Source organism: Paenibacillus glycanilyticus (assembly GCF_051200795.1).
In the GTDB taxonomy this organism is placed as follows: Bacteria; Bacillota; Bacilli; order Paenibacillales; family Paenibacillaceae; genus Pristimantibacillus; species Pristimantibacillus glycanilyticus.
Genome location: NZ_CP195155.1, coordinates 265172 through 726544 on the forward strand (window position 1 = coordinate 265172; position 461373 = coordinate 726544).

The 461373-nt window shown below is 51.9% G+C and carries 406 protein-coding genes, 1 tRNA gene, 5 pseudogenes and 2 riboswitches (2 of these 414 only partly in view); of the genes and pseudogenes, 276 read left to right on the forward strand and 136 right to left on the reverse strand.

The window, feature by feature from the left end; translation table 11 throughout:
- Positions 1 to 1195, reverse strand: partial view of a sensor histidine kinase gene (locus tag ACR9FF_RS01370; RefSeq protein ID WP_435168366.1) — the 5' portion only. The gene continues 302 nt to the left of window position 1, outside the view; 1195 of the gene's 1497 nt are visible here — the first part of the coding sequence; its start codon is at positions 1193 to 1195; its stop codon lies off the left edge, out of view.
- Between the two features lie 182 nt (positions 1196 to 1377).
- Here ACR9FF_RS01370 and ACR9FF_RS01375 point away from each other — a divergent pair, with 182 nt between their 5' ends.
- Positions 1378 to 3915 carry a beta-mannosidase gene (locus tag ACR9FF_RS01375; protein ID WP_435168368.1) on the forward strand — a complete coding sequence of 846 codons (2538 nt, stop codon included), beginning with the start codon at positions 1378 to 1380 and terminating at the stop codon, positions 3913 to 3915.
- Positions 3916 to 4421: 506 nt separating this feature from the next.
- On the opposite strand, the gene ACR9FF_RS01380 is transcribed toward ACR9FF_RS01375, so the two are convergent.
- Positions 4422 to 5675, reverse strand: a complete 1254-nt coding sequence (locus ACR9FF_RS01380) for an amidohydrolase family protein (protein WP_435168370.1) — start codon at positions 5673 to 5675, stop codon at positions 4422 to 4424.
- A 275-nt stretch (positions 5676 to 5950) separates the two neighbouring features.
- Here ACR9FF_RS01380 and ACR9FF_RS01385 point away from each other — a divergent pair, with 275 nt between their 5' ends.
- The 14 genes from ACR9FF_RS01385 (at position 5951) to ACR9FF_RS01450 (ending at position 23039) form a co-directional block, all read left to right on the forward strand.
- A complete protein-coding gene (locus ACR9FF_RS01385) occupies positions 5951 to 7198 on the forward strand; it encodes an amidohydrolase family protein (protein ID WP_435168372.1) in 1248 nt (415 codons plus the stop codon).
- Entirely contained in the window at positions 7164 to 7937 is a 774-nt protein-coding gene (locus ACR9FF_RS01390; RefSeq protein ID WP_435168374.1) for an ABC transporter ATP-binding protein, read from the forward strand. Before ACR9FF_RS01385 ends, ACR9FF_RS01390 begins: the two co-directional genes overlap by 35 nt.
- 24 nt (positions 7938 to 7961) lie before the next feature.
- Entirely contained in the window at positions 7962 to 8840 is an 879-nt protein-coding gene (locus ACR9FF_RS01395) for an ABC transporter permease (protein ID WP_435168376.1), read from the forward strand.
- 53 nt (positions 8841 to 8893) lie between these two features.
- Positions 8894 to 9889, forward strand: coding sequence for an ABC transporter substrate-binding protein (locus ACR9FF_RS01400; protein WP_435168378.1), 996 nt, complete (start codon positions 8894 to 8896; stop codon positions 9887 to 9889).
- 84 nt (positions 9890 to 9973) lie between these two features.
- On the forward strand, positions 9974 to 11536 hold the full coding sequence (locus ACR9FF_RS01405; protein ID WP_164775583.1) for a PucR family transcriptional regulator: 1563 nt from the start codon (positions 9974 to 9976) through the stop codon (positions 11534 to 11536).
- A gap of 84 nt (positions 11537 to 11620) precedes the next feature.
- Entirely contained in the window at positions 11621 to 12301 is a 681-nt protein-coding gene (locus tag ACR9FF_RS01410) for a response regulator transcription factor (protein ID WP_435168381.1), read from the forward strand.
- Positions 12298 to 13605, forward strand: a complete 1308-nt coding sequence (locus tag ACR9FF_RS01415; RefSeq protein WP_435168383.1) for a sensor histidine kinase — start codon at positions 12298 to 12300, stop codon at positions 13603 to 13605. Before ACR9FF_RS01410 ends, ACR9FF_RS01415 begins: the two co-directional genes overlap by 4 nt.
- A gap of 626 nt (positions 13606 to 14231) precedes the next feature.
- Positions 14232 to 15737, forward strand: a complete 1506-nt coding sequence (locus ACR9FF_RS01420) for an extracellular solute-binding protein (RefSeq protein ID WP_435168385.1) — start codon at positions 14232 to 14234, stop codon at positions 15735 to 15737.
- Complete coding sequence (locus tag ACR9FF_RS01425) at positions 15737 to 16441, forward strand: ABC transporter ATP-binding protein (protein WP_201007249.1); 705 nt, start codon at positions 15737 to 15739, stop codon at positions 16439 to 16441. Before ACR9FF_RS01420 ends, ACR9FF_RS01425 begins: the two co-directional genes overlap by 1 nt.
- Positions 16395 to 17468: an efflux RND transporter periplasmic adaptor subunit gene (locus ACR9FF_RS01430; RefSeq protein ID WP_127497265.1), complete on the forward strand. Its 1074-nt coding sequence runs from the start codon at positions 16395 to 16397 to the stop codon at positions 17466 to 17468. Before ACR9FF_RS01425 ends, ACR9FF_RS01430 begins: the two co-directional genes overlap by 47 nt.
- Positions 17468 to 20248 (forward strand): FtsX-like permease family protein, encoded by a 2781-nt coding sequence (locus ACR9FF_RS01435; RefSeq protein WP_435168389.1) that lies wholly within the window; start codon positions 17468 to 17470, stop codon positions 20246 to 20248. The genes ACR9FF_RS01430 and ACR9FF_RS01435 overlap by 1 nt, the downstream gene beginning before the upstream one ends.
- Before the next feature lie 26 nt (positions 20249 to 20274).
- A complete protein-coding gene (locus ACR9FF_RS01440; RefSeq protein ID WP_435172016.1) occupies positions 20275 to 21189 on the forward strand; it encodes an ABC transporter ATP-binding protein in 915 nt (304 codons plus the stop codon).
- A 153-nt stretch (positions 21190 to 21342) separates the two neighbouring features.
- On the forward strand, positions 21343 to 22443 hold the full coding sequence (locus ACR9FF_RS01445) for a glycosyltransferase (protein WP_435168391.1): 1101 nt from the start codon (positions 21343 to 21345) through the stop codon (positions 22441 to 22443).
- The gene (locus ACR9FF_RS01450) at positions 22440 to 23039 is read left to right on the forward strand and encodes a glycerol-3-phosphate acyltransferase (RefSeq protein ID WP_435168393.1); all 600 of its coding nucleotides are present in this window, start codon (positions 22440 to 22442) and stop codon (positions 23037 to 23039) included. The genes ACR9FF_RS01445 and ACR9FF_RS01450 overlap by 4 nt, the downstream gene beginning before the upstream one ends.
- 65 nt (positions 23040 to 23104) lie before the next feature.
- On the opposite strand, the gene ACR9FF_RS01455 is transcribed toward ACR9FF_RS01450, so the two are convergent.
- The 3 genes from ACR9FF_RS01455 to ACR9FF_RS01465 all read right to left on the reverse strand — a co-directional run bounded on the left by ACR9FF_RS01455 (position 23105) and on the right by ACR9FF_RS01465 (position 26530).
- Positions 23105 to 24391, reverse strand: a complete 1287-nt coding sequence (locus tag ACR9FF_RS01455; protein ID WP_435168395.1) for a hypothetical protein — start codon at positions 24389 to 24391, stop codon at positions 23105 to 23107.
- Positions 24392 to 24565: 174 nt separating this feature from the next.
- Positions 24566 to 25471, reverse strand: coding sequence for an effector binding domain-containing protein (locus ACR9FF_RS01460; protein WP_435168397.1), 906 nt, complete (start codon positions 25469 to 25471; stop codon positions 24566 to 24568).
- A gap of 138 nt (positions 25472 to 25609) precedes the next feature.
- Complete coding sequence (locus tag ACR9FF_RS01465; RefSeq protein ID WP_201007266.1) at positions 25610 to 26530, reverse strand: aldo/keto reductase; 921 nt, start codon at positions 26528 to 26530, stop codon at positions 25610 to 25612.
- 278 nt (positions 26531 to 26808) lie between these two features.
- Between ACR9FF_RS01465 and ACR9FF_RS01470 the strand changes: the two genes are divergently transcribed.
- Positions 26809 to 27669 carry a patatin-like phospholipase family protein gene (locus ACR9FF_RS01470; RefSeq protein ID WP_435168399.1) on the forward strand — a complete coding sequence of 287 codons (861 nt, stop codon included), beginning with the start codon at positions 26809 to 26811 and terminating at the stop codon, positions 27667 to 27669.
- Between the two features lie 239 nt (positions 27670 to 27908).
- Positions 27909 to 28562 carry a FusB/FusC family EF-G-binding protein gene (locus tag ACR9FF_RS01475; protein ID WP_435168401.1) on the forward strand — a complete coding sequence of 218 codons (654 nt, stop codon included), beginning with the start codon at positions 27909 to 27911 and terminating at the stop codon, positions 28560 to 28562.
- Between the two features lie 40 nt (positions 28563 to 28602).
- Here the strand turns inward: ACR9FF_RS01475 and ACR9FF_RS01480 are convergent, their stop codons facing one another.
- Positions 28603 to 29055 carry a DUF4395 domain-containing protein gene (locus tag ACR9FF_RS01480; RefSeq protein WP_435168403.1) on the reverse strand — a complete coding sequence of 151 codons (453 nt, stop codon included), beginning with the start codon at positions 29053 to 29055 and terminating at the stop codon, positions 28603 to 28605.
- Between the two features lie 198 nt (positions 29056 to 29253).
- On the opposite strand from ACR9FF_RS01480, the gene ACR9FF_RS01485 reads away from it, so the two are divergent.
- Both ACR9FF_RS01485 and ACR9FF_RS01490 read left to right on the forward strand, forming a co-directional pair.
- Entirely contained in the window at positions 29254 to 29709 is a 456-nt protein-coding gene (locus ACR9FF_RS01485; RefSeq protein WP_248762901.1) for an HPP family protein, read from the forward strand.
- Between the two features lie 119 nt (positions 29710 to 29828).
- Positions 29829 to 31226, forward strand: a complete 1398-nt coding sequence (locus ACR9FF_RS01490; RefSeq protein WP_435168406.1) for an MATE family efflux transporter — start codon at positions 29829 to 29831, stop codon at positions 31224 to 31226.
- An 85-nt stretch (positions 31227 to 31311) separates the two neighbouring features.
- Here ACR9FF_RS01490 and ACR9FF_RS01495 read toward each other — a convergent pair whose 3' ends face one another.
- A complete protein-coding gene (locus ACR9FF_RS01495) occupies positions 31312 to 31551 on the reverse strand; it encodes a DUF6953 family protein (protein WP_373312763.1) in 240 nt (79 codons plus the stop codon).
- A 130-nt stretch (positions 31552 to 31681) separates the two neighbouring features.
- On the opposite strand from ACR9FF_RS01495, the gene ACR9FF_RS01500 reads away from it, so the two are divergent.
- Entirely contained in the window at positions 31682 to 32266 is a 585-nt protein-coding gene (locus ACR9FF_RS01500) for a hypothetical protein (RefSeq protein WP_435168408.1), read from the forward strand.
- 270 nt (positions 32267 to 32536) lie between these two features.
- On the opposite strand, the gene ACR9FF_RS01505 is transcribed toward ACR9FF_RS01500, so the two are convergent.
- The 6 genes from ACR9FF_RS01505 to ACR9FF_RS01530 form a co-directional block, all read right to left on the reverse strand.
- Positions 32537 to 32971 carry a hypothetical protein gene (locus ACR9FF_RS01505; RefSeq protein ID WP_127497232.1) on the reverse strand — a complete coding sequence of 145 codons (435 nt, stop codon included), beginning with the start codon at positions 32969 to 32971 and terminating at the stop codon, positions 32537 to 32539.
- A 43-nt stretch (positions 32972 to 33014) separates the two neighbouring features.
- Complete coding sequence (locus ACR9FF_RS01510) at positions 33015 to 33920, reverse strand: ABC transporter ATP-binding protein (protein WP_435168410.1); 906 nt, start codon at positions 33918 to 33920, stop codon at positions 33015 to 33017.
- The gene (locus ACR9FF_RS01515; protein ID WP_201007288.1) at positions 33907 to 34938 is read right to left on the reverse strand and encodes an ABC transporter ATP-binding protein; all 1032 of its coding nucleotides are present in this window, start codon (positions 34936 to 34938) and stop codon (positions 33907 to 33909) included. Before ACR9FF_RS01515 ends, ACR9FF_RS01510 begins: the two co-directional genes overlap by 14 nt.
- A 58-nt stretch (positions 34939 to 34996) precedes the next feature.
- Complete coding sequence (locus tag ACR9FF_RS01520) at positions 34997 to 35842, reverse strand: ABC transporter permease (protein WP_317981808.1); 846 nt, start codon at positions 35840 to 35842, stop codon at positions 34997 to 34999.
- Between the two features lie 4 nt (positions 35843 to 35846).
- The gene (locus tag ACR9FF_RS01525; RefSeq protein WP_127497224.1) at positions 35847 to 36797 is read right to left on the reverse strand and encodes an ABC transporter permease; all 951 of its coding nucleotides are present in this window, start codon (positions 36795 to 36797) and stop codon (positions 35847 to 35849) included.
- Positions 36798 to 36934: 137 nt separating this feature from the next.
- Positions 36935 to 38551 (reverse strand): ABC transporter substrate-binding protein, encoded by a 1617-nt coding sequence (locus ACR9FF_RS01530; RefSeq protein ID WP_435168413.1) that lies wholly within the window; start codon positions 38549 to 38551, stop codon positions 36935 to 36937.
- A gap of 416 nt (positions 38552 to 38967) precedes the next feature.
- On the opposite strand from ACR9FF_RS01530, the gene ACR9FF_RS01535 reads away from it, so the two are divergent.
- The 7 genes from ACR9FF_RS01535 to ACR9FF_RS01565 all read left to right on the forward strand — a co-directional run bounded on the left by ACR9FF_RS01535 (position 38968) and on the right by ACR9FF_RS01565 (position 46749).
- Positions 38968 to 39855 (forward strand): hypothetical protein, encoded by an 888-nt coding sequence (locus tag ACR9FF_RS01535; RefSeq protein ID WP_435168415.1) that lies wholly within the window; start codon positions 38968 to 38970, stop codon positions 39853 to 39855.
- Between the two features lie 141 nt (positions 39856 to 39996).
- Entirely contained in the window at positions 39997 to 40905 is a 909-nt protein-coding gene (locus ACR9FF_RS01540) for an ArsR/SmtB family transcription factor (RefSeq protein WP_435168417.1), read from the forward strand.
- Positions 40906 to 41108: 203 nt separating this feature from the next.
- Positions 41109 to 42830 carry an ABC transporter substrate-binding protein gene (locus ACR9FF_RS01545; protein WP_435168419.1) on the forward strand — a complete coding sequence of 574 codons (1722 nt, stop codon included), beginning with the start codon at positions 41109 to 41111 and terminating at the stop codon, positions 42828 to 42830.
- Between the two features lie 60 nt (positions 42831 to 42890).
- Positions 42891 to 43844 carry an ABC transporter permease gene (locus ACR9FF_RS01550; RefSeq protein ID WP_127497214.1) on the forward strand — a complete coding sequence of 318 codons (954 nt, stop codon included), beginning with the start codon at positions 42891 to 42893 and terminating at the stop codon, positions 43842 to 43844.
- 17 nt (positions 43845 to 43861) lie between these two features.
- Complete coding sequence (opp4C, locus tag ACR9FF_RS01555; protein ID WP_127497212.1) at positions 43862 to 44794, forward strand: oligopeptide ABC transporter permease; 933 nt, start codon at positions 43862 to 43864, stop codon at positions 44792 to 44794.
- Positions 44795 to 44807: 13 nt separating this feature from the next.
- Positions 44808 to 45791, forward strand: a complete 984-nt coding sequence (locus ACR9FF_RS01560; RefSeq protein WP_127497210.1) for an ABC transporter ATP-binding protein — start codon at positions 44808 to 44810, stop codon at positions 45789 to 45791.
- Positions 45784 to 46749: an ABC transporter ATP-binding protein gene (locus tag ACR9FF_RS01565; protein ID WP_127497208.1), complete on the forward strand. Its 966-nt coding sequence runs from the start codon at positions 45784 to 45786 to the stop codon at positions 46747 to 46749. Before ACR9FF_RS01560 ends, ACR9FF_RS01565 begins: the two co-directional genes overlap by 8 nt.
- 99 nt (positions 46750 to 46848) lie before the next feature.
- Here ACR9FF_RS01565 and sdaAA read toward each other — a convergent pair whose 3' ends face one another.
- Genes sdaAA through ACR9FF_RS01585 form a run of 4 tightly spaced genes read right to left on the reverse strand, consistent with a single transcriptional unit; the run spans position 46849 to position 51191 of the window.
- Positions 46849 to 47724 (reverse strand): L-serine ammonia-lyase, iron-sulfur-dependent, subunit alpha, encoded by an 876-nt coding sequence (sdaAA, locus tag ACR9FF_RS01570; RefSeq protein ID WP_435168424.1) that lies wholly within the window; start codon positions 47722 to 47724, stop codon positions 46849 to 46851.
- A 31-nt stretch (positions 47725 to 47755) separates the two neighbouring features.
- Positions 47756 to 48424 carry an L-serine ammonia-lyase, iron-sulfur-dependent subunit beta gene (gene sdaAB, locus ACR9FF_RS01575; protein WP_435168426.1) on the reverse strand — a complete coding sequence of 223 codons (669 nt, stop codon included), beginning with the start codon at positions 48422 to 48424 and terminating at the stop codon, positions 47756 to 47758.
- Positions 48425 to 48466: 42 nt separating this feature from the next.
- On the reverse strand, positions 48467 to 49915 hold the full coding sequence (locus ACR9FF_RS01580) for a M20 family metallopeptidase (protein WP_435172017.1): 1449 nt from the start codon (positions 49913 to 49915) through the stop codon (positions 48467 to 48469).
- 28 nt (positions 49916 to 49943) lie between these two features.
- A complete protein-coding gene (locus ACR9FF_RS01585; RefSeq protein ID WP_435168429.1) occupies positions 49944 to 51191 on the reverse strand; it encodes an MFS transporter in 1248 nt (415 codons plus the stop codon).
- 147 nt (positions 51192 to 51338) lie between these two features.
- On the opposite strand from ACR9FF_RS01585, the gene ACR9FF_RS01590 reads away from it, so the two are divergent.
- Positions 51339 to 53396 (forward strand): helix-turn-helix domain-containing protein, encoded by a 2058-nt coding sequence (locus tag ACR9FF_RS01590; RefSeq protein WP_435168431.1) that lies wholly within the window; start codon positions 51339 to 51341, stop codon positions 53394 to 53396.
- A 305-nt stretch (positions 53397 to 53701) separates the two neighbouring features.
- On the opposite strand, the gene ACR9FF_RS01595 is transcribed toward ACR9FF_RS01590, so the two are convergent.
- Positions 53702 to 55207 (reverse strand): response regulator transcription factor, encoded by a 1506-nt coding sequence (locus ACR9FF_RS01595; RefSeq protein ID WP_435168432.1) that lies wholly within the window; start codon positions 55205 to 55207, stop codon positions 53702 to 53704.
- Entirely contained in the window at positions 55204 to 56976 is a 1773-nt protein-coding gene (locus ACR9FF_RS01600) for a sensor histidine kinase (RefSeq protein ID WP_435168434.1), read from the reverse strand. Before ACR9FF_RS01600 ends, ACR9FF_RS01595 begins: the two co-directional genes overlap by 4 nt.
- A gap of 133 nt (positions 56977 to 57109) precedes the next feature.
- Here ACR9FF_RS01600 and ACR9FF_RS01605 point away from each other — a divergent pair, with 133 nt between their 5' ends.
- The 3 genes from ACR9FF_RS01605 to ACR9FF_RS01615 are packed head-to-tail and all read left to right on the forward strand — an operon-like array spanning position 57110 to position 60627.
- On the forward strand, positions 57110 to 58018 hold the full coding sequence (locus tag ACR9FF_RS01605; protein WP_012772272.1) for an ABC transporter permease: 909 nt from the start codon (positions 57110 to 57112) through the stop codon (positions 58016 to 58018).
- 12 nt (positions 58019 to 58030) lie between these two features.
- Positions 58031 to 58903: a carbohydrate ABC transporter permease gene (locus ACR9FF_RS01610; RefSeq protein ID WP_435168438.1), complete on the forward strand. Its 873-nt coding sequence runs from the start codon at positions 58031 to 58033 to the stop codon at positions 58901 to 58903.
- A 35-nt stretch (positions 58904 to 58938) separates the two neighbouring features.
- A complete protein-coding gene (locus tag ACR9FF_RS01615) occupies positions 58939 to 60627 on the forward strand; it encodes an extracellular solute-binding protein (RefSeq protein ID WP_435168441.1) in 1689 nt (562 codons plus the stop codon).
- 327 nt (positions 60628 to 60954) lie between these two features.
- Here the strand turns inward: ACR9FF_RS01615 and ACR9FF_RS01620 are convergent, their stop codons facing one another.
- From ACR9FF_RS01620 to ACR9FF_RS01650, 7 genes are all read right to left on the reverse strand, one after another.
- A complete protein-coding gene (locus tag ACR9FF_RS01620; protein ID WP_435168444.1) occupies positions 60955 to 61374 on the reverse strand; it encodes an SRPBCC family protein in 420 nt (139 codons plus the stop codon).
- A gap of 5 nt (positions 61375 to 61379) precedes the next feature.
- The gene (locus tag ACR9FF_RS01625) at positions 61380 to 61682 is read right to left on the reverse strand and encodes an ArsR/SmtB family transcription factor (RefSeq protein WP_435168447.1); all 303 of its coding nucleotides are present in this window, start codon (positions 61680 to 61682) and stop codon (positions 61380 to 61382) included.
- A gap of 38 nt (positions 61683 to 61720) precedes the next feature.
- Complete coding sequence (locus tag ACR9FF_RS01630; RefSeq protein WP_435168450.1) at positions 61721 to 62143, reverse strand: DoxX family protein; 423 nt, start codon at positions 62141 to 62143, stop codon at positions 61721 to 61723.
- 272 nt (positions 62144 to 62415) lie between these two features.
- Positions 62416 to 64047 carry an S-layer homology domain-containing protein gene (locus tag ACR9FF_RS01635; protein ID WP_435168454.1) on the reverse strand — a complete coding sequence of 544 codons (1632 nt, stop codon included), beginning with the start codon at positions 64045 to 64047 and terminating at the stop codon, positions 62416 to 62418.
- A gap of 56 nt (positions 64048 to 64103) precedes the next feature.
- Positions 64104 to 66281 carry an amidase family protein gene (locus ACR9FF_RS01640; RefSeq protein WP_435168456.1) on the reverse strand — a complete coding sequence of 726 codons (2178 nt, stop codon included), beginning with the start codon at positions 66279 to 66281 and terminating at the stop codon, positions 64104 to 64106.
- A 400-nt stretch (positions 66282 to 66681) separates the two neighbouring features.
- On the reverse strand, positions 66682 to 67320 hold the full coding sequence (locus tag ACR9FF_RS01645; RefSeq protein ID WP_435168458.1) for an HD domain-containing protein: 639 nt from the start codon (positions 67318 to 67320) through the stop codon (positions 66682 to 66684).
- Between the two features lie 32 nt (positions 67321 to 67352).
- A complete protein-coding gene (locus tag ACR9FF_RS01650; protein WP_435168460.1) occupies positions 67353 to 68000 on the reverse strand; it encodes an FMN-dependent NADH-azoreductase in 648 nt (215 codons plus the stop codon).
- 188 nt (positions 68001 to 68188) lie between these two features.
- Here ACR9FF_RS01650 and ACR9FF_RS01655 point away from each other — a divergent pair, with 188 nt between their 5' ends.
- On the forward strand, positions 68189 to 68689 hold the full coding sequence (locus ACR9FF_RS01655; protein ID WP_435168463.1) for an Rrf2 family transcriptional regulator: 501 nt from the start codon (positions 68189 to 68191) through the stop codon (positions 68687 to 68689).
- Between the two features lie 69 nt (positions 68690 to 68758).
- On the opposite strand, the gene ACR9FF_RS01660 is transcribed toward ACR9FF_RS01655, so the two are convergent.
- The 3 genes from ACR9FF_RS01660 to ACR9FF_RS01670 form a co-directional block, all read right to left on the reverse strand.
- Positions 68759 to 69298: a DinB family protein gene (locus tag ACR9FF_RS01660; protein WP_435168465.1), complete on the reverse strand. Its 540-nt coding sequence runs from the start codon at positions 69296 to 69298 to the stop codon at positions 68759 to 68761.
- 66 nt (positions 69299 to 69364) lie between these two features.
- Positions 69365 to 70312, reverse strand: a complete 948-nt coding sequence (locus ACR9FF_RS01665) for a helix-turn-helix transcriptional regulator (RefSeq protein WP_435168467.1) — start codon at positions 70310 to 70312, stop codon at positions 69365 to 69367.
- Positions 70313 to 70917: 605 nt separating this feature from the next.
- Entirely contained in the window at positions 70918 to 71277 is a 360-nt protein-coding gene (locus ACR9FF_RS01670) for a MarR family transcriptional regulator (protein WP_435168469.1), read from the reverse strand.
- Between the two features lie 530 nt (positions 71278 to 71807).
- Between ACR9FF_RS01670 and ACR9FF_RS01675 the strand changes: the two genes are divergently transcribed.
- The 15 genes and pseudogenes from ACR9FF_RS01675 (at position 71808) to ACR9FF_RS01745 (ending at position 90706) form a co-directional block, all read left to right on the forward strand.
- The gene (locus ACR9FF_RS01675; protein WP_435168471.1) at positions 71808 to 73031 is read left to right on the forward strand and encodes an ABC transporter substrate-binding protein; all 1224 of its coding nucleotides are present in this window, start codon (positions 71808 to 71810) and stop codon (positions 73029 to 73031) included.
- A gap of 23 nt (positions 73032 to 73054) precedes the next feature.
- Entirely contained in the window at positions 73055 to 74881 is a 1827-nt protein-coding gene (locus ACR9FF_RS01680) for an ABC transporter permease (RefSeq protein ID WP_435168473.1), read from the forward strand.
- Positions 74882 to 74884: 3 nt separating this feature from the next.
- Positions 74885 to 76063: an ABC transporter ATP-binding protein gene (locus ACR9FF_RS01685; protein WP_435168477.1), complete on the forward strand. Its 1179-nt coding sequence runs from the start codon at positions 74885 to 74887 to the stop codon at positions 76061 to 76063.
- Positions 76035 to 76796 (forward strand): PHP-associated domain-containing protein, encoded by a 762-nt coding sequence (locus tag ACR9FF_RS01690; protein ID WP_435168479.1) that lies wholly within the window; start codon positions 76035 to 76037, stop codon positions 76794 to 76796. The genes ACR9FF_RS01685 and ACR9FF_RS01690 overlap by 29 nt, the downstream gene beginning before the upstream one ends.
- A gap of 26 nt (positions 76797 to 76822) precedes the next feature.
- Positions 76823 to 77674, forward strand: a complete 852-nt coding sequence (locus ACR9FF_RS01695; RefSeq protein WP_435168482.1) for a MurR/RpiR family transcriptional regulator — start codon at positions 76823 to 76825, stop codon at positions 77672 to 77674.
- Positions 77675 to 78773: 1099 nt separating this feature from the next.
- Positions 78774 to 79955: a DNA cytosine methyltransferase gene (locus tag ACR9FF_RS01700; protein ID WP_435168484.1), complete on the forward strand. Its 1182-nt coding sequence runs from the start codon at positions 78774 to 78776 to the stop codon at positions 79953 to 79955.
- A 109-nt stretch (positions 79956 to 80064) separates the two neighbouring features.
- On the forward strand, positions 80065 to 81837 hold the full coding sequence (locus ACR9FF_RS01705; protein ID WP_435168486.1) for an McrB family protein: 1773 nt from the start codon (positions 80065 to 80067) through the stop codon (positions 81835 to 81837).
- Positions 81838 to 81849: 12 nt separating this feature from the next.
- Entirely contained in the window at positions 81850 to 83148 is a 1299-nt protein-coding gene (locus tag ACR9FF_RS01710) for an McrC family protein (protein WP_435168488.1), read from the forward strand.
- A 209-nt stretch (positions 83149 to 83357) separates the two neighbouring features.
- The gene (gene mutT, locus ACR9FF_RS01715; protein ID WP_435168490.1) at positions 83358 to 83756 is read left to right on the forward strand and encodes an 8-oxo-dGTP diphosphatase MutT; all 399 of its coding nucleotides are present in this window, start codon (positions 83358 to 83360) and stop codon (positions 83754 to 83756) included.
- A pseudogene (locus ACR9FF_RS01720) lies at positions 83746 to 84612 on the forward strand (phosphorothioated DNA-binding restriction endonuclease). The gene mutT and the pseudogene ACR9FF_RS01720 overlap by 11 nt, the downstream one beginning before the upstream one ends.
- A gap of 131 nt (positions 84613 to 84743) precedes the next feature.
- The gene (locus ACR9FF_RS01725) at positions 84744 to 85328 is read left to right on the forward strand and encodes an RNA polymerase sigma factor (RefSeq protein ID WP_435168492.1); all 585 of its coding nucleotides are present in this window, start codon (positions 84744 to 84746) and stop codon (positions 85326 to 85328) included.
- On the forward strand, positions 85288 to 86298 hold the full coding sequence (locus ACR9FF_RS01730) for a hypothetical protein (protein WP_435168494.1): 1011 nt from the start codon (positions 85288 to 85290) through the stop codon (positions 86296 to 86298). Before ACR9FF_RS01725 ends, ACR9FF_RS01730 begins: the two co-directional genes overlap by 41 nt.
- 194 nt (positions 86299 to 86492) lie before the next feature.
- Positions 86493 to 89204: a family 78 glycoside hydrolase catalytic domain gene (locus tag ACR9FF_RS01735; protein ID WP_435168497.1), complete on the forward strand. Its 2712-nt coding sequence runs from the start codon at positions 86493 to 86495 to the stop codon at positions 89202 to 89204.
- A 143-nt stretch (positions 89205 to 89347) separates the two neighbouring features.
- The gene (locus ACR9FF_RS01740) at positions 89348 to 89914 is read left to right on the forward strand and encodes an RNA 2'-phosphotransferase (RefSeq protein ID WP_435172018.1); all 567 of its coding nucleotides are present in this window, start codon (positions 89348 to 89350) and stop codon (positions 89912 to 89914) included.
- 6 nt (positions 89915 to 89920) lie between these two features.
- The gene (locus tag ACR9FF_RS01745) at positions 89921 to 90706 is read left to right on the forward strand and encodes a TatD family hydrolase (RefSeq protein WP_435168499.1); all 786 of its coding nucleotides are present in this window, start codon (positions 89921 to 89923) and stop codon (positions 90704 to 90706) included.
- A 44-nt stretch (positions 90707 to 90750) separates the two neighbouring features.
- On the opposite strand, the gene ACR9FF_RS01750 is transcribed toward ACR9FF_RS01745, so the two are convergent.
- Positions 90751 to 91038, reverse strand: coding sequence for a hypothetical protein (locus ACR9FF_RS01750; RefSeq protein WP_435168501.1), 288 nt, complete (start codon positions 91036 to 91038; stop codon positions 90751 to 90753).
- 139 nt (positions 91039 to 91177) lie between these two features.
- Here ACR9FF_RS01750 and ACR9FF_RS01755 point away from each other — a divergent pair, with 139 nt between their 5' ends.
- The 4 genes from ACR9FF_RS01755 to ACR9FF_RS01770 all read left to right on the forward strand — a co-directional run bounded on the left by ACR9FF_RS01755 (position 91178) and on the right by ACR9FF_RS01770 (position 92781).
- Positions 91178 to 91312: a hypothetical protein gene (locus ACR9FF_RS01755; protein WP_435168504.1), complete on the forward strand. Its 135-nt coding sequence runs from the start codon at positions 91178 to 91180 to the stop codon at positions 91310 to 91312.
- A gap of 392 nt (positions 91313 to 91704) precedes the next feature.
- Positions 91705 to 91905 (forward strand): cold-shock protein, encoded by a 201-nt coding sequence (locus ACR9FF_RS01760; protein WP_127497351.1) that lies wholly within the window; start codon positions 91705 to 91707, stop codon positions 91903 to 91905.
- A gap of 79 nt (positions 91906 to 91984) precedes the next feature.
- On the forward strand, positions 91985 to 92191 hold the full coding sequence (locus ACR9FF_RS01765) for a cold-shock protein (RefSeq protein WP_308443831.1): 207 nt from the start codon (positions 91985 to 91987) through the stop codon (positions 92189 to 92191).
- Positions 92192 to 92265: 74 nt separating this feature from the next.
- Complete coding sequence (locus tag ACR9FF_RS01770; protein ID WP_435168506.1) at positions 92266 to 92781, forward strand: hypothetical protein; 516 nt, start codon at positions 92266 to 92268, stop codon at positions 92779 to 92781.
- A gap of 58 nt (positions 92782 to 92839) precedes the next feature.
- Here ACR9FF_RS01770 and ACR9FF_RS01775 read toward each other — a convergent pair whose 3' ends face one another.
- Positions 92840 to 93136, reverse strand: coding sequence for a hypothetical protein (locus tag ACR9FF_RS01775; protein WP_435168508.1), 297 nt, complete (start codon positions 93134 to 93136; stop codon positions 92840 to 92842).
- Between the two features lie 151 nt (positions 93137 to 93287).
- Between ACR9FF_RS01775 and ACR9FF_RS01780 the strand changes: the two genes are divergently transcribed.
- A complete protein-coding gene (locus ACR9FF_RS01780) occupies positions 93288 to 94109 on the forward strand; it encodes a (2Fe-2S)-binding protein (protein ID WP_435168510.1) in 822 nt (273 codons plus the stop codon).
- Between the two features lie 79 nt (positions 94110 to 94188).
- Here the strand turns inward: ACR9FF_RS01780 and ACR9FF_RS01785 are convergent, their stop codons facing one another.
- Positions 94189 to 95628 (reverse strand): spore germination protein, encoded by a 1440-nt coding sequence (locus ACR9FF_RS01785; protein ID WP_435168512.1) that lies wholly within the window; start codon positions 95626 to 95628, stop codon positions 94189 to 94191.
- A 92-nt stretch (positions 95629 to 95720) separates the two neighbouring features.
- Positions 95721 to 96626 (reverse strand): LysR family transcriptional regulator, encoded by a 906-nt coding sequence (locus ACR9FF_RS01790; protein ID WP_435168514.1) that lies wholly within the window; start codon positions 96624 to 96626, stop codon positions 95721 to 95723.
- Positions 96627 to 96774: 148 nt separating this feature from the next.
- Between ACR9FF_RS01790 and ACR9FF_RS01795 the strand changes: the two genes are divergently transcribed.
- The 3 genes from ACR9FF_RS01795 to ACR9FF_RS01805 all read left to right on the forward strand — a co-directional run bounded on the left by ACR9FF_RS01795 (position 96775) and on the right by ACR9FF_RS01805 (position 98724).
- Positions 96775 to 97530 (forward strand): SDR family NAD(P)-dependent oxidoreductase, encoded by a 756-nt coding sequence (locus ACR9FF_RS01795; protein ID WP_435168516.1) that lies wholly within the window; start codon positions 96775 to 96777, stop codon positions 97528 to 97530.
- Between the two features lie 40 nt (positions 97531 to 97570).
- Positions 97571 to 98314 carry an SDR family NAD(P)-dependent oxidoreductase gene (locus ACR9FF_RS01800; protein ID WP_435168518.1) on the forward strand — a complete coding sequence of 248 codons (744 nt, stop codon included), beginning with the start codon at positions 97571 to 97573 and terminating at the stop codon, positions 98312 to 98314.
- Between the two features lie 131 nt (positions 98315 to 98445).
- Positions 98446 to 98724, forward strand: coding sequence for a hypothetical protein (locus ACR9FF_RS01805; RefSeq protein WP_248758282.1), 279 nt, complete (start codon positions 98446 to 98448; stop codon positions 98722 to 98724).
- 72 nt (positions 98725 to 98796) lie between these two features.
- Here the strand turns inward: ACR9FF_RS01805 and ACR9FF_RS01810 are convergent, their stop codons facing one another.
- On the reverse strand, positions 98797 to 100047 hold the full coding sequence (locus ACR9FF_RS01810) for a YibE/F family protein (RefSeq protein ID WP_317981765.1): 1251 nt from the start codon (positions 100045 to 100047) through the stop codon (positions 98797 to 98799).
- Positions 100048 to 100206: 159 nt separating this feature from the next.
- On the opposite strand from ACR9FF_RS01810, the gene ACR9FF_RS01815 reads away from it, so the two are divergent.
- The 3 genes from ACR9FF_RS01815 to ACR9FF_RS01825 all read left to right on the forward strand — a co-directional run bounded on the left by ACR9FF_RS01815 (position 100207) and on the right by ACR9FF_RS01825 (position 105439).
- Positions 100207 to 101316, forward strand: a complete 1110-nt coding sequence (locus tag ACR9FF_RS01815) for a HupE/UreJ family protein (protein ID WP_435168521.1) — start codon at positions 100207 to 100209, stop codon at positions 101314 to 101316.
- Between the two features lie 171 nt (positions 101317 to 101487).
- Positions 101488 to 103683: a metallophosphoesterase gene (locus ACR9FF_RS01820; protein ID WP_435168523.1), complete on the forward strand. Its 2196-nt coding sequence runs from the start codon at positions 101488 to 101490 to the stop codon at positions 103681 to 103683.
- Between the two features lie 73 nt (positions 103684 to 103756).
- Positions 103757 to 105439 (forward strand): S-layer homology domain-containing protein, encoded by a 1683-nt coding sequence (locus ACR9FF_RS01825; RefSeq protein ID WP_435168525.1) that lies wholly within the window; start codon positions 103757 to 103759, stop codon positions 105437 to 105439.
- A 478-nt stretch (positions 105440 to 105917) separates the two neighbouring features.
- Here ACR9FF_RS01825 and ACR9FF_RS01830 read toward each other — a convergent pair whose 3' ends face one another.
- A complete protein-coding gene (locus tag ACR9FF_RS01830; protein WP_435168528.1) occupies positions 105918 to 107033 on the reverse strand; it encodes a PdaC/SigV domain-containing protein in 1116 nt (371 codons plus the stop codon).
- Positions 107034 to 107124: 91 nt separating this feature from the next.
- Entirely contained in the window at positions 107125 to 107526 is a 402-nt protein-coding gene (locus ACR9FF_RS01835; protein ID WP_435168530.1) for a VOC family protein, read from the reverse strand.
- Between the two features lie 891 nt (positions 107527 to 108417).
- Here ACR9FF_RS01835 and bglX point away from each other — a divergent pair.
- Together bglX and ACR9FF_RS01845 are read left to right on the forward strand one after the other, a co-directional pair.
- Positions 108418 to 110580 carry a beta-glucosidase BglX gene (gene bglX, locus ACR9FF_RS01840; RefSeq protein ID WP_435168532.1) on the forward strand — a complete coding sequence of 721 codons (2163 nt, stop codon included), beginning with the start codon at positions 108418 to 108420 and terminating at the stop codon, positions 110578 to 110580.
- Between the two features lie 293 nt (positions 110581 to 110873).
- Positions 110874 to 111061: riboswitch (cyclic di-AMP (ydaO/yuaA leader) on the forward strand.
- Between the two features lie 155 nt (positions 111062 to 111216).
- A complete protein-coding gene (locus tag ACR9FF_RS01845) occupies positions 111217 to 113043 on the forward strand; it encodes an APC family permease (RefSeq protein WP_201007393.1) in 1827 nt (608 codons plus the stop codon).
- A gap of 44 nt (positions 113044 to 113087) precedes the next feature.
- Here ACR9FF_RS01845 and ACR9FF_RS01850 read toward each other — a convergent pair whose 3' ends face one another.
- Complete coding sequence (locus tag ACR9FF_RS01850) at positions 113088 to 113546, reverse strand: Lrp/AsnC family transcriptional regulator (protein ID WP_127498721.1); 459 nt, start codon at positions 113544 to 113546, stop codon at positions 113088 to 113090.
- Between the two features lie 302 nt (positions 113547 to 113848).
- Here ACR9FF_RS01850 and ACR9FF_RS01855 point away from each other — a divergent pair, with 302 nt between their 5' ends.
- The 6 genes from ACR9FF_RS01855 to ACR9FF_RS01880 are packed head-to-tail and all read left to right on the forward strand — an operon-like array spanning position 113849 to position 120985.
- Positions 113849 to 115234 (forward strand): amidohydrolase family protein, encoded by a 1386-nt coding sequence (locus ACR9FF_RS01855; RefSeq protein ID WP_435168534.1) that lies wholly within the window; start codon positions 113849 to 113851, stop codon positions 115232 to 115234.
- A 22-nt stretch (positions 115235 to 115256) separates the two neighbouring features.
- Positions 115257 to 116429, forward strand: coding sequence for an ABC transporter permease (locus ACR9FF_RS01860; RefSeq protein ID WP_435168537.1), 1173 nt, complete (start codon positions 115257 to 115259; stop codon positions 116427 to 116429).
- Entirely contained in the window at positions 116426 to 117364 is a 939-nt protein-coding gene (locus tag ACR9FF_RS01865) for an ABC transporter permease (RefSeq protein WP_435168539.1), read from the forward strand. The genes ACR9FF_RS01860 and ACR9FF_RS01865 overlap by 4 nt, the downstream gene beginning before the upstream one ends.
- Before the next feature lie 11 nt (positions 117365 to 117375).
- Positions 117376 to 118899 carry an ABC transporter ATP-binding protein gene (locus tag ACR9FF_RS01870; protein WP_435168542.1) on the forward strand — a complete coding sequence of 508 codons (1524 nt, stop codon included), beginning with the start codon at positions 117376 to 117378 and terminating at the stop codon, positions 118897 to 118899.
- Positions 118900 to 118934: 35 nt separating this feature from the next.
- Entirely contained in the window at positions 118935 to 119969 is a 1035-nt protein-coding gene (locus ACR9FF_RS01875) for a BMP family protein (RefSeq protein ID WP_435168544.1), read from the forward strand.
- Between the two features lie 17 nt (positions 119970 to 119986).
- Positions 119987 to 120985: a Rieske 2Fe-2S domain-containing protein gene (locus tag ACR9FF_RS01880; protein ID WP_435168546.1), complete on the forward strand. Its 999-nt coding sequence runs from the start codon at positions 119987 to 119989 to the stop codon at positions 120983 to 120985.
- Between the two features lie 879 nt (positions 120986 to 121864).
- On the opposite strand, the gene ACR9FF_RS01885 is transcribed toward ACR9FF_RS01880, so the two are convergent.
- The 4 genes from ACR9FF_RS01885 to ACR9FF_RS01900 form a co-directional block, all read right to left on the reverse strand.
- Positions 121865 to 124069 carry an MMPL family transporter gene (locus ACR9FF_RS01885; RefSeq protein ID WP_435172019.1) on the reverse strand — a complete coding sequence of 735 codons (2205 nt, stop codon included), beginning with the start codon at positions 124067 to 124069 and terminating at the stop codon, positions 121865 to 121867.
- Positions 124070 to 124102: 33 nt separating this feature from the next.
- Complete coding sequence (locus ACR9FF_RS01890; RefSeq protein ID WP_435168548.1) at positions 124103 to 124729, reverse strand: TetR/AcrR family transcriptional regulator; 627 nt, start codon at positions 124727 to 124729, stop codon at positions 124103 to 124105.
- Between the two features lie 178 nt (positions 124730 to 124907).
- Positions 124908 to 125756 (reverse strand): aldo/keto reductase, encoded by an 849-nt coding sequence (locus ACR9FF_RS01895; RefSeq protein ID WP_127498707.1) that lies wholly within the window; start codon positions 125754 to 125756, stop codon positions 124908 to 124910.
- Between the two features lie 117 nt (positions 125757 to 125873).
- A complete protein-coding gene (locus tag ACR9FF_RS01900; RefSeq protein ID WP_435168550.1) occupies positions 125874 to 127082 on the reverse strand; it encodes an MFS transporter in 1209 nt (402 codons plus the stop codon).
- 174 nt (positions 127083 to 127256) lie between these two features.
- On the opposite strand from ACR9FF_RS01900, the gene ACR9FF_RS01905 reads away from it, so the two are divergent.
- Positions 127257 to 127628 carry a winged helix-turn-helix transcriptional regulator gene (locus ACR9FF_RS01905; protein ID WP_308443834.1) on the forward strand — a complete coding sequence of 124 codons (372 nt, stop codon included), beginning with the start codon at positions 127257 to 127259 and terminating at the stop codon, positions 127626 to 127628.
- Between the two features lie 59 nt (positions 127629 to 127687).
- Here the strand turns inward: ACR9FF_RS01905 and ACR9FF_RS01910 are convergent, their stop codons facing one another.
- A complete protein-coding gene (locus ACR9FF_RS01910) occupies positions 127688 to 131437 on the reverse strand; it encodes a DUF7507 domain-containing protein (protein WP_435168552.1) in 3750 nt (1249 codons plus the stop codon).
- A 222-nt stretch (positions 131438 to 131659) separates the two neighbouring features.
- Between ACR9FF_RS01910 and ACR9FF_RS01915 the strand changes: the two genes are divergently transcribed.
- The 7 genes from ACR9FF_RS01915 to ACR9FF_RS01945 all read left to right on the forward strand — a co-directional run bounded on the left by ACR9FF_RS01915 (position 131660) and on the right by ACR9FF_RS01945 (position 137874).
- Positions 131660 to 132142, forward strand: coding sequence for a DUF6530 family protein (locus ACR9FF_RS01915; RefSeq protein WP_127498700.1), 483 nt, complete (start codon positions 131660 to 131662; stop codon positions 132140 to 132142).
- 112 nt (positions 132143 to 132254) lie between these two features.
- The gene (locus tag ACR9FF_RS01920) at positions 132255 to 134039 is read left to right on the forward strand and encodes an AAA family ATPase (protein WP_435168555.1); all 1785 of its coding nucleotides are present in this window, start codon (positions 132255 to 132257) and stop codon (positions 134037 to 134039) included.
- Between the two features lie 91 nt (positions 134040 to 134130).
- Positions 134131 to 134862 carry an HAD family hydrolase gene (locus tag ACR9FF_RS01925; RefSeq protein ID WP_435168557.1) on the forward strand — a complete coding sequence of 244 codons (732 nt, stop codon included), beginning with the start codon at positions 134131 to 134133 and terminating at the stop codon, positions 134860 to 134862.
- Positions 134863 to 134925: 63 nt separating this feature from the next.
- Positions 134926 to 135873, forward strand: coding sequence for a ribokinase (rbsK, locus tag ACR9FF_RS01930; protein ID WP_248758261.1), 948 nt, complete (start codon positions 134926 to 134928; stop codon positions 135871 to 135873).
- A 66-nt stretch (positions 135874 to 135939) separates the two neighbouring features.
- A complete protein-coding gene (locus ACR9FF_RS01935) occupies positions 135940 to 136668 on the forward strand; it encodes a polysaccharide deacetylase family protein (RefSeq protein WP_127498692.1) in 729 nt (242 codons plus the stop codon).
- Between the two features lie 227 nt (positions 136669 to 136895).
- On the forward strand, positions 136896 to 137387 hold the full coding sequence (locus ACR9FF_RS01940) for a hypothetical protein (RefSeq protein ID WP_127498690.1): 492 nt from the start codon (positions 136896 to 136898) through the stop codon (positions 137385 to 137387).
- Between the two features lie 226 nt (positions 137388 to 137613).
- Positions 137614 to 137874, forward strand: coding sequence for a hypothetical protein (locus ACR9FF_RS01945; protein WP_012772333.1), 261 nt, complete (start codon positions 137614 to 137616; stop codon positions 137872 to 137874).
- Between the two features lie 466 nt (positions 137875 to 138340).
- On the opposite strand, the gene ACR9FF_RS01950 is transcribed toward ACR9FF_RS01945, so the two are convergent.
- A complete protein-coding gene (locus tag ACR9FF_RS01950) occupies positions 138341 to 139531 on the reverse strand; it encodes an IS256 family transposase (protein WP_317982533.1) in 1191 nt (396 codons plus the stop codon).
- Positions 139532 to 139930: 399 nt separating this feature from the next.
- Between ACR9FF_RS01950 and ACR9FF_RS01955 the strand changes: the two genes are divergently transcribed.
- The 5 genes from ACR9FF_RS01955 to ACR9FF_RS01975 all read left to right on the forward strand — a co-directional run bounded on the left by ACR9FF_RS01955 (position 139931) and on the right by ACR9FF_RS01975 (position 144128).
- A complete protein-coding gene (locus ACR9FF_RS01955; protein WP_435168560.1) occupies positions 139931 to 140632 on the forward strand; it encodes a GntR family transcriptional regulator in 702 nt (233 codons plus the stop codon).
- Positions 140633 to 140668: 36 nt separating this feature from the next.
- Positions 140669 to 141742 carry a mannonate dehydratase gene (gene uxuA / locus ACR9FF_RS01960; RefSeq protein WP_127498686.1) on the forward strand — a complete coding sequence of 358 codons (1074 nt, stop codon included), beginning with the start codon at positions 140669 to 140671 and terminating at the stop codon, positions 141740 to 141742.
- A gap of 2 nt (positions 141743 to 141744) precedes the next feature.
- Complete coding sequence (locus tag ACR9FF_RS01965; protein ID WP_127498684.1) at positions 141745 to 142593, forward strand: SDR family oxidoreductase; 849 nt, start codon at positions 141745 to 141747, stop codon at positions 142591 to 142593.
- A gap of 109 nt (positions 142594 to 142702) precedes the next feature.
- Positions 142703 to 143632, forward strand: coding sequence for an aldo/keto reductase (locus ACR9FF_RS01970; RefSeq protein ID WP_435168563.1), 930 nt, complete (start codon positions 142703 to 142705; stop codon positions 143630 to 143632).
- A 73-nt stretch (positions 143633 to 143705) separates the two neighbouring features.
- On the forward strand, positions 143706 to 144128 hold the full coding sequence (locus tag ACR9FF_RS01975; RefSeq protein WP_435168565.1) for a hypothetical protein: 423 nt from the start codon (positions 143706 to 143708) through the stop codon (positions 144126 to 144128).
- Positions 144129 to 144219: 91 nt separating this feature from the next.
- On the opposite strand, the gene ACR9FF_RS01980 is transcribed toward ACR9FF_RS01975, so the two are convergent.
- Positions 144220 to 145194, reverse strand: coding sequence for a MerR family transcriptional regulator (locus tag ACR9FF_RS01980; RefSeq protein WP_435168567.1), 975 nt, complete (start codon positions 145192 to 145194; stop codon positions 144220 to 144222).
- Between the two features lie 294 nt (positions 145195 to 145488).
- Positions 145489 to 145587, forward strand: a riboswitch (purine riboswitch).
- Positions 145588 to 145709: 122 nt separating this feature from the next.
- Here ACR9FF_RS01980 and ACR9FF_RS01985 point away from each other — a divergent pair.
- Both ACR9FF_RS01985 and ACR9FF_RS01990 read left to right on the forward strand, forming a co-directional pair.
- Positions 145710 to 147008 (forward strand): NCS2 family permease, encoded by a 1299-nt coding sequence (locus ACR9FF_RS01985; protein WP_012772340.1) that lies wholly within the window; start codon positions 145710 to 145712, stop codon positions 147006 to 147008.
- Between the two features lie 101 nt (positions 147009 to 147109).
- Positions 147110 to 147874, forward strand: coding sequence for a protein-glutamine gamma-glutamyltransferase (locus ACR9FF_RS01990; protein ID WP_435168569.1), 765 nt, complete (start codon positions 147110 to 147112; stop codon positions 147872 to 147874).
- An 817-nt stretch (positions 147875 to 148691) separates the two neighbouring features.
- Here the strand turns inward: ACR9FF_RS01990 and ACR9FF_RS01995 are convergent.
- Positions 148692 to 149558 carry a helix-turn-helix domain-containing protein gene (locus ACR9FF_RS01995; RefSeq protein WP_435168571.1) on the reverse strand — a complete coding sequence of 289 codons (867 nt, stop codon included), beginning with the start codon at positions 149556 to 149558 and terminating at the stop codon, positions 148692 to 148694.
- Positions 149559 to 149648: 90 nt separating this feature from the next.
- Between ACR9FF_RS01995 and ACR9FF_RS02000 the strand changes: the two genes are divergently transcribed.
- The 3 genes from ACR9FF_RS02000 (at position 149649) to ACR9FF_RS02010 (ending at position 152296) form a co-directional block, all read left to right on the forward strand.
- Entirely contained in the window at positions 149649 to 150755 is a 1107-nt protein-coding gene (locus tag ACR9FF_RS02000; RefSeq protein WP_435168573.1) for a Gfo/Idh/MocA family protein, read from the forward strand.
- 3 nt (positions 150756 to 150758) lie between these two features.
- Positions 150759 to 151655, forward strand: coding sequence for a sugar phosphate isomerase/epimerase family protein (locus ACR9FF_RS02005; RefSeq protein WP_435168575.1), 897 nt, complete (start codon positions 150759 to 150761; stop codon positions 151653 to 151655).
- Positions 151656 to 152137: 482 nt separating this feature from the next.
- The gene (locus tag ACR9FF_RS02010) at positions 152138 to 152296 is read left to right on the forward strand and encodes a hypothetical protein (RefSeq protein ID WP_435168577.1); all 159 of its coding nucleotides are present in this window, start codon (positions 152138 to 152140) and stop codon (positions 152294 to 152296) included.
- Between the two features lie 346 nt (positions 152297 to 152642).
- Here the strand turns inward: ACR9FF_RS02010 and ACR9FF_RS02015 are convergent, their stop codons facing one another.
- Genes ACR9FF_RS02015 through ACR9FF_RS02025 form a run of 3 tightly spaced genes read right to left on the reverse strand, consistent with a single transcriptional unit; the run spans position 152643 to position 154420 of the window.
- Complete coding sequence (locus ACR9FF_RS02015) at positions 152643 to 153485, reverse strand: 1,4-dihydroxy-6-naphthoate synthase (protein WP_127499416.1); 843 nt, start codon at positions 153483 to 153485, stop codon at positions 152643 to 152645.
- Positions 153482 to 154144, reverse strand: coding sequence for a futalosine hydrolase (locus ACR9FF_RS02020; protein ID WP_435168580.1), 663 nt, complete (start codon positions 154142 to 154144; stop codon positions 153482 to 153484). The genes ACR9FF_RS02015 and ACR9FF_RS02020 overlap by 4 nt, the downstream gene beginning before the upstream one ends.
- Before the next feature lie 60 nt (positions 154145 to 154204).
- Entirely contained in the window at positions 154205 to 154420 is a 216-nt protein-coding gene (locus ACR9FF_RS02025; protein WP_435168583.1) for a hypothetical protein, read from the reverse strand.
- 154 nt (positions 154421 to 154574) lie between these two features.
- Here ACR9FF_RS02025 and ACR9FF_RS02030 point away from each other — a divergent pair, with 154 nt between their 5' ends.
- From ACR9FF_RS02030 to ACR9FF_RS02155, 26 genes and pseudogenes are all read left to right on the forward strand, one after another.
- Positions 154575 to 155645 (forward strand): lactonase family protein, encoded by a 1071-nt coding sequence (locus ACR9FF_RS02030; RefSeq protein WP_435168585.1) that lies wholly within the window; start codon positions 154575 to 154577, stop codon positions 155643 to 155645.
- Between the two features lie 103 nt (positions 155646 to 155748).
- Positions 155749 to 156684 carry an aminoglycoside phosphotransferase family protein gene (locus ACR9FF_RS02035; RefSeq protein ID WP_435168587.1) on the forward strand — a complete coding sequence of 312 codons (936 nt, stop codon included), beginning with the start codon at positions 155749 to 155751 and terminating at the stop codon, positions 156682 to 156684.
- 625 nt (positions 156685 to 157309) lie between these two features.
- Positions 157310 to 157855 (forward strand): TetR/AcrR family transcriptional regulator, encoded by a 546-nt coding sequence (locus ACR9FF_RS02040; RefSeq protein WP_435168589.1) that lies wholly within the window; start codon positions 157310 to 157312, stop codon positions 157853 to 157855.
- 214 nt (positions 157856 to 158069) lie between these two features.
- Entirely contained in the window at positions 158070 to 159506 is a 1437-nt protein-coding gene (locus tag ACR9FF_RS02045) for an MFS transporter (RefSeq protein ID WP_435168591.1), read from the forward strand.
- A gap of 894 nt (positions 159507 to 160400) precedes the next feature.
- Positions 160401 to 161165 (forward strand): YveK family protein, encoded by a 765-nt coding sequence (locus ACR9FF_RS02050; protein WP_127499371.1) that lies wholly within the window; start codon positions 160401 to 160403, stop codon positions 161163 to 161165.
- Positions 161152 to 161838 carry a CpsD/CapB family tyrosine-protein kinase gene (locus ACR9FF_RS02055; protein WP_435168594.1) on the forward strand — a complete coding sequence of 229 codons (687 nt, stop codon included), beginning with the start codon at positions 161152 to 161154 and terminating at the stop codon, positions 161836 to 161838. Before ACR9FF_RS02050 ends, ACR9FF_RS02055 begins: the two co-directional genes overlap by 14 nt.
- A gap of 67 nt (positions 161839 to 161905) precedes the next feature.
- Entirely contained in the window at positions 161906 to 163735 is a 1830-nt protein-coding gene (locus tag ACR9FF_RS02060) for a polysaccharide biosynthesis protein (RefSeq protein WP_435168596.1), read from the forward strand.
- Between the two features lie 40 nt (positions 163736 to 163775).
- Entirely contained in the window at positions 163776 to 165182 is a 1407-nt protein-coding gene (locus ACR9FF_RS02065; RefSeq protein WP_435168598.1) for a flippase, read from the forward strand.
- The gene (locus ACR9FF_RS02070) at positions 165179 to 166420 is read left to right on the forward strand and encodes a polysaccharide pyruvyl transferase family protein (protein WP_435168599.1); all 1242 of its coding nucleotides are present in this window, start codon (positions 165179 to 165181) and stop codon (positions 166418 to 166420) included. The genes ACR9FF_RS02065 and ACR9FF_RS02070 overlap by 4 nt, the downstream gene beginning before the upstream one ends.
- Positions 166417 to 167556: a glycosyltransferase family 1 protein gene (locus ACR9FF_RS02075; protein WP_127499381.1), complete on the forward strand. Its 1140-nt coding sequence runs from the start codon at positions 166417 to 166419 to the stop codon at positions 167554 to 167556. The genes ACR9FF_RS02070 and ACR9FF_RS02075 overlap by 4 nt, the downstream gene beginning before the upstream one ends.
- The gene (locus tag ACR9FF_RS02080) at positions 167546 to 168910 is read left to right on the forward strand and encodes a hypothetical protein (RefSeq protein WP_435168602.1); all 1365 of its coding nucleotides are present in this window, start codon (positions 167546 to 167548) and stop codon (positions 168908 to 168910) included. Before ACR9FF_RS02075 ends, ACR9FF_RS02080 begins: the two co-directional genes overlap by 11 nt.
- The gene (locus ACR9FF_RS02085) at positions 168885 to 169565 is read left to right on the forward strand and encodes an acyltransferase (protein WP_435168604.1); all 681 of its coding nucleotides are present in this window, start codon (positions 168885 to 168887) and stop codon (positions 169563 to 169565) included. Before ACR9FF_RS02080 ends, ACR9FF_RS02085 begins: the two co-directional genes overlap by 26 nt.
- A 690-nt stretch (positions 169566 to 170255) precedes the next feature.
- A complete protein-coding gene (locus ACR9FF_RS02090) occupies positions 170256 to 171617 on the forward strand; it encodes a glycosyltransferase family 4 protein (protein WP_435168606.1) in 1362 nt (453 codons plus the stop codon).
- Complete coding sequence (locus ACR9FF_RS02095; RefSeq protein WP_201007455.1) at positions 171614 to 172660, forward strand: NAD-dependent epimerase; 1047 nt, start codon at positions 171614 to 171616, stop codon at positions 172658 to 172660. The genes ACR9FF_RS02090 and ACR9FF_RS02095 overlap by 4 nt, the downstream gene beginning before the upstream one ends.
- A gap of 47 nt (positions 172661 to 172707) precedes the next feature.
- Positions 172708 to 173721, forward strand: a pseudogene (locus tag ACR9FF_RS02100) (glycosyltransferase family 4 protein); the annotation flags it as partial.
- Positions 173722 to 173835: 114 nt separating this feature from the next.
- Complete coding sequence (locus ACR9FF_RS02105) at positions 173836 to 174456, forward strand: sugar transferase (protein WP_283094673.1); 621 nt, start codon at positions 173836 to 173838, stop codon at positions 174454 to 174456.
- Positions 174457 to 174485: 29 nt separating this feature from the next.
- Positions 174486 to 175154, forward strand: a complete 669-nt coding sequence (locus tag ACR9FF_RS02110) for an acetyltransferase (protein ID WP_435172020.1) — start codon at positions 174486 to 174488, stop codon at positions 175152 to 175154.
- A 317-nt stretch (positions 175155 to 175471) separates the two neighbouring features.
- Entirely contained in the window at positions 175472 to 176647 is a 1176-nt protein-coding gene (locus tag ACR9FF_RS02115) for a DegT/DnrJ/EryC1/StrS family aminotransferase (RefSeq protein ID WP_127499300.1), read from the forward strand.
- Complete coding sequence (galU, locus tag ACR9FF_RS02120) at positions 176634 to 177530, forward strand: UTP--glucose-1-phosphate uridylyltransferase GalU (RefSeq protein WP_127499302.1); 897 nt, start codon at positions 176634 to 176636, stop codon at positions 177528 to 177530. Before ACR9FF_RS02115 ends, galU (ACR9FF_RS02120) begins: the two co-directional genes overlap by 14 nt.
- Position 177531: 1 nt before the next feature.
- Positions 177532 to 178875, forward strand: coding sequence for a UDP-glucose 6-dehydrogenase TuaD (gene tuaD / locus ACR9FF_RS02125; RefSeq protein ID WP_435168609.1), 1344 nt, complete (start codon positions 177532 to 177534; stop codon positions 178873 to 178875).
- Between the two features lie 133 nt (positions 178876 to 179008).
- On the forward strand, positions 179009 to 179890 hold the full coding sequence (locus ACR9FF_RS02130) for a hypothetical protein (protein WP_435168611.1): 882 nt from the start codon (positions 179009 to 179011) through the stop codon (positions 179888 to 179890).
- 110 nt (positions 179891 to 180000) lie between these two features.
- Positions 180001 to 180480: a GNAT family N-acetyltransferase gene (locus tag ACR9FF_RS02135; protein ID WP_248760421.1), complete on the forward strand. Its 480-nt coding sequence runs from the start codon at positions 180001 to 180003 to the stop codon at positions 180478 to 180480.
- The gene (locus ACR9FF_RS02140; RefSeq protein ID WP_435168614.1) at positions 180481 to 180951 is read left to right on the forward strand and encodes a GNAT family N-acetyltransferase; all 471 of its coding nucleotides are present in this window, start codon (positions 180481 to 180483) and stop codon (positions 180949 to 180951) included.
- An 87-nt stretch (positions 180952 to 181038) separates the two neighbouring features.
- Positions 181039 to 181494 carry a hypothetical protein gene (locus tag ACR9FF_RS02145; RefSeq protein WP_435168616.1) on the forward strand — a complete coding sequence of 152 codons (456 nt, stop codon included), beginning with the start codon at positions 181039 to 181041 and terminating at the stop codon, positions 181492 to 181494.
- Positions 181495 to 181590: 96 nt separating this feature from the next.
- The gene (locus ACR9FF_RS02150) at positions 181591 to 182130 is read left to right on the forward strand and encodes a sigma-70 family RNA polymerase sigma factor (protein WP_435168618.1); all 540 of its coding nucleotides are present in this window, start codon (positions 181591 to 181593) and stop codon (positions 182128 to 182130) included.
- Positions 182123 to 183466: a DUF4179 domain-containing protein gene (locus tag ACR9FF_RS02155; protein WP_435168620.1), complete on the forward strand. Its 1344-nt coding sequence runs from the start codon at positions 182123 to 182125 to the stop codon at positions 183464 to 183466. Before ACR9FF_RS02150 ends, ACR9FF_RS02155 begins: the two co-directional genes overlap by 8 nt.
- A gap of 350 nt (positions 183467 to 183816) precedes the next feature.
- Here ACR9FF_RS02155 and ACR9FF_RS02160 read toward each other — a convergent pair whose 3' ends face one another.
- Positions 183817 to 184644 (reverse strand): alpha/beta fold hydrolase, encoded by an 828-nt coding sequence (locus ACR9FF_RS02160; protein ID WP_435168622.1) that lies wholly within the window; start codon positions 184642 to 184644, stop codon positions 183817 to 183819.
- Between the two features lie 149 nt (positions 184645 to 184793).
- Here ACR9FF_RS02160 and ACR9FF_RS02165 point away from each other — a divergent pair, with 149 nt between their 5' ends.
- From ACR9FF_RS02165 to ACR9FF_RS02195, 7 genes are all read left to right on the forward strand, one after another.
- On the forward strand, positions 184794 to 185237 hold the full coding sequence (locus ACR9FF_RS02165; protein ID WP_127499148.1) for an Lrp/AsnC family transcriptional regulator: 444 nt from the start codon (positions 184794 to 184796) through the stop codon (positions 185235 to 185237).
- Positions 185238 to 185377: 140 nt separating this feature from the next.
- On the forward strand, positions 185378 to 186286 hold the full coding sequence (locus ACR9FF_RS02170) for an NAD(P)/FAD-dependent oxidoreductase (RefSeq protein ID WP_435168625.1): 909 nt from the start codon (positions 185378 to 185380) through the stop codon (positions 186284 to 186286).
- Positions 186287 to 186440: 154 nt separating this feature from the next.
- Positions 186441 to 187280, forward strand: coding sequence for a basic amino acid ABC transporter substrate-binding protein (locus tag ACR9FF_RS02175; protein ID WP_435168627.1), 840 nt, complete (start codon positions 186441 to 186443; stop codon positions 187278 to 187280).
- Positions 187281 to 187348: 68 nt separating this feature from the next.
- On the forward strand, positions 187349 to 188005 hold the full coding sequence (locus tag ACR9FF_RS02180; RefSeq protein WP_435168629.1) for an amino acid ABC transporter permease: 657 nt from the start codon (positions 187349 to 187351) through the stop codon (positions 188003 to 188005).
- Between the two features lie 11 nt (positions 188006 to 188016).
- On the forward strand, positions 188017 to 188739 hold the full coding sequence (locus ACR9FF_RS02185) for an amino acid ABC transporter ATP-binding protein (RefSeq protein ID WP_201007504.1): 723 nt from the start codon (positions 188017 to 188019) through the stop codon (positions 188737 to 188739).
- A 74-nt stretch (positions 188740 to 188813) separates the two neighbouring features.
- Positions 188814 to 188945 carry a DUF4023 domain-containing protein gene (locus tag ACR9FF_RS02190; protein ID WP_127499156.1) on the forward strand — a complete coding sequence of 44 codons (132 nt, stop codon included), beginning with the start codon at positions 188814 to 188816 and terminating at the stop codon, positions 188943 to 188945.
- Positions 188946 to 189106: 161 nt separating this feature from the next.
- A complete protein-coding gene (locus tag ACR9FF_RS02195) occupies positions 189107 to 190144 on the forward strand; it encodes a cation diffusion facilitator family transporter (RefSeq protein ID WP_435168631.1) in 1038 nt (345 codons plus the stop codon).
- Positions 190145 to 190535: 391 nt separating this feature from the next.
- Here the strand turns inward: ACR9FF_RS02195 and ACR9FF_RS02200 are convergent, their stop codons facing one another.
- The 6 genes from ACR9FF_RS02200 to ACR9FF_RS02225 all read right to left on the reverse strand — a co-directional run bounded on the left by ACR9FF_RS02200 (position 190536) and on the right by ACR9FF_RS02225 (position 197446).
- Positions 190536 to 191150, reverse strand: coding sequence for a PH domain-containing protein (locus tag ACR9FF_RS02200; protein WP_435168633.1), 615 nt, complete (start codon positions 191148 to 191150; stop codon positions 190536 to 190538).
- Positions 191151 to 191239: 89 nt separating this feature from the next.
- Positions 191240 to 192460 carry an MFS transporter gene (locus tag ACR9FF_RS02205; RefSeq protein WP_435168635.1) on the reverse strand — a complete coding sequence of 407 codons (1221 nt, stop codon included), beginning with the start codon at positions 192458 to 192460 and terminating at the stop codon, positions 191240 to 191242.
- Positions 192461 to 192627: 167 nt separating this feature from the next.
- Positions 192628 to 193434, reverse strand: a complete 807-nt coding sequence (locus ACR9FF_RS02210) for an alpha/beta fold hydrolase (protein WP_435168637.1) — start codon at positions 193432 to 193434, stop codon at positions 192628 to 192630.
- A 492-nt stretch (positions 193435 to 193926) separates the two neighbouring features.
- Positions 193927 to 195528: a sensor domain-containing diguanylate cyclase gene (locus tag ACR9FF_RS02215; protein WP_435168639.1), complete on the reverse strand. Its 1602-nt coding sequence runs from the start codon at positions 195526 to 195528 to the stop codon at positions 193927 to 193929.
- Positions 195529 to 195722: 194 nt separating this feature from the next.
- Positions 195723 to 196556 carry a carbohydrate ABC transporter permease gene (locus ACR9FF_RS02220; RefSeq protein ID WP_435168641.1) on the reverse strand — a complete coding sequence of 278 codons (834 nt, stop codon included), beginning with the start codon at positions 196554 to 196556 and terminating at the stop codon, positions 195723 to 195725.
- Positions 196556 to 197446, reverse strand: coding sequence for a carbohydrate ABC transporter permease (locus ACR9FF_RS02225; protein ID WP_127499175.1), 891 nt, complete (start codon positions 197444 to 197446; stop codon positions 196556 to 196558). Before ACR9FF_RS02225 ends, ACR9FF_RS02220 begins: the two co-directional genes overlap by 1 nt.
- A gap of 192 nt (positions 197447 to 197638) precedes the next feature.
- On the opposite strand from ACR9FF_RS02225, the gene ACR9FF_RS02230 reads away from it, so the two are divergent.
- The 4 genes from ACR9FF_RS02230 to ACR9FF_RS02245 all read left to right on the forward strand — a co-directional run bounded on the left by ACR9FF_RS02230 (position 197639) and on the right by ACR9FF_RS02245 (position 205235).
- Positions 197639 to 199489 carry a sensor histidine kinase gene (locus tag ACR9FF_RS02230; protein WP_127499177.1) on the forward strand — a complete coding sequence of 617 codons (1851 nt, stop codon included), beginning with the start codon at positions 197639 to 197641 and terminating at the stop codon, positions 199487 to 199489.
- Positions 199482 to 201116: a response regulator gene (locus ACR9FF_RS02235; RefSeq protein WP_435168646.1), complete on the forward strand. Its 1635-nt coding sequence runs from the start codon at positions 199482 to 199484 to the stop codon at positions 201114 to 201116. The genes ACR9FF_RS02230 and ACR9FF_RS02235 overlap by 8 nt, the downstream gene beginning before the upstream one ends.
- A 174-nt stretch (positions 201117 to 201290) precedes the next feature.
- Positions 201291 to 202607: an ABC transporter substrate-binding protein gene (locus ACR9FF_RS02240; protein ID WP_201007473.1), complete on the forward strand. Its 1317-nt coding sequence runs from the start codon at positions 201291 to 201293 to the stop codon at positions 202605 to 202607.
- Between the two features lie 510 nt (positions 202608 to 203117).
- Complete coding sequence (locus ACR9FF_RS02245) at positions 203118 to 205235, forward strand: glycoside hydrolase family 36 protein (protein WP_435168649.1); 2118 nt, start codon at positions 203118 to 203120, stop codon at positions 205233 to 205235.
- 775 nt (positions 205236 to 206010) lie between these two features.
- Here the strand turns inward: ACR9FF_RS02245 and ytxJ are convergent.
- Positions 206011 to 206352, reverse strand: a complete 342-nt coding sequence (gene ytxJ / locus ACR9FF_RS02250) for a bacillithiol system redox-active protein YtxJ (RefSeq protein WP_012772395.1) — start codon at positions 206350 to 206352, stop codon at positions 206011 to 206013.
- 189 nt (positions 206353 to 206541) lie between these two features.
- Between ytxJ and ACR9FF_RS02255 the strand changes: the two genes are divergently transcribed.
- The 25 genes from ACR9FF_RS02255 to ACR9FF_RS02375 all read left to right on the forward strand — a co-directional run bounded on the left by ACR9FF_RS02255 (position 206542) and on the right by ACR9FF_RS02375 (position 235104).
- A complete protein-coding gene (locus ACR9FF_RS02255; protein WP_317982018.1) occupies positions 206542 to 207648 on the forward strand; it encodes an ABC transporter ATP-binding protein in 1107 nt (368 codons plus the stop codon).
- Positions 207638 to 208462, forward strand: a complete 825-nt coding sequence (locus tag ACR9FF_RS02260; RefSeq protein ID WP_435168653.1) for an ABC transporter permease — start codon at positions 207638 to 207640, stop codon at positions 208460 to 208462. The genes ACR9FF_RS02255 and ACR9FF_RS02260 overlap by 11 nt, the downstream gene beginning before the upstream one ends.
- On the forward strand, positions 208440 to 209243 hold the full coding sequence (locus ACR9FF_RS02265; protein WP_435168655.1) for an ABC transporter permease: 804 nt from the start codon (positions 208440 to 208442) through the stop codon (positions 209241 to 209243). The genes ACR9FF_RS02260 and ACR9FF_RS02265 overlap by 23 nt, the downstream gene beginning before the upstream one ends.
- On the forward strand, positions 209240 to 210310 hold the full coding sequence (locus tag ACR9FF_RS02270) for an ABC transporter substrate-binding protein (RefSeq protein WP_435168657.1): 1071 nt from the start codon (positions 209240 to 209242) through the stop codon (positions 210308 to 210310). Before ACR9FF_RS02265 ends, ACR9FF_RS02270 begins: the two co-directional genes overlap by 4 nt.
- Positions 210311 to 210836: 526 nt before the next feature.
- A complete protein-coding gene (locus tag ACR9FF_RS02275) occupies positions 210837 to 212969 on the forward strand; it encodes an S-layer homology domain-containing protein (RefSeq protein WP_435168659.1) in 2133 nt (710 codons plus the stop codon).
- A 165-nt stretch (positions 212970 to 213134) separates the two neighbouring features.
- Positions 213135 to 213899 (forward strand): YveK family protein, encoded by a 765-nt coding sequence (locus ACR9FF_RS02280; protein WP_435168661.1) that lies wholly within the window; start codon positions 213135 to 213137, stop codon positions 213897 to 213899.
- Positions 213880 to 214572 (forward strand): CpsD/CapB family tyrosine-protein kinase, encoded by a 693-nt coding sequence (locus ACR9FF_RS02285; protein WP_127498113.1) that lies wholly within the window; start codon positions 213880 to 213882, stop codon positions 214570 to 214572. Before ACR9FF_RS02280 ends, ACR9FF_RS02285 begins: the two co-directional genes overlap by 20 nt.
- Before the next feature lie 285 nt (positions 214573 to 214857).
- Positions 214858 to 215745 carry a UTP--glucose-1-phosphate uridylyltransferase GalU gene (gene galU / locus ACR9FF_RS02290; protein ID WP_435168666.1) on the forward strand — a complete coding sequence of 296 codons (888 nt, stop codon included), beginning with the start codon at positions 214858 to 214860 and terminating at the stop codon, positions 215743 to 215745.
- A gap of 18 nt (positions 215746 to 215763) precedes the next feature.
- Positions 215764 to 216465, forward strand: a complete 702-nt coding sequence (locus tag ACR9FF_RS02295; protein ID WP_435168668.1) for a sugar transferase — start codon at positions 215764 to 215766, stop codon at positions 216463 to 216465.
- Positions 216466 to 216484: 19 nt separating this feature from the next.
- Positions 216485 to 217423 carry a GDP-L-fucose synthase gene (gene fcl, locus ACR9FF_RS02300; RefSeq protein WP_435168670.1) on the forward strand — a complete coding sequence of 313 codons (939 nt, stop codon included), beginning with the start codon at positions 216485 to 216487 and terminating at the stop codon, positions 217421 to 217423.
- 33 nt (positions 217424 to 217456) lie between these two features.
- A complete protein-coding gene (gene gmd, locus ACR9FF_RS02305; RefSeq protein WP_435168672.1) occupies positions 217457 to 218551 on the forward strand; it encodes a GDP-mannose 4,6-dehydratase in 1095 nt (364 codons plus the stop codon).
- Positions 218552 to 218554: 3 nt separating this feature from the next.
- Positions 218555 to 219814, forward strand: coding sequence for a glycosyltransferase family 4 protein (locus ACR9FF_RS02310; RefSeq protein WP_435168674.1), 1260 nt, complete (start codon positions 218555 to 218557; stop codon positions 219812 to 219814).
- 19 nt (positions 219815 to 219833) lie between these two features.
- Positions 219834 to 220385 carry an acyltransferase gene (locus ACR9FF_RS02315; RefSeq protein WP_435168676.1) on the forward strand — a complete coding sequence of 184 codons (552 nt, stop codon included), beginning with the start codon at positions 219834 to 219836 and terminating at the stop codon, positions 220383 to 220385.
- Between the two features lie 30 nt (positions 220386 to 220415).
- On the forward strand, positions 220416 to 221321 hold the full coding sequence (locus ACR9FF_RS02320; RefSeq protein WP_435168678.1) for a glycosyltransferase family 2 protein: 906 nt from the start codon (positions 220416 to 220418) through the stop codon (positions 221319 to 221321).
- A 16-nt stretch (positions 221322 to 221337) separates the two neighbouring features.
- Positions 221338 to 222480 carry a glycosyltransferase gene (locus tag ACR9FF_RS02325; protein WP_435168680.1) on the forward strand — a complete coding sequence of 381 codons (1143 nt, stop codon included), beginning with the start codon at positions 221338 to 221340 and terminating at the stop codon, positions 222478 to 222480.
- Between the two features lie 22 nt (positions 222481 to 222502).
- On the forward strand, positions 222503 to 223717 hold the full coding sequence (locus ACR9FF_RS02330; RefSeq protein ID WP_435168682.1) for a glycosyltransferase family 4 protein: 1215 nt from the start codon (positions 222503 to 222505) through the stop codon (positions 223715 to 223717).
- Positions 223718 to 223749: 32 nt separating this feature from the next.
- Positions 223750 to 225192 (forward strand): flippase, encoded by a 1443-nt coding sequence (locus ACR9FF_RS02335; RefSeq protein ID WP_435168684.1) that lies wholly within the window; start codon positions 223750 to 223752, stop codon positions 225190 to 225192.
- Between the two features lie 36 nt (positions 225193 to 225228).
- A complete protein-coding gene (locus ACR9FF_RS02340; protein ID WP_435168686.1) occupies positions 225229 to 226371 on the forward strand; it encodes a glycosyltransferase in 1143 nt (380 codons plus the stop codon).
- A 206-nt stretch (positions 226372 to 226577) separates the two neighbouring features.
- The gene (locus ACR9FF_RS02345) at positions 226578 to 227945 is read left to right on the forward strand and encodes a hypothetical protein (RefSeq protein ID WP_435168688.1); all 1368 of its coding nucleotides are present in this window, start codon (positions 226578 to 226580) and stop codon (positions 227943 to 227945) included.
- 123 nt (positions 227946 to 228068) lie between these two features.
- Positions 228069 to 229445 (forward strand): sugar phosphate nucleotidyltransferase, encoded by a 1377-nt coding sequence (locus tag ACR9FF_RS02350; RefSeq protein WP_435168690.1) that lies wholly within the window; start codon positions 228069 to 228071, stop codon positions 229443 to 229445.
- Complete coding sequence (locus tag ACR9FF_RS02355; protein WP_435168692.1) at positions 229445 to 230545, forward strand: hypothetical protein; 1101 nt, start codon at positions 229445 to 229447, stop codon at positions 230543 to 230545. Before ACR9FF_RS02350 ends, ACR9FF_RS02355 begins: the two co-directional genes overlap by 1 nt.
- On the forward strand, positions 230542 to 231879 hold the full coding sequence (locus ACR9FF_RS02360) for a UDP-glucose dehydrogenase family protein (protein WP_435168694.1): 1338 nt from the start codon (positions 230542 to 230544) through the stop codon (positions 231877 to 231879). Before ACR9FF_RS02355 ends, ACR9FF_RS02360 begins: the two co-directional genes overlap by 4 nt.
- 108 nt (positions 231880 to 231987) lie before the next feature.
- Positions 231988 to 233073, forward strand: coding sequence for an acyltransferase family protein (locus ACR9FF_RS02365; RefSeq protein ID WP_435168696.1), 1086 nt, complete (start codon positions 231988 to 231990; stop codon positions 233071 to 233073).
- Between the two features lie 49 nt (positions 233074 to 233122).
- The gene (locus tag ACR9FF_RS02370; protein WP_435168698.1) at positions 233123 to 234142 is read left to right on the forward strand and encodes a hypothetical protein; all 1020 of its coding nucleotides are present in this window, start codon (positions 233123 to 233125) and stop codon (positions 234140 to 234142) included.
- A gap of 20 nt (positions 234143 to 234162) precedes the next feature.
- Positions 234163 to 235104, forward strand: a complete 942-nt coding sequence (locus ACR9FF_RS02375) for a stalk domain-containing protein (RefSeq protein ID WP_435168700.1) — start codon at positions 234163 to 234165, stop codon at positions 235102 to 235104.
- Positions 235105 to 235199: 95 nt separating this feature from the next.
- On the opposite strand, the gene ACR9FF_RS02380 is transcribed toward ACR9FF_RS02375, so the two are convergent.
- On the reverse strand, positions 235200 to 235331 hold the full coding sequence (locus tag ACR9FF_RS02380; RefSeq protein WP_268960397.1) for a hypothetical protein: 132 nt from the start codon (positions 235329 to 235331) through the stop codon (positions 235200 to 235202).
- Positions 235332 to 235752: 421 nt separating this feature from the next.
- Here ACR9FF_RS02380 and ACR9FF_RS02385 point away from each other — a divergent pair, with 421 nt between their 5' ends.
- Together ACR9FF_RS02385 and ACR9FF_RS02390 are read left to right on the forward strand one after the other, a co-directional pair.
- The gene (locus ACR9FF_RS02385) at positions 235753 to 236292 is read left to right on the forward strand and encodes a VanZ family protein (RefSeq protein ID WP_435168702.1); all 540 of its coding nucleotides are present in this window, start codon (positions 235753 to 235755) and stop codon (positions 236290 to 236292) included.
- 110 nt (positions 236293 to 236402) lie between these two features.
- Positions 236403 to 237848 carry a nicotinate phosphoribosyltransferase gene (locus ACR9FF_RS02390; RefSeq protein ID WP_435168704.1) on the forward strand — a complete coding sequence of 482 codons (1446 nt, stop codon included), beginning with the start codon at positions 236403 to 236405 and terminating at the stop codon, positions 237846 to 237848.
- Between the two features lie 47 nt (positions 237849 to 237895).
- On the opposite strand, the gene ACR9FF_RS02395 is transcribed toward ACR9FF_RS02390, so the two are convergent.
- A complete protein-coding gene (locus tag ACR9FF_RS02395; protein WP_201009124.1) occupies positions 237896 to 238777 on the reverse strand; it encodes an AraC family transcriptional regulator in 882 nt (293 codons plus the stop codon).
- Positions 238778 to 238960: 183 nt separating this feature from the next.
- Between ACR9FF_RS02395 and ACR9FF_RS02400 the strand changes: the two genes are divergently transcribed.
- The 5 genes from ACR9FF_RS02400 (at position 238961) to ACR9FF_RS02420 (ending at position 244664) form a co-directional block, all read left to right on the forward strand.
- A complete protein-coding gene (locus ACR9FF_RS02400) occupies positions 238961 to 240355 on the forward strand; it encodes an MATE family efflux transporter (protein ID WP_127498072.1) in 1395 nt (464 codons plus the stop codon).
- Positions 240356 to 240383: 28 nt separating this feature from the next.
- Positions 240384 to 240872 (forward strand): translation initiation factor IF-3, encoded by a 489-nt coding sequence (gene infC, locus ACR9FF_RS02405; RefSeq protein ID WP_317982039.1) that lies wholly within the window; start codon positions 240384 to 240386, stop codon positions 240870 to 240872.
- A gap of 157 nt (positions 240873 to 241029) precedes the next feature.
- Positions 241030 to 242748: an ABC transporter ATP-binding protein gene (locus ACR9FF_RS02410; RefSeq protein ID WP_435168707.1), complete on the forward strand. Its 1719-nt coding sequence runs from the start codon at positions 241030 to 241032 to the stop codon at positions 242746 to 242748.
- A 234-nt stretch (positions 242749 to 242982) separates the two neighbouring features.
- Complete coding sequence (locus ACR9FF_RS02415; RefSeq protein ID WP_435168709.1) at positions 242983 to 243453, forward strand: cupin domain-containing protein; 471 nt, start codon at positions 242983 to 242985, stop codon at positions 243451 to 243453.
- Complete coding sequence (locus ACR9FF_RS02420; RefSeq protein WP_435168711.1) at positions 243453 to 244664, forward strand: MFS transporter; 1212 nt, start codon at positions 243453 to 243455, stop codon at positions 244662 to 244664. Before ACR9FF_RS02415 ends, ACR9FF_RS02420 begins: the two co-directional genes overlap by 1 nt.
- A 417-nt stretch (positions 244665 to 245081) precedes the next feature.
- Here ACR9FF_RS02420 and ACR9FF_RS02425 read toward each other — a convergent pair whose 3' ends face one another.
- Entirely contained in the window at positions 245082 to 246881 is a 1800-nt protein-coding gene (locus tag ACR9FF_RS02425) for a 5'-nucleotidase C-terminal domain-containing protein (protein ID WP_435168713.1), read from the reverse strand.
- Between the two features lie 338 nt (positions 246882 to 247219).
- On the opposite strand from ACR9FF_RS02425, the gene ACR9FF_RS02430 reads away from it, so the two are divergent.
- From ACR9FF_RS02430 to ACR9FF_RS02440, 3 genes are all read left to right on the forward strand, one after another.
- Complete coding sequence (locus tag ACR9FF_RS02430) at positions 247220 to 248170, forward strand: sugar-binding transcriptional regulator (RefSeq protein WP_127498054.1); 951 nt, start codon at positions 247220 to 247222, stop codon at positions 248168 to 248170.
- 28 nt (positions 248171 to 248198) lie between these two features.
- Positions 248199 to 248888 (forward strand): deoxyribose-phosphate aldolase, encoded by a 690-nt coding sequence (gene deoC, locus ACR9FF_RS02435; RefSeq protein ID WP_127498052.1) that lies wholly within the window; start codon positions 248199 to 248201, stop codon positions 248886 to 248888.
- Positions 248889 to 249092: 204 nt separating this feature from the next.
- Positions 249093 to 250493: a SulP family inorganic anion transporter gene (locus tag ACR9FF_RS02440; protein WP_435168716.1), complete on the forward strand. Its 1401-nt coding sequence runs from the start codon at positions 249093 to 249095 to the stop codon at positions 250491 to 250493.
- Between the two features lie 656 nt (positions 250494 to 251149).
- On the opposite strand, the gene ACR9FF_RS02445 is transcribed toward ACR9FF_RS02440, so the two are convergent.
- The 3 genes from ACR9FF_RS02445 to ACR9FF_RS02455 form a co-directional block, all read right to left on the reverse strand.
- Positions 251150 to 251857 (reverse strand): DUF7002 family protein, encoded by a 708-nt coding sequence (locus ACR9FF_RS02445; RefSeq protein ID WP_435168718.1) that lies wholly within the window; start codon positions 251855 to 251857, stop codon positions 251150 to 251152.
- Positions 251858 to 252565: 708 nt separating this feature from the next.
- Positions 252566 to 253435, reverse strand: a complete 870-nt coding sequence (locus tag ACR9FF_RS02450) for an aldose epimerase (protein ID WP_317982515.1) — start codon at positions 253433 to 253435, stop codon at positions 252566 to 252568.
- Positions 253436 to 253520: 85 nt separating this feature from the next.
- Entirely contained in the window at positions 253521 to 254699 is a 1179-nt protein-coding gene (locus ACR9FF_RS02455; RefSeq protein WP_435168720.1) for a foldase protein PrsA, read from the reverse strand.
- A gap of 204 nt (positions 254700 to 254903) precedes the next feature.
- Here ACR9FF_RS02455 and ACR9FF_RS02460 point away from each other — a divergent pair, with 204 nt between their 5' ends.
- From ACR9FF_RS02460 to ACR9FF_RS02490, 7 genes are all read left to right on the forward strand, one after another.
- Positions 254904 to 256955 (forward strand): bifunctional diguanylate cyclase/phosphodiesterase, encoded by a 2052-nt coding sequence (locus tag ACR9FF_RS02460; RefSeq protein WP_127499125.1) that lies wholly within the window; start codon positions 254904 to 254906, stop codon positions 256953 to 256955.
- Between the two features lie 25 nt (positions 256956 to 256980).
- A complete protein-coding gene (locus ACR9FF_RS02465) occupies positions 256981 to 258390 on the forward strand; it encodes an HD-GYP domain-containing protein (RefSeq protein ID WP_435168723.1) in 1410 nt (469 codons plus the stop codon).
- Between the two features lie 106 nt (positions 258391 to 258496).
- On the forward strand, positions 258497 to 259486 hold the full coding sequence (mgrA, locus tag ACR9FF_RS02470; RefSeq protein ID WP_317982519.1) for an L-glyceraldehyde 3-phosphate reductase: 990 nt from the start codon (positions 258497 to 258499) through the stop codon (positions 259484 to 259486).
- A gap of 297 nt (positions 259487 to 259783) precedes the next feature.
- Positions 259784 to 260299 carry a GrpB family protein gene (locus ACR9FF_RS02475; protein ID WP_435168725.1) on the forward strand — a complete coding sequence of 172 codons (516 nt, stop codon included), beginning with the start codon at positions 259784 to 259786 and terminating at the stop codon, positions 260297 to 260299.
- A 207-nt stretch (positions 260300 to 260506) separates the two neighbouring features.
- Complete coding sequence (locus ACR9FF_RS02480; RefSeq protein WP_435168727.1) at positions 260507 to 264340, forward strand: response regulator; 3834 nt, start codon at positions 260507 to 260509, stop codon at positions 264338 to 264340.
- A 103-nt stretch (positions 264341 to 264443) separates the two neighbouring features.
- On the forward strand, positions 264444 to 265166 hold the full coding sequence (locus ACR9FF_RS02485) for a response regulator transcription factor (protein WP_127499136.1): 723 nt from the start codon (positions 264444 to 264446) through the stop codon (positions 265164 to 265166).
- Positions 265167 to 265334: 168 nt separating this feature from the next.
- The gene (locus ACR9FF_RS02490; protein WP_201008981.1) at positions 265335 to 266621 is read left to right on the forward strand and encodes a putative bifunctional diguanylate cyclase/phosphodiesterase; all 1287 of its coding nucleotides are present in this window, start codon (positions 265335 to 265337) and stop codon (positions 266619 to 266621) included.
- A 103-nt stretch (positions 266622 to 266724) separates the two neighbouring features.
- On the opposite strand, the gene ACR9FF_RS02495 is transcribed toward ACR9FF_RS02490, so the two are convergent.
- Positions 266725 to 266943: a hypothetical protein gene (locus tag ACR9FF_RS02495; RefSeq protein ID WP_012772454.1), complete on the reverse strand. Its 219-nt coding sequence runs from the start codon at positions 266941 to 266943 to the stop codon at positions 266725 to 266727.
- Between the two features lie 113 nt (positions 266944 to 267056).
- On the reverse strand, positions 267057 to 267251 hold the full coding sequence (locus ACR9FF_RS02500) for a hypothetical protein (protein WP_127499140.1): 195 nt from the start codon (positions 267249 to 267251) through the stop codon (positions 267057 to 267059).
- 191 nt (positions 267252 to 267442) lie between these two features.
- On the opposite strand from ACR9FF_RS02500, the gene ACR9FF_RS02505 reads away from it, so the two are divergent.
- Both ACR9FF_RS02505 and ACR9FF_RS02510 read left to right on the forward strand, forming a co-directional pair.
- The gene (locus tag ACR9FF_RS02505) at positions 267443 to 268264 is read left to right on the forward strand and encodes a serine/threonine protein kinase (RefSeq protein WP_435168731.1); all 822 of its coding nucleotides are present in this window, start codon (positions 267443 to 267445) and stop codon (positions 268262 to 268264) included.
- A gap of 70 nt (positions 268265 to 268334) precedes the next feature.
- Positions 268335 to 268406 (forward strand) — tRNA-Thr (locus tag ACR9FF_RS02510).
- Positions 268407 to 268583: 177 nt separating this feature from the next.
- On the opposite strand, the gene ACR9FF_RS02515 is transcribed toward ACR9FF_RS02510, so the two are convergent.
- The 3 genes from ACR9FF_RS02515 to ACR9FF_RS02525 all read right to left on the reverse strand — a co-directional run bounded on the left by ACR9FF_RS02515 (position 268584) and on the right by ACR9FF_RS02525 (position 269737).
- Positions 268584 to 268970, reverse strand: a complete 387-nt coding sequence (locus tag ACR9FF_RS02515) for a hypothetical protein (protein WP_317982459.1) — start codon at positions 268968 to 268970, stop codon at positions 268584 to 268586.
- A gap of 117 nt (positions 268971 to 269087) precedes the next feature.
- A complete protein-coding gene (locus ACR9FF_RS02520) occupies positions 269088 to 269321 on the reverse strand; it encodes a hypothetical protein (protein WP_248757415.1) in 234 nt (77 codons plus the stop codon).
- A 158-nt stretch (positions 269322 to 269479) separates the two neighbouring features.
- On the reverse strand, positions 269480 to 269737 hold the full coding sequence (locus ACR9FF_RS02525; protein WP_435168733.1) for a hypothetical protein: 258 nt from the start codon (positions 269735 to 269737) through the stop codon (positions 269480 to 269482).
- A 588-nt stretch (positions 269738 to 270325) separates the two neighbouring features.
- On the opposite strand from ACR9FF_RS02525, the gene ACR9FF_RS02530 reads away from it, so the two are divergent.
- Positions 270326 to 270886, forward strand: coding sequence for a superoxide dismutase family protein (locus ACR9FF_RS02530; RefSeq protein WP_317982458.1), 561 nt, complete (start codon positions 270326 to 270328; stop codon positions 270884 to 270886).
- 45 nt (positions 270887 to 270931) lie between these two features.
- On the opposite strand, the gene ACR9FF_RS02535 is transcribed toward ACR9FF_RS02530, so the two are convergent.
- From ACR9FF_RS02535 to mscL, 3 genes are all read right to left on the reverse strand, one after another.
- Positions 270932 to 271198 (reverse strand): phage holin family protein, encoded by a 267-nt coding sequence (locus ACR9FF_RS02535; RefSeq protein ID WP_127498888.1) that lies wholly within the window; start codon positions 271196 to 271198, stop codon positions 270932 to 270934.
- Between the two features lie 762 nt (positions 271199 to 271960).
- Positions 271961 to 272593, reverse strand: coding sequence for an NUDIX hydrolase (locus ACR9FF_RS02540; RefSeq protein WP_435168736.1), 633 nt, complete (start codon positions 272591 to 272593; stop codon positions 271961 to 271963).
- A gap of 26 nt (positions 272594 to 272619) precedes the next feature.
- Entirely contained in the window at positions 272620 to 273126 is a 507-nt protein-coding gene (gene mscL, locus ACR9FF_RS02545; protein WP_435168738.1) for a large conductance mechanosensitive channel protein MscL, read from the reverse strand.
- Between the two features lie 239 nt (positions 273127 to 273365).
- Here mscL and ACR9FF_RS02550 point away from each other — a divergent pair, with 239 nt between their 5' ends.
- Positions 273366 to 274133 (forward strand): sporulation protein, encoded by a 768-nt coding sequence (locus ACR9FF_RS02550; protein WP_244935802.1) that lies wholly within the window; start codon positions 273366 to 273368, stop codon positions 274131 to 274133.
- Between the two features lie 264 nt (positions 274134 to 274397).
- The gene (locus tag ACR9FF_RS02555) at positions 274398 to 275471 is read left to right on the forward strand and encodes an FUSC family protein (RefSeq protein WP_435168741.1); all 1074 of its coding nucleotides are present in this window, start codon (positions 274398 to 274400) and stop codon (positions 275469 to 275471) included.
- Positions 275472 to 276368: 897 nt separating this feature from the next.
- On the opposite strand, the gene ACR9FF_RS02560 is transcribed toward ACR9FF_RS02555, so the two are convergent.
- The 5 genes from ACR9FF_RS02560 to ACR9FF_RS02580 form a co-directional block, all read right to left on the reverse strand.
- The gene (locus tag ACR9FF_RS02560) at positions 276369 to 276665 is read right to left on the reverse strand and encodes a transposase (protein ID WP_248757410.1); all 297 of its coding nucleotides are present in this window, start codon (positions 276663 to 276665) and stop codon (positions 276369 to 276371) included.
- A gap of 22 nt (positions 276666 to 276687) precedes the next feature.
- Entirely contained in the window at positions 276688 to 276831 is a 144-nt protein-coding gene (locus tag ACR9FF_RS02565; protein ID WP_164775623.1) for a hypothetical protein, read from the reverse strand.
- Between the two features lie 95 nt (positions 276832 to 276926).
- On the reverse strand, positions 276927 to 277523 hold the full coding sequence (locus ACR9FF_RS02570) for a TVP38/TMEM64 family protein (protein WP_236013613.1): 597 nt from the start codon (positions 277521 to 277523) through the stop codon (positions 276927 to 276929).
- A gap of 69 nt (positions 277524 to 277592) precedes the next feature.
- Complete coding sequence (locus ACR9FF_RS02575; protein WP_435168744.1) at positions 277593 to 278771, reverse strand: MFS transporter; 1179 nt, start codon at positions 278769 to 278771, stop codon at positions 277593 to 277595.
- Positions 278772 to 278801: 30 nt separating this feature from the next.
- A complete protein-coding gene (locus ACR9FF_RS02580; protein WP_435168746.1) occupies positions 278802 to 279998 on the reverse strand; it encodes a diglucosyl diacylglycerol synthase in 1197 nt (398 codons plus the stop codon).
- A gap of 177 nt (positions 279999 to 280175) precedes the next feature.
- Between ACR9FF_RS02580 and ACR9FF_RS02585 the strand changes: the two genes are divergently transcribed.
- Positions 280176 to 281156: an aldo/keto reductase gene (locus ACR9FF_RS02585; protein ID WP_127498870.1), complete on the forward strand. Its 981-nt coding sequence runs from the start codon at positions 280176 to 280178 to the stop codon at positions 281154 to 281156.
- 51 nt (positions 281157 to 281207) lie between these two features.
- Here ACR9FF_RS02585 and ilvA read toward each other — a convergent pair whose 3' ends face one another.
- Positions 281208 to 282476 (reverse strand): threonine ammonia-lyase IlvA, encoded by a 1269-nt coding sequence (gene ilvA, locus ACR9FF_RS02590; protein ID WP_317982392.1) that lies wholly within the window; start codon positions 282474 to 282476, stop codon positions 281208 to 281210.
- A gap of 101 nt (positions 282477 to 282577) precedes the next feature.
- Here ilvA and ACR9FF_RS02595 point away from each other — a divergent pair, with 101 nt between their 5' ends.
- From ACR9FF_RS02595 to ACR9FF_RS02670, 16 genes are all read left to right on the forward strand, one after another.
- On the forward strand, positions 282578 to 283123 hold the full coding sequence (locus ACR9FF_RS02595; protein ID WP_435168749.1) for a hypothetical protein: 546 nt from the start codon (positions 282578 to 282580) through the stop codon (positions 283121 to 283123).
- A gap of 130 nt (positions 283124 to 283253) precedes the next feature.
- Entirely contained in the window at positions 283254 to 284261 is a 1008-nt protein-coding gene (locus ACR9FF_RS02600; RefSeq protein ID WP_201008971.1) for a LacI family DNA-binding transcriptional regulator, read from the forward strand.
- A gap of 798 nt (positions 284262 to 285059) precedes the next feature.
- Positions 285060 to 286100, forward strand: coding sequence for a LacI family DNA-binding transcriptional regulator (locus ACR9FF_RS02605; protein ID WP_435168751.1), 1041 nt, complete (start codon positions 285060 to 285062; stop codon positions 286098 to 286100).
- A gap of 82 nt (positions 286101 to 286182) precedes the next feature.
- A complete protein-coding gene (locus ACR9FF_RS02610; RefSeq protein ID WP_012772474.1) occupies positions 286183 to 287094 on the forward strand; it encodes an ABC transporter permease in 912 nt (303 codons plus the stop codon).
- A 13-nt stretch (positions 287095 to 287107) separates the two neighbouring features.
- On the forward strand, positions 287108 to 287995 hold the full coding sequence (locus tag ACR9FF_RS02615; protein WP_127498859.1) for a carbohydrate ABC transporter permease: 888 nt from the start codon (positions 287108 to 287110) through the stop codon (positions 287993 to 287995).
- A 60-nt stretch (positions 287996 to 288055) separates the two neighbouring features.
- Positions 288056 to 289654, forward strand: a complete 1599-nt coding sequence (locus ACR9FF_RS02620; protein ID WP_201008968.1) for an extracellular solute-binding protein — start codon at positions 288056 to 288058, stop codon at positions 289652 to 289654.
- A 115-nt stretch (positions 289655 to 289769) separates the two neighbouring features.
- On the forward strand, positions 289770 to 291752 hold the full coding sequence (locus ACR9FF_RS02625) for a glycoside hydrolase family 2 TIM barrel-domain containing protein (protein ID WP_435168754.1): 1983 nt from the start codon (positions 289770 to 289772) through the stop codon (positions 291750 to 291752).
- The gene (locus ACR9FF_RS02630; protein ID WP_435168756.1) at positions 291739 to 293199 is read left to right on the forward strand and encodes a glycoside hydrolase family 30 protein; all 1461 of its coding nucleotides are present in this window, start codon (positions 291739 to 291741) and stop codon (positions 293197 to 293199) included. The genes ACR9FF_RS02625 and ACR9FF_RS02630 overlap by 14 nt, the downstream gene beginning before the upstream one ends.
- 32 nt (positions 293200 to 293231) lie before the next feature.
- Positions 293232 to 294623, forward strand: a complete 1392-nt coding sequence (locus ACR9FF_RS02635) for a glycoside hydrolase family 30 protein (RefSeq protein ID WP_435168758.1) — start codon at positions 293232 to 293234, stop codon at positions 294621 to 294623.
- Positions 294624 to 294968: 345 nt separating this feature from the next.
- Positions 294969 to 295208 (forward strand): hypothetical protein, encoded by a 240-nt coding sequence (locus tag ACR9FF_RS02640; RefSeq protein ID WP_435168760.1) that lies wholly within the window; start codon positions 294969 to 294971, stop codon positions 295206 to 295208.
- Positions 295209 to 295280: 72 nt separating this feature from the next.
- A complete protein-coding gene (locus tag ACR9FF_RS02645; RefSeq protein WP_248757397.1) occupies positions 295281 to 295430 on the forward strand; it encodes a hypothetical protein in 150 nt (49 codons plus the stop codon).
- A gap of 42 nt (positions 295431 to 295472) precedes the next feature.
- On the forward strand, positions 295473 to 296324 hold the full coding sequence (locus tag ACR9FF_RS02650; protein ID WP_435168762.1) for a hypothetical protein: 852 nt from the start codon (positions 295473 to 295475) through the stop codon (positions 296322 to 296324).
- 63 nt (positions 296325 to 296387) lie between these two features.
- Positions 296388 to 296837 (forward strand): flavodoxin, encoded by a 450-nt coding sequence (locus ACR9FF_RS02655; RefSeq protein WP_435168764.1) that lies wholly within the window; start codon positions 296388 to 296390, stop codon positions 296835 to 296837.
- Between the two features lie 30 nt (positions 296838 to 296867).
- On the forward strand, positions 296868 to 297650 hold the full coding sequence (locus ACR9FF_RS02660) for a hypothetical protein (RefSeq protein ID WP_435168766.1): 783 nt from the start codon (positions 296868 to 296870) through the stop codon (positions 297648 to 297650).
- A 163-nt stretch (positions 297651 to 297813) separates the two neighbouring features.
- Entirely contained in the window at positions 297814 to 298662 is an 849-nt protein-coding gene (locus tag ACR9FF_RS02665; RefSeq protein ID WP_127498841.1) for a helix-turn-helix transcriptional regulator, read from the forward strand.
- Between the two features lie 178 nt (positions 298663 to 298840).
- Positions 298841 to 299518, forward strand: a complete 678-nt coding sequence (locus ACR9FF_RS02670) for an SOS response-associated peptidase (RefSeq protein WP_132311183.1) — start codon at positions 298841 to 298843, stop codon at positions 299516 to 299518.
- Between the two features lie 596 nt (positions 299519 to 300114).
- On the opposite strand, the gene ACR9FF_RS02675 is transcribed toward ACR9FF_RS02670, so the two are convergent.
- The 3 genes from ACR9FF_RS02675 to ACR9FF_RS02685 all read right to left on the reverse strand — a co-directional run bounded on the left by ACR9FF_RS02675 (position 300115) and on the right by ACR9FF_RS02685 (position 302951).
- Positions 300115 to 301098, reverse strand: coding sequence for an electron transfer flavoprotein subunit alpha/FixB family protein (locus ACR9FF_RS02675; protein WP_435168769.1), 984 nt, complete (start codon positions 301096 to 301098; stop codon positions 300115 to 300117).
- Positions 301099 to 301951: 853 nt separating this feature from the next.
- Positions 301952 to 302770 carry an electron transfer flavoprotein subunit beta/FixA family protein gene (locus ACR9FF_RS02680; RefSeq protein ID WP_127499493.1) on the reverse strand — a complete coding sequence of 273 codons (819 nt, stop codon included), beginning with the start codon at positions 302768 to 302770 and terminating at the stop codon, positions 301952 to 301954.
- Positions 302771 to 302798: 28 nt separating this feature from the next.
- Positions 302799 to 302951 carry a hypothetical protein gene (locus ACR9FF_RS02685; protein WP_248757393.1) on the reverse strand — a complete coding sequence of 51 codons (153 nt, stop codon included), beginning with the start codon at positions 302949 to 302951 and terminating at the stop codon, positions 302799 to 302801.
- 240 nt (positions 302952 to 303191) lie between these two features.
- Here ACR9FF_RS02685 and ACR9FF_RS02690 point away from each other — a divergent pair, with 240 nt between their 5' ends.
- From ACR9FF_RS02690 to ACR9FF_RS02745, 12 genes are all read left to right on the forward strand, one after another.
- Positions 303192 to 305426 carry a (Fe-S)-binding protein gene (locus ACR9FF_RS02690; protein WP_435168772.1) on the forward strand — a complete coding sequence of 745 codons (2235 nt, stop codon included), beginning with the start codon at positions 303192 to 303194 and terminating at the stop codon, positions 305424 to 305426.
- A 102-nt stretch (positions 305427 to 305528) separates the two neighbouring features.
- Positions 305529 to 307946, forward strand: coding sequence for a 3-hydroxyacyl-CoA dehydrogenase/enoyl-CoA hydratase family protein (locus ACR9FF_RS02695; RefSeq protein ID WP_435168774.1), 2418 nt, complete (start codon positions 305529 to 305531; stop codon positions 307944 to 307946).
- Positions 307947 to 309304: 1358 nt separating this feature from the next.
- Positions 309305 to 310516, forward strand: a complete 1212-nt coding sequence (locus ACR9FF_RS02700; RefSeq protein WP_435168776.1) for an acetyl-CoA C-acyltransferase — start codon at positions 309305 to 309307, stop codon at positions 310514 to 310516.
- A 54-nt stretch (positions 310517 to 310570) separates the two neighbouring features.
- On the forward strand, positions 310571 to 312346 hold the full coding sequence (locus ACR9FF_RS02705) for an acyl-CoA dehydrogenase family protein (RefSeq protein WP_317980945.1): 1776 nt from the start codon (positions 310571 to 310573) through the stop codon (positions 312344 to 312346).
- A gap of 453 nt (positions 312347 to 312799) precedes the next feature.
- A complete protein-coding gene (locus tag ACR9FF_RS02710) occupies positions 312800 to 314488 on the forward strand; it encodes a long-chain-fatty-acid--CoA ligase (protein ID WP_435172021.1) in 1689 nt (562 codons plus the stop codon).
- A gap of 22 nt (positions 314489 to 314510) precedes the next feature.
- Positions 314511 to 314942 (forward strand): PaaI family thioesterase, encoded by a 432-nt coding sequence (locus ACR9FF_RS02715; protein ID WP_435168779.1) that lies wholly within the window; start codon positions 314511 to 314513, stop codon positions 314940 to 314942.
- 147 nt (positions 314943 to 315089) lie between these two features.
- On the forward strand, positions 315090 to 315302 hold the full coding sequence (locus ACR9FF_RS02720; RefSeq protein WP_127495929.1) for a hypothetical protein: 213 nt from the start codon (positions 315090 to 315092) through the stop codon (positions 315300 to 315302).
- A gap of 187 nt (positions 315303 to 315489) precedes the next feature.
- Positions 315490 to 315678, forward strand: a complete 189-nt coding sequence (locus ACR9FF_RS02725; RefSeq protein ID WP_012772497.1) for a hypothetical protein — start codon at positions 315490 to 315492, stop codon at positions 315676 to 315678.
- A gap of 207 nt (positions 315679 to 315885) precedes the next feature.
- A complete protein-coding gene (locus ACR9FF_RS02730; protein ID WP_435168783.1) occupies positions 315886 to 316137 on the forward strand; it encodes a hypothetical protein in 252 nt (83 codons plus the stop codon).
- 124 nt (positions 316138 to 316261) lie between these two features.
- Positions 316262 to 317017, forward strand: a complete 756-nt coding sequence (locus ACR9FF_RS02735) for a response regulator transcription factor (RefSeq protein ID WP_435168785.1) — start codon at positions 316262 to 316264, stop codon at positions 317015 to 317017.
- Complete coding sequence (locus tag ACR9FF_RS02740) at positions 317014 to 318063, forward strand: sensor histidine kinase (protein ID WP_435168787.1); 1050 nt, start codon at positions 317014 to 317016, stop codon at positions 318061 to 318063. The genes ACR9FF_RS02735 and ACR9FF_RS02740 overlap by 4 nt, the downstream gene beginning before the upstream one ends.
- Before the next feature lie 17 nt (positions 318064 to 318080).
- Positions 318081 to 319331, forward strand: a complete 1251-nt coding sequence (locus tag ACR9FF_RS02745; protein WP_435168789.1) for a molybdopterin-dependent oxidoreductase — start codon at positions 318081 to 318083, stop codon at positions 319329 to 319331.
- A gap of 50 nt (positions 319332 to 319381) precedes the next feature.
- Here ACR9FF_RS02745 and ACR9FF_RS02750 read toward each other — a convergent pair whose 3' ends face one another.
- Entirely contained in the window at positions 319382 to 320980 is a 1599-nt protein-coding gene (locus tag ACR9FF_RS02750; protein ID WP_435168791.1) for a stalk domain-containing protein, read from the reverse strand.
- A gap of 198 nt (positions 320981 to 321178) precedes the next feature.
- Between ACR9FF_RS02750 and ACR9FF_RS02755 the strand changes: the two genes are divergently transcribed.
- Positions 321179 to 321439, forward strand: coding sequence for a hypothetical protein (locus tag ACR9FF_RS02755; RefSeq protein ID WP_435168794.1), 261 nt, complete (start codon positions 321179 to 321181; stop codon positions 321437 to 321439).
- Positions 321424 to 322191: a hypothetical protein gene (locus tag ACR9FF_RS02760; protein ID WP_435168796.1), complete on the forward strand. Its 768-nt coding sequence runs from the start codon at positions 321424 to 321426 to the stop codon at positions 322189 to 322191. Before ACR9FF_RS02755 ends, ACR9FF_RS02760 begins: the two co-directional genes overlap by 16 nt.
- A 60-nt stretch (positions 322192 to 322251) precedes the next feature.
- Here ACR9FF_RS02760 and ACR9FF_RS02765 read toward each other — a convergent pair whose 3' ends face one another.
- The 4 genes from ACR9FF_RS02765 to ACR9FF_RS02780 form a co-directional block, all read right to left on the reverse strand.
- The gene (locus ACR9FF_RS02765) at positions 322252 to 322932 is read right to left on the reverse strand and encodes a DUF4386 domain-containing protein (protein ID WP_435168797.1); all 681 of its coding nucleotides are present in this window, start codon (positions 322930 to 322932) and stop codon (positions 322252 to 322254) included.
- Positions 322933 to 322951: 19 nt separating this feature from the next.
- Positions 322952 to 323176 (reverse strand): helix-turn-helix transcriptional regulator, encoded by a 225-nt coding sequence (locus tag ACR9FF_RS02770; RefSeq protein ID WP_127495923.1) that lies wholly within the window; start codon positions 323174 to 323176, stop codon positions 322952 to 322954.
- A gap of 1 nt (position 323177) precedes the next feature.
- Entirely contained in the window at positions 323178 to 323624 is a 447-nt protein-coding gene (locus ACR9FF_RS02775; protein ID WP_201008606.1) for a hypothetical protein, read from the reverse strand.
- Positions 323625 to 323806: 182 nt separating this feature from the next.
- The gene (locus ACR9FF_RS02780; protein WP_435168801.1) at positions 323807 to 324670 is read right to left on the reverse strand and encodes a hypothetical protein; all 864 of its coding nucleotides are present in this window, start codon (positions 324668 to 324670) and stop codon (positions 323807 to 323809) included.
- A gap of 185 nt (positions 324671 to 324855) precedes the next feature.
- On the opposite strand from ACR9FF_RS02780, the gene ACR9FF_RS02785 reads away from it, so the two are divergent.
- Complete coding sequence (locus ACR9FF_RS02785; protein ID WP_317980956.1) at positions 324856 to 325692, forward strand: sulfurtransferase; 837 nt, start codon at positions 324856 to 324858, stop codon at positions 325690 to 325692.
- 147 nt (positions 325693 to 325839) lie between these two features.
- On the opposite strand, the gene ACR9FF_RS02790 is transcribed toward ACR9FF_RS02785, so the two are convergent.
- Positions 325840 to 326673, reverse strand: a complete 834-nt coding sequence (locus ACR9FF_RS02790; protein WP_435168805.1) for a phytanoyl-CoA dioxygenase family protein — start codon at positions 326671 to 326673, stop codon at positions 325840 to 325842.
- Between the two features lie 165 nt (positions 326674 to 326838).
- Here ACR9FF_RS02790 and ACR9FF_RS02795 point away from each other — a divergent pair, with 165 nt between their 5' ends.
- The 4 genes and pseudogenes from ACR9FF_RS02795 to ACR9FF_RS02810 all read left to right on the forward strand — a co-directional run bounded on the left by ACR9FF_RS02795 (position 326839) and on the right by ACR9FF_RS02810 (position 329707).
- Entirely contained in the window at positions 326839 to 327471 is a 633-nt protein-coding gene (locus tag ACR9FF_RS02795) for a cupin domain-containing protein (protein WP_435168807.1), read from the forward strand.
- Between the two features lie 15 nt (positions 327472 to 327486).
- A pseudogene (locus ACR9FF_RS02800) lies at positions 327487 to 327732 on the forward strand (helix-turn-helix domain-containing protein); the annotation flags it as partial.
- 146 nt (positions 327733 to 327878) lie between these two features.
- Positions 327879 to 328919 (forward strand): NADH:flavin oxidoreductase, encoded by a 1041-nt coding sequence (locus ACR9FF_RS02805; protein WP_435168809.1) that lies wholly within the window; start codon positions 327879 to 327881, stop codon positions 328917 to 328919.
- A gap of 416 nt (positions 328920 to 329335) precedes the next feature.
- Positions 329336 to 329707: a winged helix-turn-helix transcriptional regulator gene (locus ACR9FF_RS02810; protein WP_435168811.1), complete on the forward strand. Its 372-nt coding sequence runs from the start codon at positions 329336 to 329338 to the stop codon at positions 329705 to 329707.
- Between the two features lie 32 nt (positions 329708 to 329739).
- On the opposite strand, the gene ACR9FF_RS02815 is transcribed toward ACR9FF_RS02810, so the two are convergent.
- Complete coding sequence (locus ACR9FF_RS02815; RefSeq protein ID WP_435168813.1) at positions 329740 to 329889, reverse strand: hypothetical protein; 150 nt, start codon at positions 329887 to 329889, stop codon at positions 329740 to 329742.
- Positions 329890 to 329966: 77 nt separating this feature from the next.
- On the opposite strand from ACR9FF_RS02815, the gene ACR9FF_RS02820 reads away from it, so the two are divergent.
- The gene (locus tag ACR9FF_RS02820) at positions 329967 to 330731 is read left to right on the forward strand and encodes an AAC(3) family N-acetyltransferase (protein ID WP_435168815.1); all 765 of its coding nucleotides are present in this window, start codon (positions 329967 to 329969) and stop codon (positions 330729 to 330731) included.
- A 540-nt stretch (positions 330732 to 331271) separates the two neighbouring features.
- On the opposite strand, the gene ACR9FF_RS02825 is transcribed toward ACR9FF_RS02820, so the two are convergent.
- Positions 331272 to 332030 (reverse strand): ThuA domain-containing protein, encoded by a 759-nt coding sequence (locus tag ACR9FF_RS02825; protein ID WP_248757370.1) that lies wholly within the window; start codon positions 332028 to 332030, stop codon positions 331272 to 331274.
- Between the two features lie 159 nt (positions 332031 to 332189).
- On the opposite strand from ACR9FF_RS02825, the gene ACR9FF_RS02830 reads away from it, so the two are divergent.
- Positions 332190 to 333818: a GMC oxidoreductase gene (locus tag ACR9FF_RS02830; protein WP_435168816.1), complete on the forward strand. Its 1629-nt coding sequence runs from the start codon at positions 332190 to 332192 to the stop codon at positions 333816 to 333818.
- A 76-nt stretch (positions 333819 to 333894) separates the two neighbouring features.
- On the opposite strand, the gene ACR9FF_RS02835 is transcribed toward ACR9FF_RS02830, so the two are convergent.
- The 6 genes from ACR9FF_RS02835 to ACR9FF_RS02860 all read right to left on the reverse strand — a co-directional run bounded on the left by ACR9FF_RS02835 (position 333895) and on the right by ACR9FF_RS02860 (position 340955).
- The gene (locus ACR9FF_RS02835) at positions 333895 to 335442 is read right to left on the reverse strand and encodes a GMC oxidoreductase (RefSeq protein ID WP_435172022.1); all 1548 of its coding nucleotides are present in this window, start codon (positions 335440 to 335442) and stop codon (positions 333895 to 333897) included.
- Positions 335443 to 335538: 96 nt separating this feature from the next.
- Positions 335539 to 336651 carry a GerAB/ArcD/ProY family transporter gene (locus ACR9FF_RS02840; protein ID WP_201008598.1) on the reverse strand — a complete coding sequence of 371 codons (1113 nt, stop codon included), beginning with the start codon at positions 336649 to 336651 and terminating at the stop codon, positions 335539 to 335541.
- Positions 336648 to 336893 carry a hypothetical protein gene (locus ACR9FF_RS02845; protein WP_435168818.1) on the reverse strand — a complete coding sequence of 82 codons (246 nt, stop codon included), beginning with the start codon at positions 336891 to 336893 and terminating at the stop codon, positions 336648 to 336650. The genes ACR9FF_RS02840 and ACR9FF_RS02845 overlap by 4 nt, the downstream gene beginning before the upstream one ends.
- Before the next feature lie 18 nt (positions 336894 to 336911).
- Positions 336912 to 338066, reverse strand: coding sequence for a Ger(x)C family spore germination protein (locus tag ACR9FF_RS02850; RefSeq protein WP_435168820.1), 1155 nt, complete (start codon positions 338064 to 338066; stop codon positions 336912 to 336914).
- Positions 338067 to 338084: 18 nt separating this feature from the next.
- Positions 338085 to 339680: a spore germination protein gene (locus ACR9FF_RS02855; protein WP_435168822.1), complete on the reverse strand. Its 1596-nt coding sequence runs from the start codon at positions 339678 to 339680 to the stop codon at positions 338085 to 338087.
- 204 nt (positions 339681 to 339884) lie between these two features.
- On the reverse strand, positions 339885 to 340955 hold the full coding sequence (locus ACR9FF_RS02860; protein ID WP_435168824.1) for a YheC/YheD family protein: 1071 nt from the start codon (positions 340953 to 340955) through the stop codon (positions 339885 to 339887).
- Positions 340956 to 341108: 153 nt separating this feature from the next.
- On the opposite strand from ACR9FF_RS02860, the gene ACR9FF_RS02865 reads away from it, so the two are divergent.
- From ACR9FF_RS02865 to ACR9FF_RS02900, 8 genes are all read left to right on the forward strand, one after another.
- Positions 341109 to 342446 (forward strand): YheC/YheD family protein, encoded by a 1338-nt coding sequence (locus tag ACR9FF_RS02865; protein WP_435168826.1) that lies wholly within the window; start codon positions 341109 to 341111, stop codon positions 342444 to 342446.
- A 2-nt stretch (positions 342447 to 342448) separates the two neighbouring features.
- Positions 342449 to 343804 carry a YheC/YheD family protein gene (locus ACR9FF_RS02870; RefSeq protein WP_435168828.1) on the forward strand — a complete coding sequence of 452 codons (1356 nt, stop codon included), beginning with the start codon at positions 342449 to 342451 and terminating at the stop codon, positions 343802 to 343804.
- Between the two features lie 148 nt (positions 343805 to 343952).
- Positions 343953 to 346067, forward strand: coding sequence for a GMC family oxidoreductase (locus ACR9FF_RS02875; protein WP_435168830.1), 2115 nt, complete (start codon positions 343953 to 343955; stop codon positions 346065 to 346067).
- Between the two features lie 192 nt (positions 346068 to 346259).
- On the forward strand, positions 346260 to 346682 hold the full coding sequence (locus ACR9FF_RS02880) for a VOC family protein (protein ID WP_435168832.1): 423 nt from the start codon (positions 346260 to 346262) through the stop codon (positions 346680 to 346682).
- Entirely contained in the window at positions 346682 to 347425 is a 744-nt protein-coding gene (locus ACR9FF_RS02885) for an RNA polymerase sigma factor (protein WP_435168834.1), read from the forward strand. Before ACR9FF_RS02880 ends, ACR9FF_RS02885 begins: the two co-directional genes overlap by 1 nt.
- 41 nt (positions 347426 to 347466) lie before the next feature.
- Positions 347467 to 347715, forward strand: a complete 249-nt coding sequence (locus ACR9FF_RS02890; RefSeq protein WP_435168836.1) for a hypothetical protein — start codon at positions 347467 to 347469, stop codon at positions 347713 to 347715.
- 118 nt (positions 347716 to 347833) lie between these two features.
- Positions 347834 to 348178 carry a YciI family protein gene (locus tag ACR9FF_RS02895; protein ID WP_435168838.1) on the forward strand — a complete coding sequence of 115 codons (345 nt, stop codon included), beginning with the start codon at positions 347834 to 347836 and terminating at the stop codon, positions 348176 to 348178.
- Positions 348179 to 348188: 10 nt separating this feature from the next.
- On the forward strand, positions 348189 to 349409 hold the full coding sequence (locus ACR9FF_RS02900) for an RNA polymerase sigma factor (protein ID WP_435168840.1): 1221 nt from the start codon (positions 348189 to 348191) through the stop codon (positions 349407 to 349409).
- Here ACR9FF_RS02900 and ACR9FF_RS02905 read toward each other — a convergent pair.
- Entirely contained in the window at positions 349406 to 350263 is an 858-nt protein-coding gene (locus ACR9FF_RS02905) for a helix-turn-helix domain-containing protein (protein WP_435168842.1), read from the reverse strand. The two genes, ACR9FF_RS02900 and ACR9FF_RS02905, sit on opposite strands and share 4 nt — an antisense overlap.
- A gap of 83 nt (positions 350264 to 350346) precedes the next feature.
- On the opposite strand from ACR9FF_RS02905, the gene ACR9FF_RS02910 reads away from it, so the two are divergent.
- On the forward strand, positions 350347 to 351174 hold the full coding sequence (locus ACR9FF_RS02910) for a phytanoyl-CoA dioxygenase family protein (RefSeq protein ID WP_435168844.1): 828 nt from the start codon (positions 350347 to 350349) through the stop codon (positions 351172 to 351174).
- A gap of 141 nt (positions 351175 to 351315) precedes the next feature.
- Here ACR9FF_RS02910 and ACR9FF_RS02915 read toward each other — a convergent pair whose 3' ends face one another.
- Complete coding sequence (locus ACR9FF_RS02915; protein WP_435168846.1) at positions 351316 to 352047, reverse strand: suppressor of fused domain protein; 732 nt, start codon at positions 352045 to 352047, stop codon at positions 351316 to 351318.
- A 159-nt stretch (positions 352048 to 352206) separates the two neighbouring features.
- On the opposite strand from ACR9FF_RS02915, the gene ACR9FF_RS02920 reads away from it, so the two are divergent.
- Both ACR9FF_RS02920 and ACR9FF_RS02925 read left to right on the forward strand, forming a co-directional pair.
- The gene (locus ACR9FF_RS02920; RefSeq protein WP_435168848.1) at positions 352207 to 353094 is read left to right on the forward strand and encodes a metallophosphoesterase family protein; all 888 of its coding nucleotides are present in this window, start codon (positions 352207 to 352209) and stop codon (positions 353092 to 353094) included.
- A gap of 93 nt (positions 353095 to 353187) precedes the next feature.
- A complete protein-coding gene (locus ACR9FF_RS02925; protein ID WP_435168850.1) occupies positions 353188 to 354102 on the forward strand; it encodes an AraC family transcriptional regulator in 915 nt (304 codons plus the stop codon).
- 43 nt (positions 354103 to 354145) lie between these two features.
- Here ACR9FF_RS02925 and ACR9FF_RS02930 read toward each other — a convergent pair whose 3' ends face one another.
- The 3 genes from ACR9FF_RS02930 to ACR9FF_RS02940 all read right to left on the reverse strand — a co-directional run bounded on the left by ACR9FF_RS02930 (position 354146) and on the right by ACR9FF_RS02940 (position 359059).
- A complete protein-coding gene (locus ACR9FF_RS02930; protein ID WP_435168852.1) occupies positions 354146 to 357262 on the reverse strand; it encodes an amidase family protein in 3117 nt (1038 codons plus the stop codon).
- Between the two features lie 241 nt (positions 357263 to 357503).
- A complete protein-coding gene (locus ACR9FF_RS02935) occupies positions 357504 to 357866 on the reverse strand; it encodes a DUF1304 domain-containing protein (RefSeq protein ID WP_435168854.1) in 363 nt (120 codons plus the stop codon).
- Positions 357867 to 358042: 176 nt separating this feature from the next.
- Entirely contained in the window at positions 358043 to 359059 is a 1017-nt protein-coding gene (locus ACR9FF_RS02940; protein ID WP_435168856.1) for a LacI family DNA-binding transcriptional regulator, read from the reverse strand.
- Positions 359060 to 359291: 232 nt separating this feature from the next.
- On the opposite strand from ACR9FF_RS02940, the gene ACR9FF_RS02945 reads away from it, so the two are divergent.
- From ACR9FF_RS02945 to ACR9FF_RS02980, 8 genes are all read left to right on the forward strand, one after another.
- Positions 359292 to 361385, forward strand: a complete 2094-nt coding sequence (locus tag ACR9FF_RS02945; protein ID WP_435168858.1) for an amylo-alpha-1,6-glucosidase — start codon at positions 359292 to 359294, stop codon at positions 361383 to 361385.
- A gap of 54 nt (positions 361386 to 361439) precedes the next feature.
- Entirely contained in the window at positions 361440 to 362780 is a 1341-nt protein-coding gene (locus ACR9FF_RS02950; RefSeq protein WP_435168860.1) for an ABC transporter substrate-binding protein, read from the forward strand.
- Positions 362781 to 362850: 70 nt separating this feature from the next.
- Complete coding sequence (locus tag ACR9FF_RS02955) at positions 362851 to 363750, forward strand: carbohydrate ABC transporter permease (protein ID WP_435168862.1); 900 nt, start codon at positions 362851 to 362853, stop codon at positions 363748 to 363750.
- A gap of 12 nt (positions 363751 to 363762) precedes the next feature.
- Complete coding sequence (locus tag ACR9FF_RS02960) at positions 363763 to 364593, forward strand: carbohydrate ABC transporter permease (RefSeq protein ID WP_435168864.1); 831 nt, start codon at positions 363763 to 363765, stop codon at positions 364591 to 364593.
- A gap of 147 nt (positions 364594 to 364740) precedes the next feature.
- Positions 364741 to 365709 carry an MraY family glycosyltransferase gene (locus ACR9FF_RS02965; RefSeq protein WP_435172023.1) on the forward strand — a complete coding sequence of 323 codons (969 nt, stop codon included), beginning with the start codon at positions 364741 to 364743 and terminating at the stop codon, positions 365707 to 365709.
- 112 nt (positions 365710 to 365821) lie between these two features.
- Positions 365822 to 366589, forward strand: a complete 768-nt coding sequence (locus tag ACR9FF_RS02970) for a DeoR/GlpR family DNA-binding transcription regulator (RefSeq protein WP_435168866.1) — start codon at positions 365822 to 365824, stop codon at positions 366587 to 366589.
- Positions 366590 to 366820: 231 nt separating this feature from the next.
- A complete protein-coding gene (locus ACR9FF_RS02975) occupies positions 366821 to 367639 on the forward strand; it encodes an EamA family transporter (protein WP_435168868.1) in 819 nt (272 codons plus the stop codon).
- Between the two features lie 13 nt (positions 367640 to 367652).
- Positions 367653 to 368513, forward strand: a complete 861-nt coding sequence (locus ACR9FF_RS02980; protein ID WP_435168870.1) for a metallophosphoesterase family protein — start codon at positions 367653 to 367655, stop codon at positions 368511 to 368513.
- 64 nt (positions 368514 to 368577) lie between these two features.
- Here the strand turns inward: ACR9FF_RS02980 and ACR9FF_RS02985 are convergent.
- Together ACR9FF_RS02985 and ACR9FF_RS02990 are read right to left on the reverse strand one after the other, a co-directional pair.
- Positions 368578 to 368841, reverse strand: a pseudogene (locus ACR9FF_RS02985) (DUF1259 domain-containing protein); the annotation flags it as partial.
- 357 nt (positions 368842 to 369198) lie between these two features.
- The gene (locus ACR9FF_RS02990) at positions 369199 to 370161 is read right to left on the reverse strand and encodes a DMT family transporter (RefSeq protein WP_435168872.1); all 963 of its coding nucleotides are present in this window, start codon (positions 370159 to 370161) and stop codon (positions 369199 to 369201) included.
- Between the two features lie 147 nt (positions 370162 to 370308).
- Here ACR9FF_RS02990 and ACR9FF_RS02995 point away from each other — a divergent pair, with 147 nt between their 5' ends.
- A complete protein-coding gene (locus tag ACR9FF_RS02995; RefSeq protein ID WP_435168874.1) occupies positions 370309 to 371649 on the forward strand; it encodes a PLP-dependent aminotransferase family protein in 1341 nt (446 codons plus the stop codon).
- 17 nt (positions 371650 to 371666) lie between these two features.
- Here ACR9FF_RS02995 and ACR9FF_RS03000 read toward each other — a convergent pair whose 3' ends face one another.
- Positions 371667 to 372470 (reverse strand): helix-turn-helix domain-containing protein, encoded by an 804-nt coding sequence (locus tag ACR9FF_RS03000; RefSeq protein ID WP_435168876.1) that lies wholly within the window; start codon positions 372468 to 372470, stop codon positions 371667 to 371669.
- A gap of 204 nt (positions 372471 to 372674) precedes the next feature.
- Between ACR9FF_RS03000 and ACR9FF_RS03005 the strand changes: the two genes are divergently transcribed.
- Positions 372675 to 374150, forward strand: coding sequence for a sulfatase family protein (locus ACR9FF_RS03005; protein WP_435168878.1), 1476 nt, complete (start codon positions 372675 to 372677; stop codon positions 374148 to 374150).
- Between the two features lie 133 nt (positions 374151 to 374283).
- Here the strand turns inward: ACR9FF_RS03005 and ACR9FF_RS03010 are convergent, their stop codons facing one another.
- The gene (locus ACR9FF_RS03010) at positions 374284 to 375525 is read right to left on the reverse strand and encodes a mechanosensitive ion channel family protein (RefSeq protein ID WP_435168880.1); all 1242 of its coding nucleotides are present in this window, start codon (positions 375523 to 375525) and stop codon (positions 374284 to 374286) included.
- Between the two features lie 309 nt (positions 375526 to 375834).
- On the opposite strand from ACR9FF_RS03010, the gene ACR9FF_RS03015 reads away from it, so the two are divergent.
- The 4 genes from ACR9FF_RS03015 (at position 375835) to ACR9FF_RS03030 (ending at position 378960) form a co-directional block, all read left to right on the forward strand.
- Positions 375835 to 376011 (forward strand): GNAT family N-acetyltransferase, encoded by a 177-nt coding sequence (locus ACR9FF_RS03015; protein ID WP_435168882.1) that lies wholly within the window; start codon positions 375835 to 375837, stop codon positions 376009 to 376011.
- A 96-nt stretch (positions 376012 to 376107) separates the two neighbouring features.
- The gene (locus ACR9FF_RS03020; RefSeq protein ID WP_435168884.1) at positions 376108 to 377259 is read left to right on the forward strand and encodes an enolase C-terminal domain-like protein; all 1152 of its coding nucleotides are present in this window, start codon (positions 376108 to 376110) and stop codon (positions 377257 to 377259) included.
- Between the two features lie 204 nt (positions 377260 to 377463).
- Complete coding sequence (locus ACR9FF_RS03025; protein WP_435168886.1) at positions 377464 to 378372, forward strand: helix-turn-helix transcriptional regulator; 909 nt, start codon at positions 377464 to 377466, stop codon at positions 378370 to 378372.
- A 69-nt stretch (positions 378373 to 378441) separates the two neighbouring features.
- A complete protein-coding gene (locus ACR9FF_RS03030) occupies positions 378442 to 378960 on the forward strand; it encodes a DinB family protein (protein ID WP_435168888.1) in 519 nt (172 codons plus the stop codon).
- 67 nt (positions 378961 to 379027) lie between these two features.
- Here the strand turns inward: ACR9FF_RS03030 and ACR9FF_RS03035 are convergent.
- Positions 379028 to 379995: pseudogene (locus ACR9FF_RS03035) on the reverse strand (NAD(P)-dependent alcohol dehydrogenase).
- A gap of 455 nt (positions 379996 to 380450) precedes the next feature.
- Between ACR9FF_RS03035 and urtA the strand changes: the two are divergent.
- The 5 genes from urtA to urtE all read left to right on the forward strand — a co-directional run bounded on the left by urtA (position 380451) and on the right by urtE (position 385252).
- Complete coding sequence (urtA, locus tag ACR9FF_RS03040) at positions 380451 to 381704, forward strand: urea ABC transporter substrate-binding protein (protein ID WP_435168890.1); 1254 nt, start codon at positions 380451 to 380453, stop codon at positions 381702 to 381704.
- Positions 381705 to 381806: 102 nt separating this feature from the next.
- A complete protein-coding gene (urtB, locus tag ACR9FF_RS03045; protein WP_248757337.1) occupies positions 381807 to 382712 on the forward strand; it encodes an urea ABC transporter permease subunit UrtB in 906 nt (301 codons plus the stop codon).
- An 18-nt stretch (positions 382713 to 382730) separates the two neighbouring features.
- On the forward strand, positions 382731 to 383825 hold the full coding sequence (gene urtC, locus ACR9FF_RS03050) for an urea ABC transporter permease subunit UrtC (RefSeq protein ID WP_435168892.1): 1095 nt from the start codon (positions 382731 to 382733) through the stop codon (positions 383823 to 383825).
- Positions 383797 to 384573 carry an urea ABC transporter ATP-binding protein UrtD gene (gene urtD / locus ACR9FF_RS03055; protein WP_127495880.1) on the forward strand — a complete coding sequence of 259 codons (777 nt, stop codon included), beginning with the start codon at positions 383797 to 383799 and terminating at the stop codon, positions 384571 to 384573. Before urtC ends, urtD begins: the two co-directional genes overlap by 29 nt.
- Positions 384551 to 385252, forward strand: a complete 702-nt coding sequence (gene urtE / locus ACR9FF_RS03060) for an urea ABC transporter ATP-binding subunit UrtE (RefSeq protein ID WP_435168895.1) — start codon at positions 384551 to 384553, stop codon at positions 385250 to 385252. The genes urtD and urtE overlap by 23 nt, the downstream gene beginning before the upstream one ends.
- Before the next feature lie 301 nt (positions 385253 to 385553).
- Here urtE and ACR9FF_RS03065 read toward each other — a convergent pair whose 3' ends face one another.
- The 4 genes from ACR9FF_RS03065 to ACR9FF_RS03080 all read right to left on the reverse strand — a co-directional run bounded on the left by ACR9FF_RS03065 (position 385554) and on the right by ACR9FF_RS03080 (position 389754).
- A complete protein-coding gene (locus ACR9FF_RS03065; protein WP_435168897.1) occupies positions 385554 to 386246 on the reverse strand; it encodes a diphthine--ammonia ligase in 693 nt (230 codons plus the stop codon).
- A 350-nt stretch (positions 386247 to 386596) separates the two neighbouring features.
- Positions 386597 to 387448, reverse strand: a complete 852-nt coding sequence (locus ACR9FF_RS03070; protein WP_174806575.1) for a carbohydrate ABC transporter permease — start codon at positions 387446 to 387448, stop codon at positions 386597 to 386599.
- A gap of 15 nt (positions 387449 to 387463) precedes the next feature.
- On the reverse strand, positions 387464 to 388351 hold the full coding sequence (locus ACR9FF_RS03075) for a carbohydrate ABC transporter permease (protein WP_012772565.1): 888 nt from the start codon (positions 388349 to 388351) through the stop codon (positions 387464 to 387466).
- Between the two features lie 119 nt (positions 388352 to 388470).
- Positions 388471 to 389754 carry a sugar ABC transporter substrate-binding protein gene (locus tag ACR9FF_RS03080; protein WP_435168900.1) on the reverse strand — a complete coding sequence of 428 codons (1284 nt, stop codon included), beginning with the start codon at positions 389752 to 389754 and terminating at the stop codon, positions 388471 to 388473.
- Positions 389755 to 390251: 497 nt separating this feature from the next.
- Between ACR9FF_RS03080 and ACR9FF_RS03085 the strand changes: the two genes are divergently transcribed.
- From ACR9FF_RS03085 to ACR9FF_RS03110, 6 genes are all read left to right on the forward strand, one after another.
- Complete coding sequence (locus ACR9FF_RS03085; protein ID WP_435168902.1) at positions 390252 to 393614, forward strand: GH36-type glycosyl hydrolase domain-containing protein; 3363 nt, start codon at positions 390252 to 390254, stop codon at positions 393612 to 393614.
- Positions 393615 to 393690: 76 nt separating this feature from the next.
- Positions 393691 to 394683 carry a LacI family DNA-binding transcriptional regulator gene (locus ACR9FF_RS03090; protein WP_435168904.1) on the forward strand — a complete coding sequence of 331 codons (993 nt, stop codon included), beginning with the start codon at positions 393691 to 393693 and terminating at the stop codon, positions 394681 to 394683.
- Positions 394684 to 394820: 137 nt separating this feature from the next.
- Complete coding sequence (locus ACR9FF_RS03095) at positions 394821 to 395390, forward strand: YcxB family protein (RefSeq protein ID WP_435168906.1); 570 nt, start codon at positions 394821 to 394823, stop codon at positions 395388 to 395390.
- Positions 395391 to 395530: 140 nt separating this feature from the next.
- On the forward strand, positions 395531 to 396367 hold the full coding sequence (locus ACR9FF_RS03100; RefSeq protein ID WP_435168908.1) for an RMD1 family protein: 837 nt from the start codon (positions 395531 to 395533) through the stop codon (positions 396365 to 396367).
- A 143-nt stretch (positions 396368 to 396510) separates the two neighbouring features.
- Positions 396511 to 396966 carry a hypothetical protein gene (locus ACR9FF_RS03105; protein WP_435168910.1) on the forward strand — a complete coding sequence of 152 codons (456 nt, stop codon included), beginning with the start codon at positions 396511 to 396513 and terminating at the stop codon, positions 396964 to 396966.
- A 224-nt stretch (positions 396967 to 397190) separates the two neighbouring features.
- The gene (locus tag ACR9FF_RS03110; RefSeq protein WP_435168912.1) at positions 397191 to 398747 is read left to right on the forward strand and encodes an ABC-F family ATP-binding cassette domain-containing protein; all 1557 of its coding nucleotides are present in this window, start codon (positions 397191 to 397193) and stop codon (positions 398745 to 398747) included.
- Between the two features lie 28 nt (positions 398748 to 398775).
- Here ACR9FF_RS03110 and ACR9FF_RS03115 read toward each other — a convergent pair whose 3' ends face one another.
- Positions 398776 to 399324 carry a hypothetical protein gene (locus tag ACR9FF_RS03115; protein WP_435168914.1) on the reverse strand — a complete coding sequence of 183 codons (549 nt, stop codon included), beginning with the start codon at positions 399322 to 399324 and terminating at the stop codon, positions 398776 to 398778.
- 93 nt (positions 399325 to 399417) lie between these two features.
- Between ACR9FF_RS03115 and ACR9FF_RS03120 the strand changes: the two genes are divergently transcribed.
- The 8 genes from ACR9FF_RS03120 to pheA all read left to right on the forward strand — a co-directional run bounded on the left by ACR9FF_RS03120 (position 399418) and on the right by pheA (position 409716).
- Entirely contained in the window at positions 399418 to 400035 is a 618-nt protein-coding gene (locus tag ACR9FF_RS03120; protein WP_435168916.1) for a TetR/AcrR family transcriptional regulator, read from the forward strand.
- A gap of 286 nt (positions 400036 to 400321) precedes the next feature.
- Positions 400322 to 401461, forward strand: coding sequence for a hypothetical protein (locus ACR9FF_RS03125; protein ID WP_435168918.1), 1140 nt, complete (start codon positions 400322 to 400324; stop codon positions 401459 to 401461).
- 34 nt (positions 401462 to 401495) lie between these two features.
- Positions 401496 to 403031 (forward strand): hypothetical protein, encoded by a 1536-nt coding sequence (locus tag ACR9FF_RS03130; protein WP_435168920.1) that lies wholly within the window; start codon positions 401496 to 401498, stop codon positions 403029 to 403031.
- Positions 403028 to 404596, forward strand: coding sequence for a hypothetical protein (locus tag ACR9FF_RS03135; protein WP_435168922.1), 1569 nt, complete (start codon positions 403028 to 403030; stop codon positions 404594 to 404596). The genes ACR9FF_RS03130 and ACR9FF_RS03135 overlap by 4 nt, the downstream gene beginning before the upstream one ends.
- Positions 404593 to 405846 carry a glycosyltransferase family 2 protein gene (locus tag ACR9FF_RS03140; RefSeq protein ID WP_435168924.1) on the forward strand — a complete coding sequence of 418 codons (1254 nt, stop codon included), beginning with the start codon at positions 404593 to 404595 and terminating at the stop codon, positions 405844 to 405846. The genes ACR9FF_RS03135 and ACR9FF_RS03140 overlap by 4 nt, the downstream gene beginning before the upstream one ends.
- An 18-nt stretch (positions 405847 to 405864) precedes the next feature.
- On the forward strand, positions 405865 to 407937 hold the full coding sequence (locus ACR9FF_RS03145; protein WP_435168926.1) for a cellulose biosynthesis cyclic di-GMP-binding regulatory protein BcsB: 2073 nt from the start codon (positions 405865 to 405867) through the stop codon (positions 407935 to 407937).
- 5 nt (positions 407938 to 407942) lie between these two features.
- The gene (locus tag ACR9FF_RS03150) at positions 407943 to 408794 is read left to right on the forward strand and encodes a diguanylate cyclase domain-containing protein (RefSeq protein ID WP_201008547.1); all 852 of its coding nucleotides are present in this window, start codon (positions 407943 to 407945) and stop codon (positions 408792 to 408794) included.
- 97 nt (positions 408795 to 408891) lie between these two features.
- On the forward strand, positions 408892 to 409716 hold the full coding sequence (pheA, locus tag ACR9FF_RS03155; protein WP_435168929.1) for a prephenate dehydratase: 825 nt from the start codon (positions 408892 to 408894) through the stop codon (positions 409714 to 409716).
- 2 nt (positions 409717 to 409718) lie between these two features.
- Here the strand turns inward: pheA and ACR9FF_RS03160 are convergent, their stop codons facing one another.
- Positions 409719 to 410306, reverse strand: coding sequence for an NAD(P)H-dependent oxidoreductase (locus ACR9FF_RS03160; protein ID WP_435168931.1), 588 nt, complete (start codon positions 410304 to 410306; stop codon positions 409719 to 409721).
- A 129-nt stretch (positions 410307 to 410435) separates the two neighbouring features.
- On the opposite strand from ACR9FF_RS03160, the gene ACR9FF_RS03165 reads away from it, so the two are divergent.
- Positions 410436 to 410876, forward strand: a complete 441-nt coding sequence (locus ACR9FF_RS03165) for a MarR family winged helix-turn-helix transcriptional regulator (RefSeq protein WP_435168933.1) — start codon at positions 410436 to 410438, stop codon at positions 410874 to 410876.
- A 38-nt stretch (positions 410877 to 410914) separates the two neighbouring features.
- A complete protein-coding gene (locus tag ACR9FF_RS03170; RefSeq protein ID WP_435168935.1) occupies positions 410915 to 412018 on the forward strand; it encodes an MBL fold metallo-hydrolase in 1104 nt (367 codons plus the stop codon).
- Positions 412019 to 412508: 490 nt separating this feature from the next.
- Here the strand turns inward: ACR9FF_RS03170 and ACR9FF_RS03175 are convergent, their stop codons facing one another.
- The 4 genes from ACR9FF_RS03175 to ACR9FF_RS03190 all read right to left on the reverse strand — a co-directional run bounded on the left by ACR9FF_RS03175 (position 412509) and on the right by ACR9FF_RS03190 (position 415300).
- Positions 412509 to 413741: a cation:proton antiporter gene (locus tag ACR9FF_RS03175; RefSeq protein WP_435168937.1), complete on the reverse strand. Its 1233-nt coding sequence runs from the start codon at positions 413739 to 413741 to the stop codon at positions 412509 to 412511.
- A gap of 3 nt (positions 413742 to 413744) precedes the next feature.
- Positions 413745 to 414239, reverse strand: a complete 495-nt coding sequence (locus ACR9FF_RS03180; RefSeq protein WP_127495857.1) for a cation:proton antiporter regulatory subunit — start codon at positions 414237 to 414239, stop codon at positions 413745 to 413747.
- Between the two features lie 108 nt (positions 414240 to 414347).
- Positions 414348 to 414710, reverse strand: coding sequence for a hypothetical protein (locus ACR9FF_RS03185; RefSeq protein WP_435168939.1), 363 nt, complete (start codon positions 414708 to 414710; stop codon positions 414348 to 414350).
- Between the two features lie 107 nt (positions 414711 to 414817).
- Positions 414818 to 415300, reverse strand: a complete 483-nt coding sequence (locus ACR9FF_RS03190; RefSeq protein ID WP_435168941.1) for an HPP family protein — start codon at positions 415298 to 415300, stop codon at positions 414818 to 414820.
- A gap of 120 nt (positions 415301 to 415420) precedes the next feature.
- Here ACR9FF_RS03190 and ACR9FF_RS03195 point away from each other — a divergent pair, with 120 nt between their 5' ends.
- Positions 415421 to 416281 (forward strand): LysR family transcriptional regulator, encoded by an 861-nt coding sequence (locus ACR9FF_RS03195; RefSeq protein ID WP_435168943.1) that lies wholly within the window; start codon positions 415421 to 415423, stop codon positions 416279 to 416281.
- A gap of 63 nt (positions 416282 to 416344) precedes the next feature.
- Here the strand turns inward: ACR9FF_RS03195 and ACR9FF_RS03200 are convergent, their stop codons facing one another.
- Complete coding sequence (locus ACR9FF_RS03200) at positions 416345 to 417118, reverse strand: SDR family NAD(P)-dependent oxidoreductase (RefSeq protein ID WP_435168945.1); 774 nt, start codon at positions 417116 to 417118, stop codon at positions 416345 to 416347.
- 69 nt (positions 417119 to 417187) lie between these two features.
- Positions 417188 to 417763, reverse strand: coding sequence for a TetR/AcrR family transcriptional regulator (locus tag ACR9FF_RS03205; RefSeq protein WP_127495852.1), 576 nt, complete (start codon positions 417761 to 417763; stop codon positions 417188 to 417190).
- A 183-nt stretch (positions 417764 to 417946) separates the two neighbouring features.
- On the opposite strand from ACR9FF_RS03205, the gene ACR9FF_RS03210 reads away from it, so the two are divergent.
- The 3 genes from ACR9FF_RS03210 to ACR9FF_RS03220 all read left to right on the forward strand — a co-directional run bounded on the left by ACR9FF_RS03210 (position 417947) and on the right by ACR9FF_RS03220 (position 419638).
- Entirely contained in the window at positions 417947 to 418708 is a 762-nt protein-coding gene (locus ACR9FF_RS03210) for a tryptophan-rich sensory protein (protein WP_435168948.1), read from the forward strand.
- Between the two features lie 105 nt (positions 418709 to 418813).
- Entirely contained in the window at positions 418814 to 419248 is a 435-nt protein-coding gene (locus ACR9FF_RS03215; RefSeq protein WP_236013546.1) for a MarR family winged helix-turn-helix transcriptional regulator, read from the forward strand.
- A 21-nt stretch (positions 419249 to 419269) separates the two neighbouring features.
- A complete protein-coding gene (locus ACR9FF_RS03220) occupies positions 419270 to 419638 on the forward strand; it encodes a VOC family protein (RefSeq protein ID WP_435168950.1) in 369 nt (122 codons plus the stop codon).
- 36 nt (positions 419639 to 419674) lie between these two features.
- Here the strand turns inward: ACR9FF_RS03220 and ACR9FF_RS03225 are convergent, their stop codons facing one another.
- Positions 419675 to 420751, reverse strand: coding sequence for an S-layer homology domain-containing protein (locus ACR9FF_RS03225; protein ID WP_435168952.1), 1077 nt, complete (start codon positions 420749 to 420751; stop codon positions 419675 to 419677).
- A 131-nt stretch (positions 420752 to 420882) separates the two neighbouring features.
- Here ACR9FF_RS03225 and ACR9FF_RS03230 point away from each other — a divergent pair, with 131 nt between their 5' ends.
- Entirely contained in the window at positions 420883 to 421758 is an 876-nt protein-coding gene (locus ACR9FF_RS03230) for an SMP-30/gluconolactonase/LRE family protein (RefSeq protein WP_435168954.1), read from the forward strand.
- Between the two features lie 67 nt (positions 421759 to 421825).
- Here the strand turns inward: ACR9FF_RS03230 and ACR9FF_RS03235 are convergent, their stop codons facing one another.
- The 4 genes from ACR9FF_RS03235 to ACR9FF_RS03250 all read right to left on the reverse strand — a co-directional run bounded on the left by ACR9FF_RS03235 (position 421826) and on the right by ACR9FF_RS03250 (position 425110).
- Complete coding sequence (locus ACR9FF_RS03235) at positions 421826 to 422506, reverse strand: carbonate dehydratase (protein ID WP_435168956.1); 681 nt, start codon at positions 422504 to 422506, stop codon at positions 421826 to 421828.
- Between the two features lie 81 nt (positions 422507 to 422587).
- Positions 422588 to 422920, reverse strand: coding sequence for a hypothetical protein (locus ACR9FF_RS03240; RefSeq protein WP_435168958.1), 333 nt, complete (start codon positions 422918 to 422920; stop codon positions 422588 to 422590).
- On the reverse strand, positions 422904 to 424346 hold the full coding sequence (locus tag ACR9FF_RS03245) for a radical SAM protein (RefSeq protein ID WP_435168960.1): 1443 nt from the start codon (positions 424344 to 424346) through the stop codon (positions 422904 to 422906). The genes ACR9FF_RS03240 and ACR9FF_RS03245 overlap by 17 nt, the downstream gene beginning before the upstream one ends.
- 2 nt (positions 424347 to 424348) lie before the next feature.
- The gene (locus ACR9FF_RS03250; protein WP_435168962.1) at positions 424349 to 425110 is read right to left on the reverse strand and encodes a prolipoprotein diacylglyceryl transferase; all 762 of its coding nucleotides are present in this window, start codon (positions 425108 to 425110) and stop codon (positions 424349 to 424351) included.
- Positions 425111 to 425283: 173 nt separating this feature from the next.
- Here ACR9FF_RS03250 and ACR9FF_RS03255 point away from each other — a divergent pair, with 173 nt between their 5' ends.
- Positions 425284 to 426048 carry an SDR family oxidoreductase gene (locus ACR9FF_RS03255; RefSeq protein WP_435168964.1) on the forward strand — a complete coding sequence of 255 codons (765 nt, stop codon included), beginning with the start codon at positions 425284 to 425286 and terminating at the stop codon, positions 426046 to 426048.
- Positions 426049 to 426104: 56 nt separating this feature from the next.
- Here ACR9FF_RS03255 and ACR9FF_RS03260 read toward each other — a convergent pair whose 3' ends face one another.
- From ACR9FF_RS03260 to ACR9FF_RS03275, 4 genes are all read right to left on the reverse strand, one after another.
- Positions 426105 to 428204, reverse strand: a complete 2100-nt coding sequence (locus ACR9FF_RS03260; RefSeq protein WP_435168966.1) for a CocE/NonD family hydrolase — start codon at positions 428202 to 428204, stop codon at positions 426105 to 426107.
- 12 nt (positions 428205 to 428216) lie between these two features.
- Entirely contained in the window at positions 428217 to 429377 is a 1161-nt protein-coding gene (locus ACR9FF_RS03265) for a dipeptidase (RefSeq protein WP_435168968.1), read from the reverse strand.
- Positions 429378 to 429389: 12 nt separating this feature from the next.
- Positions 429390 to 430367: an ornithine cyclodeaminase family protein gene (locus tag ACR9FF_RS03270; protein ID WP_435168970.1), complete on the reverse strand. Its 978-nt coding sequence runs from the start codon at positions 430365 to 430367 to the stop codon at positions 429390 to 429392.
- 138 nt (positions 430368 to 430505) lie between these two features.
- On the reverse strand, positions 430506 to 431552 hold the full coding sequence (locus ACR9FF_RS03275; RefSeq protein WP_435168972.1) for a GGDEF domain-containing protein: 1047 nt from the start codon (positions 431550 to 431552) through the stop codon (positions 430506 to 430508).
- A gap of 283 nt (positions 431553 to 431835) precedes the next feature.
- On the opposite strand from ACR9FF_RS03275, the gene ACR9FF_RS03280 reads away from it, so the two are divergent.
- The 4 genes from ACR9FF_RS03280 (at position 431836) to ACR9FF_RS03295 (ending at position 434114) form a co-directional block, all read left to right on the forward strand.
- Positions 431836 to 432126: a hypothetical protein gene (locus tag ACR9FF_RS03280; protein ID WP_435168974.1), complete on the forward strand. Its 291-nt coding sequence runs from the start codon at positions 431836 to 431838 to the stop codon at positions 432124 to 432126.
- A 16-nt stretch (positions 432127 to 432142) separates the two neighbouring features.
- On the forward strand, positions 432143 to 433075 hold the full coding sequence (locus ACR9FF_RS03285; RefSeq protein ID WP_435168976.1) for an FAD:protein FMN transferase: 933 nt from the start codon (positions 432143 to 432145) through the stop codon (positions 433073 to 433075).
- Entirely contained in the window at positions 433072 to 433695 is a 624-nt protein-coding gene (locus ACR9FF_RS03290; protein ID WP_435168978.1) for a ferric reductase-like transmembrane domain-containing protein, read from the forward strand. The genes ACR9FF_RS03285 and ACR9FF_RS03290 overlap by 4 nt, the downstream gene beginning before the upstream one ends.
- A 131-nt stretch (positions 433696 to 433826) precedes the next feature.
- Positions 433827 to 434114, forward strand: a complete 288-nt coding sequence (locus tag ACR9FF_RS03295) for a hypothetical protein (RefSeq protein WP_127498809.1) — start codon at positions 433827 to 433829, stop codon at positions 434112 to 434114.
- Positions 434115 to 434556: 442 nt separating this feature from the next.
- Here the strand turns inward: ACR9FF_RS03295 and ACR9FF_RS03300 are convergent, their stop codons facing one another.
- Positions 434557 to 435438, reverse strand: a complete 882-nt coding sequence (locus ACR9FF_RS03300; protein WP_435168980.1) for a LysR family transcriptional regulator — start codon at positions 435436 to 435438, stop codon at positions 434557 to 434559.
- Positions 435439 to 435546: 108 nt separating this feature from the next.
- Between ACR9FF_RS03300 and ACR9FF_RS03305 the strand changes: the two genes are divergently transcribed.
- From ACR9FF_RS03305 to ACR9FF_RS03320, 4 genes are all read left to right on the forward strand, one after another.
- A complete protein-coding gene (locus ACR9FF_RS03305; RefSeq protein WP_435168982.1) occupies positions 435547 to 436824 on the forward strand; it encodes an adenylosuccinate synthase in 1278 nt (425 codons plus the stop codon).
- A 104-nt stretch (positions 436825 to 436928) separates the two neighbouring features.
- A complete protein-coding gene (locus tag ACR9FF_RS03310) occupies positions 436929 to 437249 on the forward strand; it encodes a luciferase family protein (RefSeq protein WP_248758985.1) in 321 nt (106 codons plus the stop codon).
- A 71-nt stretch (positions 437250 to 437320) separates the two neighbouring features.
- Positions 437321 to 437560, forward strand: coding sequence for an H-type small acid-soluble spore protein (locus ACR9FF_RS03315; RefSeq protein WP_435168985.1), 240 nt, complete (start codon positions 437321 to 437323; stop codon positions 437558 to 437560).
- Between the two features lie 105 nt (positions 437561 to 437665).
- Complete coding sequence (locus tag ACR9FF_RS03320) at positions 437666 to 438586, forward strand: DMT family transporter (RefSeq protein WP_435168987.1); 921 nt, start codon at positions 437666 to 437668, stop codon at positions 438584 to 438586.
- Here ACR9FF_RS03320 and ACR9FF_RS03325 read toward each other — a convergent pair.
- The 6 genes from ACR9FF_RS03325 to ACR9FF_RS03350 all read right to left on the reverse strand — a co-directional run bounded on the left by ACR9FF_RS03325 (position 438555) and on the right by ACR9FF_RS03350 (position 447366).
- Positions 438555 to 439100, reverse strand: coding sequence for an HD domain-containing protein (locus ACR9FF_RS03325; RefSeq protein ID WP_435168989.1), 546 nt, complete (start codon positions 439098 to 439100; stop codon positions 438555 to 438557). The genes ACR9FF_RS03320 and ACR9FF_RS03325 overlap by 32 nt on opposite strands.
- Positions 439101 to 439259: 159 nt before the next feature.
- Positions 439260 to 440138, reverse strand: a complete 879-nt coding sequence (locus ACR9FF_RS03330) for an IS3 family transposase (protein ID WP_435172024.1) — start codon at positions 440136 to 440138, stop codon at positions 439260 to 439262.
- Complete coding sequence (locus tag ACR9FF_RS03335) at positions 440135 to 440431, reverse strand: transposase (protein WP_205411930.1); 297 nt, start codon at positions 440429 to 440431, stop codon at positions 440135 to 440137. The genes ACR9FF_RS03330 and ACR9FF_RS03335 overlap by 4 nt, the downstream gene beginning before the upstream one ends.
- Before the next feature lie 477 nt (positions 440432 to 440908).
- Positions 440909 to 444778 carry a discoidin domain-containing protein gene (locus ACR9FF_RS03340; protein ID WP_435168991.1) on the reverse strand — a complete coding sequence of 1290 codons (3870 nt, stop codon included), beginning with the start codon at positions 444776 to 444778 and terminating at the stop codon, positions 440909 to 440911.
- 354 nt (positions 444779 to 445132) lie between these two features.
- Positions 445133 to 445909 carry a glutamate racemase gene (murI, locus tag ACR9FF_RS03345; protein ID WP_127498793.1) on the reverse strand — a complete coding sequence of 259 codons (777 nt, stop codon included), beginning with the start codon at positions 445907 to 445909 and terminating at the stop codon, positions 445133 to 445135.
- Between the two features lie 92 nt (positions 445910 to 446001).
- Positions 446002 to 447366 carry a TrkH family potassium uptake protein gene (locus ACR9FF_RS03350; protein WP_435168994.1) on the reverse strand — a complete coding sequence of 455 codons (1365 nt, stop codon included), beginning with the start codon at positions 447364 to 447366 and terminating at the stop codon, positions 446002 to 446004.
- A 189-nt stretch (positions 447367 to 447555) separates the two neighbouring features.
- On the opposite strand from ACR9FF_RS03350, the gene ACR9FF_RS03355 reads away from it, so the two are divergent.
- The 4 genes from ACR9FF_RS03355 (at position 447556) to ACR9FF_RS03370 (ending at position 450827) form a co-directional block, all read left to right on the forward strand.
- Positions 447556 to 448686, forward strand: a complete 1131-nt coding sequence (locus tag ACR9FF_RS03355) for a tyrosine-protein phosphatase (protein WP_435168996.1) — start codon at positions 447556 to 447558, stop codon at positions 448684 to 448686.
- A 100-nt stretch (positions 448687 to 448786) separates the two neighbouring features.
- The gene (locus ACR9FF_RS03360; RefSeq protein ID WP_435168998.1) at positions 448787 to 450253 is read left to right on the forward strand and encodes a protein adenylyltransferase SelO; all 1467 of its coding nucleotides are present in this window, start codon (positions 448787 to 448789) and stop codon (positions 450251 to 450253) included.
- A 20-nt stretch (positions 450254 to 450273) separates the two neighbouring features.
- Positions 450274 to 450504, forward strand: coding sequence for a helix-turn-helix domain-containing protein (locus ACR9FF_RS03365; protein WP_435169000.1), 231 nt, complete (start codon positions 450274 to 450276; stop codon positions 450502 to 450504).
- A complete protein-coding gene (locus ACR9FF_RS03370) occupies positions 450501 to 450827 on the forward strand; it encodes a hypothetical protein (RefSeq protein ID WP_435169002.1) in 327 nt (108 codons plus the stop codon). Before ACR9FF_RS03365 ends, ACR9FF_RS03370 begins: the two co-directional genes overlap by 4 nt.
- Before the next feature lie 1551 nt (positions 450828 to 452378).
- Here the strand turns inward: ACR9FF_RS03370 and ACR9FF_RS03375 are convergent.
- Both ACR9FF_RS03375 and ACR9FF_RS03380 read right to left on the reverse strand, forming a co-directional pair.
- The gene (locus ACR9FF_RS03375) at positions 452379 to 452909 is read right to left on the reverse strand and encodes a chromate transporter (RefSeq protein WP_127498139.1); all 531 of its coding nucleotides are present in this window, start codon (positions 452907 to 452909) and stop codon (positions 452379 to 452381) included.
- Between the two features lie 22 nt (positions 452910 to 452931).
- On the reverse strand, positions 452932 to 453564 hold the full coding sequence (locus ACR9FF_RS03380; RefSeq protein ID WP_435169004.1) for a chromate transporter: 633 nt from the start codon (positions 453562 to 453564) through the stop codon (positions 452932 to 452934).
- A 249-nt stretch (positions 453565 to 453813) separates the two neighbouring features.
- On the opposite strand from ACR9FF_RS03380, the gene ACR9FF_RS03385 reads away from it, so the two are divergent.
- Positions 453814 to 455007: an ROK family transcriptional regulator gene (locus tag ACR9FF_RS03385; RefSeq protein WP_435169006.1), complete on the forward strand. Its 1194-nt coding sequence runs from the start codon at positions 453814 to 453816 to the stop codon at positions 455005 to 455007.
- 82 nt (positions 455008 to 455089) lie between these two features.
- Positions 455090 to 456715 (forward strand): hypothetical protein, encoded by a 1626-nt coding sequence (locus ACR9FF_RS03390; protein ID WP_435172025.1) that lies wholly within the window; start codon positions 455090 to 455092, stop codon positions 456713 to 456715.
- Positions 456716 to 456774: 59 nt separating this feature from the next.
- Here the strand turns inward: ACR9FF_RS03390 and ACR9FF_RS03395 are convergent, their stop codons facing one another.
- The 3 genes from ACR9FF_RS03395 to ACR9FF_RS03405 are packed head-to-tail and all read right to left on the reverse strand — an operon-like array spanning position 456775 to position 459413.
- On the reverse strand, positions 456775 to 457764 hold the full coding sequence (locus tag ACR9FF_RS03395) for an ABC transporter ATP-binding protein (RefSeq protein ID WP_317982312.1): 990 nt from the start codon (positions 457762 to 457764) through the stop codon (positions 456775 to 456777).
- A 22-nt stretch (positions 457765 to 457786) separates the two neighbouring features.
- Entirely contained in the window at positions 457787 to 458605 is an 819-nt protein-coding gene (locus ACR9FF_RS03400; protein ID WP_435169008.1) for an ABC transporter permease, read from the reverse strand.
- 10 nt (positions 458606 to 458615) lie between these two features.
- Entirely contained in the window at positions 458616 to 459413 is a 798-nt protein-coding gene (locus ACR9FF_RS03405; protein WP_435169010.1) for an ABC transporter permease, read from the reverse strand.
- Positions 459414 to 459789: 376 nt separating this feature from the next.
- Between ACR9FF_RS03405 and ACR9FF_RS03410 the strand changes: the two genes are divergently transcribed.
- From ACR9FF_RS03410 to ACR9FF_RS03425, 4 genes are all read left to right on the forward strand, one after another.
- On the forward strand, positions 459790 to 460026 hold the full coding sequence (locus ACR9FF_RS03410) for a hypothetical protein (RefSeq protein WP_435169012.1): 237 nt from the start codon (positions 459790 to 459792) through the stop codon (positions 460024 to 460026).
- 6 nt (positions 460027 to 460032) lie between these two features.
- Positions 460033 to 460521 (forward strand): NUDIX hydrolase, encoded by a 489-nt coding sequence (locus ACR9FF_RS03415; protein ID WP_435169014.1) that lies wholly within the window; start codon positions 460033 to 460035, stop codon positions 460519 to 460521.
- A gap of 164 nt (positions 460522 to 460685) precedes the next feature.
- Positions 460686 to 461249 carry a glutathione peroxidase gene (locus tag ACR9FF_RS03420; RefSeq protein WP_435172026.1) on the forward strand — a complete coding sequence of 188 codons (564 nt, stop codon included), beginning with the start codon at positions 460686 to 460688 and terminating at the stop codon, positions 461247 to 461249.
- 90 nt (positions 461250 to 461339) lie between these two features.
- Positions 461340 to 461373, forward strand: the 5' portion of a protein-coding gene (locus ACR9FF_RS03425) for a hypothetical protein (RefSeq protein WP_127498158.1). Its footprint extends 383 nt past the window's final position; only the first 34 of its 417 coding nucleotides appear in the window; it begins with the start codon at positions 461340 to 461342; the stop codon falls past the right edge of the window.

Consider the following 461373-nt stretch of genomic DNA (forward strand, 5'->3'; position numbering starts at 1 on the left):
CGCCGTTCATATATTGGAGGCTGTTGTCGGCCAGATTCATAAGCGCGCGGTGGAGCTTTTGCCGGTCTGCTTGGATAAGGAACTGCCGCGTGCCCGCGCTTGGGGTGAAGGTAACCTCGGTCCCGCTGAAGCGGGGATCCAGCTGCAATTCGTTAACGTACTGAATCATATAGGCCGTTAAATCAACCGTATCCCAATGGAAAGGCAGCTTGCCCGTATCCAGAGTCGAATACAGCTGCAGCTCCTCAATCATCCGGTTCATCTCGGTCGTTTTGCCTGCGATCATTTGCACGTACTTCTGCCGCTTCTCTTCCGTATCGGCAATGCCGTCCCGCAGGCAATCCGTGCAGCCCTGAATCGCGGTTATCGGCGTCTTCAGATCATGGGAGATGTTCGCCAGCAGCTCCTTCCGGCCTTGCTCCAGCTCAAGCTGTGCTCCCAGGGAGGCCTGCAGGCGAACGCGCATTTCTTCGAAAGCCGCCCCAAGCTGCCCGATCTCATCCTGCCTCCGCAGCCGAACGGGATGGTTCAGATCGCCTTCCCGGATCTGGCCGGCTGCTTCCTTCAAGGCATACAGCGGCTTAATGATGCTGCGAGAGACAAGATAGGTAAGCAGGCCATTGGTGACGATAAGCGCTCCGAGCAGGGTAAGCAGTACAAGCGGTACGAGCCGCTTGAAGAAGTCCGCGACCGGCTTCATATCGGAGACGATGACCAGCTTGCCGCTGCTGCCGTCGGGGCTTAAGAAAGGGATCGTTTCCCACTGGTCGCCGCTTGGCGGACCGGGCTGCTCCGCTTTCATGCGCCCGTCGGACAGGTTAGCCAGAATCTTATCCGTGGGCAATCCGGGCGAGGCATACGCTACTTCGTCATTCCGGATGACGATCATCCCGGCTTCTACTTCCTCTAGCTTCGATCCCGTGTCCGTCAGGAATGCCTGATCGGACAGCAGCTTGGGATCATGCTCGGCGATGAACTTTAGGCCGGAGCTCAACTCGTTGCGTCCCGTAAAGAGATCGCGAATGGAGCTGAGCGGGAACGAATGCCCGGCTTTGCCGCCTTCGCCGCCTCCGGTTCCCGGAAGGGCGTCTTTTATGAGTAGATTCCCCAGCAGCGCGATCGTCAGTCCGAACAATAGGATAGGCACGGCGATCATGGCCGCATAGGAGAAAATCAGTTTTTTCCGGATGGACATCACTCATGCACCTCATTTCTCTATCATTGTAGCCTGCCCGTTCAAATTTTCTATAAAATAAACCTGAAAAAAGTATAAATTAGTGTGGTATACATTTGTTTCGAACCTCCGTTATACTACAGTCGAATGTATCCATTTACGCGAAAACCATTGGCAATGGCCTTATATTTAGGAGGATTCTAATGAGCGAGTTGAAGTGGCAGATTTCGAACTGGACGTTTAAGAATAGCGAAGAGCAAGAGTGGAAGCCGGCTTTTGTGCCGGGCTGCGTGCATACGGACCTGCTGAAGAACGGCCTGATTTCCGAGCCGTTTGCCCAGACCAACGAGAAGGACCTGCAGTGGATTGATAAAAAAGGTTGGGAATACGAGTCCGTATTCGACGTTCCGGGCGAACTGCTTGGACATGCTAAGCTCGAGCTGGTGTTCGAGATGCTGGACACGTACGCGGACGTTTATTTGAACGATGCTTTAATTTTGTCGGCGGACAATATGTTCCGCACCTGGACGGTTGACGCGAAGCCTTACGTCCGGGAAAAAGGCAACCGCTTGTACGTTCGCTTCCGCTCCCCGATTGAAGAGGGATTGGCTAAGCTGGAGTCTTACGGTCCCGGATTGCCGGCGCCTAATGACGACTCTGTCACCGGAGGCCTTGAAGACAAAAAAGTAAGCGTATTCTCGCGCAAAGCGCCGTATCATTACGGCTGGGACTGGGGTCCGCGGTTTGTCACAAGCGGGCTTGGCCGGCCGGTTTATTTGCGGGGCTGGAGCGGTGCGCGAATCACGGATCTGTATGTGCAGCAGGATGATGTGACGGCGGCTGAGGCAAAATTAACCGTTCAGCTTGCGGTGGAATCGGAGCACGGCGGCGAGTTTGAGCTTAAGCTGCATGACGATAACGGACAGGAATGGACCCGCAAGGTCGTACTTGAGAGTGGCGCGCAGACGGTTTCTTGGCCGCTTGCAATTGAAGAGCCGAAGCTGTGGTGGTCGCGCGGTCTAGGTGAGCCTCATTTGTATACGTTTACAGCTCTTCTCTTGCAAAAGCGGGAGGAACTGGCTCGAGCTTCCGCAGTGACGGGGCTGCGTTCCGTTAAGCTTATCCGCAAGCCGGACGAGCATGGATCGTCGTTCTACTTCGAGGTTAACGGTATACCCGTCTTTGCGAAAGGCGCTAACCATATTCCAAGCGACAGCTTCTTCGCCGAAGTAACCGATGAACGTTACCGCCACGAGATTGCAAGCGCGGTGGAATCGAACTTCAATATGCTCCGCGTATGGGGCGGGGGCTTCTACGAACAGGATATTTTCTATACCCTATGCGATGAGAACGGGCTTCTGGTCTGGCAGGACTTTATGTTCGCCTGCAGCATGTATCCCGGCGATGAAGCATTCCTGAGCAGCGTGCGCGCGGAAGCGGAGGACAATGTGCGCCGTCTGCGCAACCATCCAAGCATCGCGTTATGGTGCGGCAACAACGAAATTGATGCGGCCTGGTCGCAATTCGAGGAGGATAAAGGCTGGGGCTGGAAGCGGCTGTACACCGCCGAGCAGCGGGAGCAAATCTGGGCCGATTACGAGGCTGTCTTCCATCAGGTGCTGCCGGAGGTTGTGTCGGCGATGGCGCCGAACGTTGAATACTGGCCGTCATCGCCGATGCAGCGCCTGACGGGCAATAGCGAGCAGCATGCGACCAACAACTCCTCGCATGGCGATATCCACTATTGGGCGGTATGGCATGCCCAGGAGCCGTTCGAACAGTATAACCAGAATATCGGGCGCTTCATGAGCGAGTACGGCTTCCAGTCCTTCCCGGAATACAAGACCGTGCGGGCTTATGCGGAAGAGAAGGATATGGCGCTCGATTCGGAGGTGATGCTGCATCATCAGAAGAATGGCCGGGGCAACTTCCTGATCAAAGATTATGCGGACCGGTACATGAAACAGCCGAAGGATTTCCCTTCCTTCCTCTATATCAGTCAAGTGCTGCAGGCCGAAGCGATGAAGCAGGCGATTGAGGCGCACCGCCGGAGCATGGACTATTGCATGGGATCGCTGTATTGGCAGATTAATGACTGCTGGCCGGTGGCTTCTTGGTCGAGCATGGATTATTACGGCAGATGGAAAGCCGCTCAATATCTGATCAAGAATAGCTTTGCCGATGTCTTGTTGTCCTTCGACCAGAAGGAGGACGTAACGAACCTTCATGTCGTATCCGACCTTGGACAGTCCATTGACGCCGTGCTGGAATGGAGTTTGCATGAGCTCGACGGCTGCCTGCTGAAGTCGGGCTCCGAGACGATTGCCATTGGCGCCCGCTCGGCTAAGCCGGTTCTCTCTCTATCGGCCGAACAGCTTGGCGTGTTTGATCCGAAGGGCACGGTACTTGTCGGACGCCTGATTCAAGCTGGTCATGAGCTGGCGAGCTCCAAGCATTATTTTGTCTACACGAAGGAGCTTGCGCTTACGGATCCCGAGATTGCGGTGGAAGTGGCTGCCGGCAGCGAAGGAACGGCCTTCATATTAACGGCCAAGCGGCTGGCCAAGCAGGTCTGGGTGCAAGCGGAGGAGGAAGGGATCTTTACGGATAACTTCTTCGATCTGATCCCGGGTATCCCCGTAACGGTTCAGTTCAAGAAAAAAGCGGCTGATCAAGTGTTGTTCGTCCCTGCATCGCCGGGGCAGGTAACCGTGCAGTCGATGTTTAACTACGCGAAGTAAGGAATATAAGATGCTCCATCGCTGCATTTGCGATGGGGCATCTTTTTTTTGCTGGCCGGCCGGAGGATGCGCATAAGACCCTGGCAGGGTCTTATGCGGCACGGGAACCGATGGAAGGCGATCAATAAGACCCTGGCGGGGTCTTATTGATTCGTAATAGGCACAATTTGGTGCTGAAACGGGCTGCGTGCAGCGAGATAAGACCCTGGGAGGGTCTTAAGCATGGCAAGAACGGAAGAAAGACAAACGATAAGACCCCGGTAGGGCCTTATCGTTGCTATATTGGCAGTCTCGAGTGCCGAAGTGGGCATAGGCATGGGAAGTTAAGGTCCCTAAGGGACCTTAAGCAAGTAAAAAGAGTAGTTAGTTAAACGGTTAAGGCCCTTTAGGAACGTTAAAGCCGCTATAGTGGCGGTCTCAAGCGCCGAAGCGGGCGTAGGCATGGCACCGGAGATCGGACCTCTCGGACAGCTTCGGTCATGGTCAGGAGTCAGCCGGTCTTTGAGTTACCTAACCGTTTCCTCCATGCTCATCCAATTATACTGCTTGACCTCCGTTTGGGAGACGAGCCTTCCATTCTTGTAAACACGCTCGCGTTCCGGGCGTTCATATAACAGGGATCTTGCATCTTTGGCGCTGCAGACGACTAAATCCGCATCGGCTCCAATGCGGATTCCGTAACCGGAAAGGCCTAGAGCTGCAGCAGATCCGTGCGTTGCCATGTTCACAAGCTGCCTGGCGTCTTTCGCACTGCCTAAATGAGAGGTCTGCGCGAGCAGCAATCCGACATCCAGCGGGTCCGTCGTCCCGAACGGCGTAAACGCATTTTGGACATTATTGCTTCCGTAGATCACATTTACGCCATGCTTAAGGAGCAAGGAGATTGGCGTAAGTCCGCGGTAATCCCCTTTATGTTCTCCTCTACCATTTAAGTACAAGTCGGTTAAAGGCAGGCTGATGACATGAATTCCTGCCTCGGCAATGCCAGCGGCAATTCTCTCGGCTTCCGCATGCCCGGCAGCCCCGAGGGAAGTCAGGTGTCCGACGCTCACTTGGCCATTCATTCCGAATTTCCGGGTGGCCTCAATCACTTCTCTAATGGCAAGCTGTTTGGGGTTATCGGAGAAATCGACATGCAGGTCAACCGGAAGTCCGTATTGCTGCGCCAGACGGAATACGAACTCCAGATGGTCCCCTACATCCGCATCCATATAAGTAATTCCGCCAATCGCATCGGCCCCAAGCGCTACGGCCTGCTTCATTAACAAAGGCATTCCCTCGTCATGGAACAAGCCATCCTGCGGGAAGGCGACAACCTGCAGATCGATTATTCCTTTCAGCTGCTTCTTAAGATTCACCATGGCTTCCATAGAAGTTAACCCAATGACCGGGTCCACCTCCGCATGGCAACGCATATGGGTAATTCCTTTGCGTACCGCCTGCTCGATAATGCGCATAGCCCTTTCATAAATATCCTCCGCCGTAAAAGATTGCTTCAGGCAAGAGGTTACCTCGATAGCTTTGCGAAGCTCCGTGATATCCTCGGACATTCGTTCCAGCAGCAAAGCTTTATCCAAATGAATATGCGGCTCTACCAGACCGGGCAACAGAAGCTTTCCATCCAAGCTGCACACCTCCTTGCTCTCGGGGGCAGCATCGGAATGATTAGCGATATACGTAATTTTCCCGTCCTTTACACCAATATCTCGAAGCGAGTCCGAATGCAGGCCAGCCGATTTGACGAATAAAATATCCAGCATAACGATCATCCTTTGTGTGAGTTTATATTACATATAAATATGCTAATTAACATTATGCCGAGGGGGAGAGGAGCTGGAAAGGCTGGGAAAAGCGATTTTTAGCTATGCACAATTGAAAGGGTTTCCTTTATGTCGTGTTATAAAAGTTAACATACATAATTGACGGATTACAGCTATCCCCCGCATAATTCGAGTAAGACAAAGAACGCAAGCCATTTACCTCACACAAACAAATAGTAAATTGAGCGATAACGGTATCAGGGGGAAATCGCATAATGGAGAAACGACTGCTTATTCAGCAAGTAAACATGAACGGACGCATAGGAACGCTGATCATTGAAAAGGGCCGTGTTGCGAAGTTTGATTCCTCCGAGGTTGCTCCGGGGCTGGAGGATTCCGTGTGGAACGCTCGAGGCATGCTGTTGCTGCCGGCTTTCCGGGACGCCCATGTTCATCTCGATAAAGCCTTTCCGCCGGATCGCTGGATTTCCCGGACGCCGGTCTCCTCCATTCTGGACCAGTTCCAGCTGGAAAAGGAGCTGCTGGCAAGCTGCAAGAACCGCCGCAAGGAGCTGGCCGTCAGGACGCTTGAGGCTATGCTTGCGGCGGGTACGGTGGAAGCGAGGGTTCATGTAGACATCGATCCGGATATTGGCCTGTCCCATCTGGAACTGATGCTTCAATTAAAAGAAGATTTCGCTTCAAGAATGGCCATCGAGCTTGTTGCTTTTCCGCAGCAAGGCCTGCTCCGTTCGCAATCCACGCCTTACATCCGGGAAGCCCTGCGAATGGGTGCCGACCTGGTCGGCGGAGTGGATCCGGCTGGCGTCGACCGCCACGTGGAGCTATCCCTGCACACCATGTTCGAGCTTGCTGCGGAATTTGATAAACGGATTGATCTACACTTGCATGATCCGGGTCACCTAGGCGTGTATACCATCGAAAAAATGCTGGAGTATTCCGCAGAGGCCGGCATGAAGGGCAAGGTGACCGTCAGTCACGCCTATGGGCTTGGCGAGGTAGATACCGGGCTTGTTGCGGAACTTGGAAGCCGAATGGCGGGGGAAGAGATGGATCTGGTGACAAGCGTTCCGATCGATACCGCAATGCCGCCGGTTCCGCTGCTTGCGAAGCAGGGTGTAAAGGTATCGCTTGCAACCGATCATACCGGACTGGACGCATGGACGCCGTACGGTCATCCGGATATATTGCGCCGAGGCAGACTGTTGGCGGAGAAGCAGGTATGGAATGATGACCTCCGCATGGCTTCGGTCTTTCAATGGATGTCTAACGGCTCGCTGGAGCTCAAGGCGGGCGATGCGGCGGATTTCGTCCTTGTGCATGCGTTGAACGCGCCGCATGCGCTGGCAGCTTTGCCAAAGCGGCAGTTGGTCTGCAAGGCGGGCCTTCCGGTTGCCGGAGCCCTGTGGCAAGGCAAGAGCAATGATAACGCTTGGAACAACATTCCCGAAAGGAGCGAATCGCCCGATGAATACGACAGCTTATTTGGAGACTACCGCTGAGGCGGAGGCTATCCGGATCCATGACGTTGTTAAGCAATACGAGAATGGCACGCTAGCGCTCAGCGGCATTCATCTCTCCATCAGAGAAGGCGAGTTTGTTTCGCTGGTCGGTCCGTCCGGTTGCGGCAAATCCACTTTGCTTCGCATTATGGCCGGTCTTGATCAAGCGACTTCAGGCCAAGTGCAGCTTCAGGCCGGTTCCGCTGCCAACAAAGAGCAAGCAAGCTTCGTTTTCCAGGAAGCGAATCTGATGCCTTGGCGTACGGTTCTGGCCAATGTTGCCCTGCCTTTAGAAATAAGCGGCGTCCCGTCTGAGGAACGAAAAGCCCGGGCTATGGCCTCCTTGGAAAAGGTTGGCTTGGCGGGGTATGCAAGCAGCTATCCGCGCCAGCTGTCCGGCGGGATGAAGATGAGGGTATCCATTGCCCGGGCGCTTGTGTCCGAACCAAAGCTGCTGTTCATGGATGAACCGTTTGGCGCTTTGGACGAGATGACGAGGCACCGGCTGCACGAGGAGCTCCTCAGCATCTGGAGCCAATCCAAGCTGACGATTGTTTTTGTTACGCATAGCGTATTTGAGGCTGTGTATCTGTCGGGGCGCGTGGTAGCGATGGAGGCGCATCCGGGGAGAATCAAGCAGGTGGTTCCGATTGAAGAGGCGTATCCGCGAACGAATGCCTTTATGACTTCTCCTGTATTTGGAGAAAAGGTTCGATTGATAACCAATACATTATCCTAACGGCCCGGAAAGAGGTGGACAGTAATGATGCAGGCAAACGGACAAGCGACAACGAATTCCGTGACCATGATGGCTAAAGACGGAGTCCCGTCCATAGGCGGGTCTACGAAGAAACACCGGCAGCTCGTCTATAAGACTGCAACACCCGTTGTTTTTATTCTTTTTCTTCTGGCGATATGGCAGCTTGGCGTGCGGCTTTTAAATACGCCCAAATATCTTCTTCCGGCACCCTCCGATATTTGGCGTGCGGCGCTAAAGGGATTCCCGGATCTGCTTCAGGCAGCGGGCAATACGTTTGCGGCGGCGCTGCTCGGCTTCCTGCTTAGCGTATTGCTCGGCACCGCCGTCGCTTTGCTGATGATGGCGTCCAAATGGATCCGATGGGGGATTCAGCCTTACGCGGTTGTGCTGCAGACCATTCCCGTCGTCGCGATCGCTCCGCTGGTCGTGATCTGGCTGGGCCCGGGGATGAACTCCATCATTTTCATTTCGCTTATCGTCGCGATTTTCCCTATTATTTCCAACACGAACCTGGGATTGTCCTCCACGGACCGCAATCTCGTTCAGCTTATGCGGATGTATAAATCGGGTACGTGGACGACCGTCTGGAAGCTCCGTTTTCCGTACGCTTTGCCCTATATGCTCGGGGGGATGAAAATCTCCAGCGGCATGGCGGTCATTGGCGCTATTATTGGTGAATTCGTAGCCGGTATCGGCGGGGGGAAAGGCGGATTAGGCATGGCCATTACCTCGGCTGCCGTGCAGATGCAGACCTCGTTTCTGTTTGCCTGTACGATTGCGGCTTCGCTGCTAGGAATGGCTTTCTATCTGAGCGTTGCAGCGATCTCCCATTTCACCCTGCGCCATTGGCATGAGTCGGCGATTGGATCGGATAAGGATTAACTGCGCGAGGAATAATCGGCATCCATTAAATGAGGATATAGGGGGACATGACAATGAAGAAGTCGTTATTATTCAAAACCGGGTTTATAGCTGCGATAGCAGTGGCATTAACGGCCTGCTCCAGCAATGGAGGCAGCAGCGCGGCTTTCTCGCCGGATAAACCAGCCAAGGTCATTCAACAAATGAGCTGGTTCGCGCAGCCGGAGATGGGCGGTCACTTTGCGGCGTTATCCGGAGACATTTACAAAAATGCCGGGCTGGACGTAACGATCCAGCAAGGCGGCCCTCAAATATCCAACGTGCAGCTTGTGGCTTCCGGCAAAGTCGACTTCGCCATGTCCCAAGCCGACGAGGTCATTCTGGCTAGACAGGAAGGCATCCCGGTAGTGGCGGTCTACGCGGATTTGCAGACCAATCCTCAAAATCTGATTTTCCATAAGGGGTCGGACATTAACAAAATCGAAGATCTGAACGGCCATAACGTCTATGTGGCGACAGGCTTCCCGTACTGGCAGTATCTTGCATACAAATATAAGCTGAACAATGTAAAGATCCAAGCTTACAATGGCTCGCTGGCAGGATTCGTGGCGGATAAAAATGCCGTGCAGCAGGGCTATGCGACGAACGAGCCGTTTGTGCTGAAATCACAGAATGTGGACGTGGATTGGTTCCTCAACGCCGATCTTGGCTATAATCCTTACGGCAACGTAGTCATTACGACGGAGAAAATGATTAAAGAAAAGCCGGAAGTGATTAAAGCGTACTTAAAAGCCACAACAGAAGGCTGGGATTACTATTATAAGCATGGCGATGAAGTGAACAAGGTTATTAACAGCTACAACAAGGATTACGCCCTCGATCATCTTGCCTATGCGCAAGGCGTGGCGAAGAATTTCGTATTCGGCGGGGACGCCGCTTCCCACGGTACGGGTTACATGTCGGAGGAGCGCTGGACAACGCTGCTTGGTCAGATGAAGGAAGCGGGCCTGGTGACAAAGGATTTGAAAATAGATCAATTCTACACGAATGAATTTTTGCCTGAAAAATAGTCAGGGCTTGCATAGTCCGGGTTCCTCCAAATGGGGGAGCCCTTTAGGCTATTTAAGCCGCTACAGCTAGCGGGAGGGGATTCTATGTTATTGACCGTTGAAGAAGCCATGCGCGTCTATCCTTTATCCGAAGGAAAGCTGGTCGCCGGAAGGGCCGGAGGCTCCCGGCCGCTTAAATCGCTTAATATTATTGATGCTCCCGACTTTGTGCAATGGGCAAAAGACGGGGATATGTTTTTTACGACTGCCTACGTATTCAAAGACTCCGTAGAGGATGCCATTGCTACGATAAGAAGCCTGCATCAGCGGCATTCCGCCGGTCTTGGCATTAAGCTGGGCAGGTTCTGGTCGGAGATGCCCGCTGCGCTTATCGAAGAAGCGGATGCGCTTGGATTTCCTTTAATCGAGCTGCCTTACCCGTTCGCTTTCTCCGATCAGATCAACGGGCTGCTGCAGGACGAGATCAACCGCAATACGTCATGGCTTAAGCGGGTCGTCGAGAAGCAAAAGCGATTAATGAAGGTTGCTCTCTACCAAGACATCGCGGATAATCCGTTTCAGCGCATAGCTTCGGTCATGGAATACCCGATGGCGATTGTGGGCGGAAGAGGCCACATTCTATTTAATGACTCCGACTGCTCGGAGGGGGAGCTGATGGGCGAATGGCCCTGGAAGCCGGAGCCGCGCAGAATAACGAAGACTGACCGGCAATTATATCGGCTGCCGTTATTTCATGGGGATGATTGCATTGGATTTGCCATCTTTGTGCTGCCGGTCGATTACTTGCCGAAGTCCGAGGAGGGATTATTCCATCAAGCCTCGGAGATGCTCGCTTATTACTTGTCCAAGATGATGGAGAATGGCTCGGAGACATTCTGGCATCAGGAGCTTGGCGCAATCATCAATCATTATCTGGAGGCAGGCGCCTCTCTGGATACGGTGCTTCATCAGGCGGAAAAGGCCGGCGTGCATGTATTGGACAGCCGATTCGTCTGCGTATTATGTACGGCCGAAGAGGTGGAAGGAAACCGGTTGAAGCCGACCCGGCTTAAGGCTGTGCGGCAGGAGCTGGAATTCAATCCGGCCATTCGCGATAAAAGGGGCTATCATGTTGTAACGGAGGCAGGGCTATTGTCGATCTACCCGGTGACCAGCGCCGGGACGATACAGGCGCTGGCGTCCTCTCTTGAGGCGGTGAGCCCAAAGGATAGGTTGATTCAATTTGCCTTTAGTACGCCAAAGGATACAGCCATGCAGTTTGCCGAAGCGTTTGACGAATGCAAGGAAACGATTAAGCTGAGCCGGAAGCTGCGGTCGCGGGAGCAGATTTTGCATTTCGACACGATACAGATGGCTCATTTATTCCAGTTTGTTCCGGAGGACAGCATGCGTCATTACTGCAGGCATGTTCTGGGGCCGCTGCTCGACAGCGATTCCACCGGGGCGCAGGATATGCTTCAAACGCTGGAAGCGTTTGTGGGGAACGAGGGCTTGCTTGGCGACACGGCCAGGCAGCTATATGTTCACAGGAACACGGTAAGCTATAGGCTGGAGAAAATGAGCGAGCTGCTTGGCCTGGACTTCAAGAAACCGAATGATTTCATGAAGCTTCGCCTAGCTGTACTATTTTTGCGAATGACGGATTAGCGGTAGCGGATTTCTAACCCTTTCTTAAGGTTGGTCCTGTACAATGGGGCGAGCGATTATGATTAGAAGAAAGGGCAGATAGCCTTGCGGATACTAATGGTGGAAGACGAGAGACCGCTTCGCGATGCCATCGCGACGGTTCTGAAGGAAGAAGCTTATCAGGTCGATGAAGCCGATAACGGGCTGGAGGGGCTGTATTTGGCCGATCAGCGCATTCATGACTTGATTATTCTGGATATTATGCTGCCTGGCATGGACGGGGTAACCGTGCTGAAGGAGCTGCGCGAAAAAGGAAATGCGGTGCCTATTCTGCTGCTGACGGCGAGGGACGGCGTAGAGGACCGGGTGCTTGGCCTGGATGCGGGCGCCGATGATTATATGATTAAGCCTTTTGCCATGCGGGAGCTGCTGGCCAGGCTTCGCGTGCTCATGCGGCGACAGCTGCGGGGAGCAAAGGACGGGGAGCTGACCTACGGCAGCCTCTCGGTTAAATGTAACTTCATGGAAGGATACGCGAACGGCGAGGCGCTGAAGCTGACGGCCAAGGAATTCGAGCTGATTGAGTTTCTGCTGCTGAACCGGGAGCAGATTCTGACGAAGGAGCAGCTGCTTGACCGCGTATGGGGGATTGATTCGGATGCGAGTCCGGGGGTAGTGGATGTGTACGTCCATTATTTGCGGAAAAAGCTCACGCCTTCCGGCTGCGACCGTTATATCCATACGATCCGCGGAGTCGGGTATATGCTGAAGGAGAGGGCCCAATGATCAAGCGTACCCGAATGCAGCTGACGATCCGCAACGCGGCGGTTTTATCCATCCTTCTTATTTCGCTGAACGCGTTTGTATATTTTGTGATGAAAGACATGATGTTCTCGCAGATTGACAAATCCCTGACGGGAGTGAGCAATCAGTTAACGGTGGCGGGGATTGCCTCGAAGACGACCTTGCAGGCTCTGCCGTCGCTTCAGACAAAGCCGTCCGTCATTTATCAGGTGGGCCAGATGAATCGTCCGGTGTTCCAGCTGTTCTGGACGGAGGACAATAAGCCAATCCAGATACCCGCGGCGGGCATGTTTGGGGAAAAGGATCTGAATCGCCTGCAGCCCGACAACTTCGGGGATCATCCCGAGACGGTCAAGCTGGGGGATCAGTATTACCGGGTATTTAACGGCAGCAAGGAAACGGCTGCTCCGTTGATATACAGCAGCATTGGCGGAGAGGTGCAGGTTGGCGTGAAGCATCAGCTGCTTACGAACATATCGGCGGAGGTAAGCATGCTGAACCGGCTGCGGATGATTCTGCTCCTCGGCGGTTTTATCGGGCTGCTTGTCGCCGTTGCGGCGGGTTATTATTTGGCCAACCGTTCGCTTATTCCCATCCGCAACTCAATGGAGAAGCAGCAGCAGTTCGTCTCGGACGCCTCGCATGAGCTGCGCACGCCTTTATCGGTAATTCAAGCCCATGCGGAGCTGCTGCTCCGTCATCCGGAGCATACAATCGAGCAGGACAGCAAGCATATTTCCATGGTGCTGCAGGAGACAAGGCGGCTGGGCAAGCTGGTCAGCGGACTGCTCATGCTGGCGCGCTCCGATTCCAATCAGCTGGAGCTGGATAAGAGGCCTATCTATATGGAGCGAATTGTGCAGGACGGGATCGGCAAGATGACGATGCTGGCGGAAGTGAAGGATATTATTTTGCGCGGCGAAGTGGAGTCGCCTGTCCTGCTCCATGCCGATGAGGAACGGCTGCATCAGCTGCTTATGGTGTTAATGGATAATGCCATTAAATATACGCTGGAGGGCGGCGTAATAAGGGTAGCCTGCCGCAAGCTGGCGCATACCGTTTACCTCGAGGTCGAGGATACGGGAATCGGCATCCAGCCGGAGCATCTCCCGCATATTTTCGACCGTTTCTACCGCGGGGACAAGGCACGGACGAGACAAGAAGGCGGAACGGGATTAGGCCTTGCCATTGCCAAATGGATCGTCGAACGCCACGGCGGCAAAATCCGCATCGAGAGCAAGCCCGCCGTCGGCACGCGGGTATTGGTGACTTTGCCTGCTGGATGAATGATAAATAAGAGAACGTCCTTACTGTCCAAGCGGACAGTTGAGGGCGTTTTTTTCGTTCATCGCCGACGAATGCCTCGCGCCCAACCACGAATGGATAAGTCGTGGAGTCGCCATGCGCCTACGTTGCACGAAATGCAGCGTATGAGCCTCGTTTAGCCCGGTAACCCCAAATACGCTGCAAGGAATGCAGGATATCGGAGGAAAACAGCGCAAACAAGCTCCATCAGGCGAGTTATCCTGCATTTCGTGCAGGATAGGATCTCCAATCGGCTATAAGCGGATCGTTATCCTGCAAAATGTGCAATGTGTATGATGAAGGGCGCCTGCAAGCGCGAGCTGCGACGGGATCCATGCAAACGAAGCTTGCGCGGAAAGGGGAGATGCTGCCCTGTGCCCCGAGCACGGAGCACGGAGCAAGGAGCACGGAGCACGGGGCACGGGGCACGGGGCACTCGCCGATGCCTGCGCTGGAGCAGCGCAATGCCGCTTGGCGACGGTCCCCGAACTTTTTTACCTCCCTTTAATCGTCCTTTAAGCCTGCTTTCAGCTTCTCTAACGGTTTTCTAAGAAACGTTAATCATACTTACCGTTGAAGCTACTAAACGAAAGAAGGGTGATCGTTAGTGAGAAGAAAAAGAAGAGGGCTTGCCACAAGCCTGCTGGCCTTGTCCCTGACTTTGACGGCTTGTACATCCGGGGGCGGCAAGGAGGCCGGCTCGGTATTCGGCAGTCTCGACAGAGAGGATAAAGGCACGCTGAAGGTCGGCTATTTCAACGAGGAGGCCTTCTACATGCAGTACGGCAACGCCTTTCAGGCGATGTTCCCGAATGTGGAGCTCGAGGTCGTGTCGACGGAGGAGGCGATGTCGGCGGATGATCCTGTAGCGGCGATGGAGAGCTTTATCGAGGAGCAGCAGCCGGACGCCGTTCTGCTGACGGAGGAGCAATACGCGGAGCTTGCAAAGGACGGCAAGCTGTACGATTTGGATGCCGCGGTCAAACAGGACAAATTCGATCTGGATTCGTTCCTGCCTTCGGTTATCGATCTCTTGAAGGCGCGCGGCGGAGGCAAGCTGTACGGGTTAAGCCCAAGCTTCTCGAGTCAGGCTCTCTACTACAATAAGGACCTGTTCGATAAATACGGCGTCCCGTATCCGACGGATGGAATGAGCTGGGAGGAAGTGCTGCAGCTGGCGGCAAGGTTCCCCGCGAAAAAAGGCAGCGACAACGTATCCTTGGACAAAGTCGGAGCGGATGACGCTTTGTACGGCTTGTCCCTTCCCATGCAGACGCGGGACTCATTCGAGCTGATCCGCGAGATTGGCGAAGCCAAAGGCCTGCTCTATGCGGACGGCGAAGCCAAGACGGTATCCTTCGATACGCCGGAATGGAAGGCTGTCGTCCAGTCGGTCGTGGACGGATATAAGTCGGGCAGCATTTCCACGGTTTCTTCGCAAGGAGGCGGCGGTCAGGGAGGGCTGATGATCCGCGGAATGGGCGGCGGGAAGCCGACCTTCTCGTTTGGGCCGGCAACGATGCGGTTTATGTCCGGACAAGCGGCTATGACGGTGGATGGTCCGATGCTGATGAACATGATGGGAATCGGCGGCGTCAAGATAGCCACAGCCACGGCAACCAAAGCGGCGGGAAGCAGCGGCGGAGCCGTTAAAGCGCCGGGTCAGGACGTGAATTGGGATCTGGTCACGATCCCGACCGATCCTTCCCAGGAAGGGGCTACAGGCAGCATGAGTCTCGATACGATTTTTGCGATTAATGCTTCTTCCGAGAACCTGCCTGCCGCTTGGGAATTCCTGAAGTACGCAAACGGCGAACAGCTTGCGAAAACAAGCTCCAAGTCCTCGCCGGCTCTGTCGGCCAGAACAGCCTACAAGAACGAAGCGGACGGCAAGAATATCGACGCCTTCTATAACGAGAAAATCAATGAGCAGGCATTGCTGCAGGAGGACTCGCTGCCGGCAGGCTTTGCCCAGTCCTTCGGGAACATGGCGGCCGGTCAGATCGATCAGGCGGTAAAGGGCACGCAAACCGTTGACGAGGCGCTTAAGGCGATTCAGTCGCAGGGGCAGGATTTGCTGACGAAGGCTCTGGCTGACGAGGCGGCGGAATAATGGCGGTTCAACTTATGCAGCCTGCGGGTCCGTTGCTTGAGGTGCGCGGCGTTCACAAAAGCTTTATTAGCGGCGGTATTCCCCTTCAGGTGTTGAAGGGGATCGACCTGACGGTCGAATCCGGCAAGCTGACGATGCTTCGGGGGCGATCCGGTTCGGGGAAAACAACGCTTCTTAATCTGCTCGGAGGATTGGATCAGCCCTCCGAGGGGGAGGTCTTCTTCCGAGGACGTTCGTTCCAGAACCAGAGCGACAAGCAGTTGACCATGCTTCGGCGCAGGCAGATCGGCTTTGTTTTTCAATCCTTTGCTTTGCTGCCGCTCTTCTCCGCCTGGGAGAATGTCGAGCTGTCGCTGCGGATGGCCGGGGCGCGCCGCTCGGAATGGAAGCCAAGGACGGCCCGATGCCTGGAGCTGGTGGGACTAACGAAGCGGGCTAATCATCGTCCTTATGAGCTGTCGGGCGGCGAGCAGCAGCGGATTGCGATAGCCAAGGCCATCGCTCATAAACCGGCATTGCTGCTGGCCGATGAACCAACAGCGGAGCTGGATTCGCAGATGGCGGCCAGAATTATCGCTATCTTTCGCGACATTATCGAAGCGGAAGGAATCGCCATCTGCATGACGACACATGATTCTACGTTATGGGAGGCGGCGGATGTTGTCTATCAGATGGCGGACGGCCGGCTGCAGGAGCCGGAGTAAGAAAGGACGGGCGGCAGGCCTGGTGCTTGCGGTAGTTGGGTTCGCCTTGCTCGCGGGCTGCTCGCTGATGCCGCAGGAGGAAGAGAAGGAGGCATTGCCGGAAATCAAAGTGCCGAAAATTTCGCAGAAGCCGGAATATCCGGTCAAGAAGAAGACGCTTGAGCTGAAAGCGACCGGTTCGGGCAAGCTGTTGTCCGCGCAGGAGGAGAACTTATTTTTTGAGACGGATAACCGGCGGATCACGGACGTCTATGTGAAGGCCGGGGACAAGGTAAAGCAAGGCCAGGTGCTGGCAGAGCTTGATCCGGGAGACCTGAACAGTCAGATCCGGCGTAAGGAAATCGATATCGAGAAGTCCGAGCTGGATTTAAAGGAAGCGATGCGGGGCGACTCCGAAACCGCGGATAGCGTACTCCTGCGCAAGCAGCAGCTGGATTACGAGCTGATGAAGGAGGAGCTTGCCGAGCTGAAGGAGGAGTTAAGCAGTCTGAAGCTGGTCGCCCCGTATTCTGGAACAATCGTTAGCTTTACCGCGGAAAAAGGGGATCTGGCGAGGGCTTATGAATCGATTGGCCGCATAGCCGATATGGATTCGCTTGTCGTTGCCGTACAGTTCAACACAAACGATATGGACAGCATTGCCCCTGGCATGGAAACGATCGTGGATATTAACGCCGTGGGCGAATTCAAGGGCAAAGTCAAGAGACTTCCGGTTGAGGATGGGCAGCAGGGCGGTAACGGAGACGAGGAATCGCTTGACGCCTATACCCTCATTGAACTCGATAAGCTGCCTGACGGCCTTGGCCGGGGGACCCCTCTGTCAGCGTCCGTTATCGTGCAGCGGAAGGAAAATGCCCTGACCATTCCCCTATCCTCGCTAAGAACGCAAAACAGCAGGCATTACGTGCTTGTCGCGGGCAAAGACGGCAGCAAAGGCGAGGTGGACGTCGAGACCGGCATCCAGACCTCAACGGATGTTGAGATTATTAAAGGGCTGGAGGAAGGCCAGAAGGTTGTGGGCAAATAATGCGCATTCTCCAGTTTCTATTTCTGAAAATGTGGCAAAACCGCTGGTTTACGCTCAGCACGCTGCTCGGCTTAACCGTCGCGGCTTCCTTTGCCATGAGCATTCCGATGTACGCGGACGGCACGCTGAAGCGGGTCGTCGCGAAGTCGCTGCAGGAGGAGACGGAAGGCCTGCCGGCCGCTTCCTTGTATATGAAATACCAATCGGACGGCAGCGCTGACGCGGATTGGTCCGGTCTTGGCGAATTGGATAATTGGATGAAGAAGGTATTGCCGGATCGTATCGGGTTCCCGGCCCAAGCCTACTCCAGCCGAATTAGTCTTCCGTCCTCCACGATTCGGAGCGGCGGCTCCGCGCAGGCCGGACGTTTGGTTCGAATGGAGCTTGCCACGCAGAGCGGCGTGCCGGATGCGGTGAATCTAACGGATGGCAAGCTGCCAAGAGACGGGATTCAGGACGGCGCCATCGAGGTGCTGGCTCTGCACGACACGATGGAACGGTATGATTGGAGGATTGGCGATACCTTTACTTACGACGCCAAAAACGAGGACGGCAAGACAAAACGGCTGACCCTCCGCATCACCGGCTCCTACACGCTGAAGAATGAGACGGATCTGAACTGGGCGATTGACGGGAAGGACAAGCTGGCGGATACGCTGTGGGTCAGCTCGAAGACGATGTCCGAAACCTTGCTTGGCGTCAATAAGCTGATGCCGGGCGACGGCGGCTGGTACTATGCGTTTGATCTGCAAAATATCCGGATCCGCGACCTGGCTCCTCTTATCGGCGAGCTTGGACGGCTGGACATTACGCTGCATGGCATGCTGGCAGGCACAAAGGTGAATCTCTCCTTCGCCACCATGCTGCATGAGTTCCAGAAGCAAAGCCTGCTGCTGCTCGCCATGCTGTTCGCGCTGGCTGCTCCGGTGCTGGCGATGGTGCTCTATTTCATCACGCTTAATGCGCAGCAGGCGCTGGAGAGGCAGCGCAGCGACATTGCGGTTTTGCACAGCCGCGGGGCGAGTCCCCGTCAGATAACTGCCTTGTATGCGCTGGAGTCAGTTTTGCTGGGGATATCGGCATTGCTGCTCGGCATGGGGCTGGCCTGGTTTATGGCGAAGGTCATCGGATCGTCCAGCGGGTTCCTGTCTTTTGTCGGCCGAAAATCGATACCGGTAGGCTTTACCGGAACGTCTCTGCTCTTCGGGGCTGCCGCAACGCTGCTTGCCGTAGTGGCATCCACGGCTCCCGTTCGCAAATTTGCGGAAGCCTCCGTTGTCCAGCATGCCCAGAAGCGGGCGAGCTCCGCGGATAAACCGTTTTGGCAGCGACTGTACATAGACGCAGCTTTGGCTCTTTTGTCCGCCGCAGGCTGGTATATGCTGCAAAGCGGCAGCCTTGTGTCCGCGGGAAGCGGGGGAGACACAACGCTGCAGACCGTTATATTTGTCCTGCCGGCTTTAATGATCTTTGCGGCCGGTCTGCTCTGCCTCAGGCTGTTTCCGCTTTTGCTGCGGTATTGGAATAGGCTTATGCGGAGCCGCATGCCGGTTACCCTATATGTGACGCTGACGCAGCTGTCCCGTTCCGCGGCAAGCTTTTACCCGCTGATGATTCTGCTTATTCTGACGATCGGGCTAGGCGTGTACAATTCGTCGGCCGCCCGGACGATGGATCTGAATGCGTCGGACCGCACGCAGTATGAATACGGCGCCGACGTGGTGCTCGATACTGCGTGGGAAGGGGTCCAAGACGAGAATGACCAGAACAAAATTTATTACGCGGAGCCCTCATTTGAGGCATTCCGGAACCTGCAGGGCGTAGAAGCCGCCACTAGGGTATGGAAGGCAAACGGCAAGGTTGAGGTAAGCGGCAAGTCGGCGGGAAGCGGGCAGGTCGTCGGCATCGACAATGCGGCATTTGCCGGAACCGGCTGGTTCCGCAACGATCTGTACAAGATGCATCCTTATTATTATTTGAATGCTTTAGGCACGGCCGAGCAGGCGGTGCTTGTATCCGAAGCTTTTGCGAAGAAGCACAGCCTGAAGGAAGGAGATCCGCTTACCATTCAGATCGGTTACGACAATACCCCCGTGGAATTCGTCGTGGTGGGCGTGGTTCCGTATTGGCCCAGCTTGTATGAGGATGAAGCGCCTTTTTTTATCGGGAATCTGGATTATATTTATCAGCAGGTGGAGAAAACGCCTTATGAAGTGTGGCTGAACATGAAGGGAGGCGCGAAGCTGGCGAACGTGCTGGACACGCTTGCCAACCGGGGAATCGAAGTCAGCTCGGTAAGGGATGCGCGGGGCGAGCTGATCGACCGTCGCAATCACCCCGCTCAAGGCGGTTTGTTCGGGATCCTGAGCCTCGGCTTTCTGATCTCGCTGCTTGTATCCTTGCTTGGTTATCTCATTTTCTGGTTCTTCGCGTTGTCGCGCCGGGCGGTTCAGCTTGGCATCCTGCGGGCGATGGGGCTGTCTCGTCTGCAGCTGACGAGCATGCTGCTTCTGGAGCAGCTCTTCACGATGGGACTGTCCGTTGCCGCGGGGATCGGTCTGGGCCAGCTCGCAAGCCGCCTGTTCCTGCCGTTCCTGCAGGACAAAAGCCTGGAGAACGCGAGGCAGGTGCCACCCTTTAGAATTGTATTCGAAGCGGAGGATATGCTTAAGCTTTATGCGGCCGTTGGCTTCATGCTGGCGGCGGGCGCTTGTCTCCTGCTCTGGCAGCTAAGAAGTCTCCGCATTACGCAGGCTGTTAAGCTAGGGGAGGAACGTTAATGGAAGCAACAGACGGTAAGGCGCCAATGATTTATTGCGAGGGTCTGGTCAAAATCTATAAAACGGACGAGGTGGAAGTGGTGGCCCTCCACGGGCTGAACCTCACGGTGGAGCAGGGCGAAATGATGGCGATTATCGGCAACAGCGGAAGCGGGAAATCAACTCTGCTTAACATATTGGGCGGGCTTGACCGTCCTTCGGCGGGCCGGGCGCATGTCGGCAAATGGGACCTGCTGAAGATGACCAAGGAGCAGCTGATCGCCTACAAACGGGAGACTGTCGGGTTCATCTGGCAAAATAACGGGCGCAATCTGGTTCCGTACCTGACCGCATTGCAAAATGTCGAGCTGCCCATGTTGATTCAAGGCAAGCCGGACCGGGCTTATGCAAAGCAGCTGCTTGCGGCTGTCGGGCTGGAGCGCCGGATGGGCAGCAGGCTTACTCAACTGAGCGGCGGCGAGCAGCAGCGCGTCGCTCTTGCCATTTCGCTGGCGAACCGGCCGCAGCTGGTGCTGGCCGACGAACCGACCGGTTCGGTGGATCACGCCACGGGGGAACAGATCCTGCAAATTTTTCGTCGCTTGAACCGGGAGATGGGAGTGACGATTGTCATCGTTACCCATGACCTGTCCGTAGCCGATCAGGTCGACCGCGTCGTGGCGATCCGCGACGGGCTGACCAGCACGGAGTGGATCAAGCGGGAAGGCGATGGGCAATCGGATGAGCCCGGGGGGCAGGAGCAATCGGAGCAGGATGCTCGGTTTGGCTCCCGCCACGAGCAGTTTGTCGTTATCGATCAAATCGGGAGGCTGCAAATCCCGAAGGATTATCTGGAGCAGATGCAGGTAGAAGGCAAGGCCGTGCTGTCGTTCGACGGAAAGCATGTGAGAATCGGGCCGCCTGAGCGGGAAATCCCGCAATTAGGAAAGAAAAAGGCATAGCTACCTGTCCAGACCTGCATACCTATAGGCTTCCTCCCGATACATGAAATAAAAAATGAATGGATCAAGCCTCCCCCCGGGCAGATAAACGTTCTTAGAACGACTGCCAAAGCCATATATTTGCTATATAAGCTTATTGGGGGGTGTGAGACATTGGGGGTATTGATCACAGCCTTACTCGTATGCGCCTCAGCCATGGGGTTTGTGCTTTTCCGAAGAAATACGGTGCCTGTCAGCAGCGAAGGTCCCTTTCAAGAAAGAAAGCTGTCGGTTATTATCCCAGCCCGTAATGAAGAGGGCAATTTGCCTTTTTTGCTGGGCTCCCTTAAGGCTCAGTCCTATAAACCGTTTGAGATTATTGTGGTGGACGATCATTCGGAGGACCGCACGCAGGCCATTGCGGAGAGCTATGGCATAAAAGTTGTCTCGAACCCGGAACTCCCGTCCGGATGGACAGGCAAGAACTGGGCGGTATGGAACGGTTACCTGCAGGCCGGGGGCGACCTGATTCTGTTCCTGGATGCGGATGTCCGCCTGGCGCCCGACGCGGTGCGCTCCCTGCTGGCTGCGAGAGAGAAGGAGGGCGGGGTCCTCTCGGTTGTTCCTTTTCACGTGGCGGAAAAATTTTACGAGCGGCTGGCGCTTATCCCGAACCTGCTTGGCTTGTTCGCTTTTACGTCTCCCATGGAGCGGACAAACCCGGATAAGGGTTTATACGGCTCCTGTATTCTCGCCACAAGGGAGGATTACGAGCAGGCGAAAGGACATGAGAGCGTCAAAGGCGAGGTGCTTGACGATCTGAACCTGGGAGCGCGGTTTATCCAGGCCGGGGTGAAAGTGAAGAACTATATCGGCCGGGGAATGGTGTCCTTCCGCATGTATCCCGGCGGGATCAAAAGCGAAATTCAAGGCTTTAGCAAAGGGGCGGTGCTCAGCACAAGCAAGCTGCATATCGGAACCACGCTGCTCATAGCCGTCTGGCTGATCGGCCTTATCGCGGCGGAAGTGGCTCCTTTTGTCATCGGAACGTCCGCGCTGCTGCCCTTAGCCATCGGTTATGCGATCTACACGCTGCAAATTTATTATTTCGTCGGCTATACGGGGCGCTTCGGCATCTGGCTTCCGGCCGTTCATCTGTTAAGCACGGTCTTCTTCTTGTACGTTATGCTTTATTCTCTGTATCAGGTAGTGTTTCTGCGGAAGGTAGCCTGGAAGGGCAGAAGCATTGAGGTAGGGGGGCGTGGCAATCCATGATCATCGGATGGACGGCATTAGCGTTTCTGGCGGGTTCCTTGATGTTCTCGTATTGGATTGGCAGGCTTATGAAGATTAATCTGAAAACCTACGGAGACGGCAATCCGGGTGCGATAAATTTATGGAAGGCAGCGGGCTACGGATACGGCTTCGCTGGCATTGTGCTGGATTTTGGGAAGGGTTACCTGCCCTTGGCCTTGATGCAGCATGGCGACATGGTTACCGGTTTCGGTATTATTTTTCCCGCGGCGGCGGCTATCCTTGGCCATATGTTCTCTCCGTTTGCCGATTGGAAGGGCGGCAAAGCGATTGCCGTGACCTTCGGCGTCTGGAGCGGGCTTACCGGCTTCGCCGCATCTCTTGCCTATGCGATTATATTGGCGGTGCTGTTATTGGCGTCCAGACGGTTGAGCAAGGGCAGGCCTATCTCCTCGGAGACCGACGCCTTTCATGTTGTGCTGGGGATGCTGCTGTTATCCATCTATCTGGTGCTGGACAATTACTCCTGGCCTTACGTGCTTCTAGGGCTGATTAACTTTATCCTGTTAGCCTATTCGCACCGGAAAGAGCTGATAGGCATGAAGGACACGAACTGAGTTGCGATTTTCAATAAAAAAGCAAAGCCCTTCTGCGAGTTGCAGAAGGGCTTTTTGCGCAAGCTTTATTTTTGAATCTGAGGTTTTTTGAAAGTAAAGGCCTTGTGCCAGGTCTTGCCTCCGTCGGAGGACGTGTTCAGAACGGCTGCATTGGACGCGTCCGTCGTGATAAACCAGATATGGCTGGCATCCGATGCGCCAATGAATTGCGTGCCGTAGCCCGTAAATTCGGACTTGCTGATTGTCCAATGCTTGCCGCCGTCCGTTGTTTTCATAATGGTGTTAGGTTTGTCGCATGCCGAGCATTGCCCGCCCATAATCGCGGTCTGCGGATTTACGACATACAAGGTGCCTGGCGCCGAGCTGGTCATGCCTTTAGGAACCGATGCGTCGTCCATCGTGAAGCCTGGTGCCGGACCGGAGCCTGCTCCGTTCCTCACGATGGCAGGAAGCCAGGTTTTGCCGCCGTTTGCCGTATGGAACAGCGAGTAGGAGGTTTGGGACATGCCGGAGCCTCCAATCAGCTCAATCCAGGCATCGTTAGCTGCCGTGGAACGGATAATTACGTTGTTAGGAGCGTCTTCCGTCTTGCGTGTCATCACGGTATTCCAAGTTTTACCGCCATTCCCTGTATGCATGAAGAGAAGCCGTCCATTCACTACTTGCACCGCCCAGCCGTTGTTCACGTCATGGAAGTATACCTCGCCAATTTCTTTGCCCGGCGTTTGCAGCTCCGTCCAGGTTTTGCCGCCGTCTTTGGTCATCGCATTGCCGCTGAAGGCCGTTTTGTCGTTCGTGAAATGGAGGAATCCATTATTAGGCACGGTACCGGCCTTTGTCCAGGATTTGCCGCCATTCGTCGATTGAATGAGGATTAGGCTTTTGGCATTGCTGTCGCCAATGGTTGCCCACACTTTATTGCTGCTAAGGGCAAAAATCTGATTAATCGGCTTGCTGCCCGAATATTGCAGCCTCCAGTGTGCGCCGCCGTCATCGGTTCTGGCGATTTGGCCATTGCCGGCTACCCAGCCCGCCTTCGAATCGGCAAGACGAAGTGCCGTAACATTACCGATCTGAACGGTTTTCTCATTCGTGCTGATCGGAGTTGGATTCTCGGAAGTGCTGCCGCCGTTATTGCTTGGCTGCTGCGAAGGAGTGTTCTCCGGTTCCGTGCTAGGCGCATTCGTGCTCGTATTCGTCGAGCCTGTATCCGTATTATTAGAGTTTGACGTCTGGTTGGTGGAGTTGTTAGAGGATGGTGTGTTAGCCGAGTTATCAGCCTTCGAACAGCCTGCCATAAGCAGGGTCAAACTGAGCGTTACGAGTAAAACAAGGGTGCTGATTTTTTTCATGATGTTCACCGCCTGGTTTTTTATTATTAGCTTAACCTTCCTCCCCTTAGACGAACCATGTTTCTGCAGAGTTGCAGGGAATTTTAGTAATAAAGTAATTTAGTCATTCGGTAGGGGAAGCAGGCCATAAAAAAAGCTATTCCCCTTGGCGGGGGAATAGCTTTTTTCGCTGCATTACGCCTTTTTCTTGATTGGGATATAGATGTCCATCTGAATCTCCGCCAGCTCATGATTGCTGCGCTCGTCGTAGAGCTCGAACTCCGGCGTGCCGGCATGCTCGTAGCCCGAATGAGGGAACCACTCGCTAAAGACGGTCATCCACGTATTCTGAATGGAGGAGGAGAACTGCTCGCGCGGCACCTTTGGCGTAGTGAACACGGCGTATTCGGCGCCGTCGAACTCACGGCATACGAGGCCTTCGCCTTCCACGCCGTCAAAGTTTTCCGCTTCCATGCCAATCAGGTAAGAGAAGCTGTCCGAGCCCATATCGAAGTTGTAGCAGATGCCAAGCTCGACCGGGGAATCCTTGTGCACGCGGTTCGGGATGTTTTTGTACAGCTCTTTCTGAATATATTCCTGCCAGAAGGCCGGAATCTCTTTATGATTGGCCCCGTTTGCCCGGGTACGGATCTCGTAGCCGATTACCTTGAAGGCAGGCTTGGTTATGAGCTTGTATTCCATTCGTATTCCTCCTAAATAGGGATTGTACTTGCGCTGCAGCATGTTCAGCCTGGAGTAGGCAGGAGGCTTGATCTCCCGCTTGCGGTACTCTCCCGGCGTCATTTCGAACATGCGCTTGAAGGCGCGGGTAAAGGTCTCATGGCTCTGAAACCCGGCATCGAGAGCGATATCAATCAGCTTCGCATCCGAATAAGCCACCTGGTAAGCGGATATCGCCAGACGCCGTTTCCGCACATATTCCATCACGGTCTCTCCTGCCATGGATAGAAAGACCCGGTGGAAATGGAAGTCCGAGAGCCTCGCAACCTGCGCCAGCCGCGATAAAGACAGCTCCTCGCTTATATGGGCTTCAATGTAATCAATCGTCTGCTGAATCTGCACCAGATAGTCCTGCTTCACTCGAATGGTTGCCTCCTTGTTCTCCGGGTGACCTCATTGTATACGAATGGAAACGGATGTTCTTGATGATTCTTGCTATAGGAAAAGAAACAGCCCCCGGCGTTGAACCAGAGGCTGTTTGTAAATCTAGAAAGCTTCTTAAGGCAAAATGTTGCCTGCCGCGCGGTAGATTTCGTACCACTCTTCGCGGGTAAGCGTAATGTCGGCTGCTTTTACGCAGTCCTTCAGACGCTCGATGTTCATCGAGCCGATAACCGGCTGCATGTTGGCAGGATGGCGGAGCAGCCACGCAATGGCGATCGTTGTGTTGCTCACGTCATACTTGCCCGCAATCGCGTCGATCGCTTTGTTCAGTTCAGGGAACTTGTCGTTGCCCAGGAATACGCCTTCGAAGAAGCCGTATTGGAATGGCGACCAAGGCTGAACCGTAATGTCGTGCAGGCGGCAGTAGTCCAGGATGCTGCCGTCTCGGTTAATCGCGGAGCTGTTCTCCATGTTCACGTTAATGCCGTTGGAGATCATATTCGCGTTGGTGATGCTGAGTTGAAGCTGGTTCGCCACGATCGGCTGTTTTACCGACTTTTTGAGCAGCTCGATTTGCATCGGGTTTTGGTTCGATACGCCGAAGTGGCGTACTTTGCCGGAGCTTTCCAGACGGTCGAACGCTTCAGCCACTTCGTCGGGCTCAACCAGCGCATCCGGACGGTGCAGAAGCAGAATGTCGAGGTAGTCGGTTTTGAGGCGCTTCAGGATTGCGTCCGTCGAAGCAAGGATATGCTCCTTCGAGAAGTCGAACATAACGCCCGGCTTAATGCCGCATTTGGATTGCAAAATAATATTTTCACGAACGCTGTCGTTCATATGAATCGCTTCGGCAAAGATTTCCTCGCATGTGCCGGCGCCGTAAATGTCCGCATGGTCGAAGAAGTTCGCCCCTTGCTCCAGTGCCGTTTGGACAAAACGCTCTGCCCCTGCTTTATCCAAGGAATTGATACGCATACAGCCAACCGCAACTACCGGTACCTCAAGCGCAGTGCTTCCGAGTTTAATGGTTCTCATTGATAAGTCCCTCCTAAAATGGATGATTACACAATGCGTGGATCACGCTATTTGTGATGATTCTTGTTGCTGGAATCGGATTGAATTGCCGCCAACTATGTAATCGGTTGCAAACTGACGAGATATAGACAACTGTCCCGCGTATCCTTCTCGATTGTGACATAGTTGATGGCTGGTTTCAAGGCATGGACTTAGGAAAGTTTGTTAAGTTTCTTTAGCGATTACGCTACAATGAAAGTAACGAATAGAGACGAAGCCACTGGCGGGAGGCAGGAATCATGAGTACAGCGAACAATATCGGACTGGTACTGGAAGGCGGCGGCATGCGGGGCGTGTATACGGCGGGCGTGCTGGAGTATTTTTCGGAACATAACGTGTATTTTCCTTATATGATCGGCGTGTCGGCAGGGGCTTGCATGGGGGCGAGCTACCTGTCTAGACAGCTTGGGCGCAACCGGACCGTCAATGTGGAATGGGTAAGCGATCCGCGGTATATCTCTTGGAAAAACCTCTGGAGGAAGGGCCAGCTCTTCGGCATGGACTTTATCTTCGATGAGATTCCGAATCGGCATGTCCCGTTCGATTACGCGGCTTTCGAGCGGAGCCCGGAGGAGTTCGTCATTGGCACAACCGACTGCGAGACGGGAGAGACCGTCTATTACCGGAAAAGCGAACAGGACTTTGACCTGCTGCGGCTGCTCCGGGCATCCAGCTCGCTTCCTTTTATCGCGCCGATTGTGGAATACGGAGGGCGGAAGCTGCTGGACGGCGGGATATCCGATCCGATTCCGCTCGGGAAGGCCGAAAGCGACGGCTATAAGCGTAATCTGCTTATTCTGACGAGGAACGGGGACTACCGGAAATCGGCCGGCAGGTTCAGCTGGATCGTGCAGCGCGCCTACCGCAAGTATCCAAGGCTGGTGGAACGGATGCTCGGTCGGCATGAACGTTATAACGAGACGCTGGATGACATCGCCGAGCAGGAGAAGAACGGCACGGTATTTGTGATCCGTCCGCAAGAAACGCTTGTGGTTGGAAGGATGGAACGGGATCCGGCGAAGCTTGATGCCTTGTACAAGCAGGGCTACGAGGATGCGAAGCGCATGATGCCGCAGCTGCGGAAATGGATGGAAGGCTAAGCGGCGAGGATTGCGGGCGAAGCCGGATCTATTTTATAATCGAGTAGTAAAGGGAGGCGGTAACAATGGCAAATCAATTTGCCGGATTACGAATCAGCTTCATGCAGAGCCTGAATTAGGGGCGATACTTTGCATGGGGCGTACTTGAAGGATGGTCGCCCGGCTATCGTTTCTAATAATGGGCTTTGCACCTTATTTGAGAGTAAGTCGATCAAATAAAATAAGGGGCTGACAAAGCAATGTGTACACCATTTATTAGAAACCATCAACTGAATATGATTAAGAAGCAAGTAGGAGAGCTGCAGAAGGCCTGCAGCACGGTATCCGATCCGAAGGTTATTGCGTCCGTGCGGTCAAACACGCCTTTTAAGGTGATGGCAGCATTCCCGGGGGCAACGGAGGCTGAGCAGAAGCTGCTCGAAAGCTTTGCGTCGTTAAATACCCCGCTGGAGTTTCAGGGTTATTTGAGGTCGCTTGAGGAATACGTGAAGCCGTTCGATAGCGTCGAGGAGAAGCAGCTCAAGAAGCTGTTCCCGAAGGCCAAGAAGCTGAAGGTTCCCGATCTCGCATCGATTGATCTGCGTTACGTGACTTATCTCGGCTGGACGGATATCGCAACGAATAAAATGTATCTCGCGTATCATCTGAACGGCCGGCTTGTAGGCGTGGAAGGCAGATTTACGCCGGTGCTGAAGAAGAGCGTATGCTTCCTGTGCAACCGGCATGAGGAAGTGGCATTGTTCTCGGCCGTTACGAAGTCGAGACCGGCTAATGCTTCGCCGGATTACTACAAGGCTATCGGCAATTATATGTGCGTGAACAGCGAGAGCTGTAACAAAAACATTACCGATGTGACGGTGTTGGAGCGCTTCATTTCCGATATCGTTCTTTAAAAGGAATAGAAAGAAAGCCCGCCGGAGACGGCGGGCTTTCTTATTTTGCTTTTGCAGCCTGGCGGTAACGGAACTGCTTGTATTGGAAGTACATGAAGCAGCCGAGGCAGAAGCCGCTTAAAGCAGCCACAACGGCGGCAGTCAGCATGCCTAAGGCGATGTAAGACAGCACCGTCAGCCCAAGATAATGGGCGGCAAGGGTGACGACAAGGAACAGAATCACGAGCAGGTTGTTAAAGCGCAGCAGCTCGCGGGCTTCGGTCCGCTGGCTCACCGGGAGTAACGGCGAGAACAAGCGGACAAACGGATTATATTTGACTCCGTACGTACGGCTGACGAGCTGGACGGCCAGCGGCAGGAATAGAATCCACCATTGCTGGGTCAAGAGCGCTGCAATGACGCTTAGCAGAATGCCAAGCTGATTGCCTCGGACGCGGTGCAGGGGCACTTCCTCGACGCATTCGTAACTGAGGTTAACTGTTGATTGGGACATAGGAATCCTCCATTCACGCGAAATGGTTTACGTGATGATCACACTAAGTATACAATAATTCTTAGTTTTCTGGTAGGGATTTAGGTATAAACAAATGAGAATATTTTGCGATTGACGCTCTTTCCAAAACTCTTTAGAATGGAACGAGCGCAATTTTGTACGGCAGCTGACTGGAGGTATAACAAGAAGCTTATGAACTTGAAAACCATAGCAATTTGCCTGTATGTGATGCTTATTTATTGGCTTTCCCTGCATTTTTCTTTCCTGGACACCTTATTTTTCCCAACGCTTGGCGCGTTTAGCTTTCTGTTCTTATCCCGTTCCTCGACGATATCGGAAGTGGGCAAAGTCACCTTTGGCGCGGTTGTATCCTCTGTCATCGGGACGGTATTGTACTACATTTATCCAAGTCCGATCTCGCTGTTTGTTAACGTCATTATTACCATCTGGTTAATTAATAAATTCAAATGGAATGCCCCGCCGATTGTGGCTGTGGCGCTGATCCCGTTCTTCTCGCACTCCACCCATCATTGGGCGATTCCGCTCTCCGTAGGCGTGGCGCTGCTTGGTCTTATGCTGGTGCTTTACATCGCCCGGAAGCTTGAGAGCAGAAGAGCGCAGACGTACGAATCCTCCGAATCCACGGCCGCTTAAGGCAGGTGGATTTTTTGTGCCGTTAGCCGGAAATCCGCCATGGACAAATCATGGCGATAGTAGTAGCTTAGTAGGTAGTTTAAGCTTCACCAATTCAACGAGAAGAATGAGATGATGATATGGGTATAGGACGACCCAGACTGAGAGGAAAGCATGAGGCTTTCCTGGAAAAGCACTTCACGGGAGTGTCGATTGATTACCGGCAAATTATTGCCTTGTTTATTCCGATTTTGATTGACCAGGCGTTTATCGTTGGCCTCAACCTGGTGAACACGGCAATGGTCAGCTCGTCCGGCGTGGACGCGGTCAGTGCCGTCAACATGGTCGATTCGCTGAACATCTTCCTGATCAGCGTCTTTATCGCCGTATCGACAGGGGGAACGGTTGTTGTTGCGCAATACAAAGGCAGCGGCAATCATCAGATGGTATCGAAGTCCGCGGCGAGCTCTGTCTCGTCGGTTACGCTTGTTGCTTTTGCAATCAGCCTGATTGTCGTGGTGTTCCATAGCCAGATGCTCAATCTGCTGTTTGGAGCGGCTTCGCCGGAGGTATTCCGGGAGGGTAGGACGTATCTGATCGGCAGCGGCTTGTCTTATGTCGGCATCGCCATGATGGAGGCGGTATGCGGGGCGCTTCGCGGGATCGGAAGAAGCCGGGCATCGCTCATGCTGTCGCTTGTCATGAACCTGACGTACGTGCTGCTCAACATCGTCTTTATTAACCTGATGAATATGGGCGTGCTGGGGCTTGCCATCTCCGTCAATATTTCGCGGTATGCGGCAGCTATTCTGGCCATTGTCTACCTCGTAAAGATTGATACGAACCTGCGGCTTCGCCTTCGGGATATGCTGTCGGTCAATTTTTCGATGCTTCGGAAAATTCTGTTCGTCGGGCTGCCGTTTGCGGCAGAGCAGATGTTCTTCAACGGCGGCAAAATCGTTACCCAAACGTTTGTCGTTGGTCTGGGTACCTTCGCTATCGCAACTAACGCGATTAGCGGCTCGCTTGCCAACGTGCTGCAGATCCCGTCCAATGCGCTGGCGATCACCGCAATCACGGTTATTGGCCAATGCATGGGGCAGCGGAATATCGAGGATGCCCGGAAGTTCACCCGATCCTTCCTGTGGTTGTCCACGGCTTGCCTGTTCGTGATGGCTTGCCTGATGCTGCCGCTATTCTATCCGTTGGTGGGGTTGTTCCATCCGCCGGCTGAGATTGTAGACGATATCTTCATCATTACGATTATTAATGCTCTTATGCAGGTTGTGTTCTGGTCCATCAGCTTTATTATGCCGTCGGCCCTCCGGGCCGCGGGCGACTCGAAGTTTACGTCGGTCGTATCGCTCCTGTCGATGTGGCTGTTCCGGATTGTGCTTGGATATCTGCTCGCGATTGTCTTCGACTTCGGCATCATCGGCGTCTGGCTCGCGATGAATCTGGAGTGGGGCGTAAGGGGGGCTATCTTCCTCTGGCGCTTCCGCGGCAAGAAATGGTACCGGCATCGGTTGATTGACTAGCTTAAATAGATAAAGCCTCCAGCTTAAGCTGGAGGCTTTTTGTTACAGTGCTGACGCTGAAGCTAGGCGGGCGGTGAGGCTCCGCTTAAGTCCACGCCCAGAAGAAGCCGTCCCGGTCCCAAGCGACCCGTCCCTTATGCAGCTTGCGGAATGCCTTTTTCACTTCCTTTTCCAAGGAGACATTCCCGTTCTCGTTCACGAAGATATACTGCTCGCCAAAATGCTGCTTCACATGCTCGATCGCTTCCTCCTGGCGCAGCATCCCTCTGAATTTAATCTCGTTAACCATCCACTCCGCGATTTGCTGCTCGGTTGTTGTTTCCACGTTCTTATGCGACCTCCAATACTTGATTGGCGTTATTATATCATGGCTTTGTTAGAGCTCAAAGAAACGGAAGTTCACTGGCTTTTTCATACGCAAGGATATAAGCTCATAATGGATGGGAGGGATTTACTTGAAAAAATTCATGTTTGCGGTCATTTCCGTATGCGCTATAGTCGGATTTCTTTTTGTAGAAGGACTGCATTTCAAAGTAACGAACGCCATACATGGGGATGTAAAGGTTATTCGGACCGAGGATATGGGGAATAGCGCCAAGGCTGTTTTATTCAAGGACAATTCCAACCATACTTTTGGCGTGGCAAAAATAGAAAAGAAATACGGGTTCCTCTACCGTTATGACGGAGGATCTTATAGTTTTCAGGTTTTGGAGGGTAAACCATTTCAAGCTTCAGGGATTGGCGATCCCGAAAGTTTTCTGGTGGCCGTAAAAACCGCTGATGAATCAAATATCAAATATATCGCGATTGGAAACCACATGGACAATATAGGGCCAACGGAGCCTTATCGGCTATCCCTTGAAGAGGTAAAATCAAATCCAAGCGAGTACCATCTGCAAGAAGTTACCGACAATTACGCCTTATTTGTATTTAATGGGCCATCGGAGGACAATTGGACGATTCGGGGTTTTAGTGAGGATGGTAAATTGATTGCAGATAAATTATTCGGCGGAGAAGAAAGATACGTTGATTGGGAGTAGTCTACGTTGGATTTGGTACAGTATTAGGACGCATATCAAGTGTTTCGAAAGATCTACATTGGATTGTCTCCAGTAGAATCAGCTCAATTGTGATCATTCGGCTCATTTTTGGCTTGTATACTGGAGTGATTCCAACGTAACCTCGGAATGGTTCATAAATTGCTCATTTTACTGGAGAAATTCCAACGTACGGCGATAAAAATAAGGGGCTGTCCCATATGTCATTACAATGACGATGGGACAGCCCCTTAACAATTAATCGCCTTAATCTTAACGCTGAATCGGTTCGATCCGGTAAGAGCCTGCCGCGCCTTCAACCGGCTCGATAGACCAGCCGAAGGACAGCGCCGTTCTCAGGCGCTCCAGCTGTTCCGGCGTGAGCTGTGCGGTTACGGCTTCTTGCCCGGCTTCTAGCTCAAGCTGAGGCTCGTCGCCGAAAGCAACCCAAATCCAGCTGCGGAGGCCGCGCACGGTATTGTACTTGATCTGGTAGCCGTTACGGACTGCCGATTCAAAAGTTTCCGGCTCTTTCTCGGCAAAGGCCGCCAGATCGCTATAGTTGAATTGGAAGATGCTATCATCCGTCGGAAGATCGGCTCCGGCCTTTACTCTGGCAATAATCTCGTCATCCGACCAGCCATGTCCCTTGCGAAGAGACTCCACAAGCAATGCATCCCATTGCGACAGCTTTACGATATTCGTCATTTGGTTTCAGCCTCCCTTAGCTAACTTGGCTCTATTCATGATCTTACGGCAAAGCGACCCAATGCCCCGGGCTTACTTCGCGCAGCACCGCGGCTTCTTCAGCGGCAGCATCCGGCGTATAAATGACCCGTTCAACGACAGCGCGCGGATCCGGTACCGGAATCGCGGACAGCAGCGCCTTCGTATACGGGTGAAGCGGATTGTCGTACAGCTCATCGCTGTCCGCAATCTCTACCAGCCGCCCGTGATACATCACGCCAATCCGGTCGGAAATATGCCTTACCATGGACAGGTCATGGGCAATAAACAAATAAGTCAGGCCGAATTCAGCCTGTAAATCTTCAAGCATGTTAACAACCTGAGCTTGCACGGATACGTCGAGCGCGGAGATCGGCTCGTCGCAGACGACGAAGTCCGGCCGTACCGACAATGCGCGCGCAATGGAGATCCGCTGGCGCTGTCCGCCGCTGAATTCATGCGGATAGCGGTACAGATGCTCGCGCTTTAGACCTACCCTCTCGAGCAGCGATGCAATAACTTCCTTGCGGTCTTCCATGTCCTTGTACAGACCGTGGATATTCATCGGTTCGCCGATCAAATCCAGCACGCTCATGCCGGGATTAAGAGACGAATAGGGATCCTGGAAAATCGATTGAATCCGCCGGCGGAAAGGCTTCAGCTGCTTTTCGTTAAGCTTCGAGATATCCTGGCCGTCGAACTTGACCATTCCGTCCGTATAGTCGTACAACCTTAGAATAGAGCGGCCGACGGTGGACTTACCGCTGCCGGATTCGCCAACAAGGCCAAACGTCTCGCCTTTGTTGATCTGGAAGCTTACGCCGTCAACGGCCTTCAGCACTTCCGAGGTGCGGCCCCAGGCATCGCGGCTTTTCACGAAATGCTTTTTCAGCTGCTGGACATCCACCAGCACTTTTTTATCCTCTGACACGGGCAGCGCTCCCTTCGATTTCCGGATGGCGCGCTAATTCGGCCTGAACCTCGGCATCGTTCAGCCAGCAGAGGGCACGATGGCCTTCGCCGATCTGAAAATGCGGCGGAAGCTCCGCGCATTTCGGCATCGCATGCGGGCAGCGTTCCATAAACGGACAGCCCGGGGGCGGGTCGAGTAGATCCGGCGGGGAGCCTTCAATTGGCACCAGACGCTCGCGCGAGCCCCCTTGCCGCTGCGGTACCGAACGCAGCAGACCCTGCGTGTACGGATGCTTGGAGTTGTAGAAAATATCTTCTACCGTTCCTTCTTCCATGACCATGCCGCCGTACATCACGATAACGCGGCTGCATACCTGGGCGACTACGCCCAGGTCGTGGGTAATTAATGCGATTGAGGCACTGGTCTTCGCTTTCAATTCTTTCAGCAGATCGAGAATTTGAGCCTGAATCGTCACGTCGAGAGCCGTTGTTGGTTCATCGGCGATCAGGAGCTCCGGCTGGCAGGATAATGCCATTGCGATCATAACGCGCTGCCGCATGCCGCCGCTGAATTCATGCGGATACTGCTGGACGCGGCGTTCGGGTTCGTTAATTCCGACCTGGCGGAGCATCTCAATGGCTTCCTTCAGCGCGGCTTCCTTGCTAAGACCGCGGTGCCGGCGGATAACCTCCGTCATCTGATCGCCAATCTTCTTAACCGGATTAAGCGAGGTCATCGGATCCTGGAATACCATCGCGATCCGGTTGCCGCGAATTTGGCGCCATTTACGCTCCGGCAAGTTGTTCAGCTTCTCGCCGGCAAAGGTAATGTCGCCGCTTATAATCTCGCCCGGGGGCGGAATCATCGCCATAATGGCTTTGGCGGTGACGCTCTTGCCGCTGCCGGATTCGCCAACGATGCCGATCGTCTCGCCTTGATCGATGTGAAGGCTGACGCCGCGAACCGCTTTATTTTCTCCGCTGCGGGTGTGGAATGATACTTGTAGGTTATTGACGGTTAGCAGCCTGTCTGCCATCTAACGTTCACTCCTTTCGGAAGGGGCGCGGGCAAGGGGAGGAAGGGTATCCCTTCAACTACCTCTTGCCAAGCTTCGGTTCGAAACCAACGCGCAAGATATCGCCTAGAATATTAAAGCTGAGCACCGTCAGCAGAATGAATAAACCTGGGAACAACGCAAGGTATGGAGCCTGCGCGATATAGCCCTGCGCATTGTTCAGCATGCTTCCCCATGTCGCGTTTGGAGCCTGCACCCCAAATCCGAGGAAGCTGAGGGTGGATTCCATCATAATCGCGGAAGCTACGTTGTTCGTTGCGGCAACGATAATGACCGGAACCAGACTCGGGAAGATATGACGGATAATAATGCCCACATGATTCTGCCCGGAGGCTTTCGCGTACATGACGTACTCGCGCTCCAGAAGCGTCATTGTCTCGGCCCGTATGATACGGGACATGTTCATCCACATCAACAGTCCGATAATAAAGACGATACTGGTTAGATTCGGCTTCAGGAAGACGCTGAGCAGCAGCATCAGCAGGAAGGTTGGAATCGACAAAATAATTTCGAGCAAACGCATCAGCAGGTTATCGATCCAGCCGCCGAAGTAGCCGCTGACAATCCCCACGATCGTGCCGATCGTCGTTGCCAGCACCATGGCGGAGAAGCCGACCATCAGGGAGACGCGTCCGCCGTACAGGGCACGGGCAAAGTAATCGCGGCCGTAGTCGTCGGTACCGAACCAATGCGAGGAGCTAGGCGGCTTCAATCGCTGCAAAGCATCCAGAGCGTTAGGATCTTTAGGGGAGAGAAAAGCAAAGATCGCTCCCAGTATGAAAATAACGAGAATCGCAACTGCGACGATCCCCATTTTGCTGCGTACGAGCTCTAGGCCCGCATTTCGCCATTTGGTCCGATTCATGAGCTCACCTCGTTGATTTGATTCTCGGATCGGCGAATCCGTATAAAATATCCGCAAGCAAGTTGCCAAGGATCAGGAACAAGGCGGAGAACAGCGTAATGCCCATAATGACCGGATAATCCATCCCTTTGACGGCCGTCATGCCAAGCGAGCCGATGCCCGGCCAGGAAAAGACGGTTTCCGTTACGATCGCACCGGTAACCAGATCCGCCATGGACATGCCGAGCAGCGTAATTACCGGCAGCAGAACATGCTTCATGACGTGGCGGAACAGCACTTGCCGGCGAGTTGCGCCAAAGGCGTATTGAATCTGAACATAATCTTCCTTAAGCTGACCGATCGTGCTGGAACGGATGTAACGCACGTAGACGGACAGGAAACCAAAGGCCAGAACGACGCATGGCAGAATACCGTGCTTAACGACGTCCCAAGCGGAATGGACGCCAATCGTCCGCATGCCCATAATTGGAAGCCAGTGCAGTTCAATCGCAAATAAATAGATAAGTAAAATAGCCAGATAGAACAGGGGTACCGATATACCGATATAAGAAATCAGGTTAATGATCTTGTCCTGCCAGCGGTTACGGTTCGCTCCGGCAGTCAGGCCAAGCGGGATAGCAAGCAGCACGGACAGTGCGATGGAGCTGCCCATTAGTCCCGCGGTTGCAGGCAAACGGTCCAGGATCTGATCCATCACCGGCTGGTGATTGACTAGTGAATAGCCCAGATTGCCCTGGAACAGCTCTTTGAGCCACAGTAAATATTGAATGTAAGCAGGCTTGTCCAGCCCGAGATTATGACGGATGCGTTCAATATCCTCGGGATGCATATTCGGCGTCACGAAGGATAGAACAGGGTCTCCAGGAGCCAGCTTGATTAAGGCAAAGCAGGCGATCGAGACGAAGAGCAAGAGCGGAATCGTCTGCAGTAAGCGTCTAGCGATGAGTTGTCTCATGCGATTGTCTCCTATGCTGTTTACGGCAAAAAATAAACTGGGTTACCCCCAATGTCATTAAACTAAACGAACTTAATGACATTGGGGTAGCCCCAGCTATTTTTTGCCTATATCCATATTTAATTCTATTTTTAAGCTTATTTCATGTACAGCTTCGATGGATCTTCGAAGATAACGACCGGCTTCAGAACGGCTTCATTCAGGCCGCCGAAACGTTTGTCGATCGCAACGATTGTTTTCGTGTAGCCGACAGGGTAGATAACCGCGTCATCCGCGATTGTTTTTTGCAGCTGCTGGTAAGCTTCGCCGCGTTTCGTTGCGTCCGCTTCGCCAGCGCCTTGGTCGAACAGCTTGTCTACTTCAGGGTTGGAGTAGCGAGCATAGTTGGAGTTCGAACCGGTTGTGTAAAGGATACGGTAAGCGTCCGGATCGTAGCCCATGATGTAGCCGGCATAGGACAGCTCGTAGTCCTTCGATTTCAGGTCAACAAACTTCTGGCCGTACGCCGAAGCGTCCATGCTTTGCAGCTCAACCGTGATGCCAACGGCTTTCAGCTTTTGCTGAATGTACAGGGAAGCAGCTTCTTGCGCTTTGTTGCCGCTCGATACGATGAAGCGGAGCTTCAGGTTGCTTTCGCCGGCGGAAGCCAGCAGTTCTTTTGCTTTATTTACATCGTTGTCATACGAAGGAACGTCGTTTGTTTGGAACAGGCCATCCGGTGTTACAAAAGATTTAGCAGGGTCTGCGTATTCGCTCGAGCCGTATACCGTTTGGATCAGTTCCTCACGGTTCAGCGCGTAAGAGATCGCTTGACGAACTTCTTTTTTCTTCAGGGCGCCAGTGTCGCTGTCTTCATTGAAGAGCAGGTAAGCCAGACGGCCTTCGGAGTAAGCTTGAATATCGAAGTTGCCTGTGCTTTCGATGGTGGATACGTCTTGCGGATCCAGGTATTTCACGTTGATTTCGCCGTTCTGCAGAGCCAGGTTAGCTGCATTGGCATCCTTCGCGATACGGTAAGTGATCGAATCCAGATGCGGCTTGCCGCCGAAGTAGTTATCGAAACGCTCAAGCGTTACGTACTCGCCTGTCTTGTACTCTTTGAACTTGAATGCGCCGGAACCAACCGGTGCGTTGTTCTTTGTGCTTTTCTCGATATTCGCTTCGCCTTCGAAAATATGCTTAGGAATAGGAGTCAATTGCACGAGAGTGGCTTCAAACGCCGGGTTTACTTGCGGCAGCTGGAATTCAACCGTTGTGTCGTCAACCTTAACCGCTTTGATCGGCTTGCCGCCCAGGATCAGGTTCTCGCGGAAGAAGCTGTTTTGCTTCTCGTCGAGAATCGTATCGAACGTGAAGACAACGTCGTCAGCCGTCAGTGGCTGGCCGTCATGCCAAGTCAGGCCGCTTTTCAGCTTCAGTGTATAAGTCAGGTTGTCAGCCGAAGGCTCAAGGCTGTCAGCCAGGTAGAAGGTTTTCTTGCCATTGTTCACTTGGAACAGCGGAGCGTAGAGAGCTTGGTCGATTGTCAGGCTGACGCGGTCGCCTGCATAGATCGGGTTAAGAACGACAGGGTCGGCTTGTACACCCAGAATCAGGTTGCCGCCGTCCTTCGCTTGATCGGCTGCCGCCGTGTTCGAAGGCGATGCTTCGGAATTATTGCCTGCAGTGTTGGCGCCGTTGTTGTTGCCGCTGCAAGCGCTAATGATTACTGCTAGAATAATGAGGGTAAGTAAAGCGGGAATGCTTTTGCGCATGATTCTATCCTCCAGTTTGTCTGTGGTGTTCTAATGTATTTATAATACATCGGATTACTCGGAATTACAATCTTTAAATTTCCACAACTAAAATTTTCAAAATCAAAAATTTCGTTTGGCAATAAATCCTTCCTTTAAGCGCGGTCGCTCATCGTGAATAAGCTTCGATAAAGGATTTATTATATTTCTCTCATTATGCTCCAAAAAGCTAGAGCTGTCGATGCAAGGAAGCCCCTGTTATGCCTGGATATGACAAGGTTTCCCTGATATTAGGTGATGTTATTCATAAATTTAATGTAACCTTTACAGCGGCGCCAACGTTTGTAATAACGAGCAAAGCTTACGAAGCGCCATTGCGCAAATGGCATGGGCTCGCCAATTCGAGTAAAAAGCAATTCCTTTTTAGGAGGTAAAGTATGAAAAACAAGAGCATCACAACGAAATGGACCATTCTGCTGAGCAGTACAGTTCTGGCGGCCTGCTTATTATCGGCCTGCAACAACAATAATTCGAATGCGAATACGAACTCGTCTCCAAGTCCAACGGTATCGGCATCGCCAACCCCGACGGAATCGGCCTCGCCAGAGGTTGAAACGAAACAAGGAGAAGGTGAATTTGTCGGCCTGGCCGACTCCCATACGGTAGAGATCACGGTGGACGGCGAAGCGGCTGCTTATCAGTTGGGGGAAGGAACGGACAGCGCGGCAGCTGCCCTTAAAGAGGGCGATAAAGTAAGCTTCGAGTACACGGAAGTGGCTATCGAAGGCGATGCAACGGCGAAGCTGCTCACAATCACCAAGATCGCAAAGATCGAGAAGTCGGCTGAAGATACGCCGGCTCAAGAGCTTCCCGCAACGAAGGATTTCAAGCTCCAGCTGGAGGGCAATGAAGAGACCCGTACCGGCACGCTTGCGAAAGGCGACGGTTACGCGCTCTACATCTTCGAGCAGTTCAAATTCGATGCGGCGGCTAATAAGCTGATTATGAATGTAGACAACAATTATTACGTAGAGATCAGCAAGCTGCCGGAAGGATTCAAGCTGGACGACGTGAAGGCGGATGCGGAAAAAGAGCTTAAATCCGTAGGCGATGTGCAGACGATCGATCCGAAGGATTCAAATTCGATGCTCGGCGACTTCGATCTGATGCTCAAAGCGGCAAGCAATAAGCTGACGAAGGAAGTTATCGTGAAGACGGTGGGCGGCACAAGCTTCCTGTTCAAAGTAAATCAGCCGGTAGGAGAGCCAACCGAAGGCTTTGGACCGCTTGCTTTTACTTCGATGGGTTCAATCGTGGCACAATAAGGGTAATAGGATATGAACAGTCTCCGGGGAGCTTAGCGCTCTTCGGGGGCTGTTTTTTTTAATTTGCAATCGTATTCATTTCCGTGTAGAATACGCCAAAGTTAAGGTATAATGACCTAGAAAGGCGAGGGGGGTGTGTGGATGGAATATCAAATAGACATCGAATTTAAGCCGCTGAACGAAGCGATCAGTAGTTTGCATACCTATATTTGCCGAAAATCGCATAAGAAGCTGGATCTTTCGCCAAGCTGGGCACAGGAAACCCGTACCAACCTGACGCCGGAGCTGGCTGGTTGGCTGGACGAGCTTTCCATAGACCAAGAGTGGAAATTTGCGTTCTTGCTTGTTTATTTGAGTCCCGAGGCCGATGTTCACGGCTTTGTGAATTGGCTCTCGAAGCAGAGCACGGGTGATCTGTATGATAGGATGTCGCCTTACAGCAGCAGTTTTCCCGTAGACATGAACGCTTTTAAAGATAAGATCCTAAAGCTGTTCACTCTATGGCAGGAGCAATATTTCAAGGATATCAGCCCGCAAATATTGAGAAGCCTGGAAGAGGTCGCTGCGGAAAGAACAGGGGTCCAATCCACCACTCCGGCCTGGCAGTTCGTGGACGAGACAACGAATGGACTTATATTTGAACCCATAGCGAATCTTAATAAGCTTGTGCTGATTCCTCAGTATCATTTTCAGCCTATCAATATCGTATCGCACTTTAATCAGCTAACGCTTTGCTACTACTCCGCGAGAGTAGACCTCAGCGACGAGGATTTCATGTCCGCCCATGACTATCGGATATTAAGAAGTCTGGGAGAGAAGAGCAGGCTGAAGATCCTGCGTTATTTGCATCAAGGACCGCGGACTTTTATCGAAATTCATCGTTATCTCAAGCTGTCGAAGGGGATCACGCATGATCATATCTCCAAGCTGCGCAGCGCGGGACTGATTCATGCTCATTTCGAAGGCGAGAACCTGACGGTATACAGCTTGCGTTCCGGCGCTCTTGACAGGTTGCAGCATGTGATTATGGATTATATAACCGGTAATTAGCGAAATTTAGGATGCCGCTTTTCCCTCATTGGGGGAAGGCGGCATTTTTGTTATTTTCTTTATTTCTCTATGAGGAGAAATAATTTTTAGTTCTCTCTTTACAGAACTGTCTTAGGTTTCTATAATAGGGACTAACGATTCCAATTCATAGTTTACCAGTCGGAATTACGAAAAGTCATATTGTAACTTATGGGAGGGTTTTTATGAAGAAGTTAACTCTAGCCACAACATCCGTCGTGCTTGCCGGCACCTTGCTCCTTGCTGCTTGCTCCAATAATAGCAACGGGGGCAGTGGCAACCAAGCTCCGGCGAATTCACCGGCAGCCAGCAATACATCCGCTTCGCAAGGTTCACCAGAGGCGATTCAGGCCAGCGACATCAGCAAATTGCCTGATCAAGCGAAGAAGCGGACGGATACGATTATCGTTGGACTTACCGACCCTAGCGGTGCATTTACTCCTTATTTCCAACAAAGCGGCTATGACGGCAACGTTTCTTCGCTTCTTTATACCCCGCTTGTTACCGTGGATGACAAAGGCGCTCCTCAGCCAGGGCTGGCGGAGAAATGGGAAGTATCGCCTGACAGCTTGACCTATACGTTCCACCTGCGCAAAGATCTGAAATTCAGCGATGGCTCTCCGCTGACAAGCGATGACGTAGCGTTCACGTGGACGATCCTGAATGACAAGTCGTATGACGGCGACTCGCAGGTTAACACGCTCGGTATTAAAGGAAGCGCGGCTTACAAGGACGGAAGCGCGACCTCTATCGAAGGAATTAAGGTCGTTGATCCGCAGACCCTCTCCGTTACGTTGGAAAAGCCGAATGCGGCTGCTCTTGTGCTGCTTGGTTCCGATGTTCTGTCCAAAGCTTACTACGGCAAGGACTACAAGCAAGGCGATCTGGGTTATATGAAGCAGCTTAGCTCGAAGCCGCTTGGCACCGGCCCTTACAAGCTGGAGAAATTCCTTCCTGGTCAAGAGGTTCGTTTCACGGCTAATGACAACTATTACGGCGAGAAGCCAAAGACCAAAAACTTCATTTACAAAACATCCGAAGGCGATACGTGGCAATATCTGGAGACAGGCGAGGTTGACTATGCCTCCTTCAGCGCTACTACCGAAAATATAGACAAGCTGAAGTCGCTTGGCTTCGTTAATATCGTTCCGTATACACCAAGCACTTACAGCTACCTGCAGCTTAATTTCGAGCACAAGGCGCTCGACGATAAGAAGGTGCGCCAAGCTTTAACCTACGGTCTTGACCGTCAAAGCATCTACGTGGATGCCAACCAGGGGGCAGGCGTTGTGGCTAACATTCCGTCTTCGCCAATCTCGTGGGCTTACACGGAAGACAATATTAATCCCTACAAATTCGACACGGAAAAAGCGAAATCGCTTCTCGATGAAGCCGGTTGGACCGTTGGTTCGGGCGGCATTCGCGAGAAAGACGGCGAGAAGCTGAAAATCCATTATCTCGGCACGAAGAGTAAGAACACGGATATCTTCATCGCGGTTGCGAAAGAAAACTTTGCGGCGCTGGGCATTGAGTTTGAGCCTGAAGTATTCGCGGATTTCAATGCGCTGGTCTCCAAGGTAGAAGGCGGAGATTATGACATGGTATCCTTCTCGACTCCGCTTCTGACGGATCCGGCTGACGGCTTGCTGCAGTTCGTAGACGGCGAGATTAAAGGCTACGACAATCCGAAGTTCAAAGAGCTGTACGAGAAAGGTCTTGCCACAACCGACATGGAAGAGCGCAAGGCGATTTATAAAGAAACGTTCCAGCTGCTTAACGATGATCTGCCAGTTATCTTTACCAACTACAAGAAGAGCGTCTATGCTTACAACGCAAGAATTGAGAACCTGTCCGTCAGCCCATTCTACGGACTGGCTTCAAGCCTGCCGAATTGGACGCTGAAGTAAAAATAATGTCCCCTGCCCGGACCTATTGCCGGGCAGGGGATGTGAGGTTAAGGAGCCGATATGAGCACTTATTTCGTGAAGAGACTGACCTACATGGCCATTATATTGCTCGCCGCTTCCTTTCTGATCTTTAGCTTGTACGCCATGACGCCGGGTGATTTCATCACCGGCAATATTAAATTAACCCCGGAACGAAAGGCGGAGCTCCGGGAAATTTACGGACTTAACAAGCCATTGATCGAGCGGTATCTCACTTGGATGAAGAACGCCGTGCACGGAGACTTCGGTTATTCCCTTGCCCAGCAGAAGCCGGTGCTCACCTTGTTCAATCAATATATCTGGAACTCATTCCTGCTTGCGATTGTTTCTACGTTCTTAACCTGGTTAATTGCCGTTGTGGTAGGGGTAATCGCGGCCTATAAGCAGTATTCCTGGTTCGATACGCTGGTCATGGTGCTGATCTTCGCCGCGATGTCCATCCCGTCCTTCTTTATCGGGTTATTCCTGATTAAGGTGCTCGCCGTTGACTTGAAGTGGCTGCCGCCGGGAGGAATGATTACGACGGGGAGCAATGCCCAAGGATTTGCCTATGTGAAGGAAGTTATTCACCATATGACGCTTCCGGTCATCGTTATGACGCTGCTGGGCGTTGGCTCGCTGACGCGTTACTTCCGCAGCAATATGATTGATGTCATTAAACAGGACTATATAAGAACCGCCCGGGCAAAAGGGCTGACCGAGCGCAAGGTGTTATTCACTCACGCTCTTCGCAATGCCTTGCTGCCTGCCATAACGCTGGTTGGCTTCGAGCTTCCGGCTTTGTTCGGCGGATCTCTAATTATAGAGAAGATCTTTAATTGGCCGGGCATCGGACAACTGTATATGCAGTCATTCGGGCTGCGCGATTATCCGCTGCTGATGGGCTTTACGATGTTTATCGCCGTACTGACGGTAATCGGAACTTTGCTGTCCGACATTCTATATCATCTCGCGGATCCGCGGGTGAAGCTGTAGGAAGGGGGGACTTATAGATGACGGTTGCTGGCGGAGAAACGGCTCAGGGAATAAGCGTTAATAAAAATCAACCACATGCAAGATCGTCGCTGTGGCGGCAATCCTTCCGGAGGCTTGTACGCAATAAATTGGCGATAACGGGCTTTGCCGTTGTCGTGATTATGTTTTTGGCTTGTTTTATCGGTCCGTTCTTCTCTCCTTATACGGATAACAAAATCAATATGGCCTTAATGAATCATGCGCCTAGTGCCAAGCATTGGCTTGGTACGGATACCCTTGGGCGGGATGTGATGACCCGGGTGCTGCTGGCAGGCAGAATCTCGCTGACGGTTGGGCTTGCTTCCATGGTATTGTCCGTGTTTATCGGCACCCTGCTTGGCATTATAGCCGGTTACTATCGCGGCGTTGTCGACCAGCTCATTATGAGGCTGGCTGATTTGCTGCTTACGGTACCAAGCCTTCCGCTTCTATTCATTATCGGTGCCTTGCTGTCCGAGTGGAAAGTGCCGCCGGACTACCGGATGTATATCGTTATGCTGATGCTCAGCGTCGTCAGCTGGCCGGGCTTGGCCCGAATGATCAGAGGCCAGCTGTTGTCCTTGCGCGAACGGGAGTTCATGCAAGCAACCATCGTGCTGGGGCTTAGCGATAAAAGAAAGCTGTTCCGGCATCTGCTGCCGAATCTTGTGCCGCTTATTATCGTCATTGCGACGCTTAATATCGGCGGTGCGATTCTTAGCGAATCCGTACTAAGCTTCTTCGGTTTAGGCGTTATGCCGCCAACGCCGACCTGGGGCAATATGATTGATGCCGCTAATAATATGATCGATTTCCAGGAACGGCCATGGCTATGGCTGCCGCCGGGCTTCTCGATTTTTGCGACGGTTATTGCCATTAATATTTTTGGGGACGGCCTGCGCGACGTGCTGGATCCGAAACAGAAAAGGTAGGTGAGCTTCTATCATGAAGGAATTGCTAACCATTGATCATCTTCGAACCTTCTTCAAGACGGAAGCGGGTACCGTCCGGGCCGTGGACGATGTCAGCCTGCAAATCAAGCCGGGCGAGACCGTCTGCATCGTGGGGGAGTCAGGCAGCGGCAAGAGCATTACGGCGATGTCGATCATGGGACTCATTGAGAGTGCCGGGGGCAAGGTGGAAGGCGGCAGTATCCAGTTTCAGGACCGCGATCTGCTGAAGCTGTCCCGCAATGAGCTTCGCACGATCCGCGGCCACGAAATCGCAATGATCTTCCAGGAGCCGATGTCCTCGCTTAATCCGGTCCTGAAGATCGGAGAGCAAGTAATCGAGCCGCTGATGGAGCATCAGAAGCTTGGCCGAAAAGCGGCGCGCAAGCGTGCAATCGAGCTGATTAAGCAAGTCGGCATCTCCAGAGCGGAACAGATTATCGATGCGTATCCGCATGAATTAAGCGGCGGCATGCTGCAGCGCGTTATGATTGCGATGGCGATCTCCTGCGGTCCCAAGCTGCTTATTGCCGATGAACCAACCACCGCGCTTGACGTGACCATTCAGGCGCAAATCCTTGATTTGCTTCGCAGCCTGAAGGAAGAGAGCGGGATGTCGATTCTGCTTATCACCCATGATCTTGGCGTAGTGGCAGAGATGGCGGATTACGTAGCGGTTATGTATGCAGGCAAAATCGTCGAGCAAGGCGAAGTGGAGGCGATATTCGCAAATCCGAAGCATCCCTACACGAAGGGATTGCTGCGTTCGAAGCCGATTATGAACCAGCTCCAGGATGAGCTGTATTCCATTCCCGGACAAGTCCCGAATCCGCTTGAGCTGACGGAGTCGTGTTACTTCCATGACCGCTGCGAGCAGTGCATGGCCATTTGCCGTACCAAGCAGCCGGCGCTTGTTCCGGTAGGCGAATCACAGCAAGCGGCGTGCTGGCTGTACGAGGAGGAGAAGCGGTATGCCTGAAGCATTGCTCGAAGTACGCAATCTGAAAAAATATTTCCCTATCCAGTCGGGACTTCTGAATCGGACGGTGGGTCATGTGAAAGCCGTTGATGACCTTAGCTTCACGATCCGCAAAGGCGAGACCTTTGGTCTTGTCGGCGAATCGGGCAGCGGCAAGAGCACGGTAGGGCGTTCCATCGTCCGCTTGACCGAGAAGACGTCGGGCGACGTTCTGTTTAAGGGAACGGATATCTATTCGCTTCCTAAGGATGAGCTTCGGCAAATTCGGCCGGCTCTTCAGCTTATTTTCCAGGATCCGTACAGCTCGCTGAACCCTCGGGTGCGCGTTGGCGACGCCATTGGCGAAGCGCTGCTTGACCATGGGTTGGCCGATAAATCGGAGGTTCGCGACCGGGTGCTGGAGGTGCTCGAGTTATGCGGTCTGTCGGATTATCATATCGACCGTCTTCCGCATGAATTCTCGGGCGGCCAGCGTCAGCGGATCGGAATCGCCCGGGCGCTTGCGCTGAATCCGGAGCTTATCATTGCCGATGAGCCGGTATCGGCGCTGGACGTATCGATCCAGGCCCAAATCATTAATCTATTCCGGAAGCTGCAGCAAACAAACGGATTGTCCTATTTGTTCATCTCCCATGATTTGAGCGTCGTCGAGCATCTATGCACGCGGATCGGCGTCATGTATCTCGGATCCATGGTCGAGACGGGCACAAGGGAGGATCTGTTCCTCCGTCCGCAGCATCCGTATACGAAAGCCTTGCTGTCGGCCGTTCCGATACCGATTCCGAAGCTGAAGCGGGAGCGCATTGTGCTCAGCGGCGATATTCCGAATCCGGCCAATCCGCCATCCGGCTGCAAATTCCACACCCGCTGCCCTTTCGCGACGGAACGCTGCAAGGAAGAGGTACCGGCCCTTCGGACCATTGGCACCGACCATATGGTTGCTTGCCATTTGGTGTAAGGGGACGCATGGAAAAGGACTCTCCCAGCCGTTATCGGAAGATAACCGTTGAGAGAGTCCTTTTTTGTTTGAGCAAGAAGGAATAGATGTTGTTTCGCTTTACTTTTCCAGCAGCTCTTTCATGATTTTTCTTCCCGTCGGGGTCTGGGCGAGCCCGCCTTTGGCTGTCTCCCGCAAGGATTCCGGCATCGCTGTGCCAACCTCCAGCATGACCTGCACGACTTCGTCGGACGGGATGACGCTGCGGACTCCCGCAAGCGCCATGTCCGCCGCCGCAAGCGCGGTTACCGCTCCGAATCCGTTGCGGACGATGCAGGGCACTTCAACTAGACCGCCGACCGGATCGCAGACGAGGCCAAGCGAGTTTTTGAGCGCGAGCCCCACGGCATGAACCGCCTGGGCTGGCGATGCGCCCCTTAAGTCGGCGAGCGCGCCGGCCGCCATGCCGATTGCCGACCCAACCTCGGCCTGGCAGCCGCCTTCCGCGCCGGACACAAACGAATTATTGGCGATGACGTAACCGATGGCGCCGGCTGCGAATAAGCCCTCAACCATTTGCTCGTCGCTCCAGCCGAACCGTTCCTGACAGCTGATTAGAACGCCGGGTATAATGCCACATGAACCTGCCGTAGGCGTTGCGATGATCCGGCCCATGGAGGCGTTTACTTCGGAGACGGCCAGCGCGTACGCCATCGCAAGGCTTGCGTCCTCTCCCAGCAGACTCGCCCGTTTGTCCCTGTAAGCCATAACGCGCTTGGCGTCCTGGCCGGTCAGGCCGCTTGGGGAGGTGGTGTCCTCCGTTAACCCTCTGCGCACGGCTTCTTTCATCACTTCATAATAGGATGCCATCTGCGCAAATTCCTCTTCCGGCGCTTTACCCGATTCCTGGGATTGTTCTTGCACCATATACCGTCCAATGGACAAGCCGCTTTGCTCCGCTTTTTCGGCTAGTTCCTTTAAAGTGCGAAAATTCATTCGTGGTGACTCCTTTCTCCTGTTGACGTCCTCATTTCACTAAGCGGATGGCTTGAATGCCCGGGTAGCCGTTCAATTTCTCCAGCAGCTCCGCGGAAATGGCCTGGTCCGTCTCAATGGCCATCATCGCCTGTCCGCTCCTGTTCTTCCGGTCAACCGACATATAGCCGATATTGATGCCTTCCTCCTGCAGAAGCCGCGTCACCTCGGCAATCATCCCGGGAGAATCGGTATGCCAGATCACAAGCGTCGGGTATTGGCCTGTCAGCTTCACCTTGAATCCGTCAACGCTGACGATTTCGATGTTCCCTCCGCCGATGGAAGTGCCAACGATCGTAAAGGAAGGCTCTTCTTCGTTCTTCCGGTACAATCGCAGCTCCGCGGTATTCGGATGAGGAAATAGTCCTTTCCCCGTCTGAACCTCTACCAGAATACCTGCTTCGGCAGCTATCCTGAGCGAATCCGGCAGGCGGATATCGTCCGTCTCCATGTCCAGCAGCCCGCCAACGATAGCGGAGTAAGTGCCATGGCCGATGTAGGTCGCTGCAAAAGAGCCGTAGAAAATGACGTCCGCGCGAGCCGGCATGGCGCCGAACAATTGTCTGGCTAAGCGTCCGATTCGGGCAGCTCCCGCGGTGTGGGAGCTGGAGGGACCGACCATAGCCGGACCAATGATGGAAAATACGTCTTTGAATCTCATGATTGCCTCCCTCGGGTGAAACGCTGCCGGTTCGGCAGCCGATTAGCTTCGAACAACCGCCTGATGCTCCGACATCCGCGGCGGCGTGATTTCTTTTGGCACAAGACAGTCATAGGCATGCCCGTCCAGCCGCGTCTCAAGCTCGGCTTTGGCTGCCGCCGCAAGCTCTTCGCTTCTCAGTACTTCGACCGCGGCACAAGCCATGACTTTGCCTGCCAGCAGCATTCCTTTATGCGCATAAGAGGATTGTCCCTGCGCAACCGTCTGCCAGGCATGCAGCGGCGTGCCGAATGCCATCGTTGTTGTGACGCATTGCGCGGTCGGCACGTTCCAACTGACGTCCGCCACATCCGTCGAGCCTGCCATCCACATTTCGCGCTCGTCGTTGTAAGGGGCGACGAATCCGGGGAGCGGCCGCTCCGCGAGAAGGGCGGCGAGCTCGCGGTCGAACGTTTGGCCTGCTTCCAGCTTGTCCTCGGGGGACAACGATTCGTAAATGGCCTTGGCGTAGCCGTATTCCGCTTCCGTATATTCAGGCGCGCCGAGCTCGTTTAAATGCTTGTGCATGACGGCCTGCAGCGTGCTGTTCGGTACCAGGTTGGCGCAGGCGCCTTCGATGGTATGCTCCATCGTTGTCCCGGTCATAAGAGCGGCACCGCGGGCAAGATCAACAACCCGGTCATGCAAGGCGCGAACCATGTCCGTCTTGGGAGCCCGGATCAGATAGGTTACTTCCGCTTCCTTCTGTACCACGTTTGGCGACAATCCGCCCGAATTGGTTATCGCATAATGGAGTCTGGCCTTATCGACAATATGCTCTCGCAAATAGTTTGCCCCGATATTCATTAACTCGACCGCGTCCAGCGCGCTTCGTCCCTGATGAGGAGCTGCCGCCGCATGGGCGCTTTTGCCGAAGAACTTGAATGTCGCGTGAAGGACAGCGTTCGAGGAGCCGTGCATGACGGCGTTCAAGGAGGCCGGATGCCAGCTGAAGGCCGCGTCAACGCCGGCGAATTTCCCTTCCCTTGCCAGGAAGGTTTTGCCGTAGCCGCTTTCCTCCGCCGGGCAGCCGTAATATTTGACCGTCCCCGGGAGGCCGTTCGCGACCATGTAATCCTTTACGGCAACCGCTGCGGCAAGCGCGCCGGCTCCGAGCAGATTATGCCCGCAGCCATGCCCATTCGCGTTAGGCGTAACGGGATCGAATTCGGCTATTTCCGCTTTCTGGCTAAGCTCCGTTAACGCATCGTATTCGCCGAGAAGGGCGACAACCGGGCTTCCGGCGCCAAAGGTGGCGATAAATCCCGTCTCCAGCCCGGCGGGACTTTGCTCGATGCTAAAGCCTTCCTTCTCCAGGATGCCGCTTAACAAAGCGGCTGATCGGAATTCCTCAAACCGCGTTTCCGCGAAAGTCCAGATTTGATCGCTGGCGGAGATGAACTGCTCTTTTTTGCGATCGATGAGCTTCGAGATTTCCTGCGTGATTTCTATGGTCATGGTTGAACACCTCGCGTTAGTTTTAGTTGGTAACGGAATCGACGACAGCTTGGGATTGGGCATTTGCTTTCGGACGAGCCAGCATGAGCGCAGCCGCGCAAAGGACGGCAAATACGACGAGCAGGACGAAAGCCGAATTGTAGGATCCGCCCGAGGCATCCACCATAAAGCCCATAAGCATCGGTGTCAGGAAGCCGGCAAGCTGGGCACCCGTATTAATGAAGCCGTTCGCCGTTGCGACTTGCGATTCGTGCATGGTCTTCAAGCAGTTGGACGCGATCAGCGTTGCGATAAAAGCGAATAAAACGCCAATGATGGTCTGATAAGTAATGAAAAGGAAGATGCTGCCGGCGTTGCTCATGAGATAGAGGCAGACCCCGACCAATACGGCCAGCACCGCGCCGGCTTTCTTGTCCTTGCCTTCCGGAATGCGGTCAAGCAGATAGCCGCTGAACAGCATCGCGATAATGCCTGCAAGGGATGGGAAAATGCTGAGTGTCCCGACCTGCGTCATATCCAGTCCGCGAACGTTGATCATATAAGTTGGCATCCATGCGGAGAGCCCCCAGTTGACCGCGTAAATACTGAAGTAGCCAATGAATAGATTCCAGATCATCGGGGTCTTGAGCACGGTTTTGAGCGTGGATTTCGGCTTTGCCGCGGGTTGTCCCGAAGGGCCTTCCTGGATGGCTGCACGCTTCGGCTCCTTCAGGAAGAAGAAAATAAAGAGGCTTACGACAAGGCCGACCGCCCCGATAATATAAAACAACTTCTGCCAGCCTATGGTTCCGCTGGATGCCGCATAGATGAATGGCGTTGCGATCCCCATAATGGCACCGGAGGAAAGCATCAGCGCCATCGCCCGGCTCCGTTCATTAAGCGGGAACCAGCTTGCAATGGCTTTCGAGCCGGAAGGGAAGAAGCTGCCCTCTCCAAGGCCGAACAAGAAACGGATCGCGATCAGAGACACGGCCGACCAGGCTGCGCCGGTCAAGATGGTGAAGATCGACCACATGAAGATTGCAGTCACGATAACCTTGCGGTAACCGAACCGGTCGGCCAGCGCGCCGCCCGGTATTTGCATCAGCGCGTAGCCAAGGAAGAAGCTGCTGAGAATGACGCCTTGAGCGGATGCGCTAAGTCCAAGATCCTTCGTAATATCAACAACGGAGTAGTTGATGACGAACCGGTCCAGATTGCCGAGACACCAGCCGAGAAAAAGCAAGATCAGAACGACGTATTTCTTTTTAGAACCTGTTGCATTCCCCATCTTTGTTACCTTCCTTCTCATGTAATGGTAGATTTCGATTAGGTATATTTATAAATTACAAGATTCAATTCCGAGAAACAATGTGCATTCCTCCAGAAGAATAGCTATAATACTGTACATATAAACATTGCTGGCAGGTGGAGCTCTATGTATCGGAATATGGGGAATTCACGCATCATACAAGGGAAATACGAGATTTGGATCAGTCAAAGCTTTAAATATTGGGCCTTATTGGAGTCCAGGGGAGGGCTGGAGCCGGATGCTTCGGAGTTTGCGAATCCCTTTGAGATAAGCCACGCTTATTGGGAGAAAAAAGCTGAATATATGTTAGTTTATCTCCCATATAGTATTCATACCGTCATTGCGGTTCGTATCCAAACCGAGCTTCTTGAGCTTACCGAGGATGATTTATTCCATTTGTCGACCGGATTATACCCTTATTATTCGGAAGCCAGCTTGAAGCAGCAGGAAGTAAAATTGAACAAAATGATGGAAAGCATCCGGGAAGTAACGCAATCGGTTAATCTGGACGAGCTGCTCAGCAAAATTCTTACGAACGCGCTCTCGGTTATCCCTTATGAAACGATAGGCGTGTTATGGATGTATGATCCGGCGCTTGGCCGTCTTAAGGTGCGGGCGAAGGCTGGCGAAATCGGAAAAGAAATGCTTAAGATGGCCATAAAGCCGGATGAAGGGATGATAGGAAAGACGTTTCGCAGAGGAACGCCTAAGCTGTACCGCGACTTCGACGAGATTCTGATCGATTTCGGAGATATGACAGCGGAGAATGTAGAGCATTTGACGCACGCGTACGATTTTATGCAGAGCAAGTCGATCGTCACAGTGCCGATTCTCGTTCATAACAAGCCTGAATGCGTCCTTATTGTCTACCAGACCGGCAAAAAACCGCTGTTGACCGAGCAGGATATGCAGCTCTTGCAGGGCTTCGCCGATCAGGTATCGATCGCCATTACGAATGCCCGGTTAATTGAGGATTTGCGCAGACAAAACCTGGAGCTTCGCAGGAGGGATGAGATTCATGCCTCTCTCGTCAAGCTGTCTCTTCAGAATAAAGGAGCCGCCTCTATTGCGTCGGAGCTTAGCAAGATGATAGGCCTGCCGCTTATTTATGTGGATCTGCTGGAGAATAAGTGGCATCCCGAGCGGAAGCGGGGGGCTTCGGGGTTAAGCGGGGAGGAGCTGCTTCGGCTTTATGCCCGCGAGCAAGGCCCTTCTTATCGGCAAGCGGAAGAATCGGGGAACAGCCCCGGCAAAAAGCTTTTTTGCTATCCCGTAGTAGCATCCTCCGCCTGCTTGGGGTATTTGCTCGTCGAACTGACGGGTGGGCTGGATTCCCTGCAGCAGATTGCAATCGAGCAGGGGGCTTCCGTCTTGGCGCTGGAGCTGCTCCGGAAGCAGTCGCTTTCCGAATTTTATTACAAGAAGACGCAAGATACGTTCCTTGAGCTTCTTCATGCGAAAAATCCCGACGTATGGAGGGAAAAGGCTGACTTGCTCGGGATCGACACCTCGCTTCCCTTGATGGTTGCGGTATCGGAGTTAAGCTCTCCGGCTCCATCTGCCGAGCTGAACCTGCATGTTTACCGCTTTGTCGTTGATTTGCGCGAAGCACTGGGGCAGCAAATCCTCGTGCCCGTCATCTTCGCCAGCGGTAATAAAGTGACGATCGTGCTTCAATCAAGGAAGAACGAAGCGGTGGTGCTGAAGCGGTTCCGTTCCTTCTTGGGCAGCTGGGAGCAGTATTCGAATCTCAGAATCCGAACGGGAGCCGGTTCGTTCTTTGGGGATCTTCATGCGGCAGGAAGCAGCCATGGCGAAGCCGATAAAGCGTTGTCTTATCTGGCCGCAAGAGGAAGCTACGCCTTTATGCTGTATTCGGATATCGGGCTGAACCGTCTGTTCATCCGCCATCCGAAGGAGGAGCTTGAAGCGTTTGTCCGGGAAATCTTCGAGCCGCTTCAACAGGCGAAGAGTCAGGGCACCGGGCTGGCCGACACGCTCCTCACGTACATGGCCTCCGACCGTTCGGCCAGCCTCGCAGCCGATAAGCTGCATATTCATATCAATACGCTGTACCTTCGTTTGAGGAAAATAGAGGATCTGCTAGGGTTATCGTTCGACGATCCGGAGAACGTACTCCGGATTCAGCTTGCCTGCTACCTGAAGCAGTCGTCTCGAGAGTAGGTGTAGGCGAGGTCGGGTAACGCTACAATGGAATTCATCCAATAAAATGCGACTAAAATAAAGTATTCCTGAACCTACATTGGATTTTATCCAGCATAATTGCCGTTTTGGAACAAAAAACGCCAAAAATGGGTAATTTCACGGTATGGAATCCAACGTATGAGTTGAACCTCAGCCATTTTGCGTAAATACGTTGTACAGAATCCAACGTGTACGAGAGGGGATATAACGAAAGGAAATTCGTAACAGACAGCGACAGCGACCAAGGAACACGTGGTTCCTTGGTCGCTGTCTGTTCTACGCCGTTAATGATTCTGTCGGAATTCGCTCGGCGAGATCTGGAAGTGCTTCTTGAACACGCTCGAGAAATAGGTGGAGTCCTCGAACCCGACGGTCTGGCAGATTTCCGAGATTTTCATGTCCGTGTTGCGCAGCAGCACCTGCGCTTTCTGCAGCTTAAGCTTATTCACGTAGCCGGTGAAGGTCTCGCCGGTTTCTTTTTTGAACAGGGTGCTCAGGTAGCTTGGATTCAAATGAATGTTCTCCGCCACCTGTTTTATCGACAGATCGCTGTCCAAATAATGTTCTTCGATATAATCAATCGCCTGTTGAATGCTGTTCACATACGGATTAGCCTGCTGCTTCCAGCGGTCCAGCCGGGTTTCGAAATCCTGGCAGGCCGCCTTGAACCAGCTCTTCAGCTCCATGGCTCCTGGAATCTGGTCAATCATCTGCAGCAGCGCCTCGGCCGGCTTGCTCTGATGGCTGAACAGCCCCAGCACCTCGGAGATCTGATTCAGCGCAAGGGAGTGGTTGATGACCAGAATCTTGCCGTCCGTCAGCGGAAAGGAACCGGCTTGCCCGCCAACCTTCTCGAAGTAGTCATGCAGAGCTTGAAGATCCCCGGAAATAATGAGCGACATAATCTCGTTTTTCACCGCTTCGACGGCTTGACGCTTGCTTGACCGGTCCGCAATCTGCGGAACCGTTGGCGCATGCACGCGCTGCTCGTTATAGGCGGCGTAAGTCGACATCAGCCCATCAACGTCCGAGGTTGGGCCAAGCGGAACGGTTTCGATAGCAATGCCCAAGTATTCGCGTACGGCAAGCTCCGCATTTTCTCTCCAGCAAGCCGTCTCCAAATCGGACGATACGGACAAGATAAACTGATCTTCCTTCAGAATAAGCAGCTTGGCATTCGCATCCTCGCTAAGCGCCAGCTCCTGGAGGATGTTGTAGATTCCGTATTGCAGCACGTACAGATCGTCGGCCCCGTAATTTTTACCCTCCGGAAAATAATCCGTTATCGTCACCAGCCACAGCCGGCAACCTTCGAACATACGAAGGAAATGCGAGGTCAGCTCCTGGTTCATCTGATACTTGAGCAGAATCGAGCGGAGCAGATGCTCCCGCGTCGTCTGCTGCTCCTTGCGCTTGGCCTGCAGCTTCTTGGAGGCGCTGCCCAGAATTCCTGAAATATCCTCGTCCGAGCAAGGCTTGAGCAGGAAATCCATTGCTCCGTACCGGATGGCCGATTGCGCGTATTGAAAGTCCTGATAGCCGGTAATGATGATGAACAGCGTATCCATCCCATGCGAGTGAATGCGCTCTGCGAGCTCAATCCCGTTCATAACGGGCATGTGAATGTCCATCAGAATGAGGTCAGGCTTCAGCTCCAGCGCCTTCTGCCAGCCTTCCTCGCCGGTCTCGGCTTCTCCGATGACGATCCAATTCCTGCTCTGCGAGATCATAAACTTCAGCCCCTCACGGAAATTAGGCTGGTCCTCTACGATTAAGACGGTTCCCTTCATGCGGAGTCCTCCTTGCTGATCGGTAAAATAAAGCTGACGGTTGTTCCGGCATTTAGCCTGCTCTCGAAGCGCAGCCCGTATGGCGCGCCGTAGACGAGCTGGATTCTGCGCTCCACGTTATGAATGCCCAGATGATTGCCGTGGATATCGCGTTCACCCGCCTCTAACTTAAGCAGCGTCTCGGGCTCGATTCCTTTGCCGTTATCCGTTACGTCCACTCTCAGATGCTCCTGCTCCTGGTAAACGTGAATGCGCAGCAGCTTATTGTCTGCTTTTGTCTTGTCGGCAAAGGCATGGACAAAGACGTTCTCGACCGCCGGCTGCAGAAGCAGTCTTTGCATTTCCATGCAGAGCAGCTGCTCGTCCGTTTGGATGTCCAGCTCGAGGTCGGGGTGGAAGAGAGACATCTGAATATTAATGTAGCTCCGCAGCTGCTCCAGCTCCTCGCGGAGCGTGCTTGGCTGCTCGATCGGCTTCAAGGAATACTGCAGGATTTTCGAGAGCGATTGGATGATGCCGGCCGTATCCTTGGCGTTCTGCAAATACAGCTTCCAATAGATTTCGTTCAATATATTGTACAGGAAATGCGGATTAAGCTGCGCCTGGATCGCCCTCAGCTCCGCTTCCTTCTCCCGCAGCTGCTTCAGCAGCACCTCGTCGATCAGCTTCTGTATGTTATCCGCCATATCGTTAAACGACTCCCCGAGAAAAGCCAGCTCATCCTTCGAGCGGACCTCGACGCGGGCGTTCATCTGGCCTGAGCGAAGCCGCCGCATCCCGGATACGAGATTCCCAAGCGGCCGCAGCAGCCTAGTGCTGGTGAGCGTCAGGAGCAGGCCGGTCAGCAGGATGCTGGACAGGCCGGATATCGCGATGGTTTTCAGGATATCGGCGTTACGCTTGTCTAAAGCGCTTAGTCCGAGACCGCTGATCAGCTTAAAGATGCCGGAATCGGAGATGTTTTTCACGAACAGATAATTGCCTTTAGCGGTAGACTGAACAACGGAAGCCCGTTCTTCCTGGTCATGCTGCAGCGGAATGCTGTCCGGATAATCCGTTTCGGCGGTAGCGTCATCTTGGCTCCGCTGGCTGAACAACAGCCGGTCCTTGCGATCCAGCAAATAGACGATGCCGCCCGTTTGACCGATATCGTCAATAACCTCGGAGAAAAAGCCCTCGTCCAGCACCAGCACCAGCGTGCCGTACGTTTCCTGGTAGGTGCTTTTCATTACGCGGGCGGCAATAATCATATACCGGTAGCCGCTGGGGTCGGCCGAGCTGGCCAGCTTGAGCCGGAACCAGGTTAAGGCGCCGTTTGTGCCTTCCAGCTCCTGATTGATAATGCTGCGAGTCGGCTTGTCCAGCATGGAGACGGCGCCGTAATTCGCATTGTAGTAGCTGTCGCCGTGCAGATTGAAAATGAACATCGCCCGGATATGGGGTGCGTCAAGCTTCGCCTGCGAGACCATGTCGTACATGAGCTGCAGCTGCTCGACTTTATCTTCGTTATTTAAGGAGTTCGTCAAGATCTTCACGACGGTCGGATGAAAGACGATGGACTGCGAGATCCGTTCAACCTCATGGATATTCTGGTTGATCCGCTGAAGCGCCTGTTTGTTGTTTTGCAGGAATTGGCTGCGGATTTCCTCGCGGAACATGTTCTGATTGGACCGGTACACGATGATTCCGGTTATAGAGGAAGTTAGAATGACGATCAGCGACAGGCTGAGAATCAGCTTGACCACAAGACTTCGGGTATGAAACGGCATAACAAAGCCAGCCTCCTTACAAGATCTAATTTTAGCTAAAGTTCCTCCAATTAAAATTAAAGAAGTACCCTTTGCAAACGGATACACTGGTAACAGGTCAAAGGTTAACAGTAACTTGAAAGGAGGGAATAGCTTGAAATCAGCATCTAAGAAAGCCTTGTTCAAGAAAAATGTGCCTCTAATGTTGATGTTTGCTCCGGCACTTGCATATTACTTGATTTTTAGATACTTGCCAATAGGCGGGCTTGTCATCTCCTTCGAGAATTACAACTTCTTCGATGGCGTGTTCCATAGTCCATGGGTAGGCTTCAAAAACTTCGAGATGCTCTTCAGCAACGACAAAACGCTCCGGATTATTTGGAATACGTTATGGCTCAGCGTGCTGAACCTGGTGGTAGGCTTCCCCGTACCGATTATTCTGGCGCTTATGATTAATAGCGTTAGACGTTCATGGTATAAAAGATTCGTCCAGACGGTCGTCTATCTGCCGCACTTCTTCTCCTGGGTTATCGTAGGCGGCATGGTCATCACGCTGTTCTCGATGGAGTCCAGCTTCCTGAACCATTGGATTGAGGACAAGTACGGCGAGCCGTATCCGTTCCTGTACAAAACCTTCTCCTGGGTGACGATCTTCGTCGGATCGGGCGTGTGGAAGGAGATGGGCTTCAGCACGATTATTTATCTGGCTGCGCTCACGTCGATCTCGCCGGCCCTGTACGAAGCGGCGGCACTGGACGGGGCAAGCAAATGGAAACAAACCTGGCATGTTACGCTGCCCGGCATCAGAGGCACGATCATCCTAGTGCTCATTCTCTCCATGGGACGAGTCTTAGAGGTTGGTTTCGATCAAATCTACAACCTGCGGAATGCCATGGTATCGGATATCTCCGAAGTGATTAGCACGTACATCTATACCTTGGGTATCCAAGGCGGACAATTCAGTCTTACGACGGCGCTTGGTTTGTTCGAATCGGTGGTAGCCTTTATTCTTATTCTGGGCGCGAACCTGATCGCCAAGAAATTCAATAGCAACTTGTTCTGAGGTGAAGCGAAGATGAGAGAATCTTATGGAGACAAAATAACAAGAATAGGGATTTCGATTCTCCTGCTGCTCATTTCGATCTCGTGTCTGGCTCCCGTCATTAACATTCTATCCATCTCCTTCAGCGGTAAGCAGGCGGTCGAGTCCGGTCAAGTATTGCTATGGCCCATCGACGTAACCCTGCAAAGCTATTCCGCTTTATTCGAAGGAACGCGGGTGCTGGCTTCACTGTGGAACGGGGTTGTTATGACAGTTGGTGGCGTCCTGATCTCGATGGTGTTTACGATTTGTGCGGCTTATCCGTTATCGAAGGGTTATTTCTACGGCAGAAGAACCTTTACGCTGATGCTGCTCTTCACGATGGTCTTCACCGGCGGCTTAATACCCACTTATCTGGTCGTGAAAAGCTTAGGCATGATCGACTCGTATTGGGCCATATGGATGCCCGGTGCGGTCAGCACGTATAATATGCTCATTATGCGTTCCTATTTCGAAGGCATCGAGCCGGAGATCGAAGAGGCTGCCCGGATTGACGGCTGCAGGGAGATGTCCCTGTTATTCCGGATTGTTCTCCCTCTGTCCATGCCTGTGATTGCAACCTTAATCCTGTTCTATGGCGTAGGCTATTGGAACAACTTCATGAACGTACTGATTTATATCAATTCGACCGAAAAATATACGATCATCGTTCTTATCCAGCAAATGATTGCAAGCCAGTCTCTGCTCACAGAGTCGCTCGCGAACGATACGAGTGCCTTGGAGCTGGTGCCTGAAGGCATCAAATCGGCCGGTATTATCGTCCTTATCCTGCCGATGGTCGTGATCTATCCGTTCTTGCAGAAATATTTCGTAAAAGGCGTCATGCTTGGGTCTGTAAAAGGGTAACTAACTTTACATTATGGCTATGGGGGAATAGATAAATGTTAAAGATGACGAAGAGAAACGTCTTGCTGGCCGGCGCATCGGTAACCCTGCTTGGGGTTCTGGCAGCCTGCGGCAGCAACGACAATGCAGATAACAGCGGCGGCAAATCCGCCGACGGCGGCAGCGGCAAAAAGCCGACGATCAGCGCAACGGTGTACGACCGCGGATTGATCGCGGCTTCCGAGGGCACGATGGAGAAAAACCGCTGGACCCAGTGGATTAACGAGAACAGCCCAACAAGCGTGAAATTCACGGCTATTCCGCGGACAGAGTCCAAGCAGAAGCTGAATACACTGTTCGCATCCGGAAGCGCGCCGGATCTGATCTTCGAGTTCGATCCTAACATCAAGAACCCTCTCTATGACCAGAAGCAGCTGATGCCGCTGGACGATATGATCAACCAATACAGCACGACCTACAAAAAACTGCTGGAGGATAATCCGATTCTGAAGCAGGTATCCGTTAAGTCCGACGGCAAAATCTATGAGTTCGGCAAGCTGAACGAAGCGATTCCGCAGTTCATTATCGCGATACGCCAAGACTGGCTGGACAAGCTGAACTTGACCATGCCGAAAACAACAGAAGAGATGTATCAGGTGGCCAAGGCGTTCACCGAGCAGGATCCGGACGGCAACGGCAAGAAGGATACGTACGGACTTAACGTCGGCCCGGGTCTTGGGGATATTTTCGGCGGAACCAACCTCAGCAACTCCTATAAAGACGAGAATGGAACCCTGGTACGTACATGGGATAACTTCGAGGAATACATCGACTTCACCAAACGTCTCTATGACGAAGGCATTATCGATAAAGACTACATTACCGACAATAACGGTGCGAAGGCCCGCCAGGACTTCTTGAACGGCAAGACAGGCATGTTCCTTGTCCAATCGAACTACAGCTTCTGGAACCGTCTCTGGATTACGGATTATGCAACGCTTCAAGCGAACGCGCCGGGTGCTAAGCTGGAAATTATGCCTTATCCGAAATCTCCGCGCGGCCAGTTCATTAACTGGATTAACAATCCGGTGCAGCTGACGGCCGTGGTGAACCGCAATGCGAAGAATCCTGAGGCTGTCATGAAATATGTGGACTTCCTGTCCGAACCGGACACCGGTAGAACGCTGACGAACGGTATTGAGGGTACGCATTGGCAAGCAGGTCCAACAGGCTGTCCGAACCCGATCGACCAAGAGAAGAACAAGACGGAGCTTGGCTATCTGGGCCAGGACTACAATATGATCTTCTCGGTTGTAAGCGGCGGCAAATGCTCGTTCACGGCAAGCAGCTTTAACCCGGATAAGCCGGATGAGAAGCTTGCGAAGGAGAAATTCAAGGAAAACATGGACATCTTCTACAATATGATCGATCAAGGCGCGCAGTTCCCTGGCCTGACTCACTTGGAGCATCTGCCGACGGTTCCGCAGGACCTGCTGGTAGACTTCCAGAATGCCAACACCGAGATCGGCAACCTGATGACAAAAGCGATTGTAAGCGGCGGAAGCTATACAACGGATAAAGCGTTAACCGAGATGCAAGCGCTGTGGAAGAAGTACAATGGCGATAAGCTGGACGCGTTCTACCAAGAATGGTACACGGCCAACAAAGATACGGCGCTGATGCCGGATGATATCTTCCAGATCGTGAAGGATCAGAAGGCGACGCAGGAAGAAATTTTGAAATAGAAATCTTGAAATAGGAATTTTGAAGTTTTGAAAAAAGAACGGCCCCCGGGGGAGCTTAGGCTCTCCGGGGGCTGTTTGTTTTCTAATCGCTGAGAAAAGACGGCCACGCTGGATTTCCTCCATTAAAATCAACCTATAAGGGAGGCGGTGCGGTGCTATGTTGGATTTATTCCAGTGAAAGTGGCCAGAATGAACCGAATCGGTCACTTTAAGCCAATTCTACTGTATTCAATCCAATGTGGCCTAAGCTGTCGGTCAAAAAAGCTGCATTACGCTGCATGCAATCCAACGTAGCTAAAAGCTGTCGGGCGGCATGCCCGTCGCATCTTAAGCAACGATCTTATCAAGCTCGCCGCACCATTTGCTCCAGCCGTACTTGGCGCCATGCAGCGCTTGTTCATTCGTGATTCCGGCCTGCTCGAGATGAAGGTTAACCTTGCCGTCTCCTGCTTCTTGTAGCGTCCAAGTGACGGTATGCTTCATTCCGCCGCTGTTCCACGTATAGGACAACTTATTGCAAGCGTCCACCGTCAGCACTTCGCCGTCAATGATGCCGTCCCAATATTCCGTTGGCTGAGTCCGAAACTGGAATTGGTGACCGACCTCGGGCTTGAAGTTGTTTTCCATTGCCTCGCCGGTATGGATGTTAGCCACCCACTTGCCAAGCTTGCCGGAATCGGTCAAGGCCGACCATAGCTTCTCGATTGTAGTTACGTACTGAAAATCCATGGATAAAGTTAAACTCATCGTTCTTATTCCTCCTCTAATAGTTGGTTAAGGCGCTTCATATTCGCCACCCAGTGTTGAATTTCGCGGATGGGGGAGGCGTTCAGCCGGTAACGCGTTTCTCTGCCGATTTTCCGGTCAATGACCAGTCCGGCGCTTTTCAGAATGGCCAGATGCTTGGATACGGCTGTACGCCCCATGGGGAACGGTTTCGTTAATTCGTGAAGCGGGACTTCCGCGTTAGCCTCGGCTAGCAGGCGGATTAACTGACGCCTGGTTGGATCGGCAATGGCTTCGAATACGTCCTTCAACTGGTCGTTATCGCCCACAACACTCCCTCCAATGTAGTAAACCTCATTTATTGGCTCTAGAGCTTGCGGCTCTCCGGGCGCAGTGCCCACGATGCGATATTTAGGGCGGCGTAGAACAGCGGAAGGATCACGTTGAACCCGCCGGCGCCGTAATCGTGATCAAGCAGATGGGAGAAGGCGGCGCCCGTCATCAAGAAGAAGATCCCGGCATGCGTCCATTCCTTCAGCCGTGGGAAACGTGGTGCAAGGACGGCAATCACGCCAAGCAGCTTCCAAACCCCTAAAATCTGCATGATATACAGGGGGTACCCCAGATTCGCGACGAGATCAACATTCCCGCCTAATTTCATCAGCTGCCCGAGACCGCTGAGCGTAAGAGCTCCTGCAAGCAGCAGGGTAACGGACCAATAGGCGACCTTTTTTCCATGGACCTTAGTTCCTGCGTTTGCGGATGTTACCGCACCAACTGTTTTACTCATTTTCATTTCCTCCTCGAATGGGTTTGTTTTTATGCGAACTGCGACTTCGCTGTGTGTCGTTTGCGTTAATAGGACACCTTTTAGTGTCGGTTTGTGTTTTCAGTATATGACACCTTTTGGTGTCTAGTCAATGACGTTTTGAATAAAATTTGTAAAAAGTTTTTAGAAGAGGATGGGGGGGCGATGCAAACAAACGAAAAAAACCGGAAGGGGATGAGATCCCTTCCGGTTCTGATGAAGATTCGAATGGCTATGTTCCCGGTGAACCGGGCTTACAGCTTATTTATTACTCCGTACAGCATTTGAGCGGCTTCCGCGCGGGTCGAGGTGCCAAGCGGAACGAATTCGCCCTTCGCCCGTCCTTGGACAATGCCAAGCGCCGCAGCCTTCTTGACGTTATTCAATGCCCAAGCGGAGATGGAGGCTTCATCTTTGAATGGCTCGGCAGCCGTAACCGGCGGCTTGCCTTTCATGAGTTCGTAGCCTCGCATCGCGAGCGTAGCCATTTCCTGACGGGTAATGTTGGCGCCAGGGGAGAACGTTGTGCTGCTTACGCCTTGCACGATGCCCGCTTTGTAAGCCGTGGCAACGTCGGCCGCATACCAGGCGCCTGCGGGAATATCCGTGAAGGCAGGCGTTCCTTCCGCCTTCAACCCAAGCGCTCTGACGAGCAGCGCCGTGAATTCGGCGCGGGTAACGCTTCGGTTCGGCTCGAAGGTGGATGCGGTCGTGCCGGTCACGATCTGTTTTGCGAAGAGCTCCTTAATCACGCCGGATGCCCAGTAGCTGCTTGGGACATCAGAGAAATTCTTGTTGATCTCGAGTACCGCGTAAGAGCTGAAATGCGAGAGCTGTGCAACATAAACGCCATTCTCGTAAGTCCCGCCAACAAACTCGGGGGCTCCGCTATCCGGGAGGTAGAAGATGGACGCCAGCTTCGGATTGATTGAAGCGTCTACCGGCAATCGAAGCGTCACGGGCTCTTTGAATTGATGCAGATCGTACGATGTGCCGTCCGCCGCAATCCATTGCAGCTTCAGCTCGTAGCTGTATCCGCTTAGCTTGGTATCCGCGCCGAGTGCTGGCTTCGCTGCTCCTTCGACCGGCTTGATGGTTAGGGAGATCGAGCCGCCTTGCAGCTGCGCTGAGGTTAAGCTTGTCTTCAGTTCGCTGAACACGCTTGAAGGTATGTCCAGCTCGGCTTTGCCGGAGGTGACGATGCTCAGCGTGCCTTTTCCAAGCAGCTCGTCCGTATTGGACGGCAGCTTGATCACGGCAGCGGATGCCGGTACCTCAATAGGTTTGCCATTCTTTAATTGATCGGCTGTCACCGTTAAGGTTCCTGCCGGCTGGGCGGGCGAGCCGCCCGAGGATCCGCCGGATCCCCCTGATTCGCCTCCCGATGAACCGATTTGAATGGAGGCGGCATAATGACCGTCAATCGTGCTTGAGGCTAACTCCGAATCGACGAGCCGGATCTTTCTGACCTCGACGTCGGCTTTTCCGTTAGCAGCCGCGGTGAAGGTGAAGGAGGCGAGATCCAGATCACCGCTGTCGCCTGGTGAGCTTCCCGACTTCGTATGGGCGAATACGAGATGGGATTCGCCCCCGCCGTCGGCGACCACCGTGGCCGGCGTACTAAAGCCGACCGCGGCTGTCTTTTCGCTGCCTGTTTTAAAGGTCAGCAGATCGGAATCGTAATAGACATGTAATTCATAAGCATATACATCCTGCAGCTTGCTTCCTTTTACCGTGACGGTAATCTCATCGCCGCTGTTCAGGGCGCTTTTGTCGGTTGAGACGGAAAAGGAGGGCGGATCAGCCGCGGCCATCGCATATTGGGGGACGAGCATGGCTATCGCCAAGCAGATTGTAGCAAGCAAGGAAAGTCGTTTACGGGCCATAACAGATTCGTCCTTTCTCGTATAGTAAAACGCCGGCGAAAAGAATGCCTTGTGCTTTATTTGCCGGTCAGAGCAGGAACCGACGTTGGCGCTTCACGGTGATGCGTTGCTTGTTCATAGGCATAGCCAAGCTTGATAAGCTCGCCTTCCTCGTAAGGGCGTCCAAGCAGCTCAATGCCAACCGGCAGACCGCTGGATACGTAACCAGCCGGAACGCTGATTGCCGGGAAGCCGGAAAATGGGCTCAGGCGGTTCGCGTTACCGGAGCCGGAACCGGCAGGTCCCGCGGTCGAAGGATACAGGATCGCGTCAAGATTGTTGTCGGCCATCAAGCCAAGCAGCGACTGCTGCGTCGTGCGCGGCCGGAACAGCACGATATCCTTGTATTCCTGGGTGTCAAGCGACACAACGTTGTTCCGAGTGGTCAACGTGCTCTGCAGCGCCGGCAGGAAGTCGTTGCCCGAGTTGATAATGTCCTGCAGGGAATGATAGCGGACCACGTTAGGGTCGACAAACCTGGCGTTGGACAAGTAGTCGTTCAGGTTGAATTTGAATTCATAACCGCTGAGGCTTGGGTATTTCAAAATATCGGTGATATTCGGGATGTTAACGCCAACTACCGTTGCGCCTTGATCGCGCATATCCTGGGCAGCTTGATTAAGCAGAGCCAGCACTTCCTGATTGTTGCCTATAACGCTGCTGTCCATGACAAGGCCGATACGGGCGCCTTTAAGTCCATTCTTGTCCAAAAATCTCGTGTAGCTGACTGGCTTTCTGCCGACGCTTCCTGCTGTGGCGATATCGTTCGGATCGTAGCCGCTGACCGCGTCAAGCAGAATGGCTGCGTCGGATACGTTTCTCGCCATTGGTCCGCCTACGTCCTGGGACAGCGCGAGCGGAATAATGCCGTCGCGGCTTGTCAGGCCAATCGTTGGACGGATGCCGACAATGCTATTCCATGACGAAGGGATGCGGATCGAACCGCCTGTATCGGTGCCGAGACCGGCTACTCCAAAGTTGGATGCAAGCGATGCGCCTGTACCGCCGCTGGAGCCGCCCGGGTTTAGTTTAATATTGTAAGGATTCCACGTTTGTCCGCCCAACGAGCTGTTCGTGTCCGTGTTAATCGCGAATTCGCTCAGGTTGGCCTTGGCCAGGATGATCGCTCCGGCATCCTTCAGCTTCTTGATCATGAAGGCGTCGCTCACGGTCTGGTTGTCCTTCAGGCAGGTACACCCTGCGCTTGTTGGCATGCCAAGCGTATCGTAGTTATCCTTGACGATGATCGGAATGCCGTGCATAAGACCGCGCGGACCTTGCTCCTTGCGCTCTTCGTCGAGCGCTTTGGCGGTAGCCAGCGCATCCGGATTAACCGTGATAAGTGAATTGATCGTATCGTCGTATTCATTGATCCGGTCCAGATACATCTGAACGAGCTGCTCGGAAGTCAATTTGCCGGCCGCCATGGCATTCTGAATGCTCATGATATCGGCTTCCATCAGTTCGAAGGGCTGACCGTTGTCGTAGAGCACCTTTTTGCCCAAGGCGGCGAGATCCTGGACATCGATGGTATTGTTTTTGTTGAAATCGCCGTTTGCAACCTTCGTCCAGTTCGAATCATCCGAGGCAATACCGAAGTATTTGATCAGGACGGAGAGATCGCCTACGTCGATGACGCTGTTATTATTCAGATCACCCTCGGCTGCGCCCGTAATCTGGACGGCAAGCGATTCCTCCGGCGTTTGAACCGTGCTTCCGTCGTCGATGCCAAGCTCAACCGTGCCGGTGATTCCGCTTAGATCCGAAGCCGTGTTGGCTTTGAAGGTCAAGGTGAGGAGAGTGCCGGCCGTTGTTAGGCTGCCCGTTGTATCCGTCGTTACGATGGTCACCTTGCCGGACTCGGCGTTTATCCCGGCAATGGTTACGGCCGAATTAGCTGATGTCGCGGATAAATACTCAAATTGAGTCGGGTCGTATTCGAAAATAAATTTACCTGCAGTTGCATCGCCGGTAGCGCCCGTCAGCGATACGTTTACGTCGAAGGAGTTGCCGACCGAGGTGAGGGCAGGGCCGGAGAGCTGAACCAACGCCTTCGGCTCCTGTACTTGGGGCTGCTCCAGAGCGGTTGGCGTGCTTGTGCCGCTGGCATAAGCGCCGGTATCCAGGATCGGGGTGAAAAGAAGCGAGGTGCTTAGCATTACAAGGCTGGCTAATTTCGTAATCGGTTTAATCATGGCGTCCTCCTTGGATTGGCATAAGCCAGTCTATTAATGTCAAATATAATTACTTAGTAGACAAAAGCGGCATGAGACAATGATTATATATGACATGTAAGTTACATAGAAGAACCTCCCCTGAATCTCTCTATCCGTCTATCGATTAATATTAGTTTGGTTAACTAGTCAATTCAAACAAGATGAAAGGCGAAGAAAACGCTTAAATACCACGTTTCTTTTGATTTCATCGATTTTTTGATAATGATCTCTTCAGAGTGCAAATTATGTAAGATAAATGTTAATTTTTATCACATTAAATAAAAAAGAGGCAGTCATAGACCGCAAGGTCTCGACTGCCTCTCATTGCTCTGCTATAGATAAATGTTCTTGGCCAAACCGTCTTTAGCCGTCGTGACGACTACTCATGCCATGGGGAATGAAGCACGCTATGGCAGAAATTCGGCCGTTTAAAGCCCGGAAGCAGCATCTCGCACACGTCGGCGTTAATGGTGCCGTATGTCGTTTCCGGTTTGTGCTTAAACCCATCCAGGAAAGCATGGAGAATCCCGTGCTTGAAGTTGTCGCGAGGAAAATGCTTGACGACTTGCTCCCGCGCTTCGGTGGAAATGAGTTCGAAATTTTTCCCCACGACATCGTAACCAACGCCAAAGTTCATAAGCGCAACTTCGGCTTCCTTGTATTCGACGATTCCTATGGTGGAATGAAGAGCCACAGCATCCCAAGCCAGGCGGATGAACTCTTCCGAAACGTCGCGACTTTTAAGGAAATCCCGGACAGCGTTAGCCCCATCGACCTCAAAGCGTTTGTCATCGCTGCGGAAGGCGGGGGTAAGTCCGATATCGTGAAAAAGCGAGCTGATATATAGCAATTCGGGATCGTATTTGATTTGATTCAGGTTCCCCTTCATCGCCGCAAACAAAAATACCCGGTTCGAATGATTCCACAACAGATCGTCGCCGTGCTCGCGCAATAACTCGGCTGCTTCAACGGCCAGCTTGCTGTCGGGAATCTTGATATCCGCAATAAAAGTCGACATCGATTATCCCCCTCTCTCACGAAACCAAAATGTTAGACGGTTACTTTGCTTGCCAGACGCGCTGCCGCTTCTTCGGCTTCTTTTTTCGCTTTATCCAGTACTTCCGTTTTGTCCAGCACGTTAGTGCCTTGCGCCCGGATAATCCGGTAATCCTCGATGCCGAGGAAGTTAAACATCGATTTGAGGTACTTGTGGGAGAATTCGTTGTCCGTGTACCAGTCGTTATTCGTGTAGATGCCGCCGCTGCCTTGGATAACGAGCAGGCTCCGGCCGTCGGTTAATAAGCCTACGCCGCCGTTTTCCGTATATTTAAAAGTCTCGCGAGCGATCATGACGTTATCCATGTAATCCTTCAGGCGGGAAGGGATATTGAAGTTGTGAAGTGGCATGATAATCACATATTTCTTTGCGCTCTTGAATTGCTGCAGGATTTCGTTCATTCTGCCGGTGACGCGTTTCTCTTCGTCCGTCAGCTCTTCGCCGGAGGCTAATTTACCCCAAGCGCCCAGAACGGTACTGTCTAATTCCGGGATTTCTTCACTATAAAGATCGATTTGCTCGATCGGTGCGTTTGGATTCAGCTTACGGTAATTCTCAATGAAATGATGGCCGACTTGCAGGCTGACAGAAGCGGCGGAGTCTACAGTAGCATGCGCATTAATAACAAGAAGCTTTTCCATTTTCTTTCACTCCTGAATTATGTTTTTGCTAATTGGCGACAATCTTAATCGCCGATTAGGTGTGACTCCAATATACGACTTCATTTAGCCAAAGTCAATTCCATTTTTATGCCAAGCTAAAGTTGACAAGGGACGCCGTTATCATTAAATTTATAGTATTTACCCATGCGATAATGGGAGGAGTTATCATGCAGTATAGCGTCGGAGTAGAGTATGCCTTGCATTGTCTGGTTTACTTGATTCCTAATGAATCAACGATTGGCATCAAAGAGCTTGCTTTTTTCCAAGGCATACCGGAGACATATTTGTCCAAAATATTTACAAAGCTGACTAAGGCCGGCATCGTCTCGTCGGTTCCCGGCGTTAAAGGCGGATTTAAGCTTGCGCGCGATCCAGACGACATTTCCTTTTGGGATGTAGTTGAGGCTGTGGAGGGAAGGAAGCCGATTTTCCAGTGCCAGAACATAAAGGATAAGGGCTACCTTTATCGCGACCGCGATTGCTCGGACTGTGCGGCATCCACGGGCTCCTGCTCGATTAATTTAGTCATGCTCGAAGCCGAAGAGACTATGCAGAATTATTTACGGAATAAGAAATTGTCTTGGCTGGAGGAGGAGCTGGATCGTGTGCTGCCTGCGGAGAAACGCAAGCAGACGCGGGAGTTTTTCGCGAAGGGCAGTTCCGTCTGACAAAATATAGCCCCGAAATAAACCGGCGTTGCCCCATTAGAATGGCAACGCCGGTTTGTTTCGGTTTTTTCATAGGATTTCCAAAAAGGCTTTCAGTCGTTCCAACTGCAAGAAATGATGCCTGTAGTGCATCTCGACTAACAAAAACCACTCTGTTGCGTTTAGTGCGCCAAAGTTGGGATGAGGGACTGTATGTTCTGGTGGCGCTTGAATTAAAGTGGGTTCCGTGCTTCTCATTCGTTCCGCAACGTCCTCGAGTCCCGCGATCAGCTGCTCCTTATTGTCCGGCTGCTGAGGCGTATACTGCGGAGAATCCGGAACCCGGATCCGAATGGGCGGGAAGCTCCCAAGCTCAAAGGCAGCTTTGCCATTTTCTGTTTTGACTCCAGTGCCTACCAACACCGCGTCGCTTCCCGCGATGCATTGATCCACGTTGCGCAGATGCATGTATTGAGCGGACCGGATCAAATGGACGTACATTTGCCCAATCGACCAATCTTCCTCGCTTGGCTTAGCAAGTAGTTGCTCTATGCTGATGTGGTTTAGTTCATCGATATACCGTTCAACCGATTTCTCAAATGCCTGCAAGGCTTCCGTTGTGCTTCTCATCTTACCAACACTCCTTCAATGTTTCGGATAATCCCAATATAAAAGAACGCTACTGACAACAGTATGTCAGTAGCGTTTTAACATTTTTTCGGCTTCTGCCCGAACCCGGCAGCGCAAAGACTCCGGTTCCATAACCTCAACCTCTCCGCCCCAGCTAAGGATAAGAGGGAGAATTTCCTCCGGCGCCCGAACGCGGAAATGCACCCAAAGACCATCCTTGCGCTCCTCGGCCGATTCGATATAGAAATTGCCGGACTCCGCGATTTTGTCGGCAATCTCGGGGTTGGCCCGAATCCATATATGCTCATTGCGATCATCCTGCGGACGGTAACGATTTAAGTTGAACCCTTGCGGCATGGCAAACGGCGTGTCGAGCACGGCCAGTTCCGTCATTCGCGACAACCGGAAGTGGCGGATATCCTGGCGCAGCCCGCAATGCCCGACAAGCATCCAATTGCCCTGAGCAAAAGCCAAGCCGTAAGGGGCTACCTCGCGGGTGCTCTCCCGGTTGCCGTCTGCTTCCGGCGTCTTTTTCTTATAGGAGAAGCTGATTTTACGACGCTCCAGGATGGCTCGCCTCACTTGTCCGAGGATGTCCTTTTCCTTCAAGCCGGTTCTAGGTTCTCCGGCATTCAGGAGCCGCATCGTTTCCCGGACGCGAGTCGACTCTTCCCGTACAGTCTCCGGGAGGATAGCTTCAATCTTGCTTCTCGCAGCCTTCGCTACTCTTACGTAATCGCCATCCAGCCGCTGCTCGATAAAGTCAGCGCCCATCAGCAGGGCCACCGCTTCCTCGGCCGAAAATCCGATGGGCGGCAGAAAATAGCCTTCCATTAGGGAGTAGCCATGCCCGGGAGCGCCAAAGATGGGGACGCCCATCTCGCTTAAGGCTTGAATGTCCCGATAGATGGTCCGCACGCTCGTCTCGTATAGGGAGGCCAGATCCTCCGCTCTTATTACTTTGCTCCGCTGCAGCTCAAGCATGATGGCGAGCTGCCGATCGGTTTTGTTCATTTTTTCCTCCGGTACACTCTTTAATTGCAAGTTCGATCGGATCATTCTACCTATAAAGTATATCAATCGACTTATTTGATTACTAGCTGGCGGATGGACGGGCTACGTTGGAGTTTGTCCAGTAAAAAGGGGCGGAAATGCAGAGACTTGGTGGCTACATTGGATTCTATCCAACGAAATAGGCGGTGAGGGGTTAGTTTGGGGCATAAGCGGCTAATTCTGATGGATAAAATCCAACGTAAGGTAAGAGGTTTGCCGAAATGGGGCAATTACGCTGGATGAGATCCAACGTAGGATTTTCTATGATCTAAGCTTCGCTCTTCTCCATATGACCCAAACAGTAAGATAAAGGTGAAATGATCCCAGGCAGACAAGGACTACGTCTAGCCATAAGGAGTCCGTTAATAGATAGTATTGTTGCGGAAAGTATTGTGCCGTCGAAGCCACCGGGTTCGTCGAGAAATCCTGCTCTACCGATAACGTCTTCTTATGGCTATAGTACGACTCAACGCCTAACAGGCAGATCGTGATTATCCCTGACAGTAATATTCCGCGTATGATGATTATCTTTATGATGATCTCTCCTAACGAGTTCCGTATGTCAACTAGCTCGAAGCAAGCAGCTTTTGTTTAAATGCGGCCAAGACTTTTTTTCTTTCCTCGAGGTCTTCCTTATTGGAAACTTCCCAAAGCGCGAGCTCTGCACCTGAATCAATAAGCGTAATCGTTTTAATTTTAATGTTCTCGAGCACATGGTTTTTCTCCAATTGAGCACCGGCAAGGCCCAAGTAAACGAGCGTCATGACTTCCAAATCTTCTTCATCATCAAATTCTTCATGGTAGCTACCGAGAATGCTTTTGCTGGCTTCTTCAGCGGATAGGCCTTCTGCTAATAAATCGAAATAATCGTCGCGCACATCGCATGTCGTATCATCATCAAAAATTCCCGTTCCCCAAGCACCCACAGCTAACACCCTCTCTAGAATTGTTTGTCTTTGTTAGTTTCCTGATCTCTTTTATGTTGTCTATAACGTATAATCGCAACGGGTAAATTCAAGGCTCCCATTAGGAAGCAACTGATTAATGGCACTATCTCAGGAAAAGTAAAGTAATTAGGCTCGCCGTTGCCAACCGGTCCGGTTTTCGGGTGGTGCATATCCCACAACATATGTAGCGAGAAAATCACCGGCAACAATAGGCATACGATACTTGAAAGGATATGGATGATAGATCTGGTCACAAGTGGTTATCTCCTCCTGCTTATCGGATTATTCCACTATAAGTATTCGGTTTCTAATAGGAAGTTCCTTTATTTGTAAGATACTTCTCCCTTCATAAATGAAGAAAAACTTTCATAATGTTAAAAATAATAGTTTTTTACTAAAAATCCATATCCCCGTAACATGCCTCTTACAATCGGGCACTATCATCTAACTCGAGAGACAAACAAAGATGAGGACGTGGAGAGCCCATCTACTAGGAGGAAGTTATCCTTATGTTCATTTCGAAGAAAAAAACAGCTTTAGTCCTGCTTACGGCAGCATCCGCCATGACGATCATGTCGGCCTGCGGCCAAGACAACAAGAGCTCGAATACACTCTCGGATGCGGTGCCATCAGATGCGCCAGCAAGCACAAATGCAAATACCACGGCGCCTTCAGCCGGCCCGTTCGCTGCACCGGCAGCGGAATCGGTTGATGAATTGTACGCCAAAGCGAAGGAAGAAGGCAAGCTGATTGTCTATTCCACCTCCGGACGTGCGAACGACGCGGCGGAGACTTTCATGAAGCAATACCCGGGCATCAAGGTTGAAGTCAGCAAGGTGAAGTCCGACGAGATGATGGACAAGGTGACGAAGGAGCAGGACGCCGGGCAGTTTAACCCGGACGTTATTATTACGAAGGAAGTCAGCGGAGCTGTTGAGGAAGAAATGGTGATGACGGGCCGCTATATCAAATACCTGCCGGAGGATATCGCGCCGATGGTCGACGAGCCTTACCGCACGCAGGCGGAAGCTTATGCGAACTACGTGGAGTTCCGTACTCTTTTCTACAATAAATCTACATACGCGGAAGCGCCCGTAACGAACTGGTGGGACCTGACGACTCCGGAGTTCAAGGGCAAAGTCTACACGGCTGATCCACTCAGCTCCCCAGCTTTTATGGACTTGTTCACGACAATGGTCATCAACAGCGACGACATGGCGGCGGCTTACAAAGAGAAGTTCGGCAAAGACATCGTCCTTAACGGTACGGATAATGCAGGCTACGAGTTCATCAAAGAGCTGTTCGACAACGACCTTATCGTGTTAAAAGGCAGCGACGACGTCCTCGACGCCATTGGCAAAGCCAAAAGCGATGCCCTTGGCCTAGCGGTGTCCGGCGACGTATCGAAGAACGAAGAGAAGGGCTGGACGATCGCTCCGATCTATGACATTAAACCGAAAACATCGGTTCCGGATTCCGGGTACTTTTTCATCGCGAACAAAGCTCCTCACGAAGCAGCCGCGAAGCTGTTCATCCGTTGGATGATGGGCGAGAAGGACGGTACGGGCGAAGGTCTTGCTCCGTTCAACGAGGTGGGCTCGTGGGTACCGCGTTCGGACGTGAAGACGAAGAACGACATTTCCTTCGAGGAGCTGAACCTGTGGCTGTTCGACGGCGATGCCCTGTACAAGACCGCACCGAAAGTGCGCGACTTCTGGATTAAGCAAAAATAACCCCAAGCAAGGTGGAGAGAGAATTGGCGAACAAAACGGCGCTAACCGTGAGAAGCACGCGGTTCTATAACGGGCTGTTGAACGGGTTGAGGAGCCCCATTCATCTGATCGGGCTGGCGGCTTTGCTCTTCCTGGCGTATACGGTTCTCTGGCCCGTCCTGAAAATTCTGTATACGACCTTCTTATGGAGGCAGCAGGACGTCCGTCTGACGGGGGAAGCGAATCCGGGGCATTTCACGCTGTACCATTGGACCCGCGTGCTGGCGAGTGATATGAGCATGAATTTGTTTTATAAGCCGATTCTCAATTCGCTTGGAGTTGGCTTCGCCGTCTCGGCGCTGTCGATGCTGATTGGTTGCGGGCTAGCGTGGCTGGTCGTGCGGACGAACGTTCCATGGAAAAAAACGATCGCCTTCCTGGCCGTCATCCCGTATTTGCTGCCGTCCTGGATTATCTCGCAGGCATGGCTCACCTTCTTCAAAAACAGCAAAATCGGCGGGGCGCCCGGCATTATGGAGGCCCTCTTCCATGTGTCTCCGCCGGACTGGCTGTCCTACGGCTTTGTGCCGATCGTGGTGTCCCTGTCGATTCACGACAGCGTGTTCTTCTTCCTCATCGTGGGAGCGGCGCTTAGCTCGATGAACAGCCAGCTCGAAGAGGCGGCAAGCGTGACGGGAGCGGCTCGGTGGACGATTTTGCGGCGGATTGTGTTTCCACTGGTGATGCCGTCGATTTTGTCCGGTTTTATCCTGATTTTCACGAAAGCAATCAGCTCCTATGGGGTTCCGGCTTTGCTTGGCACGCCAGTTAACTTCTATATGATTTCAACGATGCTGTATTCCAGCATACGCTCGAGGCTGACGACCGAAGCCAATGTGCTTAGTCTAACGCTGATGCTGATCTCGATGCTGACGATCTATCTGAACCAACGGGTAGTGGGGCGGAGAAAAAGCTTCGTTACCGTAACGGGTAAAGACAGCGCTAGAACGCTGACCTCCCTTGGACGCTGGAGATATCCGGCAGCGGGGACGGCGGCGGTTGTGATGATTCTCATCTCCGTCGTGCCGCTGCTTGTGCTGCTGTTCCAGTCTTTTATGCTGAAGGAAGGCGTCTATTCGCTCGGCAACTTCACCACGCATTACTGGTGGGGCGGCTCCGATCCGAACATCAACACAGGTGAGAAGGGCGTCCTGCAAAACGATATTTTTATGCTCGCGCTGAAAAATTCCTTATACATCGCAGGGGTCGCCTCCGTCATAGCGGCGGTCATCGGGCTTGTGCTCGGTTATGTCGTTGCTAGAGGCAGGCAATCGTGGATTGGGCGGATGGTGGATCAGGTCTCTTTTCTGCCGTATCTCATTCCGGGCATCTCGCTTGCCGCGATATATATCTCCATGTTTGCAAAGCCAACCCTAATCATTCCGGCTCTGTACGGGACAATTACGTTATTGATCTTAATTACCGTCGTAAAAGAATTGCCGTTCACCGTCAAAGCGGGCAGCGCCTCGATGATGCAGATCGGCAAGGAACTGGAGGAAGCGGCGCAGATCAGCGGGGCTTCGTGGTTTACGCGGTTCCGAAGGATTCTGCTGCCGCTTAACCGAAAAAGCTTAATGTCGGCGTTTCTCCTCGTGTTTATTGGGGCGATGAAGGAGATGGAGCTCATTATTATGCTGATCACTCCGCGCACGGAGACGCTGACGACCATTACCTTCTATTATGCCGAGAAGGGCTATGAGCAGCTGACGAATGTCATCCTGATGATCATTATCGCGATCGTCATTACGGTATATTTCCTTGCGGTGAAGTTCGGCAAGGCCGATCTGACGCAAGGGATTGGAGGGCAATAACTTATGAACGCAATCGAGCTGCAGGGCATCCATGTCGCTTTGGATGGGAAGCAGGTTCTTCAAGATATTGAGTTAACGATTAAGCAAGGGGACTTCATGACGTTCCTCGGGCCGTCCGGCTGCGGCAAAACCACGCTGCTCCGCACCATCGCTGGCCTGCAAAAGGCCGACGCCGGAACCATCACGATCAGCGGACGCGAAGTCGCAAACGGCGAGACGCAGTTCCATATGGAGCCGTCGAAGCGCAGGCTGAGCCTGGTCTTCCAGAGTTATGCGTTATGGCCGCATATGACCGTGTACGAAAATGTCGCCTTTGGCCTTCAGGTCCGGAAGCTCTCGAAGGCGGTTGTACGCGAAAAGGTAGAGGCGGCGCTAGGCAAAATGCGCATCGCCGAGCTTGCCGGCCGCTACCCAAGCGAGCTGTCCGGCGGCCAGCAGCAGCGCGTCGCCATCGCCCGCGCCATCGTCACCGAGCCGGACATTCTCCTGCTCGACGAGCCGTTGTCGAATCTCGATGCCAAGCTGCGCGTCGAGATGCGCGCCGAGCTGAAGCGGCTCCATCAGGAGCTGAACACAACGGTCATCTACGTCACGCATGACCAGCATGAGGCGATGACGTTGTCGACGCAGGTTGCGGTCTTTTTCGGCGGAGAGATCGTCCAGCTGGATAAACCTCGGGAGCTCTATAGGCGTCCAAAAACGCTTCAAGTCGCCGAGTTTATCGGAAGTGCGGGAATGCAGATGAACCGTCTGGAAGGAGTTGTCCGTACAGATGAGGAAGGATTAAGCTGGCTGGAAACGCCAGTGGTGTTGATTCCTCTTGCTGGGGGTGACAGACTCACTATGGAGGATGGACAGGAAGTGGTGCTTACCGTCAGGCCGGAGGATATCCGGCTGTACGAGGAACGCCGTCCGGGGAGCATCGCCATGTCTGTATCGGCGGTATTCCCGTCCGGCGCGGAGACGCTTGTCCAGCTGGACGCCGCTGGCATGTCCTTGATGGCCCGCGTCATCGGCGAATCCGAATACGAGCCAGGCACCACCTTATACGCTGTGCTCCGCCAGGAACAGATGAATGCTTACGATAAGAAGACAGGTATCCGAATAGAATTACAATATGCCGCACACAACAATGAACCGGGGGAATCCACTTATGAAAATCGACTTTCATATTCACGTTAAGCTTTCGAAGAAAACCAACTTTGAGATTGAGCATTTTAATAGCATGATTAATGAAGCAAAGGCCCACGGCCTCAATGCGATTACGCTGACCGAGCATTTCAACACGCATCGCTTCGAGGACGTATACGGCACGCTCGATAAGATGTATCCTTGCAACAACCACTACTATAATGTCGACGGCTTCAAGCTGTTCACCGGCATGGAGGTTGACGTAGCCGAAGGCGGCCATATCCTCGTCAGTGGACCAAAGGATAAGCTGCTCGAAGTGCGAGCGTTGCTGGAGGATCACCTGACAGCGGATTGTTTTATCGGATTGGAGCGCCTGTTCGAGCTATGCCATCCGCGCGGCCTGATGGTTATCGGCGGACATCCGTTCCGCGAATCCAATCATCTCTACCATATCGACAAAGAGCTGCTGAGGCGCTTCGATGCGTTCGACTTGAACGGCAAAGACCTGCATGAAATCGGCATTCAGGAAAATATCGCAAAGGTCCTGACGCTTGGCGCCGAGCTTGGCGTACCGGTTATCGCCGGAAGCGACGCGCATCAGATGTTCCAGGTGGGCTGCGTATACAACCAGTTCGAGGGAGATTTCGAGACCGTCGCCGAGCTGAAGGAAGCAATCCGTGCCGGGGCGTACAAGCGGGTCATCTCGCCAAGTCTTGATCTGCAAGTGCGTGCGGCGAATTACGTGAAGAAGCTGCTGAAGAAGAAAGTCGAAGTTGTAGTCTAACAGGGTGTAGACGGGGGAGATTGGTCATGGTATTTGGAGTTGAGACGGAGAAGCTGACTCGCGGTCACCAACGGATCGCGGATTATATAAGCAAGAACATGGACAATGTACCGTTCATGATAGAAGAAGATATCGCAGCGGCATGCGGCGTGAGCGTCTCCACCGTCTCTCGCTTCTGGGCCGAGGTCGGCTCGAAGAACCTGAAGGAATTCAAGCAGCGCGTCAAGGACGAGGCGCTGCTTTCTCCTGCCCGGAAGCTGCAGTCTGCATTTGAGAAGGTTGGCGGAGAGAGTGGAGCTGCCGCTAATGTACTGGGTGTAGCGGAGTATATTGAGCAATCTACTGAACGTCTGGATCAGGCGTCGTTTGATGCTGCAGTGGCGATGCTCGCTAACGCGGGCACCGTCCATATTTACGGTCCTGGCTCCGCAGAATGCTTAACCGCGTTAATGGATTTTAGGTTGTCACGCTTCGGAGCGGATGTCCGCCGGCTGGACCGCGGCGGTCATGAGCTGTTCGAGAGCATGGTGCCGATCCGTCCAGAGGATGTCATCGTCATCTTCGGCTTCGTCTCCGAATCCCCGGAGATGGCCGTGTTGTTCGACTTCGCCCATGAACGCGGTTGCCGCACCCTGCTCATAACTGACCTCGCCGTCAGCCCCATGCTCGCCAAAGCCGACATCTCCCTCTTCACCGCCCGCGGGCAGCTCTGGGAGTTCCATTCGATGGTGGCTCCGATCGCTGTCATCGAGGCGCTGATCGTGGCGGTGGGGAAAGAGCGGGAGCAAGCTGCGCTTGCTGGGAGTGAGGAGCTGCACCGGTTGAGAAGGAAGTATTCTAAGTTGTTGCCGAAGCGGTCAGACTCGTCAATACGGTAAAAACCTATAAAGCCGATTTTCCTTATATCCTGAACGTGGAAAGAGAAGCGCAAGAGGTGGAGCAGGTAAGCTCTATGCCTGGTCTATAGTATGAAAGGCTGTGGGACAAAATTGTGTTCAGTACAACGATAAAGGTCAAGTGAATGGTATTATTCTCAATGTAGGTATAAACGCATTGGAAAAGGTTTCTTACCATAAATACGTGAGCCCGCGTTTTCCTGATCTGAGATTTAATCGTTTTAATTAATTCTATCTTTAAGGATTACGATGACTAAACTATTTTAATATGGAAAGAAAATAATCTTCTAGGGTAATTCACAGGTTTATCGATGCGAACAAAGATAAATACGTACGGAGGGATAGAATGAAGTCGATTTATCTTCATTTAAAATTAATTTGGCTGCAAATCGGGATGGCCGAGTGTATGAGTTGAAGTTGGTTTGAAACTCTAATTTAGATTTGAAGGTTTCACACCATATGGGTGGAGCCTTTTTTATTTGGCGGCTGCAGCTCACCAATTAAAATTCGCGTCAAAGGAAGCCTTCATCCGGAAGCCTTGAGTGGAAGAAATGATGGAGAACAAGATTTAGCCGATCAGAATCGTCTAGCGGAATACGCCCGACTAACAGCCGGCACGTTTTGAATTAAGGGTTCATTTAGGGTAGATCATAAAATTCACTACTTGGAATAATGACAATTCGCTCTTTGTGGTAATTGACAAAATAATCCACTTGGAATATTATAGAACATATGTTCTGTTTAGTTGCTAATGCTTAATTAAAACCTATAAACTGCCAATCAATGGTTTAGCCGTTTGTAACTAATGCCTCTCTGTTTAGATTTGATTCAGTAAAATAAATCGACATCAGATAATAGGGGTGAATTTGAATGAAAAAGAACAATGAACTATTAACAATCAATGAGGCAAGCGGTTCTTTAAAAGTAAGTAGATTATGTACGATTAGTAAACAGGGTGTACCACAAGTATTAAAGCCTTGAGCGAGGAATTATTGAAAATTTAGGCTCTGTGAAAAAAAACTATTAATAGTTATAATAAAGTTTACAGCAATGGAAGATTGACTGTTGGGAGGTTATGGTTATGAAACAATTAAAACAAAAGCCTACAGTCCTTAGTATGTTTTGTGGGTGTGGTGGTTTGGATTTAGGCTTTCATCAAAATGGATATGATGTTGTTTGGGCAAATGATATTAACGAAGATGCATGCCTAACATATGAACAAAATCTTGGAACTGTTGTAAGAGGTAACATCGAAGATTTAGAGATGCCCAATATTGAAGATCTGGATGTACTACTATCAGGTTTTCCATGCCAGTCTTTCTCTAATGCAGGAAATAGGAAAGGTATTAATGAGAAAAGAGGCAACCTGTATAAGTTTACTTTAAAATATATAAAAGAACTTCGTCCAAAAGTTGTTGTAATGGAAAATGTTCGAGGTCTGCTTTCTACTAAAACAGAGAGCGGATATTTATTGCCCGAAATTTGTGAAAGTTTATCATCTTTGAATTATGAAGTTCATTTTAATTTGATTAATGCTTCTCATTACGGAGTGCCTCAGAATAGATTAAGGGTACTCGTTGTGGCTATCAATAAGGATGCTCAAATAGGGAATTTTCATTTTCCTGAGCCTATAAGGGATACAGAGTTAACATTAGAGAAAACAATTTTTGATATTCCAGAGGATACACCAAATCAGGATGAAATACTTCGTTTAAATCCACAAGCAATATACCTTGGAAGTTTTGTGCCTGAAGGGGGGTCTTGGAAAGACATTCCTACCGAGGTCTTGCCTGATAGACTTAAAAGAATTCGTGATAATATGGAGAAATATAGATGGCCAAACTTCTATCGTAGGTTTCGTAGAGATGAAGTTGCGGGAACTATTACTGCAGCGTTTAAGCCTGAAAATGCTGGCGTATGGCATCCAGTAGAGAATAGGGTGTTTACAGCAAGGGAGATTGCTAGGATACAGTCTTTCCCAGACGATTTTATCTTTTGTGGTAGGTCTGTGAAAGCTAACTATGAAATGATTGGGAATGCCGTCCCTCCAAAACTTTCTTATGTCTTTGCGAAATCAATTAAGGAAATTTTAAAGGGCGAGAATTTACCTCAAAGAGAGCCTGTTAGGTACTTCTCTCAAATTAAGTATGGTACTACCCCTATTAAAGTTGGTGGACCTGAAATTATTTTTGATAAGAATGTTCAAAATGAAGAACACGTTGAGTATGAACAATTAGATTTATTGTCTGTGATAGGAGAGTAAAAGAGAACCCTAAAGGTTCTCTTTTTTTTTGAATCAATGTTTAGTATACAATTTCAATCTCAATGTAGTATAAAAGTATTACATAGTGTTCTTGAGGAGGATAAAAGTAATGTTTTTTTCTTTTAATACTTTTACAGATAATTTTAGCGAATTGAAATTAGTGGGCAATAGCGGAAAAAGAGGTGGAGAACAAACTACAGGATTAGGAGTTTTCCTTGCTGTTGATATGGTTCAAAAACAAACAGGGGCTAATATCTTAGATCTTAATCCTGACAATGGTGAGCATAGAGCAGTTATAACAGCTAGATATGCTGAAATATTAGGTCTTTTTTCTACAGACGATGAAGAATATCAAGTCAATGATTTAGGGTCTGTAAATATTGAATCGAGGAGAAAGAGGCTGGAAAAGAAATTAAGTTCAAACTTTATGACCACTCGCTTAAAAAAGGCAGCTGATATAAGAGGGACGGCAAATTATCCAAGTAGACCGGCTCCTTTATTAACGTTAGGTCTGCAGGTTGCGCCTAATAATGAGTGGGGTGTAATGAAGTATGATGGATGGAGCGATAATTTTTTGAGATTTTTGGGTGACAGATTGTGTGGAGAGGATACCTTCCCGCTTATTGTATTCTTATTAAGGACTTATAGCTTTACGAATACAACGAATCCCCAAAGTTGTTTATTAAATGCATTACATACAAAGTACTCAGAAGAAGTGTCTAACTTTTTAGTAAGCAAGGCTACTATACCTAATAATTGGGGGTCGGCTTCCTTTTTCAATGATAATCCCATCAATATTACACAGATTCATCAATTGGTAGAAGAAGATGAAGAAGAGGAATTGGCAACCCTTGATATGTTTGATGAAGTTGATGTAGATGGCAGTGTTCCCAAAAATCAAATACTCTATGGCCCCCCAGGGACAGGTAAAACTTATCGTACTGCTGAGCTTGCATTAAAAGTTTGCGGATACTGGAATGAAGAACTGGCCTCTGATAGAAGATTAGCGATGAATGCTTTTCGTCACCTTCAAAACAATGGAAGGGTTGAATTTGTTACATTTCATCAATCCATTTCATATGAAGAGTTTGTTGAAGGAATTAGTACCGAGATTGAGGATGGAAATGTAAAATATTATGTTAAAGACGGTATTTTTAAGGAAGTAGCAAAAAAGGCGTTAGAATCGTTAAATGGAGATGATGTTAAGAATTTTGTGTTAATAATTGATGAGATTAATCGGGCAAACATATCAAAGGTTTTTGGTGAATTAATAACACTAATTGAAGAAGATAAGAGGACTGGAGAAGAGAATGAAGTAAAGGTTCGTCTCCCATACTCACAAGAAGCCTTTTCAGTTCCAAGCAATCTATATATTATTGGAACGATGAACACAGCCGATAGATCCATTGCTTTAATGGACATTGCATTAAGAAGAAGGTTTGACTTCGAAGAAATAGTACCACAGCATAATCTGTTGAGCACATTTGATGAAAATGGACAGCTGATAGAGCTACCAAGACTGCTTGAGGCAATAAATAAAAGAATCACAGTACTACTCGACAGAAATCATACCTTCGGCCAGGCACTGTTTATGTCTGTGGGGAATTTTGACGAACTGGTAACTGTTTTAAGAAATAAGATAATACCTACTGTTCAAGAATATTTTTATGGACAATGGGACAAAGTTGCAATGGTAATGGGTGACACAAAAAAGGAGATTCCTGAACATAGGCTGATAATCGAGGATCATTCGTATGATATCGAAGCATTATTCGGTAAGAATGATTTTAATGAGCAGATAGAAGCAGTGTTTATGGTTAACCCAAATTTTGGTAACAATCGTGAGTTAGATATAAAAATAATTCAGGGCATTTATAGTTAGGGTTCTGTTGATATGAGACTGATAATTAGTGTTAGAGAACATGAGCCAATATATATTGGTGAATCTTTCAGTAGCGAGAAAAAGATTATTACGAGGTCGCAGGCTGCTTTATTAGAAAGGTTAGAAAAGGAACAGGGTAAAGCGATTTTTAATTGGGGGAATAAGAAAATCATTCCTCTGCAATGGGTTGGAGTTGCAAATATAGGTAATCTCCAAATAGAAATCCTCCCAAAACTTTATAATGATGGAAATTCACAAATTAGAAAAAATCTGCTTTATATGATTGCGGTTGCCAAAATAGTACCATTTAGAGTTCAAGAAATAAGCAACTTCGATACTCAGAAACATACATTTTTAGAGTGTTTTATTAGAGTATTTATTGATAGACTCGGTTATGCGTATAAAACGGGTATAATTCATCAATATAATGATACTGAAGAAAATGCATCATTTCTTAGAGGTAAGTTGAAAATGAAGCAACAACTAAGAAAAAACATCTTCAATAAGAGCAGGTTTTTTGTTCAACATGATGAGTACTCAATGCATAATTTGATAAATAGAATAATAAAGGCCACTGTAGAAAAACTCATTACTATCTCAAAATTGCAGACTAATATCAAGGATTTGCAATTTTTTAGGGATCTTCTTAGTGAAGTTGACGCTAAGGGGTTTGTACCAAAAGAGTTTGATAAGCTTTTGATACCACGAACAGTACATCAATCTTATTATGATATTCTTGAAATGTGTAAGGTGATTTGGCGAGAAGAATCCCCTAACCTAAGTAGTGGAAAGTTACAGGGTTTTAGTCTGTTATTTGATATGAACGTAATTTATGAGAGATTTATCCAGGAGTTAATAAGTGATCGTAAGTTTGATATATTACCGCCTGATACGATTACTATCTCTAATAGAAGGGGTAATTCAAAGTTTCTATTTAAGAATGAGTATGGTAATGGTATCTTTAGGTTACTTCCTGACAATGTTATTTATGATGAAAAACGACATGGATGTCTTAAAATTATAGATACAAAATGGAAATTGCTTAAACCATCTGAAAGAAACTTTGGCATAAGCCAGTCAGATATTTATCAGATGTATGCGTATGCAAGAGAGTATAGCTGTAAGAAGGTAATATTATTGTACCCGACTGATAAAGAGGACTTTAATGTACGTGACTTTCCAAAGTTTAATAATGTTACGTTCCCTACACAAGATATAACCATTTATATTTCAACCATAAATCTAAATTGTAAGTTGCCAGAGGAAATACATATCATTAAGCAGCAGCTGAAGGATATATGTGCTCAATAACCTTGAACTACCAGGAGGCTACTTGCGAGGGGGTTAATTATAAATCTTAGCTATTAGCGTTAAAAAGTTATTATTTTCTGATATAAAGCTCTTTTTGTTATCTTCCCAGCAGTAATATAGTCTGTTTGTTTTATAACAACAGTATTTGTTAATCCGATTTTTCCCTCGTGCCAGCGGCGAATAAAGCGATTGTTTAGGACGTGAATGATATGATCGAGGTTGCGGCAGCTATTATTGAGAATGGGCAGGGTCAGATTCTGATAGCGAGAAGGAAGCAGGGGAAGTCTCAAGCAGGAATGTGGGAGTTTCCGGGCGGTAAGATCGAAGCGGGCGAGACGGCTGAGGCTTGTCTGAAAAGAGAGTTGCTCGAGGAGATGCATATCGAGATTAATCCTTATGCTTATTTCGGAGTTAATGATCATCACTATGGGGCAACTCACATTAGGCTGATTGCATATAAAGCGACTTTTGTCAGTGGTGAGATCATGCTGGTTGATCATGATGAGTACCGCTGGATCACTGCTGCCGAACTCGGGGAGTTTACGTTTGCTCCGGCAGATATTCCATTCGTAGAGATGCTGGAAGTAGGGAAGCAGCATGGAGGTTAATGAGCTTAAACAAAGAATCGCGAACCTATCCATCTGGAAAAAGAACGGACAACGCGCTCCGCATAAGCCATTGTTAATCCTGTTAAGTCTAGCTTAATTCCAACAGCAGCATACGGTTTTGCCTTACGAGGTGGTAAGAGATAAGCTGAAGAAGCTGCTTGTTGAGTTTGGTCCGGCGAGGAAGTCCTATCATCCGGAGGAGCCTTTTGTCAGGCTTTCCACCGACGGGATATGGGAACTCAGTCAGTCCGTAGATAAAAGAAACTTTTCAGATAAGCTGCTGCTGACGGAGCATGTATCCGGTGGTTTTAACAACGAGGTGCTTGAGTTGCTTCGCTGCAATCGCTCCCTTATTCAGGAGTTGGCGGAGATCCTGCTTACGGAACATTTTCCGGATAGTATTCATCAGGATATTATGGACGAGATTGGACTCGACTTCTCCATTAAGCGGAAAAGGCCGCGTGATCCAAACTTCAGAGATCGCATTTTGAAGGCTTACGAATACAGCTGTGCTGTGTGCGGTTTTAATGTAAGGTTGGGCAACAATTTAGTCGCCATAGATGCTGCCCATATTCAATGGCACCAAGCTGGCGGGCCTGACAAAGAGGATAATGGAATTGCGTTATGCTCCTTGCATCATAAGCTGTTCGACCGTGGCGTTTTTACGATAACCGAGGAGCGGGAGCTGCTTGTTGCAGAACAAGCCCATGGCACAAATGGCTTTAATGAGTGGCTGATGAGATACCACGGTCACAAGGTTCGCGAACCGATTAATCCGGACTATATGCCGAAGGATAATTTCGTTCATTGGCATTTTCGAGAGGTGTTTAGAGGCCCGGCGAGGTATAAGGTGTGAATATATGAATCCAATGAGAACTCAACCAAGGATATTTTGCGGTTGAGTTTTTTTATTTGAATTGTCACAAAATGCTAATCTCGCGTGTTACAACTTATATGAGGCCTCGGGAAGTTAAGAGTGGAGGGTATATGGATAAGAGCACGCGCAGCAATACCGCCGATATTGAACTATGGATACGACTAGTTAAAGAAGGAAATAAAGATGCTTATCAGCATGTCATTGAATTCTATCAGCTGCCTTTATATCGTTATGTCTATCATTTGCTCCACAATCGGGAGGAAGCGGAGGATGCCGTTCAGGATGTGTTCCTGCAAGTATTTAGGAACATGGATAAGTATTCGCGGCAGATTTCTTTTACTTCATGGCTATACAAAATTGCTTATCATCATTGCTTAAACATAATCCGTAAACGCAAAGGCCTACTGTCGAGGCTGCATCTGTTCCAGCGAGAGGCAGTTACTACCGATTATGACTCTGAAATGAGAGTAGATGAAATGTTACGAGGCTTATCGTTGGAAGAAAAACAGATCATGCTTCTGCGAGTCGTAGAAGAACTAACCTTTGATGAAATATCTCTAATCCTCGATTGCAAGGCAGCGACAGTGCGAAAGCGTTATGAGCGCACGAGAGTTAAAATGCAACGCAATTATGCACAAGAGGAGGGGAAAAGCATTGGAAAAGAATCTTGGACTTCCATTACACCGGAAAGATAATTATAGCAATGAGCTCACTGCTGCTTATCACAACGTCCCATCCCCAGTTCGATCGAGTAGTGACGTGACAGCAGAGGTATTAAGCAGATTGCTAGAAGAGAACGAAAGCATTCGTACTCCAAGAGGTCTGTCTTACAGCGTTATAAAGAGAAGTATGTTTACTCGTGTAGCTGTAATGGTCTGTCTATTTGTGCTGCTTGGAGGAACATGTTACGCAGCTTATTCCGGATATATGTTTTCGCTGCGCGATAAGTCGGGCAACACATCGCTTCAAGTGGCTCCAACCGATATACCTTCCGCCCCCGTAGAAGAAAATAGAATACTGGATCGCGTGCGTGACGGGCTGAAGGATGGGGAGCAAGCGGTTGTGTACGTGGGGGATCAGGCGATAAGTGAGCAAAATGGTAAGTTGCTGCCTCAGAAAGGCTCTCATTATTCCATTGTCGTAAAACCTTTGGAGTTCGATACTCCCGATAGTATGAATGATTATTTGTTAAGGCACGGTACCATAATCAACTTGCCATTGTCTAAATGGAAGGGTTGGAATCTTAACCGGTCCGAGCTGCAAAATGATATTTCGTACAGTAGCTCAAATAAGCGAAAGTGGATAACTGAGGATGACGAAGAATCAGGCCTGAACTATAAATATGCCGTGGAACCAAGTGGAACGAAACCTCAATTTTTAAAATGGTTTTATAACAAGCAGAATGAAGAAATCATGCTCACGGCGTCCTTAGATATTCCAATTCTGCCGATTTTTTATGACAGTCACCCATCCTCTGACTCTATACTCTCGATAAAAGGAGTCGACGCCTATTTTTATCGGGATAACACAGGGAGCGAGAAGTCGATAAATTGGTCGGAGAAAGTAGCTGAGGGCAATTATCGCATCTATTCTGTAATTAGTAATACTGTTGATGAAAATGAGCTGCGTCAGTTCGCAGCGGCAGTTATTGCTCAAAATGATTAATGGAGTTTAAAAAATCACGTCAATCGGTGATCCGATTAACGTGATTTTTTAAGTTTGTATGCGTTTTGTTGTTTATGCGGTTAAGTTAGTATGCTATTATATCAGTGATAATCAATATCTAGGTATACCAACTTTATTTGAATTTGAAAGCGAATACACAGCCATTCATCCATTAATAAAAGGGGACTACTATCATGCAAAAAATCGTTCGATTACGCTGTGAGTACAACCACAACCCCATTGGCATACAGACACCTCAGCCCCGTTTCAGTTGGGAGCTGGAATCCTCCAAACGTAACCGAAAGCAGGCTGTCTATCAAATTATCGTATCTATGAGTCCAGAGCATTCCCTCTTCTCCGGAATCGACGAGCTATGGGATTCGGGCAAAGTAGAATCTGCGGAAACCTTCCACATTGAGTATGCTGGCAGCCCACTCACTAGCGGACAACGCTACTACTGGACGGTGAAATGTTGGGATCAGGATGGAGAGTTATACGAAGCTGAAGGGACTGCTTTTTTTGAGATGGGTATCCTGAGCCCAGATGAATGGACCGCACAGTGGATAGGAACAGATGAGACGATTGTATCACCGTCATTCAGAACCTCCTTCCACATACATAAAGTAGTTAAGCAGGCTTCTATATCAGTGTCAGGACTGGGCTACTTCGAGCTATATATGAACGGCAATCGAGTCGGAGATCATGTCCTGGTTCCAAACTGGACGGATTATGATGACCGCCAGATCGAAGGGCTGCTGTATCCTTTCGATGATCAGACTTCCAAGAGGGTCAACTATCTTCAATATGCTGTGACGGATAATATCCGGCAAGGTGAAAATGCAATCGGAGTCATGCTCGGGAACGGCTTCTATAATCAGACGGAAAGAACGATTGAAGGGAAAATGAAATACGGCGCTCCCCGATTAATTTTGCAGATGACCCTAACCTATGAGGACGGTACGGTGGATTACATCCGCAGCGATGAGAGCTGGAAATGCAGCTCCGGTCCAATTGTGTTCAATAACGTCTTCTACGGAGAGATCTATGATGCAAGGCTGGAGCAGCCAGGTTGGGATGACCGAGGATTCGACGATTCGTCCTGGAGTCATGCCCACCAGGTTCGTTCTCCGAAAGGCCAGCTGACGGCTCAGATGTCTCCCCCGGATAAAAAGATCAGCACGCTCAAACCCATCTCCCGTGCCGAATCCAAACCTCATACCTGCATCTTCGATTTCGGTCAAAACTTCTCCGGCTGGGTGCGCATTCGTATGCAAGGGGATGCCGGGCAGCAGGTTACGCTGAGGTTTGCGGAAAATCTCGGCCCGGATAGCGCGCTAGATATGCTAAGCTGCGGTGGCGATGGCCAGATCCAAGCCGATACCTACATCATGAAAGGCGAAGGCATAGAGCAATACGAACCCCGATTTGTCTGGCATGGTTTTCGTTATGTGGAGGTCACCGGGTATCCCGGTATACCGGACCTCACAGATCTCGAAGGCATCGTTGTTCATGCTTCGGTCGTACCTACCGGCGAGTTCGCTTGCTCTGAACCGTTACTTAACCAAGTGCAGAGCGCGTATCGTTGGTCGCAGCTGACCAATATGCATGGCGGCGTGCCAAGCGATTGTCCGCATCGTGAACGACTCGGATACACGGGTGATGGACACCTGACGGCGGAGGCGGCGAGTTATAACTTTGATATGGCTGCTTTTTACGCAAAATGGATCGGGGACATCAGCGATTCGCAGAACAAGCAGACGGGCTTTGTCCCGCATACGGCTCCGTTCAACGGGGGCGGAGGTGGAGTCGCTTGGGGATCCGCCTATATCATTATGCCGTGGACGATGTATCGCATGTATGGGGATCGTCGTCTGCTCACTGAGCATTATGCAGGGATGCAAAGTTGGATCAGCTATCTAGGTACGCGTAATCGTGGAGGTTATCTGGTCGAGTTCGAAGAACCGGACAGCTGGTTCCTGGGGGATTGGTGTATCCCGGGTGCGAATGAGCTTCCTCCAACCTTAGTGAGCACGTTCTATTATGCCTATACGGTAAGGATGATGTCCGAAATCGCTGATGTGCTTGATCATGAAGAGGACGCCCAACAATACGCGAGGCTTTTTGACTTCATATGCTCAGCGTTTAACGAGGCGTTTTTCGATCCCGAAACCGCCACTTACTCCATATGTCGGCAGGGTTCGGATCTGTTCCCGCTTGTTCTGGGCTGCGTTCCCGAGGAACATGAGGATCAAGTGTGGGAGCGGGTGCTGAAGCATTACCGTGATGATCTAGGCGGGCATTTGGATACCGGTATTTTCGGAACCTTCTTCTTGTTCGATCTTCTGAGCGAGCGGGGTGAGACGGATCTAGCGTTAAAGATGGTCGCAGCAAAAGACTACCCCGGCTACGGCTACATGATCGAAAACGGTGCCACCACCCTATGGGAATCCTGGGACGGACATGACTCCCATAATCATCCGATGTTCGGAAGCGTCAGCTCCTGGTTCTACAAGCATGTGGCCGGGTTGTCCCCGCATCCGGATTCCGTAGCATTCGGGCAGGTTGTCTTTAAACCGTTCCGTGTGAACGAGTTAAACCATGCGTCCGCAGCTGTTCATACCATTCGTGGGAAGTATGCCGTTCGTTGGTCCAGAGAGGATAGCAGCAGCTGGGCCTGCGAGATCCAGATCCCGCCTAACGGCTGGGCAGAGGTTTATTTTCCTATAAAAAGCGGCAATGTCCTTATAACGTCCATTTTCGAAAAAGGATCCAACCAAATCATATGGCCGTCATCTGATATAGTTCAATCACCGGATACGATCCAATGGAGGGCGGAACCGAACGATTTCGTCGTCACCCTAGGTTCAGGTCGATATGAGTTCAATATAACCGTGAATCCCGAGTAAAATAACGCCTGAGCCAATCCTCATTGGTTCAGGCTTTTTTAATGGGAACGTTTAGCTAAATCCGATTAATCCAGCCCACGCACCTAAAGAAGAGGCTATAATGAAATAACTGGAAGTTTAATGGAGAAAGCGAAGTGAAAGCCATGCTGAATCAAGCCATAGAGCAAAGCTTAAGCAAACTAATGACGAAGATTCTTCGGCATACACCGGAGCAGTTCGGGGTTAACCTTGATCCGGAGGATGGTTCCTGCGGGATACATGTTTTGCTCGAGGCGATACAAGCTCAGCCGAAGTGGGCCGGGATCACAATTGAAGATATAGAGCAGGTCGTGCGCAATTCGGAAAAGCAGCGTTTTGCCATCGAGGATGGACGTATTCGGGCAAGATATGGGCATAGTCATGATAGAGTCCAATATACGGCGGGCGAACCACCGGCAGTCCTCTATCACGGCACCAACAGGAAGGCCTTGCCTTCCATCTTGGGGGAGGGGCTTCATCCGATGAATCGTCAATATGTGCATCTATCGGAGGGGACTCATTTTGCAACGCTGGCGGGAAGCCGCAGGGGAGAGCTTGTGATTCTGGAGATAAATACGTCGCGTGCAAAAGAAGCGGGTGTCGTCTTCTTCTTTGCAGGCAACGAGGTGTGGCTGGCGGACCGTGTTCCGGCAGATTGCTGCTCGGTCTATGAGGCAGGAAAAAGGGAGTAGATAACCATGACAAATTCCATTATAGATATCGGCGTGAATCTGATGCACCGTTCTTTCCATGAGGATCGTGACCAAGTGGTTGCCAGAGCGGCGGAGAACCATGTTACGCCTCTTATCATCACCGGCACTAGCTTAAGGAACAGTGTGGACGCGGCACGTTATGCCGGAACATATTCCGGGAAGCTCTATTCCACGGCTGGCGTACATCCGCATGACGCGAAGAATTGCAATGAAGAGACGATTGCGAAGCTGCGCGAGTTATCAGCCATGCCGCAGGTGGTTGCGATCGGGGAGTGCGGGCTGGATTACAATAGGGACTTCTCGCCGAGGGATGTGCAGCGGAAATGGTTCGGAGAGCAGATTCGTCTGGCGCTTGAGCTGGATATGCCGTTGTTCCTTCATGAACGGGAGGCTTCGGCGGATTTTATCGGGATGCTGAAGGAGCATCGCGTTCAAAATGCCGTCGTACATTGCTTTACGGGCACGCGGCAGGAGCTTAAGGCATATCTGGAGATGGGCTACCATATCGGGATTACGGGTTGGATTTGCGATGAGCGGAGAGGCAAGCATCTCCGGGAGCTGGTGCGGATGATTCCGCTGGACCGGCTGATGATCGAGACGGATGCGCCATTCCTAACGCCTAGGGATTTGAAGGAGAAGCCGAAAGACGGGCGGAATGAACCGGCCATTCTGCCGCATATTTTGCAGGCGGTTGCGGAGTGTATCGGGAAACCGGCGGATGAAGTGGCTCAAGCGACTACGCAGACGGCGAAAGCCTTTTTCCGCATCTAAGCAAAGAAAAAAAGCGCCGGGCTTCCCTTGGCCGACGCTTCTCATCATTTTCTTTTGTACATTTTAGCCCACTCGTTGATGATCTCAGCTCGGGTCTTTGTTAGGTCGCTTGGCCATCGGGATGTCTCCCATTCTTGAATGGCTTGTTGTTTCGTTCGGTAGAAACGGTAATCGCAAATATTCCATGGACAGTACAGCTTCCGGTACCATTTTCCGTTTGAAATATCGGCGGTGAAGCGGCGTACGGTTTTTGCGGCTTGTCTTTTAGCCCAGATGGCATTTGGTGTACTCTGTTCCGTCCATGCAGGTGATTTCTTGAAACTTCTGCTCATAACTCTCTAACCTCCTTAGGGGGAAGCTAGAGGCCGTCTAAAGTCTTCATTGGTCACCTCAATTCGAAGTTTGTTGTGGATTGCCTATATTAACGCATCAGATAGGAAAATGTTTCTTGGGTGTAGGAGGTTATTTCAAATGAAATATTTCAAATCCAGCCTTTGGTCAGCCATCAATTCAGGCGATCCGGAAGTGCAAAAGCGAGCGGAAGCAGAGTGGAGGGTAAACGATCAGCAGTTCTGGACAGAGTACTTGAAGCACTTTGATCTATAGCCATATCAGCGGGATCGGAATCACGATGGATCCGCCTGACCTGCTTGATCGCAGAGGCTTTGACGATTGGGGATATGGTGAGCTGCTAATTGTGGATGAAAAGACGCTTTCACACGAGATTCTCTTTGCCTCCGGAGCCGTATTTCTCGTCCATTTTCCCGATAAAAACCTCACCGTTAGGCAGAATCCATGTTTTTTTCCTAATGGGTTCCATTGGTATTAGCTATTTCCATTTGGATGTGCTATAATGAATTTATAAACGTGACCTGAATTCACATAACGTAGAGGGTTATTTTTTACAAAGGGAAATAATCCTGCACGATATGTGAATTTTTTATTTTTTGAACAAAATAAGAATGTCATGTAAATCATATACAAGGTGGTAATTGAACATGGAACAAGGTACAGTAAAATGGTTTAACGCAGAAAAAGGATTTGGCTTCATCGAAGTTGAAGGCGGCAACGACGTATTCGTACACTTCAGCGCGATCCAAGGCGAAGGCTTCAAATCCCTTGACGAAGGTCAACGCGTTGAGTTCAACATCGTACAAGGCAACCGTGGTCCTCAAGCGGAAAACGTTGTAAAACTGTAGGATTGTACGTAAAAATGCCCCGGACTTCAAGGTTTGGGGCTTTTTTCATTATTACAGATCAGAGGAAAGAGGGATATGAATGTATTCTCGGAAAAAGACGGCTGAAGAACTGCCTACTGAATTAACAGTGGTATGGTCATGCTCGAGCGAGCAATGCAAGGGATGGATGAGGGATAACTTCTCATTATCCGAAGCTCCCGTATGCTTCCTATGCCAATCCCCGATGATCAAGGAAGAAAGAATGCTGGCTGTGGTAGCAAATACCAGCTTTAGCCATCAGAAATAGCATAACGAAAGCATCTCCTCATAAGGGAGATGCTTTTTTGCTGCCAACAGCTTTCCAGCCAGGAGGGGCCGTATATGCGAGGATTCGGCATGTCTATGTTATTTGCCGGCATCGTGCTTCTTATTCTTATAGGGGGAGTGCACAAGATTCCGTTGGATGAACAGACGTTAGCGGAGCGGGCATTAACTATGCGGGGTTATAAGCTGACCAATGACGCGGTGACGACTGACCGTTATATATTGGATAAGAGTATGCTGAAGGTTGGTCAAGGTAATTGGCCAATGATTATGATATGGGGTACACAGAAGGTGTCACCGGATGCGTACTTAGGCACAATGATAGAGGAATATCATTTTATCGTTACGAATCATCCTCTGAAGAGATTTTCCAAGACGAATACGGCGGTTACGGTCATGCTGGCAGAAGGCAGGGTGATCGGAGGGTATGCTTTTCCTCTTCCTCTAAGCAATGGTGCGATATTTATGGGCGGTCCAAGCTATTTGGATGGATCGGATATGGAGCATATAACGGGACTTACTTACGCCGAGTGGTTAGATCAGTGGACTTTGAAATATGGAAAAGCGGACTGAACCGACTGATCGCAAAAGGACGGAAGGTAGCTTGAATACCCTCGCGTCCTTTTATTTTTCACCTGGTCGCAGCCCCGCGACCAATCCCCGCAACCATCCGCGCAAGGCCGTACACCATCAAGTAACCCGTGCTGATGATAAAAGTCGGCGACCCCAGCACCGAGTGGATCTCGGTCATGTATATGGTATTGTCCATTATGGTTCGGGTGGCGGAAGTGGCGATGACGGTGGAGGCCAGGAAGATCGCGATGGCGGCGAGGCCGCCCAAGACGGATTTGCCCATCTGGCTCCGGTAGCTGATCCATCCGACAATGGCTGCGGCTATGGCCAGCCCTGCTCCGATGATAAAGATCATAAGGTTCACCTCTATCTACAGCTTTAGGCAAAAGGGTGATTCTTATGCGGTTTCTAAATTGACAGCGTTTTTGAGAATCGTTATCATATAAGAGGATTCTTTACATAGGATGAAAGAGGCAGTCTGGCGGTCCGGAAGGCCTGGGGGAATCATGAAACGGAGGTCGGAGACGTTGTTCGATTTTAGTCTCGTAAAGATGTATTACCATATTTCGCCCGAGGGGGCGGAGCATCCGATTTACGATATACCGGCAACGGGCTTTTTTGATCCGGCTACTCTACAGGAGGCGCTAAAGCGGAGCGGGGAGACGGTGCAGGCAATCTCGAACGCGCTGCCGGCATCGTTCATCGGAACTTCCCTGTGCAAAGTAAGCATCGTGCAGCTGTTGTTCGCTTCGATGTACAATCGGTTACTCGATATGTATCCGGATAATATCAACTACCAAGTGGAAATGAATGACGATCATGCCCATCTGGGCTATAAAATAAAAGAGCTCCGCTCCATTCCGGTGCCAACGGAGCCCGAAGCGCGTAAAGCCTTCCTGCTTCAACACTGGGCGGAGTATTTCACGAATTTCGTTACGCCTGCGATTGAAGCGATAGCCGAAGCCGGCGACCTGAAGCCGGATGCAATCTGGCAGCAGTTCAGCGGTCAGCTCAAGATGACGCAGGATTTCGTTGCGGCTCACATGCAAATGCCGCAGCTCACCGAGCAATTCCTGGCGGATAGCAAGCTGCTTGCGGAATTCCTTGATCCCGCGTTGTTCAATCGCAGACGCAATCCGTATTATCTCGCGAACCCGCGCTACGTGGAGAACCCGTACAATACGGAGGAGAAATGGCTTATTCCTTCCTCCTGCTGCATGTACGACCGCCGCGAGAACGGGACCAAATGCTACACATGCCCGCGTATGACCCATGACGAACGTGAAGCGAGAAAATGCGAAATTCTAGAGGAAGCCGCCGTGCACTAATACTTGCTTTCTACATAAAAGAGTATCTCCAGGCCGGGTTAACCGGAAGGAGATACTCTTTTTGCGTTTATGCGTTCTTTCATCCATTATCTTCGCGTAAATAGGAATGCTCGCTATTGAGCAGCTTCTTCAAATCCCCGCGGATCAGGGTATCCTTAAGCTCCTTTGGCTTGAAAGGAATGAGCGGCGATAAATAAGGAACGCCGGCACTTTTGAGCTGCGCCATGTAGATAATAACCAATGTAGTTCCCACGATAATCCCCGTGAAATCCAGGAAAGCTCCTAAGAACAGAAATAAGAATCTCAGGGTTGAAATGGCGGCGACTAACTTATTCAAGACGAGAAAGGTTAACATGAAGGTGACCGCGACGCTGACCAAGGCGAAAGGGTGGGTCAATTTGACTTTAACCAAGGAATCTCCAATCGTAATGGTACCCACTAATGAAATCAGGATGACTAAGCTTTGCGGAAGGCGGAAGGCAATATCGATCATGGTTCTAAAAATAAAGACGAGCAGGACCATCTCGAAAAACGGGTTCAGCAGTACCCCTTTCGGAATGAGGACCTTTGCGAAAGCCTCCGGAAGCTCGCTTTGATGGAAATTGCATAACGCAACAAAAATGGCAGGTATATAAATCGATAACAAAAAGCCTATAAACCTTGTGATTCTGTTTATTAACCTGCCGTAACGCGTATAGTACTCATCCGGCGTTTGGATGTTGTCCGTAAATAAGGACGGAACTATAATTGCCCGTGGCGTTCCATCCACAATCACCGCAACCCTGCCCTCGTACAAGCTCGAAGCGATGCTATCCGGCCTTTCGGAAGTCTGGCTTAGAGGGAATATGCTCTTGCTGAATTCAAGCGCCTCTTCAACGATTCGGGATTCGGTGACGTACTTTACTTTTATGGCGTGGAGCCGTTTCTGAACGAATTGTAAAACCTGCTGATCGACAACTCCGCTAAGGAACAGAATGGACACGTTGGTCTTGGCCAGAATTCCGACTTGCTGGGTATCTACACAGAAATCAGGGGTCTTTATCATCCCCCGCAGCAAGTTGATGTTCGTGGAGGCTTTTTCCGTCAGACCGATAATGGGTCCGCGCGGAGCTCGCTCCGAAATCGGCTTTTCCAGGCTTCGTTCTTTCCACTCCGCGATGTCGGTCAGAATGGCTTTGGCATAACCTTCAAATAGCAGGACGGCTTTGCCTTCGACAAGTCCGCTTGACAGCTCCTGGAATTCGTAGGCGGTCGATGTATCGGGAGCTTCTATCACTTGAGTGGCGACGTAGTCTATAAGCTCCCGTTCAACGGGTGTCATATGAAGCAGAGGGCGGATAACCGATTCCTGCAGCCGATTGCTATCGATTAACCCATCTATGTAGACAATAGAAGCTTTTAAATGAGCAGCTTGAATGTCCCTGATCTTCAAATCGGTTGTATGGTGGAAGCGTTGTTTGATGATCGCAAGGTTTTGGTCCAATTGCTTCAGCAGCATTTTCGGCTCGGTGTCGGTCATGATGCAGCTCCTTTAAGCGTCAACCTGTATAGGTACAGGTTGGAGCAAACCGAACCTTATTATACGCTTCGAACTGCGAACACCGGATCAAATCAATTCGGCATCGGAAACTGCATTTGCAGCCGGTGAATAAAGGTTTTGATAATCTTGGAATTGGACTTGCTCTTCGATTGCATCCAGCCAAGCGGGACGGGCGGCGCGGTAGGCAAATCAATGTCCAGTATTTTGTAGGTCGGGTAGTTCTGGTAATTGCCGTAGTTGAAGGAATAGTTCAAACCGAGCGTAATGGCGAGCTCATCGTCGAGAGCCTGACGGATGGCCTCCAGATTATTGGTCGTGAACAGCAGATTGGTTGCGCCGTAATGCTCGTTCAGGTGCTTGATGTACCAATCGATATAGTCCTCATTGTAGAGGGCAAGCGGATAACGCAGCAGATCTTCTGCCTTTACCCGTTCGCGCAAGGCGAGCGGGCTATTCTTATTGACGCAGCAGGTCATGCTGACGTCCATTACTTTCGTGAATTTGAGTCCTTCGACGCTAGGCTCGAGATCTTTGTAGAGGACGAGCAGGCCAAGGTCGATTTTATCCTGGTGAATGCTAGTGATCATTTCCTGGGAGTGGGTCTCCGAGATCTCGATCCGGATATTCGGAAAATCCTTCTTAAACGCCGCAATCGTCTTCACTAGCAGTGACATCGGTCCCGGAATGGTGGCAATGCGAAGCTCGCCGCTGATCGTATTGGTGAAGCTTTGCGCCTCTTCGCGTAGCTCCCGCACTTTTTCGATAATCTCGCTAACCTTCTCGATAAGGATGGTGCCTTCTGCCGTAGGGAAGGTCCCGTGTCTGGAGCGGGTGAACAGCTTTACGCCAAGCTCGGTCTCCAGATGCGTGATGGATTGGCTGATCGCGGGCAGCGTGACATGCAGGTTGTTGGAAGCGGCCGAGATCGACTTCACCTTGGCGACTTCCAGGATATATTCCAGCTGGTCAATATTCATGGCGGATGATCGTTCCTTTATTTTTATTTAACATCCCGTAAATTTAACTAAATTTATTATTACACTTAACCGTCCTATACTTGAATTGTAGGTTCATTCTTTATTCGTTTCGGGTTACACAACATAGAGACAAGGATGGTGCTTGGTTATGCGTCTGGAAGGCAAAGTAGCGATTATTACAGGTGCGGGTACCGGGATTGGGAGGTCGACGGCGCTTCGTTTCGCGAAAGAGGGAGCGAAGGTTGTCGTTACGGATATTAATGAAGCAAGCGTGAAGCAGACGGCCGACGAGGTGAAAAAGCTGGGCGGCGAAGCGTTAGCGATTCGCCACGACGTTGGCAGCGAGGACAACTGGATTCAGGTTGTTGACGAGGCGGTTAAAGCGTTCGGAACAATCGACGTGTTGTTCAATAACGCCGGTATTTACGTAATCAAGCCGCTGTTTGACACAACGGTGGAGGACTGGAACCGGCTGATGAATATCAACGTGACCAGCGTCTTCCTCGGCATGAAGCATGTCATTCCGGTGATGCTGAAGCAGCAGCGCGGTTCGGTCATCAATGCATCTTCCATCGCAGGTATTGGCGGTTCGCCGAACCATGTGCTGTATGGCGCCAGCAAAGGCGCGGTGCGGACGATGACGAAGGATGTAGCGATGGAATTTGCCACGCAGGGCATACGGGTCAACTCGATTCATCCGGGGTACATTAATACGGCCATGGTTGATTATGCAGCGGCAACAACGCATCGCGACAAGGAAGCGCTTGGACAGGCTGTTTCGCCGATTGGCCGGGTAGGCAACGTGGATGAGGTATCCAATCTCGTCTTGTTCCTGGCTTCGGACGAATCGTCTTACATGACCGGCACTGAGATGGTAATCGACGGCGGCGCGATGGCTAGATAAGCAATCATTTATTATTCTTCGAATAAGAGGTGGCATAACGATGCGTTTTGAAAACAAAGTAGCAATCGTAACCGGCGGAGCAAGCGGTATTGGGGAAGCGACAGTCCGTGCATTCGCGGCTGAAGGAGCGAAGGTCGTAATCGCGGATTTTTCGGACCACGGGGCAGCGGTAGCCGAAGAGCTGAACAAGCAGGGCTATGATACTCTGTTCGTAAAAACAAACGTAGCCGAAGAAGCAAGCGTCAAGGCGATGGTGGCCGCAACGGTGAAAAAATACGGCAAGCTGGATATTTTGTTCGCGAATGCGGGGATTGGCGCGCAAGGCGTTACTCATGAGCTGTCCATGAAGGACTGGCAGCGCATGATCGACATTAATCTGACAGGCGTATTTCTGTGCGATAAATACGCAATTGACCAGATGCTGAAGCAGGGCACTGGCGGAGCGGTCGTGAACTGCGGCTCGATTCACAGCCACGTGGCCCGCAACACCATTCCGGCATATTCGGCGGCAAAAGGCGGCGTGAAGCTGCTAACGCAAAGCACCGCGATTGCTTATGCGCAGCAGAACATCCGCGTGAACGCGGTTTGCCCGGGCTATATCGATACGCCGCTTATCCAAGGCGGCAGCGAAGAAGCCCGCCAATATCTGATTGATCTGCATCCTATGGGCCGTCTAGGCAAGCCGGAGGAGATTGCCAAGTCCGTTCTCTTCCTTGCCAGCGAGGATGCATCCTTCATTACGGGTACGACACTTACCGTAGACGGCGGTTATACGGCGCAATAATAGGCTGCAAACCGCAGACCGACCCCCTTATCTAGACGGATAGGGGGTTTTTCTAATAGGCGTTTTTTGAATCTGACTCCAGGGATGGTACAATAGTCCAAGAATTTGAAATTCGAGGAGTTGTTTTAACGATGAGCGAACTGAACGAAAAAGAACTGGTGAACTATCTGGCGGAGAAAACCAAAGTTCCGGCTGAAACGATCAGCCTGGTGCTGAAGCATGAGCAGGCTTTTATCGATAAGGCGCAAAGCTCGGCGAAAGGCCAAGTGATTGATATCGACAGCGACGAGCTGGTCGATTACGTGCTGAAGCAGCGCGATGTGAAGCTGGACGAAGTGACGGTCGAGAAGATTCTCGATATGGAGATGGATTATCTCGTCGAGAACGGCTACGCGGAGCATGAAGACTAATCGGATGTACATAATCGTAATGAAGAAGGCCATCTGTCCATTTGGGCAGATGGCCTTTCTATTATTGGCTTATTATTGCGATACCGCGGCTTTCTCGCTGTCTACCGGAACCGGGCGGGATTGCTCGATTTCTACGGTGGAAACGGCCTTGCGAGCCATCATCCGGTCGTAATAAGGCATCAGCCTGGAAGAGACGAAGGCCACGATTGGCGCGGTGAGAATCACGCCGATACTGCCGGTCATGCCTTGCAGCACTTCAATGGTGACAAGGTTCATATTGACGAGCTGGTCATAGGGCACCTTGTACGCATACAGGACAAGCAGGGACATAAGCGATGAGCCGGTAAAGGCGAGAATCAAGGTGGTTGCCATCGTCCCCATCATATCGCGGCCTACGTTCATGCCGGCAAGGAACAAGGCGCGTGGCCCAAGCTCGCGATTCGTTGTGTAAACCTCATGGACGGCCGATGCGATGGAGATGCCTAAATCCATAATGGCTCCAAGCGCGGCTATAATGACCCCGGCGAATAGAAGGCCTTCGACCTTCATGCCGGTATTGTCGGCGATAATGAGGAGCGTCTCGGAATCATTGGTATTAAAGCCGGAAATGTGAAGCAGATGACCCGCCAAGACCGCTACGCCGCCGGCCAGAATAACGCCAATCATCGTGCCGATGATGGCCGACAGCGACTTGGAGCTCCAGCCGTCGAGCAGCAGCAAGGTGGCGATTATCGTCGTCGTAACGACGATAATCGCTGCGAGCATCGGCGAGTAGCCCCGATACAGCATCGGCAGGAAGAGGAAGACGATGCTGCTGAAGGTAAAGAGGAGGGCAACGGCCGATTTCAGCCCTTTTTTGCCCCCGATCGCCCATAGAATAGCCAGGAAAATCGCGATCATGCCATAGAGATACGGCGCGCGGTAATAGTTGTAGATCGTCACGTTGATATGGGAAGCATCAGCCGTTGCAATGTTCACGACAAGCTTCGTACCCACCTTCGCATGGACGTTAAACATCGTGCTGAGGTAGTTGGTAACGGGCATGACTTCGCCTTTATGTTCACCGGACAAGATTTTGAGCTTCAGCTCCTGCGTTCCCCGGTACAGTCCTTCGATATGGGGATCCTTCTCAAGCTGTTCTTTGGTGATCTCCACGACCCTTGCTTTCTCGTAACGTTCATAACCGCTGCCTAGCTGCTCGTTAAACGTGAATTCATTCATCCGGTTGAACTGGTATACCGAGGCTGCGAATATGATCAGCAATGCGATAAATACGCCTGTCCGAAATCTGGGCTGCGCCATTTTGCTCCAAAATACGTTCACTGAATATTCCCTCCGTGTCCTTCGATCTTGTCCCCATCATAATAACGATTTGTTAATTAGGGATTAATTTACAATTTATTTAAGGAATAAACCAATTCCATTAACAATTCACCTATACGATAGGACAAGAGTAGACATGAACGGGAGGTTATTTCGACTATGAACCGTAAGAGGATCCGCCGGCTGCTTGCGGCAAGCATGCTGGGTCTGTTCCTGCTCGTTGCCGGATTAGGCGGGGGGAAGGCCGCATTAGCGCATAGCGGCAACAGCGTCGCGTATTCCGATATTGGGCTGAAGGACGGCTCCATTGCGTATGATCTTCGGATCGATATGTACGATCTTCGCCTTGCCGTCGCTCCGAACGACCCGGATGTAGGCGACTTTTCGCCGGAAGTGCTGCAGAAGTTCGTTACCGAGCATAAGGATGATGTGGAAGCTTACCTTTTGGGCAAAATCCATCTCTATGCGGACAGCCTGCCGCTGGAAGGTTCCTTGCTGACGCTGGAAGCAACGGTAGCTAGGGATCAGCCGTATGCGGAAGCGATCCTTCGCTTCGACCTTTCCGGCAAGCCGGAGCATTTCGTACTCGACTACCAGCCGATCTACGATGACGTGGATCAATGGCACATGAACTACGTGACGCTGGACCTTAAGCAGGACAGCAGCGATAAGCAAAGCTATGTCTTAAACTTCGACAAACGGGAAGTGGAGCTGGGGAAAATCAGTCTGCTCCGCGCGGTGAAGCAGTTCTTCATTCTTGGCATCGAGCATCTGATTACGGGTTATGACCATATTTTGTTCATGCTTAGCCTCTTGATCGGCGCGCGTTCGATGAAGCAGATTCTAGGGGTCGTGACGGCATTTACCGCGGCTCATACGGTAACGCTCCTGCTGGCCGGCTTTGGCGTTATTCATCTGCCGGGCAAGCTGGTCGAGTCGGTGATCGCGCTGAGTATTATCTATGTGGCCTTGAACAGCATTCTGAACAAAAACGCGAGCAAGCATAATCTGTTCCTGGCCTTCGGCTTTGGTCTGATTCATGGGTGCGGCTTTGCGGCTACGCTGTCGGAGATGAGGCTGGACGGGGGGCAAATGGCGGCATCGCTGCTGACGTTTAACGTGGGCATCGAGTTTGGTCAGCTGATGATCGTCTTGCTGCTGTATCCGGTTATTCATTATGCCCGCCGGATTCGTTGGACCATGCCGGCCATGTCGGCGACGATTTCGGTGTTTGGCTTGATCTGGCTGATTCAGCGTGCGTTTTTATAGGACGGAATTGCGATGCTTAGTGTATAGATTTCATGAAGGTACGACAGAATTTTACAAATACTTCACCATTAGGATAACATTGCCAAAACATTTAACTACTAAGGTTTTTATGATGCCTTAGATAGACAAGCCTCACAGGTCAAGGCAATCAAAAAGTGGGAGGGTATTACATTGTTTAACGTTTTGAAGCAACAAAAAGGCGTGCGCAAAGGACTGTACTCCGTACTGGTCGCTTCTGTACTCGCCACGTCACTGACGGCAACGCTCGTTAACGCGGCGGATGAGCCGGGCACAGGTGTCAGCACGCAAGCGGTTGATCCGTACACGGTGAGCAACATTCTGCTTAACCCCGGCGCGGACGAATCGCAGGTCAACCTGACTTGGTATTCGGCAGCAACGCAGCCGGTAGGCACGGTTGTTCAGATCGCGAAAAAAGCGGATGTGGTTGACGGCGTATTTCCTGCTGCAACGGCTGCTTCGTTTAACGGTACATCCTCGGCTGCGGTGACGGGCTTTTTCTCCAACAAAGCTACGATCACGGGACTTCAGGAATCAACCGATTATGTATACCGCGTAGGTGACGGTCTGGACGAGCATTGGAGCACGGCATATGACTTCAGCACGAAAGACTCCCATGATTTCAGCGTCATGTTCGTAGGCGACCCTCAGATCGGCGCTAGCGGCAATGCAACGACGGATGCAGCAGGCTGGGCGAACACGCTGACGAAAGCGACTCAAATGTTCCCGGACATGAGCTATATTATGTCGGCCGGTGACCAAGTCAACACCGCTTCCAGCGAATCCGAGTACAGCGGCTTCCTGAGCCCGGCTCAGCTTCACAATCTGCCGGTTGCAACCGTTGTCGGCAACCATGACGGCGCGGTAAACTACAAGTACCACTACAACCAGCCGAATGAGTCGGCTCAATACGGTACGACCGTTGCCGGCGGAGACTACTACTATACGTACGGCGAGACTTTGTTTATGGTATTAAATACAAACTCCGCTAATAGCGCGGAGCACGAGACATTTATGAAAAACGCGATTGAAGCGAATCCGGATGCAAGATGGAAAATCGTCACGTTCCATCACTCCATCTACAGCCCGGCCAACCATTCTACGGATGCATCGATTCTTAACCTTCGCCAAGTGCTGTTCCCGGTATTTGATAAGCTGGACATCGACCTTGTCTTTATGGGCCATGACCATTCCTACGTGAAGACGTACCAAATGGAAGGCGACCAGGCGATCAAAGGCCAAGCGATGGACAACGGCGTTTTCGTTAACCCGAAAGGGATCATGTACCTGACTGCGAACTCCGCTTCCGGCAGTAAGTACTACGATCTGAAAACAACGCTGAACGACTACTACTCCGATGTGAAGAGCCAGCTGAAGGTTCCAACCTTCTCGATGATCAACATCGACCACAACTCGATTTCCGTAGATACTTACCGCACGGACACCATGGCTAAAGTGGACACTTACACGATGGTTCACACGGACATGTCGGGTCTTGAAATAACAACGCCTCCAACGAAAAAGAGCTACGGGGTTGGCGAGCTTCTGGACACAACGGGCCTGACGGTCAGCAAGATCAACCTTGACGGCTCCAAAACCGCATTGCCGCTTGACCAAGTAACGATCACCGGCTTTGATTCCGCAACAAAAGGCACAAAGCATGTCACGGTTACTTATACGGTTGCCGGCGTTCCTTACACAGGTACGTTTGACGTGGTAGTCGGAACGATGGTGAAGATTCACGCCAAGCAGGATACGATTATCAAGGAGGAAAGTCCGGGGGCAGAGTTCTATCTGGCTCTTGGCAAATCCGACAAGGTCAATGTGCTTGATGTAACGTTCAAGTTTGATGCGTCGAAGTTTACGTTTGATCCGGCGACAGGGGCAGAGCTTCTGGACAAAACAAACGGCTTCCTGCAGGCCAATGAAGTCGAGCCGGGCACGGTACGCGTGATCGCGGGCTTCCAAGAGCATCCGATAACGCTCACTGAGTTCACGGATCTGATCAAGCTGACATTCAAACCGGTTAATCCGGATGTAGACAACGTTCAAGCGGATGTTCAGCTTGATAAAGTTGTCGTGAACACCAGCTCGGAGAATACCGATCTGGGCGCTATTTTCGATAAATTGCCATCCTCCATCCTAATCCGTTCCTACAAAGATATTACGGACCTGTACAAGGACGGTACGCTGACTTCGGCCGACTTGTCGGTCGCAATCGATCATTACCGCGCAAGCTCGACTGACGCTGACTGGGCAACATCGAAGCTGGCGGACGTGAACTTCGACGGCAAGGTCGACTTGACGGACTTCACGATTATTATCCTTCATATTTTCCAAGGCAAGTAAGCACTTATTAGCAGCAGGAGAAGGCGCCTCGCCGCCTTTTCCTGTATTTTAAACCCATGAGGAGTTCATGATGATGAAAAAGAAATTGTTAGCAGGTCTGCTGTTTATCTGCTTCCTGGTTCTCCCGTTTAATGCCTTGGCTTTTGCGGCCGATTCTTCTACGGTTCAATTCTCGAAGCAAGCGATCGAAGTCGACAAGAATGCCTCCTCCTTCTCGGTTGATCTCGTTCTCAATTCGCAGACTCCATTTAGCAGCGCGGAGTTTGGTATCAAGACGGACAGCCATGTACAGTTAAAATCGGTAACTTATTCGCAAGCAATCGGCAGTGCCTCGCAAGTATCCATGAAAGAAAAGAACGGCATCAGCTATTTTGGATTTTTTGATACATCGAACCATTTTTCGGGAAGCTTTACGGCTTGTACGCTTACCTTTACTTACACGGACAGCGCGGCTGCCGTTGTTACCTTGGCAGAGACAACTCTGACGAGATTGACCGGAACGGGCGGGGCCACCAGCGAGAGCCTCACTCCTAATCAAACGTTGCAAATTACGCGTTCAGCTTCGAATACACCGGGCGGGGGGACACCTGATCCGGGCAATGGCGGAAATACGGGTGGATCGGATTCCAACGTTTACACGCACGTGATCGACAATACGAAAGCTCTGGAAGCTCTAGAGCATGCGACTCTGAACAGCCAAAATATTAAAACCGTTTCCTTCGAAGTGAAGAGCACGGATGTAGGCGGCGCGAAGGAAATTGCGTTCCAGCTGCCATACTCTCTGTTCAACGCCGACGAGAAACGCCAGGTTGAGATCAATACGCCGTTTGGTACGGTTACCATTCCGGATCATGTCATCCCGGCCGGCCAGCTTGGCTCTGCTCAAAGCTTGACGCTACGCGTAAAACAGGTCGATCCGGCAACACTGCCGGCTTCCGCCCAACAGCAAGCAGGCAGCCGCCCGGTGCTGGAGCTGCATTTTGAACTGGATGGCAAAGCGATTGAATGGAAGAACGAGCAGGCGCCTGTTCAGGTCGTGCTTCCGTTCACGTTGTCTCCGACGGAGAAAGTAAACGCGGATCTGATTGTTGCTGCTTATATCGACGGCAACGGTAAGCTGCAGATTGTACCGACAGGACGCTTCCATGCGGAAAACGGTGAAATGAGCTTCTCCACCACGCATTTCAGCTTGTATACGATTGTGAACGGCAGCAAAGCCTTCAAGGACACAACGTCATCGTGGGCGCGTCAGGACATCGAGGCGCTGGCGATCCGCGGTATTATTAACGGCACAACCGCCGATACGTTCTCGCCAAACGCTCATATTACGAGAGCGGACTTCACGAAGCTGCTGGTAGGCGTACTCGCCAAGCATGCGGAGTCGACGGGCACGGGCTTCAAGGACGTTACGTCCAAGGCTTATTACTATGAAGCCGTTATGACTGCTCAAGCACTTGGTCTCGCAAGCGGCTCGGGTGACGGCAAGTTTAATCCGGGGGCTTCGATCTCCCGCCAGGATATGATGGTGCTGCTCGACCGTGCCTTTACGGCAGCGGGGCATCCGCTGAAGGAGACGGCAGTGCTATCCGGCTACAAGGATGCCGCCAAGGTAGCGGCTTACGCAAAGCCAAGCGTAGAGAAGCTGATTGCTTCGGGCATCATTAACGGCAGCAACGGTTACCTGACTCCTCAGAACAACTTAACCCGCGCCGAGGCGGCTAAGGTTCTTCATTTGTTGTATAACGAGCTTTATTAAACGCAAACCACCCCTGGTGAATGTCAGGGGTGGTTTGTCGTCAAAACGCAAAGACACCGTGGATGTAGTTCACGGTGTCGTCAAGATGCAAAGACATTGTGGATGTCGTCCACGTTGTCTTTTGTCGTCAAGACGCAAACCTTCCCCTTGATGAAAGTCAGGGGTGGTTTGTTGTTATCCGGCTAATCGCGGCCACGCTACAGTGGATTTCCTCCAGCATAACGGGCAGCTTTTGGCTTGTACGTTGATCTACGCTGGATGGACTCCATTATAATCGCCCATTTTTGGACGATAGTGGCTCATTCCGTGGCTATTTGCTGGAGTGAGTCCAACGTAGCGTAAATTGTGCGCCTTTCAGTCCGATTTCACTGGAGAGAATCCAATGTAAGTACGCTAAGAAGCAAAGCAAAGGGCTGTCTCAATGAGACAGTCCTTTGCTTGTTGGAGCAATGTAGATCAGACCTGCGATCGTCACTGACTACCCTTTGATCGTTACCGAATTATCGGTCGTATTGTTCTTCATCTCGAGGTGAAGAATTTTGCTGAAAAATTCATCAGGCACATAGAGCGAGCCTTTTATGAGTTTGGGCGCGGCAAACAGTTGAACCGGAGCCATTTTGTTAATGGTGTAGCTGTTTTTGCCAACGGTTACGGATGTCCATTGCGCATCGCGGGAAATTTCCGCGCTTTGCGTCTTGTTGCTCCATTTGACCTTGTAGCCCAGCGCTTCCGCGGCTTTACGAAGCGGGATGTAATGCGCGCCGTTCGGGCCGGCCGCCAGATCCTTGGTGGACAAGGTTAAAGTTGGGCCAACCGAGGTAGTGGCATCCACAGGAATGTTGATGATGCCGCCGGCATAAGGGGCAATCTCGTATTGCTGGAACACCAGATTCACGGCACCTTTGCTGTCTACGAAGTAGGTATGATCGGCATCGATTTTGAATGTTGTCATAGCGTCCGGGAAGAAGTTATCCGGATTTTTGCTGATGGCGTAACGCACCGCGCTGCTCGCTGCAGCAAAGCCGCCGTCGCCAAGCGCCTGCTCAAGCGTCAGCTCGGCAGCCTGCTGGCTGTTTACGATATTATAGCCCTCTACGGCAGTGCCGCCGTGAGCGCCGCCGGTGTACTCATAGGTGGACACGGTGAAGGAGACAATCCCCTTTGCGGCCGTGCTGCCGTCGGCTTTCAGCTCGTAGGCTACATTAAGTTCGTAAGCGCGGAACGGATAATCGTTCTCCTGCGCGGACTTTTTGTCATCGGCGGCGAGAGCTTTCAGCTTGTCGATTTCCTTCGTCGCTTTTTCCTCGATGCTGGCATTTAATTTATCTTGATAGGAAGTGTCGAGCATACCGCTGATGACGGGAACGGAGATTTTTACGGTAAGCAGATCGGAGGATTCCTCAATCACTTTCGTTGTTACTTTAACGGCTTGCGTATCGGGAAGTACCGCGCTGATTGGCACTGCTGTAATGGGTTCTGCAGTTACGGCAACGGGTACGGCGGTGGATTCAGCTGCCATTGCCAGCGCGGGAGTAAAGGCAAGCAGGCAGGAGCCGGCAACGGCAATGGTGAGCATTTTAAAAGGTTTTTTCATGATGGGTGGCCTCCTAGTTATCAATTCGGAAATTGAAGTCACCAAGTAGACGGTTAAGGGTATCGAAAAGTTTCATTGCTAAACTAAATTTTTATTCCGGCCGGCCGGAGACTCCTCCTCCGAAAGCGATCCGGTATCCATCGGCGTCTTTAATGGTAAATTCGCTCCAATGCTCCGAGTAGTTAGGGCCGTTAACAAACTCGACAGCTTTAGCCAGGCACTCTTCCGCGAGCAAGTCCACGGCATCCGTGTAAGCAAAAGCATCGAAATATAAGCCGCCTTGCACAGCGGAATTTGGCCGCACGTCATCCTTGTTTACGGCAGGGTGCAGAATAAAGGTTATTTTTTCTCTTGTTACATGGACATGTCCGCCAATCTCTTCATAGGTAAACCCGAGATTGAGGTAGAACGATGAGGCCTCTTGTATATCTTTAACCAGCAAAACGATAGATGAACCCGTTATCTTGGCTTTTGCTGCTGTTAACTCGCTCATTTTACCCTCTCCAAACGTATGGAATATAAACCCATTTATTATTAAAATCATACAATGCGGCCCAAGTTGGAGCAATATAAGAAATGGACTGGCCGGTTAGTCGGACGAATGGATAGGTTAGTGGGAATTCTGTTTCGTCTACGTTGCACGGAATACAGGATAATCAGCCCCGAAGGGCCAGTGCTAGGACGTAAGCTGCACGGAATGCAGGATAATCGGCCAAATTGGTTCAAAAAGCCCCCGAGGAGTCCCAATATACTGCATTCTATACAGCATAACTTGAGCAGGTAGCGCGAAAGCGGCGATTATCCTGCATTAAATGCAATCTGGCTTTGGCAGATTGAACGGCTGAAGAGCGGCAGGGCCGGAGCGGAGCGGAAGGCATGCTCGCTGAGAAGCGCAGCGCTCGCCTTTGTACCCGGATTTCAACCGCTATAGCGGTATATTCGAGGAAATCAGGGTACAACAGCGATCGAAGGAGCATGCCTTTTATGCAGCGATAACGCCTAAAAAACATAGCTTGAGCAGGCAGCGCGAAAGCGGCATTTCTTTCTCTCTTTTTTACTACAATCTGGCCTTGGCAGATTGAACGGCTGAAGAGCGGCAGGGCCGGAGCGGAGCGGAAGGCATGCTCGCTGAGAAGCGCAGCGCTCGCCTTTGTACCCGGATTTCAACCGCTATAGCGGTATATTCGAGGGAATAAGGGTACAACAGCGATCGAAGGAGCATGCCTTTTGTGCAGCGATAATGCCCGCCAAACTCATCTGTTCAACAGCCACACAGCCAGATTGTAGAGTTTTTCGGCTATTCCCGACATATTGCGGCGCGGCGGCAACCGGTATAATGGAAGAGAACAAGAAATCATCCGATTCAAATGGAGGGTTTGTCCACGTGACGAAACAATCAATGACCGCAATACTTGAGCAAATGACGCTGGAAGAAAAGATTTTTCAGCTGATGCAGCTTACCCCTAATTTTCTCAGCGAAGATGACGCTAACCTGACGGGTCCGCTGGCCTGGATGGGCGTTACGGAAAATATGGTGAACAATGCAGGATCCGTGCTGAGTGCCGTTGGCGCGAAGGAAACGATAGCCCTGCAGAAAAAATACATGGAGAACAGCCGCCTCGGCATTCCTCTGCTTCTTATGGCGGATATTATCCACGGCTACCGTACGATTTTCCCGGTGACGCTGGCGATCGGCAGTACCTGGGACCTGGAGCTGGCGGAGAAAAGCGCCGCGATTGCAGCGAAGGAATCGGCCGTTACGGGCATTCACGTGACGTTTGCGCCGATGGTGGACCTCGTCCGCGACCCGCGTTGGGGCCGCGTAATGGAGTCAACCGGTGAAGATCCGTACCTGAACAGCGAATACGCGCGTGCCTTCGTCCGCGGCTTCCAAGGCGATGACCTGGCAGGCGATATGGACCGCGTTGCCGCTTGCGTGAAGCATTTTGCCGCTTACGGCGCAGCGGAGGGCGGACGCGATTACAATACCGTCAACATGTCGGAGAGACAACTTCGCGAGTCCTATCTGCCGGCTTATAAAGCCGCGCTGGACGAGGGCTGCGAGATGGTGATGACGGCCTTCAACACGGTTGACGGCATCCCGGCCACCGGCAACAAGTGGCTGATGCGGAACCTGCTTCGCGACGAGTGGGGCTTTGACGGCATGCTGATTTCCGACTGGGGCGCGGTAGGCGAGATGATTCCGCATGGCGTTGCGGCGGACGGCAAGGAAGCCGCGCTGAAGGCGATTGAAGCCGGCGTCGATATGGAAATGATGACCTCCCACTATGCGAACCATTTGAAGGAGCTTGTGGAAGCAGGCGAAGTGGATGTCAAGCTGATTGACGAGTCTGTGCTCCGTATTCTGAAGCTGAAGGACAAGCTGGGTCTCTTCGAGAACCCGTACCGCGCGGCAAGCGAAGAACGGGAGAAGGAAGTGCTGCTATCGCCCGAGCACCGGGCTGCGGCACGCGAGATCGCGGCTAAGTCCTTCGTGCTGCTGAAGAACGAACAGCAGGCGCTTCCTCTCCGCAGCGGGCAAAAGCTAGCGCTTATCGGACCGTTTGCGGAAAGCGGGGATATTCTGGGCCCTTGGTCGATCTGGGGCAAGCAAGAGGAAACGGTGCAGCTGCATGCGGGTCTATCTGCCCATAAGGCTGCGGATATCGTTGCGGTAGCGAAAGGCACCGACATCGACGCCGTGACCGAGGAGCAGCTTCAGGAAGCGGTCGCAGCGGCATCGCAAGCCGACGTAATCGTGCTGGCGCTGGGCGAAAGCTCCGAGATGAGCGGGGAAGCGGGAAGCCGCGGAGACATCCGTCTGCCAGAGGCGCAGCTGGAGCTTATTCGGAAGCTGAAGCCGCTTGGCAAGCCAATCGTGGTGGTGCTGTTCAACGGCAGACCGCTTGACCTGCATGGTGTTATCGAGGAAGCGGATGCGCTGCTCGAGGTTTGGTTCCCGGGTACGGAAGGCGGCAATGCGATCGCGGATGTGCTGTTCGGCGACGTGAATCCGTCCGGACGTCTGACGATGTCTTTCCCTTATTCCGTTGGCCAAGTCCCGGTGTACTACAACAACTACAATACCGGACGTCCTCTTACGCCTCAGAATGCGAATGAGCGTTACGTCTCGAAATATTTGGACATGCCGAATGCGCCGCTTCTGCCGTTTGGCTACGGTCTGAGCTATACGAGCTTCTCGTACAGCGAGGCCACCCTGTCGACGGACGTTATGAACGCAGGAGATACGCTTCGGGTATCGGTTGACGTGACAAACACGGGAGCTGCTGCCGGCGAAGAGGTTGTCCAGCTGTACGTGCGCGATCTTGCCGGCGAGGTGGTCCGTCCGCTGAAGGAGCTGAAGGGCTTCCGCAAGCTGGCTATCCAGCCGGGCGAGACGCAGACAGTGACATTTGAGATTTCCGAGGAGCAGCTTCGTTATTACCATGCGGATCTGCAGCTGAAGAGCGATGCAGGCGAATTCCATCTCTTTGTAGGCCCTAACAGCCGCGATGCGGAAGCGAAATCGTTCCGCCTTACGAAATAAAACAAAAAAAGCGCGGCCCGGCCACAGGCAGGTTCGCGCTTTTTTTGCTTACAGCGACTTTAATGGAGCATGCCCGTCAGGTAATAGCCAATCTCCACTGCTATATCAGGGATTATCTGCCGATTTCACGGTAAAAGAAAGAATGGCGGTTTATTTCCGACATTCCGAGAGTGAACCTAATATGTATCCGCATTCATGTATGGAAAATGGACTAATCTGCCCCTTTTCGCGTTTATATCGCAGTTTACAGAAATGGGGGAACGGGTCTATGATCAAATCTGCAAAACTTCATATGTTCGTATTCGCTGAGTTTCCGTTAGAAACGGAGAGCAGGGGAACCAATTGCGATAGGCAGGAAAGTGCATGCTTGTCGCCGGGGTGAATCGGCATGCCGGCCGCAATGTTGCGGCAGCAGGCTGTAGGGCGACTCTAGACGCCCGAATCCGTCAGCTAACCTTGTAAGCGTTGATAGAGAGGGTGAACTTCGGTTATTTTTACGGGCCGCGGGAGGATACTCTGCGGTCTTTTTTCTGTGCGTAGAAAAAAGCAAAAGTGGTTACATTAGCACTGATAAGTGTTTGAGTAACCAAGTATCCAGGTATTAGATGTTTAACTTCAACGTTGGCGGTGACCTGTGTGTTTACTCTTATCAAAAGATTACTGATCGGGCGTCCCCTTAAGTCCACGGAATTAGGGGAACAGAAGCTCATTAAAACGAAGGCGCTTGCGATCCTGTCCTCGGATGCCTTATCATCCGTTGCATACGGGCCAGAGCAAATTTTGCTCGTCTTGATGACCGTTAGCGCAGCGGCGTTTTGGTATTCGATTCCGATTGGTGTCGGGGTGCTGGTCTTATTAACGGCACTTATCCTGTCTTACCGGCAAATCATATTTGCCTACCCGCATGGCGGGGGAGCTTATGTCGTATCGAAGGAAAATCTCGGGGTATTCCCGGGCCTCATATCCGGCGGCGCCCTGCTGGTCGATTATATATTGACCGTAGCGGTAAGCGTGTCGGCGGGTACGGACGCGATCACGTCCGCTTTTCCAAGCCTGCACGAGCATTCGGTACTAATCTCTATCGTGTTTGTCCTTTTTATTACGATCTTAAACCTGCGGGGCGTGACGGAATCGGCGTCTATCCTTGCTTATCCCGTTTACTTATTTGTGCTTGCGATTGTTGTCATGGTCATTGTAGGCTTGTACAAAATCGCTACAGGCGACGTATCGCCTACGCTTCACACCTCGTTAGGAACGCCGGTTGCGGGTATCAGCCTGTTCCTGCTGCTTCGTGCGTTTGCATCCGGCAGCTCGGCTTTGACCGGGGTTGAGGCCATCTCGAACGCGATCCCGAACTTCAAGGATCCTGCGCCGAACAATGCGGCCAAGACGTTATTAGCGATGGGCGGCCTGCTCTCGATCTTGTTCTCGGGTATCGTCTTCCTGGCGTATTACTACGGTATAGCGCCGAAAGAAGAAGTAACGGTTGTGTCGCAGATCGCCGAAGGGATATTCGGACGCCATACAATGTATTATTTTATCCAGGGTACTACGGCTCTTATCTTGATCCTGGCAGCCAACACCGGCTATTCGGCTTTCCCGCTGCTGGCCGTTAACCTGGCGAAGGATAAGTTTATCCCAAGAATGTTTACGGCTCGCGGCGACCGTCTCGGTTACTCGAACGGCATCATCAGCTTGGGGATTCTGTCCATCATTCTGATCATTGCGTTTCAGGGCAAGACTGAGCATCTCATTCCGTTGTACGCGGTTGGCGTATTTATACCGTTTACGCTGTCGCAGACGGGGATGCTGGTCAAATGGTTCCGCCAAAGGCCGAAGGGCTGGGTTGGCAAGTTCATCATTAACTCGATTGGGGCCTTGATCAGCTTTATCGTAACGATGATGTTCTTCCTGACGAAGTTCGAGCAGGTATGGTCGATTCTGATTTTCCTGCCGCTTATTATTTTCGTGTTCCACCGGATCAAGAAGCACTATGAAGCGGTTGGCGAGCAGCTTCGCCTGGCGACCTGCGAGCCCGTGATGCCGATTGAGGGCAACGTGATGATTTTGCCGGTATCGGGGATTACGCATGTTGTCGAGCATTCGATTCTATATGCCAAGTCGCTGAAGCCTGAACAGATCATTGCCGTATACGTTCCTTTTGAAAAAGAGGATGAAGCCATCTTCGAAGAGAAGTGGGAGAGATTCCAGCCGGATGTCCGGCTCGTAACTCTGCATTCGCCTTACCGCTCCATCTCGAATCCGCTGTTCAAGTTTATCGATACGGTACAGCGCAAGGCGAGCGAGAACAATTACCAGGTAACCGTCATTATTCCGCAGTTTATTCCGAAGAAGGGCTGGCACAACATTTTGCATAACCAAACGAGCCTAATGCTCCGTGCCCAGCTTCTTTACCGCAAGGATGTCATCATCACCACCGTGCCTTACCATTTGAAAAAATAGCCCAAAGCCTCGGTCCCGTCGGGATCGAGGCTTTTTTTTGCTGCCTACAGCTCAAGCCCCGTACCCTGCTTAAAGCGTTTGATAACCATATGGGTGTTGACGTTTACGATCCCTTCAAGCACATAGATTTTTTTGAACAAAAAGTGCTCCAGCGCCTCCTCGTCCTTCAGCAGCGCATGCATATGCAGCGAGCTTGGTCCCGTCATTTGATAGATGCTGATCACTTCCGGTTCCTCCGATAACAGCGCGCCGGCTTGCTCTACGAATCGAGGCTCAACCTCAACTTCGAAAAAAGCGGAGATGGATTTGCCGAGCTTGGTTGTGTTTAACCGTACGGTGAAGTTCTCGATAATCCCGTTATTCACCATCGCATCCACGCGCTTCTGGATCGCGACTCTGGATAAATTGAGAAGCTCGCCGATCTTGGCGTACGACATCCGTCCGTTATCGTGCAGCAGGCGGATAATTTCCTGATCTGTGTCATCCAAGTGCAGTAAATGCATGAGGCCACTCCTCTTCGATAAAATTTCACGTTAAGCTACTTTGTGCGAGATAAATGTCAGGTATCGGTTTCGAATTTGGTTGTTTTTATGTCAGTTAATATAACATTAGTAACCAAATTGGTCTATAGAAAATGACAAAACAGTCCAGATAAGCCCTTTTTTAGTTACGATGTGGTTGACGCACTGCTAGAGCACTCATATAATCATGTCATAAAACATTACATACGAAACCATAAGCATACGGAATGGTTGCGAAAACTTCAAATTGCGGGTTAATCAACTTACATGAGGGTGTGATCGGTGTGAAAAAGCAGCTGATTCGTAACGGGACCGTCATCACGATGAATGAGGAGATGCGGGTGATCCCTAATGGTTATGTTCTCATGGAGGGGGATCTTATTGCAGAGGTGGGAGAGTGGCCGGCAGACGGCTCGAAGGATGAGCTTCTCCGGCAGGTGGATATGTTGCTGGATGCGCAGGGGAAGGCCGTCATTCCCGGATTGGTGAACGGGCACACCCATTTGTTCCAGACCTTTATTAGGGGCGTTTCCGATGATTTGCCGCTGGCGCAATGGCTTCGGCAAATCATATGGCCGGCATCTCTGGCCATGGAGGAAGAGGATTTCTATCTGGCTGCCATGATCGGCTGCATCGAGAATTTGAAGTCGGGCGCGACCTACATTATGGACCACCACTATGTTCACACCCATGCCGGCAATGATGACGGTGTCCTGAAGGCCATGCAGGAGTCGGGCATTCGCGGTCATATGGCCAGGGGTGGCGTTGACCTCAGCTACGAGCCAAGGCTCAGCGAAACGATTGAGCAAATATTCGGCCGCACGGATGTTCTGCTTGATCGCTGGCAGGGAGCGGCCGAAGGCCGGATCTCCATTGCGCTTGGCCCGCTTAATTTATACGGCTGCTCGGAGAGCTTCCTGAGGCAGGCGGCTGAGTACAGCGAGCGGAACAAGCTGATTACGCACCTTCACGTCGCGGAAACGAAGGACCAGATCGACAATACGATGGAACGTTTCGGGCTTCGGAATTTGGAACTGGTAGAAGCGGTGGGCCTGCTCGGCAAGCATACGCAGGTCGTCCACGGCGTCTGGCTGGATGATAAGGAGCTGGAATTACTGAAGAAGAATGAGGCTACCGTAATTCATTGCCCGGTTTCCAATATGTATCTCGCTTCCGGCGTAGCGCGCGTGCCCGAGATGCTGGAGCGAGGCATCAATGTGGCTTTGGGGACGGACGGTCCCGGCAGCAATAACTGCCAGGATAATCTCGAAGTGCTGAAGTTCACGGCCTGCCTGCATAAGGTGGATCAGCTCGATTCAACGCTGCTGCCGCCTATGCAGGTGCTGAAGATGGGGACAATCAACGGGGCCAAGGCCGTTGGGAGAGAGCGGGAGCTTGGCAGTCTGGAGCCGGGAAAAAAAGCGGATGTCGTGATTATTGATCTGCAGAAGGCGCATATCGCACCCATTCACCGGGTCAGCTCGGCCATTGTGTATAACGCAAACGGCAATGACGTGGATTCGGTTTTTGTAAACGGTCAGCTTGTCGTTCATCGCGGCAAATGCACGTTGGTGGATGAAGAAGAGATTATCCGCAGGGCGCAGGCAAGGGTCGATGTGCTGCGGCAGAGGTTGGGCACGGCTTATCCGGTATTTAGCGTAGTGGAATAAAGAAGGCGGAGGAGCGGTCTTCATGAGTGAAGCAAGGAGCGTTAACGAAAAGGCGGAACGATGGGTGAAAGCCGTGGTCGAGGTTCTGTTTTACGCCGGAGCAGTGCTTGTCGCTCTGCTCGCCGGGGGGTTGGTGATGGCGGCGGCGGGTGTATCGCCGCTGGAGGCGTACCGTCTTATCTGGGACGGCGCAGCCGGCGACGCGAGCAGCGTGAAGGAAACGCTGGTCAAGGCAACTCCGCTCTTGTTCGCCGGTCTATGCTACACGTTCGCTTACCGGAGCGGCTTGTTCAACATCGGTGCCGAAGGCCAGATCTATATCGGAGCGATGACCGGTACGATGGCTGCGCTATATGTCCCGGGTCTTCCTGGCTTTGCGCATCTGCCTCTCTGCATTGCGGCCGGTGCGGCTGGAGGCGCGGTCTGGGCGGGTATTGCCGGAGCGCTCAAAATATTCAAAGGCGCCAGCGAGATTATCAACACCATCATGCTCAATTATATGGGAATCTACTTGGTCAGCTACATGGTGACCGGTCCCATGAAGGATCCGTCCGGTACGCTTCCGCAGTCCGCGAGGCTCCCGGAATCGGCGCTGCTTGCGAGGCTGCTCGACTCCAGGCTGCATTACGGCTTTGTGCTGGCGGTTGCTCTGGCGGTCATTCTGTACGTTGTCTTGAACCGGACGGTCTGGGGCTATGAAATCCGGTCAGTCGGCTTCAACAAGCAGGCGACGAAGGTTATGGGCATTCCGGTCAGCCGCAATATGCTTCTCGTCATGATGGTCAGCGGAGCGATTGCCGGAATCGGGGGTTACGTGGAAATAGCCGGCGTGCAGAACCGTCTCTTCCAGAACTTTTCGCCCGGCTACGGCTATGACGGCATCGCTGTCGCGCTGGTCGGCGGGGCGCATCCGCTTGGCAATATCGGCTCGGCCATTCTGTTTGGCGGATTGCGGAGCGGGGCCAATGCGATGCAGCGGATGACGGGTACCTCGACCTCGCTTGTATACGTTATTCAGGCCACGATCATTGTGCTGGTTGTATGCAACCGGTACTGGTTCGGCGGCTGGAAGCGGCGGCTGATCGCGTCGCTTGCGGCCCGATTCGGCGGCGACAGCCATCCGGAAGAGTTGAAGGCCGTGCAAGCGGCGCCGGAGACGGCACTCAGCCTGAACAAAGGGGAGGGGTCGAGATGAGCGAGGAAGTGATTGTCAGCTATTTGGCTTCCGCCATTCGCCTGTCGGTTCCGCTGCTGCTCGCCGCGCTTGGCATTCTGTTCATGTCGAGGAGCGGGATTCTGAACATCGGAATGGAGGGCATGGTTCTGATTGGCGCATTGTCCGGCGTCATTGGCGCGCATTATTTCGGCAGTGCGGCAGCAGGCGTAGGATTTGCCATTGCCGTGACCGGGCTGGTCGGACTGCTGTTCGGTTTTCTCGTGATTACGACAGGGGCGGATCAAGTTGTGATCGGGACGGCGCTTAATTTATTCGGTTTAGGCATAACAACGGTATTTGGCCGGAGCCTGCTTGGGATGGGGCAGGAGGCGGTGCGGGTGAACGGGATTCCCAGCCTGCGGATTCCGCTGCTGAGCGACATTCCGTATGTCGGGGAAGCGTTGTTTGATCAGAATGTGCTTGCGTATGCTTCTTACCTGCTGGTGCCTGCTGCCGCATTTGTTTTCTACAAGACGAACTGGGGGCTCCGGGTCAGGGCGGTAGGGGAGAATCCGCTGGCCGCCGATACGCTTGGCGTACGCGTTCACCGCATCCGATATATTTGCTGCCTGATTGGCGGGATGCTGGCTGGCGTAGCTGGGTGCTCGTTATCGCTTGGCATTCTGAATCAATTTACGGAGAACATGGTGGCAGGCCGTGGTTTTATCGCCTTGTCGGCGGTTATATTCGGCAAATGGACGCCGCTTGGCACGATGGGGGCTTCACTCTTGTTTGGCGGGGCGGATGCCCTGCAGTTAAGGTTCCAATCGTTCGGAATCAAGATTCCGTACCAGTTCATGCTGATGTTTCCTTATCTGCTGACGATGGTGGCGCTCGCTTGGTTCTCGGGCAAGAGCAAGCAGCCTGCCGCGACGGCCGCTGCTTATAAAAGTCTCGCAGACCGGAACGGTTAGGAGGGAAGCTTATGGAGCCGATTTTGGAAATCCGAGGTTTAGTGAAGCGCTTTGGTTCCTTTGTGGCGAATGACCGGTTGAATCTCGCCATTCGGCAGGGTGAGATTCATGCTCTTCTCGGCGAGAACGGAGCCGGCAAAAGCACGCTTATGAACATGCTCTCGGGCATGCTGGAGCCCGACGAAGGCGAGATTCTGTATAAGGGCAAGCCGGTTCGGTTTGGATCGCCCCGTGAGGCGGGCAGCGCGGGGATTGGGATGGTGCATCAGCATTTTATGCTCATTCCGGCGCTGACGGTCGCGGAAAACGTGCTGCTTGGATTGAAGCAGGATCGCAGCCCGTTCTTTCGCTTTAAGAAGGCTTGCGCGGAGATTCGGGAGCTGTCGGACCGCTTTGGTCTGGATGTTCGGCCGGAAGCGAAGGTTAGCGACCTGTCGGTCGGTCAGCAGCAGCGCGTGGAAATCATCAAGACGCTGTTCCGTGGCGCCGAGTTTATTATTCTGGATGAGCCGACGGCGGTGCTGACACCTTCGGAGGTGAAGGATTTGTTCCGGGTGCTGCGGACGCTTAAGGAGCAGGGGAAGACAATTATTTTCATCAGCCACAAGCTTCAGGAGATTCGGGAGATTTGCGATCGCGTGACCGTGCTCCGGCTTGGCAGGCTGATCGGCACGCATAGTCTTGACGGCATAACGCCGGCCGATCTCGCACGCATGATGGTCGGGCGAGATGTTGCCGCTCCGGTCCGGAAGGCAGGCATCGTGAGTCAGACGAACCGTCTGAAGGTGACGGGGCTCCACGCCAGCGAAAGCGGCGTACCGGTCCTTAAGGATATCTCTTTTCGCATCCGGGAGGGAGAGATTTTTGGCATAGCCGGCGTAGACGGCAACGGGCAGCGCGAGCTGAGCGAGGTGCTGTTCGGACTTCGTTCCAAGGATGCGGGAATCATCGAATTGGCTGGAGAGACGCTGCAGCGCCAGCAGCCTCGAAGCATGAAGGAGAAGGGGGTCGCTTATATCCCCGAGGACCGGCATAAGGAAGGGCTTATGCTTCAGATGAGCGTAGAGGAGAATCTGATCGCGAAGGAATACCGGAAGCGCAGATTCAGCAAGGGTGGCATCATCAGCAGAAGGAGGATGCGGGAATGCGCGGAGGAGCAGATCAAGAGCTTCGCGATTAAGACCTCCGGCGCCTCGGTTCCGGTCGACAGGCTGTCCGGAGGCAATCAGCAGAAGGTGATTCTGGCCCGTGAGCTGATGCTGAATCCGAAGGTTATCGTCGCGATGCAGCCTACGCGCGGAATGGATGTCGGCGCGGCGGAATACGTCCACAAGCGGCTGCTTGAAGCTAGCGAGCAAGGCTGCTCCATTTTGCTTATCTCGACGGAGCTGGAGGAAGTGATGGCGCTGTCGGACCGCATTGCGGTGCTGTACAAGGGTGAGCTGCTAGGCACGATGGATAGAGAAAGCGCGGATAGGGATCGCATCGGCCAGTTGATGGCGGGGATCCGGCCAAATGCTTCTTTTGCCATATAGAGGGGGACATATCATTCCAATTTGGAGGGGTTAGGATGAGAATGGGGAAATGGGCGAAATCGATGGCGGTATTAGGCATGTGTGTACTGATGGTTGTATTGGCGGCCTGCGGAAGCAATAAAGCGGTGAACAGCGGTGAATCGGGGAATGCCGGGACACCAGGCAGCGGCGGCAAAAGCTTGAAGGTGGCCTTGCTCACCCCGGGTCCGGTCAATGACAACGGCTGGAACGCAACGGCATACGCCGGACTGATGAAGATCAAGGAAGAGCTTGGCGCGGAGACGGCTTATTCCGAGAAAGTAAGCAACTCCGATGCGGCTGAATTTATCCGCGGTTATGCCGATGACGGTTACGATGTTATTATCGGTCACGGCTTTGAGTACGGAGACATTATGAAGGATATCGCTCCCGATTATAAGGATACCTGGTTTCTCGTCAACAGCTCGACCGTTTCGCAAGAGCCTAATCTCACTTCCCTCAGCTTGAACAACAGCGAGCAAGGTTACCTGATGGGCTCGATTGCTGCCCTGATGTCGAAGTCGGGCACGGTTGCGGCAATCGGCGGCTCCGATATCCCTCCAATCACAAATTCGGTGAAGGGCTTTGAGCTTGGCGCGAAGGAGACGGTTCCTTCTATTAAAGTGTTGTCTACGATGATGGGCGGCGACAGCGATGTCGCCAAAGCGAAGGAAACCGCGATCTCCTTTATCGAGAAAGGAGCCGATGTCGTCATGACTAATGCGAACCAGGCCGGACTCGGAGGAATCGAGGCAGCGCAGCAAAAAGGCGTATTGGCCATCGGCTCGAACCAGGACCAGAATCCAAACGGTCCGGATACGGTCGTCACCAGCGTCATTCAGGATTATCCGGAAGCGATGAAGGTCGTCGTGGAGCGTATTCAAAAAGGCGAGATGAAGGCCGAATCCCAGCTCCTCGGCGTTAAGGACGGCGCGATATATCTGGCTCCATTCCATAGCTTCGAGGATAAAATCTCGAAGGATATTATGGACAAGATTAATGCCATTGTTGAATCTTTGAAATCCGGCGAGAAAGTCATCGGCAACCAATAACAAGGAGAGTGGCTCATATGCTGACAGCAACCGTAAAAGATACCGTACTGCTTAACGAATGGCATCCCGTATTTATTGCGAAAGACCTTAAGGAAGAGCCTGTCTCCGTTATCGTATTGGGCGAGCGGGTGGCCGTATTCCGTGCGGCAAGCGGCCAGGTCTATGCGCTGCGCGACTTGTGCATCCACCGCGGTGCCATGCTGTCGAAGGGGAGAGTGGAGGGGGAGACGCTGGTCTGCCCTTACCACGGCTGGAAGTATGACGGCAGCGGCGCATGCGTATGTATCCCGGCTCAGGCGAAGACGGACAAAATTCCGCTGCGGGCGAAAGCGACCAAATACCAGGCCGTTGAAAAGTATGGTCTCGTATGGGTTTGCCTAGGAGAGCCGACAAGCGAGCTGCCGTATTTGGAAGAGTTCGAAAATCCCGAATACCGTCCGCTTCCATGCGGGCCTTACGCGGTGCATGCGGCGGGAACCCGCGTTATCGAGAATTTTACGGATTTTGCCCATCTGATGTTTGTGCACGGCGGTCTGCTTGGTCACCCGGACTATGCGGAGCTGCCGGACTTTAAGGTATATAAGGAGCCTGGTCGCGTCTATACCGGGGATGTTCCGATCTTCCAGCCCGTAGCCCATTCCGGCTCCGAGATGGAGGAAGGCACGACGTATGTATACGTGAAGGAAGTATTCCGTCCGCTTGCGGCCCGGCTGTCCAAACGCGATTCGGCTACAGGGCAGACGCTGTGGATCCTGTTGACGGTGCTCCCGGTCGAGGAGAAGGAATGTCTCGTCTACATGTCCGTCTCCCGGAATTACGGCTTCGACGTGCCGGATGAGCAGTTCATCAACTTCCAAGACACCGTATTCGAGCAGGATAAGTGGATTATCGAAACGCAGAAGCCGGAATTGCTGCCGCTCGACCTTCAGCTGGAGTTGAATCATAAGGCGGACTCGCTGTCCGTCGCCTACCGCCGCTGGCTCATCGAGCTTGGCGTTACGTTTGGCACAACGTAGCCGCTATGAGAACAGAGACGACCCCGCCAGCCGGAAGGCATGGCGGGGTCGTCTCTGTTTGTTTTATTAATGGTCTTAACGATGCTGCGCATCGTTAAGGTCTTGAAAATCGGCCAGAAACGCGCGGAAAGGAGCAGATTGGGCGTCCTTAACGATGCCGCGCATCGTTAAGCACATTAAAAGTAACCTCAGCTACTAGCTTAACGATGCCGCACATCGTTAAGGTCTTGAAAATCGGCCGAAATAGCTCGAAATGGTGGTGCCTAGGCTAGCTTAACGATGCGGCACATCGTTAAGCACATTAAAAGTAACCTCATCCACTAGCTTAACGATGCCGCGCATCGTTAAGGACTTGAAAATGGCCGAAATAGCTCGAAATGGTGGTGCCTAGGCTAGCTTAACGATGCGGCACATCGTTAAGCACATTAAAAGTAACCTCAGCTACTAGCTTAACGATGCCGCGCATCGTTAAGGACTTGAAAATCAGCCAGAATCGCGTGGAAAGGAGCTCATTGGGCTAGCTTAACGATGCGGCGCATCGTTAAGCACATTAAAAACTGCCCCAGCTTAGTCCTTAACGATGCCGCGCATCGTTAAGGACTTGAAATCAGCAAGAATCGCACGGAAAGATGCAGATTGGGGCTAGCTTAACGATGCGGCGCATCGTTAAGCACGTTAAAAACTGCCCCAGCTTAGTCCTTAACGATGCCACACATGGTTAAGGACTTGAAAATCAGCCAGAATCGCGTGGAAAGGAGCAGATTAGGCCAGCTTAACGATGCCACGCATCGTTAAGTACGTTAAAAGTAACCTCAGCTGCTAGCTTAACGATGTCGCGCATCGTTAAGCGGAAAGGCGGTCACCGCCCGCACGGGCGGGTTACAGTTCCGCTTCCTTAACGGAAGCGGCTCTTTGCTTCGACGGCCAGAATACCCATTTGCCGATCCATACCGTCAGTGCCGGCACGAGGAAGGAGCGGACGATAAACGTATCGAGCAGAACTCCGATGGCCGTTACGGTGCCGAACTGCACCAACACCTGAATCGGCAGCGTTGCGAGCACGGCGAAGGTACCCGCCAGAATGATGCCCGCGGAAGTAATAACGCCGCCGGTCTGTGCAACGCCTTCTACGATAGCGCGGTTAAGCGGCATCGTTTTGCTCTTTTTCCAAATGCTCGACACCATAAAGATGTTGTAGTCTTCGCCCAAGGCAACCAGGAAGACGAAGGCGTACAGCGGAATCAGACCTTGAATCGCTTCGGCGCCGAACAGGTAATGGACGACAAGCCAGCCTATGCCCAAGGCGCTGAAGTAGGAGAGCAGCACGGTGCCCATCAAGTACAGCATCGCCACGAACGAACGCAGGTAGAGCAGCAGGAGCAAGGCGATCATCCCGATAATAACGGGAATGATTCGATAGGCATCATTCGTTGTTTCATGACGGGTATCGTACTGCTCGGCTGTCGCGCCCGCAATCCATACTTTATCCGCGGCATCCGTAATGCCGGCGTCCGATAGCGATTGTTCCGCGGCAGAGCGGATCACCGGTATCATGTCGAGCGCTTCAATCGAATACGGGTTCATCGCCAGCTCAACGTTATAGGAGACGATGCTCGAATCCTTCGTATTCGCCGCAGGCTCGGAAACGCTGCTGATATTCGCCAGCTCCCCAAGCTTTTGATCAAGCGGAAGGTTCTTGCCATCGGTCTTCACCAGCACCTGTACCTTCGCCAGGCTTCCCTTGGAGAAGTGCTCGCCGATTAAATCGAAGCCTTCGCGGGAAGGCATATCCTTCGGGAAGGAAGACAGCGTGTCGTACGTAAATTTGATTTGAGTCGAAAAAGCTGCCGTTATGCCAAGCACGATTAATGTGGAAATCGCGATGGTCTTCGGACGTTTCACAATAGCTTCGCCCAACCGGATGCCAAAGGCCGGCTTGGTCTTTGGCGCGGGCAGCGGTTTGTTTTTGCGCGCGGCGCGGGCAGCCTGCATTTCCGGCGTACGCGGTACGAACGGATAGAAGGAGGCGCGGCCGAGAATGGCAAGCAATGCCGGTACAAGCGTCAGGCTTGCGATCATCATAATGAGGATGGACAAGCTGAACGGCACCGCGAACCGGTGAATCGCGCCGTATTCCGCCAGCAGTAACGCGAGCAGCGACATCACTACGGTCAAGCCGCTCATCGTAATCGCGCCGCCGGAATCTCCCAGTGCTTTGAGCAGGGCTTGTTTTTTATTGGACTCCTCCGTCAGCACGCTGCGGAAGCGGGCAATGAGGAAGAGACAGTAGTCCGTTCCTGCGCCAAAGAGAAGTACGGTCATGATCGATAAACCCTGCGAATCATACGTGATCCAGCCTTCGTCTGCCATCCAGCCGAGAATCGGACCGGTCAAGCCGTAAGCGAAGCCAACCGCGACCAGCGGGATAAGCGCAAGGATAGGCGAGCGGTAAATGAATAAAAGAATAACGAGCACAAGCAGCGTTGTTGCGATCAAAAGGGACACGTCCGCGTCCTTGAACAGCGAGGTGGCGTCCACGCCGATACCGGCGGGTCCGGTAATCCGGCCGACAAGGCCTTCTTCGCTCAGGGCGGCGTCAAACGGCTTGGATGGAAAAATGCCATTCGCATCGGCCTGCAGCTGCTCCAGGCTGATCTTCAGATCGTCGGAGGAAGCGTTCTTGTCGAATACAACGGTCTGCAGAAAGGTCGTGCCGTCTTCCGACACCATCGCTTTTAACGCCGGCAGCGGCATTTCGTGAAGCGGCGGCAACTCCGTCTGCTGCGGCAGCGGTTCATCCGCCAGCTTTTTGGATAAAGCCTGGATCTGGCCAAGATCCTCGTCGGTGAGACCGGCGTCTCTATGCCAGGCGATAATAGCCGGAATGCCGTTATGCTCGTTTAAGGCATCGGCCTGCACGGACGGGGCGCTGCTCACAAGATTGGCTGCTGCATCGTCTTTATGATCGCTCGACGACGGCAGAAAGGCATTGGCAAGACCTACAATAACAATCCACAGCACCAAAGTGATCCATCGTCCCCGTTTGCCGCTCACGGCATCCGCTATACGTTTCAATCCGTTCATCATTTCTCATCTCCCTATCAATAAACATAAACCTTATATCTTTTCTTCTCTTCCTTGATCGGAGGCAAGCCCGTACAGCAAAATATCGACGGTTCGCGTCGCCCGTGCTTCCGCCGGTATGGGGACGCTGGCGCCTCCGCGCGGCTTGCGTTGAACCATGCTTAACAGCGTAAAAGCTGAAGGGATCGGATCCAGTCCGAGCTGCTCCGCTCCTCTCAAATGGCCTTTCTGCTGTCCTTCCTCGAACAGGGAGGCAATGGGTACCAAATAGCATTCCTGCCACCATTGATTGATGAGCTGCCGGTTTTCCGGACGGAGCTCCTGGCGGATGTCCCGTTCCATCTGGCTCAGATCATCGGGCATGTTGTTCAAAATATAAACGACGAGCTTGATGAGTCGTTCTCTTACCGAGCCTTCGCTTGCGACAAGCTCGTTCATCGCGATTTTTGTCTCTTCCGTAACGGCTCGCAGCACCTCGGTATAGAGAGCTTCTTTATCCGCGAAATAATGGTACATGGCGGGCTGCGTGAGACCGCAGGCTTCCGCGATCTGGCGAGTCGTAACCGACCGGTAGCCATGCTCCATGAACAAGTCATGCGCGGTATGGATAATCATCGAGCGGGTTGCTTCGTCAAGGGGTTGTTTTTTTCGGCGTGCCATCGTTTAAATACTCCTTCTGTTTGAAATACGGTTTCCTCCTTTTATTTTATCATATGATAAATAAACTGATTCGAAAATTATTTTATCGCTTGATAAATTAATTGGCAAGATAAAAAAAGCCAGATGAACCAAAAAAGGTTCGTCTGGCTAGTCTTGTTCAAAACCCGTTCACAAATGATCAGAAATCGAAGTTGTCCGGGTCCGGACCAACGCGGCGGTCTTCGTTCAGAGCGTCGATTGCGGCCATATCGTCGGAGGACAGCTCGAAATCAAATACGTGGGCGTTCTCGATGATGCGGGATTCCTTGATCGATTTCGGAATCGTTACGACACCGTTTTGCAGATCCCAGCGCAGGATGACTTGGGCTACCGACTTGCCGTGCTTGGCTGCGATTCCGCTCAGTACCGGATGATCAAGCAGCTGGCCTTGCATCAGCGGGGACCATGCTTCCAGTTGAATGTTATGCTCGCGGGTGAAGGCGCGGAGTTCATTCTGGGCAAGCATCGGATGGTATTCGACTTGGTCAACCATTGGGATAACTTCGGCGTCCTTCATTAAGTCTTGCAGATGATGCACATGGAAGTTGCTCACGCCAATCGCCTTCACGCGGCCTTGCTTGTAGAGCGTCTCGAGAGCGCGCCATGCGTCTTTGTATTTGCCTTCAACCGGCCAGTGAATCAGGTACAGATCCAGATAGTCCAGGCCAAGCTTGTTCAGGCTTGTCTCGAAAGCCGCAAGCGTCGACTCGTAACCGAGATCGGCGTTCCATACCTTCGAAGTGATAAATAAATCTTCTCTTTCAATGCCATGCTCGGCCATCGATTCGCGGACAGCTTGGCCAACGCCGGTTTCGTTATCGTAGATAGCCGCCGTATCGATGCTGCGGTAGCCGTTTTTGATCGCGTCTTTCACGGATTGAATCACGACGCTGCCATCCTCTACTTTGAATACGCCAAGGCCAAGCCAAGGCATCGCTACGCCGTTTTGCAGAATCACTTTATCGTTTAAATGTTTTGCTGTTGTCATGTTGGGAATCCTCCTAAAATGAATTATCACCCAAATGGCCTTAAATAAAGGCCATTTGTGATGATTCATGCTTCGAAAGCATGGACCTAATGTTTGGTCACACGGATAAGTTCTCGTTTAAGCCGAAGCTTTCAGTTCTTTGCCTTTTGTATCTTTGTTTTCCATGGAGCGGCTCCATGCCGTCAGAGCAACGGCGCCAAGCACCATAATCGCGCCAATCCAAGGGGTGTGAATCAAGCCAAGCTCATCGGTAATAATACCGCCGACGTAAGCGCCAATGGCGATTCCGGCGTTAAAGGCTGAGATGTTCAAGGCAGAGACGACATCAATGGATTTTGGCATATACCGTTCCGCGAGCAGAACGACATACATTTGAAGACCAGGGACGTTCATGAAGGCCAGCAGGCCCATCAAGGTAATCGTCACTAACGCGGCTGCCGCGTAAGGCGCCGTAAACGTCAATACCAGCAGAATAACCGCCTGCAGAATAAACATCACAAGCAGAGCCGACAGAGGCTTTTTGTTAGCCGCTTTGCCGCCGATGATATTGCCTACCGCAATCGCGACGCCGTACAGAACCAGAATGCCCGCAATCGTGCTCTCTTTAAACCCGGTGATATCATGAAGCAGCGGCGACAGGTAGGTGAAGACGACAAACGTACCGCCGTACCCAAGCATCGTAATGGCAAAAGCGAGAAGCAGCCGGCCGTTCTTCAGTACTTTGAAAGGCTCGCTCAGCTTCGTCCGGTTACCCTTGCGCAAGGTATTCGGGATAAGCAGCAGATTGGAAATAAGCGCGATGACGCCAATCACGGCAATAGCGATAAAAGCGGTGCGCCAGCCCATATGCTGCCCAAGCAGCGTGCCAAGCGGCACCCCGGTCACGGTAGCGACCGTAAGGCCCGAGAACATCATCGCAATCGCGCTGGCCCGGCGGTCTTCTGGGACAAGATCCGCGGCGATCGTAGAGCCGATCGACATAAACACGCCATGCGAGAAGGACGAGATCACGCGGGCGATGAGCAGCATCGCAATGCTGCCCGCGCTTGCCGCAAGGCTGTTGCCGAGAATAAAGATGATCATAATGGCGATCAGCAGCGTTTTACGCGGCACCCTGGAGGTCAGGGCGGTAAGCAGCGGCGCCCCAACGGTAACGCCTACCGCATATAAAGTAACGGATAAACCCGCTGTCGTAACGGATATGTCCAGATCTTCCGAGATTAAAGGCAGGAGTCCAACACTGATGAACTCCGTCGTTCCGATGGCAAAAGAGCTGATGGCAAGCGCGAGCAGCGCGAGCGCCGTGCGGCTCTGTTTTGTAACCATTTCGTTTGCACTCTCCGTTTCGTAAGGTTGTATTGTTCGGCCGGTAAGTGCTATTATGGAGGTAATCAGTCGATGTGACTAGTACGCACTATTTTGTAATATAGATACTAAAAAGTAATATAGGCACTAAAAAGTACCTATGGAACGGGAGGATCAGCAATGGAGACAACCATAATACCGCCGAAGAAATACAACATCTCCGTGGAAGCAACGCTTGAAGTCATCGGGGGCAAGTGGAAATGCGTGATTTTATGCCATCTGACGCACGGCAAGAAAAGAACAAGCGACTTTAAGCGGCTTATGCCTTCTATCACGCAAAAGATGCTGACCCAGCAGTTAAGGGAGCTGGAGGAAGACGGCATCGTGAACCGGATTGTCTACAATCAGGTGCCCCCGAAGGTTGAATACGAGCTTACGCCATACGGAGATAGTTTGCGCCCGATCCTTGATTCCTTATGCAATTGGGGAGAGCAGCACATTATCAAGGAATACGGCAGCAAAGCAGCGGTGCTTGAAGATAACATCCTTAATAATTTGCATGATTAATTATCGATTCACACAAAAAAGGACGGGAAGCAGCGAAAGCTGCCCCGTCCTTTTGCGATTTATTCTTCATGCTCCGAGATGAGTACTTCCACGGGATTGGAATCTGCCGTTCCCGGCTTCCGCGTACCGTCAGGTACGACGTACTGAAAGGTTATTGATGCGCTGTTGACGGTAAGGGGATTGACAGGCTCGGATACCGCGATGGCGCCAAAGGACAGGCGTGCGGTTTGTTTGGCGGCGATCTGCCCAAGCGACACACCTAGCTTAGGATTATCCATAGGATGGTTGATTCCGTTAACCATGACGCTGCCGGTAATAAAGGACAGTCCATCCGGGATGACGTCTTTCAGTACGACCTGGTCGATCGGAGATAAGCCTGGATTACTGACGGTAACGGTATACAGGACGGAGTCTCCGACAAATACTTCCCCTGAATTGACGGCTTTGACCACAACAGGCGGCGGCAGGACGGTGACGGTTACCGGATTAGTAAAAATACGTTCACTAATGATCTGGCCGTCAGGCAGTATAAAATCGACAACCAGGTTCCCTTGGTTAAAGATGATGCCGGAAGAAGGATAGGAGATCACCTTCAAGAGGAAAAAGACGACAGCGGTGGAGTGCGCCTCTACCGTCCCGATAACGGTTCCTCTGTAACGTTCGGCGCCGGGGACCGAGAATCCGTTAAGCGTCAAACTGTTTTCGATGAATATCGTCCCTTCAGGCAGCATGTCGAACCATGTGACAACGGCATTATAAGGTCCGTCGTTGCGAACCGTAACCTCATACGTAATGAAATCCCCTACAACGGCATAAGACTGAAAGGCCTTTTTGGCTGCAGTGACGGAAGGTTGAGTAACGGTGACGGTGACGGTATTGGATACGATAGTATGGCTGACGCCGGCGGAGGTGTAAGCAGCGGAAGCAAAATTGTTGATCGCTCCATCCGGTTCCGGTATGGATGTAACAACGGCATCGAATGTGATGGCGACTGTTGCCCCGGCAGGCACTGCGCCGATCGGGATGCCGGAGGTCAAATCGCCAGGGACCGGAATGCCGTTGACGGCGGTGCTTCCAGCCACTACAGCAGCTCCGGAAAGTGCGCTGTCCGTCACGACGGTGTTGGTAATAGAGGCTGGACTTAAATTTGTCACTAATATGGTATAGGTAATTTTCTGGCCGACCAGGGCAAAGGTGGTGGATACCGATTTGTCGATGGCTACCGCGAACAGGGGATCTTCTACCCGAACGATATTGGATACACCGCTGCCGGACTGAACGGGACGGCCAGGAGGGGTATATACGAAGGATGCGTTAGCCTGGTCCTGATAGAACTGTTCAGGCGGCTGGCCTACCAGCAGCACATCGTAAGAAACGATGACCTCGGTGCCTGGAGCGATAGGACCGGTTGAAATGCCGGTGACCGGGTCCGCGGCTGTTAGGTTTCCGTTTACTCTTGCCGTTCCTGGTACAAAAGCGCTGAAAGAATTCAGCGGATCAAACACGTCAGCAATGATGCTTGTGTTTCCGGTATTTGTTACCGTCACGGAATAGTTGATCGTGTCTCCTACCGTAGCCGCAGATACGCCTGCCCGTTTAACAAGGGATATTCCAGGCTCCACGACGGGGATGCTGACTTCATTCGTTATGGACGAAGCGGTAAATCCGCCCGAAGAGAAGGTAACGGTTGCCTGATCGTTGAGGACAGGAGGGTTCGGCAAAGATACGGCAAGGAGCTGGAAGGTTACGAGCACCGTCTCTCCCTCGTTAACCGTGCCGACAGGAATGCCTGCTAACGGGCCGGAACCAGGGCTTGGGTTGCCGTTAACCGTAACGCTGTCAACGACAAACTGGGAGCCCGGCGGCACGTTATCTTTTATAACGACATTGGTTAATGGACTGGCATTATTATTAGTGAAGGTAACTGAATAAGTTACGGTCTCCCCCACCACAATGCTGGGCAGATTGGCTGTTTTGACCGGGTCTATTACCGGGGAAGAGACAGGAATGTCGACTGGATTAGAGACGATGAAGCCGGGAATAACCCGCTGATCGGGTAAAGTGGCTTCATAGGCGGTGTTGAAGGCATTATGCACGATATTGCCCGGCGGAACAGAGACAACCCGGAGCTGATAGCGGATCGTTACAAGCTGTCCGACGGCTATAACCCCCAAGTTAATACCCGAGCTAGGATTAGCACCAGGACGATTAGTATCGTTTACGAACACACTGTCCGTGACAAAGTTGGTTCCTGCGGGAAGTGGATCGGTCACAACGGCGGTCACGTCGATATTACCGGTATTAGTTACTTCAAGCGTATACGTAATGATATCTCCGATGTTGGCGCTAGTCAGATCGGCTGATTTGAATACTTCGACTGCAGGCTGAAATACGGGAATGGTTACGATTCCCGAAGGAACGACTGTCGAGATGGGGGGAGAATCCGGTGTTGGCTGGAAGGTATAGGCCGCCGTGGCCTGATCTTTAAGGAAAGGCGGAATGGGCAAGCCGGTAACAAGAACCTGGAAGCTGACGGGAATTGTCGAGCCCGCTGAAATCGTTCCAATTGGGATGCCTACAACGGGATCATCGGCCACCGGTTGACCGTTGACCTTTACGCTCCCCGGTACAAGCATAGTGTCAGAAATGGAAGTATCGAACAGAACGACGGAGGTTGCATCGACCTGTCCGCTGTTCTTAATGGAGATATTGTAAGTAACAATATCTCCTACAATTGCTGCTGAAGATGTGGAGGTCTTGGTCACATCGAGCAGAGGAGTCTCAATATCAACCTGAATACCGACGGAATCGACCAGATAGCCGTCTCCATTGGTGGTCAGACGGAATACGGCGGAGGTTTGGGCATTGGACAGCGTGGAGGATATGGTGACATTGGTAATATCCCAGCCCTGCCTGCCGCCGATGATGTTTGTTCCCGGATTTCCATTGATCTGATTGCGTGTGCCAAAGGTACCGCTTGTATCAAGCGTTCCGTCATCCTTATTGATCTGGGAAGCGAAGAAGTTGTTAGCCAGGTTATTGGGGCCAGACAAGGCAGTCAGACTGCCTACGCTAGGTCCGAAAAGATACTTGTCGCCTGTTTTATTCGCATCTCCTTCTTGAGCGCCAATCATCGTTCTGCCGTTAAGAGTGCCGGAGAGAGGGGTTGCAAAACCTGTAATCACGGTATCTACAGGGCCAGATGTCGCTTGAATGACCGTGGCGCCGACGCGCAGAGAAAGATTGCGCAAAGGGGAGGCTGGATCGCGATAAAAGACGGCAAGCGTCCAGCCAGCATGGTTGGACGTTGGATCGGGAATGACGATGGTGCCGACTACACCACCTGTTGTGTAAGTGCCCGCTCCTGCGGAGGATACAAGAGAGGTTACCTCGGCTGAGCGAACATAAGCAAGAGTCGTACTGCTTAATGCAACCTGGAAGGACGTGGCGGGATCCGGTGCAACGCTGTTAAGTCCAGATGGGGTTCGTAAACTGACGGGATTGTTTATGAAGGCGGTCAGATTGACGCCGTTGTTAATATACGTGCCTCCCCAGATCAGCTCGGCATACAGAATGGTGGCGCCTGGGGGAAGGACGAGCACGGCGGACGAGCTGTTAAGCTGAAAACTGCTGGTCGTTCCAGGCGGATAAGTGCCGTATTGCACGGAAGTATCCGTTGTAATAAAGGCGCCGATGCTGTCAACTGTTCCTGGCTTGGCAACGGTATCCGAGCGGCTAAGCCCGAGGGTATTGCCTGTAAAGGTTGCGCCACCGGTCTCGTTTAGAAAAAAACGGTTAACAAAGGGCATTTCATTTCACTCCTTAATAAGCAAATGTTACTATTTATGAGTGTATTCCGATTTATAGTATAGGGTTGAGGAGGATGTTCAAAAAAAGGTTGTCTATAATTGACTCATCCTTTATGCATTGCTTATAATTCGTTTTTAGAGGTTACTAAATCAGTAATTTACTGAGTTGATGAGATGGCAATATCATGCTCAACCCAGAGCAAATATGGAGGGAAATGACCATTGAAAATTCCTACAACGTTAAAGCATAAACCGGTGATCGTCTCTGAAAATTACGAGCAGGTGGATGGACGTTACGCCGAGCATACGGATGCCAAAGGGCTGTCGCTTGGACTTGCTCAATGGAACGACAGAGGCAAGGTTGAAATCTCGGCGAAGGTATGGCGTTACACCGGCGAGAAATGGTCGCGCCAATCCGAGGAGCTGCCGCTTCACCGCGTGCTGGATCTGGCGATCCTGATCACCCGTTCGATGCAGCATTTTCGCGAAGAATCTTACCGGTACGCTAACCTGTACGATCCGGAGAAGCCGGTCATTGACCGCATCGGCCTGCAGGGGGATGCAATGACCGTCGAGGTGTGTACGGATAACGAGAAGATCGATCAGGATATCAAGCTGTTCAGCCAGGCGCTGAGCGACGACGATGAGCTGAACGGGGAACGTCTGCGCACGTTGTCCCGCATTTTGAAGGAGCTTGGCTATTAAGGTTTGTGTTCGTCCTTCTGACAGCCGGCGTTAATCTTCCTTCCCGCAATGGTAGTCATGGGGCGGTATGCCATTTCATAGAATAAGGCATACCTTAAAAGGAAGTGAAGCCATGAGGAGTTATCAGTGGATCAAGTGGCGTAGATTCCTCCTCAGGCTAGTAGTCCTCGTCATCATCGTATCGCTTATCTGGTCAGGAGGACCAACGGCTTGGAATGCTGCGCTTGTTGTTTCCAGCTATTTGTTTCAGCTGCTGTTCGCCATCTTGTTCATGATTATTCAGTTTGCCGCCTTGTTCTGGTTTCTGTCCAGGGGGCGCACTTACTGGGTATTGCCCGGGGAGACCGGCGCCACTTGGGATGATTACCGGGGCAACCCGGAGATCGTGGAGAACGCCAAGCGGATCGTCAGCCTGCTGAAAGGCGTGAAGGATTTCAAGAAGATGGGCGGCGAGGCCATACGGGGATTGCTGCTATGCGGACCGCCGGGAACAGGCAAGTCCTATCTGGCCCAAGTCATTGCCAACGAAGCGCAAGTGCCGTTTGCGTACGCCTCCGCTCCAAGCTTTCAGAACATGTTTTTTGGCGTTGGCAACCTGAGGGTGATGCGGATCTACAAAAAAGCCCGGAAGCTGGCGCGCATGTACGGAGCCTGCATTATTTTCATCGACGAGGTAGATGCCATCGGCATGTCGAGACAAAGCGGCGGCGGTGGGGGCGGCATGTTCGGCATGGGCGGCGGCACCGGGCTTCTGAACGAGCTGCTCCTGCAGATGGACCCCCCGAACCTCGACAGCTCGAGGTTTAAGAAGTTCCTGCGCCAGCTTGGCCTGCTGCGGAAGAAAGCGGAACGACCGCCGGTGCTGACCATTGCCGCAACCAACCTGCCGGATGTGCTCGACCAGGCTTTGCTCCGCCCGGGCCGTTTCGACCGCCAGCTATGGGTGGACTCGCCGGATTACGACGGACGCGTTGACGTGTTTGGATACTATCTCATGAAGATAAAAACCGACTCTACGCTTACGCCGGAGAAGGCCGCGATGGATACGATCGGATACAGCCCGGCCCAAATCAAGCATATCGTCAATGAAGCCGTCGTTATTGCCCATCAGCGGGGTGCGCAGGAAGCGGGATACGAGGACTTCCGCGCCGCGATGGAGACGTATGAATGGGGTCTGAAGCAGCCTCTTCGTTCCATGAAGGACGACGAGAAGAGGAACGTGGCGTACCACGAAGCCGGGCATGCGGTGGCGCAATTCCTGCTCAAGCCGCATGAACGGGTATGGAAGGTGACCATTATCCGGCGCGGCGGCTCGCTTGGGCTTGCGGCTACGAAGCCGACGCATGAGCGGTATAACCGGAGCGACAGCGAGATACTGGCTCATATTCAGGTCTGCCTCGCTGCCCGCGCCGTCGAGGAAGAGTTCCTCGGCAAGAAGCTGAACGGCGTAACCTCCGACCTGCGCCAGGCGACGGAAAGCGCGGGCGCTTATCTGGGCATGGTCGGGATGGGCGACGAGCTGTACAGCTTCCTGGCCGCCGGATCCCGAATGGATGCCCTGAAGTCTCTGCGACCTCAGATTAACGAGCTTCTGAAGGATCAGATGCAGCAGGTCAAAAAGCTTGTCCGCGATCATGCCGACTTCGTGCATAAGATTGCGGAGGAGCTGCTCCTGCACGGTGATCTGACCGGCGAGGAAATCGAGCGGATCTATCAGGATCTCTATGGCAGGCCGCGTCCGGAGCCGTCCGAGGTGAAAGTGACCGTTACGCCTGCTTCACCGGCACCGGTTAAGGCGGTGGTGCAGCCTGAGGCAGAACCGATCGAGGAAGCGGCGGAGCGGGAAGATCATAAAGAACCGGAGTCCGATCCCGACAGCGGGGAGCCGGAATCCTGAAGTGAGAAGGCCCGGCCGTTATGGCTGGGTCTTTTATCGTTCCGGTGGTACAATAAAAGGCATAGCAAGAGAGGAGCGGTTATTTTAAAGCATGGTACAAGAGAAAAGCATGGAGAAAAAAGGCGTCTTTTTTGACGTAGACGATACGCTGTACGATCATTTATCCCCTTTCCGTCAGGCGGTTATCGCCATTGTTGGGGACCGGGAAGGCTTTCCTTACGAAGAGGCTTACCACCGGATGCGTTACCATAGCGACATGCTGTCGCTCGAGATGGGCGGGGCAGGCGCGATGGAGAGCGGCTCAAGCACGGAGCTGATGCGCCGGCGGCGGTTCGAGCTGGCCCTTGCGGAGTTTGGAATCACGCTCAGCGAGGAGCAGGCCTCCGCTATGCAGGCTGCCTATATTGGCTGCCAGTTCAACATTACGATGTTCGAAGGGGCCAAGGAGTTGATTGAACGGCTGGTTAAAGCCGGTTATGTCGTTGGTCTGCTGACGAACGGCGCCGAGAATCATCAGCTCCGGAAAATCCGGGCGATGGAGCTTGATCATCTCATTCCGCCGGAGCGGCAGTTCGTCTCCGGCAAGATTGGCTGGGACAAGCCGGATTTACGGGTATTTCATCACGTGAACGAAGCAACCGGGACTAGGCCGGAGAACTGCGTTTATATCGGCGACTCTTGGCGCAATGACGTTATTGGCGCACTCGAAGCGGGCTGGTCGGTGATCTGGTTCAACCACCGGGAGGCAAGCCCGGAATCGGGCGAGCATACGCCGAATCATACGGCAGTAAATTATGAGCAATTGGCCAAGCTGCTGTTATAGCAAAGAAGAGCGGGATTAGAATGCTGTGGTTTATGCCGCAATTACGGATGAAGGAAGGAATCAATGATGAATCAACGTCGACCAAAGCTTGTCGTTATCGGCAGCTTGAATATGGATATCGTGGTGGAGACGAGCGCGTATCCGCAGGTAGGAGAGACGATTACCGGCCAGCGCGTCCGCTTTATTCCGGGCGGCAAAGGGGCTAACCAGGCGGTAGCCGGAGCGCGCCTTGGCGCCGATACGGTGATGATCGGGGCGGTAGGCGACGATGCCTTTGGAGAAGAGCTGCTCGGCAGCCTTCGGAAGGACGGCGTGGATATTGCCGGCGTGAAGCGGGTAGAGGGAACGGCGTCCGGTATTGCCTCCATCTATGTCGCGGAAGGAGACAACAGCATTGTTGTCGTTCCGGGGGCGAACGGACTTGTGGAACCGGCGGATATCGACCGCAGCGAGGACAAGCTGAAGGAAGCGGATCTCGTGCTGCTGCAGCTGGAGATTCCGGTGGAGACCGTGCTGTATGCCGCCCGCAAAGCAAAAGCGCTCGGCAAGCTGGTGGTGCTGAACCCTGCGCCGGCGCAGCAGCTGCCTGAAGAGCTGTTCGGGCTGGTAGACTATTTTACGCCGAATCGGACCGAGCTCAGCGGTTATGCGGATATGAGCGCGGACGGCGATTCGCTGGAGCCGGCTATACGCCGGATGATGGAGCTTGGAGCCGCTCACGTGGTGACGACGCTGGGCGCAAGCGGTTCGGCTTATTTGGATGAAGAGGGCAAGCTTGTTCGGATTAACGGTTATACAATGCCGGTAGTTGATACGACAGGGGCGGGAGATTGTTATAATGCCGCATTGGCCGTGGCGCTGGCATCCGGACGGAACCTGCGTGACGCGGTTGATTATGCCTCGATGGCGTCCGCGCTGGCGGTTACGAAATTCGGAGCGCAGACGGGCATGCCTGCGGAAGAAGAAGTGGCAAGGTTCGCGAAGGAACAAGGGAAGGAATTCGCCGGTTAGGGATATGGCGGAGCAATTGCGGAATAATACCTATGATGCCATCCAGGGAGGAGTAACTTCATAGGTATGAAACGATTCGTATTAGGTGTAACGGTCACAGCGCTTTTATGCGGGTTTTCGGCGCCAGTGGCAACCAAAGACAGAGCCTACTATGAAAAGCGGGGCGAGATCATTTGGGAAGTACCGGGCGAGAACAAGAGAATCGCGTTAACGTTTGATGACGGGCCTTATCCGGACACAACGGAACCGATCCTGGACCTGTTGAAGGAATATCATGCGAAGGCGACTTTTTTCGTTGTGGGCAACCGCGTGGAGAGCTTCCCGGAAACGATTAAACGGGAAATTGCGGAAGGCCATGAGGTAGCGAACCATACGTTCAACCACTACTTCCTGCAGAAAAAAACCTACGAAACGGTGCAGAACGAAATTGTGAAGACAGAGCAGGCTTTAGAGAAGGTGACCGGCAAAAAGCCCTTATTGTTCCGCCCGCCGGGCGGCTTTTATAACGATCAGATGCTTGCAATCGCCAAGAAAAACGGCTATACCACCGTCTTATGGTCCTGGCATCAGGATACGAACGACTGGCGCAGCCCGGGCGTACAAAAGATTGTGAATAAGGTGTTGAACAATGCCCGCAACGGGGACATTATTCTGCTCCACGATTACGTTCCGCGCTCGGTGCAGACGGTGGAAGCGCTGAAGATCATTCTGCCGGAGCTCCAGCGAAGAGGCTACGAGATGGTAACGGTCTCCGATCTGATCAACAACCGCGACAGTGTATTAAATCCATATTGAGGAAGATTGAAGCAGAAGGGAAAGGGAAGGCGGATGTCGAACCTTTCCCTTTACCTATGTACGCGGCCGCTAATTTTTGAGGGGCCCGGATAAAGGTGTGCTCACTCTTCTCTGCTCTGCTTGAACCATTCTGCTAGTAGTGGAATAGTTTGAACGGAGAGCCATACAATATTGTAAGCGCTATCAATGTGTTGGGAGGCCAATTTACACGAGAAGGTGGTATTGCGATGGGAACTCGTCTTTGGTGGGAGCAGGCAGTCAGACAACGTTTTCCGCATATTCGATATGTCACCATTCGCAGCTGTGGACATCATAAGGCGACGATCTATGCATGGGACGACCAGCTTCAGTTGTCCGAAGCGGATGCAGCCAAGCTGCACCGTTATGCGATGGAATGGATGTCACCGGATATTTGCGTGTCGGTGAAGCCGTACAATGAAGCGGCTGCGGATCAGGTATCATGCGCAAAGCCTGACGAGGAGCTTGCGAAGACGGCGCTGCGGGGTAGACTGGACCAGTCGGCCGTGTTTGCGGTGCTGAACAATTTGTTTGCCGGTGTTGTTGTCTCCTTTAACCGGTACGATGTCCGTACCGGAACGGTCCATCTGGCCGCGTACAGCCATTCCCCCTTCACAGAGACGGCCAAGAGCAAAATCCGCTACTACGCCGAGGAACTGATGCCGATTGGTTCGACGGTGAACGTTACTTACTACGGCTAATGCATTACAAATCAGAGGATCAGCGGCACTTCGGCTACGACGGAATGAGCAGGCTGCGAAGAGACCCCAGGGCAGAGGCTTGCCGGGGCAGCAGATGCTTAAAGTAAACGTCTAGCTTGGATCGCCTGCTGGTCCTTTTTTTGTCGCCGAACCCTTCCATATCCTGTATAATTAAGAGTACAAGCTGGCGATGTGGAATCCAGGCAAAAGGGGATCTGAGTGCGGGATGAGACTGAAACGATGGCGAAGTACGAAATACGCGGCCACTGTGGCCTATCTGGTTCTAATTGTTCTAGGCGTGACGGGAATGATCCCGAGCCGGTTATCAACTAGCCTGGTTGTTATTTTGCTGGGCGTTGTCCTGTTTATTCAAAGCTACGAAGACGCGAGGCGGGGAAGAACGGCCAGCATGCTGTTCTCGGCTATCGGCGGCATTATTTGCATATCGGCGCTGACGCTTATCCTGATTCTGACGGAGTTCAGCTAGGCGATAGGGAATGTGGATTTGAAGGACAAGCCTTAACGATGTATGGCATCGTTAAGGCTTTTTATATGCGCGAGAAGGGTGCGGTATCCTGAGATCGAGCGTCAGGGGCGGGTGCGGATGGGCGAGAAGTTGGCGAGACGGAGAGCTTAACGATACGCGGCATCGTTAAGGCAATGAAATAACGGTCAAGCGTGAAGCTTAACGCTGTGCGACATCGTTAAGGTTGGTTGGAATCGCCTACAGTAGGCGGAAAGAGCGAAAAAAGCGGAGCTTAACGATACGCGGCATCGTTAAGGCAATGAAATAAGGGTCAAGCGTGAACCTTAACGCTGTGCGACATCGTTAAGGTTGGTTGGAATGGTAGCGTCAAGAAGTTTGTGTAGTAGGGATTTCCATCGGGACGATGGAAATGAATATTTAGCTGTTGACCTTCTAGAGGGCAAAGCCCAAGCGAAGGCGCGGGAGCTCATTCTTCTTTAAATGAGTTGTTTGCGTAACGCTCACTGTACATGGCTTCAAACGCAGCTCTGGTACCAGGATCACTAAAACCACGAACGGCTCTACCACACCAATTCTCGTTGTAATCAATGGCTTGTAAGTAAATGATCTTCTCTGCAGCTTCAATGTTAGTTAGGCTGTTCATTGGTTTTAGCCGCTTTCGCAGTTCTTTGTTCATGCGCTCGATCGGATTCGTCGTGTAGATCGCATTTCGGACTAATGACGGGTACTTGTAGAATGTAAGCAAAGTTGGAAGCTGCTCTTCCCACGACTTCACTTCCTTTGGATACCGCTTGCTCCATGTACTTTTGAAGCCGTCAAACACAGCCAGGGCAACATCCCTATCCATAGCGGTGTAGACTTGTTTCAGGTCGCTCAGAAACGCCGTCTTATCCGCCATACGGATTTTTGGGAAAGTAGCACGGACTTTGTGGACGACACAATGCTGAACATCAGCCATTGGGTAGATCTCACGAAAAGCGTCTTCCAGACCAGGTAGGCCATCAAATACGCCGAGCAATACATCTGTGGCACCACGCTTCTTAAGGTCTTTAAGTACCTCGCGCCAACCGTTTGAGCTTTCATGACCGCCAACGTAGAAGCCGAGGATTTGACGAATTCCTTTCTCATCAATTCCCATCACTAAGTACACGGCTTCGCTGCTTACCGTGTTACGTTTGAGTTTGACGTAGAGACCATCCAAGTAGAGGACGGAGTAGCGTTTCTCCAGGGGGCGTGTTTGCCACTCTTCAATGTCCTCCATAACCGTTTGTGTAATGTTACTGACCGTTGTTGGAGAGTAATGTGTGCCAAACATACTTTCGATGAACTTAGCCACCTCGCGCGTACTCATACCACCTTTGTACATGTGAATAATGGCCTCCTCTAACCATCCTTCTCTGCGCTGGTATGGCTCGAAAAGTTGCGTCTGGAAGGTCCCTTTACGGTCACGTGGAACCCGAAGTGCGTTAATGGTGCCATAGCGCGTCTGGAACGAACGCTTGTAATGTCCGTTTCGGCTATTGGATGACGTCGGTTTTTCAATGGTCATGTAATTCTTAATTTCTTCTTGAAGGAGCAGTTCAAGCTTTTCTTGGAGCAGCTTAGTAACAGTATTTTCAAGTAGATTATGAAAGGCATTTTCGGGTATATTAGTCATCGAGTAGGGTCCTCCTCTTGGTGATGTCGCAATCCCGAGGATACCCTACTTTTTTGCGTTCTGGAAAGACTCCAGATCTTGGTACACAGACTATTTTACGTCATCGTTGGAATCGCCCACAGTAGGCGGAAAGAGCGAAAAAGGCGGAGCTTAACGATACGCGGCATCGTTAAGGCAATGAAATAACGGTTAAGCGTGAAGCTTAACGCTGTGCGACATCGTTAAGGTTGGTTGGAATCGCCCAAAGTAGGCGGAAAGAGTGCGCAGAAGCTGACGGTGAGGGGAAAAATCCCTCCGCGAGCGACAGCCATCCCCTTGTACTAAAAATTAGGACTTTACTTGTATACAAGAATACAAGTAAAGTAAAGATAAGAGAAAAACGCGGAAGGAGGATTGCAGATGACCTTCATTTCTTCGCTGCAGCCGCAGCAGCGCAAGACGCTGGGCGATCAGATCTACGAGTCGATCCGGGAGAGCATCGTTTCGTTCAAGCTGCCGCCGGGTACGATGATTTACGAAAATGAGTTAGCCGAGACGATGAAAGTGAGCCGGACGCCGATAAGGGAAGCCATCCGGCTGCTTGTCAGCGAACAGCTGCTGGAGGTGCTCCCGCAGCGGGGCACGCGAATCGCCCTCATCTCGGCGCGCAAGGTGAGCGAAGCTCGTTTTATCCGCGAGCAGCTTGAGCTTGGCGCGTTCCGTCTGGCCGCAGCCCAATGGGGCGAGCGTGACCGCTCCGCTGAAAGAACTGCATTCGAAGCGCTATTGGAGCAGCAGCGTGCCGCAGCCGAAGCGAAAGACATCGCGTTGTTCATGCAGCTCGACGAGGCTTTTCACCGCGCGGTTCTGGAGATTGCCGGCAACGAAACGCTGATGCAGATGATCTATTACATGCGCGCGCATCTTAACCGAGCCCGTTACCTGGCCATTGACCAGTTCGGCCATATGGACCGTGTCATTGAGGAACACCGCCAGCTGTTCGAGGCGATACGAAGCGGGGATGAGCAGCTTGCCGCGGCGCGGCTGGAGCAGCATATCCGCAAGCTGGACCAAGAGCTTCCGCAGCTGCGGGAGGCGAATCCGGATTATTTTACCGATTAGATTAAATTCAAATTTCCTTGGGAGAGGACAACTATCATGAGAATGACTTTTCGTTGGTACGGGGAAGGCAATGATTCGGTAAGTCTGAAGCAGATCAAGCAAATTCCGGGGGTAGAAGGCCTCGTATGGGCGCTGCACGACGTGCCGGCAGGCGAAGAATGGCCGATGGACAAAATCATGGATTACAAGCGTCTGGCCGACGAATACGGTTTCCATCTGGAAGTGGTGGAAAGCGTTAACGTGCATGATGACATTAAGCTGGGCCTGCCTTCGCGCGACCGTTACATCGAGAACTACAAGCGGACGATCGAGAAGCTGGCGACGGTAGGCGTAAAGGTCATCTGCTATAACTTCATGCCGATCTTCGATTGGATGCGTACGGATCTGTTCAAGGAGATGGAAGACGGCTCAACCGCGCTGTTTTTCGATAAAGCCAAAATCCAAAGCATGAGCGCGGAAGAGCTGGTTGCCAACATCGCGGGCAATTCCTCGTACTCGATGCCAGGCTGGGAGCCGGAGCGCCTGAAGCGTCTCGCGCCGCTGTTCGAAGCGTATAAGGACGTGACGGAAGAGGACCTCTTCAACAATCTGAAATATTTCCTCGAGCAGATCATCCCGGTTTGCGAAAAGCATGACATCAAAATGGCCATCCATCCGGACGATCCTCCATACTCGGTATTCGGCCTGCCGCGGATCGTGACCAGCCGCGATAACCTGGCAAGACTGCTGAAGCTGGTAGACAGCCCGTATAACGGACTGACGCTTTGCAGCGGCTCGCTTGGCGCAAACCCGGACAACGATATTCCCGCGATGGTGCGGGAGTTCGCGGACCGGATTCCTTTTGCCCATATCCGCAACGTGCGCGTGTACGAGAATGGAGATTTCATTGAGACCTCCCATAAATCGAGCGACGGCACGGTAGATATCGCGGAGGTTGTCCGCGCGTACCACGAGAGCGGGTTTACGGGATATGCGCGTCCCGACCACGGCCGCCATATCTGGGATGAGGAATGCCGTCCGGGCTACGGTCTGTATGACCGTGCGCTTGGCATCATGTATCTGTGGGGCGTCTGGGACGGACTTGAGCGAATTCGAAAGGGGAATGCCTAAAAATGGTACCGAATCATGAGAATTTAGCGGGCAAGGTTGCGGTTATTACGGGAGGAAGCGGCGTGCTGTGCGCCGAAATGGCAAGAGAGCTGGGGCGTCAAGGCGTAAAGGTAGCGATTCTGAACCGCACGGCGGAAAAAGGCGAAGCCGTGGCGCGCGAAATCCGCGAAGCAGGCGGCGTGGCTATTGCGGTTGCGTGCAATGTGGTGGATGCGGAGAGCGTGAAGGAAGCTAGCGCGGTTGTGCTGGAGCAGCTCGGCAGCTGCGATATTCTGATCAACGGCGCCGGCGGCAATCATCCGGACGGCATCACGACGAAAGAGACTTTCCATCCGGACGATCTGGCGAACCCTGACGTGACGAGCTTTTTTGATCTGAAAAAAGAAGGCTTTGGCTTTGTTTTCGATCTGAATCTTCTCGGCACCCTGATTCCGACGCAAGTCTTCGCTCAGCAAATGATCAACAAGCCGGGGGCAACGGTGATTAATATGTCCTCGATGAGCGCTCCGAGTCCGATGACGAAAGTGCCAGCGTACAGCGCGGCCAAGGCTGCGATCAACAACTTTACGCAATGGCTGGCCGTTCACATGGCGGATGTCGGCATTCGCGTAAACGCGATTGCGCCGGGCTTTTTCCTGACGGAGCAGAACCGTAAGCTTCTTACGAACGAAGACGGCTCCCTGACCGAGCGCTCGAACAAAATCATTACCCACACCCCGATGCGCCGCTTCGGCAAACCGGAGGATCTGCTCGGAACGCTCGTATGGCTTGCCGATGACAGCGTGTCCGGCTTCGTAACCGGCATTACCGTTCCGGTCGACGGCGGCTTTATGGCTTACTCCGGCGTATAGGACTAGGCGGGAAGAGAACCGCTGAGCCTTCCGTAACTCGAAACTTGCAAGCGCAATGTGGTAATATAAGGTGCAGTTTAGTTCGTGAAAATCGGAAGGAGTGGCGATTGTGAAATACCGGAGACTCGGAAGCACGGATCTTAACGTATCGGTCATTGGCATCGGAACGTGGCAGTTCGGAGGAGAATGGGGCCGCGAGTATACGCAGGGCGAAGCGGATGCGATACTCGACAAAGGACATGAGCTTGGCATCAATCTGATTGATACCGCGGAATGCTACGGCGATCATCTGTCGGAATCGCTTATTGGCGATTATATCAGCCGCCGCAAGCGCGAGGACTGGATTATCGCAACGAAATTCGGCCATCACTTCCATGAAAGGTTCACGCGTACGGATTCTTTTGACCCGGCGGGTGTGATCGAACAGCTGGATGCATCTTTAAAGGCATTAAAAGTTGACTACATTGATCTTTATCAGTTCCATTCCGGACCTGACCAAGTGTTTGATAACGATGATTTGTGGACGGCGCTGGACAAGCAGGTGCAGGCAGGCAAAATCCGTTTCCTTGGCACTTCGATCGGCAGCAACGCCAACATTCATCAAACGGAAGCATCGACAAAAGTAGGCTCCCGCGCGATCCAAGTCGTGTACAACCGTCTGGACCGCGTGCCGGAGGAGCAGGTCTTCCCGTCCTGCCAGCGGCAGGACCTCGGCGTGCTTGCGCGCGTACCGCTGGCGAGCGGATACCTCAGCGGCAAGTACAAGCCGGGAGCCGTGTTCAGCAGCACGGATGTGCGCCATCGTCACGATGCGGAAAGCACATTGGAAAAGCTGAAGGAAGTTGAGCGCATCCAGCGCGAGGAAGTGCCGCAGGGCGTGGACATGGCGAGCTGGGCGCTCGCATGGTGCCTCAAGCACCCGGCCGTAACGGCAGTAATTCCGGGCTGCAAGGATCCGGAGCAGGTCGCATCGAATGCGCTAGCGGCGCAGCTGGCGAGCGAGCCTCATCCGCAGGACGTGAAATTATCGAAGGAATAGGAATGCGTGAAGGGCCGGCCCATTCAGGGGGCTGGCTCTTTCTATTTATTTTGGTGGACGGAAAGGCGGTTGGATGGTGTTTAGTAGGTGGATAGCAGCAGGGCTTGTTGCGCTGGTGCTGGTTATAGCGGCTGGCTGCAGTCAGAAGAAAGAGCCGGATACAGCCGCCGTGCCGGACTATGCGCCTTATCTCGCGGAACAGGCCGGGGAGCTGCGAGTCGTTGTATTGGTGAAGAATAAGGTGGAGGAAGAAACGAGGACGGTCAACGATATGGTTGCTGCAATGGCGGGCCGCTTCACGCCGGTTATCTACGATGTGAATACGGAAGAAGGAAAGAAAGCAGAGGAGCAGCTCGAAGCCGGCAGCGGAGGGTATCCCGCCTACTATTTGTTCGATGACCGGCAGCTTTTAACGGAAGGCCATGATCTCCCGCAGATTGCACAAGCCGTTATGGACTACAAAGACAGGCTGTCGATTGGCGGGACCGGTGGGTGAAGGGCATCAAACGCTAATAGGACCTAACCCGGCCTCACTCGGATGCGGGGGGCGCGGAGTGGGGGAGCTAGGCCCTGCGGCAGGTTAGCGTTTAGAAGAAAAAGAATGAGCGCAGGCCGCGTTTTTTGCGTTTGCCTTCGTTCTCGGCGGCGGCTTTGGCGCTCTCTCCGAACGCAAGCAGCTCTTGCTGCGGCGTGCGAAGAGCTTCAATGGTGGCGGCAAGCTCGGTCAGCGATCTGCGGAGCTCCTCAAGCTCTTTGCGATGATGGAGCAGCTGGACGGTAACGACTTCATCGGCCTTCTGGGACAGGGCAGCTTCTATGGCATTTAGACGTTCAAGCATCGGATCGAGTTCGTCGGTTACGGAGGATGAAGAATGGACAGGGGCAGAAGGGACGATGACTTGCGTAGCTACAGACGATTGGGAAACAGATCCCGCCGGCGATTGAGCTGCATCAACGGATGCCGCAGCATGCTGAAGACCGGTTGCAATCTCAGCCGTTGCCTCGGCTCCTTGAGCTCCTTCTCCGCTGCCTGCCGCGTATACGTTTCCGGCACTATCCACCACCAGCGCGCCAATGCTGCTTCTGCCGGTAAGATTAGCCCCGGCGCCCATAGGGGAGCTGCCGCCAACCAAATGAAGGTTGCCCGCATTGTCCACTACGCCGCCGGCTCGGCCTACGCCTGCGGCTGCGCCAACCAAGCCATCCGCCGCAACAACATTCCCCTTCGCATCAACCAACAGCTTACCGGAATCATCGGACTTGCTTGACGGGCGTTCCGCCGCAACAGGCGGAGCGGGTTCGGCCGTTCCCATTACTTCAACGGCGACAGCCGCTAATGACTCTTCTTCCGCCAGCGACAGAAGCCGGATGTCGTACAGGGCTGTACCGGAATCCAACTGGCCTTTGATTTTCCGCAGCTTCTCCATCGCCGGGGTATCAAAAATATAATGTCCAAACATGTCCTTCCGGAAGGAAGCCGGAAAGGTCGACACCCAACGCCTGACGGTTGTTTCACTGACGGCCAGCTGATGGGCCGCCTCTTTCGTTTTGAGCAACGTCATTTCATCACCTCATTCATTTGTCACTTACGAGACTTATTCGTCCTCGAAAACGATCTCCCTGCCCGCCTGACAAAGGTAGTGGTATATCGCTAAAAGAAGTGTTCATCCGATTCGATTCGCGAAATCCGGGTCGTTCGACAATATTCAGCAAAGCTTTACGATAGAATGCACTTTCTGTGAAAAGCGAACATTACAAATGGAAATAAATAAATAGTTCGTGAATAGAACGTATTTTCGTGAAAAAAGGATTGACAGTGCCTAGGTTTGTCCAGTAACCTTATGAAGGTTAATTGAACAGCTAACATCACTATCATTCGTATATCCTCATCAATATGGCGTGAGGGTCTCTACAAGGAGCCAAAAATCCTAACTACGAATAAGGGATACGTGTACCATCTTCCCTTATTCGCGGCGCAGGATTTTTTTTGTTTCCAGATTTACTAATCCGGCGCATTCAAGGGGACAATAGGTAACACGCAATCCGGACAATAAGGACAACCTGGAGGGAACAAGCAATGGATCGCCTGTTTAAACTGAAGGAGCGGGGCACTACGTTAACAACGGAGCTGCTCGCGGGAATTACGACTTTTCTTACGATGGTCTATATCGTAATCGTTAACCCCGGCGTGCTAAGCGAAGCGGGAATGGACTTTCACGGCGTCTTTATCGCCACCGTCCTCGCAAGTATCGTGGCAACGCTCATAATGGGACTTTTCTCGAATTACCCGATTGCGCTGGCGCCCGGCATGGGGCTTAACGCTTATTTCGCGTTTTCTGTCGTAGGGGGAGAGGGCGTATCGTGGCAAACGGCGCTTGGCGCGGTTTTTGTCGCCGGGGTTATCTTCATCCTGCTGTCCCTGACTTCCTTCCGCTACATGCTGCTTGATGCCATCCCGTCAAGCCTGAAGCATGCTATTACGGCGGGTATCGGCTTATTCATTACGTTTATCGGTCTGCAAAATGCAAAAATCGTCGTTGCTTCGCCAGCGACCCTCATCACGATGGGGGATCTGTCGCAGCCGATGACGCTGCTTACGATCGTAGGTCTTATTATCTCGCTTATTCTGATGGCTTACCGGGTAAAGGGCTTCCTGTTCATCGGCATGATCATCACGGCTATTATCGCGGTTATCACAGGCCAGATGCATTTGCCGGAAAAGTGGGCTGCGCTGCCTACAGGCCTGAGTGCGACGGCTTTCCAGCTGGATATTGGCGGCGTGTTCCAAAATGGCCTTTATGCCGTTATTTTCACTTTCCTGCTTATTACGCTGTTTGACACAACCGGCACGATGCTTGGCGTTGCGGAGCAAGCCGGCCTGCTGAAGGACAATAAGTTCCCGCGTTCGCGCGGCGCGCTGCTTGCCGATGCCATCGGCACAACTACCGGCGCATTGCTTGGCACAAGCCCAACCTCCGCGTATGTCGAGTCGAGCTCGGGGGTAGCCGTAGGCGGCAGAACCGGTCTGACGGCCATAACGGTAAGCGTGCTGCTGGCGCTGACGCTCTTTTTCTCCCCGACGGTATCGGTTCTCGCGGGTATTCCCGCCATTACGGCTCCGGCGCTTATTATCGTGGGCTTCCTGATGATAAACGTTCTGCGCAAAATCGATTGGAGCGACATTGAAGAAGCATTCCCGGCGTTCCTGATCGTAGTTCTTATGCCGCTTACGTACAGCATCGCAACGGGGATTGGCATCGGCTTTATCGTGTATCCGATTCTGAAGCTGATCCGCGGCAAAGGCAAAGAGGTTCATCCGATTTTCTATGTGTTTGCGGTTCTGTTCTTTATACAGATCGGTTTCTTCAGCCACTAGCCACCGGCCTATAATGCCCGCGGCGCAGCCTAGGGAAGAGCACCAATCCTTACCCTTACACGTACAATAACCCATGGCATGATCATGGGAGGGGGAAGGAAATGCTTCAAATTTCGGGCAATGACGCCGGGGACATTAACCCGTTTGCGTTAACGCCGGTCGAGCGGGACGTGCTGCAAGGCAAGCAGAACAGTCCCGTTGTCTACCAATATGATTCAATGGACTCGCTCCGGTTCGAGCTGCGCCTTCGGGACCGTACGGTGAATGCGGCCAGAATGCTGCAGGACAGCCGGGCGGACTTCGCGGTATTCCGTAACTCCAGATGCAATCCGCGTTATTGGACGAGGACGGAGAACGGGGGCTTCCAGATGAATCCGGATGTTCGGCCTTCGGATGCGATTAACGATATTTTTCAGAATGGCGAGAATTACGGGTTCGAATGCGCAACCGCGATTGTAATCGTGCTGTACAAAGCAGTGCTGGATACAATCGGCGAGCAAGCGTTCAACAAGCTGTTCAATCCGCTGTATTTGCGGGACTGGAACCATGACGGCGACTTGTGGTTCATTACGACACATAACAAGAACGAATCGTACCCGGGCGACGTGATGTACTTCCGCAATCCGGATTTCGACCGGGAGACGCCGGAATGGCAAGGGGAGAATGTCGTGAAGCTGTCGGATAATCTGTTCTTCGGCCACGGCATCGGCATTGAAACGGGCGAACAGATCATCAGCGCATTAAATAGAATGCGCGAGCCGTTCAGCTCCGAATCGGCTTATCTCGACGATCTGGTCGTTCATCCGAACTTCCAGCATTTGAGGCAGATCGCGGCTCGGGGCAGCCGCTTTGCGGTAAAATTGTAAATGGAATCATAACACTAGGCGTCTCGGGCGCTCACAGGTGAAATAAGACCCTCGCGGGGACTTATCGAGCACCAGTAGAGTAATTTGAGTTGCGATAAGACCCTGTCAGGGTCTTATAAACTCGCGGGAGTCCTTGAACGGACCTACCTTGGGCGCGCATAGGCGAAATAAGACCCTCGCGGGGACTTATCGAGCACCAGTAGAGTAACTTGAGTTGCGGTAAGACCCTGTCAGGGTCTTATTAACTCGCGGTGGTCCTTATAAACGGACCTACCTTGGGCGCGCACAGATGAAATAAGACCCTCGCGGGGTCTTATCGAGCATCAGTAGAGTAACTTGAGTTGCGATAAGACCCTGTCAGGGTCTTATTAACTTGCGGAAGTCCTAAAACGGACCTACCTTGGGCGCGCACAGATGAAATAAGACCCTCGCGGGGTCTTATTCGGTATCATTTGAGTAACTTGAGTTGCGATAAGACCCTGTCAGGGTCTTATAAACTTGCGGGAGTCCTTGAGCGGACCTACCTTGGGCGCGCACAGATGAAATAAGACCCTCGCGGGGTCTTATCGAGCACCAGTAGAGTAACTTGAGTTGCGATAAGACCTTGTCAGGGTCTTATAAACTTGCGGTGGTCCTAAAACGGACCTATCTGAGGCGCGACAGGTGAAACAAGACCCTCCCGGGGTCTTATCGGACACCAGTAGAGTAACTTGAGTTGCGATAAGACCCTGTCAGGGTCTTATTAACTTGCGGGAGTCCTTGAACGGACCTACCTTGGGCGCGCACAGGTGAAATAAGACCCTCGCGGGGACTTGTTTTATTTCGAACGCATGTTGCGGCGGAACAGCTGGGGCGCTTCCCCGGTAATCTTCTTGAACAGCCGTGAAAAATAAAACACATCGCCGTAGCCAAGCGCCGCTGCGATTTCCTTGACCGTCTGCTCGGTATTGAGCAGGCGGTTTTTGGCTTCGGCCATTTTTAGCCGATGGACGTATTCGTGCAGGGCGAAGCCGGTATACTCGCTAACCGTACGGCGCAGCGTCGATAATGCCCAATGATGGCGCTCGGCAAAAGCCGCCGCATCGAAAGGTTCATGCAAAGTGCCGGATAAGGCCTGGAGCAGCTGGGCAAGGCGGGCTGTCTTGCCTTGAGCGGTTGGCGAGGATTGACAGCTCTGCACCCAGTCGTAGACGAGAGACTCAAGCGTCAGCGCAGCGCGGTCGGCGTCGGCCGGGGTGCCGCTGTCCATCAGCGCAAAGATGCGGTCAATCCGGTTCTGCGAAGAAGCATCCTCACCCGGATTCATGACTGCGTTCGGGACGATCGGCCAATGCTCGAGCCACTCCCGATGCCTTGATCCCTCAATGGTGAAGTAATACTCGTCCCAATAGCCGCCAGGGTCTGGACCGTAATCATAATGAAAGCCGGGCTGGAATAAGAACAAGCTGCCGGCCGTCACCTGCTGCGCCTCTCCGCGGTCGACGCGGTAGGTTCCCGAACCTCCCGCAATATATACGATCGCCCAATATTGAAAAACCGCCCCCTGCCGGAAATGCGTTCGACCGGGCAAATAGCCGACGTTTCGAATAACGAGGGAACGAACGGACAGCTTGGCGGGATCCACCGTTAAATCGATCATGCGAAGGGGCTGTGAACTGATCATATAATCCATGATTTGAGCCATGCTGTTCATTCCTCTCTTTTTATACTCATGATAAATTGAACATAGAGCAGGTTGCAACTGATTATAGGAAACATGGAGGAGATGCTGGCAATGACGAAATTAAAGGTTGGAGTTATTGGGGCAGGGTCGATATCGGGCTCGCATTTGCATGGTTATTCGGTGCATCCAGAGGTGGAGCTTGCGGCAATCGCGGATTTGAACGGGGAACGAGCGCGGGAGAAGGCTGAAGCTTACGGCATCCCTCATGTTTACGATAACTATAAAGATTTGCTGGCCAATCCGGAGATTGATGCGGTAAGCATCTGTACCTGGAATAACAGCCATGCCGAGATTGCGGTGGCCGCGCTGGATGCCGGCAAGCATGTGCTATGCGAAAAGCCGCTTGCCAAGACGGTTGAACAGGCGCTTGCCGTACAGGAGGCTGTAAGGCGTTCCGGCAAGCAGCTGCTTGTAGGCTTCGTCCGCAGATATGCCGACCAGGCGCAGCTTGTGAAGCAGTATGCGGAGAGCGGGCAGCTTGGAGACATTTACTATGCCAAAGCATCGGCAATCCGGCGGTTAGGCAACCCGGGCGGCTGGTTTGCGGATTCCGAACGCTCGGGCGGAGGCCCTCTGATTGATGTCGGCGTACATATGATTGATTTGTGCTGGTATCTGATGGGCAAGCCCAGGCCGGTTTCGGTCAGCGGCAATACGTACCGGAAGCTGGGCAACCGGTCGCATATTGAAGGCTTAAGCTTCTATAAGGCGGCGGACTACGACGCTTCGCTTAACGATGTTGAGGATATGGCCAATGCGCTCATCCGCTTCGAGAACGGCGCTTCGCTGTACGTCGATATCAGCTACACGCTGCATGCCGCGCAGAACGAAATGAGCAGCAAAATCTACGGCACCAAAGGCGGAGCCGAGATTGATCCGAAGCTCGTGATCGTAACCGAGCAGTTCAACAAAATCGTGAACATCGAGCCGCAGCTGGATCATCTCTCGTTCCAGTTCCAGGAGAGCTTCGACCTGGAAGTCGCTCATTTCGTGGACTGCTGCTTCGGCAAGGCCGAGCCGATCAGCCCGGTAGAGGATGGCGTAGAGCTGATGCGGATGCTTCAGGCGGTTTATGAATCGGCGGCTCTTGGGACGGAAGTAGTCTTGAATACGGAGGCTGCGGCTTCAACTGCCGCTGCAGCGAAGGAAGGGGTCTAATTCATGACGGAACTGGCAAGCATAGAGGTTAACAATCCGATTGGCGTTATTGTCGAGAGCTTTGGGATTGGCTTAAACGAAGGGTTGAAAAAAGCGGTTGAGGTTGGAGCGGAAGGCGTACAGATTTACGCGGTAAGCGGCGAGACCGATCCTGCCAATCTGTCCACGTCGGCTCGTCGCGAGCTGAAAGACCGCATTGCGTCGCTTGGCCTTACGATTTCGGCTTTATGCGGAGATCTTGGGGGACATGGCTTCCAGGATGCCGAGGCTAATCCGGCCAAAATCGATAAGTCCAAGCGGATTCTCGAGCTGGCGCTTGATTTGGGAACCAATATCGTAACGACGCATATCGGGATCGTGCCGGAAGATACGAATTCGCCGATCTACGCTGCGATGCAGTCTTCCTGCGAAGAATTAAGCAGCTACGCAAGCAGCATGGGGGCTTATTTTGCGATAGAGACGGGTCCTGAGCCTGCTGCGCGATTGAAGTCTTTCCTGGATTCGCTTACGACAAACGGCGTATCGGTTAACTTCGACCCGGCCAATATGGTTATGGTGACTGGCGATGATCCGGTTCAGGGCGTCTATCTGCTGAAGGATTATATCGTGCATACGCATGCGAAGGACGGAATTAAGCTGGCGGCCGAGATTGATCCGCGTGTCGTGTACGGATACCTGGGCTTTGCGGGGATGAGTCATGACATGATCGCCGATATGGCGAGCGACGGACCTTTATTCCGCGAGGTTCCGCTTGGGGAAGGCAGCGTTCCGTTTGACCGTTATTTGAAGGCGCTGCAGGATATTGGGTATAACGGCTATTTGACGATTGAACGGGAAGTCGGGAATCGTCCGGAAGAGGATATCCGCAAGGCAGTGGAGTTCCTTCGAGCATTCCGGTAAGGGATTTAGCGCTAGTCTGCCCTTATGCAGGAGGCGAATGCTTCCAAATGACAGATTCCGGTGTAAACCGTTGCAAAATGTTAATATTTAGACTGTATATGCTCCCGTATTGTCCGTTAAGATAGTAGTAATAGGCGAGAAGGGGGTAGTTGCAGATGAATGTTCCGGTTGGAGTTTGGATTTTTGCTGCCATCATCGTTGTGTTGCTCACCTGGATGACCCTTTGGGTCACGAAGAAAGCATATTCGAAAAAATGGGACGATTCCGACGTGTAGTCGGATCGTAAGGAAATAGATAAGAGCTGCCCGACGCGGGCAGCTCTTTTTCGTTCTGCTTCCGCTCGCGCGGAAGCTAGAGAAGAACGAGTGCTTAACGATGCGGGACATCGCTAAGGTGCGCGGAAACGTGTGGAGGCTGGCGAAAAGTAGCTAAATGGTTGAGCTTAACGATGCACGGCATCGTTAAGGAGGCGGAAATTAGAAGTGGGCAAGGGCTTAAAGATGCGGGACATCGCTAAGGTGGGCGGAAACGTGTGGAGGCTGGCGAAAGTAGCTAAATGGATGAGCTTAACGATGCACGGCATCGTTAAGGGGGCGGAAATTAGAAGTGGGCGAGTGCTTAACGATGCGGGACATCGCTAAGGTGGGCGGAAACGTGTGGAGGTAGGCGAAAAGTAGCTGGATGGTTGAGCTTAACGATGCACGGTATCGTTAAGGAGGGCGGGAGTCTGCAACAAACTGCTAAAATGCATGTAAAATTACTTCAGAGTTGGCTGGAAGGTAATATAGATGCAAAAGTACATGTTATTCGAGCAGTTGAGTCTATTTTGAGTTATATTTGGTCCAATGACCTGTAGTTTAGCAACAGGATGCTTGAACTAGACTGCCGGCTGCCGGACGACCTGTATTTTTACATTACAATCAACTAACTAAAGCTATAAAAAGGGAGTCCCCATCACCATAACGGTTGATTGGGACTCCCTCAAGTTTAACCCGGGAATTCGAGAAGAGCCGGGTCGATTGCGGGAACGAGACCTTCGTCGGCTGCGCGGTTAAGCAGGGTTGAGATCGCGGCATAACCGCTGCTGCCCAGATTGCCCGTGAAGTCGTTCACGTACAAGTTGATATGCTGCTGGGCAACGGAAGGATCCATCTCCTGCGCATGCTGCATAACGTAGTCCTTCGATGCTTCAGGATGCTTCCAGGCATACTCGACGGATTGCTCGATCCAGCTGGAAAGAGCGCGCAGGTCGAGCGAGCGGCGGGCGATAATGGCGCCAAGCGGAATCGGCAGGCCGGTATCGGATTCCCACCAGCTGCCGAGGTCAACCAGCATGGAGAGGTCGTAATTCTGGTAAGTGAAGCGGGCTTCGTGAATCACAAGGCCGGCGTCGATCTTGCCATCGCGTACGGCCGGCATGATCTCGTGGAACGGCATCACGATAATTTCGCCTACGCCGCCGGGAACATTTTGCGCTGCCCATAGACGGAACAGCAGATAGGCAGTCGAGCGTTCGCTAGGTACGGCCACTCTTTTGCCGCTGAGGTAAGACGCGTCCTCCAGCTTGTCTTTAGTGAGAACAAGCGGACCGCAGCCTCGGCCAAGAGCGCCGCCGCATGGCAGAAGCGCGTAGTCTTTTAATACCCAAGGCAGAGCAGCATAGGAAATCTTGAGCACATCAAGATCGCTGTCGCCGCTTGCCGCCAAATTGTTCGTAATGTCGATATCGGCGTACATCACATCAAATTCCGGAGCACCCGGAACCAAACCATGCGTCAGGGCATGGAATACAAACGTGTCGTTCGGACACGGGGAAAAAGCGATTTTCATACGATAACCTCCCGTAATACGGAGCTTGCAGCTTCAAGAGACTGCAGAGCGTCCTTAATCCGCCAAGCGCTGCGGTCACGCGGGCCAACCGGATTCGAAATCGCGCGCAGCTCCAGCACGGGCAGACCTGCGCGGCGGGCAGCAGCAGCAACGCCAAAGCCCTCCATCGCTTCCGCGGCAGCGCCGGGAATCCGCTCGGCCAGCTCGGCAGCCGTCTCGGCGGAGCCAGTAACCGTCGATAAGGTAAGGACGGGTCCAAGCGCGGTCTGAAGTCCGGCAGCCTGAAGCGCCGAAGTCAGACGCTCGGCGAGCTCGCCATCCACCTCGATATGAGCGGAACCGAACCCAAGCTTGTCCACGCTATGGAAGCCTTCCGGCGTCTCGGCGCCAAGATCGGCGGCAATGATTGCGCTGGAGACAACCAGCGTGCCCACCTCGGCACGTTCCTTAAATCCTCCCGCGATACCTGCGGAAATAACAAGGCGATAGGCATTGCGACCAGCCAAAGCAAGGTGCGTTGCCGTACTGACGGCGGCTTCCATCGGACCAACGCCGGCTTCCATTACCTCGAAGCGTTCGTCGCCGTTAAGGCCGCGCAGGACAGCATCCCGTTCAACCGCAACGGCGGTCATAACGAGTATTTTTCCATTTTCGCTCATGCTGCAAACTCCTTTAATATTTCAGTACTAAAGTATTATAACGTTAAATAAAGGCGCCTGTCATTTTTTCCGGACTTCGAAAAACTCGCATTCCGCCCTTGTATAGTAGACGAGGTCGCTCACGCTGGACTGAATGACAACTTTACTGTCGTCGAAACGAATGACCGTACCGCCGTTGTTCACGATAAAGTCATCCTTGAATACGCGTACCGGATATTTGCGCTGCACCGCTTCTTCAAAATCCGGATCGGTCATCAATTTACGGTTGATCGCCACTTTTTGCTTTCGCTCCTTTCGTAAATAAGGGATTCGCTAAAAACAGTGTAGGCTTATTTCGGGCTGTTGTCCATGCGGAGCGAAAGGCTTGGTTTATGCCGGATGAGAGGGTACAATATAAGGAACATTCTATAAAAGCAGGAGGATATTATTCATGACCTTACATAATGACAAATTAACGGTATTTATCGGCTCTTACGCGGAAGCGGACAACAGCGGCGTGTACCGTTACGAATTCGATACGGCAGAAGGGACGCTGACCCTTAAAGAGCAGGCATCGGGATTAAAAAACCCAACCTTCCTTAACGTTGATGCGGCGAACAACAGACTGTATGCCATTGCCGAAGGCGCGGATGCGGAAGGGGCGAAGGTTGGCGATGCGGTTGCTTTTTCGATTGAAGACAGCAACCTTGAGCAATTGAACCGCAAGCTTGCCATTACGGCGCCGTCTTGCCATATTCAGCGCGATGCTGATAGCGAATTTGTACTGCTGTGCAGCTACCATGGCGGCCGGATCAGCCTTGTGTCGCTCACGGATAACGGGGAAATCGGAGAGATTCTCGATATTCAGCAGCATGATGGAAGCGGTCCTCATCCGAACCAGAAAACGCCGCATCCGCACAGCACGAACTTCAGCCCGGACGGCAAATATATTTTTGTACCGGATCTTGGGATCGACCGGATCGTTGCTTATACGTTGGATAAAGAAAACCGCAAGCTGGTCCGCCACGGCGAGACCGTGGTGCAGCCTGGCGCGGGTCCGCGCCATATGACATTCCATCCGAATGGTCAGTTTGCTTTTGTGATTAACGAGCTGGATTCGACGATTATTTCCTTCCGTTACGATGCGGAAAAAGGTGCGCTCGAGGCCGTGCAGACGGTGCCGACTCTGCCGGAAGGCTTCGCTGAAGCTAATGGCACCGCGGAAATCGCGATCTCCGAGGACGGACGTTTCCTCTATGGCTCGAACCGCGGTCATGACAGCCTTGCCGTATTTGCGGTGGACGCGGAGAGCGGCCAGCTGACGCTGGTTGGGCATGTGTCGACGGAAGGAAAACATCCGCGGCATTTTGCGTTGGTACCGGGCGGTCAATTCGCGATCACGGCCAACAAGGATACCAATAACGTAGCGGTATTCCGCATTAGCGAGTCGGGTATGCCGGTGTATACGGGCTATTCAATCGAAATCTCCCAGCCGGTATGCGTCATTCCGGTTCAGCTGTAGTCGTAAAAAGCGGCAGGGAGAGTGTACGTGAAGCGGAATTCGAGGAATTGCGACGGTGCACGCAGGGTGAAAAAATGAGCGTAAGAATGCCGGGGGAGAGTGAATGATGCAGATTCCAGAACATTTGTGTCAGACGATCAGATCGGTTCACGGCGAAAAAGGCGAGCAGTGGCTGGCGGGCTTCGATAAGCTATTGCTGGACTGCGAGGAAAAATGGGGGATGACGGTGGAACTGCCGTCTCCTTTTGTTTTGTCGTATAACTTTGTTGCCCCGGCCGTGCTGCAGGACGGAACGCCCGCCGTGCTGAAGCTTGGCGTGCCAAGCCGGGAATTCCGCACGGAGCTGGCGGCGTTGCGGCTTTATGACAGCCGCGGCGCGGTGCGCGTGCTTGCCGCGGACGAGGAGCGGGGCGCGCTATTGATTGAGCGCGTCCAGCCGGGGGTGATGCTGTCGTCGTCGGGGTTGAGCGACGACGATGCCGTGCTGGCAGCCGCCGAGGTGATGCGGCGGCTGGCGGTTCCCGCGCCGGACGGGGGAGAATTCCCGTCCGTAGCGGACTGGGCCGCGGGCCTCGCCCGGCTGCGCCAGCGGCATGGCGGCGGCACGGGGCCGCTGCCGGAGCGCGTGGTTTGCCGCGCGGAGGAGGTTTTTCGCCGCCTGCTCGAAGAGGGCGGCGGCGGGTTGTTCTTGCTCCATGGTGACTTGCACCATGGGAATATTTTGTCTTCGGGTCATGGCGGGCCGGGATGGCTGGCCATTGACCCGAAGGGTGTGGTTGGGGAAGCGGAATACGGAACGATTCCGCTGCTCTTGAACCAGCTGCCGCCGAAGGGGCAGCGGGAAGTGATCCGGCGCCGCGTGGAGCTGTTATGCGGCGCCCTTGGTTTGGACCACGCCAGGTTACTGGCGTGGGGGTTCGCTCATGCGGTGCTGTCCACCGCATGGTGCGACGAAGACGGCGTCGGCGATATCCCCGCCGCGCTGGAGCGAGCAGCTTGGTTCGAGGAGCTGCTCGACGAACTGAATCAAGGACAATAAGAGGAAATAACCGTTCTACGGTGGATCGGACGCTCGATTGTGGGGCAAAAGCAGCTCAATAAGACGGAAAAACCATCTTGCAGCAGGGGGAGCGCGCGAACACGAGAGTGAAGTGGCTGAATAAGAGGAAAAAACCGTGCTACGGTGGATCGGACGCTCGATTGTGGGGCAGAAGCAGCCCAATAAGACGGAAAAACCGTCTTACAGCAGGGAGAGCGCGCAAACACGAGAGTGAAGTGGCTGAATAAGAGGAAAAAACCGTGCTACGGTGGAGCAGACGCTTGATTGTGGGGCAAAAGCCCGAACGCGGGCAACTCTAGCCCCATAGTAGGCAAGAAGCCTGCTGCAGCAGCCCGTACGCCCGCGCGCTGAGCAAACTAGCCCAACAGCAGGCAAAAAGCCTGCTGCAGAAGTCCGTACGCCTGCACGCTGTGGAAACTAGCCAAATAGCAGGCAAATTCCCTGCTATAGCGCCCGACGCCGAGGCCAGCATACTGTTCACTTACCGAAAAAAGCCGACATCCGTCGGCTTTTTCCATGTCAAAGAAATTTTCCTGGATGGAGCCTATTGACATTTCCAATCGTATACAGTAATTTATTGATAAATAAATAAACGAGGTTGCCTATGACGCCAAGAGAAAAAGACTTCAACGCTGTAACGAATCGGAAAGAGCAGATATTAGATGCAGCTGCCTCGCTATTTGCGAATAACGGGTATTACAAAACAACAACCGCTATGGTTGCTGCAGAGGTTGGGGTCACCCAGCCCTACGTGTTTCACTTTTTCAAAACGAAGGAAATCTTATACCTCGCTGTCCTCGAGAGAGCGCAGAAGCGTTTGATCCATGCCTTCTCCCAGGTAGAATCCCCGGCGGAAATGCTCCACCACCATATGGGGGAAGCTTTCAATGAGCTGATGGTCACCCACCGGGATGAGACGCTGCTCTGCATGCAGTCTTATACGACACCGGAGCCGAACGTCCGCGCGATCGTGAAACAGAGATTTGCCGAGGTGCACCAATTGATTAAAGAACGGTTCGAGCGGGCAGGAATTCCGAATCCAAGCCAGCAAGCCTCAACCTTTATCGCCTGCGGGATGGTCATTACAATGTCCGAGGTTCTCGAGCTTCCCATACTTGGCGATTTGGGACAACTGGACCACACCGACTAACCTTCCAACCCCAGCCGCTCCGGCTGCCAGATAAAATCCGTTTGCTTCACAGCGGATTTTTTTAAAGGCTATTCATTTATTGATTAATAAATAAAATAAAATAAAAGGAGGACCAAGCATGCATCTGATCCGCCATCCCATCTAAATCTATATTTTTTTATGCTTGTATTTATTAATCAATAAATAAAAAACCAAAAAAAGGAGAGATTTAAACATGGTTTCTACCGCTTCCCGTGGTCGGCTGCTTGTTGTTACCTGTATCGCCTTGTTTATGGCTATGCTCGACAATCTGGTTATCGGAGTGGCGCTGCCATCCATCCAGGAGGAATTTCACGCCAGCATGTCCGATCTGCAATGGTTCCTCAATGCGTATACGTTAGCTTTTGCGGTGCTGCTTATTCCGTTTAGCGCGATTGGCGACCGTTTCGGCCGCAAAAAAATATTCCTGCTCGGCATCGTGTTATTCACGCTTGGCTCGCTTGCTTCAGCCCTCAGTACCAGCTCCATCGAGCTGTCGCTGTCGAGGGCGCTGCAGGGGATAGGCAGCGCGGCGATCATTCCGCTCAGCTTAACGCTTGTGAATGCGGCCTTCCCTCCTGAAAAACGCGCCGCGGCTATCGGCCTATGGTCCGGCATTTCCGGATTAGGACTATCGATTGGACCGTTGGTCGGCGGAATTATTATTAATGGCGCGCCTTGGGAAATGGTCTTCTGGATTAACGTACCGGTTGGCATTATTGCCGTTATCCTCGGCGCGTTATGGCTGACGGAATCGAAGGGTGAACGCAAGCCTCTGGACCTTCCGGGGATCGTGCTTCTTGGATTATCCTTGTTCGGCATCGTGTTTGGTTTAATGCGCGGCAACTCGGAAGGCTGGGATGCCTTTTGCGTATGGGGGGCTATTGCAGGCGGCGTAGTCCTGCTGCTCGGTTTCTACTTCTGGGAGCGCAGCCGGAAGCAGCCGTTTGTTCAATTCGATTATTTCAAAAGCCGGACTTACAGCGCTTATCTATCTGCGGGCTTTTGGATGAATGCCGGAATCTTTGGCGCGATCTTCCTGCTGACGTTATTCCTGCAGCAAGCTCAAGGCTATTCGGCTCTAGGAGCGGGCGTTAGAGAAATGGTCTGGACCGTCTGCACGATGATCTGCGCACCGCTCGCCGGGCTGCTCGTTGGCAAATACGGCTCGAAAAAGATTCTTCTCTTTGGGCTGTTCCTCCAGACGGCCGCTATGATCTATTTTGCCCTAATGATTATCGGCAAGGGCGCGATCTTCCCGTTCGGCTATATCGTTCCGGCGATGATGGCGGCTGGCGCGGGCATGGGCTTCAGCTTTACGCCGCTGTCCCACGGTATTCTGACGTCCGTTCCCGAGCATGCAGCCGGCGAAGCAAGCGGTTTGAGCAATGCATCCCGCGAGCTGGGGGGCGTGTTTGGCGTAGCGATCAGCGGTCTGATCTTCGAAAGCGGCGGTGCCATCACATCGCCGGAGGCGTTTGGCGATCATCTTGTTCCGGCGTTGTTTGTTCTTGCGGCCATGCTTGCAATCGGCTTCCTGTCGGTTACGTTCCTGGTTCGCCGGGGCAAGCCTGCGACGACTGCCGCAATCGAAACTACAGTTCCAACACCGCGAGTCGAAACAAGCAATTAACAATCCCTTCATCTATTATATAGAAGAAACAAGTCCAGTCCGGTCGTTCGACGATCCGGCTGGGCTTGTTTTTGTATGTCAAAAAAGCCAACGCATGATTTGCTGCCCCTATTGGAAACGGTTACAATTTGTCGCGAAGATGGGTCCTGATGGACTACGGGACCGTGGTTCGGGACTCTTCGGCAGTCGAGTCCATTGTGCATCGTCCTACCGCTGGACTAGCTTATTTTACAATTGGTTTATAGACAAAGGCTTGAATGAGGCGGAAAAGAGGTTATTTTCTATGAAAACGGTCGGAATTAAAGGTCGGTTAGCTGTTTCATACGGGCTAGCCCTTCTTCCGACAACTAAAAAAAAGCACAATCCTGCCATTTCAGGGGCCAATGGACTCTGAATTAACGTCAAACCTAGGCCAACGGGCAGGAAATCGGGAGGGTTAGGGAATATGAGAATCCTCTTATCCTTTTTACCCTACCGGGCAATATCCCGATTATTGGACAGCTGTATGGCGAAAGTCCCTTGCCTATGGTTTTGAATGCGACTTTCTGTAGCAATTACCCTTTCCTTCCATCCCTGCGAAAGCCTGATACTATGCGGCGCAGCGCCATTTTCCCGGACGTCCTGATTCTATGCCTTAGGTTGTGTATGGAATACCTATATAAACATCGTTTTTGCATGTAATAAACATGAAAATTACTGGAAATTTTTATCTCTGAACGATTAATTCTTGATTAGAAATATGAAACGTTAGGAAAATCAGCATGTAATACATAGGCAAAAAATGATAACTGCCTCCTAATTGAAAATATTACCTTCTTCCCTCTATGTTCCCATAACCCTTATGACATAATCAAAGTCGAATGTTGATGGAAAGGGATGGAGGTTATTGTCGTTTTGAGCAGCCAACTGGATTTAAAAGAAATAGTGTGGCTCATTCGGAAAAAGCTTTGGCTGGTCATTCTCGTGACCGTACTTGGTGCGTCTGCGGCGGGAGCCTACAGCGCCTGGGTGATGAAGCCCGTCTATGAAGCCTATACGAAACTGATCGTCAATTCGACAGCGGGTCAGGCGGGATCGTTCAAGCTCGATCTGAATATGATCAACACGAATTTAAGCTTAATCAATACGTACAAGGAAATTATCAAGACCCCGGCCATTATGGACCTGGTGGTAAAGAAGCATCCTGAGCTTGGGCTGACAACGGAGCAGCTGATGCATAATATCCGGTTCAGTTCGGTGAATGGCACGCAAGTGGTCACCATCTCTTATCTGGACACGGATTACAAAAGAGCGGCGCAAGTCGTTAATACCGTCTCTTATGTGTTCCAGCAGCAGATTCCGCTCATTATGAAGGTCGACAACGTGTATATCCTTCATACCGCTGACTCGAACGACCAGCCGGTGAAGGTGAAGCCGGAGACCAAGCTCAACATTGCCATCGGATTTATCGCCGCATTCCTGCTGTCGATCACTCTGGTACTGGCTCTTAATTACTTTGACGATACGTTACGGACGGAAAGCGACGTGGAACGGTATCTTGGCCTTCCTACGCTGGCAGCCATACCGAATATTAAGCAAGGCGATCTGAAGCCGAAGGCATTAGCCATTGGCAAAACCACGATAGGAATGGAGGGGGATAATCGCAATGTCTCGCAGTGATCTTAAGCTACGCCCGATCGTGGCCGAAGCCAACCCAACCTCCCCGATCTCGGAGGCTTACCGTACCTTGCGTACGAACCTGCAATACGCCGAGACGGACCGCCCGCTGCAGCTTCTGATGGTTACCTCGGCGGGTCCTGAAGAGGGCAAGTCGACGACCATTATGAATCTGGCAGTCACTTACGCGCAGATGGAGCGGCGCACCATTCTGGTGGATGCCGATCTCCGGAAGCCAACGTCCCATTACAACTTCGGACTCAGCAACCGCACGGGACTGTCGCATGTGTTATCCGGGCAGGCGGACCTCAAGGAGGTCATCAAGGAAACCCGCATTAAGGGGCTGGATGTCCTGCCTTCCGGGCCGGTACCGCCCAATCCGTCGGAGCTTCTGGGATCTTCCCGAATGGAAGAGCTGCTAGGGAAGCTTCGCGAGCAGTACGATATGGTGCTGATCGACACGCCGCCGGTACTAGCCGTAGCGGATGCGCAGGTTGTCGCCAACAAATGCGACGGCGTCCTGCTGGTCGTCAATGCGCGTACCGGCAAAAAGCAGCATGCCATCAAAGCGAAAAATGCCCTGCAATTCGTACAGGCCAGAATCGTTGGCATCGCGCTTAACCAGACCGCCCATCGCGAAGCGGGACCTTATTACGAATATGTCGATCGGACGTGAGACGAACCAGACTCTAAAGCAGAACCATATATAGATAAACGCAAAGGGAAAGAGGAGGAAAATAATAATGCGGGCTCATTATCGGACAAAAGTTATTGTGGCGGGGGATCTGGCAGCCGTGCTTGCCAGCTTCGCCATCGCGTACGCGCTTGAACCTTCGGCGCCTCAAGGCGGGGCTGCTGCATGGTTGTCTTATGCAGCGTTAGCGGCAGTCGTTGGCTTCTGGCGGCTTCACCGGCTCCGTCTTCACCGCCGGATCTGGCAGTATACCGGCATTTCGGACATGCTTTGCTTGCTGCAGGTTTCCTTGATCTCGGCTGTTGTTCCGTTTGCTGCCTGGTGGGTGATGCAGGGAGAAGCTCATCCGCTGCTTATGCTGCATCACGCGGCAGGCACTTTCCTGCTGCTTACCGCTCCGCGTCTTGCATGGCGTATCTTTTGCGATAAATACAGCGTGAGCAAACCGGCCGGCGGCCGTCGCGCTCTTATTATCGGAGCGGGAAGCTGCGGGACCTTAATCGCGAAAGAAATGATGCAGAACGACGGCGTCAGCGTAACGCCGGTAGGTTTTATCGATGACGACCCGTACAAGCACCAGATGGATATCCTGGGGCTGCGGGTTCTCGGCAACCGCAAGGAGATTGCTTGTGTCGTAGAATCGCATCATATCGACGAAATTATTATCGCGATGCCTTCGGTATCGAAGACTCAAATCTCCGAGCTGGTTAACCTTTGCAAAACAACAAAAGCGAAGCTGAAGATCGTTCCGGATCTTCAGGATATGATTGATAACCGCGGCGCGGCAGGCCGCATGCGCGATGTCAGCGTAGAGGACCTTCTTGGCCGCGACCCGATTCGTACCGATCTCGAGCACATCGCCGGATACGTACAGGATAAAGTGGTTCTCGTAACGGGAGCAGGCGGTTCGATCGGCTCCGAGCTTTGCCGCCAGATCGCGCCATTCAAACCAAGCAAGCTGCTGCTTCTTGGCCACGGCGAGAACAGTATCTACACGATTGAAATGGAAATGCGCAGCTCATTCCCGCAATTGGCTATCGAGACGGTTATCGCCGACGTACAGGACCGCACGCGGATCGACAGCGTGTTCGCCAAATTTAGGCCTCAGGTTGTTTTCCATGCCGCCGCGCATAAGCATGTTCCGCTGATGGAACGCAACCCGGCGGAAGCTATCAAGAACAACGTATTCGGTACGAAAAACGTCGCCGAATGCGCGGACGCGTACGGAGCGGAACGCTTCGTGCTGATCTCGACGGATAAAGCCGTTAACCCGACTAGCGTAATGGGCACAACCAAGCGGATCGCCGAGATGTTTATCCAATCTCTCGACATGCACAGCAATACGAAGTTCGTAGCCGTACGGTTCGGCAACGTGCTTGGCAGCCGCGGCAGCGTTATTCCGCGCTTCAAGGAGCAGATTGTCAAGGGCGGTCCGGTAACGGTTACCCATCCGGAGATGGTGCGTTATTTCATGACGATTCCGGAAGCCGTTCAGCTCGTTATTCAAGCAGGCTCGTTCGCCAAGGGCGGCGAGGTATTTATTCTCGATATGGGCAAGCCGGTCAAAATTTACGATCTGGCCGTCGATCTGATTCGCTTGTCGGGTTACGAGCCGCATGTCGACATCGACATTACGTTCTCCGGCATGCGCGAAGGCGAGAAGCTGTATGAAGAGCTGTTGACGAACGAAGAAGGCCTGTCTTCCACGAAGCATAACCGGATCTTTATCGGCAGACCGGTGCAGCTCAACCGCAAAGAGCTTGATTTCGAGATTCGCAAGATGGAAAAGGTGCTTGGCCAGCATCCGGACGATATCCGCGCGGTTCTGCAGCATCTGGTTCCAACCTACCGCAATGGCGGCGCAACGGCTGCCGGTTAACGCGGTTAACGAATGTTTATCTTTTTGAGGAGTGTGCAGCATGAAACTCGGCGGTAAGGAGGGCAGCGCCTCAAGCGCGGGCGCAGGTGCAGGCTCCATTCGAACGCTTATTACTTCGCGGCTCAGCCGGGGAGGAGGCGCCAGCTTCCTGATCAACTCCGTTGGGATGGGACTGGCGATGCTGCTGCAGATTGCGCTGGCCCGGCTGCTCGGCGTACAGGATTACGGGATATACGCTTTTGTAACTACGGTCGTAACGTTTATGGTTTTCCCGGCGAAGCTTGGCTTTGATACCGCAACGGTTAAGCTCGTCTCCGCCTATCGGGTGAAAGGCAACTGGCCATTGATCAAAGGGCTGCTTCGCCGGAGCAATCAGATCGGCTTTACGCTATCCGTGCTAGCCGCGCTTATCGGCATTGCCGTAGTTGCCTTGATGGACTGGGGCAGGGGCGGACAAGGCGGAAGCGAAGCTCACGCCAAGACGATTGCTTATATCGCCGGCTTTGCCGCGATTCCGCTTCTTACTCTTGCCACCTTGCGCCAAAGCGCGCTGCAGGCGATGAAGGACGCGTTATTCGCACAAATGCCGGAAAAGATTATCCGCCCGGTACTGACGATTGGTTTTGTCGCGGCGCTTGGCGCTGCCGGCGTGAAGCTTGGCGCCGCGATGGCGCTGCTCTGCTTCGCGGTCGCAACGGCTGTCACCTACGTGATTGGCGCGATTGTGCTGAAGAAGCGGATTGGCTCGCAGACGGCTGGGGTAGAGCCTAATTACGAGACGCGAGGCTGGCTGCGATTATCATCGTCGTTAATGATTAATGCCGGCATGTATTTGATTCTCGGACAATTAAACGTGTTAATGATGGGCTTTATGCGGGGAGAGACCGAGTCGGGCCTCTTCTCGGCAGCGGTCCGGCTGGCCGTCCTGGTGTCATTTATGCTGACCGCCGTGAATATGACGGCATCGCCGCTTGTATCCGAAAAGTATGCAAAAGGCGACATTGCCGGACTCCAGCGGGTATGCATCCGGACGGGACGGATCGGATTTGCTTTCGCGGCGGTTGTTTTTGCCTACTTCGTCGTGCTTGGCCATTGGACGCTTGGACTGTTTGGTCCGGAGTTCACGAAGGCTTATCCGTCGCTGCTGATCCTGGCCTTCGGCCAGCTGTTCAGCGCTTATTGCGGGCAGAACGGCACCGTCGCTACGATGACCGGACGCCAGAACGCGCTCACCAAAGTGCTGATCGCAGCCGCGTTCGTGAATGCGGCGCTTAACGCGCTGCTGATCCCAACAATGGGTATGCTTGGCGGAGCTCTTGCCTCTACGCTGTCGATTATCGTCTGGAACTCGGCAGCCGTGCTGCTCGTTAGACGCAAACCGGGCGTGCAGACGCTGGCTTGGGCGCCAAGCTTGTCATTCGCAAGAAAGAGGGGGAATTACTCGTGAAGAAAGTATTGTTGGCGGGGGTTCCGAAATCGCCGAATTTGGGCGATGGCCTCATCGCTTATACGTTAAACCGGATTATCTCCATGCGGGGCAAACATCAGGTTATTCACTTCGACCTGCTTGACGGCCGCTGCGATCAATCGATGCCGATCTACTCGGCGCGGGGCGGTCTGCATTATGCATTAGCGGGCCCGCCGGCATCGGCGGCCGCGCAATATGCTTCGGCACCCGCCGTGAAGCTGAACAGCGCAGGCTCGGGCAAGAAGATGACGCCGGATGCGCTCCGGCGCCTGAAGGCTTATTGGATTCATCGCGGCAAGAACGAGAAGCTGAACCGCGAGCTGCAGCAGGCAGTGGAGGAATCGGAAGCGGTATTTATCGGGGGCGGGCATCTGCTCATCGATACGTACTGGACGTTCCCGCTGGCTGTCCGCCGAGTGGCGGATGAGGCCAAGCGCCAAGGCAAGCCGCTTCATATTTTGCTGGTTGGCGCTCGCGGGCCTTGGAGCACGCAGGCGAGGCGCTGGCTGCTCGGAGCTTGCCGGTATGCCACGTCGATCGCGGTGCGGGACGAAGATTCGCGGCGTTTCCTGCTTGACCTTGATCCGAAGCTTGCGGTCAAGACGGTTACGTTAGCCGACCCGGCGTTGTTCACGCCGGAGGCTTTTGGCCTGACGGAGGCAGCGGCGGGACAGGAGAAGTCGGGGAGACGAAAAATTGGCCTTGGCGTGATGGACCCGCATGAGATGAACCGTCACTGCGAGCTCCGCTGGGAGCGCGAGGCTTGCGCGGATTGGTGGCTGCAGGCGGCGAAGGTCGCGATTGGAGCCGGCCACAACGTAAGCTTCTTCACCAACGGCGCGGCATCGGATAACGCGTTTGTCGAGGAGTTCGTGAAGCCGCGGCTGTCGGGTCTGAAGGGTGTCGAGTTCACTCCTTATCCGACAACGGTCGAACAGCTGGTGGGCACGATTGCCGCCTGCGATACCGTTATTGCGCAGCGGCTTCATGCCTGCATTCCATCGCTTGCGATGGGCAAGCCGACATACGGTCTGATCTGGGACCGGAAGCTTGAGAATATTTTCGCCGATCTCGGCATGAAGAGCCAGCTGATCGACTTCCGCGAGAGCAGGCAGCAGCTTGCCGCTGCGGTAGACGGCCGGATGGCGGACTCGGGACCGGCCATTGACGCCAAGAAGCTGCAGCTCTATGAACATATCGGGAGAATACTGCCATGAGCCATACCAAAATCAAAGTGCTGCATGTCGTTGGACGCATGCATCCCGGCGGCATCGAGACGCTGCTGATGAATGTATATCGGAACATTGACCGGGACAAATACGAATTTCATTTTGCCGTGCAATCGCCGGAGCCGTCTTTCTACGACGACGAAATCCGGGCGCTGGGAGGAACGATCTTCGTTCAGCCGCCGCCGAAGGACGGAATACGCTCCTTCCGCAAGCAGCTGACGGCTAACATGAACAAATACGGTCCTTACGCCGCGGTACACAGTCATGTATTCGGCTTCAGCGGGTACGTGCTTAAGCTGGCGGACAAGCTGGGCGTGCCGGTGCGGATCAGTCACAGTCACAACACGAGCGACAGCAAGTCGACATCGCTGGTTCGCAATCTGTACCGTTCGTATATGCGCAGCTTGATCAGCCGTCACTCGACCAATATGCTGGGCTGCTCGCGGGCGGCATGCGAGTCTCTCTTCGGAGACGGCTGCTGGAAGGACGGACGCGTAGACGTGTTCCCTAACGCTATTACGCTCGCTCCTTACGAGTCGCTTGTACGGGAGAACCGCGAGGAGCTTCGCCGTCGTTTCGGCGCCGCAGAGGATGAGCTGCTTATCGGCCATATCGGCCGGTTCAGCAAGCAGAAGAATCACGCGCTGCTGCTGGACAGCTTCGCAAGCCTGGTCAAGCAGCGTCCGAAGTCCCGTCTTCTGCTCTGCGGCGACGGGCCGCTGCGGCCGGAGATGGAAGAGAAGGCGCGTGAGCTTGGGATTGAAGGCAAGGTCAATTTCCTTGGCCTCCGCAAGGATGTGCCGGAGCTGCTTGGCTCGCTGGACGCCTTTGTCTTGCCGTCGCTCTATGAGGGACTTGGCATCGTGCTCATTGAAGCGCAGGCTGCAGGCGTGCCGTGCCTGATTTCCGAGACGGTACCGCGGGAAGCGGATCTGCGAATCGGCTTAATCGAGCGTCTTGCGCTGAATGACTCTCCGGAGCGCTGGGCGGAAGCGATGGCCAGCATCGGCGAGCGAAGAGCCCGAGGCGGCGGGGAATGGCAGGAAAGAGCGGCAGCGCTGGGCGAGCGCGGCTACGATATCCGCGTAAGCGCGGAAAAGCTGGAGCGTCTGTATGCAGGCTGACCGTTTAGTCGATACGCGGAAAATCATGCTGGTCGGATATTCCGTCCTGCTGATTCTGACGGCAAAGTGGGCTTTTGCCGCGGATGAAAGGCTCTCGCTTATTCTTTACAGCGGACTGCTGCTGCCGTTCTTCGTGCTCATGCGCTGGCCGAATGCGCCGGTGCTGCTGATGGCGAGCTTTACGGTTACGCTGGCGGGTAAAGCCATCTATGCGGCAACCGTCAATCCGCTGGCCGGGCCGGACGAGATCCATTACTACGAGCAGGTGACAACCTTCGAGAAGCTGTCGCAATTTATGCCGTATGCCATGGAGCAGATTCAGACCAGCTGGATGAACATTTCCGCTTACCCGGTATTTGGCCTGCTGTATATGCCGTTCTTCAAATGGCTGGAGCTGGACGATCCGCTGGCGATTATTTTGTTCAACACGGTGTTGCTCATTCTGATCGTCAACAGCACGTACAAGCTGAACGCAGGCCGCTTCGGGTACGAGCTTCCGGATCCGGAGAACTCTAAGCAGTCTTTTGTCATCGTCTCGGTGGTTGGATTAATGCTTAGTCCGTCGCTGATGTACATGTCCTCTTTGTTCGCAAAAGACATTACATGCGTATGGCTGGGACTGCTTGGAGCGCAGCTGCTCGTTCGCAAGAGATGGCTTCTGTTCATCCTTGTCATCGTGTACGCGACGGGGCTGAGGGATTACGCGATTATCTATACGCTCAGCTTTTACTTCCTGTACACCCAGAAGGTCCGCACCTCTCTGTGCGTCATGGCTGGGGCGGCTGGACTTTTGTTCCTGCAGATTGGGCCGCTTGGCATCATCAACGCGACGATGCTGTCGATCTTCCTGTTCCTTAGTCCGAATCCGATCAACTTCAGCAACTGGGAGCCGGAGCTGCTGCTTCGCACGCTGGAAGCGGTGTTTATGGGCATTATCCTGATGATCTCGGTCTATCAGGCGATCGTCTACAAGGAGACGAGAAAGTTTTATCTGATGGCAGCCGCGCTGATCTTCACCTACGCCTGCACGCTGGTGCTGGTCGGTTATGTCACGATTACGGGACGGGAACTGGACTATGGCGTCGGGACGATCGGGGACAACATGGTGCGCAAGAAGCTGCCGGTACTGCCGATTCTTTATACGATTGCAGCCTACGCCATTATGTGGTGCCGCAAAATCTTTATTCTGAAACATCGGAAAATTCAGTCTTTGAAGGCTGAACAAGACCGCGAGTTGAAGCAGCAAGAGGCTGCTCGCGTGCCGGCTGGAGGTGCGGCAGTACCTGCTTGGCATGAAAGACTCGCCGGCGGAAAGGAGGCGCAAGGACATGGCGGAACAAGAACAACGACGTAGGGCAGGTGAATGGACGGGAGATCGATTGGAACGGAGTGCGGCCCATAAGACGAAAAAAAGAGGCCGCGATCAGTTCGGCCGGTTCCGCGGTTTGCTGCGAATAGCGGAAGCTGCGCTGAAGCCGGTGCCAAGGCCGCTGCTGCAGTGGATGTGGGTGCTGAGCGACTGGCTGCCGGATTTGCCGGGCGTCGCCATGCGGTACGTCCTGCTGAGAAGAATGGCGAAGCGCTGCGGCGACAATGTGTTGATCGGCCGATCGGTCGAGCTCCGTTATCCGGAGCGGCTCATTATCGGCTCGAATGTAAGCATCCATAAGCAATGCTATATCGATGCATACGGAGGGCTGATCATAGAGGACGAAGTGTCGATCGCGCACCAGTCTTCGGTTGTCTCGTTCCAGCATACCTGGAACGATCCGTCGCTTCCGATCCGCGACAACCCGGTCATGGGCTCGGCTATTCGGATCGGCCGCGACGTGTGGATCGGCTGCGGCGTGCGTATCCTGGCTGGCGTCGAGATCGGCGCCCGCGCGGTTGTAGCCGCCGGCGCCGTAGTGAACAAGCCGGTTGCGGCCGGCACGCTCGCTGCCGGCGTTCCGGCACGCGCCGTGAAGAGCATCGGCGTGGGAACGCCTTCCGCGCCGGAAGGCGCGTAGCAGCGGCTTAAATGCGGCGGAAAGGCGGCAGCCACGGGGCATTTAAGGTCCTTAAGGGACATTAAGCTGCGAGAGTAGCAGCTGGTTAGGGTCGTTAAGGTCCCTGAGGGACCTTAGGGTGTGGGAGAAGGCGCAAAAGTCGGCGGAAAGCGGCAGTTAGAGGATAGTTAAGGTCCTTAAGGGACCTTAAGCTGCGAAAGTAGCAGCTGGATAGGGTCATTAAGGTCCCTGAGGGACCTTATGGTAATGTTGGACGCGCCTGAGGCGGGAATAACCGCCACCGGGCGAGCAAATAAGGCCCTGCGAGGGCGTTAAACGCCCGCACCAGGGCAAGAGCAGGGCTGATAAGACCCCGACAGGGTCTTATCGTGGCCCGCAAGCCGCCCGGCGGGGCGATTACCGCCACCGGGCGAGCGAATAAGGCCCTGCGAGGGCGTTAAACGCCCGCACCAGGGCAAGAGCAGGGCTGATAAGACCCCGACAGGGTCTTATCTCGGCCCGCAAGCCGCCCGGCGGGGCGATTACCGCCACCGGGCGAGCGAATAAGGCCCTGCGAGGGCGTTAAACGCCCGCACCAGGGCAAGAGCAGGGCTGATAAGACCCCGACAGGGTCTTATCGCGGCCAGCAAGCCGCCCGGCGGGGCGATTACCGCCGCAGCCGGGCAATAGAAATAGAAGGAGGGAAAGAACATGAAGGTGCTGTGGGCACATGACCATACGTTCTATTTTAACGAATCGGGGAAATTTTTCTCTGGCGGCAAGCTGCCTTATGCGGTGTGGGAACGGTATTTAGGCGTATTCGACCAGATTACGGTTGCAGCCCGGGGCAAGAAAGCATCCTCGGATGAAGATATGGCGGGCAAAACGCTGTCGAGCGGACCTAATGTGGATTTCCTTGTGCTTCCGTCACTGAGCAATCCGGTCAATAAAATGACGAAGCGGGGCTACATCGAGCAGCTGCTGCAGGAGGCAATCGGCAAGGCAGATGCCGTTATCGCTCGCGTGCCAAGCGAAATCGGAGCCGAAGCGATCCGGGTTGCGCGCCAAATGGGCAAGCCTTATGCGGTTGAAGTCGTAGCCTGCGCTTGGGATGGACTATGGAATTACGGCAATCTGCAGGGTAAGCTGTACGCGCCGTTCTCGCTGAACCAGACAAGGACAATCGTGAAGGATGCGCCTTATGCGCTGTATGTAACGGAGCGGTTCCTGCAGCAGCGTTATCCGAATGTCGGCGGCAAGACGGAATCGTGCTCCAATGTGGAAATTCCGGAGCCGGGCGACGAAGTGCTGACTCGCCGGTTGGAGCGCCTGCAGGCGATGAGCCTGGATTCGCCGATGACGATTGGGCTGATCGGCTCGCTGAACGGCCGCACGAAAGGGATCGACATCGCCCTTCGCGCCATTGCCAAAGCGAAGCAGCAGCTGCCTTCGGTCAAGTTCCGCGTGCTTGGCGACGGGGACCCGGCACGCTGGCAGGCCATGGCTGAAAAGCTCGGCATCGGAAGCATGGTCTCCTTCGAAGGCGTGCTGCCAAGCGGCGGGGCCGTATTCGAATGGCTGGACGGTATCGATTTGTATCTGCAGCCAAGCTACCAGGAAGGACTGCCGCGGGCCACGATTGAAGCGATGAGCCGGGGATGCCCGGTGCTTGGCTCTACGGCAGGCGGCATTCCGGAGCTGATCCACGAGAGCTGCCTGCATCGTCCGGGCCAAGTCGGCCCGCTGTCCGAGCAGATCAAACGCGCGACGTTTGACCGTCAATGGCTGAAGGAGCAGGCGGAGCGGAATTTCGGCAAATCGAAGCAATTCACGAAGCAGCGGCTTGATGCGAAGCGACAGGCGTTCTGGCAGTCTTTCGGCGATATGGTGCGGCAAGGGGCTTTGAAGGATTCGGTAGCGGAAGCCGCGGCCGCGGCGGAACAAGTTGTTACGGACACAACGGAGCAAACCGAGACCTATACAAGCAGCGAAACAACAAACACAAGCGCAAACACAAACACAAGCACAAACACAAGCACAAGCGAGAGCAGAGAAAGGGTGGGGGCTATATGACGATTTTGGTGACGGGAGCGGCCGGATTTATCGGCTTCCATTTGAGCGCGAGATTGCTGAAGGAAGGCAAACGCGTCGTAGGGCTGGACAATTTCAACGACTATTACGATGTGCAGCTGAAGCGGGACCGCTGGTCGCAGCTGGTCGCTTCGCCGTCCTTCAAGGGAGCCGAGCAGGATTTGGCGGATTACGAAGGTCTGCTGGCGTTAATCCGGGAGGAAGGCGTTACGACGATCGTCCATTTGGCGGCTCAGGCGGGCGTGCGTTACAGCCTCACGAATCCTTTTGCTTATCTGGAGACGAACCTGCAGGGCTTCGGCCATGTGCTGGAGGCTTCGCGCCAGGCGGGCATCAAGCATCTGGTCTATGCTTCCTCCAGCTCCGTGTACGGAGCCAACGTCAGCATGCCGTTCTCGGTCAGCGACAATGTCGACCACCCGGTCAGCTTGTATGCGGCAACGAAGAAATCCAACGAGCTGATGGCGCATGCCTACAGCCATTTATATAACCTGCCAACGACGGGACTCCGGTTCTTCACCGTATACGGTCCATGGGGCCGCCCGGATATGGCGTACTTCAGCTTTACGCAAAAAATTATGGCCGGGCAGCCGATTCAGGTGTTTAACGAAGGCAAAATGCAGCGCGATTTCACGTATATCGACGACATTGTGGAAGGCATTTACCGTCTGCTCGACCGCGCGCCGCAGCCAAACGCGGAGTGGGATCGCGTCGATCCGGATCCGGGCACGAGCTATGCGCCTTACAAGGTGTACAACATCGGCAACAACAAGCCGGTTGAGCTTATGGCGTTCATCAACACGATTGAGGACAAGCTGGGACGCAAAGCGGTTATGGAGTTCAAGCCGATGCAGCCGGGCGACGTAACCGCAACCTACGCGGACATCGACGGATTGATGGCGGATGTGGATTTCCGTCCGGAGACAACGATTGAGGAAGGCATCGGACGTTTTGCCGAGTGGTACAAGTCGTACTACGGCGCCCAAGCAGATCTGCAGACGGCGGTAAAGGCGGCGGGACAATGAATCGAAAAATAGCCCATATCTGCACCTCCGGCATCAGCCACAAAATTATGGGCGACAAGCTTCGGCTGCTTCAGCAGCAGGAAGGCGTAGAGGTAACCTTCATCTCCTCTCCAGAGGGTGTAGATGCGGAGCTGATGAAGGAAAAAGCCTACCCGTTCGAATGGAAGCTGCTGCCGATGGCGCGCTCCATTCAACCGGTTGCCGACCTGCGTTCGATCCTTGCGATGTACAAGCTGTTCCGCCGGGAGCGGTATGACATTGTGCATACCCACACGGCCAAAGCCGGACTCATCGGACGGATTGCGGCGAAGCTGGCAAGGGTTCCGGTGGTTATTCATACGAGCCACGGGTTGCCGTTCTATGAAGGGCAGCCGAAGAAGACGTATTGGTTATACAAAATGCTGGAGAAGTTTGGCGCGTTATGCAGCGATGCGATAGCGTCGCAGAACGAGGAGGATGCCGGCGTGCTTCGCAAGCTGGCGCCTTGGCGGCCGGTGTTTGTGGAAGGCAACGGCGTAGACCTTAAGCATTTGGACGATCTGGCCGGCGCAGTAACGCCGGAGCAGACGGCGGCGCTTCGCAGGAAGCATGGCATCGATCGGGAGGAAAAGGTGCTGTTTATGGCGGCGCGTTTTGAACCGGTGAAGGATCATAGCCTGCTGCTAGACGCTTTATCGGAGCTCAAACGGGTTGGTGCGCTGAATTGGGTAACGGTATTGGCCGGACAAGGTCCGCTGGAGGCGGAGATTAAGCTTCAGGCGGAAATGAGCGGCCTAGAGGATGATGTGCTGTTCGTCGGACAGCAGTCCTCCATTATTCCTTGGCTGGTCATGGCCGATGCCGTAACGCTGACCTCGGAAAAAGAAGGCATCCCGCGCTCCTTGATGGAGGCGATGGCGCTCAGCAAGCCGGTTGTTGCCACGAAAGTGCTGGGCACGCGAGAGCTGGTGGCGCATGCCGAGACCGGATTGCTCGTCCCTTACCGGGATTCGATGCAGCTGGGCGAAGCGCTTGCGGCGATGATGAACACGCCGGAAGCAAGGAAGCGGATGGGCGATGCGGGACGCCGCCGGATTGAGGCAGCGTTTACGGAAGCCCGGGTTGTCGAACGTCTGATGCGGCTGTATCGCAGTACGAAGGCTCAAGTGGATCGGAGACGCGGACTTGGAGCTAGGCTGAATGCTTTTGGCAAGCGGCTGTTCGATCTGGTTGCCAGCGTACCGGCTGCGCTGCTGCTTTCGCCGGTGATGCTGATCGTTGCGCTGCTGGTGAAGCTGAAGCTGGGTTCGCCGGTATTGTTCAAGCAGCAGCGTCCAGGCAGGTACGGCAATCCGTTCTACGTGCTGAAGTTCCGCACGATGCGGGATGCATACGACCGGTTTGGTCAGCCGCTGCCGGATGAAGCGCGGCTAACATCCTTCGGCAAGCTGCTTCGCAAGCTGAGTCTGGACGAGCTTCCGCAATTATTTAACGTAATTCGCGGGGATATGAGTCTGGTGGGGCCACGGCCTCTGTTGATGGAATATCTCCCGCTTTATACCGAAGAGCAGGCGCATCGTCACGATGTCCGTCCGGGCATTACGGGCTGGGCGCAGGTGAACGGACGCAATGCCGTCTCCTGGGAGGACAAGTTCAAGCTTGATCTCGTTTACGTGGAGCGCCGGAGCATCTGGTTTGATTTTCGCATATTGGTACGGACTGTGGGAAAGGTGCTGAAGCGTGACGGAATTTCGAGCGCGGGTCAGGCCACCGTTCAAAAATTTACGGGAAGCAGAGAAATGGGGAATGCATCATGATTAGCGGTCATACGGAGCAATACCGGGTAATGGAGGAGCCTGCAAGACGCCCTCTCATCGTTGTGGGTATGGGTGGACATGGCCGGGTGCTGATGGATATCGCCCGCGTATCGAAGACTTACCGATTGGCGGCAGTCCTTGACGACCGCTTCTCCGGCGTCGAGCTGCGGGGCGGCCTGCCGTATGGTCCAATCGCGACGCTGAAGCATTTTCTCGCGGATGAGCCGGGCATGCACGTGGTAATCGGCATCGGCGACAATCGGACGAGACGAGCCATCGTAGAGATGCTTTCTCTGCCTGAGTCCTCATACGCAGTGCTCGTGCATCCCGCGTCGGTTGTTGCAGAGGATGCGCGAATCGGGCTTGGCGCCGTGGTGATGCCCGGCGCGGTTATTGGCCCGGGCGCCGTTGTTGGCGCGCACGCCATTATTAACTCCGGCGCTGTCGTCGAGCATGACGCGCTGGTCGGCCCGTTTGCGCATGTATCGCCGAACGCAACTATGGCCGGCGCCGCCTCCGCCGAGGAAGGCGCGCATATCGGCAGCGGTGCGGTGCTCATCCCGCGCATCCGCGTCGGCAGCTGGTCCGTGCTTGGCGCGGGCGGCGTCGCGGTCCGGGATATCCCCGGCGGCAAGACCGCCGTGGGCGTCCCGGCACGGGTCGTGCAGCCACGCCTCAGCGTGGAGAAAGCGCTGTAAGGAAGCAACAGTGAGACAGTGTAAGGTGGAAGCCCGCCTTACACGGCCGGCTTCCGCAGTGGTTCCGCTGAAAGGACGAACACAGCCTTTCATGTATCGCTGCGGGGGAATTTGGCCGCCGAAAGGCTGGAATACGCCTTTCACTACTATCAAGCGCTCAGCGCCAGGCCCGGTCAGCCCCTTCTGGAGCTTACCGCCCTCGCCGCTGGCGGCGCAGCAAACCAAAACCAAGCGCGCGGCGTTGCCAACGCGAACCGCGCGCACCATATAGCCCGCCCTGACAGAGGCGGGCAGCACAAAGAGGAGCTGATCGCGACGTGAACAACAGTCGAATCTATTTATCCCCGCCGCATTTGGGAACGCGGGAGCGCGAATACGTAGACCTAGCCTTCCGCACGAACTGGATCGCGCCGCTTGGTCCCAATGTCGACCAGTTCGAGCGCGAGCTGGCCGAGAAGGTGGGAGCGAAGGGGGCAGTTGCGCTGTCCTCCGGCACCGCGGCCATCCATATGGCGCTTAAGCTGCTGGGAGTTGGACGCGGCGACCGCGTTTTCGTCTCCTCGCTTACGTTTATCGCAAGCGTGAATCCGGTATTGTACGAAGGCGGCGTGCCGGTCTTCATCGACTGCGACGCCGAGACCTGGACGATGTCGCCGCAGGCGCTCGAGCGCGCCTTCGAGGAAGCGCATCGCAACAAGCAGCTGCCTAGAGCGGTTATCGTTGTCCACCTGTACGGGCAGAACGCCGACATGGATGCCATTAACGAGATCTGCGCCAAGTACCGCGTGCCGGTCATTGAAGACGCTGCCGAATCCTTGGGCACCATGTACAAAGGCAAATCCAGCGGTACTCATGGCAAATTCGGGATTTACTCCTTTAACGGCAACAAAATCATCACCACCTCCGGCGGCGGCATGCTGGTCTCCGACGATACCGCGGCGCTGTCGAAGGCGCGCTTCTGGGCGACGCAAGCCCGCGAGCCGCAGCCGCATTACGAGCATGCGGAGCTTGGCTACAACTACCGTCTGAGCAACGTGCTCGCGGGTATCGGCCGCGGACAGCTGGAACTGCTCGATGACCGGGTAGCCGCTAGACGAGCGGTGTTCGACCGGTACAAGCGGGCTTTCGCCGACATCGAAGGCATCAACATGATGCCGGAAGCGGAATATGGCTATGCTACCCGCTGGCTCACGACAATGACGATCGATCCCATCACTACGGGCTGCACGCCGGCCGATCTTCTGGAACGGCTTACCGAAGCGAATATCGAAGCGCGCCCGGTATGGAAGCCGATGCACCGCCAGCCGCTTTTGCAATATTACCCGTATTTCCCGCATGAGCCGGGAAGCAGCGTGTCCGACACGCTGTTCGAGCAAGGCATCTGCCTGCCGTCGGGCTCCAGTCTCACGTGGGATGAGCAAGACCGCGTCATTACCTGCATCAAACAAACCATTCAGATGAAATCGAGGAGGATGTCCCATGAAAGTGCGTAAAGCGATAATTCCAGCTGCCGGTCTCGGCACAAGATTCCTGCCTGCAACAAAAGCTCAGCCGAAGGAAATGCTGCCGATCGTGGACAAGCCGACTATCCAATACATCATTGAAGAAGCAATTGCTTCCGGCATCGAAGACATTCTGATCATCAGCGGCCGCGGCAAGCGGGCGATCGAGGATCATTTCGACAAAACGTTCGAGCTGGAGGATATGCTTGCCAAGAAGGGCAAGACGAAGGAGCTTGAGCAAATCCGCGGCATCTCCGAGATGGCGAACATTCACTACATCCGTCAAAAAGAGCCAAAAGGCCTTGGCCACGCGATCTGGTGCGCACGCAGCTTTGTGGGCAACGAGCCGTTTGCCGTTCTGCTTGGCGACGATATCGTACAATCCGAGGATCCTTGCCTCAGCCAGCTGATCCGCGTCCATGACCGTTATCAGTCTTCGGTGGTTGGCGTGCAGCGCGTAGCGGATGAAGATGTATCCAAATACGGCATTATCGCGCCTCGCGGATCGTCGATCGAGCCGTCGGTCTTTTTCCTGGATGGACTAGTGGAGAAGCCTTCGAAGAAAGCCGCTCCTTCCAACTATGCCATTATGGGCCGTTACATCTTGACGCCGGAGATCTTCGATATTCTCGAGCATCAATCCCCGGGCGCGGGCGACGAAATTCAGCTGACCGACGCGATCAAGAAGCTGAATGACCAGCGCAACGTGCTGGCTTACAATTTTGACGGCGTCCGTTACGACGTAGGCGACAAGTTTGGCTTTATTAAGGCACAGCTGGACTTCGCGCTTCAGCGCGATGATCTGCAGAAGGATGTGCTGGGCTACCTGCAGCAAGTATACGAGAAGCATTTTATTACGAAGGCGGCGAACTAACATGCGGAAAATTACGGTAATCGGTACGGGTTATGTCGGTCTTGTTTCGGGTACTTGCTTTGCCGAGGTAGGCAACCGGGTCATCTGCTGCGACGTGGATCAGCGCAAAATCGACCTGCTCAATAGCGGTGTCATTCCGATCTACGAGCCGGGTCTCGAAGAAATGGCGCTTCGCAATAAAAGCGAAGGCCGCCTGCTCTTCACAACCGAAGTAGGCGAAGCGATCGAGGCTTCGGACATCGTCTATATCGCGGTTGGCACACCGATGTCGGAGACGGGCGAAGCGGATATGCGTTACGTCATGTCGGCGGCGAAGAAAATCGGCGAGCATCTGAACGGTCACAAAATCATCGTGAACAAAAGCACCGTGCCCGTTGGCACAGGCGAGCTCGTGCGCGAGGTTGTTCAGGCGAACAAGAAATACCCTTGGACAAGCTTTGACGTCGTGTCCAATCCGGAGTTCCTCCGTGAAGGTACGGCGCTGTCGGATTGCATGAACATGGACCGTGCCATTATCGGCTCGGACAACGCGGAGGCGGCGGAGCAGATCGCGCAGCTGCATGCGCCGTTTAACACGCGGATCTTCAAGACGGATCTGGAAAGCGCGGAGATGATCAAATACGCGGCGAACACGTTCCTCGCAACGAAAATCTCGTTCATCAACGCCATCGCGAACATCTGCGAGAAAGTCGGCGCCGACGTGGAAGACGTAGCCAAAGGCATGGGCATGGACAGCCGGATCGGCGAGAAGTTCCTCCAGGCCGGCATTGGCTACGGCGGCTCCTGCTTCCCGAAAGATACTTACGCGTTAGCGCATATCGCGGACAAGTCGGGGTATGATTTCGAACTGCTGAAGTCGGTGATCAAAACCAACCATCGCCAGCGCTTCGTCGTTATGGACAAGCTTCGCGAGACGCTTGGCGGACTTGCGGGCAAGCAGATTGCGGTGCTGGGCCTGGCCTTCAAGCCTAACACGGACGATATGCGCGAGGCGCCGTCCTTAAGCATTATTCCGGAGCTGCTGAAGCAAGGCGCGGTTGTTCGCGCGTTTGATCCGATTGCAGCCGAAGCGGCTAAGAAACAGCTGCCTGCGGAGGTCGCTTATCTGGAGTCGGCGGAGCTTGCTGCTGCAGGCTGCGACGCCTGCGTGATTTTGACCGAATGGAATGAAGTACTGACGATGGATCTGGCTAAAGTCCGAGACCGGATGAAGCAGCCGATCATGATTGACGGACGCAACAGCTTTGATCCGAAGGTCATGGAGAAGCACGGTTTTGTCTACTACTCGGTAGGACGCCGTCCGGTGAATCGCCTAGAAGCGGAACGCAAATCCGTGAATTTGTAAGAGGGAAGTGACTGCAAATCCTGATCTCGAAAGGGGGTGAGCACTTGAAAGAAGGTCCGCTTCGGCCGGGCGGATGTGAAGTGCGGATTTACCTTATAAAACGAAATTGCAGGAAATGCAGGAGGAGGAAGGTATGAAAAAGAAATTCCGGGCGCTGATAACGCTGGCTGCTACGGCATTGCTTGTGCCGGCGCTTATTGTTAACGCGTCGAGCGCAGCAGCTGCATCCAAAACAACAACAGCTGCCGTTACAACGGGATCGTCATTGTCGAGCTTTTTCTCGCAATCGTCGTTCCAGCCGCTTGCCAATACGTTCATTCAGAAGGTCATTCAGAACTTTGCGCAGGAAGTGCAAAAGGCTGTAGAGAGCATTCAGAACGGCAAAGGCAATAACGGCAAAGGCAACAGTGGCAACAACGGTAACGGTAATGGCAACGGCAACAACGGTAACGGCAATGGCAACAACGGCAATGGTAATGGCAACAACGGCAACAACGGTAACGGCAATGGCAACAACGGCAATGGTAATGGCAACAACGGCAACAACGGTAACGGTAATGGCAACAACGGCAATGGTAATGGCAACGGTAACAACGGCAACAACGGCAATAACGGCAACAACGGTAATGGCAACGGCAACAACGGCAACAACGGTAACAACGGCAATAACGGCAATAACGGCAATAACGGCAATAACGAGAAAAAAATCCAACAGGTGTACAATGATACTTCGGCGAAGCTGTTCCAGCTGCGCAACCAGTGCCAGGCCGGCCTGACGGACATCGCCGTGGAGTTCACGACGTTAACGTCTACGCATGAGAAGACGGTATTGTACAAAACCGGTACAGCCGCATTCAGCGCCTGCACAGCTCAGTACAAAACAGTAATGAACGATGCGAGCGCGCAAATCGTTGCTCTTGGCGGCGAGCCTTCGATCCTTGAACCGATGCAAAAACGGTACGAGGAAGAAATCATCGCAGGCCGTGCACAGCTTAACGCAATCGTAGGCAAATAATTTTTATTCGCCAACCAAGAAGAACCGCGTAATGGAGGGGAGCCTCTATTGCGCGGTTTTTTCTATCCTGTTTTCGGATTATAATAGGTACGGAAACGGAGGTTGTCATCATGATTATCAGAGAGCTAGAGGAGAAAGACAACGCAGCTATTGAACGCGTAATCAGAGAATGCCTGATCGAATTTGGAGGCAATCGGGAAGGGCTGGCCTGGGCTGACGATAGCCTGAGCCATCTGTCCGACTATTATAATCGCGATGGCCGGGCCTATTGGGTTATCGAACAGGATGGCGAGGTTGTTGGCGGCTGCGGGATCGCGCCGTTTGCCGACTCGAAAGAAGTATGCGAGCTGCAGAAAATGTATCTTTTCCCGGCGGTGCGAGGAACGGGCGTGGCGGCAAAGCTGCTCGATACGGCGATAGCTTTCGCCCGGCTTCATTATAAACAGTGCTATCTCGAAACGCTGCAAAACATGCATGCCGCTAACCGCTTCTACGCCAAGCATGGCTTCGAGTCGCTCGCAGCGCCGCTTGCCGGATCGGAGCATTTCGCGTGCGACGCCTGGTATATCAAAGGTTTGGAGAGTGTTTGAATGATGTCTCTCAACATTCAATTCGTCCCCGTAGAACCGGCTGATCTCGACACGGTTCAGGACATTGTGAATTCGAATGCCGATTACAATCGGATGGAGAACGGCCGGCCCGAACGCTCCCGCGAGGAGCTTCTGGAGCAGCTCTCTCCAGACCAGCACAGCCTTATGATTCGGCTGGACGGACGTGCTATCGGTCTGCTGCAGTATTTGGACCGGAACCCGAAAGACGGTTATCCATGGCTCGGTCTGCTTATGATACATGAAGAGCTGAAGGGCAGAGGCTACGGCAAAGCGGCTTACGTTGCCTTTGCGCAGAGACTCAGACAGGAAGGGAAGCAATCCGTACGCATCGGCGTTATTCCGGAGAACGAACCCGCCAAACGTTTTTGGAGCTCCTTGGGCTTTCAATATTATGCGACCAAAGTGGCCAATATCGGCATAGAGGTGGAATGTTACGAGAAGGCTTTATGAGTGCAGCAGGCGGATACCGTCTGCTTTTTTTGTTTTATTTGGAAACTTTTAGGTGCAGAAAGCGTCCTAAGTATGGGAGGTGGGGATTTGCGAGGTTTCGTTTACAGCCTGTTCTTGGGCATGATCTTCTTATTGGGTGCATGCACCCAGGCTGAAGAAGTTCAGCATGTTGAAGCGTTTGGCATTGAGGTTATGGAACAGAATGCGGAAGGTCTGTATGAACCGGCGGGATTTAAGAAAGTAAATTCCATTATTACGACAAAGAAAGACCGGAATTATATGAGGGTGGAGCTGAAGTCCGTCGAAGACTTCTACGATACTGGTGGCAAGTACATCAAAACCGTCATAACCCATGAACAAGGCTATAAGTCGAACGTACTGGATACGAAGGAAGGATTTCATCGAACGGAAGAGCTTCATGAGCCGTCAACGATTCTGATTCCCGACGAAGACGCCGAGAACTTCCGGGGAGACCAATTTTCCAGTGACGAACTCGGACAATTAAAGAAACACGTACAGTCTTTTATGAAGCTGGTTGATTAAGCAGGCGAATTCGTCTGCTTATTTTATTTTGGGCAAAACCGTTTGCTCCTCCCGGGAGTCTAATAAATAGATGCATAATGGCAGGGGAGGAAGCGTGTGGGAAACGAATTACTGGTAGCCGCAGCGAAACGTGGCGACGATGCTGCCTTTTATAGTCTCATAACGCAGCATAAAGAGAAGATGTACCGGATTGCTTATTCGTATTTGAAAAACGAAGCCGATGCCTTAGAAGCCGTGCAGGAAGCGACCTGCCGCGCGTATATGCAGATTCGCAAGCTGAAGGAGCCGGAGTTTTTCGGCAGCTGGCTGATCCGGATTCTGATGAATTATTGCGCGGACGAAGCGAAGCGGAAGGCACGAAGAGCGGACGGACAGCAAGCCGCTGGCGCTGCGATTGATCCGCACGCAACAAGCGGCGAGTCGGCCTTGCTGGAGCGGGTTATGCTCGAGTCGGCGGTGGAGCAGCTGGATGCGAACTATCAGAAAGTGATTCAGCTGAAGTATTATCATGATCTGACCATTACGGAGATTGCAAGAACGCTGCAGAAGCCCGAAGGCACGATAAAAACATGGCTGCATAAAGCGCTAGGCGGGTTGCGGCAGCGGTTGGGGAAGGAGGGGGAGCCGAATGGATGAGTATCGGGATGAACAAGCGCGCGAGCTTCCTGAGCTGGAAGCGATGAAGGACTATATGGAGGACATTCCTATTCCGTCCGGGATTGACGCGACAATATGGAGCGGCATAAATGCCGGCCGGCAGCGCAGAAGACGCAGGGTATTTTCCAGAATGGCTGCTTATACCGCTTGTCTCTTGCTTGTCGTATCGGTCGCTTCCGTCCGCTTCTCTCCTGAAGTAGCCGCGTATGTGGGGGAGATACCGGGCCTCAAGCCGCTGGTCGAGCTCATTCATTATGATAAAGGCCTTGAGCTGGCAATAGACAATGATTTTATGCAGCCAGTGGCCCTCTCGGAAGAGCAGGACGGAATTAAAATGACGATTGACGGCATTATCGCCGACGAATCGAGAATCATTGTGTTCTATACGCTGGAGAACGTGGATGGGCAGAAGAGTGTCGTTAATCTTCAAAAAGTAGAATTGCCAAATAATAAAGATGTCTCCATCTCACATGGATTCTCCGCATATAACGATGACTGGAAGAGCATTCAGGGAACGATAGACTTTTATCCTAATGATGCGGGAGAATTCCCGGATACGCTGAACTTGAAGATTGGAATCAATAAGGTTACCGAGACAGCTACAAAGAATACGGAGTGGAATTTCAGCATCCCTGTAGATAAAACAAAATTTGAGGGGATGAGGGAGAATTACGTAATCAATCAGACCGTTATGGTTGAAGGACAACAGATTACTTTTGGGAAAATGACCGTGCATCCGACTAGAATCGAACTTGAAGTAACTTACGATGCGGCTAATACGAAGAATTTATTTTACTTCGATGATCTTAGGCTTGAAGATGAGAAAGGAGAAACCTTCGGCACGATCTCGAATGGCGTAACCGGTTCGAATATAAGCGAGAACAGTCAATTACTCTACTTCCAGAGCAATTACTTCCGTAAGCCTGAACATCTCTATCTGAAGGCGAGCAGTATTCGGGCACTGGATAAAGATAAGCTGGAGGTGAAGGTGGACCTCGATCGCAAACAACTGCTTGCAAGGCCGGACAGCTTGCTTACTATAAAAGATGTTAGCGCCAGCGATGAAGAAGGGCAAAATTGGATTGTCTTCGGACTGGAAAATGAGGACCCGTTGGATAAGGCCAGAGCGTATAGCTTATTTAATATGTCTTACAAAGATGCCTCCGGCCAATCCTTCAATTCGGATAGAACGGGATCATCCGGCGATGAGTACCGATTCTACATTCCGAAGGGGAAATACCAAAGCCCGCTTACGCTATTCATTCAAGATTACCCGACCCGGATTTACGGGGACATTGACATTAAAATTAAATAAGATGAAACGACCGATGCGAGTGAACGCCACTGACCTTCACTTCTGAGTGAGGACTTATCTTTTCACCGTACGTTGGATTTACTCCAGTGAAATTAGGTTGAATGTGCGACTAGAGAGAGCTACGGTGGATTTGCTCCAGTAAAAGGGGAAGAGAATAACCCATTTCTACCCAAATGTGTTGATTATACTGTAGCCAATCCAATGTAGGACGCGTTTCCGCTCAAAATTGTCTATTACACGGTATGGAATCCAATGTAGCTCTACTTTAATGCTCTGGGTATACCCTATCGCTCCAATATGAAGGCTGTTCCAATGTCAGTTCATGACTTTTGGGACAGCCTTTTTACCCGTTAATCCGCCAGCAGAAAGTCCAGAACAGCGCTCTCGAACAAATCAGGAAACTCCACGTTAGGGAGATGGACGGCTGGCAGCATAAGAAGCCTTGCGTGCGGCACCGTCTCGGCGAGTAATTCGCCGTGGCTTGGCAGCGTTACGGTATCATACTGACCCGCGATGACTAATGTCGGACTGCCGATAAGAGCGGCGGTCCGGCGCAGATCCATGTCGCGGATGGCTGCCCAGCTGCCTCCGATTCCTTCCGCGCGAGTGGCGAGGACCATTTTGCGAAAGGCTGTGACAATCTCGCTCCCCGACTCGATCATTGGCGAAGGAAACCAATTGTTGATAAATGTATCGGCGAATCCATTCAGGTTCTCAGCCTGCAGAACCGAATCAATTAAGCCATTCCATTGCTCCGCGGGTCCCAGGTAAGACGAGGTATTGCTCAAGATCAGCCGGTTGATCCGCTCGGGAGCGTGGATGCCAAGCCATTGTCCAACGACACCGCCAAGCGACAGCCCTAGAAAATGAACGCGGCCGATCTGAAGCGAGTCGAGCAGCTCGACGACATCCCTGCCCATTCGGTCCGTGGAATAAGGTCCGGCTGGGGTATCCGAGTCGCCGTGTCCGCGATAGTCGTAACGCAGCACGCGGAAATGCTCCTTAAATGCCTCCATCTGTCCGTCCCACATATTCATGGATGTGGCAATGGAGTTAGCCAGCAACAGTATCGGCTTGCCGGCAGCCCCATCCAGCCGATAAGCAAGCCGAACGCCATCTCCCGTGGTGAAAAAGCTTAATCCATTCGTTCTATTTGTTTCATTAATAGTAGCAGTCATCGTCATCCATCTCCTTCATTGGTTATTAGTGACAGTTTATTGGAATCGGCTTACAATTTACATAAGAGGATGAAGGAGTTTGACGGCCGAAAACTTAATTATTACGTTAGTAGCTGTCCCAAACCTTTAATTAAGAGGTGATTCCATTCATGGACCAAATTGATCGCAAAATACTGTCGATCCTTCATGATAACGCCAGGATTACGATCTCGGAGATGAGCCGCATGATCGCCATGTCGCAGCCGGCCGTTACCGAGAGGCTTCGAAAGCTCGAGGAGCAGGGGGTCATTACGGGCTACCGGGCAGAGCTGTCTTTATCCAAGCTTGGCAAGCATACAACGGCGTTTGTACTGTTTAAGTCGAACAGCTGCAAGGAATTCGAGGCTTTTAGCGAGGCTGCGCCCGAGATTGTGGATTTCTACCGAACAAGCGGGGAGTTCAATTATTTGCTGAAGGTCGTGACGGAAACAAGCGAGACCTTGGAGGGCTTCCTTGAGAAATGCCATACGTTCGGATTTTCTTCAACGCTGGTCGTACTCTCCACCCGATTCGAGGATAAATTTTTTCCCGCATTTCTCCCTAACGAAGCATAAATGACGAACAAACCGCGTACTAAGTGAAGCAAGACTTCCTATGTGCCGCGGTTTTTTTGTTCCTTCTAAAACGTTTTGTTTTTGCCTAAAGATGCCATACTTAACCAATAACGAGCAGGGATTCTAAGGAGTGATAATAGATGAAGCTATATGACTGTGCCATTATCGGAGGCGGACCGGCTGGTCTTAATGCGGCGCTTGTACTGGGAAGAGCGAGACGGCATGTTGTGCTGTTTGATGATAATAAGCCGCGGAATGCGGTAACGCGCGAGTCGCATGGATTTATTACAAGGGACGGCGTGAAGCCCGATGAGTTCAGGCGGGCCGCGCATCTAGATATAAGCAAGTATCCTTCCGTTCAAGTGGTTCGGAAAAAGGCCGTCGATATGGTGAAACGGGGGCATGCCCTGTTTCTCGTGCAGGCAAGTACCGGTGAGGTGTATCAGGCACGGACGATTATTCTTGCGCTTGGACTAAAAGAGAAGCTGCCCGACATATCGGGTGTTGCCGATTATTACGGCTCGTCCTTGTTCAGCTGTCCGTATTGCGACGGATGGGAGATGAGAGACCAGCCGCTTGCGGTGATCTCGGAAAATGAGTCTCACCGGTTCTCAATGGTATCCACGGTCTACAACTGGAGCAAAGATCTGATTGTGTGCACCAATGGGGTTGGATCGTTTGAGCTGCAGCAGCGGGCAAAGCTTCTGAGCCGGGGCGTACGGATCTTCGAGCAGCGAATTGCTTCTTTGAGGGGAAAAAGCGGCCGCCTGCAAAAGATCGTTTTTGCCGACGGGACGGAAGTGGCCCGTACGGGAGGTTTTGTAACGTCCGACTGGTATCTCCCGATCCGTGCTGCCGAGAAATTAGGCTGCAGATTAAATGAAAGCGGTGGTCTGGCGATAGACGATTACGGAAAAACAACGGTAGAGCATGTCTACACAGCCGGCGATGCAGCGACAATCTCGCCCGCCCAGCTTGTGGTTGCGGCTGCCGGCGGGAGCAAAGCGGCGATGAGCGTGAACACCGCGTTGACGCATTTGGACTTTTAAGCGCCATGTTATTTAAATGTTATAATAACTTACATATAGCATTGCGCTAAACCGTTCTTACCTGCTAAAATCTTGATAAATTGCTAGCTGATTGATAGATTGCACGAGCAGCTCAATTTGTGCTAGGCCAATGTTGAGAGAGGTGGAATGGACCATGGGGAAGCGGTTATCGGTACTTCTGGCAGCAGGTATTCTCATCATGACGATGGCAGCATGCGGGGCCAACAAGGAAAACGGCGGCAATACGGCAAGCGGCGGCGATAAGCCAAGCAGCAATGCCAGCGAGAAGGTGTACAAGTTCGCGACCGACGCGGCTTATGCGCCAATGGAATTTATGGATAAGGATAAGATTACGGGCTTTGACGTTGATTTTCTGAAGGCGGTTATGGATGAAGCGGGACTGAAGTATTCCATTACGAATACCGGCTGGGACGCGATGCTGACGGAGGTGCAATCCGGCAAAAGCTATGATGCGGGGTTATCGAGCGTATCCATCACGCCGGAGAGGGAAGAGTCTTACGACTACTCCGTTCCTTACTTTGAATCTACCAATATGATTATGGTGAAGGAAGACAGCACGGTCGCAAGCGCGGCCGACCTGAAAGACAAGAAGGTGGCGGTTCAGGGGTCCACGACGGCGGATACGTTGATGTCCGGCATTATGGGCAATGACAATACCGATCTGAAGCGGTTCGACAGCAACGCGGTAGCGATGCTCGAGCTTGACTCGGGCGGAGTGGATGCCGTTGTGGCCGATATTGCCATTGTCCGCGAATATATGAAGAACAATCCGGAGCGCAAGCTGAAGGCGATCATGGATACGGCGAGCTTTGGATCGGAGTTTTACGGCATTTTGCTTCCGACCGGCAGCGAGCTGAAGGCGAAGCTGGATCCGGCAATCAAGACGGTGCTCGAGAACGGCAAGTATACGGAGATTTATAAAAAATGGTTCGGGGAAGAGCCGAACGTCGACAATGTGCTAAACGCGAAGTAAGCGGCATAAGGCATGCGTAATGGGTTCAGGTTGCGCATGCTTTTTTCTTGACTGGGGAGGACGAGCGCATGCATTTTCGATTCGATATCATTGTCGACTATATTCCGTTATTGCTCAAAGGGGCCGCGCTGACGATAGGGATCTCAGCGCTTGCGATTGTGCTGGGCTCCATTCTGGGGCTGGCCGTCAGCTTCGGTAAAATGTCGTCCAGATGGTATCTAAGTTGGCCGACGAGCGGATATATTCATTTTTTTCGCGGTACGCCGTTATACGTTCAAATTCTGATCGTGCATTTTGGGCTTGTGCCCGCTTGCATTGGACATACCGATGCCATCGTAGCGGCGATTACCGCGCTTGCCTTGAACTCGGCCGCCTATACGGCGGAGATTTACAGAGCCGGCATCCAGTCGATTGATAAAGGCCAGACGGAAGCGGCGCAATCGCTCGGGATGACAAGCTGGCAGACGATGCGATTTATTATCCTGCCGCAGGCGGTAAGACGGATGATACCGGCCTTTGGCAATGAATTTGTCGTGCTCATTAAGGATTCCTCGCTTGTTGCTCTCATCGCTGCGCCGGAATTAATGTACTGGAGCAACGTGATGCGCGGTCAATATTTGCGAGTATGGGAGCCGTATCTGGCGGCCGCCTTTATCTATCTGATTCTGACCTACTCGCTTAGCAAGCTGCTGGGCTGGATGGAGAAGAAAGGGGTGGCGGGATGACGGCGGGACCGATTATTGAAGTAACGGGAGTCCATAAATCGTTTGGAGCGAATACCGTCCTGAAGGACGTATCCATGCAGGTAGCGCCGGGGGAGGTTGTTGTTATTATCGGCCCTTCCGGCTCGGGAAAGTCAACGCTGCTGCGCTGCCTGAATGGATTAGAGAGACCGGAGCGCGGCGAGATTCGGATTGAAGACCGCTCCTTGCTGGATGCCGGATCGTCTATTACCGAGATACGATCGCGCATGGGGATGGTCTTCCAGCAATTTAATCTGTTTCCCCATCTAAGCGTGCTGCGCAATATTACGCTTGCACCCGTGCAGGTGCGGAAGCTGGAGCAGGCGAATGCCGAGGAGCTTGCGCTATCGCTGCTTGGCAAGGTGGGTCTTGGCGAGAAAGCGGGACAGTTCCCGGCCTCGCTGTCCGGCGGCCAGGCACAACGGGTTGCGATTGCTAGGGCGCTTGCCATGGAGCCGCGCATTATGCTGTTCGATGAGCCAACTTCGGCGCTTGATCCGGAGATGGTTGGCGAGGTGCTTGCCGTTATGAAGGAGCTAGCCGCGGAAGGGATGACGATGGTCATCGTTACGCATGAGATGGGCTTTGCCCGGGAGGTTGGGCATCGGGTGCTGTTCATGGAGCAGGGCATGATTGTGGAGGAAGGGGCTCCGCGGCAGCTGTTCGACGAGCCGCGTCAGGAGCGGACGAAAGCTTTTTTATCCAAGGTACTGTAACAGTCGAGCCGCTGGACGCATAAGGTGAATTCTCCGCGGATACCCTACTTAATGGCAAAGGAGGGGATTCGAACATGGAATCGACTAGCGAATTTGTGGCAAAGGTTCATGCCACGCAGGCCAAGCAAAAGAAAAACCAGGTCCGTTACGGCAAAGGCAAGGCGTCCCAGAAGCTGCAAAACGTGCAGCATACGAACAATCCATAACTTCCAGATCCGTTCCGCCCGCAGTCTTGGTCATATCCCAAGGCCGGGCGGATTGTGCATTGAGCGAAAAAAGCTTATCCATGGATTGACAAAAGAAGGTGATTACGGCATCATAAACATATGAATAGTTGTTCATATATTTTAAGTGAGGTGCCAGTCTTATGAGTCATGAACATAATCATCCAGAAAAAGAGCATAAGCATTCGCATTCCGGCAAGGATCATGCGGACAGCTGCAGCGGCGGACATCAACATGGCCAAGGTCATGGGCATAGTCACGGGCATCATGGTCATGACCATGGGCATCACGGGCATCATCATCATTTTGATATGTCGGGCAACAAGACCGGATTATTTATTGCCTTAATCATTACAGCAGGCATCATGGTACTGGAGTTTGTCGGGGGACTCGTGACGAACAGCCTTGCGCTTCTGTCCGATTCGGGGCATATGTTAAGCGACGTGAGTGCATTGGTGCTTAGCCTTGTAGCGGTATGGTTCGCGGCTCGCCCGGCTTCGGCGGTCCGCACGTTTGGTTTTCACCGGTTTGAAATTTTGGCGGCTTTATTTAACGGGATTACGCTTGTTGTTATCTCGGTGTTTATTATATGGGAAGCCATTGGCCGTCTGTTTGATCCGCCGTCCGTGGCCAGCGGCTCGATGATGCTGATTGCGGCAATCGGCCTGCTCGCCAACCTCGCAAGCGCTTGGGCGCTGCTCCGCAAAGGGGATGTCCATAACAACCTGAACGTTCGAAGCGCTTACCTTCACGTGCTCGGCGATGCGCTTGGCTCGGTAGGGGCCGTGCTTGCGGGGCTTCTGATCTACCTGTTCGACTGGAATATTGCCGATCCGATTATATCGATGGTTGTTGCCCTGCTGATCGTAAAAAGCGCTTGGAGCGTGCTGAAGCATACCGTCCACATTCTAATGGAAGGGACTCCGGTGAACGTGGACGAGAAGGAAGTGCGCGCTGCGCTTGGGGAGATCGACGGCGTCGTTGACGTGCATGACCTTCACATTTGGACGATTACTTCCGGCCTGGATTCCTTAAGCTGCCACCTGCAGGTGGCAGACGGAACGGACTGCCAGGGAGTGCTGCAGGCGGCGATCAAGCTGATCGAGGACCGCTTCGGCATCCAGCATTCCACGATTCAAGTGGAGAGCTCGCGGATCCGGCATATGGAGCTTCGGGTTTAGCGGGAGCTCCAAGGTGCAGCGAAGGTGCAGCGGTTAGCGATGCGGGCAATTTGCGGCGCGTATGAGCAGGTTGCTCGAGCATTTGCTCGAGCATTGAAGCTGCACTATGCAGTTGGGAAGCACCGCCGCTCGCCTACGTTGCATGAAATGCAGGATAAAGATGCACATTGCCCCAGTAACCTGAACTATACTGCACGGAATGCATTATATTCGTGATTTATAGCCCTAATTGGCACGAATGGACGCAATATCCTGCATTCTGTGCAGCGTAACTCTTGTATCGGCCTGCAAATGTGCGTATATCCTGCATATCATGCAGTGTATTTTCAGCAAGCTTGTAACCAAATGCAAGAACGCCGCCCTTCATGGGGCGGCGTTTTATTTTAGCGCATTAAAGATTGATATAACGATCGAAGATGGCGCCGAAATCTTTTACTTTGTACTGCTTTTGAGCTCCCTCGAGCCAGTTGAAGGCGGATTGGTTCAGCTTGTTGAACGTATCGGCTACATCGTAGTCGCCTTTATGGGCATGGCTTAACGTCGAGGAAGCGAGCTCCAGGCTTTGGCGGGCAAAGCTAAGGCTAATTTCGTTCTCATGGTGGATTTCGGATATTTTGAATAAGGATTTGTACAAGTCCTTCACTTGCTCGATATGCTTCTTATTCACGTCGATGGAGAATGGTACGGAGCCAATCGAGAATTTGATCTCGACGTCCAGATCGACCGTTCCGGCCGTCTCCAGCGCTACGTTGCTGATCTTGTTCGTGGCGTACGGGTAACGATGCAGCGTCCGTTTCTTGCTGACCGCGCTGGTGCCGTCCAGATGAATAAGGGCGAAGTTGGTGAAGCAGTACTCATCGGTTTTGGATTTGATCAGAAAATAAATCTTTTCGCCGTCTTCGTGCATGACGTAATCATCAGAATCCACCTTATCATAATTCTCCGGCCGGATAACCGACCCGATATCGCTGAGGCCGAGTATGTCGGCAGCTACTTTTCCGAACAATCTTACCATTCCTCTCCATAGGTAGATTCAATCACTCTACCATTATATATGCGGAGTGGGGGAATATTCTAGATTATCCTTAACGTAGTTTAGGACTGCTCGGCGGCGGCTTTGGAGGCGGCCATTTTTTCCTCCATATGCTGTCTCTTCACCAGAATGGCGGCAATCATCAGCATAATGCCGTTAATAATAAACACCCATTTAATCGGGATAATGCCGCCCAGCACGCCCCCGATAACAGGTCCAAGCATGGTGGCGAACTGGGTAGCCGACTGGTTCAAACTGAAGGCTCGTCCGCGGAAGCTTGTCTCCGTCGACTTCACGATCATCGCGTTAATAGCCGGGGTCACCCCGGCGAAGAACAGGCCGTATACGAAGCGCAAAATTCCGAACTCGGCGATATGCCCAACGAAGAACTGCAGGCAGTTGCCGATCCCTCCGCCAAGCAGGCCTATAAAGAGCACTTTGGAGAAGCCGATTCTCGAACCGAATTTACCCCACTGCGGAGCGGCGATTAAGGTCGCAATCCCAACTGCCGAGAACACAATCCCGGATTGCAGCGAAGCATCATGCTCGTTGGTTCCAAGCTGCAGCACATAGACGGTAAGCAGCGGCTCGAGAATCATAACCGAGAACATCGCGAGTCCGGACATGCCAAGGAGCGTCAGGAAAGCTTTATTATGCGAGGCATGCTTCAGGTCATCCAAGACGGAGGAGCGCACGCCGGAGCGGTTGAATTTATGTTCCGTGGCGAAGAAGGTTGCGATAAGCGCAGCCACAAGCACGATACAGCCGGAGAAAACGAACGATTCCCGGTTCCCGATATAATGGCTGACCGTACCGCCAATAAGCGGTCCCATAATGCCGCCCGTTGCGCCGGAGGTAGCCATGATGCCAAGGGCGTAGCCGGATTTTTCCTCGGGCGTATTCGTTGCGACAAGGGCGATAGCCGCAGGCACGTAGCCGGCAAGCAGGCCTTGGAACACCCGCAGCACCAGGAACACGTAAGGATCATGGATAAAGAAGGTAATGAAATAAAGTGCCGCTAAGCTGAAGCCCGAACGAATGAGCATCGGCTTGCGGCCATATTTGTCAGCTAGAGATCCCCAATAAGGCGCAATAAGCGCACTGGCCAGAAACGTAATGCCGAACGCGAATCCCGACCACATTTCCAGATGGCTATTCACTCCGAGATCATTGTGAAGGAACAGCGGAATGAACGGAATAGATACCGAATAGGCCGTGCTGCAAAAGAAAACACCAATCCATAAAACGATCAAATTGCGTTTCCACGAGTAAGGCTGGGTCATGTCAGTCACATCCTAAAGAGTACGTCAGAGTACGTTTTTTTCTTTTATTGTAAACCTATTTTTACAGAATCTCCATGTTCGGAGGGAAAAACAATACTTTTGTCCTTGCGGCCATGGGAAAAAGTCTCCGTATTAAAGCTGGCGGAAGCTTCATTAACCATGTGAAATTAATACCGCAAAGCCTCCAGCAGGCAGGCATTAAACAGGTCCAGCTCCTCGTAAAAAATCGCATGACCGCTGTTATCGAACCGGAGCAGGATAGAGTTCGGGATGGTTTCCTTCATTATAATGGCCAGCTCGAGCGGACAAATCCGGTCATACACCCCGTGGAAAATGTACGTTGGCACCTTGATCCGTGCCAGATCAGCCTTCACATTCTCATCCCTTAACGTATATCCGCAGGCGATAATAGCCCGAGGCGACTGGTCCAGCTGCACGGAGTCGAACCATTGCCTGAACGCCGGCGAAGGTTCGTTATGGAAGAACAGCTTGCCGAATTCCTGCAGCATAAGCGGGCGGTCGCGGTACGCGAGTCCGATGAGGGCATCCAGTCCTTCGGGCGGCATGCCCTGCGGAAAGCCGGGCTGCTTCGTAATATAAGGGGCCGCCGCGGCGAATAGGAGCAGCTTGCTGACGCCATGCCCGGCATGCCGCCCCATGTAGCGGACGGCTACCGCTCCGCCCATTGAGAAGGCGGCAAGGGTAAGCTCTTTGAAGCCTAGCGTATCAATAATGCAGCGCACGTCATCGGCCATTCGGTCCAGGCTGTAGCTCTCCCATGGGGAATCCGATTTGCCAAAGCCCCGGAGATCCATCCGGATGCAGCGGTATCCGTACTTGGGCAGCTCGTTGATCTGGTACTCATACATACGGTGATCCAGCGGATAGCCGTGCACGAACAGGATCGGCTTCCCCACGCCCGTGTCCTCCACGTACAGACTAACGCCCGGCTCCACATCAATATAATAATTCAAGGCTTTCAGTCTCCTTCTCTTAAAGTAGAATTCGTTCTTCTTTGTAGTAAAGGTATGAGTAATGCCGCCGCGTTAGAAGATAAGGGACTCCTACCGTTTAGGTTGCTAGTGTGCATGGTGCACAAGATGATGGGCGGAATCCAACGTGGGCGGACGGCGGTATATGCAAAAGTAACAGATGGTTTGACCGAGTTGGAGTCCCCCCGCTATGAGGTTGCCTGCCCTCAAAGACCCAAATAAGACGGAAAAACCGTACTACAGCGGGTTGGACGCGAGGCTGAGGTGGCAAAGTAGCTAAATAAGACGGAAAAACCGTACTACAGCGGGTCGGAGGCGAGGCCGAGGTGGCAAAGTAGCCCAATAAGACGGGAAAACCGTACTGCAGCGGGGTAGACGCTGCCACCGCTGTGCCGCAGCCGCTCGCCGGCGTCCGCAGCGCAAAAAAAATGACTGCCCGGCAGTCATTTTCATGACTAGCTGGGCAGCCTCAAATTAGATTCGCGCCATATTCATCAGGCTGCTGTAGGCAACCGTGCGGTTGCGGCCGTCGCGCTTGGCTTGGTAGAGCGCCTGGTCGGCGAATTTGAACAGCTCGACGACTTCCTCCGCCGCATCGGGGAAGGTTGCGACCCCAAGGGACATGGTCACCGATTCGCCAATTGGCGTAACGGACTGCTGGATCCGCAGCCGGATGCGTTCCGCCACCTGAACGGCCTCAGCCTCTGTCGCATGAGGCAGCAGCATTGTAAACTCCTCGCCGCCGAAACGGCAGCAGTAATCTTCCGGCCCCTTCTCGCTTACCATGATGCCTGCCACAAACTTCAGCACCTCATCGCCCATCTGATGGCCATGCCGGTCATTCACGTTCTTGAAATGGTCGAGGTCCATAATAATGACGGAGAACGGCGTGCCTTGCTGCTTCCATAAGGTAGTGATCGCGCCCATGGTCCGGCGGTTCGTCAGGCCGGTGAGCGCATCGGTATTCGCTTCGGCATGTAGCTCTTCCTTCTGCGCGCGCAGCTTGTTGAAAGCGACGGCTACCGTATCGATGAGCTGATTCGCCTCATAGTTCCAGCTGACATCCGCCTGAAGCGGCTTCAGCTTCTCGTCTCCGCCGGAGAGGCGGGAGGCGTAAGTAGCCAGCCGGTTAAGCGGGTGGGCCAGCTTGCGGGACAGCCAGAACGAGAGGATGACGAGCAGCAGCACGAACGGCGCCGAGAATTTCATCATCTCCTGAATGACATTTTCCGAGATATTCGTAATATGATTCTGCGGAGTCTGCGACACGATGCCCCAGCCCGCGGCCGGTACCGGCGCAAAGCCCGCGAGGAAATTCTGCCCCTGCGAGTTGATGACGCGCTGCGCGCCGGTCATTCCCTTCATCAGCTGCTGAACAACCGGATTGCCGCTCACATTTTCCGAGATGCGGTCTTTGTCCGGGTGATAGATCAGGTAGCCGGAGGAATCCACCACATAGAAGTAGGAACCGCTCGTTGTACTCGCCTGAACGCCAAGAATATCGCGGAAAATATTCGCCTGCTGCAGATAGATCGACCCACCCACAAAACCTTTGTAATTGCCGTTACGGTCGAAGATCGGCGAGCTTACCATAACGATCAAGCGGTTCGTTATCGCATGGAACGGCTTCGAGATATACGGCTTCTTCAGCCGGAGCGATTCCGTCGTTGCTTCCGAGGTCGGCTTGCTGCCGATCAGATTCAGGTTGTTCGGCGAAGTAGAGACAATAACGCCGTTCTTGTTCACAATCGTCAGCGAGTTGAAGTAAGGGCTTGTTCCCATGAAGAAATCCAACTGGGATAAGACATTCTCGTCGTTCAGCTCAGTGTCCGAGAAGTAATTCGCGGTTACTTCGAGACTTTTCTGCATGGAGATCACAAGCGACTGCGTGGTTTTGCTTAAGTTTAGCGCCGCAATGCCGTTCAGCTCGATTGTATTATTGAAGAGCGATTTCCGCTCGGTATTATAGCCAATAACGGTGCTGATGAAGATTGTGATCAGAACAGACAGGATAACGACAAATGAAATGATAGAGGATAGCTTAAAGCCTTTGCGAGGCCGGATCTTGTAGATCATAAATGGTAGGCAATGCTCCTTCCCAATTCTTACTAATCGATAGTGTATCACTTTTTGTCGAAAGTTACGATAATCGTTCTAAAAAAGAGCGATTCTGTCGAATCGCCAGCTTTAGCTGACGATAGACGCAAAAAAATGCCCACCCGGCCTGCCGCATGCATGGATGCGGCAGGAGCGGATGGGCATTAATGCCATTAACCTTTAACGGCGCCGGCGACAACGCCTTTAACGATATATTTTTGCAGGAAGATAAACACGACAATTGAAGGAAGAACGGCCATCACCATAGCAGTCATTGCATACTGCCAGTCCGACGTATATTGGCCAACGAAGGTGTAAGCCGCAAGCGTCAGCGTCTTCGTATCCGGCGAGCCGTTAACCATAAGGAGCGGCAGCAGGAAGTCGTTCCAGATCCACATCACGTCGATAATAACGATCGTTGTCGTTACCGATTTCAGCAGCGGGAAGATCACGCTGAAGAAGAGGCGGAAGCCGGAAGCGCCGTCAATCGTTGCGCTCTCGTCGATTTCTTTCGGAATCCCTTTTACGAAGCCATGGTAGATAAACACGGCCAGCGGTGCGCCGAAGCCCCAGTACAGAAGGCCAAGTCCCCAAGTGCTTTCGGTAATGTAGAGCTTTTGGGACAATTTCAGAACGGTAAGCATAATCGATTGGAACGGAATCAGCATCGGCATAATGCAGAGCATGTAGATCAAGCCGCTCCATTTCGATTTCGTGCGTGCAAGCTTATAAGCCGCGATCGAGGAAACGAGGATAATCCCCACGAGACCAAGACCGGTGATGACGAAGTTGTTAAGGAACAGCTTCGGATAGTTGATCACATTCCACACATGCTCGTAGTTGCCGAACGACAGCTTGGTCGGAAGAGCAATGACGTCTCTCATAACCTCGCCAAAGCTCTTGAACGAGTTGTTGATCGCCAGGAACAGCGGATACAGGAACAACAGAGACAGAAGGACTATCACCACTTCAAGCGTGATGCGTCCGGCTTTGGATTGACGGTTCATTATGCCTCAACCTCCCTGCGTTTGAAGATCGTCAATTGAATAACGGTAATGATGAGCACGGCAACGAACAGGATCAGCGCTTTCGCTGTACCATAGCCGTACAGGTTGTTCTGGAAGGTATCGCGGTAGATGTCGTAAGCGATACTGTAAGTCGTGCCGCCAGGACCGCCGCCGGTGAGCGACAGGATCACGTCGAATACTTTGATCGAGTTCGTCAGGGCCATAAAGACCGAGATCGTAATCGATGGAGCCAGAAGCGGCAGGATCACGCTGAAGAAGCGACGGACTGGGCCAGCCCCGTCAACGGTAGCAGCTTCCTTCAGATCATCCGGCACCGACTGCAGGCCGGCGATGTAAATCACCAGATAGAAGCCGATCGACTGCCAGATGGATACGAACAGGACAGAGATGAAGGCTAGTCCCGGTTCACCGAGCCAGCTGAGCTTGAAGATGCCCCAGCCCGTGCTTGCGCCAAGCGATTCGAAGCCTTGCATGAAGATGAATTTCCAGATGAAGCCGACGATAACAAGGCTCAGGATATACGGGATAAAGAATGCCGCACGCAGCCAAGGCGTCGATTTGAGCTTCATGTCGAGCACCAGTGCCAGCAGGATCGCAAACACGTTAATGAGCACAATGTAAAGAACCGCGTATTTAATCGTGAACCATGCCGATTGGGTAAAGTTCGTGTCATGCAGGAAAATTTGCTTGAAGTTATCAAGTCCGATAAATTTAGGATGCTTGGAGATCCCGTTCCATTTGGTTAGGGAATAGCGGATCGTCATCGCGAACGGAATGTAGAAGGCGATCGCGATACAGATGAGAACCGGCAGCGTGAACAGCCCGAACTCGACTTTCTCGCTCACTTTTCTCCCCATTTTCTTAAACATATTTGCACCTCTTCTCGATGTCGTCAGTTGTCGCCTAGTGTGTCTTGTTGTCGTTAGCCGACTATACATCAGTACCTTATTCGATATACTGTGTATTATAATTGCGCCTTAAGGCAGCCAAAATGGATATATGAAATCTGTTAGGGGTAAAAAGGTGAACTGTACGCAGGCACCTTGAGTATAGGGGAGTGGATGGTTATCGCAAATCATTTCGCAAAAAGCTGGGGCGTCTTGACCGAGCGTGTGTCCAGCCGGCTGGTGAACAAATTAATTTTGCTTTTTACGACGATCATTATTCTGGTTGTGGGGTGCCTGACCTTCATCTCGTACAAGATGCTGCAGCGGGAAGCGCTGAACAACAGCGTTGCCAGCACGTCGAACAATTTGCTTCTCGTCAACAAGAATCTGGAGGATTACCTCGCGGGGATGGAGCAGCTGTCGCTGCCGCAGGTGAATTACGACGAGCTGGCTTTCGCCATTACGCATGCGTCTTCGGATTATGCCTCGAAAATGTACGTGGAGGATTATCTCCGCAATATGTATTTCTCCCGCAGCAATGAGGATCTCGAAGCGATTTATTTGTATTTCGTCCGGAGCGGCACGTACTATACGATTGCCAAGGAGAACTTCGATATCAAGATCCGGTCTGGCCAGGCGGACAGCATTCCGACGATGTCCTGGTACAAGCAGGCGATGGACAGCCGAACGAATCAGGCGTATCAGTCCTTCCTCTTGTCGAACGATGAACGGGGCTACGATATGGATCCGAGCCGCAGCTTTATGGCGTATCACCGGGTGCTCCGGTCGATTTCGACTCGCGCGCCGCAGGCGGTCGTGTCTTTCTATTACAACAAAAGCACGATGAACAAAATCATGCAGGACATTCCCGAGGACAAAGGCCAGCATCTGTTCTTCCTAAGCCCCGACAACGAGCCGTTCGCGCTCGACGACAGAGCGTTCTATGAGTCGATGGAGGGCAGCGGCATTATGAAGCAAATCAAGACGGATGGAACGAAAGCGAGCGGCCTTACCTGGAATTCGGCGGATAATAACAAATATCTGGTCGTCTATAACGTTGGGGCGCAGGAAGGCTGGAAATTAGTGAAGCCAATACCTTATACGGAGCTTTACGCGGCCGCGAAAACAACCCGTAACTTGAACTTTATGATCGGTCTCTTGTTCCTGCTGCTCGCTGTTGTGCTGATCACCTATTTCTCCAATGCGGTCACCAAGCCGCTTAAGTTGCTGTCGCAGCAGATGAAGCGCTTTAGTACCGGGGATTTCGAGGCTTCTACCGAGGTAGTCGGCCGGGATGAGCTGGCTTATTTGTCCCGTCAATTCAACCAGATGGTCAGCCAGACGAATGAGCTCATTAACGAGCGTTACAAGATGAAGCTGGTGGAGAAAAATGCGATCCTGAAGGCGCTTGAAGCGGAAATCAATCCGCATTTCCTCTATAATGCGCTGCAGGCGATATCGACCAAGGCTCTGAAGGCTGAACGCTTCGATATCGCGGATATGGTGGATGCGCTGGCACTTACGCTCAGGTATTGCATCAGCGGCAAGGATATCGTCCGCGCGAGCGAAGAGCTGCTGCATATCGAACGGTACATGTCGCTGCAAAAGGCGCGGTTCGGGGGCAGGCTGCAGCTGGTCATCGACTGGGATCCGGAGCTGAAGGAGCTGGAGCTTCCGAAGCTGTCGCTTCAAACCTTGGTGGAAAATGCGATCAAGCACGGTGTCGAGATGGTCTCCAGCCCCGTCACCATTCGGATTAACGCAAGGGCGGCTGGCGGACATGCCTTTATTATCGTAAGCGACAACGGACCGGGCTTTGCCCCGGGCAGATTGAAAGAAGTGCTTCAATCCTTCGAGGGTGATTGGAATGAACGAACGGAAGAAGAGAGAAGTGTGGGACTGGTTAACCTGAATACGCGGCTTAAGCTGCTGTACGGAACAAGCTCGCAGCTGGTCATCCGGACGAGTCCGTCCGGCACGGAGATGGAAATGCTAATACCGCGGGGAGGCGGGCAATATGTATAAAGTTCTTATTATTGACGATGAAGAACCGCTTCGCGAGGCCATTCGGATTCTGGGCGATTGGAAAGGGCTTGGCGTAGACGAGGTGCTGGAGGCTACGGACGGCAAGATGGGCCTTGAGATGATCGCGAATCATTCGATCGACCTCGTGATGGTGGATATGAAGATGCCGGGCATGAGCGGCGCGGAGCTGCTGCAGGTGCTGGAGCAGGATTACCCGGATCTGCCGGCTATCGTGATTAGCGGCTATAACGATTTTGAATATACCCGGCAAGCCATTCGCTCCAAGGTCGTCGATTATCTACTTAAGCCGATTAACCGGCTGGACCTGAATGCCGCGCTGCGCAAAGCGGTAGATCTGCTGGAAGCGCGCCGCGTACGGGAGAGCGAGTTCATTAACCGCAATATTACCCTCAATATGTCCCTGCCCAAGCTGAAGGAGAAAATGTATCTGTCCATTATCGACCGCAGCTTCCGCAGCCAGACGAACGAGGCTTTTCTTCCGCTGATCGGAGCGGATGATCCGGACAACCGGTTTGCCGTCGTTGTGCTTAGAATGCTGAACATGGAGAAGGTGCGCAAGGCCCGGTTCCATTCGGACGTGGACCTGCTTCATTTTGCCGTGGGGAATATGCTGAACGAGATTGCCGGAGAGTACTTTCAGGCGTTCAGCTTCGCCAGTCCCAAGCTGGACCGCGAGCTTATCGTTATTTTGACGATGAAGGGCGCCTACCAGGAGGATATCGCATATCGTTCGCTGCACCAGATGAACAAAGCGCTGGCGGCGCTTCAGGATCTGCTTGGCATCGTGGCCGTGGCCGGGATCGGCACGCCCTGCGAGAGCATTATGGAGATTGCCTCTTCTTACGAGACGGCCAAAGCCGCGATCAACGGGATTGATCTGCTCAAGCTGAAGGGTTATTTTGTCGCCAATGCCGTAACCAAATCCGCGAATGAAGGCTATCCCGTTACGGGACGGATGCAGATGTTCCGCGCTGCGCTAGAGTCTGGCAATACGGCGGGGGCAAAATCGATCCTCTCCGAGGAACTGCGGAAATGGGGCGGCGCGGACCTGTTCACGCTTGGAGACGCGGACCAGTCGCTTAGCCGGTTCATAATACTGATGAACGATATGTCGCTGGAGCTGGGCGTTCCAAGAGACAAGCTGCCATTAATGGAGGAGCATCCGGTTCGCTTCATGGGCCTGTCCGACGATTTTGCAAGCTACGAGCAATTCAGCCGGCTGCTGGAGGACGCGCTTCACTTCTATCTGGAGCAGATCCGCCTGACGTTGTCCGCGAATCGTCCCTTCGAGATAGGTGACATTAAAGCCTACATCGACAACCGGTACTATGAGGACATTAAAATATCGATGTTCGCCGATAAATATTTTCTGAGCAGGGAATACATCATGAAGCTGTTCAAGCAGCAGTTCGGATGCGGGATCCATGAATACGTGCAGCGTATTCGAATGGACAAGGCGAAGGAGCTCCTTGACGATCCAAGCCTGAAGATCCAGGATATTTCCGAGATGCTTGGCTACAAGGACAAGAACTATTTCAGCAAAGCATTCCGGAATTATTTCTCCATTTCACCGACGGAGTATCGAACCGCTGGCAAGGAAGGATAAAAAGTGAACAAGGGCAACACTCCGCTTTTTTACCCTTAACTAGTCACTTATGTGCATTTTTATCCCGATCCGTATTCATTATGATAAACGTGTGCATAAGGTCAGCTATAGAGCAGCCCGCCATCAGGACGGGAAGTCAGAATGCTGGCAACTATGAGAAATGGGGGCGTTACAATGTTCAAAAGAATAGCTTCGGTGTCGCTCAGCCTTGCGCTGGTCGGCGGCATGCTTGCTGCTTGCGGCGGCAACAATGGTGGCAACGACACAGCTAATAACGGTGGTGCGGCGGGTAATGGCGCGGCTTCCGACAAACCGGTAACGATTAATATGTTCACAGCTTCTCCGGAGTACACGGATGCGTTCAACGCGTACATCGCCGAGTACAAAAAAGTGAAACCAAACGTAACGATCAACCTTGAAATCATGCAAGCCGATTACAATACAGTTTTGAAATCCAAAATCGCTTCGGGCAGCACGCCCGACGTATTCCAGACGACTGCCGGCGGCGACATCGATACATTCGCGGAATACAGCGCGGATCTGACTAACGAGCCTCTTGCGGCTGCGATGACGGACGGCGTTAAAGCGAACATGACTTCTTCGGACGGCAAAGTATTGGGTCTGCCGGTTAAAGGCAACCTGATGACGCTGATCTACAACAAGAAGCTTCTGACGGATGCCGGCATCGCCGAGCCTCCTAAGACAATCGCGGAGCTGAATGACGATATCGCGAAGCTTGAAGCAAAGAAAATCACGCCATTCGCCAACGCTTATAAAGAGTGGTGGGTATGGAAACACATCTTCCAACACTATGTGAACGCAGCTGCTGAAGATGCGGGTATCGCACCAAAAGAACTGGTACAACAATTCATCGACGGCAAAACAACGTTTAACGATCATCCGGTTCTGAAGGACAACTTCTTCAACTTCATCGACCTGACGGTTAAGCATGGCACGGACAAGCCGCTTGAGCGCGACAGCAATGCGGAAGTAAGCGACTTTGCGCAAGGCAAAGCAGCGTTCATGACGGGTAAAGGCGCATGGGATGAAGAAGCCATCAAGAAAATCAGCCCGGACATCCAAATCGGCATCGCTGGCTACCCTGTAAGCGACAAGCCTGAGCAAGCGCAAATCGTAACAGGCGCGGACCAAGCGCTTCGCATCAACAAAGATTCCAAAGTAGCCCGTGAAGCGATCGACTTCTTCAACTGGCTGTACACTTCGGATTACGGCAAACAATGGTTCTCCAACGTAGCGAAGGTTATTCCGCCAATCAAGGACGCTCCGCTTCCTGACCTGGATATGCCTAAGCAAATGGAAGAGATCCTGAAAACGCAAAAATCCGGCGACCTGTCGGTTAACTACTCGCTCGATACGTTCCATCAGAAATTCGGCGAAATCATGCAGGCTTACATCGGCGGCAGCAAGAAGAAAGATCAAGCCATCAACGAAATCCAGACTGCATGGCAGCAATTCGGGTCGGCAGAATAAGCTACTTTAACGAGGGGCTGTCCCAGAAGCCAATGGCTGATGGGACAGCCTTTTTTATTCGCCGGTTGATGGCATGCGCCACTTGCGGGGATAGCAGGTGATGGGGCGTGGGGTGCCGATTGAGGCAAGCCCAACTGTGAGGTTAGCGGGCTGATGGGGCGTGCGATGCCGATTGAGGCAAGCCTCACCAGCGGGACGTAAAGGCATGCGATACCCATTCGATGGGGGCATGCTTCCACCTGCGAGGCTAGCGGGTTGATGAGGCATGCGATACCCGTTGAGGTGCGCGCCACCTGCGGGACGTAACGAAACTAGGTAACGTTATTTGGGCATTTTGAGCGGATTTGGGAGTGTAACGAAACTAGGTAACGTTATTTAGCCTATTTTTGCAGAATGAGCATGGTTTGATGGTAAATAGCGTGTCTGAGTTTCGTTAGATTTGAAAAAGCAGCGAATTTAGCGAAATAAGAATAAGAGGTTTCGTTAGAAACGGAAAGGCGGGAATAGGAGATGGAGAAATTGGCTACGGCGGCGGGGATAACGAAGATTGAAGAGAATGGCCTGCATTTGGTGTATGAGGTGCGGGAGAATGGCGATGTGCTGCTGCTTCACTTCGGCGCGCAGTCTTGGGTGGAAGAGTCAATTACGGCTAAGCAAAAAGACGGCTTCCGCCTCATGGAGCTGCAATTAACCGGCGAGGACCGGGCGGAATATCACGGCCGTACGCACCGGGCTTCGCAGCCGGGGCTGCGGATGGTGTATGACGGATTGACCGATAGCCGGAATGAGTTCGGACGGAAGCTGGAGCTGGGGCTCAAGGATCCGGTTACGGGCGTTTCCGCCCTGTGGAATGTACAGTTCTATGACGGCGTAGCCGTTGCGCGTTGCTGGACGGAGCTGGTGAACGAAGGCGGTGAGGAAGTTGGCGTAGAGTACGTATCTTCCTTCGCGTTGACCGGCTTTGATAAAGACGGCGAAGGCGACCGCGATGACAAGGTAACGCTTACCCTTGCCCATAACGCATGGCAAAGCGAGCTGCAATGGCGGACATATACGCTGCCGGAGCTGGGCATGTCGCATCTGATCGACCGCGGCTCGAAGCGTCTGGCGTTCAGCAACACTGGTTCTTGGTCGGCGGCTGAGCTTATTCCGATGGCGATTATGTCGAATACGGCTTCGGGTGAAAGCCTGTTCTGGCAGATCGAGCATAACGGCTCTTGGCATTGGGAGCTGACCGACCAGGTGGACCGTCTGACGCTGCTGATCAGCGGGCCAACCGAGCATGACAATCACTGGTGGCTGAAGCTGGCTCCGGGCGAAACGTTCGTATCGGTGCCGGTTGCGATTGGCGCAGTAGAGGGCGGAGTCGAGGAAGCAGCTGAGCAACTAACTGTGTACCGCCGCCGGATTCGCCGCGAGAATGACGATAATAAGCTGCTGCGCGTTATCTTTAATGATTACATGAACTGCCTGTGGGGTTCGCCGACGACTGCAAAGCTCATTCCGCTCATTGATGCGGCAGCCGATGTAGGCTGCGAATACTTCTGTATCGATGCGGGCTGGTACGCGCCGGGCGAATGGTGGGATGGCGTAGGCCAGTGGCTGCCTTCGGAAGAGCGCTTCCCGGAAGGAATCAAATACGTGCTTGATTATATCCGCAACAAAGGAATGATTCCTGGCCTTTGGCTCGAGCTTGAGGTCATGGGCATCAACTCGCCGAAGCTGGCGGATACCGATGACAGCTGGTTCTTTATGCGTCACGGGAAGCGGGTGAAGGACCGCAGCCGTTACCAGCTGGATTACCGTAATCCGGCCGTAATCGCCCATGCGGATGAGGTCATCCGCCGCTTGGTCGAGGACTATGGCGTAGGCTACATCAAGATGGACTACAACATCAACGCCGGTGTAGGCACGGAGACGGACGCGGATAGTGTTGGCGATGGCCTGCTCCAGCATAACCGTGCTTACCTGGCATGGCTGGACGGCGTGTTTGCTCGTTATCCGGAGCTTGTGATCGAGAACTGCTCCAGCGGCGGCATGCGGATGGACTATTCGATGCTGAGCCGTTACAGCATTCAATCGACCAGCGACCAGGAAGATTACGTCAAATACGCGTCGATCGCGGCAGGTGCGCCTGCCGTGCTGACACCGGAGCAGGCGGCCGTCTGGTCGTATCCGCTTCGTGAAGGCGACGACGAGGAAGTTATCTTTAACATGGTTAACGCGTTGCTGCTCCGCGTACACCAATCCGGCCACTTAGCCGAGCTGAGCCCGCGCCGCCGCGAACTGGTGAAGGAAGCGCTGAATTATTACAAAACGATCCGCGGCGATATCCGCGAGGCGCTGCCGGTATGGCCGCTTGGCCTGCCGGCGCATGGCGACGACTGGCTGTCGCTTGGCTTGCGCCGCGGCGACAAGCTTTACCTCGCCGTATGGCGCAATGGCGGCGAGGCAAGCGAGCTTGCTCTGCCGCTGCCGGAGCTTGGCGGCAAGCCGATTGCCGCGCGCTGCGCATACCCGGCAGCCGCGGGCGACACCGGCTGCAGCTGGGATGCCGCCGCAGCCGAGCTGCGCGTGACGCTGCCGAACTCGCGTACCGCGCGCTTGTTCGAGCTGACGCTGGGCTAAGCCCCGGCCAGCTTGCTTTAAAGATTAGGCCACGGGCTATTCCCGTGGCCTTTTGCTCGTTCAGTAGCTAGTTAGTGGAAATAACGCTTATCTCCATAAGTAGCACGCTGTACGCCATAGTAGTGCGTGTCCACCAAGTAGCCAGTTAGTTGATTGAAGTGTCGCCGTGCGCCCAGGTAGCTTGTTGTGCACTATAGTAGTGCGTGTCCACCAAGTAACTAGTTAGTTTAAGTACCGCTGCCATCACCTACGTTGCACGAAATGCATTATAATGGCGCATGGCGGTCCAATAACCCGAGATATCCTGCACGAAATGCAGGATATCGGAGAGAATCAGCTCCGGATAAGCACAAATCGGGGCTATATCCTGCACAGAATGCAGCATACAGCCTGAATATCCACTTTTCGTGGCTATTTTAATTCAATATCCTGCATTCTATGCAGGATATAACGGGTTGCTGGGCTGCAATGCGCCTTTATGCTGCATTTCGTGCAACGTAAGCGGAAGGAGGCCGCACTCCACTAACTAGTTACTTGGCGCATCCTGCCATATTGCACATCGTGCAACGCGGCGGAAACTGGGCTGCATGGCAGCGAATCGTCAACGGGTACCGAGCACCGGCCCGAAGTGCCGCGATGACACTGCGCGTTGGTAGGCGTGAAAGGTGTATTGATTAGAACCAGGCAATTATAGCCAACCTAATAAAAAACAGCAGTGCGACTCACCTCAAAGAGGGGAATCAACACTGCTGCAAGCTAGCACTTATAACGAAGCTTAGTCCAATACCGCCGTAATATGCTCTTTCGTGATGGACCAGTGGGACGCGGACCATACTTTCGCTTTTTTCTCGAGGAAGATGATTTGCGGCGATTCGTGCTTCACCGATGTGTCTTCCGCGATTTGGAGCGATACGGGGCGGGACTCGATCACTTTAACAAGTACATAATCAGCATCTTCGCGCGGGCTGCCGTTCAAATATTCATTGAACTCGCGGTACGCATTCGCGCTTACCGGGCAAGTTGTGCTGTGTTTGAAAATAACGGTTGGACGGTCGCTCGAAGCCTCGAACGTCTCGTTCCAGCCTTCCATAGAATCAATCTCACGGTACTGTGCCATTGGATTATACACTCCTTTTTATTGTAAATAGGTTTTTGATAGATACTTATTTCTGTATTATACCCCCGGATAAGCAAAAAGTCATGCGCGTACACGCAACCATCATGTATAATCAAATGCTGAAAGCAATCGTTAGGAACCTAAACCATTAACTATGTTTACCTCCGGGTATGAAGGAGTGCAGCTATCATGTCGGATCAAACGATCATCCGATTCGAGCAAGTTACGAAGCAATACGACGATCAGACGACCGTCTTAAGCGAAGTCAGCTTCGAGATTGAAAGAGGCAAGTTCTATACGCTGCTTGGCCCGTCGGGCTGCGGCAAAACAACGATCCTTCGGCTGATCGCCGGGTTCATCGAACCGTCCAAGGGTCAGATTTATTTCAACGGCAAAGTTATTAACCGGATCCCGCCGAACGAGCGCCAAGTGAACACCGTATTCCAGGACTACGCGTTGTTCCCTCATCTTAATGTGTTCGAAAATGTCGCCTTTGGCCTTCGCATCAAGAAGCTGAAGAACGCGGCGATCACGGCCAAGGTAAAAGAAGCGCTCCGCTTCGTCAACCTGGAAGGCTACGAGACGCGCAATATCAGCGAAATGTCCGGCGGCCAGCGCCAGCGCGTCGCGATTGCCCGCGCCATCGTAAACGAGCCGGAGGTTATCCTGCTGGACGAGCCTCTCTCCGCGCTGGACCTTAAGCTCCGTACGGAGATGCAATACGAGCTTCGCGAGCTGCAGCGTCGTCTTGGCATTACGTTTATTTTCGTTACGCATGACCAGGAAGAAGCTCTTGCGATGTCTGACGAGATTTTTGTCCTGAACCAGGGCAAAATCGAGCAATCCGGCACGCCGAACGATATTTACGATGAGCCGATTAACCGGTTCGTGGCCGATTTTATCGGGGAATCGAACATTGTAGCCGGCCGCATGAAGCAGGACTTCGAGGTCGAGTTCGCGGGCCGTACGTTCGAATGCGTCGACCAAGGTCTGAATCCGAACGAGCCGGTGGAGATCGTCATCCGTCCGGAGGACCTCGAAATTACGACAACTGAGCAAGGCAAGCTGCAGGTGCGCGTCGATTCCCAGCTGTTCCGCGGCGTTCACTACGAGATCTCCTGCTACGATGAAGCGGGCAACGAATGGCTTGTCCACTCTACGAAAAAAGCAGCCGTAGGCGAGCAAATCGGCCTGTACTTTGATCCGGAAGCGATTCACGTCATGCGCTTCGGCGAGACGGAGGAAGAATTCGATAAGCGTCTGGACGCGTACAGCGAGGGTCAAGATGAGAACTAATACGCGTAATTTCTATCTCATTCCGTATCTCCTGTGGATTGCGTTATTCGTTATTACGCCAATCGTGCTGGTCGTCTACTATTCCTTCTTCGACGTAGAGGGGAACTTCACGTTCGGCAATTACGAGAAGTTTTTCACGCCGGTCTATATGAAGATGACGCTCAGCTCGTTCTGGTACGCTTTTCTGATTACCGCGTTCTCGCTCTTGGTCGCGTATCCGGCTGCTTACTTGCTGACGCGAACCAAGCATAAGCAGCTATGGCTGCTGCTCATCATCCTGCCAAGCTGGATTAACCTGCTGCTCAAGGCTTATGCTTTCCTTGGCCTCTTCGGCACATACGGCGCGGTTAACGGCATGCTCGAATTTATTGGCATCGGTACGCAGCAAATCCTGTTTACCGATTTCAGCTTTATCTTTGTATCGGTCTATATTTTTATACCGTTTATGATCCTGCCGATCTTCAATTCGCTGGAGGAGATGAATCCTTCGCTGGTGTTCGCGGCACGGGATCTTGGGGCATCGCCTTGGACGGCGTTCCGCCGGGTTATCTTTCCGCTGACGCTGAGCGGCGTGAAGTCCGGCTGTCAGGCGGTCTTTATCCCCGCGCTGTCGCTCTTTATGATTACGCGGCTTATCGCGGGCAACCGGGTAATTACGCTCGGTACGGCGATTGAGCAGCATTTTCTCGTCACCCAGGACTGGGGCATGGGCGCTACGATCGCGGTGTTCCTCATTATCGCGATGGCGGTTATTATGCTGTTGACGGGCAGCAGAAAGAGAGGGCTGCAGAATGAAAACCGCAAAGCTGTCTAATGTGTATCTGATCGCCGTATTTATCATCCTGTACGCGCCGATCTTCTATCTGATCTTCTATTCGTTCAACAGCGGCGGAGCGATGCGCAACTTCGAGGGCTTCACCCTAGAATGGTACCAGGAGGTCTTCGCGGATACGCGGCTGCTCATTATCGTACTGAACACGTTTGTGATCGCGCTGCTGTCGTCGGCCATCTCGGTTATTTTCGGCATTGCGGGCGCGCTTGCCATTCACTATGTAAGAAGACGCCAGCCGAAGAATACGCTGCTGTCGCTCAACAATGTGCTGATCGTCAGCCCGGATGTCATTATCGGCGCTTCGTTCTTAATCATGTTTACCATTATCGGCATTAAGCTTGGCTTCGTGTCCGTTCTGCTGTCGCATATCGCCTTCAGCGTGCCGATCGTCGTTATTATGATCCTGCCGAGGCTGCAGGAGATGAGCTCCACGCTGATCGACGCGGCCCGCGACCTTGGGGCAAGCAGCTGGCATGTGCTGACGCGCGTTATTATTCCGTTTATCAAGCCGGGCATCTTTGCCGGATTTTTTATGGCGTTAACGTACTCGCTGGACGACTTCGCGGTGACCTTCTTCGTAACGGGCAACGGCTTCTCCACCTTGTCGGTTGAGATCTACTCGCGGGCCCGCCAAGGGATTGCGCTCTCCATCAATGCGTTGTCCACTCTGATCTTCCTGTTCACCATTCTGCTGGTTATCGGCTACTACTTCATCAATCAGCGGAATAGCCGGACTTCGGCGCGATCGGAGGGACGGGGATGAAATCTTTAGTTCAGACGTTTATCGCCGTACTGGTCGTTTCCTTCGGGCTAATGTACTTGACCTCCTACCTCAATTCGAGCGCGGGCTACACGGGCAAGGATACGCTCACGATCTACAACTGGGGCGATTACATCGATCCGGAGCTGCTGGATGAATTCCAGAAGGAGACGGGCATCAAGGTCATTTACCAGACTTTTGATTCAAACGAAGCGATGATGACCAAAATCGAGCAGGGAGGCACGACCTTCGACGTCAGTATCCCTTCGGAATATGCGATTGACAAGATGAAGGAGGAAAATCTTCTCATTCCGCTCGACAAGACCAAGCTGCCGAATTTGAAATACATCGACCCCAGCTTCCTTAACCTGAGCTTTGATCCGGACAACAAATACTCGATTCCTTATTTCTGGGGAACGGTGGGGATTGTCTATAATCCCGACCTGACCGATCTCAAGTTCCATAGCTGGAATGACCTGTGGGATCCAAGCCTGAAAAACCAGATCCTGCTGCTCGACGGTGCGCGCGAGGTCATCGGGATGGGGCTGAACAGCCTTCATTACTCGCTGAACGACACGAATGAAGAGCATCTGCAGGCGGCGAAGGCGAAGCTTAGCACGCTCACTCCGAACGTGAAGGCGATCGTGGGCGACGAGATCAAGCTGCTGCTCGCGAACGAAGAGGCGGCGGTAGGCCTTGTATGGTCCGGCGACGCATCGGAGATTATGAGCGAGAACGACAAGCTCGACTACGTCGTGCCGGAGGAAGGCTCGAACCTGTGGTTCGATAACATGGTCATTCCGAAGACGGCGAAGAACATTGAGGGTGCGCATAAGTTCATCAACTTCATGCTGGATCCGGAGCATGCGGCGCAGAATGCCGAGTATGTCGGCTACTCCACGCCTAACGCCAAGGCGCTTGAGTATTTGCCAGAGGAAATCTCTGGCGACAAGCGCTTCTACCCGGACAAAGAGCTGACGGAAAAGCTTGAAGTCTATAAGAATCTCGGCAAAAAAATGCTCGTGCACTATAACGAATTATTTCTAGAATTCAAGATGCATCGAAAGTAAAGTTTTACATTTATTGTCATAACCGTGTTATCGGCCGACGAGAGTCTCTTATTTGTGACAGAATAGGACCTCTGCCGGCAGGTGGCACGGTTTTTATTTTGTCGAATGGGAGAAGGAAATTTAATTTCCAGCGTTAAATATCGACTGAAAACGCTACCAAACTGGGAGAATATCCCGTAAAACTAGTACAATCAGATCATTTTTTGTCGAATACTAGGAAATATTGCGAAAGTGCTGATTCCCCAGTTCTATTCTGCTATAATGGGCATCAAGTATTTTCCTAGGTACATTTTAACAATAGGCAACAGATAGGCACAGATTTCCCAAGGATCCCTATGGCGGAATGGACCATTACTGGAATCCGATTAACAGAAATGGATAACGAATTGGCAAATCAACTGGAGGTAGAGCGCTCGCTCTAGTCGTTTTGTCGCGTTATTACGTGTCTATAAATACCGTTTTATGGTATGGGAAGTAGAGAAGTTACATACTGTCACACTATTAAACTACGAGGTGAATGTAAGAAATGACGATCAAAAAGAAGATTATCGTATCCACAATCGCAGCAAGCATGGCGGCAACCGCATTTGCGGGAATCCCGCTCAGCAGCAAGGGATTGGCAGAAAAGCTGGGATTTAATAATACGGCTTACGCGGCAGCGGCATTCCCAAGCACGGGAATCGTGGATTACGCGAACAAGCTTCGCGCGGCGCTTGTAACAACTGGCGGCCTTGATGAAGTGCAAGCTCTTCGCACGGCGCTTCAAGCGCTGAGCACAAGCGATCTGAAATCTATTGCAAGCCCGATTACAAGCAAAGTATCAACGAAGCTTGGCACATCCTTCGACGAGAATGCTCTTGCTAATCTCGTTTCCGATGTGATTTCGATTACTTATGATCCGAACCTGACTGAATTGGAAAGAATCCGTAATACCGATGAATACCGTGCGGTTCTGGCTCAACTAGGGGTAGGTGCTGGTTTTACTCCAGAGCAAGTAGATGACGTAACGGTCGACCAAGTGGCACAATATTTCTTCACCCTGCAAGAAAAATTAGCCGGAATCCTGAAAAATCTCCCTACCGAGCAGCTTATCGCTGCGCTGACTGATCCTGTTAAGAGAGATGCACTTATCCAACAAGCTCTGGTAGCTTTGTCCGATGAGAAGCTGGTTGTTCAAGATATCTTTGATGCTTACGGCATTACGACGGCCGACTTGAAAAGCGTTGTAACAAACGCTCAAGGAAAAGTAGACAGCACAGTTGTTCTTAAAGCAGCTACAGCTCTTTATGGCGCTTACCTGAAAATGAACGAAACGACTTCCCCTGGCGGTGGCGGCGTTATCGGCGGCGGAGATACAGGTACGGTTGAGATTCCGAAAGCTGTTACGGATCTCATCGACGACATCAAGAAAAAGCTTGCAAATGCAACGGACGCTGAGAAAGCGGCAATCCTTGCAGAAGCGGTTCAAAAAGCAACTGCGCTCGTAACGAAGCTGTCGACATTTGATCTGTCGAGCGACGTGAAAGTATCGAACGGTCAAGCTTCCGTGCAAGTGAGCAGCTCGTCCGTATTGTCCGCTATCGCGGGTATCGGCGAGATCCTGAAGAACGTGAAAGCACTGGCTCCAGGCGTTACGGTTCCGGCACCTGTTCTGAACCTTAACCTGGGCAATGTTGCGCAAGACAATGTGAAGATTGGCCTCGACAATGCGGTTATCCAAGAAGCGATCAAAGCAGGTCTTGGCGGCATCAACCTGACGGTTAACGGCCTTAGCGCAGTTCTTCCGGTTGGCGGACAGTTCAACGGTGCTATTGACTTTAACATCAACAAATCGAAAGCCGATTCCTCGACAACGGGCGAACTGAAAGCAGCTTCCGATGTATACAGCTTCGGTCTGACGATTGGCGGCCAATCGGTTACTTCGTTCGCGCAGCCAGTTACGGTTGCTATTCCGCTTGGTAACGTGGATGGCGTGGACAAAGAGCTTCTGTCGCTCGCGAAAATCGTTGACGGCAAGCTTGTGTTCCAAGGCGGTACGGTTCAAGGCAACCTGATTGTTGAACATCGCGATACGTTCTCCCAATACGTAGTTGTTGAGAACAAAGTAAGCTTCACGGACATCGCGTCCGTTCAATCGTGGGCTGGCCGTGCGATTGAAGTAATCGCGGCGAAAGGCGCAATCGAAGGCAAGAAAGCCGGCGTATTTGCTCCAAAAGATAACGTAACTCGTGCAGAGTTCGCGAAAATGCTGACTCGTGCTCTTGATATTGATAACAGCTCTGCAAAAGAAGATTTTGCGGACGTGAAGGATACGGACTGGTCTGCACCTTACATCGGTGCAGCGGCTAAGCTTGGCATTATCCAAGGCCGTTCGGCTACGAAGTTCGACCCTAACGCGCAAATCACTCGTGCAGAGATGGCAACGATGATTGCTCGCGCACTGAAAGTAACGAAAGGTGCTCAAGACGTAACTGACGTGACTGCAGCACTGGCAGGCTTCAAGGATGCTAGCTCGATCAGCGCTTCCCTGAAAGCTGGCGTAGCGTTCGCTTCCAAGAATGGCATCGTAATTGGCAACAATGGCAAGTTCTCGCCGAATGCATCGGCTACACGCGCTGAAGCAGCGGTTATGATCTACCGTGCAGTGAACTTCAAGTAATTAATAGGACTAAAGACCTTCCTCTCAGATGCAGCAGTTGGGAGGAAGGTATTTTTTCGCTAAATAATAGAAAAAGTTGGTTTGTTTACAAAATTTGTCTACAAAGATTAGGACTAACGTATTACAATCATCATAGGCAACTAGGCAATCAGGAGGAGGCTAATAGTGTCCGAGGAACTAGACTTAAGAGAGTACTTCCTTATCGTAAGGAAGAGATTGTTGCTTATCGTTATTTTTGTGCTGGTATGTACCGTTGCAGCTGGTGCGTACACCAAGATGTTCAAGGATCCCATCTATGAGGCATCAACCAAGATCGTCGTGAACCGCACGAATGAGTCACTGGCTGTGGGAGCACTGGATATCAACGCCATTAACTCTAACATCAAGATGATCGAAACCTATAAAGAAGTCATTAAGACGCCGGCTATTCTTGGAAAGGTCGCTGAGAAGTATCCGCAGCTGGGCTTATCCGCGAAGGAACTGGCCAAGAAGATCAAGGTCAGCTCTGTAAATGACACACAGGTTATGACACTGGCCGTACAGGACATCTCCTATCGCCAGGCCGCTGAGATCGTTAATGCTATATCAATTGTTTTTCAACAGGAAATACCTAATATCTTTCAGGTTCAGAACGTATCCATCCTGAACGAAGCGCTGCTGGATGACCAGCCTGCACCGGTATCGCCTAATGTCACGCTGAATATTATCATCGCATTTGTTGTGTCCCTTATGATTGCGGTTGGTATTGCTTTCCTGCTCGAATATATGGACGACACCATTAAGACGGAGGCGGATGTCGAGCGTTACCTAGGTCAGCCGACTCTGGCCATGGTTGCAAGGGTTGAAGCAAGCGAATTCCAGACGGGATCTTCGCGGGCAGAGAACAGACAGAAAGCAGGAGGGCTGGAGAATGTCACCATCGGAGAATAAACGCCGCCTAATTAGCGTCGCCAATCCGCGTTCCCCGGTATCGGAAACGTACCGTACGCTTCGGACGAATATCGAATTCGCTGCCATCGACTCTGCTATTCAGGTCATTATGGTATCCTCCGCAGGACCGGGTGAAGGGAAGTCAACCACCATTGCCAATCTGGCCGTAACGTTCAGCCAATCCGACCGCAAGGTTGTTCTGATTGATGCCGATATGCGGAAGCCAACGGCACATAAGACGTTCCAGATTTCGAACCGGTTCGGCTTGTCGTCAGTCATCTCCCAACAAAGCACCCTGCAAGAGGTTATTCAATCGACGGACGTTCCGAATCTGGACGTCATTACGGCTGGCCCGATTCCTCCGAATCCGGCGGAGATGCTGGCGTCGAAGCGGATGACGGCACTGCTGGATGAGCTCCGTACGATGTACGATATCGTCCTGGTGGATACACCGCCACTCTTGGCTGTAACGGATGCGCAGATTGTCGCTACGAAGAGCGACGGGGTTGTTCTTGTTGTCGATCAGGGCCGGGTGAAGCGCCAGTTCGCACAGAAGGCGATTCAGAATCTGCAGAACGTCAATGCCCGCATTCTTGGCGTAGTGCTGAATAATGTGAAGCGCCGGTCGAATGAAGAGGCTTACTACTACTACTATAGTGCTGATGTGAAGTAGGGAGAGCGGCTACAACAACCGCTCAAGGTCAAGTCTGCTGCACCTTTATCACTGCAGGCACTCGGTCACGCTGTGGGTTTAGTAGCAAACCTTAGGCATTATTGCCAAGGGTGTGATGTGAGGAGGGGTTAAATGCCCCTATTTTCAAATAACTAAATGTTCGAGCTATGTTTTTCTGCCGAAGGAAGACATAGCTCGTATATTTATACTCACCATTTATCCAATATCCACCACATACATAGACAAAATAGAGAGAGAAAAGAAAGAAAAGAGAGGGAACAAAACATGACGAAAGTGAAAAAGGCCATTATCCCGGCCGCTGGCCTTGGAACCCGGTTCCTACCCGCGACCAAAGCCATGCCGAAGGAAATGCTCCCGATTGTAGACAAGCCCACGATTCAATATATCGTGGAAGAAGCTGTTGCCTCGGGAATCGAGGACATTATTATCGTCACCGGCAAAGGCAAACGTGCAATTGAGGATCACTTCGACAGCGCGTTTGAGCTTGAGCACAATCTGATGGAGAAGGGCAAGCTTAAGCTGCTGGATGAAGTACAGAAGTCTTCCAGGGTGGATATTCATTATATCCGCCAGAAGGAAGCGAAAGGTCTGGGTCATGCCGTATGGTGTGCGCGCAATTTTATCGGAGATGAGCCGTTTGCCGTTCTTCTTGGAGATGACATTGTTGACTCGGCGGTTCCTTGCACGAGGCAGCTGATGGACCAGTTCGAACAAACGGGCCGGTCGGTTATTGGCGTGAAGCCTGTTCCCATGAATGAGACCGAGCGTTATGGCATTGTGGAATACAGCGAGAAGAACGGGCTGTTAAGTCTGGTTGACCGTTTTATCGAGAAGCCGACTCCAGGTACAACGCAGTCGAATCTTGCTATTATGGGCCGTTATGTACTTACTTCGGATATCTTCAAATTTCTATCCAAGCAAGAGAAGGGTGCCGGCGGAGAAATCCAATTAACGGACGCGATCCAGAAGCTCAATGAGTCTCAAGGCGTATTTGCCTATGAGTTTGAAGGCAGACGCTTCGACGTGGGCGAGAAGCTGGGCTTTATTACAACAACGCTTGATTATGCCTTGCGGAATGAATCGCTTAAAGGACCATTGCTGGAAGCCATGAAAGAAATTATAGAGCGCGAGCTTATCCATAAATCCAAGTAAACGGGGGGAGACAACAACATGGCGTTATCGCCTCTTCGGAAAGAATCCGAGATGACTATAGACAGCCATTTATCCATTGCTCAACGTGTTCAAGCCAAGACGAGAAGTACGAAGCGCACTTATCTGATGTTCAAACGCATGATGGATCTGGTTGGCGCGGCTTGCGGGATCCTGTTTCTATCCCCGTTGCTGCTGGTAATTACCCTGCTGATTAAGCTGGAGAATCCGAAAGCACCGGTGTTCTTCTATCAGACACGGGTGGGCATTAATGAAAAGACATTCCGGATGTACAAATTCCGGTCCATGGTCCCGAACGCCGAGGACTTATTGAAGGACCTCTTACATAAGAATGAGATAGAAGGTGCCATGTTCAAGATGAAACATGACCCGAGGATCACAACTGTTGGAAGATTTATCCGCAGGACCAGTATTGACGAGCTTCCTCAATTGTGGAATGTCGTTCGAGGAGAGATGTCGCTTGTTGGTCCGCGCCCGCCTCTTCCAAGAGAGGTTGCTGAATATAGCAGCTATGATAAACTCCGCCTTCGCGTGAAGCCAGGCTGTACCGGACTGTGGCAGGTAAGCGGCCGGAATGAACTGAGCTTCAAGGAAATGGTGGAGCTGGATCTTGAGTATATAGAGAAACGAAATGTGTTATTTGATCTGCAGATCATTGCGAAGACCGCTAAAGCGATGGTTGGCTCAGATGACGCGTACTAGGAGAAGGAGTGAATAGAGAGTGGAATTGAATTCGAAGATTTTTGTAGCAGGACACAGAGGATTGGTAGGCTCTGCTATTCTAAGAGCACTCGAAGAGAAGGGTTATACGAATCTGGTCTATCGCACCCGTGCTGAACTCGATCTGCTCGATAGAGATCGGGTTCTTTCTTTCTTCGAGGAAGAAGGCATTGAGTATGTATTTCTGGCAGCAGCCAAGGTTGGCGGCATTGTCGCTAACAATGAGTATCCGGCAGATTTCATCCGCGACAATATTATGATTCAGACGAATGTTATTGATGCCGCATACCGCAACCAGGTGAAGAAGCTGCTATTCCTGGGCTCAACTTGTATCTATCCGAAGTTCGCGCCGCAGCCGATGAAGGAAGAATACCTGCTGACAGGTGTACTTGAGCCTACGAATGAGCCTTACGCCATCGCGAAGATCGCTGGCATTACAATGTGCCAATCCTACAACCGTCAATACGGAACGAAATACATCTCGGTTATGCCAACCAATATGTATGGACCTAACGATAACTTTGATCTTAAGACCTCGCATGTGCTTCCTGCGCTTATTCGCAAATTCCATGAAGCGAAGGTGAATCAATCTCCAGAGGTTGAAGTATGGGGGACAGGAACGCCGCGCAGAGAATTCCTCCACTCCGATGATCTGGCCGATGCTTGTCTCTTCTTGATGAATACCTACGAAGAGAACGAGATCGTGAATATCGGCGTTGGTGAAGATATCAGCATTAAGGAACTGGCTTATTTGATCAAAGACGTAGTGGGCTACGAGGGTGAAGTTGTATTTAATACTACTGCTCCGGATGGTACTCCACGTAAGCTTGTAGACGTCACGAAGATTAACGGACTGGGCTGGAAAGCAACGATTCCTCTGGAAGAGGGAATTAGAGCGGTTTACGAAACCTTTCAGAATGAATATCTGGTACGGCAATAAGATTACAAAGAGAGATTAGAGGGAGTGGAAACAATGGCAAAGCGCGCATTAATTACAGGTGTAACAGGACAAGACGGTTCCTATTTGGCAGAGTTCTTATTGGAGAAGGGTTACGAGGTTCACGGTGTTATTCGTCGCAGCTCCTCGTATAACCAAGAACGTCTGGAAGATCTTCTTACAGAAGAAGAGGCAAGATCTATTCTTAACAACCAGAACTTCCATCTTCATTACGGCGATGTTACCGATGCTCTTAACATTACACGCTTAATCGGTGAGATCCAACCGGACGAGATTTATAACCTCGCTGCACAATCGCATGTACGCGTATCCTTCGATATGCCTGGTTATACGCTTGATGTTGACGGCAAAGGAACACTGAACATTCTTGAAGCAGTCAAATTCCTTGGCCTTACAGAGAAGACTCGCGTATACCAAGCTTCCACTTCCGAGCTTTACGGCAAAGTTCAAGAAGTCCCTCAGAAAGAAACAACTCCATTCTATCCTCGCTCTCCTTATGGCGTTGCGAAGATTTATGGCTTCTGGATTACGAAGAATTATCGTGAATCCTATAATATGTTCGCGGTTAACGGCATTTTGTTCAATCATGAATCCGAACGCCGTGGGGAAACATTTGTTACCCGGAAGATCACCCTTGCTGCAGCTCGCATTGCGCAAGGCAAACAGCAGAAGCTGATGCTTGGCAACCTGGATTCCCTCCGTGACTGGGGTTATGCCAAGGATTACGTAGAATGCATGTGGCTGATCCTTCAGCATGATAAACCGGAGGATTTCGTTATCGCTACAGGCGAAATGCACTCGGTTCGTGAATTTGTGGAGCTGGCCTTTAAGCATGTAGGCATTCAGATTGAATGGCAGGGCAACGGCGTAGAAGAGAAGGGCATTAATACGAAGACAGGTGAAGTCATTGTTGAAGTCGATCCTACCTTCTTCAGACCGGCCGAGGTGGATCAATTGCTTGGCGATCCAACTAAAGCCAGAACGTTATTGGGCTGGAACCCTACGAAGACTTCCTTCGAAGAGCTCGTAAGCGTAATGGTGAAATACGACATGGCTAAAGTAAGCTCCGAAGAAGGCAGCAGAAAGATGTTCGACGGGGTGCTAGTGTAGAGCATGACAATCGAACCGAGTATAAAGAAGAAGCTGCTTATCTATGCTCATTATTATCACCCGGACGTCGCATCAACCGGCCAGATCCTTAAGGAACTGGCCGAAGGGATGCTTGATTCCTTTGACATAACGGTTATTTGCGTTGTTCCTTCTTATACAGGCAGCGTAGCTGCGGAATATAAGACCAAGATGTTCTACTACGAAGAGATTAACGGTGTGAAGGTGCTGCGAATCCGCGTACCGGAATTCAGCAAGAACAATAAGATGAGCCGAATCAAGAACATTCTGGCTTACTTTGTTGGGGCCATGCTTGCTACTTTTAAGGTAGGTAAGATGGATTATGTGTATTCCATCTCGCAGCCGCCTGTCCTTGGCGGACTTATTGGGGTATGGGGCAAGTGGATGAAGCGGGCTAAGTACATCTACAACATTCAAGACTTTAACCCCGAGCAGACGATGGCTGTAGGATACAGCAAGAACAAGCTAATCCTGAATGCAATGTTGTGGTTCGATAAGTTCAGCTGCAAATGCTCGGATAAAGTCATTGTAGTTGGCCGGGATATGGTGGAGACCGTTAAACACCGTTTTAAGGGGAAAAAGGTTCCGAATCATTCCTTCATTAATAACTGGATTGATGAGAAGGAAATCTATCCGCTGCCGTCTGATCATAAACATGTTGTTGCATTTAAGAGGAAGTATGGTTTGGAGAATAAGTTCGTCATTATGTATTCCGGAAATATCGGTCTGTATTATGACCTCGAGAACATGATGCCTGTCATCAAGAAGTTCAGGGATCGGGATGATGTCGTATTTGCCTTCATCGGTGAGGGATCTGTTCTGAAGGACTTGGTTGCATATAAAGAGGAACATGAGCTTAACAATGTAACCTTTATTCCTTATCAGAAGAAGTCGGATCTGATCTATAGCCTTAATGCCGGCGATGTGCACTGGTGTATTAATGCGAAGGGCATTAAGGGAGTATCTGTTCCAAGCAAGCTATACGGGATTATGGCAGCTGGGAAGCCGATATTGGGTGTCCTCGAACAAGGATCCGAAGCTCGTCTTATTATTGAAGAAACGAAGTGCGGCTACGTAACGGAACCGGCAAACTATGGTGAAGTTGAGGCTATTATTGAGAAGTTCATAAGCGAGAAAGACAGCAATATTCCTGCTGAAATGAGCAAGCGCGGAAGGGCCTTCTTGGTTAAGAATCTGACGAAGGATGTATCGATTAGCAAATATATTCAAGAAATCAGTATTTAACGAAGCTGAGGTTATTCATATGAATAGTAACTGGTTTAAGCTTTTAATGAAAGCAACCAAGGTTAGATACGGGAAGAACTTATTGTTGAAGGGCATGCCGGTAATCTTCAACAAGTCCGGTGCAGAGCTTATAATCGGCGATAATGTAACGATAAATTCGTCATTCCTATCTAACCTGGTTGGCTTGTATCAGCGGACGATTATTGTAACAAGGACCCCTGAGTCAAGGATTCATATTGGTAGTAACGTTGGTATCTCGGGAGCAACGATCTACGCCAGGAAATCAATTACTATTGGCGAGAATACGTTGGTTGGTGGAAATGCCAAGATTCTGGATAATGATTTCCACCCTCTTGAGATAGAGGCGAGAAATGCCGACATTAAAGAGAAGATTGGTGCGAAGCCGATCACAATAGGTAAGAATTGCTTTATTGGTTGCAATGCTCTAATTCTAAAAGGAACGATACTTGGAGATGGTTGCATCGTTGGTGCTGGAGCTGTAGTTAGTGGCGTCTTTGAGGATAACTGCGTAATAGCTGGAAATCCGGCAAGAGTCATCAAAAGATTTTAACCCACTTACATTTAACGTAGTGGAAAGGAAATGACAATGGTAGATCTTACGGTAGTAATTATCACGAAAAATGAGGAAATGAACCTCAGAAAGTGTATTGAATCGTTCCATGGTATCGCGAAACGATTTGTAATAGTAGATAGCTATAGTACGGACGGTACAGAAAATCTTTGCAATGTTTTAGATTCTGAACTTCAGACTATTGGCAGTAAATTGGACTTTTATCAAAACGAGTTTGTTGATCATGCAACCCAACTAAATTGGGGGTTTGCGAATACTGATATAACAACAGAATGGTCCATGCGCATAGATGCTGATGAGGAGTTAATGGAAGATCTAGCTACTGAAATAAATACAAAACTTACGGACATGACTTCTGATATAAATGGGATTGTTCTTCGTAGGAGAGTGTATTTCATGGGTCGCTGGATTAAACATGGAGGGCGTTATCCGGAACTTCTGCTTCGTATATTCCGAACGGGGAAAGCAGCTTGCGAACAGAAAATTATGGATGAACACATGGTTCTACTTGAAGGTAAGTCTATTGAGTTTAAACATGATCTGATTGATAACAATACAAAGGATCTTGAGTGGTGGACTAATAAGCATAATTGGTATAGCAATCGTGAAGTTCTAGATTACCAGAGAACAATAGCAATCGATTCTACTGAATCGCAAAATGGCAAATTAACAAACCAAGCAAGAATGAAGCGAGTAGTTAAAAATAAAGGCTACTACGGATTGCCTAAATTTATCAGAGCACATTTATATTTTATCTATAGATACTATATTAAACTAGGTTTCCTTGATGGACCTGAAGGAAGGATCTTTCACTTCTTGCAGGCATATTGGTATAGATTCTTAGTAGATGCCAAAATGTATGAGTGTGAGAAGTTTGATAGAAAAATGGGGGTTCAAAGGGAATTAAAAGCCTAATAAGGGTGAAGTAATAATGAAAAAGAAGATAATAGTTATTAATGGACAATACCTCCCTGGCTATAAAGGGGGAGGTCCTATTCAGTCCTGTGTAAACATGATAGAAAACTTAAAAGATCAATATGATTTCTATGTTTTAACTGCGGATCGAGATCATAAAGAAGAACAACCTTATAGTAATGTAAAGATAAATGAATGGAATCAGGTGGGGCCGGCTAAAGTATTTTACATGAGCCCTGATTTTCAAAATTTAGCCGGTTTTCATAAAGTGCTTAAATCAATTGACTATGATGCAATGTATCTCAATGGTTACTACTCGCCAGTTTTTACAATTATGCCACTAATACTGAAAAGATTGGGTAAATTAAAAAATAAAAAAACTATCCTTACTCCACGAGGAGATTTTACAGGTGGCACTGAAAATAAAAAGCTCAAGAAGTACACATTTATTTATTTAAGTAAATTAACAGGACTTTATAATAATTTACTATGGCATGCTACAAGTGAGCTAGAGTTAAAAGATATTAAAAAGAAATTCAAAAAAGCTGAAGTTTTAAATATATCAAACCTTGCATCAAATTATACTCCAGTGGCACCTTCCATCATTAAAAAAAGTGGTGAACTTCGGTTAGTATTCGTATCAAGAATTTTTCCAAAGAAGAATTTAAAATATGCTCTAGAAATATTAAAGGAAATAAAAACAGGAAAAATAACTTTTGATATTTTTGGACCAATGGAAGATAAGTTGTACTGGGAAGAGTGTACCGGTCTAATTAATGATATGTCTGATAATGTTAAGATTTCCTACAAAGGTGAAGCACCTCACTCAGAAATTGGTGATATTTTCGGTAATTATCATGCATTTTTATTTCCAACTTTAGGGGAGAACTATGGACACGTAATTGTTGAATCTATGGCAAACAACTGCTTAGTGATCCTCAGTAAAGGTGTAACTCCATGGGATAGCTATGAAGAAATTGCAGCTACAGTGGAACATTTATCAAATAAAGATGGATTCATAAAAATTATTAATTACTTAATAGATATGGATGAAAAAGAGTTTTCTATTATTGTTGAGAAGAACCAGAAATACATTGAAAGCCATTTATTAAATGGAAAGAAGCAGAATATTCAGGGTTATACCGAGTTATTAAGCTAATATTCATATGGAGGGAATAAGATTGAAAAAAGTTGCATTATTTCATCCATATAAACATCACTCGTATTACTCGTTAAAGGGAATCGCTAAATATACAAACCAAGTAATCGGAGTATATGGATACTACTATAAAGGCGATATATTAGATAGATTGGTTATAAAAACAAAACAAAAAAAGAAAATTGAAGGCTATGAAGATCGAGAAACTAGTCGATTTGTAAGAACATCGTTAGTAGTAAAAGGGTTATACCTACTTAATAAATTTATACCCGTACGATTTGAACTATTATATTTTAAAGTTTTTCAGCTCTGGAGTAAAAAATTTATTAAAGATCATGAGGTTATTCATGTGCTGCAGGACTATTTAAATGGAACAGTTCGCTGGGCATATGAGCAAAAGAAAATAATAGTTTATGAGCATATTCAGCCTTTTGCTAAATACCAAAAAGAAAAGTTGTTAGAAGAAATAAGTAAATTTAATTATCCCCTGGAGTATGCGGATGCTAAGTTTTCAAACGAAATGATTCAAAATCAAATTGAAAATATTAGAATGTCCAATGTCATTATTGTAGCATCACAAGCATCATATGATTCTCTTTTACCTTATGTAAGTGAAGATAAATTACGTTTAATACCATATGGATCGATTATATCCAATAGTAATATTGAGGAAATAACCAATAGAATTAATGAACGGAAAGCTACCAATATATTAAGAGTTTTGTATGTAGGAGCATTTAATCTGACTAAAGGAGTACAGTATATCATCGAAGCTGCTAAACAACTGATTGGTGAGGATATAGAATTCACTTTTATAGGGAAGCCAACTTTTGAGCATGATAACGTACTAATAAATGCAGTTAAAAATCTCCCTAATGCAAAATATATTGAAAGTGTCCCACATGTAGAAATATATAAACAGTACTGTACTCATGATTTATTCGTTTTTGAAGCGCTTTTTGAGGGTTTTGGTATGGTTACACTTGAAGCAATGACATATGGATTGCCGTGTATAGTAGCAGAAGGTGGTAAAGGAGTTATTGTTCATGGCGAAGATGGCTATGTGCATCCGAATGGCGACGTTAAAGCATTAGTAGATTATATTAAGTATTTAAATAAAGAACGTGAAGTGCTAGTAAGAATGGGGAGAAAAGCATTTCAAAATGTTCAAAACTATACATGGAGCCGATATGAAGACGGGATTAAAAATGTATATCTTGAGCTTGAAAAGCTATAATTTGTCCGAGACAGTGGACATCGGGAGAAAATATGATAGTTAAAAATTATATATACAACATATTGTACCAAGTGTTCGCAATGCTTGTTCCAGTTATTACTGCCCCTTATCTTGCAAGAGTATTAGGGGCATCAAATCAAGGTATATATAGTTATGTCAATTCAGTAACTTACATTATCAGTATCTTAACGTTACTTGGTATTTATAGTTATGGGAATAGGCAAATTGCTTATGAACGTGACAATCGCTCAAAAATGAGTCAGACATTTTGGGAGATCATGTTTCTAAGATTAATCCTTACAGTAGTAGGAACATTAATATTTTTTGTTTTTGCAATATTGTACAAATCGTATACTGTCTATTTTTTTATATATTATCTTTATCTTTTAGCGCAGTTTATTGATTGTACATGGATTTTTGTTGGTCTTGAAGATATGAAAGTTGCTGTTATAAAGAATGCAATAACAAAGATACTTAGTACGATTGGAATATTTTTATTTGTAAAAAATAGCAATGATGTGGGTGTTTATTTATTAATTCTTGGCCTTTCAGTATTTGTATCAAATCTACTTTCATTTACTCAGTTGAGGTTCTATGTAGATAAACCAAGAATAAAAGTAAATAATATCATTGTTCATCTCCGAGGATCTTTAAGACTGTTTTTGCCAATGGTTGCAACATTATTATACTTACAATTTGGTAAAGTGATGATTGAATACTTCACGAGAGAAACAAGTCAATTATCCTATTATGATAATGCCGAAAAAATCGTTACCGTAATACTAACTTTAATAACTGCATTAAGTACTGTTATGATGCCTCGGATTGCCAATGAGTTCAGTAAGGGTAACGATAATAAAGTACAAGATTACCTTATTAAATCAGCAAAATTCTCATTATTCTTAGCTTTCCCTATGACATTTGGATTAATAGCTATTGCGAAAAGTTTAGTTCCTTGGTATTTAGGGAATGATTTTTTACCTGTCATATATGGAATTATAATTATTAGTCCAATTATTATTGCGTACTCGCTGGAAGGCGTTTCTGGAAGGCAATATTTCACTGCTACAAATCAAACCAGAATCTTAACCCTTGCATACACTATCACTGCAATTGTTAATCTCATATCTAATATAATATTAATTCCTATATGGGGCTTTTTGGGTGCAGCCGTAGCAACATTAATGTCAAGTTTTATAACAGTTGTTATTCAGTACATCTACATGAATAGACAGGTATCAATGAAAACACTTATAAGAAGCTTTAGAAACTACTTTTTTTATTCGGGAATAATGTTTCTTATTGTATTTATTATATCGTATAGAATGTCACCAACTATTCTTACTACAATTATTCAAATATCGATCGGTGCAATAGTATATTTATTGCTTTGTATTGTAACAAAAGATGAAATATATATAGAGATGGTTAGGTGGAGTAAAAAGAAAATTGTAAGGAAATCGGAACGAAAATAAAAAAACGTGGTCATCTTCATGAATTGAGGAATAATAATGCGCAATAATAGAAAAATAATTTATTTGAATAATTACATGTCTACTCAAATTGCAACATTGCGGAATAGCCAAAATATCTACTCACAGCCTGCAAACAACAAAATTTTAGGAATAAAAAAATCTCTAGAAGCAGCGGGAGCTAGTGTTAAAGTATTGTCCAGTGGCCTAGTTAATTCAAAAAGTTTTAAATGGCACAAGCGAGTAGAAGAGAAATCCAACTTAATTGATGTCGTTTATTGCTCAATATTGGATATTCCGTTGATAAGTACTATCGTTTCTATAGTGTTTATGTTTTTTGAGATTCGAAAAGAGCATAAGAAAAAATCCATAGATAATTTGATCTTTTATAATTATAAGCCAGAAGTCGCATGGGCTGCCTGGTTAGCGAAAAGGATATTTAATATTCCTATTACAATTGAATATGAGGATGGTTATTCAAATATTGATTCTGTAAAAGGCTTTAAAAGAGTTTTAATGAAACTAACTGAAGATGTAGTATCCAAAAATATCTCATCTGCAATCACAGTTAACTCCCTACTTGCTGAAAAGCAATCAGTTCCGAGTGTCGTAGTCAGGGGTGTAACTGATGCAAACTTGTATTTAATGAGGGAGAAGCACAATAAAAGTAAAAGATCAATGCCAATAATTTTCTATGGTGGCGGACTTGATAAAGAAAGAGGGATAGAAATTCTTCTTGAAAGTTTAAAATACATTACAAAAGATTTTAAACTTATTATCACAGGAAAGGGTAAAATTACAATTGACGATCCAAGAGTTGATTTTAAAGGATTTATTGATTATGAAAGTATGTTAAGTTACATGCTCGATGCCGATATTTTAATTCAATGCCAGTTAAGTCAACATCAATTTGGTAACAGTTCTTTTCCATCAAAAGTATTTGAATATATGGCAACAGGTAATTTAATAATATCTTCAGAAGTTGCCGACATTAAGGATTTTGCTGGCGATGCTTTTTATTACTACCAAAATGATGATCCTAAGCAGTTAGCAAAGGTAATAATAGCTGCGTTAAATGATGACTCTAATACTCATAGAAAAATTGAAACTCATAAGTTGAGTGTTGATAATTTGCCGAAAAATATCGGTGATAAGTTAATTGGTATTCTCAAAAATAGTTAGTTAAAAATAGTTCTGTTCATTAAAGTGTTCCATAGGTAGTAAATTGTTCATGGTTTTAAAAGGAATTTGATTATCTGGTATTGATTGTTCTTGATCAACTGTGCGATGGTTGAATATTGAATAGGCCGACCTGAGAAAAGAAAAGTCTAGATGTTAAAGGTTGAAGACAGACTGGCGATGCTAACTAGGCGCAATGAGGTGGATCAATGGTGAGTTCAAAATTAATAAAGGTAAATCAAAAGGAAATAAATAGACCAAACAAAATGATTGAGGCACTATTTATATTAACATTTCTATCAACAGTATTTGCTTATCTGCCACAAGTTATCAGTGCTGCGATACATAATGTGCCCATAATGACAGCAGTATCTTATTATGACACGGGAATAAATTCAGCATTGGCTAACTTTAGAAATCTAAAAGAATTACTTGTAATTATTGCTTTGGCCGTTGTCTGTTTAAACTTGCTAAAAAAAAACAGAGCCCGTATGTTTGTTGTTTTAATTTCTGTATTTATCATTCTAATAGCTTTAGGTACGGGTTCACTTCTGTTTTCAGATAAATTCTCAGTATGGATGGTTCTAGCTGGTATAAGAGGCATGTTGTTTTTCTTAGTTTCGTTACTTTTTGGGAAATATTTTATTAATAAGTATTTTGTTAAAAAATTTCATAACATTTTGAAAGTTACATTAATAATTGAACTGATCGTTGTATTAATTCAGATGTACATAATAAAAAGTAACCTAGGATATTTTTCATTAGGGCAATTTAGATTGTTAGGGACTTTTGGGCATACTGGTGGTTTTGCAGCTTATATTATAGGCTATGGGATGTATTTATATGTTATTAAGTTTTATTTTAGATTAGTGAAAAATAAACAATATTTGTTTGAAATGTTTTGTTTGCTTGCTTTAAGCATCTGTACAGGTACTCGAATGATTATTATCCTGTTTCTTCTTTTAATTATGACATCGATTTTTATGTTTATTAATAAAACAAATAAAAAATCAAATAAGCTTGAATTAGCAATTATGGTTCTATTTCCTTTTGCCTTACTATATTTTCTGAAAATTTCTGAGAGTATAGCTAACAGAGGGAGTGCTGTGGAAGCCAATTTAACAGGTGGACGTATTTTTGTTATTATTGATTATCTAACGAAAAGCACCCCTAAGGAATTATTAATTGGAACTGGAATAGGATATGGAACAAATTCGGGAGTCATATTAAATAGAGAGCTTAATATGAGTGATGTACAATCTAGAATAATGGATGGGACATTTAACACTCTAATCACACAATATGGTCTTGTGATATTCACAATTATCTTTATGGTAGTTATTTTTACATATTTAAACTTAATTAATAAATCAAGAGATAGACCGCTATTTGTATGTGTATTTATAATAACCAATGTTTTATTATTTATTAATACAAATATATTTGAACAATATTCATTGACACTTTTACTTGTCTTATCGACTACCCTAATGTTTTCAGATATAATACCTGAGCCAATAATTCAGTCCAAAGAACAACCGAATGTTCAGTTAATGCATAGAGAATTTAATCAATAATAAAGATGCCATTTAATTTTATGTAAAACTGAGAATAAGATAAAAAAATGTTGATGGATATTGTGTAGAATAGGGCGAGAAGATATTTGAAATTGTTAATATAATAGAGTGCGGAGGTGCCTTATGAAATTGGTCTTATTATCAGGTGGTTCAGGTAAGAGGTTATGGCCGCTTTCAAACGATGCTAGATCAAAGCAATTTTTGAAGGTGCTAGAGAGTGAAGACCAAGAACTCGTCTCCATGGTGCAGAGAGTATGGGGGCAAATTAGTGACAATGGTTTAGCTGATTCCAGTTATATCGCAACAGGCAAAGCCCAGATCGAGATGATGTATAATCAGATCGGACCATCCGTCCCACTTATAATTGAACCTGAGCGTAGAGATACTTTTCCAGCTATTTCCTTGACAGCCTCGTACTTATACTCGGTCGCCAATGTTGATTTAGATGAAGTTATAGCCATATTACCAGTGGATCCTTATGTAGAGGGCCACTTTTTTTATGCCGTAAAACAGTTAGAAGCTACCATTCAGCAGACTCAAGCTGATTTAGCCCTGATCGGAGTTAAGCCTACATATCCTTCAGCCAAATACGGCTATATTATTCCTGAACGTGAACAAGAGGCATCTGATGGTGTTCTAAAAGTCAGTCACTTCCAGGAAAAGCCTACTGAAGAGGCAGCTGTCGGATTAATTGAGCAGCATGCTCTGTGGAACTGTGGTGTATTCTCATTCAAACTTGGTTATCTAATTAACATTCTTAAGGAAAAGGGCTATCCGATTCAATATGAGCAGCTTGTTGAGCAGTATCATGGGTTGCCGCAGATCAGCTTCGATTATGAAGTTGTTGAGAAGACGAAGAACATTGTTGTAGTACCGTATGCTGGTTATTGGAAGGATCTTGGTACGTGGAATACATTAACGGAAGAGATGGGACAGAGCCAGATTGGCAGAGGAACGATCAGTGAGGACTGTGTAAATACTCATCTGGTTAACGAGCTCGAGATTCCGGTTACTGTACTTGGAGTTTCCAATGTTGTGGTAGCTGCTAGTCCGGATGGTATTCTTGTGACGGATAAGAGTGCAAGTCCCAGGATTAAAGATTTTATTAATTATGATCAAGGCCCTATGTTCGAGGAGAGGGAATGGGGTTGGGTCAGAATACTGGACGATGAGCGTTACGAGGATGGTCGTACCGTAATAACGAAGCGTGTGGCAGTCAAAGCGGGTAGGAATTTTAGTTATCTCATGCACTTAAACCGTGAAGAAGTATGGACGGTTGTAAAAGGTGAAGGGGAGTTCGTACAGAACGGCGTGCCGATGAAAGTGAAAGCTGGTAATGTCCTGCATATTCCAATGAAGACTTTGCATAGTCTTAAGGCAATTACCGATATGGAGATGATTGTTGTCCATAGCGGATATTCGGATGAAGATAAGGTGATGGAGCTGTACTCTACCTGGTCAGAGATGTCCGAACACTGCCTTAATATTTCAATGAGATAATGAACACGAAAACGATCGCTTATTACGTTTCCGATTATGGTTATGGCCACGCGACAAGAAGTATTGCTGTCATTCGTGCTTTGCTTCAAGTTGCAGAGCAGTCTTATAGACTTGTCCTATGTTCTTCGGACAAAGTATTAGCCTTTATGCAGGCGTCACTTTCCGGCTATCAAGGGATCATTCAGTATCGCAGATGCATCTCGGACGTGGGTTATGTTCTTCAGCCAGACAGCATTGAACCTGACACAGTGGCCTTTGCAGCAAAGTATCACGGATATATGGAGAACTTGCCCTATGAGGCGGCAAGGGAGGCAGATTTTCTTCGAACGGCTGAGGTCAATCTCGTGATCTCAGATATTTCTCCTATTGCCTTTGCAGCTGCGAAACAGGCTGAAATACCCTCGTTAGGAATATCTAACTTTACTTGGTATACGGCCTATTTGGAAATGATCAATCATTCTGCTCTCCAACCATTATTTGCTGTCTATGCTGCAATGGATTATTTTGTTCGTTTGGAGGGTGCTTTTGAACCGAACTGGGGGCAACGAGGAACTTTTCAAGCGGATTTCTTCAACAGGGAAGTGGATCAGCAGGAAGTAAGCCGTATTTTACAGACCATTAATCCTGGCAGGCAGAAGAGAGTCGTCTATTTTGGTATTGGAATGAGTATAAATGTACAAGAATTGGCCGCGTTGAAGCTGTGGGAAGACGATGCTTGCCTCTTTATTGTGTCAAGCAACATGAAGGTGGAGCATAAGAATATTATAGCTATTCCGGCTTCCTACACGGAGTCGCAAAATTATGTTGCAGCATCGGATCTTGTTATTAGTAAGCCGGGATGGAGTACGGTTGGAGAAGCGGTGGCGCTTTGGAAGCCATTACTCCTGCTTCATCGAAGCAAGATGAAAGAAGATAAGAATACGATTCGGGCTCTTCAAGATCGTCACCCCTATCGAATGATAGAGTGGGGGCAATTAATGGCAGACAACATGCATGACTTTATAGATAGAGAGCATTTCTTTGAAGATACTCGGCAACGTAATGGAGCAGTTCATATTGCTGAATATCTCAAACAAATTGTAGGGAGTGAGTTAGGATGAAGCTGGCGGTAATTGGTACCGGATATGTTGGCTTAGTCTCTGGGGTGTGTTTCTCTGAACTGGGCAATGAAGTTATTTGTGTAGACAATGCCCTATCAAAGATCGAGTTATTGAATAATGGTGAAGTCCCTATTCATGAGCCTGGTCTTAAGGAACTAATTGCAAGCAATACGGAAGCGGGACGCTTGTCCTTCACAACGAATCTGGCTGCTGCCGTGAATGCCTCAGAGATCATTATTATTGCTGTAGGCACCCCATCCTTGCCAGATGGAAAGGCCAACTTGGCCTATATTGAGCAAGCGGCGGCGGAGATTGGCCGCGCCATTAATGGATACAAAGTTGTCGTTGTGAAAAGTACGGTACCGGTAGGAACAAATGAGAAAGTTGCAGCTATTATTCGAAATTATGCGACGGAATCCTTCGACTTTGCTTCTGTTCCTGAATTCCTGCGAGAGGGAACAGCTGTTAAAGACACATTGAATCCAGATCGTATTATTATCGGGACGGAAAGTGAGCGTGCAGCTGAGATGCTTACTGCGCTGCATCGTCCATTAACGGATCAAATTACCATTACCGATGTGCGCAGCTCGGAGATGATTAAGTATGCTTCGAATGCCTTCTTGGCTACTAAGATTTCCTTCATTAATGAGATCGCCAATATCTGTGAGAAGGTAGGGGCGGATGTGGAGGAAGTAGCGAAGGGAATGGGGATGGATCGGCGTATCGGTTCCTCTTTCTTGAAGGCGGGTATCGGGTATGGCGGATCTTGCTTCCCGAAGGATACGCAAGCTCTCATTCAGATCGCGGGACAGATGGATTATGATTTCAAGCTGTTGAAGTCCGTAGTTGAAGTGAATCGGGATCAACGCTTTAATGTTATTCGGAAGCTGGATGAACTGCTCGGAGACGTTACAGGAAGAACGATTGGAATCTGGGGATTGGCTTTCAAACCGGAAACAGATGATGTTCGTGACGCTCCAGCCTTTGAGATTATGGAGACATTATTGGAGCGGGGAGCATTGGTTAAAGCCTATGATCCTATTGCATCGAGTAACTTTGAAAAAGCCTTTGACCGTTCCGAGGTGGAATACTGTACTTCTGCCCAAGAGGCTGCTGAAGGTGCGGATGCGCTGTGTATTCTAACAGAGTGGAAAGAGTTTGTTGATATCCCATTGTCGGATATTCAAAAATGGCTAAAAACGCCGAACTTAATTGACGGTCGTAATATTTATCGGGAAGAAGATTTGGAGGCATTGCCATTTGCTTATTATTCTATAGGAAGACCGAAGATGAACAATGGAGTAAAAGAAACAAAACCTATATTATCCTTATAAATATATATTTAATAAGAATATAGATACAACGATTTTTCCCCCCTTCGCTCTTAATAGTAGGAAGTAATTTGTTATTTCTAATATAATATTTTAATCGGAGGAAAAACTTTGGAAGGTGCTAATATAGTAAGAAATACTATTACAACTCAGTCTAAACGAAATATATTACTTGACTTAATAAAAGGTGTGTCTATTTTATTAGTTGTTATAGGGCATAATATTCAATATGGATCAGGAATAAGTTATTATCATAGTGAGCGATTTTTTGGTAATCAGCTTTTTATTTTCATATATAGTTTTCATATGCCTCTTTTCATGCTAGTTAGTGGTTATTTGTTCTGGAATTCAATTAAAAAATATGAGTCCAAGAACTTAATTTTTAATAGAGTAATTACATTAGTAGTACCCATAGTTACATGTACAGCAATCGAAAGTTTATTATTGTTAATTCAAAAGATGAGTTTTTCAGTCGATACAATTGAGGGGTTTGTTTCATCGATAGTATATAACTTATGGTTTTTGTGGGCGATTTTGTTTTGTTCTATAATAGTTATATTAGTTAATAAGTATCTAAATGATAGTCTGTATGTGTATTGTTTGATAATATGTTCTTTTTTATTTTTACCTGATAACTATAACTTATATCTTTATAAATATATGTTTGTTTATTTTGTTTCAGCTTACGCATTCAATAAGTTTTGCTTAGGGAGCAAATTAATCAATTTATCAATTAGGCTGAAAATTTTAGGATTGTTCTTAATATCTTTGATTTTCTTCGGACTGCTATTTTTTTATAATTATGATTCTTTTGTTTATACAAGTAAGATAGCAATATATCAGAAAGAAGACATGCTATATCAATTGTTCGTGGATTTATATCGTTGGATAATTGGTTTTTTTGGCAGCGGATTTATGATTTGCGTATTAATACTTTTTAATAAAATCAGTAACAATCGCACTGTTGTGTTGTTGAAAAGGACTATTTCATTAATTGGTCAAAATTCATTAGGCATTTACATGATAAGTACAATATTTATTAATGTTAAAATCTTATTGCCTTTGACTAAAAACGGTGAGCCTGATTTATTAATGCTAATTGTTGAAACGATAACAGTATTAACAATTTGTTATACTGTCACTGAAATTATTAAGCATTTTAGGTTTACTAATAAATTTTTACTGGGTGGTAGATAGGCGGAGTACTAAGTATACAAATTGCGCATGAGCAGGAGATTTCACAGATATGGAAGTTACAAAACAAATTCAGAGACGGAAGCTAAAGCCTTGGATGAAGTGGGTAATCGGTACCGCTTCATTTTTTGTTGTTGTCGCTTTGATCTTTACGGGAGTCACGTACTATTACATCAAATCTATTGATCTCAAAGATATTGCATCCCGTCATAACAGTGATGTAGTTGACGGCTCGACTGAGAATAAGTCAGAGCCTAAGAAGCTGCCAGCTATTATAGAGAAACCAGTCGAGAAAGCTAGTCAGCTAATTGGCGGTGAAAAGATCGACAGTGTAGATGCCCTTGATGTTGCAGCTATTCTACTGAACTCGGGTCTTAGCTTGAAGCAAATTTCTTATCTTCAAGGTAATGCTACTACAGACTTACCGGTTGAAGAGAAGCAAAAAATTCGTGATATCTTATTGTCTAAACTCTCCGATGAAGAAGTTAAGTTGCTGAAATCTATTACTAAACAATATGGAATTGGACTTAATATTCTTAACCCAGATTATCCAATTGAGTGGGTGGGTGAAAGAGATCCACAGAAGATGAAAGAAAACAATGAAGCATGGAAGAAGCTTCAGCAATCGAAGCCCGTCGATACTGGAACTAAATCAGAAGATAAGCCTGCCGAAACCAGCAAGCCAACAGAACCTGAGAAAACACCAGCACCAGAGCTTACTACTGATTTAAAGCAGGTCAAGCAATCCATCGATTCCAAGACAGAGTCGCAATTAGCATCGCTTTCCGGAACCTGTAAGGCCAAAAGCAACGCCATCCTCCAGCAGATCGTTGGAAACGCAGATGGAGTTACGGTTGAGGATCTTCAAAATAAATATCTAGGTAAAGTCATGGAGGCCGAGGGCTCTTGTGATGCGCAGTTCCAGGGCATCGTGAGTCAAGCGGCCTCTAGTTATGCTGACGCAGGAATTGATAGCCGTGCAATGCCGGATTGGAATGCGAAGTATGAAGCAAGCAAGCAAAGTGTACGAGCATCCGCGATTAGCGCTATTGCCAAAGCTATTAAATCATAATAAACAAGAGGAGAATCAAAATGATGAAAAATTTACGCCATTACACACTCATGCTGTTAATTGTTGCTTTATGTACTGTTCTGCCGCTGACAGCCGGTGCTGCATCCAGCTCGGTTACCGTTAAGACGCAAGCCGTTAACCTGAAGTTTGATGGGCAGTCGCTTGCTTTGCCAGACGGACAATATGCTTTCATTTATCAGGACCGTACTTATATTCCGGTTCGCTTCATCTCTTACGCGCTGCAGAAGTCGGTGAAGTGGGATCAAAAGACTTCTAAAGTTACCGTCTCCGAACCCACTGCAGCGGAGAAGGAAGCTCTTGCGAAGCTGCTTGCTGGTGCAGCTGCTGGCGGTGCACAGCCTGCTGCTGGTAAGAGCATTACGATTAAGCCGGTTCAAGCTACGCTTGTCTTTGATGGACAGGCAAAAGCTCTTCCTACAGGTCAGTCGCTTTATTCGATCAACAACAGCATCTATGTACCGCTGCGCTTCATGTCCGAAGCGGTAGGAACAGATATTAAATGGGATCAGAAGACTAACAGCATTACAGGTGAGTCTCCTGCTTATCAAGCGGCGCAAGGCGGCGGAAATACTGGTGGCGGTACAACAAGTGGAGGTACAACTGGTGGTAAGGACCCTTCTGGTGAAACGAAGCCAAGCTATGAGTCGATTACAAGCAGTGCTGAAGCCAAGCTTGCTTCCCTTAAAACAAGCTGCGAAAGCACCTTGGGTGGCTTGTACTTCCAATACTTAGCGGCCACAGATGACACAACCAAAGCTACTCTGAAGTCCCAAGGGCAACAAGCCATTTCCAAGTGTCAATCTGATTTCGAGAAGATTATCGCTGATACGACAGATGCGCTGACGAAGAATGGCTATAGCACAGATGTTATTGCGAGCTATAGAACGGAATTTGATGGTTATATGAAGCAAATTAACGATCTTGCTGCATCCTTGAAATAAAACCAAACTCCCCCGACGGCTCGGCCGTCGGGGGAGTTTTCTTATGTTTATATGATTCTATGTATGGCAATATCATTTAATGAGATAGAGATAGATTATCTGAACAGCCGAGAGCGTTTGTTGTTTCGGTATTTGTACCAGTAGTCGCCGTTCTCGTCTTTAAATACTCGTATGCCTACCACCTTAAAGGGTGTCCAAATCTCGGAGAACATCAAATAGCCAGCCATTCTCTAACCTCCTAAAATGAATGATCACACAAATGGCCGTTTTCAAGGACATTCGTGATGGTTCATGCTTCGTAAGCATGGCCCTAATAAAAAACTAACCACAATAGAATTTATTAGCTTCAAAATACAATGAAACTAGAAATTCTATTTGGCGATAAAACCTACCTATAAACGTGGTCGCTCATCATTGATTGACTGCGATAAAAGGTTTTATCACAAGTTTCATATATTTGTATAATACCAAAGAATGGATGTTAAAAACAAGAGTTTATAGGACTTTTTACTCAAATTTACATTACCTTAGTCTTGTTTTTCGTAGGATGAGAGGTAGATTTCCATTTCCTTCATGAATCTGATACAATAACTGACCAGAGATAGATAAAGGGTGGAACGGATTGTGTCGAAGGAGTGTTGAAGAAAAATGTTAAAAAAGGATAGAAAAAATTCTATAATATGGTTTTTTGTCGTATTTTGTTGGATATTTTTCATTTTTACCTTATCGTCTGAATCGTATAACCAGCAGTCCATCAAGCCGACGTTAAATAAATGGGTCACCAAGGAAGAACTAGCTCAGAAGCTTCCGGATACCTCCATTACGTATCATGGCGGCACGGTCGTGGCCAAAGAAGACCCATACGGCTTCGTGGAGTTCTTCTTCCGCAAAGGGGCGCACTTGTTCATGTACGCCGTGTTATGCGTATCGCTGTACATGTTCATCCGCAATCTGATGGCACGCAGGCAGATGGTGCTGCCGGTTATTATGGCGCTGATCCTGACGGGCGGGATAGCGGCGCTCGATGAGACGAATCAGCTGAGCAAGGTCGGACGCACGGGGAATCCGACGGATGTGATTGTGGATTTGACGGGCGGCTGCATTGGCCTGATCATCTGTATTTCAATTCATTATTGGTTTGAACGAAGACGCCGGAGGCAGGAATACCGGTTCGTCCGGAAGTTCTAGAGCAGGCAGCAATAGCGGCAGCCTTTCGCTGATGTGGCGGAAGGCTGTTGTTTTTGCTTATTATGGATATGCTGTGAGTAAGATCAACTAGAGAGGTGTGTCGAGGAGTAGTGGACGGTGCTAATAACTTAACGCTTCATACGGATAAATATCAGATTAATATGATGTACGCCCATTGGATAAACGGCACGGACGGGGAAGGCGCCGTATTCGAGGCTTTCTTCCGCAAGCTGCCATTCGGCAACGGTTATGCGGTATTCGCTGGCCTCGAGAGAATCGTGGAATTCATCCGGCATCTGAAGTTTGGGGAAGAGGAGCTCGCTTACCTGGCGAAGCAGGAGGAGAATTATGATCTGGGCTTCCTGGAGGTGCTCCGGCAGTTCCGCTTCAAGGGAACGGTGCATGCGGTGGAAGAAGGCTCGCTGGTGTTCCCGAATGAACCGATCGTACGGGTAGAAGGCACGATCTTCGAGACGCAGCTGGTGGAGACGGCGCTGCTGAACTTCATGAACTACCAGACGCTGATCGCGACGAAAGCTTCGCGGATCAAGCAGGTCGCTTCGGGAGATATTCTGCTGGAGTTCGGGACGCGCCGGGCGCAGGAGGCGGATGCGGCGGTATGGGGAGCGCGCGCGGCTTATATTGCCGGCTTCCATGCTACCTCTAATATGCATGCCGGCATGATGTTCGGCATCCCGACAAAGGGAACGCATGCTCACTCCTGGGTGCAGGGGCATGAATCCGAGGAGGAAGCTTTCCTGGCCTATGCGAAGGCTTTGCCGGACGGCGTTACGCTGCTCGTGGATACGTACGACACGCTCAGAAGCGGAGTACCCAATGCGATTAAGACAGCCCGCTATCTGGAGAGCATCGGCAGGCGGCTTGGCGGCATCCGGCTCGACAGCGGCGACTTGGCGTATCTGTCCAAGGAAGCACGAAAGATGCTGGATGCGGCAGGGCTGCAGGATGCAAAGATCGTGGCATCGAACGATCTCGACGAGACGTTGATCTTCAACTTGAAGGCGCAAGGCGCCAGGATTGATACATGGGGCGTTGGCACGCAGCTGATTACGGCGGCCGATCAGCCGTCGCTTGGCGGCGTGTACAAGCTGACCGCGCGCAAGTGCGACGGACAATACATACCGGTCATCAAGATCTCGGGCAATCCCGAGAAGGTGTCGGCTCCGGGCAAAAAAGACGTGTACCGGATCATGAACAGGTCCACGGGACTTGCCGAAGCGGATTATATGACGCTGCATGAGGAGACGGATATTCTGAACGGCGAGCGGATCAAGCTGTTTGATCCGGTTCATCCGTATATCCATCGGTTCATTAGTGATTACGAAGCGGTGCCGCTGCTGAAGCCGATCGTGGTGGATGGGGAGATCGTGTACAAGCTTCCGCTTCTGGAAGAGATCCGCAGCTACCACGAGCATCAGCTCAGCCTCTTCCGGCCGGAGATTCTCCGCAAGCTGAACCCGGATCTGTATCCGGTTCATCTAAGCGAGCAGGCTTGGCAGCTGAAGACGGATCTGATCAAGGCGCATCAGCAGTAGCGGCCCGGGTTCCCGTACCGCCGCGGCTGCTGATGCAGCCATGCGCTTCAGCCATGCGAGAAGCGCTGGCGGTATTTGCGCGGCGAGATGCCCTCGTACTTGGCGAAGCAGGAGGTGAAGTAGGCGGCGGAGTTGAAGCCGACCTCTTCGGCCACCCTTGCGATCGTATAGTTCGTCTGCAGCAGCAGCAGCTTCGACTGCTGAATGCGGAAGCGCAGCAGGAAGTCGAACGGCGAGCAGCCGAATTCTTTTTGCATGCATCTGGCGATGTAGACAGGATGGAAGTTGATGCTCTCGCCAAGCTGCTGCGCCTTAATATCCTCGCGGTAATGCTTCCTTAAATACGAAGCGGCGAGCTCCGCGCATTGCGACGTTGGCGTTGTGCCTTGCGTCTCGATGGAGGCGGACAGCTGCTCGAAAATTTCCTGGAACAGCACCTGCTGCTTCCAGCTGACGCTGCCCAGATGGTTGCCGTGACCGAGCTCCATCAGCTGCTGGATCTGCTCGACGATCTTAGCGGGCTGAAGCAGCCTGGTGTATTGCGGCACCTGCTTGATGAAGGTTTGCGTAGTGAAAATTTGGGGATTTAAGCCATGCGGCTCCCTGCCTTGAATAATCCGCGGTGCATATTCCTCCGAAGCCGCCCACCGTCCCGTTGTCTGGAAGTGAAGCCAGTAATAGGCGGAGGGCTCTTCGCATGCTTTTGTCGCGTAATGATGATTGTCCGGCCCCAGAATTAAAGCCTCCCCAGCTCGTACCTCAAACGTGGAATCGCCCTCCCCCATAAAGAGACAGCCCTCCGTAACGACAAGCAAATCGAACACGCCAATCCGGTATCTGCTGGGATGCTTGAACCCGGCGGGGCTCTTCGTATAGCCCGATGCAATGTAGTGCGGAAGCGGCGGAACGGTAAAATGAAACAGGGTCATGTCGGCACCTTTTTGTACCCCTAACGGAGGTTTGAATTTTGAAAGTTTCGGTTGTAAAACTGATACATTACCCGAAGTATAGCATCTATAATATGAAATTGCATGACTAATATAGTGGCGTATTGGAGTTGCCGTTTACTTAAACATCGGCTACAGCATGTGTACGCTCGGGAGGATTATAAAATGCAAAAGCGTGAACATCACAAGTTTTCGCTATGGATGCTTGCATGGCCGATATTTATTGAGTTATTCCTGCAATTTCTGTTAGGGGCAGCCGATACGCTGCAGGTGAGCAAAATCTCGGATAATGCGGTTGCCGTCGTCGGCTTCTCGACGCAGCTGTTCAGCGCCTTGATGACGCTGTTCATGACGGTAGCGAGCGGGGCGGGTATTCTGATCGCGCAGCGGATTGGGATGAGGAAGAACGAAGATGCCCGTACGATTGCGATTATGGCCGTCAAAGTCAGCGCGATTATTGGGCTTGGAATCAGCGTGCTGCTGTATTTGTTCCCGGGGCCGATCGCTTCCGCGCTTCATCTGCCGGATGAGTTATTGCCGCTTGCGAAAACGTATATTTCAATTGTAGGCGGCGGGATGGTGCTTGTGGCCATTATGGCGGCGCTGAGCAATGCGATCCGTAATACGGGCAATACGAAAGGCCCGATGTATACAGCCATTGGCATGAATATCGTGCATGTCGGGATGAACTACGCTTTTATTTTCGGCAAATTCGGATTTCCGCAGTGGGGACTCAAAGGGGTTGCGATCTCGACGGACATCAGCCGCCTGCTTGCGGTTATTGTGCTCCTGATCATGTTCCTTGGCGCCTTCGAACGCCAGATTTCGCTTCGCGACTTCAAGCTGTTCGACAGCAAGCTGTTCAAGGAAATTCTGAAGATTGGCTGGCCGCTTGGCATTAACATGTCCTGCTGGGTCTTCTCCCAGCTTCTTATCTATACGTATATCGCGCAGCTTGGGTCGGTGGAGCTGTCGGCGCGTACGTATATGAATACATTGGAATCGTTCTGCTTCATGCTTGGTTATTCGCTTGCGCTTGCGCTTCAGATCCAGATCGCGCATCTGTTCGGAGCGGGGAAGGTGCAGGAGGCTTACAAAAACTCCTACCGTGCGCTGTGGATCGGGCTTGCGATCGTAACGGTGAACGCGCTGGTGCTGTATTTGATCGGCGGTACCATTCTCAAGATCTTCACGAACGATCCGGAGATTATCGCGATGGGCGTCTCCCTGCTTGGGATGAACCTGCTGCTGCAGCCGGGCAAAATGCTCAACATGGGCATCGGCAACGCGCTGAACGCGGTTGGCGACACCCGTTACGTGATGTGGACCTCGATTACTTCGATGACCTTGATCGCGACTATCCTTTCTTATATATTTGGGATAACGCTGGGATGGGGACTTGTGGGTATTTATGCGTGCATGATTATGGACGAATACATCCGCGGCATATGGGTGCTTAGACGGTGGAGACAGAAGAAGTTCATGACGACGGGCCAGGAGAAGCCGGCAGCCGTCTCGCCTAACGGAGCGGGAGGCTCGGGCGCAACGTTAGAGGCCTAACAGACAGTAGACGGGGGTTATACGATTTATGTTAATTATGAATGAGAAAATAAAAGCAGCCGAGGTACGCCTCACCGGTCTCGACGGTGAATCGCTTGGCATTGTGTCGCGCGATGAAGCGCTTCAGATGGCGAAGCAGTTGAAGGTGGATCTCGTCTGCGAATCGCTGATGAGCAGTCCGCCTCCGTGTAAGCTGATTGTGCGCGGCGGCGCCAAGCAGCAGGCGAGCCAGCAGAAGCGGGCGGAGAAGGTGAAGAGCGAGCCTGCGAAGGTGAAGGAGCTGCGGCTTAGCGTGGATATCGAGCAGCATGATTACGACACGAAGCTGCGGCAGGCGGTGAAAATGCTGGAATCCGGCAACGCGGTTCAGCTGGTCATCCGCATTCAAGGCAAAGAGGGAGCTAGAGCGAAGGAGCTTCTGGAGCAGCTGCTAGCTGATCTGAAGCCGTATGGAACGAAGCAGTCCGGCATTCAGCTGAGCGGCAAGCAAGCGGCGGTTCAAGTGAACCCGAATTAATTGACAGTCATGCCCATCCCATATATGATAATGATTATCAACTAGTGAAACGGCTGCTTCGTCAATAAGAGGAGCAGCCTATGTTTTCGCGGTGAAATATAAGTCTGGTAGATGATAAATCTTGCTAGCTTATATTTTTTCGAAAAAGGAGATCCGGATGCTTAAGAAGTTTTTTGCTTATTACAAGCCTTATCGTAAGTTGTTCCTGCTCGACTTCTGCTGTGCGGTCGTTCTGGCTGTTCTGGAACTATGCTTCCCGCTGGCGGTCAGCCATGTCATTGATACGCTTCTTCCGGAAGGGAATCTGAAGTTAATTATTGGCGCCTGCGCGATTCTGCTCGCCGTCTATGTGCTGAATACATTCCTGTCCTTTGTCGTGACGTATTGGGGACATATGCTGGGCATCAATATCGAGACGGATATGCGCAAGAGGCTGTTCGATCATGTGCAGAAGCTTAGCTTCCGTTTCTTCGATAATACGAAGACCGGCCATCTGATCTCGCGTATGACGAATGATCTGTTCGAGATCGGCGAAGTGGCGCATCATGGTCCGGAGGATATGTTTATTGCCGTTATGACTCTGATTGGCGCGTTCGGCATTATGGCGTACATTAACCTGCCGCTGACGATCATGACGTTTATCGTTGTGCCGATTATTCTGGTGCTTGTTCTGTACTTCAATGGTAAGATGACGAAGGCTTCCCACCGTCTCTTCGGGGATATGGCCGACTTTAACGCCCGCGTCGAAGATACCGTTGGCGGTATCCGCGTCGTGCAGGCTTTCTCGAACGAGAAGCATGAGAGCAAGCTGTTCGCAGGCAACAATAGCCGGTTCCGTCAAGCGAAGCTGATCTCTTACAAAATCATCGGTCTCAACTCGTCCATTACTTATTTCCTGATGAGACTGGTCACGCTGTTTGTCTTGCTTGCCGGTACTTGGTTCGTTATTAACGACAATCTTCATTACGGGGAATTCGTTGCTTTTGTCCTGATGACGAATATTTTCTTCAAGCCGATCGAGAAGATTAATGCCGTTATCGAAAGCTATCCGCGCGGGATCGCGGGCTTCCGCCGTTACGTGGAGCTGCTCGAGACCGAGCCGGATGTAGCGGACGCTCCCGATGCGAAGTCGGTTGACCGTCTGCATGGCGATATCGAATACCGGAACGTGACGTTTGGTTACGAAGGCGAAGCGAAGGTGCTGAAGGATATCAGCCTGTCGATCCGCGCAGGCGAGACCATCGCGTTCGTTGGTCCGTCCGGCGCCGGCAAAACAACGCTCTGCAGTCTGCTGCCGCGCTTCTATGAAGTGGATGGAGGCAGCATCTCGGTGGATGGTCACGACATTCGCGATCTGAAGCTGGAATCGCTTCGCAAGCAGATTGGCATCGTGCAGCAGGATGTGTTCCTGTTCGCCGGTACGATCCGCGACAACATCTCGTACGGCAAGCTTGGCGCATCCGACGCGGATATTATGGAAGCGGCGCGCCGCGCGAGATTGGAAGAGTTTATTCGGTCACAGCCTGACGGACTCGACACGGTTGTCGGGGAGCGGGGCGTGAAGCTGTCCGGCGGCCAGAAGCAGCGGATGGCGATTGCCCGCATGTTCCTGAAGAACCCGCCGATCCTGATCCTGGACGAAGCGACTTCGGCGCTTGATACCGAGACCGAACAAGCGATCCAGCAGTCGCTGGCCGAGCTGTCCGAGGGCCGGACAACGCTGGTCATTGCGCATCGTCTGGCGACGATTAAGAACGCGGACCGCATCGTGGTGGTGACCGAGAACGGCATCACCGAGGAAGGCCGTCACGAGGAGCTAGTGGCAACGGGAGGCATTTACAGCCGCTTGCATCAGGCGCAATTTGGGGCTTTGTGAGGTTAACGCTAATAGAGAGTTTAATAGAGTCTGCCCCCGCAGCAGCTGGAACGGTTCGCCGTTCTTTCTGCCTTCTGCCGAAGGGGCAGACTTTTTTTGTTGCCGGATGTGGTGCGGTTGGGAGAAAGAGGCCTTGCATCCACAAGTAGCGCATTGACGATCGGGGCATTGCATAGTACATTGGACTGAACCTAACAAAAAGATAGTGCGAGAGATAGAGAGGAGAGGGCTATATTGTCGGCAACTACTGTAAAAGAAATATCCCCGCTGGTAGCGGCGCTTGAACTGAAGCCTCATGTGGAGGGCGGCTGGTACAAGGAGATTTGGAAGGCTAATTTTGAAATTCCGCAGGCGGTATTGGGCGAGCCGTATTCCGGACCGCGCTTTGCGGCATCTTCGATTTATTTCCTGCTTCATCCGGAGGAGTTCTCGGATTGGCATACGGTCCATTCGGATGAGCTGTGGCTGTGGCATTCCGGCAGTCCGCTTGTGCTGACGCTGGGCGGTACGGGCGAGAACCCCGAAGTGCGCAAAGAGATTATCGTTGGAGGCGACGTTGCGAATGGCCAGCATCCGCAGGCGCTTGTTCCTGCAGCAGAATGGCAGATGGCGCGTCCGCTTGGCGATGAGCCGGTTCTGGTGTCTTGCATCGTAGCACCGGGTTTCCATTACGATGACTTCAAGCTGATCGAACGTAAATTTTAATGAAACCGGCAGAAAAGCTCTGGACGAAAAATTTCATTCTGCTGGCGTTGTCTAACTTATTCTTGTTCTTTGGTCTTGAGATGCTGCTTCCCACCCTTCCGCTCTTCGCGGATGAGAAGGGGGGCAGCGGCTCGCAGATCGGCATGATGCTGGGTATCTTCACGTTCTCGGCCGTTGTGTCGCGACTGCTCATTGGCATCGGGCTGAAGCATTTCGGCAAGCGCAAATTGCTCTTGATCGGTGTAACGATCTGCCTTATCGGGATGGCATGTTATTATGCGGCCAACTCGATCTCGGCGTTGCTTGCGCTTCGCGTTGTTCATGGCTTTGGCTTCGGGATTGCTACGGCGCTGTACGGCACGCTGGTATCCGATGCGATTCCCGCCGAGCGACGGGGAGAGGGGATGGGCTATTTTGCAATGGGCAATGCCGTTTCCTTCTCGATCGGACCCATGCTTGGCTTATGGCTTCTCGATCAATACGATTATGCCGGCTTGTTCGGAGCCGGAGTGGTGTTCCTCGCGATTACATTGGTGCTGACCTTGCTGGTTCGGCAAAAAGGTGCCCAATCCGTCGAGATTGCCGCGGCTGAAGCAGCTGCTGCAGCGGAGCTTCATGCGGCAGGGGCTAAGCTTTCGCCATGGGCTGAGATTATCGAGCCGAAGGTGCTTGTGCCTTCGATGCTTGGTTCGCTGGTAGGCTTTGCTTTCGGCGGCATGCTCAGCTTCGTAACGCTGTTCACCAAGGATATCGGCATAACGCAGACTGGCTACTTCTTCCTGGTTGTAGCGATCAGCGAGGTGCTGATCCGGTTCATCAGCGGTCCCTTATTCGACCGGAAAGGGCCGTTCTGGGTATTGTTCCCCACGGCGATCCTTTGTATGATTGGCTGCGTCCTGCTCTATTACACCGATTCGATGGCGATGCTGCTGCTCGCCGGCGTATTCTACGGCGCGGGCTTTGGCGCGATGTTCCCGGCCTTGCAGGCATGGGTCATCAACCTGGTGCAGCCGGAGCGCCGCGGCGTTGCAACCGCGACGTATTACAACTTCTTCGATATCGGGATCGGGCTAGGCTCGATTCTGCTCGGCGTAGTCGTAACCGCGACAAGCTACACGACGATGTTCCTGCTGTCGGGTATCCTGTATGTGATTTATCTAGCTGTGTATTTCATTTACCTGAGCCGCCAGCGCGCGCGGGCTCAAGGGTAACTTGGATTTGGAAAAGAGCGGTGCCTGGGGCACCGCTCTTTTTGTTAGTAGTCTCAGTGGGCTGACGTTGCACGAAGTGCAGCGTATAGGTGGGAATAGGGGCTGTTCGGGAGATATGCTGCAAGGAATGCAGTATATTGTGCGAAATTAGCCTGTATCGACTGTTTTTGAGCGAATATGCTGCATTCTATGCAGGATAAGACGAGTTACTTGGCTCAAATGCTCCATTATGCTGCAATTCGTGCAACGTAGGCGGACGGTGGTACTCTTAAAGCTAGCTAGTTTAGGGATTTATGTTGTACGGAAGTGCAGCATAATGGACGAGAATGGAATTTCGTGCAGCGTAGGCGGAGCGTTTATCTTTCAGATACAAGACAAGGGCTGTTCCCAGAGGAACAGCCCTTGTTGCTCTGCCGCTTAAGCAGCAGGCAGCTTAATTTTTTGCCCCGGATAGATAAGGTTCGGGTTCTTGATATGGTTCAGGTCGCGAAGCTTCTGCCAGGTGGTGTTATTCTTTTTGGCGATCGCCCATAGCGTATCGCCTTGCTTCACTACATAGACGGCTGGCTTTGCCGGCTCCGGTTTAGGTTCCGGCTTCGGCTCTGGCTTCGGTTCTGGTTTAGGTTCTGGTTTAGGCTCCGGTTTTGGCTGTGCAACAACAGGAGTTGCGCCCACCGTAATGCGGCCTTCCACCTTCGGATTCGCGGTGCCCAGCTTGGCGATGTAAGCGATCAACGCTTCATCCAGCGAACCGTACATGCCGGCTTGCGGATACGGGCTGAACATCGTGTATTCATCGCCGCCGGCAGCCATGAAGTCGTTTGTTGCCAGCAGGTAATCGGCTTTCTCGTTTAAGGGCTTGCCCTTAAATGTCACGGAATGGACGCGTTGGCCTTTTGGCTTGGCTACGTCAATCTTGAAGGTAATACCCGATACTTGAGGGAAGCCGCCTTTCGAATTCGGGTAGTCGGATACGCCGGTCTCGAGAGCCGATTTGATATCGGCGCCTTTGACCTTCAGCGATACGATCTGATTGCCGAACGGCAGGACGGTGATGATCTCGCCTTTTGTAATGGTGCCTTCGTCAATAGAGGCGCGGATACCGCCGCCGTTGGTGATGGCAACATCGGCTCCGGCCGCATCGCGAATCGCGTCGGCGACCAGGTTGCCGAGGTTCGTCTCGCCGGTGCGGACCTGCTCGCGTTCGCCGTCCAGCTTCACGCTGGCCGTGCCCACTTCTTCAGCGAGAATGGTCTCCTGGCTCTTCTGAATAGAGGCGACCATATCCGCAATCTCGGCGTTAGGCGTGATGCTCGCCGCCGTATCTTTGTTCTCGAGCTTCGCTTCCTTCTTCACGACTTTGCCGCCGTCTACCCACAGATCCACGACGCCCAAATACTTCGTATATTCGCCGGCGCTTGCGATCAGCGTGTCATGGCCGGCCGTAAGGCCATGCTCCAGTACGGTGTGGCTATGCCCATCGATAAAAACGTCGATGCCGTCTACCGCTTTGACGATCTTCAGGCTTGTATCGACGCTGGAGGCATCCTGGCCGATGTGTCCCACTGCAACGATGACGTCGGTCTTGTCTTTGAGCTCGTCCACAATAGCTTGAGCTTCTTTGGTTGGATCGGAGAAGGTTAAGCCTTCTACGTTTTTGGGATGCGTCTTATAAGCGGTCTCCGGCGTTGTCAGGCCAAAGATCCCCACCTTCACGCCATCCACTTCCTTAATAATATAAGGCTTGAATAAGGACGTATTGTCTTTAGCAACCTTAACGTTTGCGCTGAGAACCGGGAACTTCATCATCTGTTCAAGCTCAAGCAGCCGCTTGTAGCCATAGTTGAAGTCATGATTGCCCGGAACAAACGCGTCATACCCCATCTTGTTCATCACCTGTACGACACTCTCACCGTTCACCAGCGTGGCGAAGGTAGTTCCGTGCGTAGCGTCGCCCGCATCAAGCAGCAGGCTATCCGGATTAGCTTTGCGGTAGCTGTCGATAATGCCGGCAAGCTTGGCAAAGCCCATTTCTCCCGAGGTTCCCTCCACGGCGCGCGCGTGCATGTCATTCGTGTGCAGAAGCGTGATGTGCTTGGCGGAAGCGGGTACTGCCGTTTCGTCTGCTGCTGCCACAACGCCGACAGACGCAGCAAAAAGCGATGCGGCAAGCAGCGTCCCCGCTGCCCACTTCATTTTTCTAAGCTTGATAAGCATCGTATCCCTCCACTGTTTATTTTTCTTTTATCGACAGTACGTATTCGGTATTTGGAAGGGATATCCTTCAAATTCTTGTAAATTATCTGAAAATTTAGCAAATTGAGTCGTAAGTCCTTTTTCCATTCGTCCATCTTTCCTAGCTTTCGACATCGTTATTTCACCTCCTGTGCACAATAGTTACACTAGTTCCTTGAACAAATGTCAAAACTTGGCGTTAAATATAGCCGGCTGTTGCTCTGGCTGGTAGGTGCACGTATAATAGTCCTGAAATATTGTCATATTAATTCGATCATATTCTCATAACTTAAAGGCAACTCTGCGAGAGGGGAAGACGGATGGAGGAGCTAAGTGATAAACGGGTGAAAATGCTTGAAGCGGCCCGTATGTATTACGAGCTTGACTACAATCAACAGGAGATAGCGAAAAAGCTGGGCGTATCGCGCCCGACGGTTTCGCGTTTTCTGCAGCAGGCGAAGGAAGACGGCATCGTGCAGATTCGCATTATGGACCCGGCCTCCGATAACCGGGAACGCGCCCGCATGCTCAAGGAACGCTTTGGCCTGAAGGAAGCGATTGTAGCTTCCGTACCGAAATACGAGGACGCCATGGTCAAGAAGGTCATTGGCGAGGCTGCGGCTAATTTTCTGAACGATACGGTACAAGATGGCGATACGATCGCCGTCACTTGGGGAACAACATTATATGAAGTGGCTACTCGTCTGCCGAACAAGCATACGAAGAAGGTAAAGGTCGTGCAGCTGAACGGCGGCGTAAGCCATTCCGAGACGAATACGTATGCGTATGAGATTGCGCAGCTGTTCGCGAAGGCGTATCAGACATCGCCATATCTGATTCCGCTGCCGGCGATTGTGGACCATGCGGTCGTGAAGCATGCGATTGAAGCGGACAGGCATATTCGCAAAATCCTCGATATGGGCAAGCAGGCCAATATCGCGGTTGTCACAGTAGGGGCACCGACGGAAGATTCGGTCCTGATCCGGGCGAATTATTTTTCCGACGAGGATCTGGGCATTATTTTATCGCGCGGCGTTGGCGATATTTGCTCCCGGATTATCGATATTAACGGGCAGCTGTGCAGCGAGGAGCTGGATCACCGTACAATCGGCATAGACTTAAACGAGCTGAAGAAGAAGGAATGGTCCGTTCTTGTTGCCGGAGGACCAAGCAAAGTGGAAGCGATATACGGCGCATTAAACGGCCAGTATACAAATACGCTAATAACCGACCAGGTTACGGCGCAGCACTTGCTGGAGTTCAAAGGATAATAGAGTAGATAAATATTGGAGGATGGGTATGAGTAATCAAAAAAATCTGTCGGCGGGGGAAGTAGCTGCTTACATTGATCATACTGCACTGAAAGCGGAAACGACGAAACAAGAGATCATCAAGCTTTGCGAAGAAGCGAAGCAGTATCATTTTGCAACGGTATGCGTGAATCCGGGTTATGTCGCGCTTGCGGCGCAAGAGCTTGCGGGCTCCGGTGTTGGCATCACGACGGTTGTAGGCTTCCCGCTTGGAGCGACTACGACCTTTGCGAAGGCTGAGGAAGCGAAGGACGCGATTGCGAATGGCGCGACGGAAGTCGATATGGTGATTAACGTTGGCCTGATCAAGTCCGGCGACTTCGAAGGCGTGAAGCGTGATGTGGAAGGCGTAGTCCTGGCGTGCAAAGGGAAGGCCGTTCTGAAAGTAATCCTGGAAACTGGCCTGCTTACCGACGAAGAGAAGGTACGCGCCTGCGAGATCTGCAAGGAAGCGGGAGCGGACTTCGTGAAGACGTCGACGGGTTTTGGCAAAGGCGGAGCTACGGCGGAGGATATCGCGCTGATGCGCCGTACGGTTGGTCCGGATCTAGGCGTAAAAGCTTCCGGCGGCGTTCGCGACCTAGAGACTGCGCTCAAAATGATTGAGGCAGGCGCAAGCCGAATCGGCGCAAGCTCGAGCGTAGCGATTGTGACTGGCGGACAAGGCGAAGGATACTAAAAAGCTTTATATTGGGAAGGGGCGGCCGCTTAGGGTCGTCCCTTCATTTGGGATTGACCCTTTGCGGAAGAGCAGGGTATCATGAAGATAGTCGAATGACCGGCTCGTTGAGCTGGTCTTTTTGTTTGTCGTTTCGTTTCGAGGATGAGGTGCCGGACCGGGGTGAACTGGTCGGACGTTATCATAGATTAGCTGAGGTGAACCATGAGTTTGAAGACTTCATGGCGGGAGCAGTGGACGAGTAACGCGAGAATGAACATATTAGCCGGCATTACGGCAACGCTGGCGCTTGTGCCGGATTCTCTTGCTTTCTCGTTTATGGCTGGAGTCCCGCCGGTCGTGGGCATTTATGCTTCGATTTGTATACTGCTTGTTATTACGTTTCTGGGCGGCAGACCGGGCATGATCTCGGCTGCGGCCGGCTCGATGGCCGTTCTTATGCTAACGCTGGTGAAAGAGCATGGCATCGAGTATTTGTTCGCGGCAACCGTGCTGACGGGCGTCATTCAGTTCCTGATGGGCGTGTTTAAGCTTGGCAAGCTGATGCGGTTTGTCCCTTCGGGGGTGCTGACGGGGTTCATTAACGCGCTGGCGATTATGATTTTCCTGTCGCAGCTGCGGTATTTCAAAGGCGAGTCCTGGGCCATGTACGCGCTTGTTGCCGTAACGCTTGGCATTATCTATCTTGTTCCTCACTTCTTTAAGGCGATTCCATCGCCTCTGATTGCGGTTGTGGTGCTGACGCTGGCCGTATGGGCGCTTGGCATGGGGGATGTTACGCGAATCGGCGATATCGCCGCGATTGACGCTTCGCTGCCATCGTTTTTGCTGCCGGATATACCGTTCAGTCTGGATACGCTCTGGATTATTCTCCCGTACTCCTTGTCGCTTGCGGTAGTTGGTTATACGGAGACGATGCTCACGCATAACCTGCTGGACGAGATGACCGGGGAGAAGACGGATAAGAACCGGGAGATGAAGGGGCAGGGCATTGCCAATATCGTTGCCGGGTTTTTCGGCGGGATGGCGGGATGCGCTTTGGTCGCGGAATCGGTGCTTAACGTGAAAATGGGCGGGAAAAACCGCTTGTCGACTCTCGTCGCGGCTTTATTCCTCCTGCTGCTCGTCGTGCTGCTTGGCGATCTGCTGGCGCTTGTGCCGATGGCTGCGCTGGTGGGCATTATGCTGATGGTATGCATCGCAATCTTCGACTGGAGCTCCGTGTTCCGCATGAACCGTCTGCCGCTCGGCGAGACTGTCGTTATGCTGGTGACGGTTGGCGCCGTGCTGCTCACGCATGACCTGGCGATCGGCGTAGTTGCCGGCGTGTTCGTAAGCTTTATCGGATTCGCGGTAAAAGCCTCCAAGGTGCATATTCAAGACGAATGGAATGGATCAACGCGGACGTACCGCGTGCACGGCCAGCTGTTCTTCGCCTCCGCCTCCGAGCTGGAGGAGCGGATCGAGCATGACTGCGAAGCGGAGGAGGTCCATATCGACCTCTCCGGCACAAAGGTATGGGATCACACGGCGAACCTCGCCGTCCGCAAGACGGTCGACCGCTTGCAGAAGAACGGCAAGCAAGTGACGGTTGTTGGCGTGTAAAATGGTTTGGTGGGCCGCCCTTTGGGGCGGCTTTTTTGTTGTGCTCGTCGTGGCCATGTTGTGCCCTCATTGTGCCCTCGAAGTGCCCTCGAAGTGCCCTCACGTGCCTTCCGCGTTGTGCCTTGTTCGCGCGTTCATCGTACCTTCATTGTGCTCGTTGAGTTCTCGTTATGCCCTCGTTGTGCCTTCCGCTTTGTCCCTTGCTCGCGCGTTCACCGTATCTTCGTTGTGCTCGTTGCATTCTCGTTACGCCCGCGTTGTGCCTTCCGCGTTGTGCCTTGCTCGCGCGTTCATCGTATCTTCGTTGTATCGTTGCGTTCTCGTTATGCCATCGTTGTGCCTTCTGTGTTGTGCCTTGCTCGAGCGTTCATCATATCTTTGTTGTGTCGTGTTGTTCGTTCGGTGGAACCTTCGTCGCACCTTCGTCATGCCTTCCTCTGCGTTCCTTACTCGCACGTTGGATTTTTTCCAGTAAAAACAGACCCAAAGTGTGGTTCCCGGCAGCTACGTTGGATTCTATCCACTAGAAGAGCTAGGAATGAGCCGATATTGCTTAGATAAGCCGATTTTACTGTAGCCAATCCAATGTAGCCCGAGCGATGGCCCGATAACATCCCATTTTGTTGGATGAAATCCAATATGACTCGTAAGCTAAGTTATGCTTCCGTTTCATTAATGGGGAGCAGGCGGTCGAGGGGCTGGTAATTTGGCAGCCATGCCAGAGGCACATGCTCTTGGGTCGGTGCATAAACGGACCTGAGCAGCCGGGTAATGGAGCGTGCTTGCTCTTCGATAAGAATTTCCTTGATCTCCGAAGGCTTGAGCGGGACCGCGTGATCCGTTCTGCGTCCAAAATCCGCGAGGGATACAAACATCGCCGGACTCTTTCGATAGTTGCAGCTCTTCGGAAAACGCGGCGAGCTGCCCGAGTCGTATTTGGACAACCGGACAGACTCCCTGTGCGCGAGGAGCAGCTCGCTTGCTTCGAATTCGAGCACGGCAAATGCTTCGTCTGGCTCTCGCCGCATGTATGTCGTCAGCATCTTGAGGCAATCCCTTTTGGTTGGCCAGAAGAAGATATGCTTGTCTATAAAGTTGCGGAACTCTTCCACCGAGCAGCCCGCCTCCATCATAGCCTCGGGTATGCGAAGATGCGAATTAACCGTAATCGAAGCTCCCTCGTACGATACCTCTTCTCTCAAGGTCCGGCGCTCGCCAGTTGATTCCGGCAGCAGATGCTGACTCGACCAGATCGAGTCGAAATGGGCGATCCCCCGCAAATTACTTGCCCGCGTAAAATGATAAGCCGACCTTCTGCCGCATGCTTTCGTGATAAGCGCGATCGTTTCCTCTATATCGTTCATGAGCGCCACCTTCTGTTTGAACCATTCTCACGTATTATGAGGCAGAAACGCTCCGGTGTATACCACTTGCCGAGGGGGGAGGCATTCCTATGAGGAGAAGGGGGACTTAACGATGCGGCGCATCGTTAAGTCCAGGGAAACGTCCGCAAACGGCGGAACTTAGGCGTGTCAGGCAAGATTGGCGATGTGCGACATCGTTAAGGTGGCAAAAAAGTAACCGTGTTAGTATCTTAACGATGCGGCACATCGTTAAGCAAGGAGAAGACGTCCGCAAACGGCGGAAAAGAAGCGCAACGGGTAAGCTTAACGATGCGCGACATCGTTAAGGTGGCAAAAAAGTAACCGTGTTAGTCCCTTAACGATGCGGCGCATCGTTAAGCAAGAAGAAAATGCCCGCAAATGGTGGGAACGAGGCGCAACGGGCAAGCTTAACGATGTGCGACATAGTTAAGGTGGCAAAAAAGTAACACAGCTAGTCCCTTAACGATGCGGCACATCGTTAAGCAAGAAGAAAATGCCCGCAACCGGCAGAAAAGAGGCGAAACAAGCAAGCTTAACGATGTGCGACATCGTTAAGGTGGCAAAAAAGTAACATAGCTAGTCCCTTAACGATGCGGCACATCGTTAAGCCCGGGAAAGCGCCCGTAAACCGCGCCGAGTGCCCGCCAAACATAAAAAGGCCTTCCCTGAGGGAAGGCCTTCCAAATGTTATCGTTCGCAGCTGATCGTCAGGTTGGCGTTTAACGCCTCGCCGGATTCGAGCATTACGAGCTCTTCCTGGCGGTTCAGTTCGCCGGTCATAGCCATCCATGGCTCGACGCAGACGAATGGCTTGTCCTGCACGGACCACACTTGGACGTATTTGAAAATATCGTCATACGTCATGCGCACGCGAGCGCCTCCGCTGACCGGGAACGCGATCTCGCGCTTCTTGGCGCCAAGCAGGGTAACGGATTCCACCATGCCGTCCAGATCAAGCTCGCCGGTGTAAGGCTTCTCAACCATGTCGTTGTAGTCGAGGTAGGTAGTCGCATCGGTCTCGTACGGAAGCTTTTTCGAATCGGCATTGAAGTAAGGGTGGAAGCCGGCGTAGAAAGGCATCGCTTCGCCTTCCGTCAGGTTGCGGTATTGCTGGCGGATATGAAGCTCGCCATTCACCAGCGCATATGTGAAGCTCACTTCGAAATCAAACGGGAAGCTTTGCTTGGTCTCTTCATTACTGCGAAGCACAATGGTAATCGAAGCCTCGCCATCGGTATTGGTGCCGGCTACTTCCCACACGGAGGTGCGGGCTACGCCATGGTTAGCCATCTCGTACGATTGGCCGTTCCAAGTATAGGTTTTGTTCTCGAGCTGTCCGCAGATCGGGAACAGGATCGGATTGCCGCCGCGGATGTTCGCAGTGGGATGCTCGAACGTTGCTTTGTCCAGGTAGAATACTTCAAGTCCGTTCAGCTGGCAGCCGATAACGATGCCGCCGCGCTCCGGACATACCCGAATGCGGGACGAAGTGCTCTCCTCGATTAGTTCGTAAATCTTAAACGTGTCGGTATAGCTGTTCACTTGAAACTGGCTCATATGGCCCTCCTATGGATCTGTTTTTCTAATCACATCATACCATAAATAAGCAAAAAGGCTGTCCTCAAGGGGACAGCCTTTCGATTTATTTCGCTGTGTTAGTCGAAGCGTTGCCAGCCGCCGCACTTGCTTCAGGGCTAGCTTCCGAGCTTGCCGCCGGGGACTCTTCAGCCGCAGCAGGATCAAGCGTATTCGTGATTTTTGCTTTAGCTTTCAGATCCGCCATCCAGTTGGAGGATAGCTCGCTTACTTTTTGCGTAACCAGCTGGTACTTGATGTCTTCTTTCTTCTCTTCCAGCGTAGGCGTTACAGCTGCTTTCTCATCGGTTTTCTTGATGATGTGGTAGCCGTAGCTTGTCTGAACAACGCCGCTCAGCTCGCCTTTTTTCAGCTTGAATGCCGCGTCTTCGAAAGCTGGCTCCATTGTGCCTTTCGCGAAGAAGTTCAGGTCGCCGCCGTTGTCTTTCGTGCCTGTATCCGTCGATTTCTCTTTTGCCAGAGTAGCGAAGTCAGCTCCGCCTTTCAGCTGCTTCAAGATATCTTCCGCTTCTTCCTTCGTAGCTACGAGGATATGCGAAGCGCGGATTTGCTCAGGCGTCGACATGGACGCTTTGTTCTGGTCGTAGTAAGCTTTAATGTCTTCGTCCGTTACTTTAACTTGCGGCTCAAGAATTTTGCGGATTTTCACTTGCACTTCCGCATCTTGACGCAGGCTGTCAACGGTCATGCCGTATTGCGCCAGCGTCTGGTTGAACTCGTCCTCGGAACCGAACTGTTTCTTCAGGGTTTCGATTTCTTTGTCTACGTCTGCTTCCGTAACCGTTACTTTTGCGTCTTCCGCTGCTTGGTCGATCAGCTCTTGCGTGATCATGTTGTCCAGCGTCGACTTGCCGCCTTGCTCCACGAGGGAATCATACAGCTTGTCCTTCGAAATTTTAACACCGTTAACCGTTGCAACCGCTTTGTCGCCTGCGCCAAACGGTGGTTTAATCAGAACGATAATAAGCACGATGGCGAGAATCGCGGAAACGGCGATCCAAGCTTTGCCGCCGCTGCGGCCGCCTGCTGCTTGAGCCGGAGTCTCGGAAGTAGGAGCTTGCTTGCGCTCTTCTTCTTCGACCTCTTCGTCTTTCTCGTCTTGAAGGGCATCTACGGCTTGATCGTCTTTGTTGTCATCCTCATAGACGTATTGTTGATTCTCTTGCTCCGCAGCCGTGTCGAGCTCCTCATTTTCTCTTTTGTGCTGCGAGTCTTTGTTTTCCATTGTTAATAAACTCCCTTCAACAAAAAGGCACTATTTTTACAATCTTCACCTACTATAACAAAACAATCGTCGAAAAACCTTAATTCTAAATAAAAATATGTTGCATTCCGTCGCTTTTCGTATAATGGTATATGTATACAAAAGCATTAGACTTTAGTCACATCAGACATGTCCGGAGAACTAGTCTCGGAAGGTGGGGGACGTTTGGTCACATTACACGGAGAGTATAACGGCGGGGTTATTCTTCTCTCATTCATCATCGCGTTATTCGTTTCGTACTCTGCCTTGAATCTGGTGTACAAAATCTCGCAGTCCAAAGGAAAGGTGCAGCTGGGCTGGATGCTCGCAGGCGCCTTTGTAATGGGCAGCGGGGTGTGGACCATGCATTTTATCGGGATGATGGCGTTTCATATCGGTATTCCCATTGCCTATAACGTACCCATTACCCTATTGTCGATTACCGCAAGCATCTGCGCTTCCTACGTCGCCTTCTATTTAACGCTGGCAAAAGAAATTAACCGCCTTAAGCTCCTAGGAGGCGGCTTTATCATGGGGGCGGGAATTGTCGCTATGCATTACACGGGAATGGCTTCCATGCATTCTCCCACAATGTCTATACAATATAACCCAATTATAGTCATATTATCCGCAGTGATCGCCATCTTGGCCTCCTGCGCGGCGCTGTATTTCTTTATTAATTTCCGGGATGGCAGCAAGGCGGCATGGTCCAAATGGGCGGCTGCTTCGCTAATGGGGCTGGCGGTCTGCGGGATGCATTACACCGGAATGGGAGCAGCGTCCTTCTGGTGCGGCGAAGCGATTTCCTCCTCGTTAACGGAAGATATCCCGATCAATCTGTTTCTTCTAATAAGCGTTACCTTGGTAACCCTCTTAATAATGCTCGTTACCTGGATCGCGATTTATCTGGACCGCACCGTGCTTGAACGCATGGCCTACAGCGATCCGTTGACCGGACTTGCGAACCGCCATGCGATGAACCGGTATTTCGATCAAAAGCTGGATAAAGCCCGTACGTACGGCTTGCTCTTCCTCGATCTCGATCAGTTCAAAATCATTAATGACACGCTGGGCCATGACGTCGGCGATCTTCTTGTGCAAGCTGTGGCCAAGCGGCTTCGTTCCCATGTGAGCGAAGGGGCTCAGACCTTCCGCCTAGGCGGCGACGAATTCCTGCTGTTGACAAGAGGGATGGAGCCTTATGAGGTGGAGCAGCTCGCCAATCGGATTTTGGAAGACATCCGCAAGCCTTATCTTCTAGAGGGCAATGAACTTTATATCACCGGCAGTATCGGAATCAGCTTGTCTCCGCAGCACGGGAATGAGAGATCCTCGCTCCTGATTGCGGCGGATACCGCGATGTACCAGGCGAAGCGCAGGGGCAAGAACCAATACTGCCTCTACGACGAGCAGATGGAGCGAGAGCTGCTGCGCCGGATGGAACTGGAGAAGGATCTCCGGCTCGCGTTGCCGAGAGAGCAGTTCGTTGTTCATTATCAGCCCAAGTGGGATGCGGCCGCTAACCGGGCAATCGGCGTAGAAGCGCTCTTGCGCTGGAATCATCCTTTTCTAGGCCGGATTCCTCCGGAGGAATTTATCCCGATCGCGGAGGAGACGGGACTTATCGTTCCGATGACCCGCTGGGTGCTGGGACAAGCCTGCCGGGACTGCTTCGAATGGAATGAAGGCAGAGCGGAACCGTTAAGCGTCTCGGTTAACATGTCCGTCAGCGTGTTCGACAGCAAAAATCTCGAGGATATGGTCATCTCTGCGCTTCTGCATTCCGGACTGGATGCGCATCTCCTGGAGCTGGAAATTACGGAGACCATTGTAATGCACAATGTCGAGGATGTTATCGAGCAATTGAAGACCATCCGGGAGATGGGCGTTCAAATATCGATGGATGACTTCGGGGCGGGTTATTCCGCGCTTGGCTCCATTGATCTGATTCCTTTCCAGACGTTAAAGATAGATAAGCTGTACATGCAGCAGAGCGATTCGCCTTCGAAGCGCGCCATTATCCAGACCATTATTATTCTGGCCAAGCAGCTTAATCTGGAGGTAATCGCCGAAGGGGTGGAAACGGAGCAGCAAATTGCGTTTCTGCAGTCCGCGGGCTGCAGCATGATGCAGGGTTATTATTTCAGCAAGCCGATGTCGCGCGCTGATCTTGATCTTTGGTTACAGCAGTCGATGGTTATTGATAGAAGTCAAACGTCGCAGAGCTTGATCGGATAACGTATGCCAAGGAGGGCGTCAGATTTTGAACAGTCAGGCGAAAATCTATCTGTATCTTCTTTTATCGCTCGCAGTCCCGCTTATCGTATTTATGGTCCTTCATATGAATCCCGCTTGGGATTATCATCTGCATTCTCCTAACGTGCATTTCTACGTGGTTAGCATCGTGTCTGGATTGGCCTTTGCTCTTGCTGTGGCGGTTGGCGTAGCAGCCATTCGGCTTCGCAATTTGAAAATCAGCTTTTTATCGTTGTCCTTCGTCTCCTTAGCTGCGTTATTCCTTGTTCATGGGTTATCGACTCCAAGAGAGGCATATCACAATACGGCGCTTCCAAGCAATGCGGCCCAAATGAGCATTTTGCTCGCGGTCATGTGGCTGTGGCTGTCGTCGATGTCCTCGGACCGCCGCATGATCAGCTGGCTGTCGGCGCATCAGCGTTGGCTGCTCCCGATCTGGACGGTGTCGATTGCCGTGATTTGCGCGCTGCTGTGGCTTTTCTCCGACCAAATGTCCTGGCTTCAAATGAAGCAGGGTCCCATCAAATGGACGGCAACCTTGCTTATTGTCGGGTTAAACGGCTGGACGATGTACCGGTATCTGGAGACGTATCTGTCTACCCGTTTTCCGCTGCAGCTGGCGATCGTGTACAGCTCGGGCTGGATGATTGCCGCGCAGTTCATTAACGTAACGGGCAAAATGTGGATGTTAAGCTGGTGGATCTACCACTTGCTGCTGCTGGCTTCGATCAGCGCCATGATTGTCGGCATTTATTATCAGTACCGCAGCTCCGGCTCATATACGATGTCGCTCAAGCAGCTTTTTCAGAACGATCCAAAGGGATGGATTCACACCTATATGTCGCCGGCGGTTCGCGAGCTTATCCGGACGACGGAAACGCGCGACGCTTATACGGCGGGCCATAATTACCGCGTTGCGCTCTACGCGATACAGCTCGGGGAAGAGCTGGGGCTGAATTCCGACCAGCTTCGGGCTATCGCGCAGGGCGGCATCGTTCATGATATCGGGAAGCTGATAGTTCCGGACAACATCCTGAACAAGCCGGGAAAGCTGACGCCGGAAGAGCGGGAAATTATCGAAAAACATCCGGTGACCGGGTTCAACCTGTGCCGTCGGTTAGGCTTCATGCAGGAGGAGCTGGCCGTCATCCGTTCCCATCACGAGCGTTGGGACGGAAGCGGCTATCCGGATGCGTTAAGCGGGGACAACATTCCGCTGCTGGCCCGCGTAACAGCCGTTGCGGATGTGTACGATGCCTTGACGTCCTCCCGTTCTTACCGGGCAGCGTTGTCGCATGAAGAAGCGATGGCGATTATTTTGAAGGAGCGGGGAAAGCATTTCGACCCGTTATGCGTGGATGCGCTGATTCGGATCGCGGGCGAGAAGGGCTGGGCCTTTAAAGCTTCGGCAAGCTGATGGTTTGGCGGAAGGCTTAGGCTTATAGCCCGGGTTTATTTCCATAGGCCGCGGGTGTATGATAAAGGGGTTACATAGCCTTTTCAGAAGGGATGGATAAGCAGTAATGACATATGCAGCAGACAAATCTCGTTTTGAAGACATGAAATACTTCCGCGTCGGCAAAAGCGGCCTCAAGCTGCCAGCCGTATCGCTTGGCTTATGGCATAACTTTGGCGGAAACGACCGTCTGGAGAACGGACGCGCCATGATTCACCGCGCCTTCGATCTGGGGATTACCCATTTCGACCTGGCGAACAACTATGGACCGCCTCCGGGCTCCGCTGAGGAGACTTTCGGCAAAGTTCTGAAGCAGGACATGGCGGCTTACCGCGACCAAATGATTATCTCCACTAAAGCAGGCTACTATATGTGGGAAGGACCTTACGGCGATTGGGGCTCCCGCAAATATCTGGTATCGAGCCTTGACCAAAGCTTGAAACGGATGGACCTGGAGTATGTGGATATTTTCTACCATCACCGTCCGGATCCGGAAACTCCGCTTGAAGAGACAATGGCTGCGCTTGACCATATCGTACGTTCGGGCAAAGCGTTGTATGTTGGCCTGTCCAACTACAGTGCAGAGCAGACGGCTCAAGCTTCGGCTATCCTGAAGCAGCTGGGCACGCCATGCCTCATCCATCAGCCATCGTATTCGATGTTCAACCGTTGGATCGAAGACGGCTTGCAAGACGTGCTTGATCAAGAAGGCATCGGCTCGATCGTATTCTCGCCGCTGGCCGGCGGCTTGCTGACGAACCGTTACCTCGACGGTATTCCTTCGGATTCCCGTGCGGGTGGACCAAGCGTCTTCTTGAACTCGAACAATATTACCGAAGAAAAGCTCGCTAAAGTTCGCGCCCTGAACGAAATCGCGCAAGGCCGCGGCCAATCGCTGGCGCAAATGGCGCTTGCATGGGTGCTTCGCGGCGGACGCGTAACTTCCGCCCTGATCGGCGCAAGCCGTGTCGAGCAAATCGACGACAATGTTGCCGTGCTCAGCCGTCTCGATTTCTCCGACGATGAGCTGCAGGCGATCGAGAACATTTTGGCGTAGGAATATCTAAGCGAAAGGCTGCCGACTAATCTCGGCAGCCTTTTTTTGAAACATTTGCTGCTCATCCTAAGGTCGGCGCTTCGCTAACGAAACTGGGTATTCTTATTTCCCTCAGAATCGCTTTTTTCAAAATCTAACGAAACCTGGTAACGTTATTTGGATGGTTTTGGGTTAAAAGAGGCCTTTAAATAGTAAATAACGCTATGAGGTTTCGTTAGAAATTCGAAGCGTACAATTTTGGACCAATAGCGTTATGTAGTTTCGTTAGCCTGTTTTTTTATAAATAGGAGGGATAGCATGGAAGTGCGATTGAGCGATTACAAGGAAGAATGGGCGAAGAGGTTTCGCGAGGAAGCGGAGTATCTAAGGTCTGTCTTTGATGGAGTGGAGATCCGATTCGAGCATTTCGGGAGCACGGCTGTTCCGGGGATGAAAGCAAAGCCCGTTATCGACATGATGGGAATCGTTGACGATATTAATAGAATGGATTTGTTCAATGACAGGCTGGCATCGCTTGGATACGACGTGGCAGGCGATTGGGGTATCCCTGGCAGACGGCTGTTCCGCAAAGGCGGAGAGCAGCGCACTCACCATATCCACTTCTACCAATCGGATAGTCCCCAAATCGGACGGCACCTCATCTTCCGCGATTTTCTGCTCTCCCACCCGGAGGAGGCTGCCAGATACAGCCGCTTTAAAGATCAGCTGGCCCAGCGATACGAACGAACCAACGAATACAGCCCAGCCAAAAAAGCATTCGTAAGCGAAATGGAACAACTCGCCCTCGCCTGGCACTCACAAACAAACGAATAATCTTCTCTTTGCTTTGCTCGGAGGCGGTTGGCTTCCGCCCTCCCAAACGAATCGAAGACGAGTGGAAGGAGAAACATCTCGCGGAGTGAGCCCATGGTTCTCCCAATCATCTCCTCCTCACTCCCCATCCGACAAATCGTCTATCGATTCCTTCCCCTCGTGACGATATAATACATGTAGATTTACTCGGGAAGGGGACCGCGCGTCTTGAACAACCTATCATTGCGGACAAAAGGCCTGCTCATCATCGTCTTAATCACCTTCATCCCGCTTGGCATCGCGGGGGTCATTAATTATCTCTCCATCAAGCAGGAAATGATCAATACCGCATCCGATAGAGCGGCCAGCCAGCTTAGCGTCAGCGCCAATTATCTGGCTTCCTGGCTGCAGATCAGGCGGGCCGAGGTAGTGGTAATGAGCCGTACGGATATCGTCCGTTATGGCACCGATGCGGAGAAGCTGAAATATTTCAAGGACGAGCTGTATCGCACGGATTATACCTATCATGCGATTGGATATATCGATCTTAACGGCCGGGCCATCCGTACGAACGGCGATCCGGTTAATATGAGCGGACAAGCCTTTTTCCGCGAAGCCGTGAAGGGCAAGTCGACCATTACGGATCTGTTCCTTCCTTCCTTTGATAACTTGAAGCAGTCCCTTATTGTTATTCCGGTATTTGATCAGAACAACTTTATTAACGGTGTGATATACGCATCGATGCCGATGTCGACGATGTCGCCTTATTTCCTTGTGGATAAAGATCCAAGCTTGGAGTATTGGCTCTATAACGACCGGGGAGTGGTCTTGTTCCATTCGTACTCCACCTCCTCGGGCATTAAGCCGATTCAAGGGCTGCTTAACGGGCAGCCGGGTCTAAGCCTCGAGAAGCTGCTCAAGCCTTCCGGGCAAATCCATATACAGCGCGGGAATATGAAGCATGTGCTTTTGTATATGGACGTAGACAGCGCAGCGCCTTGGCATGCGGCACTCGAAATACCGCAGGCCAGCCTGAATAAAGGTCTGTCCAAAGTATTATGGTGGACCTTTGCCACGATCGCCTTGTCCGAGGTCGTGATTGTTATCCTCTTCTCCATCTATTTCAATATGATCATTAACCGGCTGAAAGGAATCCTGTCCGTTACCAAGCAGGCTGCCGACGGTCAATTCGAAGTGGAGCATCTGTCTCAGGAGCCCGGGGATGAGGTCGGTAAGCTGGCTGAATCGGTTAACGGGATGATGGAGCATCTGAAGGACATGTTTGGGCGCCTCGAGGCGATTATCAATCAGAACGAGTACTCCTTTATTTTGCTGGATGAGAATTACCGCGTGAGTTATATGAATCAGGCCGCGGAGAGGCTGATCGGTTATACGACGGACGAGCTGAAGGGCCACGCGACGCCTCTTCTGTTCATGGATCCGGATGAAATCGAGCGCGAAGCGGAGAGGCTGTCGCAGAAGCTGGGCGAACACGTCGAGCCTGGACTCGAAGTATTCCGGATGCTGCGCCAGGTGGACTTCTCCTATGAACGGCAGTGGACGTATGTCCATAAGGACGGGACCAAAATTCCGGTACGTCACTTCTCGAACGGGCTGCGCGATCAGCAGGGCCGTCTGACCGGGGTTCTTGGTATGGCGTACGACATCTCCGAGCATGTAAAAGTGGAAAAATCCCGCAACCTTCTGCTCGATATTATCGGCTCGGCCAAAGACCTGATCGCTTCCATCGACCATAACGGGAAGGTTGCCTACATTAACAAGGCGGGCAAGCGGATGCTGGGTCTGCCGCTGGATTACAAGCCGAAAGACTATAAGAGCTACGTGGAGCCCTCCATGTACCTGTATCTCATAAAAGGCTCCCGGATTGCCATGAAAATGGGCTATTGGGAGGGAGAAGCCGAGCTTCTGACGCAAGCCGGGGACAAGGTAAATGTCTCGCTTGTCATTGTAGCCCATCCATACCAAAATACAGGCGAGCTGTACTTCTCCTGCATTGCGCGAGATATTACGGAGCAGAAGCATATTCAGGAGGAATTAATTCAAGCAACGCAGGAGGCCGAACAGGCAAATGAGGCCAAGAGCCGCTTCCTGGCGATGGTCAGCCACGAGATCCGCACGCCGCTTAACGGCATTATCGGTCTGTCGCAGCTCATGCGCCGCACCGGATTATCTCCTTCGCAGAAGGATTATATGGACAAGCTTGGCAACTCCTCGGAATCCTTGCTGCGCATTATTAATGACCTGCTCGATTTCTCCAAGATTGAAGCGGGCAAGGTTGAGGTGGAGCGGGTTGCCTTCCAGCCTCAGGAGATGCTTAGCCGATTGACGGATCAGCTTAGCGTCTTTATGGGCGGCAAGGAGCAGTTCGAATTTATTTTGGAAGTGCCCGAGCAGCTGCCTACGACCCTCCTGGGCGATCAGATGCGCGTTGAGCAAATTTTGCTGAACCTGTGCATGAATGCCGTCAAGTTTACGGAACGGGGTCACGTGAAGCTGAGCCTCGAGGTGATGGAGCAGTGCTCTGACGGATTAAAGCTGCAATTCATCGTGGAAGATACCGGTATCGGCATGACGAAAAAACAAATCGACAGGCTCTTTACCCCGTTCACGCAAGCCGATGGCTCAACAACCCGCAAATACGGAGGCACGGGCTTAGGTCTTGTGATTGCGAACGGCCTCGTCAAAATGATGGGCGGGAAAATCCAGGTCGACAGCGAGCCCGGCTTAGGCAGCCGTTTCAGCTTTGTCCTGTCCTTCCCGGTCCTGTCCTCCATCAGTGAAGAGAAGCTGATTGTCAGCAAGGAGCTGGAGGACCAATGCATCTGGGTCGTGGAGGACAGCGACGAAATGCGTCAGCATTGGTGCAGCCTCGCGGAATCCTTCCGCTTGACCCCGGTGGCGTTCTCTTCTTGGGGAAGCGCGAGGGAGAAGCTGCGCCGCATGGGTGCGGGGGCGATGCCTAAGCTGATTATGCTGGACATGGAAATGCCGGATATGTACGGAGCGGAAACCTGGCTGGAATTCCACAAGCAGGCTACGGCCGCAGGAGTGAAGACGATTGCGCTTACGACCTCCTTTGGCCGTGACGAGCTGATGCAAATGCCGGATTCCGGCCGTCCTTATGCGATCCTGACCAAGCCGGTTACCCGGCTGGCGTTATTCCATGCCTTAACGGGAACGCTGGATCAAAGACCGGTTGAGGCGAAGGAGTGGACAATGGCGGCCCGGGAGGCGGCCGTATCCGCGGAGCCTAGGGACAAAATACGGGTTCTCCTTGCCGAAGACAATCATATCAATCAGCTGGTAGCCATCGAGCTGCTGAAGGAACGGGGCTTCGAGGTAGGGCTTGCGGAGAACGGCCGGGAGGTGCTCGAGAAGCTGGAGCAGGGGGACTGGCATATTGTCCTGATGGATATTCATATGCCGGAGATGGATGGAATGGAAGCCACAACGATTATCCGCAATGATTCCCGGTACGAGCAGCTGCCGATTATTGCGGTAACGGCGAATTCCCTCCGTGCGGATCATGAGCATTATCTGCAGCTTGGCATGAACGGAGTGGTGACGAAGCCTCTGGACCCGGATCAGCTCTACATGGTTATTATGAATCTGCTGAACAACAAGAAATTTCCGGTGCTGCAGCAGCAATCATGGGGTGCTTCGGGCCAATCGGTGCCGGAGCTTGACGGGATTCAGGTTGAGACAGCACTGGCCAGAGTAAGCGGCAAGGTCTCTATTTTACGCCAAATGCTAGTTCATTTCCTGAAGGATTACGAAGGCTTCGCGGACAAGCTGATCGAGGAGCTGACCAATGGCCAGGCTGCAAACGCGAGACGGATGATCCATACGCTGATGGGAGCCGCCAGCCACTTATCGGCGAATGATGTAGTGCAGGCTGCCGCAAGGCTGAACGAGATTCTGAAGAAAGAGGATGGGGAAGAGGATTGGATGGCGCCGGCCGAATTGCTGAAAAAGGAGCTCGACCGCGTGATAACCGGTCTGCATTATGCATCGATTTCAACTTTCGACAGTTTCTCCTAACAATCTTCTAACATTTTATTGTTAACCCTTACAATCGTATTGTATATTAGAGATAGATTTATATTTTTTGACAGAAATCTTCTTTCCCTAAGGGGTGGCGCCGGTGTATAAAGTTTTAGTAATTGAAGATGACGTCATGATGAGGGATATGCTGTCGATGTACTTGTCGGAAGAAGGGTATTCGGTTAGGCAAGCGGGAACGGGTGAAGAAGGCTTGCAGACCGTTCAGGAATTTGTGCCTGATGTTGTCTTGCTTGACCTGATGCTGCCTGATATGGATGGTATGGGGGTTTGCGCCTCTATTCGTGAACGATCGCATGTGCCTATTATGATTTTGTCGATGAAAAGCGAAGTCTCCGAACGCGTTCAGGCCTTGAAGGCCGGAGCGGATGATTATATGTGCAAGCCATTCAGCATGCATGAAATGACGGCAAGAGTGGAAGCTCTGATCCGTCGCTCCCAGTTCAGTGCGGCGGAAGCGGAGGCGGCTAGCGCGGCAGAAGCGGAAGAGGTGGATCTTGCGCCAATTCAGCTGGACGCAGAGCGCAGAATGCTTCTTGTCAGAGGCAAGCTGATCGAGACAACCTTTTCCGAATTCGAGATGATGAAGCTCTTCTTATCCCACCCGGGCAAGGTATTCAGCAGGGAAGAACTGATCAATACGATTAGAGGGTTTGATTCTTTTGTAACGGATAGAGCCATTGACGTGCACATCGTTAATCTGCGCAAAAAGATCGAGCAAAACCCGAAAGAGCCCCGTTTGATCCGCACGGTATGGGGCTTTGGTTACAAATATACGACCGACCACAGTCAGGAACATGATTAAGGTAAGCGACCTGAAGATCACCTCCGCTGCAAGGTGATCTTTTTTATACCCACTTGTCCGAATGCTGGCAAATACCTAACATACTTCTAAAGAACAATCCGCAATTTTTCTAATACTTATATGGGACTATAGGATTAACAGTAATGACAAAAGGATGGTGTAGCAATCGTGCATGGGTTAGCCAGTTTACCTGAACGGCAGGAGGCTTATGCTCAGCTGGAGGTAGCTTTAAGCCGCGCGCGGGCATCAGGACAGCGGCTCGTTGTGGCGTTGATTCAGATCGATCGTTTCTATGGTGTGAATGAGGCTAAGGGCTTAGAGGCATGCAACCAGGTACTTGAAAGTATCGGAGGACGATTAAGTCAAGGGGCGGATACGGCCTTTGTTACCTTGATTAGCGGCGATACTTTTCTAATGGCTAGAGAAATCGGATACACGCAGGCGGAATGTGCCAACGCGGTGGAAGAGATGAAATATGCAGCGCAATACCCGGTTTCCTATGAGGGAGCGGAATTGAATTTGACGGCAAGCATCGGTACCTGCCTGTTCCCGCAGAACGGACGGACAAGCGAGAGACTGCTCGGGCATGCCGAGACGGCGCTCTTCAAGTCGCGGGAGCAGGGCGGCAACCGGATTACGTTTTATAGCGAGGAAGAGACGGCCCAGATGAACCGCTGGCTGGAGGTTGGAGCATTGCTGCGTCCGGCCCTTTATTTGCGTCAGTTCCATCTGAGCTATCAGCCGATCTTCCGCACCGAAGGCGGGCGTCTCCGCGGATTCGAAGCGCTTCTCAGATGGAATCAACCGGAGCTTGGCGCGATTTGGCCGGCGGAATTTATCCCGATTGCCGAGCAGAATGGCTTAATCGTGCCTATTGGCGAGTGGGCGCTGCGTGAAGCCTGCAAGATGCTGGCGGGCATGCAGGAATATGGCCTGAAGGAGCTTGTTATCGCGGTTAATGTGTCGCATGTCCAGCTCCTGGACAGCAGCTTCTGCAGCATGGTTGCTCATGTGCTGGAGGAGGCGGGAGTCGAGCCTTCTTGTCTGGAGCTTGAGGTGAAGGAAGATGTTATTCTTCATTTCACCGACAAAACTTTAGCGGTACTGAGTCAACTGCGCGCATTAGGCGTCAGAATTACGCTGGATAACTTCGGAGAAGGTTATGCCTCGCTTGCGAATCTGAAGCAGCTTCCGGTCAACAGCGTAAAGATCAGCAAATCGTTCATCCGCCAGATTGACGTGCAGAGCGTGGAACGCCATATCGTTGAAGCGATGATCGGGCTGTTGCATAAGCTGGAGATCGAGGTTATTGCGGGCGGCGTCGAATACGAGGAGCAATATAAATTGCTGAAGGAATGGAGCTGTGACTTTGTGCAGGGCTTCCTTCTGGGATCTCCGATGCAGCCGGATTTGCTAGACATGTCGATCATCCGGAAGTCGCCGCAAACGGCGTAAATAGTAAACAAGGTAAAATCTAAAAGCCCTGAACGATTCGCGCTTGGCGGATCATTCAGGGCTTTCGTATTTGCCGGGTCATTGGTTTGGTTAATAGCCGTTGTTAGCTCACTTCAAGATACAGCTTCGTCCCGTCGTTATATTGGAAAATGGCAACATCGCGGACAACCTCGACCTTCGATATACGTTTCCACTTCTTGCGGAAATCGAAGTTGTATTCCATCTCAACCAATTTATGATGAAGTTGTTCAACGGAAGCCGCCTGTTCGTTAACGTAATAAACGGGAACCGAACGGTCTTTGAAGGTGATGATTTTCATCATACCATTCGCACCTCCACTCGTTTTTTTTTCCAGTTTACTAGAAACGTTTTAGCCGCTTATAAAAAGGTCATAAGGTTATTGTTTAGTTTGCTAACATTCTTCTAACAATTCCCTTAGCTGCTGTAGCTGCCATATTTTTTCTTGTAATGGCTGTGACCGTATGGGGGTTGCTTCGGCGGATAATAGTTTCCTTTTTTGTAGTCGCTGCTGCTATGACTGTAATGACCGTAATGACCGTTGTGTCCATGTTTATTATAATGTTTACCTGTAACGGAGCCGAGGAGTCTTTGCAACAAATGTCTAATCATGGGATAACCTCCTACCTATAATTAAGTCTTTGTTAAGAAATTGAAACAGCTTAGACTTACGGAATAGTACGCAAATCACTCAACGCCGGTTTCATGAAAAACGCCTGCTCCGCTCTTCAAGAGGAAACCAAACCTGCTCTTATCCCGTATGCAAAGGGCAAGGAGGGATTCCTATCTGGTGGAAGCAATGGGTGAATAATTGGATGGACTATCCGCTGGGACATGGGATGGTCTGGGGCAGGACTTACCGGATCGAGGAATTTCTAGGGATGGGCAGCTATGGTCAAGCTTATCGTTGTACGGATCTGAGGAGCGGAGAAACCGTTCTGCTGAAGCGGGCAAAACCAAGCAAGCGCGAGACCGGCAGGAGATTGCTGAGGCGGGAGGCCGATATTCTTCAAAAGCTTAATCATCCGCAAATGCCGAAGCGGTTGGACTGGGCTGTCCACCGCAGGGAAGAAGCGCTTGTTATGACTTATGTGGAAGGCATTACGGCTGAACAGGCTATTCTGCTTGAGGCGAGAACCTTCACGCAGTTGGAAGCCCTGCGAATCGTAGAAGCTTTATTATCCCCCTTGAAGCATTTGCATGAGAAGGGTTATGTGCATCGGGATGTGCGGATCCCGAACGTTGTAATGAATGAAAAGGGGATTTATTTGATTGATCTAGGCTTGGCCTGCAGGATTGGGGAGGAGAACCCTGACGGCCGGGCCGATTCGGCTCAACCAAGCGGATTCGCGGACAGCTGGGGAGCTGTAAAGTTCCGCATGCGCCAGCCAGACCGGACCAGCGACTTATATGGGCTTGGGCATCTTTTCCTGTTCCTGATGTATGCCGGATATACCCCTCTGGAGGGCGAGAAGGAACGCGGCTGGGAGGAGGAGCTTGCGCTTGAGCCGGAAATCAGGAGCTTCGTTAAGGGGCTTCTTGACAGCAGATGGCAGACGGCGGCTGAATGCGAGCGGGTATTAAAGCAGATCCTGGAGCATTATTCCTCGGGAAATAACGAATAAAACAGCAAAATGTCGAATGATTTAAGCGGTTGACTTTTACCCCTAAAATAAGTATCCTAAATATTGTCTCGCTGATGTAGCTCAGGGGTAGAGCAACGCACTCGTAATGCGTAGGCCGGGGGTTCAATTCCCTTCATCAGCATCCTTTTACGAAAAGCCCGTTTCATCCACGTTTTGTTAACGTTGAATGTTACGGATGAACATACGGAGGGCTACGCATTCCGCGCAAGTATTCGGACATGCGTAGCCCCATAATTAGGGGCCTTTCGCGAAGTTTGCGGAAGGCTTTTAAGTTATCAAATCAATATATCTCTTACATTCAGATAATTCTGCGATACCAATCTAACAATGCATTTTTAACTGCGGTTTTAATTTCTTTTTCGATGAAATTTCCTGAGTATATACGAGTCGAATACGAATCAAACACAGCATCGATGTTGATGCGATCTAAACTGGTTGCCGACACCAATAGACCATATACCCTTGAGTTTGCATACGAGATATAAATAGCTCGAGATCTATTCGATTGTATTTCTAAAGTGCGATCCGTATCAACAAATGCTTTGATAACGGGCAACATTTCAGACTTCACACGTTCTATCACATCGTTTACATCTTCTTGATCCCAGTTGCTTTTGTTCTTTTTCTCATTCTTCAATTTCTTTAATTGGTCTCGGAAGTCTACGAACTCATCTTCTTTACTCATTTCGTGTTACTCTCCTTTCCAAAATGTAATGCCTTGGCAGGGCTGCGTATCTCATGGTAAAAGGGTACGGATTATATTCCGTACCCTTTAAATAGGCACCTACAGAATGGATTTGACTTAACGACGAGATGAATGAATCGAGATTGCTTGAATGCTACGAGGATTAATGAACAAGACTTCATTATCGACCAAGAACAGTGCAGAATTCCCTTCAAATCCAAGGAATGTGGCTTGAATCCCTCTTGGACCAGTGTGGTCAAATACAACGTCTACACGTACTCCTGGAGAGAGACGGAATAGAATGCTTGGAGCTCCACCAAACCCTCCATTAAAACCAGAACCGCAACTCATATTTTTTTCCTCCCTTCGATGATTCTCATACAGACTATGAGAGTTTGTTAGCAAACGGCAAGGCTAATCTACTAATGAAAGAATGGATTTTGTGAGATTAATAGGGTACGGATCCTATTCCGTAGCCTCTAATTAGGCAATCGCAAGAAGCTAGTGACTTAACATTCTTCTCTGTGATTTCGAGGTGCATGCAACGAGATTGCTTGAATACTACGAGGATTAATGAACAAGACTTCACCATCGACCAAGAACAGTGCAGAATTCCTTTCAAATCCAAGGAATGTGGCATTAATCCCGCGTGGACCAGTGTGGTCAAATACAACGTCTACACGTACCCCTGGAGAGAGACGGAATAGAATGCTTGGAGCTCCACCAAACCCTTCATTAAAACCACCAACACCACAACCACAACTCATATATTTATCCTCCTTCAATGATTCTCATATGAGAGTTTAATAACAAACAACAAGGCTAATCTACTAATGAATGAATGGATTTTGAGAGATTCATAGGATACTAATCCTTTTCCGCGGACATTCTCGTTAAGCCCGGGAACGGGATGTATGCAACGAGATGGCTTGAATACTGCGAGGATTAATGTACAAGACTTCGCAATCGACCAAAAACAGCGCAGAGTTGCCTACAAATCCAAGGAATGTGGCTTGAATCCCTTGTGGACCAGTGTGATCAAATACAACGTCTACACGTACCCCTGGGGAGAGACGGAAAAGAATGCTTGGAGCTCCGCCAAAACCTCCGGTATTACCAACACCACAACCACAACTCATAAAATTTAGTCTCCTTTCAATCATCCTCAAACAAAATATGAGAATCTGTTTTTATACTATTCAGATTTACAAGAGTGGTATGGACGATCGACTTAGTCGAAACGCATAATTTAATAGACATATAGATTTATAGAGCGAATTATTTAGGCAACGAATGAATATTTATCCTCCGCCTGGTAAAAGCTAACTTGGAAATTACGCCCCAAGGAGGATAACATGAACAAATCAACGATGCTGTGTTCGCTTGGCTTCCTCGTCGCAAGCTGCGGTTTTTCCAGTGCAGCAATGGCAAGCCAAGGACATGGCCACCACACTCGCAGTCATGTGATGGAAGCAAAGGCAGCTTTTATCGATACGAAAGGCAATCAGATCGGGACTGTCGTGTTGACGGAGGAAAAAGACGGCGTGCATCTGAAGCTGGAGGCTAAGGGCCTTACTCCAGGCGTCCATGGCATTCACTTCCATAATGTCGGCAAATGCGAGGCACCGTCCTTCGAATCCGCTGGCTCCCATCTGAATCCGAAGAACAAACAGCATGGCTTTGATAATCCGCAAGGTTTCCATGACGGGGATCTGCCGAATATTACGGTAAACAAAGACGGTACCGTGAAGGCCGAAATTATTTCGAAAAATGTAACGCTCGACACAGAGGCGCCAAACTCTCTGCTTCCAGCAGCCGGCACCGCGCTTGTTATTCATGAAAAAGCGGATGACTATAAGACAGACCCATCAGGCAATTCCGGCAGCCGCATAGCCTGCGGCGTAATCCAGCACTAACATGAAAAGGCACAGCCGTCCTCGCCGGACGGCTGTGCCTTTTTCTCATTTATCTCTTTTTATAAACGTCTGCTTCACCAACTGGCTTCCGTACACGGAAAAGGCTCCGCATAAAATACCCTGCAGTACACTTTCCACATGAAAGCCTAAGATGAGGCAGGCACAGAGGATGGCTACCGCCGTAACCGCATACACAATGGTCCAATCCGGCACGATCGGTGTCTGCTTCAGCATATAGCCGATTACCCAGCAGGCTGCCACAACAATCATTAATCGGGGATCGATGAGATTCGTAATATCCTCCCACGACATACCGCCACTTCCTTCGCTCCACGCTTTATCATCGTACTTTATACTATGAATCTATGGAGCGTTTTGAGAGGGCTTCAGCATATGGCCAATAAATAATGCGCAATGCATGAAGCCCCGAACGCAACGGCGGCATAGCGGGCTTTGCCTTTTTGTGCTGACCGGGCATTTCTACACTCATTCATCGGCCTATGCATACGATATGTAAGATACGGTACAGGAGGCGAATGACAATGCCGATTATCCCAAACTTCCCTCGGGAATGGATGGAGGAGCATACAGTATGGCATCATCAGCATCATGTGACGCCGGGCACTATACCTCCGGTCGGGTTTGGCGAGCAGTTTTTACGGTTCCACAGAAACTATATCAATAAGGTGTATAACTGGTTCGACCGTATGGGCTACGACAAAAGGGTCGTTGCCGGCTGGCCGGAATTGCCGGCAGGAATATTACGGGCGCCATGCATGAACCAGCAGGCTTTATACCGGATTCTTTACAATCCGCGATCATTTCCTTCGCTTGATGAGTTTGGCCGGTTTATCGAGTACAGCGGGGTTCACGGCTGTATCCATGCCACCGCTGCGCGATTGTTTAACAACCCGGAGATCGATAACTTTGACCTCTGCACAAGGCAGACCGAGTTCTACAACATCCATGGCATGGTTGATCAATGGTACCGCAACTGGGAAGCAGCCTGGGGAGTTCGCTCTGACGGCTTTGAAAGCAGCGTCAGCAAGCCAGGATTCCCAAGCGGCGTATCGGTTACGTACAATCGCGCAAAGCCCTCATTATCGACGCGTAGTAGCTCGGCTCCCGAGGTACGAATTCAGCAGCTCGGACGGCTCGCGTCGCCTTGGATAGGCCGCCATCAGCCGATGACGCAACACCCTGGCAAATCAGCTCCGGCAATTCTCCCTCGAAAAGCCGGATCAGCAGCTCGACGTCGGCCTCGAATACAGCCGCCACTTCTTCAGCTTGCAGCTTTAAATCGCCTAACGGCAATGAACATACAAGCGCGAAAACGTCGCTGACTTCGCGGTCGATAAAAGGCATGCCTTTTGCTTCGCCGAACATTTCCTTGCGTGCTACGCCAAGGGGAATCAGATCCTCGAAGCGGGCAGCCACGCCTAGCTCCTCTTCGATTTCGCGGACCGCGTCCCGCATCGTCTCGCCGGCAGAGAGGTGGCCGGCTGCCGTAATATCGTAAAAGCCGGGATAGGTATCCTTCCCGGCTTGGCGCAGCTGGAACCGCACGAAGCGGCGGTTCTCTTCGCGGCGCGTCAGCCAGCAATGGAAGGACCGGTGCCAATAGCCCAGCGCGTGGGTCTCGGTACGGCTTGCAGTGCCAATAGGATTAAGCTGTTCGTCATAGATATCGAAGCGTTCTTCTGCCATCGGGACCTCCATCTTTTATCCGGATCCTAGCTGCTTGTTGCCGTTCCTTCCTCCAGCACGGAAGTGCAATGCTTGCAGCGGGTAGCTTTAATCGGAATTTGGGACAAGCAGTACGGACATTCTTTTTCCGTCGGCGCCGCGGGCGCAGCGACTTCTTCGGGTTTCATGCGGCGCAGAATGTTAATCCCTTTAACGAGCAGGAAGATACATACGGCAACGATGAAGAAGTCCAGCAATACGTTAATGAATTGACCGTACGCGATAACGGCTACTCCGTATTTGGTCGCGTCGGCAAGAGTGTGGATGTCGTGCATCGCAATGCCTTCCGGCAAAGGCTTGTCCGAGCCCAAGTTAATGAATAAGTCCTTGAAATCCGCTCCGCCGAGCATACGCCCGATGGGTGGCATAATAATATCGTTGACGAGAGAAGTAACGATTTTGCCGAAGGCGCCGCCGATAATAACACCGACCGCCAGATCGATTACATTCCCTTTAATGGCGAATTCCTTGAACTCCTGAATGATTTTTCTCATAATATAATTCCTCCTACAGTGACAATGGAGCTGGTTCCTGCGCAGAAAGCATTCTACTTTCTACTATAGCCAAACTCTATGTAATCTACTCTACTATATTAGTCGATCTTGCTCCTGATAGAAAGTGCTGGGGACCAGATAGGGTAAATCGCTTCCCGAAAAATGCAACTTCCCTTCCAATGCGCCGTAATAGGCTTAAGCAATATTAATCCAATGATAAGAGCGAAGGGATGGATGACATGTTTAATCGTTTATTGGCCAGTATTGGAATTGGTTCCGCCAAAATCGATACGCTTCTTGAAAAGTCACAATACGTGCCTGGCGAAGAGGTCCGGGGTGTAGTCAATATTCGAGGGGGAAACGCTCCGCAAAACATAGATACCATTCAATTGTCAGTCATGACCGAATACATTCGCGAGAGTAACGACAATAAATTCAGGCAGCACGGCGAGATCGGGCGTTATCCTGTGAGTGCGCCGTTTACTCTGGAGGCTGGCGAGACCAAGGAAGTGCCTTTCAGCTTCCGCTTGCCCCATCAAACGCCGCTTACGATCGGCAGGGCGCCGGTATGGGTGAAAACCGAGCTCGAGGTGCGCGGCGGCGTGGACCCGGGGGATAACGACCGGATCGATGTTCTGCCTACCGGCGCCATTAACACGGTGTTCCATGCTCTGGATCTTCTTGGCTTCCGACTGCGCCAGGCGGAATGCGAATATTCTCCGCGGCATGGCGGCGGAATGCCGTTCGTGCAGGAATTTGAATTTGTGCCAACCAGCCAGTTCCGGGGTCAGCTTGATGAGCTGGAGGTTATGTTCTATTCGTCCGATCGCGAGCTGGAGCTGCTGCTTCAGGTAGACCGGCGTGCGCGGGGGCTGGGAGGCTTGTTTGCGGAAGCGCTGGACCTGGATGAAACGTTTGTACGCTGCAGATTTACCGAGGAGCAGCTGCAGGCAGGGCCAACCGTCATTGCCCGTCAGCTGTCCGAGTTGATTGCCAGAACGATCTAGCTAAGCTATATGGCCGGGATAAGCGATTGCGATTAATCGGGACGGGTCCGAGATGCTTCCGTAGGGGCGTCTCGGACTTTTTGCGTGAATCCGGTAATGGCGGGCGATTCGTGGCGGCCAATGAACGGAGAGAACAACGCTTGATTTGATTCAGCCTCCAATCCTCTGGTTAATAAGGGGGAAACCTTGGCTATTTTAGCGTTTGTGGCATAATAAAGGGAAGACAAGGAAGGGCGAATCTCGCTCATGAAGGAGAAGTTGGGTATGACGATTGGAGCGCGGGTGCTCAAGACAGGCATGGCAGTCGCACTTGCCATCTACCTGAGCGGAATATTTGGTTTTGCATCTCCGTTGATTACAACGGTCGCAGCCATTCTGACCATCCAGCCATCCATTTACCGCTCTTGGCAGCAGGTGCTGGATCAGTTCCAGACCAATCTGCTTGGGGCAGCGATGGCGCTGGCTGCGATGAAGCTGTTCGGGCAAACGCCGATTGCGGTAGGACTTGTATGTATATTAGTTATTCTGGTTAGTATCCGGCTGAGAATGGAGACAACCATCGGCGTTACGCTGGTGACGGTTGTCGCGATTATGGAAGCGCACGGCCAGGTAACCACGGTAGCGCTTGAGCGCTTTCTGATGGTATTGGCTGGGATGGGAGCGGCGTTTACCGTCAACGTGCTTGTCTTCCCGCCGCGGCCGAGAAAGCAGTTCACCGAGCAGGTGCACCACGCTTTCTCGCAGATGTCGCTGCTGCTGCGGACCGCGATCTCGAACGAGATGAAGGAGCAGGTGTACCGCAAGGAGAAAGAGAAGCTGCACAAGACGCTGCGCAAGCTTGAGGACAGCTATAATCTGTTCGAGGAAGAGCGGAAGATACTGGCCCGGACAAAAATCAGCCACGCCCGCCAGCTTCTGGTGTCCAAGCAGATGATCAAGGCGCTGCAGAAGGGTTCGGATTTGCTCGAGGTCGTAGAGGAGCATTACTTCTCCACGCCGAAGGCAGGCGACTGGGCCGCTCGCTTCGACAGTCAAATCGAGGATTTGACGAAGTACCATGAATCGATCGTGCTGAAGATCGAGAACAAGATGAAGCCGAACATGTCCTTGGAGCCTGGCGAGGAGCGGGAGGCACGCCTTGTTGCCGAGCTTACCGACTATGTCCGCGAGGACCCGGACGAGCATAAGCGGCTGATCTTCGTCGCCTCCGCCTTGTTCGAATACGCCTATCATCTGCGGCGACTGGAGAAGCTGGTCGACCACATTCAGCGCCCCCACGGCGAACCCGAAGAGCGCCGCAGCACCGAAAAAGCCGACGCCGCGGCGGTTCGGGAATAGGCTGCCGTCTCTAGCCGGTGCCGGGTTCGAGTAGTTGAACGTATGATCCGGCTGATGCGAGGCGCGAAATAAGAGGGGAAAACCGTGCTACAGAGGTGCGTGCGCTCGAGTGCCGGGTTCGAGTAGCTCAATAAGCCGGAAAAATCGTGCTGCAGACGTTGAACGTATGATCTGGCTGGTGCGAGGCACGAAATAAGAGGGGAAAACCGTGCTACAGGTGGTCGTAGTGACATGCATCCCAAGGCAAGCTTAAGCGATGCACCACAAATCGCAGCTTAGTTGCGGTCCTAACGATGCGCGCCATCGTTAAGGAATGTAAAAATGGCCAGAGGAGGGCCAAATGCAGAGTTTCGAGCTAGCTTAACGATGTGCCTCATCGTTAAGCTCTCAAAAAAGCAGCCTGGCTGCCACCTTAACGATGCGCGACATCGTTAAGGAATGCAAAAATGGCCCGCGGATGGCCAAAAGTGGAGTTTCGAGCTAGCTTAACGATGTGCCACATCGTTAAGTCATCAAAAAAGCAGCTCGGCTGCCACCTTAACGATGCGCGACATCGTTAAGAACTGCAAAAAAGGCCTGAGGAGGGCCAAAAGTGGAGTTTCGAGCTAGCTTAACGATGTGCCACATCGTTAAGCCAGCAAAAAAGCAGCTCGGCTGCCACCTTAACGATGCGCGACATCGTTAAGCCCTCGAGAAGGAGCCGGCACTGGCCCGTGGCCTGTGGTCGGCTAACTGAGTAGCCGACCGAAAAAGACCCCCTCATTCAATTGAGGGGGTCTTTTTTTGCGTTTTGCCCAGCTGCAACGCAGGGGAAAGGGGTAGAGGGAATGTGTGGAGATACATTCCCGTCACCCCCGATCCCAAGCCTCCCCCGCCACCGCAGCCGGAAAACGTAACCTAGGAATCCGTCTTATTGCTTCCCTTATGGCGCCGCGGATGCTGCATATGAGCTTCCGGATCGTCATCGTCGTCTTTTGCAATCAGACGCGGATCGGTACGGCCCTCGTGGTGATTGTCGAAGTCAAGCTCGACAAGCTCCCATTCGGTATTGCCGATCTGCAGGTCGGCAGGGAATACATCGCCGCGTTCCAGCTTTTCTACGCGGCCGATTTCGTTTTTATAAACACCCGACACCTCGACATGCTCGCCTGACACTGGATCCATTTGATTATGCTGCTGCTCTTGCTCGCTCATGGCCCACTCGTCCTTCCTTCGCTTATAATCCGTGCTTCGGTACCGCTGCTGCATCGGCTTCGGATTGTTTCCGACTAGCTTGCTCTTTGCCTTTGCCGGTACGATCGGCTAATGATTGCGCTTTGCTGGCTTCGACTTGTTTATGGGACGGCCATTCACCTGACATGCTGCCATCCTCCTTTCGGCAGTTAATCCTTTAGAAGTGTGCCACGAAAGGAGGTTATGTATGAGCTGCCGAGGCCAAGAGGAACAAATTACTGCTTAATTCACATGATAGCGGGATTCGATTTTTTTGCCGCCGAACCACATCACGATAATGACGGCACAGGTTACGAAGATGCGCCACGGCTCCTCGCGGAAGCTGCCGATGTTGAAGCTGATCAGCGAGATGCTTAGAATCATGACCCCTTTGCCAAGCACGGTCGCAAGGACAAAGGTACGCAATGAAATTTTGCTGAAGCCCGACACAATGTTAATGATCGACGACGGGGAGAACGGGAAGCAGGCCAGCAGAAAAAGCGGCGTAAAGCCTTTTTGGTCTACCCAACGGAAGAATCGTTCGGTCTTGGGAAACCTGCGTTCGATTCTCGACTTTACGTTTTTCCCAAGCTTGCGGCTGATCAGGAATACGCAGATTGCTCCGATCGACACCCCGACCCAGGAGAGCAGAAAGCCCAGCCACAGCCCGAAAATATTCGCGTTAGCCGCAACAATGACAATCAAGGGAAGGAAAGGCAGGAACGATTCGAGAAGCGGCAGCAGAATGCCGGGCAAAATGCCAAATTGCGAGTAGCTTTCCAGCGTTCGCTGCAAATGCTCAAGGTCCAGGCTTTTCATTTGGACGTACAAATTATTCATGCTCTCCATCACATGCATGGTTGTTACCTACCCCACTTAACCCCAACCGGGAAAATAGTTCGTTCTTCCTCATTTGCCGTTCATTTTAGTCGCCGGTATCAGCACATACAGCAGGGCAATGAGTCCAAACAGCACGGCGCTTACCCAAATAACCGTGCGAGAGCCAAAGCTTGCAGCGAGAACTCCTCCAGCCAGAGGGCCAATCATGCCGCCAAGACCTTCTACGGTCGACAGCAGTCCCCAGCCCAAGCCTTCCTGTTTGGGAGGCACGTAAGCCGCAAGCAAAGCATTCCAGGCCGGAAGAATAGCTGCATAAGACAAACCAAGAATTACGACAATAACTAAACAATACCAAAACGGAAGCCGCCATGCCAACATATACAGCCCGGCAGCGAAAATCGCAAAGCCGAAAATAAGAAACCACTTCTTGCCGCCAAGCTTGTCCGATAACCGACCCATCGGAATAAGACCGGCTGCCGCGCATACTCCCCCTGCCGTAAGCAGCAGGGAATATTGCGCGCCCGCAAGGCCAAGCTCGCGTTCCGCGAAGCTTGGAAGGACGGGAACAAGCATGCTGGCGCCTGCCGTCTGCAGAATCATGCCCGGCAGGAGCATTCGCATAGCTTTTATACGTTCCGTTAAGGCAACAAGTTGCCGTTTTAACGGAATGGCTTGAATCTGCTGCCCGCCGGCTTTTGCGCCGTTCATGAAGAAAGCAAGAAACGCCGAAAAGATCGAAAGAATAAGCAGCAGGAAGTACGTGCCGTTAACATAATAGTCGAGCAAAATATTGCATACGATAGGGCCGGCGCCTAGCCCGGTAAGCCAGACAGTGTACAGAAAGCCCATTTGGCTGGCCCTGTTATCGTCGGAGACCTTTGTCAGGCAGACGATCCAGATGGGAGACATTCCGATGCCGTACAGAGCAGCGGCCAGTATGAACAGCCAGGCTAAATTGGCGAACTGAATCAGAAACACGCCGGCGAGCGAGATCAGCAGGCCTGTCCGCACGACAAACCGGATCGAGAATCGGTCGAGTAGATAGCCGATAACCATTTTAAGCAGCGTGTCGGTCAAATAATGCGCGGTAATCGCGATGCCGATGACATCCAGAGATAAACCCAGAACCCTCGTTCCGTAAATGGGGAGCAGGCTGATCAGCACCGCGCCCCGTACGAACTCCACCAGAAACAAAATCACGGAGATGAGCCGCATCTCCGCTCCGAACCTTATCCCCACATTTTTCACGAGCGGTCAGGCCCCTTTACGATTTCACCCTTAACTATAGCGTTGACCAAATTTTGCATTCCAACCGCATTCCTGCAAAATATGATGGGCAATGCTGCCTGCTGCCGCCTCCTCCGTCTGGAGACGCTGTACAGCTATTTTGCTGCGCTGCAGCTGATCGGGATTACGGATAAGCTCTATAATACTTGCCGCCAGTCCTTCGGGGTCATAACTAATGGCGGCAGCTCCTTTGGATTGCAGATAACGGGCATTCTTTTTTTCTTGGCCGGGAACAGGCCTGTAGAGGAAGAGCGGCAGCCCGGCCCATATTGCTTCGGCAAGCGTAACGCCGCCCGGTTTGGACACGAGACAGGTTGCAAGAGACATCAGCTCATGAACCTGATCCACAAAGCCGAACAAATGAAGGCGGTCCGCTGAAGGATGAGAGCTGAATTGGTCGGCTATTGAAGTTCTAAGCAGGCTGTTACGCCCGCAGACAAGCGCAATCTGCGCATGTGGATGTTGTTCAAGGAGAAGGTGGCACAGCTCATCGCAATCCGGCATGACGCCTTGCGCGCCAGGCATAAGAAGAATGACGGGCTTCTCGGGGTGGAGTCCGTATTTTTCGAATAGCTCAAAGGAAGGAGTAAGGCTGCTCTGAAAGCCACGCCCAAGCGGTATGCCGGTAACGGATACGCGTCCGGGATGAATGCCAAGCGAGCCCAGCTCCTGCTTCAGATCGTCGGTAGCAACAAAATAACGGCCGATTCCGGGATGTACCCAGCGGCGGTGCAAATCAAAGTCGGTAATTACCGTGTAGGTAGGGATAGTAGCTGCAGGATGGATCGTCTTGCTGAGCCGGCGGCGGTGAAGGGCAGGCAGCGCGAAGAAAGGAAAGGTATGTATCACCGCATCGGGTTGTTCTTTTTGCAGCAGCTTCTTAATCTTGTCGCGGCCGAAGGAGTGAAGGAAGCCGCCGAACAGGGAGTTATGCTTCATGGGCCGCGTTACATCATAGACCCAGCCGTACAAATGAGGGATATGCGTATAGCTTTTCAGATACACCCGTCTTGTCATCTCGTTCAGCCAAGGGTGAGACTCGGCCATCAAATCGACCATGACGGTGCGGTTATTGCCCGCCTCTTCCAACGCGTCGCGGATCGCTTTAGCAGCCTGCAAATGGCCTTCCCCATACGAAGCATACAAAATCAGCACCTTAGGCTGATAGCCGTTATTAGCACGAACCAATTGATGCACACCTCCTGCCGCAAGTATAGCGGAACAATGTCAACGCATTGTGATCATGTTGGTTCCTTCATGTTAATTTTGTATAATGGGACATGTATCCAAAATTTAATCTGAGATTTTCTTTGTATTGCCGCATGCGCAGCAGGGAAAACTCACAAAGTGGGAGTGAATCGGGAGATGAAGTACACTTATCTGGGCCAATCCGGCCTTCGTGTGAGCCGGCTTTGCTTGGGAACGATGAATTTTGGCGTTGATACGGACGAGAAGGAAGCATTCCGCATTATGGATGCGGCGCTTGACGCAGGCATTAATTTTTTTGATACCGCGAATATTTACGGTTGGGGCGAGAACTCCGGCCGCACGGAAGAAATTATGGGACGCTGGTTCGCGCAAGGCGGAGGACGCCGCGAGAAAACAGTGCTCGCTACCAAAGTATACGGCGATATGCATGATCCTTATGACGGTCCGAACCGCGAAGCAGGTCTTTCCGCCTATAAAATTCGCCGCCATCTGGAAGGATCGCTGCGCCGTCTCCAAACGGATCATATCGAGCTGTACCAGATGCATCACGTTGATCGCAACGTGAACTGGAACGAGCTGTGGGGAGCTTTCGAAACGGCTGTTCACCAAGGCAAAATCGGCTATGTAGGATCGAGCAACTTTGCAGGCTGGGATATTGCGGTGGCGCAAGGGGAAGCCAAGGCGAGAGGGGCTCTTGGTCTGGTCTCCGAACAGCATAAATACAACTTGCTTTGCCGTCTGCCAGAGCTGGAAGTGCTTCCGGCTTCGAAGGCGCTTGGTCTTGGCGTTATTCCGTGGAGCCCGCTGGACGGAGGTCTGCTGTCCGGAAGCCATCGCCACGGTGGAGCCGGCCGCAGAAGCGGCGAGAGAAACGAGCGCTTCGCGCAGGTGAAGCCGCAGCTGGACGCTTACGGGGCGTTATGCGATGAGCTGGGAGCGCCGGAGGATCTGGTATCGCTGGCATGGCTGCTCGCGAACCCTGCCGTTACGGCACCGATTATCGGCGTGCGTACGCTGGAGCAATTCGAGCGTTCGCTGCGCGCGGTTGAGCTGACGCTCGACGAGTCGACGCTGAAGCGGATCGACGAGATTTTCCCGGGTCCAGGCGGAGACGCGCCGAAAGCCTACGCTTGGTAAAAGTTCCACAAGCGGTAAGCCGTCGGCGCGCCGTATAAAGCCTATTATTGATTAGATCAAAAGATTAAAGAGGACAGGGTCTTTGTTCAGCTCGACGAACTGGAAGCCTTTCTTCTGCATCCGCCCGATAAGCGCCGCGTAGTCCTCGCGCTGCTTGAGCTCAATGCCGACAAGGGCCGGCCCATTGTCTTTATTATGCTTCTTCGTATATTCGAATCGGGTAATGTCGTCATTTGGTCCAAGGACATCATCGAGAAATTCTCGGAGCGCTCCTGCTCGCTGTGGAAAGCTAAGCATGAAATAATGCTTCAGTCCTTCATAGATGAGCGAGCGCTCTTTGATTTCCTGCATCCGGTCGACATCATTGTTGCCGCCGCTGATGACGCAGACGACCGTTTTGCCCGCGATTTCGTCGCGCAGCATGTCGAGTGCGGCAATCGGCAAAGCGCCCGCAGGCTCCGCAACAATCGCGTTCTCGTTGTACAGATCAAGAAGGGTGGTACAGATCTTGCCCTCCGGAATGGTGCGTACGTCATCGAGAAGCTCGCGGCAGATCGAGAAGGTCAGATCGCCGATCCGTTTGACGGCGGCACCGTCCACGAATTTGTCGATATGCTCAAGCGGTGTCACTTCTCCGGCATCCAAGGAGACGCGAAGCGACGGTGCGCCTTCCGGCTCCACGCCGATAACCTTCGTCTGAGGGGAAACTGTTTTCACGTAAGAAGCAATGCCTGCTACCAGACCGCCTCCGCCAACGGATGCTAGCACATAGTCCGGCACCGTCTCGGCTGCTTCCATGAGCTCTTGACCAACGGTTCCGTTGCCCGCGATGATCTTTGGATCATCAAACGGATGGATGAAAGCCATGCCGGCGCGTTCGCACTCGGCTACCGCTTCGGCATACGCATCGTCGAACGTATCGCCTGTCAAGATCACTTCGACAAAGTCGCCGCCGAAGAAATTGACTTGATTCACCTTTTGACGAGGCGTCGTGCTTGGCATATAGATTTTGCCTTGTACGCCAAGCGCCTGACAGGAGTATGCCACCCCTTGGGCATGATTGCCTGCGCTTGCGCAGACAACGCCAACGGCAAGACGCTCCGGCGGCAGGGAGCGCATGAGATGGTAAGCGCCGCGGATTTTGAACGAACGGACGATCTGGAGATCCTCGCGCTTCAGGTATACGTTACAGCCATAGCGCTCGGAGAGAACGCGGTTATATTGCAGGGGCGTGCGGGTAATGACATCCTTCAGATGCATTTGCGCATGAACGATATCTTCAAGTCCGATCTTGGAGGAATAGGATGATTGGAATTCCATAATATAAAAGTCACCTCGTTAATAGTCGCGATTCGACAAACACTGATGATTCATTATAGCATTATCTTTGTTGTTATGTAGGCGAAAAGGAGGTAGACAAAATGTTCCGCTGGCTGAAATGGCTGATCGTTATCGTGGTGCTGCTTGCTGCCATTGCCGCAGGCGGGGGTTTGTGGCTCAAATCCTATGTTGCTCCCGACGAAAAGCTCGATTTATCTTATGATCCGGTCTCCATAAAGGATAAAGCGGTTGAGATGGTTGCCAATCTGAAGCCGGAGATCGTTCTGTCGGAGTCGGATGTGAACAATCTGATCAAAAGCCAGCTGCAAAGCAGCCCCACGTCGCTTCCTCCGGATATGACCTTGGACGGTGCGCGTTTTGAGGTGAACGGCGACAGGCTGATTGCTCATCTGAATATGACTTATCGCGATTTTTTGCCGGTAGGCATGCTTGCTACTTACAAGATGAGCTGGCAGGCGCCGAATCTGACTTTCGAGCCCTTGTCTTTGACCGTGAAGAACTATGATCTGGGGAAGGACCGGCTTGACCGGATCGTTGTCCCGATTGAGCTTCCCAGCCTGATTGCGATAGGCAATATGGAGTTCCAGCAGGACCAAATTGTGATCAAGCTGCGGCTTCAGCTGTAAGCCTAGCCTCTGTCCGTATGACAGAGGTTTTCTTTTTGCTCCAAAGGGCTATCAATAGGGTGCGGCCATATTGAACTTGCTAGAATTTACCCATATAATTAGAAAAAACGTTACGGTAAGGGATCATATCGTGGACAAAAAAATAGTGGATGTTGCGAAGCGGGCAGGCGTATCCGCCGCTACGGTATCGCGTGTGCTGAACGAGAGCAGTCTAGTATCGGAGAAAACGAAAATAAAGGTTCTCAAAGCAATCGAGGAGATGGATTACCATCCGAATGCGGCAGCCAAGCATCTGCGTTCCCAGCGGACGATGACGCTAGGCATTATCGTTCCGGATATTAACGTCTCTTATTTCTCCGAGATTATAAAAGGAATTGAGAACAAGGCGTATGCGCATAAATATAAAGTGCTCATTTGCGACTCGGATAACCAGATCGAGAAGGAAATGGAGTACTTGGGACTCTTGCCGGACAAGACGGTGGACGGCATGATTCTCGTTACGCCGCGCGTCAGCGACGATACCATCAACGATTACGTGCAGAAGGGTTATGTCATAGGCGTCGTTGGACGGGCAGTCGTACACGAGAATATACTCAGCTGCAAGACGGATAACGTAAAGTTCTCGAATGAGGCGGTGCGGCATCTGGTTGAGCAGGGTCACCAGCAAATTGCCTACATCGGCGGTTATTCCGATTCCCTTGAGAACTATGAGCGGATGGAAGGCTACATGAAGGCACTTAAGGAAGGGAAGATTCCGTTCCTGCCTACCTTGATAGACAATGGCGACTTCGAGGAGACCGGGGGTTATCAGGCGTTCAGCCGACTGCTTGAGCGCAATCAATCGTTTACGGCGGTCTATTGCGCGAATGACGAAATGGCGCTTGGGGTGTACCGGGCCTGCCGGGAGAGAGGAATCCGCATTCCGGAGGACATGGCGGTCGTTGGCGTCGACAATAACCGGATTACGGAATATTTGCTGCCGTCCCTCAGCACGGTGGAGCAGCCGAAATACGAGATGGGCGCCCATCTCACCGAGAAGCTGATCGCTCAGATGAACGGAAACGAACAAAGCGCGCAGAAAAAGTATGTGATAGAGTCCAAGCTGATCAAAAGGGAATCATCCAGCTTTAAGCGCTAATAAAGGGAACCGAATAGATAGGAGAACTTAGGACGGCTTGGCCGTCATTGTTCTTGAACGTGGAAGCTGCCATTTGGCAGCTTTTTTTGTTGTCTGGCAGCCGCGGGCTTGCGGGGACGCAGACGCCCCGTTAATGGTGGAGCACATTAACTAACGAGTTGCTTGGCACGTACGCGTACGTGCCAGCCGGCAGCTGGACCGATCTATATGCTGCCCAAAGTGCAGTGTATATGCCCATTTCGGGCAGCATGGGCGAAATATGCTGCTCAGAATGCAGGATAATGCGCCTAAATGGGCTTGTTGGAGCTGCTTTTCTCGGATATCCTGCATTCCATGCAGGATATATCGAGTTACCTGATCTAATCGCACCAATATGGTGCATTTCATGCAACGTATGCGCGCGGCGTCACTTCAACTAACTTTAGTTACTTGGTTAAATGGCGCATCAAATGCTGCTGAGCAGGCTAATTATGCTGGGCGCATGCATTTCCACGTACTGCGTGCTGGATCAGGAGTGACATGCGCTAGAATGCGTTGCGAAATGTAATCGAAACGCAAAAACCAGCGAAATTTAGGCTTATTTTCAGAAAATGAGCAGATTTCGCCTCTACTTTGTTATCGATTTCACAAAGATTTGATTTACGTCATCATCTATGAAAACAAAAGAAAGCCCATAACTACGCGGTTTCTGTGGGTTTTCGAAAAAAATCCGGACAAACTTTGAAAAATGTTATTGAAATCGATTTCAGCACGTGCTAATATCGGTGTATAAAAGTCAGGCAAAAAGAAAGTGATGCAATGAACGAGAGTAAGATCATTGACGTAGCGAATCGCGCAAAAGTGTCCGTAGCCACGGTTTCAAGAGTGTTGAATCGAAGCGAGCTAGTAAGCGAGAAAACGAAGAAGCGGGTGCTCGAGGCCATTCAGGAGATGAATTACACGCCGAATGCCATGGCCAAGAACCTGCGGTCCAGGAAAACAATGAAGATTGGCGTTGTTGTCGCGGACATCGAAGTTTCTTATTTCGCGGAGATCATTAAAGGCATCGAGAATATGGCAAACTCTCTCGATTACAACGTCATTATCTGCGATGCGCAGAACAAGAAGCAGAAGGAGCTCGAATATGTATCCCTGCTGCAGAACAGAACCGTTGACGGCATGATCTTCGTTACCCCCGAGATGACCAACAAGGAGCTTATCGCTCTGGTGGAGGATGGCTACAGCGTAGGCGTAATCGGGAGAAATATCGACCACGAACAAATTCCTTGCGCCTTCACCGATAACGTGAAGATCGCCAGGGACGTTGTGAATCATCTGATCGGGCAGGGGCATGAGAAGATCGCGTTCCTGAGCGGATACGCGGATGCCATCGACAGCTACGAACGTCTTGAAGGTTACATGAAAGCGCTTCGAGACGCAGGGATGCCCTTCGTGCCGGATCTCATCGATAACGGAGATTTCAATGAAGACGGCGGTTACCTCAGCTTTATGAGGCTGCGCGAGAAGAACGATGACTTTACGGCGATTTTTACGGCTAACGACGAGATGGCCTTAGGCGTGTACAAAGCCTGCAAGCAATTATCGATACAGGTGCCGCAGCAGCTGGCGATTGTAGGCGTCGATAATATCAGGCTTACGAAGTACATTGTGCCTCGTCTCAGCACGGTTGATCAGCCCAAATACACGATGGGAGCGCTGCTCACGGAGAAGCTGATTGACCAGATGAACAACAATGAATTTAAGGACAAACGGACCTTCAAGGTCGAGTCCAAGCTGCTGATCCGGGAATCATCCATGTTCGACAGAAATCCCGTGAAGAGCAGCGAAGCTTCGCATTAAGGCCTCTTTTTTTGCAGAGGAAAGAAATCGATTACATTTTTAATTCATTCAGCTTATTTTGAAGTCACGGAGGAATGCCGGTATGAAAGGTTTTTTCCAGGAGCTCGTACGGAATCGAATTTTGTTCCTCATGATTGCGCCTGCCTTGTTATTCTTTATTGTCTTTGCCTACGTTCCGATGGTGGGGGTCTACTACGCGTTCACCCGGTTCAGCTTTGACGGCGGGTTGTTCGGGGGAGAGTTCATCGGATTCAAGAACTTCGAATTCCTGTTCAACTCGGGGGTATTGTGGAACCTGACGAAAAATACGGTGCTCTACAACATCGCCTTCATTATTATCAGCAACGTCCTGCAGCTGGCTTGCGCGATTTTCCTGAGCGAGCTGCCGGGCAAATGGTTCAAGAAATCGACGCAGTCCATCATGTTCCTGCCGTTCTTCGTTTCGTTCGTCCTTGTAGGCGCTTTCGTATTTAACCTTTTCTCAAATGCGGGCGTTGTGAACACGATGCTGACGTCGCTTGGTTTGCAGCCTTACGACTTCTACCTGCATACGGCGCCGTGGAAATACATCATCGTCTTCTTCCATGTATGGAAAGGGCTTGGCTACGGTACGGTTATCTATCTGGCGGCGATTATGAGCGTCAGCGATGAGTACCATGAAGCAGCCAAGATCGACGGAGCAAACATCTTCAAGCGGGTTAGGCATATTACGCTTCCGCTGCTTGTGCCAACGTTTATCCTGCTGATCCTGCTCAGCCTCGGCGGCATTCTGAAAGGCCAGTTCGACCTGTTCTACCAGATCATCGGCAACAACGGCATGCTTTACAACTCGACGGACATTATCGATACGTACGTATACCGCTCGCTTGCGGTTAACTTCGATATCGGCATGGGTACGGCAGCCGGTCTTTATCAATCGCTATTTGGCTTCGTGTTAATTATCTTGGTTAACTATATCATTCGGAAAGTGCAGAAGGACTACGCACTGTTCTAAGGAGGGAATCGACATGAAAATTAAAATGGAAAGAGCAACAATCGTTTTTAACATCATTGGTTACGTGTTGATCACCATCCTGACCGTGCTGTGCCTGCTGCCATTCCTGCTTATCGTCTCCGGCTCGTTTACGCCGGAGATCCAGATTATATCGAAAGGCTTCAGCCTTATTCCGGAGACCTTCTCCCTGGATGCTTACAAAGCCGCTTTCAGTAATCCGAAGCAAATTTTTGACGGCTACAAAGTAACGATCTTCATTACGGTTGTGGGTACGGCAGTTGGCTTGTTCCTGACTTCCATGGCGGGCTTCGTTCTGTCCCGCAAAGATTTCAAGTACCGTGATCAGCTGTCGTTCTTCATCTACTTCACGACGCTGTTCAGCGGCGGCCTGATTCCTTGGTACATCCTGATTACGAAGCACCTTGATTTGAAAGATACCTATATGGCGCTTATCGTGCCGTCGCTTCTGAGCGCATGGAACATCATCCTCATGAAAAACTTCATGAAGTCGATTCCGGATTCCATCGTTGAATCGGCCAAGATTGACGGCGCGGGCGAGTTTACGATTTATCTGAGACTGATCCTGCCGCTTTCCGGTCCCGGTCTTGCCACAATCGGCCTGTTTATGGCGCTTGGCTACTGGAACGACTGGTTCATGGCGAATCTGTTCATTACAAGCGAATCCCATTATCCGCTGCAGTTCCTGCTGTACAAGATTCTCGCAAGCGCAGCCGTCCTGAAGACAAACGTGGCAGGCAACCTGTCTCCTACGTTCCAGCCTCCGGCCGAGACGCTCAAGATGGCCGCAGCCGTTATCGCGACCGGTCCTATCGTATTCTTGTACCCGTTTGTTCAGCGCTTCTTCGTCAAAGGGCTGACGATCGGCGCCGTGAAAGGTTAGAACCGGCCCCAAGGCCGGCTAACATATAGGTTCACTAAATAAAAGGAGGAGTCATCAAGCATGAAAAGAAAGATAAAAACAATGGGCACTGTGCTCGTTTCGACGGCTATTATGGCAAGTATGCTTGCAGCCTGCGGTTCCGACAACAATAACAATTCGAACAAATCTTCGAATGCAAGCGCGAATCCGGGTACGGAAGCAAGCTCGAACACAGGCACGGATGCAAAAACTCCGGACACTTCGAAAAAGGTTCAATTGACTTGGTACCTGCTCGGCGATCCGGCTCCGGACCAGGAGAAGGTTGTTGCGGAATGGAACAAAATGCTTGAGAAAGACTTGAATACGACCGTTAAGCTGAACTTCACGACGTGGACGGACTGGCAGACCAAATATAACCTGCTGCTTGCTTCCGGCGAGAAAGTTGATATGATCTTCGCCTCCTCATGGGCGGACTTTTATAAATTCGCAAACCAAGGCGCCTTTATGCCTCTGAACGACCTCTTGCCAACGTACGCTCCTACAACTTGGAGCAGCGTATCGGAGCAGGACTGGAAGGAAGCTACCGTTAACGACAAAATCTACGCGGTTCCAGCAACTTATCCGGAATACACGCCGGATGGCCTTGTGTACCGTGACGACTGGAGACAAGAGCTTGGTCTTCCAGAGATCAAAGACGTTGACTCCATCGAGGCTTACCTGGAAGGCGTGAAGAAAGCCAAGGGCATCACGCCGATTAACGGCAAAGCTTACAACGAAGTATTCACGATGTTCAAAGCATTCGAAGGCTACCAGCAAATCGGCGGCGACAGCGGCGTAATCGTAGCGAAATCGTACGACACTCCACGCGACATCGTAGCTTATCCGTTCACTCCGGAGTTTGAAGAGTGGGTGAAGAAGATGAAGACTTGGTCGGAGAAGGGCTTCTGGAAATCCGATACTCTGTCTGATCAAAAAGAAGCCGGCGACGCAATCAAAACCGGTCAAGGTGCTGTGTACTGGCGTAATGCTCCAGGCGCTGGCGGCTTCATCACGGGTATGGAAAAATCCAATCCGGATATCAAGCTTGGCTACTTCCCGTTCAGCCGTTTCCACAACCTGACTGTACCTACGCTGTCGGTTAACAATGCAATGGCTATTCCAAAGAGCGCGCCTAACGCAGAGCGTTCCCTGATGGTTCTCGACAAGCTTCGCAGCGATCCGAAGTACTATGATCTCATGAGCTACGGTCTTGAAGGCACGGACTACTCGATGGATGCAGACGGCAAGCATATCGTTACGCCTCCTGCAGGCGTAGATGCAAAAGACTTCAAAGGCTATGGTATCGCAAGCTGGGGCTACCGCGTGGAATCGATGGAACGCGTGAAGCAAGCCGGCGGCTGGGAAGGCTTCGACGCTCTGCTTGAAGAGTTCAAATCGCAAAGCAAACCAAATATTTTCGCGCAAGTTATCATGGACTATGCTCCCGTGAAATCGCAGCAAGCAGCCGTTAACTCGGTTATTCAGCAATACGGCATGCCTCTGATGATGGGTCTTGTTCCAGACGTGGATAAGGCGCTCGCGACTTACCGCAAGCAGCTGGAAGCAGCCGGCGTGAACGATGTACTGAAATACGTGCAAGAGCAAGCGAACAAATCGTTTGACGCGCAAGGAATAAAATAATAGGTTTTGCATGACCAAGGGGGATGTGTGACCTGTGCGTAAGGGATCGGCGTACGCATTCGTCCTCATCCTCCTTTTTTATTTCACTTCATTAAAGAGAGACAGGAGAGACATCATGCTGAAGACAACCTTAACGCTGGAAAAAGTAAACGGCGTAAATGTTCCGTTTCAGAACGGTATTCCGGTACCTTCCTTCGAGCCTCAGACAAGAGGCAAGATCACGCTGAACGGCGAGTGGCAGAAGCGCCGCCTGTCGATGGATCACGATTTCTCGATGGCGGACCGCAGCGAGAGCTGGCTGAAGGAGCTGGAGAGCCGGGAAGGGGATTACGTGCGCGGTACAGCGTCCGAGCTGTGGCAGCCGCATACGGTTCCTTCGCCGGAGAACAAGCTGACCGGCTTGCCTGAAGCGAATGCGGCGGAAACGTATGAGGACGGTGTCTGGTATCGCAGGGCATTCACGATTGCAAGCAAAAATGAAGGTTATGCTTACACGCTCAAATCGCTTGGCATCAGCTATGTAGCGGATATTTGGATCAACGGGGAATGGGTGGGCTGCCATGAGGGTGGATTTACTCCGTTTGCCTTTGATCTAACGGCCTATTTGCGCACGGGAGACAATGAGATCCGCATCCGAGTCGATAACCCGCCGTGGGGAAGCCGGAAGGATACGATTCCGGCCGTAGCGGGAACGGATTTCTTCAATTATACGGGCATTATTCATGATCTCTATATTGAAATCACTCCACAGGCCGCGATCGTCCGGGCGGATATCGTTCCGATGGATGTGAGCGGCAGGCTGGACGTGAAGGTTGTACTGCATAACCGCGGCAATGATGCGGTTCAAGTAGGGCTGGAAGGCAGTCTGCTGGAGGCAGACCCGGAAGCGCCTAACTTCCTGCAATCCCCGCTGGCTTCCTCGCTTATTGGCGTGCCGGCCGTTACGGATAAACCGATGCGCACGGAGCTCGCCTTGCAGCCGGATGAAGTGAAGGTTGTGCAATTCGAAGTGACTGTAAAGGATCCTAAGTTGTGGTCGGTCTGGCAGCCATATTTGTATGTCGCGACCTTCAGGCTGACAGCGGCAGGATCCGCGACTCTGGCGCAGGACTCGTTCAGCACGCAATTCGGCATTCGGACGGTCCGGACGGATAAAACCCGAATTCTGCTCAATGAGCAATCCGTCTTTATGGCCGGCATTGCCCGTCATGAGGAATGGCCGGATACCGGACGCACGGCGGCTTGGGACCGGATTCGCACGGATCTCGAGCAGATCCGTGCACTGAACGTGAATATGGTTAGAACCGGACATTATCCGAACCATGTGTACACGTATCTGCTGCTTGACCGGATGGGCTTTATGGCGATGAGCGAGATTCCGCTCTGGCAGTTCGAGACCGAGCATTACGAAGCGCAGGATGAGAAGCGTCTTGCCGATCAAATGTGGCGCGAGATGGTGTTCTCGCAGTATAACCGTCCGTCCGTGCTTATGTGGAGTACGCAAAACGAATCCAAGGACGTATGGCTTCGCCTCGCTTATAACGAACGCCTTGTCCGTGACCTAAGAGAAAATTACAACGATGGCCGGCTTCTGACGCAAAGCTCTGCAGCCGACCAGCCGGGTCCGCATGATCCGTCGATGGCACCGCTGGATGTAGCCGCCTGGACGATGTACTTTGGCATATTCCATGGCGGGACGTATTACGAAGGGACACGGCAGTTCCTGGAGGAAGCAAACCGTATCTTCCCGGATAAACCCATCCTTAATACCGAGTTCGGCCATTGGTCCTCCGGCGGCATGGAAGGCGAGCAGGTCCTTACTTATGAAGAAACGCTTCGCGCCTTGATGGAGAAGGGAACCCTGAGTGCGGAGGGAGAGGACAACCCGGACGGCTATGTAGCCGGCATCGACTTCTGGATTATGTACGACTGGTACGTGAACCACAACAACTGGATCGATACGTTTGGCATTATCCATATGGACCGCGGCACGGAGAAGCCGGTTGCACCGCTCATCCGCCGCGATTACGGCGCAATTACCCGTCATAACGGCGGCTTGGGCCAAAAGCTGGAGGGAGCGGCGAATGAGAAGGTTTAGCACCGTTATGCTTCCCGTCTTGCTGGTAGCTTTGCTGGTCACGGCCTGCAGCGGTGGCCATTCAGGCAGCTCAAGCTCTGCTGGCGGGCAGGTTCAGGTGTGGCTGACGACTCCCGACAAGAGCAAGCTGCTGCAGCAGGAGGAAAGCTTGAAGCTGACGAAGGCCAAGGATTCCGAAGAGAATGTCATTATGATCGATGACAGCAAGGTCTATCAGCAAATGGATGGCTTTGGCGCTTCCTTGACGGATTCCTCGGCTTGGTTGATTGCCAATAAGCTGAACGATTCGCAGCGGGAAGAGCTGATGAACAAGCTGTTCGACCATGAGAAGGGAATTGGCATCAGCTATATGCGCGTGCCGCTTGGGGCATCGGATTTCGCCGTGAAGAACTATACCTTCGACGATATGCCTTCCGGTCAAAGCGATCCGGAGCTGAATAATTTCTCGATCGATCACGATAAGGAGTACATCATTCCGACGCTTCAGCAGGCGCTTAAGATCAACCCGGATCTGAAGCTGATGGGTAGCCCATGGAGCGCTCCGGGCTGGATGAAGACAACCGACTCCGTGATCGGGGGCAGCCTGAAGCCGGATGCTTATGAGCCGTTTGCGAATTATTTTGTCAAAATGATTCAGGGCTATGAAGCGGAAGGCGTACCTTTTGACGCGATTACGCTTCAGAACGAGCCGCATTATACGCCGGAGGATTATCCGGGCATGCGGATGGAGCCGGTCGAGCAGGCCGAACTGATCAAGAACTTTGTTGGTCCTGCTTTTGAGAAGAACAACATCAAGTCCAAGATCGTCGTTTGGGATCATAACTGGGATGAGCCGTATTATCCGCTGACCATTCTGAACGATCCCGATGCCTCGAAATACGTAGACGGAACGGCTTTCCACGGCTATGCGGGCGAGGTTGGCAATCAGGCGCAGGTGCATGACGCGCATCCGGACAAAAATCTCTATTTCACCGAAAGCAGCGGCGGGGCTTGGTCAACGGACTTCGGCGGCAACCTGAAATGGGATATGGAGAATCTGATTATCGGCGCAACCCGCAACTGGTCGAAGGTAGTCTTGAAATGGAATCTTGCGCTCGACGAGAATTATGGGCCAACAATCGGCGGCTGCAAGGATTGTATGGGCGTCGTAACGATTAATCAGGGCTCGGGCGATGTGACGTTTAACTCGGAATACTATTCGTTCGGCCATGCGAGCAAATTCGTGAAATCCGGTGCATACCGCATTGAATCCGGCGAGTCGGTAAGCGGGGAGATCGAGCAGGTCGCCTTCAAAAATCCGGACGGCAGCATCGTACTGGTTGCGCTGAATGCGGCAAGCGAAGACAAAGAATTGAAAGTTAAGCTCGGCGGCAAATCGTTAGCTTATACGATGCCGGCAGGCGCGGTGGCTACGTTTGTATGGCCGGGAACGGCTAATAGCAAATAACAAAACAAAGTGGGATAGAGGAGGAGACGCAAGTGTCTGCAATACTCAAAACGGCAGTATCGACAAAAGAAGTTGAAGCGTGGCTCAGCTCGGAATTGACCCCGGGGAACACCCGCTGGTTTGAAGGGCCAACGGACCCGGCCTATGCGTTAAGCGGCCAGCCGAAGCTGGCATTAACCGCTCCTTCCGTCTCGGATCAAACGACGATTCTAGTTACGCCTGCACATACGTACCAACAGATGCTGGGTATCGGGACTTCGGTGGAAGAGACAACGATCAACAATCTATTGAAGATGGACGCTGCTTCGCAGGCGAGCTTTATTCAGCAGCTGGCGGACAAGGAGCAGGGTCTGGGCTTTAATCTGTTCCGGATTACAATCGGGACCTCGGATTTCACCGCGCAGCCGTTCTATACGTATAACGATCTTCCCGAGGGAGAGTCCGATTTCGAGCTGAAGCATTTCAGCGTGCGGAAGGATATCGATCTGTCGATCTTCGAAACGGTGCAGAGACTGCTAAAAGCCGTGCCGGATGCAAAAATTTTCGCTTCGCCTTGGAGCCCGCCGGCCTGGATGAAGACTAACGGCGATCTGAAGCGGGGAAGCCTGAAGGAAGGCGCCGAGTACACGGAAGCGCTGGCGAGATATTACCGCCTGGCTATTCAGGCATACGGGGAGCATGGCATTCCGGTCTGCGCGATGACGCTGCAAAACGAGCCGCTGCTCGAAACCGACTATCCAAGCTGCTACATGTCGCCTGAACGTCAGCGCGAGCTGGCGATTGCCCTGAAGCGCGAGTTCGAGGAGCATGGTCTGGAAACGGAGCTATGGATCTTTGATCATAACTTCGCGGATGCGATGGGTTATGTCACGCCGATTCTGAATGATTCGGAAGGCTATGCGGCGGTTGACGGCATCGCGCTCCATGACTATGACGGTTCGCCGGAAGTGATGAGCGAGATTCATGCGGCTTATCCGGAGAAGCCGATTTATCTGACGGAGCGTTCCTTGTGGGGAACGGCCGGCGCAGACCGGATGGCGCAATATTTCCGCAACTATGCGTGCAGCTATAACGCTTGGGTAACGATGCTCGACAGCAAGATCGGCACGCATCAATGGCTGGGGCAGCCCGGCCCAACGATGCTTGTGCAGGATGCGGATGAGCCAAGCCGGTTCTGGCGTACGCCGGAGTTTAACCTGCTTGCGCAATATTCCCGCTTTGTCGAGCGCGGCGCTTACCGGATCGGCAGCACTTACGGGTCGCCGGAGACGGTAACCAATGTGGCGTTCCGCAACCCGGACGGCAAGCTTGTTATGGTCGTTATCAATCAAACGGAAGTGGAACAGCCGTTCCGCGTGCTTTGCGACGGCAAGCAATTTGAAGCGACGCTTCCTGCCGGAACCGTCGGCACGTACCGCTGGTAGGAATAAAGAAGAGGCTGTCTCCATTCGTGGAGACAGCCTTTTTTCTTATCTTATTTTCGGGGGACTTGTGCCAGAGCGTTCGATGCCCGCTGGTTGCAACCGGCGGGCGTTTTTATGTGGTGGGGGAGGCGGGCTGCGTTGCACGTTTTACAGCATAATTGGCTCAAGGTGCCTGTTTTGTCCGTTTATGCTGCACGATCTGCAGGATATTTCGCTTAGATAGGCTCATTCCGATGCCCAAAAGGGATATTTACTGCATTTCGTGCAACGTAGAACGCAGAATCGGCTTAAGGGAGTGAAATATGCTGCATAAAGTGCAAGGTAATGACAAGCCGGTCTGACAAGTTGAACGGAAAATTTGTCAGCAAGACTAATATTTTGGCGGGAGCAGGCATACCTTGTAACATTACGCACAACATTTGCGAGCGAGAGCAGTCATGCCGGTATGGCATGGCTGCTACTGGTGTCGAATTTCACGCAGCTGACTTAGAAGAAGGCGAAGTATTTAAGGACTTGGGTACGGTTGACAGTGCTATTGAGAATGGTTATCATATATTTAACGAAACTGATAATCATTATCAATAATAGGATGGGCAGTAGTTGCATACGCACCACCGGGAAAGAGGTCCGGGCTTCGCGCAAAGGGAGGTTCTAACGTTGGGTTTGTTGTATGAAATGGTCTTGAAGAAGAAAAAGCAAATACATCCGGTTCGTCAGACGGAAAGCGAAGAACGGGAATCAAAGCCGTGGCAGGTCGAGTCCATCATCATTCATAAGGCAGATGAACGGAAAGAACACAACAAGTAAGCCTGCGCGGGCAGGCCTTACATAGCATTGGAGCTGAAAAATGTGAAGGAAAGTCGGTTTAATCAGAATGGTCAGCCGGGGAATACGGCGGATCAGATCAGTCACGAAGGCAAGCCGTGGAACTGGATGCTGTTCCCTTTTTCGTCGGTGCGGGTTAGCCAAGATTCGATCATAGCCGCGTCGGTCGGTTACGGCGTATACGAGATTGACGAGTTCGGAGAGTGGACGAAGCTGGCGGCGGGGCTGCCGCCTCAGGCAAGCGTGAACCGGCTTCAGCTGCAGAGCGGTATTTTGCATGCTTGCACGAGCGAAGGGTTATTCCTGTACGAGGACGAGGAGTGGGTGGACACGGGACTAGCGGTCCCATGCTCCCAATATCGCATCCTGGGCGGAACCGGCTATGCGGCGACCGAATACGGGCTGTGGTCGGAAGTGCGAGGCGAATGGCAAAAGTTTGCCTGCCCGGGCAAAAAGGTATTCGACTTCATGAACCTTCCCCAATATCTCGTTGTTGGCCATGAGAGCGGAATTGCGCTGTATGACCGGTTTATGGACGAATGGGCCGAGTTCGAGCTGAACCGGGCAGTCACAAGCCTATCGGTATTCCGGGGGCATCTGATTGGAGCAAGCGAGAAGGGAGAGCTGCTGGTCGGGGATAAAAGGGGCCTGTTCGATCGGGTCCGCTTCAGCGGCAAGTTTATTTTCTCCGTTGTATCGATTGGCATTGATACCTACTTGTGCACGGATCATGGTCTGTTCCGGCTCAGCATGATTCAGAACCGGTTCGCGCTTTTGTCCGTAAAGCTTGGCTTTCCGGTAACGGACGTAGAGCTGCGGGATGGCAGATTGTACATGGCGACCTTATTTCAAGGCATTCAATATTTAGATATCTAAGCAGGCTGATGTTCCTTCTAAGGAGAGCAGCTGCATTTTTCGCACATTATTCAGGAGGTCTTCATGAAGGTCATTGTGGCGTATGCAAGTTTGACGGGAAATACGGAGGAGATGGCGGAAGCCATAGCCGCCGGCGCAAGGGAAGCAGGCGCGGAGGTTGTCGTAAGGGATGCATATGATGCGGATGCTTCCGAGCTGGACCAGTATGAGGGCATTGCGATTGGCGCCTATACTTGGGGAGACGGTGAGCTGCCCTGTGAATTCATAGATTTTTACAAAGCGTTAAGCAATCTAGATTTAAGCGGACGCAAGGCCGTTGTATTTGGCTCCGGGGATTCTTCGTACCCGATCTTCTGCGGGGCGGTGGATACGATTGAAGCGAAGCTGAAGGAGATTGGCGCGGAGCTGGTGCTGCCTGGCCTGAAGGTTGAATTCGATCCGTCCAAGGATCAGATGATCGAGTGCAAGGCAGCAGGCTGGCTGATTGCCGGAGCAGTGCCTGCCGTTAAATAGAGCGATGAAGTTCCGGGGAGGTGGCCGGCTGTGGAAGCTGCAGCAAAGGGGACGGTAATTGAGGATTATAAGCTGGAGGAGCTCCTGAGATGTCCGTACCGGTATGCCAAGCGGCAGGGAGCCGCTCAATCGGCTAAGGCGGAGGTCAATTGGGTGCAGCTTGCCCAGGTGGCCGTCAGCCAAGTGGTGAACGCTTTTTTTATGACGCCCGAGGGAGAACGATCTCATTTCTCTATCCCGGACACGCTCGAGCGTTGGTGGACCAACAAGGTAGCGAAATTCGAGTCTCCGGAGCATTATTGGTTGATCAGGCAGCGATTAATTGACGGCCTGCATTCCTTATTAGCAAGCGAACAATCCACTACTCCGATCATTCTGTTCGAGCAGCATCGGGTTTTTGTGCCGGAGCTCCGGGTGGAGTTGATGCAAATTTTTCAGGCGGTGCTTAAAAGCGATAACGGTCATCCATCCGATTACATCGTGCGCAAATACATCGTTGACGAGGAAGAAGAGATCATCGCTTTGTTCCAGCATCTGACGGCGGTTTTTTGCTCAAGCGCCTTTGGGCGGCTGCCGTATCGAATTGAAGTGCTGTCCGTCTTAAGCGGCAATCGGCTTATCGTGTATCCCGATAAGAAGTCGCTTGAAAAGTCGCTGGATTATATGAAGCTGGCGGTAAGCTTTATGCCGGAAGCATCGTCTGCGGCAGGGCGGCTGCGTAAATCGAAAGAGTCCGCGGAATGCCGCCGCTGCCCGTTTCTCGGAGAATGCCTGAGCCCGGTTGAGGAATCGGCCGAAGCTATTATGATGTAACCGGAAAGCCCTATTCTTCTATTAGAAGAATAGGGCTTTTTTTTCATAGACGGGATCTGTCGAAGTTTGTAGACAAATGCCTATGATTTCGGTAACATGGCAATAGCTTTTATGAAGTTTTTGCATACATACACACCATTGAGACAACAAGGAGAGGTTTATTGTGTCGGAGGAATTGCTGCTGACCTTTCGGTCGCCGCCGCTGCCGTTTTTCATAGAATCGAATCGGAGAACCTATCAAGCGGGGGAAGAGCATCCGAACCGGACGAATCTGGGCGTATTTGATCTGCTGTTCGTTCAGCAGGGGGCGCTCTATATTGCGGAGGAGGGCAACCGTTGGACCCTTCAAGCCGGGGATGTGCTTATTTTGCGGCCGGATCGTTGGCATCACTCTTTTAAGCCTTGCCAAGAGGAGACTGTTTTTGACTGGGTGCATTTCCAGACGGTTGGAGCTTGGGAGGAAACGGAGGCAAGCCAAGGCTCGCTGCGCGGGGATTATTACACGTATGCCATTCGCCTGCCGAAAAAAATGCATTTATCGTTCCCGGACGAAGCGAAGCTTCTGTTCTCCCAGCTGCATGAAGCGGCGCAAAGCTCCTCGCATGGCGCCTTCTGGGAACGCCAGCAGCGTTTTCTCCATTTGCTGCAGATGCTTGACGAGGGCTGGCGCTCGGATGCGGCGAAAGCCGGGGTATCGGTTGCGGAACGCGCTGCCGCTTATTTGAAAATGAATTACCGCAGCGTCATTACGAATACGATGCTGAGCGAAGCGCTTCAGCTGCATACGAACTACATTACCCGCTGCATGACCGAGGTGTTCGGCTGCACGCCGCAGCAATATTTGCTGTATTACCGTCTCGACCAGGCGAAGCTGCTGCTGATCAAGACGGACTGGCCGATCGCGAGAGTGGCGGAGGAGACGGGATTCCGTCAGACGCCGCATTTTTCCAGGCTTTTTGCCGCGCAGACCGGCATGCCGCCGCTTAAATTCCGCAAACGATTCACGAATTAATGGAAAGGAACGCATAATCATCCTGCGCTTTTGAGAATACTTGGTGAGAAAACCTCTATAGAGGCTTCTCGAAGATGAGCGACCTCGTTTATGGGTAGGTTTTATCGCCAAACATAATGCCAGTTTTTCAACTGACATTATGTCTATTGTGGTTAAAAAGCGCTGGGGGTTATTGCACATGATTGAACGTTATTCCATTACCGCGGATGTTGGAGATATGATTGAGGCTTTTAAGGTGGAGCAGTTGATTAACTGCTACACGAACCGGTTTAATGTAGCGCCGACGCAGACGGTGTCCATCGTGATGAACGATCGCTGGGGACTCCGGACGATGCATGACGCCAGATGGGGACTGTTCCCGTTCTGGGCAAAAGATTCCGTTAACGCGGACAGCTCGATGCTGTCCAGCAAGCCTTTTCTCGAGCGGATGCTGCGCAAGCAGCGCTGCGTTGTGCCTTGCAGCGGATTTTTCGGCTGGCAGAAGGGACAGAAGGAGAAGGATTCGCGGGCGATGCATATCGTGGTGCCGAACCGCAGAGTGTTCGGGATTGCCGGCTTCTTCGACGTATGGCGGAATTACAGCGGGCAAGAGGTGCGCGCTTTTACGATGATTACCGCTCCGGCAACCGGAACGATGTCGCAATGGCAGCCTAACGTGCCGGTCATTATGGACGAAGAGGGGATGGAGGATTGGCTGAATCCCCGCATCTCGGACTTCCGCTCGCTGCGCAAGCATCTGGAGCCGATGGACAGCTACCGCATGAGAGCTTACCCGGTCACCAACGCGGTGAACGACGAAGCTTACGAATCTCCGGACTGCGTCCGGGAGATCCGCCCGGATTTTGCTTTGAAATGATTGAAAGGGACTAACCCCGCAAGCTCTGCTTGCGGGGTTAGTCTTTTTTTTGTGGCCGGCGGTGCTCGCCGGGTGACTGGGTAAGGGCGGGTAGCCTGGGCTAGCAAGCGCAGCCCGGTCAGAAAAAGCAGGTCGAGGGGGCGGGAGCCCCGGAAAGTTCGGGAGTTCGGATGCCTGGAAGCCAGGTAAGCTCCGGGAGCCGGGAGCCTAGAACCCCGGAACCCCGGAAACCCCGGAAACCCCGGAACCCCGGAACCCCGGAACCCCGGAACCCCGGAACCCCGAAACCCCGGAACCCCCGGAACCCCCGGAAACCCCGATAACAGTCTCAAAATATTATGGAAAACTGCGCTAACGAAACTAGGTAACGTTATTTGGCCGATTTAAGCAGTTTGCGGAATCTAACGAAACCTGGTATCGCTATTTGGTGATTTTGAATGGTTTAGAGGGCCAATTAGCCGCAATAGCGATATGTAGTTTCGTTAGAATTGCGCTGGGCTTCTTTTTGGCGAAATAAGAATCTGTAGTTTCGTTAGGAGGACCAAGAGGATTAACCGTCCCAATGTTTAGCCTGGTTAATGCTTAGGACCGCTAAGTTAACCGGATTGCGTTCTGCGGAACTCGTCGGTTAATAGCGGAACAACTTCGAACAGGTCACCGACGATGCCGTAGTCAGCAACGCTGAAGATTGGCGCGTCGGGGTCTTTGTTGATCGCGATAATGACGCGCGATTGGCTCATGCCGGCAAGATGCTGGATGGCGCCGCTTATTCCGCAGGCAATATAGAGCTGCGGCGTAACGACCTTGCCGGTCTGCCCGATCTGCAGGGCATAGCCGCAGTAGCCGGCATCGCAAGCGCCGCGCGAGGCGCCAACCGCGCCGCCGAGCACGCCGGCGAGCTCTTGCAGCGGCTCGAAGCCGGCCGAGCTGCGCACGCCTCTGCCGCCGGAGACGACCACGTCGGCCTCGGCGAGATCGATTTGACCGCCGGCGCGGCGCACAAGCGAGCGCACCGCGGTCAGGATTGGCGGCACCGTGAACGGCAGCGCCTGCACGGTGCCTTGGGGCTCGCCGGCCGGCAGGGTCTCGGCCGGCTCGAAGTTGTTCGGGCGGACCGTGACGACCCACGGCCGGCCCGGGGTGAAGCTGCGCCGCTCGAACGCCTTGCCGGCGTAGAGCGGCCGCGTGAACACGCCATCGGTTTCGTCGATGGCGGTCACGTCTGCGACGTGGCCGGCGCCGATGGCCGCGGCCACGCGGGGCGCGAGCTCGCGCCCCACGGCGGTATGGCCGAGCAGCAGCGCGTCCGGCCTTACCGTCTCAATAGCTGCGCGCAAGGCGGCGATGTACGCCTCTGGCGCGAAAGCGCGAAGGGCCGGGTCGTCCGCGACATGGACGACGTCCGCCCCTCGCGCAGCGAGCGCGGCTGCTTCATCGGCCGCGCCGCCGGGAGCCGCGAGGACGGCATGGACCGAGCCGTCCGTACCGGCCAGCCGCCGCGCGGCGCCAAGCGCTTCAAGCGCGACGCGGCGCAGCTTGCCGTCCCGGCATTCGGCGAACACGAGTATCGTTCTTCCCATCTTATTTCCTCCTTTGTTGCAGGTCGAGGCTGCAAATGAAATTTTATCTCCTAAGTTGCTGAAGTAACTTTCTGCTTGGTCGTTGGGAAGTCAATAAGACCTTGAGAGGGCTTTATTGCAATAGGTTGAGTTGCGATTGCATAGGATAAGACGCTCATAGGGTCTTATTTCTGTTGCCGTCAGGTCTTTTGAATGGTTTTCTGGCTTTTACGGTTACGATAAGACCCCGGCAGGGTCTTATCCAAACTATTAAGTAGATGAAATACTTCGATAAGACCCTGACAGGGCCTTATTAGATACATTTCTTGATTAGGAGCGGTGAGGAGTTAAGAGCTTTTAGGGCACTTAACCTGCCAGATAATTTAGATACTGGGGACCTTAACAATCAGCCAACGAGCAAAAAGGCCGCCAAGTTGGTGGGTATGCATATGGTTTAAGGTCCTTGAGGGTTCTTAATCAGCTAAATAAGCTAGTTGTGTGACTCGTTAAGGCCCCTTAGGGACCTTAACAATCGGCGAACGAGTAAAAGCCACCAAGTTGGTGGGTACGCATAAAGTTAAGGTCCCTGGGGGCTCTTAACCAGCTGAATAAGTTAGTTGTGTGACTCGTTAAGGCCTCTTAGGGACCTTAACGATCAGCGAACGAGCAAAAAAGCGGCCAAGTTGGTGGGTACGCATTAAGTTAAGGTCCCTGAGGGTTTTTAACTAACTGAATAAGCTAGTTGTGTGGCAAGTTAAGGTCCCTTAGGGACCTTTACAACCGGCAAATGAGAAAAGGTTGTCATGTTGGTGGGTTGCGCATCTAAGGCAGCGCTCCCCTTAGCCGCCTTAACGGTTAACGCCGTTCAGCTGCCTCACTGCGGCAGCTGGCCCTCCGCCTGCAGCAGGCGGACAAGCTCCGCCGCCTGCTCGCCGGGCGTCCCGGCGAGGCGCCGGCCGGCTGCGCGCGGCGCCGGCGGAAAAAGCGCAAGGCGCGATGTCCGCGCGCCTTCTTCCTCGCCGCCTGCGGCTGCCGACACCCGGGCGAGCGGCTTCCGCTTCGCCTTCATAATGCCCGGCAGCGAAGGATACCGCGGCTCGTTCAGCCCTTGCTGCGCGGTGATCAGCGCTGGCAGCGGGATCACAACCGTCTCCGTGTCGCCCTCGACATCGCGCTCCACGACAGCAAACCTCGCCGCCGACGCTGCGCCCGGCGGCAGCTCGCCGGATGCCTTCGCTTCATCCGGCCCTGCAATGCCAACCTTCACCGCTGATGACGCATGCGGCAGACCAAGCCGCTCCGCGACCTGGAGCGCGACGCTCCCGGAGCCGCTGTCGACGGCGAACAAGCCCGCCAGCAGCAGATCCGGCTTAAGCGGCTCGATAACCTTCGCGAGGGCAGCGGCCAGCGCAAAGCTGTCGCCGCTCTCCACGGTAGCCGCGTCGAGCCGGATCGCTTCATCCGCGCCCATCGCAAGCGCGGTCCGCAACGCTTCCTCCGAGCGGTCGCCGCCGCAGGAGACCACCCGTACCTCGCCGCCATGCGCCTCGCGTTGGCGCAGCGCCTCCTCGAGGGCATATTCGTCATAGGGATTAATGACGAGCTTGGCGTCCGCTTCCGCGACGGCGCCATCCTTTACGATAATTTTTTCTTCCGTATCAAATGTCTGCTTGAGTAGAACGACAATGTTCAGCACTGCAGCAACCTCCTCAGACTATAGTTCATGCTCCATTTTCGCCCGGCTCGCACCACTCTCCGCAGCATGGCCAGGGCCGGCTGCAAGGCTCGGCTAAACCGCTTTCCATCAGTGCTACGATATGAGTCAACTCGGCCAAATAGACCGTCCGCACCGGCGAAAGGGGCGGCATGTTCATGCTTTCGGGCTCATATACTGGAGCACCGCGGTTTTTTTGAAAATGCTGCCCTTCCTAAAGGCCGGAGCAGCCGTTTCACCTTGAATTCCAAGCGTTTATAAGGTTTTTCTCTTGTAAACATGGCTTGAAATTCTTCGGATTGAAACGCGCTCTCCCGCCACGGGAAGGAGCAGCCGTTTCACCTTGTCACAACGCTAAAAAGCTTGTCCGAATCGAGGGCTGCAAAAGGGGGCGTGGCCATTGCTGGAGTGGTGGACGGCAGATGTGGCGACAGCTGCAATCAGGTGGATTTTGTTCGCGGCGGTATTGGGGCTTGCCGCATTCGCTTTTGTTACGGTCGTCTTGCGCAGGGTGAGCTATATCAAGCTTGGCCGGGCGGCTGCCCATGAGGCGATGCCATCGGATGAGCGGAGGGAATTAGCGGGACGTCCCTCGGTAGCGGGCCAGGTACTCGGGCATAGCAAGCTGCTGCGCGATATCCGGAGCGGTGTCATGCATTTCATTTATTTTTACGGTTTTATCATTTTGCAGTTTGGAGCGGCGGATATCATCTGGAAAAAACTCAGCGGTCACCCGATCCCGTTTCCCTTCTACGGCCAGTTCGCCTGGTCGCAGGAGCTGACGGTCTCGCTTGTCCTGCTCGCGGTTCTGTACGGGGCTTTCCGCCGGTATATCGAGCAGCTGCCAAGGCTGAAACGCGGCTGGAAGCCTTCGCTTGTCCTTTGGTTTATCGGCGGCTTGATGCTGACCGTCCTGCTGACGCTATCCTTCGAGCGGCTGTCGGGGGATCCGCATGCTGTGGCTGGTCGTTTCGCGCCTGTTTCTTCCGTGCTTGCGGACTGGATCGGGAAGCTTGGCGTGCCTGCAGGCAGCATTGCGTCGGAAGCGGGCTACGAACTATTCTGGTGGCTGCATCTTTTGGTGCTGCTCTCTTTCCTTGTGTACGTGCCGCAGTCGAAGCATTTTCATCTGCTGACGGCTCCCGTGAATTTATGGCTTGGGCGCAAAACGCCGGTAGGCCGGCTGGCGCCGCTTAATCTGGAGGATGAGGACGCGGAGTATTTTGGCGCGGGCAAAATCGAGCATTTTACGCAAAAGCAGCTGCTCGATCTGTACGCCTGCGTGGAATGCGGACGCTGCACGAATGTCTGCCCGGCTTCGAATACCGGCAAGCTGCTGTCGCCGATGCATCTCATGACGAAGCTCCGGGATCATCTCACGGAAAAAGGCGCCGCCATTACGTCCAAGTCGCCTTGGGTTCCAACCTTTATGGGCGGGCATGCGGCTGGGGCGCATGTGATGGGCGCGCTGATTCCGTCCTGGGAGGACAGTCCGGAAGGAAGCGTAACCTCCATTATTCCAACCATGACGGCGCAGAAGCAGGCTTGGAATGCCCGGGAAGGAACGAAGCCGGATGAGCTGGAGCTGATCGGCGACGTCATGAGCGAGGAGGAGCTGTGGGCATGCACGACCTGCCGCAACTGCGAGGAGATGTGCCCGGTTGGCAACGAGCATGTCGATAAAATCATCGATATGCGCCGTTATCTCGTGCTGATGGAAGGGCGCCTGCCATCCGACGGTCAGCGCGCGCTGCAAAATATCGAGCGCCAAAGCAATCCATGGGGACTTCCGAGAGCCGAGCGCGCCGCTTGGATCGACGAGTGCGAGAGCCGTACCGGCGTCCGGGTGAAGACGATGCAGGAGATCAAGCGCGCGGGAGCGCCAAAGCCACATTTTCTGCTGTGGGCAGGTTCCATGGGCTCATACGATACGCGAAGCCGGAAGGTGCTGTACGATCTCGTGCGGCTCCTCGACCAGGCGGGAGTGTCGTTTGCCACGCTTGGGGCAGAGGAGCGGAATTCGGGTGATACCCCGCGCAGGATAGGCAACGAGCTGCTTTTCCAGGAGCTGTGCCGTGAAAATATCGAGACCATCGTCCGTTACGGGATAACGCGTATTGTAACAGCCTGCCCGCATACGCTTAACACCTTCCGCAAGGAGTATCCGGACTTTGGGCTTCCATCGGACGTCAGGATCGAGCATCATACGGAGCTGCTGGCCCGGCTGCTGAAGGATGGGCGGTTAACGCCCGAGCATCTCGTCAAAGAACGCGTCACCTACCATGATTCCTGCTATCTCGGACGTTATAACGGCATCTACGATGCACCGCGCGAGGTGCTGAAGGCGATTCCGGGCATCGAGATCGAAGAGATGGCGAGGAACCGCGAGAACGGCATGTGCTGCGGAGCGGGCGGCGGCCTCATGTGGATGGAGGAGCAAAGCGGCGTCCGCGTTAACCGCGCCAGAGTATCGCAAGCGCTGGAGGTACGCCCTACGGTTATCGGCTCGGCCTGCCCATATTGCCTGACGATGATGGAAGACGGGCTGAAGCTTCTGGAGGCCGATGAACAGACGGCGGCGCGCGATGTAGCGGAGCTGCTTGCGGCAAGCGTGTTCGGCAAAGAGACGGCTTAACGGCTAGCTCAAAAAGACGGATCATGCTGTCAAAGCAAAAACCATCAAGAACCGCCTATCTCGGCTATTTGCAGGATACTTTTTTTCAGGAGGGACTAATCAATGTCGATGAATCGAACGGGTACGGTGAGGCGCGCGGCCGTCATTGGCTCCGGCGTTATGGGCGCGGGAATTGCCGCGCATCTGGCGAATGCCGGCATGCGCGTGCTGCTGCTCGACGTCGTGCCGCAGGCTTTGCTTCCGGAGGAGGAAAAACGAGGGCTGACGCTGGCTTCCCCGCAGGTGCGCAGCCGCCTTGCGCAAGCTGCCGTTGCCCGCATGGCGAAGGCGCAGCCTGCTCCGCTGTATGAGCCGTCTTTTGCCGGGCGGATTACGGCTGGTAATCTCGAGGATCATCTGGCGGGATTATCTGAGGTGGATTGGATTGTGGAGGCGGTTGTCGAGCGGCTGGATGTGAAGCGAAGCCTATTCGAGCGTGTGGAGAGCGTGTGGAGGCCGGGTACGATTGTATCCTCCAACACATCGGGATTATCGGTGGCCGAGATGGTGGAGGGCAGGAGCGACACGTTCCGGCAGCATTTTGCGGTGACGCATTTTTTCAACCCTCCGCGCTATATGAAGCTGGTTGAGGTTGTGCCGACGAGCGATACCGCTCCCGAGGTTACGGCACTATTGACCGCGTTATGCGAGGAACGGCTTGGCAAAGGCGTTGTTGTGGCGAAGGATACGCCTAACTTTATCGCCAACCGGATCGGCACATACGGCATGCTGGTGACTCTGGAGGAGGGTCTAAGGTTTGGCCTAACGGTGGAGGAAGCGGATGCGCTGACGGGGCCTGCGATGGGGCGGCCCAAGACGGCAACGTTCCGGATGCTGGATCTGGTCGGCCTCGATACGCTGCTTCATGTCGTCGACAACGTCCGGGAGAAAAGCACGGATGCGGCTGAACGCGAGACGTTCGCAAGGCCTCCGCTACTGGAGCAACTGGTGGCATCGGGTCGGCTGGGCGAAAAGAGCGGCGGCGGCTTTTACCGGAAAATCAAGGGTCCGAAGGGCGGCAGCGAGATCGAATCGCTTGATTTGGAATCGCTTGCTTACCGGCCGAGGAGCTCGGTAAAGGGTCCGATCATCGATGCGGCCAAGGCGGCAAAAGGCACGGGCGGCAAGGTCCGGGCGCTTATCGGCACGGATCCGAAGCATAAATACGCTCAGTTTGCGTGGCAGACGATTAAGCGCACGCTTCTCTATTCGGCAGCCTTGGTTGGCGTTATCGCCGACTCCATCACGGATATCGATAAAGCAATGAAATGGGGCTTCAGCTGGGAGCTTGGGCCGTTTGAGCTGTGGGATGCGCTTGGCTTGGAGAAGTCCGTAGCCCGGATGAAGGCCGAAGGCGACGAGGTGCCGGAATGGGTACTGACATGGATTGCGGAAGGGAACGGCAGCTTTTATAAAGTGCGGGAAGGCAAACGGCTCATATACGCCAGCGGGGGCGGAGGGTATGCGGCCGAAGAGCTGTCACCGGATGAGATTTCGCTTGCTGCCCTTAAGGAAGCCGGCAGAACGGTGCTGCGCACCTCGGATGCAAGCCTCATCGATCTTGGCGACGATGTGGTCTGTCTCGAATTCCATTCGCAGAACAATGCCATCGGCGGCGAGATTCTGACGGCTATACGGCGGACGGCCGAGGAGGTCAGCAAGAACTGGCGCGGGCTTGTTATCGCGAACGACGGGCGCAACTTCTGCGTAGGCGCGAACCTGTTGCTTCTCTTGATGGAGGCGCAAAACGGCGAATGGGATGAGGTTGAGGACATCATCCGGATGTTCCAGAGCAGCATGCTGTCGATCAAAAAACTAGACCGTCCCGTCGTCGCCGCGCCTCACCGGATGACGCTTGGCGGAGGCGTCGAGGCCTGCCTGCCGGCTGACCAGATTATTTTCTCGCCAGAGACGTATTTCGGTCTCGTGGAGACCGGGGTAGGACTGATCCCGGCAGGCGGCGGCTCGAAAGAAGCAGCCGTTATGGCTGCGGCAAGGGCAGGGGGCGGCGAAATCCAGCCGCATTTGAACGCTTTGTTCGAGACGGTTGCGATGGCCAAAACGTCCACCAGCGGCTTTGATGTTGGCCGCATCGGGCTGAAGCGCCCGCAGGACCGCGTCATTATGCGGCAGGACGCGCGGATTGCCGAAGCGAAGCGGGCGGTGCTCGAGCTGGACCGGGCGGGCTATACGCCGCAGCCCGAGGCTCGCGTCCGCGTGGCTGGCCGCGAAGGCAAAGCCGTGCTTCGCATGGGCGTGCATGGCCTGCTGCTGGGCGGGCAGATCAGCAAGCATGACGCGCTGATTGGCAATAAGCTCGCGCATGTGATGGCTGGCGGCGATGCCGCGCCGGGAGCGGAGGTCAGCGAGCAGTACTTGCTCGACCTGGAATGCGAAGCCTTCCTCAGCCTCTGCGGCGAGCGCAAAACGCAGGATCGCATGAGCCACATGCTCTCCACCGGCAAGCCGCTGCGGAATTAAGCGGAGGGGGAGTGAGCGCGGGTGCATCGGGCACATGTGCCGGTGTTCTGGGACATTGGTATAGACACAGCTCGTAGACCTGTGGCACAGACTCCCCGCTCAGACTGGATTTCATCCAACATAATGATGCGTTATCGACCAGTAAGTAACTCTACATTGGATTTCAAGCAATAAAATCGGCCATTTGCCTTCGGAGTAGCCTGCATTGGCGAAATAGACTGTAGGAAATCCAATGTAGGCCCATAATGCGGGGCAAAAAGCGTTGTTTTACTGGAGCCAATCCAACGTAACTTCAGGCTTACCTAAGTTAAGCCCTTATGGAATTAGTGTAGGCAAGATAAGCCCCTGCGAGGGTCTTATCTGCCACGTTCACCGGGAGTTGAAACGGGATAAGACCCTCACAGGGTCTTAACTCCCCGCGAGCAAACTGATAGTTACTCAAAAACAAGGGATGTGCAGCAAATAAGCCCCTGCGAGGGTCTTACCTGCCACGTTCACCGGGAGTTGGAGCGGGATAAGACCCTCCCGGGGTCTTAACTCCCCGCGAGCAAACTGATAGTTACTCGAAAACAAGGGATGAGCATCAAATAAGCCCCTGCGAGGGTCTTATCTGCCACGTTCACCGGGAGTTGGAGCGAGATAAGACCCTACCAGGGTCTTAACTCCCCGCGAGCAAGCCAAAAGTTACTCGAAAACAAGGGTTGAGCAGCAAATAGGCCCCTGCGAGGGCCTTATCTGCCAAGTTTACTGGTGACCGGAACGGGATAAGACCCTCCCAGGGTCTTATCTCCCCGCGAGCAAGCCAAAAGTTACTCGAAACAAGGGTTGAGAAGCAAATAAGCCCCTGCGAGGGTCTTACCTGCCACGTTAACGGGTGACTGGAACGGGATAAGACCCTCACAGGGTTTTATCTCCCCGCGAGCAAGGCAAAAGTTACTTTAAAACAAGGGATGAGCAGCAAATAAGCCCCTGCGAGGGTCTTACCTGCCACGTTAACGGGTGACTGGAACGGGATAAGACCCTCCCAGGGTCTTAACTCTCCGCGAGCAAGCCAAAAGTTAATTAAAAACAAGGGATGCGCAGCAAATAAGCCTCTGCGAGGGTCTTATCTGTCACGTTCACCGGGAGTTGGAACGGGATAAGACCCTCACACGGTCTTAACTCCCCGCGAGCAAGCTAAAAGTTACTCGAAAACAAGGGTTGAGCAGCAAATAAGCCCCTGCGAGGGTCTTATCTGCCACGTTAACGGGTGATCGGAACGAGATAAGACCCTCCCGGGGTCTTACCTTACAAGCAGCAACTACAAAAGGCTCCGCCCGACGAGGCGCGGGCGGAGCCAAAAAAGAAGGAGGCGCTTTATGGGAGCAGCGGGCAAATTTGCGGACCATGACCGCGATGCCGTTATCGTATCCGCGGTACGAACCGCGGTGGGCAAGGCGAAGAAGGGGAGTCTGGCGGAGACGAGGGCAGAGGACCTTGGACGGGCCGTACTGACTGCGGCGGTTGGCCGTGTCCCGGGGCTTGATGCGGCCGACGTCGAGGATGTCATTATCGGCTGTGCCATGCCGGAAGGCGAGCAAGGGCTGAATATGGCGCGGATTATTTCGCTCTATTCGGGCTTCCCGGTTACGACGCCGGCCGTCACGATTAACCGGTTCTGCGCATCGGGGCTGCAGGCAATCGCCTACTCGGCTGAACGCATACGGCTTGGCGATGCCGACATCCTTGTTGCGGGCGGCGTGGAAAGCATGAGCCATGTGCCGATGACCGGCTTTAAGCTGGCTCCGCATCCAGGCATCGTGGATGCCATGCCGGAGGTGTACATGGGCATGGGTCACACCGCCGAGGAAGTGGCACGCCGCTATAACGTTACCCGCGCGGCGCAGGATGCTTTTGCCGCGTCCAGTCATCGCAAGGCGGCGGCGGCCATTCAGGAAGGGCGCTTCAAAGACGAGATCGTGCCGGTGACTGCAACGAGATCCGATGTGAACGAGTACGGCCGGCCTGTTGAGCGGACCTTCACCTTCGATACCGATGAAGGCGTGCGCCCGGATACGACGCCGGAGACGCTTGCGCCGCTGAAGCCTTCTTTTGCGAGAGAAGGTACGGTTACGGCCGGCAACTCCTCGCAGATGAGCGACGGCGCAGCCGCGGTAGTGGTGATGAGCCGCGCCAAGGCGAAGGAGCTTGGGCTGACGCCTCTTGCCGCTTTCCGCGCATACCGGGTAGCAGGGGTAGCGCCTGAGGTGATGGGCATCGGCCCAATAGAGGCCGTTCCCAAAGCGCTTAAAGCCGCTAACCTAACGGTTGACGATATTGATATTTTTGAGCTGAATGAGGCCTTTGCCGCTCAATGCGTGCCGATTATCGAGCAGCTTGGCATCGATCCCGACCGAGTGAACGTAAACGGCGGGGCGATTGCGCTTGGTCATCCGCTTGGCTGTACGGGGACGAAGCTGTCGGTATCGCTTATTCACGAGCTGAAGAGACGCGGCGGAGGAATCGGAGTTGTCACGATGTGTGTCGGCGGAGGGATGGGAGCCGCAGGCGTTTTTGAGGTATACGCGTAGCACAGCGCGCAAGTGGAGGAAGCAGGAAGGCGAGAGGGAAAGGGGACGTAAAGCATGGGGGAAAACATTCGGTTTGGCGGTCGTTTTGTAATCGAGGATGCTCTGCCGTCCGCTACGGTTACGCCGGAGGACTTCAACGAAGAGCAGAAGATGATGGCGGATGCGGCGCGGCAGTTTGTGGAGGGAGAGATTTTTCCGCTGGATGAGCAGATTGAGGGGCTGGACTACGAGCTGACGGTTAAGCTGATGCGCCAGGCAGGCGAGCTAGGCCTTCTTGGAGCGGATGTACCCGAAGCCTATGGCGGCCTTGGACTCGACAAAGTAAGCACAACCCTGCTGTCGGAGACGCTTGCCCGCGCCTCCTCTTTCGCGCTGTCGGTTGGCGCGCATACGGGGATCGGCACGCTGCCGATCGTCTTTTTCGGAACAGCCGCACAGAAGCGCAAATACTTGCCGAAGCTCGCCACGGGTGAGCTGATCGCCGCCTATTGCTTAACGGAACCGGCCTCCGGTTCGGATGCTTTAGGCGCCAAAACAACGGCAAAGCTGTCGCCGGACGGCAGTCATTATATTCTGAACGGCTCCAAGCTGTACATCACGAACGCGGGCTTTGCGGATGTGTTTATCGTGTACGCGAAGGTGGACGGGGAAGCGTTCAGCGCGTTTATCGTGGAAAAAGGGATGCCGGGCTTCAGCCTTGGGCCGGAGGAGCACAAGATGGGCATTAAAGGCTCGTCGACTCGCCCGTTATTTTTCGAGGATGTCGCGGTGCCGGTGGAGAACGTGCTTGGCGAGATCGGCCAAGGGCATAAAATCGCGTTCAACATCCTGAACATCGGTCGGTTCAAGCTGGGGGCGGGTTGTCTTGGCGGGTCCAAAGAAACGATCGAGCTCGCCTCCAAATACGCCAACACGCGCAAGCAGTTCGGCCGTGCCATCTCCTCTTACCCGCTTATTGGCGCCAAGCTGGCGGATATGAATATCAGGACCTACGTGCTGGAATCGATGGTATACCGGACCGCGGGTTGGATCGATGCCATGCTGAGTGCGGAGGGTGCCGGGGCGGATGCGCCGGATGCAGGAATGCGGGCGGCAAAAGCGATCAGCGAGTACGCGCTGGAATGCTCGATCAACAAGGTGTTTGCGTCGGAGACGCTGGATTTTGTCGCGGACGAGGGCGTCCAGATTCACGGCGGCTACGGCTATATCAAGGAATACAAGGTGGAGCGCATTTACCGGGATTCGCGGATTAACCGGATTTTCGAAGGGACCAACGAGATTAACCGGATGCTCATTCCGGGAACCTTGCTGAAAAAAGCGATGAAAGGCGAGCTTCCGCTGCTCGAAAAAGCGCAGTCCCTGCAGGCCGAGCTGCTGCAGCCGATGCCGGTTCCGCCGTTTGATGAGCCGCTCAGCCGTGAGGTGTACCGCGTATCGCAGGGGAAAAAAGCTTTTCTTGCCGTCGGCGGGCTCGCCGTGCAAAAGCTGGGGTTAAAGCTTGACCAGGAGCAGGAGGTGCTCTGCTCGCTTTCGGATATCATGATTCAGCTCTTCGCTGCGGAAAGCGCGCTGCTCCGGACGCAGAAGCTTGCACAAAGCGGTGCGGATGCGGTGAACGCGATTCAAATGACGGAAGTGTTCGTGCAGGAGGCGCTGGAGAAGATCGAATCGATCGCGAAGGTTGCTCTGGCGGCATTGGCGAAGGGAGATGCCCTGCAAATGCAGCTGTCGGTACTGAAGAAGCTGATGCGCGGTCCGCTGCTCGATACGATTGCGGCCAAGCGGGATATTGCCGCACGGGTCATTAACGGGGAGCAATATATTGTGTAGGAGGGGGAACGCCATATGGATAAGGCAGATCCGGAAAACCCGCTTGTACCCGAGGATCGGCAAAAGCCGCCCAATTCCGCACCTAACGAACCGCCACTATCGCCACGGCAGGAGGAAGCCGCAGCCCCGCAGCTCATAGAAGCTGAGCCTCCGGCGGCGGAGTCAGCGGCTCCGTCCGCGGAGGCTGAGCCGAGCGAAGAAGCTATCGCATTCGATGCCGCAACGACAGAGTCAGTCACAGAAGCGGCTGCGTCGGCTGAGGCCGAGCCGAGCGAAGAAGTTGTCGCTGCCGATGCCGCCCCGGCGGCAGAAACATCCGCAGAAGTGGAAGCGACGGGGGCTGCGCCAGCGGCGGAGCCAGATCCGTCTGCTGAAGCCTCCCCAGGCGATGAGCCGGCTCCCGAGGAGGCCGTTGCCTCCGCGGCATCAGAGGGGCCTGAGGCTACGGTAGAGATTCCGAAGCCGTGGCTTCGGCATTATCCGCTGGAGATCCCGGCTTCCCTGGATTACCCGAATCATGGCATTCCACAGTTCCTCGTTAATGCCGTGGAGAAATTCCCGGCGAATGAAGCCGTACATTTTCTAGGCAAATCGCTCACCTACCGCGAACTGTACGACCATACCTGCCGCTTGGCTAACGGCCTGATCTCGCTTGGCGTTAACCGCGGCGACCGGGTGGCGATTATGCTGCCGAACTGTCCGCAGGCGGTGATCTCCTACTACGCCGCTCTAATGATTGGCGCCGTTGTGGTCCAGACCAATCCGCTCTACGTGGAGCGGGAGCTCGAGCATCAGCTGAAGGACAGCGGGGCGAAAACGATCATTACCGTCGACCTGTTCTATGAGCGCCTAGCCAACGTGCGCGGCGAATTTCCGGCGGCGGGGGCTGTTCCCCAGCTCAAGAACGCCGTCATTACGTCGCTGAAGGACGGACTTCCTTTTCCGAAAAATCTCCTCTACCCGCTCAAACAGCGCAAAGAAGGCTTCAAAGCGGATATTCCGTACGGCCGTCACGGTGTTGTTTCTTATAAGAAGCTTATTTCCTCGAGCTCTAATCTTCCCGTCCTGACCGACATTCACGGCAGCGATCTCGCCCAGCTTCAATATACCGGAGGTACAACCGGAACACCGAAAGGGGTGATGCTGACCCACCGGAACCTTGTGGCCAATACGATGCAGACCTCGGCCTGGTGCTACAGGGTGAAGGATGGCTACGAAAGATTTCTGGCGGTGCTGCCGTTATTTCACGTATTCGGCTTAACCGTGTTAATGAATTTTTCCATTATGCGCGCTGGCTCACTGGTGCTTCTGCCGCGTTTTGAGACCGAGACCGTGCTCGATACCATCAGCCGGCAGCAGCCAACGTTGTTCCCGGGTGCGCCAACGATGTATGTGGCTTTGATTAATCATAAGAATGCAGCCAGCACCGATCTTTCCTCGATCGAGGCCTGTATCAGCGGATCGGCGGCTCTACCGCTTGAGGTGCAGGAGCAGTTCGAGAAAATGACCGGCGGCAAGCTGATCGAAGGCTACGGTCTGACGGAAGCTTCGCCGGTGACGCATGCCAATCTGATCTGGGGCAAACGCAAAATTGGCACGATCGGCATGCCTTTTCCCGATACGGTAGCCGCAATCTTCAGCCCGGAAGGCAAGCCGCTTCCCGTTCGCGAGGTTGGCGAGCTTGTGATTCGCGGTCCGCAGGTGATGAAGGGTTATTGGAACAATCCAGAGGAGAGCGAAGTCGTGCTGAGGGATGGCTGGCTGCATACCGGCGACCTCGGCTATATGGACGAAGACGGCTTTTTTACGATTGTAGACCGGATCAAGGATGTCATCATTGCGGGCGGCTTCAATATTTATCCGCGCGAGGTCGAAGAGGTGCTGTATGAGCATCCGGCCGTGATGGAAGCCTCTGTCCTTGGGGTGAAGGATCCGTACCGCGGCGAGACGGTGAAGGCTTTCGTTGTGCTTAAAAAAGGCTCCTACGTATCTGCGGCCCAGCTCGACGTCTGGTGCAGGCAGCGGCTTGCCGCGTTTAAGGTGCCGCATCTGTACGAATTCCGGGATTCCCTTCCGAAGACGATGATCGGCAAGGTCCTAAGGCGCAAGCTGATGGAGGAGCTGGAGAAGGAGCAACAATAAAAACAAAGAGGCGGTGATGCGCGTGGCGGAGGATTTTGCCGCGGAGCAGGCGGATATTGAGAGGCATTTGGCGAAGCTGGAGGAGCTGGCCAGCGGGACTTTTTGGAGCGAGCTTGGCTGCGAGGTCGTCTTTGCCCATGCGGAAAAAGCGGCGATCCGGCTGCGCGCGGAGCAGCGTCATTTGAACCTGATTGGCATCGTGCATGGCGGGGTATTGATGTCTATGCTGGATAATGCAATGGGTCTGGTCGTCATGCTCGCATGCCGGGAAAAGACGGTAACTGCAGGCCTGAACACGCATTTTCTGGAGAGCGCGAAGAGCGGCAATCTGGTGTGCGAAGCCGAGATCATGCACCGGATTGGACGGACGATTACCCTGCAGGCAACGGTGAAGGATGAGGGCGATAGAATGATCGCTTGGGGAAGCGGAACCTATCGGATTGTGTCGCGATAACGAATATTTAGTCAATTTGGCCGAGTTGCTGACGGGCAGTTGGTTCGATATAATATATCCTATATATGGAAGAAAAAAATATAGGCAAATAAACTGAAACCAAATCAGCTTTCGGCCGATAAATATAAGAAGAGAGGAGGCGGAAGCATGGTCGATGGATGGATTACCGCGGTCGTTTTGATATTTGGGATAGCAGTTGCACTAATTGGCGTTTTTGCCTATTTACGAATGTTTAACAGGAACGAGACGCACCATTCATCCATGGACGTTCCGCCTCCGTCAATTCCCCCGCAAGCCGCTCCGCCAAAGGCCGAAGAGCCTCCGGCGAAGCCGCCCCGGGAGAACGAAGGCACGGGTTAGATTAACATTTGTTTATTTTACAATCCTGCCTGAAATGTTATAATAGTAAGAAAAATGCAAACATTGTGACTCATTGACCATGGAGTTGCCTGCACTGAAATGGGGGGTAATTTGCGGCGTAACTGCCGCATCCGTTCTCGGATTTGTTGTTTAGGACGACCATCCAACGTATAGGGGAGGAGATTTCATGGCGAAGCATAGCCAGAATGAGGTCAAGGAAAGCCTGAAGGAACTCACGAGAATTTTTCAGCCAAAGGATCCGCGCAAGTTCGTTAAGGACTATATCCGGAAGTACAGGATAACGGGCGGATACGAGGATGAATTAACAATTTTAGTGGAAGACGAGATGGGTAAGATCAACTCCTCGGTCAGTTGAGCGCATACGAAATGGCTTTGCATCTGTGTGATAACAGGTGCAAAGCCTTTTTTGTGCTGCGGATAAGAGTTTTGAATGGTTGTAATTCTTTTGTAAGATTTTCATAATGCTTTTGCAAGCGCATCGTTCTTGGATGGTTAGCATTGTCCGGTAAGCTAGGTCTTGTAAGCAAGCCAGGACGAAATGACGGTTCAAGGAGAGATGACGATGAGCAAAAGAGTATGGGGCGTGCTCGTAATTGGCGGGATGCTGGCGCTCAGCGCTTGCAATTCGGATAACGGCAACAAAATGAATGAGAAGCCGGCATCGGAAATGAACGACAGCATGCAAAGCAATGCGCCGATGAACGACGATAAAACAATGAACGATGAGAAGATGATGAATGACAGCATGCAAAGCGTAGCGCCGATGAACGACGATAAAATGATGAATGATGGAATGAAGGAAGACACAAAGTAGAAGGCTCTTCAATCCCTTTCCTTGCGGCAAGGGATTGTTCCCGTCTGCGGGATAAGATTCGTAACGGGATAAAAGCGGCAGTATAATAGATGTAAATGAGGACCTCACGAACGGAGGGCGGAGGATGGGCGCCTGTATTGTTGTTGCGGATGATGAACGGAATATTACGGATGTATGCCGCAGGTATCTGGAGCGGGAAGGTAATACGGTATGGGTGGCGGAAAACGGGGAAGAGGCGATCCGCTTATGGAAAGAGCATCGGCCGGATTTGCTCGTTTTAGATCTTATGATGCCCAAGATTGACGGGCTGGAGGTATGCGATACCATTCGGCAAACCGACGATACGCCGATAATTATGCTGACGGCGCGCGGCGAGGAGCCGGACCGGCTGCTCGGACTAACCATGGGCGCTGATGATTATATGACGAAGCCTTTCAGCCCAAGGGAGCTTGTGCTGCGGGTGAACAATATTTTGAGAAGAATGGGCTGGAAGAATGATTTTGCCGCAAAAGGACGGGAAGGCTCGGCGGAAGGCGGTCACTCTTTTGACGGTAACGAGGCGGATAAGCCTATTCATTTCGAAGGGCTGTCGATCTTTCCGCAGGAGAGAAGAGTGACCGTGCAGCAGACCAATATCGAGCTGACCGCCAAGGAGTTCGATCTGCTGCAATTGCTGGCGACTTACCCGGGCAAAGTTTTCTCGCGCAGTCAGCTGCTTAATCAGGTATGGGATATCGCCTTCGATGGCGATACGACCACGGTGACGGTTCATGTGCGGCGACTGCGGGAGAAAATCGAACCGAATCCTTCTGATCCAACTTGGATCAAGACGGTATGGGGGATTGGCTACAAGCTCGACGGCAAGGGGAATACGACATGAAGCTCCGATCTTATCTGCTCCTGGCCAATACAATTAGTATCGCGTTTATTATCGTTCTGCTGCTTGTATTCTTTCAGTATATGCTCGTCACGCGAGAGCAGTTGATCTGGCTCGGACTTGCTACCGTTGCAGCCGGCATTGTATCAGCCTTCTTGTTCTTCCTGCTTATTCGTCCTCTTGAGGCATCGGTCCGCCGGGTTGGCGAAGGGGCTGGACGGATTGCCGCAGGCGAGCTTGAGGCCAGAGTGGATCGAACGGGCTTGGCCGAATTCCGGCTGCTGGCGGATCAGTTCAATCAGATGGGGGCGAGTCTTGAACAAAGCTTTCGCCAGGTAAAAGCGGCGGAATCGGCCCAGCGGGAGCTTGTCGCGAACATGGCGCATGATCTGCGGACGCCGCTTGCTTCGATGCAGTCTTATGCGGAAGCGCTGGAGGATGGGGTTATCGAGGATGATGCGACGTATCGCCGTTACTTGGCCACCATCCGCTCCGAGACGGTAAGGCTTAGCGAGCTCATCCAGGATTTGTTCGAGCTGTCGACACTGGACAGAAGGACGGACGACCAGGTAGAGAAGGCTCCGGCGGTGCTGGAGGATGTGCTCCTGGAGCTCCACCCGAGATTCTCGATGGGGCTGGATGCCAAGGGGCTTCAGCTTCGGGTCAGGCTGCCGGAGCGGTCTTTGCGGGTAAATATGCTGGCAAGACATCTCCAGCGGATTCTTCAGAATCTGATCGAAAATGCCATTCGCTACTCTCCTCATAACGGAATTATCGTCATTGCGGCGGAAGAACGGGAGGATGGCGTGATCCGGGTTTCCATTACGGATGAAGGAGCCGGTATCGCGGAGTCCGAACGGGAGCGTATCTTCGAGCGGTTCTACCGGACGGACCGTGCCCGAAGCCGCGAAAGCGGCGGAGCGGGGATCGGGTTATCCATCGCTAAGCTGCTAGTTGAGCAATACGGCGGCAGGATCGGGGTGGAGCAGGCGGGAGGACAAGGCAGCCGGTTTTGGTTCACCGTTAACGAAGCGCAAGGAAACCAATAAGCAGAGGAGGAAGGCAAGTGGGCGAGTTGTTGAAACGTCTGCGCAAAGGCTTCGGACGTAAGCTTGCAATTCTGCATGCCTGGAACGGCTGGATTGTGGTCGTGCTGGCATTGTCCGGGATCATGCTGGTGATGAATTACTGGCGCGGCGTGCTTGGGGAAGGAAGGGTGTGGCTGAAGGAGCTGCACATTATCGTTGGCTTGCTGTCCCTCGTTCCGGTTGTGTTCTATCTCTTGCTCGCCGCCAAGCACTGGAAGCAGCTGAGAGGGAAGGGTTGGCAGAAATTTAATGTCTTTGTCGTGCTTGGTCTGCTTGTCGGATGGTTCATCTCGGGCGTGCTCCTCTGGCAGTTCCGCGCCGTGGGGCCGTGGTGGTCGAATCATGCGCTCACCGTTCACGACCTCTTAACCTGGGTTGGACTTCCCTATATTATTTACCATTCCATTACGCGGACCAAATGGCTCAAGGAACCGAACCGCCGGACGGTGCGCACGGAACGCGAACCGAAAGCGGTGGACATACCGATTCATCCCGCGGCAAGTCCGCAATCGTACTTGTCCCGGCGGTCATTTGTCAAATGGGCGGTTGGCGGCGGAATCGCCGTCGCGGTGGGGCCTTCTTTTCTAAAGTGGACCGTCAATACGCTTGGCGTCAGCCTTGGCAGTCCCTCCTACGAGGAGATTGTGACGAGGGATGGCAATCAGCTTGTTCCCTTGCCGCAGCCTATGCCTGCATCCGCGCCTCCGCTCGGCGGTGGTGCGAAAGGCGAATTCCGGATCTATTCGGTCACGCCGATTCCGACCTTTTCGAATGAGACCTGGTCCTTCACCATAGACGGGTTGGTTGATAAACCGATGACGTGGAACTGGGAGCAATTCGTGAAGCTGACGCGCAAGGTTCAGGTGAGCGATTTTCACTGCGTGACGGGCTGGTCCGTCTACAAGAATACGTGGGAGGGCATCCCGCTGAAGCAGTTCCTGCAGGAGGCTGGGGTCAAAACAAACGCAAAAGCGGTGAAATTCTATTCCGGCGACGGCGTATACACCGATGCGCTCACCCTCGAGCAGGCGCAAATGGACGACATTATGGTCGCGATGCTGCATGACGGCAATCTGATCCCAAGCGATCTCGGCGGTCCGGTCCGGCTGATCGTGCCGAAGATGTACGCGTACAAATCGGTGAAATGGCTCAACCGGATCGAGCTGATCGACAAGGATCATATCGGCTATTGGGAAGAGCGCGGCTATGATATTGATGCTTGGGTGTAAAGGAAAGGCCAGAAATCCTCTGCGAGGAAATCTGGCCTTTTTGTCGTGTACTATTTTACCTTCGAATCAATATTAACGGAGGAGCTTTTACTATCCCAGCTTACGTTTTTCCCAAGTGCTTCCGCTACAAAACGAATGGGGATGAAAGTGGAATTTTTGAACATCTTTGGAGCACTACTTAATGACTTAGCTTGTCCGTTGACATAAGCAGTTCGAGAACCCAGCTTCATTTGTATCGTTAGGCCTTCCTTGGTGCCGGTTATCGTTTGCGAGGCGGAGTTCCAGCCAACCTTCAAGCCCATACTCTCAAACAAGGAGCGGAAGGGGACTAACACGGATCCGTTATCCATTATAGGAGCTACCGACATAGGCAAATAGCGATTATCTTGATAAACCTGGATTTGTTTTTTTCCGAAGGCTACAAGTCCAATGTCGTCATGAATGGAATAGAGGTTACCGCTGCTTCCGATGACAACGTCTGCAAATTTGTACCAGTAAGCATTCCTAAGAAAGACGAAAATTTCTTGTCCCTCACTATTGAGACCGATGATATTGCCAACCCCCGTACCGAAATAGAGATTTCCCATATCATCTGTCACGAGAGGTTTAGTGGAGCCGACTCCGTACTTTTCAGTGGATCTTGGCAGGTATGACCATTTAACAGTTCCCTTATAATCGAGCTTTTGGATACCCCCTCTGTTATCGAAGTAGTAACCGCCCTTGCCGTCGGTTGGAATACCGGAGGATCGGATATCCGATAAATCGGATTGAGCGGAAAGCTTAACCTGACTGCCGTCCGTAGCTGTCAAGGCATGCAAACCGCTGGAAGTAAGCATATAGAGGATGCCTGCATCCGAGAAATAAGGATAGAATACGTCAAACTGATTTAGGTAGCTTTGAGGCACTGAACGCCATCTTTCCGTTCCATCAGGATTGATGGAGATAATCTTTTTGCTCTCGGAATCCACGTATATATTTCCTTTTGGGTCAATAAATAAATAGGAAGAATGCGTGCTTGGCGACGGTTTGTTCGGATCGGAAGTGCGAATTTCTTTGTTTGTCCAATTAACCTCCCCTTTTGCATTACGGGAGATTAATCCGTCCGCCGAGAAATAGACAAAATTGCCCTGAGAATCACCGGCGAAATGCGTGTCGAACCGGCTATAGACCATTGTATCGGGCGGTAAATGCCATTTGACCTTTCCTTCTGGCGATAAGGCATATATGGAGGTCATGCCGGGCTGCGTAAGGAAATCCGAGCTATAAGCATAGATCGTTCCATCTTGGCCTAGAACTAAATAAATAACGGATAATTCAAAGCCCATATCCAATTGAACGCTCCATTTTTCCTTTCCATTTGGATAGACGGCATGAACCTTATTGTCCGCATCGCTCATATAAAGGACCCCATTCTTGTCCTGAACAAGGTTAAATAAGAGCGAGTTATCTCTTTTCCATTTGTATTCATAGTTCGCCGAGTTAAGGAGTTTCAGATTCGGGCGTTTCGGAGGGGTTTCATCGAACTCCCAGTTAAGCGCAGTGCCGGAGGAGTCAGGCAGATATACATTGGCTGCACTAAATCCGGTAACCGGCACGCTTAGAACGATTAAGAGCAAGGCGATAAGGACCATAAAAATCTTTCTCAACATAGTTCACATCCCTCTTTGGAATACTCTCTATTATAGGTTTAGATGGTTAAATAAGACAGATGATTGTTATTTGAAAACGAAAGTAAAATAGACGCTTTCCTCAGGAACAAACATCGTGCCTCGACAGGTTTATCCCTAATACACTGTTAACCATAGACTGATCCCAGATCAGGTCATATAGCAGGAGGGGTGGAGGCAGTGCCAAGAGCAAAAAGACTTACCATCGAGGAGCGGGTGAGCAGGCTGGAGAGACCGATTACGGCAAGCCGGATTGCTCCCAGAGCAATAACCGCCACCAAGCTGGCGCGAAATGCAGTAACTCCAGGCAAACTATCTTCTGATGTCATCCCTGCCTTGATTGCCGACCCGAGTTTCAACCGTTCTATTGCCTCTGTCTTGCCTGAGGTGCTCGCAACGCCTGCTTTTGACAGGGTTGTCCGTCAGTGCTGCCGCAAGTGATCGAGCATCCCGTATTCGATAACGCGGTCCGTTCCGTACTGCCGGGGCTTGTGTCTAGTCCGGCTTTTGTACAGGCGATACAGGCCGCGAATATCGTAGGAGCTGAGGGAACGGCATCCCCCGATGTTACCGGTTTACAGAGAGAAGCGATACAACGGGATATACAAGGAGCGCAAGGAGTCCAGGGCGCCCAAGGTGCCCAAGGAGCCCAAGGAGCTCAAGGTGCACAAGGCGTGCAAGGTGTTCAGGGGCCTGCCGGGGCGCAAGGAGTGGCTGGAGCAGAGGGACCGCAGGGAGCCCCAGGCGTATCCGGACCTTTAAGCATGACAGCTATCCGCTTCTCCGGCAGCCGCGAACAGATCGATCTGGTGAACAACCAGGCCACGGTAGAGCTGGTCTTAACGCCGATCGTTTTACTGGCTGACCAGCTTGTGAAACTGGAGGCTTTTGCGAATGCGAGCTTTACGGGAGTGCAGAGCTATTCGGTTAACGGCGTTCTCTCCAGAAACCCGGCAGACGTTATTGCTGCCGATAACGAGGCGATAACGCAGCAGGGAAATCAGGCGGATTTCTCCCAAGTATCCGCGACCAGCGCTCTCACCTGGGTAGACAGTCCGGGTCCGGGGACGTATACGTATTCTTTTACCGTAACGGCTTCTGCCTCCTCCCAGCAACAGGCTGCAGGGGGCTCAATCAATACCCGGGGCTTAACGGCTACGGTTATTGACACAATGACGAACGGGACTTTTTAAATAGTAAAAGGCCGGAATTCCTCGACGGAATGCCGGCCTTTTTGGCGTGTGTGCATCTCCTCAGAGTGCCGCTTTATTAAAACCTTTTACAATCAGCCAGACTGCCAGGATCATTTCATTTGCCGCTACCGGCAGGGAGAGGAGGCCGCCCCAGACGGACAGCTGAGAGAATACGCCAAACATTTCGAACAGCGAGGCGCTAAACACGAGTACGGCGCCGGTCATGCCAAGGATCGGAATGAAGCGGGGGACAAGCCCGGATTTGTAGAAAATGTAGCTGTACAGCATCGTATTAATGCCGAGCAAGAAGTTAGGGCCAAGCATAAAGGTCCAGTCATGTACCGCCAGGAACAACGTTCCGGCAGCATCGTAAGTAGCGGGATCGGGAGCGCCAGCGGAGACATATTGCCGGCTTAAGGTGACGAGGGACAGCATGCCGACTATGCCTACCGTGATAACGACGGCCTCGAGCAGGCGGAAGCACACATGGCCGAGTGCGATGCTTTCGTTGTATTTTTTCAGAAAAGGATACATCGTGACCGCAGTGCCAACGGCAGAAGCAACCAGGATCAGCTCCATTAGCGCTCCGAGGATGATCTGGCCTGCGTGCTCGGAGCCGTTCGTCAGGTAATTCGCGTGGTTAAGGATAGGGCCATAGAACAGAAGACCCAATACGGATGATACGGCTGCGAGTATAAACAGGGTGCCGGTTACTTTGGGCGTTTTGGTGATAGAAACCATAGGGGTTGCCTCCTCATATTTATTGGCTTGTATCTTCCCCGTAGAAGAAGATCTCTTCGATTGGCAGTCCAAAAGCGTGTGAAATCCGGAAGGCTAGCTCGAGGGACGGGGAGTAGTTGCCTTTTTCCAATGCGACAATCGTTTGTCTTGTTACGCCGACCTTGTCAGCCAATTGCTGCTGTGTCATCTCGTTATGATTAAATCGTAATTTGCGGATGTGGTTGCCGACAAGATTTTTAGCCATGTTAAACTCCTTTCCGGTAATGGTACAGCTTCGTGATCGAACCGGTAACGTCCGACAGGAACCCGGAGGCAATCAGAATGAGGAACATTAGGTTCAGTGGCTGATCGGTAGCAAGAGACACCATAGCAAGCAGAAAACCGAGTATAAATAAGAAAAAAGAGTTCCGGTGGGCTTTCAACTCAATGAGTTTATCCAGTTCATCGGCAAAGGCCGGTTCCTTCTCCCCGGTGGTGATCCGGAAGATGATGTTGAAAATAATGCTGATCACAATATGCGCGATAATAGATACCAGCGTCAGGACTAACACGAAGGAGCCCCAGTAACGGATGCTTTCCTCAAGCGCCATTCCTTCCTCCGGGTACTGCGCGTACTTATACAAGCAATAGACGGCAAAAATAAGCACGGCGCTAATTAACGTGGTAATGCTTTTCTTCTCCTGATAGGTCAAGCGTTGTACCTCCTTGAATGGTAAAAATAAGTTAAGTTCTATATACAAAATGTAATATAAACTATACTCAATGTCAAGTTAACTTTACACGCATGGCAGGCCTATTTTTTAACGAAAAAAAAGCCCTCCCACGATAAAGCATGCGCGGGAGAGCCTTTGGATAAGGAATTATTAGATTCGGATTAGTAACGATCCATAATCAATTGGGTTTTCAGCGAATCTTGGGCAAGGAACCAGCCTTTGTTCTGCAGGTAAGTGACCAGCTCATCATGCTTGGCGGATGCGGTTGTTGCGCTGTTTGTCTTGAAGGAAGCCTCAACCACATATTCCGTGCCGGTGCCTGCAGCGTTCTTGATCGGCCATACTTCGATGTACAGCTGCATGCCACTCCAAGTGCCGATGGAACGTTTGGCGAGCACTGGACCGAAGTAACGTGAAGCTTGAAGCTTGGTTGTGCCCCAGTCGTTAGACAGCCAGTCATTGAATTTATCCGGCGCGTTGTTGATCATCAGGCTGCGGGCGTCGCTGATCGACGGGAGATCCATGCCGCTGTAGCCGGACTTGCTGCCGTTTTTGCTGCGGGTGATGCTGAGCGTTTTCTTCTGATAACCCCATTCCACTTGGGCTTCGTAGTTCGTATCGCCGGAATTAAAACCATCGTTGTTCGCTTGCGTCAGTGCCGCGTTAATATCGTTATTGTTAATGGTGTAACGCTTCTTGTAGGATAATTCGAAGTTGTCTTCGCCTTCCGTCTTGCGGATGCGGGTGCTCCAGCCGTTGTCGTAGATGTCTTTCGCGTTGGTATCAAGGAAGGCGACGTTCATCTTCGTTACCGTAGTTGGCATCGAGAAGGCGCTTAATACCGAGCTGGTCAGCTTGAAATCGGGGCCCAGCGTTGTGCTTGGATCCATCAGAAGCTTAACCTCGTAATCCGGAACCATGTTGCTTGCCGCATGAGCCTCGGAAGGGGCGACGCCGGCTTCGGTAACGAGCGCAGCACCCAGTGCGATAATAACAGCTGCCGTACCGATGAAACGTTTGAACATAAATTCATCTCCTTTGATAAAATGTTGGAATAACGATTCCGAAGAAGATAATATCTATGAATTATTCGCGCATGATTATGCTTGTATGCAATATTTGTAAACGGAGATTCTAAGGGTTAGAAGATAGGGGCCGGAATCATGTATAATGCTCATATAGCATACATAAGAAAGGCGGTTATTCCTTCATGAACAATATCGTATCGTTGAAATGGCTTCTTGCCCGCTTATATGAGACAGACCTCGTTATCGTCGACTGCCGGTTCCAGCTTGGCAAGCCTGACTTCGGCCGCGAGGCTTATGAAGCCTCCCACATTGCAGGTGCGGTGTATCTGGATTTGGAAAAGGACCTGTCCGCTCCAATCGACGAGCATGGCGGACGCCATCCGCTGCCGGATATTACGGATCTGACCATTGCGCTCAGCAAGGTTGGCATCAGCAACGAAACCCGCGTTGTCGCATACGACGACCAAGGCGGAGCATACGCTTCCCGTCTATGGTGGCTGCTGAAATACTTGGGCCATGAGCAAGTGTTCGTGCTGGACGAAGGCTTTACCGCTTGGCAAAACGCCGGCTTCCCGGTGAACGCGGAGCAGAAGACGCTTGTTCCTGCGCGTTACCTTGCAACGGTGCAGCACAACATGCTGATCGAGATGGACGAAGTGAAAGAGAAGCTTGGCGCTGAGCATATCACGCTGATCGACTCCCGCGACGGCGCGCGTTACCGCGGCGAAGTGGAGCCATTAGACCGGATTGCCGGCCATATTCCGGGGGCGATCAACCGTCTCTGGTCGGAAGGTAAGGGAGAAGACGGCAAGTGGAAAAGCGCGGACGAGCAGGCAGCCCGATTCGAGGATCTGCCGAAGGACCAGGAGACGATCGTCTACTGCGGTTCCGGTGTAACGGCATGCCCGAACGTACTGGCTTTGCAGGAAGCGGGCTTTACGAAGGTAAGGCTGTACGCGGGTAGTTGGAGCGATTGGATCTCGTATGAAGAGAATCCGATTGAGGTTGGGGAAGAGTAAGGCGGAAAGATTAATAAGTAGTATGTGAAGTTTGATACAGAGCACGGTGAGGTGGATGCCGCTGCTCTGTATTTTTTATGTTTTGTTATCACCGCCAGACACCACGAAAAAAAACCGCGCATTCCGCGCGGCTCCTCCTGAAAATCCTTAAACCTGTACCCCCTGCTTCCGGTACACCTCCGGAAAATGATCGCCCACGAGCAGCTCGCCTGGCTTTACGTTGACGTAGGAGAGCATGACGTGCTCGCCTATGGGCTCGTAACGGGTGTGGCCCGGCATGTAGTGCACGGCGATGGCGCGGCGCTTCATCTCGGAGCGGTTGTGCGGGCTGCCGTGCCAAGTCAGGCAGTGGTGGTATCCCACTTGGCCTTTCTTGATCTCGAACGGCACGGCATTGACGACCGCGTTGTTCGGCAGCATCTCCGGCTGTTGATGATACGGCATGAAGTCCGGCGTGTTCGCCAGATAGCGCTGATGATTGCCCCACTTGTGGCTGCCCGGGACCATCCACATGCAGCCGTTCTCGATGACGGCGTCGTCAAGCGCGACCCATGCGCTGACGAGATCGGCAGGCTGGATGATCGGCCATAGCGGATGATCCTGATGCCAGTTCGTAGGTCCGCCCGTAATCGGCGGCTTATATTGCACTTGGTCATGCCAGATGCGAAGCGAATTGGAATGGCACAGCTGCGCCACTTCCTCGCAGATAACCGGATGCGCGGCATGCTGGAGGAAACGATCGCTGGCGAGCCAGATATTAACGATCTGGACGACACTCTCGCTTGTGATCATTTTCATATTGTCATAGGGGGAATCCGAATCCAGCATGTTGCGATTCAAGACAGGCTTATTGACGGTCTCGCCGTTCATCACCTTATCCAGCTCCTCGCGAAGCTCCTCTACTTGGTCGTCGCTCAGCACGACCCCGCCTTTTAGAAAACCGTTGTTTTCAAACTCCGCGATTTGTGCTTGACTTAACATAGCAACTCCTCCTTAATAATCAATCGAAAAATCAATTGAATTTGCGTTATGGCTTGATGTGCTAAGCATAGCGGAGTTTGCAAGCGGTGTATTTACAGATACGAAACAGGTCTTTGCACTTTTCAAATATCCTTGATCATTCCTGCCATGAGGTGATTTCGCCGTATGATCCAAGACCCGCCGCATTCCTATCCGGATATCGTCCTGGGCTCTATCGATGATCTGCAGCCGACGGTTAACTTTGCGAGTCGGGCTGAAGTGCCCGCCGCCGAGCAATGGGGGCCTCGCATCATCCCGGACTATCAGTTATTCTGCTTGCTCTCGGGGGAAGCCGAGATAAGTATCGGCCAGGAGCGATATACGCTGGCAGCAGGAGACAGCGCGCTGTACGGACCCCATTGTCCGCACCGAATTATCGCTCGAACGGGTGCCGTCTACATCGGTGTTCATTTTGCTTACCGGCAGTCATCGCCGGAGCCTGTCCATCCCGCATTTTCGATTGAAGCCTGCAGCGAGGAGAAGCTTAAAGCCAGTATCCGTCCCAGCTACAAGCTTGAGCTTCCAAGCAAAGAGCTGCTGGAGCTGCCTCCTTTTTTCACCAAGCCTGACCTTAAGCCGATCTTGATGCGGATTGTAAAAGAATACATGAACGAGCAGCCGGGCTACCGCATCTTGCTGCGATCATTAATGACAGAACTGATCACCACCATAGTTCGCAGTCAACTGACGACGCGGCCGAGGTCGCCGGAACAGGACAAGATTGATCCTGCGCTCCAGGCGATCAACGAGCAGCCTTAGAAGAACTGGACCGTAAATGAGCTGGCTGCTCTATGCGGCTATCACGTCATTTATTTCTCATCGCTGTTTCGCAAATGTACCGGAGATAGCCCGAAGCAATATCTCATCAACGAACGTATCCGTAAAGCGAAATATTACCTGCTGAGCGGGGAGAAGATGGATATGATCGCGGAGCGGTTAGGCTACGCAAGCGTCCATTATTTCTCCCGCAATTTTAAAGAAGAGACGGGTCTGACGCCTACGGAATTCAAAAATGGATAGTCCAAACTCGATGCATCGATTATCGACTTACGGTAACCTATGTTATTCTAAAACTATATCGATTGGATCTCCTATAACGAGAATCCGTTTACGCATGTCGGTTTGCTAATTGTAATAACATCCAACTCTTGATCGGAGGTAAAACATTGTCAACTTCTACAGCCGTACAATCCTTGTTCCGTCCGTTTACTCTTGGGCAGCTTTCACTGGCCAATCGCATTGTGATGGCGCCTATGACCCGCGCTATGTCTCCGAATGGGGTGCCTGGAGCGGATGTTGCCGCTTATTACCGCCGGAGAGCCGAGAATAATGTTGGCCTTATCATAACCGAAGGAACGGTGGTGAATCATCCCGATTCCTCAAACTCTAAGGATGTGCCTCACTTTTACGGCGAAGAGGCTTTAAAAGGCTGGGCTAACGTCGCAGCTGAGGTTCATGCCGCAGGCGGCAAAATTATGCCGCAAATCTGGCATATGGGCACGAAGAAGCAAGTGAATGACTATACCGAAGCCGAGATTACCGCTATTGTTCAAGCATTCGCCGATGCGGCCTCTGAAGCTAAGCGGATCGGCTTCGACGGCATAGAGCTCCACGGCGCGCACGGCTATCTGATCGACCAGTTCTTCTGGGAGAAAAGCAATCAGCGTACGGATCGTTACGGGGGCAGTCTGCTAGCCCGCACCCGATTCGCCGAAGAAGTCATCCGGGCTTGCCGCGAAGCTGTTGGGCCGGATTTCCCGATTGTGCTGCGAATTTCGCAATGGAAAGAAAGGGAATACACCGTGAAGCTGGCTTATAATCCTGAAGAGCTGGAGCAATTTCTACAACCGCTGGTGGATGCAGGCGTGGATATTTTCCATTGCTCGACCCGCCGGTACTGGGAGCCTGAATTTGCCGGATCGGATTTGAATCTTGCGGGCTGGGTGAAACGGATCACCGGCAAACCGACGATTACCGTCGGCTCGGTTGGACTCGACAGTGATTTCATGACCTTCTTTACAGAAGGAAAAAGCTCTGCGAATACAGGAATTGACGGGCTTGTGCAAAAGCTCGAAAATGATGAATTTGATCTGGTCGCGATCGGCAGGGCACTGCTGGTTGATCCGGCATGGGCCAGCAAAATCCGTAAAGGTAAATTGACTGAATTGGTGCCGTTCACGCCTGAAGCGCTGAAGACACTATTCTAAAAGAAGCGTATGTTGTAATCCGGAGTAGATTCTGCAGCTGGAGTGATTGGATCTCCTGCAGTGAGAATCCGATTGCGGTGGGGGAAGAGAAGAAGAATTAAGCGGTAATATAGTGTGTAGGAAAGGGTACATCGCGTATGTGGCGATGTACCCTTTCTGCTGTATTTAAACGTACCGAAGTCAACAATTAGAGTTAAAGATGAATCGCACCGGTCGTAGCACAAGCAGTTCAAAAATTTTTGTGTTGGAATGGGTAGAGGAGTTTTAAAGAGATCCACGACGGGTGTGCGATCGTTGAATAAAGCGTGTCAAAATGAGCTCTGAATTTGAACGTTTGGCTGGCATTCCCTTTTTGCGAGGAATACAATAGTTTCCATAATAGCCTAAGAAGGTTTTAATGTGTAGGGGTGGATTACATGAGCGAATTCGGCATATCCGACGGGGCGGAGTCGCCTTGCCATTATCGCAGAGCGTTGGAAGTCGTTTCTAGCAAATGGACCGTTCTCGTGTTCTACGAGCTGGAATTCGGTAAGAGAAGGTACAGCGACCTGAAGAAAAGGGTAGAAGGCGTAACGCAGAAAATGTTGACCCAAACCATGCGGCAGCTGGAGCGGGACGGCCTTGTCTCTCGCCATGTACATCCTACCGTTCCTCCCACTGTCGAATATGAGCTGACTCCATTAGGCTTAACATTAATCGCGCCAATGCGGGCCTTACATGAATGGACCGATGCCCACTATGATTCCGTCCTGCAAGCTAGAATGGTGTTCGACCAAGGGAACGTATAATTTTATAGCGGATATTCTTATAGCGCATCCCATTATACATGCCCCTGAAGCTCATTGTTGATTAGCAAGTATACGTCATGACCATCCTCGAACACATCGGTCAAGGCATAGAACGTATGAATCATGCCCGGGTAGCGCTTCAGCTTCACCGGGATGCCATTGCTGATGCTGCAAATCAGCATTGCCGCCAGGGAAAAAGACTTGTCGTCATTAATAAGGGCGGGCTGTGATATTATTGGGGCCAAGGAGGGGGAAGATCATGCACACGGTAAAGAGCTTAGTGAAGCAATTAGAGAAGCTGGGCATTGATAGAAAAGGGACGTTGTTGGTCCATTCTTCAATGAAAAATATCGGGCTGGTTGAGGGGGGCGCTGACACAGTCTTAGACGCTTTTACACAGTACATGAAGGCTGGGCTATTGGTATTACCGACCCATACGTGGTCGTACATCCATGCAGATAATCCGAGATTTTACGTTGCTCAATCACCTTCCTGCGTCGGGATTCTTCCTGAACTTTTTCGAAAACGGTCCGGTGTAGTGCGTTCGCTCCATCCGACTCATTCGGTGGCAGCATTAGGTCGGGATGCAATAGAGTTCACAAAGGATGATCATCGTTTCAATACTCCATGTGCTAGAGAATCCGCCTGGGGGAAGCTGCTCGATCGAAGAGCGACCATACTGTTAGTTGGGGTCGATTTAAGGCGTAACACCTTTATTCATGGAGTCGAAGAGTGGGTGGACATACCAGGCAGGTTAACGAATCACGAAGAGATGCTGTACACGATATTACCCGATGGAACAGAAATCCCTGTACCTTCCCGCCGACATTGTGGATTGCCGTGGTCGGAACATTTTTGGAAAGTAGATAAGATCCTTGTAAGGAAAGGTGCGATGTATAAGGGGCAGCTTGGTGATGCCGAGGTAAGGGTCTGTGATGCGGCTGCGGTGGCGAAAGTGATAACTAAAATGCTCAGGGACAATCCGGATTTATTTTCGGATAATAATCCCTTTGATCATAAATGAAATTAAGCACCTCATAAAATACAACCACCCTTAAGCGCCAATAGAATTGGACGCTTAAGGGTATTTTTATACTCACACGTTATTTGAGAACTCTTTCTGGAGCCTCCTCGAAAGAAAGCTTAACAGGTGCGATTGTACCATCCTCGTTGAATATCATTCTGTCTATGCAGGTAACTCGGTGATTGGCATCCGTTTCTTCAAGAGGTCTCCGGTGGTAGACGATCCAATATTCGTCCGTTCCCGATATCTGAAGAAATACGTGGTGACCTGCGCCGGTTGCCACGTCCTCCTGCTTTGCTAGCACGACGCAGATTAGCAGCTTAAAAGAACGAAGGAATCTAGTGCTTGCAAATTAACTCTCCCCTTTTAATGGTTGGTTTTGTTTCAGCTTTAGCAATGCTGCCTTCATTTATATGATTAGGCTCATCTCAGCATACCCAAAAATGATATAGATTTAATTAAGATCTAAGAGAGGTCAAAATAAATACATCGCCACGGAGCTTAGAAGCCCTGGCGATGTATTTTTTTATGAGCCGCTTCTTACCGGAACGGTACGTGCGGCGGCACATTGCCGTAAGTTGGCTGCACCCCGTGGGCTGTCGCCGCCCAGCGCACCGCATTGGCGATCACGTGCAGCACCTGTGCGTTGTAATAGGTCGGATAGGCTTGATCACCCGGCCTGAAGTAAAAAATTTTGCCCCGTCCGCGAAAGAACGAGCAGCCGCTCCGAAATACTTCCCCGCCCTGAAACCAGCTGATGAAGACGAGCTCGTCGGGAGCAGGAATGTCGAAGAATTCACCGTACATTTCCTCCGGCGCAAGATCGATGTACTGGCCGATCCCTTCCGTAATGGGATGGGCGGGATTGACGACCCACAGCACCTCGCGCTCCGCGTCGCTTCGCCATTTAAGATCGCATGTCGTACCCATCAGCTTCTGAAAAATCTTCGATCGATGCCCGGAATGGAGGACGATTAGTCCCATCCCGTTCAACACTCGCGCCTGAATCCGGTTCACGACAGCGTCCGAAACCTGATCATGCGCCAGATGCCCCCACCAGATCAGGACGTCCGTCTCGTTCAACGCTTGTTCCGTCAAGCCATGCTCCGGCTGGTCCAGGGTAGCGGTCCGAAGCAGAAACCCGTAGGCCCCGATACCGTGGGCAATCGCCATGTGTATGCCGTGAGGATAATTACGGGCGACGGGCGGTTCCGTTCGCTCTTGAATAAACTCGTTCCAAATCGTCACGCGGATGGGCCGCTTCCCGTAAGCCATGCCGTTTCCGGCCGTTCCTTGCATCGCTAGGTTCCTCCCCATAGTGTTCTCGTTCCGGTTTTCCTCGATATCACTCCAGACATAACCAACGCTGGCTTGTCATACCTTTTAAGGATAGGAATGCGAAAGGAAAGGCTGGTGGATCGTTTGAGAATATTCGTTGGAGGCTCCGGGGAAACGCTCATGTCGATTTCGTCCCGATATGGAATCGGTCTCGGTCAGTTAAAAGCGCTGAATCCCCAAATTCCTTCCGCCGACATAAGTATTGAAGGACTCATTGTCAACCTTCCCCTACAGCGCCAATCGGCAGGTGCCTCTGCAGAGAGCCGGGTTGTCGCCCCATTTTGCCCGCCTGTGCCGCAGTCCCAATTCTTCAGTACATGGATTCCCGTTACGACGGCGGAAAAGATGGCCAAGCAGGAATACGATGTCCTTGTTATCGGTACCGGAGCCGGAGGCGGCGCCTCCATATGGCGTCTGTGCGAGCAGTTGGCAGGCAGCGGCAAGCGGATCGGAGTCATGGAACGGGGAGATCTGTTCTTGCCCACCAATGTATCGAATATTCCGACGATGAACGGCGCCAACTTCCGGTTATACGCGCCTCCGGAAATGAAAATGATTGGCAACAGGCTCCCGGAATACGCCGGAGCCAAGGTCGTTTACGCGCTTGGAGGGAGAACGCTATTCTGGGGTGCGGTTACTCCACGCATGCCGCTATCCGAGCTTGCTAAATGGCCGGTACCGATTGAAGAAATGGACTTGTATTATAAAATAGCCGAGCAAGTCATGAACGTAACGACCTCGTACACGCAGGACTCTTCCATCACGGAAGTGTTGCTGAATCGATTATGGGCACACGGCTATCCTGAAGCAGACAAGCTTCCGATTGCCGCGGATCTCGCGCAGACGAGCTATGGGAAGCTGCACTCCAATGTGCTGTTCAGCTCCATTACATTTCTTGCCAGGGCGCTTAGCAGGCGTCCTTTCGATCTGGCCGTCAACACGCCGGCCGTGGAAGTCGTGACGGATAAAGGAAAAGTGGCCGGCGTCAAGGTGATGACGCTGGACAAAGGTCCGTTCATGATCCGGTCTAAGCATGTTATCGTATCGGCCAGCGCCCTTCAGACGCCCCGCATCCTGCTCAATTCGGGCATACCGGGACGGTCGATCGGCCATTATTTGACCAATCACTCGTATCTGGTCGCGACCGCCAGCGTCAGCACCAAAGGCTTCGACGATCCGGTTGGGGCACTCGGAATCATCATACCGCAAACGGAAGGCCGGCCATATCAGCTGCAGCTGCAGGGACCAGAGCAATATTTCAACTACCATTTCGACCATAAGCCGATCAAGACCGAATGGGGCATCAGCTTCTTTTACGCATCAGGCCTGGTGGAGTCCCGTTACGAGAATTATGTCTATATAGAGCCGGGCAATCGGGATGAGTACGGCTTGCCGGAAATCCAGGTGAAATTCGCATACAGTTCCAAGGACGAAGCCGTCGTGCAGGAGATGTATGCCGCTATGCAGCGGGCTGCCGAGCGCATGCAGGTCGATATAGCCACGTTGGATGGCACTCTAGCCATTTGCTTCTTCACGCCGGGCACCGATTATCACGAAAGCGGCACCTGTCGGATGGGTGTCGATCCGGACACGTCGGCAACCAACCTCTACGGGGAAATTCACGGTGTATCCGGGCTTTTTATAGCCGATAACAGCGTTCTCCCAACGATCGGAGCTGCCAATCCGACATTATCGACCGTAGCGTTGGCGATCCGGACGGCAGACCATATCGTCAGGCGTTTGGGATAAAGCTGCTTTCAGCATATTCAGCTTCCGTTAGCTGGGGGTCTGTAACCATTGTTGTTAATTTTCAGGTCAGGGGCGACTAGCGGGAGCCGGGAACCTGGCCGTCAAATCGGGCAATGATATCCGCCGTGCGAATGGCGAGGGCAATTGTTGTCAGTGTCTGATTCTCGGCTCCGGTGTCCGGCAGCGCGCTGTTATCCGCCACGAACAGGCCGGAGATGCCGCGGACTTGACAGTACCGGTCGGCTGCGGAGGTGGAAGGGTCGTCTCCGATTCGACATGTGCCCGCATCATGATGCAAGTCCCCAAGCGGCGTCAAGCATATGGCCGGCCGGTTATTCCGTGGAGCCAAACGTATGCCTGCCGCCGCGGCCATATGCCGGATTCCGTTAGCCATTTGGCCGACTACGTTCCAATCGGCCGGTGTTAACGAGAAATGCACCTTGATTTCCGGAATTCCGTATTCGTCTGTTTTGCCGGGATTGAGCTCGATCCGGTTCTCATAACGGGATTGAACCTTTCCATACCCTAACATATCGACGTCTGTTTCCGTTTCCAACGGCCTTTCTACAGCAACAGGGTACCAGTAAAAGGCTTCCGGTCCTGTAAGCAGGACAGAGTATGGCCGTTCCGTCGTTTGGGGGATTGCGATATTGAGAGGACCGGGAGGAGAAGGAAAGCCGGCTGTGTTGACTCTTCCCGTCGCCTGCACGAACGTTTGATTCGTCAAAAAATGACCAAGCGCCTGATTTCGAATGCCTGAATAAAGCAGCAGGCGGGGCGTTTCGAACGTGCTCGCGCATACGACGACCGTCCTGGCTCGGAGTGTATAGGATTCTTTATCCGGCGTCATGACATGGACCCCGGCAACTTTGCCTTGATCTTGGAGGATTTGTACGGCTCGTGCATTGATCGCCAGATCGAATGGCCTCGTATTCAGCGCTCTGGCCATTAATGAAATGGAGCTGGTGAACATATCGGTATGAATGCGTCCGAATGATTGCGGCTCGATATCGGCGGCGATTGGCAGCGGAGACGCTTTGGAAAATCCGCGCATCCAGAGCCGCTCGAGCAGGATATTCGTAAATGAAGAGCCTTGAGCGAAGGAGGGGGTGACGTGCATCACCTGCTCCGCTATGCCGTAATAGCTTTCCAGTTCATTTACCGGAATGGGCCATTTCGCCAGATCCCACTCGTTCATCCGCGGCGTGAACGTGTACCAGAACAGCGTTCTTCCCCCTAGCGCGAAGAGCTGCCGGGCTCCCGGATAATCCGGGTTCGAGCCGGGCAACGGCTTGGAGAGATGAGTGAAATAGCTGACCAGGCGCTCCTGATTCATTGTCGGCAAGTTCCGCGCATGCATCTGCAGCTCCTGATTTCCCCGCTCAATAATACCGATCCGCTTCCGCTGTCTTTTCCAATGCTCGCATAGTCGCCACAAAACGGCACCTCCGCCGGCACCGGAGCCTATGATGAGGACATCGTAATCGGTCTGAGCCATTTCCTCTAGAGGCGTGAGTGGGATCCAGTTAGACAGCTCCGGCACAGGTCCGGTTGGACAAACGGGGAGTGGTTCTGGCGGCGCGGCAGCCGCAGTGAACATCCTTTTTGGTTCATTGTCACGCATTCTCAAACTAATCACTTCCTAACCGGATTATCCGATGGGAGTTGGATTAAACCAACTCATCTATATTCCACCGATCCGGATATAATGACATAGTGGCTAAGAAGAATGCTGCGGCTCACTGAAAAGCTCCTTGACGGCAGCAACTCCTGCGATGATTAGAAGCGGAAGCACAAAGACAACGGCAACCCAAAGCGGATGCACGATAAAGACCAGCTCCTCCCATCGTTTGGCGTTACTCGGCATCGTTAAGGCCAGCAAGAAGACCGCAAGACAGATCGGATTGGTCAGCAGACGGTCGTTTTTCAGCTTGAACAGCTCGGTTATGATGAGCTGAATCGCAAAAAGCGTAATCGCCGCCTTCATCAGAGAACCGGCTATCAAGGCCAACCCTATAACGGCTTCGACCCGCTCGATGATATCGCCTACCTCGATCATTTGCGCGATGACAAATACGGAGAACCTCTTCTCCGTAGCCATCGGCCCGAGCTCCATAATCGTACAAAGGGTCGAGATGATCAAGGTGGCTGCGTTCGCCAGCAGGGCCCAGAAGAGGGCCTTCTTAAGTGGCTTCGTCTGTTTCGCACGCGAAAAAGGCAGCAGCATGGCGAACAGAACCACCTCTCCATACGGGAATCCAGCTGTTAAATAGGCTCCGAGCAGCGTAGGTTTAATGCCTACCGGAAAAACCGGACGCAGAAACTCCGGGTGATATTGCGGAATCAGGAGGAGCAGCACAATGGCCCAAAACCCCATGACGAACACGATTAATATACTGAACATCCGGGCCATTGATTCGATGCCTGACCGCAAGAGCAGCGCGGCAAGAAAGTAGAGCATCCCCATGAATATGTAGTTCGGCGTCTCGGGCAGCATCATGCTGGTCATAAAAGCCGAAACGTCGATAATGATGCCGGATGCCATATGCAGCGCCATGGTCAGCATGGCGCAGGCCAGGATTACGGTAGGCCAGCGGCCGATCGTCTTGTTGCTTATGGCGATTAACGTCAATCCGGGATTCTTGTCATGCAAATAAAAAATGATGAGGAGCAGCAGGGCGCCGAAGGAAGCCGAAATGAGGATTGATAGCCATGCCGCATTAAATGCCATTGAAATGAGCGGACCCGGGATAACGATCTTGGCTGATCCGGTTACATATGCGAAATATAATACCGCCATTTGCGAAATGCTGATCGTCTCAAGTTTCTTCATATAGGCTTCACGGTAAGAAACTCAACGATCATTCTGGCCGGACGGGTCAAGGTGAGATCGACAAGGGCATGGATATCAGGCAGTTCCGGTTTAATAAGATAATCGACGCTAAGATATAGCGAAATCACGATAATCCCGAAATAGATCATCTTGGAGCGAACCTGAGCATCCCGCAGATTATGGATATCCGTGCCAAGCGCAAGGACGTAGCTTATCATCAGAACCATTATTTTCTCCAGCATCCGTATCCTCCTCCTTGATTACTTGGCGCTGACCGGTTTCCCCACTGTCGTTAACGTATGGGTAATATCGGCAGTAACCTCGATTTCAAAATCGGCATCCGCGTAACGTTCGCGCCATGTTTCTTTCCACTCTTTCCATACTTTCGTATGGTTGCGGTAGAGCGTATTGCCTAGCCCGATCACGTCGATTTGCTGTTCCTGCGTGAACCGTATCGTTTCCATCAGTTGTTTTTCCATCTCCTCCTTCAATCTTTGCTGGAAATGGATCTCGTCTTCGCGATTGTCCAATCTGCTACACTTCATCTCGCTTATGTTACCGATGATCATAACCTTCACGTTCACTTTAAGTTTGTCCGGATTCAGAACGGGAGTAATTTTCGTCCGTGTATTGTGCGTTTCAACCGCTTCAACCTTCGGCTTCTTATTGTTGTCGGAGCGTTCGCAAGGAAGTCGCAGAGCCCCGTGCTTGAATTGATTCGTGAGCATAAGAATATTCTCGGTTTGGCTGCCGGTAAGCGTCCCGATCATCTTGCCGTCCTTAATCATGGCAGCGCCCGGCAGGATTACGCCTTCTTTCCGTTCTATTGCGTACGGAAGGATGATGTCGGGAACCTGGCTTTTTAGGGCCTGTGCCAACTGAAGCAGGCTGACAGCAGGAACTTTCCCCGATTCGCGGAGTCCTATTTCCTGCATCCGCTTCATTTGGTGAGTAACGGTTTGTTCGATCAGAGGTTTAATCTCAAGATACTTGCTTGCATTCCCTTTTGAGATCATCACTTTCGTGCTCATACGCGTTTCATGATCTCGGTAAAACTCATCGAGAAGCGAAAGGAGCGGTGTTTTACCAGCCGTTTCATCATCGATAACAATGACCCGAATATGGCTCCACTGGGCTTTCCGTCCAAGATGAAGCGTAATGTCGCGAACGGCATCAAATACGGACTCGCTTTTGGTTTCAATATTGACATAAGGCTCGGCCTGTTTGCCTCCTTGAGCACCGGCCTTTTGCCCCGGTTTATAGATCTGGACAGCAAGCTTGATTTTGTCCGGCTTGATCTGGTCAATGGCGGCTCCAAGAACAAAAGCTTTCTCCGGCAATTCGGCTCTATTCCAACATCCGGTAAGTATCATTGCGGCAAGCCAAAGCATAACAAGCTGCTGCAGCCATTTCATTAAGCCATCATTCCTTTGCTATTCGGAATGTTGCGGCGCCGATTTGGAAGCCCTTTTGCGTCGAGGCGAGCGGTCCATATACTTGATCGGCGCGCGGATGAACGTATCAAGCAGCTGGTGAGGACTGAACGGCTGCAGCGTGCCCAGAAAGGGCTGTCCCAATGAACGCAGCGTCACCATATGCCATAAGATCGCCAAAAGCCCAAACAATAGCCCAAATCCTCCAAACGATGCCGAGAGCGCCATTAATGGGAATCTAAGGATCCGCAAAGCAATCGCCATGTTATACTGTGGAATCGCGAATGAGGCAATTCCCGTCAACGCAACGATAATGACCATCATCGGGGAAGCGAGTCCGGCGTTGATGGCTGCCTCGCCGATGACGAGGGCGCCAACGATGCTGACGGCGGAACCGACGGGGCGGGGGAGCCGGATTCCTGCTTCTCTAAGCAGCTCGAAAAAAAATTCCATGATCAGCGCTTCAACGAATGCCGGGAACGGAATGCCTTCGCGGGAATCTAATATCGTCAGCAGCAGCACTGTAGGAATCATTTCGGAATGAAATGTCGTCACGGCGATGTAAATGCTAGGCAGCGTCAAAGCCATGAAGAACGCGAGGACGCGAAGCCAGCGGATTAAACTCGAATAGACGGTGCGCTGATAATAATCTTCGCTCGACTGCAGCAGCTCTATAAACAGCCCTGGACAAATGAGCATGGTTCCGGTTCCCTGTACCAGCACGACGATTTTGCCGTCAAGCAATGCAGCGACCGCCACGTCCGGACGCTCTGTTACGCGAAACTGGGGAAATGGCGAATACATCGAATCTTGGATTAATTCCTCGACATAGGATGTCTCCAGCACTTCCATCGATTTCGTTGCTTCCATGCGTTCTTTGAATTCGGCCAGCATTTCCGGGTCGACGCTTCCCTCCAGATAACAGTACGCGATCTTCGTCCGGGTCTCGCCGCCCGAGCTTAACGTTTCCAGCTTAAACAACGGACTTTTCAAGCGGATCCGAAGCAAACCGATGTTTATATTCATATTCTCGACCGTGCTTTCCCGTGGTCCTTGAACGGACGGTTCACTAATCGGTTCGGTGATCTGCCTGGTCTCCAGCCCTGAAGCCTGGAACACGATCGCTTTGTCCCAGCCTTCAAAGAAAATGACTAGATTCCCGTCCAGAATATGATCCACGAGCGTGTCGAAATCATTTTCCAGACTCGCCGACTCGGCAGAAACAACATCATCTTCGAAATATTGAATGATGCTTTCCGTCGTCACTTCCGTCCCTGGACCGACCTCGTGAGTCACCAGGTCTTGAAGCACGGATTTCATATAATTAAGCTTCTTTTTCTGGACGATGGTGCCGAAGTAGACGGATAACGCCTGCCGCGACATATTCGGACCGAACTTCCAAGCCAAGTAAGTCAAGTCGCTGCAGCTCTTGAAGACCTCTTCCAGCAGCTGGCGATTAACTTCAAGCTGCCTGGATATCGGCTTCGCCTTCTGGGCGGTTTGATTTGGTTTTTGTATCTGTGTTTCACGACTTACAGCGTCTCCGGTTTGATTCATTGTTATATCGCTAGTGCTGCTGTCTGAAATATTTGGCATATAGATCACCACCTGGTGTTATTATGCAATCAATGGAAAAAAGTATGCATTCGAGGCGTGCCGGCGCATCAGGGGATTACGTTTACTGGAGGCGGACTGTCTACGATATCTGCGATCTACAACATACATAGAATAAGAAAAGAGCCGGGAAGGGATTATTTCCAGGCTCTTCTTGCTTGATTATTAATATTCCCGCAATGTCATTTATTGCTTGCGCCGTACTCTTCTCCCCGACAGCCTTCTATGCAGGAAGCCCGCATAATAAATCGGAAGCTGCAGGCTTTGTTTGAACACTTTTGCAGATGCGGCCCGCTTGAACACTTCTTTGCCGGGTATGGCGTTAGCCTCAATGATCCAGATATGGGACTGACGGTCGATCCCGAAGTCAAGGCCAAGCTCGACCAGCCGTTTTTGAAAGGATCGTTCTAGCTGCGTGGCTATCTCAAAGGCTAGCTCCCGAAGCTTTTGCTCAAGTCTTAATGCCCGAGTATGGCCGAATTGTTTGGTCAAGAAAGAGATAATCTCCTTCGCGCTGCCTTCAGTAGCTAGATTGGAAGTAATATTGCCAGCTTTCCCAAGCCGTACACCCATCCCGGTCAGATGCCATTGTCCAAGTTCATTCTTCTGGATGAGTACGCGGATATCGTAGACTCTGTTCGAAGCATCCGTTATATCGACCCATTTCTGAACGAGATAATTCCGTTTGCTGCGCAGCTGGGCGAGCTTCCTCTGTAAACCCTCTTTAGATAAGGGGAGTCTCTGCTTTTTATTTTCCTCTATCACATATTTCCCGTTCCTATAGGACAGCTTCAATATCCCCGTTCCTTTATGGGTGCCAAGAGGTTTGATAATAACTTTTTTATATTTATGCAGCATCGTATGCACGGCTTGATTATGGTTTAACAGCAGAGTAGGGATGAGATAGGGGCGAAGCCTGCTGTTTACCGAGAGATGTTTATGGATGCTCCATTTATCGTTTCCCAGCCAATCCCCCGTAAAAGGAATGCCGGAGTTTTCTTTCATTTGTCTAGCTTCCTGCAGCATTCGTCCGCTATAGATGCCCCGATCGTAGATGATAGAAGGATACGGGGACTTCGGCTCATAGCGCCAGTGATTATTCTCATAGACCCATCCGGCAACGGTTCGATTTCTCCGGTCGACATGATTAGGCTTAAACAATAATAACCTGTTAAACCCGGCCGCCCGAATGGCCTTAGCCTGCCATTTAAAAACTGCTGTATTCATCCGGTCCCACATGATTCCGAGAGTTGCCACCAATAAAGCCTCCCCTCCTTGATCTAATCACAGTGTATGAATGAAGAGGGGAAAGGACACAAGGCCCAATTATGATCAACAAAGTAACACTGCAGAACGTGAATAATAGACTAATGAATAGCTGATTTCTTAGGGGAGGAAAGGATTCTAACCATGATCAAGATACGCAGTCGTTCCTCTCTGCCGTCCGATACGGTCCTGGTGGCCCCGGCATTCCTGAAGAATTGGAGTTTATCCCAAAATCAAAGTCTCCTTCTCCAATTCGGCATTACGACCCATCCGATTAAAGTGATGACCTCAGAGAAGGTGCCGCAAGGCCAAATGCTCGTCTCTCATGCCTGCATGAATACATTAAAGATACCGGCAGAGGGACAATTTCAAGTCCGAAAGGATGGAAATACGCTCAGCGTAGGTCCCTATATCGGTATTCTTGTTGATAAGATAAAAGGCAGTCTGCCCATTAAGAATCTACTCCATTATGCGAAGACACACCGTCACGTGAATGGGGCGCTGCTGGCTTTTTCCCCGGATGCCGTTAATCTTCGGACAAAGACGATCCACGGGTTTATGTATTCGCCTGTAAAAAAGACCTGGATCTACGGCCAATACCGATATCCCTCGTCCATTATTAACAAGTCGTTAACCGGTACACCGTTAATGGCCCATTTTCAAAACAGCTTGGGAAGAACCGTCTTTAATAATTTTCGGCTGGATAAATGGAGCATGCACAAGCTCCTCTCCCGGAGCGGAAGCGTCAGAGCCCATCTGCCCAGAACCATTCTGTTTCAAAGTCCGCAGGACATTGCCCGAATGCTTGAGCAAAGCGACGAGGTCTATATGAAACCGGTTCGAGGATCATTCGGGAGCCATATTCTCAAGCTGTCCAAACAAAATCATAAAATCGCGGTTACGCATAAAGGTTCATTGAAGAAGGTTTTTCGGAATGTGCAGGAGCTGAGTCAATTCCTTCGGAAACAAAATCATCAATCCGGCTATTTGATTCAAGACAGAATAAAGCTGGTCTCCTCCAAAGAGCGTCTCATCGATTTCCGGTTAATCCTGGTGAAGGACGGGCAAGGAAATTGGCAGCGGATGGGAATTATCGCAAGGCAAGGACCTCGGAGGTCCATTGTCAGCAACATATCCAAAGGCGGAACAGCCATGGAGGGTAAACGGGCGCTTCGAAGGATTCTGCATATGGGAGAAGCCGAAGCTGGAGCTGCCTGTCTCAGGATGGAAAAGATTGCTCGGAATATCGCTAAGCAGCTGGTGTCATCGGGCTATCATGCCGCAAATTTGGGCTTCGACTTTGCTCTTGATACACGGAATAAATTGTGGATTATCGAGGTTAATCATAACGACCCCAATCATACGATCGCTTTGGACGCGGGGGAGACGCAAATGTTCCATCGGACGATTAGGGCGAATATGCTGTATGCCAAAAAACTAGCCGGCTTCGGCACAAGCCATCCGTCGAAAGGAAGGCCGTAATCATGGCGATGCGTGTTAAAAAGCTGAATCATGCGGAGAAAGACAGCTTACTCGTCAACCAAGCTTTTTTGCGGAAATTCGCAGGCAGGCCGTCCACCGTCAAGGTGCATTTCGGGGCATGGAACAGACAATTAAAGGTGAGAGTATCTCAAAGCCTGCCAAGCGATACAATTGGTATTTCATCGCAATCGCTGGGGGGATACAGCCTTCCGCCTTTGAAATATAAAGTGTTGGTCAAAGGGAATAACGTTCACATCGGTCCCGTGCTAGGGATTGTCGCGTTTAAACCTGGGGCTGCTATTACAATGGAGAAAATAAAAAATTACAATGATTACTTACGTCCCTATTCTTCTATACAGGGCTTAATCTATATTTGCCGGGCGGACGATATTTCTTTGCAAGCGAGGAAGATTCGAGGGTACTATTATTCCCCGGAAGGCGCGTCCAAGTGGACTCTGGGCACTTTTCCGTATCCATCCGCTTTATATAGAAGAGCAGCGCTAAATCCGCCTACCTACAAAGCCCTCAAACGGGTGCTTGGACCTCGCCTGTTTAATGGATATTTCCTCGGCGACCATTTCAACAAGTGGAAGTTATGGAAATGGCTTTCCCCTCATCCGGCGATCCGCAAGCATTTGCCCCATACGAGAAAGCTGCAGGGCCGCAAAGATCTGGATTACATGTTATCCCGTTACAACGCTGTTTATTTGAAGCCTACGATGGAATCTATGGCTAGGGGGATTATAAAAGCGGTTCGCAAGGGGGATGGCTATCAGTTTATTTACCCCGAAAATAATAAAAAAGCCAGTCCTTATCGAATTGTATCCGTAGGGTCTACGGAGGTAGCCGGTTTTCTAGCCAATCTCCTGCGGGAACATCAGTATATCGTGCAGCAAGGGATCGAAATGAAACGACAAGGCAGCAGAGGCATCGACTTCAGGGTCATTATGCAAAAAAACGAACAGCTGCAGTGGTCCTGTACGGGCGTCATTGCAAGGTTCGGCAAGAAAAACGGCATTGTTACAAACTTTACATCCGCCGGCTTTGCATCAAAAGGCTTAAATGCGCTGCAAGGCACCTATGGGTATAGCCGAAGCCAGTCGCTGCTGACTCAAAACCGAATGATCGAGATCTGCACCAAGGCCTGCAAAATTTTCGATTCCAAAGGCGGAAATTACGCCGATATTGGCGTCGATGTGATGGTGGATAAAAACGGTCATATTTATGTGCTCGAAGTGAACATTTTACCCGATCATCATCTGGCGTTGTATGCCAAGCAAAGGGACTTATACCTGAAGCAGGTGGCTAAGCCGTTGCTGTACGCGAATGCGCTTGCGGGCTTCAAAAACTCTAACTAAAGCGAAGGGCACGGCGAATGATGCCGTCGCTCTTTTTTTAGGCGAAAAAAAGACTAGGAGGTCGAAAAAGATAGGGAAAACTTTTTTGCAAATGACTAGCCTAACAGATTATGATAAAAGTAGCTAGAAACAGGGAGGGATTAGGAAAATGAGTCAAGATCAATTGCATGTAGATGCTCTTTTGAAAGCGGTTACGGATCGGTTGATTCCAGGGGATGATTGGCAGTCGGCAAGCGATGCGGGAGTCTTAACCTATTTGGAGCGTTATGCCGGGCAGGACGCTGCAGTCTGGGCGAAGGTGATTGAACCCGGGCTCCGCTTTTTGCAAGAGGAAGCCATGAGGCTTCATGGGAAGCCGTTTTCCGAATTGCCTGCCGGTGAGCAAGATCAACTGCTGCAAGAAGCGGAAGCTGACGCCTACCGGGACTGGCCTGTTTCGTCGAAGCTATTTTTCGATACGTTATTGAATCTAACAGCCGAAGGTTATTACGGAACTCCGGAGGCTGGAGGGAATAGAGAAGGAAAGTCGTGGGAGATGCTAGGCTTTCGTCCGGGCCCCGCGGCAGAGGCAATAACGCCAGCTCCGGAGGCAGACTTCCCGCATAAAACGCTGGAGCAGCTGCGCGACCGATACGATGCGGTGGTAATCGGGGCCGGTGCAGGGGGATCGGTTGCTGCTGCTGTCCTGGCCGAGTCCGGCATGCAGGTGCTTGTTGTCGAGCGCGGAAGCTGGCTGAAATACGATGAGGTTGGCAGGGATCATCTGCGGAATCACCGGATCAGCAAATACGGGCATAACACGGGTCCGGATGTGGAAGGCAACCCCCGCACGTTTGCTATGGCGGACGGCAGCGAGCGAATAACGCTGCCTATTGATGGCGATTACCACAATAATGCGATGACGGTTGGCGGAGGGACGAGGGTTTACGGAGCGCAGGCGTGGCGGTTTCATACGGAAGATTTCCGTATGGCAAGCCGTTACGGAATACCGGAAGGCAGCTCGCTCGCCGACTGGCCAATCTCTTACGAGGATCTTGAGCCTTATTACCAGCGTGCCGAATGGGAAGTTGGCGTATCCGGCGACGGGAGTGCCCATCCCGGCAGAGGCAAGCGTTACGGTCCTTATCCTATGCCGGCCATGCCTATGACGCTGGAAGCCGAACGGTTAGCCCGTGCTGCCCAGAAGCTAGGCTGGAATTCTGGTGCCGTACCGCTTCTTATTAACTCCGTTGAAAGGGATGGCCGGCAGGCTTGCGGCAGATGCGGTCAATGCGTAGGTTTTGCCTGCCCGACTAACAGCAAGAACGGCGGGCATAACACGATGCTGGTAAGAGCGATAGCGACGGGGAATTGCGATCTGATTTGCGATACTTTTGCCGAGTACATAGATACCGATGGAGGAAAACATGCGACCGGAGTCCGTCTCGTGCAGGAATGGAACGGTTCGGTCCAACGTCGGCAAATTCAGGCAGGCCATGTGGTTGTTGCTGCGGGAGCGATTGAAAGCGCGCGGCTCCTGCTTAACTCCGCAAGCGATTCAGAGCCGGACGGGATCGGCAACCGGAATGGGCAAGTCGGCAGAAACCTGCAGGGTCATGTGTATTCCGGTGCTTACGGGATTTTTGACGAGGTGGTTCAAGACGGCCTTGGTCCAGGGGTCAGCATAGCGACTTTCAACACGGAACATAGCCATTTGGGGATTATCGGCGGGGGGCTGCTCGCGAACGAGTTCACGCGGCTGCCTCTTATCCATTGGTATCGGGCGCTTTCGCCGAATGCGGCGAGATGGGGGATAAAGGGCAAGGAAACGATGCGCGATACCTTCCTGCGCACGAGCCAAATTCAAGGGCCTATTCAGGAGATTCCTAACCCCGACTCCAGAGTGCGGCTGTCGAAGTCGGTGAAGGATCGTTTTGGCATACCGGTTGCGTTCCTGTCCGGCAGCGTTCATCCCGAGTCCCTCCGGGCTGCGGCTGTGTTGGGAGAGCAGGCGGAGAAGTGGCTGTGGGCAGCCGGGGCGCGTGAAGTCTGGCAGACGAAGCCGGGCGGAGGCTTAAGCGCAGGACAGCATCAGGCGGGTACACTTCGCATGGGGAACGATCCCGAGACATCCGTCACCGATCCGTCCGGCCGCGTGCACGGATACGACAATCTGTGGGTGAGCGATGGGTCCGTTCACGTGACCAACGGCGGCGTTAATCCGGTGCTGACGATTATGGCGTTGGCCTTCCGCACGGCGGATAACCTGGTGAAACTGAGCTAGAGGCCGGACGTCCGAGCCGTGTAAAAGCCGTTTCGCACATAGGATTGGGCTGTAACAGGCTGCGTGTGCAGCAGTTTGTTGCGGCCCTTTTATGCGCAAAAAATAAATCCGACGCTTTTTGCTTACCCGTATCTTTTTATGGATTTTTATCGTTAATAGATTGAAAATTAGGATAAAGGAGCTGACCGAGCTATGGAAAAAATCGTCGCATTTGTATCCGGCATATTTATTCCGGTAACCGATATTGGGCGTTCATCGGAATGGTACATTCGAATGTTCGGTGTGGAAGCGATTGAAAGGACCGATTATAGAGTTGGACTTGCATTCCCTAACAGTCAAACCTTGGTGTTGTTATGGAAAGTGGAAAAACCGCAGCCCGTGCAATTTGACTCGGGTAAAGCGATGATGCCCTATTACAATTTCACTTCTTACGATATTAACCTTTCGTATGAACAGCTTAAGGCCAAGGGGGCAAAGCTAAGCGAAATTCACGAAGAGGATGGATACCGGTTTTTCGAAGCTTTTGATCCCGACGAGAATCCCTTAAGCGTCGTGGAAGAGACGGGGCAGACCCCGTATTTTACCCACAAGGAAAACTTAAGGAAGCAGCGATAATGCAGCAGAAGAACAAATTGGACTCAGGCTATGAAACGTTTGCGGTGATGACGCTTCCGCTGCAAGGCGATCTGAGAAGGTATTGTCTGGCTAAGGCCGGCTCGGCTTGGGACGCCGATGATCTGCTGCAGGAATCGCTTATTAAAGCCTACCGTTGGCATCTCCGGTTCCCGGACAGGGAATTGACGAAGCCGTTTTTATTTCGGATTGCCTCCAACTCCTGGATAGATATATGCCGCAGCCGTAAGCTGCAGCCGCAAACCGGGCAGCTTGAAGCTTACCAAATCCCATCCTACGACGAATGGAGCGGGTGGGATGTGCGTGAAGCGCTTGAATTGTTATCCGATCGGCTTGAACCGAGGCAAGCCGTTCTTGTGTTGCTGATCGACGTGTTTCACTTTACCGCGAAGGAAACGGGACAACTGTTCGGACAATCCGAGGGCTCGGTGAAGGCGGCTCTGAAGCGGGCGAGGACGAGGCTAAAGACGGCCGTTGAGCGCCATCCTGAATGTTGGGATGATACCGTGATTACAACTCCTCGCCGCGGACTTAGCATGGAGGTGTTCGAAGCGCTTGTGGACGGTTTTCGCCGTGCGGATCCCTACGCGATATTCCGTTCGTACCAGAAGATGATAGAGGATGGCGCTGCGGTGAACCGGATTCAATTGCGCGGGAATAGGCTTTATTTTACGATCATCGACCCCGATGGCAATGAATTGACGATAACGGAGAAGTTGAAATGACAGGATAAACCTTATCTTTCGTACTCCGAGGAGTGATTGCGTTGTTGGAAATACCGCGGCAGCAATACGAATGGATCAGTTCCGTTAGACAGAACGTGTTTGCTTTCTTGGAGGAGCTGCCTCCCCAAAAATTGCATCAGGCTCTTCCCGAATTTGGGCGCGGAACGATTATTCGAACTCATGTGGAGACGCATGAGTTTCATCACAAGGGTCAAATCGTATCGATGGCCAGGCATCTGGCTTCCCGCCTCCGGCCGATGATCGTTTGGGCGGGCTTTTCGTCTGAATAGCAATAGGAAAATTCGCATGAAGGGCGAAAATTATTTTACAGGACTTGTAGAAATCCGCATTCCGAAATCGACATAAAGATGTAAGTCAAATAAGTGATCGATGAGAGGAGCTTGAAGCATGCATTTTACGCTGATGTTTTTTGAAAGTACGGAGGATTTCGCCGCTCGCAAGGACCCTGAGAAACAACAGGAGTATTTGGCTGGCTGGTCGCATTATGTTCATGCGCTGCGTGATTCCGGGGTTGTTGTTACCGGGTTTGGCCTGCATTCGCCAGATACGGCTGCGACGTTACGGCGAAATGACGGAACCATTTTTGTGCAGGACGGCCCCTTTACCGAAACGAAAGAACAGCTTGGCGGATTATTCGTTATCGACGTGCCTGACTTGGATGCTGCGCTGGAGTGGGCGGCCCGCGCTCCCGTAAACGCCGTGGAAGTAAGGCAAAATCTCCCGGCTATGTAATAGGAGCGAAATGGATACTTATCGGACAATCGAAAATACCGTTCGCGACTCTTATGGCCGCATCCTTTCCTATCTAGCCGCTAACTGGCGTGATCTGGAGGCGGTTGAAGATGCGCTTGCGGATGCCCTCGTCACCGCTTTGGAATCGTGGCCGAAGAAGGGGATTCCGGACAAACCGGAGGCTTGGCTGCTTATGGTGGCTAAGCGGCGTCTTATGGACCGCCTCCGTCGTGAGCGCGTTTCCGAAAAAGCCTATTCGGCTCTGATCGCCATGTCGGAGGAAGCGGAGCATATGGATTCCGCAGCCTTTCCTGATGACCGGCTGAAAATGCTGTTCTTGTGCTCGCATCCCGAGATCGATCCGTCAATTCACACGCCGTTAATGCTGCAGCTCGTGCTTGGCATCGACGCATCCCGCATCGCGTCCGCATTCGTAGTGAAGCCCTCCACGATGGGACAGCGGCTTACGCGCGCCAAGGCAAAAATTCGAAGCGACCGTCTGACCTTCACCATGCCTGACGTTGAAGAATTGCCTAAACGCTTGGATGCCGTGCTGGATGCCATCTATGCGGCGTATGGCAGCGGTTGGGATGATCTTGCGGGAGTAGATTCGAGGCGCAGAGGGTTAGTGGATGAGGCCATTTATTTGGGAAGACTCCTTGCCGCTTATATGCCGGATGAACCCGAAACGCAGGGGCTTCTTGCTCTTATGCTGCATTGTGAAGCACGGCAAAGAGCCCGCCGCGACGATGCGGGGAGCTACATTCCGCTAAGCGAGCAGGATACATCGCGCTGGTCCGCCTCGTTGATAACGGAGGCAGAAAAATGTCTGCATAAAGCCGCGCGATTCGGCCGAATCGGACGATTTCAGCTGATGGCCGCAATTCAGTCCGTTCATGCCCAGCGGGCAAGGACCGGACGTATGGAATGGAAGGAAATTGCCTTGCTATATGAGGGGTTAAGCCAACTGAGCCCAACTCTCGGCATTCTGGTAGGACGCGCGGCTGCTGTTGCGGAGGCATACGGTCCAAGGGAAGGATTGGCTCTTCTAGAAGCGATACCTCAAGCGAACAGGGACAGCTACCAGCCTTATTGGGCGCTGTTAGCCCATTTGCTCAGGTTAACGGAGAATCTTGAGGAAGCACGGACAGCTTACAGCCGCGCGATTGGCCTTTGCGAGGACCGTTCCGTAAAACAGTTCCTGCATCAACGCGCAATGGAGATCTGTTAATCTGCAAACGGTGCACCCTGCCGGTAAGCCCGGGGAGACAGGCCGTATCTTTTCTTAAACAGCTTGGAGAAATGAAACTCATCATAGAACTGCAGGGCGGCGGCAATTTCTTTCACCGATGCTTGGGTTGTCTCGAGCGATGTCTTGGCCGCGGCCAGCTTCAGCTCCTGCATATATTGGTTGGGGGACATCCCCGTTCTCTCGCGGAAGCGGGTGAAGAAGGCAGTGCGCGACAAGCCGCTTTGCCGAATCCATTCCTCGGTTAGGAAGGGCTGTCCAATCGTTTGGTGCATGCGGTACAAAATATCGTCTAATTCGGGATGCCTGCCGGAGCGGCCGGCATTCCGTTCCCTGGCGAATAGCAGCAGAAGCTCCTGCATGGCCAGATGGGAGTCGTAAGCATAGCCGGCAGGCTTCATAATGAGATTGTTAATCAGCCGCTCGTTCATTCGGGCGGCTTCCGCCATTTTGGCGGTGGATACGGGAATGCCTACAGGAAGGTTTAATCCTAAGGCCATGTCCAGCGAATCAAATTCCAGAAAATAAAACTTCCAATTTCCATTGAGACATCGGTATGCGGTGGGGATATCCGGCGGTACGATGATATAGGTTCCGGCATCCAGCTCATGCTGCTCGCTTCCCAGCGTGATTACGCCTTTGCCTTCCCAGGTTGCGAATAAGCCGGGGGAAGAGAAGCCGGCCGGCTTGGTGACCTGATAAGCGTTATCCGCTTGTACCTTCCATATTAACCGAAACTTGCAGGGCGGTGGAAGCGGATGCTCTTCAAGCTCGTAGGGGATATTCATAAAGGACATGGCAAGCCTTCCTTTCGGAATTTTAGTACGATTATACATGTTTTTGCTAATGACCTCCATGGTATAGATAGAGGGTCCGGCTTTACAATGAAGCTACTATCCGATTAAGGAGTGGTTGGTGGATGCTGCTAAAAGTAGGAAGCCGGGAGCTAGAGCTTGGAGGACCTCATTTAACGGAACTGAGAGATTCGAATGAGCTATTGCATGATGCTGACGCATTAAGAGCGCGGCTTGCGGAGGACGGTTATTTGCTGCTTCGGGACTTCCATAATCGAGAGCAAGTGTTGAAGGCGCGCCATGCCATCCTGAAGAAAATGGACAAGATGGGCAAGCTGGACCGGGATACGCTGCTGGAGGAAGGCGTAATGGCCGACGGCAGCAAAACGATTTTCATGGGAGGCACTAACGAGGATTTGCCGGAACTGCTCAGCGTGCTGAATGGCGAGCATATAATGAGCTTCTTTGATGAGCTGCTGGGGGAACGATCGCTGACGTACCATTACAAGTGGCTTCGCGCCGTTGGACAAGGAGATTTTACCGGTGCGCATTACGATATTGTGTATATGGGGCGCGGCACGCATAACCTCTACACCGTATGGTCGCCTCTTGGCGATATCGATTATGCCATGGGAGGTTTGGCGATTTGCCTGGATTCCCATCATTTTGAGGAGTTGAAGAAGTCTTACGGCTCCAAGGATTCGGACCGCGATCCCGGTATCGGGCATTATACGGATGATCCGCTAGTCATTACGGAGAAATTTGGAGGCAAATGGGCTACGGCCGAGTATTGCGCGGGGGATGTATTGATTTTTGGCATGTTCCTCATGCATTGCTCGCTAGCCAATACGACGAACCAATATCGGCTCAGCGTGGATACGCGGTACCAGTCGAGTTTGGAAAAGGTTGACGAACGGTGGAGCGGCAAGAAGCCGCGCGGCCACTTCAAATAGAAAGCATCTGATAAAACCATCGCCGTGCAGCCAAAGAAACGCTCTTCTACCATATTGTTTATGAGCAAAAATAAACAAGGACCGGAAAACCCCTTCTCGAGGGATTGACCGGTCCTTAGTCTATCCGGGTATCTGTTTTTCTTAGAACAAGCCAAAAAGCCTCTTGCAGGTGTTTTTACGTTTAGGATCGATAATTTGCGTTATTTCGGCCTTTTCCAGCTTTGCAAGCAAGGCGTCCGCTCCATGTTTAAGCTTGTAGTTCATTTCATCGTTGTAAAGAGGGGTCAAACTAAAGAAATGAACCTCCTTGCTCTCTGACGCCCGAAGTGTAAAGAACTCTTCAAGAGATTCTACGGTAGAGGGAATAGTAATCATCATCCCCGACAACTTCGTGGATTCGGAATAAGGCTCGGCAGGATCGCCGTTTGGAATCGTATGATCGGTATAAAACCATGTATTGTACTCATGAGGAAGGCGGGCGAGCATTTTCAAGCATCTGATAGGCCAGTAGTTGTTCTCGTCTTCGAAGCTTTTTTCAGACATTTTCCAATCGGCAGGGAGACAGATCATGAGCTCGGCGTAACGGAAGGCTTCCGCTCCATTAGGGACGGTCATCGGCAGGCTGCTCATCCCGCACGTTACCAGGGTAATGTAATTTTTCTCTTTGGTTGGAGCCACATACAGAATATCAAGATGGATAAGATCGGATATTATTTCATGAAATACAGACTCAACCGGACCGATATGCCGTTCGACATGCTGAGTAATGAGTTCAATCGTCTCTTCATCGCCTCTTGCCGGGGTGAAAGGCCTGTCTGTCTCCTTGTGACGGTAAATCAAACTTCCTGCGGGCGAGCGTTCTTCTACGGTCATATGAGCTCCTTTTGAATAAAAGATATAGATCTATCATACGAAATAGCTATGCTTTTGGGAATATTTAGTTTCTCAGGCAATCTTCAAGCAAGGAATATCATAGGGCGGCGGATAAGTAATAACAGGTAGGAATAATAACATCGCCGGGAGGCTTAAACGATGGGAAAAGAGTTGGCATTTCGCAAGGACGGAACGTTTAAAATTATTCAATTTACGGATATTCACGTGTATGACGGTCTAGGGGAAGCGGATGTCCGCTCGCTGGCTTTAATCAAAAACTTGATCGAATCCGAGAAGCCGGATCTGATTGTTTTCACGGGAGACGTTATTTATGCCGACAATGAAACAGGCGATCTAAGAGGGGGATTCCGGAAAACGGTGCAAATCGCCGACCAATCCGGTATTCCGTTCGCCGTTATTTACGGCAATCACGATGCGGAAAGAAATGTGAAGAAACCGGAGCTGCAAAAGATTTTATCCGAATTCGGCAATTGCATTAGCGAGGCCGGTCCGGAGGACATTGGCGGCATAGGCAATTATACGGCAACGGTCAAAAGCTCTTCGTCGGGCAGCGATGCCGCCGTTCTGTATTTTATGGATTCTGGCGAGTATGCGCATGAAAGCATCGGCGGATACGCATGGATCCAGCCTGGTCAGGTTCAATGGTACAGAGAACAGTCCCGCCAGCTTGCCGAGAAAAATAACGCCGTGTTGCCTGGCCTTGCCTTCCTTCATATCCCTCTTCCCGAATACAACGAAGTATGGGAATCCGGCGGGGCAGAAGGTACAAAAGGAGAGCAAGTGTGCTGCTCCAAGGTCAACAGCGGCTTGTTCGCCGCCCTGTTGGAAAGAGGAGATGTGATGGGGGTATTTGCGGGGCATGATCATAATAATGATTATATCGGCACGCTTCATGGCATCACGCTTGCATATGGACGCGCTACCGGCTACAACACTTACGGCGATTTGAAGCGTGGCGCCAGAATCATTACCCTCATGGAGGGAGAGCGCCGGTTCGATACTTCTATTAAAGAGGATTCAGTCTGATGGTTAAAGAGGACAATCTGTCATTTTATTGCATGAATTGTCAGGCTGCTTGAACATCGCGGTGTTATGCTCCTTACGAAAGGAGGGATCGAGATGGATTGGCTTCAGCGCATGAATCTGGCTATTGAATACATTGAAGATAACCTGGAGCACGAGATCAATTACGAACAGATAGCTAGAATTGCCTTATGCTCCGTCTATCAATTTCAGCGTATGTTTTCGTTTGTGCTTGAGATGCCTTTATCCGAATATATAAGGCGAAGACGGCTGACGCTTGCAGCTTTTGACTTGCAGGACAGGAAGAACAAAGTAACGGATATCGCCTTGAAATACGGCTATGAAACGCCTGAATCCTTCTCTCGGGCATTTCAGAATCTGCACGGACTGACGCCTACTGCGGCCCGGCAGGCGGGTAGACCGTTGAAAGCGTACCCTCGACTCTCCTTTCAAATTATTCTCAAGGGAGTTGCCGAGATGAATTATCGAATTGAGGAACGGAAAGCTTTTCAAGTGTATGGACTAGAAGATATATACGGCATGGACAATATTGCGAATCAAGACGGAATAACGATCCCGGAAGTCTGGCAAAACATTTCAAAGAATGGCGAGTTTGACCGGCTGTTTCATTCATTAGCCGGAGATTGGCGGGCTGAAGGCCATTTCTCTAGAGAACTTGGAGAGGTCTTTGCATTTGATTCCTACAGGTTCACAAGCAATACCACTTTTCCTTATTTAATCGGATGTTATAAATCGGCTGGAAGCAGGATAGACGGGTATACGGTTATTGATGTTCCGGCATCTACTTGGGCGGTATTCTCCACATTAAATGATGGAAACGGGAGCGGGAACTACGATTTGCGTTCGCTTAAAAACCGTATATTCTCGGAATGGCTGCAAACGTCCAAGTATACGATCATGGATGGAGGCAACTTCGAGATGTACTGCACGCATCAGGGTGGGGACGAGTACTGTGAATTATGGTATCGAATCGAGGAAAAGAAAGAATAAAGACACGGACGGACGCTTGCTGGCGTCCGTCCGTGTCTATGTTCTAGCTTTGAAGAACCCGGGTAATCATGGTAGCGAATTCCGCTCTGGTTATTGCGGAGTCGGGGCGGAAGGTGCCGTCGGCATATCCGGTAACGATCTTGTTGGCCATAAGGGCTTCTATATAGGTATGCGCCCAATTGCCTGCTTGCACATCGGGGAAGACAGTGGTGCTGCTGCCGCTGAGCTGGAAGGCTCTGGCTACGAGGGCGGCCATTTCTGCCCGGTTAAGCTTATCGTCCGGGCGGAATTTCCCGTCGGCATAACCATTCATGAGTCCGGACTTCTGAGCGGCTCCGATGTAGCCGGCAGCCCAATGCGTGCTAGGCACGTCGGAGAAGCTGCTTGCCTGCGATTGAAGTCCAAGCTGTATCGCCAGCACCTTTAAGGCCTCTGCGCGCGTAATCCCAAGATCCGGGCGGAAGGTGCCGTCCGGGTAACCGGCCAATAATCCCTTCTTGACCAGGAAGTCGATGCTTGTCTTCGCCCAATGTCCTTCTGTGTCGGCGAACGAAACAGGATCTTCGCCCGGTGTTTCATTTCCTCCCGGAGGCGTTCCGTTATTATTGCCCGGAGGCGTTGTTGTTGGCGGCGTTGTTGTCGGAGGTGTTGTTGGCGGCGTATAGCTCAGCGCTGGCGCGAACGCGGTTACGCTGCGAGCTAAAGTATGCTGCTCCAGGGCGTAGCCCATGGCCAGAACGTTCGCGTCATCCCACGCTTTGCCGACCAACTGCATGGAAATCGAATAGCCATTCGGGTTCTTGCCTACGGGTACTACGACCGTCGGCAGTCCAACGTTGGAGGTAAGTACGCCGGTGCCTCTGTCTGAGCTTAGCTGAGCGGCGGCGCTGTCGTTGTTATACATATCGCTAATAAAGCCTGCATACACAACGCTGTCCACATCGTATTGATCCATCCAGTCCGCGATAATCTTCTTGTAGTTCGTTCTGTAAGCGAGGTACGCCTGTACTTGGCTTTCGGTCATTCGCGGACGTACCTGCAAGCTTGCTTGATTGTATAACAGCAGCTTTGGCGAGGCGAGCAGCTCGTCGCCCGTGGCGTAAGGAAAATCCGGGTTAAGCTCGATGTAGCGTGCCCAGCCCTCGGAGCCGGCATTGCCCGCGGGTCTTGTGCCGCCCCCCGGAGGCGCGCTCATCTCGATCATGGTAGCTCCTGCTTCCACCAGGTCTTCGAAGTGCTGCATGACGGCTTGTCCCGTGCCGTCGTCGGCGTATGAGGACACGAACGAAGAAGGAATATAGCCGATTCGCTTGCCTTGCAGGGCATTGCGGTCTAGAGCTTTCGTCCAGTCGCTAGGTTTTTTGGCATCTGCCTCTTGCGTCAGCATATCCTGCGGGTCGGTGCCGGTTGTTGCGTTAAGGATATAAGAGAGGTCAGTGACGGTACGGGCAATAGGTCCGGCATAGTCCTGCCCCCATGTCAGCGGCATTACGCCGCGCGTGCTTGCCATGCCGTCCGTTCCGCGGAAGGCTGTCAGGCTGGCGCCCGTAGATGGCGCGTACAGCGAAACGCCGGTCTGCGTGCCCATGGCAGCTGCCGCAAAGCTTGCAGCGACGGAAACTGCGGGGCCTCCGCTGGAACCAAACGAAGTTTTGGATGGATAGAGCGCATTCCAGGTTTGCATCCAGCCGCTTTCGCTAAAGCTGCCGCTGTTGGCAAACTCCGATGTATTAGCTTTGCCGATGATGATGGCTCCTGCTTCTCTCAGCTTCTGAATCTGGTAAGCGTCCGATTTAGGCTGCCAGCCTTCCAACGCTTTGGAGCCGCCGGTGGTTGGCATATCCTTGGTATCATAGATATCCTTGACGGCAATCGGAATGCCAAGCAATTGGCCTGTCTTGCCTTCTTTGCGAGCTTGATCCGCTGCCTTGGCCTGTTGAATGGCCGTTTCAGAGACGTGAAGGAAGGAGTGGAAGCCGAGCTGTCCGAGATCATAAGCGTTAATACGATCCAGATAAGCTCTTGTGATCGCTTCGGAGGTCGTGATGCCTTTCTCCATATCGGACTGCATTTGCTCAATGCTTTTGTTAAGGACATCGTAATTGGAGGTCGTTACGGTAGGAGCTGCAGCAGGAGCTGCCGGAATGTCGAGACGCGTGACATCCGCGCAAGCGGCAGTATCAAATCCAGGGAGACTGGACAGATCCCAGTTGCTGAGCGTACATACTTCCGCGGGGGATAAGTGGGTGAGATCGGGATTTTCCGTCATTTGATCAAGTGAATCCGCGGCTTGGGTTAGTCCGGCCTCGCCTGTTTCTCCGGCAAGAACGTATCTGGCCAGCGATTTGGTATGACCGGGTTCGATTGTGAGCTTATGAATGAAGCCGTAGAAGTTCGCATCATTGCCGGTGGTTGCTAGCGGGGTGGTGAAAGGGTTCTGCTGCTGATTGCCGGTGCCTTGCAGCGCGCCTTCAAACGGAGCGGGGGAACCAAGAATGACGCCGATTGGGCGGTCCGCAGCTCTGCTTGTGCCTATTAAAGCCCATGAATCGTCTGCTGCGATGGCTGTGTCGCCGGTAGAGGTCGTTTTTACGGCCCCGTAATTTTGGCCGGTGCCGTAGCCGAGCGATCCGCCGAAGGATACATTGACGGTTACGGGAGCGTTGGTTGTATTGGTGAAGGTATCGAAGAAACGAACGCTATTGCTTGCGCTGTTCAGGTAAACATCGCGTGTAATGAGGACGTCGCCAAGATTGACGGACTGCGTAGTGTCGAAGGTGTCGCTGCCGTCGAATTCAAGCCCGAAGCCTCTCATTAATTGACCGTTCATCCGGGGCGACGGCGAGGTGGATACCTGGACGAAAATATTGCCAAACCCCTGTATAGGCGTGTTGCTCGCTCTGCGGATGCTGCCTGTGTCCAGGTTAGGCGCGAATGAATCGTGAATCTCCCAATCTATTCCGCCTGCGGATGTCAGTTTAGTTAACGCATAGGCGTTATTGGATGGAATAACTCCCGCGAAAACCATGGAAAGCGCGAGGGTTGCCGCGATAGCGTACTTTTTGCCCCAAGCGCGTTTCGATCCCCGGGGAGTCTCGCGATCGGAGGTAGATTGTCGTTTGCCTTGCGATTGATGACTTTTGCTAATGAACAATTTCATGCAACTCCTTCCATATGAACTCGATAGAGATTCTATCACCATGTTAATAGAGCGTCAACAAATCTAACGTATAATCATATAAAAGTAAATTTTTTTAATAAATTTATTGATTATTTATAAATTTTGTGATGTATTCTAACACACAATTAAGCGTTTTCATTATTCAAATGAGTGAAAATTGATATAAAAAATAGCCGCGGAGAAAAACTCCGCAGCCATTTTTATTCTTCCTGGAAAAATACTAGGTTAAAAGCACGGCGATCAGCGCGATGAATGCCGGCAGACCTTGAACGATCAGAATCGAACGCTTTGCCGTAAAACCTCCATAGACCGCCGCTACAAGTACGCAGCCCAGGAAAAATAGCTGAATCTGGTGCCCGGTCGAGGCATCGGGATGAACAAGCCCCCAGAGCAGGCCCGCGGCCAAGAAGCCGTTGTACAGTCCTTGGTTGGCGGCAAGCGACTTGGTCACTTCCGCGAACGATTTCTCGGTTCCGAAAGCTTTCCTGGCTCTTGGACCCGTCCACAGAAACATCTCCAGGATCAGGATATACACATGTTCAATCGCAACAATCGCCGTTAAGATGACGGAGAGTATGAACATAAGATGTGGCCACTCCTTTTTGTGAATGATTTGTAAATGGATTGCATGCAATTTAATTGGCTTAAGAAATTATACAGGATTCTTTGACATATTCATACGACAGCCAAAAAAAAAGACAGGCCGGATGATAATGCCGCTCTGTCTTTCGGGTCGTTGCACAGCACGCTAAACCGGACCTACCTTTTCAAGAACTGCACGCTTTCCCTTTCAATAAGCTGGGTGGCCAGCGTGATATGATGATTGGTCTCCTTGCCCTCCAGCATGTCGATCAGGAGCTGGGCGGCATGATAACCAAGCTCGTATTTATACTGGTGTACGGTTGTGAGAGCAGGTCTGCAATATTCGGTAATATTAATGTTGTCAAAGCCTATGAGAGAAATGTTCTCGGGAACCCGTTGTCCCATGTCCCTGACTCCCTGCAGGGCCCCGATGGCCATCAAATCGCTTGCGCAAAAGATGGCGGTCACTTCAGGCTTGTCGGCAATTACGCGCTTTGCGGCTTCCCGGCCGCCTTGCTCGGAAAATTCTCCGTTAAATACGAGCGAGCTGTCAAAGGAAATGCCGTGATGCGCCAGAGCCTGGAGGTAACCCTCCTGTCTGAGCAGGCTGACGTCGGCTTGAGCGTGGCCGTTGATAAAGGCAATATGACGATGACCCAGCTCCAATAGATGATTGACGGCTGCGAAAGCGCCGCTTGTATTGTCTGAAGTGACGTATCCGACATTTAGCCCTTCCAGCTTGATGTCGATGAGAACGCAAGGAATATCGGAGGACACCACTTCCTTCAGATAGGGGTCATCTAAACGGATCCCCATAATAATGACGCCGTCTACGCCTCGCTCCTGACATAGGGTTTTGTACGATTTCATGACTTGCTTCTGGGGAGTTGTGCTGAACAGCACGAGATCATAATCCAACTCTCCTGAACGATCGTTTATTCCGCATAATACCTCGTAAGCGATATTGTCCTTGGAGCTGTCCCTAGTGACGTTCGACAGGAGCAGTCCTAGCGTCTTGGTCTTTTTTGAGATAAGAGACCGCGCCGCCATATTGGGGCTGTAGCCCAGCTTCTCCGCAATCGATTTAATTTTTAGCCGCGTGCCTTCATTTACATCGTCATAGCCGTTCAGCGCGCGTGATACCGTTGTGACGGAGACGCCGGCCGATTTGGCAATGTCCTTTATTGTAACCATGTCATACCTCCAGAAAGGGGATTGCGTTAAACAAATGTTTGCCTTTTATAGGGAAAATTCATGCTTGTAAATGCTTTCAAGTTGTTCTATAATCCGATTATAAAGTATCCGAAACGTTTTGGATAGAGGATGAGCGATGATACGAGTTTAGTACGAGCTCATTTTTTTTACGTCTTTTCCGAAACGTTTCGGAAAAGAGCTTAGCTATAACGATGGAAATGAGGGAGAAGCTTTGGATTATTTAGTCATCAAAGAAAACGATTTGTTTCTCATAACGGACAGGAACGGGGATATCCGCGAGGGCGATGCTTCAGGGAAGGGCCTCTATACGCATGATACCCGCTTTCTTAGCAGGATGGAGATTCGAATCAACGGCTTAAGTCCGGTGCTATTGTCCTCAGCTGCGGAGGAAAATTATATTTCAACAATCCGCCTCACCAATCCGCATATGGAAAGCGGAGGTGAGCTGATCCTATGGCGCGAGTCCATTGAGATCCAGCGGGAACGCTTTATCTTTGAAGGCGCGTTATACGAGACCTTCAAGCTTACGAGCTATTACCCGAAAGCCGTTCAGTTTGACTTCTCGGTACTGCTGGAATCTGATTTTGCCGATATGTTCGTCATTCGCGGCTTTCAGCACGGAGAGCTTGGAAGCAAGACGCCCGAGAGGCTGGCTCCGAGGGAAAGGGTAATCGGATATATGGGGGCAGACGGCGTGCGCCGCGATACCAAGCTGACATGGAATAAGGATGAGAACCGAATCGCCGAGAATGGAGAGCTGCATTTCGATGTTAGCTTGAATCATCAGGAATATTATGAAATCGCTTTCTTTATTGCGCCGATCATTGACGGCGATGAACCGGCTCGCTATGAACCGGAGGAGGCGAAGAACAGGCTGAGAGCATCCTATGCGAAATGGAACGAAACGTCAACCTCCATCCATAGCGATATGCCCCTGTTCGACAAGCTGTATCATCGCGGCGTACAGGATTTGCGCGTCCTGCTGACCGATCTTGGTCAAGGACCGTTTCCGGTTGCCGGCCTGCCATGGTTCTCGGTGCCATTCGGCAGGGACAGCTTAATTGCCGCTCTGCAGATGCTGTCCTTAAATCCGAATATCGCAAGAGGAACGCTGCTTACGATGGCTTCCCGTCAAGGACAGCAGGAGGACGAATGGCGGGATGAACAGCCTGGCAAGATTATGCACGAAATCCGGTTTGGCGAATTAGCCAATACGAATCAAGTGCCGTTCACACCGTATTATGGAACGATTGACGCAACACCGCTATTCTTGCTCTTAGCCGCCGAGTATTACCACTGGACAGGCGATTCTGGTCTCATCCTTGATTTGATGCCTCATCTGCAGGCCGCGCTTCGCTGGGTGAAGGAATATGGTGACAGCGACGGGGATTCCTTCGTGGAATACAATCAGAAGTCTTCAAAAGGCATAGCGAACCAGGGATGGAAGGATTCCGCCGATTCGATTGTGCACCGCAATGGCGATTACGCAAAGGCTCCCATCGCCCTTGTGGAGGTGCAAGGCTACGTATACCAGGCCCTTACAAGACTAGCGCCGATCTTTAGGGAATTGGGACTTGAAGAGCAGTCGAATGCGATGGAGCAGGATGCGAGAGAGCTTCGGGCTCGGTTCGAGAGGGACTTCTGGATGGATCACGAGAGCTATTACGCCATTGCCTTGGATAAAGACAAGAATCGCGTAGAATCCGTCACGTCGAATGCCGGTCATGTTCTGATGTCTGGAATCGCTTCGCCAGAGCGGGCGAGGGCCGTTGCCGAGCGCCTGACCGCTCCTGACCTGTTCGGAGGTTACGGTATCCGCACCATGAGCATGACCTCCTCCGGCTATAATCCGATGAGCTACCATGACGGAAGCGTATGGCCCCATGACAATTCGTTATGCTTGCTCGGGCTCAGCCGATCCGGCTTCGAGAAGGAAACTCTTACGGTTATGCAGGGCTTGCTGCGCGCTGCCGAAAAATTCGAATATCACAGGCTTCCTGAACTATTTTGCGGATACGATGATTCCCTTGGCGCGCCCGTGCCTTATCCCGTTGCCTGTTCGCCGCAGGCATGGGCTGCCGGAACGCCGCTTACCTTCGTGCAGGCGCTTCTGGGCATAGAGCCGGATGCTCTTGCCCGCCGGATTACGATAAAGCCAATACTGCTCGAAGGGATGAACGAGTTTCAGGTAAATGGGCTTCAAATAGGCGGAGGCGCTCTCAGCATCCGCATCATCCGCGGCACGGATAAGCCCGAGGCGGAGATTCTATCCAATCTGACGGGGTACGAGCTGCGGATTTTATAAATCGGTTTCACGCAATTGTTTATATAAAATTTCATTAGGGAGGTTGTTTGTAACATGAAAAAAACCGGATTTGTGGCTGTGTCGTTAATGCTGGGTGCTTCTCTTGCGTTATCCGCTTGCGGCAGCGGCAACGCTGGCAACGCAAACAAAGGGACCGAGGCGTCGGCGACCAACGCGGCAGGGACGAATAATTCGGCTGGGCAAAATGCAACCAAAGAGCCGGCGGCAGAACCGGTTACCGTTACGCTTGCGGGCTGGGGATCAAGTCCGGAGGAGCAGGACCTGCTGAACCAGACGCTGAAGGAGTTCGAAGCGAAATATCCGAACGTGAAGGTTAAATATGAGGTGATTGCCGATCAATACATGGATGTTATAAAGACTAGGCTGATAGGCGGAGAAGGCCCGGATGTCTTTTATTTGGATGCATTCGAGGCTCCGGGACTCATTGAACGCAACGTGCTGGAGCCGCTCGACAGCTATGTGACGCCGGAATTTGACGTGGCCGACTTCGAGCAGCCGATGGTTGACGCTTTCAAGAAGGATGGCGTATCCTACGGCTTCCCGAAGGACTTTTCTACATTAGCCATGTTCTATAATAAGAAGGATTTTGCCGAGGCTGGAATTACGTCGCCGCCTGCAACCTGGGATGAGCTGAGGGAGGACGCGATCAAGCTGACGAAAAAGGATGGAGGCAAAACCGTTCGGTACGGCTTTGGCGTTGCGCCTGAGCTGGCCCGTCAGATGTTCATGCTCCAAGCCTTCGGCGGTAAAGTATCGGATGAAGAGGGCAATGCCACATTCGCTTCACCGGAAGCTCTGAAGGGCTTGCAGCTTGTTACGGATATGCACGGCACGGACAAATCGTCCGGCGAGCCGAAGGAGGTTGGCGCAGGCTGGGGCGGCGAGATGTTCGGCCAAGGGAAAGCGTCGATCGTATTCGAAGGAAACTGGGCGATTCCGTTCCTGGACGCCAACTATAAGGATCTGGACTACGGTACGGCCGAGCTCCCATCGGTTAACGGCAAAAAAGGCACAATGGCCTTTACGGTTGCGTATGTCATGAACAAGCAATCCAAGCAGAAGGAAGCGGCATGGCAGCTGATCTCTTACCTAACCGGCAAAGAAGGCATGAAGACCTGGACAAGTAAAGGCTTTGCGCTTCCTACTCGCAAATCCGTCGCTCAGGGGCTGGGCTACGATAAAGACGAGCTTCGCGGAGCTCTCGTCGCGGGAGCTTCCTATGCGACGCCTTGGCAGGCGGGCTCTACGCTGCCGACGATTACGAATAACTTCAATAATCAATTCGTAGACGCGTTTATGGGCAATTCGAAGCTGGAGGATGCCATGAAGAAGGCGGAGGACGTTGCCAATAAGGAAATTAAGGCAGCGAAGTAATTAAGCGGGGAAGGGGGGCATCCGCTCCCTCCTTCCTTTCTTAATCATGCCCGAGAGGAGAGGATGCAGCATGACCCAGGGTTCTTCATGGAGAAGGAAGCTTAGAAACAACGTAACGGGGTATTTGTTCTTGCTTCCGACGATCCTAGTGCTTGGCACGTTTTTGTTTTTGCCCGTTTTCTACTCGCTCTATCTGTCGGGCCACAAAGTTAATTTGCTCGGCGACGTCAGCTACAAATGGGTGGGTACGGACAACTTCGTCCGAATGTCGGGAGATGTGCGCGCCTGGATTGCGCTTAAGAATACTGCTTCCTTTGCGCTTTTTGTTGTACCGTTGCAGACGGCATTTGCCATTTTGCTTGCCGTTATTTTGCATGCGAAGCTAAGGTACAAGAATTTTTTCCGAATCGTATTTTTTATGCCGACCGTAACTTCCTCGGCCGTATTGTCTCTTATTTTTATGTGGATCTACAATTCCGAAGGTTTACTGAACCGTATTCTTGAGCTTATCGGTTTACACGGCTACAACTGGCTTGGAGATCCTGCGGTCGCCATGAAGGCGATTATGCTTATGAATATATGGTCTACGGCACCTTTTTTTATGGTCGTATTTTTAGCCGCCCTGCAGGATATTCCGGACGCGCTGTACGAATCGGCTATGCTTGACGGAGCAGGGGCTTGGCGGAGATTCGTCTCCATTACGCTCCCGCTGCTTAAGCCGGCAACTTTCTTTACGGTTGTCATGGGGATTATCGGAACGTTCCAGCTCTTTGATCAATCCTATATTTTCTCGGCGGGCTCGGGCGGTCCGAATAACTCGACTTTAACGGTAGCGCTGCTCATTTACCAATATGCGTTCAAAAACCTTGATTTCGGCTATGCTTCCGCGCTGGCTGTTATGCTGGCTGCGGTTATCATGCTCGTTACTCTGCTTCAGCGCAAGCTGTTCGCCGAAGAAAAGTTGAATTAGGAGGGGATCAAGTTGGTATTTCAGCAAACCAAATGGGGAAAGGCGATCCTGTATCTTCTGCTGTTTGTTTACGGCTGCATAACAGTCGCTCCCTTTTTATGGGCGTTATCCTCTTCATTTAAGCCTTTGAGCGAGATTGTTGCGGGCGGCATCAGCTTTATTCCCAAGCAGTTCACCCTGCAAAATTATTACGATATTTTCGTCAAAGAGCCGCTCTTCCTAAGATGGATGTACAATAGTGCGCTTATTGCGGTAATCGCGACCGTATGCAATACGCTGTTCAACTCGATGGCGGGATATGCCCTTGCCCGAATTGATTTCACGGGAAATAAAGTGATGTTTATACTGATTCTCGCCGTGCAGATGATCCCCGGTCAGCTCACGATCGTACCGGCTTACTTGATTATGAAGCAACTGGATTTGTTAAACACGTATGCGGCATTAACTTTGCCGATGATGGCGAATGCGACCTTTATATTTATGATGCGGCAGTTTTTCCTGGGGTTTCCGAAGGAGATGGAGGAGGCCGCGGCGATGGATGGCCTTAACCGGTTTGGAGTGTTTTTCCGAATTGCCTTGCCGCTTGCGATCCCGGCGCTTGCCGCGCAGACCATATTCGTGTTCATGGGTGCATGGAATGAGTTCCTTAAACCACTAATGTTCATGTCCGATAAATCGATGTTCACGCTTACGCTTGGCCTGAACACCTTTAAAGGGCAATACATCAGCCACTGGAATTACATTATGGCCGCGTCTATGGTATTCACGCTTCCGGCGCTTCTCATTTACGCTTTCTTCAATCGTTTCTTTATTAAGGGAATTACGTTTACTGGCGGTAAATAGCAAATAAGTCAAACCGGAGCTCACTTCTTGAAGCTCCGGTTTTTTTATTTCGGCAAATCCAGCGTCAGTCGACAGTCAGTGAATCATCAGTCGACACCATTCGTGCTAAATATATAATGAGAGATAAGGTATATTTACATATTGGTGGTGATTGCTATTTTATACGGTGCTGCTTTTTTGCTTTCTTTTATAACGGTACTTGTGTTGATTCCTCCACTCAGCCGGCTTGCGTTTAAGATTGATTTTGTAGACAGGCCCAGGAAGGACGTCGAGCGCAAGCTGCACCGGAAGCCGATTCCGCTGACGGCCGGTTACGCGATTTTTATTGGCTTTTTTATCGCTTACCTGGCTGTGGTCCGGGACTTCTCCATGCAGACGGGAGCGATCTTTCTAGGCGGCCTGTTGCTGCTGGCGATCGGTACGGTTGACGATTGGTATAAGACGAAAGGCAAGGACTTTCCCGCGCTGCCGAAGCTGATCGTTCAACTCTCCGCCGCTGTGTTGGTATACGCCTCGGGCGTTGTGTTTGAGGGCTTCGTTAATCCGTTCTCCGGCCATTATGTGGAGCTTCCCGTTCTTTTGCAATTTGTCTTAACGACGCTTTGGATCTTTGGGGTGACGACGGTCATCAACTTCTCGGACGGTCTGGACGGTCTGGCGGGAGGGCTCTCTGCCATCTCCGCAATGACCTTGTTTATCGTAGCGCTGGCCATGGGGCAGTCGAGCTCCGCGAATATGGCGATTATTCTAGTAGGCGTAACTCTAGCTTATTTAAGATTCAACAAACCTCCGGCCAAAATATTCATGGGCGACGCGGGGGCGACTTTTCTCGGATTTATGCTTGCCGTTATTTCGCTAGACGGGGCTTTCAAGCAAGCTACGGCACTCTCTATTTTTATCCCGATTCTCGCCTTGGGGGTTCCGATCTTCGATAATCTGTACGTGATGCTGAAACGCTTCCTGCAAGGGAAGGCCATCTACCAGGCTGACGCAAGCCAGGCGCATTACCGTCTGCTGCGGGCGGGGCTTAATCATAAGCAGGCTCTCATGGTATTGTGTTTAATGGGTACATGCCTCGGCTTGTCCTCTATTATTCTGATGCTGGTAGAAATATAAAGTCTAAGGCCGGACACCCGTTTAGGGTTTCCGGCCTTTTTTTGTTAGGTGTGTTTTTGTGGTATTCTAGAAGGAATAGCGTATTGAAGTCCGCATTATTGGGGGAGTATCCATGCTTATACATGACCGGCATCAACAAATCATACAGCTGCTTCATGAATCTCAATCGGTCAAGACGGCTGATTTAATCGCGAGATTCGGCGTCTCGTTCGAGACGATCCGAAGAGATATGGAGTATCTGGAGCAGGAAGGTTTCTTGAAACGGGTTCATGGTGGGGCGACCTTGCCTCAGGCGGACTACCGGAAAGAGCTTCCCTTCACCGTGCGGGAGACGAAGAGACAGCCCGAGAAACGCGAGCTGGCCCAGACGGCTCTTCGTTTTGTGGAAGAGGGGCAATCCTTGTTCCTGGACGTGAGCACGACGAATACGGAGTTCGCCAAGGCCTTGGCGTCCCGTTTCGAACGGTTAACGATATTAACCAATTCTTTTCCGATTGCTTCGATTCTTATGGCTAAGCCTCAATTTACGATTATTTTTGTCGGCGGGGTCGTGCGTAATTCGGAACAATGCGCGGTTGGAGATTATGCCGAGTCGTTTGTCTCCCAGTTTCATGCCGATCTGTTCTTCATGAGCATGAGCGGCATCTCCTTGACCGAAGGGCTGACGGATTACGGGATTAGCGAGATTCAATTGAAAAAGAGGATGCTGGAGCGGACGAGGCGGGTTATCGTGCTTGCGGACAGCAGCAAGTTTGATGTCGTATCGCTTACGCCGGTATGCGGACTGGATAAGATTGAGCGTATTGTTACGGACTCCGGGCTAAGCCCGGATATCCTTAATCGATACAAGGAAGCCGGAATTATTGTTGAATGCAAATAGAAGATGAGATACAAGAAGAGCCTTCCCTGAAGGTTCTTTTTTTTGTTTTGCCGTGGCTGCTCCTTTTTTAACCCCGATAGAGATTTACCAAATTGACAGGGTGAAAAGCTCATGCTAACATTTGCGTAAAGTTGTATTTATGTGTGTTTATGTGTGATATTTGAGTGGGTGTTGGATTTGTGAGGAGGGGTCATTATTTCGCTTGCCGTACTGCTTGTATTAGGATCCGGCGTGGCTCATGCCATCTGGAATTTGCTCACGAAGAAGAGCGGGAATAAGCAGTTGTTTTTGTTCATGATCTATATACCTGCTACCCTGTTGCTTCTGCCTGGATTTATCGCGGAGATCGTCTCCGTCCAAGTACCGTTGTCGGGTTATGTTTTATTGGTCCTGTCTCTGCTGATTCAGGCAGGGTATGCGTACTTCTTGTCTCGCACCTTAACCTTAGGCGACTTGTCCCAGGTGTACCCGATGATGAGAGGGATTGCTACCTTCCTGCTGCCTCTTTGCGGGGTTATCTTCCTGAACGAAAGGCTGTCCCACTGGGGTTGGCTGGGTCTCGGATTAATTGCTCTAGGCTTCTTTCTGTTAAGCGGGTTTTACCGGAGGAAGCAGCGGTTTCAAGCCTCGGGGAAAGTATTATTGTCTATTGTAGCCGTAGGCTTCTGCACAATGGCCTATGTCATGGTAGACAAAGTGAACCTGCAGCATTTTTCGCCGGTTGTGCTGTTAGAGATATCGAATATCGGGTTTATGCTGGGGCTTGTCCCGTTTATCCGCTTCCGGGAAGTTGGTTGGGTTAAGCAGATCAGGGAAAACGGCAGGCTGCTTGCGGCGGGATCCATTTTGTCTCCGGGCTCTTACCTGCTGTTCTTGTTCGCCATGAGCATGTCGCAGCTGACTTACGTGGCACCGCTTCGGGAAATCGGGACCGTCTGCGGGACCTTTATGGGGGTATGGCTGTTGAAGGAAGGAAAGGGCGCCTTGCGGTTAGTATCGGCCAGCATCATTTTCGCCGGTATTCTTCTAGTAGGGATATTGGGAATATAGGGAGGTTCTGGGAATGGGATATGAAGAGGGCAAAGGGAAGGCATGGCTTCAATTTCAGGTCATTACCGATACGCATGTGAGGACGGACCCCGGGCATACGCATAATGGCAATTTGGCGCGTGCGCTCGAGGATATTAAACGGGAAGCGCCAGGCAGCGACGGTATTATGCATGTAGGCGATATGACCGACCATGGGCTTGTGGAAGAGTATGAGGAGTTTCGTAAAATATGGCGAGAGCATGGAGAGGGGCTGCCAGCCGCTTATTTTGCTTCCGGCAATCATGATGTCGGCGGGGGAGAATGGCCTTCGCGCCTGGGAGCTTATCTGAATGCCACGGAGATGGGCGGACCGTATCACGCTCACATAGTGAAAGGTTACTCTTTTATCTTCCTTGGGACCGAGCAGGGGCTGGACCTATTCTCGTTCCTGTCGGAAACGCAGCTGTCCTGGTTGGATGGCAAATTAGAGGAAGGCAAGAGTCTGAATCGTCCTGCCTTCGTGTTCCTGCATCAGCCGCTTAAGGATACGGTTGCTGGCTCCTACGAGTCGCAGAAGTGGTACGGCGTTACCCAAGATGAACAGCTCAAGGAAGTGTTGTCCAGACATAGGCATGCCATACTGTTTACCGGGCATACGCATTGGGAGCTGGAAGCGCCGCATACCCTGTATGACGATGAACAATTGCCCCGCATGTTTAACGCGGCATCCGTTGCCTACCTCTGGACGGATGAAGACGAGCATAAGGACGGAAGCCAAGGTTTGTTCGTGGAGGTATACGAGAATCGGATCATAGTCCGGGGACGGGATTTTGCTGCGGGCAAGTGGCTGGAGAAGGTCCATTATGAGTGGGAGATTCCGAGTCATCGGTTATAGCTATGTAACAAAGGGATATCGACGTAGATGCGATTACCCTTTTTTTATTGAACGAGGCTAATTATTAACCCAAGAAAGCGATCGAACGTTTTACTTTTTTCGCGAATTCAATAGGATTATCGATGGATTCCCAGTGCACGTACATGAGACGCGGATTCTCGAACAACCAGTGATTATGAACCGCCGTAACTTTAATCCCGTTCTTCCGAAGATTTGTGAGCAAGCGATTAACCTGGTTTTGGAAAAGCGCTGTTTCTCCCAGACAGAGTGCTCGTCCGGAACTGTCCAATGACTCAAACGAGAACGATTGATAACGAACGAGAGGGGACGCGAAATCCTCCTTTAATTGTTACTGGTGTAATCTATGACGAATCTAGTAAATCGAGTTGTGCGGAATGACTAGATTTAAGAAAATGTCCTTTTGGTGCCCCGGGCCATTCTCTTATACCTGCAAAACGTCATTCGCTAACATTAGCGGAGTTCAATTAATGTTCTAGACCAAAGAAAGGGCCAGGAATGCGCACGCTTTGGTGCGCATTCCTGGCCCTTCTCTTTCGGATCAACTAAGTTATTGTTATTCTGTTTGAAAACCGTTCCAAACCATCGTCTTCCCGATCGGAAATCGCAAGGATGCACGCGCCGGAATCGCATAACAATCGGTAGTAGCGGTTGATGACATTTATGTTCAACTCCTTGAATGGTTTATAGCGTTTAGTTTCTTGCTATTCCCGTGTCCGACTGTCTTTTTCCGGCCAAGTCGATTTGTGCCGATAACCCCGGCAATAATCAGCACCGAGCCGATCAGATGATAGATCGTTACTTCTTCTCCAAGGAACAACGCACCGGCCGTCATCGACACGATTGTAGCGAGATTGGCGAATACGCTCATTCTCGACGCCTCCATCCTGGACAAAATGTAATTGGAGGTTAGTGCCGTTAACAGGGAGGATACGATTCCCAGAAAGATAAGCGATGCCATAAAGGTGCCGCTCGCCAGAGGCGCGAATATATGGGAAATGGTCCCGGCTGTGGCATGGCTAATGAATGATGTAACCGTAAAAAAGACAAAGCCGATGCCCATCATCAAATAAGTGATTTCCGCCGGGCTGAACTGTCTGGATAACGAGCGGGCCAGAACGGTATAGCCGGCAAAAGCGAAGCAGGTCAAGAGTAGAAGCGAAATGCCAAGCAGATTGGACAGGTCAATGCTGCTGCCTTTCATGACAAAGATAAATACCACTCCAAACACCGACAGGAGGATGGACAGCTTCTGCAGAATGGTAGTGGTTTCTTTCAGAAACAGGGAGGCAATCATCATCGTAACGACCGGCGTGAATGCATACAGAATGCCGCCTTCCGCCGAGCTGGCATGCTGCAGCCCATAGGCTTGAAGCGTAAAGAAACCAAGCGGGTACATGGATGCCAGCAGCAGCACTTTGCGGAGCGGCTTGCCGCGGTAGGAAAGCTTCATCCAGCCGAATAATACGGGAATGGACATCACCAGGAACGATGAGGCAAAACGAAAAGCAAGCGTATCAAGCGGACTGGCATAATCCAGTGCCGTCTTGGCAAATAAAAAAGATAAGCCTATAATGACCGCGTTTAGCACGGCGAGGAAATAGGGAAGCCTCATTTCCTTGTGACCCATGTTGCATCATCCTCTCGGAGCTTACGGCAGCGTGTTCGCGAACGTCTGTAACCGTTGATTTGAAGATAAGGGATTTCGGTTAACCAAACAACGCCGTTTTACCCTAACTGTATCGATACAGTTGGGCTAAAGCGCATGGAGGACAGAATGAAAAAATACGCTTTGATCCTATCCGATATGGAAGAGAAAATCCGGCAGGGAAAATACCGTCCCGGCCAAAAGCTGCCCTCCGTCCGCAGTGCCGCGGAAGCCTACGGATGCAGCATAAGTACCATTACGAGAGCTTATGCGGAGCTGGAAAAACGCCACGTTATTTATTCGGTGCCGCAAAGCGGGTACTACGTCGTTGTGAAGCCCGGGGAATGGCGGGATGAGCGGGACGGCAGCATGATCTACTTCGCGACGGTTCTGCCGGACCTGGATGCTTTTCCTTATTTGGATTTCCAGCATTGTCTCAACAAAGCGATCGATATTTATAAGTACGACCTGTTTACTTATGGCGACCCGCTGGGACTGGAATCCTTCCGTCACACGCTTGTTTCGCATTTGGCGAGTGACCAGGTATTTACGAAAGTCGAGAGGATCTTCGTCACCTCCGGGGCGCAGCAGGCGCTGGAGATACTGGCGAAGATGCCGTTCCCAAACGGCAGGGAAGCGGTGCTCGTGGAGCAGCCCAGCTATGACCGGTATTTACGGTTTCTGGAGACGGAGAACATCCCGGTGCATGGCATCGCCCGAACGGCTGCGGGCATCGATCTTCAGGAGCTGGAGCGTTGGTTCAAGGGCGGCAGCATCAAATTTTTTTATACGATGTCGAGGTATCATAATCCGCTTGGCACTTCCTATAACGCCGAGGAACGGAGAGCAATTGCCAAGCTGGCCGGCAAATACGGCGTCTACATTCTGGAAGATGATTATATGGCCGATCTCGGGGCAGACCGGCAGTCCGACCCGATTTACGCTTCCGATGGGGGCGAGTATGTCATTTACGTAAAAAGCTTCTCCAAGATTATCTTCCCTGGCTTAAGGTTAGGCGCAATCGTATTGCCGGAACGTCTGCTTAACACCTTTTATGCCTATAAAATATACCCCGACACCTCGCTGCTCTCCCAGGCGGCGCTTGAGGTGTATATCAAGAACGGCATGTACGAACGGCATAAGCATAAGATAGCGGGCTTGTACGCGGCTAGAATGCTGGCTTTGAATGAATCGGTGAATCGGCATAACGAGCCGGGATTAATGGAGGTGCCGGCTATCCGTTCGGGAATTTACGCGCATTTCAAGCTGAAGCAGACGGTGAACGTAGAGCAGCTCTTGAAGCGTCTTGCGGAGAGAAACGTCAGCGTCGTGTCCGGCAAGGGGTTCTACCTGTCCAATTATCTGGATAAAGAGAAATTTCTGCGAATCAGCATTTCCCAGACGGGGGCTGAGCAGATTGAGGAAGGAGTCCGAATCATTACGGAAGAGGTGCGTAAGGGAAGCCGGTGAGTGAGGAAGGACGCAGCCTAAGGGAATAGCTGAGGCAGGTCCTCCGTTCTGCCGCTGCTAATAAATTCGGATGGCGACAGGCCAACATGCTTCTTGAACATCCGAAAAAAATACGAGGGATCATAGTAGCCCAAGTATTGAGCGATATCCGCAACGGTCATGTCGGAGTGGAGCAGGAGACGGCAAGCTTCATGCAGGCGCAGCTGATGCATATAGCGGATGGGAGCTTGGCCGAATACCTCTTTGAATAGAGCGGTGGTGTAATTCGGCGAGCGATGAATAAGCTTCCCAAGCTGCTCGATTTCCACATGCTCGCGGTAATGGTCCAGCAAATACTGCTTCACCAGCTGCGCGTAGAACATCTTGGCGGGAGTTACCTCCGGCTTCTCCAGCTCCCTTGCAAGCAGGCCGATAAGCTCCTGCGTTAGTCCGAGGCCAATATAGGAGCGAAAGCTGCGGCCGCCCCTCATCTCTTCGAACAGCTTGATGAATCTGCGCTGCAAGTAATGGAGGTTGGACAGCCGGAAGCGAATAAATTCGCCCCGGTCAAGAAACGGGATACCCAGCTTGCTCCCAGGCTCCGTCGTAATCAAAACCGTATATTTCTGGTGAGGAAAGCCGGGTATGGTATCTCCGCTGCGAAGCGTGGATTGCGGGATGTACAGAAAATCTCCCCTCTCGGCAATAATCTCCTGCCCGTTAATGGTGTATTTCACTTTACCGTCCGTAACCAGAACAAGGACATGGTAGCTGAGCACCTCGCTTTGGGTGCGCCAATTCGGAATGCGATCGTCGAAATTTACGCTTAACAGCTGCAGCATGGTATCCCCGTCCTTTGCAGTGATTCTAATAAAATACTAGCAAAACTAACGATTTGGGTAAATGGCGGGTTATAACCCTACTGCACAAAGAATCGTTGAAATGTACATGGACAGGATGGAATGTACGTCGACCTGACCGAAGCTTCAAACCTATAATACGGGTACAGCTATATGGCAAACGGATTAAAGGAGAGGAGCATCATTATGAGAATTTTGCTGCTGGATTTGGATTCGACAAGGCCGGATCATCTGGGGTGCTACGGTTATCCCCGCCAAACATCTCCGAATATTGACCGGATTGCGGCCCAGGGCGTCCGGTTCGATAATTACTATACCTCCGACGCGCCTTGCTTCCCGTCGAGAACGGCTTTAATGACCGGACGCTTCGGCATTCATAACGGAGTTGTGGGACATGGCGGGTCTGCCGCGGACGTTCGTCATGAGGGCGCGTCAAGAGATTTTCGCGACCGGCTTGCCTCCGAAAGCTTCCCGGCCTTGTTCCGGCAGGCGGGAATGCGTACGGCGCTTGTCAGCCCGTTTGGGGAAAGGCATTCCGCATGGACCTTTTATGCCGGATTTAACGAAATCTACAATACGGGCAAAGGCGGAATGGAATCCGCGGAGGAAGTAACGCCTGTTGTTCTCGACTGGATTGACAGGAACGCGGAACAAGATAACTGGATGCTGTACGTCAATTATTGGGATCCGCATACCCCGTACCGGGCGCCGGAATCGTTCGGCAATCCGTTCCAGGATGATCCCCTGCCGGAGTGGATTACAGGCGAGGTGCTTGATAAGCATATGCGCAAGGTAGGGCCGCATAGCGCCAGCGAAATCAATATGTACGACAACGCCACATCGCCGAATTATCCGAGACATCCGGGAGATATCCGCAGCCGGGATGATCTGAGGCGCATGGTGGATGGCTACGATTGCGGCGTCCGCTTCATGGATGAGAACATCGGCCAATTATTTGCCTTGCTTGAGAAAAAGGGCGTCATGGAGGAGCTCGTCATCATTATTACGGCCGATCATGGCGAGAACATGGGCGAGCTTGGGATATACGGGGAGCATGGCACGGCCGATCAGGGAACCTGCCGGATTCCGATGATTATTCGCTGGCCGGGCATGCAGGAGGGAATCGTCGATAAAGGCCTCCATTACCATTTGGATCTGCCGCCAACGATAGCCGAGCTCCTCGGACGAAAGCCTATGCCAAGCTGGGACGGATCGAGCTACGCGAAGGTGCTGCAGTCCGGCGAAGAGGCGGGACGAGAATATTTGGTTGTGTCTCAATGCGCGCATGTATGCCAGCGCAGCGTGCGGTTCGGCGATTGGCTCTACATCCGCACGTATCATGACGGCTACCATCTGTTCGACAAGGAGATGCTGTTCCACATTACCGAGGACCCGCATGAGCAGATCAATCTTGCCGCGGAGAGGCCGGATCTATGCAGGGAAGCGGTCTATTGGCTGAACGATTGGCATGACCGGATGATGGCCTCGATGCCTTACGACACGGATCCGCTGTGGACGGTCATGAAGGAGGGCGGTCCATATCATGCGAAGGGATCGCTCCCGCGCTACCTCGAGCGGCTTGAGCAGACGGGACGCGGTGATGCCGTGCCGGAGCTGATCCGCAGGCATCCTCGTGAATTTGAGGGGAAGGATAGGCTATAAAGCGAAAGAGACCAACTCATCGGTCAACATTTGTTGACGATGGGCTGGTCTCTTTTTTGTCTGCCTATCGGTTATGTTGGAGATTTTCCACTAGAATTAGCCAATTTGGTGTGTGGAGCTTCAATTTGGGCGGTTAATAAGCCCCGACCTTCGGCAAACTCTTGAAGTCTTGACCGGACGGGTTCTGGAAGACATGAAGACCAAACTCCGGCGCAACGGCCAGAATATGATCGAAGATATCCGATTGAACGCCTTCGTATACAGCCCAGTTAATATCGTTCGTGAAGGCGTAAATTTCGAGAGGCAGTCCATTTTCGGCGGGGGCGAGCTGTCTGACGATCCTCGTCATGCCTTTATGGATTTTGGGATGCTGCTCCACATACCGCTCGACATAAGCCCTGAATACGCCGATATTCGTCATGGCTCTACCGTTCACCGAGACGGTAGGGTCAATCTCGTTTTCCAGGTTGTAATGCATGATTTCTTTTTCCTTATCCAGAATATATTCGCTCAGGAGATGAATTTTTTTGAATTTCCCGATCATTTCGGGCGTGCAGAATCCGATGCTGTTCATATCGATGTATACGGCCCGTTTAATGCGCCGGCCGCCGGCATCCTGCATGCCTCTCCAGTTCTTGAACGAGTCCGATATAAGGGCATACGAAGGAATGGTGGTAATCGTCTTATCGAAGTTCTGCACCTTGACGGTATGCAGCGATATGTCAATGATATCTCCGTCCGCTCCGTATTTGGGCATTTCAATCCAATCGCCTACCTGGACCATATCGTTCGTTGATAATTGAATGCCTGCGACAAGGCCAAGCAGCGAATCCTTAAAGATCAGCAGCATAACGGCAGACAAGGCGCCAATCCCGCTGATAAGAATAACGGGGCTTTCGCCAATCAGGTTCGAGATGGCCAGAATACCGCCAATAATGAACAGAAAGATTTTGACTACCTGAACGTATCCTTTGATGGGACGGCTACGGGAAATATCGTATGTTCTATAAATATCGTTAACCGCGTTTAGGAAAGCATCCAGCACCAACAGAACCACGATAATAAGATAGATCGTAATTCCCTTCAGAATAAGAGAATGGTAGGCCGAGAAGCTGAACGAGAAATAGTAAAGGATAATGGCGGGAGCGATATGGGACAGCTTATGGAACACTTTGCGATCCAACAAATAATTGTCCCAACGGTACCGGTTGTTCCGGATGTAATGGCTGACGATGCGCAGCACAACCTTTTTGGTTATAAAGTTGGCGGCTATGCTCACGATTCCCGCGATAATAACGATCGCAATACTAGCCAGATAGACAGACAAGTTAGTGCTAACTCCTAGTTCAACAAGCAAATCTTTAATGTAATTCATTACTCCTCCTTCAAATCCATAGAGCCCCTGGGGGCTTTTCTATTTTAAGATGGTACTGAAAGCCGGGCTTCCCGTCAACCTGCAGGCATGCTTGCAAAATAATGCAAATATTCGGTTCCTCCCTGCATTCATGCCGCCCTGTCCTTATTGATAGGATAGTGGAAAAGGAGGGCTCGCTATGAAATTTCATACGAATCTGACGTTGGAAAACCGTAAGGAATAAACCCGGCCTGCAAGCTGCTGCTGCTTCAATATAGTTTCGAAGAGCTTGGCGTAATTCGGGTCCAATTCTCGGCCAGCGGGAGCAATTTGCGGTCGCAAAGAGCGCTGGAGAAGATTGGGGCAGTGAGGGAAGGCGTGCTTCGAAGGCATCGAGTGGATGCGACGGATGGCGGAACGGTTCATGATAACGTGTTTTACAGCATTTTGGAGGACGAGTGGCCTCTGGTTAGAGAGAAGCTTCTTCAGGAAATGAATCTATTTTAATATAATGAATATATTTTATTTTGACATATTTGTCGCAGGCGTAATATATTGGATGAAGTTGGAACTATTCCTTTAACTAATAGGAGTGAAACGACGATGAATCTATCTCTTATTCAGCCTGAATGGAAAGTAGAAAAGATCGAGGTTGCAACTCTTACGGGCGAGCGCGCGCGAAACGCGGGTTCAAACGGAAGGCTTGGCAATCACGGCAAGCAATGCTCGGTCCGTATCGCCCGCCTTACGATTGACGGGGAGACGGGGTATGGTCACACGGGATTAATGACCGAGGAGCTCGCGGAAGCCGCTCTAGGAATGAGGCTAATCGATCTGTTTGATTCGAACGGCAACATTGTTGAGCCTTACCGCATTCCGCTCGAATACCCGATTCTGGACTGGCTGGGGCGCAGACTGAATACCCCCGTGTATGAATTGGTGTCCGCGGTTAACCGTGCTCCGGGATCTCCGCTAGTCGTACCCTGCTATGACACCTCTCTCTATTTTGACGACTTGCACTTGGCAAATGAGCGGGACGCGGTCACGCTGCTGAAAGAAGAGGCTGCTCAAGGCTTCTCCAAAGGTCACCGCAACTTCAAGATTAAAGTTGGCCGCGGCGGCAGACATATGCCCGTGCTGGAAGGGACGAAGCGGGACATCGCCATTATTCACGGCGTTGCCGAGATTGCCGGACCCGAAGGGAAGATTATGATTGATGCCAACAACGCGTATAATCTCAATCTGACCAAGGAAGTGCTGGCAGCCGTCCAAGACGTGAATCTGCATTGGATTGAAGAGGCTTTCCACGAGGACGATGCCTTGTATGCCGACCTGAAGGACTGGCTCCGGGAACGCGGGCAGAATGTGCTTATAGCCGACGGAGAAGGGCTTGCATCTCCTCATCTCGTGAGCTGGGCGAAAAAAGGCCTGGTTGACGTGCTCCAGTACGATGTGATTTATCCGGGCTTTACGCATTGGCTGGAGCTTGGCGCGGAGCTTGACCAGGCTGGACTGCGGTCGGCGCCGCATTGCTACGGCAATGCATACGGCATTTATGCGCTTGGGCATATTGCGGCAGCGATTAACAACTTTGAATTTGTCGAATATGACGATATTGCGATAGAAGGAATGGACACGTCCGCATACCGGGTAGAGGACGGCAAGTTTTATGTACCGGACAAAGCGGGCTTTGGCCTCGAATTTGACGGGGAGCTGTTTGCAAGGCAGGTTCTGGCAAACGGCTGGAGCCGTTAACCCTATAACCTATAAGATCAGCGCCGCTAGCTTTTACGGTGCTGGTCTTTTTTTGCAAGATACGATCCTCTCCTGTCTGTCGGTATACGGTCATGGCGATTGACAAAGCTTATATCCTGTAATATATTGATTCCTCTTCGGATGGAAATACCTGTTAGCAATTATTAAAGAATATCTAAACGAATGGACGGGCGGTGGATACTCATGAAGCTGGAGCGGTTGATCTCCATTATCTATAAGCTGCTGAATAACGATGTCCTGCCCGCCAATGCGCTGGCCGAGGAGTTCCAGGTATCCCAAAGAACGATTTACCGGGATATCGACGTCATCTGCGCGGCGGGCTTTCCGGTTGTCTCGTATCAGGGGAATAAGGGCGGCTTCGGCATGATGGAAGGCTTCAAGATGGATAAAAGCCTGCTTGGCTCCTATGACGTAAATGCCCTGGTGACCGTGCTTAAAGGTCTTTCGACCGTTTTCGAAGACGAGCGGGCGCAAGGGACAATCGAGAGGCTGCAAACCGTTGAAACCGAGCAGCGGACTCCAAGTCTAGCCGTAGATTTCGAGACGCGCAGATCGGACCCCGAGACGCTGCCTTTACTGCGAGGGGCGATTACGGAGCGAAAAGCGATTCGGTTCGACTACATTAACGCGAAGAATGAACGGACCACCCGCGAGCTGGAGCCGGTCAGGCTTCACTTCAAGTACGGCAGCTGGTATGTTTACGGCTATTGCCTGACGCGCTGCGATTATCGGGAATTCCGGTTATCCCGCATGGTGGAGGTGCTCCAGACGGAGCGCGGCTTTGAGCCGCATCGGGATGTGCCGGAGGAGGCCGGCCCTTTTGTGGGAGATCCAAGTCTAGTCGAAGATGTCGTGGTTAAGGTGGGGCCTGAAGCCTTGGCGGATGCGATGGATCAATTCGGCTACGTCCCGAAAACCTTTCATTCCGATGGCAGCATGACAATGCGCATTCCCGTCTATAAGCCGGCTGAGGCAGCTTGGTTATGGTCGATTCTGCTTGGCTTTGGCAGCGGCGCGGAGGTGCTTGAGCCCTTGGAGCTTCGGGCTGTCATGAAAGAGCAGCTTCAAAAAACGCTGAACCTTTACGAGTAGTATGACACACTGTTGTCATACTACTTTTTTTATACTGGCTGCATAACCAGTTAAAAGGAGTCGATGATCATGAAAAATTATCCGGCGGAAATGTTGAACTACCACTTTTGGGCGAACCAAACAATTCTGGGGAGAATCAAGGAGCTGCCGCCCGCAGTGCTGCATCAGGAAGTAAACAGCTCGTATCCAACGCTTTCTCATGCCCTTAACCATATTTATGCGGTAGATAAAATGTGGTATTTGGTGCTGACGGGCATGGAGATGGGGGCGGCGCTGCAGGAATGCATGCCGTTAAGCGGCCGTATTTTGGAGACGGTCGACGAATACATTCAGCTCTTTGCCGAGCTGGCGAACCAATACAAGGAGTGGCTCGGAAACGGGCTGGATACGGAACAGGTTATTACGCTTAACAATCCCTATGCCGGAGTCCGCGAGACAAGTCTAGCTGAGATTATGCTGCATGCGGCTAATCACGGGTCCTATCACCGGGGTAATGTATCAACAATGCTGCGCCAGCTTGGTTATGCCTCCACGATGACCGACTATGCTCTTTACTGGTATCAGCAGCCTGTATCTGCTGCTCTGTAGAACCTTGTGACAAACCGGAATCGCCTATCTGTCCGGGCTTTACGGCTTGGAGATAGGCGATTCTCCGTTAACCGCGAACCAGAAGGATGACATTTCCTTTCTTGCGTCCGGTCTCGACATACCGGTGTGCCTCAATCGTTTGTTCCAGCGGATAGCGCCGGTCGATGACGGGTTTGATTTTTCCGGCCTCGAAGAGCTCTTTGAGAAAAGCCAAATTCTCTTTCTTCTGCTTAAGTCCGGCAGCGGTAAAGATCGCCTTCTTGCCGCGGGACCTCGAAGTCCACAGCATGGACAGCATAGCCCCGCCGCTGGGAACGGTAGATAGATAGATGCCTTGCGGCGTAAGGGAGCCTTTGCACCCGGAGTAAGTACGCTTCCCTACCGCATCGAAAATAACGTCATACGTTTGATCGCCCCGAGTGAAATCCTCCTTGGTATAATCGATAACCGTGTCCGCCCCAAAGACTTTGCCAGTTCAAAGTTGCGGCTGCTGCATACGCCGGTCACTTCGGCCCCATAGTACTTGGCAAGCTGCAGGGCGTAAGCGCCAACCGCCCCGGATGCGCCGTTAATAAGCACTTTTTGCCCCGCTTGAACGTTAGCGTGATCCCGAAGAAAGATTAAGGCCGTTAAAGCTCCGTCGCATAGACCTGCGGCTTCATCGTAAGCCGCATTGGTTGGTTTAAGAAATACCGGCTGATCCTCGGGTAAACAGACGTATTCCGCGTAAGTTCCGAAGCGATGGGGGCTAATGCCGAATACCTGATCGCCTTTCTTGAACAAGGTTACATCCTTGCCTACCGAATCAACCTCGCCGGCAAACTCGACGCCGAGAATCGGATGCTTGGGGTTTCTAAGGCCGTAGAGAAAACGGATGAAAAAAGGATCCGCTCTCCGGAAGGAGCAGTCGGAGGGGGTTACGACGGCCGCATATACTTTTATCCGTATTTCTTGCTCCTTGGGAGCGGGGATCTCTACATCCTTGAATTGAAGAACCTCCGGCGTTCCGTATTTCGCGCATACGATCGCTTTAATAAAAACTCCCCCTTAGCTGTTTTTACCAATTTATGCATAATGTAAATTAAACTATTCATAATGTCAAGTTAACTTTACATAATTGGGCGTATCTCTTTGGCGTGTTTGGCATGATCTCGACTTCCATTTGGTTAAAAAAGATGACTTCCTTAGGATGAGGAAGTCATCTTTTTTTATGACCGATGGAAGAAGCTAAATCCTATATATTACATGTAATGTTAATTTAATGATATGAAGTACATGGAAATTGGTAAGCGAAGGTGAGAATTTTGTAGAAATTTATCATAAAATGTCCTTTTAAAACCAATTAATGAGACGAATTTCCTCATTTTCTAATTTTAATGTCATGTATATTGACGTAAAGATTTGACCGCCCCTATAATGAGGTTGCGAACAATGGTAACACATTCCAATTAAATGTTCGTAATTAGAAAGAAGAACTGGGGAGTGGAGAGATGAAAAAGAAATGGTTTATTCAAACGGGGCTTGTGGCGGTTATGCTTAGCCTGCTGCTGGCAGCCTGCGGCAACAACAATGAAAAACCGGCATCCACGACAACCGAGAGCAGTTCGGCAGAAGCTTCGGGAGATACGATTAAAGTAGGGGTCCTGCATTCCTTGAGCGGTACGATGGCGATTAGCGAAGTATCCGTTCGCGATGCGGAAATGATGGCGATTGAAGAAATTAACGCGGCAGGCGGCGTGCTTGGCAAGAAGATCGAAGCGATTCAGGAGGATGGCGCATCCGACTGGCCGACTTTCGCCGAGAAGGCGCGCAAGCTGCTTTCCGAAGATAAAGTCGCAACGGTATTCGGAGGATGGACGTCCTCCAGCCGCAAAGCGATGAAGCCGGTGTTCGAGGAGCTTAACGGACTGCTCTGGTACCCGGTGCAATACGAAGGTCTCGAGGCTTCCCCTAACATCTTCTATACGGGCGCTACAACGAACCAGCAGATCGTTCCGGCCGTTGACTGGCTGCTTGAGAACCGCGGCAAGAAGTTCTACCTGCTTGGCTCGGACTACGTCTTCCCCCGTACGGCAAACCTGATCATCAAAGAGCAATTGAAGGCAAAAGGCGGCGAAATGGTCGGAGAAGAATATACGCCGCTTGGCCATACCGACTACAGCACGATTATAAGCAAAATCAAAGAAGCAAAGCCGGACGTTGTGTTTAACACGCTTAACGGCGACAGCAACGTGGCCTTCTTCAAGCAGCTGAAGGATGCGGGTATTACGTCTAAGGATATTACGACGCTGTCCGTATCGGTAGCGGAAGAGGAAATCCGAGGCATTGGCGTAGACGTGCTGCAAGGGCATCTGGCGGCTTGGAACTACTATCAAACAACGGATACGCCGGCGAACAAGACGTTTGTCGAGAATTATAAGAAGAAATACGGCGAAGACCGCGTGACGGCTGACCCGATTGAAGCGGGCTACACCGCGGTATACCTATGGAAGGCTGCGGTGGAGAAGGCAGGCTCGACCGACGTGGATAAAGTCAAAGCCGCCGCGAAAGATCTCGAATGGGATGCTCCGGAAGGCAAAGTAAAGATTGACGGCGAGAACCAGCATATTTACAAAACGGTTCGGATCGGCGAAGTGCAATCGGACGGACAGTTCAAAGAGCTGTGGAACTCCGGAGATGCCGTAATGCCGGATCCGTTCCTGAAAGGCTACGACTGGGCGGCAAGCATCAAGCCGACGGACTAACCGGCAGAAGTAGACTGAACAGCAAGGATGAAGGGGGAGTATTCGACAGATTTATGGTTCGGATACTCTCCTTTTGTATAACCCCGAAGGAGTTGAAGGCATATGGAGGTCATTACCCTGCAGCTGTTTAACGGGCTGAGCGTCAGCTCGATCCTGCTGCTGATTGCGCTTGGCCTGGCCATTACGTTTGGACTGATGAAGGTCATCAATATGGCCCATGGCGAGCTCATTATGATTGGAGCTTACTCCACGTACTTGACGCAAAATATGTTTAAAGACTATTTGCCGAAGTCGATGTTCGATTGGTATTTCGTCCTCGCCATACCGGTCAGCTTCCTAATCGCCTTTGTATTTGGTCTAATCCTTGAGATGAGCCTGATCCGCTTTCTGTATGGCCGGCCGCTCGACAGCCTGCTCGCCACCTGGGGGGTTGGCCTTGTGCTGCAGCAGCTTGCGAGATCGATCTTTGGCGCGCCAAACGTTGCGGTGACGAGTCCAACCTGGCTGGACGGCGGGGTTAACTTCCTTGGCGCGGTCCTTCCTTATAAAAGGCTGTTTATCATCGGGCTTGTTATCGTTACGCTGCTTGCGATGTACTTCTATATTTACCGCAGCCTGGAAGGACGCCGGATGCGGGCGGTTATGCAAAACCGCGATATGGCGGCATGCCTTGGCGTATCCACCCGCCGCGTTGACGCGATGACCTTTGCGATTGGTTCGGGAATTGCCGGTATCGCCGGCTGCGCGCTAACGCTGATTGGTCCGATTGGGCCGTCGCTTGGCACTTATTATATTGTCGATGCGTTTATGGTGGTTGTGCTTGGCGGAGTCGGCAAGCTGGTGGGCACCGTGCTTGGTGCGCTCGGAATTGGCGTCTTTAACACGATGTTCGAATATTGGACGAATGCATCGCTTGGCAAAGTGCTCGTGTTCCTCTGTATCGTTGCTTTCCTGCAATGGAGGCCAATGGGATTCGTCGCCATGCGTTCGCGTTCGCTTGATTCATAGAGAGAGGTGGGGAATCAAATGTTGACGATGCGAAATTTTTCTCCCCAGCGTTTATGGCTGCTTGCCTGTTATGTCGCTGCTGCCGCTGCGCTGTTCTCGGCTCCGCTCTATTTAAGCGACTTCCGACTAAACTTGCTCGCGAAGTTCCTGGCGTTTGCCATTGTTGCGCTTGGTCTGGATCTGATCTGGGGCTATACCGGTATTCTAAGCCTGGGGCACGGTATCTTTTTTGGACTTGGCGCCTATGCGATGGCGATGTATCTGAAGCTTGAGGCAAGCGGCGGGAAGCTGCCGGACTTTATGGGCTGGAGCGGATTAAGCGAGCTGCCGATCTTCTGGAAGCCGTTCGAGAACTTTGGCTTTGCGGTGCTGATGGGAATCCTCATACCTGCTGCGTTGGCATTGTTCTTGGGGTATTTCACCTTCCGGAACCGGATTCGCGGCGTGTACTTCACTATCCTTACGCAAGCTCTTGTTATTATTACGACAACGCTGCTTGTCGGACAGCAGGCCTATACGGGAGGAACTAACGGCGTTACGGGCTTTAGCAAAATATTAGGCGAGCCGATTGCTTCACCGGATACGAAGCGGATGCTGTATTGGGCAACGGCAGCCGTGCTGGTGGCGGTGTTTATCCTATGCCGTTATGTGGTGAAAAGCCGGTTCGGCAAGGTGCTTCGCGCGATCCGGGACGGGGAGAACCGGGTCCGGTTCATCGGGTATAATCCGGCCGTCTACCAGATGGTAGTGTTTACGATGTCAGCGGCTATCGCCGGCATCGCGGGAATGCTGTTTGTGCTGCATGTCGGCATAATCTCGCCTTCCATGATGGGAATCGTGCCTTCGATTGAGATGGTACTGTGGGTTGCGATCGGCGGCCGCGGAACCTTGATCGGCGCCGTGCTTGGAGCGGTGCTGATGAACTGGGCAAAAAGCGAATTCAGCACTACCTATCCGCAGGGCTGGACGTATTTCCTTGGCGGCGTGTTTATTCTGGTTGTTGTGTTCCTGCCTAACGGGGTGGCGGGTCTTGCCGCCAAGCTGAAGTTCCGCAAGAAGAAAGAGGAGAGGAGTGAGCCGGAGCATGAGCGAGTCGAGTATCCTGCAATGTAATGAGGTGACGGTAGCCTTTGACGGCTTCAAGGCGATTCAGGGAATGAGTCTGCATTTGCGGAAAGGGGAGCTCCGGTTCCTCATTGGGCCCAACGGTGCCGGCAAAACAACGATGCTGGACGTGATCTGCGGCAAAGTAAAGCCTACGGCGGGGACGGTTACCTTCAAGCAGTCCATCGATATCGCGAAGAAAAAAGAACATCAGATTGCCGAGCTTGGCATCGGCCGCAAGTTCCAGGCGCCGTCGATTTTTCCGTCGATGACGGTGTTTGAGAATCTCGAGATTGCCATGCGCCAGAAGCGCGGCGTATTTACGGTGCTGTTCGCCCGGATGAAAGCGGAGGAGCGGGAACGAATCGAGCGGCAGCTTGAGATGATTGGGCTGCAGGATAAGGCGGATTGGCGGGCAGGCGGCTTATCGCATGGCGAGAAGCAATGGCTAGAGATTGGCATGATGCTGCTGCAGGAGCCGGAGGTGCTGCTGCTGGATGAGCCGGTAGCGGGCATGACGGATAAGGAAACGGACAAGACGGGCGAGCTGTTGATCGAGATCGCCCGTCAACGTTCGATTGTGGTTGTGGAGCATGACATGGAATTTGTCCGCAACTTCGCGAGCAAGGTGACGGTTATGCATGAAGGAAAGCTGCTGAAGGAAGGCTCGATGGAAGAAGTGCAGGGGGATGATCGAGTGGCGGAAGTATATCTCGGGAAAAGGAGGGATGCGGATGCTAGCCGTTCAACAGCTTGAAGCGGGATACGGGGAAAGCGTGATTTTGCGTGATGTAACACTGAGAGTGGAACCGGGGCAGGTCGTCTGCCTGCTCGGGCGTAACGGCGTTGGGAAGACGACGCTGATGAAAAGCATCATGGGACTGCTCAAGACTCGGAAAGGAACCGTTGCCTACAACGGGCATGAGCTGACGAAGGCCGCGCCGGGGCGCCGCGCGAAGAGCGGAATCGGCTATGTACCGCAAGGGCGCGAGATCTTCGGGCAGCTAACCGTATACGAGAATATATTGGTTGGCCTAGAGGCCGCGCGCGAGAAGATGGCGGCCCGCTCTATTCCGGAGGAAGCGATCGCCAAGTTCCCGGTGCTGCCCACAATGTATAACCGGCGCGGCGGGGACCTGAGCGGCGGTCAGCAGCAGCAGCTGGCGTTCGCGCGGGCGCTCGCCTCAAAGCCGGATCTGCTGCTGCTCGATGAGCCTTGCGAAGGCATTCAGCCCTCTATCGTGGATGACATCCGCGATGTTATCCGCTCCATCAAGGCGGACGGTAAGACATCGATTCTGCTCGTCGAGCAGAGCCTCGATTTCGTGAAAAGCGTCGGCGACTACTTCTACGTGCTGGATAAGGGGGCAATTGCCTGGGAAGGCGGCCTGGAGGAGTTAAGCGACGAAGTGATTAAGAAGTATTTGACGGTGTGAGCGGGAGGAATGGGCTGGAGCGGCTGCAGCTGTAAGGAAGGTCTAGCAGGCAGCAACCGCTCCAGCCTAGCTTGCTAGCTGGGGGACGTTGCACGAAATGCAGGATATTTGCCCAAATCGGACGGTATTGGCGAAATTGGTTGCATAAAATGCATGATATTTCGCCAATTTGGGGCCAAATTGGCCCTGTTTTCTCTAATATCCTGCACGAAGTGCAGGATATTTTCCATTCACGAGCTAAATCGCATGATTTTACTGCATTTTGTAAAACGTCGGCGAACCGCTGCGCTTCAAGCCATCCCTAAGCCTCTATCAGTTCCAAAGGCAAAAAGGCGTAATCGCCGTTCTTTACTATGCTGCCTTTGCGAACCGGGATGGGATGCTTGAACAGAGGGCCGTCGATAACGGTGGTGTGGAATTCGCCGCCTTCTCCGCAAGGGTCAATGCCGCGGGCCAGCAGCTCCTGTATGTAGTCGTGAGTCAATACGCGTCCCAAATCCTCTTCCTTCATCCCTAACGATAAATTGACGGTGACGACAATGGAAGTGAATCCGAGGTTAACAAACTCTTCAACAGCCTCTAGGTGATCCATTTGCCATAGCGGCATCCCCAGCTTAAGGCCGGCGATTTGGGTGACCTTGTCATGCCAGCAATCTTGGACAGGCATATCCAAGTCTCCCGTGACTAACACTTCGGCGCCTTGATGCTTGGCCTGTTTCAGAAGAGCTATAAATTCCTTTTCGTAATCCTCCCAGCTTGCGGCCGCTGTATACACGGGTAAACCGATGGATTCCGCTTGGGCGCGGATGAGCTTCGGAGGCATGCCATGGGATCTGGAACGTTTCCCTTCTTCCTCCATCATAACGATAAGCCCAATCGGCTCTCCAACCTTCATGGACTTATACAGGGCAAGGGTGCTGTCTTTTCCTCCGCTAAATGAAGCTATAAATTTATGCCCGTGGGCGCCGTTTTTCCAGTTCACCGTTTCTTTCATTTCTTCGATCTCCTTCCTGTTATGCTCTGTGAATTGTAACACGATTTGCCGTCCCGGGCCGCATAGGCACGTTGGATTTCCTCCAATGAAATCGGGATAAAAGGAGAGATTCCGAGGCTACGATGGATTCGCTCCAGTATAAGGGGCAAGAAAGAGCCATGATCGCTAAAATGAGCTGATTATACGGCAGAAAATCCAATGTAGATCGAGTTAACGGGCAAAAATGTCCCATTATGCTGTACGAAATCCAATGTAAGTCGCCATGCAGCATCCATGGAATCATAAAAAGGGTTATCCCGGTCATGTTATGACTCGTCGGATAACCCTTTTTTAAACGCAAGCTAACGAACCTACTTCATCCCCGAGATCGAGAAGTTCTCGATGATATGTCTTTGGAAGATGATAAAGATGACGATAATCGGGATGACCATAAAGGTGGAGCCGGCCATCTGGAGCGCGAAGTTGCCGCCGTATTGCCCTTTGAGCAAGGTCAGGCCAACGGACAAGGTGTACAGCTTCTCGTCGTTCGCGATAATAAGCGGCCAGATAAAGCTGTTCCAGCCGGCGATAAAAGCGAGAATGCCCTGTACCGCAAGGATAGGCTTCGAGATCGGAAGCACGATCTGCATGAAGGTACGGAATTCGCTTGCGCCGTCCAAGCGCGTAGCTTCGAGCAGCTCATCCGGAATCGTCTGCATGAACTGGCGGAACAGGAAGATGCCGAAGGCGCCGACCAGACCCGGCAGGATAATACCCGCCATCGTATTGGTCAAGTGCATCTCGTTCAGAATCAGGTAGATCGGAATCATTGTAACCTGACCGGGAATCATCATGGTAGCCAGTACGAGATAGAAGAGGGCGCTGCCGCCCTTGAATTTATATTTCGCGAACCCGAAGCCGGCCATGGCGTTCAGGAACAGGCCAACAAAGGAGAATACGACGATGATCAGCGTGTTTTTCAAGTAAACGCCAAAGTTCATTTCGGTGAACAGGTGTCTGAAGTTATCAAACGTAGCATCTACGGGCAGGAAGGTAGGCGGGATATTCTGCATCTCCGCTTCCGACTTGAAGGCGGAGAGGATCATCCATATAAAAGGCAGGATGACCAGGATTCCGCCTATGGTGAGCAGCGCGCCAAGGGCCCATTTCAGCGCCAGGTCGTTTTTGGCTGCGCCGGATCCAGATTTTGCATGTGCGCTCATTTGTTCACCTCCTAATTATAGATCCGTATCTTTGCCCTGCAGCTTGAACTGCAAGAGCGTGATGAGAATGATTGCAAAGAACAGGACGAACGAACCGGCAGCCGAGTAGCCGAAGTGGCTGAGCTGGAAGCCGTTGTGATAGATAAACAAAGCCACGGAGGTCGTGCTGTCCAGCGGACCGCCATCCGTCATAATAAACGGCTCTTCGAAGAATTGAAGCCAGCCGATCATCGTCGTAATGGACACGAAGAAGATCGCGAAACGAAGCATCGGAATCGTAATGTACATCAGCTGCCGGAAGTTGCCGGCACCGTCGAGCTGAGCCGCTTCGTAATAAGACTTCGGAATGCCTTGCAGCGCCGCGATAAAGATGATCATGTTCAGACCAATCCCGCGCCATGCGCCCATGATAATGAGCGAGATTTTCGCCATGATTGGATCCTGGAGCCAAGGTACGGCTGGCAGATTAACGGCATCAAGCAAATAGTTCAGCAGGCCAAAGATAGGATTATACAACAATGTCCATACAACCGCGACCGCAACCACGTTCGTAACGGAAGGCATGTAGTAAATGACGCGGAAGGCGTTAAAGATCCGGTTGCCTCCGAAGTTAACGATAATAGCAATGAGAAGGGAGCCGATCAGAATAAGCGGCACACCGATAACGACGTAAAACAATGTATTTAAGATGGACTTGCCGAACACGGGATCAGCCAATACGTCCACATAATTGTCGAGTCCAACGAATGAAATATTCGACCAGTCGGCAAGACCGGCAAGGTCCATGTTCGTAAAGCTGATAACAAGAGCGACGACAATCGGTAACAATGAAAACAGTATTAGTAAAATAAGCGCGGGAGCGATAAAGAAATAAGGCGCTTTGCTCTGAGAATATCCTTTCATCCATGCTTCCTTTCCTTTGCGCTTCTACCGCAAAAATTAATGGCAAAACATAACCGGCAGCGTTTCTGTTTAGGTTCAGAAGTGCTGCCGGTGCTTGCTTGCATTCCAAGTTGCTGCTGTTACTTGCTCAGAATATCGGTAGCTTTCTTGTTAAAGCTGTTCATTTCGTCTTGCGTCTTCGATTGGCCGCGGTAGATCTTCTCGAACGAGTTCAGTGCTTCTTGCGCAACTTGCTCCCAAGGCTTCAGGAGCGGCATTGGCTCGGAGCTCTTCATTTGCTCGCCGATTACTTTCAGGTTTGGATCGCTGGTCAACGCTGGATCTTCCCATGCTTTCTTCGTGGAAGGCAATGCGTTTGCAAGCTCAAGCCATTTGAGCTGGGTTTCAGGCTTGCTCATGTAAGCAAGGAATTTCATCGCTTCTTCTTTGTGGTCGGTATATTGGAAGACGGACAGGTTGGAGCCGCCTAGTGCCGAGATGTTGTTTTCTTTTGCAGGAAGAACCGCAGTAGCCCATTTGCCTTTCAGTTCGGGAGCTTGATCGTTAATCAGCTTAATCATCCAAGGACCGCTGATGAACATTGGCAGGATTCCGTCGCCTTTGAAGCCGGCTACGATGTCGATGCCCAGGTCAAGCGGAGCGTCACCGTCTTTGAAGAAGCTGTTCAGGTAGTCAACCGCTTCTACGAATTTCGGCTCGTTGAACAGCGGCTTGTTGCCGTCGATCAGCTTGGAGCCGTTCTGGCGAGCGAACATGAACATAAGAGTCTGTTCTTTTACGTCAAGGCTGATGCCGTATTTGCCCGTGCCGCGTGCCTTCAGCTTGTCCGCCGCGTCTTTCAGCTCATCCCAAGTTTTAGGCGCTTGGTCGTAGCCGGCTTCCTTCAACAGATCCGTGCGGTAGTAAAGAACGCGAGTATCGATATACCAAGGTACGCCTACGGTTTTGCCGTCGTATTTCGTTGTATTCAAGGAACCGTCATAGAAGTTGCTGTCCGCAAGCTCCGGGTAGTTAGCGATATCGGAGGACAGGTCCATCAATGCGCCGGCGTTAGCGAACTCCGGAATCCATGTTGTACCCATTTGCACAACGTCCGGGCCTTTTTTCGATGCGACAGCCGTCAGCAGCTTGTCATGCGCCGTGTCCCATGGAAGCGGCTGAACATTGATTTTGATATCCGGATTTTCGGCTTCGAATTGCTCGGCGATTTTCGGGAGGGATTTGGCTTCTTCGCCCATGCCCCATACATTAAGAGTAACTTTGCCTTTGCTGCCTTTGCCCGTGTTGCCTTGATCCGCGGTGCTGTTGTTGTTGTCTGCTTTATTTCCGCCGCAAGCGGACAGAATGCCCATGAGCAGAACGGAGCCTGCGAGCGTAGCGGTAAGAGATTTTTTGAATGTCATAATAAAAACAAGACCTCCCCATGTTGTCGGTTGTTAAAAAATAGTATGCAGTGGCAATGCTTCAATTATTCGGCTTTGCGTCAGGTTAGCGCTTCGCCGTCGTATTCGCTTTTTGAGTCAATCCTCTGTTCGAGAATCGTTTCGATAGCGCCCGATTCCCTCCTTCTCAGATGTTCTGTAGGACAATCCCCTGCGTTTAATTCTAGGTTAATTCGTTGTAGAAACGTTTCAACGACATTATAGATCAGAGCATAAGCGCTTTCAAGTATTATTTTTTTACACGTTGGAATTAATAGAAACGTTTCTATTTGTCCTTTTTACAAGGTTGACGACCCGAAATTATTTGATTATAATCCTGTTCTAGGTATTATCGAAACGTTTCTATAGTTGATTTTGACTTCATCGGTGTGAAGAATATAACGCGAATAGGCAATCCTACACGTAACCATTTCGGCTATAACATGAGGTTGGACAAATGGGGAGGCATAATTGAAATAATGGAGACAGCAAAAAGTACGATCCGTTTGGAAAACGGGGAACTGGCATTCGAATTCTGGAGCAGCGGCGATCTGTTTGCTGCCCGGTCCGGAGAAACGATGCTGAATCAGGTCATGACGCATCCGCTTGATGGATCCATGAACAACCTTTATTTGCGCAAGCATACAGTGGAAGGAATCCGCTTCGAACCGCTTCTTGGCATCCGTTCATCCAGCCGTTTGACGAAAGCCGGCGATAAGCTGGTCTGGGATGGAGCAGCATTTGGCGGCGAACTGCAATATAAGGTTTCTTTTGCCTTAACGAAGCATGGCATTTGGTTCTGGGATGTAACCGTTCAAGGCAGCGATGCATCGATTGACGTTGTCTACGGACAAGATCTTGGTCTTGGGGATACCGGGGCTGTCCGGACAAACGAGGCGTATATCTCCCAATACGTTGACCATAAGGTATTCCGGGACGAGCAGCTTGGTTATGCGCTATGCTTCCGGCAAAACCAGCCGATGGGAGGCGCTTTCCCTTATATGCAGCATGGTTCGCTGACGGGAGCGGCAGGCTATTCGACGGACGGCTTCCAATTCTTCGGCTTAAGCCATAAAGAGACCGATGTGCCGGAAGCTCTGCTGCAGCCTACGCTGGCAAATGAGATCTATCAATATGAGTTCACGTACGCAGCCCTTCAAACTCCGAAGAAGCAGGTTCAAGGCGAGGCACGCTTCGTATTCTACGGACTGTTCAAGAAGGATCATCCTTCGGCGATTGAGAAGCTGGAATATTTCGAGGAAGTGCTGGAGGCTTGGAAGCAGGTAGAATCCGCCGACAAGACTCAGCAGGCTGAGGCGGAAGAGACTTATCCGAAGGTTGTCGTATCGTCTGCGATCGGATCGCCGCTTCGCACATTGTCTATGGATCCGGAAGAGATCAAGTCGATGTACCCGAACCGGGAGCAGGAAGAATTCCAGGACGGTCAACTTCTATCCTTTTTCACGGAAACGCATGAGCATGTGGTGCTCAAAGAGAAGGAGTTGCTTGTCGAGCGTCCTCATGGCCACATCCTGATGTCCGGCGGCAATGACCGCATGACGGATAACGTGATGACGACGACTGCTTATATGTACGGGATTTTCAACTCGCAGCTTCTGGCGGGCAATACGAATTTCCATAAAATGATAACCAATGCGCGTAATGCGCTTAACGTGCTCAAGACTTCCGGTCAGCGCATCTACGTTGAAGTTGACGGCGTTTATCGCTTGCTTGCTATGCCTTCGATGTTCGAGATGGGCTTCAACTATGCGAAATGGTTCTACAAGACGGCAGACGATACGCTTGTCATCACGAACTACACAACGGTAGATTCGCCGGAGGTCCGTCTGGAGCTTCGCTCGCAGAAAGGGCTCGGCTACCGGTTTAGAGTAACGAATCAGGTGTCGATGAACAATAACGAATTCGAGCTGCCTTACTCCATGGAGGAGAAGGACGGCGTGCTGATCTTTAAGGCGGACAGCCAGTCGCCAAGCACGAACGTGTTCCCGAACCTGCAATACCGTATGCGCGTAGACGGTGCGGCGGTAACCGCTCTGGACGAGAGCGCGCTTGTCGAAGGCTTAACGCCGGGTGCGGCATCGCTTGTTGTTCTTGAGCTTGCGGCAACTTCGGCTTGGACCCTTACGGTGCAAGGGCTGCTGCAAGGCGAAGAACTGCCGTTCGAAGAAAAGCAGGCGGCAAGAGAGATCGAGCGCTATAGAGCCTTTTTGCGTCAGGTGATGAACGGCTTCCGGCTGTCCCACGACGGAGCTGCGAAGGCTGAGCTTGTCAAAATGAACTCGCTCGCATGGTGGTATACGCATAATATGCTCGTCCACTATTCGGTGCCGCATGGCCTCGAGCAATACGGAGGAGCGGCTTGGGGTACGCGCGACGTATGCCAAGGGCCTGCGGAATATTTCCTGTCCACGCATAAGTACGAGCAAGTGGCGGAAATTCTGAAGACCGTTTACTCGCATCAGTACGAAGACGAAGGCAACTGGCCGCAATGGTTTATGTTCGACCGTTATTACCGGATCCAGCAGGAAGAGAGCCATGGCGATATTATCGTATGGCCGCTGAAGGTTCTTGGCGATTATCTGGCCGCGACCAAGGATTACGGCATTCTGGAGCAGCGCGTTCCTTACTCGATCCGCCATACGGGCGAATTCACGGAACAATCCGCAACCTTGCTTGATCATGCGATCAAGGAAATCGACTACATTAAAGAGCATTTCCTGCATGGCACGCATCTGTCCTCCTACGGCGACGGAGACTGGGACGACACGCTGCAGCCGGCAAATGCACAGCTCAAAAAATATATGATCAGCAGCTGGACGGTTTCGCTGACTTATCAGGTTATCGGGCAATTCGGCCGCGTGCTGGAAACCTTTGATTCCGCGCTTGCCGAGGAGCTTACGCAGCTGGCCGAGGGCATTCAGGCTGATTTTAACCGCTACATGCTGGCGGAAGAGGTTATTCCGGGCTTCGTCTACATGGAGAAGCCGGAGGAAGCGAAGCTGATGCTGCATCCGACGGACACGACTACGGGCATTCAATACCGTCTGCTTCCGATGACGCGCAGCATGATCAGCGAGCTCCTGACGGAAGAACAGGCGGAAGCTCACTACCGCATTATCAAAGAGGAGCTGTACTGTCCGGACGGCGTGCGTCTGATGAACCGGCCTGCGAATTACGCGGGCGGCGTCAGCGTAAACTTCAAGCGCGCGGAACAGGCCGCTAACTTCGGACGGGAAATTGGCCTGCAGTACGTCCATGCGCATATCCGTTTCGTAGAGGCGATGGCGAAGCTGGGCAAGACCGACGAAGTATGGAAGGGACTCTTGACCATCAACCCGGTTGGTCTTCGCGACGTTGTTCCAAACGCCGAGCTGCGTCAAAGCAACTCCTACTTCAGCAGCTCCGACGGTAAGTTCATGAACCGTTACGATGCCCAGGAGCGCTTCGGCGAGCTTCGAGATGGCAGCGTGCAGGTGAAGGGCGGATGGCGTATTTATTCGAGCGGCCCGGGAATCTACATGAACCAGCTGATCTCGAATGCCCTCGGGATTCGTCAGCTCGGCTGCGACCTTGTTGTCGATCCGGTATTGCCGGAGAAGCTGGATGGACTGACGTTTGATTTTGGATGGAACGGCAAGCCGGTTACGTTTGTTTACCGTCTTGGCGGAGGAACGCGCGTAAACCGCATCCTCATTAACGGACGGGAAACGGAGTTTACCTATACGGATAACCGTTACCGCGATGGCGGCGTGCGTATTGCGGAAGAACAGCTGACTGCAAGTCTGCGCCCTGAAGGCAACCGCGTTGAAATATTTATGTAATCGGAAGGACTGGTGGTATCTTGGTGCCGCCAGTCCTTGTGTTATAGTAGAATAAGGACAAGGAGGAGTGGGAACTGTGGTCAGCATTAAAGACATCGCCAGACAAGCGGGCGTTTCAATATCGACCGTATCTTACGCGTTAAACGGTAATCCGAAAGTAACGGAAGAAACAACGGCCAGAATATTGGCGGTTGCCAGTGAATTGAACTATGTCCCGAATGCTGCCGCGCGATCGCTCAAGCGGAGAGAAACGAAAATCATCGGGGTATTTCTGACCGATTTCAGCGGGGCGTTCTATGGAGACCTCCTTCAAGGGATGAAGGAGGTGCTGTCGGTCAAGGGCTATGATCTGATCGTCTGCAGCGGAAAGCAGTCGCACCGCATGCTTCCGGAGAGATTGATCGACGGAGCGATTATCCTCGACGAGACATTCGACAGCAAGGAGCTGGCCAGCTACGCGGAACGCGGGCATAAGCTGGTCGTGCTGGACCGGGAGCTGAACCATGCGAATGTTAACCAGGTGCTGCTCGACAATAAAGCCGGAGCGGCGCTGGCGATCGAATACTTGCTGGAGCAAGGACACCGGAAGCTGTATGTCATAACGGGGCCAAGAGGCTCCTTTGACTCCAAGCAGCGCTTGGCGGCGGCCACTCAGGTGGTAGAGCGTGCAAGCGATGCTTCGCTTACCGTTATTGAAGGCGATTTCAACAAGTCCTCTGGCGAGCATGCCGCGGCAAGATTAGTCGCGGAAGGCATTATCGGATCTACAGGCGAACCGGCGGCGATATTCTGCTTCAACGACGAGATGGCGATCGGGATGTGCCATTACCTGCAAAGGAATCATCCGGATATTGTCATCGGCCGGGACCTGCATCTGATCGGCTTTGATAATCTGGAGCTGGCTTCCTTCATGCATCCTCGCCTCGCTACCATCGATTATTCCAAGCGCAAGTGGGGAGCTATTGCGGCAGAGCAGCTGCTGAGGCTGATTGGCGGCCAAGAGGTCGAGCAGGAGCGAATTTACGTCTCTCTTGTTCGAGGCGAGACGGTAGGTTCGGTTGCTACTTAACGAATCCTTATATAGTACGAAAGATAAGATCAGAAATCCTCGCCGGATGATTTCTGGTCTTTTTTCTATACATAGGTAGTATGGCATGGTATAGTCGAATTTGAATATTATGGAAAATACTATGCGGAGGGAAAATCATGCAAGGATCTATTTCGGTCACTCTTACCAAAGAAGATTTGGTACAGCTGCAGCTATCCTATCTATTTAAGAAGCCTTATCCCTATCTCCTTGGTTTTTTGTACCTCATCTCTATTTTGGATATCGTGCTGGCTATTGCGGAGAAGGACCTCTCCAGCTTAAATCCTTTTATGGTTTTCATCTTTATTTTCGTGCCTCTGTTGGCTTTCTTCCTTATAAAGGCCCACAAGAATAACCTTAAGAATAGACTGGTAAACGAAGAGAGGCAGTACGCATGGTCGGACGAGGGAGTGGTTTTGGAGAGCGACTCGCTGACTGTGAGAATGCTTTGGACGGACTTTACCGGTCTATTCGCTACCAAATCGGCCATTTATTTAATGGTCAACGGCGTAACCGCCCATATCTTTCCCCGCAGATGCTTTACGGACGAGCAGTGGAGCGAATTCGGGCAAACGGTCCGCAGCCGCATCAAGCAAAAGAAGAAATTAAGAGGTGTAAGGAATCTGCTCATCTATGTGTTTATCTTCGTCGTTACCGTCGGCATTATTCAATATTTCAATGCGAGCTAGTTCATAAGAGCAGGAAGCCGGGATACCGCTTGGGATCCCGGCTTTTTGTCGGCCGGTCAGAACGGGTTATAAGAGGGAAGGACAGGGAATAATGTAATAATACGCCTGAAATTTCAGTTCGACTGAAAAGAGTGATTGAAATGAAAGAAATGACCTTTAAAGCTTTTGCCATCGCGAATGAAATTGATCTGAATCAAATTGCGATCCATTGCGGCATTCCTAAGAAATACACCTGGGAGCAGCCTTTAATGTTGAAAGGCGACATCCTTGCGGCCATCCTGAAGCATCCGGTAGCCGATTCGCAGCAGGTACTGGTGTTTTCCTTCGGCAGCATTGTTTTCGTTAATCATTCACGCCCGGAAGATAGAAAAAGCTTTATGAAATACATCCAGTCCTTCGAGCCGGACATTGATTTATTGAATGCGGACAGGTACACCGATGACTACAGACTTCATTATGGAGAGATCGATACGTTTGAGCTGACGGATGAGTATGTGGAAGTGCCCGAATACGAGGTTTTCCATCCCGAGCTTATAGCCACGGTGCTTGCGAAGTCGGTTGCGCTTGAGAAGGTAGAGGAGCAGCTCGGGAAAATTCATGACAAGCTGGAAACCATGATTGAGCGGCTGGAAAAAGGGAAGCTGAGAATCGGCAACAAGGAGCTGGCCAGGACAACGGCAATTATCCTCCGTTACGAATACAACACTCTCGGCTATATCATGATTTTGGATAAGCCCGATATTACGTGGAGCAGCAGCCAAGCCGGCGAGTTTTACGACAATATGCTGGAATTTTTCGAGCTGAATGACCGGTACAAAATATTGAAAAGCAAAACGGAGTTCCTGCATCACATTATGGAGGGGTTCTCGACGATCAGCCATTCGATTCGCGGATTGTTCGTCGAGTGGATTATCGTAATCCTCATTGTCATAGAGGTTATTCTCACCGTCCTGCAAATAGCCGGATTGCTGCCGTAGCTGGAATTCCGATTAGGATTCCGGCTCTTTTGCCGTTGGAGAAGGTATGGAACCATGCCTCCGTCATTATGCAGACCCCCCTGTATAAATTGGAAACCCGTGGAGACGCTAATGATGTTTGTTTATAAGAAGGGGGCTTTAAGATGAAAATTGCAGGTTGTCTTAGGAAGATAATAGGGTTGATGGCGGTTATGTTTGTCTTGGCGTCGGCTTCGGCGCATGCGGCGCCTCAGACGATCCCTATGCTTCAGTCCGTGGCGCAATTGTCGCAGAATCAGCTTCAAATCACTTATGACCGGACGGTTGATCAGGCGAAAGGCGTTAATCCAAGCAATTACTGGGTGCAAAGCACAACCGAAGCGACACCGTCCGGTATTGCCACATTGGGCAAAAACGACACGGTTGGCCCGCAGAACGCCCTAACGGCCAATCGGGTCACGATTCGACCGGTGGACGCGCAGAATAAGAGCTTCATCCTCACCTTTACGCAGCCGATTACCAAGGGGATGTCCTACAAGCTTATTATCTGTTATGTTACCATCCCCGGAGACCCGCCTTACTCGGGAGACAATGGTTCTGCTACGTTCGTGGGGCAGTAGAAAGAAGCATGCCAAAAGGCTTCGCCATGCGCGCAATGTCATCAAGCTAGCTAGCTTGATGACATTGCGCCTTGCGCGAGGCTTTTTTTGCGTCGCCTAATGATTGGTCATATTCATATAACTTTACGTATTATAAACTGGAATAGAATGTTTTATGGTACAATGACGAATCGAGAGAATGTCGGATTTAACGGTAGCGTATAAAGGAATGGAGATAATAGAGAATGAGTTTGTTAACAGTGGAGCAGTTATCGCATACGTTTGGCGATCGCGTATTGTTTAAGGACGTGAACTTCCGTTTGCTTGAAGGGGAGCATATCGGCTTGGTTGGCGCGAACGGTACGGGTAAATCGACGCTTATGAATATTTTGACGGGCAAGCTGCTGAAGGACGAAGGCAGGGTGGAATGGACGCCCCGCGTCCGTTACGGTTATCTGGATCAGCATACGAAGCTTGAAGCGGGAAAGACGATCCGCGATGTGCTCAAGGACGCGTTCCTGCCGCTGCTCGTATTGGAGGAGGAGCTTAACGTTATTGCCGCGCAAATGGGCGAAGCCGATCCGGATACGTTGGAGCAGCTGCTAGTTCGGATGGGAGAAATTCAAGAGGAGCTCGAAATCGGCGATTTCTATTTGATCGACGTGAAGGTCGACGAGATGGCGAATGGTCTGGGGCTCAATGCGATTGGTCTTGACCGTGACGTTACGGCGCTTAGCGGCGGACAACGGACAAAGGTTCTGCTTGCCAAGCTGCTGCTGGAGAAGCCGGGCGTCTTATTGCTTGATGAGCCTACCAACTATTTGGACGAAGAGCATATTAACTGGCTGACGAATTATTTGAAAAATTATCCCCATGCCTTTGTTCTTATTTCTCATGAGACCGGCTTTATGAATCAGGTCGTTAACGTCATTTACCATCTTGAATTCACGAGGCTGACGCGTTATACCGCCAACTATGAGAAGTTCCTGGAGATGGCCGAGCTGAACAAAGCGCAGCATATCGACGCCTACGCGAAGCAGCAGGATTATATTAAGAAGCAAGAAGAGTTTATTCAGAAAAATAAGGCTCGCGCATCTACCTCAGGGCGTGCGAAGAGCCGCGAGAAGCAGCTGGGCCGCATCGATCTCATCGATAAGCCGGAGGAAGCCGCGAAGCCAAGCTTTAACTTCAAGGAGTCCAGAACAAGCGGCAAGACCGTATTCGAAGCGCAGGGAATGGTTATCGGCTACAACAAACCTCTTCTTCCCAAGATGGATATGGTTATCGAGCGCGGCGATAAGATTGCGATCGTAGGCTGCAACGGCGTGGGCAAATCCACTCTCTTGAAATCGATTCTTGGCGTTATTCCGCCGCTGGACGGCAAGACCTACCTTGGCGATTATTTATCGCCTGCTTACTTCGAGCAGGAAGCGAAGGCGCCAACGATGACTCCGCTGGAGGATGTATGGGATGAGTTCTCCTTCATGAACCAGCATGAGGTTCGCGCAGCGCTTGCCCGCTGCGGACTGAAGAACGAGCATATTACCCGCCCGCTTAACCAGCTCAGCGGGGGAGAGCAGGCGAAGGTTCGCTTGTGCAAGCTGATGATGCGGGAGAGCAACTGGATTCTGTTCGACGAACCGACGAACCATTTGGACATCGTGGCCAAGGCGGAATTAAAGCGTGCGCTGAAAGCCTACAAGGGTACGATCGTTCTTGTCTCCCACGAGCCTGATTTCTATGAGGATTGGGCAACGAAAACCTGGGATGTGGAAGCCTGGGCTATGCAGAGCCAGAAATAAGATATAGCAAAGCAAGAAAGAGCATAGCTTAATCGCTATGCTCTTTCTTTGCTTTGCGCGGCCATAACGTGTAACTGAAGCTCATCAGGAAATCGATGGCGAGGACAATCGACCACCTCTGAATGACCGACATAAGGCTTGCCGTCCGGGTCTCATCGCCGATCCATGCGATAATGACAAGCAGCAGAGCGCATCCGATGCCCCAGGCAAGAAGATGGAGGAGCCATCCTTTTCGTTCATTCCGCGCATGCTCCGCGCCATGCTTAACCTTCGGCTCCGGAGGGGGACCTCCGGCGAACCGGTGAGCAAAGCGGATATCCGCCCAGCGGATCATCCGGCTGCCGAATGCAATCGAGACGCCGATATAAATGGCGGCGAGGCCATGAATGAAGCTGGCTTTTCCGCCTTGATGCAAGTCGTATGCGGTGGCTGCAAGCAGAACTAAATCTACAACCGGCGTGCAGGCAAGCAGAACAGCGCCTAATGTCCTGCGGCGCAGAAGGTAGCGGCATGCCAGACCCGCAAGCACAAACACCAAGAACGCTATTTCACAGCCGATAATGACAGAGACGACCATCGTGGTATGAATCAGCTCCTTTTTTAGTACAATTGTATTATTAAGATTATAACACAGTTGTGCTAAAAAAGGGCGGAGGATTATAATAGAACCATGCCTAAAATTGTCGATCATCAAATACGCAAGGAACAATTGGCGGAGGCAGCCTGGAAGGTGATCCGCCGGGAAGGCTTGGACAAGCTTTCCGTACGCCGCGTAGCCGAAGAAGCGGGCATATCGCTCGGCTCGCTGAGGCATTATTTCGAGACGCAAGCCGAGCTGCTGACCTTCTCCATGCGGCTGTTGTCGAAGCGGGTGAATGAACGCATCCGGAAGCTGAGCTATACCGATGATATGCGGCGCAATATGGAGCTGGTTATCGCCGAGCTGCTGCCCCTGGACGAGGAGCGTACGGCGGAAGCGGAGCTGTGGCTTTCTTATGTCGGGAAGACGATTTCCGACCCAGCTATTCGCGAGCTTAGCCTTGAAGTGCATGACGAGCTGTATGCCGGCTTTCGGCAAATGCTCGATACTTTGATTACCCTTAATCTGGCCAAGGACGGAATTGACCCCGGAGAGGAGACGAAAATGCTGCACGCCCTTGTGGATGGTTTGGTTGTGCATCGGGTCATGGTTCCGGAGCGGATTGATACCGGAGAGATGGAGCGTATGGTCTCCCGCCATCTGGACCGGATCTTCAGAAGCTCTTCCCAAAATAGAAGCGGAAATTAGATCCCTGCGGGGCTGGTTTCCGCTTTTTTCCTTTGCTGTTTTATCATTTGAAATAGACCGCAAGTCTGAAAAAAATGAGAGCGGTTAACCCGGCCAAATCTCAAAATTTAGTCAAAAATTCTCATATTTTAGCAACATTTATCGGTTATTCTTGAATAAAGTCCTTTTTTGACGCGTAACATGAAACTTCCTTTAATTGCTACTCGTCTTGGCATTAAAGCAAAAGGTATGATATTTAAGATGGGGATAGAGTAACAGAATTAAGATATACATGGGGTTGAAGACGGTGAACAAGCGATGGGGTTTTGCGGCCGCTTTGATTGTCATCCTGCTGGCCGGGTATTGGATTTATAGCAGCAAGGACAGCGGGGAGGAAGGCAGCAAAGACAGTGTTGCCCTGCCCTCGAAATATGGCGATACGCCTCAGCTAACCCCGCATCGTGAGCAACTGCAGCAATTTATTGATCAGAAGCTTACGGGAGAGGCGGGCATCTACACGAATTATAAGGAAACGGATGAGGCAGCGGAGACCGCGACCGGTCATGAGACGCTAAGCGAATCGGCCGGTCTGCTGATGCGTTATTACGCGCTTACCGGGCAGCGGGAAGCTTTTGATGCCGCATGGTCCCGTGCTAAGCATACGCTCGCGGCAGAATATGGCTTCAGCTATCGCTATAGTCCTCTTCACGATAAAAAATATACCGTTAACGCCGTCGTCGACGATCTGCGGATCATCCGCGCGTTGTACGAGGCCGAGACGGCTTTTGGCAATGACGGCAACTACGGCCGGGAGGCCGCTCATTACGGCGGACTCGTCTATGAACACAATGTCCAAGGGGACAAGCTGTACGATTTCTACGACGGTACTTATGGAACAACTAACGATTTCCTAACCTTATGCTATGCCGATTTCCGGTCCATCCGGCTGCTGGAGGTTCCGTCCAAGAATAAACGGGCATTGGAAGACAACCTGCTTACAATCGTCTCGGGAGGGTATTTATCCGATAAGTTCCCTTTTTACGAAACCCGTTATGATTACAAATCGGGCAAGTACGGCGACCATGAAGGAGATATCAGTACCATTGAGTCTCTTTTGACGGTGTTGTCGCTCGCCGAGATTGATCAGGAACGTTCCGCAAGCATCACCTATCTCAAAAAGGCGGTGGAAGCGGGAACGCTTTACGGACGTTACGGCCGTGACGGCAAGCCCGTGACGGATGTCCAATCGACGGCAGCTTACGCGATCGCCGCGATGATTGGCTCGACGATTGGAGATCAAGTGCTTTACCGGAACAGCATGGAACGCATGGAGCAATACCGCGTGGACGATCAAGCAAGCCCGATTGCCGGAAGCTTCGGGAATCCGGCAACGGAAGAAGTCTATTCGTTCGACAATTTGACGGCTTTATTGGCTTATGCCTATTAAGACTTCATAGAACGCGCAAGGAAAGGGGCATGGCATGAATAAGCTGCAGCGAATAAAGCTCGTACAAACGATAATCGTATGGCAAAAATACATATCTCCGGCCTCGCTGGCGGCGTTTGGCGTTGCGCTTATTTTGCTGATCGAGCTCTTTATCCCGCCTTATATCGGAATGGCGGACAACGGGGATTATTACCGGATTCTATATAGCAACGGCCTGTATTTCAATGCGCCGGATTATACGAGCCAGACACTCGGATATTTTGTCAAAAATTTCGGAATTTTCCAATACTACAACGAGAATAGCGCCCTGTTGTATTCCTCTCAAACGCTATTCGTTCGTCTAGCGCTTACGATCAGCGAATGGTTTGGTTATAACCGTCAGTTCGATATCCGGATTCAGGCGGCGCTTTACGGCGTGCTGTATGTAGGCGCGGTTTACCTGCTAGTGAAGGCAGCCGCATGGAAGGCTTCGCGCCATGCGGGCTACGGACTGGCGCTTGGGGCTGTTTTTGTATTCGGGGATATCGGATACCTCGCGTATTTCAACTCTTTCTATAGCGAAAGCGTCGTTCTGATCATGCTGATGTATTTGTTCAGCGCGGGGATGCTGCTGTACCAGCGCCAGTACAACGACTATTTCCTGCTGTTCCTTTTTGGAGCGAGCGCAATGATCCTTACGACAAGCAAGCAGCAGAATGCGCCGATTGGCCTTATTGTCGCCATGGTGGCGGTGCTGTTTGTCTTCCTGAAGCGGGATAGGATCTTCCGTACGCTCGCCGGAATGCAGGCGGTTGTCCTGCTGCTTACTGCGGTAGGCACCTATGTCCTCATTCCGGAGCAGTTCGTCAACATTAACAAGTACCACGCCATGACGAGGGGCGTATTGATGACAGCGGATAATCCGGAGCAAGCACTCGATTTCTTCGGGATCGACAAGCAGTTCGCGGTGCTTACCGGCGCCATTTATTATGACCAATTCTCTCCAATTCCAGTCGAATCGGAAGAGATGCAGACGCAGTTTCTGGATAAGTATGGCTTCCCCTCCATCGCCAGGTATTATCTGACCCATCCCGAATCGGCGGGAAGAATCTTCGAGACGGCTGCCCGCAATGCTTTTTCTAACCGAACCAAGCTCGGGAATTACGAGAAGTCGGCGGACAAGCCGTTCGGCAAGCGCACGCTGGCCTTTTCCGGGTACAGCTATCTGAAAGAATGGGCTGCACCGAAGACTTCCGGGTTTGTAGTCATATGGATGATTGTCATTGCGGGACTGTACGCCGCATCCTTCTACCGGGCCGTGAAGGAGCGGGCGCTTCGGCGAACGCTTCGGCTGTCGATGATTCTCATGATGATGCTGGCGGGACTATGCGCAATGGCGGTTTCGGTTATAGGCGCCGGGGACGCGGACCTCGCCAAGCATGAGTTTTTATTTGCGGTGGCGTTTGATCTCGTGACCTTCTGGGTTATTGCCGACTGCGTATGCCGCCGCTTATGGGGGCCGAACGCGAAGAAAAATGCGGGCGAAGAAGACCCCGAACCATCCGCGTTGCTACAGGGGGGACAGCAATGAGAAGACGGACAGGAATCAAGCTGTGGCTGCTCGTCATGCTCTCTTTCTCTTTGCCGGCGGCGGTGCTGATTCCGGCTCCGGCAGCGGCTGCGCAGGATTCAGCGAAAGCCGCCCGGGTGCTGCTTGTCTATGACAGCCTGGGAGTGGATACGCCTGCGGCAGGCAATATTGAGACTTTGCAGCGGCTGCTGCTCTCCTTGGGAGCGACGGTAACGACGGTTGCTTCGGATGATTATAAGCCCGAAATGGCCACAGATGACGCGAAGCTGATTACCGTATGCAATACGGAGGATTTATGCGGATCCATTACGCATGGCATGACGGGTTTTACGGGAGAATGGCTGCATATCGGGGCTAATCCGCCGGAGGTCCTTCGCGGGAAGCTTGCTCTGAAGACCGAAACGGCAAGCAGGCAGTCTTTAAAGCTGTCGGTAAGCGGGCTCTCCGAGGATCATATTTTCGTTAATCGTCTTGCCTATATAACGGAAGGGAAAGGCGAGACTTACGGGCAGATAACCTCTTCGGAGGGAGCGATCCAGTCGCCATTTGCCGTATCGGCCGGCGGTTATGCATACGTACCTTATTTTCAATCGGGCAACCTGAGCGAATTGGCAGTCGCGTATGTTCTGCGCACCTGGCTGAAGGTGGATGCTCCGACGCAAGCTTATCTGCTTATTGGCGGCATCACGCCTTTTATCGATTTGGACAAGCTGGAGGCGTTGTCGGAGGAGCTGTACAATGCCGGAATTCCGTTTCTGGTCAGCGTAAGCCCATTGTTCAACAATACCGATTATCCGGCGATGAAGCGATATGTGGCCGCTCTGCAAGCCGTGCAGGCTCATAACGGCAGCGTGCTCGTGCAAGTGCCGACGCCAACGTCGGCGGGGCAGGAACCCTCTATTCTGAAGGCGCAGATGGACGGCTTTCTGAATCATCTGTCCGATGCGGGTATTGCCCCGCTCGGGATGACGGGAGATTTGAAGCGGGCCCAGGGGAAGGAAGAGCGCGAAGCGGGCTTTGCGTTCTCGGATACGACCATCCTGTTCGCCAATGAATCAGGGAGGGCATCCGGGCAAACGGAGGCCGTACAGCCATTTGCCGCATCCCCGTATACGATGCCTGCGAAGGTGCTGTTCCGGATCAGCCGCGAGAACAAGATCTGGCCAGCGTTTCCGGTAAATCTGGCCGTCACCTTTGATTGGTTCGAGAGCGATGCCGGTCAGGAAGAAGCCGTTCGCGAGGCTGCTGGCAGCTGGCTGCCGTTTGCGGACTTCAAGTCGGAGACGCATAGCCTCAGCAGCAGCGCGCACAAGGCCGAGTCTCGCAGCGGAGCGCTTCTTCTGGATGGCAAGCCGGCCGATCTGCAGGATCAGGCCGAACCGGAAGAGCAAGCGCCCGTCGTCTCGCAGCCGGAGCAAAAGGTCACTTTCCATGCTTTATTTTCGGTGCAGAACCGGATCCTGATTGTCCTTATTATTACAACCTTAATGCTGTTCGCCGTATTCCTCTTGATCGGATACCGGTTATATAAGAAAAAATACTACAAGTCGGGAGGCGGCCTATGACGATACCGGATATATTAATGGTCATATGCGTGCTGTGCATCTGGTCCCTGCTGCTCGTTAATATCGCGCTGATTATCGCCGGCTACTTCTACTATATAAAGCTGGAGAGCGAGAAGCCGCCCGAGCTTCTGCCGGGAGAAGAGCCCTTTGTGTCGATTATGGTACCGGCCCATAACGAGGGCAAGGTTATCGTCAAAACGGTAGAGTCGCTGCTTGCGCTCGACTATCCGCACGACCGTTACGAGATTATCGTGATTAACGATAATTCCTCGGATAACAGCAGCGTGCTGCTGGGTCAGCTTCAGGAGAAATACAAGGGACGCAATCTCATTATCATCAATACCGATAACATAACCGGGGGCAAAGGCAAGTCCAATGCGCTTAACATCGGCTTCACCCGCAGCAAAGGCGAGCTTATCGCCATCTATGACGCGGATAATACGCCGGAGCGGACGGCGCTTCGTTACCTGGTAGCCGAAATCGTGAATGATGCCAAGCTGGGTGCGGTTATCGGCAAGTTCCGGACGCGCAACCGGGACCAGAACCTGCTTACCCGGTTTATCAATATCGAGACGTTATCGTTCCAATGGATGGCCCAAGCCGGCAGGTGGAAGCTGTTCAAGCTGTGCACGATTCCGGGCACGAACTTCATTATGCGCCGCCATATCATCGAAGCGATCGGAGGCTGGGATACGAAAGCGATCGCGGAGGATACCGAGATTAGCTTCCGGATCTACATGATGGGTTACCGGATCAAGTTCCAGCCGAAGTCGGTTACCTGGGAGCAGGAGCCCCAGACGCTTAAGGTGTGGTTCAAGCAGCGGACGCGCTGGGCGAAGGGGAATATTTACGTGATCGTCAAAAACATCCCGCTGCTCTTCCGGCCGGAAGCGCGCCGAATCCGCTTCGACATTCTTTATTTTCTGGCTATTTATTTCTTGCTTGTCACCTCGCTCTTAACGTCGGATACTCTGCTCATTCTGCATGCGCTCGGTTACGTGCATACCACGATTGAGGGACTAAGCTTCTACTTATGGATACTGGCCATTACCTTGTTCGTGGTCGGGACGTTCATCACGCTTATCACGGAAAAAGGCGAAATGCATCCTTCGAATCTCGCTATTATTCTGCTTATGTACGTTACTTACTGCCAGCTGTGGATGCTTGTTGCCGCCAATGGCTTGTTCCAATATTTGAAGGACGTGATTTTTAAACACGAGGCCAAATGGTATAAAACAGAACGGTTCTGACCGAAAGGAAGTGAATTTATGAGAAAAGCCGGATTTACGGCATGGGTCATCGCGCTGATTGCAGCGCTGCTGGTCCCGGGCGCGGGGACGCTATCCGCGGCGCCGGGGGTGCAGAAGACTTACGAAACGCCTATGGCGGAGACCTCTCTTCTTGGCACCAATGCCTATGCGCAGCAGTTCTTTCAGGTGCCGGATTACTGGAACGTGGAGAGCGCGACTTTCAGGCTGGATTATAAAGTCTCCCAGCTTACCCTTAACGATTTATCGGTGGTTACGCTTAAGCTCAACGGCAAGCCGTTCTACACGTTAAAGCCCGGCACCGAGACGAATCAAAAGGTTACCCGGTCAATCGGACTCCCGCTTGAGTATTTGAAGAGCGGCGTTAACGAGCTGACCATTGAAGGCGTTATTCAGACGCGCAACAATTCGGATCAGATGTGCGTGCCTTCGCAGGACCAGGGCAGCTGGCTGCAAATCTTCGACAGCTCGGGCGTCGACGTGAAATATTCGGCCAAGCCGGTCGGTGCGAGCATCAGCGATTTCAACCGCCATTTCCTGGGCCTGGATACCATTCAGGATGGACAAGCCGGCGTCTTCGTGCCGGAGGAAGTCGATCTGAACGAGACGGAGGCTGCCGTCTATGCGTTGTCCGGATTAACGGGCGTAAGCCAGGAAGCCTCGCATCCCATTCCGCTCCTGCCGTATCAGACAAGCAACCTGCAGGGGAAAACGCTTCGTATTCTGGTAGCCCTGTCTCAGCATCTTCCGGCAGACATTCGCTCGAAGCTGAGCGAATCCGCGCTGCAGGATAAAGCGCTGATTCAATTGATCCAGAGCGATACATCCTCCTTGCTTGTTGTAACGTCCGACAATGCGGACCTGCTGAAGAAAGCAGGACGGTTTATCGGCAATCCGGCCCTGATGGAGCAATTGCAGGGTTCGTCGAAGCTGGTCGACGAATCGACGGAGGTAAATACGCCGGCGCAAAGCATCAGCCGGTATTTCCCGCTGACGGATTCCGGCGATAAGCTGACCGGCCCGTCGCACCGGGAGAAAAGCTACTACATTACGCTGCCAAGCAACCGCTCTATTGCGGAAGCGAGCAAGCTGAGCCTGGATTTCCGTTATGCGACAAATCTGGACTTTGACCGTTCGATGGTGACAGTTCTGGTGAACAACGTTCCGATCGGAAGCAAGAAGCTGTCCGCCGAGCTTGCGGGCGGCGATAATCTCGAGCTGACCATTCCGAAGAACCTTGGGATCTCGGGCAACTTCACAATCACGACGGCGTTTGACCTGGAGATCAAAAATGCGGTATGTACCGGCAACCAGGATCAGATGCCATGGGCCTTTGTCTCCAAGGACTCCGTGCTTCAATTAAACACGAAGGACCGTACGGACATGCTGTTCAACAACTATCCTTATCCGTTCCTCCGTGACGGCAGCTTTAACCGGGTAGCCGTTGTCCTGCCGCAAACCCAAGACAACTACACGTATGCGGCCCTCTCCAACCTGTTTAACCTGATGGGGCAGTTCGCTGCCTCCAACACGGGCGAAATTCGTTTTTACAAGGACGATGTCAAGGAAAGCGAGCTGAAGGACCGGCAGATTATCGCGATTGGTTCCTATGCGGATAACCGGTACATCCGGGAGAACAACGATAAGCTGTATTTCCAATACGACAAGCAAGGCGAAGGCTTCTTGTCCAATGAGAAGATAAGCATCGAAGAAGGCTACGGCAAGCGGATCGGAACGCTGCAGCTGATCGACTCGCCATACGGCAAAGGGCATGGCTTCCTGGCTATTACCGGCAGCAGCTCCGAATACGTCTACCTGGCGTCGAAGCTGGTCGGGAACGCCGGCAGCCTGTACAAGATTTTCGGCGACGGAGCTATGGTAGACAAGGACGGCGAGGTACATGCCTTCCGCTTCAAGAAGGAAGCGGTGTCTGAAGCGCCGGCCGTTGTTACGCAGGTGCTGGAACGCGGCGACGTGGTAAGCTTTATGATCGCGTTTATGCTTGTGCTTGCACTGGTGCTTGTGTCGCTTGTGCTTCTCGTCCGCAAGCACCGGAAGAAGAGAAGGGGGTAGGAAGCATGAGGCGTAACACAAGCTTGTTGTCGGACGGCGGCTTTCTGCTGCTGTTCATCGCGTGCTTTGTCTGCATCGTGTTTACGGCGCGTGATCCTAATCTTTATCTGCACAACATTATTTTCTTGAACGTCGCGTTTCTGATCGCGATTGTCACTTATTTCACGACGATCACGACCGGGCTCATCCTGAATATCGCGTTTGTGTTCGGCTACGGTACGTTCACGATTTACCAGACCGTCGTGCAAGGAGGCGTGGTGACCAGCCAAAGCTATTTCTGGCTGATCATGACGCCGGTATTCACTGCGATTACCTGGATGTTCACGCTGGCAAGCAAGCAGCTGCAGGAGGAGAACGAAGCGCTGCAGAAGAAGAATGCTTCGCTCGCCACGATGGATGAGAGCACCAATCTGAAAAACATGCTGTCCTTCCAGAAGGACACGACGGTATTTATGGCGTTGTCCGACCGGTATAAGATTCCGCTGACGCTGCTCGTTCTGAACGTGAAGTACTGGAACGAGCTGAGACGGATGATTGGCGAGGAGCAGCTCAACGCAGCCGTCTATAACATTACGGCGATCAGCCAGACCAGCATTCGGGCGAACGATTCTCTCTACATGCTGAGCCAGGAGAATCCGACCTGGGGCCTTCTGCTGTTCACGGACAGGGACGGAGCCGATATTGTCATGAACCGGCTCCGCAGCAGGCTGGCGGAGATTAACGAATCGGAGAGGTCAACCAGCAACCGCTTCGAGCTCAACCTGAAGATGGGGGCTTACGAGTACAACCGGGAAGAAACGCCAACTCCTCTGGAGTGGATTACCCGGGCGCGCAAGGAATTGGAGTACGACGTATAATGGCATGAATCCGAACAGGCAGATGCGTAAATTCGCATGCTGCCTGTTTTTCTATTAATATGAAGATAGATATGAGATCGATTAAAGGAGCTTGAACATGAACAAAGTGGCTTATTTGGGACCTAACGGCACCTTCTCCGAAGAGGCGGCCTTGAAGTTTTTCGAAGGAACGGATACGCAGTGGGTTATGCTGAGCTCGATTCCCGACGTTCTGGAGGCGGTCAGCAGGGATGAGGTAGACAAATGCATGGTGCCGATCGAGAACTCCATCGCGGGCAACATTCATATGACCATCGACGGTCTGCTGCTCTACAACCTGAGGATTGAGGCCGATGTCGTCTTTAAGGTATCGCTCCATTTGATCGGAAATCCCGGCAGCGCGATGAGCGATATCCATACGGTAAGATCCATCATGCCCGCCATTAATCAATGCCGTCGGTTCATCAAGGAGCATGCCCTGAAGCTGGAGTATGCGGACAGCACGGCTCACGCAGCCTTCTCAGTCAAGGAATCCGGCGATGCCGGAACGGCCGCGATCGGATCGGCTTCGGTTGCCGAGAAGTACGGCCTGCAGATTCTGGAGAGCGGCGTGCAGGACCATTCCGCGAATCATACCCGTTTTATCGTGGTCAGCAAGAAGCCTAACGAGGATACGGGGCAAAAGAAAACGATGATGCTGATCACTCCGAGCGAAGAGTATCCGGGCGTATTGTCTTCGATTCTGAACGTGTTCTCCGCGCTTGCGATCAACCTCTCTTGGATTGAATCGCGGCCAACCGGCCGCAAGCTTGGCGAGTACAGGTTCCTGATCGAGACGGAAGCCGGGGGCAATGAGCAGCGTATGGATAAAGCGATTAAAATTATCGAAACCTTTGGTCATGACGTTCATGTCCTGGGCAGCTACGCAACGACGATTCTGTAAAGCTACTGCGCAACGGTCTTGAAATAGCGATAAATCCGTTCGAGCTTCTGCTCTTGCTTGCCTTGCTTTTTCTCCATGCCGCCGAATTCGAAGAACTTCACTTTCTGGATGCCGACGTAGCTGAAGAGGGCTTTCCGCATAAGCACCTTATGAGCATTGTTGAGCCAGAACAGCGGATAAAGGGAAGGTCCTTTCATGGTGGAGATGCATACGACCGATTTGCCCTTCAAGAGGCCTTCGGGAAGGAGCTTTCCATTATCGCGGTATGCGAAATTTGAAGCAAACATCCGGTCAATGTAACCAAGCAGCATCGCCGGCGGCCGGCCCCACCAGATCGGGTAGACAAGCACGATTTTCTCGGCCCAGAGCAGCTGCTGGCGATGCCGGTCGAGCTCCGGGTCGGCATGCATATCCCGCCTGCGCTTATTCTCGTTAAACACAAGCAGCGGATCGAACGATTCGGCATAGAGGTCAAGCACCTGTATCTCTTCGACTTGATGGTTCTCTTGCAGGCCTTGGATCGTTTTCTGCAGGAAGGAATAGCTGAGACTGTTATGGTTCGGATGCGTGTAAATAATAAGGGTTTTCATCGGACACCTTCTTTGTTATCATTTGATAAGAAGTTATCACGCAACATAAATTGTTGTCAATAGATAATTATTTTTTGATAACAAAAAGGATGGTTTCAGCCCAGCCCGGTTATAAGGAGATGGTCCAACATGGATTCCAAGGATAAACTATTCGGGCAGATGGTGTCCCACATCGCAGCTTCCCACCAATTGCATTACGATATGACGAAGGGAATGCCGATGGATGATATCACGCCTCTGCAATACGAAATAATGGAATTTCTGACGGTGAAACAGCCGATTACATTAAGCGAAATCAGCGAATGCAAAGGCATCTCGATGCCGAACACGAGCCGTGAGATCCGCAAGCTGACGGAGAAAGGGCTCTGCGAGAAGATTGAGGATCGGGAGGACCGGAGGAAGCAGTACATCCGGCTGTCCTCGCTTGGCGAAGAGAAAATGGGAATGGCCTTCGGCCATATGAGACAGCTGTTCCTGCAGCAAATCGAGCATGTGCCGGAGGTCGATCTAGCCCGGATTTCCGAGGCGCTTGAGGTGCTTGGCACGACGATATTTCGCGCGAATTCATAAAGTCCGATATTGATAAAAGCTAAGAGGTGATCGTCATCATGGCCGTATTTATCTTCATTGCTATAGTTGTTGTTCTGCTTCTTGTTCTATTCCTTAGCATCTATCCGGTATTTGGCGGCAAGCCCGGCGAGCAGACGCTGGCGCGCATGAAGAAATCCCCCCATTATTCAAACGGCAAGTTCGAAAACGTATTGCCGTCCGCGATGTCCATGTCGCTGCGCGAGAACCTTGGGCTTCTCATGGAATTTGCCCGGGGCAACAAGCTGGCTTCGCCGGAGAAGGAAATAGCCGTCATGCCTTTGCATCCGCAGTCGTTTAAGGATAAGCTTGCCGGACAAGCCAAGGTGACCTGGTTCGGCCACTCGGCTCTGCTGCTGGAGCTGGACGGCAAAAAGCTGCTGCTCGATCCGATGCTGGGGCGAGCTCCGTCGCCCATTCCGTGGATCGGCGGCAAACGGTTCAGCGGCAGCCTGCCGATTGAGATCGAGGAGCTGCCTGCCATCGATGCCGTATTGCTGTCGCATGATCATTACGATCATTTGGACTATGGCTCCATCAAACGTCTGAAGGACAAAGTGGGCCGCTTTTTTGTTCCGCTGGGCGTTGCCGCCCATCTCGAGCGCTGGGGCGTTGCTCCGGATCGGATCGAGGAATTTCATTGGTGGGAAGAAACCGTCTGGGAAGGGATTCATATGGCATGCACGCCGGCCCGCCACTTCTCGGGGCGGGGATTAACGGGCCGTAACGGAACCTTATGGTGCTCCTGGGTTCTGCATGGCCGGGAAGCAAGGATCTTCTTCAGCGGGGACAGCGGTTACGGCCCGCATTTCCGGCAGATTGGGGAACAATACGGTCCTTTCGACCTGACGTTAATGGAATGCGGTCAATACGATACCCGGTGGGCTGCCATTCATATGATGCCGGAGGAATCCGTGCAGGCCCATCTGGACGTAAAAGGCGATGTCATGATCCCCATTCACTGGGGAGCCTTCCGGCTTGCGATGCATGATTGGCGGGATCCGGCGGAACGTGCCCTCAAGAAGGCCAGGGAGCTTCGCGCCAAGCTGGCCACCCCGCGGATAGGAGAGCCCGTCCCGATCGGAACGGGAACCTATCCTTCCGACGAATGGTGGCGCTCGTAACCATAAGCAAGGGGGTGTCCCTTAAGTCATAAAATGACGATGGGACACCCCCTTATTTTTACCGTACGTTGGATTTCCTCCAGTGAATTCAGCAAAATAAGGAACCATTGGGAGCCACGTTGGAATCACTCCATCATAAAGGCCATAAATGAGCCGAATGATTCAATCTGAGCTGAATCTACTGGAGAGAATCTAGTGTAGAGCGTCTACGCCACTAGAAACGCCCCCTGACACTGTACCATCTCCAACGTAGATCTCTGGTTATCCGCAACCAACTTCCATTCTCGCTAAATATCTTCGTGAACATGAAGGGAATCCCTCATTCAAACACAATCGCCAAACCCGGATATCCTTCTCCTCGTAAAGGGGGGACGCATTTCGTCCACGAGTAGGAATAGAATATTAGGCCTTTCCGCATAACGCAATAGCCATAGGAGCAACACCTCTCCAGCTTCCTTTATTGCTACAACGTATGCGGCCCCGGAGCTGCCTAGAATGAAGCGGGTTCTTTCGAATGCGACGTACTTGTCTGCTTGCGGTCCCAACGGAACAGTCGGTTCAACAGATGATATATAAGCTTGTTTTCTTTCGTAAGGAGCGGCCCCAGGATGGCCAGAATCAGGACATACAGGGCGGCAAACGGCTGAATGACAGCCATCAGGGCACCGGCTTTCGCCATATTCGCCATAATGATGGAGAACTCTCCGCGGGAGACGATGGTCAATCCGATATTAACCGAGGCTTTGGGAGACAAGCCCGCGCTTCGCCCGGCAAGCATGCCTGCCGTCAAATTGCCGATCAGCGTAACGGCAACGGCAGCCAGCGACAGCCATACGGCACCGCCTAGGGCCGTTGGATCGATCGTCAAGCCAAAGCTGAAGAAGAAGACGGCGCCGAAGAAATCCCGGAAGGGGAGGATCAGCTTCTCAATCCGCTTCATATGCTCGGTCTCGGCCAGGACAAGGCCGAACAGTAAAGCGCCAATCGCTTCGGCGACATGGATCGTTTCGGAGAGACCCGCCACCAGGAACAGCCCGGCGAAGATAACAAGCGCAAACAGCTCATTGGACCGGATATTCAGGAGCTTATTCAGCATAGGTGCCGCTTTGCGGCCGAGGTTAAGAAGAGCAAGCATAAAGACCAGCGCGATAACCGTGGATAAAAGAATGCCGCCAATCGAGGTCGAACCGCTTAAGATAAGGCCGGACAAAATGGAAATATAAACGGCGAGGAAGACATCCTCGAACATGATAATGCCAAGAATCATCTCGGTCTCCGGATTGGCCGTGCGCTTCAAGTCAACCAGTACCTTGGCGACAATGGCGCTCGAGGAGATCGTGGTTATCCCGGCAATAACAAGCGTCTCCTGAAACGGAAAGCCGCTCAGCCATCCGAACAGGAGGCCTAGGGTGAAGTTAATGGCGATATAGATGGTGCCGCCGACCGCGATGGAGCGGCCGGATTTGATCAGACGTCCAACGGAGAACTCCAGTCCGAGATAGAAGAGCAGGAACAGGACGCCTAGCCTGCCCATAAACTCGATGAGCGGGGCGCTCTCGATGAAACGGAAGTCGAAATGCCAGAATTCCACCGAATGGGGACCAACGGCCATCCCGATCAGGATATAGAACGGAATGACGGAAAAACGGATTTTTGCCGACAGCAAACCAGCCACTGCGATTAACGCAATCGCGAGGCCAACCTCAAGTATGATGTGATCCATCCATTAATCACATCCATTCATGAGGATTTTTTTCAATTCTTTATGCTGAGCGCGTTCGCCGGCAACAACAATCGTATGATCGGCAGCCAGAACGACCTCGGGACCGGGATTAATCTGCTTGGCGTGATTGGCGGCGAGCAGAGCGATAACGGTCGTGCCCGTATTTTTGCGGATGTTAAGCTCTCCGATTGTCTTTCCAATGCAGGCATAATGGGACTCGAGTTTGTACCACTCGATAATAAGCTCGTCGAGGGCGACCTCGATGGTCTCCAGCATTTTGGGTTTATACGTCATCCCGCCGATCATGGCGGCAGCCATCCGGGCTTCATCGTCATCCAGCGTGATCATGGAGATGCTGCTCTCCGGATTTTCGTGGTGGAAGTGATAGCATTCTCTGCGGCCGTCGTTGTGCACGATAATAACCAGCTGGTCGCCGCTGCGGGTGTTCATCTGAAATTTTCGCCCGATGCCGGGCAGATCGATTTCACGGATATTCATAAGGGAAGTACCTCCTCGAGTATGATCGAAATTCTATTCTTTTGTTCAATAGGCAGCACAAATCAGACCTCCGCTTTACGTAAAACGCGGAAGAGATTGGAATTGTCCTTAAACGATGGAATAGGAAGTCGTCAGCTTGAGGGGCATAAGCAGGCGTTTGAGCCGCTCCAGGAACAAGAAGGGGAGTAAGAAAACACGCTTCGCCAGGAAAAACCGGCGGGGGTAGCTGATCCAGCTGTAGATGACAGCGAGCAGCGCAAGCATGGCAAAAAGCTTGGTGGCAGGAGATATCGTTACGCGCTTAATGGCCTTCATGCTGTTCGGCAGGCTGTGCTCGATATGCGTGCGGCTGGATTTCGATACGTCGAAATGGCCGTTGCCAAGCATCATCGTTGGCATGCTGAACAGAACAAAGGCGCCAAGCAGGAAGAGAAGCAGCGTCAGACGACCGGTGAAACGGTATGTTTTCATGAATGACGCCCCCCTTAACGAATAGATTCTGATCTGCCTTTACCAAGCTTATGCGTGAAGCAGGCTTTACATGTTTTACGCGATTACCGCATAAGAGGTTTCAACCATTATTTGGAATTAGCGCTCGCTTCTTTGGGCTGCTGAGTTCGAGAAGGTTGTTGAATAAACCGGTATGCGGCGCTTATTCCGACAAGAAGCAAGGCTCCGGCGAGTACGGGCGTAAGCAGGAAGGACCAGCCTGCTCCGGCCAGAATCACGACCAGCGGATCCGCGCCTGCCGGCGGATGAAGGGTCTTCGTTACTTGCATAAGCACGATCGACAGCGCAACCGCCGCAGCCAAGGTCCAGGCATGCTGGCCAAATACATGCAGAAATGCCAGCCCGGTGATTGTGCTGATTACGTGGCCTCCGACCACATTGCGGGGCTTTGCCAGCGGACTGTCCGGAAGGGCGAATACGATAACGCAGGAGGCACCGAACGGGGCCATTAACAGCGCCAGACCTGTCACGTTTTCAAACAGGAATAAGAGCAGGACGGCGGCGAAAGCGCCTATGGCCGGCCATAAGAAGCGGATTAAACGGTTAATCATGAAGCACCAGCTCTCCTTTACGATCGATTGCTTCGATGGTATCATGTGCTTAACCATTTGAAAAATGAATATATATGATGAATATCATTTCGAAATTAAATACCTGGAAGGCGGGATATCATGCTGGATCAATGGGACGGAAGATCGCTCCGTACTTTCTTGACGGTAATGGAGGAGAAGAACTTCAGCCGGGCAGCCGATAAATTGGGTTACGTGCAGTCTACCGTGACGACTCATATCGCGCAGCTGGAGAAGGCAAGCGGCAAAAAGCTGTTTGACCGGCTGCCAAGAGGAGTCGAACCTACGGAAGCAGGGGCCGCGTTGGCCCGGTTTGCAAGGCAATTTGCTGCTCTAAGCGAGGCGCTGGAAGAGGATTTGCTACGCACGGAGCAGCCTAGAGGGGTGCTGAAGGTCCGTGCTCTAGAGGCGTATTGCGTGACAAGACTGCCCGATCTGCTTGCTTCTTACGCCGAGCATTATCCCGAGGTTGAACTGCGGCTCTCGACCGGCTTTATGGAGGATATGTGCGGCAGGGTCCTTGAGCAGAAGGATGATCTGGGCCTTGTTCCCCGTGATCCCGGGCATGACGGTCTTGAATTTGTCCCGCTGGCCATTGAGGAATTGGTATGGGTGGGGGCGCCGGAAGGCAGGGGAGGCGGCAAGCAGGTATATATCAGCTACGGGAATGCCTGCCTATACCACGAGCTTGGGGAATCGTCTCTCCGCGAAGCGGGATATGCCTTGCATGACCGCAGAAGCTTCCCGAGCGTGGAATTGATTAAACGTATGGTTCAGTCGGGCTTTGGGATATCGTTATTGCCGAAGGTGAACGTAGAGGAGGAGCTGCGGGCAGGGAAGCTGATCGCACTCGATTTCCCTGTGCCGGAACCCGTTCATCAGGGATTTATCCATCTGAAGGGGAAGCAGCTTCGTCCGGCTGCAGCGGCCTTCATGGACTGGGTGCGTGCGGGCCTGGCTTAAATGGAAAAAGCCGTCCCCGGGAAGGCAGTGCCTTCATCGGAAACGGCTTTTTGGGCAAGAATGTTATTGACGGTAGATAGGAGCGCCTAACGGAGCGCCATCGGCACCGCCGTCGACTTGAAGCTGGGCAGCCTGAACGAAGGAGGATTCGTCCGAAGCGAGGAAGAGCACGGCATTGGCAATCTCGTCAGGTTCGCCAAGCCGGTTAAGCGGAATAGAGCGGGAGAGACCGGCTTCCAGCTTCGCTATTTGCTCGGGTTCGGTAGCTTTCCAGATCGGAGTTTTCGTAGCACCCGGCACAACCGTGTTCACGCGGATGCCGCGTGGAGACAGTTCGGATGCAAAGACCCTCGCCATGCTGGTGACGGCGCCTTTGCTGGCCGCGTATGCTGCCCGGGTTGCCGGGCCGGTAGTGGCAAGCACCGAGCCGACAAGGATTACCGATGCGCCGGCTTGGAGATGCGGAACGGCAGCCTGTACCGTAAAGAAGACGCCGGTCACGTTGACCCTCAGAATCTGCTCGAAGTCCTCCAGCTTCGTATCGCCAAGCGGAGTGCCGCCGGAAATACCCGCATTCGCGAAGACGATGTCCAGCTTACCGAAGCGTTCGATTGCTGCCGCTACCGCTTTTTCCGAGCCAGCCGGATCCGCCGCTTCCGCCTGTACGGCAACGGCATTTTCCGCGCCAAGCTCATTTACCGCAGCCGTTAAAGATTCTTGATTGCGTCCCGTAATGACAACCTTTGCGCCTTCCTGAACAAACCGTTTCGCTGTTGCCAGTCCGATACCGCTGTTGCCGCCTGTAATTAAAGCTACTTTACCGTTTAGTCTTGCCATTGTAATCACTGCTCCTTTTTATTTTATCTCTTATTTTGAGAATGATCGTTCTAAAATATTCAAAAAAATTTAGTCTAAAATAGACATCGTTGTAGCAATAACCTGTTGTAATTTCTCTGTATGGTTTTGCGTCTTTACCATGACCCGCAGCCCGATAAGCGCATTGTTGAGGTAAGGGGCTAGCAGCTCCGGATCTAGCGAGGCTGACAGCTCCCCGGCTTGCTGGCCTTTTATAATCAGCTTGCGAAAAAGCTCTTCCGTGCCGGACCAGCTTTGGTTAACGCAGGTTTCAAGCTCGGGATCGTGCATGGCCAGCTCCACGGCGGTATTGACCATCAGGCAGCCTTTTGGCCGTTCCTCACTCTGAGCGATAGCGGCCTCCATGACGGAACGGATGGCGGTTTTTGCGGATAAGGAGGACTGCGCCCGTTGTTCAATGGAGCTCCAGACGGTGTCGCTGTAACGTTTTAAGGCCATTAAATATAAGGCATGTTTATCACCAAACGTATCGTAAATGCTTCTTCTGTGAATGCCCATATGCTCAACGAGATCCTGCATGGAGGTCTTCTCGTAGCCTTGCGTCCAGAACAGCTTCATTGCCTTCAGCAGGACGGCATCTACGTCAAATTCTTTGCTTCTGGCCAAATGTTCACTGCCTCCTTTCTGAACACAGCTTATCATATTGAGAACGATCGGTAAAGAATTATTTTTTTACTGATCGTTCTCAAAAGGATGGGGAGGCGCTAAATAGGCAAATTCGATTAATAATACGACGGGATGTCCAATAATATGGTGTATATTCATTTTTGCTAAAGCGGGTGATAGGGAATGAAGCTTATTCTGCGTTGGTTAAACGCTGTTGGGCTAGTCCTCGTACTTATTATGAATTATCTCGCGGAAACTATCCCGATTGGAGGCCAAACGACAGGTGAGATTGCAGCGCGGTATCCCGTTCTGATCCAACCTGCCGGGTATGCATTTGGAATATGGACGGTTATATACGCCTTACTCATTGGTTTTGTATGGTTTTCCTTTACGGCAAAAGGCAAGGCTAGTTCGGCCATAAACGCAATCGGAATATATTTTTTCCTAAGCTGTTTGTTTAATGCGGCATGGCTGGTTCTCTGGCATCTTGAGAAGCTGGCAAGCAGCGTAACGATCATGTTTGCTTTGCTGCTGGCTCTGATTCTTATTTATACGGGCGTCCGGCAGAAAACCATTCGTTCCTTAACGCGAGCCGAACGGCTGTGGGTGCTGCTGCCGTTCAGCTTGTATCTGGGATGGATCTGCGTGGCTAGTATCGTAAACGTATCCGTGGCACTTTACGCTTCCGATTGGAACCGATTGGGCCTGTCTGAAGAGGCATGGACCGTAATCATGCTGCTTGTTGCGGCGCTGCTCTGTATATGGGTCGGTAGAAAGTATCGAGACGGGGCTTTTATGGCGGTGTTTGTCTGGGCTTTTGTGGCTATAGGTGTCAATAATGGTGGGAAGCATCCCGTTATTGCGTGGACGGCCTATTCACTGGCCACACTGATTGCTGTGCTTGCTGTGTATACGCTGTTTCGCGGTAGACAGAAGAGGCTGTAAAGGCTTCTTCTTATTTTTTGAAATTAGTTGCAATAACATTCTAATTAGCATATGATGTAAATGAATTAGTTGCAATGACATTCTATTGGCAAGGAGGACATTTAATTGAACGGACAATCCGAATCTCATGGCCAATATATTTCGGCGATTTACCGCCATATGCAAGTGCTGATCTCGGCTGAACTAGCTCCATATCGGATTGGAAGCGGGCAGTATATATTTCTGATGGCAATAGCAAACGCGCAGCCGGCCACGCAGAAAGGATTGAGTGAGAAGCTTTTTATTGATAAGACCACAACGGCAAAAGCGATCGCTAAGCTAGAGGCTGAGGGTTACGTGCGGAGAGAGCCGGATCCTTCGGATAACCGTTACCATCTGCTTTACTTGACGAAAGAGGGGCAAGAAGTAGTCCCTCACGTCCAAGAGGCTTTAAATCGGGTAAAGAGCAAAACCAGAAAAGGAATAAGCGATGAGGAGTACGGCTTATTGTTAACGCTGTTGAAGAACGTGCTACACAATTTGACGGATCAAGTCAATTAGAATTGGGGAGGATGAATAACTATGCTTGCTCAACCTTTTATCGCGGTGGAGAACTGTAAAGAGGAAATCCGGTATTATCAAAAGGTGTTTGGCGGCGAGGTCGTTATTTTGCGCCAGCAGGGAGACACCGTTCTGAATGCGGATCTGCTTGTGGAGGGAACAACGATTAAATTCGCGGATATTCAAGCTGCAAAGCCGCTTATGAAGGGTGACTATGTCAGGGTGTTCCTTAAGATTGACGAGGAAGAAGCATTCAGGCGCATCTACGGGGAGTTTGCGCAAAGCGGAACCGTTCATACGGAGATGTACGAAGCCCCGTTTAACGGTTTGCTGGCAATCGTGAACGACCGGAACGGCGTGTGCTGGGTGCTGTCGTTTTATCGGGAATAGAGAAAAGGTGCGGGAGAAGCTCCCGCACCTTGCTTGTTATGGCGTTGGTATGCACATAGAATCATAGGGCTCACAGTTAGGGGACCCACCGCCGCCGCCAGAAGGGATTTCGCCATCTTCACCGCCAGTACCGCCGATTTCACCGCCAGTACCGCCGTTTTCGCCGCCAGTGCCGCCGTCTTCACCGCCAGTACCGCCGATTTCACCGCCAGTACCGCCGTTTTCGCAACCAGTACCGCCGTTTTCGCCGCCAGTACCGCCGTTTTCGCAACCAGTGCCGCCGTTTTCGCCGCCAGTACCACCGTTTTCGCCGCCGGTGCCGCCGTTTTCGCCGCCGGTGCCGCCGTTTTCGCCGCCAGTGCCGCCGTTGTCACTAGGCGATGGTGTTGGCGTAGGAGTAGGTGTAGGTGTAGGTGTAGGTGTCGGAGCCGGCGTATACACCGGCGTTGGTGTAGGCGTCGGCGTTGGAGTAGCCGGCGGTACGTATTGCTGCTTGGCTTCATACGCGCCTGTCAGAAGCAGGTCGCGCGTAGCGTTGGCTTGTCCGCCAAACTTCCCGTCAGCGCCGTTATTCAGTATTTTCAATTCGAGCGCCAGCGCGACATAACCCTGTGCCCAATCCGATACGGTCGTATCCGATCCCGTTTTTGTTTTAGCGTCAGCGTTTTTGCCAAGAACTCTAACCAGGAAGGTTGCCAGCTGCTCTTTGGTCACTTTGCCCGCAGGATCGTAAATGCCTGCTCCATAGCCCTCCGTTACGCCCGCTGCTTTGAGCGCTTCGATGTATGGCAGCGCGTAGCCGTTGGCCGCGTCATCGGCCTTCACGTCCGTGAAGCTTGAGGTCTTCAGGGAATCATCCGTTTTGAGTCCCATAATAAGCGATGCGACCTTCGCGAACTGGGCGCGGTTCATTTCCTCCTTCAATCCAAAAGTGGTGTCGGAGACGCCGTCGAAGATTCCCGCGCTGATCATGGCGTCAAACTTGGCTTTTGTTGCCGCGTCCAGGTCTTTCAAGTCCGTGAAATCAGCGGAGGTCTTACTGTTGGCAAAGCTTAAAGTAGCGTATGAGCAGAGAAGTATAACTAAAGCAATGCCTGCGATTTTCTTTTTCATCTTTATCATTCCTTCCCCTTAGAATGCAATCCCTGCCGTTTAGACCATCCATTGCAAAACCCCGTCATACAGGTACATACTGTTTATATCGGAATTCATTTGTATTTCTTGGATAGGGGAGGAAGTCAATTTTGAAAAATTATGAGGCGAAATGCCTACTAGAGGCGCGAAATGAGCTGGGGGAAGGCCCGGTATGGGATGAACAGCTTCAGGAATTGCTCTGGGTCGATATAGAAGGCCGTCAATTACACCGTTACCGTCCAAACGACGGAAGAAAGCTCCAGCTCCAGACGGAGAAAATGATCAGCGCGGCGGTTCCGGCAGAGGATGGCACCTGGTTAATCGCGCTGGCGGACGGCTTTTACCGGTTGAATCTGGAGTCAGGCGATATGTCCCTGATTGCCCGCACGGAGGAAGAGACGGCGACGAACCGGCTGAATGACGGCAAATGCGATCCGGCGGGCCGGTTCTGGGCAGGAACCATGATCTCCACGAGGAAACGGAACGGTCATCTCTACGTTCTGGAGGACGGCAAGTTATCGAAACGGTTAAGCGGCATTGGCTGCTCCAACGGGCTGGCGTGGACGGCGGACGGAACGGTCATGTACTACATAGATACCTTCGAGAATGAAGTATACGCCTTTGATTACGACGCTGCCAGCGGACAGATCGCTAATCGGCGGATTGTGATCCGATTCCCGGAGGGGGAAGGCAGTCCGGATGGCATGAGCATCGATTCGGAAGGGATGCTGTGGATTGGACATTGGGGAGGCTGGCAGATCGGGAGATGGAACCCGTTAACCGGCGAAAAGCTCGCCACGATCCCGATTCCCGTCCGGAATGTCACTTCCTGCGCTTTTGGCGGCGAGAGTTTGGACGAGCTGTACATTACGACAGCGAGGATCGGCAATGACGAGGACCAGCTTAAGGAACAGCCTCTCGCCGGAGCTGTTTTCCGCGTGAAGCTGGATGTTAAGGGATTGCCCGTGCAGCGGGCAAGAGGATAGCGTGGGAGAAAGTCATGAAAATAGATAAAAAGCCGGGAGACTCCGATAAGGAGGCCTCCCGGCTTTTTTAGCTCAATAGATTCGCATGGTTATAAGCGATTCCGCAGGAGCACCGGCGGGTGCCGAACATCGCATGATACGAAGGCGGGAAATCGGTATTAACCCTTATGACCTGCTGAGCGAACTCCTCGGAGCTTTTCGGTACCGGACCAAGCGAATCGGCCTTTGCTTGCGTATCGATATGCGCGCCCGGCGGAACAAACCTGCCGTCGGGGATCCGCACTCCGTTGGTCACAATCGCGTCCATCGAAACATAAGAGCCGCGTCCCACCTCCGCATTAAAGACAATGGCTTTAAAGCTTACGAATACATCATCCTCGATCAGGCAAGGGCCGTGGATAATAGCTCCGTGAGCAACGGAGACTCTTTTGCCTATAAAGATGGAATAGCTTTTACCGCACACTTCAATGCTTTGATTAGCCAATCCGTGCAAAATAACGCCGTCCTGAATATTCGAATTCGAGCCGATGAGAAACGGGGTTCCTTCGTCGGCCCGAAGGGCGGCACTGGGTGCAACATACACATTGTCGCAGATGCGCACATCGCCAATCACGCTCGTAAACGGACTTACGTAAGCGGTAGGACGGATAGAGGAAAACCGCTCTACGGGATTAATGGACGTAACCGGATTAGGGCTAATAAACCGCGCGAATAGATTTACGGGGCCTATTGGAAGATGGGAACCCATGTCGTAATCTCCTTGTGACCGAATAGGGAATGCTTTTCAATTAAGCTATTCCGCTAATAGGCAAATGTCACAGGGGATTTCCTAAAGCGAGAGATTGCCGCTGACCAGAAGGCCGAAGCAAGCCGCATTCACAAGAAACGTAATGCCGGCGCCGATCAGGAGGCCCTGAACGATGCCGGTTTTTTTATTGAACACGAATATAGCCGGAAGCAGATAGACAATTTGAGCAATGCTGATGAAAAAGAAGCCGATCGGGAAAAGGAACAGCAGGCAGTGCAGCACGGCCAATATTCCGATGCCTAGGAATACATGCTTTACGTGATGCGGCGATTTTTCGTAAGGCGATTTGCCGGGGCTTCCCGGCTGCGTGTTATCTCTGTTATCTCCGTTATCCCCGTTATTGACTCCAGTCATAGACCTTCCCTCCCGGTCGCATATCGAATTCCTCTCTCAGCTCGGCGAGCTTCTTCTCCTGCTCCGCCGTGCGATAGAACATGTTATAGGTATCAAACGGAATGATTCTGCCGTCCGGATGCGCGATATGCACGCAGGATTTCTTAACCGAACGCACATCGAAGTTGTACGGATCCAGAAACTGCATGATGATGACCCGGAATACATTGTCGTAGCTGATATGCTCGGGTACGGAAACAAGCGGCAGGCAGCACAGCAGGCTCTTCAGCGATAAAGCCGAGGAAGCAGGCGAATGGGCCGTCGAGAACAGCTCGAAGATTCGCGACTTCAGCGTTTCGTCCTGCTCGAACACGATGGTATTGCGGCCGCCGTCCAACAAAATTTGGGGATCGATTAACCCGGTTAACGGGATAGCCTCTCCGCCAAGCTTTAACGCGTAACCCATCGCAAGGCAATCCGGATGGCAAGGAACCGGGATTACATCCTCCGCGCGGAAAATGCCCGATTGATCAATGATGCCCTGCCGTACCTCGCTAAGCGTCAGGCGGTCTTTGGCCGGGTCGAACTCTTCCAGTCTTCCCGCTGCCTGAATCGGCTGGAACGTGACGCCGCGCACGGCGCGCTGCTTCAGGCCGAACTGAATAATATCGCCAATCTCGTGATCGTTCAGGCCTTTCTTCAGCGTAACAACCAGGGTGGTCGAAATGTTGAACTCGTTCAGATGCTCTAGCGCTCTGCGCCGCACATCGCGAAGGTCCACGCCGCGCAGCTCCCGTAGCGTCTCTTCCTCGAAGCTGTCGAACTGCAGGTAGATCTCAAAGCCCGGCATATATTGGGCCAGCCGTTCGGCGAACTTTCTGTCCTGGGCGATCCGCAGACCGTTGGTGTTCACCATGACATGCTTGATGGGCTTGCTCTTCACCAGATCCAATATTTCGAAAAACTGCGGGTGAATCGTAGGCTCTCCGCCGCTGATCTGCACGATATCCGGCTCGCCTTCGTTGCGGACGATCGCATCCAGCATGAACTCGATTTGCTCAAGCGAACGATAGGAGCCGGCATGCGGGGAGGATTCCGCGTAGCAGATCGGACATTGCAGGTTGCAGCGCTCGGTAATTTCGAGCAGCGTCAGGCAGCTGTGCTGCTCATGGTCGGGGCATAGCCCGCAGTCGTAGGGGCAGCCGTAGCGGATCGGAGTGTTCCATACCTCCGGCATTTCCGCGGGCTTCAGAAACTCCCGGCACTTTTTGTAATACTCCGCATCGCTTGCGATTAGTACCTTTTCGCGGCCGTGCTGTCCGCAATATTTCAGAAGGAATACCTGATTGTCCTCAATGATCACTTTCGCTTCAACCTTGCGCAGGCATTTGGAGCATACGCTGTTTGTCAACTCGTAGAAAATATAAGGTCTGTTTTTGGTTGTCATCGTTACAATTCCTTTCTGTGCGAGCGCTGCGGCCGTATAAGCCACTTGGATAATAGAACGGCGTAATAGGCGAGTCCGGCGATACAGGCAAGCTGTACATTGTTGAGTCCTAGATAGAAATGCGGTGTTGGCTTAATGAAATCGATAACGAAGCGAAACAGCAGGTAACCGGTCATAAACAATTGAAAGATGGCTCCGTCGGGCAAGCCGCCCTTTCGTTTCGAACGGAAGAGGAAGGCGCCCAGCAGCAGGAGGAAAGCAATCTCGTACAGCTGCGTCGGATGCCGGAGTACCCCGTCACCGAAATCGATTCCGGTAATCCAGCTCGTGGCCACGCCGTACGTATGATCGTCAAGACCGGTCAGGAAGCAGCCGATTCGCCCGATGACCATTCCTACGATAAGAGGTACTGCCATGTCGTCGCCCGTGGAGCTGGAATAGCCAATGCGCTTCTTCGTCCATTCGACGCCGATAAGGCCGCCGAGCAGCCCGCCAACGATCGTTTTGCCCTCCATGAGATAGGTGTAGCTGTTCCAATTCTCAAGCGTTAAGCGAGGGTCCTCGAACCAGAACAGCAGCTTGGAACCAACCGCCGCGCCCATGATGGCGCCAACGATAACCCACATGCCCTGCACGATCGGCATTTTGTCTTTGCTTCTTGTGTAGAGGTAGACGCGGAAGCCGATAAAATACGCGAGTGTTTCGAATACCGCATGGGGATGCAGCTTTACAAATCCGAGATCAATCCAGACAGGGAAAGTCATGATGCGCTCCAATCTATCGTATTGGCTTATTTTGTATAGATTCGCTTATCGATACAGAAATCCCTTTCGATTTCCATAAGCTTTCCTCGGCCCGGGAATGAGACCGCAACATTACAAAATAGCTCCCATGGTACAAATAAAGATGTAAAAAACGGGAGGAGCTGAAGCAGAGGATGAACGGATTAAACGGAAAAATCGCGCTGGTAACCGGCGCGAGCAGAGGGATCGGCCGCGCGATTGCGCTGAGACTTGCAGAGGAGGGGGCGATGGTAGCCGTTCATTACGGTTCTAATCATGATGCGGCGGCCGACGTCGTAAGACAGATCGGACAGCTGGGAGGAGAAGCCTTTGCCATAGGGCAGGAGCTTGGTACGGCTGCCGGCGCCGCTAAGCTTTTTGAAGAATTTGATCTGGCCTTGGAGCGGCGTACGGGAGAGAAGTATTTTGATATTCTCGTTAACAATGCAGGCGTGGGACTCCCTGTGTCCATCGAGGAAACAACGGAAGCCGACTTCGACCTTGTGATGAATACCAATGTGAAGGGTCCGTTTTTCCTTATTCAGCAAGCATTATCCCGACTAAGAGACGGCGGGAGGATCATTAATTTGTCTTCTGCGGTAACTAGAATTTCCTTGCCGGGGGTCGCGGCGTACAGCATGAGCAAAGGGGCGGTCAATACGCTTACGTTATCGTTATCCACCCAGCTTGCGCCCCGCGGGATAACCGTTAATGCTGTGCAGCCCGGCTTTGTCGCCACGGATATGAACAAGGCTATGCTGCAGGATGAATCGGGCTATCAATTCGGTGCCGGGTATTCGAGCTTCGGCAGATGGGGAGAGCCTTCGGATATCGCGGATGTCGCCGCGTTTCTCGCTTCCTCCGACAGCCGCTGGATTACGGGACAGTGCATAGATGCAAGCGGAGGGTCGCATTTATAAGAATGTGAGGAAAGGCCGGGAATCTCTCTGGAAGAGATGCCCGGCCTTGCATCGTATTATTCGCCAAGCACGGGCAGCAGAACGTGGCTTGGGTATTGCTCGGAGTGATAGACGGTCTGCGTAGCCGGAATCGGCTCCGGATCGTCATACGGGTTCAGACCCGTATTGGAATTCGGGAACGCGACAAATTTGCTGGACGACGTAATGGAGAAGCGGATGCGGTGTCCGGCAGGGAACTGATGCGCGATATTCGGCAGGAAAATTTCGAATTTCTCTACCTGGCCAGGCGTCAGCAGCTCCGGCTTGTCATAGCCGTGACGGTATTTGGCGCGTACGATGTAGCTGGAGAGCAGAATGGAATTGCCGGCTTCATCCACGTCGCTAAGCGCGACAACCCAGTCGGTATCGACCGCCGAGCTTGCCGCATAGAGAACGGCAGACAGTTCGCCGGCAATCTTAAGCGGCTGCTCCAGCTTGTCGCCGGTATAGCAGAGCACGTCCTGGCGGAGCTCGATTGTACGGCGGTTTTCCGGGATCCGCTCCCCGGCATCCACGACCGGATCGGCCGGGTTATAGACATAAACATCGGGGCTGTTGCCTTGCTGCGGCTGCCGCAACGTCAGCTTGCCGTCGCCAAAGGCCGAGTTCGCCCGTCCGCCGCCTCCGAGGTAGAATGGCGTAACGGCCGCTTCGACCGGCGTCCAATCCGCCGATGTCCGCCATTTGTTCTCGCCTACCACGTAGTAGCGGGCGCGTGGCTCCTCGTTAATGCCGTTTGCCGTACCCTTCAGGAAATGGTCGAACCAGCGGAGGACGTTAACGTCGTAGTCGTAGACGACGGCATCCTCGCCAAAGGCGGTGCCTTCCAAGTCACGGGCGCGGTTTGGACCGTGCTCCCACGGGCCAAGCCAGATTTTACGGTTCGGAACGTCATGCTCGGTGAGCAGGCGCCACGTTTCCGATACGCCGGGGCTGTCGCCGTCGTACCAGCCGGAGATGACGAACATCGGAGCTTTAATCTGGTCCGCATGCTCCGAGTGAGTGCAGTTCTTCCAGTATTCATCGTACTCGGGATGCTGGCTCCAGAAGTCCCAAGGACCGGAATTCCTGCCGATCATCTGCTGCGGGATGTCTCTGATCGGACGCGCCTCAACGGCCTTGGCTGGGTCAACGGTAATGCCGCCAAAGATCTCGAAGTCTGTCCGGGTGCCAACCGACTGGGCAAGCGTCCAGGAGAGCAGCGGCCAGGAGCAGACGGTGCCGCCGCGGCGGACCGTATCGACAAACGGCGACCCGACGTTAACTTCGTTAACGACCGCCTTCAGATTCGGATGTCCGCTGGTGGATGCCGCCATGACGACGTAACCAAGATAGGAGGCGCCCCACATGCCAACATCGCCATTCGACCATTCCTGGGAAATAATCCAATCGATCGTATCGCTGCCGTCTTCGCGTTCGTAATAGAACGGGACAAGCTCGCCTTCGGAATCGGCGCGTCCCCGGACATCCTGGTTCACCACGGCATACCCCTTGTTCGCCCAGCGCAGGAAATGCTCCTTCTTGCCGGCCCGGTCATAGCAGGTTCGGACAAGAATCGTCGGCAGCTTTGCGCCCGGCTGAATGCCTTCCGGCAGATAGACGTCGGTTGCGAGCTTCAGACCGTCACGCATTGGAACCAGGAACGTGCCGAGATCATTTACGCCGTATTCGGGCTTGGACAGCAGGGGATCGTCGTACACGACAAGCGGAGTGAGCTTCTCCATTCCTTCCTGCACGATAATCTCCATGCCGTAGCGGTTCGGGCAGAGGAAGGCGATAACGGCACCGTCCAGCGTTACGATATCCACGGCGGTGTCTTTCCGTCTGGCCCATACCTGCGAAGTGCGTCCTTGCTCATCGGTATAAGTGAGATGACGGTGATAGGCTTCGCCATTCGCGGTCACAACGCGCTCTCCGGACCATTCGGTCTTGCTGTAGATCGGGAGATTCTCGCGAATTTGCTGAAGCGGGAGAATGTATTTCGCCTGCGGGTCCAGCGCATGCTCCCGCATCTGCGTACGCCGTCTGCGGTCTACTCGGGCATGCATCACTTTCTCCTCCGTAAAACGAAGCTTACCCTCGTATACGCCCGCGCAATAAAAGTTGTAAATCGTCATATGCAGCTCCTCCTATCCCCATACCTGTTCGAAAATACGCAGCCAGTTGCCGCCAATGATCTTGCTAACCTCTTCATCGGAATAACCCCTTGCCACCAGTCCCCGGGTAAAGTTGATGAACAAGCCGTATTGCTCGAGTCCGGCGACAAGCTCGGTGGACGGTCCGTCTCCTTTGGCAAAGCCAAGTTTAGGGGCGATATGCTCCTTGAAATAGACGAGGGACCAATCGACGTCGCTCATGGGCCAGTCTGTTCCGATACCGACATGGTCAACGCCAACTAGACGAACGATATAGTCGATGTGATCGAGCACATGATCGATGGTTGTAGCGTGCGGATCACCATGAACGAACCATGGCATGGCGAATACGCCGATTACGCCGCCCGTAGCGGCAATCGCGCGAAGCTCGGCATCGCTTTTGCAGCGGCGGTGAGGATAGATCGCTTCTACGCCCGTATGGGAAGCGATAACCGGCTGGGTGGAGAGACGGCAGGCATCCAGCGTGGTTTGCTCGCCGCAATGGCTGGTATCGACAACGATGCCAAGCTCATTCATGCGGCTTATAAACGCCATGCCGAAGTTAGAAACGCCGCCATTCGCCAGCTCCATACACCCGGAAGCGATGGCATTCTGATTATTATAGGTTAATTGAAGCACCCGAAGGCCAAAGCCGTGAAGAGCCTCGAGCAGGTCGAGGTTCTTGCCGAGACCGCCCGGATCCTGCGAAGTGACGATGCCGGCTTTAAACCCTTTGCGCTTGGCTTCGCGGATATCGTCTGCCGTTAGCGCTTTTACAAGCCAATCCAACCGGTCGAACTGCTCCTGCATTTCGCCCATGCTCGTTATAATTGCTTCCGGGCTGGACAAATCCACTTCCCGGTTGCCGGCCGTGATTCCGGAGCGGTACCACTCTTCCTTGAAGGCAGGCAGTTCGCCGCTTACGGATATTTGCCGCAGACGTTTGGCAGGGAGGGCGCTGTATGCCATCGGGTCATCCTTCAGGGCTTCGCATTCTTCTTTGATTTGCGCCGATACTTCGGCGGGAACAACGCGGGGGGATAAAGGACCCTGAAACAGCAGGTCGATTACGATGCTGCGTTCATGGATGTCCAGTGCCCGCTTTTCCTGCTCCGGAGTGAGGTGAAAGTCGTACAATCCTTGATGATCCTTCATGATAACACGCTCCTAGATTGCGATAGTTATACCTTTGCCTTGAAGCTTGGCTTGCTCATAAAGATAAGCCGCCACGGCCAGATCCTCAACGGCCAGGCCAAGCGATTTGAAGAGAGTAACGTCCTTGTCCGAGGCTCTGCCCGGAGCAAGGCCAAGAAGGATTTCGCCGATCTCGCCGATAATATGATTGCTGCCGATCGCCCCTTCTTGAAGGGGAATCAGATAGTCCCCGGCTTCGTTTACGACCGATTCATGCCGGTCGACATACAGCTTCGCCTGCCGGACAACGCTTGTAGCGAGCTCCCGGTCGGGAGCCCGGCAAGCGCCAACGGCGTTAATATGTGCGCCTTCGGGAATCCACTCTCCCTGCAGAACGGGAGTTGTAGAGGAGGTGAGGGTACAGATAATATCGGCCTCCGCAACGGCCTGCTGCGCGGTAGCCGATATCTCGATCGTCAGCTCCGGGTATTTGGCGCCCATCTCATTCTGAAATCTGGTCGCATGCTCCAGGTTAGGACTCCATATACGGACAAGGTCGATCGGGCGGACAAGAAGCAATGCCTCGAGATGAGTGCGGGCTTGCTCGCCTGTTCCGATTAACGCAAGAACCCGCGAGTCTTCTCTTGCGAGCAGCTTCGTTGCGGCCGCACTGACGGCGGCGGTACGTATGGCCGTTACGTTACGGCCGTCAACAATGGCGTTTATCGCGCCATTCTCCGCGTTAAACAAAGCAATAACGCCCTGATGGGAGGGAAGGCCGCGGTTATGATTGTGAGGGAAGACGCTGATCAGCTTCGCTCCAACGGCCTCCTGCGAGGCGAGATACGCCGGCATGAGTCCCATTAAGCCGCCCTGGCGGACGGGTACAACGGACCGGAGCTGCTGCTCGGCTTGTCCGGCGGACAAATCGGACAGGACGTTTTCCATAAGCGGAATGCAGGCTTCCATCGTTAATAATTCGGATACAACGTTACGGTCAATGACTAACATGATGCGCTCACCTGCTTGCTGTCGAATGTAGATCTATTTTATTTTACCTCAAAAATATTAGGGAGTGTAAGCGTTGCTTGGCGCAGCAAAAAAAGAGCCCGCCGGTTATCCGGCAAGCTCTTCCAAGAGGGACCGATTCTAGCCGAACTGGCTTCGGTAGATGGTGTTTCGGCCGTTTCTTTTGGCCGTGTAGAGGGCTTGGTCGCATCTCGTATACATCGATTCCATATGGGTGTGCTGATCCGGAACGACGGTGAGCACTCCCATGCTTATGGTGTAGGAGACAGGCAGGGTGGTCGGAGCGGATTGCAGCATGATCTTAATCCGTTCGGCCAGCGCGCTTGATTCCTGCTCGCCTTTGCCGGGAAGCAGAATGCCGAATTCGTCTCCGCCGTAACGCACGAACAAGTCGTCCTTGTCCAAGTAATGCTGGATTCGCTTCGTTACGTCCTGCAGCACGAGATCGCCGGTATGATGGCCGTATTTATCGTTAATGTCCTTAAAGCTGTCGATATCAAACAGCAGGTACGAGACCGCCTCGCCTTTCTTGGCATAGTGATTCAAGTACCTCTTGGCGCTGGTCATAAACGTTCTTCGATTTAACGCGCCGGTCAGATCGTCATAGCTTGCGTAATGAAGCAGCTCCTGGTTGGTCTTTTCCTTCCACAGCAGCATAAAGCCCATAATCCCCAGGATCGTAAGAATATAGATCGTCACCAGATAGAGCAATTGGTAGATACCCGGCGTATAAAAGCTTGCGGGAATATCCGTAAAGAGAGCGGTTGTTCCTCTGACCAGATTGGCCGCAATCACAAACAGATAAATATAGCCTATGACTTTCATTAGCGGGGAAGGTCCTTTGATCAGCCTGTACATAGGGGCAAGTATGATGGCGAGAGCGGCAGAGCAATAGGCGATTCGGGCCTCCTCTTCGTTATGGATCAGCATGATGAGGTGAAAGCCCGCAATGCTGAGAGGGATAGCCAGCCTGTACATGATTTTATAGCGCGTCCGCCATTCGTTTCTTAATCGCAACATGGAGATGGTCTCAAGGGAGGCTCCGACGAACATGAGGGAATTGGCAACGGAGATAGTCAGAAAGTCCGGGATTTCTCCGCGCAGGACAACAAGAAACCAGGAGCAGGACTGAAGGCATTTGGCCAGGAAAAAGATTCTGACCGGCAAGGCTCTGATCACATCCCGCCAATAAGCGCTTATAAGGATAAAGGTAAATAAATAAGCAATTCCAAGAAAAATAAGGATTGTTGTCGAATCCAGCAGTATGTTAATGGTGGTCACCAGCCTGACGAGAAAAATATCCGTTACTGCCGATTATAGCAGGATGCAGGAAACGGTTGGAAGACGTTATTCGTAAAATGAATCCGGAATCTTATTTCAGCTACGTTTAAGGAAGAGGATATACACTGTCAATTATAGGACATTTGACGGGTGTAGAGGAGGCAATATTATGGCAAATTCCAAATGGGTGAAATGGGTTGTCGGTCTTTCCAGCGTAGCGTTATTTACGGGAATGGTGGGCGTTATCAATCATTCATCGGCAAATCCAACAACAAGTCCGGTCGGCAGCGACGTTCTAAATAGCAGTCCATCCGATGGAGGAATCCAGGGCAATGACGGCACGGGCTCCTTCGAGCAAAGGCCGTTCGGCCGCGGGCACGGCATGGGACGGGATTTCGGCTCGGGAACGGACTCCGGAACAAGTTCCGGCGACGAAGGCATGCGGACGCATGCTTCATAGCAGGGAGGTAGCATAGATGGCTTTGCATAGATTCCGGGCGATGAATTCGCAGTTTTTCACAAAAGGACTGCATGAAGGCGCGCAGGCGATGGCGGAAAGCTGGATCACTGTCGTAGAAGAGAAGCTGAGCCGGTTCAATCCGCGCAGCGAGCTGTCCCAAATGAACCGGTCTGCCGGACAACCTTTTTCCGCCTCCACGCTGCTCTATGAAGTAATGGCTGAGGCCAACCGTTATTATGAAGCGACAGACGGTCTGTTTAATCCTTATATGGGACATGTCATTCGCGAGCTTGGATATTCCGGGACGTTTGAATCCTTGGCGGAGAAGTCGGCGCATGCGAAGCCGGTGTTTGCAGCTAATCCCTTTGATTGCGAGCAGCCTTTGATTCTGGACCCGGGCACAAGAGCGTTAACGCTGAATTTGAAGCTTGCGGTCGACCTGGGCGGATTCGCGAAGGGATGGAGCGCCCATCAGCTGTCCCTCATGATTCAGCATGCGGGCGTACGTTCCGGTGCGATTGGAGCGGGAGGAGATATTGCGCTGTGGGGCGTGCCGGACGAAGGCTGGTCGGTTGGCATCGGTGATCCTTGGGAAACAAGCCGGGATCTGATGACGCTTCGGGTAAGGTACCAGGCGGGCATCGCCACAAGCAATACGGTTAGAAGGCAATGGAAGGACAGCGCCGGCCAAAGCCGCCATCATATTATTCATCCGCGCACGGGAGCGCCAGTTGAATCCGATCTGGCCCAGGTGACGCTGTTTGCGCCCAATCTGGCGGACGCCGAGGTATACGCGAAATGCGTCCTGCTTCTCGGCCGGGAGCAGGGCTTCGAATGGCTTGCGGGCAATCATCCGGCCTGCGCGGCGGTAGGCGTGCTGCATGACGGTTCGATCCGGACGGTTGGCGCCATCGGTCAGTATGCAGAGGAAAGGGGATTATGCGTATGAATCAGATATTGGATGCTCTAAGCGTATGGACCACAACCCGCGCGGCGGGCATTACGTCGTATTTATTCCTGTTTTTGTCCACGATTGCCGGTATTTGCATGGGATCGCGGCTAATTAAAAATAAAGCCAAAGCGACGGTGCTGACCATTCATCAATCCGCGGGCTGGTTCGGCTTTTTGTTCGGCATGATGCACGGAGCCGTGCTGCTGTTCGACCAATACGTGGGCTATTCCGTAAGCGGACTGCTGATTCCGTTCACGGCCGAATCGCATCCCGTTCTAACGGGCATGGGGACACTCTCGTTTTATATGTGCTTTATTGTTATCCTGTCCTCCGACATGATGAAAAAGCTTGGCAAGAAAGCGTGGAAAATGACGCATATGCTGGCATTTCCCGGGTATTTTCTAGCCCTCCTGCACGGTCTTCTGATCGGCTCGGATTCAAGCTATCCTTGGGCGCAGGCAATGTACGGGGCGACGGGGATTATCGTAGCGGGGCTTACGGTCTACAGGGTATGGACGGCAAAGAAGGATAAGTCTGATGCTCCAAAGAGCGGGCGGGTGACCTATCCGCAGGGAAAGCCGATCATTCTTGAGCCCAGCGACTATAAAGTACGATAAGGCCCTTTAGGGGGTCTTTTTTTTATTTTGAACAATATGTCGGTGATACAGGCTATTGAAGGAGACAACTTTCGCACCTCCCGCATAAAATGTAAGCGTATCACATTCCTCGAATTCGGAGGTGATGAAAAGTGCTAGGATCGCTTACACTTTGGATGGAAGTTGCTTTGTGGGTCGTGCTGGGCTCGATGGGTTTAAACCTGTTGGTTGACTTGTTCAAAACGGTAACAGGCGGCAAATTCTCATTGGACTTCGTATTGGGCTACCTGAAAGACCTGTTGTACTACGTGATGCCGCTGCTTCTTCTTGCGGGACTTTCTTTAATGGACGTAACAGGCTGGGTCGTTCTGGTTGGTTATTACTTGGGCGCACTCGCAGTGCTCCTGAAGTATCTCATGGACTTGAAAGGGAAATTATAATCCATGTTGGATGCGGCAGTCGGCAAGCGGTTATACAAGGGCTGAGCATCTTCGGATAGGATAGGCCGGGGCTTCTTACGGGAGGGCTCCGGCCTTTAGTTTTGCGCGAACCGGACGGCAGAAGCCGCCGTGGAACCAATCTTCCTCCTTGTGCACCTTTGTGCCTCCTTGTGCCTGCATCACGCCTAACGAATCTAGGTAACGCTATTCGGCTGATCTGGCGGGATTTTTATTTCTAACTAAACTAGGTAATGCTATTCCATGCCGCAGCCCTTCTTTTTACCACCAAAGTGTCCAATAACGTTACTACGTTTCGTTAGACTCGGGAAACGGCCGATTTTCGCCAAATAGGCATATGACGTTTCGTTAGCGCGGAAAGCCCCCTGGCCCGGCACTCTTTGCAAGTGTAGGGCAGAGGGCTTTTTGGCATGATCAGCTTTCCTCAAGGCAATAGAGCCAGGAAGGACTTCGTCGCCGAGGACATCGGTATTCCCCGCAGCGTAGCAATGCCGATATGGCGGCCGGGCAAAGGCTCAGCTAGAGGGATTTCAACCAGGTCCCCACGACGCAGCTCCCCCATAACGTAGTTGCGAATGACAAAGGCCAGGCCAAAGCCGCTTTTGGCGAATTGGACAAGCAGATCCACGCTGCCGAGCTCGAATTCAGGGGCAAACGCGATACCGCGGGCCGCCGCGTAATTATCCAGATAGCTTCTTGTGCTGCTTCCTTTTTCGAGTAGTAAGAGCGGATAATAATTCAACTGGTCCAAGGTAATCGGCGGGCCGTCAGAGAGCGATTGATAACCTTTGCCCCCGACAAAACAATCTTGAAGCAGCGTGCTTTCGCGTATGGCGACTTGCTTGTCGGATACGGGCAGGCTGACAATGCCGAAGTCGATCTTGCCCTCTTTAAGGAGCGCAAGCGTCTCGGGGGTTGTCCGGTTGGTTACCCTGACGCGGACGCCGGGATGCTGCTCGTGGAACCGCTCCAGGTAAGGCAGCAAATAATGCTTGCACAATGTGTCGCTCGCCCCTATCGCAATTTCCCCGGTATGGAGATTGTTCATTTCGGCTATCGCTTTTTCCCCGATCTGAACGGATTGGAAGGCTTGCTCGATATATTGCAGCAGCACGGTTCCTTCTTGGGTTAAAGTGACTCCCTTAGGCGTGCGGAAGAATAGCTGTCCTCCAAGCGTGCTCTCCAGCTGCTTGACCGTATGGCTTACCGCAGGCTGGGTAATATGCAGCTGCTCGGCGGCTTTCGATAAGCTTCCGGTTTTGGCAATCCAATAAAAAACGCGGTACCACTCCAAATTCACTTCCATAGGTATTCCTCACATTTATATCAGATATTAGTTATATGAATTATTCTAATACACTTCCCGGGCTTTATCATTAGTAAGTAAGCAATTGATGAAGCGGAGGTTATGAGATTGACAGTAACGGCGATTGTAGGCGCAAATTGGGGAGACGAAGGAAAAGGGAAGATGACCGACGCATGGGCGGCGCAATCCTCTTATGTTGTCCGGTTCCAAGGCGGGAGCAATGCGGGGCATACGATTATTAACGATTTCGGGAAGTTTGCCCTGCATATGCTTCCTTCGGGCGTTTTTAACCCAAACGTTACGAATGTGATTGGTCCCGGCACGGCGCTGGATATGGGCGTTTTGCTGGCTGAGCTGGAGGCCTTGTCGGCACGGGGAGTTCCAACTCCTAAATTAATCATTTCGGATAGAGCCCAGATTGTATTGCCGGTGCACCGGCTGTTCGATGAACTGGAAGAGGAGAGGCTGAGAAGCAACAGCTTTGGCTCCACGAGACGCGGTATTGCTCCTTTTTATGCGGATAAATATACCAAGCTTGGGATTCAGGCTGCCGATTTGCTGGAGCCTGCCCGTTTGCTTAAGCGCTTGGAGCGGCTGTTAGAATCGAAAAACGTACTTCTGCAGCATCTTTACGGCCGTCCTCCCGTGCAGGCGAAAGACTTGCTGCCGGAGCTGCTTGAGCAAGCGAAGCTTCTGGCACCGTATATAGGCGACACCGCATCGCTGCTTCAGAAAGCCTGTATCCATGGAGAACCTATTCTGCTGGAGGGACAATTAGGGGCGCTTCGGGATCCCGATCATGGGATCTATCCTTTTACCACCTCCTCTTCGACGCTTGCGGGCTTTGCGGCGGTTGGGGCAGGAATTCCTCCGTATGCCATCCAACAGGTCGTTGCCGTAACAAAAGCGTATTCCAGCTGCGTTGGCGCCGGGCCGTTTGTATCCGAGCTTCATGGAGCACAGGCGGAGGAGCTTCGGAAGCGGGGCGGAGATGCAGGGGAATACGGCGTAACGACCGGCCGGCCTAGACGTGTCGGTTGGTTTGACGCCGTTGCTACGCGATACGGCTGCCGTCTGCAGGGAGCAACCTCCGTCGTATTAACGAACCTGGATGTCTTGGGTTATTTAGACGAAATCCCGGTTTGCGTCGGCTACGAAACGGATGAAGGGATTATCGATTGCTTCCCTATTACCTCCAGGCTTGAAGAAGCAAAGCCCGTGTACAAATCTATGCCCGGCTGGAAAAGCAATATCTCCGATATGAGGCAATTCGATGATTTGCCTCTTGCGGCCCAAAAATACGTAGAGTTCGTGGAGTCCGAAATTGGCGTTCCGATCGCGACGATTTCCGTTGGACCTAGACGCGATCAGGTGATTGCGAGATAAGTGAAGTGAAGTGAAGTTAAGTGCAGGTGAAGGGGCAATTCTCCGGGGCTTTCGGAATACGATGGAAATAAGGCTTCTTAACGGTGGGATACGGAGGTGGTCTTATGGGGAATAAAGCTGTTTTGGAAGAGCTGCTATTATCCTGGCCGGGCGTAACGACGGGCCCTCACCGGTTCGGCGGTATCGAATTTGCGGTGAACGGCAAGGAGATCGGACATCTTCACGGCGAGCGGCTGGTGGATCTGTTATTGCCGAAGGCCAAGCGGGATGAGGCCGTAACGAGCGGAAAAGCCAGGTCTCATCATATCCTGCCGGAATCCGGCTGGGTCTCCGTCTATTTGAACACCGAAGACGATCTTGCCCACGCCATTGAGCTGCTGCGTTTTAACTACGAACGGTTTGCCCAAGAAGGCAACGTTCCTTAACGGATTGGGCGCATATTCCATTCCTCCTTCGCTCATACTGTAAGGAGCTTGAAGCAGAGGAGGATTATACAGTGGACATTAACCGCGCCAAAGAAATTGCCGCTTCTCCGGTAATGGAGGACGTGAAGTATAACGGGAAGCAGGTCTATATCCAGCACGTGGATGATGCAAACGAGACAGCGCGCATCTATCCGTTAACTGATCCGGAGCAGGAACTTGAAGTGCCGGTTCGCAGCTTGGTTGAGCAATCATCTTCAATGGGAATGGAAGTTGATCAAGTGGCATGCCGGGCTTCCTTAGACGGAAACTAATAATTGGTTTTTGTAAAACAAAGCATGGCGGGTTACCGCTGTGCTTTATTTTTTGTATAATGAATCTTTCAGCAGTTAGTCAGCCGGTAGGAGAGAAGAACGTTCATGAAACAACAAGCGCAATTGAAATCCAGTTTGCTATTAATACTTGCTGCCTTTATATGGGGGTTTGCTTTTGTAGCCCAGCGTCAGGGGATGGAGCATACAGGGCCGTTTACCTTTAATGCCGTTAGATTTGTATTGGGCGCCGTATCGTTATTGCCGTTAATTTGGATCATGGATCGGAAATCCGGCCAGACCAAGGCGCAGCTTCGCGGTTCCTTTAAGAGCGCTTCTATATACGGAGTATGCACGGGGCTTATCCTGTTCATTGGGGCTTCCTTGCAGCAAATCGGGCTGATGTATACAACCGCGGGCAAAGCGGCTTTTGTTACGGGACTTTATATTGTTATCGTGCCGTTCTTCGGCCTGTTTCTGAAGCAGCGGCTTGGCGTGAACAGCGGCATTGGCGCCGTTCTGGCGGTTATCGGCCTATATTTATTATGCATGACCAATGATCTCACGTTGGGCAAAGGGGATTTGTACGAGCTTGTCGGCGCCTTATTCTGGTCCGTTCATATTCTGATGATCGACCGTTTCTCCCGCAGGACGGACGGGCTGAAGCTGTCGCTTGTGCAGATCATGACTTGCTCGGTGCTGAGCTTTATCGCAGCCTTCTCTACGGAAAAGGTGGAGCTCTCAGGTCTGTCCGATGCCCTCATTCCGTTGTTATACGGCGGCATTTGTTCCGTGGGTATTGCGTATACGCTGCAGATCGTCGGCCAGAAAAACGCGCATCCTACGCAGGCGGCCATTATTCTGAGCCTGGAGACGGTGTTTGCGGCCATCGGCGGTTACCTGCTGCTGGACGAGGTGCTTGGCGTCCGCGCGGGAATCGGCTGCATGTTTATGCTGGTCGGCATGATTGTGCCGCAGCTTCCGCCTCTCTGGCGGGTTAACCGTAAAAATCGTTCACTTCTTGGATAAACAGGGCAAACAGGGGATGCGAGGAGCTGTCCTCGGGCTTAGCGAACGCTTCGGCTAGGCTTTTGTAATACCAGGCTTGCTCTTTTTCGCCTCTTTTGAACCGGGACCAGAAGGATGGACCGTATGTTTCAAACTCCCGTTTCATGCTTCTCAGGTTATGCAGTTTGTCGGCACAGGCTACCAAGCGGATTTCCAGCGAAGAAGAGGGGAGAGTCTCGATCGTATGGGTTTTGCGTTCTTCCCAGCTTAAGGATTTATCCGGCTCGGAGCAGCCCTGCACGATAAACGTGATTTCTGGACCAAACTGTTCGGTTAACTGCTGCTCGGTTGTATCCGTATCCTCAAGCACATCATGGAGAAGGGCTGCTATAATCACTTCTTCGCCGTAGTTGTACGAGGATAGGAGCATGGCCACTCCGAAAGGATGGGAGATGTAAGGTATGCCGGTTCCTTTGCGGTATTGGTCCTTATGGGCGGTTGCTGCAAACTCGATCGCGACATCCAGTAAGTTCATTTGGATCAGCTCCTTTAATGGTATTGACTATATTATACGAAGAAGGAGCAAGTATTACGAGCAAAGCCGGCTATGATGTGCTCCAGGCATCCAGACATCCAGGCAGCTTAACGATATGAGTGGACCTCTGTCAAGAAAGTGGACACTGCTTAAGAGCAATTAGCCGATCTGTTGGTAGTACTGTGCTTCGAAACGTTCCGGAGACAGGTAGTTCAAAGCACTATGAATTCTTTTCCGGTTATAGAAAAACTCAATATACTCGAATAGTTCCGTGTAAGCCTGCTCCTTTGTGCGAAAACGAGTGCAGTAAATAAGTTCCTTCTTCAGCACGCTGTGGAAGGACTCTATGCATGCATTATCGTAACAGTTGCCTCTGCGACTCATACTTGCCCTCATTTGATATTGCTCGAGTCTAGAACGGTACTCCGATGAAGTGTACTGGCTGCCACGATCTGAATGATGGAGGAGTTCTGGAAGTGGATTCTCAGCCTCATAAGCCTGATCTAAGGCAGCCAGGACAAGGTCAGTAGTCATGCGATCTGCCAGTTTCCAACCTACAATTTTACGCGTGTATAGGTCCAGAATGCTGGCTAAGTACAGACGACCTTCACGGCATGGAATGTACGTAATATCGGCTACCCAAACCTTATTAGGTGCGGTTGTAACAAAGTTCTGATTCAGTACATTTGGTGCAACAGGATTTGTATGATTGGAATCGGTGGTTGCCACACGGAACTTACGCGATACACAGGAACGAAGGCCGTTTTCATGCATCAATAGGCCAACTAAGCGCTCCGAAACGATCCAGCCCTCACGTTTAAGCAGCTTTGTGATCTTGGGGCTTCCATAACGCCTTTGTGAGTCGAGAAACAGGTAGGTAATGCGCGCCACCAGTGCTTTTCTGCGCTTCTGGTAACTGTTCTCGTTGGCCTTCTCTTTTATCCACTTGTAATAACTGCTCTTAGAAACGTTTAGTACGATGCACATCTTCGCCATTCGAAATTCAGAGCGGTGATCTTCGATGAATTGGAACCTCAGTTCCTTTCTTTGCTGAAGATGTGCATGGCCTTTTTTAAGATTGCAATTTCTTCGTTTTGTTCCTCAATGATACGCTGCAATTCCTCGATGTCGCGCTCTTTTTTGCGTAACGTTTCCCGATCTACAAGGGGTTCATTTTCGAACTTCCGGTATTTCGCCTGCCACTGGCGCAGGGTTCCCTCCGGGATGTTCAGTTCCTCAGCCAACTGCGGCAACGATTTCTCTTGGCTTTGGAGGTATTTAACGGTGTTTTCTTTAAACTCTTCACTGTAATGCTGCCTGCTCTCTTTCATGTGGACGACACCTCGGTTTTTTTGTGTTTATTATCTACCTGCTCTTAGAGGGTGTCCACTTTTTATTCTAGTTGCAGCGGCATCGTTAAGGTCATGGGGAAGCGGTGATCGTGTGGTCTTAACGATGCGCCGCATCGTTAAGCTGGCCGGAAATGTCCGGTATCGGGCGAAAATAGGCGAAACCAGCTGCCTTAACGATGCGCCGCATCGTTAAGGTGACGAGTAAGCAGGTATAATGTGGTCTTAACGATGCGCCGCATCGTTAAGCTGGCCGGAAATGCCCCGGTATCGGGCGAAAATAGGAAAAACCGTCTGCCTTAACGCTGTCCGGCATCGTTAAGGTGACGGCAAAGCAGCCGCAGCGTGATCTTAACGATGTGCCACATCGTTAAGGCTTTTATCCGGATCGGCCGCGGCGAGCAACGGAACGGAAAGGCCCTCCCAGTCATCAGCGACTAGGAGGGCCTTCGTTATTTACTACCAGTTATTCCCCGACACGCGGGTGACGGTGAAGTTCGGGCTTTGCGCTTCGCCGTAAATGGCGGAGATGCCCGGGTTGTTGACCTTCACGTTGGTGAAGCTTGCTCCGCCGTAAGCTGGGCCTTGGCCTTGCTCGGCGCGTACGACAAGCTTGATGCCGTAGCGGGACGGATTGTTAATGTTGACGTTCTCGACGCGAATATTTTGCATCACCATATTGTTTGGCGACATGGACTGGAACATGAGGCCGAAGTAGACCGGATTGTTGATGTCCACGTTTTTGATCACAATGTTCTTGATTGCCCGGTCGCCGCCGTAGATCCAGATTGCTCCAAAGTTCTGGTAATCGTTAATTTTGTCGTCGGCGCCAACGCTGGTCCAGAAGTCGCCGCCCGTGCGGTCCAGCGTGGCTCCGTCAATGACGGTATCCTGGTCGCCGAAGCCAAGCGTGTTGTAGCCGAAGCTGTAGCTGCTGATCGTGATGCCCGGATACGTCAGCGTATCCGCGCCGTACAGGTTCTGGAACAGGTTATCCGAACCGCCGTATACGGCAAAAGCAGCCGCGCGGCGCACGTTAGTCGCCGTCAGATTCGTGTACTTGTTGCCAACGTTGTACGAGCCGCCGGAATCGGTAGCGCTGAATAGAGCAAAGGAATCATCGCCCGTACCGCGCGCATAGTTGTTGTCGATCACGTTGTATGAGGAGCCGTTCGTCATGTTGATGCCGTCCGCAAAGGTATTCTTGATCCGGTTGTTCTTGAACGTGTTGTAGGAGGAGTTAACCCCCCAGTAGAGACAGACGAAATGCTCGACCCAAATGTTCTGAACCGTTACGTTCTGCATGCCGTTGCCATCGATGAATTTGCCCGGTCCATCCACCCGGTTAATGTAGTTGCCCCATGCCGACAGGTCGCGGATCGTTGAGCCGTTAGCCGCGGCGCTGATGTTGAAGCCAACATCCGTATTGGACTGGCTTTGAGGAGCAACCAGCTTCGTGTACCAAGGACCGGCGCCTACGATTTCCGTTGCGCGGCCATAGAGGAAGATCTTGCTGTTGATCGTCCATTCGCCGGCTGGGATGTAGATGCCTTTCTTCGTATTATCCTGTCTGAACTCCGTCAACGCCTGGTCAATCGACTTGGACGCCGATACTGCCACGTATTTCGTTGGATCCGGGTTCGCTTGAGGCGGTGCCACATTTTCGGTTTCGAGCAGATCGACGTAGATCCAGGATACGTCGCCCGCATCCTTCTGAATCTTGATTTTGGTTCCGGCCGGATACACCTGATCCAGCATCAACTGCGCGTCCTCATAGAGCCAGTAAGCCGTTAAGCCTGCGCCAGGCGCATTGTCGTAGCCCAGACGGCCAAGCGTGCTAGGCGTTGCGTACAGGTAAGAGAACTTGGAGGAAACGTTAAATTTGCCTTTGCTTACGCCATCCGCATAAATGCTGACCGTTCCGGTCGTGTTCTCGGCAACCGCGTTGCGGAGGACAAACGCGTTAGCCGGGGAAGTCAGCGTAAATTCCACGTATTCTCCGGTAGCGTCCAGATAGACGGACGAACGGCCAGATGCTTCGCCGGCATAATCGCCGGGCTTGAAGTTAGGAGCCAGCTTCGTGCCGTTAGTCGCATTGGAGGTCGATTCCGCTTCCATGATGGTGAACGGCATGTTTGCACCGCGGCCCGAGTACAGGCTTACCGTATTGCTGTTATTGGTCTGCTTGGTGCTTACTTCGCTGCCGTCGGCGGCAACCATGGTGGTTACCGAATAGCTGCCGTTAACGGCCGTCCAAGTGCCCATCGTTACGTTAACGGATTGGCCTGCCGCAAGGGATCCGGTATACGAGCCGTTCCAGGTCTGAACGGTTGCGCCGGATGCGTTCTTCAATGCCACGGTAATCGGATGAGCGCCGGCCGCGGAAGCGATATTCCCTTGGTTCTTCAGGTTAGTCGTAAAAGTAACCGTGTTGCCCGCGCTTGGATTGCTTGGGTTCCAGGTCGTCGATACGATCAGATCGGAGCTTTGCACGGCGGCAACGGTGATGCCCGCCGAATTGCTGTAGCTGTTGTTGTTATTGTTTTGCTCGATAACCGTATTGCTCTCATCGACCTTCGCGCTTACCGGATAATTGCCGGCATTTCTTGCCCCGGCATTAACCGATACCGCAGCTGTCGCATTGGCAGCCAAGGCAGCTACGGGAGCCGTGCCAACAAGCTCGCTGCCCAGGTAGAAGTTCACCGAAGAGGCGGGGGAGCCGGCGTTGCCGATATTTTTTACGGTTGCGTTAAGGGTAATGGCATCCGTCTCAACCGGATTGGCCGGCGTCCAGGTCAGGCCTGTAATCGTCAGATCCGGGTTAGGAGCCGGCGTGCCGTAAATTTCGAATTCCGCTACCTGACCGCCAGGCGCGCCGGAGTTCGCCGTAATGTTCAGCTGGACCTTGCTCACGGTAGCGGTGACCGGAATGGTAACCGTGTTGCCGGAGGAAGGGTTGAACGTATAGGACTGCGCGGATACCAGATTGCTGAAGGATGTTGTGCTTTGGTTCGCGCCCAATACTTGAATCGTTTGCGTACGCGTGCTCCAATCGGCTGCCGGGTTCAGCTTCACCACAACGGAAGTGATGTCATGATTGGCGCCGAGATCAACGGTCAGCTGGCTTGGATTGCCGCTGCCCTCCCAGTAAGTGGACGTGCTGCCGTCATTGCCGTTAGCCGCTACATACGTAAAGGTTGAAGAAGAAGCGGTTATGGTTTTGCCTAATGCTATGTTCCCGCTGGCCGGAGGCGTAGGAGTAGGAGTTGGAGTAGGTGTTGCAGTAGGCGTCGGCGTTGGTGTTGGAGTCGGTGTAGGCGTTGGTGTAGGTGTAGGTGTAGGTGTAGGTGTTGGAGTCGGCGTAGGAGTCGGTGTTGGCGTAGGAGTAGGCGTCGCCGAAGCTGCCACGGAAATCTGATCCAGATTCACATTGCCGGAATCGGTAGAGTCGTATTTGTAGGCAATCGTGTTGTTGCCTGCATTAAGAGTCAACGTCTCGGTCTTGGTGCCCCAAGTATCCCAGTTCGCCAGGCTGTTCAGCGTGGTTTGACGGATCTTGGTGCCGTTGACGTAAATGCTCAACGTGCGCGCGGAGCCTTGGGCGTTAGCGTATTTGAGCGTGACGTCGTAGCTGCCTGCGGAAGCCGCGTTGACCGTAAAGGCCGTTGAGGCGCCTTGCGTCCAGTAGCCGTCAACAAAGCCCGTTCCGGAGTAGCCAGTGTGATCCGTATTCACTTTGGCACCGCCGGATAGAGCCGCGCTTTCGGCTTGATAAGTGCCGGATGGCGGAGGAGTTACGGCTGCTCCGTAAATTTCGAATTCGGAGAGTTGGCCGGCCTGCCAGCCTGTATTGGCCGTAATGTTCAGGCGGACGTAACGGGTGCTTGCTGCCGAGAAGTTGATGGTTACCGCGTTGTTGCTGACGGAAGGGTTAAAAACGTAACTTGCGGAGCCAACAATGTCGGTGAATGTCGATCCGTTCGTGCTCCCTTGCACGGATAACGTTTGGGTGCGCGTGCCCCAGCCTGCGGGAAGCTTCAGAACAACTTGATCAATGCTGGTGCTTGCTCCAAGATCGACTTGGATCCATTGCGGAAAAGCATTGTTCGTGCTCTCCCAATATGTAGCCTGGTTCCCGTCGGCTACATTGCCGGCGACATAGACATCCGCGTAGCCGCTAGCCGTTACCGTCTTGCCTATGGCAAGGTTGGAACCACCCGCCGCCGATGAGATAGAAGGGTAGAGCGTAAGCTGCGATAACAAAATGGCCAATGCAAGAGAGAACATCATAAACGGATTGCGGCTTAGCCTTTTACTATTGGCGAACATAAAAAACCTCCTAGTCAAATAGGTTGCTAGTTTAATCGTTAATGCGCTTACATTTTAAGGCATAGCTGCATTCAACCACCTCCTCGAAAGAATTCGCTTATCTCCGATCATTCTTGCTTTGCAAGCATCCATTCGAATGAACAAAAAACCAATACCTAACGGGTTACGCGTGCGGTATTGGCAGTCTCGAATCTTTTCGTCATGAGGTTGTAATCGAAAGAGCAGTCGTATGTGCATAGCATAATCCAGTTGCCTGCCAGGCTGAAGATGCATTCCTACGATGAACATGTGCGATCTTATGTATCGGCGGCGGCGCAACAAAAAAACCGGCACCGCATCAGAGCGGTACCGGTTCTATAGATCCTGTTCTTTCAAATAGGAGAGCGCGGAGCGCATCTTCTCGATATAAGCGGCTTCTCCGCCGGTACACATGAACCGTACTTGGCCATTACCGCGCCCCGTGCCGATTCCGTAGCGGCTCAGCATCGCGGTTAAACGCCGGATCGTTCCCAGATTGCCGTTCACAATCTGAATATGCGCAGGCAGAACATCCCGGAGAATAGACGTGTAGAACGGGAAATGCGTGCAGCCCAGCACCAATATACCGTATTCGTTCAAGTCGTAAGGCGCCAGCTTGGAGAGAAAATAATCCTTCAGCACTTCTTTATCGAACTGCAGCGACTCGCAATATTGCACCAGCTCGGGCATTGGAAGGGAATCTACGATTCCTTCTTCATCCACGCGGGAGACCAGCGCGTAATATTTCGGCATGCGCAGGGTGAGAGGAGTCGCCCAGACGAGAACCTTTTTCCCCGTTGCCCGGTTCATCTCCACGGCAGGCTTCACGGCAGGCTCCATCCCGATAATGGGAAAAGAATACCGCTCCCGCAGCTCGTTGATCGCGATGCTCGTCGCCGTATTGCAGGCTACGACCAGCGCATCGATCCCCTCCGCAACCATCTGCTCAACCGTCTGGAGCACGAAGTCGCGGACTTCCTCTTCCGATTTGGTCCCGTACGGAACATGCTTCGTGTCCGCCATATATAAATAATTCTCGGCAGGAAGACGCTTCAGCGCTTCCGCCAGTACCGTTAGTCCTCCGAGTCCGGAGTCGAAAATACCGATCGTCATAGTTTACAACGTTCCTATCCCATATGATTACACCCAGCATAACGCGGTCCGGGAAATAGGGCAAGACTCCGATCGGATTATTTTGAAGACGGCTATCCCGTCATCACTCTTTCTACCGGGTAACGGTACTTCGAGGTTGTCTGCTGGCCGCCAATGATATAGAGGAAGGACGTCAGTCCGATTCTTCCGATAAACATGAGCAGCATAAGAATGCATTTGGCGAAAATGCTCAAATCCGGCGTAATCCCAGTAGATAAGCCCACCGTACCGAAGGCGGAGCACACCTCCAGAATGATCGCGACCAGCTGATGCTGCTTGTCGGAGAAGCTGATGGCAAGCACGGACAGCGAACACATGACGATTGCCATCATGGAGATGGCAAGGGATTTTAGGATATCGTCTATATGCAGCTCGCGCTTGAATACCTTGTAGTCCCGCCTCCCTCTGGCAAAGTGGTAGATAAACAGCATATTGAGGGCGAAGGTGGTTGTCCGGATCCCGCCACCAACCGAGTTGGGAGATCCTCCGATAAACATGTAGACGCACATCAGCAGAAGCGTCGGCAGCGTCAGATGGGTAATGTCCATCGTCGTAAGGCCGGCGCTCCGCGTCGTAGCCGCCTGGAAGAAGGCGTAGAAGAAGCTTTCGTGCCAGGTTAGGCCTTTGAAATAATGCTGCGACTCGAAAAGCAGGATACAGACCGTTCCAATCGCGAGCAAAGCGAAATAGGTAAAAGAGGTCAGCTTCGTAAATAGCGAGAAACGGAAGGGATGATTCAGATCCAGCTTGTTGCGGGAGAGAAATGCTTTTAGCTCGATTAAGACAGGGAAACCGATCGCGCCGAAAATAATAAGCAGAATCGTCACCAGCTGAACGAAATAGTCATCCTTGAACGGGATCAGCGATTGGCCGGTAATGTCCATTCCGGCATTGGTTGTTGCGCTGACGGAGGCGAACAGCCCCTGCAGGAAGGCTTCTTGCCAGGTAGGGAAGTACCGGAGTAAGCGTACTCCGAAGATGACCGCGCCAATCAGCTCGGTCAGAAGGGTGATCCGCAATATTTCTTTTACGAGCTGGACTAGGCCCGATAAAGCGAATTGATTGTTGTCGACCATAATGAGCCTGCGCTCGCGGAGACCGATTTTGCGCCCGATCAACAGCCAGAAGAACGTGCTCATCGCCATAATGCCGATCCCCCCGAATTGAAGGACGAGCATAATAACGAAATAACCGAACACGCTGTAGGTTTCCGCCACGTTAAATACGCTCAGACCGGTATCGCTTACGACGCTGACGGCCGTAAAGACGGTATCGAAGAAAGAGATCTCGACTCCGGGCCTCCGCACGGCAGGAATGCTGAATAGAAGAATGGATATAAGCACAGCCAGAATATAGTAGCCGGTAATGACTTGGGCAGGCGAACGCCGGCTCACCCATTCCCGAGATGTTTTAAACATAGAATCCTCCCATTGTCCCTAAGGCATAGCCATAATATGGTTGGATTCGCATGCAAATATGCGGCCCCTCGCTTTTACAATTTCTTTATCAAATTTTAAAATGGCCCTTATAAAGCCCCCCTACAATAAGGACAAGAATACAACTTATATACAACCGGAACACAACCAAATTGTAGGGGGCAAATGAAAATGAAAGTATCCAAAATTTACGCAGCAACCGTACTCGCTGCATCTCTTGCGCTTGGCGCGGTAGCCGCACCGGCAGCAAGCTTCGCTGCACCTGCTGCGGTATCGCAGAAGAAAGTGCAAGGCGTATTCACGCAAGCAAGCGTTGAACGCACGTCTGACGGCAAGCTGAAAATTCACTGGAACTCCAATGCAGACCTTGGCGCCGCAAAAATCCTGTGGAGCACTTCGCCCGACAACATCGCCAAAAACGGCAAGCAGCTGAAGCGCATCAATGCGAGCTATAACGGCTATGTCACAGCGGATCCGAAGCCGGGCTCCCGCTTGTATTTCTACATTAAGACAAGCAGCGGCGCGACCGTAACGGTTGCGGAGCGCAAAGTAAATCTGCAGGGCGCATACAACTTCCGCGACCTCGGCGGTTACAAAACAACCGACGGCAAAACCGTAAAATGGGGCAAGCTGTTCCGCGGCGAAGAGCTTGGGCATTTGACGGACGCGGACATCAAGACCATTCAGGAAATGGGCATCAAAACAAACGTGGACTACCGTACGGATGCAGAGGTTAAGGCTCTTGCGGATCCGGTAATCCCGGGTATCACTAATATCCGCACGGATGCCGGGAATGCAGGTTCGGCAGCGGATCTGAACTCCATGATTGCTTCCGGCCTGATGAAGGATGAAGCTAGCGCGGTTGCCATGATGGCTGGCTTTAACAAACAAATGGTCGACTCTCCGAAGTTCTACGTCCAATTGATGGAGCTGCTTAACGACCCTAACCATATCGGTCTCGTTCAGCACTGCACAGCCGGTAAAGACCGTACGGGCCTGGGCTCCGCGATCATTCTTCTGACGCTTGGCGTAGACGAGAAGACGGTTATGGATGACTACCTCTTGAGCAACGTATACCGTGAGGAAGCGAACAAGAAGGCGATTGAAGCCGTTAAAGCTCAGGTGAAGGATGAGAATGTTGTCGCGGCGATTACGGCTTTGATGGGCGTTCAGAAGGAATTCCTGCAAGCGGCCATTGACGAGATGAAGGCAAAATACGGCTCGATCGACAATTTCCTTGAAAAAGGCCTTGGCATTACGAAACAAGAACGCGCGAAGCTGAAAGCGATGTACACGGAATAATAAGAATCGATCGCTGGCCTTTTACGGCCGGCGGTCTTTTTTTTATGGCGGAGCGAAAGAAAAGGGTATAATAAGGAAAAAAGAGATTGGAGAACAAAAGATGACGGACCATAAAACAACCGCGGGTTGGAACCTAGACAATAGCTATGCTGATCTGCCGGACTTATTATATACGAAGCAAAATCCTGTCCCCGTGCGCGCTCCCGGGTTAATCAAGTTAAACGAACCGCTGGCGGCGGAGCTGGGGCTTCATGCCGATGCGCTGCGCGGAAGCGAAGGTGTTCAGGTGTTTGCGGGCAATCAGATTCCCGAAGGCGCGGAGCCTCTTGCCCAGGCTTATGCCGGACACCAATTCGCTTATTTCAACCGGCTTGGCGATGGCCGCGCCGTGCTGCTTGGCGAGCAGGTTACTCCGCAAGGAGAGAGAGTCGACATTCAGTTGAAGGGCTCCGGAAGGACGCCTTATTCCCGCGGCGGCGACGGACGAGCGGCGCTGGGGCCCATGCTTCGGGAGTATATCATTAGCGAAGCCATGCATGGCCTTGGCATTCCGACAACCCGCAGCCTTGCGGTTGTGACGACGGGCGAAGAGATTGTGCGCGAAAGCCTGCTCCCTGGCGCGATTTTGACCCGGGTTGCCGCAAGTCATATCCGTGTTGGTACCTTCCAGTTCGCAGCCCAATGGGGGAAGCTCGAGGAGCTTCAAGCGTTGGCGGATTACGCGATAAAGAGGCATTACCCGGATATGGAGGACGGCGACAACCGGTATGTCAGCTTCTTCAGGGAAGTTGTTAAACGCCAGGCGGCGCTGATTGCGAAATGGCAGCTGGTTGGTTTTATCCACGGGGTTATGAACACGGATAATATGGCGATCAGCGGAGAAACGATAGATTACGGGCCATGCGCGTTTCTGGATACGTATGATCCGGCTACGGTTTTCAGCTCCATTGACCGGGAAGGCCGCTATGCGTTTGGCAATCAGCCGTCTATCGGTGCATGGAACCTCGCCAGACTTGCTGAAGCCTTGCTTCCGCTAATGGACGAGGATGAAGAAGGAGCTATTGAGCTGGCTCAGGATGCGTTGTCGGATTACAGCGAGCTGTTCCAGCAATACTGGCTGCAAGGCATGCGCGCGAAGCTGGGGATCTTTAACGAGGAGCCGGAGGATGAGGCGCTGGTTGAAGCGTTTGTGCTGCTGATGCAGCGGAATCAGGCGGATTACACTAATACGTTCCGGGCTTTATCCATGGATAAGGCTGAGGATACTATGCTGCATGGTACGGCGGAGTTTGCGGAATGGCAGCAGCAATGGCAGGCGAGACTAGGACGGCAAGCGGAGTCCAAAGAAGAAGCTCTCCGTCTGATGCGGAGCAGCAATCCGGCGGTTATTCCCCGCAATCACCGGGTAGAGGAAGCGCTGGAGGCGGCGGAACAGGGAGATCTGTGCGTATTGGATAATCTGCTTGCCGCGCTTGCGAACCCGTATGCCTATTCGGGCGAGCAAGAGGCGTACGCCGCCCTTCCGGAACAATCGCCGCGTCCGTACCGGACGTTCTGCGGAACTTAAGGTGATAGGAGATTTATGCCATGAAATACGAATTGGGCCGCTGCTTGCTGCAGGAGCGATTGGAGGAGCGGGGGATGAGCCGCGAGGCATTAGCCGGAGAGTTGCGGTATAAGCCGGAGCGGCTGGCCGACTATATCGAGAATAAGCGGTTAATGCCGTTAAAGACCGCGATCTCCATTGCGGACACGGTTGGTTGCTCGGTTAATGAGCTGTATGAATTATTGCCGGCAGAAAGCGGGAGACACAGATGACGGATAAAAATATCGCGATTGCCTTGTACCGGCCGCATGCCGGCAAGGAGCAAGCGCTTCATGAGATCGTTAGGGAGCATGGACCGGCTCTGAAGCGGGAGGGACTGATTACGGACCTGCCGCTGCTTCAGCTTAAAGCGGAGGACGGGACCGTTATTGAAATTTTCGAATGGAAATCCGAGGAAGCTAAAAGGCAGGCGCATAGCTCTCCTGTCATTTGGCCGATCTGGGAGCGTATGATGGCTGTCGCGGAAATGACGGGGCTTGGATCGCTCAAGGAAGCCGCCCAGCCGTTTCCGAATTTCAGGAGGCTGGAGCTATAGCAGTCAGCGCTTGGCTGAGCTTAACGATGCGCCGCATCGTTAAGCTCGCGGCATCATATCGGGGGTTGCGAACGAGTGATGCGGGCATAAGACCCTGGCAGGGTCTTATCGGGCGAAAGTAAGGTAACAATAGTCATGATAAGACCCTTAGAGGGTCTTATTGGCTTAGGTTGGGCTGGAAATGTGAGTGTTGCGGGCGTGCGGCGTTGGGATAAGACCCTTGCAGGGTCTTATCAGGCGAAAGCGGAGTAATAGTAGTCATTATAAGACCCTGAGAGGGTCTTATTTGCTTAGGTTGGGCTGGAAATGCGAGTGATGCGGGCGTGCGGCGTTGGGATAAGACCCTGGCAGGGTCTTATCGGGCGAAAGTGGAGTAATATTAGTCATTATAAGACGCTGCAAGGGTCTTATTTGCTTAGGTCGAGCTGGGAGTGTGAGTGTTGCGGGCGTGCGGCGTTGGGATAAGACCCTGGCAGGGTCTATCTGGCGAAAACGAGTAATATTAGTCATTATAAGACCCTGAGAGGGTCTTATTTGCTTAGGTTGGGCTGGAAATGCGAGTGATGCGGGCGCGAGGCGTTGGGATAAGACCCTGGCAGGGTCTTATCGGGCGAAACGAGTAATATTAGTCATTATAAGACCCTGCAAGGGTCTTATTTGCTTAGGTTGGGCTGGAAATGTGAGTGTTGCGGGCGTGCGGCGTTGGGATAAGACTCTGGCAGGGTCTTATCGGGCGAAAGTGGAGTAGTAGTAGTCATTATAAGACCCTGAGAGGGTCTTATTTGCTTACGTTGGGCTGGGAATGTAAGTGTTGCGGGAGTGCTGTGTTGGGATAAGACCCTGGCAGGGTCTTATCTGGCGAAAACGAGTAATATTAGTCATTATAAGATCCTGGCAGGGTCTTATCGGGCGAAAACGAGGTAATATTAGTGATGATAAGACCCTGAGAGGGTCTTATTTGCTTAGGTTGGGCTGGAAATGTAAGTGCTGCGGGCGTGCGGCGTTGGGATAAGACCCTGGCAGGGTCTTATCGGGCGACAACGAGTAATATTAGTCATTATAAGACCCTGCCAGGGTCTTATTTGCTTAGGTTGGCGGAAAGTGTGAGTGTTGCGGGCGTGCGGCGGCCAAGCTTAACGATGTGCCGCATCGTTAAGGCAGCTGGGAGGCGGGTAAAAGGACTGCTTAACGATGCGCGACATCGTTAAGGAAAGAGAAAAGCCGTCAAAATGAGCGAATCCGGCTGAATTGGGCGAGCTTAACGATGTGCCGCATCGTTAAGGCAGCTGGAAGGCGGGAAAAAGCAGTGCTTAACGATGCGCGACATCGTTAAGGAAAGAGAAAAGCCGTCAAAAGGAGCGAATCCGGCTGAATTGGCGAAGCTAAACGATGCGCCGCATCGTGAAGGAAGCTGGGAGGCGGGAAAGCTGGCCGCGATTACGAAAAAAGGCACGGGGTATACCAGAACGTTCGAGATAATAACGAAATCCCCCGCTTTCAAAATGGTATCTCATGCAAGATTACCAGCTTGCCGCGGGGGATTCAAAAGGGCTATAAAAAGATAATTCCGGCTGCTCCCGCCGCCGCGATCACGGTTAACGGGTGCAGCTTGTATTTGAACAAAAGCCATAGGCAGCCTGCGCAGATCAGCAGCGTAAACCCGGTCGTCCAGGTGTAGCTGCCCGGCTTGTCGAAGCCGCCGAAATGAAGCGCCGCATAAAAAATTAATCCGGTAACGACGGGCCGCAGGCCATAAAAGAGAGATTTCATCGTCTTATTATTCCGAAGCTTGAAGAAGAAGGCCGACAGCAAGATTACGACCAGCAGCGAAGGGAGGACAATCCCCACACAGGCAGCAATCGCACCGGCTATACCCGCTGTATCGTAGCCGATTAACGTTACGGCATTGGTGGCGATTGGCCCCGGCGCCATGCCGGCAAGGGAGACGGCCTTCTGAAATTCGGCGGTTGTCATCCATCCGTGCGAGATCACCTTGGTCTGAATCATCGGAATAACGGAATAACCGCCGCCAAACGAGATAAATCCAATTTTGAAGAAAGTCAGGAATAAGTCCCAGATCATACGTAACTCTCCCTTGCGCTTATCAAATATAATACTCCGGATACATCAGCTCTTGGCTGCTGGAGGATGGGTTTTCCGTATTGGCTTGTTTGCCTGTTTTCTCTTTGACCCGAACCATGCCGATACCAACCAGAACACCTGCTGCAACGATAAATAGCGGAGTAAGCGGAAGCGCGAGCAGAATGAGAAGCGCGAGGACCAGCATAACTAACGTAGTCTTGTCAAAGATGGCAGCCTTGGCCATCCGGTACGCGGACATTGCGATCAGCGCCACAACTGCGCCGTGAATTCCCTTCAGGGCAGCCACAACCTTGGGATTGTCTTGAAACTTAAGATAAAAAAGGCTAAGCGTGATGATAATAATAAAGGTTGGCAGCGTTACGCCAATAACCGCCATAGCCGCTCCCGGTATGCCGGCTTTCCGGTACCCGATGAAGGCTGCGGCATTGACGCCAACGCCTCCCGGAGCGGATCCGGCTAACGATACGACATCAGCAAGTTCTTTCTCGGCAATCCAATTACGCTTATTAACGACCTCACGTTCAATGACGGGCAGCATGGCATAACCGCCGCCAAAGGTGGAAGGGCCGATCCGTACAAACACCCAGAATAGCTGTGCCAAAAAATAGAGTCGTTCTTTCCAGTTTGTCTGCATGTAAACTCTCTCCTTTTTGACTCCTATATAGCTATTATAGCAACTTAAATTCATTTTGAATTAAAGTTCTTTTAATTTGGATTATAAGAAATGCTTATACCGATAAAAACAAGCGGATAACCCTTAGTGCTCTGTTTAGTTTTGTTCAAAATTGAATAAAGTGGAGAAAACCAATCGGCATAGCCCCTATTCTTGATCTGGGGTATAATTGCTGATAGCAACGACAATCTACCCGGAAAGGATGAAACGATGAGTCATTCTCTGCGTTCCGTCCCCTCGCATAAACAGCTTATTTACGATTACATCGCTAATCTTGGACCAATTGCAAAAGCGGAGCTGCTGGAAGCCCATGATATTACGAGCAGCACAATGACCCGTCTATTGGACGATATGGCCAAGGAAGGGCTTATCCTCGTTACCGGATTAGGTCCGTCGAAGGGTGGCAGAAAACCGCTTCTCTATCAGATTAATCCCGATTACGGATATATATTTGGCCTCGAAATCTCCAGGTTCACTTCAACGCTTGGTTTATTTGACATGAATATGAATCAGAAGTCCGTTGTCCGGTGGCGGATGGACGAGACGATGACGCCCGAGCGCCTGGTTGCCCATACGGTCGGTATGATGCTTGCTTTTAAGAAGGATCATGCCCTAACGCAAAGCCGTATTCTGGGGCTGGGAATCGGGGCGGTAGGACCGCTTGACCGCAGCAGCGGGGTTATTATTAATCCTCAGTATTTTCCGGCTAAGGGCTGGGAGCAGGTTCCGATCTGCGCGATGTTCGAGAAGGCCGCGGGGCTGCCGACCTTGCTTGAGAATGGAGCTAATACGGCTCTGGTTGGAGAGCATTGGTCTATGAGGCAAGATAACGTGGAGCATGCGTTGTACGTCTCCGCGGGGATCAGCTTGCGATCGGCCATGATGTCCCATGGTCAAATCGTGTACGGAAAGGTAGACATGGAGGGCTCCATCGGACAAATGATTATCGATGTGGATGGCCCTCGGCTGGAGGAATCCGGCAACTATGGCTCCCTCGAAACCTTTGCTTCGGTTCAAGCGCTGGAAAGACAGGTGCGGACGAGGCTGAAGGTTGGAGGAGGCTTATTATTAAATAACGTTGCACCGGAAAAAGTAAACCTGGACACGATTACGGAGGGGTTAAACGCCGGCGATCCTTTTATACGGGAGATATTCCGGCAATCCGCCTCTTATTTCGGAGTAGGGCTGGCGAATCTGATCAATACGTTCCACCCGGAGCTGATTATTCTAGGCGGGGCTCTGATTAGCGCCAATCCGATGTATTATCGTGTAGCGACGGAGGTAGCGGTTAAGAAGACGTATTACGGCGAAGCGTATATCCCGCAATTTTCGATGGGCCGATTAAAGGAAGACGCGGTTGTGACGGGCGCCGCATTAATGGTAAGAAGCCGCATGAAATTATGAGCAAATACCCAAGCCATTCCATACTTACCTACTTATAATACATAAGCGGTTAAGTATGCTTGGGGAGGGGAAGCGCGTGAAAATGTATAGCCGGGGCAAAAAAGAATCCGTACCGCTGCTGATGTACCTGCCTCAGAAGCAGTCGGGTTTTCTAAGCCCCCCTAGTCGCATAGAACAGTCAGTGAAACCAAAGAAACAGCAGAAAAAAGCGGTGAAGCCAAGCGTTCCGAGGACAACGGCAGCCGCTGCCGTAACCGTAGCTCCGCAACAACGCTACAAACAACCGGCAAGGAAGCTACGGAAAAGGAAATTGCAGCCGCTGCCGCAATGGCTGGATATGCTCGACGATGAGATCGGGCAAGAATCCGATTATGACATGGAAGAGCTGCCTGAGGCCGAGTTTATAGAGGATCCTGCTCCTTCCATTACTCCGCCTTCGGCCGAAGTCCAGGTCTCGCAACTGGCTGCAGCGGCTCCAACGCCAACTCCTGCTCCAACACCGGTCCTAGTACCAACTCCAACAGCAGCTCAAACGCCATCTCCAGTCCCAGTGCCTGCCCAAACAGCAACTGAAACACCAGCTCCAGCCCCAGTGCCAACTCAAACAGCAGCTCAAACACCAGCCCCAGAGCCAGTACCAGTACCTATTCAAACAGCAACTCAAACACCAGACCCAGTGCCAACTCAAACAGCAACTCAAACACCAGTCCCAGTGCCAACTCCAACAGCAGCTCAATCCCCAGCTCCAACAGTAGCTCCAACAACAACTCCAATGCCGGCTCCCGCTGAGGACAAAACTCCAACAGCAATGAGGAACAATCAGCTGTTTGTCTCTTTGTCAGAGAAGGGACAGATCCTGGTTATCGACGGGGAGACGGATACCGTCGCCGATACGATTCCGTTGCCGTCTGCCGGCTCCGTTAAGGGGATAGCTCTTAACCCGGTGACGAACCGGATTTATGCAATTAACAGCGGCAAGCATCAGCTTATAGTACTGGATGGGAGCACGAAGGAAGCGGTAGCCGTTGTACCGGTAAGCCCGTTTCCGTCGCTCGCAGCCGTTAACGTGAAGACCAACCGGGTCTATATTACAAGCTCGCTTCTTAATACCGTGGATGTTCTGGATGGGGAAGCCAACCATCTTATCGATTCCGTTGGCGTAGGCAACATTCCTGCCGGAATCGTTATTAATGCCGATACGAATCGGATTTACGTAGCAAACGGCAGCCCGGATCATGATATTTCGGTTATAGACGGATACACCCATACAAGGCTGTTCCCGGATATTCCTGTCGGACATGAGCCGGGCCTTGCGGGTATTCACGAGGACGCGAATCTCATCTATGTGCCGAATTTCTTAAGCGATAGCTTGAGCGTTATTTATGGCGGGACCAACACGGTCTTGAAAACAATAACGGAAGGGATCGGCAAAAATCCTTATGCTGCCGGAGTAGATACCTTCGCCAATCTGGTGTATGTCTCGAATTCCGGAAGCGATACCGTCTCGGTTATTGATGCATCCAAACACAAGGTTATTGAGACTATTCCGGTAGGAAGCTGCCCGAAGGCGGTGGCCGTTCATACAAAGACCAACCGGATCTATGTAGCGGTAAGCAACGGGATAACCGTCATTGACGGAGAGACCTTTGAGGTGACGAACAAGATTGATACAGACGCCAGCCCAAGCGGTATGGCTCTTCATGAATAAAAGCGAAAGCCGGAGCACACTCCAAATGGAGTATGCCCCGGCTTTTCTCATGCCTTTGCTTACCTAGTTGCCGTCGTTTTATAGACCTCACGGATCGCGTCTTCCACGTTAGGCTCTTTGACGCTAATATCCTGAATCGGAAGCTTCTGCGAGAGGGCGGCGATAAGCTCCGAGGCGGAGATGCTTTCCTTTTCGAACTGGTACCAGATTTTCAGCCCTTCCTGCTTGATAACGGTGGCATGCGGAGTGGTGAGATCGTCGGCAGGCTCGTGAAGCTCCACAACCAGCAAGCGGTGAGGAGTAAGCTTATGGATAATGGAGCCGATAGGACCATCCTCTACAAGCTTGCCGTTATTAACGACAATAATTCTACTGCAGAGCTGCTCTACGTCATCAAGATCGTGAGTGGTCAGAATAACGGTAACGCCGCGGGTACGGTTAATCTCCTTAATGAAGTTGCGGATCGCATGCTTCGCGTCGGCATCCAGCCCAATCGTAGGCTCGTCGAGGAACAAGACCGACGGCGAATGCAGCATGGCCGCCGCGATATCGCCGCGCATGCGCTGGCCAAGCGACAGCTGGCGCACCGGCGTATTGATGAATTCCTGCAGCTTCAGCACGTCGGTTAAAATGGCTAGATTGTCGTCGTAGGCTTGTTGATCAATCTGGTAAATCCGGCGCAGCAGCTCAAAGGATTCCCCGAGACGCAAATCCCAATACAGCTGCGTGCGCTGCCCGAATACAACGCCAAGCTTGCGGACGACGGCCTTCCGGTCGGCTTGCGGAGAGATGCCGCATACCTTGATGGAGCCCGAGGTCGGATGGAGGATGCCGGTCAGCATTTTGATGGTGGTGCTTTTGCCGGCGCCATTTGGTCCGATATAGCCGACAATCTCTCCGGGCGCGATGGAGAAGCTGATGCCGTTTACGCCGTTAAATTTCGTTTTTTTCGGGAAAAGAAGACTCTTGATCGAGCCGCGCAGCCCGCTTTCTTTTTTTACGATTATATATTCTTTCACGAGATCCTTAACCTCAATAACGGTTTCCATTCCAGTCAGATCCCCCTATGGTTTAAGAGCCTGCGCTCTCGTAATTTTTCATGCCGAATTTAAAGATGCCGCCCGCAATCAGGAAGCAGATCACGCCCACGAGCGGTGTCCACAGCGCAAAGCTTAGCGGGAGGTCGAGGCCGCCGCTGTCCGCATTCAGAAATTCCGCGGCAGGATAGAAGCTGATGAAGCCGATTGGGATGATGAAGGTGAATAACGCCTGCAGGAAATACGGATACATGCTAAGCGGATACATGGTTGCGCGCTCGAGCATCGTCAGGGCGAAGCCAACCATGGAGCCGTTGCGCTTGGTCCAGAATGCGATCGTTCCAAGACTGGTGAACAGCGCGGCACGGATCAGGATACCGCCGATCAGCACGAGAATCAGCTTGCCGATGTTCGCGAGGGTCCAGTCAAAGCCGGCGATATCGGCCCCATAGAGGAAGATGATAACGCCCGGTATGCAATCGATTAACCCGATAAAATTCACGTAGCTCGCAACGAGCTGGAAGAAAACGTTCATCGGTCGAAGCAGAAGACGGTCGAAGCCGCCGTTGATGACCATATGGTCGATACTCCACGTATTGATGAAGAAGACGACAAAAATGCCGTGGCTGATCAGGCCAAGTCCATACAAAAAGGTAAGCTGCGGGAAATCCCAGCCGTTAAGCGCCTGGAAGCGGTCGACGATAATCTTGAGCATCCAGATGCCGGAGAAGTATTGAATCGGAATCATGAGGAGCCAGCTGAACAGGAACAGCGGATACTCCAGCTGCCGTTGCACGGCGAGACGCGCCCAGCAGGAAGCGACGGAAACATAATGCTTGATCGTAGATACCATAAGGACGTTCTCACCCTCCCTGGATTAACGTTTTTTTCTTCGTGCGCGCCCAACCGGCTGCCAGGATCAGATACAATACCGCGATCCAGACGGCTTGAACAGCCATGGAGGTTAAAGCTTCGGACATGCTTGTGTTGCCGATATAAATGCCGAGCGGAGTCTGGTACGTGTATTGGAACGGAAGAAATTTCGAGACGGTCTGCACCGATTCCGGGAAAAACCACAGCGGCACGATACTGCCGGACAATACGCGGACGATAGCGTCCTTGACATTCCCCATGTTGCCAAGCTCCATCACCCAGAACGCAATCAGTCCGATAAGCGCGCTAAGCAGCCATAGAATGGCGTAGCTTAACAGGCAGCTTGGAAGGAAGAGCAGGAAGCTCCCGAAGGAAGCGGGCCACGGAATGCCAAAAAAGATGGAGGCAAATGCGACTAGCGGAAGCGCCCTGTTTAACAAGGAGCTGAGCATTTCTCCGATATCTTCGGCCAGGTAGCAGGCAAAAAGAGGGATAGGACGGTAGAAGTCGGTCACAATTTGGCCTTCCCGTATTTTGTAATAGATGGTATTCTGTACGTCGCATACGAAGATGGTAGAGATAATGATCGAGAGAATGGTGTAGGTCGTAATATCCTGCAGGCTAAGCGATTCTACCGATCCGGAGCCGCCTTTGTAAGCCGTCTGCCATAAGAATACGGAAGCCAGCATCAGAATAAGATTGGTTGCAACGGAAGTGAACACTTCAAACCGGTAAGTCAGATTAACGAGAAGCTTCATTTTCGTTATGTACCAGTAAGCTTGAAGCATATTAACCCCCTTAAAAGTGACTTGATATGTAAAATATTACAATTACAATGCTCTTATATTAATCGATTTCAATCCCGCAGGCTACGGATATTTTTAATATAGTTATTTATAAGGTTCGGCCTAAAATTGCAGGGGAGGCGTAACGGAAGTGGCAATGATTCTGATCATTCTTATCGTGGCATTTTATTTAACTTTGTTGAACTTTAAACGGTTTAGGAAGCTGGCCAAAGGCTTGAGATGGCTCTTGTATGCTTTAATGCTTTTCCTAATATGCGACGGCATTTATTCCTCTGCGAGGCACTTTAATCCCGATAATGCCGTTAATAGTCTTATTCCCAGCCTCTGCATGGCACTGCTGATTGAAGGAGCGCGATATGTGTTTAGAAAAAGGCGTGACCATGAAAAGAACTGGTCTGTGGATGATTATCCGATCGAATACATTTGCCGGAAAGGAGCGGGCATCCCGTGGGAAGCAAGCGTTAAGGATTGGCAGGAGATGAAGGGAACTGGCGAAGACCGGGAGCAGGCTTACCTGGACCTGGTCAAGAAGTTTAATGCCTTTAAAAACGAAGGGAATCAGCTGCCTGAACCATTAAGTTTAAAAAGGAGATAAGGGATCATGCTAAACCTAAAGATAACCGACAGTGATCTTATAGGAGGCGACCTGGCGTATCTGGATATCGTCTCGCGTTATGCCGCAAGGGGAGTGCTATTCAACGATCATGGACAAGTTGCGATGATGTATATGGCCGAGCTTGATCTCTACAAGCTGCCCGGCGGTGGAATGGAGGAAGGCGAGTCCCCCGAGGATGCTTTTGTACGGGAAATAAAAGAGGAGACCGGTTGCGAAGCGGATGTAATCTGCAGGCTTGGTTTTGTGGAGGAGCATAAGAATCGGAACGGGTTTCTGCAGCATTCGCATTGTTATCTGGCAAAAGCGCGGCATGGCGCGGGTGAGGCTGCTCTCACGGAAGCCGAAGAACAGCTCGGAATGTCCGTTCAATGGCTGTCTGCCACACAAGCGCTGGATATTATGGAAAAAGCAGTGGCGGGCGGCGGCGATAATCACGCCAAGCTTTTTATGCTGATGCGCGACCGGATTATCTGAAAGAAGCTGTGAAGTTCATGGAGAGAGAAGGCTTTTTATAAGCCTTTTTTCCAATATATACTTTATTGAAATTGCCTATGAAGATTATTGTTTTTATATATTATTCAAATAGGCTTCTTGGTTATATGATGGATTAAATATAAAAAAGGGGAGAGGGATTAATGATGAACAAGTCCATCTATGACATTCAGGTTAATGAGATAAATGGGGAGTCTATTCATCTGTCTGCTTTTTACGGCAGGGTTCTTCTAATCGTAAACACAGCAAGCCAATGCGGCTATTCCAAGCAGTTCGAAGGCCTGCAGCATTTGTACGAAAAATATTGGATGCACGGCTTCGAAATACTGGGTTTCCCGTGCAATCAGTTCAACGGCAAAGAGCCCGGGAGCAATGCGGAGGTGGAAGAGCATTGCCGGCGTAATGCCGGAGTAACCTTCTCGCTGTTTGAAAAGGTAGAGATCCGCGGTGAATCCGTTCATCCGCTCTTTCAGTATTTGACGGAGCAGGCGCCTTTCGGGGGCTTTGACGCGGGTAATTCCGATGAGCTGTGGATGAAGAATTTTCTCCAGCAGAATCATCCGGACCTGTATGAAGGCGACGGCGTAAAGTGGAATTTCTCCAAGTTCCTTGTTAACCGGGAAGGTAAGGTTATCGCCCGATTCGAACCTACGACGCAGCCAGCCGATTTGGAACTGGCCATCGAGGAGGCATTATCCTCGGAGCAATAAGTCTAATTATTGCGAAAATAGTAAAGAGGCAGGATAAACATGCGTCCCGGAGAAGTTTCTCTGTAGAAAAATTTGAGGGAGGCATTCGCATTGAGCAAGCTTTTGAAGGTAGCTATGGCGGTTA

Bases quoted from the DNA above. Each gene is read 5' to 3' on its own strand.
- ACR9FF_RS01375 (WP_435168368.1), top strand. From the start codon at position 1,378: ATGAGCGAGTTGAAGTGGCAGATTTCGAACTGGACGTTTAAGAATAGC.
- ACR9FF_RS01380 (WP_435168370.1), bottom strand. From the start codon at position 5,675: ATGCTGGATATTTTATTCGTCAAATCGGCTGGCCTGCATTCGGACTCG.
- ACR9FF_RS01385 (WP_435168372.1), top strand. From the start codon at position 5,951: ATGGAGAAACGACTGCTTATTCAGCAAGTAAACATGAACGGACGCATA.
- ACR9FF_RS01390 (WP_435168374.1), top strand. From the start codon at position 7,164: ATGAATACGACAGCTTATTTGGAGACTACCGCTGAGGCGGAGGCTATC.
- ACR9FF_RS01395 (WP_435168376.1), top strand. From the start codon at position 7,962: ATGATGCAGGCAAACGGACAAGCGACAACGAATTCCGTGACCATGATG.
- ACR9FF_RS01400 (WP_435168378.1), top strand. From the start codon at position 8,894: ATGAAGAAGTCGTTATTATTCAAAACCGGGTTTATAGCTGCGATAGCA.
- ACR9FF_RS01405 (WP_164775583.1), top strand. From the start codon at position 9,974: ATGTTATTGACCGTTGAAGAAGCCATGCGCGTCTATCCTTTATCCGAA.
- ACR9FF_RS01415 (WP_435168383.1), top strand. From the start codon at position 12,298: ATGATCAAGCGTACCCGAATGCAGCTGACGATCCGCAACGCGGCGGTT.
- ACR9FF_RS01425 (WP_201007249.1), top strand. From the start codon at position 15,737: ATGGCGGTTCAACTTATGCAGCCTGCGGGTCCGTTGCTTGAGGTGCGC.
- ACR9FF_RS01430 (WP_127497265.1), top strand. From the start codon at position 16,395: ATGTTGTCTATCAGATGGCGGACGGCCGGCTGCAGGAGCCGGAGTAAG.
- ACR9FF_RS01435 (WP_435168389.1), top strand. From the start codon at position 17,468: ATGCGCATTCTCCAGTTTCTATTTCTGAAAATGTGGCAAAACCGCTGG.
- ACR9FF_RS01440 (WP_435172016.1), top strand. From the start codon at position 20,275: ATGATTTATTGCGAGGGTCTGGTCAAAATCTATAAAACGGACGAGGTG.
- ACR9FF_RS01450 (WP_435168393.1), top strand. From the start codon at position 22,440: ATGATCATCGGATGGACGGCATTAGCGTTTCTGGCGGGTTCCTTGATG.
- ACR9FF_RS01455 (WP_435168395.1), bottom strand. From the start codon at position 24,391: ATGAAAAAAATCAGCACCCTTGTTTTACTCGTAACGCTCAGTTTGACC.
- ACR9FF_RS01465 (WP_201007266.1), bottom strand. From the start codon at position 26,530: ATGAGAACCATTAAACTCGGAAGCACTGCGCTTGAGGTACCGGTAGTT.
- ACR9FF_RS01470 (WP_435168399.1), top strand. From the start codon at position 26,809: ATGAGTACAGCGAACAATATCGGACTGGTACTGGAAGGCGGCGGCATG.
- ACR9FF_RS01475 (WP_435168401.1), top strand. From the start codon at position 27,909: ATGTGTACACCATTTATTAGAAACCATCAACTGAATATGATTAAGAAG.
- ACR9FF_RS01480 (WP_435168403.1), bottom strand. From the start codon at position 29,055: ATGTCCCAATCAACAGTTAACCTCAGTTACGAATGCGTCGAGGAAGTG.
- ACR9FF_RS01490 (WP_435168406.1), top strand. From the start codon at position 29,829: ATGGGTATAGGACGACCCAGACTGAGAGGAAAGCATGAGGCTTTCCTG.
- ACR9FF_RS01505 (WP_127497232.1), bottom strand. From the start codon at position 32,971: ATGACGAATATCGTAAAGCTGTCGCAATGGGATGCATTGCTTGTGGAG.
- ACR9FF_RS01515 (WP_201007288.1), bottom strand. From the start codon at position 34,938: ATGGCAGACAGGCTGCTAACCGTCAATAACCTACAAGTATCATTCCAC.
- ACR9FF_RS01520 (WP_317981808.1), bottom strand. From the start codon at position 35,842: ATGAATCGGACCAAATGGCGAAATGCGGGCCTAGAGCTCGTACGCAGC.
- ACR9FF_RS01525 (WP_127497224.1), bottom strand. From the start codon at position 36,797: ATGAGACAACTCATCGCTAGACGCTTACTGCAGACGATTCCGCTCTTG.
- ACR9FF_RS01530 (WP_435168413.1), bottom strand. From the start codon at position 38,551: ATGCGCAAAAGCATTCCCGCTTTACTTACCCTCATTATTCTAGCAGTA.
- ACR9FF_RS01535 (WP_435168415.1), top strand. From the start codon at position 38,968: ATGAAAAACAAGAGCATCACAACGAAATGGACCATTCTGCTGAGCAGT.
- ACR9FF_RS01540 (WP_435168417.1), top strand. From the start codon at position 39,997: ATGGAATATCAAATAGACATCGAATTTAAGCCGCTGAACGAAGCGATC.
- ACR9FF_RS01545 (WP_435168419.1), top strand. From the start codon at position 41,109: ATGAAGAAGTTAACTCTAGCCACAACATCCGTCGTGCTTGCCGGCACC.
- ACR9FF_RS01550 (WP_127497214.1), top strand. From the start codon at position 42,891: ATGAGCACTTATTTCGTGAAGAGACTGACCTACATGGCCATTATATTG.
- opp4C (WP_127497212.1), top strand. From the start codon at position 43,862: ATGACGGTTGCTGGCGGAGAAACGGCTCAGGGAATAAGCGTTAATAAA.
- ACR9FF_RS01560 (WP_127497210.1), top strand. From the start codon at position 44,808: ATGAAGGAATTGCTAACCATTGATCATCTTCGAACCTTCTTCAAGACG.
- ACR9FF_RS01565 (WP_127497208.1), top strand. From the start codon at position 45,784: ATGCCTGAAGCATTGCTCGAAGTACGCAATCTGAAAAAATATTTCCCT.
- sdaAA (WP_435168424.1), bottom strand. From the start codon at position 47,724: ATGAATTTTCGCACTTTAAAGGAACTAGCCGAAAAAGCGGAGCAAAGC.
- sdaAB (WP_435168426.1), bottom strand. From the start codon at position 48,424: ATGAGATTCAAAGACGTATTTTCCATCATTGGTCCGGCTATGGTCGGT.
- ACR9FF_RS01585 (WP_435168429.1), bottom strand. From the start codon at position 51,191: ATGGGGAATGCAACAGGTTCTAAAAAGAAATACGTCGTTCTGATCTTG.
- ACR9FF_RS01590 (WP_435168431.1), top strand. From the start codon at position 51,339: ATGTATCGGAATATGGGGAATTCACGCATCATACAAGGGAAATACGAG.
- ACR9FF_RS01595 (WP_435168432.1), bottom strand. From the start codon at position 55,207: ATGAAGGGAACCGTCTTAATCGTAGAGGACCAGCCTAATTTCCGTGAG.
- ACR9FF_RS01600 (WP_435168434.1), bottom strand. From the start codon at position 56,976: ATGCCGTTTCATACCCGAAGTCTTGTGGTCAAGCTGATTCTCAGCCTG.
- ACR9FF_RS01610 (WP_435168438.1), top strand. From the start codon at position 58,031: ATGAGAGAATCTTATGGAGACAAAATAACAAGAATAGGGATTTCGATT.
- ACR9FF_RS01615 (WP_435168441.1), top strand. From the start codon at position 58,939: ATGTTAAAGATGACGAAGAGAAACGTCTTGCTGGCCGGCGCATCGGTA.
- ACR9FF_RS01620 (WP_435168444.1), bottom strand. From the start codon at position 61,374: ATGAGTTTAACTTTATCCATGGATTTTCAGTACGTAACTACAATCGAG.
- ACR9FF_RS01630 (WP_435168450.1), bottom strand. From the start codon at position 62,143: ATGAGTAAAACAGTTGGTGCGGTAACATCCGCAAACGCAGGAACTAAG.
- ACR9FF_RS01635 (WP_435168454.1), bottom strand. From the start codon at position 64,047: ATGGCCCGTAAACGACTTTCCTTGCTTGCTACAATCTGCTTGGCGATA.
- ACR9FF_RS01640 (WP_435168456.1), bottom strand. From the start codon at position 66,281: ATGATTAAACCGATTACGAAATTAGCCAGCCTTGTAATGCTAAGCACC.
- ACR9FF_RS01645 (WP_435168458.1), bottom strand. From the start codon at position 67,320: ATGTCGACTTTTATTGCGGATATCAAGATTCCCGACAGCAAGCTGGCC.
- ACR9FF_RS01650 (WP_435168460.1), bottom strand. From the start codon at position 68,000: ATGGAAAAGCTTCTTGTTATTAATGCGCATGCTACTGTAGACTCCGCC.
- ACR9FF_RS01655 (WP_435168463.1), top strand. From the start codon at position 68,189: ATGCAGTATAGCGTCGGAGTAGAGTATGCCTTGCATTGTCTGGTTTAC.
- ACR9FF_RS01660 (WP_435168465.1), bottom strand. From the start codon at position 69,298: ATGAGAAGCACAACGGAAGCCTTGCAGGCATTTGAGAAATCGGTTGAA.
- ACR9FF_RS01665 (WP_435168467.1), bottom strand. From the start codon at position 70,312: ATGAACAAAACCGATCGGCAGCTCGCCATCATGCTTGAGCTGCAGCGG.
- ACR9FF_RS01675 (WP_435168471.1), top strand. From the start codon at position 71,808: ATGTTCATTTCGAAGAAAAAAACAGCTTTAGTCCTGCTTACGGCAGCA.
- ACR9FF_RS01685 (WP_435168477.1), top strand. From the start codon at position 74,885: ATGAACGCAATCGAGCTGCAGGGCATCCATGTCGCTTTGGATGGGAAG.
- ACR9FF_RS01690 (WP_435168479.1), top strand. From the start codon at position 76,035: ATGAAAATCGACTTTCATATTCACGTTAAGCTTTCGAAGAAAACCAAC.
- ACR9FF_RS01695 (WP_435168482.1), top strand. From the start codon at position 76,823: ATGGTATTTGGAGTTGAGACGGAGAAGCTGACTCGCGGTCACCAACGG.
- ACR9FF_RS01700 (WP_435168484.1), top strand. From the start codon at position 78,774: ATGAAACAATTAAAACAAAAGCCTACAGTCCTTAGTATGTTTTGTGGG.
- ACR9FF_RS01705 (WP_435168486.1), top strand. From the start codon at position 80,065: ATGTTTTTTTCTTTTAATACTTTTACAGATAATTTTAGCGAATTGAAA.
- ACR9FF_RS01710 (WP_435168488.1), top strand. From the start codon at position 81,850: ATGAGACTGATAATTAGTGTTAGAGAACATGAGCCAATATATATTGGT.
- mutT (WP_435168490.1), top strand. From the start codon at position 83,358: ATGATCGAGGTTGCGGCAGCTATTATTGAGAATGGGCAGGGTCAGATT.
- ACR9FF_RS01725 (WP_435168492.1), top strand. From the start codon at position 84,744: ATGGATAAGAGCACGCGCAGCAATACCGCCGATATTGAACTATGGATA.
- ACR9FF_RS01735 (WP_435168497.1), top strand. From the start codon at position 86,493: ATGCAAAAAATCGTTCGATTACGCTGTGAGTACAACCACAACCCCATT.
- ACR9FF_RS01740 (WP_435172018.1), top strand. From the start codon at position 89,348: ATGCTGAATCAAGCCATAGAGCAAAGCTTAAGCAAACTAATGACGAAG.
- ACR9FF_RS01745 (WP_435168499.1), top strand. From the start codon at position 89,921: ATGACAAATTCCATTATAGATATCGGCGTGAATCTGATGCACCGTTCT.
- ACR9FF_RS01750 (WP_435168501.1), bottom strand. From the start codon at position 91,038: ATGAGCAGAAGTTTCAAGAAATCACCTGCATGGACGGAACAGAGTACA.
- ACR9FF_RS01755 (WP_435168504.1), top strand. From the start codon at position 91,178: ATGAAATATTTCAAATCCAGCCTTTGGTCAGCCATCAATTCAGGCGAT.
- ACR9FF_RS01760 (WP_127497351.1), top strand. From the start codon at position 91,705: ATGGAACAAGGTACAGTAAAATGGTTTAACGCAGAAAAAGGATTTGGC.
- ACR9FF_RS01765 (WP_308443831.1), top strand. From the start codon at position 91,985: ATGTATTCTCGGAAAAAGACGGCTGAAGAACTGCCTACTGAATTAACA.
- ACR9FF_RS01770 (WP_435168506.1), top strand. From the start codon at position 92,266: ATGCGAGGATTCGGCATGTCTATGTTATTTGCCGGCATCGTGCTTCTT.
- ACR9FF_RS01775 (WP_435168508.1), bottom strand. From the start codon at position 93,136: ATGATCTTTATCATCGGAGCAGGGCTGGCCATAGCCGCAGCCATTGTC.
- ACR9FF_RS01780 (WP_435168510.1), top strand. From the start codon at position 93,288: ATGAAACGGAGGTCGGAGACGTTGTTCGATTTTAGTCTCGTAAAGATG.
- ACR9FF_RS01785 (WP_435168512.1), bottom strand. From the start codon at position 95,628: ATGACCGACACCGAGCCGAAAATGCTGCTGAAGCAATTGGACCAAAAC.
- ACR9FF_RS01790 (WP_435168514.1), bottom strand. From the start codon at position 96,626: ATGAATATTGACCAGCTGGAATATATCCTGGAAGTCGCCAAGGTGAAG.
- ACR9FF_RS01795 (WP_435168516.1), top strand. From the start codon at position 96,775: ATGCGTCTGGAAGGCAAAGTAGCGATTATTACAGGTGCGGGTACCGGG.
- ACR9FF_RS01800 (WP_435168518.1), top strand. From the start codon at position 97,571: ATGCGTTTTGAAAACAAAGTAGCAATCGTAACCGGCGGAGCAAGCGGT.
- ACR9FF_RS01805 (WP_248758282.1), top strand. From the start codon at position 98,446: ATGAGCGAACTGAACGAAAAAGAACTGGTGAACTATCTGGCGGAGAAA.
- ACR9FF_RS01815 (WP_435168521.1), top strand. From the start codon at position 100,207: ATGAACCGTAAGAGGATCCGCCGGCTGCTTGCGGCAAGCATGCTGGGT.
- ACR9FF_RS01825 (WP_435168525.1), top strand. From the start codon at position 103,757: ATGAAAAAGAAATTGTTAGCAGGTCTGCTGTTTATCTGCTTCCTGGTT.
- ACR9FF_RS01830 (WP_435168528.1), bottom strand. From the start codon at position 107,033: ATGAAAAAACCTTTTAAAATGCTCACCATTGCCGTTGCCGGCTCCTGC.
- ACR9FF_RS01835 (WP_435168530.1), bottom strand. From the start codon at position 107,526: ATGAGCGAGTTAACAGCAGCAAAAGCCAAGATAACGGGTTCATCTATC.
- ACR9FF_RS01850 (WP_127498721.1), bottom strand. From the start codon at position 113,546: ATGCATTTACTGCACTTGGATGACACAGATCAGGAAATTATCCGCCTG.
- ACR9FF_RS01860 (WP_435168537.1), top strand. From the start codon at position 115,257: ATGAGTGAAGCAAGGAGCGTTAACGAAAAGGCGGAACGATGGGTGAAA.
- ACR9FF_RS01865 (WP_435168539.1), top strand. From the start codon at position 116,426: ATGAGCGAGGAAGTGATTGTCAGCTATTTGGCTTCCGCCATTCGCCTG.
- ACR9FF_RS01870 (WP_435168542.1), top strand. From the start codon at position 117,376: ATGGAGCCGATTTTGGAAATCCGAGGTTTAGTGAAGCGCTTTGGTTCC.
- ACR9FF_RS01875 (WP_435168544.1), top strand. From the start codon at position 118,935: ATGAGAATGGGGAAATGGGCGAAATCGATGGCGGTATTAGGCATGTGT.
- ACR9FF_RS01880 (WP_435168546.1), top strand. From the start codon at position 119,987: ATGCTGACAGCAACCGTAAAAGATACCGTACTGCTTAACGAATGGCAT.
- ACR9FF_RS01885 (WP_435172019.1), bottom strand. From the start codon at position 124,069: ATGAACGGATTGAAACGTATAGCGGATGCCGTGAGCGGCAAACGGGGA.
- ACR9FF_RS01890 (WP_435168548.1), bottom strand. From the start codon at position 124,729: ATGGCACGCCGAAAAAAACAACCCCTTGACGAAGCAACCCGCTCGATG.
- ACR9FF_RS01895 (WP_127498707.1), bottom strand. From the start codon at position 125,756: ATGACAACAGCAAAACATTTAAACGATAAAGTGATTCTGCAAAACGGC.
- ACR9FF_RS01900 (WP_435168550.1), bottom strand. From the start codon at position 127,082: ATGGTTACAAAACAGAGCCGCACGGCGCTCGCGCTGCTCGCGCTTGCC.
- ACR9FF_RS01910 (WP_435168552.1), bottom strand. From the start codon at position 131,437: ATGCCCTTTGTTAACCGTTTTTTTCTAAACGAGACCGGTGGCGCAACC.
- ACR9FF_RS01920 (WP_435168555.1), top strand. From the start codon at position 132,255: ATGAGGAGTTATCAGTGGATCAAGTGGCGTAGATTCCTCCTCAGGCTA.
- ACR9FF_RS01925 (WP_435168557.1), top strand. From the start codon at position 134,131: ATGGTACAAGAGAAAAGCATGGAGAAAAAAGGCGTCTTTTTTGACGTA.
- rbsK (WP_248758261.1), top strand. From the start codon at position 134,926: ATGATGAATCAACGTCGACCAAAGCTTGTCGTTATCGGCAGCTTGAAT.
- ACR9FF_RS01935 (WP_127498692.1), top strand. From the start codon at position 135,940: ATGAAACGATTCGTATTAGGTGTAACGGTCACAGCGCTTTTATGCGGG.
- ACR9FF_RS01940 (WP_127498690.1), top strand. From the start codon at position 136,896: ATGGGAACTCGTCTTTGGTGGGAGCAGGCAGTCAGACAACGTTTTCCG.
- ACR9FF_RS01945 (WP_012772333.1), top strand. From the start codon at position 137,614: ATGAGACTGAAACGATGGCGAAGTACGAAATACGCGGCCACTGTGGCC.
- ACR9FF_RS01950 (WP_317982533.1), bottom strand. From the start codon at position 139,531: ATGACTAATATACCCGAAAATGCCTTTCATAATCTACTTGAAAATACT.
- ACR9FF_RS01955 (WP_435168560.1), top strand. From the start codon at position 139,931: ATGACCTTCATTTCTTCGCTGCAGCCGCAGCAGCGCAAGACGCTGGGC.
- uxuA (WP_127498686.1), top strand. From the start codon at position 140,669: ATGAGAATGACTTTTCGTTGGTACGGGGAAGGCAATGATTCGGTAAGT.
- ACR9FF_RS01965 (WP_127498684.1), top strand. From the start codon at position 141,745: ATGGTACCGAATCATGAGAATTTAGCGGGCAAGGTTGCGGTTATTACG.
- ACR9FF_RS01975 (WP_435168565.1), top strand. From the start codon at position 143,706: ATGGTGTTTAGTAGGTGGATAGCAGCAGGGCTTGTTGCGCTGGTGCTG.
- ACR9FF_RS01980 (WP_435168567.1), bottom strand. From the start codon at position 145,194: ATGACGTTGCTCAAAACGAAAGAGGCGGCCCATCAGCTGGCCGTCAGT.
- ACR9FF_RS01985 (WP_012772340.1), top strand. From the start codon at position 145,710: ATGGATCGCCTGTTTAAACTGAAGGAGCGGGGCACTACGTTAACAACG.
- ACR9FF_RS01990 (WP_435168569.1), top strand. From the start codon at position 147,110: ATGCTTCAAATTTCGGGCAATGACGCCGGGGACATTAACCCGTTTGCG.
- ACR9FF_RS01995 (WP_435168571.1), bottom strand. From the start codon at position 149,558: ATGGCTCAAATCATGGATTATATGATCAGTTCACAGCCCCTTCGCATG.
- ACR9FF_RS02000 (WP_435168573.1), top strand. From the start codon at position 149,649: ATGACGAAATTAAAGGTTGGAGTTATTGGGGCAGGGTCGATATCGGGC.
- ACR9FF_RS02005 (WP_435168575.1), top strand. From the start codon at position 150,759: ATGACGGAACTGGCAAGCATAGAGGTTAACAATCCGATTGGCGTTATT.
- ACR9FF_RS02015 (WP_127499416.1), bottom strand. From the start codon at position 153,485: ATGAAAATCGCTTTTTCCCCGTGTCCGAACGACACGTTTGTATTCCAT.
- ACR9FF_RS02020 (WP_435168580.1), bottom strand. From the start codon at position 154,144: ATGAGCGAAAATGGAAAAATACTCGTTATGACCGCCGTTGCGGTTGAA.
- ACR9FF_RS02030 (WP_435168585.1), top strand. From the start codon at position 154,575: ATGACCTTACATAATGACAAATTAACGGTATTTATCGGCTCTTACGCG.
- ACR9FF_RS02035 (WP_435168587.1), top strand. From the start codon at position 155,749: ATGATGCAGATTCCAGAACATTTGTGTCAGACGATCAGATCGGTTCAC.
- ACR9FF_RS02040 (WP_435168589.1), top strand. From the start codon at position 157,310: ATGACGCCAAGAGAAAAAGACTTCAACGCTGTAACGAATCGGAAAGAG.
- ACR9FF_RS02045 (WP_435168591.1), top strand. From the start codon at position 158,070: ATGGTTTCTACCGCTTCCCGTGGTCGGCTGCTTGTTGTTACCTGTATC.
- ACR9FF_RS02055 (WP_435168594.1), top strand. From the start codon at position 161,152: ATGTCTCGCAGTGATCTTAAGCTACGCCCGATCGTGGCCGAAGCCAAC.
- ACR9FF_RS02060 (WP_435168596.1), top strand. From the start codon at position 161,906: ATGCGGGCTCATTATCGGACAAAAGTTATTGTGGCGGGGGATCTGGCA.
- ACR9FF_RS02065 (WP_435168598.1), top strand. From the start codon at position 163,776: ATGAAACTCGGCGGTAAGGAGGGCAGCGCCTCAAGCGCGGGCGCAGGT.
- ACR9FF_RS02075 (WP_127499381.1), top strand. From the start codon at position 166,417: ATGAGCCATACCAAAATCAAAGTGCTGCATGTCGTTGGACGCATGCAT.
- ACR9FF_RS02080 (WP_435168602.1), top strand. From the start codon at position 167,546: ATGCAGGCTGACCGTTTAGTCGATACGCGGAAAATCATGCTGGTCGGA.
- ACR9FF_RS02085 (WP_435168604.1), top strand. From the start codon at position 168,885: ATGGCGGAACAAGAACAACGACGTAGGGCAGGTGAATGGACGGGAGAT.
- ACR9FF_RS02090 (WP_435168606.1), top strand. From the start codon at position 170,256: ATGAAGGTGCTGTGGGCACATGACCATACGTTCTATTTTAACGAATCG.
- ACR9FF_RS02095 (WP_201007455.1), top strand. From the start codon at position 171,614: ATGACGATTTTGGTGACGGGAGCGGCCGGATTTATCGGCTTCCATTTG.
- ACR9FF_RS02110 (WP_435172020.1), top strand. From the start codon at position 174,486: ATGGAGGAGCCTGCAAGACGCCCTCTCATCGTTGTGGGTATGGGTGGA.
- galU (WP_127499302.1), top strand. From the start codon at position 176,634: ATGAAAGTGCGTAAAGCGATAATTCCAGCTGCCGGTCTCGGCACAAGA.
- tuaD (WP_435168609.1), top strand. From the start codon at position 177,532: ATGCGGAAAATTACGGTAATCGGTACGGGTTATGTCGGTCTTGTTTCG.
- ACR9FF_RS02130 (WP_435168611.1), top strand. From the start codon at position 179,009: ATGAAAAAGAAATTCCGGGCGCTGATAACGCTGGCTGCTACGGCATTG.
- ACR9FF_RS02135 (WP_248760421.1), top strand. From the start codon at position 180,001: ATGATTATCAGAGAGCTAGAGGAGAAAGACAACGCAGCTATTGAACGC.
- ACR9FF_RS02140 (WP_435168614.1), top strand. From the start codon at position 180,481: ATGATGTCTCTCAACATTCAATTCGTCCCCGTAGAACCGGCTGATCTC.
- ACR9FF_RS02155 (WP_435168620.1), top strand. From the start codon at position 182,123: ATGGATGAGTATCGGGATGAACAAGCGCGCGAGCTTCCTGAGCTGGAA.
- ACR9FF_RS02160 (WP_435168622.1), bottom strand. From the start codon at position 184,644: ATGACTGCTACTATTAATGAAACAAATAGAACGAATGGATTAAGCTTT.
- ACR9FF_RS02165 (WP_127499148.1), top strand. From the start codon at position 184,794: ATGGACCAAATTGATCGCAAAATACTGTCGATCCTTCATGATAACGCC.
- ACR9FF_RS02170 (WP_435168625.1), top strand. From the start codon at position 185,378: ATGAAGCTATATGACTGTGCCATTATCGGAGGCGGACCGGCTGGTCTT.
- ACR9FF_RS02175 (WP_435168627.1), top strand. From the start codon at position 186,441: ATGGGGAAGCGGTTATCGGTACTTCTGGCAGCAGGTATTCTCATCATG.
- ACR9FF_RS02180 (WP_435168629.1), top strand. From the start codon at position 187,349: ATGCATTTTCGATTCGATATCATTGTCGACTATATTCCGTTATTGCTC.
- ACR9FF_RS02190 (WP_127499156.1), top strand. From the start codon at position 188,814: ATGGAATCGACTAGCGAATTTGTGGCAAAGGTTCATGCCACGCAGGCC.
- ACR9FF_RS02195 (WP_435168631.1), top strand. From the start codon at position 189,107: ATGAGTCATGAACATAATCATCCAGAAAAAGAGCATAAGCATTCGCAT.
- ACR9FF_RS02205 (WP_435168635.1), bottom strand. From the start codon at position 192,460: ATGACCCAGCCTTACTCGTGGAAACGCAATTTGATCGTTTTATGGATT.
- ACR9FF_RS02215 (WP_435168639.1), bottom strand. From the start codon at position 195,528: ATGATCTACAAGATCCGGCCTCGCAAAGGCTTTAAGCTATCCTCTATC.
- ACR9FF_RS02220 (WP_435168641.1), bottom strand. From the start codon at position 196,556: ATGAACCGTCAATCCAAAGCCGGACGCATCACGCTTGAAGTGGTGATA.
- ACR9FF_RS02225 (WP_127499175.1), bottom strand. From the start codon at position 197,446: ATGTTTAAGAAAATGGGGAGAAAAGTGAGCGAGAAAGTCGAGTTCGGG.
- ACR9FF_RS02230 (WP_127499177.1), top strand. From the start codon at position 197,639: ATGGTTATCGCAAATCATTTCGCAAAAAGCTGGGGCGTCTTGACCGAG.
- ACR9FF_RS02235 (WP_435168646.1), top strand. From the start codon at position 199,482: ATGTATAAAGTTCTTATTATTGACGATGAAGAACCGCTTCGCGAGGCC.
- ACR9FF_RS02240 (WP_201007473.1), top strand. From the start codon at position 201,291: ATGTTCAAAAGAATAGCTTCGGTGTCGCTCAGCCTTGCGCTGGTCGGC.
- ACR9FF_RS02245 (WP_435168649.1), top strand. From the start codon at position 203,118: ATGGAGAAATTGGCTACGGCGGCGGGGATAACGAAGATTGAAGAGAAT.
- ytxJ (WP_012772395.1), bottom strand. From the start codon at position 206,352: ATGGCACAGTACCGTGAGATTGATTCTATGGAAGGCTGGAACGAGACG.
- ACR9FF_RS02255 (WP_317982018.1), top strand. From the start codon at position 206,542: ATGTCGGATCAAACGATCATCCGATTCGAGCAAGTTACGAAGCAATAC.
- ACR9FF_RS02260 (WP_435168653.1), top strand. From the start codon at position 207,638: ATGAGAACTAATACGCGTAATTTCTATCTCATTCCGTATCTCCTGTGG.
- ACR9FF_RS02265 (WP_435168655.1), top strand. From the start codon at position 208,440: ATGAAAACCGCAAAGCTGTCTAATGTGTATCTGATCGCCGTATTTATC.
- ACR9FF_RS02270 (WP_435168657.1), top strand. From the start codon at position 209,240: ATGAAATCTTTAGTTCAGACGTTTATCGCCGTACTGGTCGTTTCCTTC.
- ACR9FF_RS02275 (WP_435168659.1), top strand. From the start codon at position 210,837: ATGACGATCAAAAAGAAGATTATCGTATCCACAATCGCAGCAAGCATG.
- ACR9FF_RS02285 (WP_127498113.1), top strand. From the start codon at position 213,880: ATGTCACCATCGGAGAATAAACGCCGCCTAATTAGCGTCGCCAATCCG.
- galU (WP_435168666.1), top strand. From the start codon at position 214,858: ATGACGAAAGTGAAAAAGGCCATTATCCCGGCCGCTGGCCTTGGAACC.
- ACR9FF_RS02295 (WP_435168668.1), top strand. From the start codon at position 215,764: ATGGCGTTATCGCCTCTTCGGAAAGAATCCGAGATGACTATAGACAGC.
- gmd (WP_435168672.1), top strand. From the start codon at position 217,457: ATGGCAAAGCGCGCATTAATTACAGGTGTAACAGGACAAGACGGTTCC.
- ACR9FF_RS02310 (WP_435168674.1), top strand. From the start codon at position 218,555: ATGACAATCGAACCGAGTATAAAGAAGAAGCTGCTTATCTATGCTCAT.
- ACR9FF_RS02315 (WP_435168676.1), top strand. From the start codon at position 219,834: ATGAATAGTAACTGGTTTAAGCTTTTAATGAAAGCAACCAAGGTTAGA.
- ACR9FF_RS02320 (WP_435168678.1), top strand. From the start codon at position 220,416: ATGACAATGGTAGATCTTACGGTAGTAATTATCACGAAAAATGAGGAA.
- ACR9FF_RS02325 (WP_435168680.1), top strand. From the start codon at position 221,338: ATGAAAAAGAAGATAATAGTTATTAATGGACAATACCTCCCTGGCTAT.
- ACR9FF_RS02335 (WP_435168684.1), top strand. From the start codon at position 223,750: ATGATAGTTAAAAATTATATATACAACATATTGTACCAAGTGTTCGCA.
- ACR9FF_RS02340 (WP_435168686.1), top strand. From the start codon at position 225,229: ATGCGCAATAATAGAAAAATAATTTATTTGAATAATTACATGTCTACT.
- ACR9FF_RS02345 (WP_435168688.1), top strand. From the start codon at position 226,578: ATGGTGAGTTCAAAATTAATAAAGGTAAATCAAAAGGAAATAAATAGA.
- ACR9FF_RS02350 (WP_435168690.1), top strand. From the start codon at position 228,069: ATGAAATTGGTCTTATTATCAGGTGGTTCAGGTAAGAGGTTATGGCCG.
- ACR9FF_RS02355 (WP_435168692.1), top strand. From the start codon at position 229,445: ATGAACACGAAAACGATCGCTTATTACGTTTCCGATTATGGTTATGGC.
- ACR9FF_RS02360 (WP_435168694.1), top strand. From the start codon at position 230,542: ATGAAGCTGGCGGTAATTGGTACCGGATATGTTGGCTTAGTCTCTGGG.
- ACR9FF_RS02370 (WP_435168698.1), top strand. From the start codon at position 233,123: ATGGAAGTTACAAAACAAATTCAGAGACGGAAGCTAAAGCCTTGGATG.
- ACR9FF_RS02375 (WP_435168700.1), top strand. From the start codon at position 234,163: ATGATGAAAAATTTACGCCATTACACACTCATGCTGTTAATTGTTGCT.
- ACR9FF_RS02380 (WP_268960397.1), bottom strand. From the start codon at position 235,331: ATGGCTGGCTATTTGATGTTCTCCGAGATTTGGACACCCTTTAAGGTG.
- ACR9FF_RS02385 (WP_435168702.1), top strand. From the start codon at position 235,753: ATGTTAAAAAAGGATAGAAAAAATTCTATAATATGGTTTTTTGTCGTA.
- ACR9FF_RS02395 (WP_201009124.1), bottom strand. From the start codon at position 238,777: ATGACCCTGTTTCATTTTACCGTTCCGCCGCTTCCGCACTACATTGCA.
- ACR9FF_RS02400 (WP_127498072.1), top strand. From the start codon at position 238,961: ATGCAAAAGCGTGAACATCACAAGTTTTCGCTATGGATGCTTGCATGG.
- infC (WP_317982039.1), top strand. From the start codon at position 240,384: ATGTTAATTATGAATGAGAAAATAAAAGCAGCCGAGGTACGCCTCACC.
- ACR9FF_RS02410 (WP_435168707.1), top strand. From the start codon at position 241,030: ATGCTTAAGAAGTTTTTTGCTTATTACAAGCCTTATCGTAAGTTGTTC.
- ACR9FF_RS02420 (WP_435168711.1), top strand. From the start codon at position 243,453: ATGAAACCGGCAGAAAAGCTCTGGACGAAAAATTTCATTCTGCTGGCG.
- ACR9FF_RS02425 (WP_435168713.1), bottom strand. From the start codon at position 246,881: ATGCTTATCAAGCTTAGAAAAATGAAGTGGGCAGCGGGGACGCTGCTT.
- ACR9FF_RS02430 (WP_127498054.1), top strand. From the start codon at position 247,220: ATGGAGGAGCTAAGTGATAAACGGGTGAAAATGCTTGAAGCGGCCCGT.
- deoC (WP_127498052.1), top strand. From the start codon at position 248,199: ATGAGTAATCAAAAAAATCTGTCGGCGGGGGAAGTAGCTGCTTACATT.
- ACR9FF_RS02440 (WP_435168716.1), top strand. From the start codon at position 249,093: ATGAGTTTGAAGACTTCATGGCGGGAGCAGTGGACGAGTAACGCGAGA.
- ACR9FF_RS02445 (WP_435168718.1), bottom strand. From the start codon at position 251,857: ATGAACGATATAGAGGAAACGATCGCGCTTATCACGAAAGCATGCGGC.
- ACR9FF_RS02450 (WP_317982515.1), bottom strand. From the start codon at position 253,435: ATGAGCCAGTTTCAAGTGAACAGCTATACCGACACGTTTAAGATTTAC.
- ACR9FF_RS02455 (WP_435168720.1), bottom strand. From the start codon at position 254,699: ATGGAAAACAAAGACTCGCAGCACAAAAGAGAAAATGAGGAGCTCGAC.
- mgrA (WP_317982519.1), top strand. From the start codon at position 258,497: ATGACATATGCAGCAGACAAATCTCGTTTTGAAGACATGAAATACTTC.
- ACR9FF_RS02475 (WP_435168725.1), top strand. From the start codon at position 259,784: ATGGAAGTGCGATTGAGCGATTACAAGGAAGAATGGGCGAAGAGGTTT.
- ACR9FF_RS02495 (WP_012772454.1), bottom strand. From the start codon at position 266,943: ATGATGAAAATCATCACCTTCAAAGACCGTTCGGTTCCCGTTTATTAC.
- ACR9FF_RS02500 (WP_127499140.1), bottom strand. From the start codon at position 267,251: ATGATTAGACATTTGTTGCAAAGACTCCTCGGCTCCGTTACAGGTAAA.
- ACR9FF_RS02515 (WP_317982459.1), bottom strand. From the start codon at position 268,970: ATGAGTAAAGAAGATGAGTTCGTAGACTTCCGAGACCAATTAAAGAAA.
- ACR9FF_RS02520 (WP_248757415.1), bottom strand. From the start codon at position 269,321: ATGAGTTGCGGTTCTGGTTTTAATGGAGGGTTTGGTGGAGCTCCAAGC.
- ACR9FF_RS02525 (WP_435168733.1), bottom strand. From the start codon at position 269,737: ATGAGTTGTGGTTGTGGTGTTGGTGGTTTTAATGAAGGGTTTGGTGGA.
- ACR9FF_RS02530 (WP_317982458.1), top strand. From the start codon at position 270,326: ATGAACAAATCAACGATGCTGTGTTCGCTTGGCTTCCTCGTCGCAAGC.
- ACR9FF_RS02535 (WP_127498888.1), bottom strand. From the start codon at position 271,198: ATGTCGTGGGAGGATATTACGAATCTCATCGATCCCCGATTAATGATT.
- ACR9FF_RS02540 (WP_435168736.1), bottom strand. From the start codon at position 272,593: ATGGCAGAAGAACGCTTCGATATCTATGACGAACAGCTTAATCCTATT.
- mscL (WP_435168738.1), bottom strand. From the start codon at position 273,126: ATGAGAAAAATCATTCAGGAGTTCAAGGAATTCGCCATTAAAGGGAAT.
- ACR9FF_RS02550 (WP_244935802.1), top strand. From the start codon at position 273,366: ATGTTTAATCGTTTATTGGCCAGTATTGGAATTGGTTCCGCCAAAATC.
- ACR9FF_RS02555 (WP_435168741.1), top strand. From the start codon at position 274,398: ATGACGATTGGAGCGCGGGTGCTCAAGACAGGCATGGCAGTCGCACTT.
- ACR9FF_RS02560 (WP_248757410.1), bottom strand. From the start codon at position 276,665: ATGAGCGAGCAAGAGCAGCAGCATAATCAAATGGATCCAGTGTCAGGC.
- ACR9FF_RS02565 (WP_164775623.1), bottom strand. From the start codon at position 276,831: ATGTCAGGTGAATGGCCGTCCCATAAACAAGTCGAAGCCAGCAAAGCG.
- ACR9FF_RS02570 (WP_236013613.1), bottom strand. From the start codon at position 277,523: ATGAATAATTTGTACGTCCAAATGAAAAGCCTGGACCTTGAGCATTTG.
- ACR9FF_RS02585 (WP_127498870.1), top strand. From the start codon at position 280,176: ATGAAGTACACTTATCTGGGCCAATCCGGCCTTCGTGTGAGCCGGCTT.
- ilvA (WP_317982392.1), bottom strand. From the start codon at position 282,476: ATGGAATTCCAATCATCCTATTCCTCCAAGATCGGACTTGAAGATATC.
- ACR9FF_RS02595 (WP_435168749.1), top strand. From the start codon at position 282,578: ATGTTCCGCTGGCTGAAATGGCTGATCGTTATCGTGGTGCTGCTTGCT.
- ACR9FF_RS02605 (WP_435168751.1), top strand. From the start codon at position 285,060: ATGAACGAGAGTAAGATCATTGACGTAGCGAATCGCGCAAAAGTGTCC.
- ACR9FF_RS02610 (WP_012772474.1), top strand. From the start codon at position 286,183: ATGAAAGGTTTTTTCCAGGAGCTCGTACGGAATCGAATTTTGTTCCTC.
- ACR9FF_RS02615 (WP_127498859.1), top strand. From the start codon at position 287,108: ATGAAAATTAAAATGGAAAGAGCAACAATCGTTTTTAACATCATTGGT.
- ACR9FF_RS02620 (WP_201008968.1), top strand. From the start codon at position 288,056: ATGAAAAGAAAGATAAAAACAATGGGCACTGTGCTCGTTTCGACGGCT.
- ACR9FF_RS02625 (WP_435168754.1), top strand. From the start codon at position 289,770: ATGCTGAAGACAACCTTAACGCTGGAAAAAGTAAACGGCGTAAATGTT.
- ACR9FF_RS02630 (WP_435168756.1), top strand. From the start codon at position 291,739: ATGAGAAGGTTTAGCACCGTTATGCTTCCCGTCTTGCTGGTAGCTTTG.
- ACR9FF_RS02655 (WP_435168764.1), top strand. From the start codon at position 296,388: ATGAAGGTCATTGTGGCGTATGCAAGTTTGACGGGAAATACGGAGGAG.
- ACR9FF_RS02670 (WP_132311183.1), top strand. From the start codon at position 298,841: ATGATTGAACGTTATTCCATTACCGCGGATGTTGGAGATATGATTGAG.
- ACR9FF_RS02675 (WP_435168769.1), bottom strand. From the start codon at position 301,098: ATGGGAAGAACGATACTCGTGTTCGCCGAATGCCGGGACGGCAAGCTG.
- ACR9FF_RS02685 (WP_248757393.1), bottom strand. From the start codon at position 302,951: ATGAACATGCCGCCCCTTTCGCCGGTGCGGACGGTCTATTTGGCCGAG.
- ACR9FF_RS02695 (WP_435168774.1), top strand. From the start codon at position 305,529: ATGTCGATGAATCGAACGGGTACGGTGAGGCGCGCGGCCGTCATTGGC.
- ACR9FF_RS02700 (WP_435168776.1), top strand. From the start codon at position 309,305: ATGGGAGCAGCGGGCAAATTTGCGGACCATGACCGCGATGCCGTTATC.
- ACR9FF_RS02705 (WP_317980945.1), top strand. From the start codon at position 310,571: ATGGGGGAAAACATTCGGTTTGGCGGTCGTTTTGTAATCGAGGATGCT.
- ACR9FF_RS02720 (WP_127495929.1), top strand. From the start codon at position 315,090: ATGGTCGATGGATGGATTACCGCGGTCGTTTTGATATTTGGGATAGCA.
- ACR9FF_RS02725 (WP_012772497.1), top strand. From the start codon at position 315,490: ATGGCGAAGCATAGCCAGAATGAGGTCAAGGAAAGCCTGAAGGAACTC.
- ACR9FF_RS02730 (WP_435168783.1), top strand. From the start codon at position 315,886: ATGAGCAAAAGAGTATGGGGCGTGCTCGTAATTGGCGGGATGCTGGCG.
- ACR9FF_RS02735 (WP_435168785.1), top strand. From the start codon at position 316,262: ATGGGCGCCTGTATTGTTGTTGCGGATGATGAACGGAATATTACGGAT.
- ACR9FF_RS02740 (WP_435168787.1), top strand. From the start codon at position 317,014: ATGAAGCTCCGATCTTATCTGCTCCTGGCCAATACAATTAGTATCGCG.
- ACR9FF_RS02750 (WP_435168791.1), bottom strand. From the start codon at position 320,980: ATGTTGAGAAAGATTTTTATGGTCCTTATCGCCTTGCTCTTAATCGTT.
- ACR9FF_RS02765 (WP_435168797.1), bottom strand. From the start codon at position 322,932: ATGGTTTCTATCACCAAAACGCCCAAAGTAACCGGCACCCTGTTTATA.
- ACR9FF_RS02770 (WP_127495923.1), bottom strand. From the start codon at position 323,176: ATGGCTAAAAATCTTGTCGGCAACCACATCCGCAAATTACGATTTAAT.
- ACR9FF_RS02780 (WP_435168801.1), bottom strand. From the start codon at position 324,670: ATGTTCAAACGTTTCATCGGTACGGCAGCTGTTATTATCGCACTGGGT.
- ACR9FF_RS02785 (WP_317980956.1), top strand. From the start codon at position 324,856: ATGAACAATATCGTATCGTTGAAATGGCTTCTTGCCCGCTTATATGAG.
- ACR9FF_RS02790 (WP_435168805.1), bottom strand. From the start codon at position 326,673: ATGTTAAGTCAAGCACAAATCGCGGAGTTTGAAAACAACGGTTTTCTA.
- ACR9FF_RS02795 (WP_435168807.1), top strand. From the start codon at position 326,839: ATGATCCAAGACCCGCCGCATTCCTATCCGGATATCGTCCTGGGCTCT.
- ACR9FF_RS02810 (WP_435168811.1), top strand. From the start codon at position 329,336: ATGAGCGAATTCGGCATATCCGACGGGGCGGAGTCGCCTTGCCATTAT.
- ACR9FF_RS02815 (WP_435168813.1), bottom strand. From the start codon at position 329,889: ATGCTGATTTGCAGCATCAGCAATGGCATCCCGGTGAAGCTGAAGCGC.
- ACR9FF_RS02820 (WP_435168815.1), top strand. From the start codon at position 329,967: ATGCACACGGTAAAGAGCTTAGTGAAGCAATTAGAGAAGCTGGGCATT.
- ACR9FF_RS02825 (WP_248757370.1), bottom strand. From the start codon at position 332,030: ATGCAAGGAACGGCCGGAAACGGCATGGCTTACGGGAAGCGGCCCATC.
- ACR9FF_RS02830 (WP_435168816.1), top strand. From the start codon at position 332,190: ATGTCGATTTCGTCCCGATATGGAATCGGTCTCGGTCAGTTAAAAGCG.
- ACR9FF_RS02835 (WP_435172022.1), bottom strand. From the start codon at position 335,442: ATGCGTGACAATGAACCAAAAAGGATGTTCACTGCGGCTGCCGCGCCG.
- ACR9FF_RS02840 (WP_201008598.1), bottom strand. From the start codon at position 336,651: ATGAAGAAACTTGAGACGATCAGCATTTCGCAAATGGCGGTATTATAT.
- ACR9FF_RS02845 (WP_435168818.1), bottom strand. From the start codon at position 336,893: ATGCTGGAGAAAATAATGGTTCTGATGATAAGCTACGTCCTTGCGCTT.
- ACR9FF_RS02850 (WP_435168820.1), bottom strand. From the start codon at position 338,066: ATGAAATGGCTGCAGCAGCTTGTTATGCTTTGGCTTGCCGCAATGATA.
- ACR9FF_RS02855 (WP_435168822.1), bottom strand. From the start codon at position 339,680: ATGCCAAATATTTCAGACAGCAGCACTAGCGATATAACAATGAATCAA.
- ACR9FF_RS02865 (WP_435168826.1), top strand. From the start codon at position 341,109: ATGATCAAGATACGCAGTCGTTCCTCTCTGCCGTCCGATACGGTCCTG.
- ACR9FF_RS02870 (WP_435168828.1), top strand. From the start codon at position 342,449: ATGGCGATGCGTGTTAAAAAGCTGAATCATGCGGAGAAAGACAGCTTA.
- ACR9FF_RS02875 (WP_435168830.1), top strand. From the start codon at position 343,953: ATGAGTCAAGATCAATTGCATGTAGATGCTCTTTTGAAAGCGGTTACG.
- ACR9FF_RS02880 (WP_435168832.1), top strand. From the start codon at position 346,260: ATGGAAAAAATCGTCGCATTTGTATCCGGCATATTTATTCCGGTAACC.
- ACR9FF_RS02885 (WP_435168834.1), top strand. From the start codon at position 346,682: ATGCAGCAGAAGAACAAATTGGACTCAGGCTATGAAACGTTTGCGGTG.
- ACR9FF_RS02895 (WP_435168838.1), top strand. From the start codon at position 347,834: ATGCATTTTACGCTGATGTTTTTTGAAAGTACGGAGGATTTCGCCGCT.
- ACR9FF_RS02900 (WP_435168840.1), top strand. From the start codon at position 348,189: ATGGATACTTATCGGACAATCGAAAATACCGTTCGCGACTCTTATGGC.
- ACR9FF_RS02905 (WP_435168842.1), bottom strand. From the start codon at position 350,263: ATGTATAATCGTACTAAAATTCCGAAAGGAAGGCTTGCCATGTCCTTT.
- ACR9FF_RS02910 (WP_435168844.1), top strand. From the start codon at position 350,347: ATGCTGCTAAAAGTAGGAAGCCGGGAGCTAGAGCTTGGAGGACCTCAT.
- ACR9FF_RS02915 (WP_435168846.1), bottom strand. From the start codon at position 352,047: ATGACCGTAGAAGAACGCTCGCCCGCAGGAAGTTTGATTTACCGTCAC.
- ACR9FF_RS02920 (WP_435168848.1), top strand. From the start codon at position 352,207: ATGGGAAAAGAGTTGGCATTTCGCAAGGACGGAACGTTTAAAATTATT.
- ACR9FF_RS02925 (WP_435168850.1), top strand. From the start codon at position 353,188: ATGGATTGGCTTCAGCGCATGAATCTGGCTATTGAATACATTGAAGAT.
- ACR9FF_RS02930 (WP_435168852.1), bottom strand. From the start codon at position 357,262: ATGAAATTGTTCATTAGCAAAAGTCATCAATCGCAAGGCAAACGACAA.
- ACR9FF_RS02935 (WP_435168854.1), bottom strand. From the start codon at position 357,866: ATGTTCATACTCTCCGTCATCTTAACGGCGATTGTTGCGATTGAACAT.
- ACR9FF_RS02940 (WP_435168856.1), bottom strand. From the start codon at position 359,059: ATGGTTACAATAAAGGACATTGCCAAATCGGCCGGCGTCTCCGTCACA.
- ACR9FF_RS02950 (WP_435168860.1), top strand. From the start codon at position 361,440: ATGAAAAAAACCGGATTTGTGGCTGTGTCGTTAATGCTGGGTGCTTCT.
- ACR9FF_RS02955 (WP_435168862.1), top strand. From the start codon at position 362,851: ATGACCCAGGGTTCTTCATGGAGAAGGAAGCTTAGAAACAACGTAACG.
- ACR9FF_RS02970 (WP_435168866.1), top strand. From the start codon at position 365,822: ATGCTTATACATGACCGGCATCAACAAATCATACAGCTGCTTCATGAA.
- ACR9FF_RS02980 (WP_435168870.1), top strand. From the start codon at position 367,653: ATGGGATATGAAGAGGGCAAAGGGAAGGCATGGCTTCAATTTCAGGTC.
- ACR9FF_RS02990 (WP_435168872.1), bottom strand. From the start codon at position 370,161: ATGGGTCACAAGGAAATGAGGCTTCCCTATTTCCTCGCCGTGCTAAAC.
- ACR9FF_RS02995 (WP_435168874.1), top strand. From the start codon at position 370,309: ATGAAAAAATACGCTTTGATCCTATCCGATATGGAAGAGAAAATCCGG.
- ACR9FF_RS03000 (WP_435168876.1), bottom strand. From the start codon at position 372,470: ATGCTGCAGCTGTTAAGCGTAAATTTCGACGATCGCATTCCGAATTGG.
- ACR9FF_RS03005 (WP_435168878.1), top strand. From the start codon at position 372,675: ATGAGAATTTTGCTGCTGGATTTGGATTCGACAAGGCCGGATCATCTG.
- ACR9FF_RS03010 (WP_435168880.1), bottom strand. From the start codon at position 375,525: ATGAATTACATTAAAGATTTGCTTGTTGAACTAGGAGTTAGCACTAAC.
- ACR9FF_RS03020 (WP_435168884.1), top strand. From the start codon at position 376,108: ATGAATCTATCTCTTATTCAGCCTGAATGGAAAGTAGAAAAGATCGAG.
- ACR9FF_RS03025 (WP_435168886.1), top strand. From the start codon at position 377,464: ATGAAGCTGGAGCGGTTGATCTCCATTATCTATAAGCTGCTGAATAAC.
- ACR9FF_RS03030 (WP_435168888.1), top strand. From the start codon at position 378,442: ATGAAAAATTATCCGGCGGAAATGTTGAACTACCACTTTTGGGCGAAC.
- urtA (WP_435168890.1), top strand. From the start codon at position 380,451: ATGAAAAAGAAATGGTTTATTCAAACGGGGCTTGTGGCGGTTATGCTT.
- urtB (WP_248757337.1), top strand. From the start codon at position 381,807: ATGGAGGTCATTACCCTGCAGCTGTTTAACGGGCTGAGCGTCAGCTCG.
- urtC (WP_435168892.1), top strand. From the start codon at position 382,731: ATGTTGACGATGCGAAATTTTTCTCCCCAGCGTTTATGGCTGCTTGCC.
- urtD (WP_127495880.1), top strand. From the start codon at position 383,797: ATGAGCGAGTCGAGTATCCTGCAATGTAATGAGGTGACGGTAGCCTTT.
- urtE (WP_435168895.1), top strand. From the start codon at position 384,551: ATGCTAGCCGTTCAACAGCTTGAAGCGGGATACGGGGAAAGCGTGATT.
- ACR9FF_RS03065 (WP_435168897.1), bottom strand. From the start codon at position 386,246: ATGAAAGAAACGGTGAACTGGAAAAACGGCGCCCACGGGCATAAATTT.
- ACR9FF_RS03070 (WP_174806575.1), bottom strand. From the start codon at position 387,448: ATGAGCGCACATGCAAAATCTGGATCCGGCGCAGCCAAAAACGACCTG.
- ACR9FF_RS03075 (WP_012772565.1), bottom strand. From the start codon at position 388,351: ATGAAAGGATATTCTCAGAGCAAAGCGCCTTATTTCTTTATCGCTCCC.
- ACR9FF_RS03080 (WP_435168900.1), bottom strand. From the start codon at position 389,754: ATGACATTCAAAAAATCTCTTACCGCTACGCTCGCAGGCTCCGTTCTG.
- ACR9FF_RS03085 (WP_435168902.1), top strand. From the start codon at position 390,252: ATGGAGACAGCAAAAAGTACGATCCGTTTGGAAAACGGGGAACTGGCA.
- ACR9FF_RS03095 (WP_435168906.1), top strand. From the start codon at position 394,821: ATGCAAGGATCTATTTCGGTCACTCTTACCAAAGAAGATTTGGTACAG.
- ACR9FF_RS03100 (WP_435168908.1), top strand. From the start codon at position 395,531: ATGAAAGAAATGACCTTTAAAGCTTTTGCCATCGCGAATGAAATTGAT.
- ACR9FF_RS03105 (WP_435168910.1), top strand. From the start codon at position 396,511: ATGAAAATTGCAGGTTGTCTTAGGAAGATAATAGGGTTGATGGCGGTT.
- ACR9FF_RS03110 (WP_435168912.1), top strand. From the start codon at position 397,191: ATGAGTTTGTTAACAGTGGAGCAGTTATCGCATACGTTTGGCGATCGC.
- ACR9FF_RS03115 (WP_435168914.1), bottom strand. From the start codon at position 399,324: ATGGTCGTCTCTGTCATTATCGGCTGTGAAATAGCGTTCTTGGTGTTT.
- ACR9FF_RS03120 (WP_435168916.1), top strand. From the start codon at position 399,418: ATGCCTAAAATTGTCGATCATCAAATACGCAAGGAACAATTGGCGGAG.
- ACR9FF_RS03130 (WP_435168920.1), top strand. From the start codon at position 401,496: ATGAATAAGCTGCAGCGAATAAAGCTCGTACAAACGATAATCGTATGG.
- ACR9FF_RS03135 (WP_435168922.1), top strand. From the start codon at position 403,028: ATGAGAAGACGGACAGGAATCAAGCTGTGGCTGCTCGTCATGCTCTCT.
- ACR9FF_RS03140 (WP_435168924.1), top strand. From the start codon at position 404,593: ATGACGATACCGGATATATTAATGGTCATATGCGTGCTGTGCATCTGG.
- ACR9FF_RS03145 (WP_435168926.1), top strand. From the start codon at position 405,865: ATGAGAAAAGCCGGATTTACGGCATGGGTCATCGCGCTGATTGCAGCG.
- ACR9FF_RS03150 (WP_201008547.1), top strand. From the start codon at position 407,943: ATGAGGCGTAACACAAGCTTGTTGTCGGACGGCGGCTTTCTGCTGCTG.
- pheA (WP_435168929.1), top strand. From the start codon at position 408,892: ATGAACAAAGTGGCTTATTTGGGACCTAACGGCACCTTCTCCGAAGAG.
- ACR9FF_RS03160 (WP_435168931.1), bottom strand. From the start codon at position 410,306: ATGAAAACCCTTATTATTTACACGCATCCGAACCATAACAGTCTCAGC.
- ACR9FF_RS03165 (WP_435168933.1), top strand. From the start codon at position 410,436: ATGGATTCCAAGGATAAACTATTCGGGCAGATGGTGTCCCACATCGCA.
- ACR9FF_RS03170 (WP_435168935.1), top strand. From the start codon at position 410,915: ATGGCCGTATTTATCTTCATTGCTATAGTTGTTGTTCTGCTTCTTGTT.
- ACR9FF_RS03175 (WP_435168937.1), bottom strand. From the start codon at position 413,741: ATGGATCACATCATACTTGAGGTTGGCCTCGCGATTGCGTTAATCGCA.
- ACR9FF_RS03180 (WP_127495857.1), bottom strand. From the start codon at position 414,239: ATGAATATCCGTGAAATCGATCTGCCCGGCATCGGGCGAAAATTTCAG.
- ACR9FF_RS03185 (WP_435168939.1), bottom strand. From the start codon at position 414,710: ATGAAAACATACCGTTTCACCGGTCGTCTGACGCTGCTTCTCTTCCTG.
- ACR9FF_RS03190 (WP_435168941.1), bottom strand. From the start codon at position 415,300: ATGATTAACCGTTTAATCCGCTTCTTATGGCCGGCCATAGGCGCTTTC.
- ACR9FF_RS03195 (WP_435168943.1), top strand. From the start codon at position 415,421: ATGCTGGATCAATGGGACGGAAGATCGCTCCGTACTTTCTTGACGGTA.
- ACR9FF_RS03200 (WP_435168945.1), bottom strand. From the start codon at position 417,118: ATGGCAAGACTAAACGGTAAAGTAGCTTTAATTACAGGCGGCAACAGC.
- ACR9FF_RS03210 (WP_435168948.1), top strand. From the start codon at position 417,947: ATGAAGCTTATTCTGCGTTGGTTAAACGCTGTTGGGCTAGTCCTCGTA.
- ACR9FF_RS03220 (WP_435168950.1), top strand. From the start codon at position 419,270: ATGCTTGCTCAACCTTTTATCGCGGTGGAGAACTGTAAAGAGGAAATC.
- ACR9FF_RS03225 (WP_435168952.1), bottom strand. From the start codon at position 420,751: ATGAAAAAGAAAATCGCAGGCATTGCTTTAGTTATACTTCTCTGCTCA.
- ACR9FF_RS03235 (WP_435168956.1), bottom strand. From the start codon at position 422,506: ATGGGTTCCCATCTTCCAATAGGCCCCGTAAATCTATTCGCGCGGTTT.
- ACR9FF_RS03240 (WP_435168958.1), bottom strand. From the start codon at position 422,920: ATGACTGGAGTCAATAACGGGGATAACGGAGATAACAGAGATAACACG.
- ACR9FF_RS03245 (WP_435168960.1), bottom strand. From the start codon at position 424,346: ATGACAACCAAAAACAGACCTTATATTTTCTACGAGTTGACAAACAGC.
- ACR9FF_RS03250 (WP_435168962.1), bottom strand. From the start codon at position 425,110: ATGACTTTCCCTGTCTGGATTGATCTCGGATTTGTAAAGCTGCATCCC.
- ACR9FF_RS03255 (WP_435168964.1), top strand. From the start codon at position 425,284: ATGAACGGATTAAACGGAAAAATCGCGCTGGTAACCGGCGCGAGCAGA.
- ACR9FF_RS03260 (WP_435168966.1), bottom strand. From the start codon at position 428,204: ATGACGATTTACAACTTTTATTGCGCGGGCGTATACGAGGGTAAGCTT.
- ACR9FF_RS03265 (WP_435168968.1), bottom strand. From the start codon at position 429,377: ATGAAGGATCATCAAGGATTGTACGACTTTCACCTCACTCCGGAGCAG.
- ACR9FF_RS03270 (WP_435168970.1), bottom strand. From the start codon at position 430,367: ATGTTAGTCATTGACCGTAACGTTGTATCCGAATTATTAACGATGGAA.
- ACR9FF_RS03280 (WP_435168974.1), top strand. From the start codon at position 431,836: ATGGCAAATTCCAAATGGGTGAAATGGGTTGTCGGTCTTTCCAGCGTA.
- ACR9FF_RS03285 (WP_435168976.1), top strand. From the start codon at position 432,143: ATGGCTTTGCATAGATTCCGGGCGATGAATTCGCAGTTTTTCACAAAA.
- ACR9FF_RS03290 (WP_435168978.1), top strand. From the start codon at position 433,072: ATGAATCAGATATTGGATGCTCTAAGCGTATGGACCACAACCCGCGCG.
- ACR9FF_RS03300 (WP_435168980.1), bottom strand. From the start codon at position 435,438: ATGGAAGTGAATTTGGAGTGGTACCGCGTTTTTTATTGGATTGCCAAA.
- ACR9FF_RS03310 (WP_248758985.1), top strand. From the start codon at position 436,929: ATGGGGAATAAAGCTGTTTTGGAAGAGCTGCTATTATCCTGGCCGGGC.
- ACR9FF_RS03320 (WP_435168987.1), top strand. From the start codon at position 437,666: ATGAAACAACAAGCGCAATTGAAATCCAGTTTGCTATTAATACTTGCT.
- ACR9FF_RS03325 (WP_435168989.1), bottom strand. From the start codon at position 439,100: ATGAACTTACTGGATGTCGCGATCGAGTTTGCAGCAACCGCCCATAAG.
- ACR9FF_RS03335 (WP_205411930.1), bottom strand. From the start codon at position 440,431: ATGAAAGAGAGCAGGCAGCATTACAGTGAAGAGTTTAAAGAAAACACC.
- ACR9FF_RS03340 (WP_435168991.1), bottom strand. From the start codon at position 444,778: ATGTTCGCCAATAGTAAAAGGCTAAGCCGCAATCCGTTTATGATGTTC.
- murI (WP_127498793.1), bottom strand. From the start codon at position 445,909: ATGACGATCGGTATTTTCGACTCCGGACTCGGAGGACTAACGGTACTG.
- ACR9FF_RS03350 (WP_435168994.1), bottom strand. From the start codon at position 447,366: ATGTTTAAAACATCTCGGGAATGGGTGAGCCGGCGTTCGCCTGCCCAA.
- ACR9FF_RS03355 (WP_435168996.1), top strand. From the start codon at position 447,556: ATGAAAGTATCCAAAATTTACGCAGCAACCGTACTCGCTGCATCTCTT.
- ACR9FF_RS03360 (WP_435168998.1), top strand. From the start codon at position 448,787: ATGACGGACCATAAAACAACCGCGGGTTGGAACCTAGACAATAGCTAT.
- ACR9FF_RS03365 (WP_435169000.1), top strand. From the start codon at position 450,274: ATGAAATACGAATTGGGCCGCTGCTTGCTGCAGGAGCGATTGGAGGAG.
- ACR9FF_RS03370 (WP_435169002.1), top strand. From the start codon at position 450,501: ATGACGGATAAAAATATCGCGATTGCCTTGTACCGGCCGCATGCCGGC.
- ACR9FF_RS03375 (WP_127498139.1), bottom strand. From the start codon at position 452,909: ATGATCTGGGACTTATTCCTGACTTTCTTCAAAATTGGATTTATCTCG.
- ACR9FF_RS03380 (WP_435169004.1), bottom strand. From the start codon at position 453,564: ATGCAGACAAACTGGAAAGAACGACTCTATTTTTTGGCACAGCTATTC.
- ACR9FF_RS03385 (WP_435169006.1), top strand. From the start codon at position 453,814: ATGAGTCATTCTCTGCGTTCCGTCCCCTCGCATAAACAGCTTATTTAC.
- ACR9FF_RS03390 (WP_435172025.1), top strand. From the start codon at position 455,090: ATGTATAGCCGGGGCAAAAAAGAATCCGTACCGCTGCTGATGTACCTG.
- ACR9FF_RS03395 (WP_317982312.1), bottom strand. From the start codon at position 457,764: ATGGAAACCGTTATTGAGGTTAAGGATCTCGTGAAAGAATATATAATC.
- ACR9FF_RS03400 (WP_435169008.1), bottom strand. From the start codon at position 458,605: ATGGTATCTACGATCAAGCATTATGTTTCCGTCGCTTCCTGCTGGGCG.
- ACR9FF_RS03405 (WP_435169010.1), bottom strand. From the start codon at position 459,413: ATGCTTCAAGCTTACTGGTACATAACGAAAATGAAGCTTCTCGTTAAT.
- ACR9FF_RS03415 (WP_435169014.1), top strand. From the start codon at position 460,033: ATGCTAAACCTAAAGATAACCGACAGTGATCTTATAGGAGGCGACCTG.
- ACR9FF_RS03420 (WP_435172026.1), top strand. From the start codon at position 460,686: ATGAACAAGTCCATCTATGACATTCAGGTTAATGAGATAAATGGGGAG.